Below are 452,535 nucleotides of genomic sequence, written 5' to 3' on the forward strand. Positions count from 1 at the left end.
GTGGACGATCAAGACCGTGCGGGCGGCGGCGGCCGAGGCGGGCCGGGACCCGGACGCGATCACGATGTGCGTCGCGGCGCCGGCGTACGTCACGGACGATCTGGCGCACGCCCGGGACCAGTGCCGGTGGTTCGGCGGGATGGTCGGCAACCACGTCGCGGACCTGGTGACCCGGTACGGCGAGTCCTCGGCGGCGGTCCCGGCGGAGCTCACCGGCTACATCAAGGGTCGCGACGGCTACGACTACAGCCACCACGGCCGCGCCGGGAACACGTCGACGAACTTCGTCCCGGACGAGGTCGTCGACCGGTTCTGCCTCCTCGGACCCGCCTCGGCCCAGCGGGACCGCCTCGCGGAGCTGGCGAGCCTGGGCGTGGACCAGTTCGCTATCTACGCGATGCACGACGACCGCGAGCGCACGATCGAGCAGTACGGCTCGGCTGTGCTGCCGCACCTGTGAGTGCGGAGCCTCGCTAGAACGAGGATCCGCACTCACAACCGGCCCTGACCTGCGTGATCAGGTTCGGGCGGCCGAGGAGCTCGGCGTCGGCGCGCGGCGCCGGGGCGTCGGCGGACGCGACATCGGGGGCGGGTCGCTCACCGCGCGTCACGGCGTCGTCGAGCAGGCCCGTCTGCCGCGCGACCAGGGTCGGCACCACGATCTGACCGGCGACGTTCGTGGCCGTCCGGATCATGTCCATGATCGGGTCGATGCCGTAGACGACCGCGACCCCGACCGCGATGACCTCCGGCGGCAGGCCGATCGCACCCATCGTGAGCGTCAGCATCGTGAACCAGCCGGTGGTCCCGGCCGTGGCCAACGCGCCGAACACCGCGACCAGCGCGATCACGACGTACTGCCACACCGCGAGCTGGATACCCGAGATGTGCGCGATGAAGATCGTCGCGATCGCCGGGTAGATCGCTGCGCAGCCGTCCATCTTCGTGGTGGTGCCGAGCGGCACCGCGAAGGCCGCGTAACCCGGCTCGACGCCGAGGTCCACGGCCGCCTTGCGGCTCATCGGCAGCGACGCGCCCGACGAGCGCGAGACGAAGGCGAACTGCAGGGTCGGCCAGGTGACCGCGAAGAACCGTCGCGGGCTGACGCGTCCGACCGTGCGCAGGAGGAGCGGGTACACGCCGAAGAGCACCAGCAGGCAGCCGACGTAGACGGCCACGACGAGGGACAGCAGCGGCGCGACGAAGCCGGTGCCGTAGGTGGCGAAGGCGTTGCCGATCAGGCCGAGCACGCCGATCGGGGCGAGCCGGACGATCCAGCCGACGATCTTCTGCACGATGTCGAAGACGGACCGGGTGAGGGTGACGAACGGTGCGGCGCGCTCACCGAGCGCATAGGCCGCGACGCCGACGAGAACCGCGACGAACACGACCTGCAGCACGTTGCCGTCGGCGAAGGCGGAGAACAGGTTCTCCGGCACCAGGTCCTGCAGGATCCGGCTCCACGAGCCGGGGGTGCGGGAGGCGAGCTTCTCGACGGTCGCGGGATCGGCCTGCAGCCGCACGCCCTCCCCGGGCCGTCCGATCAGCCCGATGGCGAGCCCGATGGTGACGGCGATCAGGGAGGTCGCGGCGAACCAGGCGAGGGTGCGCCCGCCGAGGCGGGCCGCGGTGCGGGCGCCGCCGAGGGCGCGGAGGCTGCTGATGCCCACGACGATCGCGGTGAACACGAGCGGCACAACCGTGAACTGCAGCAACGTCGTGAACACGCTGCCGACGGTCTTCAGCGTGCCCGCGAGCCACTGCTGGCCGGTGGTGCGGGCGAGCAGGCCCAGCAGGGCGCCAAGGACGAGGCCGGTGAGGGTGAGGGCGCCGAACACGCGGGGACGGGACCAGGCGCGGGCGAGACGGGCGGGGGACGGGAGGGACACGGGCGGGCTCCGGGAGTGCGGGTCGGACTGGCGGCCGGGCGGGTCAGGAACCCGGACAGGCCGTCGCCCGCCGGCGGCCGAAGTCGATCGTCCGCCGGCGGGTCAGCAGAACGCGTAGTCCCCCGGTCACGTCTGCGTGGAACCGTCCCGAACGGACCGGCCATTCCGTGGGCAGGGGTGATCTTCGCGACTCACTCCCCCGGCCGGACCACGCCCTTCACCGCGTTCGGGTCCTTCGCGAAGGCGGTGAGGGCGGCCTCGGACTCCGCCAGGCCGAAGTGGCCCGTCACCAGCGCGTCCAGGTTCACCCGGCCGGACGCGGCGAGAGCGATCGCGGCGGGCCAGGTGTTGGCGTAGCGGAACGTTCCGGTCAGCTCGACCTCCCTGCGCTGCAGTGCCGACAGCGGCACCGGGATCTCGTCGCTCCCGGTCCCGACGAGGACCGCCCGGCCCGCCGGGGCGACGACGTCGAGGGCGGCGCGGGTGGCGCCCGGGTTGCCCGAGCACTCCAGCAGAACGGTCGGGGCGAGGCCCGCGTCCCGGAGCGGGGTCTCGGTGACGTCCAGGACGGCGGTCGCGCCGAGTGTCGCGGCAAGGGCGAGCCGGTGGGCGTTGACGTCCGCGACGACGATCTCCGCTGCTCCGGCGGCCGCTGCGACCTGGGCCGCGACCAGCCCGATCGGCCCGGCGCCGTTCACCAGCACCCGGCTCCCCGGACCGACGTGGCCCTTCTGCGTCGCCCACACCCCGACCGACAGCGGCTCGAGCAGAGCCGCGGCGTCGTCGCCGAGGGTGTCCGGGACGGGATGGGCGAACGCCTCGTGCACGACGACGTACTCGGCGAGCGCCCCGTCGACGGGTGGGGTCGCGAAGAACGCCATGTTCGGGCAGAGGTTGTAGCGGCCGGCGAGGCACTCGGTACACGTGAAGTCCGGGCGGCCCGGCTCGATCGACACCCGCGCGCCGAGCCCGACCCGGGTGACGCCCGTCCCCAGCCCGACGACCTCGCCCGCGGGCTCGTGCCCCAGGACCAGCGGGGACTCGACGACGAACTCGCCGATCCGGCCGTGCTCGTAGTAGTGCACGTCGGAGCCGCAGACCCCGACCGCCGTCACCCGCACCAGGACCTCGCCCGGCCCGGGCTCGGGGACGGGGCGCTCCTCGAGCACGATCTCGTGGACGTCCCGCAACACCGCGACCCGCATGTCCGCCATGCTGCGAGTGTGTCGCGCGGCCGGACGGCCCGACAGCGCCGTCCGGGTGCGCGCCGGGGCCGCCCGCGTCGAGCTGATGTGGGACGAGCGGGCCTGGCCGTCGCGGACGAGACGCCGGCCGGGGCGCGGCCGAGGAGGACGGGTGCCCCGGTCAGTACACGGTGATCTGCCGGACGATCAGGTCGTGGAACCCGGGGTCCCCTTCGCAGAGCTCGCGGAGCATCTCGGCGAACCGGGTGGTGGCCGGGTGCTTGGAGTTGGCCATGGCGGAGTCGAGGTCCGGGAAGCCCACGATCTGCACGTACCGGTCCTGCTCCGCGCGGTTCGCGCAGGTGACGGACCAACGGGCGGTGCGATCCGCACCGATCGCGTCGGCCCAGGCGCCCTCGGTGCGCTCGAAGTCCTCCATCCTCCGCGTGCGGAAGTCGATGAGCTGCACGAACGCGCCCGGCTCGAGCTCCAGGGCCGCGGCCGGCGTCAGAGCGCTCCGCAGGCCGTCGCGCAGCTCGTCGTCGTCGGTGTGGCCGTGCACGTCGACGGCGTGGGCGGCCGCGGCGCGCAGCACCTCCTCGGTCTCCCCTGTCAGGGTCAGCGAGCAGTTCGCCTCGCTGGGCATGGTGCGGCAGTCGATGGTCATCCTGGCCATGGCTTCTCCTCTCGGAAGGACGGGTGACGACGGTGGCGAGATGCGGGGCCGCTCACGGACGCAGCTCGAGCACCATGTTCACCGGCGTCTCGGTGGCGCGCCGGAACCCGGTGAAGCCCGCTTCCTCCGCGACGGCCCGGAGCCGGGCCTCGCCGGCCTGGGCCCCGAGGGCGGCCCCCACGTCCTGGGAGAGCGACACGGGCGTGCAGATCGAGGTGGACGCCGCGTAGAACAGCCGGCCGATCGGGTTCATGTTGTCCGCGACCGGCGATCGCGCCGAGCTCGGTGATCACCTGCCCGACGAACGCCTCCAGCTTGTCCGCGTCCACTGCGCGCACGTCAGCTCACCTCCAGGGAGTCGGACTCGTGATCGAACCCCTCCACGTGAGGTGCGGACATACGTAGTTCGTGCCGGATGCCGGGCGGCTAGAGCGCCGGTCCACCTAGCCCGGGGTCAGAACCACTCGTTCTGCATGTCCAGGGTCGTGCGGTCGAGTGACGCGAGCAGGTCCAGCTGCGGACCCGTCCGCGGCAGCTCGTAGCGGAAGAAGAAGCGGGCGGCGGCGCGCTTGCCGTCGTAGAACTCCCCGGACTTCTCCCCGCCGCGAGCAGCTGTTCCAGCCACAGCCACGCCACGACGACGTGCCCGACCGCCTCCAGGTAGACCGAGGCGTTGGCCAACGCCACCTCCGGGTCGCCGCCGGCCCACAACGCGGCGGTCACCTCACCGACCCGGCGCACCACCGCGTCGAGCCGCTCGGCGTGCTCCCCCGCCTCCCCGCCGGCCGCCCGTGCCTTCTCGACGGTCGCGCCGATGGTTGCGCTCAGCAGCCGCAGACCGGCGCCGCCGGCCATGACGACCTTGCGGCCCAGCAGGTCCAGCCCGTGGATGCCGTGCGTGCCCTCGTGGATCGCGTTGAGCCGGTTGTCCCGGTAGAGCTGCTCGACGTCGTACTCGCGGGTGTAGCCGTAGCCGCCGTGGACCTGGATCGCGAGGTCGTTCGCCGCGAGGCACCACTGCGAGGGCCAGCTCTTCGCGATCGGGGTGAGCACCTCGAGCAGGAGGTTCGCCCGGGCCTTCTCCTCGTCCGTCCCGGCGGTCAGCTCCTCGTCCAGCAACCGCGCGCAGTAGAGGACCAGCGCGAGGCCGCCCTCCGCGTAGCACTTGGCCGCGAGCAGCATCCGACGCACGTCGGGGTGCGCCACGATCGGCACCTGCGGCGCGGCCGGGTCCTTCGCCGCGACCGGGCGGCCCTGCGGCCGGGAGCGCGCGTAGTCCAGGGCGTGCAGGTAGCCGGCGTAGCCGAGGGCCACGGCGCCGGCCCCGACGCCGACCCGGGCCTCGTTCATCATGTGGAACATGTAGGCGAGCCCGCGGTGCTCCTCGCCGACCAGGTACCCGACCGCGCCGGGCTCCCCGCCGGGCGTCCACTTCCCCTCGCCGAAGTTCAGCAGCGTGTTCACGGTGCCGCGGTAGCCCATCTTGTGGTTGAGCCCGACGAGCGCGATGTCGTTGCGCTCCTCGTTCGCCAGGATCTTCGGCACGATGAACAGCGAGATGCCCTTCACGCCGGGCGGACCCCCGGGATCTTCGCCAGCACCAGGTGGACGATGTTCCCGGACAGCTCGTGCTCGCCGCCGGAGATCCACATCTTGGTGCCGGTGATCCGGTAGGTGCCGTCGTCCTGCGGTACCGCCCGGGTGGTGACGTCGGTGAGTGACGAGCCGGCCTGCGGTTCCGACAGGCACATCGTCCCGAAGTACCTGCCCTCGACCATCGGCCGGACCCAGGTGTCGATCTGCTCCCGCGTCCCGTGCGCGAGCAGCAGGTTCGCATTCGCCACCGTCAGGAACGGATAGGCGGACGTGCCGATGTTGGCCGCCTGGAACCACAGGAAGCAGGCCTGCACGACCACCGCCGGCAGCTGCATACCGCCGACCTCGGCGTCCATCCCGGCGCCGAGGATCCCGGTCTCGGCGAAGACGTCCAGCGCGGCCTTCACCTCGGGCAGGATCTCGACCCGCTCGCCGTCGAACACGGGTTCGTTCGTGTCCGAGAGCTTGCGGTGCGGGAGGAAGTGCTCGGTCGCGACCTCCGCCGCGAGGTCCAGGGCCGCGGCGAAGGTGTCCCGGTCGTGCTCGGCGTAGCGCTCCCGCTTCGTCAGCGAATCGACGTCGAGCCACTCGTGGAGGAGGAAGTCGAGGTCCCGGCGCGACATCAGCAGTGAGCGCATGGCGCTCACCCTGCCACGCGGTTTCACTCCACTGCGAGGTCCGTCCCGCACCGCTCGCACCGCGTCGGCCGGGCCTCGGTCAGGAAGCCCCCGCACTCGGGGCAGACCCGGTCCAGCCAGCAGACCGGGTCGCCGCCGACGTCCTCGTCCGGATCCACCCCTGGATGGTCCCTCACCGGCAGCCGGACCGCTGGGCGCGTCGCCCCCGGCGTTGGTTCTCCGTTCATCTGCTGTTCGCCCACGGTGCCTACCGTTTCACGTGGCAACACCTTCGGAGGAACCCCTGACATGGACGTGTCCGTGATGGTCGTCGTGGTCGTCGTGACCGCGCTGATCTTCGACTTCACCAACGGCTTCCACGACACGGCCAACGCCATGGCCACGTCCATCGCCACCGGGGCCCTGAGACCCAAGGTCGCCGTCCTCGTCGCGGGCGTGCTGAACCTGGTCGGCGCGTTCCTCTCGGTGGAGGTCGCCCGGACGATCTCGAGCGGACTCGTCGACGAAACCAGGATCACCCCGGTGGTGATCTTCGCCGGCCTGGTCGGCGCGATCCTGTGGAACCTGCTCACCTGGCTGCTCGGCCTGCCCTCGAGCTCGTCGCACGCGCTGTTCGGTGGCCTGATCGGCGCGTCGATCGTCGCCGCAGGCACCGGCGCGGTGCACTTCGGCGCGGTGCTGAGCAAGGTCGTCGTCCCGGCCGTGATCTCCCCCGTGCTCGCCGGCGTCGTCGCCCTGATCGGCACCTACATCGCCTACCGCAGCACCGCCCGCGCGGACGAGGGCACCGTCACCCGCGGTTTCCGGGCCGGGCAGGTCGTGTCCGCCTCCATGGTCGCGCTGGCGCACGGGACCAACGACGCGCAGAAGACGATGGGCATCATCACCCTGACCCTGATCACCGCCGGGGTGCTGGCCCCGGACTCCGGGCCGCCGTTCTGGGTGATCCTCGCTGCCGGCCTGGCCATCGCGATCGGCACCTACGTCGGCGGCTGGCGGATCATCCGGACGCTGGGCAAGCGCGTCAGCGACATCGAGACCCCGCAGGGCTTCGCCGCCGAGACCTCCTCGACGGCAGTCATCCTGGCCTCGTCCCACCTGGGCTTCGCCCTGTCGACCACCCAGGTCGCCACGGGTGCGATCTTCGGTGCCGGCGCCGGCCGGCGGCTGGCCTCGGTGCGCTGGGGCGTGGCCGGGCAGATGGCCGTCGCCTGGATCCTGACGCTGCCGGCTGCCGCGCTCGTCGGCGCCGCAGCCGCCTGGGTCGCCTCGGCCGGCACCTTCGGCACGGTGGTCGTGGCGGTCGTCGGGGTGGCCGTCGCCGCCGGGATCTACGCCGCTTCGCGCCGCAGGCCGATCACCGCGGACAACGTCAACGAGGTCCCGACGCCCGTGGCGGCCGAGCCCGTCGCCGCCGCTCGGTGAGAGAGGAGGAACACCGATGACCCTCGCCTGGGGTTCCCTGCTGGTCGTCTGCGTGGTCTCGCTGGTCGCCGGGGTCGCGGTGTGCGCCCTGGTCTCGTTCGCCCTGGTCGGACTGTCCGCCCGCACGCCGCGACCGGTCGGCGGGCCGGACGACGGCGCCCGGCCCGCCCTGAGCCCGCGCGCCGGCACAGCGATCGCCGTGCTGTGCCTGGGCGCGACCCTGCTGATCGTGGGTTACGGCCTCTACATCGTCATCGCCTGACCCCGGACATCCCCCGAGCGCCGGTCCCGAGGGACCGGCGCTCCTGTCGTGCCCGGTCTACAGGACGCCGGTCGCCACCGGAGGCGGAGGCAGGCGACCGATCGACGGGTCGAGGACCGACGCCGCGATCCGGCCCCGGTGCGCCTCCGCGCTGCCCAGCAGGGCGGCGTCGGTGATCGCCCGCTTGTAGTACAGATGCGCCTGGTACTCCCAGGTGAAGCCGATGCCCCCGTGCAGCTGCACGGTCCCGGACGCGACGTCGACGAAGGCGTCCGAGCAGGTGGCCTGGGCGATACTCGCGGCGAGCCACGGGTCGTCCGTGCCGTCCTGCAGCGCCCATGCCGCGTGGTAGGCGGCGGAGCGGGCGTGCTCGACGGACACGAGCATGTCCGCGAGGCGGTGCTTCACCGCCTGGAAAGAGCCGATGGGCCGGCCGAACTGCAGCCGCTCCTTCGCGTACCCGACGGTCAGGTCCAGCAGGTGCTGCGCCCCGCCGACCTGCTCCGCCGCCAGCAGCGTCGCCCCGACGTCGAGGGCGTGCGCGCAGACCCGCTCCGCCTCCTCCGGCCCGGCGAGCAGCCGCGCCGGGGCGTCGGTGAGCCGGACCGTGGCCTGCCGGCGGGTCATGTCGAGCGTGGAGAGCACCTGCCGCTCGACGCCGGCCGCGTCGCCCTCCACGACGAACAGCGCGACGCCGTCCGGTCCGCTGGCCGCGACGAGCAGGACGTCCGCCGCGGCGGCGTCGACCACCCGCTCGACCACGCCCGTCAGTCCCCAGCCGTCCCCGGACCGCGTCGCGCCGACCGTCAGGGACGTCGGGTCGAACCGGCCCCCGCGGTCCGCCACGGCGAACGCCGCCGTGCGCGCGCCCTCGACCAGGGGCTCCAGCGTCTCGGACCGCACCGGCCCTTCGGACGACGCGACGAGCGCCGGGATCGCGAGCCCGACCGTGCCGAACACGGGACCGCAGAACAACGCCGCCCCGAGCTCCTCGACGACCACGGCCTGGTCGACCAGTGTGCCCCCCGCGCCGCCCAGCTCCTCGGGCACCGCCAGGCCCAGGACCCCCAGCTCCGCCCCGAGGCGGGCCCACGACTTGGGGTCGTACCCGGTGGGCGACTCCATCAACGCCCGCACCGTCGCCTCGTCCGAGAACTCGGCACAGAACTTGCGTACCGCGCGTCGCAGCTCCTGCTGCTCGTCGGTGAAGGCGAACTCGGTGTTCGCGAGTTCGGGGTTCTCGGCCTGCTCAGCCACGGGGCACCTCGCGCCAGGGTCGGTCGGAGTCGGCGCGCATGTCCCCGGGCAGGCCGAGGATGCGTTCGCCGAGGATGTTGCGCAGCACCTCGGAGGTGCCGCCCTCGATGGTGTTGGCCCGCGAGCGCAGGAACCGCTGCTGGATCGGGCCGCGGTAGTCCTCGTTGCGGGTGATGTCGCGGAGCGTGTAGTCGCCGTAGACGGTGCCCTCCGCGCCGAGCAGGTCCATGCAGAACTCGTAGATCTGCTGGTTGAGCTCGGCGCCGACCAGCTTGCCGACCGAGCCCTCGGGTCCCGGGCCCTTCGCCGTCGCGGTCGCCCGGGACCGCTCGCCGGTGAGTCGCTGGGCCTCCGCCTTCGTCCACAGCCTGGCCAGCCGGTCCCGCAGGATCGGGGTGTGCAGGTCCGGGCGGTCCGCCCAGAGCGCGACCGCGTCCGCGATGGTGCCCGTACCCCGGCGGCTGGAGCCCCCGCCGATCGCGGTCCGCTCGTTCATCAGCGTGGTCATGGCGACCCGCCAGCCCGCGCCGACGGCACCGAGGCGGTGCGCGTCCGGGATGCGGGCGTCGTTCATGTAGACCTCGTTGAACTCCGCCTGGCCGGTCATCTGGCGCAGCGGACGCGTCTCGACGCCGGGCGCGCGCATGTCGAGGACGAAGTAGGTGAGGCCCTTGTGCTTGGGCACGTCCGGATCCGTGCGCGCGAGCAGCAGCGCCCAGTTCGCCCGGTGGGCCAGGCTGGTCCAGACCTTCTGCCCGTTGACGACCCACTCGTCGCCGTCGCGCACCGCGGACGTCGCGAGGCCGGCGAGGTCCGAGCCCGCACCCGGCTCGGAGAACAGCTGGCACCAGATGTCCTCGGTGGTGGCCAGCGGCCGGAGCCACTCGGCCGCCCGGTCCGGGGTCTGGGCGTGTTCGCGCAGCGTCGGCGCGGCCATCCCGTAGCCGATGGGGTTCAGGGCGAACGGCGTGGGGCCGCCCGCGTCCTGCAGGATCGCGTCCGCGTTCGCCTGCAGCCCGCGCGAGACGCCCAGGCCGCCGAGGCCCACGGGGAAGTGCACCCAGGAGAGCCCGGCGTCGAAGCACGCGCCCAGGAACTCCCTCTGCGAGACCGAACGGGGGTCGTGGTCCTGCACGACCTTCCGCGCGGCCTCCTCCACCCGGGCGGCGTCGCCCGCCGGCCCGGACCGCGGCTCCGGGCCCGAGTTGACCACTGTGTCAGCACCCACGCTCATGCTACGGACGGTATCCGGCCGGGCGCCTGGACGCGAGAGGCGATTGCATTAAACGGGGCTCCCCTCGGAGGTGCTCTGCACGCCGCCCACGCCGTACGGAGTGGTTGTGGGTGCGAATGACCCTGTTTCGCGTGGTCCGTACGGGGGCAGGACGTCCGCCGAGGTGTGAAGCTCGCCGGGAATCGGGTACCAACGAGGGGTGACCCCTCCCGAGTCCCGACCCCCTCGCCTCACCGAGGCGGAGCAGCGCCAGCTCGACGAGCTGGAGCGCCGCCTCGCGAACCAGTTCCCCGACCTCGCCGGGAACTTCTCCGGCGGCCGCCCGCCCCGGCTCGAACGGCGGCGCGTCGCGATCGTGCTCGCGGCCGCCGGCGTGGCCCTGATCGTGCTCGCCGCGGTCGTCGGCGGTGTGGGCGGCGCCCTCGCGGTGCTGTGCAGCCTGGCCGCCACCGCCGGCGTCGTCGCGCTGCTGCATCGCCGTGCGGCGCGCCCCGGCCCGCAGTCGGGCCCCGGCGCGAGGCGCGCGGACTCCGGCGCCACCGGGAGCTGACCCGCCCCTGTCCGCCCGAGCGCGCCGCGGCGATCCGCCGCTGATCACCGACGCGGAGCCCTCCCCGAAGAGCGGCTGCGCCGGCGGAAGCGCACGTACGTCGTGATCATGGTGATCCACATCGTGGGGTTCGGGGTGGGTGGGGCGCTCTACGAGGTCGCGCGGGAGATCGGCCTCGTCCTGTTGCTCGTGACGATCCCGCTGCCCTGGATCGCGGTGGTCCTGGCGAACGACGACGGGCCGCTGTCACCGCGCAGGCTCCGCCGACGCCGCGCGGCACGTGGGCGCACCGAGCTGGATCCGGAACGGGACGTGGGGTCACCGCCGGACCGCTCCTGACCCGACCACCGGGCCCACTCGACCACCGCGCCCACTCGATTACCGGGCAGACTCCAGGGGTGCCCGTCCCGCTCGTCGCCTCTTCCGCACTGCCCGACCTCCCGGTCCGCGCCGCGCTCGACGAGATCACCCGCACCCTGACGACGAGCGGTACCGCCGTGCTCGTCGCACCACCGGGCACCGGCAAGACCACGCTCGTCCCGCTCGCCCTCGCCGGGGCCGTCGAGGGCCGGATCGTCGTGGCCGAGCCGAGGCGGGTCGCGACCCGTGCCGCCGCGGCCCGGATGGCGTCACTGCTCGGGGAGCCGGTCGGCCGCCGGGTCGGGTACGCGGTCCGTGGGGACTCGCGGAAGCTCGCCGAGACGCGGGTCGAGGTCGTCACGTCCGGGTTGCTGCTGCGGCGCCTCGCCCGGGACCCCGAACTGGCCGGGGTGGGCGCCGTCGTGCTCGACGAGTGCCACGAACGCCATCTCGACGCGGACCTGCTGCTCTCCCTCCTGCTCGACGCCCGGGACGGCCTGCGTCCGGACCTCGACCTCCTCGCGGCGTCCGCGACCGTGGCGGCCGGGCGGCTGTCCGAGCTCCTCGGCGACGCCCCCCTCGTCTCCGTCGAGGCGCGCACGCATCCGGTCGAGGTCCACCATCTGCCGCCGCGCCGCGACGAGCGGATAGAGGCCTGCGTCGCGCGCGCGGTCCGCGCGGCACTCCCCCACGGCGACGTCCTCGCCTTCCTGCCCGGCGTGCCCGAGATCCGCCGGACGGCGGCCGCGCTCGCCGGCGTCGGGTCCGAGTACGCACCGCTGGGGTTCGACGTGGTCCCGCTCCACGGCCGGCTCTCCCCGGCCGAGCAGGACGCGGCACTGTCCCCCGGGCCTCGACGGCGGGTGGTGCTGGCGACGTCGATCGCCGAGTCCAGCCTGACCGTGCCCGGCGTCCGGGCCGTCGTGGATGCGGGGTTGGCGCGAGCGCCCCGCGTCGACCATCGCCGCGGGCTCGCGGGGCTGGTGACCCTGCGGGAATCGGCGGCGGTCGCCGAGCAGCGGGCCGGCCGCGCGGGCCGTGAGGCGCCGGGGCACGCGTACCGCTGCTGGCCCGAGGGCGAGCTGCTGAACCGCTTCCCCGAACCCGAGATCAAGACCGCCGACCTCACGCGGCTGGCGCTCGACCTCGCCGCCTGGGGAACGCCGGACGGGTCGGGCCTGCGCTGGTGGGACGCACCCCCTGAGGGTCCGCTGCGCGCGGGGCAGGCGGTGCTCCGGGCACTCGGTGCGGTCGACGAGGCCGGTGTGATCACCGACCGCGGGTCGCGGATGGCCGAGCTCGGGCTGCACCCGCGGCTCGCCCGCGCGCTGCTCGACGGGGCGGCGGAGGTCGGCGCCAGGGCCGCGGCCGAGGTGGTCGCGGTACTCGACGACGACACGCTCGCCGCGGGGGTGGAGCTGGACCGGGAAGCTCGCACGGCTGCGGAGCGGCGAGGCGCCGGGGAGCGGACGGTGGAAGGGCGAGGTCCGGAGGCTGGCGGGGCTCGTGCGTGGGGTGGGGTCCCCCGTTCCGGGCGCGGAGCGGAAGCGGGGCTCCGCCTCGACACCGGGCTCCGCCTTCGTGGTGGGGCTCGCGCATCCGGAACGGCTCGCCCGTCGCCGCGCCCCGGGGTCGCCCGTCTACCTCATGACCGGCGGGACCGCCGTCGAGCTGCCGACCGGGAGCCCGCTCGCCGCCGTCGAATGGCTGGCCGTCGCGGTCGCGGACCGTCGCCCCGGCGAGGTGCACGGCCGCATCCGGCTCGCCGCCCCCGCGGACCAGGAGTTGGCCGAGCAGGTGGCCTCCGCGCTGTCGGTCGACGGCGACGAGGTCGTCTGGCGGCACGGGGACCTCGTCGCGCGCCGGGTCCGCAGGCTCGGGGCGATCGTCCTCGAGGAACGCCCGCTGCGGAAACCGGCGCCGGCCCTGGTTCGGGCCGCGCTCGTGGAGGGTCTGCGGGCGGACGGCCTCGGCCTCCTGCGGTGGAGCCGGGCAGCGAGCTCGCTGCGGGCCCGGCTCGCGCTGCTGCACGACGTCCTCGGTGAGCCCTGGCCCGCGGTCGACGACGAGTCCCTGCTCGCCGGGATCGAGCGCCTCGACGGCTGGCTCGCGGGGCCGCTCTCGAACGCGCGGCGGCGCGCCGAGCTCGAGTCCATCGACCTGGTCACCGCCCTGCGGAACCTGGTCGGCTGGCCGCTCGCCGCCCGGATCGACGAGCTGGCCCCGGAGCGCATCACCGTGCCCTCCGGCTCGCACATCGCGCTGGACTACGCGTCCGGCCGGCCGGTGCTCCCGGTGAAGGTCCAGGAGGCGTTCGGCTGGCGCGCGACGCCCCGGATCGCCGACGGCCGCGTCCCGGTCCTGCTCCACCTCCTCTCCCCCGCCGGCCGCCCCACGGCGGTGACGGACGACCTGGAGTCGTTCTGGGACAACGGCTATCCGCAGGTCCGGTCGGAGCTTCGCGGTCGTTACCCGAAGCATCCGTGGCCGGAGGACCCGCGGACCGCGGAGCCGACGAAGCGCACGTCGCGCAGGCGCGACTGAGCGAGGGCCGGGACGGTCCCTGCACGAGACGGCGAGATCGGCGCTCAGGGCACCACGGTCACCGGCCACCGACCCGTCTTGACCACGCGCATGGCGACCGAGCCGAACAACTTGTGCCCCGCCTGCACGCTCGCGCCGACGACGATCGCGTCCGCCCGGACCCGCTCGGCCACAGCCGTCAGCACCGCCACCGGGTCCCCGACCGCCATCTCGAACCCGACGGTGATGTCGTACTGCGGGCCGAGCTCCACGACCTCGCGGCGGAGCTCCTCCAGCATCCTGTCCTGGGCCGGGTCGACGACCGCGGTCGCGGCCAGGGGCATCGCCGTGGCGAAGGCCATGCCCGGCAGCCGGTCCGCGTAGACCGCCACGACACGACCGCCCTGCCGCCGGGCCTGCCCGACGGCGTAGTGCAGGGCCCGCCAGCCGGTGTCCGAGCCGTCGACCCCGACGACGATCGCGCGCGGCCCGTCGCAGCCGATCTCGAACCCGCCGGGCGACCCGGCGCCCGACTGGTCCGGAGCCGACGGGTCCGGGGTTCTCATCGACGGTCCTCGAGCAGGGCCTTCCCGGCGAGGACGGCCTCCTCCTCGACGGCGGGGACCGTCCGGACGGCCTCCTCGGCGTCCGCACGCCGGTGCGACGGGGCGGTCTGCTCGGCGTCGGCGTCCTCGAGGGCCTTGTGCACCGTGCTCAGCAGCGCGGCACCGACCAGCACGACGACCGCCGCGATCAGGAACGGGACCTTGACCCCGACGCTCTCGGCCAGCAGGCCCGCGGCGAACGGCGCCAGGCCGCCGCCGATGAACCGGACGAAGCCGTAGGTCGCCGAGGCGACGTTGCGCGGCACCGGCGAGATGCTCATGACGGCGGTCGTGACCAGGGTGTTGTTCAGGCCGACGAACGCGCCCGACGCGATCACGGCGGCGATGACCGCCCACACCGTGCCGGAGAAGGCGCCGATGACCGCCAGGATGACCGCGACGCAGATCAGGCTGCCGTAGAGCGTCCGGGCCGTGCCGAAGCGCTCCTTGAGCCAGACGGCGCCGAACACCGCGAACAGCGCGACCAGGATGCCCCAGGCGAAGAACACGGCTCCGAGCCGCAGCGCCGAGAGGTTCATCAGGAACGGCGCGTAGCCGAGCAGGGTGAAGAAGCCCCAGTTGTAGAGCAGGCCGACGAGGCTGGTGGTCCGCAGGTTGCGGTGCTTCAGCGCCGACAGGGGTTCCGACAGCTTCGACGGCGTGTCCGGCTTCGGCGTCCTGTCGACGAACACGACCGTCGCGACCAGGGCGATCAGCATCAGGACCGAGACCCCGAAGAACGGGCCGCGCCAGCTGATGTCGCCGAGCAGGCCGCCGAGCAGCGGGCCGGTCGCGATGCCGACGCCCAGCGCCGTCTCGTAGAGGACGATCGCGCCGCCGAAACCGCCGCTGGCCGAGCCGACGATCACCGCCAGCGAGGTCGCGATGAACAGCGCGTTGCCGAGGCCCCAACCGGCGCGGAAGCCGACGATGCCGCCGATCCCGCCGGCCGCGCCCGCCAGCGCCGAGAACACGACGATGATCGCCAGTCCGGTGACGAGGGTGCGTTTGGCGCCGATCCGGCTGGACACCCAGCCGGTGATCAGCATGGCGACCGCGGTCACCACGAGGTAGCTGGTGAACAACAGCTCGACCTGGGTGTGGCTGGCATCGAGCTGGGTCGCGAGCGCGGGCAGGATCGGGTCGACGAGCCCGATGCCCATGAACGAGATGACACAGGCGAAGGCGACGGCCCAGACGGCCTTCGGCTGCGTGAACGGGCTCGCGGACGGGGCGTGTCCCGAGCCGGCGTGCGAGGTGCTCACGACACCACTTCCTCTTCGGGGTCGGCGAGGGCGGCCAGGGCGCGGGTCGCGCCGAGCAGTGCGCGCCGGTCGTCGTCGGACAGGGTCTGGATGCGATCGGACAGGAACCGGGCGCGCTCGGCGTGGCGCACGGCGATGTGCTCCCGGCCGGCCTCGGTGACGGTGATCAGCGTGGCGCGGCCGTCCGTCGGGTCCGGATCGCGGCGGACGAGGCCGGCGGCCTCGAGGCGGGCGAGGATGCCCGTCATCCCGGGCTGGCTGGTCCGCTCGAGGGCCGCGAGCTCGGTGACGCGGCGCGGGGCGCCGCGGGCCAGCTCGTCGAGCGTGGACAGGGCCACGGCGTTCCATTCGGGGTTCCGCAGCGCCCGTCGCAGCCAGCTCGCCGTGCGCTCCAGCGCCACGGACAGCTCCGCGACGTCCGGAGCGCCGGACGGGAGCGACTCGTCCCGGACGGTGCCGACTGGTTCGTTCACACCGATAATTACATCAGCCACTTATATAATCTGTCGATGCGAAGTGGCCGGGTGCACGCCGGATCCGGGCACGTCGAACATCTGTTCTACGGTCACCCTTGAAGGGCACGACATCCGACGAGACCGCCGCCAGAGAGGGAGCACGTGGACCCCGTGACCACCGCCGACACCGTGAGCAGCGCCGACGCCCCCGCGGCGACCCCGTCCGCCCCCGCCGCCGCCCCGGACGCGCCGACGGCGACGGAGACCCCGGCGCCCGCGAAGCCCAGGCGCGGCCGCCCGAAGGGCTCGTCGACGGCACGGACGACCCGGGTCGTCGAGCTGACCCTGACCGTCGCCGGCTCCGCGGACGGCGAGTGGCAGGCCGAGCTCAAGCGCGGCACCACCTGGATCGCGCGCGCCCTGCCCGTCACCGCCGCCGCCGTGCAGAAGGCGGTCGCGGAGCTGCACCAGGACCTCGCCGGCCCGATCGAGGAGGTCATCGTCGAGGCCCGCGCCGCGCGCGAGGCCAAGGTCGCCGAGCTGGAGGCCCAGCTGGAGCAGGCCCGCAAGGCCCTCGCCGAGCTGGACTGAGCAGTCTCATGACGATCACCGACCGGCCCGGGGCCGACGTGTCCACGATCTCCCCCGCGGACATGGAGGCGTTCCTCCGCGTCCTCGCGCACGTCGACACGCTACCCACGGAGCACCCGGACGCGGTCCGGATCCGGCACGCGACCTCCGGGATCTGGAAGTCCGTCAAGCAGCGCCGCAAGGCTGACCGGCGGCGCGCGGTCACCGAGGCGGACGAGGCCGTCACGGCCGCGACCGCCACGGGTGCGCCCGGCCGGATCGACGACGAGACGGCCGGGATCCCGCTGGTCTCGGCCACCGCCGGAGCCAGCGCGGGGACACTGCTGCGCGCCCGCGGCTGCTACGTCTGCAAGCAGCGCTACACGGTCGTCGACGCGTTCTACCACCAGCTCTGTCCCACGTGCGCCGCGCTGAACCGGGCCCACCGGGACGCGCGCACAGACCTCACCGGGCGGCGCGCGCTGCTCACCGGGGGCCGCGCCAAGATCGGCATGTACATCGCGCTGCGGCTGCTGCGGGACGGCGCGCACACCACGATCACCACGCGGTTCCCCAACGACGCGGTACGGCGCTTCGCGGCGATGGAGGACAGCGCGGAGTGGCTGCACCGCCTGCGGATCATCGGCGTGGACCTGCGGGATCCGGCGCAGGTGGTCGCGCTGGCGGACACGGTCGCGGCGCAGGGCCCGCTGGACGTCCTGATCAACAACGCCGCGCAGACCGTACGCCGCTCCCCCGGCTCGTACTCGGCGCTCGTCGAGGCCGAGAACGCGCCGCTGCCCGCCGGGCCGCTGCCGGACGTCGTCACCTTCTCGCACGTCAGCGAGGCGCACCCGGCGGCGCTGACCGGTGCCCTCGACGTCGGCGGCGCCCAGACACTCACCGATCTCGCGCTCACCGCGCGGAGCGCGTCGCCGGACCGGATCGCCGCCGGGACGGCCGTCGACGCGGGCGGGCTGCTGCCGGACACCGCGCCGGTCAACAGCTGGACGAACACGGTCTCCGACGTCGACGCCCTCGAGCTGCTCGAGGTCCAGCTCTGCAACCAGACGGCCCCGTTCATCCTGGTCAGCAGGCTGCGGCCGATGCTGGCGGCAGGGGCGGCCGCGGCGCCGTCGGGCCGTTCCTACGTGGTGAACGTCAGCGCGATGGAGGGGGTGTTCGCGCGCGGCTACAAGGGCCCCGGGCACCCGCACACGAACATGGCGAAGGCCGCCCTGAACATGATGACGCGCACCAGCTCTGCGGAGATGTTCGACACGGACCGGATCCTGATGACGGCCGTCGACACCGGCTGGATCACCGACGAACGGCCGCACCCGATGAAGCTGCGGCTGGCGGAGATCGGGTTCCACGCCCCGCTGGACCTCGTCGACGGCGCGGCACGGGTCTACCACCCGGTCGTCCGCGGCGAGGCGGGCGAGGACCTGCACGGCTGTTTCCTCAAGGACTACGCGCCCTCGAACTGGTAACCGCAGGTCCGGGTGCCGCCGGCGGGGCGGTCGGCGGAACTGTCGGAGGGCGTCGCTAGGTTCCGTGGCGTGTTGCACGTGCACCGGGCCGAACGGGCCGACCGGCTGGCCGAAGGCCTCGCCGAGGTCCTCGCGGCGCCCCCGGCGGATCCGTTCACCCCGGAGATCGTGGCGGTGCCCGAGAAGGGCGTCGAGCGGTGGCTGGGGCAGCGGCTGGCGCTGCGGCTCGGTGTGGGCAGCGGCTCCGACGGGGTGTGCGCGAACGTCCGGTTCCCGTCGCCCGGGGCCGTCCTCGCGGAGACGGTGGACGCCGCGACGGGGGTCGACCCGGAGGTCGATCCCTGGCACCCGGCCCGCGCGGTGTGGCCGCTGCTGGAGGTGATCGACGAGGCGGTGACCGGCACGGGGTTCGCGGCGCTCGCCGCGCACCTCGGCGCGAGCGGGGAGGGCCGCCGGTACGCGGTCGCGCGCAGGCTGTCGGACCTGTTCGCGGGCTACGCGTCGCACCGTCCGGACATGCTGGCGGCCTGGCTGTCGAACCGGGACACCGACGGCGACGCGCCCCTACCCGAGGACGTGGCCTGGCAGGCCGAGCTGTGGCGGCGGCTGCGGACCCGGATCGACGCGCCCGGCCCCGCCGAGCGGCTGCTCGATGCGGTCGAGGCGCTCGGCCGTGACCCCGGGCTCGCGGAGCTCCCCGAGCGGATGTCGGTCTTCGGGCCGACCCGGCTGGCCGCCCAGCACCTCGCGGTCCTGGAAGCGCTGGCCGAGCACCGGGACGTCCACCTCTGGCTGCCGCACCCCTCGCCCGCGCTGTGGGCCGCCGTCGCGGACCGGGCCGGCGGGGGCCCGCCGCCCCGTCGCGCGACGGACGAGACCGCCGAGAAGGTCACGCACCCGCTGCTGCGCTCGCTGGGCCGGGACGTCCGGGAGCTGCAGCTCCGGCTGCCCGTCGCCGCCGAGCAGCACCACCACGACGCCGCCCTCCCCGAGCCCCGCACGCTGCTGGAACGCCTCCAGGCGGACCTGCGGCGGGACGCGCTCCCGGCCGAGCCGCCGCTGCTGGACCCGGCGGACCACAGCGTCCGAGTCCACGCCTGCCACGGGCCGGACCGGCAGGTCGAGGTGCTCCGCGAGGTCGTGCTCGGGCTGCTCGAGGCGGACCCCACGCTCGAACCGCGGGACGTGATCGTCATGTGCCCGGACATCGAGGCGTTCGCCCCGCTGATCTCGGCGTCCTTCGGGCTCGCCGGGGAGGGGGCGCCCGCGGACGTCCACCCCGGGCACAGCCTGCGCGTCCGGCTCGCGGACCGCGCGCTGCGGCAGGCGAACCCGCTGCTCGGCACGGTCTCCGCGCTCCTGGAGCTGGCCGACGCCCGGGTCTCCGCCTCGCAGGTGCTGGACCTGGTCGGCTCCTCCCCCGTCCGCCGGCGCTTCCGGCTCGACGACGACGCGCTGGACCGGATCGGCGAGCTCGTCGTCCGGGCCGGGGTGCGGTGGGGCCTCGACGGCGAGCACCGCCGCCCGTACCGGCTGGACGGGTTCCCGCAGAACACCTGGTCGGCGGGCCTGGACCGGATGCTGCTCGGGGTCGCGATGGCCGAGACGCCCGGCGAGCAGGGCTGGCTCGGCACGGCGCTCCCGCTCGACGACGTGGACTCCTCGGACGTCGATCTCGTCGGCGGGCTCGCCGAGATCCTGGACCGGCTGCGCACCGCACTGGAGTCCCTCGCCGGGCCGCAGCCGCTCACGGCCTGGGCGGACGCGCTGCTCGACGGCCTGTCCGCGCTCACCGGCACCGCGCCGTCGGAGGCCTGGCAGGACGCGCAGGCCCGCGCCGAGCTGGCGGACGTCGTCCGCTCCGCCGGGCCGCAGGCCGGGACCGTGCCCCTCACCCTCGCCGACGTGCGCGGGCTGCTCGCCGACCGGCTCCGCGGCCGGCCCAGCCGGGCGAACTTCCGGACCGGCACGCTGACCGTCGCGACGCTGGTGCCGATGCGCTCGGTGCCGCACCGGGTCGTCTGCCTGCTCGGCGTCGACGACGGCGTGTTCCCCCGCACCGGCACCCCGGACGGGGACGACGTGCTGGCCCGGGACCCGCGCGTCGGTGAGCGGGACCCGCGCAGCGAGGACCGCCAGCTCCTGCTCGACGCGCTGACCGCGGCCACCGAGCACCTGGTGATCGTGGCGTCCGGGGCGGACGAGCGGTCCGGGGCCCGGCGGCCGCCGGCGGTACCGCTGGGCGAGCTGCTGGACGCCGTCGACGTCTCCGTCCGGACCGCGGACGGCACGCCGGCGCGCGAGGCGATCACCGTGCGGCACCCGTTGCAGCCGTTCGACCCGCGGAACTTCGTGGGCTCGTCCCCCTTCAGCTTCGACCGGGCCTCCCTGGCCGGGGCCCGGGCCTCGGTCACCGAGCGCCGGCCCGCGCCGCCGTTCCTGGCCGAGCCGTTGCCCGCCCCCGTGGAGGACCCGGCCGAGTCCGGTGTCGTCGAGCTGGACGATCTCGTGCGGTTCGTCGAGCATCCGGTGAAGGCGTTCCTGCGGCAGCGCGTCGGGATGGTGCTGCGGTCCGAGGACGACGCGGCCGGCGACGCCCTTCCGGTGGACCTGGACGGGCTCGGCAGGTGGGCCGTCGGGGACCGGCTGCTCCGGGACCGCCTCGCCGGCGCCGAGCTGGAGCGCTGTACGCAGGCCGAGTGGCGGCGCGGCGAGCTGCCGCCCGGCTCGCTCGGCCGCGCCGTGCTGGAGAAGGTGACCTCGGACGTCGAACCGCTGGTGGCGGCGTCGGCGGAGCTGCGCGGGTCGGCCGAGCCGGTGTCGCGGGACGTGGCCGCCCCGGCCCCGGTGGACGGAGGCGGGAACGTGCGGGTGGTCGGGACGGTCGCCGGGCTGCACGGGAGCACGATCGTCCGGGTCGAGTACTCCCGGCTCGGCCCGAAGCACCGGCTGCGGGCCTGGGCCCAGCTGCTCGCGCTCACCGTGACCCACCCGGACGTCCGGTGGCGGGCGGTCACACTCGGCCGTGGCCGGGGCGGCGGGGCGCAACGCTCGACGATCGGGCCCGTCAGCCCCGAGGCGGCCGCCGCGGCGCTGGCCGAGCTCGTCGCCCTGCACCGGGAGGGCCTGCGGGAACCGCTGCCGCTGCCCACGCCGTGTGCGGCGGCCTACGCGAGCGCCCGGATCCGCGGGGCGGCGCCGCGGGACGCGGCCGCCTCGGCGCAACGGGACTGGAGCCCGTTCGAGTGCGAGGACGAGGCCCACCTGACGGTGCTCGGCGCGAAGGCGCCGTTCGAGGCGATCCTCACCGCGCCGGGCACACACGAACCGACCCGTTTCGGAGACCTGGCGATGCGCCTCTGGACCCCCTTGATCGACGCCGAGACCCTGGACGTCCCGTGAGCACGACGATCCGGGGCCAGGCCCTGCTGACGCCGGAGGACTTCCGGGTCGACGGGCGGCTGCCCGAGGGCACGACGGTCCTCGAGGCGAGCGCCGGGACGGGCAAGACCTTCACCATCGCCGCCCTGGCCACCCGCTACGTGGCCGAGGGCCTCGCCGAGCTGCCCGAGCTGATGCTCGTCACGTTCGGCCGGGAGGCCACCCAGGAGCTGCGCGAACGCGTCCGGGAACGGCTGCTGACCACCGAACGGGGGTTGGCGTCCGGCGGGCCGAGTGACGACCCGGTGATCCGGTTGCTCGCGGACGCGCCCGCCGAGGAGGTCGCGCGGCGCCGGTCCCGCCTGCGGCTCGCGCTCGCCCACTTCGACGCCGCCACCATCGCCACGACCCACCAGTTCTGCCAGCAGATGCTCGCCGGGCTGGGCGTGGCCGGGGACAGCGACCCGGACGCGCAGTTCGTCGAGCACGTGGACGACCTGGTCACCGAGGTCGTCGACGACTTCTACGTGCGCAAGTACGCCGCCCCGTCGGCCGGGAGGCCGGACCTGACCCGGGAGGAGGCCCTCACCCTCGCCCGGCACGCGGTCGGGGACCCGCAGGCCCGGCTCGAACCCCGGGACGCGGCTCCCGGCTCGGTCGCCGCGGTCCGGCGCAGCTTCGCCCAGGCGATCCGGGACGAGGTGGACCGGCGCAAACGCCGCCGCCGTCTCTTCAGCTACGACGACATGCTCACCCGGCTCGCGGACGCGCTGCGGGACCCGGTGCGCGGCGCGGCGGCCCGGCAACGGCTGCGGGACCGGTACCGCGTGGTGCTGGTGGACGAGTTCCAGGACACGGACCCGATCCAGTGGGAGATCCTGCAGCGCGCGTTCCACGGACACGTGACGCTCGTGCTCATCGGGGACCCCAAGCAGGCGATCTACGCGTTCCGCGGCGCGGACGTCGTCTCGTACCTGGAGGCGGCCGGCGAGGCCGGGGCGACGGCCACGCTCGGGAAGAACTTCCGCAGCGACGAGGCCCTGCTGCGCGCGCTGGAGGGCGTGCTCGGGCAGGCCGCCCTGGGCAGCGACAAGATCGTCGTCCGGCCGGTGGAGGCGCGGCACACCGGGCGCCGGCTGGCCGGGGCCCCGTCGGACGCGCCGTTCCGGTTGCGGGTCGTGGACCGGGACCGGCTCGAGCCGCTGACCGGCCGGAACCTGGGCCGGGCGCCGAAGGCCCGCGAGGTCGTCGCGGCGGACGTGGCGGCGGACGTCGCCGCGCTGCTCGCGTCGCCCGCGACGGTCTCCGGGCTCGCCCCTGAACCGGGAGGGATCCGGAGGCCCGTCCGCGCGGGGGATGTCGCCGTGCTCGTCCGCACGAACGCCCAGGGCGTGCTGATCCGGGAGGCCTGCGCCGCGGCCGGGGTGCCCGCGGTCCTCGCCGGCACCACCAGCGTCTTCACCACCGCGGCCGCGGCGGAATGGCTCACGCTCCTGGAGGCCGTCGAGCAGCCGCAGCGCACCACCCGGCTGCGCGCGGCGGCGTTGACCTGCTTCGTCGGGCACACCGTGGCGGAGCTGTGCGGGCCGGACTCCGACGCGCTGGTCGACGAGCTGGGCACGGACCTGCGCGCCTGGCACGCCGTGCTGACCGAGCGGGGTGTCGCCGCACTGCTGGAGGCCGTCACGACCCGCACGGGGCTGCCCGCACGGTTGCTGGGGCTGACGGACGGCGAGCGGCGGCTCACCGACGTCCGGCACATCGGTCAGGTCCTGCACCGGGCGGCCCTGGAGCATCGCCTCGGACCGTCCGCGCTGGTCGAGTGGCTGCGGCAGCGGATCGCCGAGGCCGCGCGGGACACCGCGGGCGAGCGGAGCCGGCGGCTGGAGTCGGACGCGGACGCCGTCCAGGTCGTCACCGTGCACCGCAGCAAGGGGCTGGAGTTCCCGGTCGTCTACGTCCCGTTCGGCTGGGACCGCTGGGTCCCCGATCCCGATCTCCTGCTCTTCCACGACGCCGACGGCGCCCGCGTCCTGGACGTCGGCGGCCCGCGCGGCCCGGAGCGCGGCACGCGGATCGAGGCTCACCAGGCGGAGGAGGCGGGCGAGGACCTGCGGCTGCTCTACGTCGCGCTCACCCGGGCTTGCTGCCAGGTGGTCGCATGGTGGGCGCCCACGACCACCACCCAGGCCTCGGCGTTGCACCGGCTCCTGGTCGGGCGGCCGGCGCCGGGGGAGAACCCGGCGCCGACGTACAAGGTGCCGCAGGACGCGTCGGCGTTGCAGCTGTTCCGCGCGCTGGAACCGTACGGCGTGGCCGTCGAGCCGCTGGCGGACCGGGAACCGGCCCCGCCCGCGCCCGCCGACGGCCAGCCGCCCGAGCTGGCCGTGGCGAGGTTCGACCGCACGCTGGACACCGCCTGGCGGCGGACGTCCTACAGCGCCCTGACGGCGGACGCCCACGCCTCGCACGCCGGCGCGGACGCCACCCCGGAGCCGTCGGCCCCCGGGGTCGGCACCGAACCGGAGACCACCGGCAAGGACGACGAGGCCGAGGTCCCGCTCCCGGAGGTGAGCAGCAGCCTCGGCGCGGACGTGCCGTCCCCGATGGCCGACCTCCCGCTCGGCACCGGCTTCGGCACGCTGGTGCACGCGGTCCTCGAGACCACGGACACCACCGCCCCGGACCTGGAGGCCGAGCTGCGACTGCGCAGCCGCGAGGAACTGGCCCGCCAGCCCGCGGACGTCGACCCCGAGGCGCTGGCCGCCGCGCTGGTGCCGGTCGTCGAGACCCCGCTCGGGATGCTCACCGGGGGCCGGTCGCTGCGCGTGATCGCGCCTGCGGACCGGCTCGCCGAGCTGGACTTCGAGATGCCGCTCGCCGGTGGGGACGTCCCGGCGGGCCGCGTCGTGCTGGGAGACCTCGCCCCGGTGCTGCGCCGGCATCTCGCCGCCGACGACCCACTGGCGCGCTATCCGGACCTGCTGGCCTCCCCCGGGCTCGCCGGACAGCCGTTGCGCGGGTACCTCACCGGCAGCATCGACGCCGTGCTGCGGGTCGACGGCAGGTTCCTGGTCGTCGACTACAAGACGAACTGGCTGGGCCCGTCCGGACCGTCGGGCCGGGAGCCGTTGACGGCCGCGCACTACGCGCCGCCGGTGCTGGCCGAGGCGATGATGGCCGCGCACTACCCGCTGCAGGCGCTGCTCTACGGGGTCGCGCTGCACCGGTTCCTGCGCTGGCGGCTCCGCGGCTACGAGGCCGACGAGCACCTGGGCGGGATGCTGTACCTGTTCCTGCGCGGGATGTGCGGGCCCGGGACGCCGCAGGTCGACGGGACACCGTGCGGGGTGTTCGCCTGGAAACCGCCGGGGGCGTTGATCGCGGAGCTGTCGGAGCTGCTCGACGGCGGGCCCCGGCGAGCCCCGCAGCCGCCGCCCGCGCACCGACCGGCGCCCTCCGACGAGCCTCCCCTCTTCGACCTGGACGGGGGCGCCCCGTGAGCGTGACCACCGCCGCGACCACTCCCGAGCGCGATCCCTTCGATCTCCGCACGGCCCGCTCCGCCACCGGCCTGCTCGCCGTCTTCAACACCGCCGGCGTCCTGACCGCCGCGGACGTGCACGTCGCCACCCGGCTGGGCCGCCTCGGCGGGGACCCGGCCGGCGAGCCGGAGGAGGTGCTGCTCGCGGTCGCGCTCACCGTCCGGGCGATCCGGCACGGCTCCGTCTGCGTCGCGCTCGCGGAGATCGGCCACACCGTCCTGGGCGAGGGCGAGGAGCTCGTCGACGTCTCGGAGCTGCCCTGGCCCGAGCCCGGCCCCTGGATCGCCGCCGTGCGGGACTCCCCGCTGGTCGGGCTCGGGACCGCGCCGGGGACCGGACGCCCGCTGCGCTGGGTCGGCCCGGACGACGGCGGTGCCGGCCTCCTCTACCTCGACCGCTACTGGGCCGAGGAGGAGCTCGTCCGCCGCGAGCTGCGGGAACGCTCCGGCACCGGGCAGCCGGACGTCGATCTCGCGCAGCTCCGGCGAGGCCTGGAGCGGCTCTTCGGAACCGCACCCGAGGACCTCCAGCGCCTCGCCGCCGCGGTCGCCGCGCTCCGCCGGGTCACCGTCCTCGCCGGCGGCCCCGGCACGGGCAAGACCACCACCGTCGCCAAGCTCCTCGCGCTGCTCCACGACCTGCACGGGGACGCGGTGACCCCGCTGCGGGTCGCCCTCGCCGCCCCCACCGGCAAGGCCGCCGCCCGGCTCGGCGAGGCCGTCGCCGAGCACACCGGGAAGCTGCCCGAGGCGGACCGGGCCCGGGTCGGGGCGCTCACCGCGTCGACGATCCACCGGCTGCTCGGACGGCGCCCCGGCTCGTCGAGCCGCTTCCGGCACGACCGGCTCAACCGGCTCCCGCACGACGTCGTGGTGGTCGACGAGACGTCCATGGTCTCGCTGACGCTGATGGCACGGCTGCTCGAGGCGGTCCGGCCGGACGCCCGGCTCATCCTCGTCGGGGACCCGGACCAGCTCGCGTCGGTCGAGGCCGGGGCCGTCCTCGGCGATCTCGCGCGGGCCGTCGGCACCCCGGAGCCCGGGCTGGACGAGCAGCTCCGCGAGGTCGGGGCGCTCGGGGCGGCCGCGCGGCCGGTGGTGCACGGCGTCGTCACGCTCTCCCGCACCTGGCGCTTCGACGGCGCCATCGCCGCGTTCGCCCGCGCCGTCCAGGCCGGGGACGCGGACGCCGCGATCGGGCACCTGCGCGCCGGGGACCCGGACCTGCTGTTCGTCGAGGCGGACCTGGAGCAGCGGGACCCGGCGGGGCTGGACGGGCTGCACGCGGACGTCGTCGCCGCGGCGAGCGGGCTGATCGACGCGGCGCGGGCCGGACGAGCGGCGCAGGCGCTGGAACGGCTCGAGGAGCACCGGCTGCTCTGCGCGCACCGGCGCGGCCCCTACGGGGTCAACCGGTGGGGCGCGGAGGTCGAGCGCTGGCTCGGCACCGCCGTCCCCGGGTTCGACGACGTCCCGGGAACCGGACGGGGCCCCTGGTACCCGGGACGGCCCCTGCTCGTCACCACGAACGACTACGATCTGGGCCTGTACAACGGGGACACCGGCGTGGTCGTGCGCGACGGGGACGGGATCCGGGCCGTGTTCGGCCGGCCCACCGCCCCGCAGTCCTATGCGCCCGCCAGGCTCGCCGGGGTCCAGACCGTGCATGCGATGACCGTCCACCGCAGTCAGGGCAGCCAGTTCACCCGGGTCAGCGTGGTGCTGCCGCCGCCCGAGTCCCCGCTGCTCACCCGCGAGCTGCTCTACACGGGGGTGACCCGCGCGCGGCGGACCGTGCGCGTCGTCGGGTCCGAGGAGGCGGTACGGGCGGCGATCGCGCGCCCGGTCAGCCGGGCGAGCGGGCTGCGGGACCGCATGGCGGAGTGACCGCGGCCGCGGCGGCGCCGACCTCGGCGGTACGGCCCTCGGCGGAAGAGGCGCACGGGCGGACGGCGTGCCACCGTGGAGCCGTGATCGGACAGGCGGAGCGTGCCCCGTGCTGACCGGGCTCCTGTTCGCCGTCTGCGCCATGGTGCTGAACAGCCTGGGCGGTCTCCTCCAGTCCGACGCGACCACCCGCACCCGGCCGGGCCGTCCGCTCGCCGTGCAGCCGCGCTACCTCTCCGGCCTGCTGGTCGACGGCCTCGGCTGGGCCTGCACGGTCGTCGCGCTCCGGCACCTCCCCGTCTTCGCGGTGCAGGCGATCCTCGGCGGCGCGATCGCCGTCACCGCCGTCGCCACCCGGATCCTGCACGACACCCGCCTCGGCCTGGCCGAGAAGCTCGCGATCGCCGCGTGCCTCGGCGGCCTCGTCCTGGTCGCGGCCAGCGCGGGCGGGGACCGGCCGGCGAACACGTCCCCGATCGTCGACGTGATCCTGGGCGTCTCCGTCGTCGCGCTGGCGATCGCGGCCCGGCTCGTCTGGCACGGCGGCCGCGCCTGGCCGCTGGCCTTCCTCGGCGGCCTGGGCTTCGGTGGGACCGCGCTGGCCGTGCGGTCCCTGCACCTGCGCCCGGGCGACGAGTTCGACCTGCTGGTCCTCGTGTCCCAGCCCGCGACCTATCTGCTCCTCGCGTTCTGGATCGTCGGCATCACGACCTACTCGAAGGCCCTCGGGCTGGGCTCGCTCGCCTCGGTGACCGCGGTGTTCGCCGTGACCGAGGTGATCGTCCCCGGGCTGGTCGGCATCGGGCTGCTCGGGGACCCGGTGCGGCCCGGCTGGGGCGTCCCGCTGGCCGTCGGGCTGCTGGTCGCGGTGACCGGGGTCGTCGTCCTGGCCCGCACCCCGGCCCGACCGAACCGGGCCCGGCGGGTGCACTGACCCCGTTACGCTCCTTCGCACATCGGCCGTCACGGGACGAACACACTCGTTCCCCTCGGTGCGGGGGTGCAGACTGGGGCGATGCCGGATGCCGCCGCGTCCCTCGTGAGCCGCAACACACCGCTGACCTCCGCCCGACCCGCCATCGTGACCGTCGACGACGACCCCAGCGTCTCCCGGGCCGTCGCCCGTGACCTGCGGCGCCGCTACGGCGAGCGCCACCGCATCGTCCGCGCCGAGTCGGGTCCGCAGGCGCTGGAGGCGCTGCGCGAGATGACCCTGCGCGGGGACGACGTCGCCGTCCTGCTCGCGGACTACCGGATGCCCGGGATGAACGGGCTGGAGTTCCTCGAGCAGGCCATGGACCTCTACCCCGCCGCCCGCCGCGTGCTGCTCACCGCCTACGCCGACACGGACGCGGCGATCACCGCGATCAACGTCGTCGACCTGGACCACTACCTGCTCAAGCCCTGGGACCCACCCGAGGAGAAGCTCTACCCCGTCGTCGACGAGATGATCGACGCCTGGCGGGCCGCGGACCGGCGCGAGGTCTGCGAGACCCGGGTGGTCGGGCACCGCTGGTCCGCCCGCTCGCACGACGTCCGGGACTTCCTCGCCCGTAACCAGGTCCCCTACCGCTGGTACCCCGTCGACGAACCGGAGGCCGCGCGCCTGCTGCAGGCCGCCGGCGTCGACGGACAGACGCTGCCGGTGGTGATCACCCCGGCCGGCGAGGCGCTGGTCGCCCCGGCGGACGGTGAGCTGGCCGCGCGGGTCGGGCTGTCGACCGTGCCCGCGGAGGAGTTCTACGACCTCGTGGTGGTCGGTGGCGGCCCGGCCGGGCTCGGCTCGGCGGTCTACGGCGCGTCCGAGGGCCTGCGCACGGTCATGGTCGAACGGCTCGCGACGGGCGGGCAGGCCGGGCAGGCTCCCGGATCGAGAACTACCTGGGCTTTCCGGACGGCGTCTCCGGCGCGCAGCTCACGGACCGGGCCCGCCGCCAGGCCGTCCGGCTCGGCGCGGAGCTGCTGACCGCGCGGGACGTCGTCGGGCTGCAGGCCGACGGCTCCTCACGCAGCGTCCACTTCGCGGACGGCAGCGCCATCCACGCGCACGCGGTGGTGCTGGCCACCGGCGTCTCCTACCGCGAGCTGAAGGCGCCCGGCGTCCCGGAGCTGACCGGCCGCGGCGTGTTCTACGGCTCCACGCTCACCGAGGCGGCGAGCTGCGCTGGGCAGGACGTCTACATCGTCGGCGGCGCGAACTCCGCGGGGCAGGCCGCCGTCTACTTCGCCCGGCACGCGCGCTCGGTGACGATGCTGGTCCGCGGGCCGTCGCTGGTCTCGTCGATGTCGCACTACCTCATCGAGCAGATCGGCGACATCCCCGAGATCACCGTGCGGACGTGCTGCGAGGTCGCCGGCGCCGAGGGCGGCGAGCACCTGGAGAAGCTGACGCTGCGGGACCGCACCACCGGCGAGACCGAGACCCTCGACGCGTCGTACCTGTTCGTCTTCATCGGCGCGACACCGCGCACGGACTGGCTGAGCGACCAGGTGGTCCGGGACGCGGCCGGGTTCGTCGTCGCCGGGCCGGACCTGATCGTCGACGGGAAACCGCCCGCGGGATGGCCGCTGGACCGTGACCCGCTGCACCTGGAGACGAGCCTGCCGGGCGTCTTCGTCGCGGGTGACGCCCGCGCGGAGTCCGTCAAACGGGTCGCGTCCGCCGTCGGGGACGGGGCGATGGCCGTCTCGCTCGTGCACCGGTACCTGGAGAGGTCATGACCACCGCCGACGTGCTTCTTCCCGCGGAGGCGGAATCATGACGACCCCGTGCGATCCGGAGGAGCTGCGGTCGCTGTTCCTCTTCGAGAAGCTCAGCGACGCCCAACTCACCGAGCTCTGCGAGCAGGGCTACATGGCGACGTTCGAGCCCGGCCGCGTCTACGCCGAGGGCGAGCGGGCGACGTGCTTCTACGTGCTCGTCGAGGGCAGCGTCGTGCTGTCCCGGCGTTCCGGAGAGGACGACGTCGACGTGGAGCGGACGTCCCAGCCGGGCGTCTACGCGGGCGCGTGGCACGCCTACCTGGGCGACCGGATGCCGCAGACGTACAACAACTCGCTGCGGGTCATCGTGCCGTCCCGGTTCTACGTGCTCGACGCGGAGAAGCTCGCGGCGCTGATGGCCGAGTGGTTCCCGATGGCGCTGCACCTGCTCGAGGGGCTGTTCTTCGGCATCCGGAACACCCAGCAGGCGGTCAGCCAGCGGGAACGGCTGCTCGCCCTCGGGTCGCTGTCCGCCGGGCTCACCCACGAGCTGAACAACCCCGCCGCCGCCGCGGTGCGGGCCACCTCGACGCTGCGCGAGCGGGTCGCGGGGATGCGCAGCAAGCTCGGGATGATCGCGGCCGGGCCGTACGAGACGGCCGATCTGCAGACGTTGCTGCAGCTGCAGACGGACGCCGCGGACCGGGTCGCGAAGGCCCCCGAGCTGAGCCCGCTCGAGGCCGGGGACGCCGAGGACGAGCTCGGGGACTGGCTGGACGCGAAGGGCATCGCCGGCGGCTGGGACATCGCGCCCACGTTCGTCCAGGCCGGGCTGGACATCGACTGGATGGAGCGGGTCGCCGCCGCGGTGCCCCCGGAGATCCTCGAGGGCGCGGTCCGGTGGCTCAACTACACCGTCGAGACCGAGCTGCTGATGAACGAGATCGCGGAGTCGACCACGCGGATCTCCACCCTGCTCGGCGCGGCGAAGCAGTACTCCCAGATGGACCGGGCGCCGTACCAGACCGTGGACGTGCACGAGCTGCTCAAGTCCACGCTGATCATGCTCGCGCGCAAGATCGGCGACGGCGTGCAGGTCGTCAAGGAGTTCGACCGGACGCTGCCGAGGATCCCGGTCTACGCCGCGGAGCTGAACCAGGTCTGGACCAACCTCATCGACAATGCCGTGCAGGCCATGGACGGGCACGGGACGCTGACCGTGCGCACCGCGCGGGAGGACGACCACCTGCTCGTCGAGATCGGGGACACCGGGCCCGGCGTCCCTGCGGAGATCCGGAACCGGATCTTCGAGCCGTTCTTCACCACCAAGCCCGTCGGCGACGGCACCGGGCTCGGCCTGGACATCTCCTGGCGGATCGTCGTGAACCGCCACCACGGGGACCTGCGGGTCGAGTCCGAACCCGGGGACACCCGGTTCCAGGTCCGGCTGCCGCTGATGCCGAGCACGAGCGAGGAGACGGGATGCGCTCCCCATCGACCCCTCCGTCCCGCCGTCCGGGAGCGGCTGCGTGGAGTGCGACGCGGCCCGGGGCTGGTGGGTCCACCTGCGCCGCTGCGCCGCCTGCGGGCACGTCGGCTGCTGCAACACCTCCCCCGCGCAGCACGCGACCGCGCACTTCCGGAGCACCGGGCACCCGATCGTGCAGAGCTTCGAGCCCGCCGAGGACTGGTTCTGGGACTACGACCGTCAGGTCGGCCTCGACGGGCCAGACCTCGCCCCACCCACGCACCGGCCCGTCGAGCAGACGGTCCCCGGCCCGGCGGACCGGGTCCCGCAGGACTGGAGCGAGCACGTCCACTGAGCCGTGCGGGAGGATCCCCGCGTGATCACGAGTGCGGGGATCCTGCTCCACCGCGAGCGGGACGGACGGGTCGAGGTGCTGCTCGGCCACATGGGCGGGCCCTTCTGGGCGCGCAAGGACGCGGCGGGCTGGTCCATGCCCAAGGGCGAGCACGACGACGCCGAGGACCCGCGGGACGCCGCGCGTCGCGAGTTCGCCGAGGAGCTCGGTATCCCCGCCCCGGCGGGTGAGCTGCGCGAGCTCGGCACGATCGTCCAGTCCGGGCGGCGCAAGAGCGTCACGGCGTTCGCGCTCGCCGGTGACCTGGCCGACGAGCTCGTCGCCGCCGTCGCCGAACGCCCGGACGACGGCTCCTGGGTCGAGGTCGAGTGGCCCCGGGGATCGGGGCGGCGGCTGCGGTTCCCGGAGATCGACCGCGTCGCCTGGTTCGACGTGGACACCGCCCGGGAGAAGCTGGTCAAGGGGCAGGTCGGGTTCCTGGACCGGTTGCTCGCCGCGCGGACGTCGTCGTGAGTCGGCTCTTCTGAATCGATCGTGAGCGCGCTCACCTGCGGATTACTGGCGTACCCAGAGGGTGTTACGGCACGGTAGGGATCGGCGCACGCGGTCGTGCGTCTTGATTCCGACCGCATCCGTCCCGTTCGACCACGACCCGACAGGTCGAGCGCCGTCTCGGCAGAACCCCCGCAGCAGGCAACAGTGGCCGCTGCGGTGGCCATCCGGTGGTCCCCACACCGATGGTCCGGGCTCCGCCGGAGGAACCCCATGCCCGTCGCTTCCGTCGGTACGCGCCTTCGCGCGTCCGCCCGGCTCCGTTCCGCCCCTTCGACCCCACCCTCCTTCCGGAGGCTCCGGCTCGCCGTCACCGCGCTGTTCGCGTTCGACGGCGCCGTGTTCGGCAGTTGGGCCGCCCGGATCCCGGACGTCACCGTCCAGGTCGGCGCGACCCACGCCACCCTCGGGTTCGCCCTGCTCTGCGTGTCCCTCGGCGCGCTGGCGAGCATGCAGCTCACCGGCGTGCTCGCCGCCCGGTTCGGCTCCGGCCTCGTCGCCGGGGTGGGGGTGGCGGCGACCTGCGTGGTCGTCCCCCTGCCCGGGCTCGCGACGTCCGTCCCGCAGCTCTGCGTCGCGCTGCTGCTGTTCGGCGCGCTGACCGGCCTGGTCAACGTCGCGATCAACAGCGCCGGCGTGGCCGTCGAGGCCATGCGGCCGGAGAAGCCGCTGCTCACGTCCCTGCACGCCGCCTTCAGCTTCGGTGGCCTCGCCGGGGCCGCGGTGGGCGGGCTCGCGTCGGCGCTGGGCCCGGTCGAACCGCATCTCCTCGCCGTCTCGGCGGTCGGGCTGGCCGTCACCGCGCTCGCCGGCCCCGTACTGGTCACGGTCGGGCGCGCCACGGCCGCTGCCGCCCCGTCCGCCGGGTCGGACGAGCGGGACCCGAAGGACGGGCGCCGGCTCGTCGTCCTGCTCGGGCTGATCGCCGGCTGCACCGCGTTCGGCGAGGGCGCCCTCACCGACTGGGGCACCCTGCACCTGCGGGAGACCCTGCACGCCGCACCCGGGCTCGCCGCCGCCGGCTACTCCGGGTTCTCCCTCGCGATGGCGTGCGGCCGGCTCTCCGGAGGCTGGCTGCTGGGCCGGCTCGGTGAGACCCGGCTGCTCGCGGGCGGGGCCGTCCTGGCCGCGACCGGCATGACCGCCGCCCTGCTGACGACCTCACCGATGGTGGCGCTCGCGGGATTCGTGCTGGTCGGGCTGGGCCTGGCCAACCTGTTCCCGATCGCGATCGCCCGCGCGGGGGCGCGCTCCGGTTCCCGGGGCGTCGCGCTCGCGTCGACCGTCGGCTACAGCGGCCTGCTCGGCGGCCCGCCCGCGATCGGCTTCCTCGCCGAGCACGCCGGCCTGCCGGTGGCCCTGGCGAGCGTGCCGCTGCTGGCACTCGCGGCGGCCGGGATCGCGCTGGTCGTGGCGGCCGAGCGCCCCACGCTCCGCCTGCCGGCCCGCATCGTCCTGCCCGCCGGGATCCGGCCCTCGCGACTCGCCGGACCGGTCCGGGCGCCGTTCGCCCGACTGGCGACCGCCGCCGCGCGGGACGTCGAGAGCGCCCCGGGCTCGGGTGTGCTGGCGACGGCGGCACGCGCCGCCCGGAGCGGCCGCGCCGGTGTGGGATCGGCCGTCCGGGAGCTGCCGCGGTCCGCACCCCTGCGGGTCGTGCGCACCGCCCACGCCCGGTTCGCGGCGACCGCCCGCCCCGCGATCCTGCGCGGCGCGGCGGCGGTCGAGCGCGCCGTGGCGAGCGAGCTTCCCGGCGCTGACGAACGCCGCCGACGGCGGGACGGACGCCAAGGCCCCGGGCGCGCACATCCGCGCCTACCCGGGCCTGGAGCGCCTCGCCGCCTGACCGCGGATCGTCGTGTCACAGGACGCCGGGTAGGCCTTCGGGCCTGCCCGGCGTCCTCGTCTTGCGGCTTCTCAGGCCGCGGGCTCGCCCGGTGGTGTGGTGGCCGCGTCGTCCGGGCCGTCCTCGCGGGCGGCCGCGGCCCGGCCCCGCGCCGCGGCGTGACCGAGCCCGACGACCAGCCCGACGACGATCAGCAGCACCCATCCCCACCAGGGCAGACCGCCCAGCGCGGTGGCGATGACGCCCGCGAGGGCGGCGCCGGCGACGGTGCCGAGCGTGCTGGACGTCGAGGTCCGGCGGCGGCTCGTCGTGGTCCGGCGCCGCGTGCTGCTCCGCTTGCGGGTGGTGGTCCTCCTCCGGGCTGCGGCCTTCCTGCGCGGTGCGGCGGCCATCAACCGACCACGTCGCGCAGCCAGTTCTGCAGCACCGTCGCACCGGCGTCGCCGGACTTCTCCGGGTGGAACTGGGTGGCGGACAGCGGCCCGTTCTCGACGGCGGCGACGAAGTCCTCGCCGTGGTGCGCCCAGGTGACCATGGGCGGGCGGATGACGTGCGACTCCTCCATCTCCCAGCGCCGGACGCCGAAGGAGTGGACGAAGTAGAAGCGGGTGTCGGAGTCGAGGCCGTTGAACAGCGTGGAGCCGGGAGCGGCCTGCACGGTGTTCCAGCCCATGTGGGGCAGGACGTCCGCCTTCAGCCGCTCGACCGTGCCGGGCCATTCCCCGCAGCCCTCCGCCTCGTCGCCGAACTCGACGCCGCGGTCGAACAGGATCTGCATCCCGACGCAGATGCCGAGCACCGGGCGTCCCCCGGCGAGCCTGCGGTCGATGATCTGCGGCCCGCGGACGGCGTTCAGGCCCTGCATGCAGTGCGCGAACGCACCGACGCCGGGGACGACCAGGCCGTCCGCCTCGCATGCGGCATCGAAGTCCGTGGTGACGGTGACGTCCGCACCCACCCGGCGGAGCGCACGCTCCGCGGAGCGCAGGTTCCCCGATCCGTAGTCCAACACGACGATCTTCGACACGCCTGCCAGCCTACCGGCCCGCTCACGCATGGGTCCGCGATCCGACGCACAGGCCGCAACCTGTGCGCGAACCCACGAACACGGGTCTAGAGGGTGCCCTTGGTCGAGGCGATCCCCGTGATCCTGGCGTCCGGTTCCGTCGCGGCGCGCAGGGCGCGCGCGATCGCCTTGAACTCGGCCTCGGTGATGTGGTGCGGGTCCCGGCCGTCGAGCACGCGGACGTGCAGCGCCAGGTGCCCGTGGAACGCCAGGGACTCGAAGACGTGCCGGTTCAGCACAGTCGGGTAGTGCCCGCCGACGACGAAGCCAGCCATCACGTCCGGCTCGCCGGTGTGCACCGTGTACGGCCGGCCGGAGACGTCGACGACGGCGTGCGCGAGCGCCTCGTCCATCGGGATCCAGGCGTCGCCGAAGCGGCGGATGCCCTTCTTGTCCCCCAGCGCCTGCCGGATCGCCTGGCCCAGCACGATCGCGGTGTCCTCGACGGTGTGGTGCGCGTCGAGATCGACGTCGCCCTCCGCGCGGACGGTGAGGTCGAACGCGCCGTGCTTGCCCAGCGCGTCGAGCATGTGGTCGAAGAACGGGACTCCGGTGCTGATGTCCGTGGTGCCGGTGCCGTCGAGATCGATCTCGACGAGGACCTTGGACTCCTTGGTGACCCGCTCGATGCGGCCGATGCGACTCACGAAAGCTCCTCCGTTGCGACGTCCGCTGCGACCTGCAGGAACGCGTCGTTCTCCTCGGGCGTGCCGATCGTGACCCGCAGGCGTTCCGGGATCCCGTTGTCCCGGATCAGCACGCCGCGCTCCAGGAACGCCCGCCAGGCCCGGTCCGCGTCAGCGAACCGGCCGAAGAGCACGAAGTTCGCGTCGCTCGGGACGACGTCGTAACCGGCCGCGGCCAGCTCCGACATCACCCGGTCCCGTTCGGCGGACAGCAGCGCGACGGACCCGAGGGTCGCCTTCGCGTGCATCAGGGCGGCCCGCGCGGCGGCCTGGGTCAGCACGGACAGGTGGTACGGCAGCCGGACGAGCTGCAGCGCGTCGACGACCGCGGGTGCCGCGGCGAGGTAGCCCAGCCGCCCGCCCGCGAACGCGAACGCCTTGCTCATGGTGCGCGAGACGAGCAGCTTGTGGCCGTGCGTGGCGAGCAGCGTCGTCGCGCTCGGGTACGAGGAGAACTCCGCGTACGCCTCGTCGACCACGACGATCCCCGGCGCGGCGTCGATCAGCGCGGCCAGGTCGTCCGGGGCGATGGACTGGCCCGTGGGGTTGTTCGGGCTGGTCAGGAACGTGATGTCCGGCGCGCGGTCCTTGAGCACCTGCCGCGCGGCGTCGACGTCGATGGCGAAGTCCGCGCCCCGCGGCGCCGGGAGCCACTCCGTCCGGGTGCCGGAGGAGATGATCGGGTGCATCGAGTAGCTCGGCTCGAAGCCGACCGCCGTGCGCCCCGGTCCGCCGAAGGCCTGCAGGATCTGTTGCAGGATCTCGTTGGACCCGTTGGCGGCCCACAGGTTCTCCGACCCGAGCTCGACGCCGGTCTGCGCGGTCAGGTACGCCGCGAGATCGGTGCGCAGCGCCACGGCGTCCCGGTCCGGATAACGGTGCAGGTCCCGCGCGGCCTCCTCGACGGCCGCGGCGACGTCCGCGACCAGCTCCGGCGGCGGCGGGTACGGGTTCTCGTTGGTGTTGAGCCGCACCGGGACCTCGAGCTGCGGGGCGCCGTACGGCGACTTCCCGCGCAGGTCCTCGCGCAGCGGCAGCTGGTCGAGGGTGACCTCGGCGCCGATCGCGGTCATGCCCGGAACCTCGCCGTCACGGCCTGGCCGTGGGCGGGCAGGTCCTCCGCCGTGGCCAGGGTCACGACCTTGTCCGCCACCTCGCGCAGCGCCTCCTCCGTGTACTCGACGACGTGCACCCCGCGCAGGAACGTCTGCACGGACAGCCCGCCGGAATGCCGCGCGCACCCGCCCGTCGGGAGCACGTGGTTGGACCCGGCGCAGTAGTCGCCGAGCGAGACCGGCGCGTACGGGCCGATGAAGATGGCGCCGGCGTTGCGGACACGCGCGGCCGTCTCGCGGGCGTGGGCGGTCTGGATCTCCAGGTGCTCCGCGGCGTAGGCGTCGACGACCGCGACGCCGTCGTCGAGGCTGCCCACCAGGATCGTGCCGGACTGCGGCCCGGACAGCGCGGTGCGGATGCGCTCGGTGTGCTTGGTGGCGCCGACCTGCGTCTCGAGCTCGGCGTCGACGGCCGCCGCCAGTTCGTCGGAGGTCGTGACCAGCACCGATGCGGCGTTCGGGTCGTGCTCGGCCTGGGAGATGAGGTCCGCGGCGACGTGCACGGGGTCCGCGCCGCCGTCCGCGAGGACCGCGATCTCGGTGGTGCCGGCCTCGGCGTCGATCCCGACCAGGCCGCGCAGCATGCGCTTGGCCGCGGTGACGTAGATGTTGCCCGGGCCGGTGACCATGTCGACGGGCTCCAGCTCGGCGCCGTCGGTGTCCGTGCCCCCGTGGGCCAGCAGCGCGACGCACTGGGCGCCGCCGACCGCCCACACCTCGTCGACGCCGAGGAGCGCGGCCGCGGCGAGGATCGTCGGGTGCGGGAGGCCGCCGTTCTCGGCCTGCGGCGGCGAGGCGACGACCAGGGACTCCACCCCCGCGGCCTGCGCGGGAACCACGTTCATGATCACACTCGACGGGTAGACGGCCAGCCCGCCCGGGGCGTAGAGCCCGACGCGGCGGACCGGGACGAACCGCTCGGTGACGGTGCCGCCGGGGACGACGTGGGTGACGACGTCCTGGCGCCGCTGGTCCCCGTGGACCTTGCGGGCCCGCTCGATCGAGGTCTCCAGCGCGTCCTTCACCGCCGGGTCGAGGTCGCGCAGCGCGGCGCTCAGCGCGTCGGCGGGCACGCGCACCGACGGGGGCCGCACCTTGTCGAACTTCTCCGCGAACTCCAGGGCGGCCTCGGCCCCGCGCTCGCGCACGGCCTCGACGATCGGCCGGACCGCCGCCAGCGCCGCGTCCACGTCGACCTCGGCGCGGGGCAGCATCCCGCGCAACGTGGCGGGGCGTGGCAGTGGTTCGGAACGCAGGTCGAGGCGGCGGAGCATGGTCCTCAGGGTACGTCCTGCGGCTCCGCCGCCCGTGCGCGGTAATCGTTGCTCGGGCGAGGATTACCGCGCACGAGCGGCGCAGCCGCATAATCCCGGCGTGCCCCTCCCCGAGATCGGTCCCGAGCAGCGACGGGCCCGGCTCGCGACCCGGCACCGGCTGGCGGCTTCGCACCGCACGGACGACGTCGGCGCGATCGTCGACGACCTCGTGGCCCTGCACGCCACGGACCCCGTCACCGTCTACCTCTCCGCCGCCACGCGGATGCGCACCCCGGCACTCGCACCGATCGAGACTGCGCTCTACGAGGACCGCACGCTGATCCGCCACCACGCGATGCGCCGCACGCTGTGGGTGTTCGGCCACGGGAACGCCCGGCTCGCGCACCACGGCGCGACGGTCGACGTGGCCGCCGTCCAGCTCCGCAACCTGCTGAAGCAGCTCGACGCCGCCGGGGTCCCCGACCCCGCGGCGTGGCTGGCGCGGGCGCGGGCCACCGTCCACGAGCTGCTCGCGGCCGAGGGTCCGATGCCCGCCCGCGACGTCGGCACGCGGCTCCCCGAACTCGCCATCCCCGTCCCGATCGGCGACGCGACCGTCGCCGCCCACTCCCGCGTCCTGCTGATCATGGGCTTCGACGGCCAGGTCCTCCGTGCCCGACCCACCGGAACCTGGATCAACGGGCAGTACCGGTGGGCGGCCGCAGACGCGTGGGTGCCGGGCGGGATCGGCGCGGCCCTGGAGAAGCAGGTCGCCGCCACCGGGCTGGCCGCGGCCTACCTCCGCGCCTTCGGCCCGGCGAGCCGTGAGGACCTGAAATGGTGGGCCGGCTGGACGGTGGCGACGACGAAGCGTGCGCTGGCGGACGTCGGCGCGGTCGAGACGACCGCCGGCTACGTCCTCCCGGACGATCTCGCCCCCGTCCCGGACCCCGGCCCGTCCGTCGCCCTGCTGCCCGGGCTGGACCCGACGACCATGGGCTGGAAGTCCCGGGACTGGTACCTGGCCCCCGAACTGGTCCCGCAGCTGTTCGACCGCAACGGCAACGGCGGCCCGTCGATCTGGGCGGACGGCCGCATCGTCGGCGGCTGGGTCCAGCGCAAGGACGGCACGATCGCGACGGAGCTCCTGCTCGACGTGGGCACGGAGGCCCGGGACGCCGTGGACGAGGCCGCGCACGTGCTCGAGAAGCTGCTCGGCGACGTGCGGTTCGCGGTCCGCTATCCCGCCCCGATGCAGGCCCGGCTGCTCGCCTAGGTTCACCCCGTGACCGACTGGTTCCTGGCGGGTGAGAACGAGGCCGACGCCGTCGCGTCGATCGCGAGCGGCGAGCGTTCCTTCGACGAATGGCCGCACCTGTCGGTCCCGCTGCGCCGGGCGGAGCTCGCGGTGCTGCACGCCGCGCTCACCGAACCCGCGCCCACGGACGGGCCTCTGCCGCCCGGCCTGCTCGCCGTCGAGGTCGACGAGGGCATGATCGTGACGCGGGTCCCGGCGCCCGTCGTCGAGGCCCTCGCCGAGATGACACCCCGCACCGCGCCGCGGGTGATCGCCGCGTGGTCCGCCGGGATCGACCATCGCGAGCCGGACGCTCTCGGCGAGATCCTCACCGAGCTCGCCGCCTTCGCCAGGGCCGCCGCGGAGACCGGGAGGCCGGTCCTGGAGCTCGCGCCCTACTGACCGGAGCACGCGAGCCGACAGCGGCACGGTGTCGATCTTCGTTGACGGCCGCCCGGGAGGCCCGCGCCGATGCGGCGGTTTCCGCAGCTCAACCCCGGTTGTGAGCGTGGAACCCCGGTCTAGCGAGGTTCCACGCTCACAGGAGGTCGAGGCCCAGGTCCAGGGCGGTGACGGAGTGGGTGAGGCCGCCGACCGAGATGAAGTCGACCCCCGTCTCCGCATACTCCCTCGCGTTCGCCAGGACCAGCCCACCGGAGGATTCCAGGAGCGTCGGCAGCGAACCCCGGCGGCGCACGGCCTCCGCGGTCTGCGCCGGACTGAAGTTGTCCAGCAGGACGAGCTCCGCGTTCAGGGCGAGGACCTCGTCGAGCTGCTCCAGCGAGTCGACCTCCACCTCGCACGGCAGGTCCGGCGCGGCCGCGCGGGCCGCGGTCAGGGCCGCGGACACCGAGCCCGCCGCCGCGACGTGGTTGTCCTTGATCAGGACCGCGTCGCCGAGGCCGAGCCGGTGGTTCATCCCGCCCCCGCACCGCACCGCGTACTTCTCCAGCAGCCGCAGCCCGGGAAGGGTCTTGCGGGTGTCCCGGATGACGGCCCCGGTGCCCTCGACGGCGTCGACCCACCGGCGCGTCGCGGTCGCCACCCCGGAGAGGTGGCAGAGCAGGTTGAGCGCGGTCCGTTCCGCGGTGAGCAGGCCCCGGACCGGGGCCCGGACGACCAGCGCGGGCTCACCAGGGACGAGCCGGGACCCGTCGGTCAGGGCGCTGACCAGCTCGTACTCGGGGACGACCCGGTCCAGCACGGCCCGCGCCACCGGGATCCCGGCCAGCACGCCCCCCGCCCGCGGGGAGAACTCCCCCACCGCGACGGCGTCCGCCGGGACGGTCGCCGCGGTCGTCGCGTCCGGGCCGTAGCGGAGGTCCTCCTCCAGGGCCGTCCGGACGACCCTCAGCAGGTCCTCCTGGTCCGGGACGCCGATCTCCGTCGCCCCGCCCACTCCTGCTGCACCGTTCACACCGGAGACGGCAGTCATGCCACACCCGCCAACACGTCGGTGCCGATCACCGGACGCCCGCTGGCGTCCAGCGAGATCGGCAGGCTGGAGCGCTGCCACACGTCGTCGCGCTCGGGAAAGTCCGTGCGCACGTGGCAGCCACGGGTCTCCCGCCGGGTCCCGGCCGCGGCGAGCACGGCCTGCGCCAGCAGGGTCAGCGCGGCGTCCTCGACGCCGGCCCGGTCGATCGGCGTCGCCGGCTGCGTCGCCGCCTCCACGACGTCCGACGCCACGGCGAGCCCGGCCGCGTCCCGCCCGATCCCGGCGAACGCGCTCATCGCGCGCTGCACGACCCCGCGGTCCGCCACCCCGACGGCGGGCGCCGGCAGGACCAGCTCGGACGATGCCGACCGCGGCGTCCCGAGGTCCGCGACGACCGCGCGGACGACCCGCTCGCCGGTGACCAGCCCCTCGAGCAGGCTGTTCGACGCAAGCCGGTTCGCGCCGTGCAGGCCGGTGCGGGCCACCTCGCCCGCGGCGTAGAGCCCCGGGACCGACGTCCGGCCGTCGACGTCCGCGACGACCCCGCCGCACGCGTAGTGCGCCGCCGGCGTCACCGGGATGGGCTCGCGGCGCGGATCGACGCCGGCCTCCCGGCAGGAGGCGAAGACGGTCGGGAACCTCTTCGCGAAGCCGGGGAGCCCCGTCGCGTCGAGGTACACGGCGTCCGCGCCGGTCTCGGCCATCCGCCGGGTGATCGCGGCGGCGACGACGTCGCGCGGCGCCAGGTCCGCGAGCGGGTGGACCCCGGTCATGAACCGGGTGCCGGTGCGGTCCCGCAGCACGGCGCCCTCGCCGCGGACGGCCTCGGTGACGAGCGGGCGCCGCCCGACGGCCGGGCCGGTGTAGAGGACCGTGGGGTGGAACTGGACGAACTCCAGGTCCGCGGCGGTGGCTCCGGCCCGCAGGGCCAGCGCGACGCCGTCGCCGGTGGAGGTGCCCGGGTTCGTCGTGCTGGCGTAGAGCTGCCCGTACCCGCCGCTGGCGAGCAGGACCGCGGGCGCGCGGAGCAGTCCGGGCCGCCCGGCGTCGTCGAGGACCGAGAGGCCGGCGGCCCGCCCTGAGGCGTCGCGCACGGCGTCGACGGCGACGTGGCCGGTGAGCAGGGCCAACCCGCTGGCGGCCGCAAGCAGGGCACGCTCGACCTCGGCGCCCGTCGCGTCGCCGCCGGCGTGCACCACGCGGAACGCCGAGTGGCCGCCCTCGCGGGTCCGGTCCAGCCTGCCACCCCGGGCGTCGAACGAGGCGCCCCGCTCGCGCAGCCGGCGGACCGCCGCCGGGCCGCCGCGGATGATGGCGGCCACCGCGGCCTCGTCGTTCAGCCCGCCGCCCGCGGCGAGGGTGTCCGCGATGTGCGCCTCGACCGAGTCCCCCGCGAGGTCGCCGAGGACGACGGCCACGCCGCCCTGGGCCCAGCGGGTGCTGCCCTCGTCCGCCGCGTCCTTCGTGACGACGACGACCCGGAGCCCGGCCTCGGCGGCGTCGAGCGCGGCGGTCAGCCCCGCGACCCCGGTGCCGACGACGACCAGGTCCGCCGAGGCCTCCCAGAGCCGATCGGCCGCGTGGGCGGTCACTCGCCGCCCCCGGGCTGCCCGATCTCGATCATCCGCTGCACGGCGCGCCGGCCGCGGGCGGCGAGCTCGGGGTCCACGTGCACCTCGTCCGTGCCCTCGCGGACCGACCGCAGCAACGCGTCCGGCGTGATCATCTTCATGTAGGTGCAGGACGCGCGGTCGTTGACGGCGCGGAAGTCGATCTCCGGCGCGGCCTTGCGGAGCTGGTGCAGCATGCCGATCTCGGTGGCGACCAGCACCGACTTCGACGTGCTGGCGCGCGCCGCATCGAGCATGCCGCCCGTCGAGAGGATCTTGACCCGCTCGGCCGGGACCGCGCCCGCGGTGGCCAGGTAGAGGGCGGACGTCGCGCAGCCACACTCGGGGTGCACGTAGAGGTCCGCCTCGGGGTCCGCCTCGGCCTTGGCGGTGAGCTCGGCGCCGTTGATCCCCGCGTGCACGTGGCACTCCCCGGCCCAGACGTGGATGTTCGTCCGGCCGGTGACCCGGCGGACGTGCGCGCCGAGGAACTGGTCCGGCAGGAAGAGCACCTCGCGGTCGGCGGGGATCGACTGCACGACCTCCACCGCGTTCGACGAGGTGCAGCAGATGTCCGTCTCGGCCTTCACCGCGGCGGTGGTGTTGACGTAGGCGACGACCACCGCGTCCGGGTGCTCGGCCTTCCACTCGCGGAGCTGCTCGGCGGTGATCGAGTCCGCGAGGGAGCAGCCGGCGCGGGCGTCCGGGATGAGGACCGTCTTCTCCGGGGCGAGGATCTTCGCGGTCTCGGCCATGAAGTGCACGCCGCAGAACACGATCGTCCCGGCCTCGACCTCGGCCGCGAGCCGGGAGAGCGCGAGGGAGTCCCCCACGTGGTCCGCCACGTCCTGGATGGCCGGGACCTGGTAGTTGTGCGCCAGGATCACCGCGTTGCGCTTCTCCGCGAGCGCACGCACCCCGTCGGCCCACCCCGGGCCCGGGTCCTCGGAATCCGTCGCCGGGGGCGCAGTTCGCGTCGCCGTCAGGCTCATCGTCGTCCTCCCCAGGACGTCGGACCTGTTTTCGCCTGATGGTCGAAAACGTGGCGATACTAGCAGCCGGATCCACCTCCGGCCACCGTCCTCGTGACCCGGAACTCACCTGGCCGTAACCCGCACGTCGCCGAGGCGGCCGCGCGCCCACCCCTACGATCGCCCCATGGACCGCACCCCGACCCGTCCGACGGGACACGAGGTGCTCGCCGCCGTCCTGCAGATCCGCGCCGGCAGGCTGCAGGTCCTGCTCTGGCAGCGCGCCCGGGAACCGGACCGCGGGCGGTGGGCGCTGCCCGGCGGGCGGCTCGGGGACGACGAGGACGTCGAGGCGTCCGTGCGCCGCCAGCTCGCCGAGAAGGTCGACGTCCGCGACGTCACGCACGTCGAGCAGATCTCGGTGTTCAGCGCGCCGGAGCGGGTCCCGGGCGTCCGGCTCGTCGCGACCGCGTTCCTCGGGCTCGTCCCCTCCGACGCCGATCCGGCCGTCCCGCCGGACACCGCCTGGCACCCCGTCGCGCACCTGCCGGACACGGCCTTCGACCACGCGGAGATCATCCGCGACGCCCGGGACCGCCTGCGCGCCAAGCTCTCCTACACCAACCTGGGCTTCGCGCTGGCCCCCCAGGAGTTCACGATCTCGGCGCTGCGCGAGCTCTACGTCGCGGCGCTGGGGCACGGTGTCTCGGCCACCAACCTGCAGCGGGTCCTCACCCGCCGGCAGGTGCTCGTCCCGACCGGGGGACGGCGCCGCCCGGTCCCTCCGGCGGGCGGCCGGCGGCCGAGTTCCGGTTCACCGACCGTGCGCTCAAGGTGACGGATGCGTTCGCGGTGCTCCGGCCCCCGGGAGCCGCCGGATCGGGGTGTGCCAGGACCGATTCGCCGGGCGGCGGGGCGGCGACGGCCGTACCGTGAGCCGCGTGGTCACGACGATTCCCCTCTTCCCCCTGGGCACGGTGCTGATGCCCGGGGCGTCGCTACCGCTGCACGTCTTCGAGCCGCGGTACCGGCAGCTGACGGTCGACCTGATCACGGGCGCCGTCCCGAACAAGGAGTTCGGCGTCGTCGCGGTGCGGGAGGGATTCAACCCGGACGTCGACGGCATCGAGGCGCTGGCCCCGGTCGGGTGCACCGCCGCACTGCTCGACGCCCGCCGGCTGCCCGACGGCCGCTACGACATCGTCACCCGCGGCGCGCGCCGCTTCCGGCTGCTCGAGATGGACGAGTGCTCGCACTCCTACCTGTGCGGATCCGTCGAGTTCCTGCCGGACGCCGAGAAGGCGGACGACGGGGACGACCTCACCCGGATGCTGTCCGCCTCGGCCCGCGCGGTCCACCGCCGCTACTGCGCGACGGCCTGGAAGAGCGACGACTGGTCCGAGCCCGCCCACGAGGTGGGCGCGGCGGAGCTGGCGCACGTCCTCGCTGCGGACTGCCTGCTGCCGATGTCGGACCGCCAGCAGCTGCTCGAGGAGACGCACCCGGTGCAGCGGCTCCGGATGGTGCGCATGCTCATCGCGCGGGAGGCGGGCCTGCTGACCCGCCTGCGCGCCGTCCCCACCCCGATGACCACGTACTCGACGGACCAGAGCCCCAACTGACCGCGCGTCACGCAGCCACAACGCGCTTCTCGGGCCCTCGTTCTCGCGTTGTGGAGCCACAACGCGGTTTTCGGGCGGTCAGGTCCAGCCGTACCGGGTGCGCAGGGCGTCCGCGACGCGGTCGAAGCGGGCCTCGTCCAGGATCGCGCCCTCGCGGCGGATGTCGTGCTCGCCGACCTCGAGCACCCGGTCCAGGCGGATGAACGACTCGCGGCCCTCGCGGTCCCACTCGCCGCTGCCGATGCCGATCCAGCCCGGCTCGCCGTCGCGTCTGTGCTGGCTGGAGAGCATCAGCCCGAGCAGCTCGCCCTGCCGGCGGCCGACGACGAGCAGCGGGCGGTCCTTGCCCTGGCTCGCGTCCTCCTCGAAGGGCACCCACGTCCAGACGATCTCGCCGGGATCCGCGGCGCCGTCGAGCTCGGGGGCGTAGACGACGGTCCGCGCCCGCTCCGCGGTGGGCGCGGTGCGCACGCCGCCGTGCCCCTCCGGTCGCGGCGCGGGCTCCGTGCCACCCGACTCCGCCAACAGCTTCATCCCGACATCCACCGCCTGCTTGAGCAGGTTCCCCCAGTCCGGCATGGGCACAGCATGGCCGACGGCCCGGTCCCGCACCGCACCGGCCCGCCGGGCGATCAGCCGCCTGTGCCCTCAGGAGCCGGTGAGCTCGCCGTGCCGGCTGCACCGCGCGACCCAGCCCACCGGCGTCACCTGGACGACCATCCGGCGGGCGCACTCCGGGCAGTAGCGCGGCGGTTCGAGCTCCCGTCCCCGGGCGCAGCGCTCGTGTCCCGGGTCCGTGGCGGGGTGGCCGCAGCGGTCGCAGAAGAGGGTCACAGGGTGTCGTTGAGGGCCTTGAGCGGCATCTCCAGCTCGCCCAGCAGGTCGATGTCCGACTCCGCGGGCCGCCCGAGCGTCGTCAGGTAGTTCCCGACGATCACCGCGTTGATCCCGCCGAGCAGGCCCTGCCGCGCACCGAGGTCGCCGAGGGTGATCTCCCGGCCGCCCGCGAACCGCAGCACGGTCCGGGGCATCGCCAACCGGAAGGCGGCGACGGTGCGCAGCGCGTCCGGCCCGGCCATCGGCTCCAGGTCCCCGAACGGCGTACCCGGACGCGGGTTGAGGAAGTTCAGCGGCACCTCGTCCGGGGTCAGCGACGCGAGCTGCGCGGCGAACTCCGCGCGCTGCTCCAGCGTCTCCCCCATACCGACGATCCCGCCGCAGCAGACCTCCATGCCGGCCTCGCGCACCAGCCGCAGGGTCTCCCAGCGCTCCTCCCACGTGTGCGTGGTGACCACGTTCGGGAAGTGCGAGCGCGCCGTCTCGAGGTTGTGGTTGTAGCGGTGCACACCCATCGCGGCGAGCTCGCCGACCTGCTCGGGGGTCAACATGCCCAGCGAGCAGGCGATGTTGATGTCGACCTCGTCCTTGATCGCGGCGATACCGGCGGCGACCTGGCTCATCAGCCGCGCGTCCGGCCCGCGGACGGCCGCGACGATGCAGAACTCCGTCGCCCCGGTCTTCGCGGTCTGCTTCGCGGCCTCGACGAGCATCGGCACGTCCAGCCACGCCGAGCGGACCGGGGACTCGAAGAGCCCGGACTGGGAGCAGAAGTGGCAGTCCTCGGGGCAGCCGCCGGTCTTCAGCGAGATGATCCCCTCGACCTCGACCTCCGGGCCGCACCAGCGCATCCGCACCTCGTGGGCCAGCGCCAGGAGCTCGTCGAGCTCGGAGTCCGGCAGCCGCAGGACGTCGAGGACCTGCTGCTCGGAGAGGCCTTCGCCGTTCTCGAGGACCTGGGTTCGGGCGAGGCCGAGAATGGCCGACTGCGTTGTGGTCACGGCTCGGGACTATGCCATTCGCCCCCGAGCTCCGGAGCCAGGGTGTGACGCGCGACGCCGGTGAACCGTTCCGGCGCAAGGCTTCCGGACCCCTCGGGCACGGCGCCGAGCAGCGGGACCCGGGTCACCGCCGGCAGGTCCGCGAGGTTGCAGCGCGCCGCGAGGTCCGGGCACCGCGGCCAGGACCCGACGACGACGCCCGCGCACCCGAGCTCGCGCACCGCGAGCGCCTCCGTGGTCAGCGCCGTGTGGTTGAGCGTGCCCAGCCCCGCGGCCGCGACGACGAGCACCGGCGCCCCCAGCTCGGCCGCGACGTCCGCGAGCGTCCCCGACCCGGCGAACCGCACGAGCAGCCCGCCGGCCCCCTCGACGAGCACCAGGTCGTGCTCGCGGGCCAGCCGCAGCGCCGCACGCGCCACCTCCCCCGGCGTAACGGGCGGGGCTCCGGCCAGGCGCGCGGCGGTGTCCGGGGCGAGCGGCGCCGGGTAGCGGGCGAGCTCGCGCGTCGTCACCGCCGGGACGAGGGCCCGGACCCGGGCGAGGTCCCCGGGCTCCCCTTCCGCGACGCCGGTCTGCGCGGGCTTGAGCACCGCGACCCGCTCCCCGGCCGCGACCGCGAGCGCGGCCACCGCCGCCGTGACCACCGTCTTGCCGACGTCGGTCCCGGTGCCGCTGACCAGCAGGATCCGGCCGCTCACGAGTCGCCCACGCTCGCCGCCACGGCGCACCCCGTCCTGCTCATGCCTCGGCCCCGCGCAGGACCTCGCCCAGAACCTGCCGGACGCGGTCGAGTTCGGCGCCGGTGAGGTCCGCCCGGGCCGTCAGCCGCAGCCGGCTCGTCCCCTCGGGCACCGACGGTGGCCGGAAGCAGCCGACCCGCACCCCGGCGTCGAGGCAGCGCTGCGCCGCCTCGTACGCGAGGACCGGCGAGCCCAGCACCACGGACACCACGGCCGACGGCGGCGCGGGCACCCCGGCCGACCGCGCGAGCTCGGCCGCGACCCGCAGCACCTCGGCGGGCAACGCCGGTTCGTCCATGAGCACGCGCAGCGCGGCCAGGGCGGCGCCGACGGCCGGCGGGTTGAGCGCGGTGTCGAAGATGAAGGTGCGTGCGGCGTCCACCAGGTGCGCGGTCACGGCGGCCGGGCCGAGCACCGCACCGCCCTGGCTACCGAGTGCCTTGGACAGGGTGACGGTGGCGACGACGTCGTCCGCGCCGGCCAGCCCCTCGGCGGCGAGGACACCCCGCCCGCCGGGACCGGCGACGCCGAGCCCGTGCGCCTCGTCGACGACCAGGACCGCGCCGCGCGCCCGGCTCACCGCGTGCAGCTCGCGCAGGGGGGCCAGGTCGCCGTCGACGCTGTTCACGCTGTCGGTCACGACGAGGGCGCGCTCCTCGGTGCGGGCAGCCAGCGCGGCGTCGACGGCGGCCACGTCGTTGTGCGCGACCACCACGGTCCGCGCGCGGGACAACCGGCAGGCGTCGACGAGCGAGGCGTGGTTGGCGGCGTCGGAGACGATCAGCGCGCCCGGCCCGGACAGGGCCGTCAGCACGCCGAGATTGGCCGCGTAGCCCGAGGAGAAGACGAGCGCGGACTCGGCGCCGCAGAAGGCGGCGAGCTCACGCTCCAACATGGAGTGCAGCTGCGTGCTGCCGGTGACGAGCCGGGACCCGGTGGACCCCGCGCCCCAGGTCCGGGCCGCCTCGACGGCCCCGTCGACCACGCGTTTGTCCCGGCCCAGACCGAGGTAGTCGTTCCCCGCCAGGTCGATCACGTCCGCCGACGGGGCCCGCGGGCGCAGCTCCCGACGTAGCCCGGCGGCCCGCCGGCGCTCGGCCACGGCGTCCAACCAGGACAGCGGATGCGGGTCGGCGGTTTCCACGACCGGTGACACTAGAGCGTGGGGCACCGCCCGCGGACAGCCGAGTGGCGAAGACCCCGTGATCCGACCCCGCACACGCATCGATCCGGGCGACCCCGGAACACACGCATCGATCCGGGCGACCCCGGAACACGGGGCCGCCCGGATCGGGGGTGGCTCAGGCCTGCTGCTCGGACTCGGCCTGTGCGACGGAGGCGCGGACCTCGTCCATGTCCACCTCGCGCACCTTGCCGATCAGCTCCTCCAGCGCCGGACCGGGCAGCGCGCCGGGCTCGGCGTAGAGCACCACGCCGTCGCGCACTGCCATCAACGTCGGGATGGAGGAGATGCCGAAGGCCTGCGCGAGCTGCGTCTGGGCCTCCGTGTCCACCTTGCCGAACGTGATGTCGCCGTGCCGTTCGGACGCCTCGTCGAAGACGGGGGCGAACTGGCGGCAGGGACCGCACCATTCCGCCCAGAAGTCCACGAGGACGGTGCCCTCGGCACTCACGACGTCGTTGAAGTTCTCGGTCGTCAGTTCCACCGTTGCCATGCGTCCCTCAACTCTCCTCGGCCGGCTCGTGTTCCCGCGGGTACCCAGCGTCATCCGCGCAGAACCGGCAGCACGCCGCCGGCGCGGTCGTGCGGGCGGAACTCCTGCGCGTCCGCGTCGTAGACGAGGACGCCGGCCGTCTGGATGTCGAAGAACAGGCCCATCAGCTCGGCGTCCACGTCCAGCTCGCGCAGCCGGTCCAGCTGGACCGCGACGTTGACCATGGCCAGGCAGTCGTTCTGCGCGAAGCCGTCGCGGGCGCCGGCCCGGCCGGCCGGGTGGCCGTCGACCCAGGCCTCGAGGCTCGACGCCCCGCCCTTGAGCCAGTCCCCGAGCGCGCCCTCCGGCATGTCCGTCGGGACGCCGTCGACGAGGCCCTTCATCGCGCCGCAGCCGGAGTGGCCGCAGACCGCGATCAACGGGACGTGCAGCACGGACGTCGCGTACTGGACCGCCGCCAGGGTGCTCGTCCCGGAGACCAGGTTGCCGACGTTCTGCACCGTGAACAGGTCGCCCGGCCCGCTGTGCGTGATCATGCTCGGCATCATCCGGGAGTCCGCGCAGGTCAGCAGCAGCCCGGACGGGCTCTGCCCGTGGGCGAGGCCGGACATCGTCGGACGGATCGCCCCGGCGGTCCGTGCGTGGTAGGCGGCGACCCCGGCGAGCATCGGGGCCGACGCGCTGCCGTCACCGTGCTCCTGGGCCCACTGGGACCAGGTCGCGAAGCGGCCGTGGGACTCCTCGGCGCGCGCGTCCCCCGGCTCGTCGACCTCGACGAAGCCGCCGGTCCCGCGATGCAGTCGGGTCCAGGCCTCGAGATGGTCGAACGCCGCGTGGTCGAGGTAGTCGACGACGAGCTCGATCCGGGCCGGCGCGCCCGCGGGTACCTCCGACAACACCCGGGACAGCGTGGGCACCGAGAGGAAGCTCAGCGTCCCCTCGACGACGACGCGGTGCAGCTCGCCCTCCCGTTCGATCCGGACCCGGGCCCGCACCGCGCGGCGCAGCACCATCAGGCCGGCGAGGACGAGCCCGATCGCGACGCCCTCCAGCAGGTTCAGGAACACCACCCCGGCGACCGTCACCACGTAGAGCAGCAGCTCGCCGTGTCGGTGCGAGGTGCGGATGTCCGCGACCTTCACCAGCTGCAGGCCGACGACGACCAGCAGCCCGGCGAGCCCGGCCAGCGGGATCAGCTCGATCACCGACACGAGCGCGATGCCGAAGACGGCGATCCACACGCCGTGCAGGACCGCGGAGTTGCGGCTGCGGGCCCCCGCGCGGACGTTCGCGGAGCTGCGCACGATCACCCCGGTGATCGGCAGGCCGCCGAGCAGGCCGGAGACGGCGTTGCCGGCGCCCTGGCCGAGCAGCTCGCGGTCCGGGTTCGTGCGCACGCCACCGTGCATCCGGTCGACCGCGACGGCGGAGAGCAGGCTCTCGACGCTCGCGACGAGGGCGACGGTCAGCATGCCGCCGAGCACGCCCGTCCAGAGGCCGCTGTCGGGCAGCACCGGCAGCGCCACGGACTCGATGAGGTTGCCCGGCAGGTCGACCCGCGGGACGTCCGGCCAGAGCAGGGCCAGCGCGGTGGCGGCCCCGACGGCGACGAGGGCGCCGGGCACGGCCTTCTGCGGGCCGGGGATCCGCGGCCACACCAGCATGATCGCGACGGCGGCCAGGCCGACGACGACGGCGTGTCCGTGCAGGCCCGCGAGCTGCGCGGGCAGTGCCAGGATGTTGTCCAGGGCGGCGGTCTGCGCCGTCCCGCCGAGCACCACGTGCAGCTGGGCGAGCGCGATCGTGATGCCGATCCCGGCGAGCATCCCGTGCACGACGGCCGGCGGGATGGCCTGGGTGAACCGGGCGAGCCGGGAGAGGCCGAAGAGGATCTGCAGGGCACCGGCGCCGACCGTGATCAGGCAGGTGACCTGCCAGCCGAACTGGTCGACGAGGCCGGCCACGATGACCGTCAGGCCCGCGGCGGGACCGCTGACGGCGAGCGGCGAGCCGCCCAGGAGGCCGGCGACGACGCCGCCGACGACGCCGGCGACGAGGCCGGCCATGATCGGCGCACCGGAGGCGAGGGCGATACCGAGGGAGAGCGGCACGGCGACGAGGAACACGACGAGCGAGGCGCCGAGGTCTGCGCGGAGCGCGGCCGGACTCCAGCGGGAACCGTCCGGACCGCCCGGTCCGGGGCGGCCGGGCGGGGCGTGCGGGCGGGACTCGGCCCTCGGGAGAGCGGTGTGCGGGGCGGGATGCTGCGGCACGGCGGGGATCCTCCGGTCGGTCATCACACGTTCGAGATCTGGCAGGAAGCGCACGAGAGCGACGCTGCAGCGGCGTGCGTACTGAGCCAACCGGAGTAACGCCGGTGGCGGTTCCCGACCGTACTTCCGTTACGTCCGTTTCTCCGACAGATCTGTGACCGCGAGTGGTCGGCCGCGTGGGCTGAGCCCCGGTACGTCCGGCTCGTGGCCTCCGTGCGGGTGACACGGATGGTGATCCACGGCGGTCGACCCACCCGACGGCGCGCCGCACTGCTCCACTCGTGTGGATCATGGTGTGGGGGGCCACACGTCACTCGTTCGAGGAACGCTCGTCGACGTGCAGTGAAACCCCGGATGACCGATCGGGGCGATCGAGCCCGGCGTCACACCGGTTCCCGCGACCGGAGGGCGGATCAGGCCGCCGCGGCGACCGCCTGGACGCCCTCGGTGATCACCGCGAGATCCTCGGACGTGCAGATGTACGGCGGCATGGTGTAGACGAGGTCGCGGAAGGGCCGCAGCCACACCCCGGCGTCCAGGGCCGCCGCCGTCGCCGCGCCCATGTCCACCTCGTGGTCAAGCTGGACGACGCCGATCGCCCCCAGGACCCGGACGTCGACGACGCCCGGCAGGTCCTTCGCCGGCGCGAGACCGGCCCGCAGGGCGGCCTCGATCCTGCTCACCTCGGCGCGCCAGTCCCGCTCCCGCAGCAGCGAGATCGACGCGCACGCGACGGCGGAGGCGAGCGGGTTGCCCATGAACGTGGGGCCGTGCATGAGGACCCCGGCCTCGCCCTCGGAGATGCCCCGGGCGACCTCCGGCGTGCAGAGCGCGGCCGCCATGGTGACATAACCACCGGTCAGGGCCTTGCCGACGCACATGACGTCCGGGCTGACCCCGGCGTGGTCCGCCGCGAACATCTCACCGGTGCGGCCGAAACCGGTGGCGATCTCGTCGAACACCAGAAGGACGTCGTGGGTGTAGCAGAGCTCGCGCAGCACATGCAGGTAGCGCGGGTCGTGGAAGCGCATGCCGCCCGCGCCCTGCACGACCGGCTCGACGACGACCGCCGCGAGCTCGTCGGCGTGGGCCTCGATCAGCGCGGCGAGCTCCGCGACGTAGGCCTGCTCGAACGCCCGCGGCGGCGCGCTCGCGAACACCTGGGGGGTCAGGACGTCCCGCCACAGCGAGTGCATCCCGCCGTCCGGGTCGCAGATGCTCATCGCGCCGAAGGTGTCACCGTGGTAGCCGCCGCGCCAGGTCAGCAGCCGGTGCTTCGCCGGTCGCCCCCGCGAGCGCTGGTACTGCAGGCACATCTTGATGGCGACCTCGACGGACACGGATCCGGAGTCCGCGAGGAACACGTGCTGCAGCGGCTCGGGGGTGACCTCGACCAGCAGCTTCGCGAGATCGACGGCGGGTCCGTGGGTGAGGCCGCCGAACATCACGTGGCTCATGACGTCGAGCTGGTCCCGGACCGCCGCGTCGAGGACGGGGTTTCGGTAGCCGTGGATCGCCGCCCACCAGGACGACATGCCGTCGACCAGCTCGCGGGTGGTCCCGTCCGGCGCGACGACGCGCAGCCGCACGCCCTCGGCCGACTCGACGATCACCGGCTCCACGCTGGCGGGCATCGGCGCGTAGGGATGCCAGACATGGTCGCGGTCGATCGCGCGCAGTTCGGGGACACGGTCGAGGGAGGGGTGCGCGGTGTCGGGACTCACCAACGGACCCTATCCGGGGTCGCGGTCTAGGCTGACCGGCGTCATGTCCACCGATACCGAGCCCTCCAGCGCCCTCGGCGCACGCACCGGGCCGGGCGGCGGCGCGCACCCCGCGCTGTCCCGGCGCCGCGGCCTCGGCCAGACCAGCGCGCGGTCGCTGCTGCTCACCGTTCTGGGCGAGTTCGTGCTCCCCCGCGAGGAACCGGTCTGGACGCAGGTCCTGATCGACGTGCTCGGCGGGCTGGACGTGGAGAACAAGTCCGCCCGCCAGGCCCTCGCCCGCACCGCCGCCGAGGGCCTGCTCGTCTCGGACCGTTCCGGACGCCGGGTCCGCTGGTCCCTCACCGGGTCCGGCCGCCGGCTGCTGTCCGACGGCGCGGCCCGGATCTACGGGTTCGGCGCGCCCGCCGCCGCCTGGGACGAGCGGTGGCTGGTCCTGCTGGTCAGCGTGCCGGAGTCCCGGCGGCAGCTGCGGCACCGGCTGCGCACCCGGCTCGCGTGGGCCGGCCTCGGCTCCCCCGCCCCCGGGGTGTGGGTCTCCCCCGACCCGGCCAAGCAGGAGGAGGTCGCGGACGTCGTCGCGGACCTGGGGCTGGAGGAGGTGACCAGCTCGTTCGTCGGGCCGTTCGGCGCCATCGGGAGCCAGGCGGACGTCGTCGCGCAGGCGTGGGACCTCGCGGAGGTCGAGGAGGCCTACGAGGAGTTCATCGCCGAGTTCGCCGACGCGGCGCCGTCGACGCCCGCCGAGGTGCTCGCCCACCAGATCCTGTTGGTGCACGCCTGGCGTCGCTTCCCGTTCCTGGACCCGAAGCTGCCGGCCGAGCTGCTGCCCGCGGAGTGGGCGGGCTCGCGGGCCGCGGAGCTCTTCGAGTCCCGGCACGAGCTCTGGCGGGACCAGGCCCAGGCGCACTGGCAGGCGTTGGTCCGCAGCGCGAGCTAGCTTCCTGTCTCCGACGAGCGGCACTCACCCTCGTCCGGGCCTACGCGGCGAGGGCCTACGGGGCGAGAGTGCCGATCGTGCAGCTCCGAGGGCTCAGCCGAGGCAGCCGGGGCCCAGCAGCGCCTTCAGGTCCCCGTACAGCGACGGGCTGTTCGTCACCTTCAGGCCCTGGTCCAGGCGCAGCATCGTGGTCTTCGTGCCGTAGACCAGCGCGAGGTGCACCTCGGACGTGCCGGGGTGGTGGGTGAGGACCTCCTTGAGCTGCGCGACCCGCTCCGGGGTGCACATCTCGGTGCGCAGGCTGACCTTCACCGGCAGCCCCGCCTCCCCCGCGGCCTGCAGCTCGGGGACGGCGAGGTCGTTCGCGATCAGGGAGACCCGGTCGTCCCGCTTGTTCACCCGGGCCTTCACCAGCACGATCGCGTCCTCGGCCACGTCCACGCCGACGACCTGGTAGGCGCGCGGGAAGAACAGCACCTCGATACCGCCGACGAGGTCCTCGATCTGGGCCGACGCCCAGGGCTCGCCGTTCTTGTTCACCCGCCGGTTGACGTTCGCGAGGATGCCGCCCACGGTGACCTGTGCGCCCTCGGCGACCGTGCCCTCGAGGATCGCCTGGATCGGGGTGTCCGCCTTGGCCGAGAGGGCCTGCTCGAACCCTTCCAGGGGGTGCCCGGAGACGTAGAGGCCCAGCATCTCCCGCTCGACGGCGAGCTTGTGCTTGGTGTCCCACTCCTCCTCGGGCACCTTGACGTCGAAGAGGCCGGTGAAGGCGTCGTCGTCGGACGGGCCGTCGAGGGAGCCGAAGAGGTCGAACTGGCCCATCGACGCGGCCTTCTTGGTGCTCATCACCTGGTCGATCGCGTCCGCGTGGACGAGCAGCAGACCCTTGCGCGAGTGGCCGAGCGAGTCGAACGCACCGGCCTTGACCAGCGACTCGATGACCTTCTTGTTGCAGACCACCGCGTCGACCTTGCGCAGGAAGTCCGAGAAGTCGGTGAAGTCCCCCTTCTCCTTGCGCGCGGCCACGATCGCGTCGACGACGTTGAAGCCGACGTTGCGGATCGCGCCGAGGCCGAAGCGGATGTCCGTGCCGACCGGGGCGAAGTTCCGGACCGACTCGTTGACGTCCGGCGCCAGGACCTTGATCCCCATCCGGCGGCACTCCGCCAGGTAGATCGCGGCCTTGTCCTTGTCGTCCCGGACCGAGGTGAGCACCGCGGCCATGTACTCCGCGGGGTAGTTCGCCTTGAGGTAGGCCGTCCAGTACGAGACGACGCCGTAGGCGGCGGAGTGCGCGCGGTTGAACGCGTAGTCCGAGAAGGGCAGCAGGATGTCCCAGAGCGTCTTGACCGCGGCCTCGGAGTAGCCGTTGTCCTTCATGCCCTGGGCGAAGCCGGCGTACTCCTTGTCCAGGATCTCCTTCTTCTTCTTGCCCATCGCGCGGCGGAGCAGGTCCGCCTTGCCGAGCGTGTACCCGGCGAGCTTCTGGGCGATCGCCATGACCTGTTCCTGGTAGACGATCAGGCCGTAGGTCTCGCCGAGGATGTCCTTGAGGGGCTCCGCCAGCTCCGGGTGGATCGGCGTGACCTCTTGGCGGCCGTTCTTGCGGTCCGCGTAGTCGTTGTGCGCGTTCGCGCCCATCGGGCCCGGCCGGTAGAGCGCGCCGACGGCCGAGATGTCGTCGAACTCGGTGGGCGCCATCCGGCGCAGCAGGTCCCGCATCGGGCCGCCGTCCAGCTGGAAGACGCCGAGCGTGTCCCCCCGGGCGAGCAGGTCGTAGGTCTTCTGGTCGTCCAGGTCGACGGTCTCGATCTCGAGCTTCGGCTTGCCGTTGAGCTCGATGTTCTCCAGCGCGTCGTCGATGATCGTGAGGTTGCGCAGGCCCAGGAAGTCCATCTTGAGCAGCCCGAGCGTCTCGCAGGCGCCCATGTCGAACTGCGTGATGATCGAGCCGTCGGCCTCGCGGCGCTGGATCGGGATGACGTCCAGCAGCGGCTTGCTGGACATGATCACGCCGGCCGCGTGCACGCCCCACTGGCGCTTGAGGCCCTCGAGGCCCCGCGCGGTGTCGATGATCTCCTTGACCTGCGGGTCCGCCTCGTAGAGGGCCCGGACCTCGGTGGCCTCGGAGTAGCGCTTGTGGCTCGGGTCGAACACCCCGGACAGCGGGATGTCCTTGCCCATGACGGCCGGCGGCATGGCCTTGGTGATCCGGTCCGCCACCGAGTAGCCGGGCTGGCCGAACAGCACGCGCGCCGAGTCCTTGATCGCGGCCTTCGCCTTGATCGTGGAGTAGGTGATGATCTGCGCGATCCGGTCCTCGCCGTACTTCTCCGTGGTGTAGCGGATCATCTCGCCACGCCGACGCTCGTCGAAGTCCATGTCGATGTCGGGCATCGAGATGCGCTCGGGGTTCAGGAACCGCTCGAAGATCAGCTTGTGCTTGATCGGGTCCAGGTCCGTGATGGCCAGCGCGTAGGCGATCAGCGAGCCCGCGGCGGAGCCACGGCCGGGGCCGCACCGGATGCCGACGGACTTGGCGTACTGGATGAGGTCCGCGGTGACCAGGAAGTACCCCGGGAAGCCCATCTGGATGATGACCCCGAGCTCGTACTCGGCCTGCTTGCGGTACTGCTCGGTGACGCCGTTCGGGAACCGCGCGTGCAGCCCCCGCTCGACCTCCTTGATCAGCCAGGACTCCTCGGTCTCGCCCTCCGGGACGGGCGCCCGGGGCATCAGGTCCTGGCTGGCGAAGGAGATGCCGACGCGTTCGGCGACGGCGAGGGTGTTGTCGCAGGCCTCCGGGTGCAGCGGGTCCCACTGGGCGCGCATCTCGGCGGCCGACTTGAGGTAGAAGTCCTGCGCGTCGAACTTGAAGCGGTTCGGGTCCGACATGGTCTTGCCGGTCTGGACGCAGAGCAGCACCTCGTGCGGCTTGTTGTCGTCCGGATAGGTGTAGTGCAGGTCGTTCGTGGCGAGGCCGGGCAGGTCGAGCTTCTTCTTCAGCGCGAAGAGGTCCTCCTGGACCCGCTTCTCGATCTCGATCCCGTGGTCCATCAGCTCGCAGAAGAAGTTGTCCTTGCCGAAGATGTCCCGGTAGTCGCTCGCGGCCTGGCACGCGTCGTCGAAGCGGTCCTGCTGCAGCAGGCGGGCCACCTCGCCGGACGGGCAGCCGGTGGTGGCGATGATCCCCTTGCCGTAGGTCTCCAGCAGCTCGCGGTCCATGCGGGGCTTGTAGTAGTAGCCCTCGAGGCTCGCGAGGCTGGAGAGCCGGAAGAGGTTGTGCATCCCCTCGTTGTTCTCGGCCAGCAGCGTCATGTGGGTGTACATCTCACCCGGGTTGCTGTCGCTGACCTGCTGGCCGCCGAGGGTGGCCCGCTTGCGCTCGTGCCGGGAGCCCGGCGCGAGGTAGCCCTCCATGCCGATGATCGGCTTGACCCCGGCCGCGGTGGCCTTCTTCCAGAACTCGTAGGCCCCGTAGACGTTGCCGTGGTCCGTCATGGCGAGCGCGGGCATCTCCATGCGGGCGGCCTCCTTGAAGAGGTCGTCCAGGCGCGCCGCACCGTCCAGCATCGAGAACTCGGTGTGGGTGTGGAGATGGACGAAGCCGTCCTTGCTGGTTCCGCTCGCCGAGGCCATATGTCTTCCGGGCTCCTCTCACGCGCTCTCGCACGGTGCGTTGCGGTCCCCCGGACGCCCCCCGCGAGTGCCGCTCCCCCTTGCCGGCCGGTGCGGCCGGACGGGGGAAGGGGCGGGTGCTCGCGAGGTCCGGGGAGGGCCAAGACTAACCCCGGGCACCGACACTTCCTCGTGTCCCGGGGGGTGGTCGGCGAACGCCCAGCTCACCGGGGCGAGCGGTGTGTCGGGCCGCTCGACCGGCCTCACTGCGGGTGCTCCTGCGATCACGCGGAGCGTCGGCGGGGGGCCTCCACCGGTCGTTCCGTGAGCCGCGCAGGTGCTGTGGGGGACGGCGCGCGTCGCGTCAAGCCGCGCGTGGTGCCGGGCCGGCGCGTGGAGGGCCGGTGCGGGGTCGAGGGCCTCAGGCCGCCGCGGTGAGGCGGGTGTCCGCCGGGGCGAGGACGCGGGTGTAGACGGCCTCGAACGCGTCCAGGGTGGCGGGCAGGGCGTGCCCCGCCACGATCTCCCGGCTCGTGGCGCCCATCCGGGCCCGGGTGCCACGGTCGCGCAGCAGCGCGCCGAGGGAGGCGGCCAGCGCGTCGATGTCGCCGGGCGGGTAGAGCCAGCCGTTGCGGCCGGGGCGGACGAGATGCGGCAGCGCCATCGCGTCCGCGGCGACGACCGGCTTGCCCGCCGCCATCGCCTCCAGGGTCACCAGGCTCTGCAGCTCCGCGACGCCCGGCATGCAGAAGACCGCGCAGCGCCGGTAGGCCGCGACCAGCTCGGCCTCGTCCACGAAGCCGTGGAAGACGACCCGGTCGGCGATGCCGAGCCGGTCCACCAGCGCGGTCCACTCGGCCCGCTTGCTGCCGTCGCCGACGATCTCCAGGCGCAGGCCGGGCGGCAGCGTCGCGACCGCGCGGATCAGCTCGTCGACCCGCTTCTCCTGGTCCAGACGCCCGACGAACAGGATCGTCGGCGTCGCGTCCTCGGTGCCGCCGGCGTAGCGGTCGGCGTCGATGCCGCAGGAGATGGCCGAGCCGGTCAGGCCGGTCGAGCGCGCCAGGAGCTCGACCGCCCGCGGGGTCGGGGCCGTCACGGCGTCGGCGCGGCCGAAGACCTTCCGCAGGTCCCGCCAGGCGAACCGGGACGCCGGGCCGTGCAGGACGGACGGCAGGAAGGAGTGGTCGAGGAGGTTCTCCGGCATGAAGTGGTTGGTCGCGACGAGCGGGAGCCCGGCCTCGGCCGCGGCCACCGCCACCCCGCGGCCGACCGAGAAGTGGGCCTGCACGTGCACGACGTCCGGGGCGACCTCGCCGAGCACGGCGGCGGTCCCGGGCCGCGCCTGCCAGGGCAGGCACACCCGGAACGAGTCCTGCAGCGGGTAGCGGTGCGAGCGGAGCCGGTGGACGGTCACGCCCTCCACCTCCCGGGAGCCGGCGGGGCCCTCGGGCGACGGGGCGACGACGTGCACCTCGTGCCCGCGTTCGGCCAGCCCGGTGGCCAGCCGTTCGGCGAAGCGGGCGGCGCCGTTCACGTCCGGCGGGTAGGTGTCGGCACCGATCATGATCCGCATGGGGTTCTCCTCGGGACGGTTCGGGGTGGGAATGGAAGAGGTCAGGAGCGGCCGGCGAGCACGGGCTCGCGGTCGTCGGCGGGACGGGCCGGGGTGCGGGTGGCGGCATCGGGGTGGTGCCGGGCGAGGAGCGCGACCCCGCCGGCGGCGACGAGTGCACCGCCGGCCATGCCGAGCACGGCGCCGGTACCGAGCCCGGCGCCCTCACCGAGCAGACCCGTCCCGAGGGCGACGGCCACCACCGGGTCGACGACGGTCAGCGCCGCGACCACCACGGCCGGCGGTCCGGAGGCGAAGGCCTGCTGGACGAGCCAGCCGCCCGTGAGCAGGGCCACGACGACCCCGGCGGCGGCGACGAGGACGGCCTGGTCGAACGGCCCCGCGGCACCCGTCGCGAGCTGCCGGGACACGGCCCGGACGGTCGCGGCGACCAGCCCGAACGCGACCGCGCCGCCCACGGCACAGGCGAGACAGCGCAGCCGTGCGGAGGTCCGGGCGGCCACCGCGGCGAGCAGGAGCACGACCGTGGCCGCGAGCGCCCCGGCGATCAGCAGGGACCGGCCCGGGAGCGCGCCGGTGGCCTCGACCGGGTCTGCCGCGGCTGCGAACCGGACGACCAGCGCGACGCCCCCGACGCAGGCCGCGCTCCCGATGAGAACCGCCGCTGCCGGCCTGCCCCCGTTGCGGAGACCGAGCAGGACCGCGATCGGGACCGCGAGCACCCCGATCGGCTGCACGACGGACACCGGCGCCAGGACGAGCGCGACGGCGTGCAGCGCGGCCCCGCCGGCGGCGAGCCCGATGCCGAGCAGCCAGGACGGGCGGCGGAGCAGGTCCAGGAATCCGGCGAGATCGAGCGAGGGACGGGAGCCGGGCACCCGGACCGCTCCGTGCTGGAGCACCGCGGCGAGGGCGAAGCATCCCGCGCCGGCGGCGGCGAGCACGACGGCGAGCAGGAGGCTCATGCCGCCGCCCCCGAAGCGCCGGCCCCGACCGGGCACCGTCCCACGAGCGCCGGGTCGGCCTCGGGCACCGCGACGAGATCCGGGGCGGTGCGCCGCAGCGCCCGGGCCGTGACGAGCAGCAACACGATCACCAGGGCGTAGAGAACCCGCTCCACCCCACCCAGCAGCGGAAATCGGGGTGAACCGGCGATGTCGATCGCCAGCACGATCGGAACGTGCGCCACCAGGAACGCTCCCGCGGCCACGCCGACGGTCACGGCCAGCCCGCGCAGCGCCCCGTTCCGGAGCGCACGGCCGAGCAGCCATACGGCGATCGGGAGGGTGGCGAAGGCCAGGGCCCCGGCGTACCGGTGCACGCCCGCGGCGAGGTCGGCCGGGACGCCGGGCGGGTTGGTCGGGAAGAGACCCACCAGCAGCAGCGCGGCGCTCCAGCCGAGCAGCAGCACCGGCACGGCGCGGGCCGCCGGGGCGGCGCGCCGGGCGGCCGCCGCGAGGGCCATCCCGACCAGGCCGAGCGCCAGGGCGGCGACCGCCAGCAGCGCGTACCCGCCCGGCAGGGCGACGTAGTCGCTGACGGTGAGGGCCAGGGGGTCGATCCGCGGGGTGGCGAGCGCGCCGGCCAGGTGCAGCCCGCCGGCCGCCGTCACCGCAACCGCGGCGCCGGCCCCCGCGACGAGGAGCGGGTCGGCTGTCCTGTGTGAAGGGGCTTCCTGGCTCATGGGACGACCGTCCCAGCGGACGGGCCGCGGCAGAATCAGGTGATCCACCCAGTCCGACCGGGGGTTACCCCGGGGTCGACCGCGGGTCAGCCCCCGGTCCGACGATCAGGGCGCGGCGGGGACCGGTCCGTCGTCCGGCAGCGGGACGGCCGACTCCCGCTGCTCCGGCAGCAGCGGGGCGAGGGCCAGCTCGGCCGGGGTCGTGCCCACCGGTGCGGCCTGGACCGCCCGGACCCCGCGGGCCGCGGCGAGCGCCTCGAGGGCCGCCCGGCCCGTCTGCACGACGAGCGCGACGACGCACGCGCACGGCCCGCGGTATGCCGCGTCCTCGGCCGCGGCGACGGCCGCGGGACGCCCGCCGAGCCGCGCCGCGTCCGCCCCGGCGGCGATCCCGGCGCGCTGCCGGGCCGTGTCGAGGGCGGCGGGGTTCGGGACCCCGGCGTCGACGGTCTGGAAGCGCAGCGCGGTCTGGACGCGCGGGATCGGCACCCGGAACACGGCCGTCAGGACGCGGTCGTCGCCGACCAGCGCGGCCGCGGCGGCCGGGGTGACCTCGGTGTCGAGCTGCACCAGCGCGGGTGCGGAGGCGCCGGGCGGGGGCAGCTGCGCGGGGAGCCGGGCGCGGTAGTCCGCGACCGCCTCCCCCGGGTCCGGGCCGAGCCGCACCGAACCCGGCGACGGCCCGGGTCCCGCGGGCCCGCCGTACTGCCGTGAGGCGTAGAACGCGACGAGCACGAGGATCACGCCGCAGACGACGTAGGCGGCGAGCCGCCGGTTGCGGGTCATCAGTCCCGCAGCAGCCCGAGGGCTCGCTCGAGGTCCGCCGGGTACTCGCTGACGAACTCGACCCACCGGTCGTCCGCCGGGTGGTGGAACCCCAGCTGCCGGGCGTGCAGCCACTGCCGGCCGAGGTGCAGCCGCTTGGCCAGCGTCGGGTCCGCGCCGTAGGTGATGTCCCCGACGCACGGGTGGCGCAGCGCGGAGAAGTGCACCCGGATCTGGTGCGTGCGGCCGGTCTCCAGGTGCACGTCCAGCAGGCTGGCGGCGCGGAAGGCCTCGATCGTGTCGTAGTGCGTGACGCTCGGCTTCCCGTCCGCGACGACGGCGAACCGGTAGTCGTGCTTCGGGTGCCGGTCGATCGGGGCGTCGATCGTGCCGCTCGTCGGGTCCGGGTGGCCCTGGACGATCGCGTGGTAGCGCTTCTCGACGGTGCGCTCCTTGAACGCCCGCTTCAGCACGGTGTACGCGTGCTCGGACTTCGCGACGACCATGACCCCGGTGGTGCCGACGTCCAGGCGGTGCACGATGCCCTTGCGTTCGGCCGAGCCGGACGTCGAGACGCGGGTGCCCAGGGCCGCCAGCCCGCCGAGGACGGTGGGCCCGGTCCAGCCCGGGCTGGGGTGCGCCGCGACGCCGACGGGCTTGTCCACGACCACGATGTCGTCGTCCTCGTACAGGACGGTGAGACCGGCGACGACCTCCGGCGGGGCCGAGATCGCCGTCGGCACGTCCGGCGACGGCAGCTCGACCTCGAGCCAGCTGCCCGCGGTGAGCCGGTCCGACTTGCCGGCGGCCTGGCCGTCGACGGCGACCCGGCCCTCCTCGGCGAGGGTCGCGACGACGGTGCGGGACAGGCCCAGCAGGCGGGCGAGGCCGGCGTCGACGCGCATGCCGTCCAGGCCGTCGGGCACGGGGAGCTGGCGGAGGTCACTCACTGGGGACGGCTTCTTCCTTGGTGGTCTTCGTGCCGTCGAGCTCGCGCCCGAGCAGGGCCATCAGCACGAGCAGGATCCCGCCGCAGACGATCGAGGAGTCCGCCAGGTTGAACACCGGCCAGACCGAGCCGTCCGGCGCGAAGAGCGACACGACGTCGACCACGTGGCCCTGCAGGGGGCCGGGCGCGCGGAACAGCCGGTCCGTGAGGTTGCCCAGCGCGCCGCCGAGGACCAGCCCGAGGGCGAGCGCCCAGCCGGTCGAACGGAGCTTGCGGGAGATCCGGACGATCACCACGACGACCGCGACGGCGATCAGCGTGAGCACCCAGGTGTAGCCCGTGGCCAGCGAGAACGCGGCGCCCGGGTTGCGCACGAGGACCAGGTAGACGGCACCGCCGAGGAGCTCGACCGGCGGGCGGCCCTCCAGCTCGGCGACGGACAGGGTCTTGGTGAGGATGTCGAGCCCGAGGATCGCGACCGCGACGACGGCGAGCAGCAGCACCCTCTTCGGCGGGAGATCGGGGGCTGTGTCGGGCTCGGCGGTCACCCCACGATTATGCGGGCGCGCCCGGGGTGCCCGGCCGCCGGGCCTTCGGGTCCGGGTCCGAGCTGTCCGGCCGGCCTCCGCCGGACGTGTCCCTCCAGCGGACCAGCGCACCCCCGCGGTCGACGGCGCGGAGCCGTTCCTCGGCCCGGGCGCGCGAGGACGCCGTGGCGACGATGAGCAGCTGGTCCCGCTCGCGCAGCCGCGTCTCCCCGTCCGGGGTGAAGGCGGCCTCGTCCCGGACCACCAGGCTGACCATGGCTCCGCTGGGCAGCCGTAGCTCGCGCAGGTAGACCCCCTGCAGCTTCGACCCGACCGGGATCCGGACCTGGAGCAGGCTGGCGTCGAGCTCGTCGAGCGGGGCGGCGTCGACGCCGATCTCCTGCGGCTCGCTGCCCTTCGCCACGCCGAGGAACCGGGCCACCCAGGGCAGTGTGGTGCCCTGCAGCAGCGTCAGGAAGACGACGAGGACGAACACGACGTCGACCAGCCGCTCGCCACCGGGTGCGCCCTCGACCAGCGCGATCAGCGCGAGCACGATGGGCACCGCGCCGCGCAGCCCGGACCAGGACAGGAAAGCCTGCTCCCGCCACGGCAGCCGGAACGGCAGGGCCGCCGCGACGACGGACAGCGGCCGGGCCAGCACCAGCAGGACGCCCGCACAGATCAGCGCCGGGACCAGCGCGTCGACCAGCCGGGCGGGGCTGGAGTAGAGGCCTAGCAGGACGAACAGGCCGATCTGGGCGAGCCAGCCGGTGCCCTCGGCGAACGACACGACGCCACCGCGGTGCGGGAGCCGCGAGTTGCCGAGGACCAGCGCGGCGACGTAGGTGGCGAGCAGCCCGGACGCGTGCAGCAGCTGCCCGCCGGCGAACGCGAGCACGCAGACGGCCATCGTGGCCAGCGGGTACAGGCCGGTCGACGGCAGCGCCGCCCGCCGGAGCGCCCAGGCGCCGCCGAAACCCAGGGCGAGCCCGATGAGCCCGCCGGCCAGCAGCTCGTAGACCACGAGCGCCGGCGTCACCCAGGTGATCGCCTCGGTGGACGCGAGCAGGATGACGGCCAGGACCACCGGGGCGTCGTTCATACCGGACTCGAGCTCGAGGGCCCCGGCGAGCCGTGGGGAGACGCCGACGCCGCGGAGCACGCTGAACACCGCCGCCGCGTCCGTGGACGAGAGGACCGCGCCCCAGAGGAACGCGACCCGCCAGTCCAGGCCGAGGAGGTAGTGCAGCGCGGTGCCGGCCACCCCGATGCTGACGGCGACGGAGATCGTCGAGAGGCCGATGCCGATGCCCAGCGCCGGGCGGACCGTCTCCCACCGGGTGGTCATGCCGCCCTCGATCAGGATCAGGACGAGCGCGGCGATCCCGATGTTCTCGGTGAGCCGGGCGTCGGAGAACTGCAGGCCGAGGACGGCCTCGCCGAGCAGCATGCCGATGGCGAGGTAGAGCAGGAGCGAGGGCAGGCCGAGGCGGACGGACACCCGGACCGCGATGACGCCGAGCAGCACCACCCCGGCGACCGCGCCGAGCACAACCTCCAGACTCATCCGCACCCCCTACGCAATCCTATCGGCGCAGGTCGGAAGCACTTTCGCCGGGTTGGAAGAGTCGGCCGGCCGCCGGCATCCGCACGTCGGCGACAACGAGGTCGGGCAGGGCCGCGCCCGCCGCCCGCAGCAGCGCCGCCCCACAACCCGGCGAGTCGCGATCTGGGACCCCGCGAGTCGCGCCCTGGAACCCCGCGAGTCGGGCCGGAGGGGGTCCGGAGCGCTGTGCGGGTCAGGACCGCCAGACGAGCGTCGCGGCGGTCCTGGTCCGCGCCGGGATCTCCGCCAGGGCCGTCGCCACCTCGTCGGCCCGGGCGACGGGCAGGCACAGCCGCCGTGCCACCCACGCCGGGTCGTGCGGCAGCCGCCGGCTCCGCTCCCACCGTGTCACCTCGGGCTCGAGCCCGAGTTCGCGGAGGACCGCCACGGCGTCCTCCGTCGTGGCGGACGGCGGCCGGTGCAGGCCGTGGAAGCGCACCCACAACGGATCCAGCCAGGCCATCGGATGCTCGGCCATCATCTCCACGACGACGCCGCGCCGGGCCGCGGCGGTGAGCGCGGCGACGAACGGGGGCAAATCGACGACATTGTGCAGCACGTGATGGCACGTGACGAGGTCCGCGCTCCCGGCGTCGGGGGCGGCGTCCGGCCAGCGCCCGAGGACCGTCCGGAAGGGGACGCCGCGGGCCCGGGCGCCGGCGGCGAACAGGTCGAGCATGTCCTGTTGCTGGTCCGCCCCGGTCGCGTCGGTCAACGGGCCGACCAGGGCGAACGCCGCGTCCCCGCCGCCGCAGCCGACGTCGAGGACGCTCCCGGCAGCGCCGAGGAGCGCCAGGCCGGCGTCCCGCGACGGAGTGTCGGACGGGACGTCGGGCGCTGTGAAGTCCTGCGGATCGTGCACCCAGGGGCTCGCCGGAACCTGCGCGAGGATCTCCGGCGGGACGGCCCGCCCCTCCTGCAGCTCGGCCCACCGCTCCGCGGCACCGCCCATCGGTCCTCCCTCAGAAGCTCGGCGGGTCGGGAGACGAGCGACACCTCGCGAGCCCACGACTCACACTGTCCTCTCCCGACTCGCGCCCGGCAGAGCCGGCTCGCCGGTCCCGGACCGCGACTCGCCCGGCCGGTCCCAGGCCCCGACTCGCCCGGGCTGGGAACGCGACTCGCCCGGTCTGAGACCGCGACTCGCCCGGTCCCAGAGCGCGACTCGCCCGGGCTGGGAACGCGACTCGCCCGGTCCCAGAGCGCGACTCGCCCGGTCTGGGAGCGCGACTCGCGGGTGTCAGGTGCGGGTGACGTGGACCCTGACCTCCGCGGCAGCCGAGTCCGGGGCCGTGACCGAACCGGTGGAGGTCGGCTCCGGGACGGCCGCGTAGGACACCGACGTCGCCAGGACCTCGCCGGACACGAACTTCTCGTGCGTCCGGACGGCCTCGAGCACCGGCTCCGGGCCGTCGAGGACCAGGTCGATCCGGTCCGAGACGTCCAGGCCGGCGTCCCGGCGGGCCTGCTGCACCGCGCGGACGACGTCGCGCGCCGTGCCCTCGGCCGCCAGCTCCGGCGTGACCTCGGTGTCCAGGACGACCAGGCCTGTATTGCCCGGCAGCGCGCTGGTCGAGGCCGGGTCCGCGGACACCAGCTTCTCGGTGAACTCGCCCTCGAGCAGCTGGATGCCGCCCGCGGTCACCGTCCCGTCCGGGTTCGACGTCCAGTCACCGGCCTTCACCGCCCTGATCACCTTCTGCGTGTCCCCGCCGAGCCGCGGACCGCAGGCCCTGGCGTTGACGGCGACCTCGAACCGGCCGTGGCTCGCGACGTCGTCGGTCAGGACGACCTCGCGGACGTTCACCTCGTCCCGCAGGATGTCCGCGAACGGCTCGAGCACCGCGGCGTCCGCGGACGCGACGGTCAGCCGGGCCAGCGGCAGCCGGACGCGCAGCTTGCGCGCCTTGCGCAGGGACAGCGCGGACGACGCGACCTGGCGCACCTGGTCCATGGCCGCGACCAGGGCATCGTCGTGCGGGAGCTCGTCCCGGGCGGGCCAGTCCGCGAGGTGCACGGAACGACCGCCGGTGAGTCCCTTCCAGATGACCTCCATGGTCAGCGGCAGCAGCGGCGCGGCGACGCGCGCGGTCACCTCCAGCACGGTGTGCAGCGTGTCGACGGCGTCGACGTCCCCGTCCCAGAAGCGGTCCCGCGAGCGGCGCACGTACCAGTTGGTGAGCACCTCCGCGTGGTCCCGGATCTGCTCGCAGGCGCCCGCGATGTCGTAGACCTCCATCGCGGCGGTCACCCCGTCGACGAGCGCGGCGGTCTTGGCCAGCACGTACCGGTCCAGCACGTGGGGCGAGTCGGTCCGCGTGATGCCCTTGCGCCCGGCCGCCCCCGCGTAGAGCGACAGGAAGTACCAGGTGTTCCACAGCGGCAGGATCGCCTGCCGGACACCCTCGCGGATGCCCTGCTCGGTGACGACCAGGTTCCCGCCGCGCAGGATCGGGCTCGCCATGAGGAACCACCGCATGGCGTCCGACCCGTCGCGGTCGAAGACCTCGTTGACGTCCGGGTAGTTGCGCAGCGACTTCGACATCTTCTGGCCGTCGTCCCCGAGCACGATCCCGTGGGCCGACACGTTCTCGAACGCCGGGCGGTCGAACAGGGCCGTGGCCAGCACGTGCAGCGTGTAGAACCAGCCGCGGGTCTGGCCGTTGTACTCGACGATGTAGTCGCCCGGGTAGTGGTGGTCGAACCAGTCCGCGTTCTCGAACGGGTAGTGCACCTGGGCGAAGGGCATGGAGCCGGACTCGAACCAGCAGTCCAGCACCTCGGGCACCCGGCGCATGGTCGACTTCCCGGTCGGGTCGTCCGGGTTCGGACGGGTGAGGTCGTCGACGTAGGGCCGGTGCAGGTCCGTCGGGCGCACGCCGAAGTCCCGCTCGAGCTCGTCGAGCGAGCCGTAGACGTCCGTCCGCGGGTAGCGCGGGTCGTCGGACTGCCACACCGGGATCGGGCTGCCCCAGTACCGGTTGCGGGAGATGCCCCAGTCCCGGGCACCCTCCAGCCACTTGCCGAACTGGCCGTGCTTGATGTGCGCGGGCACCCAGTTGATCCGCTCGTTGAGCTCGACCATCCGGTCCCGGAACGCCGTGACCTGCACGAACCACGAGTCGACGGCGCGCTGGATGAGCGCGTTCCCGCATCGCCAGCAGTGCGGGTACGGGTGGTCGTAGGTCTCGTGCCGCAGCAGAACGCCCTGCACGTGCGGCGACCCGTCACGGAGGTCACGGATGATCTTCGGGTTGGCGTCGAAGACCTGCTGCCCGGCGTAGGGCGGCACCTCGACGGTGAACTCGCCGCGCGAGTCCACGGGCACGACGGCCTCGATGCCCGCCGCGTCCGTGACGGCCTTGTCCTCCTCACCGAACGCCGGCGCGATGTGCACCAGGCCGGTGCCGTCCTCGGTGGTGACGTAGTCCGCCTCGAGCACGACGTGCGCGTTCTTCCGGCCGACGAAGAAGTCGAACGGCGGGGTGTAGCTGGTGCCGAGGAGCTCGCGGCCGGTGTAGTGCCGCAGGACCTCCGGCTCCTCCCCCAGCTCACGGGCGTAGGCGGCGACGCGGGCGGCCGCGATCACGTACTTCTCTCCGTTGGCGGCGAGCAGCACGTAGTCGACGTCCGGGTTCACCGCGACGGCGAGGTTGGACGGGAGCGTCCACGGCGTCGTCGTCCAGACCAGGGCGAGGGCGTCGTTCAGCTCCGGGTCCTCCGCGGCGAGGCGCAGGCCGACGGTGACGGCCGGGTCCTGGCGGTCCCGGTAGACGTCGTCCATCTTGGTCTCGGTGGCCGACAGCGGGGTCTCGCAGCGCCAGCAGTACCAGAGCACCCGGAAGCCCGAGTAGACGAGGCCCTGGTCCCACAGCGTCTTGAAGGCCCACATGACGCTTTCCATGTAGTCCAGGTCGAGCGTCTTGTAGTCGTGGTCGAAGTCCACCCAGCGGGCCTGGCGGGTGACGTACTCCCGCCACTCGCCGGTGTAGCGCAGCACGGAGGTGCGGCACGCCTCGTTGAACGCGGCGACGCCCATCTCCTCGATCTCGGACTTGTGCGTGATCCCGAGCTGGCGTTCCGCCTCGACCTCGGCGGGGAGGCCGTGGGTGTCCCAGCCGAACCGGCGCTCGACCCGCTGCCCGCGCATCGTCCGGTAGCGCGGGACGACGTCCTTGACGTAGCCGGTGAGCAGGTGGCCGTAGTGCGGGAGGCCGTTGGCGAAGGGCGGTCCGTCGTAGAAGACGAACTCGTTGGCGCCGTTCTCGCCGGCCGGCCGGGACTCCACGGACGCGACGAACGTGTCGTCGGCCTGCCAGAAGTCCAGGACCTCGCGCTCGAGTGCCGGGAACGACGGGTGCGCCGGGACGGCCGGATAGCTCTCGCTCATGACGGTGGTGCTCCTCGTGCGGCGGAGGGTGCTCATGCCTGCACGGGGACGACGAGACGGATCTCGCCGCGGTACCACCCCGCTTGCCGGGAACTGCTGCTCCAGGCCTCTCGACGACGGCTGTGACGGGCCGATCCCGTCCGGTTCTACTCCCCCGGCCTGGACAGGGGTTTCTTCCGGAGGCTCCCCGGTGATGGCCGGATCGGTGCCTGTGGTGATGCGTGGACTACCTGCTGATGTTAGCGCGGGGCCGCGACCGGTTATTCCGGTGGCCCCGCACCGCCGCCTGCGGCGGTCCGCTCAGCGGACCTCGGCCGAGTGCCGGCGGGCCAGCATCCGGTCCGGGGTGCACCATCCGCACGGGGTGAAGCCGAGCTCGACGGCCTCCCGGGCGGGGATCGGGATGACCGGCCGTCCGGGCAGGGAGCGGCAGCCCGCCAGGTGGTAGCGGGGCTGTTCGTCGATGACGAGGACCTCGTCCGGGAGTTCCGCGACCAGGGCCGCCGCCTCCGCGTTCCGGGGCTCCTCGGGGGCCTCGCCGTCCGGTCCGGCCGGGGGCAGCATGCCGCCCTGCGGCCCGCCGTGGACGCCGTTGCCCTCCTGTGCGCCGCCACGAGGGCCGCGCCCCTCCTGAGCCGGCCCGCCCTGACCTGCGGGAGCCTGACCGGCGGGACCGTGTCCCGGACCGTTCTGACCCGGGGCGTTCTGCCCCGGACCGTTCTGACCGGCGGGGGTCCGCACGACCTGGCCGGGCGGGACCTGGCCGCGTGGGCCCTGGTCCGCGGTGGCCTGGCCTGCAGGCGGGCGGGTCTGGCCGCCCGAAGGGGTGCCCGGTGCGGTCCGGCCCTCCGGTCCCGCGGCCCGGGTCGTGACGGTCGGGCCGTCGATGTCCGCGGGCGCGGCGGTGGGGCTGTCCTCCGTGGGACGGCCGGCGGGCGCGTCCGCGGCGCTAGCCGGCTCCTCGACGGGCGTCCGGCCCTCGGCGGTGCCGCGGCCCTTGGCGCCGTCGGAGAAGCTGGCGAACAGGTCCGCGCCGCCCAGCGACGCACGGTTCGCGGCGGCGGCCGCGGTCGTCGCGGCCTCTTCGTCCGCCGGGGTTCCGGCGGCCGGACGGTCCGGGCTCGACGAGCCGGGCACCGTGGTGTCCGGGGCCGCGCCCTTCGCGTCCGTGGCGAGGCTGTCCCTCCGAGGGTCGCGCGCGGGGTCCGCCGGAGAGCCTGCCGCCTCGGGCGCGTCCGCACCCGTGCCGGCGGCCGTGGGCACGCCGTCGGGCTCCGCCGGTTCCGACTTCTCGTCGGCCTTCCTCGCCGCGGGCGCGAGGGCCGCGCCCGCCGCGACGGCACCGGCGGCGACCCCGGCGACCTTGCCTCCGGAGGTTCCGCGCTCGGCGTCGTCGTCCTCGTCCGCCGCGGAGGCTTCCGAGGTGGGGTCCGAGGCGGCCGGGGCACCCGTGGGAGGCTCCTCGGGCCCACCCGCAGGTGTCTTCGGTGTGTCGCTGTTGGACGGCACGTCGGTCACGCCTCGTGACGAAGATTCACTCGTCCGAGCGTCACCCGTGGCAGCGCCGGACGGTGGGCCCACTGAGCCGGGCGGTTGTACGACCGGCATCACGGTCGTCGCCTCGCTGTCCGCACCGGTGGCGAACACCGACGAGCCCCGGGCCGGGGAGGACGTGTCCGCCCCGTCCGCGGAACCCGCGACCGCGGCCTCGGGGGTTGCGGCCTCGTCGGGCGCCGGCGGCCTGCCCGCGGCCGGAACCGTCGGGAGGACCTCGGTGACCGGCTCGTAGTAGTCCGCAGGAGCCCTGCCGACCGGCGGCGAGCCGGGCGGCGGCGTGGACGGGGCCCGGACGGCCTGCGGTGCGGCCGTGGCCGCGCCGGTCTCCGAACCGGCCTTGACCGCCGAACGCCGGTGCCACCAGTCGACGAGCAGGGACACGGCGGCCGCGACACTCACGGCCACCGACACCCAGGCCCAGATCACGCTGCCCGAGAGCAGCGCGACGACCAGCAGCCCGAAGGCGATCAGGACGAGGATCAGAACCAGCAGCAGCACGATTCACTCCGTGTGCGGCGGTGCGGCACGCCGTGGTGACAGCATGACCGCCCGCCCGCGTCGATCTGACTGTCTGCGGACTCAGCTGCCGGCTTCGGCGCGCTGGCCGTAGCCGGAGGCCGCGTAGCCACCGTTCGTGCCGGACCGGCCGGCGTCGGACGGAGCGGCCGAACCACGACCCTCGAGGTCCCGGAGCTGGGACTCCAGGTACGTCTTGAGCCGGGTGCGGTACTCGCGCTCGAAGGTCCGGAGCTCATCGATCTTCTTCTCCAGCACGGACTTGTCCCGCTGGATGGCACCGATGACCTCGGTCTGCTTGCGCTCGGCGTCGCCGACCAGCGTCGCCGCCTTCTCCCGCGACTGCCGCTCGAGCGTCTCCGCCCGGGTGCGGGCGTCGTTCAGCATGGTCTCGGCACGCGAGCGTGCGTCGTTGACCAGGCCGTCCGACTTGGTGCGGGCGTCGGAGAGCAGCTGCTCGGACTTGGTGCGGGCATCCGCCAGCATCGAGTCCGCCTCGTTCTTGGCCTCGGCGGTGAGCCGGTCGGCCATCTCCTGGGCCAGGCCCAGGACCTTCGCGGCCTGGACGTGGTGGTCGCCACCTCCGGGCTCGGAGTCCGCCATCGCCGGCGCGGGCGCCATGCGCTGCGGCTCCGGGCGCTGCGGGGCGGGCGGCTCGACCGCACGCTGCATCTGCTGCGTGGGCGGGGGCCCGTTCTGGCCCCCCATGCCGCCACCCTGCGGGCGCGACCTGGCCTCCTCGAGGTCGGCCTGGGTGTTGCCCAGGCGTTGCTCGAGCTCGGAAACCTGCTCGCGCAGGTCCTCGTTCTCCTCGATCAGTCTCGCGAGTTCGGCCTCGACGAGGTCGAGGAATGCATCTACCTCGTCCTCGTTGTACCCCCGCTTACCGATCGGGGGCTTGCTGAACGCGACGTTGTGGACGTCAGCGGGCGTCAGCGGCATCGGATCACCTCATGCAGTCCTCGGCGGCAGACCGGGTGACTGGGGCTCACACCGGTCTGGCAATGCTCATCAGTATGAACACCACCAGCAGTAGAACCATAATCGACAAGTCCAGTCCGACGCCTCCGATGCGGACGACGGGAATCACTCTCCGCAACAACTTGACAGGAGGATCGGTCACGGTGAACACGACCTCGAGCGCCACGGCGGTGTGTCCGGCAGGCGCCCACTGACGCGCGAACGAGCGCACGAGTTCGACGACGATCCGGCCCACGAGCAGCAGCCAGAAGAAGAAGAGGACGTAATAGACCAGGAAGAGCACGACGGTCGGCACGACTCAATCCTGACGGAAGAGGCCCCGCTCCGCGAGCTTCCGCGCGTCGTCCGCGGAGACCTCCACGTCGGCCGGGGTGAGAAGGAACACCCGGCTCGTGACCTTGTCGATCGAACCCCGCAGCGCGAAGGCCAGACCTGCGGCGAAGTCCACCAGGCGCTTCGCCGCGGCGTCGTCCAGCTCGGTCAGGTTCATGATCACCGGGACGCCGTCGCGGTAGCGCTCGCCGATCGTCCGGGCCTCGTTGTAGCTGCGCGGCTGCAACGTCGTGATGCGCGCCAGGGCGGCCGCGCCGCGGTCCCGCTGCTCGGGGACCGGAGCCGCCGCGGGGACCCGCTCGACGGGCCGGAGGACCTCCCGGGCCGCGGGCTCGCGGACGGAGTCCGGATCGACCGCGAGGGCGCCACGGACCGCCGGTGGGGTGGGCAGGGACATCCCTCCGGAGCCACGGACGGGCTCCCGGTCCCGCGCCGACCGGACGGGCTCGCGCGCCGACCGGCGGCTCCAGTCCGTGCCGAAACGGCCGTCGACGTCCTCGGGGGACTCCGTCCGGCCGCTTCCGTACTCGTCGTAGTCGCCGTAGCGGTCGTCCGGATCGGCCCAACGGTCGTCCCGGCGGGAACGGCGGGGCTCCGGGAACGCCTCGGGGTCCTCGGCGTAGTCCATCTCCTCGGCGGGAACCATGCCGAAGTAGGCCTTGAGCCGGTACATCGCGCCCATCGCGCGCTCCCCTCGTCGACGCCTCACCCCCGCTGCAGCCCCCGCGTAGGCGATCACCGCGAGGTTAACGCCCGCTCCCCCACAAGGGCCGTTCCGACACGCACCACCGTCGATCCGTGACGGATCGCGACGTCCAGGTCACCGCTCATCCCGGCCGAGCTGCGCGGGCCCCGGGGTGCTCGGCGCGCAGCCGGGCGGCCGCGGCGGCGATCGCGGCGAACGCCCGGTCCGGCTCGGATCCCAGCGGGGCCACGGCCATCAGGCCCCGCAGATCGAGCCCTGGCAGACCCGCGACGTGCGACGCGAGCTCCAGCAGCCCGTCGTCGGCCACTCCCCCGCGGGCCGGGTCACCGTCCACGCTGTACTGGATCAGGACCGGCAGGACCGGCTCGGCGCGGCTGCCGTCGTCGTGCGCCTTGCGGGTCGCGGCGTCCACCGCGTTCGCCAACCGGGCCGAGTCGACCGTCTCCAGCCGCGTCACCCACGGGACCACCACACGTGCCTTGTTCCGCTGGAGGTTGCCGACGAAATGCCAGCGCGGCTGGGCCTCCGGCCGGAGCCCGGCGACCGCCGCCACCTTCGCCGACGCCTCCTGGGCGCGGTTCTCGCCGAACGCGTCGAGCCCGAGGTCGATCAGCGTCGCGACGTCCGCGGCCGGGATGGTCTTGGTCACGGCGAGGAGCGCGACCTCCGCCGGGTCCCGCCCGGCCGCGGCGCACGCCTCGGCGATCCGGGCCCGCACGTCCGTCAGCCGGCGTCGGAGGTCCGCCCGCCGCTCGTCACTCACGTTCTCCACCTGCACGCGACGACCCTACGGTCGTGCGCGGAAATCCTTGACCCGGCAGGGTCGTCCGCGCACGGGCGGCGTCAGCCGCGGTCGAGCCAGACGACCCCGCCGAGGCGGCCGGTCTTGCCCTCGCGGCGGTGGCTGTAGAGGTTCCGGTCCTCCATCGTGCAGCGCGGGTCCCCGGCGATCCTGGTGACGCCGAGCCCGAGGAGCTGACGGATGAGGCCCGCCCGGAGGTCGAGGCCGGGGTTGCCGTTGCGGGTCCGGGACGCGCTGCCGGGCAGTTGCCGGTCCACCTCGGTGCGCATCGCGGCCGGGACCTCGTAGCAGAGCCCGCAGACGGCCGGGCCGAGGAGGACCTCGATGTGGTCGCGCTGCGCGCCGAGCGCCTCCATCGCCTCGACGGCGGCGGGCACGACGCCCGCGGCGGCCCCGACCCGTCCCGCGTGGGCCGCGCCGACGACCCCGGCGACCGGATCACCGAGCAGGACCGGCACGCAGTCCGCCGCGAGGACGACGAGCCCGAGGCCCGGCGTCGCGGTGACGACCGCGTCGGTGTTGGGGATGTCAGGCGCGTCCGGGCGGGGCGGCGTCTCGACCGTCGCGACCCGGGTGCCGTGGACCTGGTTCAGGAAGACGGCGCCCTTCAACCCCAGCTCCACGACGAGCCGGCCCCGGTTGAGCCGGACCGCGCCGGGGTCGTCGCCGACGGAGCGGGACAGGTTGAAGGAGCGGAAGTGCCCTGTCGAGCGCCCGCCCGCGCGGGTGGTGACCACCCGGCGGATGCGCGCCCCGGTCGCCGGAGCGGAGGGGGTTGACTCGCTCACCGACGCATGAACGGCGGCACGTCGACGTCGTCGTCGAGGTCCTCGACCGGCTTCGCCGCGGCCGGTGCCGAGGACGACGAGTAGCCGGCGGACGACCCGAGGCCCGCCTGCGGGGCGGCGGCCTCACCGAGGCCCCGCGAGGCCTGCGCGCCGGCGCCGTCCTGCGTCGTCTCCGGGACGCGCGGGGCCGGGGGCGAGTAGCTCCCGCTCGACGCGACCGGGGCGGCGGGCGGCAGGGTCCCGCTCTGGTTCGGCGACTGCGGGTGCGGCTGCGGGCTCGGGGCCTGCGGGGCCGGCTGCGACGAGTACTGCGGGGCCTGCGGCTGCGGGGCCGGCGCCGCGTACTGCGTCGTCGCCTGCTGCGGCGCCGCCGGGGCGGCGCCGGACGCGGAGTACGCGCCGGTCCCGTTGCTCCCGGAGCCGTTCGACGAGGGCTGCGGGGACGACCGGACGCCCGACGAGCCGTCCGTCGACTCCCCCGACCGGAAGGCCGCGGGCTCCAGCTTCTTGTGCGTCGGTGTCCCGCCCTCGAACCCGGCGGCGATCACCGTGATCCGGACCTCGTCGCCGAGCGAGTCGTCGATCACGGTGCCGAAGATGATGTTGGCCTCGGGGTGCGCGGCCTCCTGGACCAGCGACGCGGCCTCGTTGATCTCGAACAGGCCGAGGTCCGAGCCGCCCGCGATCGACAGCAGGACGCCCTGCGCGCCGTCCATGGACGCCTCGAGGAGGGGTGAGTTGATCGCCTTGCCGGCCGCCTGGACGGCCCGGCCCTCACCACGGGCACTGCCGATCCCCATCAGCGCGCTGCCCGCCCCCGACATGACGGACTTGACGTCCGCGAAGTCGAGGTTGATCAGGCCCGGGGTGGTGATCAGGTTCGTGATGCCCTGGACACCGGAGAGGAGGACCTCGTCCGCCGAGCGGAACGCGTCCATCAGGGACACGCCGACGTCACCGAGCTGCAGGAGGCGATCGTTCGGAATCACTATCAACGTGTCGCACTCGTTGCGCAGGCCGGTGATCCCGTCCTCGGCCTGGCCGGCGCGCCGGCGGCCCTCGAACGTGAACGGCCGCGTGACGACACCGATGGTGAGCGCGCCGAGCTTGCGCGCGATGGAGGCGACGACCGGCGCGCCACCGGTCCCGGTGCCACCGCCCTCGCCCGCGGTCACGAAGACCATGTCGGCCCCCTTGAGGACCTCCTCGATCTCCTCGCGGTGGTCCTCGGCGGCCTTGCGCCCGACGTCCGGGTTCGCCCCGGCGCCGAGGCCCCGGGTGAGCTCGCGTCCGATGTCCAGCTTGACGTCGGCGTCCGACATGAGCAGGGCCTGGGCGTCGGTGTTCACCGCGATGAACTCGACCCCCTTGAGGCCGACCTCGATCATCCGGTTGACGGCGTTCACGCCGCCGCCACCGATGCCGACGACCTTGATCACGGCCAGGTAGTTGTGCGGGGGCGTCATGGGGGGCACCTTCCGTCTCGCTCGGGTTCCGGTCTCGAATCAGCTCCGGTCTGCCCGGGCCGTACGGGTCGAACGCTAGGTCCCGCGTCCACCATGGTCCAGCAGGCGCGCCGCACGTAGGCAACAGCCCGACCGGGTGTTCCTCGACGCGACCCCTCCCGGTGTGACCGCTGGGTGACCGGTGACGGACGGAGGGTGAGTAACGCCGCGTCAGCGCTGGACGGTCGGCAGCTCGGGGCTGGCGACGTCGTAGACGGACCCGGACTCGGTCAGCAACGGCACGAGGACCGCGGACTTGCGGGCCCCGTCGTCCGCCGTGCCCCACCTGACCCGCCGGTCCTCGGTGAGCCCGAGCTGCACGGTCGGGTCCTCCCCGTTGACCCCCGCCGTGACGCCCACGGTGAGGACCTGTGCGCGCAGCTGTTCCGGCAGCGCGGCCAGCACGGCGAGGGCGGAGCGGGTGGACTCGTCGTCCGGGCCCACGGCGCCGAAGGTGAGCCGCGGCAACGCCGGCGGCACGGCGGGGGCCTGGCGGTAGGGGACCCCGGTGGCGTCGACGAGCGTGAGGCCCTTCGGGGTCTGTGCCAGCGCGACCGCCACCCGTTCGGTGACCGCGATCCCGACGGTGTGCGGCCAGTTCCGGCTGACCTCCACGGACGCGACGTCCGGCAGCTGCGCCACCCGGTGCGCCACGGCGGCGGTGTCCACCGACGCGAGCGGAACCCCGGTCTCGACGGCGGCGGCGTCCGTGACCTGCTGGACGCCGGCGGGCAGGACGCCCGTGACCTCGACCCCCTCGACGTCCGCGAGCCCCGCCCGGTAGAGCAGCGCCCAGCCGCCCGCGGCGAGGGCCCCGAGCAGCACGACGATCGCGATGAGTGCGGCCGTCATCCGGCGGAGCCGGATCCGGGCCGCGGTCACCGCCGCGGCGGAGGTCGCCGACGCCGGGAGGGCGGCGGCGGCCGCACGCTCGCGCGCGATCTTCTCGACGCGAGCCCGTTTCGCCCGTTCCGCCGCCGTCGGCGACGCGGCCTCGGCACCCTTCCGGGCCCCGTCCCGCGCCTTCCGCCGGCCGGCGGGGGCCGCGGACCGCGCCGGCGTCCCGCGGGACCCCGACCGCCGGTCCACGGGCCTGGTCACGCCGTCCCGCCCGCCCGTTCCAGCTCGAGCAGGACCTCCGGCCCGAGCACCGTCACGTCGCCCGCGCCCATGGTGAGCACCAGGTCACCCGGGCGGGCCAGCCCGGCCAGCACGCGCGGGACGTCCGACCAGCCCGGCACGAAGTGCACGCGCTCGGCCGGGAGCCGGACGTGGTCCGCGACGAGCTTGCCGGTCACGCCGGGTTCGGGGTCCTCGCGGGCGCCGTAGACGTCCAGCACCACGACCTCGTCCGCCAGGGCCAGGGCCTCGCCGAAGGCGCTCGCGAAGGTGCGCGTGCGGGAGTAGAGGTGCGGCTGGAACGCGACGAGCACCCGGCCGCGGCGGCCCTGCTCGACGCCGAACACCTCGCGGGCCGCCCGCAGCGTGGCCGCGACCTCGGTGGGGTGGTGGGCGTAGTCGTCGTAGACCGCGACGCCGCCGGCCCGACCCTTGTACTCGAAGCGGCGCTGGACGCCGTCGAACGCGGCCAGGCCCGCCAGCATCCCGTCCACCGGGGCACCGAGCTCGATCCCCGCCAGCAGCGCGGCCAGCGCGTTGAGGGCCATGTGCTCGCCGGGGACGGCGAGCCGCACCGGCAGTTCGACGCCGCGGTGCCGGGCCCGCGCAAGGGAGCCGCTGCCCTCCGGCCGGAAGTCCAGCAGCACGACGTCCGACCCGCCGGTGGCGCTGCGGCCGTAGCGGCGCACGGTGATCCCGCGGGCCTCCGCGGACCGGGCGAGCTCCTCGGCCCCGGGATCGTCCGCGCAGGTCACGAGCACGCCACCGGGGGTGATCCGGCCGATGAAGGCCTCGAACACGGCGCGGTAGGTCGCCTCGTCTCCGTGGTGGTCCAGGTGGTCCGGCTCCACGTTGGTGACGACGGCGACGGACGGCGCGAACGCGGTGAACGACCCGTCGCTCTCGTCCGCCTCGACGACGAACGCCTCGCCCGCGCCGTGGTGCGCGCCGGAGCCGCTGGCGGTGAGGTCCCCGCCGATCGCGAACGACGGGTCCAGGCCGCAGTGCTGCAGGCCGACGGTGAGCATCGAGGTGGTGGAGGTCTTGCCGTGGGTGCCCGCGATCGCGGCGACCCTGCGGCCGTCCGTCAGCGCCGCGAGCGCCTCGGCCCGGTGCACGACGGTGAGGCCGCGCTCGCGGGCCGCGGCCAGCTCCGGGTTCGACTCGCGGATCGCCGTCGACACCACGACCGTGGGCGGCCCGCCGAGCAGGTCCAGGTTCGCCGCGGCGTGCCCGACCTCGATGACGGCGCCGAGGGCGCGCAGGGCGAGCACGGTGCGGGAGTCCTTGGCGTCCGACCCTGAGACGGCGACGCCGCGCGCCAGCAGGATGCGGGCGATCCCGCTCATCCCGGCCCCGCCGATCCCGACGAGGTGGACGTGTTTCCCGAGGCCGTCCGTGTCGCTCATCGTCATCTCCCGACCACCCCGAACACGATGTCCGCCAGTGCCTCGTCGGCCCCGGCGTGCCCCGACCCGCGCGCCGCGGCGCCCATCCGGCCGAGCCGGCGGGGATCGGCGAACCACGGCACCAGCTCGGCGAGGATCCGGTCCCCGGTGAGGTCCGCGTCCGCGACCATGGTGCCGCCCCCCGCGTCGACGACCGGCTGGGCGTTGAGCGCCTGCTCCCCGTTGCCGTGCGGCAGCGGCACGTACACCGCCGGCAGCCCGACGGCGGAGACCTCGGCGACGGTCATGGCCCCCGAGCGGCACAGCACCGCGTCCGCGGCGGCGTAGGCGAGGTGCATGTCCTCGATGTAGGGCACCGGGACGTACCCGGGCGCGGCGGCCGCGGGCGTGCCGGTGGGCCCGTGGGCGTGCAGGACCGCGATCCCGTGGTGCACCAGGCCCGGCAGGGCCTGCGCGACCGCGGAGTTCAGCGAGCGCGCGCCCTGTGACCCGCCGAAGACGAGCAGGACCGGCGCGCTCGGCGGCAGGCCGAACCTCGCGCGGGCCTCGGGGCGCAGCGCCGTGCGGTCCAGCGACGTGACGGCGTGGCGCAGCGGGATGCCGACCACCTGCGCGTCCGGCAGCCCGCTCCCGGGCACCGCGGCGACGACGGCGGCCGCGAACCGGGCGCCGACCTTGTTCGCCAGCCCGGCGCGCGCGTTGGCCTCGTGCACGACGATCGGCACCCGGCCGCGGGCGCCGAGGTAGGCGGGCAGCGCGACATACCCGCCGAAGCCGACGACGACGTCCGCCTCGACCTGGCCGAGCACCTCCCGCACCCGGGACACCGCGCCCTTGATCTTCGACGGCAGCCGCAGCAGGTCCCCGGAGGGCTTCCGCGGCAGCGGGACGGGCGGGATCAGCTCGAGCTTGTAGCCGCGCGCCGGGATCAGCCGGGTGTCCAGGCCCTTCTCGGTGCCGAGCGCGGTGACCGTCGCGTCCGGCCGGAGCCGGCGGACGGCGTCGGCGAAGGCGAGCGCGGGCTCGATGTGCCCGGCGGTGCCCCCGCCGGCGACGACGACGGACAGCGGCTTCGGCGCGCTCACCGGCGCACCGCCCGCTGCGCCGGCGGGCGCGCCACCGGGGCCTTGTAGGGCTCGGGCAGCGGGAGCCGCAGCAGCCGCGCGATCCGGCCCTGGCCGTCGGACCGCAGCGCGGCGACCGCCTCGGGCTCGTGCCGCGCGGCGTTGGTGAGGATGCCGAACACGAACATCGTGACCACCAGGGAGGTGCCTCCGGAGGAGATGAGGGGCAACTGCAGGCCGGTGACCGGCAGCAGGCCCACGACGTAACCGATGTTGATCGACGCCTGCGCGACGAGCCAGGTCGTCGACGTCGCGACGACGATACGCAGCCACGGGTCCGTGCTGCGCGAGGCGATGCGCAGCCCCGTGTAGGCGAGCGTCGCGAACAGGGCCAGCACGGCGAGGGCGCCGACCAGCCCGAGCTCCTCGCCGATGATGGCGAAGATGAAGTCGTTGTGCGCGTTGGGCAGGTAGCTCCACTTGGCGCGGCCCTGCCCGAGTCCGGCGCCGAGGAGCCCGCCGTCGGCCAGCGAGTAAAGGGCCTGGTTGGCCTGGTAGGCGGGGCCGAGCGGGTCGCTGGTGTCCGAGGACAGGAACGCGGTGATCCGGCTGACCCGGTAGCCGGCCGTGAGGCCGAGGACGACGGCGCCCGCGAGGCCGCCGCCGGCGATGGCCGCGATCAGCTTCATCGGGGCGCCGGCGAAGTAGAGCAGCGCGATCAGCACGATCCCCATGGACACCGACATGCCCATGTCCGGCTCCAGCACCAGCAGCGTCAGCACGACGAGGGTGACCGGGACCAGCGGGTTGAGCGCGTGCTTCCACCGGTGCATGACGACGCGCCGGGCGGCGAGGACGTGTGCGCCCCACAGGGTCAGCGCGACCTTCACGCCCTCGGACGGCTGCAACGAGAACGAGCCGAGCGCGAACCACGCCCGGGAACCGTTGCGGACGACGCCGACGCCCGGGATCAGCACCGCGACCAGCGCCGCGACGCCGACGAGCAGCATCACCGGGGCGAGCGCCCGCATTCGGCGCGGCGGGATCCGCAGGCCGACCCAGAACAGGACGAGGCCGAGCAGGCAGAACATCACCTGCTTGGTGAACACCGAGTACGACGAGCCGTCCTGGGTCAGCGACTCCACCGACGACGCCGAGAGCACCATGACCAGCCCGAACAGGGTGAGCAGGCCGAACACGGCGAGGATCAGGTGCAGCGAGGTCAGCGGGCGGCGCAGCCACATCTGCAGCGCGGTGCCGCTGCGGACGGCGGCGGCCCGGAGCCCCGCGAAGGCGCCGGGCGCGGCCTTGGGGGCCGGCCGCCGACCGGAGCGGCCGGGCCCGGCGGACGGCCGCGACGACGTGGGGGCCGCCATCAGCCCGGCTCCCCGGCGGCCGGCGGCCGCGAGGCCAACTCCCCGACCGCGTCGGTGAAGGCCCGGCCGCGCGCGGCGTAGTCCCGGAACTGGTCCATCGACGCCGCGGCGGGGGCGAGCAGGACCACGTCCCCCGGTCCGGCGAACGCGGCGGCACGGTGCACGGCGGACCTCATCGGCCCATCGTGGCCCGCGGCGACCTCCGCGACGGGGACATCGGGCGCGTGTCGGGCCAGTGCGTCGAGGATCTCCGTGCGGTCCGTGCCGATCACGACGGCGCCCGCGAGCCGGCCGGCGTGCCGGGCGACCAGGTCGTCGACCCGGGCGCCCTTGAGCAGCCCGCCGAGGATCCAGACGACGCGCGCGCCGCCCTGGGCCGCCAGCGCGGCGTCCGCGGCGTGCGGGTTCGTGGCCTTGGAGTCGTCGACGTAGCGGACCCCGGCGACGGTCCCGGCGTCGGCCATCCGGTGGGCGCCGGGCTCGAAGCCGGCGAGCCCGGCCCGCACGGCCTCCGGCGCGACGCCGTGGGCGCGGGCGAGCGCGGCGGCGGCGAGCGCATCCGTGAGGCCGGGCGGCCCGCCCGGACGGACGTCCTTCACCTCGGCCAGCTCGTCCCGGTCGCCGAACGCCCGGTCGAGGAGCACGCCGCCGGAGATCCCGAGCTGCCCCTCCCCCGGCTCCGCCAGCGTCACGCCGACCTTCCGCGGGGCGGGTGAGCGGGCGAGCAGGTCCGCGGCGAGCGGGTCGTCGACCCCGGCGACGGCGACGGCGCCGACGAGGGCCGCGGCCTTGGCCTCGGCGTAGGCGGCCATCCCGCCGTGCCAGTCCAGGTGGTCCTCGGCGACGTTGAGCACCACGCCGGCGGCCGGGCGGATCGACGGCGACCAGTGCAGCTGGTAGCTCGACAGCTCCACAGCCAGCACCCGGTGCCCCGCGGCGACCGCGGAGACGACCGGATAGCCGATGTTCCCGCAGGCCACGGCGTCGACACCGGCGGTGCCGAGGATCGCGGCGAGCATGCCGGTGGTGGTGGTCTTGCCGTTTGTCCCGGTGACGACGAGCCAGGCCGGGGGCTCCGCGCGCTGCGCGCCGAACCGCCAGGCCAGCTCCGGTTCGCCGACCAGCTCGATCCCCCGGGCCGCCGCCTCGGCGACGAGCGGGTGGTCCGGGCGCCGCCCCGGGCTGGTGACGATCAGGCTCGTCCCGTCCGGGATCGTGCCGTCCCCGGCCATCGCCCCGGCCGGCAGGTCCGTGAGCGCCGCGGGGTCGTCGTCGGACACGACGACGTGCGCCCCCGCGGCGACCAGCGCCTCGGCCGCCGCGAGCCCCGAGATCCCCGCGCCCGCGATCAGGACGGTCCGGTCCCGCATGCTCACAGCCCTGCCGAGGCGGTGAGCCACTCGCTGTAGAAGATGCCCAGGCCCAGCGCCGCGCACATGGCGCCGAGCAGCCAGAACCGGATGATGACCGTCGTCTCCGCCCAGCCCGCCAGCTCGAAGTGGTGGTGGAACGGGGCCATCCGGAACAGCCGTCGTCTCGTCGTGCGGAAGACGACGATCTGCAGCGCCACCGACAGCACCTCGACGACGAACACGCCGCCGATCACCAGCAGCAGCAGCTCGGTATGGGTGACCATGGACAGCCCTGCGATCAGGCCGCCGAGGGCCAGCGAGCCGGTGTCCCCCATGAAGATGCGGGCCGGGGCGGCGTTCCACCAGAGGAAACCGATGCAGCCGCCCATTGCGGCGGCGGCGACGATCGAGACGTCGAGCGGGTCCCGGACCTCGTAGCAGCCCGCCGCGGAGACGACCGCGCAGCTGTTGCGGAACTGCCAGAACCCGATGATCACGTAGGTGGCCAGCACCATCGCCGAGGTGCCGGCGGCGAGCCCGTCCAGGCCGTCGGTCAGGTTCACCGCGTTCGACCAGGCCGAGACGACCAGGTAGGCGAACACCACGAAGCCGATGCCGCCGAACGAGATGACCGCGATGTCCCGGACGAACGACAGCGTGTCCGACGACGGCGTGAGGTTGCGGGAGTTGGCGAAGCGCAGCGCGAGGATCCCGAAGACCACCGCGGTGAGGAACTGCCCCACCAGCTTCGAGGTCTTGTTCAGGCCCAGGTTGCGCTGGCGGCGGATCTTGATGAAGTCGTCCAGGAAGCCGACGACGCCGAGTGCGGTGGTCAGGAACAGCACCAGCAGCGCGGACGCGGACATCGGCTCGCCGGTGAGCAGGTGCGCGGCGAGGTAGCCGACCCAGATGGACAGCAGGATCGCGACGCCGCCCATCGTGGGCGTGCCGCGCTTGCTCTGGTGGCTCTTCGGGCCGTCCTCGCGGATCTCCTGGCCGAAGCCCTGCTTCGCGAAGAACTTGATGAGGTACGGGGTCATCAGGATGGATAACGCCAGCGCGACGCCCGCGGCGACGAAGACACCTCTCACCGGGTCACCAGTTCCTGCTCGTTCGTGTTGTCGGGGACGTCCGCCAGCAGGGCGGACGCGAGGCGGTCCAGACCGGCGGACCGGGAGGCCTTGACCAGGACGACGTCGCCCGGGACGAGCTCCGCGCGAAGCAGGGCCAGGGCGGCGTCGCGGTCGATCGGGCCGGTGGTGCGGGGGTCGGCACCGTAGGCGTCCGTGCCGACGGCGACGACCCGGTCGACGCCCAGCTCGCGCGCAGTGGCGGCGGTCTCGGCGTGCGCGGCGGCGGACTCCGGGCCCAGCTCGGCCATCGGGCCGAGGACGGCCCAGGTGCGCCGCAGGGGCCGTGTCCGCGTGGGCCGGGCGAGGGCGGCCAGCGCCCGGAGCGCCGCCCGCATGGACTCGGGGTTGGCGTTGTAGGCGTCGTTGACGACCGTGACGCCGTCCGCCCGCTCCTCGACCTCCATCCGCCAGTGCGACGCCGGGGTGGCGGCCGACAGCGCCGCGGCGATCCCGTCCGGCGTGCCGCCGAACTCGAGCGCGACGGCCGCGGCGGCCAGGGCGTTGGAGACGTGGTGCTCGCCGACGAGCTGCAGCGCGACGTCCGCCTCGCCCACGGGGGTGACCAGCCGGAACCGGGCCCGGCCGGCGTCGAGGACGACGTCGCGGGCGCTGACGTCCGGGCCGGGTGGCGCGTCGGTGTGCGCAGAGCGCTCTGCACCCACCACCGCGGCCAGACCGAAGCGGACCACGCGGGCTGCCGTGCGGGAGGCCATCGCGGAGACCGCGGGATCGTCCGCGTTCAGGATCGCGACCCCGTCCGCGGGGAGGGACTCGACCAGCTCGCCCTTGGCCTGCGCGACCCCCTCCGGCGAGCCGAACTCGCCGAGGTGCGCGCGCCCGACGTTGAGCACGAGCCCGATCGACGGCGGCGCGAGCGCGCAGAGCCGGGCGATGTGCCCCGGCCCGCGGGCGGAGAGCTCCAGCACGAGGTGCCGGGTGTCCGCGGTCGCCCGCAGCGCCGTCCACGGGTGGCCGAGCTCGTTGTTGAAGGATCCGGGCGGCGCGACGGTCTCCCCGAGCGGCGCCAGCACGGTCGCGACCAGGTCCTTGGTCGACGTCTTGCCGGAGCTTCCCGGTGATCCCGACGGTCCGCAGCCGAGGCAGCGCGTCCACGTTGTGCCGCGCGAGCCGGCCGAGCGCGGTGAGGACCGCGGCGCCGGAACCGTCCGGGTCGAACTCGTCGAGGTAGGTGCCGCCCGCGCTCGGGGGCGCGGCGGGCACGATCACCGCGGGGGCGTCGACCTCCCGGGCCGCCAGCACGGCCACCCCGCCGGCGGCGACGGCGGCCGCGGCGAAGTCGTGCCCGTCCGTCCGCTCGCCGGGGAGCGCGAGGAACAACCCGCCGTCGCCGACCTTGCGGGAGTCGAACTCGACCGCGCGGACGCGCTCGTCACCGGTGGCCCGGTGCAGCCTCCCGCCCGTCACCCGGGCGACCTCGGCCAGCGTCATCTCGATCATGGTGTCTCCCTCCTCTGCGGACGGAGTCGCTCCGATTCCGTTCGGGCCATTTCCGGATCAGCCGCCGGCCGCGCGGATGGCCGCGGCGAGCTCGTCGACGTCGTCGAAGGGATGCTTGACGCCCTGGATCTCCTGGCCCTTCTCGTGCCCCTTGCCCGCGACGACGACCGCGTCCCCGGGCTTCGCGAGCGCGACGGCGGCCGCGATGGCCGCGCGCCGGTCCCCGACCTCGAGCACGTCCCCGCGTCCGGGCTCCGCCTCCGCGCCCGCGCGCATCGCGGCGCGGACCTCCGCGGGGTCCTCGGTGCGCGGGTTGTCGTCGGTGATCACCAGCAGGTCCGAGCGGGCCGCCGCGAGGGCCCCCATCAGCGGCCGCTTGCCGCGGTCCCGGTCCCCGCCGCAGCCGAGCACCGTGATCAGCCGGGCGCCGGGGCCCGGCAGCTGGGCGCGCAACGCGTCGAGCAGGGCGGCGACGGCGGCGGGCTTGTGCGCGTAGTCGACGACGGCCAGGAACGGCTGCCCGACCTCCACCCGCTGCATCCTCCCCGGCACCGCGAGCCGGCCGAAGTGCTCGGCGGCGACGGCCGCGGACACCCCGACGGCGTCCAGGCAGGCCAGCGCGAGCAGGGCGTTCGCGACGTTGAAGGCGCCGGGGAGCTGCAGCGCGACCGGGATCTCCTCGCCGTCCGGGCCGACGGCGAGGAAGTGCTGGGCGCCGTCGGGGTCCGAGGCGGCGTCGCGGGCGGTCCAGTCGGCCGCGGGGCCGGTCGTCGAGACGGTGATCGCGTTCGGGGCGAGGCCCGCCAGCTTCCGGCCCCACTCGTCGTCGACGCAGATGACGCCGCGCTCGGCCTTCACCTCGTCGTCGAGGAAGAGGCGGGCCTTCGCCGCGAAGTAGGACTCCATCGTCTCGTGGAAGTCCAGGTGGTCCTGGGAGAGGTTCGTGAAGGCGCCCACGGCGAAGCGGGTGCCGGCGACCCGGCCCATCGCGAGCGCGTGGCTGGACACCTCCATGGCGACGGCGGTGACGCCCTGCTCGCGCATCACCGCGAACAGCGCCTGCAGGTCCGGCGCCTCGGGGGTGGTGAAGGCGCTGGGCAGGCTGGTGTCCCCGATCCGGGTCTGGACGGTGCCGAGCAACCCGGTGGAGCGTCTGCCCGCGGCGAGCCCGGCCTCGAGCAGGTGCGCGACCGTCGTCTTGCCGCTGGTGCCGGTGACGCCCAGGACGTCCAGCGCGACCGTCGGGTTCCCGTAGACCTCGGCGGAGAGCGCGCCGAGCACGGCCCGGGGGTGCGGGTGCAGCAGCACCCTGATGTCCTGCCCGGCGTCCGCGAGCCCGGGGCGGGTGAGCCCCGCGGGGTCGGTGAGGACGGCGGCGGCACCGGCGGCGAGGGCCTGGGCGGCGAAGTCCGCACCGTGCACGCGGGCGCCCGGCAGGGCGGCGAAGAGATCACCGGGGCGGACCTCCGCGGCCCGGTGCGTCACCCCGGTGACGGCGGCGGGGTGCCCGCCCGCGGGGTGCTGCTCGGCGCCGACGGCGGCCGCGAGGGCGACGACGTCGACCGGACGGACCAGCGCGGGGCGCGGTGGCAGACCGACCGTGTCCGTGGGGGAGAGCTGGCGGGCGACACGTCGTGGAAGGTTACCGGCGGCTCGCGCACCGCCCCCCGGCGCACCGCCGAGGCCCCGGAAGGCCCTCACCGCCGGGCGCACGGGGCCCACCGGTGGCCGCCGGGCCCGCGGGACGGTCCCGGCGCGGGCCACCGGTCGGGTCCGGTGATCGCCGAGGGCGCACCGATGATCTGTTCGCCGCCCGGTCCGGCGCTCCGGACGCCCCGCGGAGACCGCCGGATGCCGATCGCCGCGCGGGCCGGCCGTCCCACCGCGCCCGGCCGTCTGCCCGCCGGTCACTCGTCGCGCTCTCGTGTCGCGGTGCGACACGGGAGCCGCAGGAGGCTGCGGGTCGTCCGGACCTTCGCCGAGGGTCCGCGCGGAGAGCACGCTCGCGGCCCGTGATCGGCCGGCCGGACGTGCACGATCGGCCCGTGGGACCGCTCAGGGCGCGACGAGGGTCTGGATCGGGGTGGGGTCCGGGCTGACCGGGATGGCGTCCTTCTGCGCGATGTAGCTCGCCATGTCGTGGAACAGCGGCGCCGCGCTCGTCCCGCCCTGGGGCGCGTCGAGCATGATCGCGATGACGTACCGCGGGTCCTGCTGCGGGAACATGCCGGCGAAGGTGATCCAGTACGTCGACGAGGCGTAGCAGCCGCAGGACGGGTCGATCTGCTGTGCCGTGCCGGTCTTCCCCGCGACCTGGTAGCCGGGGACCTGGGCCGTGTAGCCGGTGCCCTGCTGGCCGTGGGCCTTCTGGGTCACGGCCATCAGCATCGTCCGAAGCTGCCGCGCCGTCTCCGGCGAGACCACCCGGACGCCCTCGGGCTGGGCCGTCGGCGTGCGGGTGCCGTCCGGGGCGATCGTGGCCTCGATGATCCGCGGCGGGATCCGCACCCCGTCGTTCGCGACGGCCTGGTACATCCCCGCCATCTGCAGGGCGGTCATGGACAGGCCCTGGCCGATCGGCAGGTTGCCGAACGTGGAGCCGGACCAGGTGGAGCGGGCCGGCACCAGCCCGGCGCTCTCGCCTGGCAGACCGACGTTCGTCTTCTGCCCCAGGCCGAACTTCGAGAGCATCTCGGCGAAGTGGTCCTCGCCCACCTTCTGCGCCGCCATCAGGGTGCCGACGTTCGAGGACTTCGCCAACACGCCGGTCAGCGTGTAGTGCTCGACGCCGTGCGACCAGGCGTCGTGCACGGTGCGGTCCGCGACCTTGATGCTGCCGGGCACGTCGAGCACGTCGTCCGGCTTGGCGACGCCGTTCTCCAGCGCCGCCGCCATCGTCACGATCTTGTTGACCGAACCGGGCTCGAACGGGCTGGACACGGCGGCGTTGCCGAGCGTGGCCGGGTCCGCCGAGCCGATGTTCGCCGGGTCGAAGGTCCGGCCGTTCGCCATCGCCCGGACCTGGCCGGTCCTCGCGTCGAGCACGACGGCCGAGCCGCCCTTGGCGCGGGTCTTGGCCACGTAGTCCTGCAGTTGCTGCTGGACGGTGTACTGCACGTCCGAGTCCAGCGTGAGCTGCAGGTCCGAGCCCGGGACGGCGGCCAGCTCCGCGCGGGTGCTGCCGGGGATGACGGTGTCGCTGCCGGACGCGGTGTCCACGATCTGGTAGCCGTCGGTCCCGGACAGCAGGTTGTCCTGCGAGGACTCCAGCCCGGCCCGGCCCGTCAGCTTCCGGGCGTCCGCACCCCATGTCGACGAGCCGACCACGTTGGCGGCGAGGTTGCCCGCCGGGTACTGGCGGGACTCCCGCTTCTCCTCGGCGATCTCCGGGAACCGGTCGCGCAGGTCCCGGGCCACGCCGGGGTCGACGAGCGGCGCGAGGACGATGTAGCCGCGGTCCTGGGCGAGCCCGGCCGAGAGCGCGTTGGCGTCCGCGCCGGTGGCCTGGGCGACGGCCTGGGCCATCTCGTTCTTGTACGCGGCGGCCCGCTCGCCCTTGTTCAGCGCCAGCAGCCGCGGGTTCGTCACCAGCGCGACGGCCTCGGTGCTGAAGGCCAGCGGGTTGCCCGCCCGGTCCAGGATCGAGCCGCGCTCGGCGGCCAGGGTGATCTTGGTGGTGCTCTGCTTGGCCGAGCTCGCGGTGAGCTCGCCCGCCTGCACGGTCTGGATCAGCAGCAGCTTGCCCGCCGAGACGAGCAGCAGCGCGACCAGCACGAGCCGGCCGATCCGGAAGCGGTTCCGCCCACGCCCCGAGCGCAGCACCGGCCGCCGGGAGGGCCCGGGGCGCCGTGCCGAGGGCGACGAGCGCGCCGCCCCCGCCCGCCTGCCGCGGGGCGGGGCGTAGGTCATCAGCCTGCTCCGCCCGGGACCTGCGCCGTGTTGCCGTCCTCGTCGGCCGCGCCGGCCTGCCCGGCGGCCTGGTCCGCGGCCTGTCCGGGGGCGGCTTGCGCCGCCTGGTTCCCGGCGCCCTGGTCCGCCGCCTGCTCGGTGCCCGGGGCGCCCTGCTGCGCCTCCGCATCCGCGGCGATCCGCGAATCCGCGGGCGGGGTCGCGGCCGGGGCCGGGGCCGGCGCCACGGGGTGGGCCGCGGCCAGCGGCACCCCGACGACCTGCGTGCTCCCGTCCGACGCGACGACGATCCGGGCCGGGTCCTGCACGCGGATCATGCCCATCTCGGCCGCCCGCTGCGCCAGCGCGGTCGGCGCCTCCATGGCCGCGACCTCGCGGTGCAGCCGCTCGCTCTGCTCGGTGAGGTCCCGGGCGGCGGTGCGCGCGGCCTGCAGCCGGTACGAGTCCGCTGCGGCGGCGGTCGAGAGCCACAGCGTCGCGACCAGGCCGGCCACCAGCAGCGCCATGATCAGCAGCACGAACTGGGCCCGGCCGGCGGGGGCCGTGGTCCGCTTGCGCCGCGGCGCGCCGACGACGCGGCGCAGCCGGTCGTCCCGCTTCGCGTAGGCCTTGTCGGCGACCTTCTTCCGCGTCGGGGCCGGCGCCGCGGACCGGCGCTCCGCACCCCGCTGGGCGGGGATCGTCGCCGCGCGGTTCCTGGTCCCGGCCCGCTCCCAGCTGACCGACACCGAGGGCTTGCGCCCGAGGCGACGCTCGTCGACGGGAGCGCTCATCGCGCGTCCTCGCTCCGCGAGCTCCGCCGGGCCCCGATCGCCACGGTGCGCGGGCACCGCGGTGATGCGCCCGCACGCTCGCTCACGACGATCCCCCCGCTGATCCAGCTGGTGTTCACGCGGCCTCCCGGACTCGTTCGGCGGCCCGCAGCCGCACCGAGGCGGCGCGCGGGTTGTCGGTGATCTCGTCCTCGGTGGCCGGTTCCGCCCCGCGGACGAGCAGCCGCAGCTCCGGGCCGTGCCCCGGGAGCTCGACAGGTAGGTCGACCGGGGTCCGGGACGTCGCTCGCGCGGCGAGCTTCCCGCTTGACCATCCGGTCCTCGAGCGAGTGGTAGGCGAGCACGACCATGCGTCCGCCCACCGCCAGCGAGCCGAGGGCGGCGGGCAGCGCGGCCCGCAACGCCTCCAGCTCGCGGTTGACCTCGATCCGCAACGCCTGGAACGTCCGCTTGGCCGGGTGTCCCCCGGTCCGCCGGGACGCCGCGGGCACGGCGGCGTAGAGCAGCTCCACCAGCTCGGCGCTGCGGGTGAACGGGCGCTCGGCCCGCCTCCGCGCGACCGCCGAGGCGATCCGCCCCGCGAACCGCTCCTCCCCGTACTCCCGGAGGATCCGGGCGAGGTCCGGCACCGCGTAGGTGTTGAGGACGTCCGCGGCCGTCGGCCCCGTCGTCGGGTCCATCCGCATGTCCAGATCGGAGTCGCGGGAGTAGGAGAAGCCGCGCTCGTCCGCGTCGAGCTGCAGGGAGGAGACGCCGAGGTCGAACAGGATGCCGTCGACGCGAGGAAGCCCCAGCTCCCCGAGCACGTCGGCGATCTCGTCGTACACGGCGTGCACCAGGTGGACGCGGTCCGCGTGAGCGGTCAACCTGCGGCCGGCCAGCTCCAGGGCCTGCGGGTCCCGGTCCAGGCCGACGAGGGTGAGCTGCGGATGTGCCGCCAGCAGCGCCGCGGAGTGGCCGCCCATGCCGAGGGTGGCGTCCACGACGACGGCGGGTCTGCCGGCGAGGGCGGGTCCGAGGAGATCGAGGACGCGGGGCAGCAGGACGGGGACGTGCCGGGCCCCAGCCTGGCCGTCCGGATCACCGTGAGCCGTGTCCGTTTCGTCTCCGTCGGTCGCGCCCGGGAGTCGCTTCATCTCTGCCACCTCCCTCGCGCCGTCGTGCTCGTCGTGCTCATGGTGCTCGCCGTACCCGGGTCGGGGACGGAGTTCCGCCTTGGTCCGGGCATGACCGAGCGACGCAACGGACGGGCATGCCTCCGGTGCGTCGCTGTACTGCTGGCGTGTTCATGGGGGTACCGTGCTCCCCAGCCGGTACATCCACGGTTCCGGCGCCGTCCCCACCTGGATGCCGTGCACCTCGCGGGTTCCGGGGGACCTGGCACCGGGGAAGGTGCGCCAGGGCCCCCGGAACCCGGAGGTGGTTCATCACGGCATCCGGGTCGGGACGGCGACGGTGTTCCTTGACGTCTCCTCGCCCGACTTCTCGATGAAGGAACCCCGAGGGAAGCTCGGGGTTCCCTAGATCAGTCCGGGCAGAACCTCCTCCTGCGCCTTCGCGTACTCGTCCTCATGTGCGTCCTGATAGTTCTGCCAGGCCTGCGCGTCCCAGATCTCGACGCGCGAGAACGCGCCGATCACCACGCAGTCCTTCGTGAGCCCCGCGTAACGGCGCAGGTCCGGGGTGATCGCGATCCGGCCCTGTCCGTCGGGGTTCTGCTCGTCGGTGCCCGCGAAGAGGTTGCGTTGGAAGACTCGCGCCGACTCGCTCGTCAGCGGCGCCGAGGCGACTTTGGTGGCCATCTCGCCGAAGGCCTCGCGGGTGAACACGTAGAGGCAGTGATCCTGCCCTTTCGTGACCATGCACCCGCCCCGCAGTTCGTCCCGGAATTTCGCGGGCAGCGTGAGCCGCCCCTTGTCGTCCAGCTTCGGGGTGTAGGTGCCGAGGAACACCTAACCCCACCTCCACCCGGGAACCGCTTCGCCCCAGTGATCTCCACATTACCCCACTTCCCTCCACCGTCAACCCGAGATGACCTCGGGTCTCCTCGGCGTGCCCGCGTTTGCGCAGGTCAGCTGCAGTGGGGCGGGGTGGGGTGTTTGGCGAGCACCACTCGGTAGCGCGACGGGCGGGGCCTGCGCGGCCCTCTCCCCCACCGGCATTTCCCCAGGTCGGCGAGCATCGCGGGAGGCCGGGGGGACGTGTGGGGGCGAAGTGGGGGGCCCTCGGGGGCGGAGTGGGGGCGGAGTGGGGACGGCGTGCGGGACGGCGGGAGCGCGGTGGGGCGCCCCCCCGTTCTCCCCGTCCGGGTGACCCACTTCCGGCGGCTTTGACACACTGAGGACGAGGCTGACGTGCGAAGCCGTGCAGAGCGGCGCGTCGTGGGGCGCGTCGCAGAGCGAAGGAGACCGGTTGAGCACCACCAGCAGCCGTTCCGCGGCCGTCCACCCGACGGATCCGGAGCACTCGCTCGGCGCGGTCGCGGACCTCATCGGCCGGGTCGCGGCGAACATGCAGCGGATCATCGTGGGCAAGCCGGAAGTGGTCCGGATCGCGCTGGTGACGCTGCTCGCCGAGGGGCACCTGCTCGTCGAGGACGTCCCGGGGGTCGGCAAGACCTCGCTCGCCAAGGCGCTGGCGCGTTCGCTGGACTGCTCGGTCAGCCGAGTCCAGTTCACCCCGGACCTGCTGCCCGGCGACATCACCGGAATGTCGGTCTACAACCGGCAGACCGGCGAGTTCGACTTCCGGCCCGGTCCGGTGTTCGCCAACATCGTGATCGCGGACGAGATCAACCGCGCCTCCCCGAAGACACAGTCCGCGCTGCTGGAGTGCATGGCCGAGCACCAGGTCACGGTCGACGGCGGCACCTACGGCCTGGCCAGCCCGTTCATGGTCGTCGCCACGCAGAACCCGGTGGAGATGGACGGCACCTATCCCCTGCCCGAGGCACAGCGGGACCGCTTCACCGCCCGGATCAGCGTCGGCTACCCGGACCCCGCCGCCGAGCTCGCGATGATCGACGAGCACGCGGGCGCCGACCCGCTGGAACAGCTGCGGCCGGTCGCGGACGCCCGCGCGGTGCGCACGGTGGTCGAGACCGTCCGCCGGGTGCACGTCGGGCCGGAGGTGCGGCAGTACTGCGTCGAGCTGGTCGGGGCCACCCGCCGCGGCGCGGAGGTCCGGCTCGGGGCGTCCCCCCGCGCGACCCTGCACCTCGTCCGCGCCGCGCGGGCGCTCGCCGCGCTCGCCGGCCGGTCCTACGTCGTCCCGGACGACGTGCAGACGATCGCCGTCCCGGTGCTCGCGCACCGACTGATGCTCTCCCCCGAGGCGATGGCCTCGCGGATGTCCGCGGCGGACGTCGTCCGCGGGCTGCTCTCCCGGCTGCCCGTCCCGGCCCCGGCCCGGGGCTGAGGACGGGTGTTCGGGCGCGACCGCCCGTCCGGGCTGACCACCAGGGGACGCTGCCTGCTCGCCGGCGGGATCGCGACCGCCGTCTGCGCGGTCGTCCTGGACGAGCGGGACCTGCTCCGGATCGGGCTGTTCGTCTGCCTGCTCCCGGTCGTGTCCCTGCTCCTGGCGCTGCGCACGCGCCGCTCGGTGAAGGCCTCGCGCTCGGTGGCGCCGGACCGCGTCTCCGCCGGCTCGGCCACCCGGGTGGCGCTGGCGCTGCGCGGCGGCCCGGTGCCCGGGCCGCTGCGGCTCACGGACGCGGTCCCGGACGCCGCCGGTGCGGTCCGGGACGCCCCGCCCCGCTTCACGGTGCACCGCCTCGGCTCCGGCGGTGCCACCGTCACCTATCCCTTGCGGCCCCTGCTCCGCGGCGCGCACCGGATCGGCCCGCTGGCCTGCCGCGCGACGGACGCGCTCGGCCTCGTCGAGCTGACGAGCGAGCTCCTGCCCGCGGACCGGCTGCTCGTGCTGCCCCGGGTCGCCGTGCTGCGCGGGGTGCCCGCGGCGCTCGGCGGCGGGGAGGGCACGCCCGGGGCCGCCGTCGCCCACCAGGGCCAGGGCTCCCCGGACGTGCTGATCCGCGGCTACCGCCACGGTGACGAGCTGCGCAGGGTGCACTGGAAGAGCACGGCCCGGCACGACGAGCTGATGGTCCGGCTCGAGGAACGGCCGTGGCGCGGCGGCATCACCGTCCTGCTGGACCGCCGGGACGACGCGCACCGCGGGCACGGCCCGGGATCGAGCCTGGAGTTCGCGGTCAGCATGGCGGCGAGCGTCGGCGTGCACCTGATCCGCCGCGGCGAGCCGGTCGAGCTGGTCACCGAGAACGGCACGTCGCTCCAGGCGTCGGACGGCGTCGACGCGCTGCTCGACGGGCTCGCGGTCCTGCGTCCGGTCTCGTCGCCGTCGCTGGCCGGGCCGCCGCTCGCCACGGCGGACGACCTCGTCGCGGTTCTGGGCGCGCTCGCGCCGGGGGACGCGGAGACCCTGGCGGAGCGCCGGCCGGCGGGTGGCTACGCGATCCTCCTGGACGTCGCGACGTGGGACCGGGGCGGCTCGACCGCCGCCGCGTCGGCGGCGGTGCTGCGCCGGATGGGCTGGCACGTCACCGTGGTGGCGGCGGGCACCGGCGTCGAGCGGGTGTGGGACGCGGTCGTCGCCGCGGAGCGGGTGCGGGTCTCGTGACCGCCTCCACCGCCGTCCGGCCGGACGCGCCCGCGCCGCCCCCGCCACCGGAGCGGCCGGCCTGGCGCTGGATCTCGCCGATCGGCGCCGGGGTCGCCGTGCTGCTGGCCGGGGCCCCGGTGTCCGCTGTCGTGCAGGGCGGGACGTGGCTCGGGTACGCCGTCGCCGCCGTCGGCCTGGTCGTGGTGCTCGGGACGGCGGTGCAGCGAATCGGCCGGGCCGCGGTGCTGATCGCCCAGGTCCTGGGCCTGCTCGAACTACTCACGCTGCTCTTCACGGACAGTGCGCTCCCCGGTCCCGGCGCGTTCGCCTCGGCGGGGGACCTCCTCGCCGAGGCCGGGAGCACGATCGACACCGGCACCGCGCCCGTGGCCGGGAGCCCCGGGATCCTGCTGCTGACCACCGCCGCGTTCGGCCTGCTCGCCGTCGCCGTGCACGGCATCGCCGTGTCCGCGGACGCCCCCGCCGCCGGCGGCGTGCCCCTGCTCTGCGTCTTCGCGGTGCCCACCGCGCTGGCCGACCGGCTGCTCCCCTGGTGGGCGGTGATCGCGGCGGCCGCCGGGTTCGGGGTCCTGCTCGTGGCCCGGGACGGCGGGAGGCGGCACGCGCCGGCCGGGGTGGTCGTCGTCGCGGTCGCGGCCGTGGTCGCGCTCCTGGTCGGCTCGACGGCGACGCTGGTCGGCACCGGTGGCCGATTCACCGGCAACGGCGCCGGCGGGGGCGGCGGCGGCTCGATCGGGCTCAACCCGTTCACGTCGCTTCGCGGACAGCTCACCCGGTCCGACCCGGTCGAGCTGTTCCGGGTCACCGGCCTCCCCCGGGCCACCTACCTGCGCGCCCTCACCCTCCGGGAGTACGTGCCGGACACCGGCTGGCGGGCGTCCGCGCCGCAGCCGGGCGTGCCGGTCGCCGGGCCGCTGTCGCCGAACGCCCCACCCGGGGACACCGTGACGGTCGACGTGGAGAACCTCGGCTTCCGGGACTACTGGCTGCCGGTCTACGGGGTACCGCGGTCCGTGACGGGCGTCGACGAGGACCGGTGGGCCTACGACCAGAGCAGCGGCACGGCCTACAGCTCCCGCCCGCGGGAGGAGGACGCGTGGCAGCAGCAGGCCGTGCTGCCCAGCCCGAGCGCCGAGCAGCTGCGCGCCGCCTCGGGCCCCGACGTCGTCGACCGTGCGTACCTCGACACCGCCGGCGTCGACCCCCGGGTTTCGGCGCTCGCCGCGCAGGTCACCCGCGGCGCCCGGACGGAGTTCGACAAGGCCATCTCCCTCGTCGGCTTCTTCACCGGCCCCGACACCCAGTTCCGCTACAGCCTGGAGACGGCCCCCGGCAGCGGGGACGACGCGCTGGTGGACTTCCTGACCGTCGGCAAGGCCGGGTACTGCGAGCAGTTCGCGTCCGCGATGGCCGTCATGCTGCGGGCCGTGGACGTGCCTGCGCGTGTCGCGGTCGGGTTCACGGCCGGGACCGACACCGCCGACAGCCGCACGGTCACGACGCGGGACGCGCACGCCTGGGTCGAGGCCTGGTTCCCCCGCTACGGGTGGACGCCGTTCGACCCGACGCCCCTGACGGACGGCCGCACGGTGATCCCGCCGTACGTGCAGGAGGCGCAGAACGCCCAGAACGCCGCCGCGCAGGGAGGCCAGGCCCAGGAGCTGCAGGAGGATCCGCGCCCGGCGCCGTCGGACCCGGCCCGGGCGGAGCCCGCTCCCCCGGTCGACACGCCCACCCCGGAGCCGACGGCCGGGCAGGACACCGGCAGCGGCGCGCTGGGCACGGTCGCGCTGACCCTGCTGGTGGCGCTGATCGTCCTGGCGTTGCTCGGCGGCCCGGTGCTCGCGCGGACGGTCCTGCGGAGACGCCGTCTCGCGGCCGTGGCCGCGGGCGGTCCGGGCGCGGCGGCCGCGGCCTGGGCCGAGATCCTGGCCGAGTCCCGGGACCGGGGCTATCCGCTCCCGCGGAGCGACACGGTGCGCACCGCGGCCCGCAGGCTGGTCCGGGAGCACGAGTTCGACGACGGCGCCCAGGACTCGTTGCGCGACGTCGTCCGCGGGGTGGAGGCGAGCTGGTACGGCGGTGCCCACCCGGCTCCCGGCGAGCTGACGAACGCGGTGCGGGCCGTGTGTGCCGCGATCGGCGGGACGAGGGCGAGCCTGCGGCAGCGGTTGCTCCCGGCGTCCGTCGTGGAGGGGATCAAGGAGCTTGGCGCGGCGCGGCGCGAGGCGTCGCGTGAGCGGGAGACGTCGCGCGTGGGCTGAGCGCCCGCGCTTCCGCGTGGGCTCGTGCCGTCGGGCCTCGACCCGGCGGGATTCGCACCGCGGCCGTCGTCCGGAGCGCCGGGGCACGAAAGAGCCGCGGCCCCCGAGGGGACCGCGGCTCGTCCGGTCGGTCGTGGGGTGCCCCGTCGGTCAGCCGTTCCGGGGCAGCCGGATCACTCCTGCTCGAAGCGCTTGCGGAAGCGCTCCTCCATCCGGCCGGTGAAGCGGTTCTTGTCCGGCTCCGCCGGGGTGTCGGAACTCGCCGACCCCTTGTCGCCCGCGCCGCGGTAGCTGACCGCGAGCATCGTCCCGCCCAGCATCAGCAGGAAGCCGATCACGCTGACGATGGGGAACGGACCGAACTCGCGCAGCGCCGTCACGGCGACGCCGACGACGAGCAGGACCAGGCCCGCGGTGAAGACCGCGAGGCCCTGGATCCGCCGGCGCCGGCTCGGTTTGCGCAGCCGTCCACCGCGCACGGTGGAGGCGAACTTGGGGTCCTCGGCGTAGAGAGCACGCTCGATCTGTTCGAGCAGGCGCTGCTCGTGCTCGGAGAGGGGCATGACGTCCTCCGGCACAACGGTCACTGTGTGCCCCGCCGTCCTTGGTGCCGGAACGGCGCGACGAGCGCCCGGATTGGGCGTCTGACACGAGGATACGAGCCGAACGCCTGGTCCACTACCCGCACGCCTGATCCCGTAGGGCTGATCTTCGAACGGCCGGTGTCGCGCGACGGCCTGACGACGGCCAAACGGAGTTCCCACGGCGGGCGCGGACGGCCGTTCGGCGCTCGTCGATCACGTCCGGGCCACTCCCGGCATCGATCCGGCACCCGGAGCGACCCGAATCGACCCCTTCGGGGTCCGCGAGGGCCGTTCGTGGCCCGCGGCCCGCGCTCTCGTCCGAGATCTCGATCACGGGGGCGCGGCTGCGACGTGACCGGACTCACCCGCGTTCCGGCCGGTGGTCCGCGGACCGCGGTCAGCCGCCCGCGCGCCGGGTGAGGACGTGCAGCCGGGCCGCGACCTCGCGCAGTGCGGGCACCGTCGACGCGAGGTCCTCGAGCTCGTCGACCGTCCGCTGCGTGGCCGCCCCTCCGTCCTGCACTGCGCCGGGGAGGTAGCCGGTGAGGACGTCGTCGCCCTGCAGGATCTCGACCCGGAGCTCGCCGGTCGCCTCGAGCAGCGCGCTCAGGGCCGGGCCGTCGAAACGGCGGCGCAGGGCGTCGTCCGGCCCGAACCGACCGTCCGGGTCCGTGAGCACCGCTCGGGCCTCGGCCAACCGGCCCAGGAGCACCCGGCCCAGCACCGCGGAGTTGCGGGAGGCCGCGAGGATCGAGACGGCGGCGCCCGGAGCGGCCACCGCGATCAGCGAGGCGACGGCGCGGGCCGGGTCGTCGACCACCTCGAGCAGCCCGTGACCGAGCACGAGGTCCGCGTCCGGGGGCACGAGGTCGGTGAGCTGGTCCACGTCGCCCTGCATCGGCGTCACCAGCGGGTGCACGCCCGCGTCCCGCGCCCGGCGTTCGAGCGCCGCCAGCGCGTTCGGGCTGGTGTCCACCACCGTGACCGCGCAGCCGGCCGCAGCGAGCGGGACCGCCCACGAGCCGCTGCCCCCGCCCACGTCCACGACGCGGGGCGGCTCCCCGGGCCGGGCCGCCCGGACCCGGGCCACCTCGGCATCCAGGACACGGTGCACCGCGCCGCCGGTCGTTCCGGGCCGTTGTTCTGCCGCCGTACTCACACGCGCAGCGTAGTGCCGGGCGGGAGAAGGTAGGTTGATCGCCGTGCAGGTCGTCGCCACTCTCAGCCTCAAGGGCGGGGTCGGGAAGACCACTGTCGCGCTCGGACTCGCCGGGGCGGCGCTGCAGAACGGGTTGCGCACCCTCGTCGTCGACCTGGATCCGCAGGCCAATGCCACCATCGCGCTCGACGCGGCGCCGACCACCGCCACCATCGCCGACGTGCTCGACGAGCCGCGGATGTCCGTCCTGCGCGAGGCGATCGTGCCCAGCGCGTGGGGCGAGGGCCTCGACGTGCTCGTCGGCGCCGAGCAGAACGAGCGGCACAACCATCCGGACCCGGGCACCAAGCAGCTCGGCCGGCTGGTGCGGGCGCTCCAACGACTCGAGGAACCCGGCTGGGGCGGCATCGACGACATACCCGCGGAGCCCTACCAGCTGGTGATCATCGACTGCCCGCCCTCGCTCGGGCAGCTCACCCGCAGCGCGCTCACCGCGGCGGACCGGGCCATCCTGGTCACCGACCCCACGATGTTCGCGGTCTCCGGCGTCCAGCGGGCCTTCGACGCCGTGCAGACCGAGCGCGAGCGCGGCAACCCGGAGCTCCAGCCGCTCGGCGTGCTGATCAACCGGGTCCGCCCGCGCAACGCCGAGCACGACTTCCGGATCAACGAGCTGCGTGAGCTCTTCGGTGCCCTCGTGTTCACCAGCGTGCTGCCGGACCGCTCGGCCGTGCAGCAGGCCCAGGGCGCATGCCTGCCGATCCAGGCGTGGGACACGCCCGGGGCCCGGGAGGTCGCGGCGGTGTTCACCACGCTGCTGGGCCGGGTGCTGCGGGCGGGGCGACGACGTTCCGCCGAGGAGAACGGCGCCGGTGGGACGGACTCCGCCGCCGGCACGGGCTCTGCTGCCGATTCAGCGCCTGCGGCCGAAGCGGACGCCGAAGCCGGCGCCTCGGCCGCCGACGCCTGACCGCCCGCCGGACCGGCTACCGGGCCGTCACCAGCTCCCGCACGATGCCGACGAACTGCTCGGCCTGCCGCAGCAGGTCGTCCGCGTCCCGCCGGCTCACCAGGCGTTCGATGCCCGCCTCGGCGGCGGCCCGGGTGCCCGAGCAGGCGGCGAAGAATGCCGCCCACTCGCCCAGCTCGGGCGCCACCTCGCCGAGCAACTGCCAGACGCTGCGCGACGCCCCGCGCCGCGGCTTCGGCCGGGCGCGGACCGCCAGCACCGAAGCCCCGGCGCGCAGCGCCGCGAGGTAGGCCGCCGGGTACCGCAGCAGCGGGTCCGGGTTACGGTGCCCCTCGGCGATGCACTCCGACGCCTGCCGCAGCAGGCCGAGCGCCGCCGGGGGAACCGGGGCGTGCAGGGTCCGTTCGGTCGCCGTGATCGTCATCCGGATCGCTCCTCCGCTCGCTTCCCGTCCACTGCCCACTCCGTTCCGTGCCGGGCGCGGCCCGTCACCCCGCCCGGCTCGTCACCCCGCCCGGCCCGTCGCTCGGCCCGCCCGGTGACTCGGCCCGGACCAGGTCCCACACACCGGGCCCGGCCCGCATCCGCAGGACGAACTCCATCGCCGGCGCCTGCGGCTCCTCGGCCGACCTCGCCACGACGCGCCAGCACCGCAGCCGGTCCCCGCCGACCGGCATCGGCGACGGGAACGGCCACGGGGACTCCTCGATCCACTGGTCGCGCACGTCCGTGACCAGGTACCGCGATCCGCGTCGCGACGGCCTGCGCTCGAACTCCACCGGCTCGCCGCCCTGCCAGCGGACCTGGACCGGCGCAGGCTCACGCGGACCGAAGACGCGGGAGAAAGCACCCACCCCGATCACCCTCCTTCCGGTCGGCCCCGGCCCGACCGTCGTCCGGCCGCTCCGAGAGCAGGGCGCTTCCCCCACCCCGACCCCGGAACGGCCTTCATCGAACGCATGTTCGACACATGCAGTACAGCGTGCCCCGGCCCCCTCGTCAAGTCGACGCGGCACCCGTCCGGCCCGGTGTGCGGGAACACCGAACGGACGACGCAGGCGCGGGCGGCTCCCGGGCAGGGCATGAATCGACGGATCGTGGTGTGATGGACGGGTGACGAGCCACCCGGGCCGCCGATGACCGCAGCGCCGCCGCGGCCCCGACTGGTCGCGCTGACCGCGGCCGACCTCGCCGAACGTCTCGGCGAGGCGCTCGACGTGTACGTCTCCGCCATGGGCTACCCGCCGAGCACCGCCCGTCAGCGCCGCGCGCTGTGGCTCGAGCACGCCCGACGTCCCGGCTGGCGCGCGGTCGGCTGGCTCGATCCGGCGGGGATCCTGATCGGTATCGCTTACGGCTACACCGGCGGCCCGGGACAGTGGTGGTTCGAGGAGGTCCGGCGCGGGCTCGCGGCCCGGGGGATGTCCCGGAGCCACTCGCAGCCGGATTGGCTCGGGGACTACTTCGAGCTCACCGAACTGCACGTCCGCCCGGACGCGCAGGGGTCCCGTCTCGGGGAGGGCCTGCTGCGCGCGCTGCTGCAGGACGTCCCGCACCGGCGGGTGCTGCTCTCCACACCGGAGTACGGCCACCGCCAGCCCGGCCGGGCCTGGCGCCTCTACCGCCGTCTCGACTTCTCCGACGTCCTGCGGGACCACCGCTTCACGGGCGACACCCGCCCGTTCGCGGTCCTGGGCCGCGAGCTTCCGCTCCCCCCGGCCTGACGCTCCCCGGCCGGGCGCCGGCGGTCACCGTTCTCGACCCCGACCGGCCACGGACGACCGCGATCGCGTCGCGGACGGCGATCTCGCCCGCCGGCGAGACCATGATCGCGTCCGCGGTATGAACTGGCCGTTCATGGCCGGGACGTACCGTGGCCCGTGATCGCCGAGCAACGACGCGCCCTCGGTGGCCGTCGGCGCGTCCCGGCGGTCCGACGCGCCCCGTGGCGCCCCACCCCGGACGCGCCACATCGCAGACGCGCCACACCGCGACCGGCGGCGGGTGCGCGGAACCGTCGGACCCCGATGGCACGATGTGCCCATGCTCCCCCCGCACCGTCCAGTTCGACCCGGGCAGGCACCGGCACGGCGAGCCCGGGCCGGTCGCGCCGCAGGCGGGCCGTCGCGGTGCTGCTGCTCGCGGTGACCGTCGTGGGGCTGCTCGGCGGCTGTGCCCGGGTGCGCACCGCGCTGGCGGTGCAGCCGGACGACACGGTGACGGGCGAGATCATCATCGCCACCCCGCCGAGGAACGCGGACGACAAGGGGCCGCAGATCACCGTCCCGGCGGACCTGCAGAGCGAGATCGACGTCTCGGAGTACGACCAGGACGACTACGTCGGCTCCGTGCTGCGCTTCTCCGGGTTGACGTTCGACCAGGTCGCGCAGCTGCCGCAGGTCGGGGGCGCGGCGGGTGAGCGGATGAAGATCTCGATGCGCCGCGCGGGCAACCGGGTGGTCGTCGGCGCCACCGCGGACCTGACCACCGTCCCGGTGGACCGCGCGGACTTCCAGCTCAAGATCAGCTTTCCGGGCGAGGTCCTGGACACCAACGGCGAGAACGACTCCGGCACCGTGAGCTGGACCTTCACGCCCGGGGAGGTGGGGGACGCCAACGCGGTCGTCGCCTACGACGACCCGGGGGCCCCGTCCGTCGCGGCCTGGACCTTCGGTCTGGCCCTGCTGGTCGCCGCCGCGGTCGGCGCCGTCGTCATGCTGGCGCACCGGACCCGCAACCCCCCGGTCCGGCCCTGAGCCCGCACGTCGCCACGGGCACGGCCCGGACGGCGCGAAGGGCGGACCCTCAGGCGCCCACCCGGGACGCGACGAGCCCGAGCCGGGTGACCAGCTCCGTCGTCGCCAGGGAGCGGTTCAGCGTGTAGAAGTGCAGGTTCCGCACGCCCTCGGCGAGCAACCGCTCGCACAGCTCGTGGGTGACGTCCAGGCCGGCCGCCCGGAAGTCCTTCGGGTCCGTGTAGGGCTCCATCCGCTCCGCGAGCCCGGGCGGCAGCGGCGCGCCGGAGAAGCTCCGGCCCGCGCCGCAGGGTCTTCGCGCTGAGCAGCGGCATGATCCCCGGCAGCAGCGGGGCGTCGCAGCCCGCCGCCTCGAGCCGGTCCCGCAGCCGCAGGAAGCCCTCGGGCTCCCAGAACAGCTGGGTGACGGCGAAGTCCGCGCCCGCGTGCATCTTGGCCAGCAGGCGTTCGAAGTCGCTGTCGAGGTCCGCGGAGCGCGGGTGCCCGTACGGGAACGCGGCGACGCCCACGCAGAACGAGCCGGAGCGCTTCACGAGGCGCACCAGCTCGTCCGCGTACTCGACGCCCTCGGGGTGCTTCGTCCACTCGCCCAGCGGGTCGCCGGGAGGGTCCCCCCGGATCACCAGGACGTTGCTGATGCCCGCCGCGGCGTAGTGCCCGAGGACGTGCCGCAGCTCCGCCACCGAGTGCGAGACCGCCGTGAGGTGCGCCATCGGGACGAGCGTGGTGTCCGTCGCGATCCGCGCCGTCGTCCGCACCGTCCGGTCCCGGCTGGAGCCGCCGGCGCCGTAGGTCACCGAGACGAAGGACGGGTCGAGCGGTTCGAGACGGCGGACCGCACGCCAGAGCTCGGCCTCGCCGACGTCGTCCTTGGGCGGGAAGAACTCGACGGAGAACGTCGGGCGGTCGGCCGCGAGCCGCCCGATGACCGAGCGAGGGGCAGCAGGTGTCGCGCTCACCCGTCAAGCCTACGGTTCGCGTTCCCCGCGCCGATGCGCTGTACCGCCGATAGTCTCGGTGCGTGGTCCACCCCGCCCAGCCGGCCCCGACCGGCTTCCCGCACCAGGACTCCCCCGACGGTGCGACCGGTCCCGACTCGGACCTGGTCGGCCACGTGGAGGGGGAGCTCGCCGGCTATCTGCAGCAGCGCCGCGCGGAAGCCTCCGCGATCAGCCCCGTCTTCGGCGAGGCCACGGACGCGCTGACCCGCTTCGTCCTGCAGGGCGGTAAGCGGCTGCGCCCCACCTTCGCGTGGTGGGGCTGGCGCGGCGCCGGCGGCGAGGCCACCGGCCCGACGGCGGACGCGGTGCTCCGCGCGATCAGCGCGCTCGAGCTCGTGCAGGCCTCGGCCCTCGTCCACGACGACCTCATGGACGCCTCGGCGACGCGGCGTGGCAAGCCCACCGTGCACGTCGAGTTCGCCACCCGGCACGCCGACGCGGGGTGGAGCGGGCGCCCTGCGCGATTCGGTGCCGCGACCGCGATCCTGCTCGGCGACCTGGCCCTGACCTGGGCGGACGACCTCTTCCACTCCTCCGGACTGCCCTCGGCCGCGGTCGCGCGGGCCCTGGAGCCCTGGCGCGGCATGCGCACCGAGGTCCTCGGCGGGCAGTTCCTGGACGTCCACACCCAGGCGACGGGCGACGAGTCGGTGGCCGCCGCGCTGCGGATCGACCGGTACAAGACCGCCGCCTACACGGTCGAGCGGCCGCTGCACCTGGGCGCGGCGCTCGCCGGCGCGGACCCGGACCTGGTCGCCGCCTACCGCCGCTTCGGCGCGGACATCGGTGTCGCCTTCCAGCTGCGGGACGACCTGCTGGGCGTCTACGGCGACCCCGCGGTCACCGGCAAACCCGCGGGGGACGACCTGCGCGAGGGCAAGCGGACCGTCCTCGTCGCGCTGGCGCTGCAGCGGGCGACGGAACGGGGGGCGGACGCGCAGCGCGACGAGATCGTCTCCGCGCTCGGCGACCCCGAGCTCGACGAGCCGCGGCTCCGCCGGGTGCGCGGGCTGCTGAACGAGCTGGGCGCGGTCCAGGCCGTCGAGCAGCGGATCGCCGCGCTCACCGGCTCCGCGCTGGACGCGCTCTCCGTCGCGGAGGTCGCCGAGCCCGCGGCCGCCGCGCTCGCGGACCTCGCCGTCCGGGCGACGAGGCGGCACTCTTGAGGCTCGGACGATCGCCGCGGGGCACCGTCCCCGGCCCCATCCGGCACGTCGTGGTCGTCGGCGCCGGGCTCGCCGGGCTCTCGGCCGCGCTGCACCTGCGCGGCGCCGGCCACGCCGTCACGCTCGTCGAACGGGCGGACCACCCGGGCGGCCGCGCGGGGGCCCTGGACCTGGACGTCGACGGCGGGACGTACCGGGTCGACACCGGCCCCACCGTCCTGACCATGCCCGAACTGCTCGACGACGCCCTGCGCGCCGTCGGCGACTCCCTCGCCGCCCGGCTGGACCTGGTCCGGCTCGATCCCGCCTACCGCGCCACCTTCGCCGACGGCAGCTCCCTGGACGTCCACACGGACGCCGACGCGATGGAGGCCGAGGTCCGGGACGTCTGCGGGCCCGCGGCGGCGGCCGGCTACGTCGAGCTGCGCCGCTGGCTGACCGAGCTCTACGAGACCGAGATCGACACCTTCATCGGGGCCAACTTCGACTCCCCGCTCGACCTTCTCGGCGGCGACCTCCTGCGGCTGGCGAGGCTCGGCGGGTTCGGCCGGCTCGGCCCGCGGATCGCCCGCTACCTGCCGGACGAGCGGCTGCGCCGGATCTTCTCGTTCCAGGCGCTCTACGCGGGCCTGCCGCCGCAGCGCGCGCTCGGGGCGTACGGCGTCATCTCCTACATGGACACCATCGCCGGCGTGTACTTCCCGCGCGGCGGGATGCGGCAGGTCGGGCGGGCGCTGGCGGACGCGGCGGCGGACGCGGGCGTCGAGGTCCTGCTGGGCCGCGAGGTCACCGGGCTGGAGCGCCGGGGCGGGCGGGTCACCGCGATCCGGCACACCGCGCCGGGCGACGCCACGGACGGGGGCGCCGACACGACCCGGCTGGCCTGCGACGCCGTCGTCCTCACCCCGGATCTCCCGATCGTGCACCGGTTGCTCGGCCGCACCCCGAAACGCGTGGTGCCGATGCGCTGGTCCCCCAGCGCTGTCGTCCTGCACGCGGGGCTGCGGCGGCCGCGGCCGGAGCTTGCGCACCACACGATCTCCTTCGGCGAGGCCTGGGAGGACACCTTCCGCGAGATCGTCGACGACGGCGCGCTGATGAGCGACCCGTCGCTGCTGCTCACCCGGCCGACGGCGACGGACCCGGGGCTCGCCCCGCCGGGCCGGGACCTGCTGTTCGTCCTCGCCCCGTGCCCCAACCTCGACGCCGCGCCGTTCGACTGGGAACGCCTCGGGCCCGCCTACCGGGACGAGATCCTCGGCGTCCTGGAGCAGCGCGGGTACGCCGGCCTGACCGGGGACATCGAGGTGTCCCGGCTCGTCACCCCCGCGGACTGGGCGGCGCAGGGCCACGCGGCCGGCACCCCGTTCTCCGCGGCGCACACGTTCGCCCAGACCGGCCCGTTCCGGCCGCGCAACACCGTCCGCGAACTGGACAACGTCGTGCTGGCCGGCTGCGGGACCACCCCCGGCGTCGGCATCCCGCCCGTCCTGATCTCCGGCCGGCTGGCCGCCGAGCGGATCACCGGCCGACACCGCGGGACGGAGGGTCCCGAAAGGACCGCGAGCCCCGCCGTGCGAGCATGGTCCCCGACATGACCGCGCAGCCCTCACCTCCGGTGCCCCGGCCGGCCACGCCCGCCCGGGACGTCCCGCGCGCCGGCACGCCGGTTCCCGACGTCAGCGACCCGGACCCCGAACCGGGCGGGGTCGTCACCGCGACGCTGCCCGCCGAGGCCGCGGAGCCGCCCGCCGAGCGCCGGCCCGGCCTGGTCGAGCGGATGGGCGCCCCGCCGCGGAAGCCGCTGTTCCTGGGGCTCACGGCGTCGTTGCTGCTGCTAGTCGGTGGCCTCGGTGGCGGTGGCATCCTGCGCCGGGACCCGGTCCTGACGAACTCGCAGCTCGGTTTCTGGCGCTACGGCCACGGGGCCGAGCTCGCCACCGCGCTGATGTACCTCGGCGTGATCCTGATGGCGTGGGCGTGGGTGCTGCTGGGCCGGGAGGTCCTGGCCGGCCGGATCGGCGGCCGCGCGGTGCTGAGCACGTCGCTCGTGTGGATCGTGCCGGTGCTGCTCGGCCCGCCCCTGTTCACCCGGGACGTCTACAGCTACCTCGCCCAGGGTGCGCTGCCGCTGTTCGGCCTGGACCCCTACGGCGTCGGCCCGGAGGCCATGCCGGGGGTCTTCACCGACAACGTGCACTACTTCTGGCAGGACACCCCGGCGCCGTACGGCCCGCTGTTCATCCTGCTGGCCAAGTCCTGGGCGTGGGTGACGCTGCAGACCGGCTCCGACATGATCGTCGGCGTGATCGGCATGCGGCTGGTCATGTGCCTCGGTCTGGTCCTGCTGGTCTGGACGCTGCCCGAGCTCACCCGCCGGCTCGGCGGGCGCCCCGCCACCGCGCTGTGGGTCGTCGTCGCGAACCCGGTCACCGTCATCCACCTGGTCGGCGGCGGGCACAACGACCTGCTGGTCGTCGGGCTGCTGGCGGTCGGGTCGCTGTTCGCACTGCGCGGCCGGCTCGTGCTGGCGATCGTCCTGGTCACCCTGGCGATGGCGACGAAGGCCTCCGCGGCCGTCGCGCTGCCCTTCCTGGTGATGATCTGGGCCGCCCGGATGGAGGGCCCGTTCAACCGGCGCCTGATCCGCGCCGGGATGCTCGGCGTCGGGATCTTCGTCGTGACCTTCGGGGCCGTCACCCTCGCCGCGCAGGTGAACCTGGGCTGGCTGCCCGCGCTCAGCGCGCCGTCGATGATCGTGAACTGGCTGTCGCTCCCCACCGGCGTCGGCGAGTTCGTGCACACCGCCATCGGCGGGATCGCGACGCTGCCCAAGCAGCCGTTCATCAACGTCGCCCGCGTGATCGGCGGGATCGGCCTCGCCGCGATCTTCGTCGTCCAGTGGTGGCGTTCCCGCGAGGGCGGGCCGGACGCGATCCGCCGGGCCGGCATCGTGCTCGTCGCCGTCGCCCTGCTCTCCCCCGCGACGCTGCCCTGGTACCTGAGCTGGGGCATGGCCCTGCTGGCGATGACGGCGTGGAGCGCGCGCGGGCTGCAGTGGCTGGTCTTCGGCTCGCTGTGGCTGGTGATCGTCTACTACCCCAACGGCGAGGCGGGCCTCTACAACTGGGGCTACCTGGCCGTCTGCGCGGTACTGGCCGCCCTGGCCTCGGTGTCCCTGCTCCGGCCGGACCCCCTCGGGCTGGGCCGCTCCCGGGCCGTCCCGGCCGAACCCGCGCCCGCGCGTGCCGACGCGGCAGGCTGAGCTCGACGCCGCCGGGATCACGGATCCGGCGCTGCGGGCCGCGTACACGACCTGCCGCGCGCTGAACTCCGCCCACGGGCGCACGTACTTCCTCGCCACCCGCCTGCTGTCCCCGGACCGCCGGCCGGCGATCCACGCGTTGTACGGCTTCGCGCGGTACGCGGACGAGATCGTCGACGACCTGTCCGACGGCCGGGACGCCGAGGCGCGGGCCGAGGCGCTCGAGGACCTGGGCGTCGACCTCGTGGCCGCGTTCGACGGGGCGGCCGTCGAATCGCCGGTGATCACCGCTGTCGCGGACACCGTGCGCCGCTACGGGATCGACCGGGCCCTCTTCGCGGCGTTCCTCTCGTCGATGCGGATGGACACGCACGTCACCGGCTACCCGACCACCGCCCACCTGGGCCGCTACGTGTACGGCTCCGCGGCGGTGATCGGCCTGCAGGTGCTCCCGGTGCTCGGGACCGTGGTCCCCCGGACGGAGGCCGAGGGCCCCGCCGCGGCCCTCGGCGTCGCCTTCCAGATGACGAACTTCCTCCGCGACGTCGGCGAGGACCTGGACCGCGGCCGCGTCTACCTACCGGCGGACGAGCTGGCCGCGTTCGGCGTGGACCGGGAGCTGTTGCTGTGGTGCCGGCGCACCCGGCGCACGGACCGCCGCGTCCGCCGGGCGCTGGCCCACCTCGTCGCGACGACGCGGGCGACCTACCGCCGGGCCGCGCCGGGTGTCGCGATGCTGCATCCGGCATCGCGGGACTGCGTGGCCTGCGCGTTCACCCTCTACGGCGACATCCTGGACGAGATCGTGGCCGCGGACTACGCCGTGGTGAACCGTCGGGTCGTCGTGCCGGACCGGCGGCGGGCGGCCGTGGCGCTGCCCCGGCTGGTCCGCGCCCTCGGCGCCCGTGCGCGGTAGGTCGCCCGCGGGGCACCACCTGACGCCCACGAGCGGCGGAGGGGCGGCTGGGACAGCCCTAGAACGCCATCGCCTGCGCGCGGCGCTTGATCTCGCGGTGCCGGCCCTCCACGAGGGCGTCGATCGGCGCGCCGGGCAGCGTCTCGTCCGCCTGGAACAGCCAGCGCAGGATGTCCGGGTCCGAGTAGCCGCCGTCGCGCAGCACGGTGATCGTGCCCGGCAGGCCCTTCACCACCTCGGCCTCGACGAGGAACGCCGCCGGGATCACCGCGGTGCCGTCCTTCTTGAACGACAGCAGCTGGCCGTCCCGCACCAGCTGGTGGACCCGGGTCACAGGGATCCCCATCGTGGCGGCGACGTCCGACACGGGGATGGTCTCGATCTCGTCGGGCAGAACCGACGCGGATGTCGATGAAGAAACCTCACTCACACGGGACAGCCTTCCACAGCACCGCAGGCGACGGGAGCCACCGGGCAGGGCGATAACCGCGCGACGGTACCGTCGAGGGGTGAACGCCCCCACCGGTTCGGCAGGAGCGCTGCTGGACGCGCGCTACCGTCTGGGCCCGGTGATCGCCCGCGGCGGCATGTCCACGGTGTACCGCGGGACGGACACCCGGCTGGACCGCCCGGTGGCGATCAAGATCATGGATCCGCGGATGGCGGCCGATCCCGCCTTCCGCACCCGGTTCGAGCGCGAGGCCCGCTCCGCCGCCCGGATCGACCATCCCTGCGTCGTCGACGTCCACGACCAGGGCCGCTTCGAGCCCCCGGGCGCCGATCCCACGCTCTTCCTCGTCATGGAGCTCGTGGAGGGCGGCACGCTGCGGGACGTGCTGCGCCGGCGCGGCGCCCTCGGCGTCCCCGCGGCCGTGGCGGTGATGGAGCCGGTCCTCGCCGGCCTCGCCCAGGCCCACCTCCTCCACATGGTGCACCGGGACGTCAAACCGGAGAACGTGCTCATCTCGCGCGCCGGCGAGGTCAAGGTCGCGGACTTCGGGCTGGTCACCGCGGCCGCGGAGGCGGGCGTGAGTCACGCGGGGATGATCCTCGGGACGATGGCCTACCTCTCGCCCGAGCAGGTCACCACGGGCCAGGCGGACGCCCGCAGCGACGTCTACGCCGCCGGGGTGCTGTTCTACGAGCTCCTGACGGGCGCGCCGCCCTACTCCGGGGACCACGCGCTCTCCGTCGCCTACCGGCACGTGAACGACGACGTGCCGCCGCCGTCCGCGATCGCCACCGAGGTCCCGCCCGAGCTCGACGAGCTGGTCCGCCGGGCGACGTCCCGCGACCCCGCGCTGCGGCCACCGGACGCGGGGGCGTTCCTCGCCGAGCTGGGGCACGTCCGCCGGCTGCTGGCGATCCCCCGGGTGCCGGTCCCGCAGCCGCCGCCCCCACCCGTCGAGGAGCAGGACACCGTTCCCGCGGCGTCCCGTCCTGCCGGCCCCGGGCCGGGAGGCACCCGGGCCATGAGCCGCGAGGTGCCGGCGCCGGCCGCCACCGGGACGTCGGTCGCCCCACGGCCCGAGGTCCTGGGGGACCACCGGATCGCCCGGCGCCGCAGCCGCCGGGTGTTCGCGCTCTGGATCGTGGTCGTGCTGCTCCTCGGGCTCGCCGTCGGCACGGCCGCGTGGTGGCTCGGCAGCGGCCGCTGGACGGCCATGCCGTCGGTGGTCGGGCTGGACCGGACCGCGGCCGAGCAGGTGCTCGCCGAGGCGGACCTGGTCGTCTCGGTCACCGAGGTGCACCGGGACGACGTGGCCGCGGACGTCGTCGCGGAGACCACCCCCGGCGCCGCGGCCCGGCTGCTGCGGGGCAGCCCCGTCACGCTGACCGTGTCGAGCGGACGCCCGGTCGTGCCCGCCATCGCGCCCGGGGTGACCGTCGCGGCCGCCGAGCAGACCGTCCGGGACGCCGAGCTCACGCCCGTCCGGTCCACTGCGGCCGCCGAGTTCAGCGAGACCGTGCCCGAAGGGGCCGTCGTCCGGACGGATCCGGCGGCGGGAGCCGCGCTGCCGATCGGCGGCACGGTGACGCTCGTGGTCAGCAAGGGCGTCCCGCCGCCCCCCGAGGTGCGGGTGCCCCAGGTGACCGGCGAACGCCTCGACGACGCCCGCGCCGCCCTCGCAGACGCCGGCCTGGACGTCGAGGTCGAGAAGCGCTTCCCGTTCGGCCGCCGCAACGGGATCGTGGTGGACCAGAGCCCCGGCTCGGGGAGTCCGTCGAGCCGGGGACCACGGTCACGCTCTCGGTCTTCTAGCCGCCCTCGAGCGGCGACGGGGCGCCGGCCGGGCCGGCACGGCGATCATGGGCAGCGGGTCGCTCCGACCGCCGATCGAGCGGCCCTTCGCCCGTGATCAACCCGGGATCCGCCCCGGCCGGACGAACCTCGAAGCCCTACCCGCGCAGCATCTCCGCCACGAGGAACGCCAGCTCCAGGCTCTGCTGGGTGTTCAGCCGCGGGTCGCAGGCCGTCTCGTAGCGGCCGGCGAGATCGGCGTCCGAGATCTCCTGCGCGCCGCCCAAGCACTCCGTGACGTCCTCACCCGTGACCTCGACGTGGATGCCGCCCGGGTGCGTGCCCAGGCCGTGGTGGACCTCGAAGAAGCCCTGCACCTCGTCGACGATGCGGTCGAAGTGGCGGGTCTTGTAGCCCGTCGTCGACTCGTGGGTGTTCCCGTGCATCGGGTCGCACTGCCAGACGACCTTGTGCCCGGACCCGGTGACCTTCTCGACGATCGGCGGCAGCACGTCCCGGATCTTGCCGTTGCCCATCCGGCTGATCAGCGTCAGCCGGCCCGGCTCGTTGCGGGGGTCCAGGCGCTCGACGTACTCGACGGCCTGCTCGGGCGTCGTCGTCGGGCCGATCTTGAGCCCGATCGGGTTGGAGAGCAGCTCCGCGAAGGCGATGTGCGCGCCGTCGAGCTGGCGGGTGCGCTCCCCGATCCACAGGAAGTGCGACGAGAGGTCGTACAGCTTCGGCGGGGTGTCGGAGGTGCGGTCCCGGTCCAGGTCCAGGCGTAGCAGGGCCCGCTCGTAGTCCAGCAGCAGAGCCTCGTGCGAGGCGTAGAACTCGACGCTGCGCAGGTTGCTGTCCACCACGCCACAGGCGTCCATGAAACGGACGGCCCGGTCGATCTCCGCGGCGACGGCCTCGTACCGCTCCCCCGCCGCCGACGTGCGGACGAAGTCCTTGTTCCAGTCGTGGACCCTCGTCAGGTCCGCCATGCCGGTGGCGGTCAGGCCGCGCACCAGGTTCATCGCGGCGCTCGCGTTGGCGTAGGCGCGGACCATGCGCGACGGGTCCGGGATGCGCTGCTTCAGGTCCGCGGCGAGGGCGTTGACGATGTCGCCGCGGTAGGACGGGAGCCCCAGCGCGTCGACCGGCGAGCTGCGCGGCTTGGCGTACTGCCCGGCGATCCGGCCGACCTTCACCACCGGCATCGACGCGCCGTAGGTCAGGACGACGGCCATCTGCAGCAGGGTGCGGATGGTGGCGCGGATGTGCGGCTCGGTGTTGTCGACGAAGGTCTCCGCGCAGTCCCCGCCCTGCAGCAGGAACGCCCGACCCTCGGCGACGTCGGCGAGCCGGTCCTTGAGCCGGTCGACCTCCGGCGGGAGGACGACGGGTGGGACGCTCTCGAGCACGGTGCGCACGTGCGCGACCTGCTCGGCGTCCGGCCACTCGGGTTGCTGGGCTGCGGGGCGGGCGAGGGCGTCGTCCAACCGGGTGCGCATGTCCGCGGGAAGCGGCGGCAGCTCCGGAAGGACGTCCACCGGGGCGTCGACGGACCAGTTCACGAGGGCCAAGGGTATGCGGTCCGGTAACGGTGTCGTCCCTCGGCCGTTCGGGAGCCGGATCCACCCCGGCCCGGCCGGCCTGAGAGCCCGACTCGCGGGGTCTCAGAGCGCGACTCGCGGGGTCTCGGAGCGCGACTCGCGGGGTCTCAGAGCGCGACTCGCGGACGGGTGCGCCGACGACGCCCGCGAGTCGGGATCCGGGGCCGCGCGAGTCGGGATCCGGGGCCGCGCGAGTCGGGATCCGGCTACGGGGTGGGGACGCTTGCCTCGATGGTCTGCCAGCGGCGGAGGTTGAGGCGGGCGTCCGCGAGGGCGTCGTGGGCGTCCGACGACGGGGGCGGGAGCGGGGGCTTCCCCGCCTCCTCCCAGCGCTGGCGCAGCTCCCGGGTGAAGCGGGGCAGCGCGCGGGGCAGGGCCGGCATCGCTCCCCAGAGCTGGCACAGCGCGACGTGGTCGTACGCGGCGATCCACGCCCACAGCTCGACCTCGCCGGGGGCGGAGGTGAGGAAGCGCAGCAGGTCCCGCTTGATCGCGTCCCGGGAACGCCAGGCCGGATCGGCGGGCGACGGCAGCTTGGGCAGCACATTGGCGCGCACCCACGCCCCGGCCCGCCCGGGGTCGAACTCCGTGGAGACCGCGTAGAACTCACGGCCGTCCTCGCCGACGACACCGATCGACACCAGCTCGATCGTCGTACCGTCCTCGATGAACTCGGTGTCGTAGAAGAAGCGCATGCCAACCCTTTCCGACCAGCCCGGATGCTACGACGAGCTGCGACGGGGCGGCGCACCGGACGCGCCCGGGAGTGACGCAGTCGAGCCGATCGGGGGTATCAGCGGTCCCGCGGAGCCCACCGCGACCACGACGACGGTCGCCGTGCGGCTCCGGGACGCCCAGGTCGCCCAGGCCTACGCCGAGTCCTTCGCCGAGTTCTCCCGGCGGAACCCGGACGTGACGTCGCCCTGGACGTCGTGCCGTTCGCGGACTACTTCCCGACCCTGCCGGACACGCTCGCCGGCGGCACCGCGGAGACGTGTTCTGACCGAACTCCTCCTACCCCGGCGAAGGACACGCTGCTGCCGGCCGCCCAGCAGGGCTTCTTCGACCACCGGCAGGGCCGCGGCGTCGACACGCGCTGGTTCGGCGAGGCCGGCGGCACCGCGACGGCCGAGGCCCCGACGGGCCCGCGGTTCGGCGCCGGGGCGAAGGCGTTCCAGCCCGTGCCGGCCGGACGCCCGTCGGCCCGGGCCTGCAGGCCGCGCAAGAGCGGCCGACGGGGCGATCCGGTAGGGCCTCAGCTCGCCTTGGTGTCCGGCAGCCGGGCCGCCTCCTCCGCCTTCGCGGCCTTCGCGGCCTTCTCCTTCACCGAGGCGGCGTAGAGGTCCACATAGGTCTGCCCGGACAGCTCCATCAGCGAGTACATGATCTCGTCCGTCATCGACCGCTCGATGAACCGGTCTCCCGCCATGCCCTCGTAGCGGCTGAAGTCCAGCGGCTGACCGATCTTGACGTGTACGTGGTGCGGCCGCCACATCCGGGAGCCGATCGGGTTGACCTCGTCGGTACCGATCATCGCCACCGGGATCACCGGGACGCCGGCCTCCAGGGCCATCCGGGCCACGCCGGTCTTGCCCTTGTAGAGCCGCCCGTCCGGCGAGCGCGTGCCCTCCGGGTAGATCCCGAGCAGCTTGCCCTCCTTCAGCAGCCGGATGGCGGTGTCCATGGCGGCCTGGGCCGCGGACCCCCCGGACCGGTCCACCGGGACCTGCCCGACGCCGGTGAAGAAGATCTTCTTGAGCCGGCCGAGGATCCCGGGCTCGGTGAAGTACTCCCGCTTCGCCAGGAAGGTGATCCGCCGCGGCACCTGCAACGGCAGGAAGAACGAGTCCGCGACGGCGAGATGGTTGCTGGCCAAGATCGCCCCACCCTGCGCGGGGACGTGTTCGAGCCCCTCGATGGTGGGACGGCAGTAGAGCCGGAGGAGCGGACCCAGCAGCACGAACTTGGACCACCAGTACAGCACAGTCCGCTGCCTCCTCACCGCGTGAACGGCAAGCCTACGGACGCCGCGCCCGAAGGGACAACGGGGGCGTTGGACGGCGTGCCTTCGGCCGTCCGGCGCTGGCGCGGACCGATTCGTGAGCAAGGTCTGCCGCGGTGTGGGCCGACGTGTCAGGATGAAAGGACGCCGTCGCCGACGGCAGTTCCCCGGGAGGATCCATGCGCCTCGACGTGGCCGCGGCAGCGCTGCCGGTTACCGGACGAGGGGGGGCTGCCGGATGAGCGCCGACGAGGAACGCCGCCCCGGCGCCGGCGAGCCCGGTATCCCCGCGGACGCGTTCGACCGGATCGTCGAGCAGTGGATGGCCGAGGGCACGGTCCCGGACTGGCCCGCCGACGCCGCCCCGGAGGACCGGGACGCCGACGACCACGAGCTCGAGCACGGGGCCGCCGAGGACGAGCCCGGGAGCCGCTGGCAGCCCGACCGGTCGCTCGTCGAGTGGTCCACCGAGGAGCTCTTCCGCGAGGAGGAGCGCCGGCGCAACCGGCCCGAACCGGAGACCCCCGCGCCGCTGCCGCCGGTGACCCACGAGTTCGTCGTCCCGGAGCCGCCACCCAGGGCCCGGCCCCCGCTGCCCGCCGAGGAGGACGACCACTTCGTCCCACCCGAGCCGCCGCCGCTGCCCCCGATGGGCCCACCCATCGTGATCGGGCTGGCGCTGATCGTCCTGGGCCTGCTGCTGATCATCCGGCCGACCTGGATCGGGCTCGGCTCGATCTACGGGCTGCCGCTGGGCCTGCTGTCCCTCGCCGCCGGCCTGAGCTGGCTGGTGCTGCGGCTCTGGAACGGCGGCCGGTCCGAGGAGACCGCCGACGGCGACGGCCCGGACGACGGGGCCGTCCTCTAGCCGGACGCGGCTAACGCCGGATCGTCCGCACCGCGGCCACCTGCTCCCGGGCCAGCTCCGCCGCCCCGACCACCGCGGCGGCGTCCCCGAGCTGCGCGGTCCGGATCCGCGCGAGCGGCCGGTTCCCGGCCCCGGTGACGATCGACGCGTAGTGCTCGCGGGCCTCGTCGAGGAACAGCGGTGACGACGCGGACACCCCGCCCCCGATCACGACCAGCTCCGGGTCGAACACGTCCGCGACCAGGGCCAGGCCCTCGCCGAGCCAGCGTCCCATGTCGGCCACCGCGCGCCGGGCGAGCTTGTCCCCCTCGCGCGCGGCGGACGCGACCCGCTGCCCGGTGACCCGGCCGGGATCGAGCGCGGCGTCCCGGGCCAGCACCGAGTTCGTGGCGGCGTTGGTCCCGCTCGCCAGCATCTCCGTCGCGGTCGTGGCCAGCGCGGTCCCGCTGCAGTACCGCTCCCAGCAGCCGCGCTTGCCGCACGCGCAGGGTCGTCCGTCCGGCACCAGCCGGAGGTGGCCCAGCTCGGGGGCGACGCCGTAGGCGCCCCGGTAGAGCTTTCCGTCGACGAGCAGGGCGCCGCCGATCCCGGTGCCCAGCGCCACGAAGACGACGACCCGGCCGCCGGCGGCCGCGCCGTAGCGGCGCTCGGCCAGGGCGGCGGCGTTGGCGTCGTGCTCGACGACGACCGGCGTCGCCACCCGTGCGGCGATCCGCTCGGCGACGGGCGCGTCCCGCCACGAGAGGTGCGGCGCGTACCGCACGAGCCCGCGGTCCGCGTCGATGAAGCCGGCCAGTGCGAGCCCGACGGCCGCGACGGGATGCCGGCCGGCCAGCTCGCCGATGCAGCCGACGATGGCGTCCTCGAGAGCGTCGTCGCTGTGCGGGGTGGGCGCCCGGCTGGTGTCCAGCACCTCCCCGGTGGCGTCGACGAGGCCCGCCCGCACGCTCGTCCCCCGACATCGACCCCGACGGTCAGCACCTCACACCCGGCTTCCGGCACCCGGCGATCATGCACGGGTCACCGGGATCCGCTGCACGGTACGTCCCGGGGGTCGCGGCGGCGTGGGCTGCTCCTCCTGCTCCAGCACCGAGCGCAGCACCGTGAGCAGCCCGGACGTGTGCTCGGCCAGCCGGACGGCGAGCTCCGGCCGCTCGCCCCGCAGGGCCGCGAGGACCGCGCACACCGGGCAGGTCGTGCAGCTCGCGGGCGTCCCGCCCGTCGCGCCCTCGTCCCGCAGCTTCTCGACGACGGGCTGGAGCCGGTCCAGCACGGTCAGCGCCAGCTCGCGCAGCTCGTCGCCGAGGTCACCGGAACCGAACCCGTGACCAGGGCAGCTCTCGTCCGAGGTCATCGCATCCACACCGCGGGATCGGGCGCGAACACGACGACCAGGTCCGTCGCGTGGCCCTCGCCCTCCAGCCGCGCGGAGGTGACCGCGCAGCGGCGCAGCACCGACGGCAAGCTCACCAGCCGCCGCGTCACCCCGACCGAGACGACGAGCTCGTCGCCCACCCGGGAGAGGTCGAGCGGGCCGTCCGCGGCCCCGGGCAGGCGTAGGACCAGCTCGAACTCGGAGTCCTTGGACGTGCCCTCCCCCGCGACCCGGCGCACGGTCAGCGCGGGCGGGGCGTCCCGTCCGGGGCGGGCGACGGGGTCGACGCCCGGCGGGTACAGCGCCGCGGCCAGCTCCAGCAGCGCCGGGACGCCGGTCGGCTCGACCGCCGCGTAGGCCACCGTCTCGACCGGCAGCGTCCCCGCGCACTCGGCGCGCACCTCGGCGAGGACGGCCTGCTGCTCGGCGTGCCGCTCACGCAGCCAGCGCGCCGTCGGGCCGCGCAGGGACGGCGGCGGCGCGGGCATGACCCGGTTGGCGACCAGTCCGTCCACGCGCAGGTCGTGCAGGGCGAGCGCGGTCAGCGTGCGGCGGGTCTCGGCCGCGACCACCCGCTCGGGCGTCGTCACGAGCCGGATGCTCGTCCGGTCGCGGTCGGCGAGCAGGGCCCGCAGGCCCGTGAGCTGCGCGGCGAGCTGGTCCAGGGCGTCGATCGTGCGGTCCCAGCCGGCGGCGGTCGGGCTGCCCGGCCGGCCCCCGGCGAGCCCGGCGAGCATCCCGCGTACGGCGCGGCGGTGGGCGGGGAAGAGCCGTTCGAGGTACCCGGCGAGCGCCTCGGGCAGGCCGAGCAGGCGCAGGGTCTCGGCGGTGGGGCCGCAGTCCACGACCACGACGTCCCAGAGGCCGGTCTCGGCGAGCCGGCGGATCTCGGCCAGTGCCAGCAGGTCCTCGACGCCGGGCAGCACGGTCAGCTCGTCCGCCATCAGCTCGTCGACGCCGGCGCCGGCGAGCATCGTCCGCAGGTGGCCCTGCAGATCGGTCCACGCGCCGTCGACCAGGGCCCGGGTGTCGACGTGGGCGGCGAACAGGCCGCCCTCGAGCTCGCCGGGCTCACCGTCCAGGTCCGCGCCCAGCGCGTCCCCGAGGGAGTGTGCCGGATCCGTGGAGACCACCAGGGACTTGCGGCCGGCGCGGGCGAGATGGGCAGCCGTGGCCGCGGCCAGGGTCGTCTTGCCGACGCCCCCCTTGCCGGTGAACAGCACCACGCGCACCGGCGGAGCGTAACCGTCGGGACGGTGTGGAGGGTGCAGGGACCCGCTGGCCGGGATCAGCCGCGTTCGACCCGGCGCTTGAGCCCCTTGAGCGCGGTGTCGATGATCACCTTCTCCGCCTTCCGGCGGAGCATGCCGATCATCGGGATGTTGAGGTCGACGGCGAGGCTGTAGGTCACGGTCGTCGGGCCGGCGGCGCCCGCGGAATCCAGGGTGTACGAGCCGGTCTGCGCCTTCTGGATCTGACCCTTGACCAGGACCCAGCTCACGGAACGGTCGTCGTCGGCCCAGTCGTAGTCCAGGGTGTAGCTGTCCTTGATCGGGCCGGCGTCCATGGAGAACTTCACGCGCTCGGCCCGGCGCTTGCCGGGCTCGACGACCTCGACGGTCTTCACCTGGTCCGCCCATTCCGGGTAGGCCTCGAAGTCCGCGATCACCGCCATCACCGCCTCCGGGGCGGCGTCGATGGTGATCGAGGAGGTCGTCGCGTCGGCCATGGGCGGGAGGTTACCGTCCGATGACGTGATCACCAGCATGGATCTACGCGGGGGTCGAGCTCCAGCACGTAGGGCCGCTCGGTCAGGCGGAAATGACCGACGTTGACGCACTCGGTCCGCCCGAGGCGCACCCGCCGAGCCAGCGGCTGGTGCACGTGCCCGAAGAACGCCTTCCGCGGCCGGTCCCGGGCGATGACGTCCAGCAACGCGTCCGCCGCGAACTCCTGCCGGCGGGACACGACGTCGTAGGCGAGGTCCGGGACGGACGGCGGCGCGTGGCTGCAGAGCAGGTCGATCTCGGTGAGCCCGGCGACGGCGTCCGCGTAGTCCTCGGCGGCCAGCAGGTGCGGGCGCCACGGCCCGCCGTTGCGGGGCGCCACCCCGGGCGGCAGCGGGACGCCCCCGACGAACCCGACGCGCAGCCCGCCGATCTCCACGACCTTGCCGTCCGGCAGGTGCACGCCGGGCCGGGCGTAGTCCGGCCAGAGCTCGGGGAGGTCGACGTTGCCGGGGATCGCCCACGTGGGGTCCGGCATGACCGCGAACAGGGCGGCGTACTGCTCCCGCACGGCGTCGGTGACGACGGCGGCCGGGTTCTCGAGCCGCCCCCAGGCCTGCTTCGCGAACGCGATCAGCTCACCCGGGCCGCCCGAGGCGCGCAGCCGGCCGAACTCGGCGCTGACCTCCGGGCCGAGCACCCGGCCGAGGATGCCGCGGGTGGGGTCGCGGTAGTCGACGAAGTCCACGAGGTCCCCGAGCACGATCATCGCGTCGCAGCCCTCGGCCGCCCTGGCCAGGGCGTCGGCGTTGCCGTGCACGTCGGACACCACATGCACGCGCATGACCCGCACGCTACCGGGCGATCACGTCACGGTCGCGCGGCCTCGGTCACAGGCAGTGGCGGTTCGCCGGGGCCGCGGCCCGCCTCGAGCCGGTCCTTCAGGCCGAACGCGATCCGCTTGGCCGCGCGTTGCCGGCGCCGGGCCTCGGCGGCGGCACGGCGCACGGGCCAGGCGGTGGGCAGGCCGTCGCCGGCCGCGGGGTCCGCGCGGAGGAAGTAGTGCAGCACCGTGCCGTCCAGGACCGGCTCCAGCCAGACCTCCATGCTCCCCACGAGCGCGCCCGCGATCGTCCAGCGCATGCCCTGCGGGCCCCGGTCCGTGATCACCTCGAGCCGCAGGTCCGGCCACAGCGCGGGCCAGCGGGCGGGGTCGGCGAACTCCGGGGCGAGGATCTCCCGCGGCACGGCGAGGAATGTCTCGTCCACCACGTCGACGGTCGGCACAGGGCCACTGTGCCACGCCGGTACCGTGCGCCGACCAGCGGTTGCTCCGATTCGCCTCCCTCCGACACCGGACCAAACGGACGTGAGACAGGCGGCAGCCGGACGCGCTATCTTGACTCGTCAGTAACTTCTTACGACCTGCCCATGTCGGCCAGGAGGTCTTCCCCGTGCGTGAGTTCAGCGTGCCCGCTACCGACGTCGTCGGCGCGGACGACACCCTCGTCGACGCCGTCTACGCGGCCGCGTCGGACCACCCGGACGCGGTGGCGTTCCGCCGCCGGGGCGTCGACGGCGCGTGGAGCGAGGTGACGGCCGGCGAGTTCGCCGCGCAGGTCACCGCGGTCGCCCGCGGCCTCGTCGCGGCCGGCGTCGGCCCCGGGGACCGCGTCGCCCTGCTGTCCCGGACACGCTACGAGTGGACGCTGGTCGACTACGCGATCCTCGCCTCCGGCGCGGTGACCGTGCCGATCTACGAGACCTCGTCCGCCGAACAGGTCAGCTGGATCCTGTCGAACTCCGGTGCCGTCGCGATCGTGGTCGAGAACGAGGGACACGCCGCGCTCGTCGCCCAGGTCCGGGACGACCTCGCGGACCTGCGGCTCGTCTGGCAGATCGAGCCCGCGGCGGCCTCCCCGGAACCCCGGGCGCCATCGAGCAGATCACCGCGCTCGGCACGGACACCCCCGACGACGAGGTGCACGCCCGCCGTCACGCGGTGAAGGCGGACGACCTCGCCACGCTGATCTACACCTCGGGCACCACCGGGCGACCCAAGGGCTGCGAGCTCACCCACCGCAACCTCCTCAGCGAGATCTCGGCCACCACCGCGGTGCTCGGCCAGCTGATGACGCGCGGCGCCTCGACGCTGCTGTTCCTGCCGCTGGCGCACGTGTTCGGCAAGGTCATCCAGTGCGGGTCGCTGGCGAACGGCGTGGTCATCGGACACACCCCGGACACCTCGACGCTGCTGCCGGACCTGCAGGAGTTCCGCCCGACCTTCCTGCTCGCGGTGCCGCGGGTGTTCGAGAAGGTCTACAACGGAGCGCGGCAGAAGGCGCACGACAGCGGCAAGGGCAAGATCTTCGACGCGGCCACCGACGTCGCGATCGCGTGGAGCCGCGCCCAGGACACCGGCGGCCCGTCGTTCGTCCTGAAGGCCAAGCACGCACTGTTCGACAAGCTCGTCTACGGCAAGCTGCGGGAGGCCGTCGGCGGCCGGGTCGTGGCCGCGGTGTCCGGCAGCGCGCCGCTCGGCGAGCGCCTCGGGCACTACTTCCGCGGCATCGGCCTGCCGATCCTCGAGGGCTACGGCCTGACCGAGACCAGCGCCGGGATCACCGTCAACGCGATCGGCGCCCAGCGGGTCGGCTCCGTCGGTCGGCCGGTCCCCGGGCACTCCGTCCGGATCGCGGACGACGGCGAGATCATGCTCCGCGGCGACATCGTCTTCTCCCGGTACTGGAAGAACCCGGACGCCACCGCGGAGGCCATCAGCGACGGCTGGTTCCACAGCGGGGACATCGGCGAGCTCGACGACGCCGGCTACCTCAGCATCACCGGCCGCAAGAAGGAGATCCTGGTGACCGCGGGCGGCAAGAACGTGGCCCCCGCCGTGCTGGAGGACCGGCTGCGCGCGCACCCGCTGGTGGGGCAGTGCATGGTCGTCGGGGACGGGCAGCCCTTCATCGGGGCGCTCATCACGATCGACCCGGAGGCTCTGCCCACCTGGCGGGAGCGCAACGGCAAGACCACCACGGGGGACCCGAGCTCGGCGGCGGACCTCGTCGACGACCCGGAGCTGCGCGGGGAGATCGCCGCCGCGGTCGAGGACGCGAACCAGGCGGTCTCGCGGGCGGAGCGGATCCGCAAGTTCCGGATCCTGCCGCACGACTTCTCCGAGGCGGGCGGGGAGATGACACCGACGCTGAAGGTCAAGCGGAACGTGGTCGCGAAGATGTACTCCGACGACATCGCGAAGATCTACGACGGCAGCAAGCAGCACGCCTGAGCGCGGCGCTCACCCGGCGCTCGAGTGGCTCGAGCGGCGTCCACCGACGCTCGAGCCACTCAAGCGTCGGACGCCTGTCCGGTGAGCAGGCCCTGCAGGCGCTCCACCTGGGTCTTCCAGGTCCAGTCCTGCTGCATCCACGCCCGTCCCGCGGCGCCCATCTCGCGCGCTCGGGCGGGCTCGCTCAGCAATCCCGCCAGCGCGTCGACGAGGGCGGCGGCGTCCCGGCCCCCCACGACGTGACCCGTCCGGCCCTCGCGCACGGTCTCCGGCGCGCCACCCGAGTCCCCCGCGACCACCGGCACCCCGCAGGCGGACGCCTCGAGGAGCACGATCCCCAGCCCCTCGACGTCCAGTCCCCCGCCGCGGGTGCGGCACGGCAGGGCGAACACGTCCCCGACGGCCTGGTGCGCCGCCAGCTCGTCCGCCGGGACCGGCCCGGAGAAGACGACGTGCTCGGCCATCCCGCGGTCGGCCGCGAGCCGGTGCAGATGCCGGCGGTACGGCCCGTCGCCGACGATCAGCAGCCGCGCCCCGGGCACCCGCCGGCGCAGCGCCGGCAGCGCCTCGATCAGCGAGTCCTGTCCCTTGCGCGCCACCAGCCGGGACAGGCACGTCACGACGGGGGCGTCCGCCAGCCCGTAGCGGCGCCGTAGCGCCGCGCGGGCCGCCGGATCGGGCCGGAAGACGTCCGTGTCGATGCCGGACGGCACGTGCTCCAGCGGCGCCTGCGGGCCGAACGCGGCGGCGAACCGGCCGCGGGTGTACAGCGAGATCACTGTGAGGGCGTCCGCGTCGTCCCCGATCCGGCGCAGCGCCTGCCGCGCGCCCGGGAGCATGGACCACCCGACCTCGTGCCCGTGCGTGCTCGCGACGACGCGGCGGATCCCGGCGTGGCGGCGCAGCCGAGGGCCGAGCAGGGCGAGCGGGGCCGCCGCCCCGAACCAGACGGTCGACGCCCCGTGCCGGCGGGCGAGCGCGGCGGCACGCCGGGCCACGTCGGGGGTCGGGAGCATCAGCGAGGTGGGGTGTCGGTGCACGGGGTAACCGAGCTCCGCGTCGAACTCCTCAGCGCCCTCCCACTGCGGGGCGTAGACGGCGAGCTCGCCCGGGGGCAGCCGGTCCGCGAGGGCCCGAAGGTAGTTCTGGATCCCGCCGCGCCGGGGCGGGAAGTCGTTCGTCACCAGGAGCGTGCGGGCCACCGGGGCGACGGTAACGGGGCCCCGGAGACGAGTGAGCGGCGGCCGGTGTCTGCCCGCGCGGGGCGGGGAGCACATCGACCGCCGCTCGACCCTGGGGAGCGGACGAGGTCCGGTACTGCGGTGGGCCCGGGAGTCCTGTCAGGAGACGCGGCGGGCGCCGCTGAAGGCGTCCGCGGAGACCGTCTGGTACTTCACGACGTCGCCGCTCTGCGGCGCGTTGATCATCTTGCCGCCGCCCGCGTAGATGCCGACGTGGCTGACCGGCGAGTAGTAGAAGACCAGGTCACCGGGCTGCATGTCGCTCCAGGAGACGGACCTGCCGACCGTCGACTGCGCACTGCTCGAGCGCGGCAGGGTGACCCCCACCCGGTTGAACGCCCACGAGGTGAGCCCGGAGCAGTCGAAGGAGTTCGGGCCGCTCGCGCCCCAGACGTAGGGCTTACCGAGCCTGGTGGCCGCCGCGCGCAGGGCCTCGACGCCGGCGCCGGTGCCGACGATGTCGACGGGGCCGTCCTCGCCAGGGCCGTTGTACGCGTCCCGCTCCTCGGGGCTGAGCTCGCGGAGGAGCTTCTCGACGTCGTCGATCCGCTTGTCCGCGTCCGCCTTGCGGGCCGCGATGTCGTCCGCGGCCTTGTGGGCGTCGTCCGCCGCGGCCTGGGCGCGGGCGGTGGCGTCGTCCGCGTCCGCCTTGGTGCGGTCCGCCTGGCGGACCTTGTCCAGCAGGTCGTCGAGCTGTGTCGCCTGCTCCGCGGACAGCGACTCCAGCGCGGACATCTGGTCCAGGTAGTCCTGGGGCGAACTGCTGGCGAGGAACGCGTTGAACTGGTCCAGCTTGCCGTTCTCGACGAAGGTCAGCGCCAGCCCGTCGATCTGGGTCCGAAAGCCCTCCTCGTCCGCGCGGGCCTGGTCCGCGGCGGCGCGCGCCGGGTCCACCGCCGCCCGGAGCCGGTCCGCCTCGGCCTGTTTCGCCGTGAACTCGTCCGTGGCCGCGTGCCACTGCTCGGTCAGCGCCTCGGCCTCGTGCTGGGCCTGCCGTAGCTGCTCGCGGGCGTCCGCGGGCGTCGGCGGCGCGGGCTGGGCCGCCGCGGGCACCGCAGCGAGCGCAACGGTCAGGACGCCGGCGACCAGCAGCGGGAGCATCCGCAGGCCGAAGCGTCGTCCCGGGCCTCCGGGCCGCCACCGCCGCGACCCGCCGTCCGTTCCACCGCCTGCACCGTCGTCTTCCGTACGAGCACCGGACTGCCGGATCGTGATCCGAGGCGCCACCACGCGGACGTGACTCCCTCCTCGCGCCCGCCCACGCAGGCACGGCGCGACGGGCCCCGTGCCGGGGAGCACGGGCGGCCGGAGGATCGACACGCTTCGGGGGCGCGCCGGTGGCCTCGGGCCCGGGGCACATCGCGCGGGGTCCGCGGGGAGCGGTGACCCTGCGTCGCCGCTCCGGACGAGCGGCCGTCGTTCCACAAGGTCTCGCGGAGATTACGAGGAGACGGTGACGGCGTCCACAACAGGGCTCGGCCACGCGCCGAACGGTCCGAGGCGCCGAAGAGTTGCCGAGAGTGACCGATATCGGTCCGATAACGACGAATCGTCACACAGCGTCCCGGTGTGGGCCGGGCTCCGGCCCAGCACCCGTCACGTTGCGCGAGCGAGTGGACACCAGCCGCAACCGCGGGACCAGTCCTTGATCGGCCAGCACGGCCAGGGCGTGCTGTTCCGGTGCGTCGAGCTGTACCGGTGACGCGCCGGACGGCAGGGGTTCCCCTTCCGCGCGCACTTCGGGCATGCCCAGCAGCACCCCGATCACGCAGTCCCCACAGGCGTTGCCGCGGACCTCGCAGCTGTCGCAGTCGATGATCATTTCCGCTCCCTCGACGACGGGTTCTTCCCTGTCGGCGCGGACGTTAGGGACACCCACCGACAATTTCCGGGCCGCCGGCCGCGGAATCCCTGGAACACGTCGCCGGCCGGCCGGGAGAAGGGCGGATCAGCCGCGCAGACGGGCGAGCAGCACCGACGAGGGCAGGGCGTGCGCCCCGCTGCGTCGCACCGAGGCCACCACGGCCCGGTCCGACGTCGCGACCAGCACGGGACGCCCCTCGGGCTCGGCCGCGACCAGGGCCCGGATCACGTCGTCCGCGATCACCCCGGGGTCGCTGAACAGCACCCGGACCCCGCGGGTGCCGCGGGTGGGCGCGGCGACGACCGCAGCGCCGTCGAACACCACCGTGACCTCGACGCCGGTGCGCGCGGCGAGCGCGCCGAGCTGCCCGACGAGCCGGGTCCGCTGGTCCGCCAGCGGCAGCTCCGGATAGCCCGTCTTGCTGACGTTGTACCCGTCGACCACGAGGTGGACGGCCGGCATCGCCAGCAGCGCGTCGAGCGCCGCGAGGTTGTCCACGGGGGCCCCGCTGCGCACCGCGCCGGCTCCGCGCACCAGGTCCGCGGGCCGCGGCCCCCCGCCGCCGAGGGAGAAGCTCCCGGCGCAGGCCCGACAATGCGCCGCCGAGGGTGTCCAGCAGCAGGCCGAGGCGCACCTCGTCCCCCTGCCGGGCCTCCTTGGCCGCCTGCCGGGCCGCCGCCACCTCGGCCTGGGCCCGGGTGGCGCGGCGGTGCTCGTGCTCGGCGCGCTCCCGCTCGCGGTCCCGCTCGGCGACGACCTCCGCCAACCGCTCGTCCGCGCCGCTGCGCAGCAGGGCGACGGTGCGTTCCAGCTGGCTGCGGGCCTCGGCGGCGGACCGCAGGGCGCTGCCCTGCTCGGAGACCTTGCGGCGCAGCTTCTGGTACTCGGCCTCGCGTTCGGCGAGCGCGGTGCGTGTCTGCTCCCGGGCCTCGGCCAGCTCGGCGCGCATCCGCTCGAGCTCGACGGTCAGCTTGTCCACCCGCGAAAGCGCCTCGTCCCGTTCGGCCCGCAGCTCGGTGGTCTCCCCGCGGCGGGCGACGGCGGCGACCGCGACGCCGGCACCGGGCGCGCCGGTGAGCACGGCCGCGGCCGCGGCCGTCAGCGGCTCGTCCGGCCCCGCCCCCAGCTCACCCGGCCGGTGCTCGTCCCACCAGGCGACGACGGCCGACCGGAACGCCGAGGAGTCCCGCAGCTCCGCGACGAGCGCGGCGCCACCGAGGCGGGCCCGCTTGGCCGGGGTGAACCTGGAGAAGCGGCGCAGGCCGGCCGGGACGTCCGTCGCGGGCATCCCCCCGAGCGCGGCCGAGGCCACCTCGGCGAGGCGGGCGCGCACGGGGTCCGGCAGCACGTCCCAGTCCGGGGCGGTCTCCTGCGCGGCGCCCCGGTCGGGCGTACACGGCGCGCCGGACGCGGGCCCCGCAACGGCGGGATCCGCGTCCGGGGAACCGGACGCCTCGGGGTACATCCGTCAAGGCTAGCCCGACTTCGCCGACCGGCCACGACGTAGCACCGCAGACACCCGGAACGACCGTGTCCCGGTCCCGAGGGCAACCCGGCCGCGGGGAACCGGGACATGATCCGCGCCGAAGCGCGGGGCTCGGCCCGGTCCCCGGGCCCAGGTTCGCCGGACGGGATGCAGCGGCGGCTGCGCCGGGCGGACCGTGCACCACGCTGCGGGGCCGTGACCACCTGATCACCGCGGACGGCCGTGAGGTCACCACGTTCAGCGCCTCCTGGTGGACCTCCGTGGCCCGTTCGCGCTCGACGGCCGCGAGTACGAGGTCCGCACGAACCTGGGGGCCGCCGCTACGGGATGGCGGGCGCGCGCCTGGCGGGGCGGCGCGGTGGCGGACCTGCCCGGCCTGACGTCACGGTGCAGGTCTTCGTGGTCACCGTCGTCCTCACGATGTGGGCCCGGGCGAGCGCGGCGGCCGCCTCCGGTCGGGCGCCGTGCGAAGAACTGTCGGCCCCCTCCCCTAGCGTCCGGCGGCGTGACGGCATCCGCTCCCCAGCTCCCGTCGGAAACCCGGCTCCCGCCGCAGACACAGCTGTCGTTCGACGAGCTCGGCACTCCCCTGCGCGAGGTCACGTTCGTCGTGCTGGACCTCGAGACCACCGGCGGCAGCGCCGAGCGGGACTCCATCACCGAGATCGGCGCGGTGAAGGTGCGCGGCGGCGAGCAGATCGGCGAGATCGGCACGCTCGTGGACCCGGGCGTCGGCATCCCGCCGAACATCGTGGCGCTCACCGGGATCACCAGCGCGATGGTCGCCCGGGCGCCCCGGCTGCCCGCCGTGCTGCCGAGCGTGCTCGAGTTCCTGTCCGGCTCGGTCCTGGTCGCCCACAACGCGCCGTTCGACGCCGGTTTCCTCCGCTCCGCGTGCGAGCGGCACGGCCAGCACTGGCCCCACCCGCCGGTCCTGTGCACCGCACGTCTCGCCCGGGCGGTCCTCTCCCGGGCCGAGGCACCGAGTGTCCGGCTCGGCGCGCTCGCCCAGCTGTTCGGCACCCGCACCACCCCGGACCACCGTGCCCTGCACGACGCGCGCGCCACGGTCGAGGTGCTGCACCACCTGCTCGAGCGCATCGGCAACCTCGGCGTGCAGAGCCTGGAGGAGCTGCTCGCGCTCGCCCGGACGTCGTCCCCGCACCGGCCCACGCAGCGCCAGCGCCAGCAGCGGCACCTCGCCGAGCAGGTTCCGTCCGCTCCGGGCGTCTACCTCTTCCGCGGCCCGCGGGACGAGGTTCTCTACGTCGGTACCAGCGGCGACCTGCGCCGGCGGGTGCGCAGCTACTTCACCGCGGGCGAGCGGCGCCGCCGGATCCGGGACATGGTGGCCCTCGCCGAACGGGTGGACTCCGTGGTGTGCGCGCACGCGCTGGAGGCCGGCGTCCGGGAGCTGCGGCTGCTCGCCGCGCACAAGCCGAAGTACAACCGGCGCTCACGGAACCCGGACCGGGCCTGGTGGGTCGTGCCGACGGCGGAGACCTTCCCCGGCTGTCCGTGGTGACCGGTGCCCGCGACGACGCCCTGGGCCCCTTCCGCTCGCACCGCTCGGCCGTCGAGGCCCTCGAGACGCTGCAGGAGGCCGTGCCGCTACGCCGCTGCACCCAGCGGATTCCCCTTCGGAACCCCTCGGCCACCCCGTGTCTGCTGCACGAGCTGGGCCGGTGTGCCGCCCCGTGCGCGGGCCTGCAGTCCGCGGACGAGTACGCCCCGGCCGTCGCGGCGCTGCGGGACCTCGTCGACGGCCGGGAGGACGCCGCGCTGCGCGCACTGGCCGGGAGCGTGGACGAGCTGGCCGCGAAGGAGCACTACGAGCGGGCCGCGGAGCGCCGGGACCGGCTCGCCGGCCTGATCGAGGTCCTGGAGCGCCGGCAGAGCCTCGCCGCCCTGGCCGCGCAGCCCGAGCTCGTCGGCGCCCGACCGGACGGTCGCGGGGGCTGGGAGCTGGCGGTGGTCCGCTACGGGCGGCTCGCGGCGGCGGACGTCGCGCGCCGGGGCGTCGCCCCGATGCCCGTGGTCGGGGCGCTGCGGGTGGGAGCGCAGACGATCCTGCCCGGGGACGGGCCGTTGCGCGGTGCCCCGGCCGAGGAGACCCGGCTGATCTACCGGTGGCTGACCGGCGGCGGGACGCGGCTCGTGCACTGCGACCCGCCCTGGGGCGAACCCGCGCGCGGCGCGGCGGGCTGGGGCGCGTGGGCGCGCCGGGCACGGGAGGGCACGGACGCCGGCCGGACCGCGGTGGCCGAGGTGTCGCCGTCGGAACGCCTGCTGCCGCGCACCGAGCCCGTGCCGTCCACGACGAGGCCGTGGCTGCACTAACGTCCACCCCGGTCCTCGCGCCCGGGGACCGAGGAGGAGGTAACCCTGTGATCACCGCGATCGTCCTGGTCCACACCGCCGCAGACCGCATCCCGGAGACCGCCCAGGCGATCGCGAACCTGAAGGGCGTCGACGAGGTCTACTCCTGCGCCGGGGACGTCGACCTGATCGCCGTCGTGAAGGTCCGGGAGCACGAGGAGCTCGCGGAGGTCATCGCGGGCGGGGTGAGCAAGGTCGAGGGCGTCCGACGCACGGACACCCACATCGCCTTCCGCTCCTACTCCCGCGCGGACACGGAGGCGACCTTCTCGGTCGGCCTGGACTGACCCACCGCCGGCTCTCGCGCCCCGCAGCCCCCTGGGCTCGCGGCCCGGGGCCTGCGCTCGCGTCCGGACACGCGCGGAGACACCCGAGCGCGAGCGGTTCCCCGAGGAGGGTGCAGGGCCGAGTCGTTCAGCGCCCTCCTAGCTGTAGCGACCCATCACGTTGTTGACGGTGGTTGACGGCGTGTTGGCTTGATCGAGGGGAAGGCCTCCGGCGGAGTGGGTGTGTCTGACGCACCTGCTCGAACCCGGAGGCCTTCCGTGTCGCACCGTAACGCCCGCACCACTGTCCACGGGCGCAGGCTCATCATCGAACGTTGGCGAGCCGGTTGGCCGGCTGCGCGGATCGCCGAGCAACTCGGGATCTCCCGGGCCACCGTGCACAAGTGGATCCGCCGGTTCCGCGAAGAAGGTTGGGGCGGCCTGGAAGACCGCTCCTCACGCCCGCGCACCAGCCCGACCCGCACTCCCGCGCTCGTGGAGGCCCAGATCCTGGCGCTTCGCGACTCCCAGCGTCGCGGCCCGGTCTATCTGGCCGGGCAGCTGCAACTGGTGGCGTCCACCGTCGGGCGGGTGCTGCGTCGTCACGACGTTGCCCCGCTGGCGGCGATCGACCCGACCACCGGAGAACCGGTACGCCGCCACTCCGGGATCCGCTACGAACGCCGCGCACCCGGAGACCTCCTACACATCGACGTGAAGAAGCTCGGGCGGGTACCCGACGGCGGTGGCTGGCGGCTCCTCGGCCGCGACGCCACCATCGCCCACCGGCACAAGCCAGTCCGGATCGGCTTCGACTACCTCCACGTCGCCGTGGACGACCACACCCGGCTGGCCTACGTCGAAGCGTTGCCCGATGAACGCGACGCCACCTGCGCAGGGTTCCTGCACCGGGCCGTGGCCTCGTTCCGTTCCCGAGGAGTGCGGGTGCTGCGGATCCTCACTGACAACGCCCTGGTCTACCGACGCGGATCCCTCTGGCAGGCCGTCTGCGTCGCTGCGGGACTGCGGCGCCGGTTCACCAAGCCCGGCTGCCCCTGGACGAACGGGAAGGCTGAGCGGTTCAACCGGACCCTGCTCAGCGAGTTCGCCTACGCCCGCCCCTGGCTGTCCAACACCGATCGACTCGCCGCCCTCGACAGCTGGGTCGATCACTACAACACTCGACGCGCCCACTCCGCCATCGGCGGCCGGCCCCCGATCACCCGACTCGCCGCGTGACCGTCAACAAGGTCTCGGGTCACTACACCTAGCCCTTGAGGCGGGTCGCCACACTCGCCCAGCGTGCGAGCAGCGCCGCGGCGTCCCCGGAGTCCACCGCGGCGGCGGCGCGTTCCAGTCCCTCCCCGATCGCGGACGTCAGGTCCGCGGGCGGGCCGCCGGTGATGCCGGCGTAGGCGGCGAGGGCGCCGGCGGCGTTGAGCAGCACGGCGTCCCGCACCGCGCCCTTCGTCCCCGCGAGCAGCTCGTGGACCACGGTGGCGTTCGCGGCGGCGTCCCCGCCCCGCAGGTCCTCGCGGGAGGCGGCCGGGATCCCGAGGGCGGCCGGGTCGAACCGCTCCGCGCGGACCTCGCCGCCGCCGGCGACCCACACCGCGCTCGTCGTGGTCGTCGTCAGCTCGTCCAGGCCGTCGTCACCCCGGACGACCAGCACGGACTTCCCGCGCCCGGCGAACACGTCGGCCAGCACGGGCGCCAGCCGCGCGTCCGCGCAGCCGACCAGGCCGGCGGGCGGCTGGGCCGGGTTGGTGAGCGGGCCGAGCAGGTTCATCGCGGTCGGGATGCCGATCTCGCGGCGCACCCCGCCCGTGTGCCGCATCGCCGGGTGGAACACCGGGGCGAAGCAGAAGCAGATGCCGGCCTCGGCGACACACTCCGCGACCTGGGCCGGGGACAGGTCGATGGTGATCCCCAGCGCCTCCAGCACGTCCGCCGCCCCCGAAGCCGAGGACGCGGCCCGGTTGCCGTGCTTGACGACGGGCACCCCGGCGGCCGCGACGACGATCGCCGCCATCGTGGAGATGTTCACCGTGTTCGCCTGGTCCCCGCCGGTCCCGACGACGTCCACGGACGGCCCGTTGATCGTGACCAGGTTCGCGTGTCCGAGCATCGCCTGCGCGAGCCCGGAGATCTCCGCGGAGGTCTCGCCCTTGGACCGCAGCGCGACGAGGAACCCGGCGAGCTGCGCCGGGGTGGCCTCGGCGGACAGGACGCGGTCCATCACCCATGCGGTGTCCTCCGCACCCAGGTCGGTCCGGGCGACGAGACGGCCGAGGACGCCGCGCCAGCCGAGCGTGTCCGCCACGGTCAACGGACGACCGGGGCGTCCGCGGCCGCGGCGGCCCGGAGCACCTCCGCAACGGTCTCCGCGGCGCCGACCGGGTCCAGCGGGTGCACCAGCACGGCGTCCGCCTGCGACCAGGTGGCGAGCCACCGGTCGTCGCGGCGGCGCACGGTCACCACGATCGGAGGGCAGTCGTCGATCTCGTTCTTCAGCTGGCGGGACAGGCCCATGCCCCCGGTCGGCTGGGCCTCGCCGTCGAGGATCGCCAGGTCGACGCGGCCGGCGTCGCAGGCGGCGAGGACCTCGGCGATGCCGCCGGCCTCCTCGAACACCACCCGGCCGAGGTCCGGTGCGGGGCGACGCCCGACGGCCATGACGATGCCCTCGCGCACCTCGGGGCGGTGGCTGAAGACGAGGACCCGCCAGGTGCGGGACGGGTCGGCGGGGCCGCTGACGCTACCTGCGCTGCTCACCTGTCGGATACTAGTCACCGGGGTCACAGTGCGGGCCAGGGCCGGGAACCCGGCGCGCCTTCCCGCCGTTGGAGGCGCGGGTGACGAACCCGAAGGCGGCTGATCGGTATCCCGACAGGCTGTAGAAGTTCGCGTGGGGTCATAATGCCCGGGTGACGACAGCGGCTCCCAACATCAGCGCGCGGATCCACTCGCTGAACCGACCGAACCTGGTCAGCATCGGCACGATCGTCTGGCTCTCCAGCGAGCTGATGTTCTTCGCCGGGCTGTTCGCGATCTACTTCACCGCGCGCGCGCAGAACGTCGGTGAGTGGCCTCCACCGCCGATCGAACTCGACGTGCCCTACGCACTCGTCGTGACCATCGTCCTCGTCGCCTCCTCCTTCACCTGCCAGTTCGGCGTGTTCGCGGCCGAGCGTGGCGACGTGTTCGGGCTGCGGCGCTGGTACCTGGCCACCCTGGCGATGGGCACGTTCTTCGTGCTCGGCCAGATCAACGAGTACCGGAACCTGGTGACCCACGAGGGCCTCACCCTGGCGTCGAACGCGTACGGCACCGTCTTCTACATGGCCACCGGCTTCCACGGCCTGCACGTGACGGGCGGCCTGCTGGCGTTCGTCTACCTGCTGATCCGGACGAAGCTCAGCAAGTTCACCCCGGCCCAGGCCACCGCCGCGATCGTCGTGTCCTACTACTGGCACTTCGTCGACGTCGTGTGGATCGGCCTGTTCGCCGTCATCTACTTCATCCGCTAGACCCCGTTGCTTCCCGGACTTCACCGCCACGACCGTGAGGGTTAGACGCCGACCATGACGAGTCAGACGACCGAATCCAGCCCGCCACCCGCGCCCCGGAACCAGCGGCCGCACGGCAAGTTCCGCCGCCGGTTCGCGGGCGCGCTCGCCATCGGGATCGGCCTGCTCGCCGTCGGCGTCGGCTACGACGTCGTCAAGCCGGAGCCCCAGCAGGCGGTCGCGCAGGACAATGCGGCACTCGTGGCCCAGGGCCAGGAGCTCTACTACAACAACGCGTGCATCACCTGCCACGGCGCGAACCTGCAGGGCGTGGAGAACCGCGGCCCGAGCCTCATCGGCGTCGGTGACGCGGCCACGTACTTCCAGGTCTCCACCGGCCGCATGCCGCTGGCCCGCCAGGAGGCCCAGGCGACGCGCAAGCCGCCGCTGCCGCAGTTCGACCCGAACACCGAGGAGGGCCGGCACAACCTCGACGCCCTCGGTGCCTTCGTCGACGCCAACGGCGGCGGCCCGCGGGTCCCGGCCCAGACCGGCGTCGCCCTGCGCGGCGACGACCCGGCCCGCGGCGGCCAGCTCTTCCGGCTCAACTGCTCGTCCTGCCACAACTTCGTCGGGGTGGGCGGCGCGCTGTCCTCGGGCAAGTACGCCCCCTCGCTCGACCCGGCGTCGGAGGAGCAGATCTACACCGCGATGCTCACCGGCCCGCAGAACATGCCGAAGTTCGCGGACCGGCAGCTCACGCCGGACGAGAAGAAGGACATCATCGCCTACGTCAAGTCGGTGACGAACGGCAACAACAACCCGGGCGGCAACCCGCTCGGAGGCCTCGGCCCGACGTCCGAGGGAGTCATCATCTTCGTCGTCGGCCTGACCGCGGTCATCGGTTTCGCAATGTGGTTGGGAGCGAAGAATTGAGCGCCTCGAGCGACAGCGGCCCCCGCACCCCCTCCCAGGAGGAACTGGATGCGATGACGCCGGAGCAGCTCGCCCGCCTGGCGGCTGAGCTGGACGACGTCGAGATCGTCCACAACGGGGACAAGTGGCCCGTCAAGGGCACCCGGGCGGAGAAGCGGGCCGAGCGGACCGTCGCGGCCTGGTTCGTGCTGTCGGCGCTGGCGGGCCTCGGCTTCGTCGTCGCGTTCATCGCGTGGCCGCACGAGTACGTCAGCCCCTTCAAGCCCGGCTACACGATGTACTCGCTGTACACGCCGGTCGTCGGGTTCCTGTTCGGCCTGGCCGTGCTGGCGCTGGGCATCGGCGTCGTCGCGTACGTCAAGAAGTTCTTCCCGGACGAGGTGTCGGTCCAGCAGCGGCACGACGGCCGCTCCCCCGAGGTGGACCGGCGCACCGTGATGGCGCAGATCACCGCGGCGGGCAAGGACACCGGCATCGGCCGGCGCAAGCTCATCACCCGTTCCGCGGGCGCGGCGGCCGGCCTGTTCGGCCTCGGGCTCGGCGTCGCGGCCCTGGGCCCGATGATCCGCAACCCGTGGAAGGGCGGCGCCGACGCGGCGCTGTGGACGACGGGCTGGAAGCCGCAGAACGGCGAGACCGTCTACCTGCGCCGGGACACCGGAATCCTGGGCGAGATCTCCCGGGTCCGCCCCGAGGACATGGAGCCGGGCGCGATGGAGACCGTGTTCCCGTTCCGCGAGTCGGAGCGGGGCAACGAGGAGGCCCTCCTGCACGCGCAGCGCGCCTCGGACGCCCCGGTCATGCTGATCCGCCTGCGCCCCGGCACGCCGACCGTCAAGCGGGCCGGCCAGGAGGACTTCAACTACGGGGACTTCTACGCGTTCTCGAAGATCTGCAGCCACCTCGGCTGCCCCACCTCGCTGTACCAGGCGCAGGACAACCGAATCCTGTGCCCGTGCCACCAGTCGCAGTTCCTCGCGACCGAGTACGCGCGCCCGGTCTTCGGGCCGGCCACGCGCCCCCTCGCCCAGCTGCCGATCACGGTGGACTCCGAGGGCTACTTCGTGGCACGCAGTGACTTCATCGAAGCCGTCGGACCGGCATTCTGGGAGCGGAGGCCATGAGCGCCCTCACCACATCCACCACGCCGTCGGCCGGAATGGCCGGCAGGGCCGCCGCCGGCCTCGACGAGCTGGACCAGCGCCTGCACCCCGCCGCCGGCCTGCGTCGGCAGTTCAACAAGGTCTTCCCGACGCACTGGTCGTTCATGCTCGGGGAGGTCGCGCTCTACAGCTTCATCATCCTGCTGGTCTCGGGCACGTACCTCGCGCTGTTCTTCGACCCGTCGATGGTCGAGGTCGTCTACGACGGCCCGTTCGACAACCTGCGCGGCGTCCACATGTCCAGGGCGTACGAGAGTGCCCTGCAGATCTCCATGGAGGTCCGGGGCGGGCTGTTCGTCCGGCAGGTGCACCACTGGGCGGCGCTGCTGTTCGTCGCCTCGATGGTCGCCCACATGTTCCGGACGTTCTTCACCGGCGCGTTCCGCAAGCCCCGCGAGACCAACTGGGTCATCGGCATCCTGCTGATCTTCATGGGCATGATGGAGGGCTTCACCGGCTACTCGCTGCCGGACGACCTGCTCTCCGGCATCGGCCTGCGGATCGCCTCGGGCTTCATCCTGTCGATCCCGGTGATCGGCACCTGGGCGCACTGGCTGCTCTTCGGCGGCGAGTTCCCGGGTACGGAGATCATCCCGCGGCTCTACATCGTCCACGTGTTCCTGCTGCCGGGCATCCTGCTCGCGCTGATCGGCGTGCACCTGGGCCTTGTCTGGTACCAGAAGCACACCCAGTACCCCGGCCCCGGCCGCACCGAGAACAACGTGGTCGGCGTCCGGATCCTCCCGGCGTTCGCGGCCAAGGGCGGTGCGTTCTTCGCCGTCACCGCCGGTGTCGTCGCGATGCTGGGCGGCCTCTTCCAGATCAACGGCATCTGGAACCTCGGCCCCTACGACGCGGCGCACGTCTCGGCGGGTTCGCAGCCGGACTGGTACATGCTCTTCAGCGAGGGCATGGCGCGCATCTTCCCGCCGTGGGAGATCTACCTGTTCGGCCGCTACACGATCCCGGCGGCGTTCTGGGCCACGGTCGCGTTCCTCCCGGTGCTGTTCGTCGTCGCCGCGATGTACCCGGCGATCGAGCGGAAGATGACCGGGGACAACGCGCTGCACAACCTGCTGCAGCGCCCGCGTGACGTCCCGGTGCGCACCTCGCTCGGCGTCATGGGCATCACCTTCTACACCTGGCTGGTGCTCTGCGGCATCAACGACTGGGTCGCGTACTTCTTCCACATCTCGCTCAACGCGACGACGTGGGCGGGCCGCATCGGGATCCTGGTGCTGCCGCCGATCGCCTACTGGGTGACCTACCGGCTCTGCATCGGTCTGCAGAGGGCGGACCGCGCGGTCCTGGAGCACGGCATCGAGACGGGCGTCATCAAGCGGCTGCCGCACGGCGAGTTCATCGAGGTGCACCAGCCCCTCGGCGGCGTCGACGAGCACGGGCACGCGATCCCGCTCGAGTACCAGGGCGCCCCGGTGCCCAAGCGGATGAACCAGCTCGGCTCCGGCGGCGCTCCCGTCGAGGGCTCGCTGGTCGGGCCGGACCCGCTGGAGGAGACCGCGGCGCTGGCGAAGGCCCGTGCCGAGATCCACCACGAGGAGCTCGAGGCGCTCAGGGCGCGCCAGGAGCGGCTCGAGCTGGCCGGCCGCCCCGAGGCGGGCCGGCCGAAGGACAGCACGGACTGACGCTCCCACCCGAGCGGAGAGGGCCCCACCGGCAGCGCCGGTGGGGCCCTCTCTCGTTCCGGCGCGAGATTCCTACCCGCCGGTACCGCTCCGGAGTGATCGCTGCTACAGTCGGACGCGTGCGACGTCGTGAGCTTCTCCTTACGCGTGCCGGGGCGGTAGTAGCCCGGCGCGCCGGTTGAGCCAGGCCACCGTCGCGCCCGTCGCCCTCCCCGAGGCGGCCCTCACCACCTTTCGAGACCTGGCTCGTGAGCCCTTTCGCGCCCGAGCCCTTCTGGAGCACCCCGCCATGAGCATCACCCTGGACCAGCCCCGCACGAGCGACATCGCCGCGCGGATCCTGCGCCGGCACACCATCGTCGCCTCGGACGGCATGAACGGCGCCCTCTGCGTCGCCGCGGAGCTGCAGAGCTGCGGACACCTGGTCCGCGAGTTCGCCGTCGACGTCCGGGAGGGCGTCACCTACAGCACGGTCACCTGCACGGTCTCGATGACGGCGTTCGAGGCGGACGCGTTCGCCGCCCAGCTCCGCGCGCTCGCGCCGGTCGTCTCGGTCGACCCGTACTAGATCGTCCCGACCTCGGCCCTGCCGAACCCCACCGGAGCCCCCGCCCGACTCGATCTGGCGGGGGTTCCGTGTGTCCGGGTTCCCTGGTGCGGTGACCGCACTAGCGGACGGCCGCGCTCCGGCACGCGTCGAGCATCGCGTCGAGCCCGGCGACCTTGACCCGCTCCGCTCCCCCGCGCACCTCGCCGAGCCGGATCTCCTCCGCGTCGAGATTGAGCCAGTCGTCCCAGGTCACCGGTTCGACGCCGTACTCGGCGAACCGCTCGAAGATCGCGTCCCGGTCCGGGTACCGGGTCTCCGGCAGGTCCGCCAGGTCCTCCAGCAGCTTCCCGACGGTCTCGACGGCGTCGTGCTTGTTGGTCCCGATCACCCCGGTCGGCCCGCGCTTGATCCATCCCGTGACGTAGGACCCCGGCACCGGGACCCCGTCCCGGACGACCCGGCCGCCGTCGTTGGGCACGATCCCGTTCTCGTCGTCGAAGGGCAGGCCCGGGATGGGCTCGCCGCTGTAGCCGATGGCCCGGACGACCAGCCCGGCGTCGACCGTCTCCTGCTCGCCGGTGCCGAGGACCTTCCCGTCGCGGACCTCGTTGCGCTCCAGGACGACGTGCTCGACCCGGCCGTCCGCGCCCTCCAGCCGCACGGGCGAGCGCAGGAAGTGCAGGTGGATGCGGCGGCTCGCCGTCCCGGGCTCGTTCCCGGCCCACGCCGTCAGCATCTCCAGGTTCTGCTTCTGCCGGCGGTCCTCGGGCTCCTCGACCCCGGCCGCGAGAACGCCGTCGTCGTGCACCAGGACGTCGACGTCGTCGAGCTCCCCGATCTGCCGGAGCTCGGCCGGGGTGAAGCGCACGTGCTGCGGGCCGCGGCGGACCACGACGTGCACGTCGCGGACGGCGCTGCGCCGGAGCGTGGCGAGCACGTGCTCGGGGACGTCCGTGGTGGCCATCTCGGCGGGCCCGCGGGCCAGCACGCGCGCGATGTCCAGGGCGACGTTGCCCGCGCCCACCACGACCACGCCCGGGCTGTCCAGCAGCGGCTCCAGCAGCGTGGCGTCGGGGTGGCCGCAGTACCAGCTGACGAACGCGCCGGAGCCGTGGCTGCCCGCGAGCTCCTCCCCGGGATGCCGAGGTCCCGGTCCAGCGAGCTCCCCGTGGCGTGGACGACGGCGTGGTAGTGCTCACGCAGGACGTCCAGCGGGATGCCGTTCTCACCCACCGCGGCGTTCCCGAGGAACCGGACCCTGGACCCGTCGGCGAAGGGCCGCTGCAGCACCCGGATCACGGACTTCATCTTCACGTGGTCGGGCGCGACGCCGTACCGGACCAGGCCGTACGGCGCGGGCAGGCGGTCGAGCACGTCGACGTCGACGGGGCCGACGTCCGAGGCGAGCAGCGCCGCCGCCGCGTAGAGGCCTGAGGGCCCGGCGCCGATCACCGCCACCCGGGGCCGTTCGGGCGGGGTGTTCGGGGTCGGGGGCGGCGATGACGTCAATGGTCGCTCCTCACGTCGCGTGACGTGCGCGCCGCGAGGGCCGGCCTCGGGGTGTCGACCTGCGTCGCGGCGGTGGTGGTGGGTGCGCGTCGATCTGTTCTGCTGTGGTGTCTCCTGTCGGGCGATTATCACCCGCCGATCAGTCGTTCGGGAGTACCACGACCGTTCCGGTGGCCGTGGCGGCGATCTTCCCGTCGTCGCGGACCAGCTCGGTGCGGACCGTCCGGAAGCGCCGACCGTCCCGGACGACGGTCGAGCGGCAGGTCAGCTCGCCGCTCAGCGGGACCGGGCGCAGGTAGTCGACGGTGGTCGTCAGCGGACGGCACGGGGCCGGGTGGGCGGCCGCGAGGCGCGCCTGGGCCGCGTGGGCGATCGCCATGACCATGCCGCCGTGGACGTCGCCGCGCAGGTTCGCGATCGACGGGCTCAGCGGGAGGCGCAGCTCGGTCGGGTCCGTGCTGGTGGTTGTGCCGTCCAGGCCGGGCGGGAGGGCCGTGAGATCGAGCTTCGGAACGCCGGTGAAGTCCTTCCAGATCCCGCGGTGCTGCCCGATCGGCAACGGGTCGACGACCATCGTGCCGGCGGCGTGCGCGATGAGGGTGCCGAGATCGTCCCGGACCGAGACATGGCCGACGCCGCAGGTCCGGTCCTCGTGGACGCCGACGCCCTCGACGAGCAGGCAGCTCGCCCCGGCCGCGGGCCGCGCGTGGTGGTCGACGCGCAGTTCCACGGTGGGCCCGCCGGACCGCGTCGAGGTGAACGTGTGCACGGCGATGCCGAGCGCGGTGTCGACGGCGACCGAGGTCACCAGGGTGCTGACGCGGCCGGTCGAGTCGAGCGTGCCGGGGCCGAGCGGGACCCGGAGCAGCACCCGGCCGCGGTCGATCTCGACCACGGACAGTCCCGTGCCGCCCTCGACGGGCGAGCGGGCGAACCGCGACGAGAGCAGCGGGACGTCGTCGAAGCCGTCGCGCGCAGAGGCGGCCGGCTCGTCGAGCGCGGCGTGAGGGGCCGGCGGCAGTGCCGTCCCGACGTCGTGTTCCATCCGGCCATCCTGCGACACCGCGCCCCACGAGCCGGGCACGACATGCCGCGCGTCACGCCGGGAGCGCGTCCCGTTCGCTGCTGCGGAAGGTGCGCCGGTAGTCCGCCGGCGCGACGCCGACGACCTTGCGGAAGTGGTGGCGCAGCAAGGTCGCCGAGCCGAACCCGCAGCGTGCGGCGACGGCGTCGACCCCGAGATCGGTGTCCTCCAGCAGCCGACGGGCATGCAGGACGCGCTGGCGGGTGAGCCAGCGGTGCGGCGTCGTGCCGGTCTCGGTGGTGAAGCGACGGGCGAAGGTCCGCTCGGACATCGCGGCGCGGCGGGCGAGGTCCGCGACGGAGTGCTCGACGTCGAGGTGGGTGAGCATCCAGTCGAGGACCGGGCCGAGGGAGTCCGCCGAGCACTTCGGGATCGGGCGCTCGATGAACTGCCGCTGCCCGCCCTCGCGCTGCGGTGGGACCACCATCCTGCGGGCGATCCCGTTCACCACGGCGCTGCCGAGCTCCCGGCGGACGAGGTGCAGGCACGCGTCGATGCCCGCGGCGGTACCGGCGCTGGTGATCAGGTTCCCGTCGTCCACGTAGAGGACGTCCGGGTCGACGGTGATCTGCGGATAGCGGGCGCGCAACTCGTCGACGCTGTACCAGTGCGCGGTGCACTTGCGGCCGTCGAGGATGCCCGCCGCGGCCAGCACGAAGACGCCGGAGCAGACCGTGAGCAGCGTCGCGCCGTCCGCCTCGGCCTGCCGCACCGCGTTGAGGACCTCCTCGGGGAACTCCCGCATCCGGGTGGCAGGGATGGCGACGAGATCAGCCCCGCGCAGCCCGTCGAGCCCGTACTTCGGCGTGACGTCGACACCGGCCGTGGTGCTGATCGGCTCGCCGGCGACCTGCCCGCACACCCGGAAGTCCAGGACCGGGAGGCCGTCGTCCGAGCGGTCCAGGCCGAAGACCTCGCACAGCACGCCGAACTCGAACACGGCGAGGTCGGGCAGGATGAGCACGGCGACGCTTCGCAACATGGGCGTCAGCATACTGGCAGAATCTTTTCGCAGGGCGACTTCTCTGCCACTGCTGGCAGGAAGTGGATGAGCGGAAACTTACTGCCATGACCACAACGGTTCTCGCCCTCGCCGCCGTCGCCCTCCTCGTCTTCCTCGCCATCAGGGGCCACCGCACCGGTCGCCGCCCCTTCCGCCTCGACCAGTTCCGTCCGGCGGCGTCCCTCGGAGGCGTGTTCGCCGGACCGGCTCCCGTCGACATGGACCGGGAACGCCTGGTCGCGGACCTGCGGGCGCTGCCCGACTCGCCGGCCGACGTCGAGTACCGGCTGCGCGTGTAGCCCTGTGCGCGTGGAACCTCGCTAGAACGAGGTTCCACGCGCACGACCCGCGGTGACCTGTGGAGACGCAACCAGGCCTGCACGCCCGCCTGCCCGCCCGCGCGGGAGCAGCGCACGGGCTCGGGCCGGCGCCGGCCGAGGCTGACCCGGATCGAACGGGGGCACGGGGGCGTGGCCCCTCCGCGCGCCATGATCGCCCCGCCGGACGAATTCGGTCGTGTCCGGCTGGAACCGGCCCGCCGTGGTGATCATGGCGAGGCGATCCGACGCGGACGTCGCGCTCCACTCCGCGACTCGGTGAACCAGGAACGCCGACTCGCGGGGATCAGGTGGGATACGGGAGGGCGAGGTGGTCCCGCAGGGTGGGGCCCGAGTACTCGGTGCGATAGCTGCCCCGGTCCTGGAGCTCCGGGATCACGGTGTCCACGAACACGTCCAGGCCCGTCGGGACGAGGTGCGGGATCAGGATGAAGCCGTCGCTCGCGTCCGCCTGGACCGCCTCGTCGATCTGCTCCGCGACCTGCTTCGGCGTCCCGACGAACGAGTGCCGCGCCGTCGTCTCGACGATGAGCTTCTCGGATCGAGAGGTTCTTGGACTCGGCAAGCCCCCGCCACTCCCGCGCGAGCTTCGCCGTGTCCCGCTCGTGCCGCACCCGGCCGCGGGTGATGTTCACGTTCTCCGGGTCCGGGTCGACGTCCGGGAGCGGGCCGTCCGGGTCGTAGGCCGAGAGGTCCCGGCCCCAGACCTGCTCGAGAAACGCGATCGCCGTCTGTGGGGAGACCTGCTCGTGCCGGATCCGCTCGGCGTTCTCCGCCGCGTCCGCCGGGGTGTCCCCCAGGACGAACGTCGCGGCGGGCAGGATCGTCAGGTCCGTGTCGACGCGGCCGTACCGCGGCAGCCGGTCCTTCATGTTCCGGTAGAACTCCCGGCCGGCCTCGATCGTGCTGTGCCGGGAGAAGATCGCGTCCGCGGTGGCGGCGCCGAACTCGCGGCCCTGCTCCGAGTCCCCGGACTGGATCAGCACCGGATGCCCCTGCGGGCTGCGCGGCACGGAGAACCGGCCGCGGAAGGAGAACTGGCTGCTCGCGTACTCGACGACCGGCGCCTCGCTCCCGACCTCCGCGCCACGGCTGAGCCACAACGCCTTCGCGGCCTCGAGCATCTCCCCCGCCCGCTCGTAGCGCTGCTCCGGCTTCAGGAACCCGCCGCGCCGGAAGTTCTCCCCGGTGAACGCGTCCGAGCTGGTCACGAGGTTCCACGCCGAGCGGCCGCCGGAGAGGTGGTCCAGCGAGGCGAACTGGCGGGCGAGCTCGTAGGGCTCGTTGAACGTCGTGTTGATCGTCCCGGCGAGCCCGACCCGCTCGGTGACGGCGGCGAGCGCGTTGAGCACGGTGAGCGTGTCCGGCCGCCCGACGACGTCGAGGTCGTGGATCCTCCCGCGGTGCTCACGGAGCCGGAGGCCCTCGGCGAGGAAGACGAAGTCGAACAGGCCGCGTTCGGCGGCCTGCGCGAAGTGCACGAACGAGGCGAAGTCCGTCTGGCTGCCGGACTCCGGGTCGCTCCAGACGGTGGTGTTGTTGACGCCCGGGAAGTGGGCGGCGAGATGGACCTGCTTGCGGCTCATGCCCGCACCTCCGGGGCGTGGCGGTTGGCGGGCCGGCGCAGCCCGAACCGTTCCCGCAGTGTGCCGGAGCTCGGCGTCCCGGGCCGCGCGCCCGCCCCGACCAGCAGCGGGACCACCCCGTCGACGATCGCGTCCAGGCCGCTCGGCAGGGCCAGCGGCACGAAGGTCACGCCGTCCGCGGCGTGCGCCCGCACGACCTCCCCGACCAGCGCGGCCAGCCCCTCGGGGGTCCCGACGTGCCGGATCCCCTCCGGACCGGGACCCGGCGTGAGCGCCTCCAGCCGGGCGAGCTCGTCCCGGGCTCCGGCGTCCGTCTCCCCGAGCAGGACCTCGACGTCCAGCAACACGCTGATCCCCGACGGGTCCCGGCCCGCCTCGGCGGCCGCGGCCTGGACGTCGAGCCGGGCGGTGGCGGCCTGCGCGATGCCCGGCGCCGAGATCCGCACGACGTCCGCGTGCCGCGCCGCGACGACCAGGGCCTCCGGATCGTCCGCCCGCACGACGACCAGCGGCTGGCCCTGCGGCGAGCGCGGGGTGATCGACGGGCCCTTCACCGAGAAGAACTCGCCCTCGAAATCCACGTAGTGCAGCTTGTCCCGGTCCACGTACCGGCCGGTGACCGCGTCACGGATCACCGCGTCGTCCTCCCACGAGTCCCACAGCAGCCGGACGGCCTCGATCACCTCGGCCGCCTCGAGCCACAGCTCGGACACGGGCGCGGCGCTCCGGCGGCCGAACAGATCGGCCTCCTCGGGTGTCCGGGAGACGGCGACCTCCCAGCCTGCGCGACCGGACGACACGAGGTCCAGCGTCGCGATCGCCTTCTGCACGTGGAAGGGCTCGGTGTGGGTGACCGTGACGGCCGGGACCAGCCCGATCCCCGGGACGACCGGGGCGACCCGCGCGGCGATCGCCACCGCGTCGAGGGAGTCCCCCAGCTCGTCCGGATCTCCCGAGGGCGGGACGAACGAGTCCCTGAACGCGACCAGGTCCAGCCCACCCCGGGCCGCCGTCTCGACGAGCCGGACGTGGTGCTCTGCGTCGACCAACCCCGGCACGTCCGCGTCGGGCAGCCGCCACGCCCCGGGATGACGGCCCGCACCGCCGATCTCCACCGCGAGGTGCAGGGGTGTCCCGGGGCTGCTCATAGGTGTCCGTTCGTGGGATGCAGGGCGCTCCGTTCGGATCCGGGGACCGAGTACCCCCGGTCGGCGTAGGGGAAGCCGTCGAGCTCGGTCGTCCCCGGACGTTGCTGATAGTAGGAGCGGATCTCGTGGATCAGCCCGTCGGCGACGGTGAACCACTCGGCGCCGCGGGTCGCGACCCGCTCCGTGGATCCTTCCGGACGCCAGAACATCGTCCACTCGATCACGGCCTCGGCCGGGCCGGTGAGCGCGTGGTCGACCACCCAGCGGGCGTCGATCATGGATTGGACCTTCCGCCAGTACCGGGCCAGGTGCTCGCCCCCGCGGACCGGCGCCGAGCCGACGTTCGGTGCCAGGAACCAGTGCACGACCTCCGGATGCAACGTGGAGACCATCAGCTCGACGTCCCCGGTGCTGCAGCCGTCGTAGTACCGGGTGATCAGGTCCAGCTCGTTCACCGCGCCCCCAGGACCCGGTCCACCAGCTCGCCCGCGTGGTGCGGGGCCTCCGCCGGCGAGGTCAGCGCCAGGTTCCGCGCCATCGCGTCGGGGTGGACGGCCAGTCCCTCCAAGCAGACCCGCAGGCGCGAGGCCGCGCCACCGGTGGCGCGCAGCAGGTCCGTGAGCGTCTGCCACTCCGCGTGCCACGGCCCGGCGGCCCGCTGGTGCTCGTGGTCCATCGCGGCCAGCAGCGTCGCCACCAGCCCCGGCGCCCGCCGCGCGGACGCCCGTGCCGTCACCGCCGCGATCGGGTTCCGCTTGTGCGGCATGGACGACGAGTCCCCCGGCGCCGCCTCGGAGACCTCCCCCAGCTCGGTTCCGGCCAGCAGTACGACGTCCGTCGCGGGCTTGGCGCACGCCCCCGCCGCGACGCCGAGCGCCCCGGCCAGCTCCCCGACCCGGGTGCGTTCGGTGTGCCACGGGACGCCCTGCCGGGCCAGGCCGAGCGCGTCCGCCAGGGAGTCCGCGACGGCCGGTCCGTGGGGGTGCAGCGCCGCGAGCGTGCCGGCGGCCCCGCCGAACTGCACCGGCAGCCCCTCGACGACCGCGCGCAGCCGCGCCCGGGCCCGGTCCAGCCCGGCGCACCACCCGGCCGCGACCAGGCCGAACGTGCTCGGCAACGCCTGCTGGCCCAGCGTGCGCGCGATCATCGGGGTGTCCCGGTGCGCGGCGGCGAGCCGGGCGGCGGCGTCCGCGGCGGCCCGGAGGTCCTCCAGCACGACCTCCGACGCCCGGCGGACGAGCAGCACCAGCGCGCTGTCCATGACGTCCTGGCTGGTGGCGCCCGGGTGCACGGCCTTCGCCACGTCCCCTCCGGCGGCGGACCGCAGGAGCCGGGCCAGCGGGATCACCGGGTTCCCGCCCTCGACCGCGGCCGCGCCCAGCTCGTCGACGTCGATCTTCAGGTCCCCGGCCGCCGCGGCGATCACCTCGGCGTGCGCGAGCGGGACCGCTCCGTGCTCTGCGGCGGCGCGGGACAGCGCGATCTCGACGTCGAGCAGCGCCCGGACCCAGGCCGCGTCGTCGAGGGTCCGGTCGACCCGGTCCGCACCGAAGAGCGGCCCGAAGAGGGTGGTGCTGGTCATGGAAGGACCGTACGACACCGGTCCGACAGTCCGGTTCGGGGAGAATGCGCCCGTGACAAGAACTGTGTTCCTCGACCTCGACGGCACCCTCGTCGACTCCGCCCCCGGCATCCTCGGCACCCTCGAGGAGTCCTTCGACGAGCTCGGCCTCACCTGGCCCGGCGACGCGATCGGCACGAAGCTCCTGGGCCCGCCCCTCTACGAGTCCCTCCCGCCGATCGTCGGCGAGGAGGCGGCCGCGCGGGTCCTGTCCGTCTACCGGCAGCGCTACCGCGAGCACGGCCTCCTGAAGTCCACGCCCTACCCCGGCATCGAGGAACTGCTCCGCGCGCTGGTCGCCGCGGGGACGCGCCTGGCGCTGGCCACCAGCAAGGCCGAGCCGTCCGCCCGCGCCATCCTCGAGAACCAGGGCTGGACCGAGCTCTTCGAGACGATCACCGGGGACACGGTCGACGCGCAGCGCCCCTCCAAGGCCGCGGTGGTCGGCGAGGCCGTGCGCCGGCTCGGCGGGGCGTCGCCGGACGCGGTGATGGTGGGCGACCGGCTGCACGACGTCGTCGGATCCCGCGCGCACGGGCTCCCCTGCCTCGGCGCGGGCTGGGGTTACGGCGAGCCGGGTGAGCTGATCGGCGCAGGCGCGGCGGCGGTTTGCGACACTCCGGGAGACCTGCGGGCCGCCCTGCTCGGGTGACGGGGGACGTCGCTCACACGGCGTCCGGTCTGGCTCACGATTCGTTGTCCCTGGCTGACCGCCCCCGTAGCCTCTGTTCGAATTCAGCCCCGGAGTGTGGAGCGGCGATGATGGACAAGGTTGTGGCGTCGGCCGCCGAGGCCGTCGCGGACATCGGCGACGGGAAGTCGCTCGCCGTCGGCGGGTTCGGCATGGTGGGCGTGCCCACGGTACTGATCGACGCGTTGATCGCGCAGGGCGCGACGGATCTCGAGACGATCAGCAACAACCTGGGCGTCGACGGGTTCGGCCTCGGCAAGCTGCTCGAGGCGGGCCGGATCCGCCGGACGATCGGCTCCTACGTGGGCAACAACAAGGAGTTCGCGCGGCAGTACTTCGCCGGCGAGATCGAGCTGGAGCTGGCGCCGCAGGGCACCCTGGCCGAGCGGCTGCGCGCCGGCGGCGCAGGCATCCCGGCCTTCTACACCCCGGCCGGTGTCGGCACGCTGATCGCGGACGGCGGGCTCCCGTGGCGTTACGGCCCCGGCGGCGAGGTCCTCGTCGAGTCCCCGGCGAAGGAGGTCCGCGAGTTCAACGGCGTGCAGTACGTCCTCGAGGCCGCGCTGACCCCGGACTACGCGCTGGTCCACGCCTGGAAGGGCGACCGGCACGGCAACCTCGTCTACCGCAGCAGCGCGCGGAACTTCAACCCCGCCTGCGCCGCCGCCGGGCGGATCACCATCGCCCAGGTCGAGCACCTGGTCGAGCCGGGCGAGATCGACCCGGACTCCGTGCACACCCCCGGCATCCACGTCCAGCGCGTCGTGCACGTCCCGGACGTCGAGAAGCCCGTCGAGTTCCGGACCGTGAAGGAGAACAAGGCGTGAGTCTGACCAGAGACCAGCTCGCCAAGCGGGTCGCGGACGAGCTGCCCGACGGTTCCTACGTCAACCTCGGCATCGGCATGCCGACCCTGGTCCCCGGGCACATCCCGGCGGACCGCACGGTCGTCCTGCACTCCGAGAACGGCATCCTCGGCGTCGGACCCTACCCGGACGCCGACAAGGTCGACCCGGACCTGATCAACGCCGGCAAGGAGACCGTCACGGTCCTCCCCGGCTCCAGCTACTTCGACTCCTCGGACAGCTTCGGCATGATCCGCGGCGCCCACCTGGACGTCGCCGTGCTGGGCGCGATGGAGGTCAGCGCCACCGGCGACCTGGCGAACTGGGCCATTCCCGGCAAGATGATCAAGGGGATGGGCGGCGCGATGGACCTCGTGCACGGCGCCCGCAAGGTGATCGTGATGATGGACCACGTGTCCAAGGACGGCACCCCCAAGATCGTCGAGAAGTGCTCGCTGCCGATCACGGGACTCGGTTGCGTCACCCGGATCATCACCGACCTCGCGGTCATCGACGTGACGGAGGACGGCCTCAAGCTCGTCGAGACCGCCCCGGGCGTCACCGAGGACGAGGTCCGCGAGAAGACGGGCGCGCCGCTCGCGTAGCTGCACCCCGACCTGCAGGAACGGCACTCTCGCTCGGGCCTACCGCGCGAGAGTGCCGTTCGTGCATTCGGTGGCGGCGCTCAGCCGCGGGGGCCCAGGGTCACGGGGAGCTGCGTCAGCCCCCGCACCAGGATGCTCGTGCGGTGGGTCAGCTCCGCCGGCTCCACCGCCAGGGCCAGCTCCGGGCGGTCCGCGAGCAGGGCGCCGATCGCGACCTCGCCCTCCGTGCGCGCGAGCTGCGCGCCCAGGCAGTGGTGCAGGCCGTAGCCGAACGCGACGTGCCCGCCGGCGTCCCGCGTGACGTCGAGCGTGTCCGGCTCCGGGTACCTCTCCCCGTCCCGGTTCGCCGCGGACAGCCCGAGCATGACGACCGCGCCCTCGGGGATCGTCACTCCCCCGATCTCGACGTCCTCCGCCGCGAACCGCACCGGCGCCGTCTGCACGGGCGAGTCCCAGCGCAGGAACTCCTCGACCGCGTTGCCGATCAGCTCGGGCTTCGCCCGCAACGTCGCCAGCTGGTCGGGGTGGGTGAGCAGGCCCAGGACGCCGTTGCCGATCAGGTTCACCGTGGTCTCGTGCCCGGCGATGAGCAGCAGCATCGCCATCGCGACGAGCTCCTCCTGCGAGAGCCGGTCCCCGTCGTCCTCCGCCACCTGCGTCAGGGCGCTGAGCAGGGCGTCGTCCGGCTCGGCGCGCTTGCGCCCGATCAGCTCGGCGAGGTAGCCGCCGAGCGTGGCGCTCGCCTCGTGCTTCGCCTCCTGCGGCGACTCGTCGATCATGGTCGAGGACCAGGCGCTGAACTCGTCCCGGTCCGCGCTCGGGACGCCCAGCAGCTCGCAGATGACCTGCACGGGCAGCAGGAAGGCGTAGCGCGCCATGAGGTCGACGGTGCCGACGTCGGGCAGGGCGGCCAGCAGCTCCCGGGCGATCTCCTCGACCCGCGGCTTCAGCTCGGCCATCCGCCGCACGGTGAACGAGCGGCTGACCAGCTTGCGCAGCCGGGTGTGGTCCGGCGGGTCCATCAGCAGCATCATCGGCGTCGGCGCGGCCGGCATGGCGTCACGCTGCTCGGGCGGCAGCGTGTAGCGCCAGTCCTTGCTCAACCTCGCGTCGACGAACGCCGCGCGGACGTCGTCGTACCGGCTGATCAGCCACATCGGGCCGTCCGGCAGGTCGAGCCGGCGCACCGGCTCGTCGGCGCGGAGCTCCGCGTAGGCGGGATGGGGGTCGCTCCAGAACGCCCCGTCGAAGAGGTCACGGCCGGAGGTGGTGGTGGGCGCAGCCATGCCCCTCACTGTAAGCGGCTGCTTACATCTGTGCGCGCACCGGCGCGACCTGATCCGCACCCAGCGCGATGTCCGCGGGCACGGGCGTCCCGGTGACGACCGCGGCGCCCAGCGCGGCCAGCGCCGGTGACGACTCGACGCCCGATCCACCCTGCCCGGCGAAGAAGTGGAACCCGGGATGCTCCGGCCACGGACCGACGACGGGGCTGCGGTCCGGCGCGAAGGTGCGCAGGCCCGCCCAGGCCGTCCGGACCGACCGCAGGCCCAGCCCGGTGACCTCCTCGACGCGTTCGAGGCCCAGGGCGACGTCCAGCTCGTCCGGCTTCGGGTCGCCCGGTGCGAGCGGGGTCTCGTCCCCGGCGAGAGCAGCAGCGTCGTCCCCGCGGGGTCCTCGTTCTTGAAGTAGAAGCGCTCCGCCGGGTCGCTGACCATGGGCAGCGGGCCCGTCGGCCTCGGAACCGGAACGATCGCGATGGTGCGCCGGTAGGCCTGGAAGCCGACCGGCGGCACCCCGGCCAGCCCGGCGACGACGTCCGCCCACGCGCCCGCGGCGTCGACGACGTCGGGCACGGTGAGCTCGTCGCCACCGGCCGTGCGGACCCGCCAGTCCTGGCCGGACCGTTCGATCCCCGCGATCCGGGCGCCGGTACGGACCTCGCCCCCGCGCCGTCTCAACCCCCGGACGAACGCCTGGTGCAGACCCATCACGTTGATGTCGGCACCGTTCTCGGTCAGCGCCCCCGCCCGGGGTTCGCGCAGCACCGGGCAGAGCCGCCGGGCCTGGGCGGACGTGAGCCGGGCCGGGACGTCGGGTTCGCCCGCGCGCTCGGCGAGCATCAGCTCCAGCTCGCGCTCGCCGTCGTCGTCGAACGCGGCCCAGAGCACCGCCCGCGGGCTGAGGAACGGCGGCGCGTCCAGCTCGTCCGCCAGCGCGGTGAAGCGCGGTCCGCTGGCGGTGGTCAGCGCGCGGAAGGCGGCGGTGCCGTGCCCGGGGATCCAGGTCGCCGCGGACCGGGCCGTGGTGTGCGTGGCCAGCGCGGACTCGGCCTCGAGCAGGACGACGGAACGGTGGGCGGCGATCTCGTAGGCGATCGAGGCGCCGGCGATGCCGCCCCCGATCACGACGACGTCGGGAGTGCGCACGGGCCCACGCTAACCGGGCCGGAGATCGTCGCGGTCAATTCGGTGGCGGGGACCGCGGACACCGTCCTACGGTTCCGGCCGTGAAGTTCTTCCTCTGAGACCCCGGGGCCCCGCCCCGCTCGCGGCCGCGCGTTCTGCGCCGCCGCGGTCTCGTCCGACGTCCCGTGTCCGTCCCGGCCGTCGTCGTGGTCATCCGCCCGGCTCGTCGCCGAACGACCCCCCGCGGCCACACACTCGGAGGTACCTCATGCGAACCACCCCAGTCGAATCCCAGGCCGATCAGGCGGCTCCGGCGAACCGCGCCGCCCGACGGGCCGCCGCCAAGGGCAAGGACGTCCCCGGCACCCCGGGGCTCCTTCCCCACCGGCGCACGACCGGACGCAGCAGCACCAAGCCCGCGCACGCCCGCGCGGACTTCGCGGCCCGCCGCAGCGGCTGACCCGGCGCAGGAGGGTCGTTCCCCCGGGAAGCGACCTTCCTGCCGTCCCGGGTCCGGTGTGGAAGGCTGGGCGACGTGTCGGAGTGCGACGTCTGGTGGGCCCGCCCGATCGACCCCGAGGGGGCGGCCGCGCTGGTCTCCCTCCTCGACGATCACGAGTCGGCACGGCTGCGCGCCTTCCGCAAGGAGATCGACCGCGGCCGCTACCTCGCCGCCCACGCCCTCGCCCGGATCGTCCTCGGCGAGCACGTCGGCGCCGATCCGGCGGCGCTCACGCTGGATCGGACCTGCCGCTGCGGCAAGCCGCACGGCAAACCGCGCCTCGCCGGCGGCGGGCCCGAGTTCTCCTTGACGCACTCCGGCGAGCGGGTCGGGGTCGCGGTGTCCGCGGACGGGCCGGTCGGCCTGGACGTCGAGCAGCTTCGGCCGCTCCCGGACCTCGACGGCCTCGCCGGGCACGCCCTCTCCCCCGCCGAGCTCCGCGCGCATCCCCCCGCGGACCCGGCCGCCTTCCTCACCACCTGGACCCGCAAGGAAGCCCTGCTCAAGGCCACCGGCGAGGGGCTCTCCAGCCCGATGTCGTCGATCACCCTGAGCCCCGCGGACGGCCCCGCCGCGGTCCGCGAGTGGACCGGCGGGGACGCGCCGGACGGCCCGCTCTGGCTCGTCGACCTCCTCCCGGACCCGGAGCATCCCGGCGCCCTCGCCGGGTTCGGCGCGGCCGCCCCGCGGATCCGGATGCACGACGGGGACGCGCTCCTCCGCGGCCTGATCGTCGCCGGCCCGTGACCCCTGCCGCGGAACGCGCCGCCTCGGACCAGGCCCGGCTCGTCGCGCGACTGGGCCTGGAGACCGACCCGCTGGAACTCGCCCTCCCGGACCTCGGCGTCGTCCGCGGATTCGCCACCCGCGGCACCGGCACCCCGCTGGTCCTCCTGCACGGCGCCACCCTCTCCGCCGCCTGGTGGCTCCCGCTCCTGCCACATCTGACGGGCCGGACCGTCGTCGCGCTCGACGCCCCCGGTCACGGGCTCTCCGACGGCCTGCCCGACGAGGACTTCTCCCTCCGCGAGGTCCTGGTCACGCTGACGACGGCCGCGGTCCGCGCGACGGGCTCGGAGCGGGCGGTGCTGGTCGGCAACGCGCTGGGCGGCATGGCCGCCGCGTGGACCGCGATCGACGCACCCGCCCTGGTCGAACGGCTGGTGCTCGTCGGAGCACCCGGCGTCGCGTTCTCCGGCGGCCGGGCGGACGCGCTGCTCGGCGCCCTGGCCGTCCCGGCGACCGCGCGGGTGCTGCTCACCAGCCCGACACCACCGGCCTGGTACACCTCCCGCCTGCGCAGGTCCCTCGCCGAACCGGCCCTGGACGACTGGCCGGAGCTCGGCGACCTGGCCTACCACGCCTCGCGGCGGTCGGGGTTCCGGCACACGGTGCCGCGGATGCTCCAGCAGCTGCTGGACTTCCGCACGCCGCGTCCGAACATGGCGCTCACCGCCCCCGAGCTGCACGCCCTGCCGCCCATGACGTACCTGCACGGCCGGGACGAGGCGTTCCTCCCCTACGTCGCGGCCCGGGTCGCGCTCGCGGTGATCCCGGAGGCGGAGGGCAAGCAGGTCGACGGCGGCCATGTCCCCTGGCTCACGGACCCCACCCCGCTCGTCGCGGCGCTCTGACGCCCGTGTCACTCCCAGCCCGCGCCATGGCTCCACGACGCGAATCCCGGGATCCGCGCGGGCGGGATCAGTCGACGGGTCGCCAGGGGCGCGGGGGCAGGACCGGGAGCCCGCTCGGCGAGCACTGGCCGCCCCGCTCCCCCGCCACCCGGAAGACCAGCCAGCCGAGGAGCGCCGCCAGGATCGAGCCGGCGAGGATGCCGATCTTCGCCTCGCTCTGCAGCAGCGGGTCCTTCAGGGCGAGCTCGGTGACGAACAGCGCCACGGTGAAGCCGATCCCGGCGAGCGTCGCACCACCCGCGAGCTGGCCCCACCGCAGCGTGTCCGGCAACCGGCCGATCCGGGCTCGTAGCGCGATCCAGGTTCCCAGCGTCACGCCGATCGGCTTGCCGACCACGAGGCCGACGACGATCCCCCACGTGATCGGCGAGCCGAGCGCCGCCGTCAGCGTCGTCCGGTCGAGCACCACGCCGGCATTGGCCAGCACGAACATCGGGACGATCACATAGCTGCTCCACGGCTGGATCCTCAGCTGCAGCCGCTCGTTCGGCGAGACCGCCTCGGTCACGGCCGCCTGCGCCGCCAGGGCGCGCGTGGGCGTCGGGTCGACCAGGAAGCTCTTGCCCGCCAACAGCGCGCGGCGCATGTCCTGCCGGCGCGGCGCGTAGGCGTTGACCAGCAGACCGAGCGCGACGCCGACGACGCTCGGATGCACCCCGGACGCCAGGACCGCCACCCACATCACGACGCCGATGGCCGCGTAGAACGGCGTCCGCCAGAACCGCACGAAGCGCAGACCGAGCAGCGCGGCGAACAGCACCAGCGCTCCCATGAGCGCGGCCACGTTCACCCGCTCGGTGTAGAAGAACGCGATCGCGAGGACGGCGCCGATGTCGTCGACGATCGCCAGGGCCAGCAGGAACACCCGCAGCTGGTCCGGGCACCGCGGCCCGACGAGGGCGAGCACGCCGAGCAGGACGGCGGTGTCCGTGGAGATCGCGATGCCCCACGCGTTCTGGCCCTCGCCGCCGTAGTTGAACAGCAGGAAGAGCAGCGCGGGCACGCACAGGCCGCCGACCGCTGCCATCGCCGGGGTCGCGACGGCGCGGAAGCCCCGCAGCTCGCCGAGCGTCATCTCCCGGGAGATCTCCAGGCCGACGCTGAAGAAGAACAGCACCATCAGCCCGTCGTTGACCCAGTGCCGCAGGTCGAGCGCGAGCTCGGCGCCACCCAGGGCCATCGCGAGCCGGGTGTGCCAGAACTCCTCGTAGGACGGACCGAGGTTCGCCCACACCAGCGCGAACGCGGCCGCGCTGATCAGGAGCACCGCCGACCCGGATTCGGTGCGCAGGAACTGCCGCGCGGCACGAGACAGCTCCCCGCGCTCCGTTAATGTCGTCACCACGGCCACCGCGACATCGTGCCCCACCGCCGCCGGTCGCCGGGCCCGCCGACCCGACGAGTGCGAGGAGCCCACGATCAGCAGTCAGCTGGACCCGCAGATCGGGCCCTACGACCACCTGCAGGGTGAGGCGGGCGCCGAGCTTCTCCCTCGTCGAGTACGGGGACTTCGAGTGCCCCTACTGCCGCGAGGCCGCACCCGTGATCGAGAAGGTGCGCGAGGAGCTGGGCGACCGGCTGATGTTCGCCTTCCGGCACTTCCCGCTGTTCGAGCTGCATCCGCACTCCCTCGCGGCGGCGTGCGCGGCCGAGGCGGCGTCGGTCTACGGGCGCTTCTGGCCGATGCACGCCCGCCTCTACGCCCCGGGCCCGCCCCGGCTGACCCAGCGGGACCTGCGCGAGCATGCCGAGGCGATCGGGATGGACAACCCGGACAAGGCGATCTGGCCCGCCAGCCAGAACTTCGAGGACCGGGTGGAGGCGGACTTCAACTCGGGCGTGCGCAGCGGCGTGCGCGGGACGCCCACCCTGTTCGTCAACGGCGAGCAGTACCGCGGCCCCGTCTCCGTCGACGCCCTGCTGGACGCGCTCACCTCCTGAACCCGGACTGTCGGTCCCCCGGTGAAGAATGGGTCCGTGCGGTGGGTGTTGCATCTCGACATGGACGCGTTCTTCGCGTCGGTCGAGCAGCTGACCCGCCCGACGCTCGCGGAGCGGCCCGTCCTCGTCGGCGGCACCGGCGGGCGCGGCGTCGTCGCCGGAGCGAGCTACCAGGCGCGGGTGTTCGGGGTGCGCTCGGCGATGCCGATGGGCCAGGCCCGGCGGCGCTGCCCGCACGCCACCGTCCTCCCGTCCCGGTTCGAGCTCTACAAGACGATCTCCGGCGAGGTCATGGCCGTCCTCGGCGAGGCCGCCCCGGTGCTCGAGCCGGTGTCCCTGGACGAGGCGTTCCTGGAGCCTCCCGCCCTGGTCGGGGCCTCACCGGCGGAGGTGCGCGAGTTCGGCACGGCGCTGCGGGCGGCGGTGCGCGAGCGGACCGGGCTGCCCGCGTCCGTCGGGGCGGGCTCGGGCAAGCAGGTCGCCAAGATCGCGTCCGAGCTGGCGAAGCCGGACGGGCTGCGGGTCGTCGCGGCCGAGGAGGAACGCGCGGTGCTCGACCCGCTGCCGGTGCGGTCACTCTGGGGCATCGGGCCGGTGGCCGAGGCGTCGCTGCGCAAGGTCGGCGTCGAGACGATCGGTGGCCTCGCGGCGATGGACCTGCGCGAGGTCACGGGCGTGCTCGGCTCCGCGGTGGGCACCGAGCTGCACCGGCTCGCCCGCGGGATCGACGAGCGGCCGGTCGCGCCGCGCGGCGCCGCCAAGCAGATCAGCGCGGAGACCACCTTCGAGCACGACCTGACGGCGATGCGCGACGTCCTGCACCATGTCGCCCGGATGACGGCGGCGGCGCACCGCAGGCTGGTCGTCGACGGGCGGGCGGCGCGCACGGTCACGGTGAAGGCCCGCAACGCGGACTTCACCACCGCCAGCCGCTCGGAGACCACGGCCTACGCCAGCACGGACCTGGGCGCGCTCACCGCCGTCGCGCAGCGGCTGGCCGAGGCCGCGGTGCCCGAGGGCGGTGTCCGGCTGGTCGGGGTGTCGCTGTCCGGGCTGGGCGAGACTCCCCCGCCGACGCTGTTCGAGGCGCTCCCGGCGTTCGAGGGGCCGCCGGTGAACGACCCGGACGAGGCCGGGGACGTGCCGGTGACCGTCGACGAGCCCGGGGTGGCGCCCGGCGGGCGGCACGCCCCGCCGGATCCGGACGCGCCCTGGCGGGCGGGCGACGACGTGGCGCACGCCGAGTACGGGCACGGCTGGGTGCAGGGCGCCGGGCACGGCCGGGTCACCGTCCGGTTCGAGACGCGGGCCACGGGGCCGGGGCCGGCCCGGACGTTCGCGTCGGACGATCCCGCGCTGAGCCGGGCGGACCCGCACGCGAGCTGGCGGACGGACTGAGCTCGTCGGCCCGACCGGCCGCAAACCGCGGCGGCGCCCGGACCGGCGAGGCTCAGGCGGAGAGGCGTCCGTCGAGCCGTTCCCCCGCCGGCACGGCCTCGGTGCTCCGCGGAACGGGCAGCGGGATCGCCGGTGTGGGCCCGGTGATCTCCGCGGCCACGGCGGCGAGCCGCGAGCCGTCGCACCAGGGTGCCCCCACCCGCAGCGTCGTGAGCGCGAGCGCCACGCCCGAGGCCGAGGCGATCGCGCCGCAGCGTTCGAGCAGCTCGGCCCGGGCCCGGTCCCCGGCGCACCAGGCGGTGGCGAGGGTCCGCGCGAGCCGGACGAAGCCCTGCAGGTCCGCGGTCTCGCCAGGGACCGACGAGGGCAGCAGGGAGGGCTCCCGCAGCCAGACCCGGCCGTCGCAGCCGATCACGACCGCCGCGGGCCCGACGGCACCGTGCACCGTGCCGTCCGCCTGCCGCGCCAGCAGATCCCGCCCGACCGCACGCAGCACGACCGCGGCCTCACCCGCACCGAGCACCGGCCCCCGGGCCAGCAGGCGCTCGAGCACCACACCGTTCATGACCGATCTCCCTCGCCTTCGAGAGGTTCTCGAACGTCCGAGGTGAGATGTTACCGGGCGGTATGGGAGGTCAGGCGTCCTTGTCCGCGACGCCCGCCGCGTCGAAGGTCGCGACGTCCGCGAGCGCCCGCGCCGCGCCCTGCACGACGGGCAGCGCGAGCAGGGCGCCCGTGCCCTCGCCCAGGCGCATCCCGAGGTCGAGCAGCGGGGTGAGCCCGAGGTGCGCGGTGGCGAGCCGGTGGCCGGGCTCGGCAGACCTGTGACCGGCGACACAGTAGCCGATCGAGTGCGGCGCGAGGACCGAGGCGACGAGTGCCGCCGCGCCGGCGTTGACGCCGTCGAGGATCACCGGGACCCGCAGCGCCGCGCCGCCCAGGATCAGCCCGGCGAGGCCCGCGTGCTCGAGCCCACCGAACGCGGCGAGCAGCCCCATCCCGTCGGTGGGGTCCGGGCCGTGTCGTTCCAGGGCCCGGCGCACGACGTCGGTCTTGCGGGTGAGCGTCTCGTCGTCGATCCCGGTGCCGCGGCCGGTCGCCTCGGCGGGATCGGCGCCGGTGACCGTGCAGATCAGCGCGGCCGCGGCGGTGGTGTTCGCGATGCCCATGTCCCCGGTGACGAGGCAGCGGTTGCCCGCGGCGACGAGGTCCCGGGCGGTCTCGATGCCGGCCTCGACGGCCTGTCGCGCCTGCTCGCGGGTCAGCGCCGGGCCTGCCGTCATGTCCGCGGTGCCCCGGGCGACCTTGCGCGGCAGCAGGCCGGGCACGGGGTCCAGGTCCGCGGCCACCCCGACGTCGACGACGCAGACCTCGGCCCCGAGCTGCCGCGCGAACGCGTTCACGACGGCCCCGCCGGCCAGGAAGTTCGCCACCATCTGCCCGGTGACCTCCTGTGGCCACGGCGTGACGCCCTGGGCGTGGACGCCGTGGTCCCCGGCGAACACGGCGACGGCCGCGGGCTCCGGAACGGGCGGCGGGCAGCTGCCCGCGATCCCCGCGAGGTCGACGGCCAGGTCCTCGACCCTGCCGAGCGAGCCGCGCGGCTTGGTCATCCGGTCCAGTCGGTCCCGGGCCGCCGCGCGCGCCTCGGCGTCCGGCGGCCGGATCGCGGCGACCGTCTCCTCGAGCAGGTCCACCGGCTCCTCGCCGGGCAGCGCACGGTGCCCGAAGCGCTCCGAGTGCACCGCCCAGGCCAGCGGGCGGCGCCGCGCCCAGCCGGCCGTCGCGAGCTCGGGCTCGTCCGGGAACTCGCGGACGTGCCCGAGGCACAGGTACGCGATGACGTCGAGGTGCGCCGGGATGCCGAGCAGCGTGCGCAGCTCGCCGAGCCCGGCGTCGTCGAAGAAGCTGACCCAGCCGACCCCGAGGCCCTCGGCCCGCGCGGCGAGCCACAGGTTCTGCACGGCGAGCGCCGCGGAGTACGGGCCCATCGTCGGCTGGGTGAAGCGGCCGAGGGTGTGCCGGCCGCCGCGCGTCGGGTCGCAGGTGACGACGACGTTGACCGGGGTGTCCAGGATCGCCTCGATCTTCACCGTGCGGAACGCCTCGGCGCGGGCCCGGGGCAGCGACGCGGCGTAGGCGTCGCGCTGGGCGGCGACGAGGGCGTGCACCCGCTCGCGGACGCCGCGGTCCCGGACGAGCAGGAAGTCCCAGGGCTGGGAGAAGCCGACGCTCGGGGCGGCGTGCGCGGCCTGCAGCACCCGGTGCAGGGCCGCGTCGTCGACCGGCTCGTCGGGGAGGAACCCGGTGCGGACGTCGCGGCGGCCGTTGACGACGTCGTAGAAGTTCGGCACGTCGGCGGTCACCAGGGCAGCGGGGTCAGGCGCGGGGGCACGATGGACACCCCGGGGACGGTACGGACCGTGAGCCCGGGGACCGCGACCCGCAGGCCGTCCGCGACCGCGGTGAACGCCGGATGGTCCGCCGGGTCGCCGGGGACGGCGAGCACGGCCGTCGAGCCGGGGCTCAGGCGGAACCAGTCCTCGATCACCGGCACCGACCCGGCGAGACCGGTAATACGCTCGACCCGCCAGGCCTCGGTGTAGAAGAAGAGCGTCGACTCCGCCGGCACCGCCGGGACGAACACGACGTCCGCCGCGGCCAGCACGTCCGCCGCCTCCGGGGCGAGCGACTCGGGCTCCCCGGGTCCGACGCCCAGCACCACCAACACAGCATTGTTCCGACCGTCGCCGGTCATCCTGGCCTCCTCGAGGGTCCGCGCCCTCCTCCGTCGACACCGTGCGACGGCCGGAGTGTCCTGGCTCCCGGATCGGCGTCTCGTCCCCGGCCTTCCCGCCGGTGTTGCGGCAGTGGCCACGCAGGTGGGGACGCACTCCCCGGTGACAGTGGCGGGACCGCCCCGGACTCGCACCGGGTTCCTCCACTGCCGTCGTGCGTCGAGACCATCACGCGGACGGCCCGGGGTCAAGCCGTCAGGCCCCCGCGGTGAGCCCCGCCACCGGCCCGATGACCACGATCGCGGGCGGGCTGATCTCGTGCTCCGCGACCTGCTGCGCCACGGTGGCGAGCGTCGCCCGGACCGTCCGCTGGATGCGCGTGGTGCCGTCCTGGATCACCGCGACCGGGGTGTCCGCGGGGCGCCCGTGCTCCACCAGTGACGCCGCGAAGAGCCCGATCCGCTCGACCGCCATCATCAGCACGACCGTGCCCTTCATCCGGCCGAGAGCGGGCCAGTCCACGAGGCTGCGCGGGTCGTCCGGGGCGACGTGCCCGGACACCACGACAATCTCGTGCGCGACGCCGCGGTGGCTGACCGGGATCCCGGCGACGGCCGGCGCGGCGAACGCGCTGGTGATGCCGGGGACGACCGTGACGGGCACCCCGGCCTCGCTGCAGGCGATGACCTCCTCGAAGCCGCGGCCGTAGACGAACGGGTCCCCGCCCTTGAGCCGGACGACGAACCTCCCGGCCCTGGCGTGCTCGACCAGCAGCTCGTTGATCCGCTGCTGGGCCATCGCGCGGCCGTAGGGGATCTTGGAGGCGTCGATGACCTCGACGTGCGGGCCCAGCTCGTCGAGCAGGTCCCGCGGGCCGAGCCGGTCCGCGACGACGACGTCCGCGCGGGACAGCAGCCGCCGGCCGCGGACGGTGATCAGCTCCGGGTCGCCGGGGCCGCCGCCGACCAGCGCGACGCCGGGCAGCACCGGGTCCGCGGAGTCGTTCACGACCCCGGACTGCAGCGCCTCGACCAGCGCGGTGCGCACGACGGACGAGCGGCGGTGCCGGCCGCGGGCGAGGACGCCGACGGTCAGCCCGTCGAACTCGCCGGTGGCGGGGGTGACGGCGGTGCCCTTCGACCCGTCGTCCGCGCGGACGCAGAAGATCCGGTTGCGCTCGGCCTCCGCGCCGACGGCCAGGTTCACCGTCGGGTCGTTCGTGCAGGCGACGACGTACCAGGCGCCGTCGAGGTCCCCGACCTCGTAGCGGCGCTCGGTCCAGGTGAGCTCCCGGGCGGACGCCATGCCCTCGACCGCCGGGGTGACCTCGGGCGACACGACCTCGACGACGGCGCCGGCCGCGATCAGCCGGGTGACGCGGCGTTGCGCGACCTGCCCACCCCCGACCACGACGACGCGGCGTCCGGCCAGGTCGAGGCCGACGAGGTACTGGTCGTGCTCGCTCACATCAGGTCCTTCCCGGGTGTCCACGCCCGGTTCGCGGGGGATGTCTCCGCCGGTGCGGGGGTCCGACTCCCGGATGCGCCCCTCGGTGGGCGCCCGGTCACGGTGGCGGGACCGTCCCGGTGTCGCACCGGGTTCCGCCGCGCCGACTGGGGAGATTCTATCGGCGCTGCTCCGGTGGCCGGAACCCGAACGGCGGAGCGGAAGGAGTGAGCCCGCTGACGTGCCCCGCCCGCTCATGATCACTACGCCGGACCGGTTCCGGCCGCAGGTGGCCGGTACCGGTCCCTCGCGCCGATCATCGCCCGGCGACCGCGACGGCGACCGTCACCCCGTCGCCCCTCGTCTTGGGCACCACCAGCACGGCCCCGGCACCGGCCGTGACCAGCGCGGCGGCCTCGGCGACGCTGGGCGTCCCGACCGCCTCCTCGACCCGTCCGCTGGGCGAGGGCACGACGCAGGCGGCGAGGAGCGGCGCGGGGTGCAGCCGCAGCACCGCCGGCGCGATCGCCTCCCGGATCCCCGGCTCGTCCTTGCCCTCGACGCTCGCGAACAGCGCGTCCCGCAGATCCAGCCCGTACTCGCCCGCGACCTGCTCCAGCACCGCCCGCACCGCCGCCGCGCTCACCCCCCGCCGCGCCCCGATCCCCACCACCTGTGCGCGGCGTTTCGCGCTAGAACGCGAATCGCCGCTCACGACCCCACCTGAGCTGCGGCGACGAACCTCGCGACGGCACCGGGGTTGCCGGCGGGATGCGTGTGCAGGAACGACGCGTGGGCCCCGCCGTGGACGAAGCCCTCCGGTTCGGCGCCCCGCCAGCCCCAGGCCGGCCGCTCGCCGGCGCGGGGCGTGACCGCGCAGTGGTGGAACTCGTGCCCGCTCACCCGCTCGCCCGCCGCGAACAGCGCGGACCCGGTGAGCGCGACGGCCTCGCGGTAGCCGAGCGTCAGCCGTCCGGTCATCGCGGCGGAGGCCGGCAGGACGTCGCACATCTCGACGCCGTCGAGGTCCCGGCACAGGTAGAGCAGGCCGCCGCACTCCGCGTGGATCGGCGCGCCCGTCGCGGCGAGCTCGCGGATCGCGGTGCGCAGCGGGGCGTTCCCCCGAGCGCGACGACGTGCTCCTCCGGGAACCCGCCGGGCAGGACCAGCGCGGACGTGCCGTCGGGGAGCTTCTCGTCCCGCAGCGGATCGACGAGGACGACGTCGGCCCCCGCCGCGTCCAGCAGCTCGACGTGCTCGGCGTACCCGAAGCTGAACGCCGCCCCACCGGCCATCGCCACGACCGGGCGGCGGCCCTGCGGTTCACCGGTTCCCGGTGACCACACCTCGCCGCCCGGGAGCGGCTCGGCCACCGCGAGCACCGCGTCGAGGTCGACGTGCTCGGCCACCAGCTCGGCCATCGCGTCCACCGCCGACGTCGCGGCGACCCCGTGCTCCGCGGCGGTCACGAGGCCCAGGTGCCGGGACGGGACCGCCAGCTCCGTGCGCCGGGGCAGTACGCCGAGGACCGGGAGCCCGACCTCGGCGCAGGCGGCACGCAGGACCTCGGCGTGCCGCTCGCTCCCGACCCGGTTCAGCACCACCCCGGCGATCCGGACGGTCGGGTCGAACGAGCGGAACCCGTGCAGCAACGCCGCGACGCTGCGCGACTGCCCCTTGCAGTCCACGACCAGCACCACCGGCGCCCCGACCATCGCCGCGACCTGCGCCGTCGAGCCGTAGCCGTCGGAGACCCGGCCGTCGAAGAGCCCCATGACGCCCTCGATCACCGCGATCTCCGCCCCGCGCGCGCCGTGCCGGACGAGCGGCCCGATCCGCTGCTCCCCGACGAGCACGGGATCGAGGTTCCGCCCCGGGCGGCCGGCGGCGAGGGTGTGGTAGCCGGGGTCGATGTAGTCCGGCCCGATCTTGAACGGCGCGACGGCGGTGCCGCGGCGGGCGAGGGCGGCCATCAGCCCGGTGGCCACGGTGGTCTTCCCCGAGCCGGAGGCCGGCGCGGCGATGACCACGGCTCTCACCACTCGATCCCCCGCTGGCCCTTCTGCCCGGCGTCCATCGGGTGCTTGATCTTCGTCGTCTCCATGACCAGATCCGCGGCCTCGATCAGCTCGGGCGCGGCGTCCCGCCCGGTGATGATCACGTGCTGACGGCCCTCGCGGGCGTCCAGCACCGCGACGACCTCGTGCACGTCGATCCACCCCCACTTGATCGGGTAGGTGAACTCGTCGAGCACGTAGACCTCGTGGACCTGGTTCTCGATCCGCCGCCTGATCTCCGCCCAGCCCTCGACGGCCGCGGCGGCGTGGTCCTCCTCGGTGCCGGCCTTCTTCGACCAGCTCCAGCCGGCACCCATCTTGTGCCACTCGACGGGGCCGCCCTCGCCGGTCTGCTCGTGGACGCGGCCGAGCGCGCGGAACGCCTCCTCCTCGCCGACCTTCCACTTCGCGGACTTGACGAACTGGAACACCCCGATCGACCAGCCCTGGTTCCAGCCGCGCAGCGCGAGCCCGAACGCGGCCGTGGACTTGCCCTTCATCGCGCCCGTGTGGACGACGAGGAGCGGGCGGTTGCGGCGCTGACGCGTGGTCAGGCCGTCCTGCGGCACGGTGGTCACCTGGCCCTGAGGCATGACGTTCTCCCTGGTCGGTCGGGGTCGTGAGTGCCTGGCCTCGCTAGAACGAGGCTAGGCACTCACAGCGGCGGTGAGGGACTCCGCGGTGAGGTCGTCGATGGTGAGCGGGAGGGTGCCCGCGGCCCGCGCGACCTTCCCGGCGAGCCCGAGCCGGACGAAGCCGGACTCGCAGTCGACGACGATCGTGTGTGTCCCGTCCGCGGCGAGCAGGCCCGCGGCCCGGCACGCGTCCTCGACGGGGTCGTTGCCCGGCCTGGCGGCGACCGTCGCGCGGCCGTCGGTCAGCAGGACGACGAGCGGGCGGCGCCGGGGGTCCCGGATCCGCTCCACCGCGAGGGTGCGCCGGGCGAGCAGCAGCCCGTCCGCGAGCGGGGTGCGGCCCCCGGTGCGGACGCCGGCCATCCTGACCTGCGCGGTGGGGACACTGGTCGTCGGCGGGAGGACGAGCTCGGCGCCGGACGCCCGGAACGTCACCAGCCCGACCTTGTCCCGCCGCTGGTAGGCGTCCCGCAGCAGCGCCAGCACCGCGCCGGACACCGCGGACATCCGCTTGCGCGCGGCCATCGAACCGGACGCGTCCACGACGAAGAGCACGAGGTTCCCCTCGCGGCCCTCGCGCAGGGCGGCGCGCAGGTCGGCGCGCTGCAGCAGCAGACCCGGACCGGTTCGGCCGCGGGCGCGTTGCGACGGCGCCGCGGCGGCGATCGTCGCGGCGAGGTGCAGGTCCGCGGCCTTGCGCGCCGTCTCGCCGGACGGGCGGACGATCCGGCCCGCATCGGTCCGCGCGCGGGACCGGCGGCCGGGGGCACCGGCGCCCACGCCGGGGATCTCGAACCGGCGCACGGCGACGCGGCTGAGTCTCGCGGGGGTGCCGATCGGCATCGCGGTGCCGGGGCCGTCGGCGCTCGGGCGTTCCTCCCCGGACGGGCCGCTCGGGGCGTCGGCGGGGGACGCCGAACCGTCCGAGGCGGGCGGCCGGGTCGCCTCGGACGCGCCGTTCGACGGCTCCCGGTCCGGCCCGGTGTCCCGGTCCGGCCCGGCTTCCAGGTCCGTGCCGCCCTCGGACGGGTCCGCGCCACCGCCCGGGGGCTCGGGATCCGGCTCGTCGTCACCGTCGTCCAGGTCCTCCGCGGCGTCCCGCAGGGCGTCGTCGAGGTCCTTCTCGTCGATCCCCGGCTCGTCGAACGGGTCCCGGCGGCGGCGGTGCGGAAGGGCGAGCCGGGCCGCGACCCGCACGTCCTCCTCCTCGACGGCCGGGGCACCCCGCCAGGCGGCGTGCGCGACCGCGGCCCGCGCGATCACCAGGTCCGCCCGCATGCCGTCGACGTCGAAGCGGGCGCAGACCGACGCGATCCGGCGGAGCTCCCGGTCGTCGAGCGTCACGGAACCGACCCGCTGCTGCGCCTCGGCGATCCGCGCCGCGGTCCCGGCCTCGTCGCCGGCGAAGCGCGCGGCGAAGCCGGCCGGGTCGTTCTCGAACGCCATCCGCCGCCGGACGACCTCGACGCGGGTCTCGACGTCCCGCGCGGCCCGGACCTCGACGGTCAGCCCGAACCGGTCCAGCAGCTGCGGCCGGAGCTCGCCCTCCTCCGGGTTCATCGTCCCGACCAGCAGGAACCGCGCCGCGTGCGAGACGGACACCCCGTCCCGCTCGACGTTCGCGCGGCCCATCGCGGCCGCGTCCAGCAGGAGGTCGACGAGGTGGTCGTGCAGGAGGTTGACCTCGTCGACGTAGAGCACGCCGCGGTGCGCGTCCGCGAGCAGCCCCGGCTGGTAGGCCCGGACGCCCTCGGACAGCGCCCGTTCCAGGTCCAGCGAGCCGACGAGCCGGTCCTCGGTCGCGCCGACGGGCAGCTCGACGAGCCGCGCGGCACGCGCCTCCCCGGGGGCGCCGGCGGGATGCGGACCGTCGGGGCAGGACGGATCCGGATCGGCCGGGTCGCAGCCGAACCGGCAGCCCCGCACCACGTCGAGGCCGGGCAGCAGCGCCGCGAGCGCACGGACCGCCGTCGACTTCGCGGTGCCCTTCTCCCCGGACCAGCACGCCGCCGACACCGGGGTGCACGGCGTTCAGGACGAGGGCGAGGCGCAGGTCGTCGTGGCCGACGACCGCCGAGAAGGGGAACCGCGGGGTCGTACTCACGGGCGCGACTCTGCCAGACCGGACGCCACGACCGGCAGCTCCGGAGCCGCACCGTGTCGGATCACATGTTCAAGTGAGGACGTGTCGAGGTGCTGTTCGACGAGGTCGCCGAGCAGGTCGAGCTGCCGCGCCCGCTCGTGTGCGAAGGACGTGGCCGGCGCGACCCGGAAGCCGTCCCGGCCCGCCTGCGCGGCGAGCCGGGTCAGCAGGGTCCGCCGGAAGTCGTCGTTCTCCAGCAGCCCGTGCCAGTGCGTGCCGAGCACGACACCGGCGTCCGAGCCCTCCCCGTCCAGCAGGAACGGGTCCCCGGAACGTACGACCCGGCCGTGGTGGATCTCGTACCCGCGCACGGGGTGCCCGAGGGCCGTTCCGGTCGGGTTCCCGAGGTGCTTGTCCCCGTCGAACGCGATCTCCAGGTCCAGCAGCCCGAGCCCCGGCACGTCCGCCCCGCCCGGCACCTCCACGCCGGCCGGGTCCACGATCCGTCGCCCAAGCATCTGGTACCCGCCGCAGATCCCGAGCACCGGCTTCCCCGCCGCGGCGTGCGCCAGCACCCCGTCCGCCAGCCCGGACGACCGCAGCCACGCCAGGTCGCTCACTGTCGCCTTCGAGCCGGGCAGCACGACCACGTCCGTGTCCAGCAGCCGCGACGGCTCGGTCACGTACCGCACGGCGACGCCCGGTTCGCAGGCCAGCGCCTCGGCGTCGGTGGCGTTGGAGATCCTCGGCAACCGGACGACCGCGATCCGCAGCCACTGCGCCCCGTGCGGCGGCGACGGCCGGCCCAGCACGCCGTCCGGGACCGCGGAGAGCGAGTCCTCGGCGTCCAGCCAGAGGCCGTCGGACCAGGGCACGACGCCGAGCGTCGGCCGGCCGGTCAGCGTGCGGAGGCGGTCGAGGCCCGGCGCGAGCAGGGCCGGGTCCCCGCGGAACTTGTTGATCACGAAGCCGGCGATGCGGGCCTGGTCCGCCCGGTCCAGCACCGCGACGGTCCCGAAGAGGTGGGCGAGGACGCCGCCGCGGTCGATGTCCCCCACCACCACGACGGGCAGGTCCGCGGCCTGCGCAAGCCCCATGTTCGCGATGTCGGTGGCCCGCAGGTTGATCTCCGCCGGCGAGCCGGCGCCCTCGCAGATCACCACGTCGTACCGGGAGCGCAGCTCGGCCAGCGTCTCGGTGACGACCTCGAGCAGCGCGGCCTTGCGCGAGCGGTAGGACATCGCCGACACCTGCCCGGACGCTCGCCCGCGCACCACGACCTGCGACGTCCGGTCGCTCCCCGGCTTGAGCAGCACCGGGTTGAAGGCGACGCTCGGCGCCAGCCCGCACGCGTGCGCCTGCATCGCCTGCGCCCGGCCGATCTCCCCGCCGTCGGCCGTCACCACCGAGTTGTTGCTCATGTTCTGCGCCTTGAACGGCGCGACGGACACCCCGCGGCGGACGAGCCAGCGGCAGATCCCGGCCACCAGCGCGCTCTTGCCGGCGTCGGACGTCGTTCCCGCCACCAGCAGGGCGCCCCGGAGATCCATCGGGCCAGTATCGGGTCACCGGCGCCCGAAGAGCCCCGTCGGGGTGCTCCGGATCTCGATGTCCGGGCACAGGGTCCGCGGCGCGGCCGCGGCCGGGGCGCATACCGTAGGGGCATGCGTTTCCTGCTGCGTCCGGGCTGGCTGGCCTTCATCGCGGTCGTGCTCGGGTTCGTCGCCGTCTGCTACACGGTGCTGGCGCCGTGGCAGTTCGACCGGGAGGACCAGCGGGAGGCCCAGCAGGCACAGATCGACCGCGCCCTGAACGTCGCGCCGGTGCCGGTGTCCGATCTCGTCCCCGGGGCCGCGGTTGACCCGGGCGACGAGTGGCGCCAGGTCACCCTGACCGGCGAGTACCTGCCCGAGGACGAGGCGCTGGTCCGGCTCCGGGTGGTCGACGGCAGGCCGGCCTTCGAGGTCATGACCCCGATGCGGCTCACCGACGGCCGCACCGTCGCGGTCGACCGCGGGTCGGTCGCCGCCCCGGACGGCCAGGCGATCCCGGAGTTCGCCCCCGCACCCGCCGGCACCGTCACCGTGACCGGGCGGCTGCGGGTCAACGAGACGGACACCAGCGGCCGCCCCTCCTTCGACGCCGGCGGGCACCGCCAGATCTACGCCGCGGACTCGCGGGCCCTGGCCACCGCCACCGGCGTCCAGATGGTCGACGGGTACGCGCAGCTCGTCGCCGGACAGCCCGGGGTGCTCGACGTCCTGCCGGTCGAGCCGCCGGTGAGCGGCGCGCCGTTCACGAACTTCTCCTACGCGCTGCAGTGGATCACCTTCGGCGCCATCGCCGTGGTCGCGCTCGGCCTGTTCATCCGGCTGGAACTGCTCCAGCGCCGGGGGAAGCGGGAGACCCGGACGTCGATCCGGGACGCGCTGTCCGGCCGGGACGGCGGCGTCGACGGGCCCGCGGCGAAGGTCCCCGCCCGCACCGCTCCCGAGGACGACCCGGGAGCCTGAGCCGCGTCGTCAGCCGCGTCGGGCGAGCCCGGTCGCCACGACGACCGCCACCGCGGCCGACGCCACCCCGACCAGCCGGGACAGCCGCGTCGCCCGGGCCAGGTCGGCCACCACGGGCGCCGGACCGCGCCCCAGGACCGCGCGTTCCTCGACGCCGTACGCGTACTCCGTGCGGCCGCCCAGCCGGACCCCGAGTGCGCCTGCCGCGGACGCCTCGACCGGCCCGGCGTTGGGGCTCGGGTGCCCGCCCGCGTCCCGCCGCCACGCGGCCAGCGCGTCCCGCGGACGCCCCCCGACGGCCGGCGCGGCGAGCGCGAACAGCGTGGCCGCGAGCCGGGCCGGGACCAGGTTCGCGACGTCGTCGAGGCGCGCGGAGGCCCAGCCGAACCGCAGGTGCCGGGGCGAGCGGTAGCCCACCATGGCGTCGAGGGTGTTGACCGCGCGGTACCCGAGCAACCCGGGCACGCCCGCGACCGCGCCCCAGAACAGCGGGGCGACCACGGCGTCGGACGTGTTCTCCGCCACCGACTCCAGCCCCGCCCGCGCCATCCCGTCGGAATCCAGGAGCTCGGGATCGCGGGCACAGAGGTGTGGGATCCGGGCGCGGGCGGCTGCGGCGTCCCCTGCCTCCAGGGACGCCCCGAGCGCCGCGACCTCCCGGACGAGCGACGTCCCGCCGAGCACCGCCCACGTGGCGAGCGCGGTCCCGAGCACCCGCGGCAGCACCCGCTCGACCGCGACCCCGAGCGCGACGGTGCCCCCCACCAGCGCCGCGGTGTACCCGACGCCGGCGGCGCGGGAGTCCGCGTAGACCCGTCGCTCCAGCGCCGAGGCCACCGAGCCGAACCCGGCGACCGGATGGAACCGGTGCGGATCCCCGAACACCGCGTCCGCGAGAACCCCCACGAGCAGCCCGCAGGCACGCGCACCCAGCACGCGCCCACCGTAACCACCCCGCTCGGGCACGGGTTCGCGAGCCGGCGCACAGCTTCCACCCTGTGTGCCGGCTCGCGAACCCGTGCGCGACCGCGCGCGGCACGGGAGGATCACCCCATGCGCAAGGACATCGACCCCGACGAGATGGGCCACGGCCCGTTCTACAAGGTGCTGAACTCCGTGGTGGTGCCGCGCCCGATCGCCTGGGTCTCCACCCGGTCCGCGGACGGCGTCGACAACCTGGCGCCGCACTCGTTCTTCACCGTCTCGTGCGTCGACCCGCCGATGGTGCAGTTCACCTCGGTCGGCAAGAAGGACTCGCTCCGCAACGCGACGGAGACGGGCGAGTTCGTCGTCTGCCTGGCGAACGAGCCGATGTTCGAGCGGATCAACGCCACCGGCACGGACTTCCCCGCCGAGGTCAGCGAGTTCTCCGCGGTGGGCCTGACCGGCGAGAAGAGCGCGAAGGTGACGCCGTTCCGGGTCGCCGAGTCCCCCGTCGCGCTGGAGTGCACGCTGCACCGGGCCCTCGAGCTGGGCGACTCGACCGTCGTCATCGGGCGGGTGGTGCACGCCGCGATCGACGACGACGTCTTCACCACCGACGAGCGCGGCAACAGCCTCCCGGCCGTCGAGCGGCTGCGCCCGCTGGCCCGGCTGGGCCGCAACGAGTGGTCGACGATCGGCGAGGTCCTGGACATCACCCGGATCCCCTACAAGCACTGGCCCGGGCACTACACCCCGCCCGAGGCCTGAGCTCGCCCGAACGTCGGTCCGTCCGAGCGCCGGTCCCGTCAGAGCTTGGCGCGGCCCCGCTCGGCGGCCACCGCGCGGGCCTGCGTGGCGATCTGCGCGAGCGTGCAGGGCCAGCGCGTCCCGGAACCGTTGGCGCCGCACGCCCTGCAACGGCCCAACCGGTCCGGGACGTGCTCCTCGAGCAGTCGGCTGACCACCTCGGGCATCCCGGACATCACCATCGCCATCGGCCCTGCCCCCGGCACGTACTCCCCCACCACCTGCAGGACGTTACCCGCCCATCACCACAGAGTGGTCGCCCGGTCTCAGAGCGTGAACTCCCCCGACGGCGTCGCCTCCGGATCGGCGTGCAGCTCGCCCTCGCGGCCCCGCAGCTCCACCCGACGGATCTTCCCGGAGATCGTCTTGGGCAGCTCGAAGAACTCCAGGCGACGGATCCGCTTGTAGGGCGCGAGGTTGTCCCGCGCGAACTCCAGGATCGCCGTGGCCGTCTCCTGCGTGGGCTCGTAGCCGTCGGCCAGCACGACGTAGGCCTTCGGGACGGCCAGGCGCACCGGGTCCGGCGACGGCACGATCGCCGCCTCCGCGACGGCCGGGTGCTCGATCAGCACGCTCTCCAGCTCGAAGGGGCTGATCCGGTAGTCGCTGGCCTTGAACACGTCGTCGGCCCGGCCGACGTAGGTGATGTAGCCCTCGGAGTCCCGCGAGCCGACGTCGCCCGTGTGGTAGTAGCCGTCCGCCATGGCCTCGGCGTTGCGCTCGGGGTCCCCGTGGTAGCCGACCATCAGGCCGACCGGGCGCTTCGACAGGTCCAGGCAGATCTCGCCCTCGTCGGCCTTCTCCCCGGTCGCCGGGTCGATCAGCTCGACGGCGAACCCGGGCATCGGCCGGCCCATGGAACCGGGCTTGATCGGCTGGCCGGGCGGGTTCGCGATCTGCACGCTGGACTCGGTCTGCCCGAAGCCGTCCCGGATCCGCAGACCCCACGCCTTCTCGACCTGGTCGATGACCTCGGGGTTCAGCGGCTCGCCCGCGCCGACGACCTTCTTCGGCGGCGTCGCCAGCCCGGAGAGATCGGCCTGGATCAGCATGCGCCACACCGTGGGCGGGGCGCAGAAGCTCGTCACGCCACAGCGGTCCAGCACCTCGAGCAGGTTCTCGGCGGAGAACTTCGAGTAGTTCATCACCAGCACGGTCGCCTCGGCGATCCACGGCGCGAACACGTTCGACCACGCGTGCTTGGCCCAGCCGGGAGAGGAGATGTTGAGGTGGACGTCCCCCGGCTCCAGGCCGATCCAGTACATCGTCGACAGGTGGCCCACCGGGTAGGACTGGTGGGTGTGCTCGACGAGCTTCGGCTTCGCCGTGGTGCCGGAGGTGAAGTAGAGCAGCAGCGTGTCGGTCGCCTTGGTGGGCGCCTCCGGCACGAAGACGGCCGACGCCGCGTACGCGTCCGTGTAGTCGTGCCAGCCCTCGGGGGCCCCGCGGACGGAGATCTTGGTGTAGTCGCCCTCGACGTCGTCGAACTTGCCGGCGTCCGCCGCCCCGACGATCACGTGCTTCGCGTTCCCGCGCTCCACACGGTCCCGCAGGTCGTCCGTGGTGAGCAGCGTCGTCGCCGGGATGACGACCGCGCCGATCTTCATCGCCGCGAGCAGCGTCTCCCACAGCTCCAGCTGGTTGCCGAGCATCAGGATGATCCGGTCCCCGCGGCCGACGCCGCGGTCCCGCAGCCAGTTCGCCACCCGGTTCGAGCGCTCGGCCAACTCGGCGAAGGTCCAGTGGGCCTCGCTGCCGTCCGACTCGACGATCCACAGCGCGCGCCGGGCACCCCGCTCCGGGTCCGCCGCGACCACATCGAAGTGTTCCAGCGCCCAGTTGAACTCGTCGAGCTCGGGCCAGCGGAAGTCCCGCAGCGCCGTGTCGTAGTCCTCCCGGTTCTTCAGGAGGAAGTCTCGCGCGGCGTAGAACGCCGTGCTGCCTGCAGTCATCTCGCCGGACATCCGGTCCCCAATTCGAAGATCAGCCGCTCTGCTCACCGCACCCTAATGAACTCGGGCGGTTCTGCCACAGGTCCGGTCGGGCAGGTGCGGCCCCGCCGCCCCGGCGCAGGCACCCGGACGTGGCCGCGCGTCACCCTCCCCGCCGCGACCTGGGAGAACTAGCGTCTCCCGGATGAGAGGTGTGCGGGGGCACGGGTCGGTCCGCAGAACGGCGGCGGCCCTGGTGACGACGGGCGTGGCGGTGGCGGTGCTGGCCGGGTGCGGTGATGCAGCGGCGGAGCTGACGCCGGGGCCCGCGCCGCAGAGCAGCAGCACCTCCCCCACGCCGAGCCCCGAGACGACGACCAGCGCCGCCCCGACGACCACCGTCCCGGCGCCGACGACCCGCGCCCACGGCACGACGGCCCCGCACCCCGTGACGCCCTCGCCCACGGCCGGGGCGCAGGCGGCGGCCCCGGCCATGATCTGGCCCGTGACGGACGCGGCCGCGGCGAGGCAGTTGCAGGCCGACGTCGACGGCGGCTCGCAGCCCTGGCTGCTGGATCCGCAGGAGGTCGCGCTGAGCTACACGTCGTCGGTCTACGGCTGGACCTCGCCGGAGACCACCCCGGCCGGCGACGGGACCGTGCAGGTCCAGGACGCGCAGGGCGGCCGCGCGACCGTGCACCTCGTCCAGCCCGTCCGCTCCGGGGCCGGCGGGATCTGGGTCGTCGACGCCGCCGAGCGCACATAGACCCGGCTCACCCGTTGTGGTGAAGACTCGCGAAGAGTGCAGCATTCCGGGGCCCGGCTCCGATGTTCCCCATGACGCTGCCGACAACGGCAGCACGCGAAGCGCCAGGGAGCGACAGTGATGACGAGCGACTCCGTCCAGCAGGACATGTTCACCGTGCTGCACGGGCAGCCGGCGCCGGTCGTGACGCGGTGGACCTACACCGCGACGGACCCGTTCGCCGTCACGCTCGCCGTCCGGACCAGGCACGATCGCTGGGTCGAGTGGCTCGTCGGCCGGGACCTGGTCCTCGAGGGGCTCTCCCGGCCGACGGGTGACGGAGACATCCGGATGAGCCCGCAGCTCGTCCAGGGCTACGACATCGTGGAGATCGAGATCCGCTCGACGGACGGCCGCGCGGTCCTCGAGGTGGACCGGGACCTGCTCCGGCACTTCGTCGACTCGACCGCGGAGATGATCGCGTTCGGTGAGGAGTCCGACCGGATGGACCTCGACGGGATGATCGAGCGGATCAGCCAGAGCTGCGCTGAGTAGTCAGCTCCCCGGTGGTCGCTCCCCGGGCCGGTCCGGCCCCGGATCGGGACTCCGGTACCGCTCGGCGTACCGCGCCGCGGCCGCCGCCCGCTCGCCCGCGAAGCCCTCGCTGCGGACGCGCTCGGAGGTCCCCGGCGGGAAGCCCGCCTTCGTCGCCCGGTGCTCCGCGGACTCGTAGGCGTAGGCCACCGCGTACGGGATTCCCACCAGCACACCCCCGAGGACGCCGACCAGCCGAACCCACAGCGGCACCGGCAGCACCGCGATCAGCACGATCCCCGGCAGGGCCATCTGCACCACCGCCCGGAACAGGTGCCGCGCGAACCAGGACCGGGTGGTCAGGTCGTGCAGCACCCACTCCCGGTAGCGCGGCGGAAGGCCCCCGCCCAGCGCGTACCAGAGCCACCGGACGGGGTCGGGCCTCCTGCCTCGCACGTCAGTCACCCCAGGCGCGCAGCGGGACCGCCCTCAGCGGCCGAAGGCTCCGGGCCCTGCGTCGGCCCGGCCGTCGGCGGCCGCGGCCGCGCCCCCGGCCTCGGGCAACCCGTCGATCCGCGACGCGGCGTCGCCCGGCGCCAGGTCCGCGTCCGCCGCGTCCCCGAACTCCGGGTCGTTGCGCACGTCGAGGCCGGCGTCCACCTCGGCGTCCTCGGGGTGGAGGTCCTCCTCCAGTGACGCGGTCACCTCCGGGTCGCCCACGGGGCCGTCGTCGACCACGGGATCCACCGCGTCGTCGAGCTCGTGCACCGCGGCCTCCTCGGCCGACGCGGCGCCCCCGGCGGGCCCGACGTCCCGGGCCGCCCCGTCGCTGGCGGGCCAGCCGTCCGGGGCCGTGTCCGCGGCCTCCAGCCGGCCGCTGCGATCGGGATCCGTCACCACCGCGTCCTCAGGTATCTCACGGCGCAGCCGGGAGTCGAGCGTCTCCCCCGCGCGCTGCTCGGCGGGCGTCACGCCGTAGTCCGTGGCCGCCACCGGACGGTCCGGCGGCACCCACCCGGCGTCGAGCGGGTCCGCCGCGAACGGCCCGGTCAGCGACTCCTCGGAGCTGAGCTGCATCGTCTCCGCCATGTCCGGGGCAGGGCTGTACTCGTCCTCGTCGTCCGTCTCGCTCTTGCGGATCTGAGCCATCATCGCTCCTCACAGGGTCTAGCCGTACCGATCGGGGTCGGTCCTGTTCGCGTACCCCGCACGGCCCCCGGGCACACCGTCTGATCTCATCTCGGCGAGGCCCGAGCCGGGCCGCGGCGAGGACGAGGGGGAACCATGACGGCGAGCACGGCGGTGGGGATCGAGCGCCTCGCGGACGGGGTCGTGCTCGTCGAGCTGCGCCGGCCCCCGCACAACTACTTCGACGTGCCGCTGATCACTGCGCTCGCGGACCTCTACGCCGAACTCGACGCGGACACCGCCGTCCACGCGATCGTCCTCGCCAGCGAGGGCCGCAACTTCTGCGCCGGGGCGAACTTCGGCGGCGACGGGGACCGCACGGAGGCCATCTCGACCGACGTCGCCGGGTCGCTCTACGCCCAGGGTGTGCGGCTGTTCTCGGTCGGCACTCCGGTCGTCGCGGCCGTGCAGGGCATCGCGATCGGCGGCGGCCTCGGCCTCGCCGTGTCCGCGGACTTCCGGGTGGCCGGCCCGGGCACCCGGTTCAGCGCGAACTTCTCCCGGCTCGGGTTGCACCAGGGCTTCGGGCTGTCGGTGAGCCTGCCCCGCGTCGTCGGGCGGCAGCACGCGCTGGACATGCTCCTCACCGGGCGACGGGTCGGCGCCGACGAGGCGCTCCGGTTCGGCCTGGCGGACCGCCTCGCCGCCACCGACGACGGGATCCGGGCGGACGCCGTCGCCCTCGCCACCGAGATCGCCGCGGCCGCGCCGCTCGCCGTCCGTAGCATCCGGGCCACGCAGAAGGCCGGGCTGGCCGAGGAGGTGGCCGCGATCACCGCGCACGAGGCGGCCGAGCAGCTGTGGCTGCGCGGCACCGCGGACTTCGCCGAGGGAGTCGCCGCGTCGCTGCAGCGGCGCGCGCCGCGCTTCACCGGGAGCTGAGCACGGTGAAGCCCGAACGGCCCCGCCCCGATCCCGACGCCCCCACGGCGGGCCCTCCGCGGCCGCGGGACTCCTCGGCGACGCGGCGGTCCCTGCTCGCCGCCGCCCGCGAGCTCTTCGCGACCGACGGCTACGACGGCACGACGGTGCGTGCGATCGCCGAGCGAGCCGGGGTGAACCAGGCACTGCTGTTCCGGCACTTCGGCAACAAGGAGCAGCTCTTCGCCGAGGCCGTCGCGGGACAGGCCCTGGACGTGCTGCACGACGGTCCGCCGCAGGAGGTGCTGCGCCGCACGCTGGAGGCGATGCTGGCCACCGGCCCGGACGACTCCGCCGAGTCCACGCTCTTCTTCGCCGCGCTCCGCTCGCAGGGCAACACCGAGGCCGCGCGGACGGTCCGGGCGCAGCTGCGGGAGGCCTACGGCGGCGCCCTCGCCGCTCTCGTGGCCACCGACGACCCCGCAGACGCCGAGCTGCGCGCCGATCTCACGCTGGCCTGGCTGCTCGGGATCGCGTTGCTGCGCAGGGTGATCCACAGCGACGCGCTGACGGCCGCGGAACCGGAGACGGTCATCGGGCACGTCGTCAGGGCCACCGACGCGCTCCTCGGACCGGTTGACAGCGCGTAGAGCACGTTCCTACGGTCGGTTGTCAGCGATTGCTGACACCGGACGGACGGGACCTATGTCGACCACCGACCGCATCACCGCCGGCGCGAGCCCGACGACGGGGTGCCCGGTGGACCACGGCCGCGCGCCGGCCTACCCGTTCGCGGCGCCGGAGGCACTCGACCTCGGTCCCCGCTACAAGGAGCTCCGCGCGGAGGAACCGCTCTCCCGGATCACGCTGCCCTACGGTGGCGAGGCCTGGCTGGCCGTCCGGCACGCGGACGTCCGGACCGTGCTGGCCGATCCGCGGTTCAGCCGGGCCGCCGTCGTCGGCGCGGACGTCCCGCGTGCCCGCCCCGAGATCGACACCCAGGCCGCGTCGATCCTGAACATGGACCCGCCGGAGCACACCCGGCTGCGCAAGCTCGTCGCCCGCGCCTTCACCGCACGCCGGGTCGAGCGCCTCCGGCCGCGCGCCGAGGAGATCACCGCCGAGCTCCTCGCCGGGATGCGCGCCGCCGGGGCGCCCGCGGACCTGATGGAGCACCTGGCCGTCCCGCTGCCCGTGACGATCATCTGCGAGCTGCTCGGGGTGCCCGTCGCGGACCGGGACGTGTTCCGCGCTGGGGCCGATGCGGCGCTGTCGACGTCCTCGCGCTCACCGCAGGAGCGGCTGCAGGCGGGTCAGGACATGATCGCGTACATGGCCGGCCTGGTCGCCCGCCGCCGCGCCGAGCCGACGGAGGACCTGCTCGGCGCCCTCGTCCTCGCCCGGGACTCCGAGGACCGGCTGACCGAGGCCGAGCTGATCGGCCTGGGCATCGGCATCCTCGTCGCGGGCCACGAGACGACGATGAACCACATCGGCAACTTCACCTACGCGCTGCTGACCGGCCCCGGCGCCGCCGACCGGCTCCGCGCGGACCCGGACGGCGTGCCGGCCGCCGTCGAGGAGCTGCTGCGGCACACGCCGCTCGGCGCGGGAGCGGGCTTCGTCCGGATCGCGACCGAGGACGTCGAGCTCGGCGGAGTCACCGTCCGCGCGGGCGAGGGCGTGATTGTCGCGATCCACTCGGCGAACCGGGACGATGCCGTGTTCGACGACGCGGACGCGCTCCGGCTGGACCGCGCGGTCAACCCGCACATCGGTTTCGGGCACGGCCCGCACCACTGCCTCGGTGCCCAGCTCGCCCGGATGGAGCTGCAGGTCGCGATGGGCGCGCTGACGCGCGAGTTCCCGGACCTGGCGCTGGCGACGCCACCGGAGGACGTCGCGTGGAAGTCCGGCGGCTTCGTCCGGGGCCCGGAGACCCTGATGCTCACCTGGTGACGCCGCCCTGCGCGGCGAACCGCGCCCTCAGGCCTCGACGGGTTCGGGCCGCGCGCTCGGCAGCGCCACGCGCAGCAGCACCCGGCTGCCCCGCGCGTCGTAGTGCACGAGGACCGTCTCGACGGTGTGCTGCATCATCCGGATCCCGCGGCCGCCCGGCGCCGGGGCTGCGTCCGGGACGGGCGCGACCGGCTCCTGCCACAGTCCGTGGTCCGTGATCTCGATGTTGAGCGCGCCGGTCTCGGTCCAAAGCGTGAGCTCGACGTCGCCGCCCCCGCCCTCGGGGTAGGCGTGCTGGACGACGTTCTCCACGGCCTCCCCGACAGCGAGCACCACGTCGTCGTTGCGGTCCGGGGTCATGCCGAGCGGCTCGAGCCAGCTCAACATCTGGCACCGGATGAGGGAGAGCTGGCCGGGATCGGCGGGCCAGACGCGGTGGACGTACTCGACGGTCTCGAGGGGGTTCGCCATGTGGGGTCTCCGGGACGGGATGCGGGGGGCGCCGGACAGCTATGGGTGCCTCGAACAGCCCCTACGGCAAACACCACTGGGCGTGCGGTGGACACCGTTCGCCGTATCCGGTCACCGTTCGTGTCCGCGAAGTGGCCCAGCCGCTACAGCATTCGGCCCAACGCCGTCACATATCGGTCCTTGCCGCGGGCTCCGGAGCCGTGCCGGAGTCCGCCGCCGGCACCGCCCCGGTGGGCTCGGCCGGGTCCGCCACGTCCTCCGCGAGGACGTCCGTGGGGTCCTCGGGGTCGCCCTTCCCGGTGCGCAGGTCGATCTCCTGGCCCATGTAGCGCAGGATCTCCGCCGCGACGGCGGCGACCGGTACCGCGAGGAACGCTCCCGCGATGCCGTAGAGCGCACCACCGGCCGTCACCGCGAGCAGGACGACCGCCCCGTGCAGCTTCAGGCTGCGGCTCTGCAGGACCGGTTGCAGCACGTTGCCCTCGATCTGCTGCACCGCGATGATGATCGCCAGCACGATGAGCGCCGTGGTGAAGCCCTTGGTGACCAGCGCGACCAGCACCGCGAGCGCCCCGGCGACCAGGGCCCCGATGATCGGGATGAAGCCGCCGAAGAAGGTCAGCACCACCAGCGGCAGCGCCAGCGGCACGCCGAGGATCAGCAGCCCGACCCCGATGAAGACCGCGTCCACCAGGCTGACCAGCGCCTGGGTGCGGATGAAGCCGCCGAGTGTGCGCCAGGTGCGGTCCAGCAGGGGCCGCAGATGCCGGCCGGCGCGATCGCCGGTGACGCCGACGAGCCACGGCACGAACCGCGGCCCGTCCTTGACGAAGAAGAACGCCAGGACAAGCGCGAGGACCACGTTGAGCAGCCCGGACGCGACGGCCGAGACCCCGGTGAGCACCCCTCCTGCGATGGTGGTGGCGCTGGCCTGCAGCTGGGCGACGATGCTGTTCAGCGCCGCGCCGATCTGGCCCTGCCCCAGGTTGAAGGGCGGCCCGGAGAGCAGGTTCTGGATCTGCTGCAGGCCCGCCACGGCGCCCGCGGAGATCTCGCCCGCCTGCCCGGCCACGGACGGGGCGATTCCCCAGAACACGAGCGCGACGATCGCCAGCGCCCCCACGAGCACGACGCCGGCGGCGAGCGCCGGGGGCCACCCGTGCCGCACGAGCCACGCCGCCGGCGGGTACAGCACGGTCGTCAGCAGCACGCCGAAGATCACCGGCAGGACGACCGTCCAGAGGGCGCCGATGAGCGTCCCGAGCAGGACCGCGCCCAGCGCGATCAGCAGGATCCGGACGCTCCACCAGGCGAGGACCGTCACCCCGGAGCTGATCAGGGCGCCGCGGTCGCATGGCTTCCCGTCCGGTCCGTCCCGGCCCACGACGATCCTCACCGTTCCCCCGCATTCCGCCGCAGCAGGTAGGTGTCCATGATCCAGCCCTTGCGGGCGCGAGCGCTGGTCCTGGTCGTCACGATCTCGTCCCGGACCTCGAGCAGCGGCCCGGAGCACAGCACCTCGTCGGGGGTCCCGAGGTAGGCGCCCCAGTAGATGTCGAGGTCCGCGGCGTCGGCGTCCGGGAGCTCGGCGAAGGCGGTGCCGCCGTCGAGCATCACCACCACGTCGTCGACGTCCGGGGGCAGGCCGCCGGCGATCCGCCGGCCGGTGGTGATCAGCACCGGCCGGCCGATCCGGTTGAGGATCAGCCGGTGCGCGGCCGCGAGGGCCTGGACGCTGGAGATCCCGGGGATCGACGTCACCTCGAAGTCCGTGCCCGTCGCGCGGATCCTCTCCAGCAGGCGCAGGGTGCCGTCGTAGAGCGAGGGGTCGCCCCACACGAGGAAGGCACCGCACCCGCCGTCGGGCAGCTCGTCGTCGATCATCCGGGCGTAGATCTCGGCGCGCCGGTCCTGCCAGTCCACGACGGCCGCGCGGTAGGCCGCCGAGCCCGCGCCCTCCCCCGCCCCGGCGCCCCGGTCCCGCTCCGGGTCCCGGGCCTCGACGACCCGGTAGTTCCTCGTGGGCACGTGCGTGGCGAGGATCTGCGTCCGGAGGGCGGCGAGATCGTCCTTCACCTCGCCCTTGCCGATGAGGAAGAAGACGTCCACCTCGTTGAGGGCCCGCACCGCCTGCACGGTGAGGTGGTCCGGGTTCCCCGCGCCGATCCCGATGACGTGCACCTTTCGCATGGGCAGACCGTAACGGGCGAGGGCGGACGGTTCCGGACGACGGCACCAGGGAGGACGCTCGCGGGAGGGTGGCGCACCTGGTGGACCCGCTTCACCCGGACGGATCGCCCGGCGGGAATGGGCCGCGCCGCCCGGGCCCGCTACCTCGAGCGGTTCGAGGCCGGGGGCCGGGCGAAGCGGCTCCGGGAGGCCTACGACGCGGTGCTGGACCCCGTCCCGGCCTGAACGCGGTTCCGGGCGGTGGCGAACGCCGTCTCCGCCGTCCGGCAGGCCAGCGCGACGAGCGCCAGCGTGGGCCCGACTGCGCCGGCCGTCGGGAAGACCGCGCTACCGGCGACGAAGAGGTTGGCGCATCCGTGCACCCTGGTGTCGGTGTCGACGACGCCGGTGTGGGGTGACTCCGACATCCGCAGCAGGCCCATCTGGTGCGTCCCGTCGGTGAACGGCATGTCCAGCACCTCCTCGACGTCGGAGAGGTCGACCGAGGCGAGCCCCAGCCGTTGCAGCTCCCCGCCGATCATGCGCATCGACGTGACGATGCTCCGCCGGTCCTCCGCCGAGACCGAGTAGTCCACCCGGAGCCGGCGCTGGCCGAGCGCGTCTCGCTCGCGGTCCAGTGTCACCCGGTTCGCCGGGTCCGGGGACTGCTCCGCGTCGAAGCGGAGCCGGCAGTGCGCGCCGTCCAGTGGCATGAACGACGGCAGGATCCGGCCGCCGGTGAGCCGCGGCCGGGCCCAGGACGCGGCGAACGCGCCGACCCGCGGCAGGTCGGCCACGACGTTGCGCAGGTGCCGGGCGATCCCGGTGGTGCCGGTGTACTGGGCGTGCATGCCGGCGGACTTGAAGCCCAGCCGGGCGCGGCCGAGACCCCAGTAGGTGAGCGCGAAGGTGGACAGCAGGCCGTCGCCGTGCGCAGGGTCCTTCGGGTCCGCGAACCAGAGCGCCGCCTTGAGGTTCCGCAGCCGGTGCGCCTCCTGGGTGCGGCGACCGAGCGCCAGCATCCGCCGGGCGTAGACGCCGTCGCCGCTGCTCACGTAGCCGAGCGCGAGGGCCCGGCCCGCGTCCGTCGGCACGATCCGGCCCACCTCGCCGACGGGGTGGGTCATGTAGTGCCGGCCGAGCTGGTCGTGCTCGTTGCCGATGCCCGCGCCACCGTCGGTGTCCGAGGCCAGCAGGATCCGCGTCGACTCCAGCCCGCCCGCCGCCAGCAGGTAGACGCGCGCCCGGACGGTGATCTCCACCCCCGGCCGCGGCACCACGACGGCGGCGGTGACCGCGCCGCCGAGGGGATCGCGGTCGAACCGCGCCACCCCGGCGTGCACGAACAGCCGCACCTGGTCTCCCGTGGCGAGGGCGGTGATCCGCGGGGCGAGCTTCGTGGGCGGGCTCCAGCGCCAGGTGTCGTCCCAGGTCAGGACGTCCGAGGCCGGGACGGGCGACTCCGGGAAACCCGAGCGGGCCGCGGAGTACTCGCAGGACCCGGCCTGCAGGTGCCGCTGGGCGCGGGGGTAGTACCGGCGCAGCTCCGCGTGCGGGATCGGCCAGCCGCTGTCCGGGACCCATTCCCGCGCGTCGAGGTCCAGGTCGTCGAGCGGCGCGCAGCGCCCGCCCCACGTCGCGCTGCTGCCGCCGAGCCGCTTCTGCCGCACCGCTTCGAGGGGGTCGTGCGCGCCGGTGCCCGCGACCCCGCGGTAGGTGTCCAGGGCCTCCCGGTCGGCGCCCTTGCCGCCGCCCTCCAGGACCACGACGTCCGCACCCCGGGAGGCGAGCTCGGCCGCCGCGGCGGCGCCCGCCGGGCCGGTGCCGATCACGCACACCTCGGCGTCGAACGCGGTCCCGGGTTCGACGGTGCGGGCATCGATGATCATTACGGAGGTCCTCCGCCAGGTGTTCGGTGGGCGGCGCGCCGGTGCGCCGGGACGTTGGTGTCGTCGACGCTAACGACGGTGCCTGTGACGACGCTGAGGCGGTCTCGGCGCGGGCCCGGACCTGAGAACACTGAGGGCGGTCGTCGCAGGCGGGCGTTCGCTGACCTTCCGCCGCCGTCCGTTCGTCGCACGGGGCCCCGAGCCGGTTCCGAAGGAGATCACGGGGTGGTTACGGTCGCACGGCCGAACGGGAGACCCCGGGCGGCGCGCCCGGTCGACACGTTCCCCGCCTGCCCGTCGGCATTCCCCCGGGTGCCCATCAGTACGCGGCAGGCGCGGACCAGGGTCCGGCTCCCCACCAGGACCCCCGCGGGACGTGCGAGGACCCCCGAGCATGACCGAACAGCGTGCGCGCCACCGCGCGGGCGAGCAGTCCGATGCGTCCGCCGCCGAGCGCTCCCTCTCGGCCGCGGAACTGCTGGCCAGACTCGCCCCGCCCGGCACCGAGCGCCGTACCGAGCGCCCCACCCGGCACGCCGCCCCGGAGCAGGACACCCCGCCCGCGGGGCTGCCGGAGGGCTGGGTCGGCAACGCCGACCCGTCCGCGGTCACCCGGGTCATCCGGGCCCAGCCCTTCGCGACGCCGCCGTTCCCGCGCTCGCCGCGGACCGCGGCCGCCGCCGTGTCCGTGACGGTGCTCGGCGCCACCGCCGTCCTCACCTCGGTGGGAGGCTCCGTCCCGGCCGGGGTCACCGCGGCCCTGACGACCACGGGCACCGGCTCGATGCGCGCCGTCCCGGAGGGCGAGAACGTCCAGCTCGTCTCGGCCTCGGCTCCGTCGGCGATGAACTCGACGCTCGGCTCGGCCGTCGGCCGGGCGAACGAGGCGTTCCCCGCGGTCTTCGACCGTGCGGACGCCGCCGGGATCGCGGCGAACAACCTCGCCCTCGCGCGCGCCGCGGAGCAGAAGGCCGCCGCGGAGAAGCTCGCCCGGACGAAGGCGGCGCAGGCCCGCTCGGCGCTCTCGACGCAGCCCGCCCGCGCCGCCGGCTCCGGCTCCGGCTCCGGGGACGTCTCCGCCCCGGCCGCCTCGACCGGCTCCGGCCTGGGCGCCAAGGCCCTCGCGCTGGCCACCGGAAAGCTCGGCAAGCCCTACGTGTGGGGTGCCGCCGGGCCGAACTCGTTCGACTGCTCCGGTCTCGTCCAGTGGGCGTTCAGCCAGGTCGGCAAGAGTCTGCCGCACTCCTCCAACGCGCAGTCCCAGCTGGGCACGCCGGTCGACCAGGCCAATCTGCAGCCCGGCGACCTGGTGTTCTTCTACTCCCCGGTCAGCCACGTCGGCATCTACGCGGGTAACGGCAAGATCCTCAACGCCAGCACCTCCGGGGAGCCGGTGAAGTACTCGGACATGGTGAACATGCCGTTCCACAACGCCGTCCGCCTGTGAGCGCGAAACCTCCCCTGTGAGCGTGGAACCTCGCTAGAACGAGGTTCCCCGCTCACGACCCCGGGTGAGCTCCGGAAACGCGATCAGGCCCCCGCGCAGGCACGTCCGGCGGCGTCACGCCAGCACGAGCTCACCGACCTCGCCGGAGAGCACCGCGCGGGCCTCGTCGTCGAGGCCCGCGTCGGTCACGAGCACGTCCGCCTCGGCCAGCGAGGCGATCGTCGAGATCCCGGTGACGCCCCACTTCGAGCTGTCCGCGACCACCACCAGCCGGTGGCCCGCCTCGACCAGCGCCCGGTCCGTCTCGCTCTCCATCAGGTTCGGCGTGGTGAACCCGGCCGCCGCGGACATCCCGTGCACGCCGAGGAAGACGAGGTCCAGGTTCAGCGCCCGCAGCGCCGTCACCGCGACCGGCCCGACCAGCGCCTCCGAGGGGGTGCGGATCCCTCCGGTGAGGATCACCATCCGGTCCGGCCGGTCTCCCAGGTGCAGCACCTCGGCGGCGGCCAGGGAGTTGGTGACGACCGTCAGCCCGGGGACGTCGACGAGCCGGCGGGCGAGCTCGCACGTCGTCGTCCCGGCGGAGAGGCCGACGACGGAACCGGGCTCGACGAGCCGGGCGGCGGCCCGCGCGATCCCCTCCTTCTCCGCGAGGTGCCGGCCGGACTTCGCGGAGAACCCGGGCTCGTCGGTCCCGGAGGGCGGTTCGACGGCGGTCGCCCCGCCGTGGACCTTGTCCAGCAGTCGGCGCCGCGCGAGCGCGTCGAGGTCGCGGCGGACCGTCATGTCCGAGACGCCGAGCCAGGCGGCGAGGTCGGAGACCCGGACCGAGCCCTGCGCGCGGACCCGCTCGACGATCAGCTCCCGGCGACGACGGGCGAGCAGCCCCGGCGGATCCTGCCGCTTCTCCACGCCGTCCCCGCCCATTCGCACACAATGCAACGCGATCACACGGACGTCAACGCGAGGTCTCGAGTCGGATACGGGCAGCTCGTCGAGCGCCCGATCCACCATCCGGGGTATGTTGCGCGGCCCAACGGATCTACTCTGTCCGACAATGTTCAGTCGTGTCCGCACGCGGTCGGGTGACGTCCCGTCACAGCCGCCACACGGGCACCAGGCCAAGGAGTCGCAATGACGCGCAGCGTGTACCGGCGCGCGGCACGAGGAGGGACCCTCCGATGATGCTCGCGCAGGCCCAGACCGATCTCAGACTCGACGCGAACACGATCGACTACCTGCTCGTCGCCTTCTACTTCGTCCTGGTGCTGGGGATCGGGTTCGCCGCGCGGCGCTCGGTCTCCTCCAGCCTGGACTTCCTGCTCTCCGGCCGCTCGATGCCGGCGTGGGTGACCGGACTGGCCTTCATCTCGGCCAACCTCGGTGCGCTCGAACTGATCGGCATGGTGGCGAACGGGGCCCAGTACGGCATCCCGACCGTCCACTACTACTGGATCGGCGCCATCCCGGCGATGGTGTTCCTCGCCCTGGTGATGATGCCGTTCTACTACGGCTCCAAGGCCCGCAGCGTCCCCGAGTTCCTCTACAAGAGGTTCAACCGGACCACGCAGCGCGTGCAGGCCGTGATCTTCGCGCTCGCGTCGATCCTGATCGCGGGCGTCAACCTCTTCTCGCTCGGCCTGCTGCTCGAGGCCCTGCTCGGCTGGCCGCTCCCGCTGGCCATCCCGGTCGCGGCGCTGATCGTGCTCGCGTACACCACCCTCGGCGGCCTCTCGGCGGCGATCTACAACGAGGTGCTGCAGTTCTTCGTGATCCTGGCTCTGCTCATCCCGCTGACCATCGCGGGCCTCAACCGCGTCGGCGGCTGGAGCGGCCTCAAGCAGGCCGTGACCGACGGCCCCGGCGGCGCCGAGCAGCTGAGCGCCTGGCCCGGGACGTCGCTCACGGAGATCGCGAATCCGGTGCTCTCGGTGGTGGGCCTGGTGTTCGGCCTCGGCTTCGTGCTCTCGTTCGGCTACTGGACGACGAACTTCGCCGAGGTCCAGCGCGCCCTTTCCGCGAAGAGCATGTCCGCGGCCAAGCGCACGCCGCTGATCGGGGCGTTCCCGAAGGCGCTGATCCCGCTCGTCATCGTCATCCCCGGCATGGTCGCCGCGGTGCTGGTCCCCCAGCTCAGTGCCCTCAAGGCCGGCCAGCCCAGCGACGTCACCTACAACAACGCGCTGTCGCTGCTGATGAAGGAGGTCCTGCCGAACGGGATCCTCGGCGTCGCGATCGCGGGTCTGCTGGCCGCGTTCATGGCCGGCATGGCCGCGAACATCAGCTCGTTCAACACCGTCTTCACCTACGACATCTGGCAGGACTGGGTGCGGCGCGGCCGCTCGGACCGGTACTACCTGCAGGTCGGGCGCTGGGTCACGGTGATCGGTTGTGTACTGGCGATCGGGACGGCGTTCATCGCGTCCGGCTCGTCCAACCTCATGGACTACATCCAGTCGCTGTTCAGCTTCTTCAACGCGCCGCTGTTCGCGATCTTCATCCTCGGCCTGTTCTGGCGGCGGATGACCGGCACGTCGGCCTGGATCGGGCTGCTGTCCGGCACGGCCGCGGCGGTCGTGGTGAACATCCTGGTCAGCACCGGTGTGCTGGCGCTCTCGAGCCAGGCGGGCAGCTTCGTCGGGGCGAGCGCGGCGTTCGTGGTCGGCATCGTCGTGGCCGTGATCGTCTCGCAGGTCACGCAGCCGAAGACCGAGACCGAGCTCGTCGGCCTGGTGTGGAGCCTGACGTCGAAGGCGGACCGGCAGCACACCTCCGACGGCGAGGACTCCGGGTGGTACCGGCGTCCGGGCGTCCTCGGCGGCGGCGTGCTCGCGCTGACCGTCGTCCTCTACGTCATCTTCAGCTGAGGAGCGAGACCATGACCGAATCGGAAGGTGCCCGGACCGGGCACGACGCCCCGGTGTCGTCGACCGCGTCCCGGCTGTTCGACCTGCGCACGGTGCTCGCCGTGCTGTTCGCGGTGTACGGGCTGGTGCTGCTGATCCTGGGGCTGACCACCACGACGGATGCGGACATCACCAAGGCCGGCGGTTTCAACATCAACCTCGACACCGGCATCGCGATGCTGGTGGTGGCGGTGCTGTTCGGGCTGTGGGTCCGGATGCGCCCCATGAAGACGCCCGGGGCCACCGGCCACGATGCCGGGCCCACGGGGCACTGAGCAGATGCTCGACGGGCCGGTGCCGGGATCATCCCGGTGCCGGCCCTCGGTACGTCAGCTGCGGGAACCGACGGGGTAGTGCGGGTTGAACGCGACGAGCGTCCACTCGTCCAAGCGGCGCACGGCGCGCCGGATGACAGTCATCACGGTGTCCTCCAGAGTGTTCGACAGTGACACGCGTATCGACGCGTCGATCATCTGAATCGTTACCGAAGACGGCCGGATGGCGACTCGGCTCACCGTCCCGGTTAGCGTCACGCCCGTGCCCGGACCCCTGCGCGTGATCGCCCGCGACGGCGTCCACGAGATCGAGATCCAGCGGTCGCGGTTCCGGTGCGCCCTCGCCCGCGTGTCCGACGACGAGCAGGCCGCCGCGTTCATCGCCGGCGTCCGCCGCGAGCACTGGGACGCCACGCACAACTGCTCCGCGTTCCGGGTCGGCCCGGACGGCGGCTCCCAGCGCTCCAGCGACGACGGCGAGCCCGGTGGCACGGCGGGCGTCCCGATGCTGGAGGTGCTGCTGCGCCGCGAGCTGACCGACGTCGCCGCCGTCGTGACCCGATGGTTCGGCGGGATCAAGCTGGGTGCGGGCGGCCTCGTCCGGGCGTACGGGAGGTCCGTCTCCGAGGCGGTGGACGCCCTCGGGACGCTGCGCCGGGTCCGGCACACCGAGATGCTGCTCGCCGTCGAGCACGCGGAGGCGGGCCGGGTGCAGAACGCGCTGCTCACGGCGTCGTGCCGGGTGGTCGACGTGGAGTACGGCGCCGACGCCGTCCTCACCGTCCAGGTGCCGAGCGACGAGGTGGCGCCGTTCCGGGCCCGGCTCGCCGAGCTCACCGCGGGCACGGTCGAGGCCCTGATCACCCGCGAGGTCGACGTCGACGTCCCGGGCTGAGGGGCTCCGCTCGCGTCCCGGTCCCTCGACCTGCTGGACCGGGGCGCTCCGCTCGCGTCCCGGTCCCTCCGCGCGGGTCCGGCCGCGAGCGGAACCACCACGACACGCGCCTCAGGCCTGCCGGAACGTCGCCCGCAGGCGCCGCGCCACCCGCTCGAAGTCCGCGATGTCCGCCCAGGTCCACCGCACGACGCCGAAGCCCTGCGCCCGGATCGCGTCCTCGCGCAGCTTCTCCGCGTACACCGCGTCGCCCGCGCTCTGACCGGGGCGCAGGAGCCGCCCGTACTTCACCCGGCCGTCGACCTCGCCGACCGTCCGCAGCTCCGGCCACCCGAAGTCCACCCGGGCCAGCACCCCACCACCCGGCATCGGGACCGGCCACTGCGGCACCGGTGCGGGGAGGCCGCACCGGAGGAGCGCGACCCTGCTGAGGGACTCCGCGACGCTCTCGGCCCGCCCGTCCGCGAAGGCCGCCACCCGGCGCACCGCCGGGCCGCCCCGTCGCCCGTCCGTCCCGGCGACGGCGAGATCGAGCTCCCCGCGGCCGAGCAGCGCGTCGGCGAGCGCGGAATCCGCCGCGACGACGGCGTCGGAGAACGGCAGGCTCCGCGCGAGATCGACGAGCGTGCGCGCCGGCGAGGTGAGGGCGATCCCGTTCCGGACGACGACCTCGTCCGCGCCGAGCGCGGTGACGTGGAGGTGGACCCGGTGGGCGATCCGGCCGCCGCCGGACCCGTGGCGTGTCAGGTGCACGTACTCGGGGACCTCGACCGGGAGTCCGTGCAGCACGGCCGCGGACGCGTGGCTGACGACGGAGCCCGCGGCCGTCCGGGGAACGGTGGCGCGGACGAGCAACCGGTGCCGGGCCGCGGGGTCGACGAGCCGCTCGTCGTGGGGGTCGACGTAGGCGCCCCGGCGGACCAGCGCCACGGCCCCGGCGCGGCGGAGCGCCTTCAGCTCCGCGTCCGTGTAGCCCGCGGCCAGCAGCTGCGACCGCGTCCGCATCCCGTCCGGTGGCATCACGCCGATCAGCGTGCCGCAGAAGGACCCGTCCGCGAGGCAGTTCCCGAACGGCTGTGGACAACCCTCGCACCGCTCGCGTTCCGGCCGGTCCGCTCGGGTTCCGACGCGCGCGGAGCAACCCGAACGCGAGCGATCGGTCAGCGGCGCTGCGCGGCGACCACCTTCAGGTCCGCGACGAGGGCGTCGAACGCCTCCTCGCGCCTCTCCGGCTCACCCCGCAGCACGGACGACGGATGCACGGTCGGCACGAGCACCCGACCCTCCCACTCCAGGACCTCGCCGCGGTGTTCGGTGATCTTGAACTTCGGCCCGAGCAACGCCTTCCCGGCGACGCCGCCCAGCACCCCGACCACCGGCGGGTCGACGATCCGCAGCTCGGCGTCCAGCCACGGCCGGCAGGCGCGGATGTGCCCGACGGCCGGGGTCTTGTGGATCCGTCGCTTCCCGCGCTGCTCGAACCGGAAGTGCTTGACGGCGTTGGTGACGTACACGGTGTCCCGCTCGATCCCGGCCTGCTCCAGCGCCCGGTCCAGCAGCTTCCCCGCGGGCCCCACGAACGGCTCCCCCGCCTTGTCCTCCTGGTCCCCCGGCTGTTCCCCCACCAGCATCAGCCAGGCTCCCGCGGACCCGGCCCCCACGACGGCCGGCCCGGCGCATTCGTGCAGCTCGCAGCCGGTGCAGTCCTTCGCGGCGGCGCGCAGGGCGTCGAGGTCGGTGACCTCGGGTGCGATCGTCGCGGGATCGGTCATGGCCGGAAGGTGCCCCACCACGCCGCACCCGAAACAGCTCCGCTCGCGTCGAGGCGCCTCCGCCCGGGTCGGGACGCGAGCGGAGGCGTCGGACCGCGAGCGTTCCGCGTCGCCGGCTTCGCCTACGAGAAGTGCTTCGCGATGAGCGCGCTCGCCTTCTCCCGCTGCCGGACGCTGATCTCCTCCGCCTGCTCCTCCCAGCCGAACACGCAGCTGGACACCACGCCGTCGAAACCCACCCCGGCGAGGGCGGCGAAGACCTCGTCGAAGTCGACCTCGCCGCGGCCGATCTCGGCGTGCTGGTGCACCCGGACGGTGGAGCCGGGCGGGTTCACGATGTAGCGCAGGCCGTTCGACGCCGTGTGGTCCAGGGTGTCCGCCAGGTGCACGTAGGTGAGCTTGGCGGCGGCGTCGGCGACGATCCCCGCCGCGTCGTTCCCCTGGTGGAAGGTGTGCGGGGTGCAGTAGAGGAAGGAGATCCACTCCTTGTTGAGCCCGCGCACCATGTTCACCGCGGCGTGGCCGTCCTCGATGAAGTCGTCCGGGTGGGGTTCGAGGACGAGCTTCACGCCCTCCCGCTCGAACACCGGGATCAGCTCGTCCATCGAGCGCAGGAACTGGCTCTCCGCCAGCTCCGGCGCCTCCGGGCGGCCGTTGAACTCGGAGTTCATGACGTCCACGCCGAGGTCGACGGTGATCTGGACGGCTCGCTTCCAGGCACGGACCGCGGCCTGCCGCTCGTCCTCGCCGGGGCCGGACCAGCGCAGCACCGGCAGCACCGAGGCGATCGTGACCCCGGCGTCCGCGGCCCGCTTGCGCAGCGCGGCGACCGTCGCGTCGTCCGCCCGCGGGTGGGAGAAGAACGGGACGAAGTCCGCCTTCGGCGAGAGCTCCATGTACTCGTAGCCCATGCGCGCCACCACGTCCGGCAGCTCCAACACCGAATGAGTCGCGTAGAACATCTGCGGGTCGAGCGCGAGCTTCACGGCCGCGCCTCCAGCTTCACCTCGGTGCGCCGGCCGGACCGGACGGCCTCGACGCCGGCCTCGCAGATCGCGGCGGCCGCGTAGCCGTCCCACGAGCCGGCGCCGTCGATCGTGCCCTGCGCGGCGGCGTCGACCCAGCGCTGCATCTGGGTGTCGTAGGCGGCCCCGAACCGGACGACGAAGTCCGGGGAGATCGTTCCGCCCCAGCGTCCGGCCTGCTTGACCTGCAGGTTCTGGTCCAGGCCGATCGTCGCCTGCCCGCGCTCCGCGACGAGCTCGGTGCGCACCTCGTAGGCCACCCCGGTCCGCACGAAGCTCTCGACAGTCACCAGGCGGCCGGACTCGGTCTCGAACAGCACGAGCATCGGGTCGCTGACCCCGGCCGGCGCCGACGATGTGGGCGTGCCCTTCAGCACCGTCACCGCGACGACCTCCTCGCCGAGCAGGAAGCGGGTGCAGTCCGCCTCGTGCACGACCGAGTCCGCCATCGCCATCTCCGAGGTGAAGGAGTCCGGGACCTCGGGGTTGCGGTGGGTGCAGTGCAGCATCAGCGGCGCGCCCAGGTCGCCGCTCTCGATCAGCGAACGCAGGCCCGCGTACTCGGTGTCGAAGCGGCGCATGAAGCCGACCTGGATGAGCGAGCGACCGGTCTCGGCCTCGGCGCGGACGACCTCGTAGGAGGTCGGGCCGTCCATGGTCAGCGGCTTCTCGCAGAGCACCGGGATCCCGCGCTCGAGGCAGGCGAGGACCTGCTTCTCGTGCGCGAAGCCGGGGCTGGCGAGCACGACCGCGTCGACGTCGGCGGCGCCGATGGCCTCGAACGGGTCCGCCACGACGCGCGCCCCGATCGGGCCGGCGATCTCGGCCGCCCGCTCCGGGGAGAAGTCGTTGACCGCGACGACCTGCGCGCCGCGGGTGCGCCTCGTCAGGCTGTCGACGTGGAACGCGCCCATCTTGCCGACACCGATGACGGCGACCTTGAGATCAGACATGGTGGAGCCTCCTGCTCGCGACGAACGGTGGCGGGCTCAGGCCCGCGGGGTCCCCATGGAGAGCGACCGGCCGCCGCATCCCGCCAGGTAGGTGTGCGTGCGCTGCGCGATGGGCAGCGGGTGCTCCGGCGGGCAGGGGTACATGTCCTGCTCGACGATCGCGAAGATGTCGGTGCCCAGCTCCTCGACGGCGGCCAGCAGCGACGGCATGTCCGGCACGCCGAGCGGCGGCTCGATCATGGCGCCGAGCCGCACGGCCTCGGGGAACGGCAGGTCCTCGGCCTCGACGCGGGCGATGACGGCCGGGTCGACCTGCTTGAGGTGCAGGTAGCCGATGCGCTGCGGGTACTTGCGGATCAGCTCGAGATTGTCCCCGCCGTAGTAGGAGACGTGCCCGGTGTCCAGACAGAGGTTGACGTACTCGGGGTTCGTGTTCTGCACGAACCGCTCGATCTCGTGCTGGTAGCCGACGTGGCTGTCCGCGTGGCTGTGGAACTGCACGTGCAGGCCGTACTCCTCGAGGATCCGGCGGCCCAGCTCGTCCATCCCGGTGGTCAGCAGGCCCCACCGCTCGTCGGAGAGGCTGCGGTCCTCCAGCGGCGCACCGGTCTTGTGGTCCCGCCAGGTGTCCGGGATGACCACGATGTGCTTGCCGCCGACGACCGCGGTCAGCGCGGCGACGTCGGTGACCTGCTTCCAGACGTCCTCCCACGAGTCCGGCCGGTGCAGGTGCTCGAAGACGGTGCCCGCGGAGACCTTCAGCGAGTGCTTCTCGAGCTGGTCGGCCAGCTCGGCCGCGTCCGTCGACAGGTATCCGTAGGGGCCGAGCTCGATCCACTCGTAGCCGGCCCCGGAGACCTCGGAGAGGAACCGGTCGGCCGGGGTCTGCGCGGGGTCGGAGGGGAACCAGACGCCCCAGGAATCGGGCGCCGAGCCGATTCGGATCGTCGATGATGCGGTCACGGTGGAACTCCCGGTCTAGCGGGACGCCCGCAGCGCTTCATGAGCCGTGGACGTCCTCGTCGGTGGGGACTAGAGCGCTCTAGTAGCGCCGCGCAGAACTATGCTGCCGCCACGTTCGCATGTCAAGACATAGTGGGTGGTTCAGACGGCCGGGAAGAATGGCGGCGTGGGAAGCGCGGAAGGCCGGCGGCGACCGACGATGGTCGACGTCGCCGCGCGCGCCGGCGTCTCCCGCGCCCTGGTCTCCCTGGTGTTCCGGGACGCCCCGGGAGCCAGCGCGGAGAGCCGCGAGAAGGTGCTGCGCGCCGCGGAGGAGCTGGGCTACCGCCCGGACAACGCCGCCCGCCTGCTCGCCCGGGGCCGCAGCCGCACCCTCGGGGTGCTGATGACGGTGCGCGAGCCGTTCGAGGCGGACCTCGTCGAGGTGATCTACCCGGAGGCCGAACGCCGCGGCTACGACGTGCTGCTCTCGGCGAGCACTCCCGGCCGCGACGAGGCCAAGGCCGTCGAGGCGCTGCTCGCGCACCGCTGCGAGGGCGTGATCCTGCTGGGCCCGGTCGTCGACGACGCCTTCCTCGACGAGCTCGGTGCCCGCGCCGTCGCCGTCGTCGTGGGGCGCGGCGCGGGCGGGGCCGCGGTGGACAGCGTCCGCAGCGCCGATGCCGAGGGGATGCGCCAGGCCGTCGACCATCTCGTCGGGCTCGGGCACCGGCGGATCGTGCACGTCGACGGCGGGCCCAGCGGCCCGAACGCCCGCGTCCGGCGCGAGGGCTACGTCGCCGCCATGCGCGCCCACGGGCTGGACCGCGACGTGCGGATCCTCCCCGGGGCGTACCACGAGGACGCGGGGATCGCCGCCGGCCGGATGCTGCTCGCCGAGGACTCGCTCCCCACGGCGGTGATCGCGGCCAACGACCGCTGCGCCATCGGCCTGCTGGACACTCTGCGCCGCGCGGGCGTCGACGTCCCGGCCGAGGTCTCGGTCGTCGGCTACAACGACGACCACCTCGCGCACCTCTCCCACGTCGACCTGACGACCGTCCGCCAGGACGCCGCGGGCCTCGCGCAGAACGCCGTCCGGGCGGCCGTCGAACGCCTGGAGGAGGAGGTCCCACCGCGCGAGGTGGTCCTCCCCGGCCCTGGTCGTGCGGGGCACGACCGGCCCACCCCGCCGCTGACGCGCAGGTTCGCGGGCCCAGGCCCATGGCCGAACGTGTGCGTCGGCCCGCGATCCTGTGCCTGAGCGGGTGTCAGGCGTCGTAGTCGACGGTGACCTCGTCGGAGACCGGGAGGGTCTGGCAGGTCAGCACGAAGCCGGCCTCGACCTCCTCGTCCTCCAGCGCGAAGTTGCGGCGCATGGTGACGTCCCCGGCGGTGACCTTGGCCCGGCAGGTCCCGCAGACCCCGCCCTTGCAGGCGAACGGTAGGTCCCCGCGGACCTTCTGCGCGGCGTCGAGCACGGTCTCGTCGCGGGGCAGGGTGAGTGGGGTGGACCGTCCGTTCAGGACGACGGTGACCTCGCTGCTCTCGCCGTCGAGGACGACGTCGTCCTCCGCGCGGTGCAGCTCCGGCGGCGGCTCGTCGACGTAGAACAGCTCGCGGTGCACCCGCTTCCGGTCCACCCCGAGCTCGGTGAGCACCGCGACGGCGTCCTCGGTCATGCCGAGCGGGCCGCAGAGCCACCAGTGCTCGACGCCCTCGACGTCGACCAGCGCACCGAACAGGGTCCGCATCCGCTCCGCGTCGAGCCGGCCGTTGAGGATCTCCGCCTCGGTGGGTTCGCGGGAGAGCACGTTGAGCAGGTGCAGCCGCGGGCCGTGCGCGTTCTTGAGGTCCGCGATCTCCTCGGTGAACATGACGGTGTCCGTGCGGCGGTTGCCGTAGAGCAGCGTGACGCGGGTGTCGTCGTGCGCGGCCAGCAGGGACGCGGCAATGGACAGCACCGGGGTGATGCCCGAGCCGGCGGCGATCAGCCCGTGGTGCGTGCCCGCCTCGAGCTCCGGGGTGAACGCGCCCGCGGGCGGCCCGACCTCGACCTCGTCCCCGGCCTCGAGCCGGTCGACCAGCCACTCGGAGAACAACCCGTCCGCGACGCGCCGGACGCCGACCCGCGGGGCGGCGCCGGCCGGCGCGCAGATCGAGTACGAGCGGCGCTCCTCCCCGTCCGGCGTCCGCTGGCGCAGGGTCAGGTACTGGCCGGGGCGGAAGGCGTAGGCCTGCTTCAGCGACTCCGGGACGTCGAAGGTGACGGCGACGGCGTCCTCGCAGAGGCGCTCGACGGCCGCGACCCGCAGCGGGTGGAAACCGCTGGTCCGCGGCTCGACGACCTCGGTGGTGGCGGCCGTCATCAGATCTCCTTCATGTGCTCGAAGGGCTCCCGGCACGACGGGCAACGGCGCAGCGCCGTGCACGCGGTCGGCCCGAAGCGGGAGAAGCTCCTCGGTGGCGGGCGCGCCGCAGTGCGGGCACCGCACCGCCGACGACGGCGGGGTGAGCGTCAGCGGGATCGGCCCGGCGGTCTTCGCCGCCGCCCGCCCGGGCGGGGCGATGCCGGCCTCGGCGAGCTTGCGCCGCCCGTCGTCACTGATCCAGTCCGTGCTCCAGGCCGGCGAGAACACCGTCCGCACCTCGACCCGGGCGTATCCTGCGGCGGTCAGCGCGGCGCGGAGGTCGTGGCGCATCTCCTCGATCGCGGGGCATCCCGAGTAGGTCGGCGTGATCGTCACGGTGACCGCGTCCCCGTCGACGTCGACCGACCGGACGACCCCGAGGTCGTCGAGGGTCAGCATCGGCATCTCCGGATCGACGACGCCGGCCACCACCCCCTGTGCGCGGGAAACCTCGCTAGAACGAGGTTCCACCCGCACAACCCCGGCTGAGCTGCGAAGACCTGCGCTCACCACGTCGCCCCCGGATGCCGGCGGGCGAGGCTCTGCATCTCCGCGAGGGCATGGCCGAGGTGCTCGGTGTGCACGCCCTGCCGGCCGCTGCGACCGCCGATGGTCCCGATGAACGGCCTGTCCGGACGGGTCAGGGTGGCCTTGTCCAGGACCTGGTCCAGGACCGCGTCGACCTCTTCGCGGGTGTCCGCCGGGTCCACCGCGACCCCGGCCGCGATCAGCCGACGCTCCTCGTCGGAGGTCCGGAACAGCTCGCCGAGGTACGGCCAGACCGCGTCGATCGCGGCCTGCATGCGCCGGTGGGACTCCGCGGTCCCGTCGCCGAGCCGCAACGTCCAGCGAGCCGCGTAGTCCCGGTGGTAGGTGATCTCCTTGACTCCCTTGCCCGCGACCGCGGCGACGACCGGGTCCGCCGAACCGAGCAGCCGGTGCAGCAGCGCCAGCCGCCAGGTCGAGAAGATCAGCAGGCGGGCTATGCAGCGGGCGAAGTCCAGGTCGTCGGACAGCTCGGCCAGCCCGACGTTGCGGAACTCCGCCTCCGGGCGCAGGTAGGCCAGGGCGTCCTCGTCCCGGTTCCCGCCCTCGACGTGCCCGGCCCGGGCGAGCAGCACCCGGGCCTGGCCGAGCAGGTCCAGCGCGGTGTTCGCCAGCGCGACCTCCTCCTCCAGCTCCGGGGCGTTCGAGACCCACTCCGAGAGCCGGTGGCTGTAGATCAACGCGTCGTCGCCCAGCATCAGGCAGTACGCGGCGAGGTCGGCCGCGTCGACGCCGACGGGCGCCGGCGAGGTGATCTCCGCGCCGGCCTCCTCGACGATCCCCGTCCCGAACGCCCAGCGCGGGTCGTCGTGGTCGGTGGTCTCGGACAGCGACTGGTACGCGTTGGTGGCGTCGTGCTCCTCGACGTCCGTGTGGTGGATGCTCACAGGTGCGGCACCTCCTCCGGGATCGCGTAGAACGTCGGGTGCCGGTAGACCTTGTCCCCCGCCGGCGCGAAGAACGGATCCTTCTCCGCCGGGCTGGACGCGGTGATGTGCTCCGCCTTCACCACCCAGATCGACACGCCCTCGTTGCGCCGGGTGTAGACGTCCCGCGCGTTGTGCAGGGCCATCTCGTCGTCCGCCGCGTGCAGCGAGCCGACATGCACGTGGTTCAGCCCGCGCTTGCCGCGCACGAACACCTCGTAGAGCGGCCAGGTACGGCGCGCCGGCTTCCCCTGCCCGGTCTCCACGCCCTCGGTCGGGACGGCTCCGTGGCCGCCCTCCGCCGTGAAGTCCTCACTCATGCCGTCGCCCCCGCGTGCTTGTCCGCATACGCCTGCGCCGCCTCGCGGACCCAGGCCCCGTTCTCGTGCGCGCGGCGCCGGTGCGCGATCCGCTGCGCGTTCGCCGGGCCCGAGCCGCCGATCACCGCCTTGAACTCCGCCCAGTCCGGCTCGCCGTAGTCGTGCGCCTGCCGCTCGTCGTTCCAGACCAGGTCCGGGTCCGGGAGCGTGACGCCCAGCGCCGCGGCCTGCGGGACGGACATGTCGACGAACCGCTGCCGCAGCTCGTCGTTCGTGTGCCGCTTGATCCCCCACGCCATCGACTGCGCCGAGTTCGGCGAGTCGTCGTCCGGCGGGCCGAACATCATCAGCGACGGCCACCACCAGCGGTTCACCGACTCCTGCACCATCTCCCGCTGCGCATCCGTGCCGTTCACCATCGCCAGCAGCAGCTCGAAGCCCTGCCGCTGATGGAACGACTCCTCCTTGCAGATCCGGATCATGGCGCGTGCGTACGGGCCGTAGGAACAGCGGCACAACGGGACCTGGTTGCAGATCGCCGCCCCGTCGACCAGCCAGCCGATGACGCCGATGTCCGCATACGTCAACGTCGGGTAGTTGAAGATCGAGGAGTACTTCTGCCTGGACTCGATCAGCTTCTCGGTGAGCTCCTCGCGATCCACACCGAGGGTCTCCGCCGCCGCGTAGAGGTACATCCCGTGCCCGGCCTCGTCCTGCACCTTCGCCAGCAGGATGGCCTTGCGGCGCAACGACGGCGCGCGCAGGATCCAGTTCCCCTCCGGCTGCATCCCGATGATCTCGGAGTGCGCGTGCTGGGCGATCTGCCGGATCAGCGTCTTGCGGTAGGCCTCGGGCATCCAGTCCCGCGGCTCGATCCGCTGGTCCGCCGCGATGGTCGCGTCGAACCCTTCCTCGAGAGCGCGGTGGGGACGCTCGTCGGTCACCGTCATCGGGAACCTCCGTAACCGAATGTTCGTTCGTCTGATGATGACGCACCCGACCGGCTCGCGCAACCGTTCCCGGACCTCAGGCGGGCGGAATGATGCCCTCGGACACGATGCGGACGATCTCGTCGGGCAGCCGCTCCGCCCCGGGCCGCCCGGGCCGGTACCACTCGATGATCGAGTTGACCGTCCCGGAGAGCAGCCGGGCCGCCAGCGACGGCTCGACCTCGGCCCTGACCTCGCCGTCCGCCACCGCGTCCGCCACCAGCGAGGCGATCGACGCGTCGAACGCGCGCCGCCGGGCCAGCGCCCAGCGCTCGGTGTCGGTGTTCCCCCGGACACGCAGCAGCAGCGTCACGTAGGGCAGCTCCGAGGTCAGCACCTCGACCTGGCGGCGGATGATGTGCCGCAGCCGCGCCAAGGCCGGGCCGTCCTGCGAGGCGGGCTCCTCGAGGATCCCGAACAGCCCGTCCAACGCGCGCTCCAGAGCCGCCTTGAGCAGCTCCTCCTTGCCGCTGACGTGGTGGTAGAACGATGACTTCGTGATGCCGGCCGCGCGGGAGAGATCCTCCATGCTGGTGGCGTCGTAGCCGCGGGTGTTGAACTCGCCGACCGCCACCGCGAGCAGGGACGACGCGTCGTACACGGGGCGGCGGGCACCCGCCGCCCCGCGGGCCCGTCGCGTGCGGGTGGCGGGCACGGGCGGCTCCGCGGGCGCGGCGCTCACCGCAGCCGCCCGGACGACTCGTGTCCGCTCATCCCCACAGCGTGCCCTTCCCTCGCGACCGGCAGGTCACGCGCCCTCGAAGGTCGGCCGCCGCTTGGCCAGGAACGCCTCGACCGCGACCCGGTGGTCCTTCGTGACGCCCAGCCGGGCCTGCGCCGCAGCCTCGGCCTCGAGCACCGTGTCCAGCGACGACACCGCGCCGAGCGCGACCGCCTTCTTGATCTCGGCGAACGCCAGCGTCGGGCCGGCCGCCAGCCTGCGGGCCAGCTCCAGCGCGGTCTCCAGCACCGCCTCGACCGGGACCGCCGCCCTGACCAGGCCCGACGCCTTCGCCTGGGCCGCGTCGAAGGACTCCCCCAGGAGCAGCAGCTCGGTGGCCCGGGCGGCGCCGAGGGAGTGCACGAGGCTGGCCGAGAGACCCGAGTCCGCGGTCAGCCCGATCGCGGCGAACGCCGTCGCGAAGGTCGCGGTGTCCGCGGCGACGCGCAGGTCGCACGCGAGGGCGAACCCGAGTCCTGCCCCCACCGCGCCGCCGTTGATCGCGGCGATCACCGGCTTCGGCATCGTGGCCAGCGCCCGAACGATCGGGTTGTAGTGCTTCTCCACCGTGTCGAACGACGTGGCGGCGTCCGCCTCCAGCGCCTTCGCGTGCTCGCCGAGGTCCTGCCCGACGCAGAACGACTTCCCCGACCCCGCCAGCACGACCGCCCGCACGCTCGTGTCCGCCGCGACCCGCTCCAGGGCCTCCACCAGGGCTTCCTTGAGCTCGACGGTCAACGCGTTACGCCGGGCCGGCCGGTTCAGCGTGACGATCGCGACGGCCGGGTCCTGCTCGTCCTCCGTCACCAGGACCGCGGGGTCGACGTCCTTCGAGCCGGCCTCGGTGCCTGCACCACTGTTCGTCTGCACGGGGTCATGCTAACCTCCCGCACAACCGAACGATCGTTCGCTGCCGTGTCCGGGAGGACGTCGGTCCGGCGTGCGCCGTCCCGCTGCGCGAGCGGGTCGGACCTTCCCCGACGACGAGGAGAGCACATGACCGTCCCACTCCGGAGCCACGTCCTCGGCGACTGGCACACCCCCACCGCCGAGGGGCGGCCGCTGTTCGACGCGGTGACCGGCGAGGAGGTCGCCCGGATCTCGTCGGACGGGGTCGACTTCGGAGCCACGCTGGACTACGGCCGCCGCGCCGGTGGCCCGGCCCTGCGTGAGCTGACCTTCCACCAGCGCGCCGCCCTCCTCAAGGCGCTCGGCCAGCACCTGCGCGAACACCGCGACGAGCTCTACGCCGTCTCCGCCCGCACCGGCGCCACCCTCGGGGACTCGAAATTCGACGTCGACGGCGGCATCGGCGTGCTGCTGGCCTACGCGAGCAAGGCCAAGCGCGAGCTGCCCAACGACACCGTCCACGTCGACGGCGACGTGGAGCCCCTCGGCCGCGGCGGCACCTTCCTCGGCCAGCACGTCTGCACCCCGCTGCACGGCGTCGCCGTCCAGGTCAACGCGTTCAACTTCCCCGTCTGGGGCCCGCTGGAGAAGCTCGCCCCCGCCTTCCTCGCCGGCGTCCCGAGTCTGATCAAGCCCGCCAGCCCGACCGCGTTCCTCACCGCGAGGCTCGTCGAGCTCATCGTCGACTCCGGCCTGCTGCCCGCGGGTGCGCTGCAGTTCGTCGCCGGCGGCGTCGGGGACCTGTTCGACCACCTCACCGGCCAGGACCTCGTGTCCTTCACCGGCTCCGCCTCCACCGCGCAGACCCTGCGCACGCACCCCGCGATCGTCCGCAACGCCGTGCGGTTCACCGCCGAGGCGGACTCGCTCAACCTCTCCGCCCTCGGCCCGGACGCCACCCCCGGCACCGACGAGTTCGACCTGTTCGTCAACGGCCTCGTCGCCGAGATGACCGTCAAGGCCGGCCAGAAGTGCACCGCCATCCGCCGCGCCTTCGTCCCCGAACAGCACGTCGACGCCGTCGTCGAGGCCGTCTCCGCCGAGCTCGCCGAGATCACCATCGGCAACCCGGCATCCGAGGGCGTCCGGATGGGCGCGCTGGCGAGCCTGGACCAGCGCGAGGAGGTCCGGCGCAGCATCAAGGCCCTCGCCGACGCCGGCCGGATCGTCTTCGGCGACCCGGACAGGGTCGACGTCCTCGACGCCGACCCCGACCGCGGCGCGTTCATCTCACCGATGCTGCTGGTCGGCGACCCGGAGCGGGCCGAGCCGCACGAGGTCGAGGCCTTCGGCCCGGTCTCCACCCTCCTCCCGTACAGCTCCACCGCGCAGCTGATCGACTACGCCGCCCGCGGCCAGGGCAGCCTCGCCGGCTCGATCGTCACCGCCGACACCGCCTTCGCCCGCGAGGTCGTCCTCGGTGTCGCCCCCTGGCACGGCCGGCTGCTCGTGCTCAACTCCCGGGACGCGAAGGAGTCCACCGGGCACGGCTCCCCGATGCCGCAGCTCGTCCACGGCGGCCCCGGCCGCGCCGGCGGCGGCGAGGAGATGGGCGGCATCCGCGGCGTCCTGCACCACATGCAGCGCACCGCGATCCAGGCCGACCCGGACACCCTCGCCGCGATCACCGGCCGCTGGGTCGCCGGAGCCGAGCGCCACGAGACCGACGTGCACCCGTTCCGCAAGCACCTCGAGGAGCTCAAGCCCGGAGACACCCTCGTCGCCGGCCCGCGCACGGTCACCCAGGCCGACGTCGAGCACTTCGCCGAGTTCACCGGCGACACCTTCTACGCCCACATGGACGCCGAGGCCGCCGCCGCGAACCCGCTGTTCGGCGAGCGCGTCGCCCACGGCTACCTGATCGTCTCCTTCGCCGCCGGGCTGTTCGTCGACCCCGCGCCCGGGCCGGTGCTGGCCAACTTCGGCGTCGACAACCTGCGGTTCCTCACCCCCGTCAAGTTCGGCGACGAGCTCACCGTCACCCTGACCTGCAAACAGCTCACCCCGCGCGAGTCCGCCGGCTACGGCGAGGTCCGCTGGGACGCCGACGTCACCCGCCAGGACGGCCAGTCCGTCGCCCGCTACGACGTCCTCACGCTGGTCGCCAAGAAGGAGAGCGGCAAGTGACCACCACCGCCCCCGCCCGCCGGCTCGGCGACGCCCCGGCGCCGGAGACCCTCGACCCGGCCGAACGCATGTCCGCCGACGAGCTGCGCGCCCTGCAGCTCTCCCGTCTGCAGTGGACGCTGCGGCACGCCTACGAGAACGTCCCGCACTATCGCCGCGCCTTCGACGCCCACGGCGTGCACCCGGACGACTGCCGCGAGCTCGCGGACATCGCCAGGTACCCGACGACGAGCAAGAAGGACCTGCGGGACAACTACCCGTTCGGGATGTTCGCCGTGCCGCAGGAGCAGGTCCGGCGCGTCCACGCGTCGTCCGGCACCACCGGCAAGCCCACCGTCGTGGGCTACACCGCGAAGGACATCGACGACTGGGCCGGGCTCATCGCCCGCTCCATCCGCGCCGCCGGCGGCAGGCCCGGCCAGAAGATCCACAACGCCTACGGCTACGGCCTGTTCACCGGCGGCCTCGGCGCGCACTACGGCATCGAGAAGCTCGGCGCGACGGTGATCCCGGTGTCCGGCGGCATGACCCCGCGACAGGTCCAGCTCATCTCCGACTTCGAGCCGGACGTCATCATGCTCACCCCGAGCTACATGCTGACCCTGCTCGACGAGTTCGCGCGCCAGGGCATCGACCCGCGGTCGACCTCGCTGAAGGTCGGCATCTTCGGCGCCGAGCCGTGGACCGAGCAGATGCGCTCCGAGATCGAGGAGCGGATGAACATCCACGCCGTCGACATCTACGGGCTGTCCGAGGTCATGGGCCCGGGCGTCTCGCAGGAGTGCGTGGAGACCAAGGACGGGCTGCACATCTGGGAGGACCACTTCCTCCCCGAGGTCGTGGACCCCCTCGACGGCACTCCTCTGCCGGACGGCGAGGAGGGCGAGCTCCTCTTCACCAGCCTCACCAAGGAGGCGTTGCCGATCATCCGGTACCGCACCCGCGACCTGACGACGTTGCTGCCCGGCACCGCGCGGCCGTCGATGCGCCGGATGGCCAAGATCACCGGCCGCAGCGACGACATGATCATCCTGCGCGGGGTGAACCTCTTCCCGACCCAGATCGAGGAGATCGTCCTGCGCACGCCGGGGTTCGCCCCGCACTTCCAGCTCGAGCTCACCACCGAGGGCCGGATGGACGCCCTCGCGGTGCGGGTCGAGGCGCGCGAGGACACCACCCCCGAGCGCCGGGAGGCCGCGGCGGCCGAGCTCGTCAAGGCGGTCAAGGACGGCATCGGAGTCTCCGTGACCTGCGAGGTCGTGGAGCCGGACTCGCTGGAGCGCTCGGTCGGCAAGCTGCAGCGCCTCAAGGACCGCCGCACCAGGTGACCGCCGGCGATCGCACGAACGGCACCTTCGGTCGGACCTGGTGAACGAAAGTGCCGAACGCGGGCGATCAACGGAGCCTTGTTGACACGGTTTCTATGATGACAGCATGTCTCACAGCGAGGTGGTGACCTCCGACGGCCTGCGGCTGGCCGTCCAGGAGCACGGGGATCGGGCCGCAGGGCAGACCGTCGTCGCGATACACGGGTATCCGGACGACCACACGGTCTGGGACGGGGTGGTGGCCGCGCTGGGCGCGGATGTCCACGTCGTCACCTACGACGTCCGGGGCGCGGGCGCGTCGGGGGCGCCCCCGACCAGGGCGGGCTACGCGCTCGACCAGCTCGCGGACGACCTCGCGCGGGTGATCGACGCCGTCAGCCCGGACCGGCCGGTGCACCTGCTCGCGCACGACTGGGGCGCGATCCAGACCTGGCACGCGGTGACGGGGGAACGGTTGGCCGGCCGGGTCGCGTCGTACACGTCGATCTCCGGGCCGTGTCTCGACCACGCCGCGCGCTGGTTCCGGCGCGGGCGCCTCGGCGACCGGCTCCGCCAGGCGGCCGCGTCCTGGTACACGGTGCTGTTCCAGCTCCCCGTGCTGCCGGTGCTCGCGTGGCGCTCCGGGCTGTTCGGGCGGGTGATCGCGGCGCGCGAGGGCGTGCCGCGCCCGTCGACCTCGGACGCGGTGCGCGGACTCGAGCTCTACCGCGCGAACTTCGGCGCGCGGCTGGCGAAAGCCGAGGCCCGGCGGACGAGCGTCCCTGTGCAGGTGCTCGCGCCCACCCGGGACGCCTACGTCACCGCCCCGCTGCAGACCGAGATCGACGAGTACGTCGACGACCTCGCGGTGCGGCGCATCCCGGGCGGGCACTGGGTGCCGCGGACCCGGCCGGACGTCATCGCCCGGTGTGTCCGCGAGCTGATGACGAGCGTGGCGGGAGGCCCGACGAGCCCGGCGCTGGCGAAGGCGCGGGCCCGGGACCGCTGGGCGGACCGGCTCGTCGTCGTGACCGGGGCCGGCAGCGGGATCGGCCGCGCCACCGCGCTGGCCTTCGCGCGGCGGGGCGCGGAGATCGTCGTCGCGGACCGGGACGCGGCGACCGCGGACGAGACCGTCCGGCTCGTCCAGGCCGCAGGCGCGCGGGCATCCGCCCACCCGGTCGACGTCTCCGACGGAGCGGCGATGGAGGCGTTCGCCAAGCGCGTCGCCGCCGAGCACGGGGTGCCGGACGTGGTGGTGAACAACGCGGGCATCGGCATGGCCGGCTCCTTCGCGGACACCACGCCCGAGGACTGGCAGCGGATCATCGACGTCAACCTGTGGGGCATCATCCACGGCAGCCGGCTGTTCGCCGCGCAGCTGCGCGAACACGGCGAGGGCGGGCACGTCGTCAACGTCGCCTCGGCCGCCGCCTACCTCCCGCAGCGCACGCTCGCCGCGTACGCGACCACCAAGTCCGCGGTCCTCACCCTGACGGAGTGCCTGCGCGCCGAGCTGGCGGGCGAGGGAATCGGGGTCAGCGCGATCTGTCCCGGCTTCGTGCACACCAACATCACCGTGACCACCCGGTTCGTCGGGACCGACGCCGAGACCGAGAAGCGACGGCAGGGCGCGACGACCGCGCTCTACGCGAAGCGCAACTACACCCCGGAGCGCGTGGCGGAACGGATCGTGCACGCCGTCGAGCACGACAGCCCGCTGGTCCCGGTGACGCCCGAGGCCCACCTCGGCCTGCTGGCCTCCCGGCTGACCCCGGGGCTGCTCCGGGAGTTCGCGAAGCGGGAGATCGGTCCCCGATGAACCAGGACCCCGACCGGATCGCGCTGCACGCCCGGGACGTCGCCTTCGACTGGTCCGCACTGCCGCTGCACTGGATCCCCGGCGAGCCCTTCGCCACCCACCTGCTCGACGTGCTGCACCTGCTCCTGCCGGAGGGCGAGCGGTGGTTCGTCCGGCTGTTCTCCGACGCGTTGCCGCTGGTCAAGGACCCGCAGCTGGCGGAGGACGTGCGCGGGTTCATCGGGCAGGAGGCGATGCACGCGGTGTCGCACCAGGGGGTGCTGGACCACCTCGCGACCGCCGGCATCGACACCGGCCCGTACGTCGGCAGGATCGAGTGGGTGTTCCGCGAGGCGCTCGGCGACCGGGGCCTCGACGGCCCCGCGGCCCAGGAGTGGCTGGTGGAGCGGGTCGCGCTGGTCGCGGCCATCGAGCACCTGACGGCGTTCCTCGGCCAGTGGGTGCTCGACGCGAGCGCGCTGGACCGGGCGCACGCGGACCCGACGATGCTGGACCTGCTGCGCTGGCACGGCGCCGAGGAGGTGGAGCACCGCAGCGTCGCGCACGACCTCTACGTGCACCTCGACGGCCGCTACCTCCGCCGGGTGCGGAACCTCGCGATCGCGGCACCGATGCTCGTGCGGCTCTGGGCCCACGGCGTCGCGTTCCTGCTGTCGCGGGACCCGGAACCGAGGCGCGCCCGGTGGCGGGACCTCGCCCGAGCCGCGCGGCTCGGGCTCTGCCCGCCGCTCGGGGCGATGCTGCGGTGCGTGGTCGCCTATCTGCGGCCGGACTACCACCCGTCGCGCTACGGCTCCACCGATGCCGCGGTCGCCTACCTGGCGTCCTCCCCCGCGGCGCGGGCGGCGGACGGATCGGCCGGCGCGGCGTGAACGAGGACCGCCTCGCCGAGGTCATCGGCAGCACCGCGCTGCGGATCGCCCTGCGCAGCGGGCGGCGCCGGCGTCCGGCACAGCCGGTGGACCGGGACCTCCGGCTGACGGTCACCGCCGTCCGGGCGGAGGCACCGGACGTCGCCGGGCTGACGCTCGCGCGCCCGGACGGCGCGGACCTTCCCGCGTGGCGGCCCGGCGCGCATCTGGACCTGCTGCTGCCGTCGGGACTCCTGCGCCAGTACTCGCTGTGCGGGGACCCGGCCGATCGCGCGAGCTACCGGATCGCGGTGCGCCGCCTCGCGGCCGGCTCGACCGAGGTCCACGGGCTGGCACCCGGCACGGAGATCACGGTCCGCGGGCCGCGCAACGCCTTCCCCCTCGCCGCCGCGCCCGGCTACCTGTTCCTGGCCGGCGGCATCGGGATCACCCCGCTCGCGCCGATGGCGCGGGCGGCCGCGGCCGCCGGGGTGCCGTGGCGGCTGGTGCACACCGGGCGGGACCGGGCGTCCCTGCCCCTGTCGGCCGGACTCGACGCCGCCCACGTCCTCCTGCGCCCGGACGACGAACACGGCGGGCCACCGCCCGTCGCCGCGCTGGTCGCGGAGCAGCTCGCCGCGCTCCCCCGAGGCTCGGCGGTCTACTGCTGCGGCCCGCCGCCCATGATCGACGCGGTGCGCCGGGCCGTCCCGGCCGGGCATCGGCTGCACTCCGAGCGCTTCTCCCCGCCGCCGGTGCGTGGCGGCCGGGCGTTCACCGTCGAGCTGGCCCGGACGGGACGGACGGTCGACGTCCCGGCGGACCGGTCCGCGCTCGACGCCGTGCAAGCCGTGCTGCCGGCCGTCCCGTACTCGTGCCGACAGGGCTTCTGCGGGACGTGCCACGTCCGGCTGGTGGCGGGACGCACCGAGCGGGACACCTCCGCACCGGGTTCGATGGCCCTGTGCGTGGCGAGAGCGGAGGGCGACCGCGTGGTGCTGGACCTGTGAGCGTCGCCAGGCCGGCGCGCCGGATGAGCCCCGAGCGCCGCCGCGACCACCTCGTGGCGGCGGCGCTGGAGCTCTACGCCCGGATGCCTCCGGAGCAGGTGACGGTCGACGACGTCAGCCGGGCCGCGGACGTCTCGCGCGCGCTGTTCTACCGGTACTTCCCGAACCTGCCGTCGTTGCACGTCGCGGCGCTGTCCACGATCGTCGACGAGCTGATCGACCGGATCTCGCTGCCCGGCAGCGGCTCGGACGTCCTCCCCACCGAGCAGCTGCGCGCCGCGCTCGACGCGTTCCTCGACACCGTCGAACGGCACGCCCAGGCCTACGTGGCCCTGCTGCGCAGCGGGTCGGTGATCGCGACCGGGGAGACCGACGCGCTGGTCGACGCGGTGCGCCGGCACATCGTCGCGCTGCTCGTCGAGCGGAGCGGGCTCGAGGACCCCGCGCCGCTGCATCTGATGACGCTGCGCGGCTGGGTGGCCCTCACCGAGGGCGCGCTGCTCAGCTGGCTGCAGGAGCGGGCCGTGCCGCGGGCGGAGTCGTCGGGTGGTTGATCGACCAGCTGACCGCGATGCTCGCGGTCACCGCCGCGCACGACACGGCCGAAGGCCGGCCCGGCTGAGCCGACCTCACGGTCAGCCCTCGTCGTCGCCCACCACGTGGACGGCGGCCTCCTCCGACGACGCCCCGGCGCCGTCGACGCCGACGTCCTCGGCCCAGGAGTCCGCGTCCGTGTCGACGGCGCCGCCCCCGTCCGCGTCGACCAGGCGGCCGGCGCGGACGTCGCCGACCTGGTCGTCGGCCAGCTCGCCGTCGGTGTCCGAGGCGTCCCCGAGGCCGTCGCCCCCGGAGTCGCCGGCACCGTACTCCGGCAGCTCCTCGGACAGGCGCTCTGCGAGGTCCTCGTGCTCCGAGGCGTTCCAGGGGCGCTCCGGCGGCGAGTAGCCCTCGTCCAGCACGTCGTCCGGACCCCGGTCGTCCAGCGTGTCCTCGGGTTCGAGCTGGTCCGAGTCGTCCTCCGGGCCGTTCGCGTCGCGATCCATGGACCCAGCCTGGCACGCTGCCGCGCCGCTCGCCCGCGGTCCTGCGGAGCCATGCCGGGCGTGCGGCGTTCGGCGGTGGATGCCCCGCAAGGCCGAGGAGGGACCGATCCCGGGGTCGCATCGGCGCCGACGACAGCGCCGCGGGGCGCTGCCCGGGGCGGCGCACGCCGGCAGGAGATCCGTAGGACGGATGCTGCACTCCTTGCTGTGGCGGACCGAGCGACTCTTCGCCGACAAACAGATCGTCACCAGGCTCGGCCCCGGCGAGTACCACCGCTACACCTACCGCGAGTTCGGCAAACGCACGCGGCGCCTCGGCGACGCCCTCACCACGCTCGGCGTCGCCCCGGGCGATCGGATCGGCACGCTCGCGTGGAACCACTACCGCCACCTCGAGACCTACTTCGGGGTCCCCGGCATCCAGGCGGTCCTGCACACGATCAACCTCCGCCTCTCCCCCGCCCAGCAGAAGTTCACGATCGACAAGACCGAGGACCGGTTCCTGCTCGTCGACGTCGACCAGCTCGGCCTCGTCGCGGAGCTCCTGGAGCTGGGCCTCCCGACCGTCGAGGCCGTGATCGTGCTGGCCGACGCCGTCCCGGAGCACCGGCTCACGATCCCCGTCCACTCCTACGAGGAACTGCTCGCCGGCGGCGACGAGAACGCCCAGTTCGCAGAGTTCGACGAGAAGACCGCGTCCGCCATGTGCCTCGCCATGCACGACAAGCTGAACATGGCCGAGCGCCAGATCTGGCTCGAGGTCGCGCCCATGTTCCACTGCAACGGCTGGAACATCCCGCACACGGCGCTCCTGCAGGGCGCGACGCTCGTCCTGCCGGGCGCGCCCCCCACGCCCGGCGACTACGTCGACATCATCGAGGACCTCGGCGTCACCGGGATGAACGCCGCCGTCACGATCGGCACGATGATCCGCGACGCCGTCCGCGCGAGCGACCGGCCGCGGGACCTGTCCTCGCTGGACACGCTCTGGCTGGGCGGGCAGGCGCCGTCGAAGGCCGTGATGAAGTGGTTCAACGACGAGTACGCGTGCGAGGTCATGCAGGGCTACGGCATGACCGAGAACTCCCCGCAGATCTGCTTCTTCGCGCTCAAGTCGACGCTGGCGGACCGCACCGAGGACGAGATCTACACGCTGCGCCAGACCCAGGGCCTGCCGATCCCGCTGCTGCAGATCAAGGTCGTCGACCCGGCGACCGGCGACGAGCTGCCCTGGGACGGCACCAGCATCGGGGACTTCCACGTCCGCTCCCCGTTCACCGCGAGTGAGTACTACCGGGACGAGCGCACCGCGGACTCGATCGTCGACGGCTGGCTGCGCACCGGCGACGTCGGCTGCATCGACCCCGAGGGCTACGTCCTGCTCAAGGACCGCAGCAAGGACCTGATCAAGTCCGGCGGCGAGTGGATCTCCACGATCGACCTGGAGAACGCGCTGATGCTCCATCCCAAGGTCGCCGAGGCGACGGTCGTCGGCGTCGAGGACGAGAAGTGGCTCGAACGACCGCTCGCCTGCGTCGTGCCCTCGGACGCGTCGCTGACCAGCGAGGAACTGCAGGAGCACCTGCTCACGGAGGGGTTCCTCAAGTTCTGGGTCCCGGACACGTTCCTCTTCGTCCCCGAGGTCCCCAAGACCAGCGTCGGCAAGTACGACAAGAAGGCCATCCGCGGGGTGATCGCGACGGAGGGCGTCGACGGCGCCCGCGCCGTCCTGGCAGCCGGCTGACCGCCCCGGAGCCCTACGCCGGGGTCAGGCCGCCTCGGCCGGGATCGAAACGTCTCCGCCATCGCGTCGACGATCACGCGGAGCTGGGCGGCGGTCTCGCCGTTTTCGGGAGGTTGCGCCCCGCTCGTCATTTCTGGAAGCATTCCGAGATCGATGATCTCCCCCTGGCGAATCGTCCGGAATCAGCATCGAAATCACGAATGTGAAGGCCGTTCACCGTGCGGAAACGGTGGCCCGCCCCTGCCGGAAACACTGCGCGAAGAGCATTCCGGTCCGAGACCGGTCGGGCTCGACGCGGGAGGCACAGTGGTCAACGCAGGGGACACGGCCTGGGTGCTGGCGAGCGCCGCACTCGTCATGCTCATGACGCCGGGACTGGCGTTCTTCTACGGTGGAATGGTCCGCAGCAAGAGCGTCCTGAACATGCTGATGATGAATTTCATCTGCCTGGCGGTCGTCGGTGTGCTGTGGGCGTTGTACGGCTACAGCTGGGCGTTCGGGAACGACGCGTTCGGCCGCCTGGTCGGCGGCGCGGAGTTCGCCGGCCTGGCGAACACGGTCGGCCACCTCGTCGGCGTGGGCACCCCGGCCACGCCGTGGCCCGGGCCCGACGCGCTGCCGGCCACGGCGTTCGTCATGTTCCAGCTGATGTTCGCCGTGATCACCCCGGCCCTGATCTCGGGCGCGATCGCGGACCGCGCCAAGTTCTGGGGCTGGACGGCGTTCGTCGTCGGCTGGGTGAGCCTGTGCTACTTCCCGGTCGCCCACTGGGTCTTCTCGTTCGACGGCTTCACCGGCCCGAACAACGTCGGCGGCTGGATCGCGAACAGCCTCAAGGCGGAGGACTTCGCCGGCGGGACGGCCGTCCACATCAACGCGGGCGCGGCGGGCCTCGCCCTGGCCCTCGTCCTGGGCAGGCGCCGTGGCTGGCCGCGGGAGCGGATGCGCCCGCACAGCCTGCCGTTCGTGCTGCTCGGGGCGAGTCTGCTCTGGTTCGGCTGGTACGGCTTCAACGCCGGGTCCGCGCTGAGCGCGAGCGACCTCGCCGGTACGGCGTTCACAAACACCACCCTCGCCACCTGCACCGCCGTGCTGGGCTGGCTGATCGTCGAACAGCTGCGCGACGGCAAGCCCACGACCCTCGGTGCGGCGTCGGGCGCCGTGGCCGGGCTCGTCGCGATCACCCCGGCCTGCGGGTACGTGGCCCCGATGGGCGCGCTCGCGATCGGGCTGGTCGCCGGCGCGGTCTGCGCGCTGGCCGTGAGCCTCAAGTACCGGTTCGGCTTCGACGACTCGCTCGACGTCGTCGGCGTCCACCTGGTCGGCGGGATCATCGGCACCCTGCTCATCGGCTTCTTCGGGAACAACGCCGTCAACCCGGCCGCCCTCGGGGACAACGGGCTCTTCTACGGGGGCGGGCTGATCCAGCTCGGCCGGCAGGCGATCGCCGCGGGCGCCGTGCTCCTCTACTCGTTCATCCTCGCGTTCGTCCTCGGGACGATCGTCAAGAAGACCATCGGGTTCCGGGTCGACGACGAGGAGGAGGTCACCGGTGTCGACGAGGCCGAGCACGCCGAGACCGGTTACGACTACTCGACCCTGGGCGGCGGCATTCCCGGCGCCGCCGGCAGGCCCCCGACCGGCGGTCCCGTCGCCGCGGCCGCCCGCGAGGAGACCGGACCGTGAAGCTGATCACCGCCATCGTCAAGCCGTTCACGCTGGAGGACATCCGGAACGCGCTCGAGCAGCTCGCCGTGCTCGGGATGACCGTCAGCGAGGTGCAGGGCTACGGCCGACAGAAGGGCCACACGGAGGTCTACCGCGGCGCGGAGTACGCCGTGGACCTGGTCCCGAAGGTGCGGCTGGAGATCGTGACGGACGACGTGCTGGCGGACAAGGTCGTCGACGCCATCGTCGAGTCCGCCCGGACCGGGAAGATCGGCGACGGCAAGATCTGGGTCACCCCGGTGGACACGATCGTGCGGGTCCGCACGGGGGAACGGGGCGCCGACGCCGTCTGACCGGCTACCAGGCGTCGATGTTCGGGCGGACCTTCTCCGGCTGCGGGCCCACCTTCCGCTCCGGGAACGAGCTGGTGATCCAGCGGCGGGTCTCGGCCGGGTCGATCACGTCGTCGATCTCGAAGACCGTCGCGGTGGCGAGCGCCTTGCCCTTCTCGTACTCCGCGGCGACCCTCTTCTCGAACAGCGCCTGCCTCTCGTCGAGGTCCTCGACCGCGTCCAGCTCCTTGCGGTACCCCAGCCGCACCGCGCCCTCCAGCCCCATCCCGCCGAGCTCGCCGGTCGGCCAGGCCACGGAGAACGCCGGCGCCTTCAGGCTGCCCGCCGCCATCCCCTGCCCGCCCAGGCCGTAGCACTTGCGGATGATCACCAGCCCGAGCGGCACGGACAGGTTGGCCCCGATCACGAAGAGCCGGCTGAAGTGCCGGACCGTCGCCTCGCGCTCCGACGCGGTGCCGACCATGAAGCCGGGGGTGTCGCACAGTGAGACGACCGGGAGCCCGAACGCGTCGCAGAGCTGCAGGAACCGGGCGGCCTTGTCCGCGGCGTCCCGGTCGATCGCGCCGCCCAGGTGCGCCGGGTTGTTCGCGATCAGGCCCATCGGCCGGCCCTCGACGCGGATCAGCGCGGTGATCATCCCGGCGCCGAAACCGCGGCGCAGCTCCAGCACCGAACCGTCGTCCGCCAGGCCCTCGACCACGGCGCGCATGTCGTAGACGCGGACCCGGTTCTCCGGGACGACGTGCCGCAGCGCCCGCTGGTCCGGCGCGGTCCAGTCCCGCACCGGGCCCTGGAAGTAGGAGAGGTACTGCTTCGCGACGCGGGTCGCCTCGGCCTCGTCGGGGACCAGGACGTCGACGACGCCGTTGGGCACCTGCACGGACATCGGGCCCACGTCGTCCGCCGCGACGACGCCCAGGCCGCCGCCCTCGATCATCGCCGGGCCGCCCATGCCGAGGCTCGTGCCCTCGACCGCGATGATCACGTCGCAGATGCCGAGCAGCGCGGCGTTGCCCGCGAAGCACCGGCCCGCCGCGACGCCGACGAGCGGCACTAGCGCGCTGAGCCTGCCGAACAGCTGGAACGCGGGGACGTCCAGCATGGACGCCCAGCTGCCGTCCGTGTCCCCCGGCCGCCCTCCCCGCCCTCCGCGTAGACGACGACCGGGAGCTTCCGCCGCGCGGCGAGCTCGAAGATCCGGTCCTTCTTCTTGTGGTTGGTGAAGCCCTGCGTGCCGGCGAGGACCGTGTAGTCGTAGGACAGCACGACCGCGCGGGCGTTCTCCTCGCCCACGAGATCGGCGTTGATCGTGGCGGTGCCGGCCAGCATCCCGTCCGCGGGCGTGCGCTCGATGAGGTCGTCCAGCGACCGGCGCTGGCGTTGCGCGGCGATCGCGAGCGCCCCGTACTCGACGAAGCTGCCCTCGTCGCAGAGGTCCGCGAGGTTCTCCCGGGCGGTCCGCAGGCCCGTCCGCCGGCGCTTCTCGACGGCCGCGCCGCGGCGCTCGTCGAGCCCGATCGCGTGCCGCTCGATCACCTCGGCCAGGTCGGGCCGGACCAGGTCGAGGTCGATCTCGTCGAGCGCGACGGCGGCGTCCGCCAGGCCCTCGACGGGGTCGAGGACGACCAGCACGTCCTGCGCGGCGACCGTGTCCCCCACCCCGACGGCGACCGTCCGGACCGTGCCGGCGACCGGCGCCGACACGACGTGCTCCATCTTCATCGCCTCGAGGACCAGCAGGATCGCCCCGGCGCGGACCTCCTCGCCGTCCGCAGCCTCGACGGCGACGACGGTGCCGGGCGCGGAGGCGCGCAGCGCCGTCGCCCCCTCCGGCACCGTGACCTCCACCGGCGGGTTCCACTGGTCCGCGGCCACGGTGCCTTCGACGTACCGGTGCGGCCGGGCCGTCGCCAGGATCTCGGCGAGGTACTCGTCCAGGAACCCGGTGGTGAACCCGCCGGACCGGAACGCGGGGTGCGCGACGATCCCGGCCAGCACGTCCACGTTGGTGTCCACGCCCGCCACGTTCACCTCGGACAGCGCCCGGTGGGCCCGGCCCGCGAGCGCGGCGAAGTCCGGCGAGCGGTCGTGGACGATCAGCTTCGCCAGCAGCGGGTCGTAGCGCAGGCTCGTCCGGTAACCGACGTAGCCCGCGGCGTCCACGCGCACCCCGCGGCCGGACGGGGAGCTCGAAGGCGGTCAGGGTGCCGGCGGCGGGGGTGATCGTGCCGTCCGGGTTCGCGGTCTCGAGGCTGATCCGGGCCTGCAGCGCGGCGCCGACGGGCACGGGCGCCTCGGCCTGGGTGAGGCCCAGGTCGGCGAGGGAGCAACCGGCGGCGAGCTCGATCTGCGCCCGCACGAGGTCGACCCCGGTCACCTCCTCGGTGACCGTGTGCTCGACCTGCAGCCGGGGGTTGACCTCGATGAACGCGATCCGCTCCCCGCTGACCAGGAACTCGACGGTCCCCAGCCCGGTGTAGCGGACGGACTCCCCCAGCCGCACCGCCGCGGCGAGCAGCTCCGCCCGGACGGCGGCGGACAGGCCCGGGGCGGGCGCGACCTCGACGATCTTCTGGTGCCGCCGCTGGATCGAGCAGTCCCGCTCGCCGAGCTGCGTCACCGCACCGGTCCCGTCGCCCAGGATCTGCACCTCGACGTGCCGGGCGGGGGCGAGCAGCTCCTCGGCGTAGACCCGGTCGTCGCCGAAGGCGGATCTCGCCTCGGACGCGCAGCGGGCGAAGGCGTCGAGCAGCGTCGACGGGTCCGTGACCCGCCGCATCCCGCGCCCTCCCCCGCCCGAGACCGCCTTGAGCATCACCGCCCCGGGTGCCGGGAGCGAGCGCTGGAACTCCTGCGCCCCGGCCGCGTCGACGGGGCCGTCGGTGCCGGCGAGCAGCGGGAGCCCGACCGCCCGCGCCAGCTCCCGGGCGCGGGTCTTGTCCCCGAACGCGGCGAGGATCTCCGGCGACGGCCCGACGAACGTGAGACCTCGTTCGGCGCAGGCCTCGGCGAAGCGGGCGTTCTCGCTGAGGAAGCCGTAGCCGGGGTGGACGGCGTCCGCGCCCGCCTCCTCGGCGGCGCGGAGCATGTCGTCGACGTCGAGGTAGGCGGGGACACCGGAGCCGCGCAGGGCGACGGCCGCGTCCGCCTTCACGACGTGCGGCGCGTCCGCGTCGTCCGTGGCGAAGACGGCGACGGCCGGGATCCCCAGGTCGGCGGCCGCGCGGGCGATCCGGATCGCGACCTCGCCGCGATTGGCGATGAGCAGCCGGGTGATCACGCCGGGGTGAACCTCACTGTTCGGTCCTTCGCGTCGGCGCTGCCACCCCGGCATCGTCAGCGACGGTGACGCCGGTGTCAATCCGCGACCGATCACGTCCGCCGGGCCCGGTCGGGCGCCCCCGTCCGGCGGAGGTATCCGCGCGACGTGGGCCGCGGTCCTCCAACAGGGGGACGCGCCGCGAGTAGCGTCCGCGCCCCGACGAGAACCGGCTGCCGGGCGGGGAGGGCGCACCGTGCTGGAGATCCGTCTGCTGGGTGAGCAGCGGGTGGCCCGCGCGCCGGACGCGGCCGGGCGCCGGCCGTCGTCCCGGGCGTTCGAGCTGCTGGCGCACCTCGTCCTGCACGCGGGGGCCCCGCAGGCCCGGCCCCGCCTCGCCGGCGTCCTCTGGCCCGAGTCGACGGAGGCCCAGGCCCGGACGAACCTCCGGCGCGAGCTGCACCACCTGCGCGCGCTCCTCGACGACGACCCGTCGCTGGTGGTGCGGTCGACGGCGCTCCTGTGGTGCGACGCGCCCTCCTGCCGGGTCGACGTGCGGGTCTTCGACACCGAGCGGGCGGCCGCGCTGCGGGCCAGAGAGGCGCGCGACCGCGCCGGGGTTCTGCGGCACGCGCAGACCGCGATCGCCGAGTACCGCGGCGAGCTGATGCCCGGCGTCTACGCCGACGGGGTGGCCGAGGCGCGCGACCGGCTGCACCGGGAGTGCGTGGACCTCTGCGACCTGGCCGCGGCGGCCCTCCGGGACGCCGGGGACCTGCGCACCGCGACCGCGGTCTGCCGGCGCCGCGTCTCGCTCGAGCCGCTCGAGGAGACCGGCTACCGGGCGCTCATGGAGCTGCAGGCGGAGGCGGGGGACATCGGCGCGGCCATCGGGACCTACCACCGTTGCGCCACCGTGCTGGAGCAGGAGCTCGCCGTGGCTCCCGGCGCCGGGATCTCGAAGCTGGTGCAGCAGCTGCTCGGCCGGTCGGCCGCGCCCGCCGCCGCGACCCCGCGGATCGGCGCACCCGGGGCTCGCCTGGTCGGCCGGGCTCCCGAATGGGGGGTGCTCCTCGGGCGGTGGGAGGCGGCCCGCGGCGGCGCGCCCGGGCTCGTCGTCGCCTCCGGGGAGGCCGGGGTCGGCAAGACGAGGCTGGTCGCCGAGCTCGCGGCCGTGGCGCGCGCCGAGGGCGCGGTCGTCGCGACAGCGCACTGCTTCGGCCTCCCGGGCCGGCTGGCGCTCGCCCCGGTCGCGGAGTGGTTGCGGGCGAACGGCCTGCGGGAGGCCGTGGCGGGGCTCGACCGGACCTGGCGCTCGGAGGTCGCCCGCCTGGTCCCGGACGGTTCCCCGGAACCGGCGACCGAATCCGGGGGCGGGCGCCCCGCCCGGCGGGCGCAGGCCCACCGGCTCCCGCGCGCTGGTCGACGCCTGGCAGCGGCACCGGTTCTTCGAGGGGCTCGCCCGTGCCGTGCTCGCCACCGACAGGCCCGTCCTGCTCGTGCTCGACGACCTGCAGTGGTGCGACCAGGAGACCGTGGCCTGGCTCGCGTTCCTGCTGACCCTCGCCGGGGGATCCCCGCTGCTCGTGGCCGCCACCCTGCGGCGCGACGAGCTCGACCGGAACCCCGGCGTCGCCGCGGCCCTGCGCTCGTTGCGGTCCAGCGGCCGGATCACCGACGTCGAGCTGGGCCCCCTCGACGCGGCCAGCACCGGCCGGCTCGCGTCGGCCGTCCTGGGCCGGCCGATCGGTCCGGCCGAGGAGGTGCTGCTGCAGGCGACGACCGGGGGCTACCCGCTGTTCGTCATCGAGGCCGCCCGCACCCTGCCCGGCCGGGCCCACGCCCCCGGGCCCGCCCCGGAGCGGAACACCCCGCCGGACCTGCGGGACGTGCTGTCCCACCGGCTCCAGGAGGCGTCCCCCGCGGCGCAGGAGGTCGCCGGCCTGGCCTCCGCGCTCGGCCGCGACTTCGGCCTCGACCTGCTCATCGAGGCCACCGAGCTCGGACCGGACGCGCTCGTCGGGGCGGTGGACGAGCTGTGGCGGCGGCGGATCCTGCGCGAGCACCACGGCGGCTACGACTTCTCCCACGACCTGCTGCGCGACGCCGCCTACGCCGCCGTCAGCCCGCCACGGCGCTGGCTGCTGCACCGGCGGCTGGCGCAGGGGCTGGAGCTGCTGCACGAGGGACACCTCGACGACGTCGCCGGACAGCTCGCCGAGCAGCACGACCGCGCCGGGCGCACGGACCGGGCGCTGCACTACTTCGGCCGGGCGGCCGAGCTCGCCGTGGGGGTCTTCGCGAACGCCGACGCGATCCGGCACCACCGGCGCTGCCTCGCCCTGGTGGCGCGCTCGCCCGCCGGGGCCGCGCGCGACGACCGCGAGCTCGCCGTGTTGCAGGCGCTGTCCGCCCCGCTCAACGCCGTGCACGGCTACGCCTCGCCCGACCTGCAGGAGACCCTGGAGCGGTCGGTCGCGCTCGGCGAGCGGCTGGACCGGCCCGACGTCGTGCTGCAGAGCCTCGTGGGGCTGTTCGCCGTGCGGTTCGTGCAGGGCCACAACATCGAGGCGCACCGGATCGCGACCCGGGTGCTCGCCCTCGCCGAGCCCCGGGCGGACCCGGCGCTCCTCGGGCAGGCCCATTTCACGTTCGCCGGGTCCGCGACGAACCTCGGCCGGCCGGCGGTCGGCGTCGAGCACTTCGACCTCGCGGAGCGGCTCTCCACCGGGGAGACCTCGCTGCTCGTCGGCACCCGCCCGGAGGTGCACGCGCGGGCCTGGGCGGCCCACGCCAAGTGGCTCCTGGGACACGAGGAAGAAGCGCTCGGCAGCGCCCTCGGCGCAGTCACCGCCGCACGCGCGGCCGATCACCCCTACTCCCTCGCCGTCGCTCTGGCCTACGAGGCGGTGACCCACGAGATCCGGGGCGACACCGAGGAACTGCTCCCCGCCGTCGACGAGCTGGACGCGCTGTGCCGGCGCTACGAGTTCGCCTACTACGGCGAGTGGGCCATCGTCCTGCGTGGCCGGGCGGCCGGGGGCGACCGCGGGATCGCCCTGATCGAGGACGGGATCCGCCGCCTGCGCAGCCAGGGTGCCCACGCGCGGATGCCCTACTGGTTGTCGCTCCTGGCCCGCACCCACCTCGACGAGGGCCGGGGCGGGAACGGCGGCAGGGAGGCCGCCCGGGCGGCCCTCGACGCGGCCAGGGTGGGTGCCGAACGCAGCGGGGACCGCTGGTGGCTGCCCGAGGTTCTGCGGTTGCGGGCCGGCGTGGAGCTCGGGGAGGGCGGGGCGTCGCTGCTGCGCCGGGCCGTCGACCTCGCGGTCGAGCAGGGCAGCGTGATCCTGGAAGCGCGCTGCCGCGCCGCGCTCGCGGAGACGGCGGCCGGGCCGAACGGGACGAACGCGGGACAGATCGAGCCGAACGCTGGGCGAACGCCCCGTCCCTAGCGTTCCCCTCGCCGCCCTGGGCACGGGGCGGCACCCATCCGGTGCCACCACGCGAGGGACGACCATGACCACGACGACCACACCCACCGCGACCGCACAGCGGCCGCAGCCGCCCTACGGCGAGCTCACCCCGGGCCTGCGCGGGGCGATGATCGAACCCGGCGACCCGGCGTACGACGAGGCCCGGGCCGTCTACAACGGCATGATCGACCGCCGGCCCTCCGCGATCGTCCGGTGCGCGGACGTCGCCGACGTGATCGCCTGCGTGCGGTTCGCCCGCGAGCACGGCGTCACCCTCGCGGTGCGCGGCGGCGGGCACAACGCCGGGGGGCTCGGCGTCGCGGACGACGCCCTCGTCGTCGACCTGTCCGGGCTGCGCAGCACCACCGTGGACCCGGCGGGGCACACCGTGCGAGTGGACCCGGGCTGCCGCTGGGCCGACGTCGACCACGCCACCTCGGCGTTCGGGACGGCCACGCCGTCGGGCATCATCGGGAGCACCGGGGTCGCGGGCCTCACGCTCGGCGGCGGCATCGGCTACCTGACCCGTCGCTTCGGGCTCACCATCGACAACCTGCTCTCGGCCGACGTGGTGCTGGCCGACGGGACGCTGGTCACGGCGTCCACGGACTCGCACCCGGACCTGTTCTGGGCGCTGCGCGGTGGCGGCGGCAACTTCGGCATCGTCACGTCATTCCGCTTCGCCTGCCACGAGATCGGGGAGAACGGCACGATCATCGGCGGCCCGGTCTTCTACGACCTGGCCGATCTCGGCGAGGTCATGCGCTGGTACCGCGACCTGCTGCCGTCACTGCCCGAGGAGCTCAGCGGCTGGATCGGTGTGGTGTCCGTCCCGCCGGGCCCGCCGTTCCCCGAGCAGTTGTGGGGACGCACCGTGTGCGCCATCGTCTGGTGCTACACGGGTTCCCACGACACGGCCGACGCCGTGCTGGCCCCGGTGCGCGAGTTCGGGTCACCCCTCATGGTGGGCGTGGCGCCGATGCCCTACCCCGCGCTGCAGACCGCCTTCGACCCGTTGTACCCCGCCGGCCTGCAGTGGTACTGGCGTGCGGACGTCTTCACCGAGATCTCCGACCGGGCGATCGAGGTGCACCGCCGATTCGCCGAGAAGCTCCCCTCGGGGCTCTCGACGATGCACCTCTACCCGATCGACGGTGCCGCCGCCCGCGTACCGGCGGACGCCACGGCCTTCCCGTACCGCGACGGCGGCTGGTCCGGCGTCATCGTCGGCGTCGACGCCGACCCGGCGAACGGCCCGGCGATCACCGCGTGGGCGAAGCAGTACTGGGAGGAGCTGCACCCGACCTCGGCCGGTGGCGCGTACATCAACTTCATGATGGACGAGGGCACCGACCGGATCCGGGCCTCCTACCGCGGGAACTACGACCGGCTCGCGAGCGTCAAGCGGCGCTACGACCCGGACAACCTGTTCCGCGTCAACCAGAACATCCCGCCGGCGGACTGACGCCGCGGGCTCAGCTACCGGCGACCGGGATGCGGATGGGGCCGGTCGCCGGTTCCCGCACCGCACCGAGGCCCGGGTCCGACGGACCCGTGGCCGGCCCCAGCGCGACCCGCACCGAGGCCGTCCCACCGGCCGGGACCTGCACGATCTGCACGTCCGGGGCGAAGCCCGAGGCGGTCAGCGTGTAGGTGCCGCGCGGCAGGTCGTCGAAGCCGAAGGTGCCGTCCGGGCCGGTGACGGCCGAGCCGACCACCTGTCCCCGCTCGTCGACGAGCGTGGCGACCGCGTCCGGGACGGTGCGGCCCGTGCCGCCCGCGCGCACGGTGCCCTCCAGGCGGGCGCGGCGCGGGAAGCTCGAGGTCCCGTTCCGTGGTGAGGCCGTCGAGCAGCTCGACGGCCGACGCCACCGGCTGGTGGCCCTCGCCCGACGCGGTCAGCGTGTACCAGCCGGCCGCGACGCCGTCGATCCGGTAGCGGCCGTCGACGTCCGAGCGGGCGGACCCCGCGACGTCGCCGCGGGCGTCGATCAGCGTGACGGTGACGGCCTCGGCCGGAACCGGGCCGAAGCGCGGGTCGGGCAGCCGGACCGTGCCCGCGAGGTGGCTCGTCCCGCTGAGCAGCACGTCGTGCCGCAGCGCCCCCTCCGCCACCGGGACCATCACCGCGTGCGGCTGCAGCGCGCCCGAGGCCGCGACCAGCAGGTACGTACCGCCGGTCGGCAGCGCGACGGCGTAGGAGCCGTCCCGGTCGCTGACGGCGCGGCCGGCCTGGACGCCGCTGGAGGCGGTCAGAGTGATCACGGCGCCGGCGAGCCCGGCGCCGTTCGCGCTGGTGACGCGGCCGTGCACGGTCGGCCCGGCCACGTACTGCCCGGCCGCGTACTGCCCGACCGGGGCGGGGGCGACCGGAGCGGGGGCGTGGTGTGCGGGGACCGTGTGCCGGCCTGCGTGCCACACCTCGGCGGCGGGGGCACCGGCGGCGCCCGCGGCCGCGACCGGAGCGGCCGTGACGAGGGCGGGGCCGGCCGCGGGAGCCGGGCCGGCGGCCCCGGCCTGCTGCTCGAGCCCGCTCGCGGTGCGCAGCGGCACCTCCTTGATGAACAGGACCGCCACCAGTGTGATCACCGAGAGGAAGGCGGCGATGAGGAAGATCCGGGCGGTGCCGTCGCCGTAGGAGGCGCGGACGATGCCCGCGATGAGGGGCGGCAGCTGGTTCAGGCTGCCGATCCCGACCTCGCCCGAGGCCGCGGAACCGGCCGTCGGCACACCGGCGTCGGTGAGGCCCTTGGTCGTGAGGTTCGCGACGTGGGTGGCGAGGACCGCGCCGAGGACCGAGACGCCGATCGTGCCGCCGAGCGAGCGGAAGAACCCGACGGTCGAGCTCGCCGCCCCCAGGTCACGGATCGAGACGGTGTTCTGCACGGCGAGGACCAGGTTCTGCATCGTCATGCCCAGGCCGAGGCCCAGAACCGCGAGGTAGACGCCGACCAGGATCATGTCGGTCTGGTGGTCGATCGTGGCGAGCAGGCCGAAACCGGCGACGAGCAGCACCGAGCCCCCGACCAGGAAGCCCTTCCACCGTCCGAGCTTGGAGATCAGTGCGCCGGAGACGGTGGCCGAGACGGTCGAGCCGAGGATCATCGGCAGGGTCAGCAGGCCGGCCGCGGTCGGCGAGTAGCCGCGGGCGATCTGGAAGTACTGGCCGAGGAAGACGGCGCTACCGAACATCGCGACACCGACGGCGATGCTCGCGACCGTGGCGAGGGTGGTGGTTCGGTCCTTGAACAGGCGCAGCGGGATGATCGGCTCCGCCGCGCGCGACTCGACGAACACGGCGAGCGCCAGCAGCACGACACCGGCCCCCAGCATCAGGAACGACGTGCCCGAGGCCCACTCGAAGTCGTTGCCCGCGAGGGTCACCCAGATCAGCAGGTCGCAGACCCCGGAGGCGATCAGCACCGCGCCCAGGTAGTCGATGACGACCTTGCGCTTGACGACCGGCAGGTTCAGGGTGCGCTGCACGAGGATCAGCGCGGCGACCGCGAAGGGCACGCCGACGAAGAAGCACCAGCGCCAGCCGAGCCAGCTGGTGTCGACGATGACGCCGCCGATCAGCGGGCCTGCGACGGTGGCCACGGACATCACCGCGGCCATCGGGCCGGTGTAGCGGCCGCGCTCCCGCGGGCTGATCATCGCGGCCATCACGATGACGACCAGCGACTGCAGGGCACCGAGGCCGAGGCCCTGGACCGCCCGCCAACCGATCAGGATGGGCACCGTGGTGGAGAAGCCGGCTGCCACCGAACCGCCGACGTAGAGCAGGATCGCGAGCTGCACCAGCAGCTTCTTGTTCACCAGGTCGGAGAGCTTGCCCCAGATCGGGGTGCTCGCCGTCGACGACAGCAGGGTGGCCGTGACGAGCCACGTGTACTGGCTCTGCGAGCCGTGCAGGTCGGTGATGATCGTCGGCAGCGCGTTGGACACGATCGTCGCCGACAGCATCGCGGTGAACAGGGCCAGGAACAGCCCGGACAGGGCCTCCAGGACCTGTCGGTGGGTCATCCCGACGGGTTGCTCGGGGGTCACCGGGGCTTCGGCCCGGGTCGTGGCAGCGGTGGGCGCGCTGCTGGGGCTGGACACGTGGGTCTCCTCGTACAGGTGTGCGGTGGTTCGGCGGGGCGGGACGGCTGGGCTCAGCCCGTGGGGGCGGGGAGCCGGCGCAGCCGTCCCTCGCCGGGGACGGCCATGTCCAGGAGCTGGTCGACGAGCTCCCGGAAGCCGACGGCGACGCGCCGGACCTCCTCGTCGTCCAGGTCCCCGAGGGCGTCGGCGAGCTGCAGGTTCCGGTAGCGGCGGTGCTCGGCGAGGACGGCCCGGCCCGCGTCGGTGAGGCCGAGCAGCTGGGCGCGCCGGTCCTCCGGGTCCGGCCGGCGGTGGACGTGCCCGGCCTCCTCGAGCGCGACGACGCGGCGGCTCACGACGGACGGATCGACGTCCAGGTCGGTGGCGACGCAGCCGAGGCGCCGCTCCCCCTGGTGCTCGAGCAGGTTCAGCATCGACGCGTGCCAGATCGGCAGCCCCGAGCCGTGCGCGGACCCCGCGGCGGGACGCGCCAGCCGGACCAGGCGTGCGACGGCGTACACGGTGTCGACCACCTCGCCGGCGGTGCTCTCGGTGATCACAGGACATCTCCCTTTTGATTGCTACACGCAACGATACACCGATGGTTGCGTCGTGCAATCTTTAGGGCTCAGATCACTCCGGCATTACCCAGCTGGTGCAGGAGCCGGGTCAGCTCGACAACGTCCCCGCGGTCCCATGTGCCGAGCGCGGCCCGCCACCGGGCCCGCTGCCCGTCGAGCAGCGCGAGGACCTTCTCCCGGCCGTCCGGGGTAAGCCGGACGAGCCGGACGCGGGCGTCCTGCGGGTCGCTCGCCCGCTCGGCCAGGCCCAGCCGGACGACCGCGTCGACCTGCCGGGTGACCGTGGACTTGTCCAGTGAGAGCGCCTCGGCCAGCTCGCTCATCCGCAGCTCCCCGTTCCGCCCCAGCAGGACGACCAGCGGGAACGCGGTCGGATCCAGGGCGGGGTGCAGGGCCCGGGCCTGCTCCCGGCTGCCGAGCCGGGCACGGCGGATCGTCGCCACCATCTCGTTCTCGAGCGCGGCCAGGTCCTCCGGCCGCACCTCCGCCGCCTCGACCCCCGGTTCCGCCACGGGGACAGTCTCCCCCGCGGCGGTCCGGGGCCTACGTCAGGTGGGACAGCTCCGCGAGCCGGGCGGCGCAGTCGTCGATGATCGTCCGCGCGATCTCCCCCGCCGGCCGCAGCGCGCCGAACCCGCCGACGACCTGGCCGACGAAGAACGACTCCAGCGCGAGCGCGCCCTCGTGCCCGGCCTCGGCGGCCTCGTCGATCCGCGCCCAGGCGTCGGAGATCAGCATCGGCTGCAACGGGAGCGGCAGGGCCGCGGGGCTGCCGTCGGACTCCCACTCGTCGTGCCACGCGCTGCGCAGCTGCCGCGCGGGCTTGCCGGTCCGGACCCGCGAGCGGACGGTGTCCGTGCTGCCGGCGGCCAGGAACTTCCGCTTCACGGACGCGGGCGAGACGTCCTCGTGGCTGGACAGCCACACCGAGCCGCACCACACCCCGGCCGCACCGAGCGCGAGGGCCGCGGCCATCTGTCGCCCGGTCGCGATCCCGCCCGCGGCGAGCACCGGGACGTCGCCGGCCAGCTCGACGACCTCGGGCGTGAGGACCATCGTCGCGATCGTGCCGGTGTGCCCGCCGGCCTCCGTGCCCTGCGCGACCAGCAGGTCCACCCCCGCGTCCAGCTGGCGGCGGGCGTGCCCGGCCGTCCCGCACAGTGACGCGACGACGACGCTCGCGGCCCGCGCGCGCTCCACCAGGGTGGGCGGGGGCGGGCCCAGCGCATTCGCGACCAGGGCGATCGGATGCGCGAACACGACGTCGAGCAGGGCCGGGACACCGCTCGGGTCCAGATTGGCGATCAGCTCCCCGTCGGGCTCCCGGGTGGTTCCTCCGGCGGGGATGTCGTAACGGGCCAGCAGCTCCTCGACGAACCGCACGTGCTCGTCCGGGATCTGCGCCCGCAGGCTCGCGGCGAGCGTGGCGCGGTCCCCGGAGCCCTCGGCGCTCTTCGCCGGGACCAGCAGGTCCACCCCGTACGGGCGGCCGCCGAGCTGCTGCTCGATCCAGGTGAGCTGCGCATCCAGCTCCGCGGGCGTGTACGCGGACGCGGCGAGGACCCCCAGGCCACCGGCCCGGCTGACCTCCACGACCACCCCCGGGGAGCGGTTGAAGCCCACGAGCGGGGCGTCGACGCCCAGCAGGTCCGTCACGGCGGTGCGCATGTTTCCGGACGGTAGGCGTCCGGAACGCCGCCGGGCAAGGTCCGGCGAGACGGACGTCTCCCCCGTGCCCGGTTGAGGGTGATGCACCTGCATGGTTAGCGTCCGGGGGAGGACGGTCGTCCGGAGAGCGGGTGCACACGTGAGCGAGCAGGACGAGACCGAGCGACGGCTCGGCATCACGGTGGTCGGCACCGCGCAGCGTGAGGCCTGGGCGGCGCGGGTGCTGCCGCCGGTCGAGCGGCTGGACGCCGGGCTGTGGTCCGTGCCGGTGCCGATCCCGGACAACCCGCTCCGCTACACCCTGAGCTACCTGATCCCCGCGGACGACGGCATCGTCGTCGTGGACCCGGGCTGGGACACCGACGCCGGCTGGGCGGCGCTGACCGCCGGGCTGGCCGCGGCCGGCGCCGCGTTCGCGGACGTCACCGGCATCGTCGCCACCCACGTGCACGCGGACCACCACGGCATGTCCGCCCGGCTGCGGGACCGCACGGGCGCCTGGGTGGGCATGCACCCGGCCGAGCGGGACTCGCTGCCGCAGCGCACCGGGCTCCTCCGCCGCGCGGACATGCGCGCGACGCAGGCCCGCTGGCTGCGCGCGGCCGGTGCGGCCGAGGCCGACGTGGCCGAGCTCTGCGGCGTCCCTGCGGACGACTGCGAGGTCGACGGCCTCCCGGACCGCACGCCCATGGCCGAGCCCGACGTCCTGCTGCACGACGGGGACGCGCTGCCGGTGCGCGGCCGGACCGTCCGCGCCGTCTGGACGCCGGGGCACACCCCCGGGCACATCTGCCTGCTGGAACCCGACGCAGGCGTCATGCTGACCGGGGATCACGTGCTTCCGCGGATCACCCCCAACATCGGTCTGGCGCCGGACTTCGGCGGTGCCCCGCTCGCCCTGTTCCTGGACTCTCTCGAACGGGTCGCCCGGTACGACGAGCACCGGTCCGACGCGCGGTCGGGCCGGCTCACCGCGCTGCCCGCCCACGAGTACCGCTTCCGCGGTCTCGCCACCCGGGCGCGCACGCTGCAGGCCCACCACGCGGAGCGCTGCCGGGAGCTGCTCGACGTCGTCGAGCGGCTGGGAAACCCCACACTGTGGGAGGTCACGAAGGCGCTGACCTGGTCCCGGCCCTGGTCGCAGGTGGGTCCGATGCGGATCGGAGCGCTCGCCGAGACCGGCGCGCACGTGCGCCACCTCGTGGACCTCGGCCAGTTGGTCTGGGACGGGGCCGTGCCCGCGTTCGGCGGTGCCGGCGAGGACGTCCCGAGCCGGGTGCGGCGCAGCGATCCCGTCCGCTCGACCGTGGCCTGACGCTCGCTCAGGGTTCGCGGCGCTCGGCCAGCAGCTCCAGCGCCTCCGCCTCGCTCGCAACGGCGGGCTGCGAGCCGGCCAACGGTTTCCCCGCGCTCTCCGAGAGTAGGTACACGCAGATCGCGCCGACCACCCCCGCCGCCATCAGGTAGTACCCCGGCCAGTTCAGGTCGCCCGTGACCAGCACCAGCGCCCCGATGATCGTCGCCGCCGTCCCCGCGAACGCCGAGACGAAGAGGTTGAAGGTGATCGAGAGCCCGGTGTAGCGGATCTCGGTCGGGAAGAGCGCGGGCAGGGTCGCCGGCGCGGTCGAGGAGAAGCAGACCAGCGTCAGGCCCATGATCAGCAGGCCGAGGAACGTCGTGCCGACCCCGCCGGCGCGCAGCAGCAGGACCGAGGGCAGGCCGAGCACCACGAGCGCCACCGAACCGATCATCAGCACCGGGCGGCGGCCGATGCGGTCGCTGAGCCGGCCCAGGAACGTGATCAGGGCCATCAGGATGAGCAGCACGAGGATCTGCAGCAGGTTCGACGCCGTCTCGCTGATCCGGTCCTCCGGCGGCAGCGTCTGGGTGACGTAGGTCGGGACGTAGGCCGTGAGCACGTAGTTGGTGACGTTCCAGGCGATGATCACGCCGCCGGCCACCAGCATCGACCGCCAGTACCTGGTGAAGAGCAGCCGGAAGGCCTCCTTCGTCGGAGTGCCCTGGTGGGACTCGGACTTCTCGACGAGCTGTACGTACGCCGGCGTCTCCTCCAGCTTCACCCGCAGGTAGAGCCCGACCGCGCCCAGCGGCAGCGCCAGCAGGAACGGGATCCGCCAGCCCCACGAGACGAGCTGGTCCGCCGTCAGCACCCAGGTGAGGAACGTGACCAGGCCGGCACCCAGCGCGTAGCCGGTGAGGGTGCCGAACTCGAGCCAGCTGCCCAGGAAGCCGCGCCGACGGTCCGGCGCGTACTCGGCGATGAAGGTCATCGCGCCGCCGTACTCGCCGCCGGTGGAGAAGCCCTGCACGAGCCGGACCAGGAGCACCAGCAGGGGTGCCGCGACCCCGATCGCCGCGTAGCTCGGCAGGATCCCGAGCACGAACGTGCCGACCGCCATCATGATTACCGTGATGGCCAGGACCTTCGTCCGCCCGACCCGGTCGCCGAGCGGGCCGAAGAACAACCCGCCGAGCGGGCGGACCAGGAAGGACACCGCGAACACGGCGAAGGCGTAGACCGTGGCCGTCGCGGGCGGGAGGTTCGAGAAGAAGACCTTGGTGATCGTCCCGACGAGGTAGGAGTAGACGCCGAAGTCGTACCACTCGGTCACGTTGCCGATCGCCGCCGCAGCCACCGCCCGCCGGACCGTCGACTCGTCCGTGATCGTGATGTCAGCCAATCCGGCCGGCTGCCCGTCGTCGTCCACGGCAGGCGACCGTAGTCCGGGGGCAGGCCGGTCGCAGCGCGGCACTGCCCCTGACCAGCAGGACTATATCGGCTATATCGGGTTTGCGGCGCTTATCGGACAGCCGCGAACACGTGCCGAGCCGGCGCCCGTGACAGGAATCTCAGGAGTGTCTTGTTCTCGGACACCTCATGCACCCGCATCAGACGTACCGTCCGCTCATGGCACGAGCTGACGGCAGTGCGGCCGCGACGGACCTCCCGACCCACCGGGTGGAGCAGGCCCTGGCGGAGCTGCGACGCGGGCGGATGGTCCTGGTCGTCGACGACGAGGACCGCGAGAACGAGGGCGACCTCATCATGGCCGCCGAGATGGCCACCCCCGAGGCGATGGCCTTCATGATCCGCCACAGCAGCGGCATCCTCTGCGTCGGCCTCACCGCCGAACGCGCCGAAGAACTCCGCCTCCCCCTGATGGTCGACCACGGCGACGACCCCCGCGGCACCGCCTTCACCGTCTCCGTCGACCTCAAGGCCGGCACCACCACCGGCGTCTCCGGCGCCGACCGGGCGCTGACCGTACGCGCCCTCGCCGACGCCGCCACCCGCCCCACCGACCTCTGCCGCCCCGGCCACGTCTTCCCGCTCATCGCCCGCCCCGGCGGGGTCCTGCAACGCGCCGGCCACACCGAGAAGCTCGGTCGACCTCTGCCGCCTCGCCGGCCTCGAACCCGCCGGCGTCCTCGCCGAGATCACCAACGACGACGGCACCATGGCACGGCGCCCCCAACTCCGCCGATTCGCCACCGAACACGGGCTGGTCACGCTCGCCGTCGCGGACATCGTCCGGTACCGCCGCTCCACGGAGACCCTGGTGCGCCGCGAGGCGGCCGGGCGCGTCCCGTCGGACCACGGCGAGTTCACGATGGTCTCCTACCGGTCGGTCACCGACGGCATCGAGCACGTCGCGCTCGTGAGGGGGAACGTGGACCAGCGCGGCGCCGAGCCGGGCACCCCGTCGGCCGAGCCGGTGCTGGTCCGGGTGCACTCCGAGTGCCTGACCGGGGACGTCTTCGGCTCCCGGCGCTGCGACTGCGGCGAGCAGCTCGACGCCGCGATGGCCCGGATCGGCAAGGAGGGCCGCGGCGCTGTCGTCTACCTGCGCGGGCACGAGGGCCGCGGGATCGGCCTGTCCCACAAGCTCCGCGCCTACACGCTGCAGGACGCCGGGATGGACACCGTCGAGGCCAACCTCGCCCAGGGCCTGCCCGTGGACAGCCGCGAGTACGGCTTCGGCGCCGCCATCCTGCGGGACCTCGGCGTCACCGACATCCGGTTGATGACCAACAACCCGGCGAAGTACCGCGGCCTGGCCGGGTACGGCGTCAGCATCGCCGGCCGGGAGCCGATCATCGTCACCCCGAACCCGGACAACCTGAGCTACCTCACCACCAAGCGGACCCGGATGGACCACGCCCTGGGCACCGGCGAGGACGCGGGTACCGAGGTCTCCTGATCGGGGTCTCCCGAGCGGAGTCTCCTGCGCGGTACGACGAAGCCCCCGGACGGTGCCCGTCCGGGGGCTCTCGGGTGCGCGGCGGGGGCGTGCGCCGTCCCTAGCTGCCCGCGACCGCGGCCGGCGTGCCGACCGCCGCGGCGAGGCGGTCGGTGATGATCTCCTCCGCGTCGCGGACGATGCGGGTGATCAGCTCCTCGCACGTGGGGATGTCCCGGATCAGGCCCTGGACCATGCCCGCGCTCCAGATGCCGTGGTCCACGTCGCCCGTCTCGTAGACCTTCACCCCGCGCACCCCCGCCACGAGGTGCTTGATGTCCTCGAACTTCGCGCCCTCGTTCAGCTTCGCGACGACCTCGCGGGAGACCGCGTTGTCCGCGACCCGCGCGGTGTTGCGCAGTTGGCGGAAGATCAGCTGGGTGTCCCGCTCCCCCGCCTCCACCAGCCGCTCCTTGACGTTGCGGTGGATCCCGGACTCGACGGTTGCCATGAACCGGGTGCCCATGTTGATGCCCTCGGCGCCGAGCGCGAGCGCCGCGACCAGGCCCCGGCCGTCGGCGAACCCGCCCGAGGCGATGAACGGGATGTCGAGGGCGTCCGCGGCGGCGGGCAGCAGGATCAGCCCGGGGACGTCGTCCTCACCGGGGTGACCGGCGCACTCGAAGCCGTCGATGCTCAGCGCGTCGACGCCCAGGGACTGCGCTTTCACTCCGTGCCGCACGCTGGTGCACTTGTGGATCACCTTGATCCCGTGCGCGTGGAAGTGCCTCAGGTGCTCGGTCGGGTTCGAGCCGGCCGTCTCCACGAAGGGGACGCCCTCGTCGATGATCGCCTGCCGGTACTCCGCGTACGGCGGCGGCGTGATCGCCGGCAGGATCGTCAGGTTGACGCCGAAGGGCTTGTCCGTGAGCTCGCGGCAGCGGCGGATCTCCGCCCGCAGCTCGTCCGGCGTCGGCTGGGTCAGCGCCGTGATGAAACCCAGGCCACCCGCGTTCGCGACGGCGGCGACGAGCGGTGCCCGCCCGACCCATTGCATCCCGCCCTGTACGACGGGATGCTCGACACCGAACAGGTCCGTGAAGCGTGTCCTCATCGCGCGCGCTCCTCCTCACGTCCGCGGTACCGGTCCATCCGGTACTGAACGAACGATCGAATACTCGAGCTCGACTCTGCCCTGAGCGGGAGCGTGGAGTCAACGTGCGGTCCGTCGCTCCGCCGGCGTCGCCCGCGTCCGGGTCGGCGAGGCGCACCTGCTGTACGAGGGCGTGCCGGAGCCCCATGTGGTGGGCGGGGACGGCGGGAACGCGCCGGAGTAGCAGGTGGCAGGGTTTGCCCGGTGACGCTGGAACTCCTCCCGCGGGACCGCCGCGTGCTCTCCCCCGGCGCGGTGCACGTCCCGGACTGGCTCGACGTCGCCCGGCAGCGCGAGCTCGTCGAGGCGTGCCGCGGCTGGGCGTCCGAGGGGCCCGGGATGCGCGCCGCGACGCTGCCGAACGGCGGCCGGATGACCGTCCGGATGGTGTGCCTGGGCTGGCACTGGATCCCCTACCGCTACTCCCGCACCCGTGACGACCAGGACGGGTCCCCGGCGATCCCGTTCCCGGCGTGGCTCGGTGACCTCGGCCGCGCGGCCGTCCGGGACGCCTACGGGGACCCGCTGCTCACCTACGAGCCGGACGTCGCGCTCGTCAACCACTACGGCGACGACGCCCGGATGGGCCTGCACCGCGACGCCGAGGAGAAGGCGCCGGACCCGGTCGTCTCGCTGTCCCTCGGCGCACCGTGCGTCTTCCGGTTCGGCAACACCGAGTCCCGCGGGCGGCCGTGGACGGACGTCGAGCTGCGCTCCGGGGACCTGATCGTGTTCGGCGGGGAGTCCCGGCGGGCCTACCACGGGGTGCCCGGGCTGCTGCCGCACACGGCCGCCGACCTCGCGGACATCGGGCTGGGCCGAGGGCGGCTGAACATCACGCTGCGGGTGTCCGGGCTGGGGTGAGCGTGGGGGCGCGAGCCGGACGAGCCTCGAGGACGTGCTCGCCGGCGACGGCACGGTCGCCGTGGGTGAGCTCGACGCCCGCGCGGCGGTGCTCGCCGCGCGGCCGGCGGGACCCGACCACGGGGATACGACCACGGGCACTGATCTGCGAGGATCACGTCGTGAGTGCTCGGGACGCCGCGCTGGCGCAACTCGGTGAGGAGCGCGCCGCCGCCCTGCTCCCGGAGCCGCCGGACCGGCCGCTGGACCGCACCTCGCTCCTGCAGGTGTTCGCCGGACTGCAGGACACCGGCTTCCTGGGCTCGACCCTGCCGCCCGAGCTGGGCGGCGCCGGCCTGAGCCATTCCGCCTTCGGCTCGCTCGTCGAAGGCGTCGGCGGCGGGCTCCCGTTCCTGTCCAACCACAGCGTGCAGCGGTACCTGCACGCGTCGGGCTCGGACGGGGTGTGCGCGCGCTGGCTCACACCGCTGCTCGACGGCCGGGCGATCGGGCTCGTCGCGATCACCGAACCGCACGGGGGCTCGCAGGTCGCGGACGTCCACACGGAGGTGCGCCGCACGGCCGACGGGCTGCGCCTGTACGGCGTCAAGACCTGGCTGGTCCACGCGACGGTCGCCCACGTGGCGGTCGTGCTCGCCCGCGGCCCGGACGGCGCCCCCGTGCGCGTCGTCGTCGACCTCGACGGGCCGGGGGTCCGGCGCACCCCGATGCCCACCAGCGGCCTGCGCTACCTCCCGTTCGGCTCCCTGGAGTTCGACGGCTGCCCGGTCCCCGACGACGCGGTCCTCGCCGGGGACGGGGTGGCAGCCACCAAGACCGGGTTCGCGGTCGCGCGCTCGCTCGTCGGGGTCCAGGCCGTCGCGCTCGCGCAGCGGGCTCTCACCCGCACGGTGTACCAGCTCGCCGACCGGACCGCGCGGGACCGTCCGGTGACCTCGTCCGACGTGGTGCGGCACCGGGTCGGGGCGATGGCCGGGCGGATCGAGGCGGCCCGGCTGCTCTGTTACGAGGCGCTGACCGGGGTCGACGAGGCCCGTCCGGGGTGCGACGCGCTCGCGGCCGCGGCGAAGGTGCTCGCGACGGACGTCGCCCGGGACGTCACCACCGAATGCGTCGAGCTCTGCGCCGGGGCCGGGGCGGCGGCGAACTCCGTCGCCGCCAGGTGCCGGGACGACGCCGCGCTGCTGGCCACCGCGGACGGCACCTCCCTGGTCAACCAGACGATCTGGGGCGGGCACGTCGTCCGGGAGCTGCTGCGGGAGCGTCCCGATCTCTGGCAGGGTCCGGAGGCATGACCCCCGAGGACGCGCTCGCGCTCCAGCAGCTCCTGGCGGAAGGACGCTCGGCACGTGGGCGGCGCGATCACGCACCCGGCGGACCTCCGCCGCTCGAGTGGCTCGAGCGGCCCAGGCTGGCGCTTGAGCCACTCGAGCGTCAGAACTCCCGTCGGAGGGAGGCTCAGCCCCGCTCCGCCGCCAGCCCGATCGCGACGTCGATGATCATGTCTTCCTGGCCGCCGACGTACCCGAGCTCGCCGCAGCGCCGCAGGATCTCGTGCGCCGGGACCTTGTAGCGCTCCCCCGCCCGCTCCGCGTGCAGCAGGAACGACGAGTACACCCCGGCCCAGCCCTGGACGATCGCGTTGCGGTCCATCTTGGGCCAGCGCTGCAGGTACGGCCGGACGACGTCCTCGGCCGCGTCGAGCAGCGCGGACACGTCCACCCCGGTGTCGACGCCGAGCCGGTCGAACACCGCCGCGAGCACCTCCGTCGGCGAGTTCCCGGAGCCCGCGCCCAGCGCGCAGAGGGAGCCGTCGATCGAGCGGACGCCCGACTCCCAGGCGATCACCGAGTTCGCGACGCCCATGCTCATGTTCTGGTGACCGTGGTATCCGACCCACGCCTCGTCACCGACCTCGGCGACCAGCGCCTCGAACCGCGCCTTGGCCTCGTGCATGAGCAGCGCGCCCGCGGAGTCCGTGACGTACGGGCACTGGCACCCGGCATCGACCATGATCCGCGCCTGCTTCGCCAGGTCCTCCGGCGACGTGCGGTGCGCCATCATCAGGAACCCGACCGTCTCCATGCCCAGCTCACGGGCCGCGGCGAAGTGCTGCGGGGAGACGTCCGCCTCGGTGCAGTGGGTGGCGACGCGCACCATGTCCGCGCCGGCGTCCCGGGCGCGCTTGAGGTCGTCGACGGTGCCGATGCCGGGGACCAGCAGCACCGCGATCCTGGCCGTGGTCACCTCGTCGCGGGCGGCGGCGATCAGCGTCATCTCGTCGGTGCCGGAGAAGCCGTAGTTGAACGACGAGCCGCCGATCCCGTCGCCGTGGGAGACCTCGATCCACTCGACCCCCGCGGCGTCGAGCGCCCGGACGGTGTCCCGGACCTGGGTCTCGGTGAACCGGTGGGCCATCGCGTGCGACCCGTCCCGCAGGGTCGTGTCGATCAGCCTGATGTCGTGCGCGAGCTCCGGGCGGGTCATGCGGGCACCTCCAGCTTGGCCTGCGCCATCAGCTCGCCCACCCGGGCGGCCGCGGCGGTCATGATGTCGAGGTTTCCGGCGTAGGCGGGGAGGAAGTCGCCGTTGCCCTTGACCTCCAGGAACACCGCCACCCGCGCGTGCCCGCCCCACTCGTCGGTGGGCTCGTCGAACTGCGGTTCGGCACGCAGCGTGTAGCCGGGGACGTACTGCTGGACGTCGGCCACGATCTCGTGGATCGACGCCGTGATCGCGGCCCGGTCCACCTCGGCGCCGATCATGCAGTACACGGTGTCGCGCATGATCATCGGCGGTTCGACCGGGTTCAGCACGATGATCGCCTTGCCGCGGTCCGCTCCCCCGACCTCGGCGACCGCCGCACCGGTGGTGTGGGTGAACTCGTCGATGTTCGCCCGCGTTCCCGCACCGGCGGAGCGCGACGCGATCGACGCGACGATCTCCGCGTACGGCACCGGGGTGATCCGCGAGACGGCGTGGACGATCGGGATGGTCGCCTGCCCGCCGCAGGTGATCATCGAGACGTTCGGGGAGTGGAGGTACTCGCTGCCGTTGACGGCCGGCGACACCATCGGCCCGAGGTGCGCCGGGGTGAGGTCGACGGCCTGGATGCCGGCCTCCGCGTAGCGCGGCGCGTTGGCGGCGTGCGCCTTCGCGGACGTCGCCTCGAAGACGATCTCCGGCAGCGGGTCCTGGCGCAGCAGCCAGTCCACGCCCTCGGCGGACGCCTCCACGCCGAGCTTCCCGCGCCCGCGCGAGCCCCTCGGACTCGACCACGCCGACCATGTAGCGGACCTCGATCACGCTGCTGCGCTGCAGCTTGGCCAGCAGATCGGTGCCGATGTTGCCCGGCCCCACGATCGCCGCCAGAACCCTGTCCCTCGCCATGGGATGGACTCTGGCAGCAGCACGGGCGCAGGATGAAGCCGTGCGTTCCACTCAGCCGAACGGCGTCGCTCCGAACTCGGTGCTGGGCCGGGCGCTCACCCTCCTCACCGCGTTCCGCCCCGGCGAGGACGAGCTGACCCTCGCAGAGCTGCACCGGCGGACCGGGATCCCCAAGCCCACGGCGCACCGGCTGCTCGGCGAGCTGGTCGACTGGGACGTCGTGGAGCGGACGCCGACGGGCATCCGGCTCGGCATGCGACTGTTCGAGCTCGGTCAGCTCGTGCCCCGCCAGCGGAGCCTGCGGGAGGCCGCGGCCCCGTTCCTCACCGACCTCTTCGAGGCGACGCACGAGACGGTGCACCTCGCTGTCCCGGACGGGATCGAGGTCGTCTACGTGCAGAAACTCGACGGCCGCCGCGGCCCGGCCGTCGCGTCCCGGGTCGGCGGCCGGATGCCCGCGTACTGCACCGGCGTCGGCAAGGTCCTGCTCGCGTTCGCCCCGCCGGAGCGGTTCGCGGCGGTCGTCGCCGCCGGGCTCGAACGCCGGACGCCCCGGACGGTCGTCGCCCCCGGGTTGCTGGCCTCGGAGCTGGCGGCCGTCCGGGAGCGTGGGGTCGCGCTGGAGCACGAGGAGTCGACGGTCGGGATCACCTGTGTCGCCGCCCCGGTGTTCGACGGCGAGGGCCCGGCCGTCGCCGCCATCTCGATCACCGGGTGGGCGAACCGCCTGGACCCGGACCGCTTCGCGCCCGCCGTCCGCACCGCCGCACTCGGGATCTCGCGCTCGTTGCGCGGCCGAACCGGCTGACCGGAATCGACTCCGAGGACCTGGCGAACGGCTGACAGTTTCTTGCCGTTCTGGCAAAACAGCTTGTCGGTATCGCCGCCGCGGGCGCACCGTGGCGGCATGAACCAGTTCGAAGTGGTCGTGATCGGCGGCGGTGCCGCCGGCCTCAGCGGCGCTCTGACCCTGGCCCGGGCCCGCCGCTCGGTCCTGGTCCTCGACGCCGGCGAGCCGCGCAACGCGCCCGCGGCCGGTGTCCACGGCTTCCTGACCCGGGACGGGCTGCGGCCGAGCGAGCTCGTCGCCGCCGGTGCCGCGGAGGTCGCCCGCTACGGAGGAACGGTCCGGCACGCCCGGGTCACCACGGCGCGGCGAGAAGGTACGCGGTTCGTCGTGGGCACCGGAGACGGCGAGGAGTTCGGCGCCCGGCGGCTGCTCGTCACCACCGGCCTGGTCGACGAGCTTCCCGGACCTCTCCGGCCTGCGCGAGCTGTGGGGCCGGGACGTCCTGCACTGCCCGTACTGCCACGGGCACGAGGTCCGGGACCAGGCGATCGGCGTTCTCGGCACCGGGCCGCTCGCGGTGCACCAGGCGCTGCTGTTCCGCCAGTGGAGCGCGGACGTCACGCTGTTCCGGCACACCTCGCCGGACCCCACCGAGGCCGAGCAGGAGCAGCTGGCGGCCCGCGGCGTCGCCGTCGTGGAGGGCGAGGTCGTGGCCCTGGAGTCCACCGGCGGCCGGCTCTCCGGCGTCCGGCTGGACACCGGCCGGGTGGTCCCCCGCAGCGCGGTGACGGTGACGCCGCGGTTCGCCGCCCGCAGCGCCGTCCTCGCCGGACTCGGGATCACCGCCGTCGAGCACCCGAGGGGTGTCGGCAGCCACGTCGACACCGACCCGAGCGGCCTCACCGCGGTTCCCGGCGTCTGGGCCGCCGGTAACGTCGCGGACCTGATGATCCAGGTGGTCGGGTCCGCGGCGGCCGGCGTGACGGCCGGGGCCGCCATCAACGCCGACCTCGTCGCGGAGGACACCCGCCTCGCCGTCGAACGGTGGCGGTCCCGGCGGCAGGACCCGTTCTCGCCGGAGGCCGAGGCGCGCATGTGCGAACAGCTCGTCGGCGACCGCCGGCACGGCCTGTGACAGCGGAAGGAGACAGCACGATGGCGCACGTCCACGCGCAGGGTCCGGTACCCGAACCCGGCACCGTCTCGGAGACCGAGTTCTGGGACGCCCGCTACGCCTCGGAGGACCGGATCTGGAGCGGGAACGCGAACGACGTCCTGGTCCGCGAGGTCTCGGACATGACCCCCGGCACCGTCCTCGACCTCGGCTGCGGCGAGGGCGCCGACGCGGTCTGGCTGGCCCGCCGCGGGTGGCGGGTGACCGCGACGGACATCTCCCAGGTCGCCCTCGACCGGGCCGAACGGCACGCCCGGGAGGAGGGGGTCGGCGACCGGATCGACTGGCAGCAGCACGACCTGGGGGTGTCCTTCCCGCCCGGCGAGTTCGACCTCGTGTCCGCTCACTTCCTGCACTCCCGGGGCGACCTGCCGCGGGAGCGGATCCTGCGGACCGCCGCCCGGGCCGTCGCGCCGGGGGGCGTGCTGCTCGTCGTCGGACACGCGGGGTTCCCGTCGTGGGAGCCGGACCCGCCGGCCGACGTGGTGTTCCCGACGCCGGACGAGGTGCTCGCCTCCCTCGAGCTGCCGGACGGCGGCTGGGAGGTGCTGATCAGCGCGGAGCACGAGCGGGTCCGGACCCGCCCCGACGGCGGGCCGGGCACCCACACGGACAACACGCTCATGGTGCGGCGGCGGCCGGAGACCCCTGGCCAGACCCCTGGCCAGGCACGGAGGGGGGAAAATCCGGCCCGGAGCGGGTGAGCACCGCGGATTCGGGGTAGCCGGTCGTTCGACCGGAAGAGATCCACACCTGATCGGCAGGTGATGCGAGGGTCTCCCCCGACGAAGGAGCGAGATGGACTGGCGAACCCGCGGAGCTTGCCTGGGGGAGAACCCCGAGCTGTTCTTCCCCGTCGGCACCACCGGTCCGGCGCCCCTGCAGGAGGCGGAGGCCAAGACGGTCTGCCGCCGCTGCCCGGTCGTCCTGCCGTGCCTGGAGTGGGCGATGGACCACGAGAACCACGGGGTGTGGGGCGGTACCACGCTGGACGAGCGCCGGCGGCTGCGCCGCTACGGGCGTCGTGCCCGGGTGGCCTGAGCAGCCGTTCTACGCCGTCCGAAGTGGAGCACGGGCGGCGGGTACGTCCGCGCAGACGATCTTCCCCGCGGCGGTCCGGACGTAGGTCCACTCGCCCGCCAGGGCCTCGATCAGCTGCAGGCCGCGGCCCCGCGCGGCGTGGACGTCCGGTGGGCGCACCACGGGCGGACTGCCCGAACCGTCCTCGACCTCGATCCGCACGGCCTCCGCGGACAGGGTGACGGTGACGACGAACGGCGTGCCCGCGTGGTCGATGACGTTGCTCGCGAGTTCGTTGGCGACGAGGACGGCGACGTCGGTCGCCTCCGCGTCGGCCCCGCACGACTCCAGGAAGGCACGCAGGTCGCGCCGGACGGAGGCACAGGCCTCCGCGACCGGGCGGTAGTGCCGGCGCATCACACCCACTCCAGCTTTTTGCGAGGGGCCACCACCGGGAGTTGGGGTGAGGCCGTGCTCGGTGCCCGGATCGGGGCACCGGCCTGGGCCTACCCGGACCGCGGGGGCCGGAAACCTCCCGCCTCCGGCGGAACCCGCGGCACGGATCCGGGGTCCGGGCGGGGCAGCGGCAAGGGAGGTGAGTAGGGTTCGCGGTACAGGTCGTTCGGTTTCGGTTGTCGTGTCATGCACGCCCGCGGGAACAAGTTGGTGACGCGGGTCGACGTCAGTCAGACGTCGGTGCGAGTCCCCAGGTCCGGCCGGGCCCCGCAGAGTGCGGGCCCAGCACGCTAGGAGTATTTGCATGGCACAGGGCACCGTGAAGTGGTTCAACTCGGAGAAGGGCTTCGGCTTCATCTCCGTCGACGGCGGCGGCGCCGACGTCTTCGTCCACTACTCGGAGATCGACGCGGGCGGCTTCCGCAGCCTCGACGAGGGTCAGCGCGTGGAGTTCGAGGTGGGCCAGGGCCAGAAGGGCCCGCAGGCGACCGCCGTGCGCATCGTCTGACACGCCTCACACGTTCGTCCGGAAGCCCGGCCCCGTTCTCGGGGCCGGGCTTCCGGTTTTCCTCCCACCGGGACCCACGGATCGAGGTCTCCCCGCGCCGAAGAAATGCCGGGGCCACACGCAGTAGGGCCGGACGGCCTGAAGATCGCTGGTTCTGGCCGACGGCCGGGTCGAGCGCCCCCCGGCAGCGGGCTCCCGCTGGGGGCCCCGCTGACGAACCTGACCTTCAGGCTCCGGCGACGGGCATCGTCGCCGTCCGGTCCGCGACAAGCCGGGCGGGCCGGCGCCGGAACTCCATGTCCCGGTCGACGCTGCCGAGCCCGGTCGTCACCCGGTCCGCGACGTAGTTCTGCCGCAGCACCCACGGCGACCTCGTGCCCTGCTTGGGCAGGACGTCGATCGCCCGTCGGACGTAGCCCGAGCTGAGATCCAGCAGGGGGCGCAGCTCCATCGGGCCGTCGGGCAACCGGGGCACCGCGACGGCCGCGCCGCGCGCGTCCATCCGGGCCAGCAGCCGGCAGACGTAGCGGGCCGTGATGTCCGCGCGCAGCGTCCAGGACGCGTTGACGTAGCCGATGCAGAGCGCGAGGTTCGGGACGTCGCTGAGCAGGCAGCCACGGTAGGTGACCTTCTCCCCGGGACGACCGGCTCGCCGTCGACGCGCAGGTCGATGCCGCCGCACGCGACGACCTCGAGACCCGTCGCGGTGACCAGTACGTCCGCGTCGAGGGTGCGGCCGGACTCCAGCGCGACGCCGGTCTCGGTGACCCGGGCGATCCGGTCCGTGACGACGGCCGCCTTGTCCTTCTTGATCGCCTTGAACAGGTCCGCGTCCGGGACGACGCAGAGCCGCTGGTCCCAGGGGTCGTACCGCGGGGTGTAGTCCCGGTCCAGCACCTCGGGGTCCGGCTGGAAGCGTGCGACGCCGGCACGCAGCAGCGCCTTCGCCTTTCCCGGGGCGTGCTTGCAGAGCTGGTAGAAGGCCTGCGTCAGCAGGATGTTCTTCCACCGGACGACGGTGTTCCCGACGCCCTCCGGCAGCCGGCGGCGGATCGCGTCCGACGCGGCGTCCGTACCCGGGAGGACGGTCATCCAGGTGGGCGAGCGCTGCAGCATGGTCACGTGCTCGGCCGTCTCGGCCAGCGACGGGACCAGCGTCACCGCCGTCGCGCCACTGCCGATCACGACGACCCGACGCCCGGTGACGTCCAGGTCCGCCGGCCACTTCTGCGGGTGCACGAGGTCGCCACCGAAGTCCTCCAGCCCGGGGATGTCCGGCGTGTGGCCGCCCTCGTAGCTGTAGTAGCCGCTGCAGAGGTAGAGGAAGTCGCAGGTCCGGTGCTCCGTGGTGGCCCCCGCGGCGACCTCGACGGACCAGCGTGCGTCCTGCGACGACCAGGACGCGCGGGTGACCCTGCGCCCGAACCGGATCCGCCGGTCGATGCCGAACTCCGCGGCGGTGTCCCGCACGTACTGCAGGATCGAGCCGCCGTCCGCGATCGACTTCGCGGCGGTCCACGGGCGGAACGGGTAGCCGAGGGTGAACATGTCCGAGTCCGAGCGGATGCCCGGATAGCGGAACAGGTCCCAGGTGCCGCCGATCGCGTCCCGCGCCTCGAGGATCGCGTAGCTGCGGGTGGGGTGCTCGGTCTGCAGCCGGTACGCGGCGCCGACGCCGGACAGGCCGGCCCCGACGATCAGGACGTCCACGTGCCCGGCGTCCACCGAACGGTCCGTGTCCACTGTGTGCTCCCCACCCGTGCCTCGGACGGGCCCCGTCGGCCGCCTGCCCCATCATCACCTACCGCGGGTAAGAAATGCACCACCGCTCACCCGGGCGCGGTCTCCCGCGCCGCGCGATCCGGCCACGCGCGCCGTCCGGTCACCACGCGCGCGGTCGACGGGGGGCGTCGCACCACAATGCGCGCGCCGCACCACCCCGCGCGGCGCACCCCGCGTGTCTGCCCCGCGGTCGGCCGCCGGCTCACGCCCAGCTGCGCGCGGACCGGGCCTTCCAGTACGACCCCGGGTCCTCGGCCAGGTCCGCGAGCTCTTGGGCGACGTCGGACGGGATCTGCAGGGCGGCGGCGGCGACGTTGCTGGCCAGCTGCTCCCCGTCGACCGCGCCCGAGAGCACCCGGCCCGCCCACGGCTGCGCGAGGGCGGCGGCGATCGCGAGCTGGTCCACCGGGACGCCGAGCCCCTCCGCGAGCTCGGCCGCGCGGGCCGCGCCCGGCGACCCGTCCTGCCCGCCGGGAGCCAGCCGCCCGTTCGCCACCGGCTCCTTGACGATCACGCCCGCGCCGGTCGCCGCGGCCTCGGCCAGCGCGCGACCGGCCGAGGGTTCGAGCACGTTCCAGGTGGCCTGGAAGGACGTGAACAGCGGAAGGCCGCCGACCTGTACCCCGAGGGCCCGCCGCACCGCGTCCGCCTGGGCGGGTCCGGAGGTGGAGATGCCGATCCGGGTGCCGCTGTCCCGCAGCCGGGCCATCGCCTCGTGCACCGCGACGTCGGTGAGCACGCCGGTGTCCAGCGTCGCGGAGTGCACGTGGTAGATCGCCAGATATTCGCCGAGCAGCGCCAACGACTCCTCGGACTGGCGCTCGAACGCCGCGAGCGAGTGGTCCTTGATCTCGTGCACGTCGGCGTCGAGGCGCCACTCCCCCACGTACCGGTAGCCCCACTTGGAGCCGACGACCACGTCGTCGAACGTCGGATGCGCGGCGAGCCAGCCGGCGAGGAACTCCTCCGCGCGGCCGTAGGACCGGGCGACGTCGACGTACCGGATCCCGGCCGCGTAGGCGGCGTCGAGCACCGCCCGGCTGCGCGCCCGCAGGTCCTCGACGCTCCGGTGCGCGCCGAGGTCACGGTTGCGGCCGGCGGTGATGTAGGCGGGCCGGGCGACCGCGGCCAGCCCGATCCCCAGCCGACCGACTCCGGTCGACCCGGCGCTCACGAGGCCGTTCGGGCCGGGGGCACCGTCCGGTGGGAGGAACCTCTCGCTCATCGTGTACTCCGGGGATCGATCGACTCCGTCGGTCTCCGTCCTACCAGTCGAGAGCGTCCGAGGCCGTCTCCGCCCGCACGAACGGCACTTTCGTTCAGTAGGTCCGAGCGAGAGTGCCGCTCGTGGGGACGAGCCGGGTCAGGAGCCGGGCGCAGCGGCCGGCGCGGCCCGGACGACCTGCTTCCCCTCCCGGAACTGGTCCTCCAGCTCCTCCAGGCTCCGGCCGCGCGTCTCCGGCGCGAACCGCTGCACGAACAGGATCGAGCCCACGTTGACGACCGCGAAGAGCCCGAAGGTGGCGCTCGCCCCGAGCGCCGCGACCAGCGGCGGGAAGGCGAACGAGATCGCCGCGTTGACCGTCCAGAGCACGAAGACCGCGATCCCCATCGCGAACCCGCGGATCGTCATCGGGAAGATCTCGGAGAGCAGCAGCCAGACGAGCGTGCCGATGAACGTCTGCACGAAGAAGACGACGATCAGCATCGCGGCGAGGATCAGGTAGCTGCGCCCATCGGACTCGGGCAGCAGGAACGACAGCCCGAGCACCGCGTGCCCGGTGGCGACGCCGGTGAACCCGGTGAGCAGCAGCGGCCTGCGGTTGAAGTGGCCGAGCAGCACGATCCCGAGGATGGTGCCGATGATCGCCACCACGCCCACCGTGATCGTCAGGATCAGCGATGCGCTGGCGCCCAGGCCCGTCGACTCGAGGATCGTCGGCGCGTAGTAGTTCACCGTGTTGATGCCCGTCGCCTGTTGCACGGTGGCGAGCCCGCAGCCGACCCACAGGATCCGCCGCATCCAGGGGAACGCCCGCAGGTCGCGCACCGCGGCGCCCTTGTCCTCGGCCAGGTCGCGCTTCGCGTGCTCCGCGATGACGTGGTACTCCTCGGCGGCCTCGGAGGGTTCTCTGCTCAGCTCGAGCACGCGCTTCGTGTCCTCGAGCCGACCGCGCACGGCGTACCAGCGGGGCGAGTCCGGCAGGAAGAACATGCCGACGAACAGGGCGACCGCCGGAACGATCGCGACCGCGAGCATCCAGCGCCACACGTGCGGGTCCTTGATCAACGCGTCCAGCAGCGCGTTCATCGCGAACGCCAGGAACTGCCCCGTGACGATCATCAGCTCGTTGATCGTGACCATCCGGCCGCGGCGGTCGGCCGGTGCCATCTCGGCCAGGTAGAGCGGGCACGTGGTGGCCGCCGCGCCGACGCCGAAGCCCAGCAGGACGCGACCGGTCGTCATGATCGCGACGCCCGGGGCCACCGCGCAGGTGATCGCGCCGACGAGGAACAGCCCGGCGCAGACCAGCAGGCTGCCCTTGCGGCCGAGCTTGTCCGAGAGCCGCCCGCCCAGCAGCGCGCCGAACGCGGCCCCCGGGAAAAGCAGCGAGCTGACGACCAGCGCCTCGGTGAAGGAGGTGAGCTGCAGGTCCGTCTTCATGTAGAGCAGGGCGCCGGAGATGACGCCGGTGTCGTAGCCGAAGAGGAGGCCCCCGAGCGTGGAGATCACCGTCAGCTTTATCAGGAACCGATTGTGCGACTTCGACGATGTGGTCGATCGACTCGCCGTCATTGGCGCCTCTTCTCCTCGACTTGCGTCAATTACATGAATGTGAATTGCGCTGATCAGGGCACCCGACGTCAGCCTGAGCAGGAGGTTAAGCAGCGGGTGTGATCTGCGTCAACCTGTCCGGGCGTTCCGAACCGAACAACTGGTGTCGCCTTTCGAACAACACCACGAGAATGTGTCGGGAATGGATGGTCAGGCGCATCCGACCACTTCGATCGGCACCTGTGCCGCCCGCAGCACTGCCGCGACGGCCGCCGGTGGGTGCTGATCCGTCACCACCCGGTCGAGACCCGCCAGCTCCGTGATGCGGGCGGGCGCGGAGGCCGCGAACACGTCCGCGGTGGCGACGAGGACGACCTCGTCCGCGATGGCCGCCAGCTTCCGCTGCACACTCGCCTCGGCCGGAGAGTGCGCGTAGGCACCGCGGGCGTCGACGGCGGAGGGCGAGAGGAAGAACGTGCGTGCCCGGAGCCGGTCCAGGGCGGCCTCGGTGTACGGGCCGACGAAGGCGTGCCGGTTCCCGAGCAACTCGCCGCCGAGGGAGACCGTGCGCGAGCCGCGCCGCCGGCCGTCCATCAGGGTCAGCACGGGCATCGAGTGCGTGATGAGCGATCCGCGGAAGCTCGGCGGGAGCGCACCGGCGAGCGCGTAGGCCGTCGGTCCCGCGTCGACGGCGATCGTGTCCCGGTCCCCGACCGAGCCCGCGGCGCGCTCCGCCACGCGCCGGCGGCCCGCGGCGTGGCCGTCGTCCGGGAAGGCCGGGGTGTGCAACTCCCCCGGCGTGAGAGCCGCGCCGCCGTGCACCATCCGCACCTGCCCCGTGGACTCGAGCGTGTGCAGGTCCCGGCGCACGGTCATCGGCGAGACCCCGAGCTTCCCGCGCCAGGTCCGCGACCGAGAGGAAGCCGAGTGAGCGCAGCTTGGTCAGGATCCAGGACCGGCGCTCGGCCCCCTCGTGGCGGAACCCGGGATCACTCATGGACCCGCACCGGTCCGGTGCTCGATCGGACGATCAGCTCGGCCTGCAGCAGCAGCGGCCCGTCGGGGCCCGGCCGGCCCGCGATCACATCGAGCAGCATCCGCACGGCCGCGCGGCCGGACTCGGCGGCGGGCAGGCGCACGGTGGTGAGCCGCGGCGTCACCATCTCCGCGAGCGAGGTGTCGTCGACCCCGACGACGCTCAGGTCGTCCGGCACCCGCAGGCCGCGGTCCACCAGCCGGTTCAGCACGCCGACGGCCACCTCGTCGTTGTAGGCGACGACCGCGGTGGCCGGGGTGGCGAGGACCAGGTCCGCGGCCCGGACGCCGTCGGAGAAACGGGCGTTGAACGGGCCGAGCCGGCGCGGTCGCAGGCCCAGGCGCCGGCAGGCCCCGTCGTAGCCACGCACGCGCATCGTGTTCGCGAAGCCCTCCGGTCCGGCGAGGTAGACGATCTCGCGGTGGCCGAGCGCGGCGAGGTGCTCGACGGCGTGCCCGACGGCCTCGGTCGCGTCCGTGACGACGGAGGGCAGCGCGTCGAGCAGCCGGTTGGACAGGACGAGGGGGGTCGGCCCCAGGGCGCGCAGCGCGTCGTCGGACATCAGCGGCGAGACGAGCATCAGGCCGTCGACCTGCGGGGCCATCGCCCGCGCCCACTGCTCCTCGTCCCGGGCCAGCTCGTCCGAACCGGAGACGAAGAGCGCGTAGCCGTCCCGCGCGGCCTCCTGCTGCACCGCCTTGGTGACGACGGCGGAGAACGAGTTCGCGATGTCCGGCACGACGATCCCCAGGTTCCCGGTGCTGCCCCTGGCGAGCGAGCGGGCGACGGGATGCGGGGTGTAGTGCAGCTCGTCCGCGACGGCCAGGACCCGGCGCCGGGTCTCGAGGGCCACGGCGTCCGGCTGGGTGAAGACCCGGGACACCGTCGCGGGCGACACGCCGGCCCGGGCGGCGACGGCGCGGATCGACACGGGACTCCTCCTCGCCGTCGGCTCTGAACGTCCCCGATAGGATGAAACCGGTTTCAGAAACAGTCAAGTGCCGCTGCGCCGGGCGGTCGGTGCTTGCCTCGCCGGGGGCGTGGCCCCACGCTCTGCGCAGACGGGCGGTGGCGGATGGTGGATGACGCGGCGCGGGAGCTGCGCAGGTTCGGCGACGAGCTGCTGCGCCGCGTCCGCGAGCGTGGCCGCTCGGCCCTGATCCGAGCCGGGCGGATCACCGGCGCCTCGGTCGCGGCGTTCCTCGTGGCCCAGCTGCTCGGGCTCGACCACCCGCCGCCGCTGATCGCCGCGCTGACCGCACTGCTCGTCGTGCAGGCGACGCTGGCGAGCACGCTGGTCAACGGCGTGCAGCGGGTGCTCAGCGTGGTGTCCGGGGTGGCGCTCGCGGTGCTCTTCGTGTCGTTCGTGGGGCTGACCTGGTGGAGCCTCGGGGCGCTGGTCGCGGCGTCGATCATCGTCGGGCAGATCCTGCGGCTCGGCCCGCACCTGGTCGAGGTGCCGATCAGCGCGATGCTCGTGCTCGGTGTCGGCTACGCGGCGGGGGCGGAGGTGACGGGGGTCGGCCGTGCCCTGGAGACGCTGATCGGGGCGGCGGTGGGGGTGCTGGTCAACGTCGCCTTCCCGCCCGCCGTGCAGACCCGCAACGCCGGGCTCGCGATCGAGAGGTTCGCGGACGGGATCGCCGCTCTGCTCGAGGAGGCGGCGGCCGGGCTGGCCGCGGGCCCGGTCGAGGTCGAGACGACGGCCCGCTGGCTCGACGACGCCCGCCGGCTCAACCGGCACGCGCCGCAGGTCGACAAGGCGCTCGCGCAGGCCGAGGAGAGCCGCCGGCTCAACGTGCGCGCGCTGGGCACCCGCAAGCCCGGCGCCTCGCTGCGGGAGGGACTGGACAACCTCGAGCACGCCTCGGTGTCCGTCCGGACCCTGTTGCGCGCGGTGCACGACGCGACCCGCGAGCAGACCGGGATCCGCGAGGACGCCGCGTACGCAGAGGAGGTCCGGCTGACCGCCTCGGCCCTGATGGGGGCGGTCGCGGCCGTCGTCCGGAGCTACGGGTTGCTCATCCGCCGCGGGATCGAGTCCCGGGGGGCGCCGGACAGCAACGACCTGCACGACGCACTCGACGCGCTCCGCACGCGCCGCACCGAGGTGGCGGACCTGCTGCTCACGGACCCGCGGGGCCGGGACGTGCTGTGGGGCCTCAACGCCGCACTCCTGACGACCGTGGACCGGGTGCTGCTGGAGATCGACACCGGCACCCGGCCGAGGTGAACGGGGCCGGGGCCCGGGCCCGTCGCACGAACGGCACCTTCGCTCAGACCTGTGAGCGAAAGTGCCGTTCGCCAGAGATCAACGGGGGTCAGCCGGTCGCGCCTCCCAGGAGGTTGAAGACGGGCGGGAGGAGGGTGCCGACGCCCAGGGTCGGGTCCGCCAGGGGCACCTCGACGTCCTGCAGCACCCAGGTCGTGGTCGGCCCGCCGGTGAGGCCCGATCCGGTCCCCTCCGGCTGGTGGGCCGCGTCCGTTGCGGCCGGCCTCTCGTCCGCGTGCGCGACGCCGGACGCGGCGACGGCCAGTGCCCCGGCTCCGAGGACGGTGGTGACGGCCCGGGTGGCGATCCTGTTCATGGGGGTTCTCCTTCGGTCGTGGTCGGTCAGCAGATCGAGTCGGCGGGCTTGGGGTTGGTCAGCCCGAACAGCGGCCGCAGCCGCAGCCCGACCCAGGTCCCGCCGAGGGCCAGCACGGCCCAGATCCAGCCGTGCAGGCTGAACGAGGCGATGCCGGAGAAGTAGGCGCCGATGTTGCAGCCCCCTGCGAGGCGCGCGCCGTAGCCCATGGCGATGCCGCCGAGGACGGAGCCGAGCGCGAGCTTCCACGGGATCCGCCGGTGCAGCACGAACGCACCGCCGACGGCCGACGCGATCAACGCGCCGACCATGATCCCGAAGTCCAACACCGAGACCCGGTCCGCGAGGACCGGCCCGGCGAGGGACTTCGCGTTGGCGGGCACCTGCCAGAAGGCCCAGCCGGCCGGGTCGGCGCCGAGGCCCTGCAGGATCTTCGCGCCCCACAGGCCGAAGGCCGACGTCACGCCCCACGGCTGCCCGGACACGAACAGCACCGCGGCGTTCAGCACCGCGAGCGCGATCGCGCCCACCCACAGGGGCCAGGAGCCGCGCAGGACCCGGGCGACCCCGCGGTCCGACGGGGGGCGGTCGACGGGCGGCGGGTTCCGCCGCCGCGCGACCACGTGGGTCACCGCGACGACCAGCGCCATCGCCGCGAGCGAGACGACCACCGCGCCGGGGTAGCCGAGCACCGCGGCGAGCGAGACGGACGGGCCGACCGGCAGGGTCTGGAACCAGAACGGGTAGGTCAGCGCGGCCAGGACCGACCCCACGACGAACCCGAACAGGGCCAGCACGACCGCGCTCTGCCCGCTGCCCACCGCGAAGAGCGTCCCCGAGGCGCAGGAGCCGCCGACCTGCATCCCGAGCCCGAACAGGAACGCCCCGACGACGAGCTGGATCCCGATCGGCGACACGAGCGCCTTCGGCTCGCCCACCAGGCTGAACCCACCGGCGAGCAGGACCGAGAACAGCACCGTCGCGACGGCGAGCATCAGCATGTGGGCCCGCACCGCGGCACCCTGCCCGACCGCGACGAGCTGCCGCCAGCCGGAGGTGAAGCCGAAGCGGGAGTGGAACAGGGTGAACCCGAGCGCGAGCCCGAGCGCCCCCGTCCCGACCATCGTGGCCGGCGCGACGCGCGAGATCGCCCAGAGCAGCAGCGCGGCGAGCAGCACCCCGACGGCGACGACCCGCCACTTCGTCGGCGGAGCCTCCCCGCGGAGGGGGCGTGCGCCGCGCGCTCCTGCGCCGAGACCCCGCGCAGGACGCGGACCAGCGGGTTGCCGGCCTGTTCACTCAGTACGGACATCGGATCTCCTGGTTTCTGTCATGACGGGTCCAGCGGGGCGCTGATCGGGACGACGGTGCCGCCCGGGAACCACGCCGCCGGGTTCGACGAGTGGTGCATGCCGCCCATCTCGTCCCTGGGGCCGGCGCTCATCGGCACGTCCACCGGGGCCGCGCCGTAGAGGATCTGCCGGGTGTCGAGCGGCGTGCCGCTCGCCCGCGCCCAGGCGAGGTAACCCGAGGTCGACGGCGTGTCGCCGGGGAACGTCGCGGCGAGCGTGGCGGCGTACCGCTGGGGCGGGGCGTCCTGCGGGCCGAAGGTCAGCGGCACCACGGACGACGATGCCGCCGTGACCACTCCCCCGGTCAGCAGCCAGGGCGCGAGGTAGGTCCCGCCGAGGTAGGTGGCGGTGTCGAGCGCGCGCCGGCCCGCGCCGGTCAGCGTGTCGGACGCGGCCGCCCACCCGGACAGCACGATCAGCGCGCTGTCCTTGTCCGGTCCCTCGACGAAGGTGACGCCGCGGGCCGCACCCTCCGCGCGGACCAGGTCCGCGGCTGCGACGGAGCGCGGGGAGCCGTCGGCGGCGAGCGTCGCGGTGCGCACGCCGTGCTCGGCGAGGGTCCGCACCAGGATCGTCAGCGCGCCTGCGTCGGCCGGGTCGAGCGCGTCCGAGGGGCAGGACCCGGGAGCGGCCAGGTCACTGGTGCCGTCACCGACCAGGCCACCGAGCACCGCCGCGGCACACTCCGGCCCGTCCGGCCCGGTCAGCGAGTCCCGTTGTGCCGCAGGGCCTTCGCCGACGTCGATCGCTACCGACGTCGTCGCGTCGCCGCCGCTCACCGCGAGCGACGTGGCCCCGGCCGGGAGGTCGACGACGGCCCAGCCACCGGACGCCCCCGGCCGGGAGGTCACGGGGACGACCTGCCCACCGGCGCCGACCGTGACCCCGGCGGCCGAGGGCACGCCCGTGCCGGCGTGGCCGTGGTGCGTCGGGGCCGCTGTCGCGACCGGCGCGGCGTCGCCCTCGGCCGGGTAGGTGCCGCTGACGTGCACCAGGTTCGGACCCGGCCGCAGCGGCGTGACGAGCAGCGCGAGCCGCTGACCGGCCAGGTCGACCGCCCGCAGCAACGGCTGTCCGGCGACGGCGGCGGGGCCCGGCGCGGGGAGGGCGGCCAGGACCGCGGCCGCGGCGACACCGACGACCGTCCCGATCCCCGCGAGCCGGTGCAGCTCCCGTGCCCGCGGCAGCCCGGCGGGCAGCGCCGCGACGGCCCAGACCACCGCGGCAGCGGCCGGGAGGAGCACCGCGGCGAGCCCGGCGAGCCCGTACCCGGTCCCGACGAGCTCGGTGCCGGTGACCGGGCCCGTCGCGACGAGCTGGGCGAGCCCCGCGAGCGCGGTGACCAGCCCGGACCCGATCGCGAGCGATACGGGTGCCCGGCCCGCCGGAGAGCCCGCGGCGGGCCGGGCATCCCTCTCGCCGCCCTCGGCGGCGCCCCGGAGCGGGGCCGTGAGCGCCTCGCCGGCGGCCGCCCGGGAAGCAGGACCCGGCGCCACGCGCCGCGGCCCGCTCGCCGGATCCGTCGCCAGCGCGACCACCGTGGCCCCCGCGAGCAGCACCGCACCGACCGCGTAGACGGCGTCCAGGGCGAACGCCCAGCCGGCGCGGGCCGAGCCGAGCTGCACCGCGAGGAGCACGGTCAGCAGCGCGCCGGGCACGGCCACCCGGCGCGACGACAGGGACGCCGGCACCAGGAGCGCGAGCAGGACGTGGCCCAGCGTGCCGAGCACCTCGACCGAGCCGGTCAGGTGCGCGACCTCCGCCGCGACCGTCACGACCGCGGCCGCCGCCCAGCCGGTCACCAGGAGACTCCGCGCGGGCCGCTCCGGGCCCCCGCGCCGGGACACCCCGCGCAGGCCCCACACGAGACCCACCCCCGCGAGGACCGCCGTGGCCGCCAGCAGCACCACCCGCAGCGCCGCCGCTCCCGCGCCGACCTGGTCCCCGAGCGCCGCGGCCACACGCGCGGCGGGGAGGTCGGCAGGGGTGGCGGCCGCGGCGGTGCCCTCGCCGCCCAGCAGGGCGGCGAGGACGACCGGGGCGACCGCGGCCGCCCGGGGGCGCCACGCGACGCGGCGCCCCCGGGACCGGTCAGTCCTTGACGTCGGCATCAGCCGTCACGAAGAGCATTGAGTGCGGCTTCGCGTTGCCGAAGGAGCCGTGTGGCCAGCTCTTCCGGTTGAAGTTGACGCAGGTGTTGCCGGATACCTCGTCGGTGAAGCCCTGGTCGAGGGTCAACGCCCCGTCGGGGGCGATGTCCACGAGGCAGACGCGATGGTCGCCGTCGAGGCCCGTGCGCGCGACGAAGTAGTCCGCGGTCGCGAGCCGCCGCGGCTGGTCCGTCTCGTGGTAGAAGCCGCCGTCGCCGAGCGTGAGGTTGTCCAGCGTGCCCCAGTGCGGGCCGCCCGCGGACGTACCCTCGTTGATCGGGACCGCGCCGCGGACCGTCGGGCAGTCCGCCTCGGCGCCACCGGCGGTGATCTCCTCGGTGGTGTCGACGGAGCAGGCGTAGCCGTCGCCGGCGTCGACCAGCTTCGAGATGTCCAGCGCGAACACGCCGCCGGACGCGCCCGGGTCGTCCTTGCCGAACGTCCCGGCCTTGCGACCCATCACCGCGTGGTACAGCGTCCGGTCGTCCGGGCTGGTCTGCAGCCACCCGCCGTTGTCGCTCGGGCCGAAGTTCCTGGAGCCCGGGTCGACCAGGTCGCCGGCGGCGGTGTTGTCGAAGACCTCGCGCCACACCGGGTTCTCCGCCGTGATGTCCGGCGTGTAGAAGATGGCGCCGCCCTGCATGGTCATCGCGAACGCGCCCCTGTGCCCGGGCAGGTTCGTCACGGTCGTCTCCATCACCGCGCGGTTCTCGGTGTGCAGCGGGTCCGTGGCGGTCGAGCGCGGGCCCGTCGGCAGGTAGGAGACGGCCTTGACCTTCGGGTGGTTCCGATCGCTGATGTCCCAGGTCCGCACGGTCGGGCGGCGCAGGTACGGCGACGGGGACCTGACCGGGTCGAGGATGATCGTCCGCGGCTCGGCGTAGTCACTGGTGACCATCGCGTTCAGGTCCTCGCGGACCTGGATGCCGTGCGGGTTCGCGCAGCTGGGCTGCGAGAGCGCCGGCATGTTCAGGCACTGCGTGGGATCCTCGGGCGTGGTCGTCGCGGCGGGGGCCTCGGCGAGGTTCTTCCCGTCCTCCCCCAGGCGCACGACCTCGCCGGGGGTGCCGGCGAAGCCGTTGCCCGTCCGCACCTCGCCGTTGGAGTACGTGCAGGGCCCCGGGACGACCGGACCGCCCATGTAGGTGCCGTACGCCGTGCCGTCCTTCATCACCCAGTACGCGTCGGGCACGGAGCCGCAGAGCGTCTGGGTGGGCAGGCTGATCCCCGACAGCGTCAGGTCGGGCAGGTTCTTCACGTCGAAGACGTACGTCGCAGCGCTGAACAGGCCACCGGCGAAGATCTTGTCGCCCTTGTGCCACGCGTACTGCGTGTGGTGCGGCTCGTTCTCGACCAGGGGGCCGACCGTAGCGGTGTTGACGACCTTGCCGTACGTCGGCGAGCCCTTGGTGGCGTCGATGACGGCCATGAAGTCCGGCCCGGGGAGGTCGTTGCGCACCTTGTCCACGGTGTTCGACAGCGAGCCGGGCAGCCCCTTCACGTCCGACACCACGGTGTCCGCGACGTTCTCGTCACCGGCCCAGACGACGAGGTACTCGGGCCGCCTGCCGCCGTTCGCGGCCTGGGCCTCCTGCACCGCCGCCCGGTCGACGTGGTTCTCGACCCAGTAGTTCCTGCCGTCGGCGCCGGTGATGTCCGAGCGCTGGATCGCGATGTCCGCGTAGGCGTTCCCGGTGCCGGGCACCGTCGTGACGCCGACGACGATCCCGACGGCGAGCAGTCCGAGGGCTGCCTTGCGCCCCGGCTTGGATGTCCGCATCGTCGCCTCAACTCGGGATGATCTTGGTGGTACCGACCGCGGACTGGACCAGCCCTGCGACGGGCACGCCCGCCGGGGTGAGGTCCCGCAGCTGGTTCAGCAGGTCCCCGGTGTCAAACGCGGTGTACGACGGCTCGACGTACGGCGCGGTCGGGGCCGGAGCGGGGCCGTCTGCGGGGTCCTCGGCCGGGGAGGTGGGCAGCGCGGGGAGCGGCAGCCCGGCCGTCGGGACCTCGGGGGTCGCCGCCAGCGCGGGAGCACCGGCGGCCAGCACGGCCACACCGGCCAGCACCGCGCCGCCGGCGGCCGCGCGCACAGCGCGGAATCGGATCGGGGAACGCATCTTCTCTTCTTCCTTCTTCTGGGGAGCGGTTCCGGCAGCCCGCCGGAGGAGGGATCGAGGCGCTTCTCCGTACAGGAGGAACCCCCCGCCGGGCACGGCGGAATGCGTTCGGAAAAGGCGGGCGGGCCGACCGCCCCGGGCACGGGGAATGGGCGCGGGGGACGGCCGGCGGCCCCTCGACGGCCGCGCGGAGCTATCCGGGCGGGATCACGTCGACCGGCCGGACTCGCGACTCACCGAATCGCCAGGGTCGGGCCGGCCGGAACAGGGGTGACCGGGACAGGGGTGACCGGTCCAGGCTGGGTCAGATCGACCGCGAACACAGCGCGCTCGCCTGGCGGCGCAGGTCGACGTGGCGTCGACAGGCCAGCAGGCGGGACGTGTGCATGCCGCTGACTCTGACAGTTACTCGGTTCGGGCGTCAATCGACCCCCCGGAAGGGTGCAGCGGCGGCATGTGATGCAGCGGGGCGACCGGGAAGCGGGAGAGCCCCCAAGACGCTCCGAAGCGGGCTTATCGGCATGAATCGGACAGGTTCCCGTTCCGCCCCTTCCTCACCCATCAGCGTGAAAGACGCAAATCACAACCGTGTCGGACAGCTCTTTTCCGCAGTTTTTCCCGATTCTTGGAACCGATTTCCCGAAAGACCGGACAGAGGTCCGGACATTGTTTCGTCGTGAATGGGAGCGACCCGTGCGAGCGGCCCGACGAGCTGGTGTTCACCGGCACCCCCCGGCCCGCCGCCGCCGGCACGAGCGGCACTTTCGCGCCCTGGATCCGCACGAGAGCGCCGCTCGTGCGGCAGCCGGCGGCCGGAATCAGCCCGCGCCCCGGGTGGTTGTCCACGGCATGGCAACCAAGGTCGTGGCCACCGCCTTCGGCGGGCCCGAGGTCCTGTCCATCGTCCCCGCCGACGTCCCCGCCCCCGGTGCGGGCGAGGTGACCGTCCAGGTCCGGGCCGCGGCGATCAACCCGATCGACTTCAAGAGGTTCAGCGGCGCCATGGGCGCGGATCCCTCGACGCTGCCCCAGCCGGTCGGGAGCGAGCTCGCCGGCGTGGTCACCGCGGTCGGCGACGACGCCGAGGGGCCGGCCGGGCCGGTCGCCGTGGGGGACGAGGTGGTGGTCTACCCCGTCACCGGCGCCTTCGCGGACGCGGTGACCGTGCCCGCGTCGACCGTCGTGCCGAAGCCGGCGGAGGTGCCATGGGCGGAGGCCTCCGGCGCCCTCCTGGCCGGGGCGACGGCCGTGCACGCGCTCGCCGTCGTCGGCGTGGCGCAGGGCGACACCGTGCTGATCCACGGCGGGTCCGGCAGCGTCGGGCAGATCGCCGTGCAGCTCGCCGTCGAGGCCGGGGCGACCGTGATCGCCACGGCGAGCGAGCGGCAGCACGATGTGCTCCGCGGCTACGGCGCGATCCCCGTGGCGTATGGGCCGGGACTGGCGGACCGTGTCCGCGCAGCCGCCCCCGCCCGCGTCGACGCGGCGGTGGACACCGTCGGCACCGACGAGGCCGTCGACGTGTCGCTGGAGCTGGTCGAGGACCGCAGGCGGATCGCGACGATCGCCGCGTTCGGGCGGGCGGACACCGGCATCCGGATCCTCGGCGGCGCACCGGGGGCCGACCCGGGCACCGAGATCCGCCGCGACGCCTGGCGGCGGCTGCTCCCGGCGGCGGCCTCCGGAGACCTGACGATCCCCGTCTCCGCGACGTTCCCGCTGACCGCGGCCGCGGACGCCGTCAGGCTGGTGCAGGGCGGGCACCCGGGCGGGAAGGTCGTGCTGCTCCCAGGTTCATGATCAGGCGAGGTCCGGGCGCGGCGGCGTCCTCTCCCCCGCCTCGACGGGCACCGTGACCGTGTTGCCCGCCGGCGGCAGCGGGCAGGTGGCGTGGGCGGTGAAGGCGCAGGGCAGGTTGACGGTCCGGTTGAGGTCGACGGTCACCGTGCCGTCCTCCGCCGGGTCCCCGACGGCCAGGATGCGGCCGCCGCCGTAGGTGCCGCGGCCGGACGTCCCGTCCCGGAAGTGCAGCGACAGGCCGCCGGTCTTGCCGGGCAGGGCGACCAGCCGCTGGTCGGCGCCGCCGAGGGAGAAGGTCACCTCGCCGACCGCGGTGAAGTAGTGGTTCAGCCCCTCGACCACGGCGCCCACCGTGATCGGCGTCGGCTCCGGGTACGCCTCGAACCGGCCGGTCGTCACCCAGCGCTCCTCGACCGGGTAGGCCGGGACGCCGTCGAACGCCGTCCGGGTGATCGCCTCCGGGTCCCGCACGCGCAGGGCGTAGGTGTCCGTGCGGCGGATGACCTCCACCTTCCGGTCCTGTGCCCGGCGGGGAGCGCCGTTGCGGGCGTGCACCGTGACGAGCGCGCCGGGCAGGCCGTCGACGGGCTCGACCCGCACGGTCCCGTCGACGGCGCTCCCGTCGACCTCGAGCCCGTCGGCCGCGGCGGCGGTGATCTCGACGCCGCCCGTGCCGTCCGCGCGCCAGGTGCCGGGGAGGTCCGGGTACTGGGCGGGGGACGTGTCCAGCCAGTACAGCCCGGTGAGGCTGAGCCAGCCGTGCGGCTCGCGGAGCAGCTCCTCGCGCTCGGCGTGCCAGGACACCCAGTCCGCGACGAGCGTGTGCTCGGTGGTCGTCATAGGAGTTCTCCCTGTTCAGAAGGGGTTGTGCGCGGGCAGCCTCGTTCTAGCGAGGCTGCGCGCTCACAGCCAGGATTTGGCCAGGAGGTCGTGGCTGCGGAGCCGGTCGGCGTGGTCGGTGGTGATGGTGGTGATCAGCAGCTCGTCCGCGCCGGTGACGCGGGCGAGCGCCGCGAGCTTCTCGGTGACGGTCGCGGGGGACCCGACGAACTGGGTCTCCACCCGGTCCGCGACGCCCGCGCGTTCCGCGGCCGTCCACGCGCGGGCGCGGGCCTGGGCGGGCGTGACGTACGGACGGGCGCCGCGGCCCGCGCGGATGTCCAGTACCCACTGGGCGTAGGGGGCGGCGAGCTCGCGGGCGCGCTCGTCGTCGTCCGCCACCACGACGTCCGCCGACACGATCACGTACGGCCGCGCGACCCGGCCGGGCCGGAACGCCGCGCGGTAGGCGTCGATCGTCTCGAGCACCAGGTGCGGGACGAGGTGGTAGCTCGCCGCGAACGGCAGCCCGTGCGCGCCTGCCACCTCCGCGCTGACGCCCGGGGTCGAGCCCAGCACGGCGATCTCGACATCCGCGCCCTCGGCCGGGAGGACGTGCAGCGGCGCCCCGTCCGGGCGCACCGCCGTCCCGTCGAAGTAGGACAGGACGTCCGCGACCGCCGCCGCGTAGTCCGGCCGCGGGTCCTCCGCGCGGAACCCGAGCAGCGCGCCGAGCGCCGCGAACTGCGCCAGGTCCCCGGCGTACCGGCTGGGCGACGGGAGCAGGAGCCCGTCGACGGTCCGGGCCTCGGGCGGTGGCGTGAGGTCGCCCGCGGGCGCCCGGCCGCGCTCGATGAGCCGCAGGATCCGGTGCAGGTCGAACCGGCCGAGGCCGACGTCGACGCGGCCGGGGTGCAGCGCCGCGACGGTCCCGAACTGCTCGGCGACCTGCAGCGGTGACGTGTTCGGGATCTGCACCGCACCCGAGCCGACCCGGATCCGCTCGGTGGCCGCCGCGAGCAACGCGACCAGGACGGGTGTCGAGGAGGACGCGACGCCGGTGTTGAGGTGGTGCTCGGCGACCCAGAAACGGTGGTAGCCGGCGCGTTCGGCGGCCTGGGCGAGCTCGATCGTGTTGCGCAGCGCGTCCCCGGCGGTGCCCCCGGCGGGCACGGGCGAGAGGTCGAGCACGGAGAGCGGGACCGGTGTGTTCATGGTTCCTCCGGGGTCCGGACGGGAGCGGCCCGTCCGACGGGCGCGAAACGGCGGCTCGCTCAGCCGCGACAGCGCGCGCCGGCGACGCGGAGCAGGTCGACGTGCAGACGCCGGACACCCGTGAACACCCGTCCGACTCAACCCTTCGCCCTCCGGAGTGTCAACGGGAGTGCCGACGACGGGAGCGGGCAAGGACCGGGAGGGCCTTCCCCCACCGTCCCGCCGCGCAGGAGAATCACCCCGGGCCACGGCGGCGGGAGAAGACATGTCCGACGACGGTGGGGCGGCCGACGCCGACTGGAACCGCACGGAGCGCAACGAGACGCCGACCGAACGCCTGGACCGCAACTGGTCGGACCTGCTGCAGGAGCTCCGGGTGGTGCAGACGGGCGTCCAACTGCTCACCGGTCTGTTGCTGACCGTGCCGTTCCAGCAGCGGTTCAGCACGCTCAGCGACTTCCAGCGGACGCTCTACCTGGTCACGGTGGCGTTGTCGGTCGCGGCCACAGCGCTGCTGGTCGCGCCGGTCGCCGCGCACCGGGCGCTGTTCCGCCTCCACGCCCGACGCACGCTCGTCGCCCTGGGCCAGCAGCTCGCGGTGGCGGGGCTGACGATGCTGGCGCTGGCCGTCACGGGCGTCGTCCTGCTGATCTTCGACACTGTGGCCGGGCTGACGACCGGGATCATCGCCGCCGCAGTCGTACTCGTGGTCTTCGTGGCGTTCTGGGGTGTGCTGCCGCTGTGTGAACGTCGCCGCGCCCGACGCGAGATGGGGTCGCACTGAGGCATCCCGGTCGGACCCGAGCTTCCGCGTCCACGCGGGCGGCCAAGGTGTCCGGCAGGCCCGCATGCGTCCCGCGTCCCGCACGGCGGCTACGTCCATCGACGAGGACGCGTGATCGCGGATCCCATCCGATCGTGTGAGGTGTCGCGGTGCCCATCGGCGTCCCCGACGGGTAATCAATTCTTGTCGCGACGTCGAAAGGTCCGATCATGGAGCAAACATCGGAACCGGCCCTCGCCCGGCGAACGGGCGCCCGCCTGCGACGGGCTGCCACCGACGCCGGCGACAGCGGTATGTGGGGTCCCGTCACCGCTCCGACCGGCCGGTTGCGGCGGCTTCTGATGATCGTCGGCGGCACCGGCCTGTTGCTCGCGCTGGTCCCGTCGACGCTGCTCGGCGCCCTGTATCTGGCACCGATCCCGCTCGCGGTCCTGCCCGCGGCGCTCGCCCTCGCGGCCACGGTCCACGTGACTGTGCGCGCGCGGCGGAACGCGTCGGGCGCCCCGGCGCACAGCGCGGACGGCCGGCCCGCTGCCACGCCGCGGCCGTCCCGTCGGGCGAGGGTCGCCGCCGTCGCCACGAAGCTGCAGACGTCCCCCGAGCCCGCGTCGCCGACCGGGCGCTGCCGTGAGCCTGCCTGGCCGACCGGACGCCACCGGCCGGTCCGTCCGGCCCAGCCCGCCTAGGGCGTGTCCTGTAAGGGATCTGAGCTGGCCTGATTGATCATGTCCCGGTGGTCGGTCGCGGCGAGCTGACAGACAAGGCGTGGGCTCGGATCGAGCCGCTGCTGCCCGCGGTGGCCGGAAACGGTCGCCACTGGCGCGACCACCGCCAGGTGATCAACGCGATCCTGTGGAAGCTCCGCACCGGAGCGCCGTGGCGGGATCTGCCCGAGCGCTACGGGCCGTGGAAGACCGCCCATGAGCGGCTGCGCCGGTGGACCGCAGACGGAACCTGGGACCGGATCCTCGACGAGGCCGTAACCAAGGACGATTCCGTAGGCGCCGTCGAGTGGACGATCAGCGTCGACTCCACCCATGTCCGGGCCCACCAGCACGCTGCCGGTGCCCGGAAAAAGGGGGCTGCACCTCGACCTGGATCGAAGACCTTGCCGTCGACGGCGAAGCCCTCGGCCGGTCCCGTGGTGGGCTGACCAGCAAGATCCACCTCGCCGTCGACGGCCGCGGGCTGCCGATGTCGGTCCTGCTCACCCCGGGCCAGGCCGGGGACAACCCACAACTGTTACCGCTGCTCGACGAGATTTCCGTGCGCCGCGACGGGCCCGGCCGCCCGCGCAAGCGCCCGGACCGAGTCGTGGCGGACAAGGCCTACTCCCACCCCTCGACCCGCGCAGCGATGCGCCGCCGCGGTATCGCGTTCACCAGCCCCGAACGCGACGACCAGATCGCCCGCCGCCACGCCAAGGGCGCCCGGGGCGGGCGCCCACCAGCCTTCGACCCGGTCGTCTACGCCGGCCGCAACGTCGTCGAGCGCTGCTTCAACCGGCTCAAACAGTTCCGCGACCTGGCCACCCGCTACGCCAAGCGCGCCGCATACTTCCGAGCCGAGATCACCATCGCCGCCACGATCCTCTGGCTCCGCCAGGACTTACAGGACACGCCCTAGTCCGGTCACCGCACCAGGGTCCGTCCTACGGATCCATGCCGAGCGTGTGGCGTTCGGATGGCCCGCAAGGTCGAGGAGGGACCGGTCCCGGGGTCGGATCGGCGCCGACGAGAACGCCGCGGGGGCCGCCCGGGGCGGCGTACGCCGGCTGCAGATCCGCAGGACAGACCCTGGGACCGAGGGCGATTAGCCGTGCGTGGTGCGGGTATTGACCGGCATGACCGATCCCGCACAGACTTCGTCACCGCCCGACGTCTCCACCGCGGAGCTCGTCCGCAGGCTCTCGGAGCAGACCCGCACGCTCGTCAGCGACGAGATGGCGCTCGCCAAGGCGGAGATGACCGCCAAGGGCAAGGCGATCGGGATCGGCGCCGGGCTGGCCGGCGCCGGGACGCTCTTCGCGCTCGGCGGTGGGCTCGCCTTCATCGCCGCCGCGATCGCCGCGCTCGCGCTCGTCCTGCCCGTGTGGGCCGCCGCGTTGATCGTCGGCGCGGTGCTACTGGTCGTCGGCGGCATCCTGGCCCTGGTCGCGAAGAGCCAGATCAGCCACGCGACCCCGCCGAAGCCGGAGCAGGCGATCAACAGCACCCGCGAGGACGTCCGCGTCCTGAAGGAGGAGGTGCGCCGATGACCGAGCCCGCGAACGAACCGGCGTCGACCGAGGAACTGCGGACCCGGATCGCCGTCGAGCGCGAGCAGCTGGGCGAGACCGTGGCCGAGCTGGCCGAACGCGTCGACGTCCCGGCCCGGGCGAAGGCCGAGACCCGCCGCGTCGTGGAGGAGGCGCGGGCAAAGGGCACCGAGGTGCTCGAACAGGCCCGGGTCCAGGGCCGGACCGCGGTGCAGAAGGTCAAGGCGATCGGCGCCGAGCCGGACCGCCGGCCCCTGCTCGCGGTCATGGCCGCGATCGGTGCCGTCCTGGGTCTCCTCGTGCTGCGCGGCCGCCGCCGCCGCTGATCACGGGACGTCGACGAGAACCTTCCCGTTGACGCCCGCCTCGACGGCCTCGTGCGCGGCCGCGACATCCTCGAGCGGGAAGCGGTGCACCGGGAGCGCGGTGAGCGCACCCTCGGACACCGCCACCGTCAGGTCGACCGCGGCCCGCCGCAGCTCCTCCCGCGGCACGCCGTAGAGCAGCACGAACGCGAGCGTCAGGTTCTTGCTCATGCAGGAGCGCACCGGGATCGTGGGGTCCTCGGGACCGGCGGCGTAGGTCACGATCGTCGCCCCGGGCCCGGCGACCTCGAGATCCAGGGCCAGGTTGTGGGTGAGCGCGACCTCGACGATCCGGTCGATCCCCGCCGGCGCCATCGTCTTGATCTGGTCGGCGGCGTCCGGCTCCCGGTAGTTGACGACCTGGTCGGCCCCGGACTTGCGCGCCCGTCCGGCCTTCTCCGGGCCGCTGACCGTCGCGATGACCGTCGCCCCGGCCCAGCTCGCGAGCTCGACCGCGAAGTGCCCCACCGCCCCGGCGCCGCCCGCCACCAGCACGGTGCTCTCCGCGATCGAGCCGCCGGCGAACAGGCAGTGGTACGCCGTCAGGCCCGGCACGCCCAGGCAGGCACCGAGCTCGTCGGACGCGGACTCGGGCAGCGGGACGGCCTGCGACTCCGGGACGACGGTCCACTCGGCCGCGGTCCCCCACTCCGTGACCTCGGGGCGCCCGGGTCCGCCGGGTGAGGCGAGCCAGACCCAGACCCGCTGGCCGACGCGGTTCTCGTCCACGCCGTCGCCGACGGCGTCGATCTCGCCGACGCCGTCCTGGTGCGGGATGCGGATGCCGCGGAAGGGACGGGGGTGGCGCCGGAGCGGGTCTTCACGTCCGTCGGGTTGACAGCGGAGACCCGGATCCGGACGCGTACCTCCCCCGCTTCGGGCTCCGGCCGCTCGACCTCGGTGAGCTGCAGGACGTCCCGGGCAGGCCCGGTTCGGGTGTAGGTGACAGCCTTCATGCTCACCGCCTACCCGGCGCCGGACCGGCCCACGCCCAGGGCGTGGCGGGCCGGCTGGAGATCCATCAGATACGCCCTCAGGGACGCGGCGCGGCCCTGCGCCGCCGCGTGATCGCCCAGGCGAGGATCCCGAGGCAGCCGAGCGCGATCACGCCGAACACGATCGCCGGTACTATCGCGCCCAGCCAGACGAAGATCCCGGTGACGAACGCGCACAGGATGGTCGCGATGGTGGCGATGCCGGCGTGCAGGCGCAACGCGCTCTGCCCGTCCGGGGCGCTCTCGACGGAACCTGGTCCCCCGATGCCGGGAACGGACCGTTCGCTGACCCGTGCCTCACGCCTGCTGCTCATGGGGTACGGGTACCCCGTGGGCGCGCGGCGTGAACTACGCCGCGCCGAGTTCTGCCTCCGGCCGCAGCGCTTGCGGCAGCTCCCCGCCGTCCGCCGCGGCCGCCAGCTTCCGGCCCAGGCCCGGGGCCTGCTTGTACAGGTTGTGCCCGGCCGGGAACAGCACCCCCTCCCGCTCCCAGACCGCGATCCCGTCCGAGCCCCACGGGAGTTCGGTGACCCGGCAGTGCCGGACCTCGAAGGGTTCGGGAGCCAGCCCCGGCAATGCCTTCCGGACGTAGTCGACGGTCCGGTCCGCGAGGTCCGCGAGCGCCGGCGGGTCCAGCAGGCTGCCGTCCTCCCGCGCCACGCAGGACTCGCTCAGGCCCACCCCGTACGCGGTGTTGCCGGGGATCGCCGAGGCGTAGGCGCCCGTCTCCCCGAAGTCCCCGCTGGAGTCCTGGAGGGTGGCGAGGTTCGGCGCCGGGCCGTCGCGCACGGCGAAGGTCAGCCGCACGTGGGCGCCGTGCCGGATCGGGAGCGACAGGCCGAGGTCGCGGGCGAGCCCTGCGGTGCCCCGGCCGGCGCACACGACGACGCGCTCGTAGCGGTCCGTGCGCCCGCCGCTGCGCACCTCGACGTCGCCGGCATCGGTCGGGCGCACCGTCAGGACCTCGTCGGCGACGAGCCGCTCACCCAACGCCTCCGACAGCACGCGGACCGCCACGGCCGTACGGATCGAGCCGCCCCGCTCGTCGAGCATCGCGGGTCCGTCGAAGCCGGCGAGCGGGGGCAACAGCTCGGCGAGCTCGGCGGCGCCGACGCGGCGCGCGGGAACCCCGGCGCGCCGCAGCCGCGGCAGGTGCGCCTCCACGGCCGGGCCGATCGCCAGCGCGCCGTCCCCGGACACCAGTTCGACGCCGAGCCGCTGACCCCACTCCGTGTAGATCGCCCGGCTGTCCTGCGCGTCCGCCACGAGCCGCGGATCGACGTGCGCGTGCCGGAAGATCCGACCCTGGCCGCCGGACTGCCCGTTGCCCGGCACCCCCTGCTCGTACACACGGACCGGCACGCCCCGCTCCACGAGCGCGTACGCCGTGCAGAGGCCGACGATCCCGGCGCCGACCACCGCCACCCTCGGCTGCGGATCCATCCCCCGATCCTCACACGGTTGCGCGCGGGCGGCCCGGGGTAGCCGACAGGCGTGGCAATTGCGACGACGAACCCCGCCACCGGGGAGACGATCAGGACCTTCGACGCGCTGACGGACGCGCAGCTGGAGCAGAAGCTGCAGACCGCGGCGGAGGTGTTCCGGACGTACCGGACCACGACGTTCGCCCAGCGCTCGGGCTGGTTGCGGCGCGCGGCGGAGATCCTGGACGACGAGGCCGAGGAACTCGGCGGGCTCGCGACGCTGGAGATGGGTAAGACCCTCGCCTCCGCGATCGCGGAGATCCACAAATGCGCGAAGGGCTGCCGCTGGTACGCCGACCACGCCGAGGGGATCCTCGCGGACCAGCCGCGCGACGTCGAGGGTGCCCGGGTGTTCACCCGGTACGAGCCGCTCGGACCGGTGCTGGCGATCATGCCGTGGAACTTCCCGTACTGGCAGGTGTTCCGGTTCGCGGCTCCCGCACTGATGGCCGGCAACGTCGGGCTGCTCAAGCACGCGTCGAACGTCCCGCAGTGCGCCCTGGCCATCGAGGACGTCCTGCGGCGGGCCGGGTTCCCCGAGGGCGCCTTCCAGACGCTGCTCGTCCCCTCCGCCGCGGTCGAGGGGATCCTCGACGACGTGCGGGTGCGGGCCGTGACGCTGACCGGCAGCGAGGGGGCGGGCCGCGAGGTCGCGTCCGCCGCCGGACGGAACATCAAGCCGAGCGTGCTGGAGCTCGGCGGGAGCGACCCGTTCGTCGTCATGCCGTCCGTCGACCTCGACGTCGCCGTCGACAACGCCGTCGCCTCGCGCACCCTGAACAACGGCCAGTCCTGCATCAACGCGAAGCGGTTCATCGTGCACGAGCAGGTCGCGGACGAGTTCGTCCGGCGGATGGTCGCGAAGCTGGAGGCCTTGAAGCTGGGGGACCCGCGGGACGAGTCGACGGACATGGGCCCGCTGTCGAGCCCGGACGCCGTCAAGACGCTCGACAAGCAGGTCCAGGACACGGTCGCGGCCGGGGCCCGGCTGCTGACCGGCGGGAAGCCGTCGGGTGGGCCCGGCAACTTCTACCCGCCGACGCTGCTCACGGACATCCCGGAGGGCTCGCCCGGGCACCGCGAGGAGTTCTTCGGCCCGGTCGCGCTGGTCTGGCGGGCCCGCGACGTCGAGGACGCGATCCGGATCGCCAACGACTCGGACTTCGGGCTCGGCGGGAGCGCCTGGACCCGCGACCCGGCCGAACAGGAGCGGTTCGTCACCGAGATCGAGACCGGGATGATCTACGTCAACCGGGTCACCGAGTCGACGCCCGAGGTTCCGTTCGGCGGAGTGAAGAACTCCGGCTACGGTCGGGAGCTGGCGGACTTCGGCCCGCGGTCGTTCTGCAATGCCAAGACGGTGTGGATCGACGGCGCGGACTAGGGCTCGGCGCAATGGTGGGCCGGGCCGGAGGGGCGGGATCACCATGGGCGCAGTCGACAAGAAGGTCACGGTCGACGAGGAAGTGCGGGCGCGCAGCCTCGTGGAGGCCGAGCGCAAGGCCGTCGGCCTGTTCGAGGAGGTCGCGCGGCGCGGCCTGATCGCGCCGGGCGAGTCGGAGAAGGAGCTCAGCGACCGGGTCCGTGACCTCGGCGCGGAGCTCTTCGGTACGGACAAGCACTGGCACAAGCGGGTCGTCCGCTCCGGGCCGAACACCCTGAAGCCGTACAAGGAGAACCCGCCGGACCGCACGATCGAGGCGGACGACATCGTCTTCCTGGACTTCGGGCCGATCTTCGCCGAGTGGGAGGCGGACTTCGGCCGCACCTTCGTGCTCGGGGACGACCCGGTGAAGCTGCGCCTGCGCGACGATCTGCCCAGGATCTTCGACGCCGGCCGCGCCCACTTCGAGGCGCACCCGGACATCAGCGGGGCGCAGCTGTACGCGCACGTCGTGGGCCTGGCCGAGCAGGCGGGCTGGGAGTTCGGCGGCGCGCACAGCGGCCACCTGGTCGGCGAGTTCCCGCACGAGTGGATCGACGGCGAACGGATCGAGAGCTACATCGCGCCCGGCAGCGACCACCCGATGCGGCGCACGGACCCGTCCGGCCGGACGTGCCACTGGATCCTCGAGGTCCACCTGGTGGACCGGGAGCGGCAGATCGGCGGCTTCTACGAGCAGCTGCTGACCCTCTCGCGCTGACGCGCTCGTGCGCGGAAGACGTCGCCCTGGCAACGGCTTCCGCGCACGGGCGCCTTCGGCGCATCACCCCTGGGCGAGCTTGGCGACGTCCTCCCACTGCCGCCAGGTGGCGAGGCGGGACTCGTAGTCCTCGGTCGCGATCGCGAGCGGGGCTTCGCCGAAGAAGACGCGCAGCGGCGGCTCCGCCGCATCGACGATCCGCAGGACGGCGGCCGCGCTGGCCGCGGGATCCCCCGGCGCCGAGACCCGCTGCTCACGCTGCTTCTGGGCCTGGGCGCGGAACTCGTCGTAGGCCGGGAGCGGCTCGGAGTGCCGGGCCGACGAGCCGCCCCAGTCCGTGGAGAACCCGCCCGGCTCGATCAGCGTGACCTTGATGCCGAACCCGGCAACCTCCTGGGCGAGGGACTGGCTGATCCCCTCGAGCGCCCACTTCGACGCGTGGTACATCCCGACCAGCGGGAACGCGCTGATCCCGCCGATCGAGGACACCTGCAGGATGTGCCCGGAACCCTGCTCGCGCAGGAACGGCAGCGCCGCCTGGGTGACCCACAGGGCCCCGAACAGGTTGGTCTCCATCTGGTCCCGGGCCTCGGCCTCGCTGATCTCCTCGACCAGCCCGAAGTGCCCGTACCCGGCGTTGTTGACGACGACGTCCAGCCGTCCGAAGTGGTCGTGCGCCTGCTTGACGGCCGCGAAGTCCGCCTCGCGGTCGGTGACGTCCAGCTTCAGGGGCAGGAGGCGCTCCCCGAAGCGCTCCACGAGGTCGTCGAGGGTCGCGGTGTCCCGCGCGGTCGCGGCGACCGAGTCGCCCCGCTCCAGCGCGGCGATCGCCCACTCGCGGCCGAAGCCGCGGGAGGCACCGGTGATGAACCAGGTCTTCGCACTCATGCCTCCGGCTTACCCCCCGCCGACGACCGCGCACCGGCTTCGTCAGAAGGGGAACCCGGTACGCGGTCGCGGGAATACTCAGGCGGGCACGCCGAAGCCGGCCGCCTCCAGCGCCTTCCTGCCGACGTCGCCGGTCACCGCGTCCACCCATCTCTGCGCGAGCTCGCGCTGCGCCGCGTCCTTCGTGACGGCGATCGGGTAGCTCGTCGCGGCGCTCGCCGCCTCCGGGAAGCTGACGCCCTGCACGGTCCCCCTGGCCGCGGTCACGTCCGTGACGTAGACCAGCCCGGCATCGGCGTTGCCCGAGGACACCTTGCTCAGCACCGACTTGACGTCCGGCTCCTCGCTGACCGGGGTGATCGCGACCCCGGTGGACCCCACGAGCTTCTGCTCGGCCGCGCCGCACGGCACCTGGGGTGCGCAGACGACGACCTTGAGGTCCGGCTTCGCCAGGTCGGCGAAGCCCGCGACGGCCTTCGGGTTGCCCGGGGCGGTGGCGATCTGCAGGACGTTCGTCGCGAAGACGGCCGGCGGCGCGGCGGTGAGGCCCGCGTCCGTCACGGTCTTCATGGTCGCGTCGCTGGCGGCGGCGAACACGTCCGCCGGGGCGCCGTTGACGATCTGCTGGGCGAGGTCCGAGGAGCCTGCGTAGTTCAGCTTCACGTCGACGCCGGGGTTGTCCCTCTCGAACTGCTTCTCGATCGCGGTGAAGGTCTCGGTCAGCGACGCCGCCGCGAAGACGGTCAGGGTCTTGGCCGGCGGGGCGGCGGACGGCGCGCCCGCCCCGGTGTTCGAACCCCCGCCGCACGCGCTCACCGTCAGCACGGCCAGACCGGCCACGGCTGCGGCCACGAGACGTCTCATCGGTAGTCCTCCACGCTTCGTCGGTCCCGGGGAGCCGGTTGCGCCCCCGCACCTGCACATATCAGGGACACATTCGACCGCATCCGCAGATGATAAGGGCAACTATGTGACGCAACCGCGTGTTCCCTCCCTGTGTGCGACGACGGCCGGCACTCCGAGGGGCGTGCGTCCTCGGTAGTGCCGGTCGTGCGGACTGCGCCGGGTCAGGCGATGCGGCGGCGGCGCAGGAACTTGTGTCGTAGTCCGGCTCCCCCCAACGCCTACGCCGACGTCGTGCTCCCCGCCTCGATGTGGGCCGAAACCGAAGGGGTGATGATCAACTCGGAGCGGAACCTGACGCTCCTGCAGCCCGCCGTCCCGGCGCCCGGCGACGCGCTGCCGGACTGGCAGATCATCGCCCGCGTCGCCTGCGAGATGGGCTACGCGGACGCGTTCCCCTACACCTCCGCCGAGGAGGTGTTCGAGGAGATCAAGCAGGCCTGGAACCCCGGGACCGGCTACGACCTGCGCGGCGTCACCTACGAGCGGCTGCGCGACGCCCCCGTGCAGTGGCCCGCTGCGCCGGGCTCCGCGGACCGCAACCCCGCCCGCTACCTGAACTCAACACCGGCCGGCTGCAGCACCAGTGGCACACGCTGACCAAGACCGGCATGGTGGCGAAGCTGAACACGCTCGACCCGGGGCCGTTCGTCGAGATCCATCCCGTGGACGCCGAGGCGCACGGGATCGGCGAGGGGGACTCGGTCGCGATCGCCTCCCGACGCGGCCGCGCGGTGCTGCCCGCCGTCCTGAGCGAGCGGGTGCGGCCGGGGAACTGCTTCGCGCCGTTCCACTGGAACGACCTGTTCGGCGAACACCTGGCGGTCAACGCGGTCACGAACGACGCGGTGGATCCGCTGTCGTTCCAGCCCGAACTGAAGGCGTGCGCGGTGTCGCTGACCCGGGTCGCCGCGGCGCCGCGGTGTCTGCTCGACGTTCCTGGCCGACGCGGTGGACGCCCGGCCGACCGCGGTATCCGTGAGGGCCGCGCCGACGTTCCGGCCCCCCCACGGACCCGTCGGCCCCGATGATCATGGTGGGTCCGGGCACCGGCGTCGCGCCGTTCCTCGGTTTCCTCGACGACCGCCGCGCCCGCGGTCACCGGGGCCGCAACTGGCTGTTCTTCGGCGAGCAGCGCCGGGAGACGGACTTCTACTACCGCGAGGAGCTCGACGGCCTGCAGCGCGACCGCACGCTGAGCCGCCTCGACGTCGCGTTCTCCCGCGACCAGCGGCACAAGGTCTACGTGCAGGACCGCATGCGCAAGCACGGCGCCCGGCTGTGGGCGTGGCTGGAGGACGGCGCGCACTTCTACGTCTAGCGGGGACGCGACCCGGATGGCGAAGGACGTCGACAGGGCGTTGCGGGACATCGTCGCCACGCACGGCGGGATGGACGAGGAGCGCGCCGCCGCGTACGTCAAGAAGCTCGCCGCGGAGAGGCGCTACTCCCGCGACGTGTACTGACCGGGGCGGGCCCCGGCTCGACCGACGGCAACCGCTGGGCTCAGCGCACCGCCTCGGCGATCTTGTCCAGGGTCCCCGCCAGCTGCTCCTCGGACACCACGGGCAACATCGCCGCGAACTGCTCGTCCTTGACGCTCATCCACTCGTAGGTCTGCGTGACCGTCGTGCCCTCCTCGCCCTCGGACAGGTCGTAGGTGTACGTGTGCCCGCCGACCGTCATGTCCCCGAGCTTCGCCGCCAGCTCACAGCTCGGGTCGATCTGCGGCGCCCAGCCGATCCGGGCGTCCGGCACGTAGGCCGTGACCGAGTTGACCATCCGGTAGTCCCCGAGGGCGTCCTGGTGCATGTTCATGACGAAGACCTGCCCGATCGCCGCGATCGGCTGCGCCTCGCCCTCGACGCCGCGGAGCATGCCCGCACCGTCGATCTCCTGGTGCCGGTCGGGGTTCGCCAGGATCGCGAAGATGTCCGCCGCCGGCGCGTCGATCACCTTGCTGACCTGCAACTTCCTGCTGGTGTCCACGGTGCTCCTTTGCGTCGTGATCAGGAGGGTTCGAGTGTGAACGGTGACACACCAAACCGGGGCGCGCAGGCCGGGAGATCCCCACGTCGACGCCTCGCACCGACGAGGGGGCGGAGGCATTGCGAACGCATCCGTACCTGTGTCGGCAGATCGCCGGGAAGCCTCAGCGTCGCGAGCCCCACCATGCCAGCACCCCGACCAGCGCGTCCTCGGCGAGCGCGCCCGGAAGGTCCGCCCCGAACCGCTTCGCGGCGATCCCGCGTGCCTTCGTCCCCGCGAACGCCGCGGCCACGGACGCCGCCGCCGCGAGCGCGGCCGCACCGGCAACGACCAGCGGGTCCGTGCTGCCGTTCCGGCGGGTGGCGATCGCTCCCGCGGTCGCGCCGAACACGACACGGGGTGCGAGCCCCGGCGCGGCGGTCCGCGGCGGGACGCCGGGGAGCTTGTCCACGACGGCCTCGGCGAGCGCCGAGAACGCGGCCGACACCTTCGCCGTGGTCCCGCCGAGGTACCGCGCCGGCCACGGGTCGCCCGGCCGCGAGGTCAGGGTGACGGCTGTGATGCCCGCCGTGCTGCGGCCGCCGGAAGCGGCACCCAGAGCGGCAGCGCGGGCAAGGACGTCGAGGGGTGCCATGCCGTCATCCTTCCCTCAGGGCAGGACGGGAAACGCGCGCCAGGTCGAGCCCTCCGCCACGAACCGCGTCTTGCCCGGCGGTGTCGTCTCCGTGCCCGCCTGCCAGAAGTCCATCCGCGCCGGCGCCAGCCGGATCGTCGTCCAGCTGTCCGGCATCGCCGCATCGCGGTCCGAGGCCGCGGCGGCCTCGAACTCCCGCTCGACGGCGCCGGGCTCCACCGCGTAGTCCGGCGCGGTGAGCGTGGGTTCGGCGACGTGTCCGCCGGCGCTCCGTCACGCCGACCCGAGACGGGGACCTGGCGTCGACCCGAAGGGCCTGCTCGATCCGGGCGAGCTCGTCGCCGCTCCCCCGGTGGTCACGCGGCTCGACATCGGCGCGCGGCAGCCATCCGGGTCGGATCGGCAGAGCTAGGCTCGCGATCATGCCCGACATCGATCTCGCCGGCCCCGACGCCGCGCGCCGGCTGACCGGCTACCTCGTCCGCCCCGACGGCGAGGGCCCGTGGCCCGGCGTCGTGCTGGTCCACGAGGCGTTCGGCCTCGACCCCGTGCAGCGCGGGCTCGCGGAGACGATGGCCGGGCTCGGCTACCTCACCCTGGCCGTCGACCTGTTCAGCAACGGCGGCGCCCGCCGCTGCCTGGTCTCGACCTTCCGGTCCCTGTTCTCCGGCAAGGGCCCTGCCGTCGACGACATCGCCACCGGCCGCGAGTACCTGCGGTCCTCACCGGAGTGCACGGGCAAGGTCGGCATCATCGGCTTCTGCATGGGTGGCGGCTTCGCGCTGCTCACCGCCCCCGACTTCGACGCCTCGGCACCCAACTACGGTTTCCTGCCCCGCGACGAGTCCGTGCTCGAGAACGCCTGCCCGATCGTCGCGAGCTACGGCGGCAAGGACCTCTCCCTGCGCGGCGCCGCGGCGAAGCTCGGGGCGACGCTGACGAAGGCGGGCGTGCCGCACGACGTCAAGGAGTACCCGAGCGCCGGGCACTCCTTCCTCAACGGCGGCGAGAGTGGCCCGAAGATCATGCGGCCGCTGCTCCGGGTGGCCGGGATGGGCCCGGAGCCGGTCGCCGCCGCGGACGCGTGGGCCCGGATCGACGCGTTCTTCACCGAGCACCTGGGCGCTCCGGCGCGCTGACCGTCGGCTCAGCGGGCTGAGCTGCACGGCTCCTTTCCGCGCCGCTCGACGATCGAGTCCCCCCGCCGCGTTCCGTGTGACCTGGACCACCCGCAGAGTGGGTCCGGGCGGCGGGACGAGCGGAGAGGCATCGTGATGCAGGAGTTCGAGCGGGGCACGGTTCGGGCGAACAACCTCGATTTCGCGTACCTGACGGCGGGCGAGGGACCACTCGCCCTGTGCATGCACGGCTTCCCGGACTCGCCCCACACCTACCGGTACCTGCTCCCGGCACTCGCCGAAGCGGGATACCGGGCGGTCGCGCCGTTCAGCCGTGGCTTCGCGCCGACCGAGCTGCCCGCCGACCGTCACCACGTGCACAGCAGCATGCTCGTCGACGACCAGAACGCGCTGCACGAGGCGCTCGGCGGCGGCTCGGACGCCGTGCTGATCGCCCACGACTGGGGTGCGGTCGCGGCGTGGGGGGCAGCGGCGAAGGCGCCGGACCGGTGGTCGCGCTGCGTCATCGTCAACATCCCGCCGTTCGCGATCTTCGGCGAGAACATCGTCAAGTACGAGCAGATCAAGCGCTCGTTCTACTTCTGGTACTTCCAGATGCAGCGCGTGGCCGAGGACGTGATCTCGGCCGACGACTTCGCCTTCATCGACAACATCTGGGCGGACTGGTCCCCCGGCTACGACGCCTCCGAGGACCTCCCGCTGATGAAGGACTGCATCCGCGACCCGGCCCACTTCCAGGCCGCGCTCGGCTACTACTGGGGCCAGTTCGACCCCACCCGGTTCGGCTCACCCGAGTGGGCCGCCGAACAGGCGGCCGCGTGGGGCGACGACATCACCCAGCCCACGCTCTACCTGCACGGCACCGACGACGGCTGCCACGGCATGACCCAGGAGCAGGTGGACCGGGTCCCGAGCCACTGCGGGCCGGGGTCGCGCTCGGAGTTGATCGAGGGCGTCGGGCACTTCATGCACGTGCAGCGGCCGAGCGAGATCACGAAACGGATCGTGGGGTTCCTCGACGCGAAGGGCTGAGCCGGGACCGCCGCGGTGCTCGTCCCGCCGGTGGTGGGCGGCATCGTCGCGCTCGCGCTCGGCGTCCACGTGCTGCCGGCCGGTCAGGGGATGACGAGCGGCGGGACCTCGCGGTCCGCCGTCATGAGCTCCCACCCCGTGTGCCGCGGTGGGACGCCGTCGCCGATCCAGCGGCCGAGCAGCAGCCCGACCTTCGCGGCCATCTCCGTGCGCAGCTTGCGGAACGAGTCCGCCGGGTCCGGGCCGACCTGCCCGAGCAGCAGCCACCAGGCCCAGGCCGCCGCCCCCGCGTTGGCCACGAAGTCCGGGATCACCGGGATGTCCCGGGCCGTCAGCATGGCCTCGGCCTCGGGCGTCGTGGCGGCGTTGGCCGCCTCGACGACGACCTTGGCGGCCACGTCGTAGGTGTTGTCCGGGGTGATCGCGTAGGAGATCGCGGCCGGGACCAGGACGTCCGCCTCGATCCCGATCACGGCGCCACGCGGCAGCCGCTGCACGTGCGCGGGCACCTGCGCGCGGTCGACCTCGCCGTAGGAGTCCCGCAGGTCCAGCAGCGCCGGGACGTCCAGGCCGGCCGGGTCGTAGAGGGTGCCGACGGCGTCCGCGACGGCGACGACCTTCATCCCCGCCTCGTGCAGGTACCAGGCGGCGCCGCCGCCCATCGTGCCGATGCCCTGGATCGCGACGGTGGTCTCCTCGATCGCCCAGTTCCAGGCCGCGGCCGCACCGAGGCAGGCCTGCGCCACGCCGTAGCCGCCGATGACGTCACCGAGCAGCCCGCCGCCGACCTCGGCGTCCAGCCCCGCGCGCACCCGCTCCAGGGTGGCCCGCGGGTCCGCCGCCTTGCTGATGGCCGCGTGGTAGGACTGGCCGAGCCCGAGGTTCGCGAAGACCTCGTCGATCAGGTGCTGCGGGACGCCGAGGTCCTCCGCGGTCACCCAGTGCCCGTCGATCCAGGGGCGCATGGCCTCGCAGAACCGCTGCAGGACGCCGAGGGCGCGGGGGTCCTTCGGGTCGAAGTCGATGCCACCCTTGGCCCCGCCGATCGGCAGGTCGAAGGTGGCGGTCTTGGCGGCCATGCCGAAGGCGAGGTCCTCGACCTCGGTCATCGTGCAGCCGGCGCGCATCCGGGTGCCCCCGGTCGCCATGCCCGAGACGAGCGAGTGCACGACGAGGTGGCCGGTGGCGCCGGTGACCGGGTCGGTCCACGTCATCCGCAGGTAGGGCTGGCGGGAGCGCGGGCTCTCGATCGGCCCCGGGCTCGGGAGAGGCGCAGCCACGACCGGGGCACTCGCGAGCGGACGCAGCTCGTCGCCTGCGGGTCCCATCGGCTCCTGCATCGTGGTCACGTCGACCTGCCTCCCAGACTGTGTTCTCGACGATGTGCGCCCCGGACCCGCGCACGGCGGTGCCGCCGTGCCCACCTGCGTGGGTCGGCTGCTGATCTCCGTGGGGGTGTGGCGCACCCGGCTCGGTGGCCTCCGTGCCGGTGTCCTCAGCGTGCGCCCGGCCCCGCCGCGCGTCCAGTTACCGATCGTGCACGGCACCGTTCACGCTTCCTGCACGGTGGGCCGACCCTCCCTAGGGTGGTCGGCATGGAGCTCTCGTTGCAGCGGTTGCGCATGCTCCGGGAACTGCACCGGCGCGGGACCATCACCGCCGCCGCCGCGTCCCTGCACTACACCGCCTCGGCCGTCTCCCAGCAGCTCGCGCAGCTCGAACGCGACGTCGGCACCAAGCTGTTCGAACGCCTCGGGCGCCGGGTCCAGCTGACGGACCTCGGCGTGCTGCTCGCGGACCACGCCGAGGAGATCCTCGGCTCCGTCGAACGCGCGACCCTGGCGCTGGAGGAGGCGCAGGAGCCGGTCTCCGTCCGGCTCACGGCCGGGGTGTGGGCCTCCGTCGCGTCCGGGCTGCTCCCGGCCGCCCTGACCCTCCTCGCCACGGACCATCCCGGGATCCAGGTCCGGACCCGGGAGCTCGCGCCGGAGGAGACGGCCGGCGCGGTCCGGGACGGCACGCTCGACTTCTCCTTCATCATCGACTACTCGGACTACCCGATGTCCTGGGATCCCTCGCTGACCAGGGACGTCATCGCCGTCGAACGGCTCCATGCGGCCGTGCCCGCGGGTGCGGTGCCCACGCCGACGGTCACCCTGCCCGAGCTCGCCGAGCACCCCTGGATCCTCTCCGGCCCGCGCTCGCACTTCGGCCGCGCGGTCCGGCTCGCCTGCCAGCGCAACGGGTTCGAACCGACGATCAACCACGAGGTGGAGGAGCAGTCGACCGCGCTGGCGATGGTCGCCGCCGGGCTCGGCGTCACCCTCGTCTCGGACCTCGGCCTGACCCTGCGCCCGCCCGGGATCGACGTCGTCCCGCTGACCGAACCGGTGCTGCGCACGGTCTCGATCGCGTACCGGACGAAGGCCGCCCGCCGGCCCTCCCTGCAGCTCGTCATCGAGGCGGTGCGGACCGCGGCGGCGGAGAAGGGACTCGGGACGCGGTCCCCGGTGACGGCGCCGGAGGTGTGGTGACGGCGGGGTGTTCGAGGTCGAGACCCCGCGGGCCCGCGCGGCTCCGGCCCGCCGGCGCAACCTTCGTGCGGCAGCTCAGTCCCGGCCGGCTCGCGTGAACCGGCGCCACAGCCAGCCCGTCGGCACGTGGCGGCCGGTGCGGACGTACTCGGCGGCGCCGTCGACCAGCATCGTCGAGCTGAAGGCCCGGCGGGCCGGGGCCGTGCCGTACAGCAGCAGTTCGTCGCCCGGGGCGAGGACGAAATCGTCGTCCGGGGCCATCACGGCGTCGTCGCCGCGCAGCACCATCAGGACCACGATCGGGAGCCGCTGCTCGCGGTCGTCCGGGTCCCGCAGGACGTCACCGATCGTCGCCTCGCCCGAGGCGAGCCAGCCCGTCAGCGCCGGGGCCTCCCCGTGGTTGAGCCGGACCTTCCACAGCTCCTGCATGTGCCGGCCGCAGTGGGAGGTGAGCCGGTCGACGAGCGCGGCGGCCCACGCGTCGCCCTGCTGCGGGACGTGCTGCAGGAACCGCCACAGCAACGGCGTGCTGAGCTGGGCGAACACCTCGTGCGCGACGACCTCCGCGGGCACGAGCAGCGCGTCCACGTCCATCACGGCGAACAGCGGCGCGCTCGACGGGAGGTTCTGCCGGGCGGCCACGAACAGCGACGGATTGACCCGGCGCGCGGCGGCGACCAGCGAGAGGTTGCTGGTGTCGTTGTCCGTGCCGGCGACGAACCCGACGGCGTCGGCCACCCCGGCCTTCTCCATCACGTCCGGTTCGAACCCCTGGCCCGCGACGGTCGGTGTCCCGTGCTCCTTCTCCGCGGGCTCGACGACCGTGACGTCCAGGCCCTCCGCGCGCAGGTCCTCGGTGACCTCGCGGCCGAACCGGCCGTACCCGCACATCACCCACTTCCCGTGCCGCGGCGGCCGGCCCCGCTCGGGCAGGTCGGCTCCGGGGCCGCTCTCCAGCCAGGTCATCAGCTGGAAGGACGCGGGGGCGCGCATCGCGATGCGGAGGTGGTCGCCGAAGCGGTCGAACGGGTTGACGACCGTCGGGGTGCCGAACGCGTGCATCCGGTCCTCGATCGCGGGGGAGATGGTGCGGGCGATCACCGGCAGGTCCGGCCGCAGCAGCGCCGCGGTCATGGTCACCGCGAGGTTGGCCTCGTCGTCGTTGGTCAGGGCGAGGACGGCCTCGCAGCGGGGGTTGTCCAGCCCGGCGACCCCGAGATGGCCCGGATCGCGGGCGTCCGCGACGAGCCCCGGGACGTCCGAGCTGTACGAGCCGAGCTCCAGCGAGTCGATCCGCGCGGGGTCGATGTCCAGCACCACGACCCGGCGGCCGAGGGTGTCGAACGAGCCGGCGAGCAGCTCGCCCGTCCGCCCGTAGCCCGCGACCAGCAGGAACGGCTCCCGCAGCCGGGCGACCTTCCGGGTGAAGTGCTGCAACGCCAGTGCCTGCCGGAAGGCCCGGTCCTGCAGCAGCGCGAGCAGCGAGCCGATCGCGTAGGCCCAGCCGATGACCGTCAGGTAGATCGTGGCCGTCACCCACAGCCGCTGGCCGGCGGTGAAGGCGTGCGGCAGCTCGCCGAACCCGATCGTCGACGCCGTGTAGCTCATGAAGTAGAAGGCGTCGAAGAAGGTCATCCGGTACGGCGCACCCGTCGCGTCCTGGCCCGGGATCAGCTTCAGGCCGAGCACGCTGATCGCGAAGATCACGATCAGCACGATCAGGGGGACCCGCATCCGGCGCAGGACCAGGAAGATCGTCGCCTCGGCCTGCACGGCGGACGCGAACGGCACCCGCCAGCGCAGCCGGGACGTCGCCGGACCGCGCGCGGCGTCCGCCCGGCCGAGCAGGCGCCGCCAGAAGTCGAGCAGCCGTTTGCCCACAGAGTCCCTACCGGCGGTGGAACGAGACGGTCTCGACGACGAGCAGCACCACCGACACCATGTTGGCGACGAGCGCGCCGCCGGACAGCGACACGACGGCCGCGGTCGAGCCCGCGGTCACGCCCTCGGCCGAGATGTGCGCCGCGTAGGTCCACGCGATCGCGGCCGCGACGAGCTGCAGGTCCGCGACCAGGCTCGTCGCGAGGTGGACGGCGCCGAGCTGGGTGCGGTCGCCGAACTTCAGCACCGTCGCGATCAGGCTGACGACGACGGCGGCGAACAGCTCGTAGATGTTGTGCAGCTCGGGCCGCGAGAGGTCGCCGATGAAGAAGCCGAAGTTGAGGGTGGCGGCGAGCAGCACGAAGAAACCGAAGACCACCTTCTCGAGGTTCAATCCGGGCTCCCGGGGTCCGCGCCACGCCCCCGGCGGGCGCCGGGTACGGGCGACAGGATCGCACGGCCGTTCCCCAAGGGGTGATCGAGACCGTGAGGGGGGTGTCTTCCGGCCACGTCCATCGTTAGGCCACTCGTACGTATCGCCGCGTTCATCCGGATCACGGCGATCAGCACGCCACGCGCACGTTGAGGACCCGAGGACGCCGCCGTGACCACACCCCGCCACGCGATCGCCACCCGAACCGCGGCCGCCGGCCAGGAGGAACAGCCGCCGCTGGTGCTGCGCGCCCGGCCGTTCCTGCGCGCCCTCCTCGTCGTCGCCCTCCTCCTCGCCGTCGCGCACTTCGCGGCGGTCGTCGCGGTATGGGGCCTGCCGAGCGCGAACCTGCACGTGCCGGACGCCGTCAAGCTGAACGCCGAGAGCACCGTCGCGACCTGGTTCAGCTCCGCGCTGCACCTGGTCAACGGGCTGATCCTGGCCGTCCTCGCCGCGGGTGCCACCCGGCGCGAGCGCTGGCGGTGGATCGTGCTCGCGGCGATGGTGCTGGCGGTGTCCATGGACGAGGTGTCCGGCTTCCACGAGGACGTCAGCTGGCTCATGCACACCCACCTGAACACCACCGGCGTCCTCACCTACGCGTGGGTGATCCCGGCCGGTGCGATCTGCGCGGTGGTCGCGCTGGCCTGCACGCGGATGGTGCTGCGCAGGCCCGGCGGCGTCGTGGTGATCCTGGGCGCCGCGGTGTTCCTGTTCGGGGCCGTGGTGATGGAGGTCGTCGAGGGCTGGTGGATCGGCGGCTCCGGCGGCACGACCGAGGACGCCGGCTTCCTGGTCCTCAACGGGATCGAGGAGACGATGGAGATGCTCGGCGCCCTCATCACGATGTCCGGACTGTTCCGGATGGCCTCGGGCGTGCAGCTCCGTTTCCGCTGACGCGGGGCGGCACCGGCGCCTGAATCTGAGACATCCGGCCGCGCTCCGGCGCCCTACCGTGGGATCCGTGCCGCTCGACGTCGAGATGCAGGCCGCACGGCAGTCGTTCCTGGCGACCGGATCGTGCATGGTCGCCCACGACGTCGTGCGACGCGAGGTGCGCGCGTCCTGGGAGCGGTCGCGGGACCTCGGTGTGGAGCCGGAGCACCTCGCACCGCGGTTCCTCGGCCACCACCAGGACGGGTCGCCCGTCGCCGCGGCCGCCGGCGACGTGTTCGACGACTTCCTCACCGGGGACAAGGAGGTCGGCTGCTCGTTCGCGCTGCTCGACCGGTCCGGCGTCGTCCGCACCCGCCGGGACTCCGACCCGACACTCGGCCGGCTGCTCGACGGCGTCCTGTTCGTCCCCGGGCACGGCTGGTCCGAGCAGGCGGTCGGGACCACGGCCGCGGCCGTCGCGCTGCACGAGCAGGAGGACGCCACGGTCGGCGGCGCCGAGCACTTCCACGGGCAGCTGACCTGGCTGGCCGAGGCGGCCGCGCGGGTGATCGACCCGCGGGACGGCAGCGTCGCGGGGGTCGTCGTCGCGGTCGCCCACGTCGCGGACCGGTCGTCGCTGCTGCGGCCCGTCGCCACGATGCTCGCCCGGCAGGTGGCGGAGCGGATCGCGGGCGAGCCGCACCGGCGGGCCGCGACCCTGCTGGACCGCTTCCGCACCTGCGCCGCAGACCATCCGTGGGTCCTCGCGACCGATGGCGACGTGGTCCTGACCAGCACCGGAGCCCGCCGGCTCGACGGCGCGGACCTGCGCGGGCTGGGCGACGCGGCGGTGTCCGGGCTGGTCCTGCAGGAGTTCGCCACGACCCACGCAGATCTCCCGTCCGGGGCCTGCGCCCGGATCACGCTCGAGCCCGTCCACCAAGCCGGCGAGCTGATCGGCTGCGTGCTCACCGGCGGTCCCGCGCAGCGCTCCACCGTCGCGTCCGAGGCGGCCCGGCGGCAGGGGTCGCACGTCGCGCCCGTCGGGCACCGGGACTACGCCGCGGACCTGCGCGCGTCCCGCGACGGCGCCGAGCACGCGGAGGCCCGGATCCGGGCGAACCGGGAGCTGCTCACGCCGTTCCTGCTGGCCCGCCGCGAGGTCGCGGCGAGCATCAGCCAGGGCCGCAACCACCTGCTGATGGGCGAGCCGGGGGTCGGCAAGCGGAGCGTCGTGCTGGAACAGTTCCGCCGGGCGCAGCCGCAGGGGCGCGTCGTCACCGTCGACTGCGGGGCGTTCTCGCCCGCGTCCCGCGATCCCGTCGCGCCGCTGCTCGACGGCCGGGGCGCGCGGCCGCACCTGCTGCTCCTCACCGGGCTCGACGGGCTCTCCCCCGTCGCCGCGCGCAGGCTCGACGAGTCGCTGCGCCAGCTCGTCGCCCGGCCCTCGCCACCCCTGGTCGTCGGCTTCGTCGACACACCCGCGATGGACGCGACCCGGCCGTACGGGCTGCTGCTGCGGCACTTCCACGAGACGATCCGGGTCCCGGCACTGCGCTACCGGGTCGACGAGATCGGCGACATCGCCTGGGCCGTGCTGCGGCGGATCTCGGCGCGGCGGTCGTTGCGGCTGTCGTTGCAGGTCGTCCGGGTGCTCGAGGGATACGCGTGGCCGGGGAACATCAGCGAGCTGGAGGACGTGCTGCGCTATGTCGTCGCGCGCAAGCCGCTCGGCGAGATCCGGCCCCCGGACCTGCCGGCGCTGTGCTTCCAGGGCCGTTCGCGGCGGCTGTCGATGCTGGAGTCCGCCCAGTGCGACGCGATCATCCAGGCGCTCTACGAGTCCCGCGGCAACCGCTACAAGGCGGCCGCGATGCTCGGGATCGCCCGCTCGTCGCTCTACCGCAAGATCGACGCGTTCGGCATCAGCTACATCGCCTGAGGTACCGGCGGGCGGGGGCCACCCGCCGGTACCCGTGCCGGAGGTCAGGCCGGCGTGATGACCACCTTGAGCGCCTCGTGCGCGGCGGCGTTCTTGAAGACGTCGTAGGCCTCGTCCATCTGGTCGAACGTGAACGAGTGCGTGCCCATCTTCTCCGCCGGGATCCGGCCCCCGGCGACCATCTTGAGCAGCGTCGGGATCGACACCGTGTCGACCAGGCCCATCGTCAGCGTGACGTTCTGGATCCACATGTCCTGCATGGGCAGCTCGACCGGGGTGCCGTGCACGCCGATGTTCGCGATCGTCCCGCCGGGACGCACGAGCGAGGCCGCCGTCAGCAGCGTCTCCGGGTAGCCGACCGCCTCGATCGAGACGTCGACGCCGAGGCCGTCGGTCAGCGCGATGACGTCCGCGACGGTTCCGGGCCCGACCTCGACGGCGTCCGTCGCGCCGAACTCCAGCGCCTTGGCCAGCCGGAACTTGTTCGAGTCGACCGCGATGACCTTCGAGGCGCCCCAGAGACCGGTCGTCAGGATCGCCGAGAGGCCGACGGCGCCCGCCCCGACCACGGCGACGGTGTCGCCGGGCCGGACGTTCCCGGCCAGCACCCCGACCTCGTAGCCGGTGGGCAGGGAGTCCGCGAGGAAGATCGCCTGCTCGTTCGTGACGCCCTCGGGCACCGCGTAGAGCGAGGTGTCCGCGTAGGGCACGCGGACCGACTCGGCCTGCGTGCCGTCGATCAGGTGGCCGAAGATCCAGCCGATGCCGCCGACCGTCTGGCAGTGCGACGGCATGCCGCGCTGGCAGTACTCGCAGCGCCCGCACTTGGTGATCGCGGGGACGAGCACCCGGTCCCCGACGCCGAACCCCTTCACCGCGTCGCCGACCGCGGTGACGGTGCCGACGGCCTCGTGACCGAGGATCCGGCCGTCGGTCACCGCGGCGACGTCGCCCTGCAGGATGTGCAGGTCCGTGCCACAGATCGTGGTGGTGTCGACGCGGACCACCACGTCCGTCGGTTCCTGGACCTCGGCGTCCGGTACGTCCTCCCAGGACTTCTGCCCGGGACCGTGATAGACCAGCGCCTTCATGAGAGACCTCCGTCTACCGGCGCGGTGCCGGACGGCCGTCGTCCGGCCCGCGTCGAGTCCGACCGACGCTAGTGGCGCAGGACACACCCGGCTGTCCCGTTCTCGGACCGTTCGCCGAGCGGCGGCCGACGGCGGGTCCGGGAGTGACCCGGATCCGGGACACTGCGCCCGTCACCGATCGGGACCTCGACCGCGTCGACATCGCCCGGACGGTGAAGCGCAGCGGCCACCGGGCGCAGGCCCCGCAAGAGCCGACGGGCTGGACGACCGACGCCCGCACGGGCCTCTCGGTCCCGGCGAACGCGGTGCGACCGTTCGCGTAGCCCGCGAGCGCAGGAGGGCGCGCAGATCCGCGTTCGGGGCCGATCCCACTCCCCCCGGGACGCCTGCATCCCCACCACTCCGAGCCCGGTCCTGCCAGGCTCTCCCCCATGCCGAGACGAACGGTCCTCGTGGGTGTCCTGGCGCTCGCCGTCCCCGTGATCATGGTCGGGACCGCCCCCGCGGCCCTCGCGTGCAGCTGCGTCACCCAGCAGCTCGCCGCGCAGGCCGACCGGGCCGATGTCGTCTTCAGCGGCCGGGCGCTCGCCCTCGAACCCGAGCGGCCGCGGACCATGGCCGGCAGCGCGGATCCGGTGACCTGGACGTTCAGCGTGGACCGCCGCTACAAGGGCGACGCGCAGGCACCCCAGCCGGTCGTGAGCGCGCGGTCCGAGGCCTCCTGCGGCGTCGAGTTCCGGGAGGGCCGGACCTACCTCGTCCTCGGCACCCACCGGCAGGCCGGCGGCACCCTGCACCTCGCGAGCACCCTGTGCAACGGCACTCGGGAAGCTCGCCGCGGTACCAGCCGCCGACCTCGCGGTCCTGGGCCCGGGGCAGGTGCCTCCCCCGGTCGTCGCCCCCACGCCCCCGACCGAACCCGCCGGCCGCGACGCCGGCCTCCCGATCGTCGCCGGCCTGGGCGTCCTGGTGGCAGCTGCGCTGGTGGGCCTCGCGGTCCGGCGCCGCAGGAGAGCCCGCTGACGCCCTCGCCCGTACCCTCGCAGGCAGATCTCCTGGAGCCGGGGAAGCAGTGTCCCCCTGCCGACCGGGCATGATGCATATGCATCACGACGACGCGTGGAGGCACCCATCTCGGACCCCGTCGGAGCCGCCCGGGGCGCCCGCGCCTACCGGGCCATCTACCTCGCGCTGATCCTGGCCGCGATCGTGTTCGCGCTGGTCCAGAGCGTGGTGTCGCCGCTGCTCCCGCTCGTGCAGGAGCACCTGCACACCGACGCCGCCAGCGTGACCTGGGTGCTGACCGCGTACCTGATCAGTGCCGCGGTGGCGACGCCCGTGCTCGCGCGGCTCGGCGACGTCCTCGGGAAGCGCCGCGTCCTCGTCGCGGTGCTGGGCACCTTCGCGGTGGGGTGCCTCGTCGCCGCGCTGGCGGACTCGTTGGCGGTGCTGCTCGTCGGCCGGGTCCTGCAGGGGGCGGCCGGGGCGCTGTTCCCGCTGTCGTTCGCGATCATCCGGGACGAGGCGCCGCCGCACCGGGTCGCGACGTCGATCGGCGTCGTGTCCAGCCTGCTCGCGGTGGGCAGCGGGACGTCGCTCGTGATCGCCGGGCCGATGACGCGCTACCTCGGCTACTCGTCGGTCTTCTGGCTGCCGGTGGTCCTCAGCTGTGCCGCGTTCGTCGCCGTCGTCGTGGCGGTGCCGGAGTCCCGGGTCCGCACCCCGGGCCTGCCCGGGTTGCTGCCGACCGTGCTGCTGGCCGGTTGGCTGGTCGGCCTGCTGCTGGTGGTCAGCTCGGGGTCGCGCTGGGGCTGGACCTCGGCGCTCACCCTCGGGATCGGCGCAGCCGCGGTGGTGCTGGCGGCGGGCTGGTGGCTCGCCGAGCGCCGGGCCGAACGGCCCGTCGTCGACGTCAGGCTGCTGCGGCTGCGCACGGTCTGGACGTCGAACCTGGTGGCGCTCGCCGTCGGGGCGACGGTCTACGGCAACTTCGCGCTGATCCCGCGGTTCCTGCAGGCGTCCGGGCCGACCGGGCACGGGCTCGGGCTGAGCCTCGGCCAGGCCGGCCTGCTGCTGCTCCCGCAGACCGTCGGCTTCGCGCTCGGCGGCACCCTCAGCGGGCGGCTCGGCCGCTGGCTGAGCCCCCGCCGCGTCCTGCTGACGGCGAGCCTGGTCGCCACCGCCGGCTACGGCGGGCTGGCCCTGTTCCACGCCTCCGCCTGGCAGATCGCCCTGGTCACGCTGGTGTCCGGGACGGGCAACGGGCTCGCGTTCGCCGTCCTCCCGACGATCGTGATGGCGGCGGTCCCGCCCACCCAGACCGGCGCCGCGACCGGGCTGAACGCGAACGTCCGGCTCATCGGCGGGGCGATCGGCGGACAGCTCGTGGCCGCGGTCGCCGTCGGGTTCGGGGCCGCGGCGGCGGTCCCGACGCAGTCCGGCTACACCTGGGCGTTCGCCGTCCTCGCCGGGTTCGCGGTGACCGGGGCCCTGGTCGGGACGCTGATCCCGCCGGGCACCAGGTCGGCGCCGCCCGGCCGCCACTCGCGGGGCGACGGCGGGACCGCCGCCGGATCCCTGTCGACGGGCCTGCCGTCCGAGCGCGAGAGCGGCCGCGCTAGCCCTTGACCGGCCTGCGCCAGAACGCGGCGAGCTGGGCCGCGGCACCGGCCAGGCCGAGACCTGCGGCGACGGCGGCGGCGGGGCCGCCCCGCAGCTTCCGGTCGAGGCCCAGCGCGCGGTCCACGCTCCAGCGGCCCGGGCCGAGGCCGGCCAGCGCCACCGACGCGGCGGCCAGGTTCAGCACGTACTCGTAGCCCTCGGCGGTGATGAAGAAGCCGTTCGGCTGGTGCACCGACCGCGCCGCGACCCCCATCGTCCCGACGACCGCCGCGGCGGCGAGCGGCGTCGCGGCGCCGGCGATCAACGCCGCGCCCGCACCCGTCTCGACGATCGCACTCGCCCGCGCCTGCAGCTGCGGCTCCTTGAACCCGATGGAGCCTAACCAGCCCGCGGTCCCGTCGAGGCTTCGTCCGTGCTTCAGCCCGTGCGCGATCATCGTGCCGCCCAGGACCGTGCGCAGCAGCAGACGTGCCACGTCCCTGCCACCCGATCCCCCACGCCTGCGACCCATCCGCCGATCTCCTCCCGCACATGGTCGAATCGGGTCGGACGCTACGCCGCGGCCCGCACCGGTTGACACAGACGTCAAGAGGAGTGGTCCCGGTCACCATCCCCGTGCGGGGCGGCGTCGTCGTCGGTGAGGATGCAGAGGCGATCGACCGGTTCCGCGCGACGGCGCACGGGGCGAGGGTCGGCCGGGACGGGAGTGGGCATGGACATCACGGGTGCATCGGCCGTCGTGACCGGCGGGGCCTCGGGCCTCGGCGAGGCCACGGCGAGGCTGCTGGCGCAGCGCGGCGCGAAGGTCGTCGTCCTGGACCTGCAGGAGGACCGGGGAGAGAAGCTCGCCGCCGAGATCGGCGGCGTCTTCGCGAAGGCCGACGTGTCCGACGAGGCCCAGGTCAAGGCCGCCGTCGACGCCGCGTCGGAGCTCGGCCCGCTCCGCATCCTGGTGAACAGCGCCGGCCTCGGCCGCGCGGGCCGGATCATCGGCCGGGACCTCGAGCCGATCCCGCTGGAGACCTTCGAGTTCGTCCTCAAGGTCAACCTCGTGGGCACCTACAACTGCGCGCGGATCGCGGCGTCGGCCATGGCGAGGACCGAGCCGCTGGCCGACGGCACCTCCCGCGGGGCGATCCTGAACACCGCCTCCGCAGCCGCGTTCGACGGCCAGATCGGCCAGACCCCGTACTCGGCGTCCAAGGGCGGCGTGGTCGGCATGACCCTGCCGATGGCCCGGGACCTGGCCCGGCACGGCATCCGCGTCAACACCATCGCCCCCGGTCTGATCGACACCCCGATCTACGGCAGTGGCGAGAAGGCCGAGGCGTTCAAGGCCAAGCTGGGCGAGAGCGTCGTCTACCCGAACCGGCTCGGCGCCGCCGAGGAGTTCGCCTCCATGGCCGTCGAGGTGCTGACCAACGACTACATGAACGGCGAGACGATCCGCCTCGACGGCGCGATCCGGATGCCCCCGAAGTAGCCCGGGACCCAGGCGACGCCGGCGCCTCCCGCACCGGCCGGAGGTGCTGAGGCGGCGAGGACCCTCCGGTTGCGACCATGATCGCTACGGGGGACCGATCTCGGCCGGATCCGCCGAGATCGGTCCGCCCTGGCGATCTTCCTTCCGCCCCGTCGTGCCGTGACGCTCAGCCCACCAGGCCCTCGACCAGGTCGAGGGCGGCGTCCGCCGAGTCCGCGAGGTACATCAGCTCGACGAACGCCTCCTCGATCCCGGCGTCCGCGGCCTCGGCGAGCAGGTCGGTGACCGCCCGGACCGGGGTCCCGGGCAGCGGGTTCACCCGGAGCACGGCGCCGAGCTCGCGGCCCGCCCGTTCCCGCAGCCCCACCCAGGGCTCCAGGACCGAGGTCCGCAGGTCGGTGCGGCCGGGCACCGCGACCGGGAGCCAGCCGTCCGCACGCTCGACGACCCGCTGCCGGGCCCGGGGCGTGGCCCCGGCCAGGTAGACGGGCACGCCGTGCGGCTTGAGGTCGACGTGGGCGGGCGCGATCCGGGAGACCGGGCCGTCGTGGGCCACCGGGTCGTCATCCCACCAGGCACGGAGCACGTTGAGGCACTCGTCGAGCCGGATCCCGCGCTCGGCCATCGGCACGCCGACCGCGTCGAACTCCTCGGGCGACCAGCCGGTGCCGAGGCCGAGCAGGAATCGGCCGCCGCTGATCCGGTCCAGGGTCAGCGCGGTGCGCGCGAGCAGGGCCGGCGGGTACCAGGGGGCGTTCAGGACGTTCGTGCCGAGCCGGGCCCTGCTCGTCGCGGTGGCGGCGGCCCCGAGGAGGGTGAAGGGGTCGAGCTGGCGGCGGAACTGGGGCGGAAACCCCGGGCCGCCGCCGTACCCGACGGTCGGCTTCACCGGGCGAGCAGCCGGTCGCCCACCCACAGCCCGTCGGCTCCCCGCTCCTCGGCGGCGCGGGCGAACGCGGCGATCTCCTCGGCACCGTCCGCCGCCTGCCCGCCGAACTGCGGGAGCGTCACTCCGATCCTCATGGGTCCTCCGGTCCTCCGGTCGTCCGTGGGCGGTGGCGCGTCACGCCCGAGCCTGCCCGACCGCGGGCCCCGGCATGCGGACCCTGGCGGCGCGGGCCACGCTCGCCCGGGGCGAGAGGAGGGCGCATGTCGGCTGCGGTGGGAGATGCCGGGCCGGGTGACGAGGCCGTCCGGACCGAGGAGGGCAGGCTGCACCGCCACCTCGGGGTGTGGGGCCTGACCGCGATCGGGTTCTCCAACATCGTCGGCTCCGGCTGGCTGTTCGCCTCGATGTACGCGGCGCAGATCGCCGGGCCCGCCGCGCTGCTGTCGTGGGTGGCGGCGGGGATCCTGTGCGCGCTGGTCGCGCTCGTGATGGTGGAGCTGGGCGCGTCGCGACCGGAAGGCGGCGGCACGGTCCGCTGGCCGCTGTACGCGAGCGGACGGCTCGTCGGCTCCGTGATCGGGTTCTCGGTCCTGCTGTCCGTCGGCGCCACGAGCGCGGAGCTGACGGCGATCGTCCAGTACGCCGGGCACTACCTGCCCTGGGTCTACGCGAACGACTCGCTGACCTGGGGCGGGGTGCTGCTCGCCGTCGTGCTGTCGGTGGCGCTCACCACCCTGAACTGGTACGGCGTGAAGCTGTTCGGACGGGTCAACAACGTCGTCACGGTCTTCAAGATCGTCGTGCCGGTGCTCACGGTCGTCGCGCTGGTCGCCTCGGGTTTCCACGCCGAGCACCTCACCGACCACGGCGGCTTCGCCCCGTACGGCTACGGCGCGGTCCTGACCGCGCTGGCGGGCGGCGGGATCATCTACTCGGTCAACGGGTTCCAGGCGCCCGTCGACTTCTCCGGCGAGGCCCGCGACCCCCGGCGGACGGTGCCGCTCGCGGTCCTCGGCAGCATCGCCCTCGCGGTCCTGCTCTACCTCGCGCTGCAGCTCGCCTTCCTCGGCACGGTGCCGGACGCCCTGCTCGGCGCGGGCTGGCGGGGGGTCGACCTGGAGTCCCCGTTCGGGCAGCTGGCGCTCGCCCTGAACCTGCAGTTCGTGGCCGCGCTGCTCTACGCCGACGCCGTCGTCTCCCCCGGTGGTTCGGCCTACGTCGGCGTCGCGATCGACGCCCGGCACACCTACGCGCTGGCCAAGAACCGGCTGCTGCCCCGCGCACTCATGACGGTGCACGAGCGCTCCGGGGTCCCCCGCCGGGCGCTGCTGCTGAACCTCGTGGTGATCGTCGTGTACCTGCTGCCGTTCGGCGGCTGGCAGGACATCGTCAGCGTGATGGGCGACCTGTACCTGCTGCTCTACGCAGCGGCGGCGGTCGCCGCGGCCGTGTTCGCGGTCGTCGAGCCGGACCGGCTCTCGGGCTGGGTGCCCGGGCTGCGGTTCATCGCGCCGGTGAGCTTCGTGCTGGCGTCGGAGTTCATCTACTGGTCCGGCTGGCCGGACCTGCGCCTGGCGCTGCCGCTCACGCTCCTCGGCGTGCCCCTGTTCGTGGCCCTCTGGCGGACGGACCGGACGGTGCCCCTGAGCACGGAGCTGCGCCGCGGAGCCTGGCTCGTCGCCCACCTGCTGCTGCTCACGGCCCTGTCCGGACTGGGCAGCTTCGAGGGTGCGGGCCTGCTGCCCGCACCGTACGACACGATCGCCGTCGCGCTCGGGTCGCTCGCGGTGTTCCCGCTCGCGGTGCGTTCCGGGGTCCGGCTGCACCGGATACCGGTCACCCCGTGACGCCGCCGACGGGCCCGGACGTGGCGGGCACCCGTCGTCCCGACCAGGATGACCCCGTGATCGACGCGGTGCGGGACGGCGGTACCGGCGAGAACGGCGGGGAGCTGCGCCTGCCCAGCGCCGGACCCGACCCGATCCCGGCGGACACCGCGCTCGCCGCCCTCCTGGGTTACGCGCGCGGACACCGTCCCCAGCGCTTCCGCTCGCCGGACGCGCCGCACGGGCGCTGGGTGCAGCTGCCGGCGTTCGGCTGGTCCCGGTTCGACGCCCGGCCGGTGCGCCCGCCCGGGGACACGGACATCCTGGTCGGCGAGCTGCTCCACGGCCGGCTGGACCGCGCCGGCTGGCACGACGTCCGGGACGCGCTGGACCGGGTCCGCCCGCTCGCCGACACCGCCGCGGTCCGGGCCGGCGGCCGGGCCTTCTGGGAGCTGCCGGACGAGGAGCTGTCCGTGCTCGGCGAGCCGGGGACCGTCGGCGCCGCGCTGCGCGAGATCGGGCGGAGCAGCGGGGAGCACCCCGGGCACGTCTCCGCGGCGCTGCACCACCACCGTCCCGCGCTCGTCCCGCACCTCACCCGCAGCACCCGCCGCGCCCTGCTCCCGCACGTCGAGGAGGGCGACAGCGGGGTGGAGGCGGTGATCCTGCGCGAGCTCCGCGCCAACGACGAGGCGTTCGCCGCGCTGGAGACGACCGTGGCCGGGGTGCTCGGCGACGCCCGGCCGACCCGGCTGCGGCTGCACGACATCCTGCTGTGGCTCAGTACGACCCTGCGGCTCACCCACGCCGTCGCCCTGGGCCGGGGCACGACGGAGTGGATGGCCCGGTCCTGAGCCCGGGGTCAGCCGACGCGTTCGAACAGCGCGGCGAGGCCCTGTCCGCCGCCGATGCACATCGTCTCGACCCCGTAGCGGGCATCCCGGCGCACCATCTCCCGCGCCAACGTGGCCAGGATCCGCCCACCCGTGGCCCCCACCGGATGCCCCAACGAGATCCCCGAACCGTTCACGTTCGTCCGCTCGAAATCCGTCGGGGTGAACCCCCACTCCCGGGTACACGCCAACACCTGCGAGGCGAACGCCTCGTTCAGCTCGATCAGATCCACGTCCTTGAGCGCCAACTCCGCAGCGTCCAACGCCTTGGCCACCGCCGGGACCGGCCCGATCCCCATCGTCTTCGGCGCCACCCCACCCAGCCCCCAGGACACCAGCCGGACGAGCGGCCGCAGCCCCAGCTCCTGCGCCTTCTCCGGGCTGGTGACGATGCAGATCGCGGCGCCGTCGTTCTGGCCGGAGGCGTTCCCGGCCGTGACGGTGGCGTTCTCGTCCTGCTTGCCCAGGATCGGACGCAGCCTGGCCAGGGTCTCCGTGCTGGAGTCCGGGCGGATGTGCTCGTCCCGGTCCACGACGGTGTCGCCCTTCCGCCCCTTGATCGTGACCGGCACGATCTCCTCGGCGAAGCGGCCCTCGGCCGCCGCCGCGGCCGCCCGCCGATGCGAACGCACCGCGTACTCGTCCTGCTCCTCCCGCGGAATCCGGTACTCCGCCCGCAGGTTCTCCGCCGTCTCGATCATCCCGCCCGGCACCGGGAAATTCTTCCCCCCGCGGTCACCCGCCCCCGCGCCAACGAATCGTTCAGCAACACCCCCGGCCCACCCTTGGCGCCCCAGCGCATCGCCGTGGAATAGAACGACGCATTCGACATCGACTCCGCCCCACCGGCCAGCACCACCTCCGACGCCCCGGTCTGCACCTGCATCGCCGCATACAGCACCGCCTGCAACCCCGACCCGCACCGCCGGTCGATCTGCAACCCCGACGCCGTCACCGGCAGCCCCGCGTCCAACGCCGCCACCCGCCCGATCGCCGGCGCGTCCATCGACGGATAACAGTTACCCAACAACACATCGTCCACCGACTCCGGCGGCAACCCGGTGCGCTCCATCAACGCCCGGATCACCGTCGAGGCCAACTCGTGCGCCGGCACGTCCCGCAACGTCCCCCCGAACCCCCCGACCGGGGTCCGCAACGGCTCGCAGATCACCGCGTCACGCATGGTTCTCCGATCGGGTCGTGGCCCACTCGCCCTGGGCCCATTCACGCAGCGTCGCTGCACGGATCTTCCGGCCGTTGGTGCCCGAGGTCGTGGGCATCTCGTCGATGACGTGGATCGTGTCCGGCACCTTGAACCTCGCCAGCCCGTCGGCGCACCACGTCCTGAGCTCGGCGGCCGACGGCGCGCGGCCCTCCTCGGGCACGACGAACCCGACGGCGACCGTCGCCCCGTCCGCACCCGCGATGCCGACGACCTTGGCGGTGTGGACGTCCGGGTGCGCCGCGAGGCGCATCTCGATCTCCGACGGGTCGACGAGGAAGCCGCGCAGCCGCAGCGCGTCGCCCATCCGGCACACGTAGGCGAACACTCCGTCGTCGACGAGCGTGCCGAGGTCCCCGGAGTGGAACCAGCCGTCCGAGGTGAACGCCCGCGCCGCCGCGGCGTCGTCGCCCAGGTAGGCGTCGACGACGTTCGGGCCGCGGAACTGCAGCTCCCCCTCCTGGCCGGGCGGGAGCGCCTCCTCGGTGACCGGGTCCGCCACCCGTACCCGGATGCCCGGGTGCACCACCCGGCCGCCGCCGGCCCAGCGGCCCGGCGTGGGCTCGTCGTGCGGCCAGAACGAGGTCAGGGCGAACAGCTCCGACGAGCCGTAGACGCCGCTGGTGGAGGTGCCGAACGCGTCCCGGGCCCAGACCGCGAGCTCGCGCGAACGGCCCTGGAAGTCCGCGACGCCCCACCACCGCCACGCCGACAGGTCCCGCGGACGGGCCTTCCACGCCTCGGCCAGCCGCAACACGAGGTCGTCCCCGCCGACGACGTGGGTCACGCCGAGGGCGGCCATGTCGTCGAGCACGACGTCGGCGTCGAACGCGGGATGGAACACGCAGGTCGCACCGGCGGCCAGGGCGGCCATCGCGGTGTTGTAGCCGAAGACCCCGGACAGCGGCAGCGCGCAGAGCACGTGCTCGCCGTCGGCGATCCCGATGGCCGTGGCGTCCGCGGCGGCGTGCGCGAGCACGCCCGCGGCCTTGTGCGCGGCGAGCTTGGGCATGCCGGTGGAACCCGACGTCGTGAACGCCACCGCCAGGCCGTCGGGGTCGGAGGCGGGCACCTCCGGCGGATCGGCGATCTCGCCGGGTACCCAGGAGCCGCCGCCGACGTCGAACGCCGCGGGGTCCGGCGCCTCGCGACCCGGCCCGGCGACCACCGCCACGGCCGGGGCGGGAGCGGCGGCCTTCGCGACCGCGTCCCGGAGCCGGCCCAGCAGGTCCAGCCCGTGGAAGTCGTGGGCGAGCGCGACCAGCGTCGGCCGCGCCCGGTCCAGGACGTGCGCGACTTCCTCGACGTTGTAGCGGGTGTTGACGCCGACGACGTGCGCCCCGCGGGCCGCGACGGCGAACTGCCAGGCCAGCGAGTCGCTCCAGTTCGGCAGCCACACCGCGACGCAGTCCCCCGCGCCGATCCCGGCGGTGCGCAGCTCCTCGGCGAGCGCGGCGGTGCGCCGCCGAGCTTCGCCCCGGGTGACCGGGATCGTCGCGCCGTCGGGGCCCTTGTCCAGGACGGCGATCCGCTCCGGGTCCCGGCGGACGAGCCGCCCGAGCAGGTCGGGGAGGTCCCGGGGCGGCTCACCGGCCGTGGGGAAGGCCGAGACCGGATGCGGCGCGACGGCGGGCGCTTCGGTCATGACGCCGCCTTCTCCACCGCTGCCAGCTCCCGCAACCAGCCGTCGAGCACCGCGTCGAAGCCGTCGATCTCCTCCATCGGGTAGTGCCCGATGCCCTCGAGCACCGTGCACCGCGCCCCGGGGATCCGGCCGGCCGCCCAGCGGACCGCCTCCGGGTCCAGCCACAGGTCGTCCGCCCCGACGACCAGGTGCGCCGGGCAGGTGACGCCCGGCAGCGCGTCCCGCAGGTCGTGCGTGGTCCAGCCGATCAGGTCCGACGTCGAGATCGCCGGGTCCTCGCGCCGGTGCATGGTCGCGATCAGCTCCGCCTTGTCCCGCGGCACCGACCGGCCGACGACGGCGAGAGTGCCCAGGTAGGTGCGGTCCGTGCGACTCGCGGCGGCGACGTCGGACAGCTCGCGCCGCAGCCCGCGCTCGCTGGGCCGCCCGCCCGTCCACGCGTCCGCCGCCATCGCGACGACGCCGGCGAGGCGGTCCGACGCCCGGCAGGCGAGATCGAGGGTGATCTTGCCGCCGATCGAGCAGCCGGCGACGTACGGCCGCTCCAGGCCCAGCCGGTCGATCAGCTCCAGGCACCACGCGGCGTACACCCCGAGGTCCGTGACCGGGCCGCCGGGCGCGGGCTCGGACCGGCCGTGCCCGGGCAGGTCCGGGACGATCACCCGGTATCCGCGGGCCGCGAGCCCGGCGCTGACGTGGCGCCACTGCACCCCGCTCTGCCCTGCGGTGTGCAGGCACAGCACCGGGGTGCCCTCCCCGACCTGCTCGACGAACGCGAGCGCGCCGCCGATCTCGATGTAGCTCGCCTCGATCATGCTTCCTCCCCCGCCAGGGCCCGGGCCGCGTCGACGATCTGGTGCAGCGCCGCGGTGAGCCGCAGGTATTCGTAGCCGTTCCCGCGCGTGCTGAACCGACCGGTCATCGCGAAGCGGGTGAACTCGTTCCCGGGTGCGGTGACGAGCTCGAGCCAGGTCAGCTCGTCCGCCTCGACGCTGAACGTGGCGCCGGTCGCCGCCCGCCCGGACACCTCGATGACCTTGCCCCGGTAGATCCGCAGCTGCACCTCGTGGTCGCCCGCCCGCAGCCCGACGGTGCCGTCCCAGCTCGCGAGGGACTCGGCGAACCGCGGCCCGAGCCGTGCGACGAGCGCCTCGCCCCACGGCACCGTGCCGAACGCGAGGCCGACGGGGTCGGGGCCGGGGCCGCTCGCGGCGACCATCGCCGACGTCGTCCCGTCCTGGACCACGACGCCGTCGCGGTCGACGAGCGCCATGTGCCGGGTGACGATCCCCCGGTCCCCGCGGCGGGTGCGCCGGCAGCGGGCGATCGCCAGCTCGAGGCGGACCTCGTCGCCGACCCGCATCGGGCGCCGGTAGGACCAGTGCGTGTCCAGGAGGCCGAGCACCGCGGAGCCGTGCAGGCCCAGTGTCTGCAGGAGCCCCATCGCAATCGCGACGCCGAAGGGCCCCTGCAGGATCCCGTCCGGCCCCGCGTGCAGCGGGTGGTCGTCGCCGGAGAGCCGGGTGAAGTCCGCCAGGTCCTCCGCGGTGACGGTGCGGTAGGCGCTGGTGTACCGCTGCCCGACCGCGAAGTCCTCGAAGTACCGGCCCGGTCCGGGATCCTGCCCGGTGCCTGGCCGTAGAACCTGCTCCGTGGTCACTCGCCGCTCCTTCGCGTCGTCGCGGTGTCGAACGTCCTCACGCCGAGTACGAACGAACGTTCTTGCGAATGACTGAAGCATCCGGCCGCGCGGCACGTCAAGCAGGACGCGCCCCGGAGTACGCCACTCCTTGTCGCCTCAGCTTGTCACCCCAGCTCTGGGGCCGTGAAAAGATCTCTCTTGTCTTCGACGACGCCGCGACCTACGGTATGAACGATCGTTCGTACCGCACTGCAGCGGCCCCGGAGGTAGGACAACATGGACCAGAGCACTCCCGTAGTTCCGAAGAGGATGGGCAGGCTCGCGGCAGCGGCGGTGTTCGCCACGGCCCTCGAGTGGTTCGACTTCCTGATCTACGCGACGGCCGCCGCGCTCGTCCTCGGCAAGCAGTTCTTCCCCGCGGCGAGCCCCGTCGCCGGCACCCTCGCGTCGTTCGCGACGTTCGCCGTCGGGTTCTTCGCCCGCCCGCTCGGCGGGATCATCGCCGGGCACGTCGGGGACCGGTTCGGCCGCAAGCCCCCGCTCGTCGCCGCCATGCTGGTCATGGGGCTGGCGACCTTCGCCATCGGCGTGCTGCCGAACTACGCGGCCATCGGCGCGTGGGCTCCGATCCTGCTGGTACTGGCCCGGCTGGTGCAGGGTCTCGGCGTCGGCGCGCAGTGGGGCGGCGCGGCGCTGTTGCTCACCGAGCACGCGCCCGTCGAGAAGCGCGGGTTCTACGGCAGCCTCATCCAGACCGGCTCGATCTTCGGCGCCGTCGCGGGCAACCTGTTCTTCCTGGTCCTCACCGCGAACATGGGCGAGGAGGCGTTCGCGAGCTACGGCTGGCGCATCCCCTTCCTCTCCGGTCTGGTCCTCGTGGTCATCGGCATCTACGTGCAGCTCAAGATCGAGGACACCCCGGTGTTCCGGGAGATGCAGAAGCGCACCGCCGAGTCGAAGCAGGAGGCCGGGCTCCGCAAGGCCCCGCTGTCCGAGGCGATCCGTAGGTACTGGCGGCAGATCCTGCAGGCCGCGGGCGCGTTCTTCGTCGTCAACGCCACCTTCTACATCCTGATCAGCGGCATGCTGGACTACGGGACCAAGCACGTCGGGCTCAGTCGCACGCAGATCCTGGTCTGCGTGATGATCGCCGGCGCCACCCAGGTGGTCAGCATGCCGTTCTTCGGCGCGCTGTCGGACCGGATGGGCAGCCGCAAGCGGCTCTACCTCACCGGCACCGTGCTGATGGCGCTGTTCGCGTTCCCGATGTTCTGGCTGATCGACACCGGCTCGATCCCGCTGGTGCTGATCGCGCTGCTGATCGGCTTCACCATCCACGCCACGATGTACGGGCCACAGGCGGCGCTCTACGCCGAGATGTTCCCCGCGGACATCCGCTACTCCGGCGCCTCGCTGGGCTACCAGTTCGCGTCGGTCTTCGCGGGCGGCCTCGCCCCGTTCATCATGACGGCGCTGCTCGCCGCGACGGGGACGGCCTGGTCGGTCTCGCTCTACATCGTCGCCACCGCCGCGATCACCTTCGTCGCGGTCTTCACGATCAAGGAGCGCTTCCGCCGGGACCTCTACGAGACCTCGGAGCAGGAGCAGGACACCCCTCTGGGCTCCCCCGCCGGCACCCGCTGAGGCGAACCCCTCCTTTCGACCGTGTCCTGACAGGACCCGCCGGTGTTCGATGGACCCTGCGTCCACCGCCCCCGCGGCCGGTGGGCGCAGGGTCCGATGAGGACCGGGTCGGGCGGGCTCGAGGAGGCACAGGTGGACACGGTGGGGAACCGCGAGCTCGAGACGGGCCCTCGGCCGGTCGTGGATGGCACCGTCCTGTCGCCGAAGGAACTGCGGGACCGGGTCCGGGACATGCAGGACGGCCGCGAGGAGCAGGTCGCGCAGGCCAGGACGGAGCTCGCGGAGAGCCTCGACCGGCTCGGCGAGGGGCTGCTGCTCGTGCGCGCGCAGATGAGTGCGAGGGCCCGGCACGCGGGAAAGATCGCGGCGGGGGTGGCCGCGGCCGGCACGACGCTGGCGCTCGTCGTCGGGATCACCTGGGTGCGGACGGGGAAGCGGATCACGACCGACTGACGCGCGGTCGGCCGGCGGTTGGCCTCGGGCGCCGCGGGTACCGCCCTGAAATGACACAGGCGAATCGAGCGTCGGCACGCTGGGCCGTTGTGGTCGCGATCCTGCTGAGCGTCTCGGTCTCCGGGTGCACGGGCGGTTCGCGGAGCGGCTCGGACCAGCCCGGCGTCCAGAACCGGACCAGCGTGGCCGGGTCGGCAGGAGTGTCGCCGCGTGTGCCGATCGGGTCCTCGTCCGAGGACGACATCGCGGCGGCGCTGCGCGCCAACGGCGTCGAGGACCCGCAGAAGTGGGCCCAGGTGATCCTCAACAACGCCCCGTACCCCGCGGACGACCCGAACATGACCAAGCTGCGCCAGGTGCTGCAGCAGCAGAATGCGGATCCCGCGACCATCGAGAAGATCGTCAACACGGTGCAGCCCTGAGCCGCCGGCCCTCCGACCCGACGCGAGCCGCGCCGCCGCTCGCCTCGTCGGAGGCGTGACGCAGGACCGGCGGTCGCGGCCTTCTTGCCCTGCCCGGTGTGGCTGTCGACCGATCGTCCCGGCGGATGCCCTGGTCCTTGGAGCCCTCGTCGAGGAAGCTGCCCAGGCCGGCAATGTCCTACGCGTTGACGGCCGGGTCGAACCGGGTCACCGGCGAGACGTTGGCGTCGTCCTGGTCGGTCGCCCCCCGGGGCTGTCCAGCGGCCTGGTCGACACCCTGGTCGGGCGATGCTGCGGCCCGGGGCGGCGAGCGCCACGCCCCACGCACCGAGGGCGAGCGAACGGTGAAGCTCGCGCATGTCCGTCGCGACTCCTCGGGCCCCTTTTCCTCGCCTGCGCCAAGGCGGCGACAGCGGACGCCGTCGACGGCAGGGGCGCTCAGCGGTAGAGGCGGTCCTGTATCCGGCGGACGGCCGAGCGGTAGATCCGGCCGCCGCGGCCCGAGGCCGCGAGGGCGGCGCGAGCCGCGTTCGCGCCCGGCGCACCGTGGACCGCGCCACCCGGATGCGCGGACGACCCCGCGAGGAACAGACCCTCCACGGGCGTGTCGGCCCGCCCCAGCCCGGGGACCGGACGGAAGAACAGCTGCTGGTGTATCGCGACGGTGCCCCCGTTGATCGCGCCGTCGACCAGGCTGGGGTTGCCGGCCTGCAGGTCACGCGGGCCCTGCACGTAGCGGGCCAGCACGGAGCTCCGGAAACCGGGCGCGTTTCGCTCGATCGTCCGCTCGATCCGGTCCGCGTAGCGGCCGACGGTCTCCTCGTCCCACCCCGCCCCGCGCGGGATATGGGTGTAGGCCCACGCGGACTCCGTGCCGGCCGGCGAGCGTGACGGGTCCGCGGTGGTCATCTGCCCGAGCAGCAGGAACGGTTCCTCCGGCACCCGGCCCGCCGCCAGGTCGGCGGCGAAGCCCCGCAGCCCGGCGAGGTCCGCGCCGAGGTGCACCGTGCCCGCCCCGTCCACGCCGGGCGCGGTCCACGGGATCGGGTGCTCGAGCGCCCAGTCCACCTTCACGGTGGAGACGTCCCACTCGAACCGGTCCAGGTCGCTGACGAACCGGGGAGGCAGGTGCTCCTCCCCGACCAGCTCGCGGTACAGCACGGGGGCGGTGACGTCCGCGAGCACCGCACGCCCGGCGCGCACCGGGTTCCCCGCCCTGTCCCGGACCCCGACGGCCCGGCCGCCGCGCACCAGGACCTCGGCGACCCGACGGTCGCAGTCCACCCGGCCGCCGCGGGAGGTCAGCCGGCGGACGAGGGCGTCGGTCAGGTTTCCCGCTCCCCCGGCCGGGACCGGGAACCCGACGTCCTGGCCCAGCATGGACAGCAGCCACCCGAACACCGCCCCGCCCGCGGCATCCGGACCCAGATCGGTGTGCATCGCGTTGCCCGCCAGCAGCAGCCGCGCGCCGTCGCCCCGGAAGTTCTCCTCGCCGAACCGGTGCGCCGGCAGGGTGATCATGCGGGCCAGCCGCAGCCCCTCGGCCGGGCCGAGCCGCCGGGCCAGCCGGGACCCGGCGCGCACCGGCGGGAACGGCCGCAGGAACGTCTCCAGCAGGTCGTCGCGGATGCGGCGCCACTGCTCGACCATCGCCACCCAGGCCGCGCCGTCCGTCGGCGCCCACGCCGACACCGCCGCCGCGGTCCGCTCCAGATCACGCGACAGGACGACCGACCTGTCGTCCGGCGTGACGTGGGCGAGCACCTCGGGAGCGTGCCGCCACCGCAGCCCGTGCTGCTCCAGGTCGAGCTCGGCCAGCACCGGCGAGGCCGCGCCGAGGGGGTAGAAGGCGCTGGCGACGTCCGACACGAAACCCGGCACGGTGAGCTCGGCACTGCGCACCGCGCCGCCGGGGGCCGGGGACGCCTCCAGGACGACCACCCGCCAGCCCGCGTCGGCCAGGACGTTCGCGGCGACCAGCCCGTTGTGGCCGGCACCGATCACCACCGCGTCGACCGTCTCGGCACCGGAGACGGGACCGGAAGCGTTCATGGGGACGTCCTGCGTCATGCGGCCGTATACCCCGACCAGGCCTTTTCAAGCGGGACCCGCGCGCGACGAGGCGCCCGGCGGTCCCGCTCCGCGGTGCGGTGCCGGCGGTACCGGCACCGCACCGGGGTCAGGAACGCGGGAGGACCCGGACCACGCTGCCGTGCGCGTCCACGACGTCGGCCGACTCGTCGTCGAGCCACACCCCGTTGCTCGCGAGGTAGCGGAAGCGGTGCTCCCCCGGCGCGAGCACGACCGAGACGCTGCGGCTGCCGTTGCGCCGCGGGATCAGCTCGTGCCGTCCGGGCTCCCAGGAGTTGAAGTCTCCGACGACGCTGACCGGACCGGCGGGCTCGTCGTTCGTGAGGCGAAAGGTGATCCGGTTCTTTCCACCGAAAAGCGGCGTGCGCGCGAGCAAGACGACCTCCAGAAGGACCGGGCGAAGGCCCGGACTCTACGGGCCGGCACGGGGCGCCCCGCGGGAACGACATACCCGGGACACCCGGACGGACCAACTCCCACGGACGCATCCGACCGGGCGCCGGGCCCGCCGCGGACTCGCGCGGATCGGGCCCGGCTCCGGCGATCGTCAGGTCAGCGCGCGACCCTTTCCGCTCGGCGGGGCAGCACCCACTCCGGGCGGGGGAAGTGGCACGTGTACCCGTAGGGGTACCGCTCGAGGTAGTCCTGGTGCTCCGGCTCGGCCTCCCAGAACGGCCCCGCCGGAGCCACCTCGGTGACGACCGTGCCCGGCCACAGGCCGGAGGCCTCCACGTCGGCGATCGTGTCCTCCGCGACGCGGCGCTGCTCGTCGTCGAGGAAGTAGATCGCCGACCGGTACGAGGTCCCAACGTCGTTGCCCTGGCGGTTGCGCGTCGTCGGGTCGTGGATCTGGAAGAACAGCTCCAGCAGGTCCCGGTAGCTCACCACGGCCGGGTCGAAGGTGATCTCGATGGCCTCCGCGTGCGAACCGTGGTTGCGGTACGTCGCGTTCGGCGTGTCCCCGCCCGTGTAGCCCACGCGGGTGGAGACGACGCCCGGGCGCTTGCGGATGAGGTCCTGCATCCCCCAGAAGCACCCTCCGGCGAGGATCGCCTTCTTCGAGTCGCTCATGTGCTTCTCCCTTCCCTGTGTCGGCAGGTGCAACAACCGGGGGCGGCTGCGGTAATCCTCCCGCCGCCACGCCGGGCCCGGCCGCAGATCCAGCGTCGGGGACGTGCCGCGGACGCGCAAGCAGCACATCGCCGTGCGACGGGCCCCTGCGGGCCGATCGACGACTCGGTAGCGTCCGGGCCGACGAGCAGGCCCGGCGGCCGGGTCCGCACCAGCGCGGTCCACCGGCGGGCCCTACGACGAGGAGTGCCCGGCCCACATGAATGACCGTTCGGCCGTGATCTTCGACTTCGGCGGGGTCGTCACCTCCTCGCCCTTCGAGGCGTTCAACCGGATGGAAGCCGAGCGCGGGTTGCCGCACGACCTGGTGCGCAGGATCAACACTGCGAACCCGGACGGCAACGCCTGGGCGCTGTTCGAGCGGGCGGAGATCGACGGGGCCCGGTTCGACACGCTCTTCGCGGAGGAGGCCCGCGCGCTGGGGTACGACCTGCCCGGGCGCGACGTCCTGGCGCTGCTCTCGGGAGACATCCGGCCGCGCACGGTGGCGGCGATCGAGTGGCTGAAGATCCACGGCTACCGCGTCGGGTGCATCACCAACAACGTGCCGTCCGGGCACGGCGCGCAGATGTCGGCCACCGCCGAGAAGGCGGAGGCGGTCGCCGCGGTCATGGCCCGGTTCGACCACGTGGTCGAGAGCAGCAGGATCGGCATCCGCAAGCCCGATCCGCGCATCTACGCGCTGGCGTGCGAGGCGCTGGGCGTGCGCCCGCACCAGTGCGTCTACCTCGACGATCTCGGGATCAACTGCAAGCCGGCGGCCGCGCTCGGCATGCGGGCGATCAAGGTGACGGACGAGGTCCAGGCGCTCGCCGACCTGGCGGAGGCACTGGGGCTGGACCCCGGGACGTTCTAGTAGTCGTGTCGCAGGTTGAGAGGGAGGGCCACCGCCCCGGCGCCGTGGGGGAGAATCCGCCGACGGCCCTTCGACCGAGGAGCACGACCATGGCAGAGCCGGCCACGATGCTGCGCACCCGGATCGGCGACCGGCTCGCGTACTCCCGCGACGCGTCGCACTTCGCGCTGGTCCCGGAAGCCGTCGCCGTCCCGGCCGACGCCGCCGCGGTCGGCCGGCTCTTCGCGGACGCGGCCGCCACCGGGGTCCCGCTCGCGTTCCGCTCCGGCGGCACCAGCCTGTCCGGGCAGGCCGGCACCGACGGCATCCTGGTCGACACCCGCCGGCACTTCCGGGACGTCGAGGTCCTCGACGGCGGGGCGCGGGTCCGCGTCGGCCCGGGCGCCACCGTCCGGCAGGTCAACACCCGGCTCGCCCGGTTCGGCCGCAAGATCGGCCCGGACCCGGCCAGCGAGAGCGCCTGCACCCTCGGCGGCGTCGTCGCCAACAACTCCAGCGGCATGGCCTGCGGCACGGTCGCCAACAGCTACGCCACCCTCGACTCGCTGGTGCTCGTGCTGCCGTCCGGTACCGTCGTCGACACCGGCGCCCCGGACGCCGACGAACGCCTGCACGCCCTCGAACCGGCGCTGCACGAGGGGCTGGGCAAGCTGCGCGACCGGGTCCGCGACGACGCCGTCCTGCGGGCGCGCGTCGAGCAGCAGTTCTCGATGAAGAACACCATGGGCTACGGGCTGAACTCGCTGCTCGACCACACCCGGCCGGTCGACGTCCTCGCCCACCTGGTCGTGGGCAGCGAGGGCACGCTCGCGTTCATCGCCTCGATCGTCCTGCGGACCGTGCCGCTGCTCCCCCACGCCCGCACCGGCCTGCTCGTCTTCGACGACCTCGCCGCCGCCACCGGCGCCCTGCCCGCCATCGTGGGCACCGACGCCACCACCATCGAGCTGCTCGACGCGACCTCGCTGCGGGTGAGCCAGGCCGACCCGCAGGCCGACGCGATGCTGCGCGGGCTTTCCGTCGACCGGCACGCCGCGCTGCTCGTCGAGTACCAGGCGCAGACCCCCGAGGAGGCCGACGCCCTCGCCGGCTCGGCCCGGGGCGTGCTCGGGGCCCTCCCGGTGGCCGGCCCCCGCACCCTCGCCGCGGATCCCGCGGCCCGCGCCGCGCTGTGGCACATCCGCAAGGGCCTCTACGCGACCGTCGCCGGGGCGCGTCCGACCGGGACCACCGCACTGCTCGAGGACGTCGTCGTCCCCGTCCCCGCCCTGCTGCCCACCTGCGAGACGCTCACCTCGCTGTTCGCGCGGCACGGCTACGACAACGCCGTCATCTTCGGCCACGCCAAGGACGGCAACATCCACTTCATGCTCACCGAGCGGCTCGGCGACGGCGCCCCGCTCGACCGCTTCGCCCGCTTCACCGACGACATGGTCGAGCTCGTCCTCGGCCACGGCGGATCGCTGAAGGCCGAGCACGGCACCGGCCGGATGATGGCACCGTTCGTCCGCCGCCAGTACGGCGACGAGCTCTACGCGGTCATGTGCGAGATCAAGGCCCTGTGCGACCCGCGCGGCGTGCTCAACCCCGGCGTCGTCATCGGCGACGATCCCGGCGGGCACCTACGGCACCTCAAGAGCGCACCGGCCGTCGAGGAGGAGGTGGACCGCTGCGTCGAGTGCGGCTTCTGCGAGCCGGTCTGCCCCAGCCGCGACCTCACCACCACCCCCCGGCAGCGGATCGTGCTGCGCCGGGAGATCCAGCGGGCCCGGGTCGCCGGAGACACCGCACTGCTCGCCGAGCTGGAGCGCGAGTACCGCTACGACGCCGTCGACACCTGCGCCGTCGACGGCATGTGCCAGACCGCCTGCCCGGTCCTGATCAACACCGGCGACCTCGTCAAGCGCCTGCGCGCGGAGCAGGCCGGCCCGCTGGCGGCCCGCGGCTGGACGGCCGCCGCCCGGCACTGGGCGGGCACCACCCGCGCCGCCGCGGCGGCCCTGACCGTGGCGGGTGCCCTGCCGGACCGCGTCGTCACCACGGCGAACAGCGCCGCTCGTCGGGTGGTCGACCCCGACACGCTGCCGCTGTGGTCCCCCGAGCTGCCGGACGGCGGCCGGCCGCGGACCGACGAGCCGAGGCCCGGTGCCGACGCGGTCCTGTTCGCCTCGTGCACCGGCACGATGTTCGGCGCCACCGGCGACCGGGACGACGAGGGCGAGCCGGGTGCCGCCGCGGCGTTCGAGCGGCTGTGCGCCCGGGCGGGTGTCACGCTCACCCGGCCCGCCCGCCTGGCGTCGCTGTGCTGCGGGACCCCGTGGAAGTCCAAGGGGATGACCGCGGGCTACGCCGAGATGGCCCGTCGCGTGCTGCCCTCCCTGTGGGAGGCCACCCGGGGCGGCGAGCTGCCCGTCGTCGGCGACGCCTCGTCGTGCACGGAGGGCCTGCGGCACATGATCGAGACCGCGGACGACGCGCGGTACGCCGCGCTGCGGGTCGTCGACGCCGTCGAGTTCACCGCCGAGCACCTGCTCGACCGGCTGGACATCACCGCTCCCCTGGACTCGCTCGCCCTGCACCCGACCTGCTCGGCCGTCCGGATGGGCCTCACCGAGCCGCTCCGGAAGGTGGCCGCGGCGGTCGCCGCCTCGGTCACCGTGCCGGACAGCTGGGGCTGCTGCGCCTTCGCCGGGGACCGTGGGCTCCTCCACCCGGGAGCTCACCGCCGCCGCCACCCTGCCCCAGGCGACGGAGCTGGCCGGCCGGTCCTTCGACGGCTACGCGTCCTGCAACCGCACCTGCGAGCTGGGGATGACCCGCGCGACGGGCCGGCCCTACCGGCACGTCCTCGAGCTCCTCGAGCAGGCGACCCGGGATTCCGTGGTGGCGGGCGACGGCTGACCAGGCGGGCGCGATCCCGGCGGGGTCCGGATAGCCCCCTCGACACCGGGAGGCGCTCCGGTCAGCCCAGGGTGGCGCCGAAGAGCAGCCCGAGGACGTAGGTCGCGCCCGCCGCACCGGCGCCGATGAGCAGCTGGCGGATCCCCCGTCGCCAGGGCGGCCCTCCGGAGAGCAGGCCCACCGTCGCGCCGGTCCCGAGGAGTGCGAGCCCCACCAGCACCACCGAGACCACGAAGGCCATGGGCCCGGTGAGCCCGAACAGGAAGGGCAGGATCGGCACGAGGGCACCGGAGGCGAAGAACGCGAAGCTCGACGCGGCCGCGCCGAGCGCCGTGCCCACTGCCTCGTGCTCCGGCTCGGCAGCCCCCGTGCGCAGCGGGACCGCGGGGTCGTAGGTACTCAGCATCTCCCGCGACCGGCGCACGGCCTCGTCGGCGGACAGCCCGCGTGCCCGCATGACCAGGGCGAGCTCGTTCTCGTCGAGATCGAGGTGGGGCAGCACCTGCGGGGCGTCGTGCAGGGCCGGCGCGGACGCCGCGAGCAGCTCCCGCTGCGAGCGAACCGACACGAACTCCCCCGCCCCCATCGACAACGCGCCGGCCAGCAGCCCGGCCAGCCCGGTGAGCAGGACGCTGGTCGCCGTCACCCCGGCGCCGGCGACGCCCAGGACCAACGCCAGGTTGCTGACGAGCCCGTCGTTGGCCCCGAAGACCGCCGCCCGGAACGTCCCCGAGACGCGGGCGCGGCCCCGGGCCGCCAACCCCCGCAGCACCTCCTCGTGCACCCGCTCGTCGGCCGCCATCGCCGCGGTCGCCTCCGGGTCGGTGGCGTACGGCGAGCGACTCTCGGCCCGTTGGGCCAACGCCAGCACGAACACCGAACCGAACCGGCGGGCCAGCAACGCGAGCAGCCGGCTGCGCAGGCTGCCGGGCGGGATCCGGCCGGGATCGTCCCCGAGCAGCCGCACCCAGTGCGCGGCGTGCCGTTCCTCGGCGCGGGCCAGCTCGAGGAGGATCTCCCGGTCCTCCCCGGTCCGGCGGCCGGCGAGGTCGCGGTACACCGCGGCCTCGGCCCGTTCGTCGGCCAGCCGTCGACGCCGGCGGCGGATCGCGGATCGCGACGCCGGGCGCCCGGGATCACCGTCGGTCCGCCGCACCGGAGATCCCCGGTCGTCCATCCCGCACCGCCGTCCTCGCAGAGTGTCCTGACCCGCAGAGTGGCACGGCCGCTCGCCCGGGAAACGTCGAGGGCGGTCAACGCTCGTCGCTGCGCATCCGGAACCCCGCGCTCAGCTGTGCCACCCATCCGTCGAGGTGCGGCTCCGCGGGCGGATAGTGGTGGAGGACCAGCGGGTCGTGGCCGGGGACGATGTCCTCGGGGGAGTCGACGAGTCCCGGGAGGCGACGCGCGTAGGCGTCGAGGAGCTGCTCCGGATCGTGGGTGACGGCGAAGACGCGCCGCTGCTGCATGTTGGCGTAGAAGTGCGCGGCGTCCGACGCGAGGAGGAGCGGGCCCCCGGCGGTCCGGACCCGGACGACCTGGGTGCCCGCCGTGTGCCCGCCCACCAGGTGGACGCTGATGCCGGGGAAGAGCTCCTCGTCCGGACCGCAGAAGTGCACCCGCCGGCCGTGCACGAGGTGGACCAGCGCGGCGAGGTCGTCCGGGACGTAGGCGGAGGATCGTCCGGGGTCCGTCATCGCCGGGCCGACGGCGAAGTGCACCTCCCGCTCCTGGACATGGAAAGTGGCGCGGTCGAACAGGCCGAGGTTGCCGGCGTGGTCGTAGTGCAGGTGCGTGAGGACCACGTCGTCCACCTGGGACGGGTCCACGCCGACGGCGCGCAGTCCGTCCGGGACCGGCCGGGTGATCGTCCGGCCACGGAGCCGGGCCTGGTCGGGCCCGAACCCGGTGTCGACGACGACGGTGCGCTGCCGGTTGGCGACGACCCAGACGAAGTAGTCCATCGGCATCGGCCCGTCCCACGCGCAGGGCCCGAGGAAGTTCTCCGCCGCCGTCCGGTCGACCCGCCCGTAGCGGATCGCGTGGACGTCGTAGGTGTCGTCGTTCATCCGGCGGACCCGCCGCTGTCGTCCCGCACCTCGACCCCGGCCCAGCCTTCGACGAGCCGGACGATGCTCGTGAAGTCCGAGGCCGGCCCGAGCTCGCTGCTGGCCTGCTGCCACATCTGGCGGACGGCCGAACCGACCCGGAGGGGCACCTCCAGACCGGCGGCCTCCTCGGCGAACAGCCGTAGGTCCTTCTCCATGAGCCCGGTGGCGAAGCCGTGGTCGAACGTGCGCGGCAGCACCGACCGGGGGAACTTGTCCTGGGTGGCGCTGCTGCGCCCGGATCCGGCGTTGAGGACGTCGATCATCGTCCGTGGGTCGAGGCCGGCCTTGGTACCGAGGACCATGGCTTCGGACGTGGTGGCGAGGGCGGCCGCGGAGAGGTAGTTGTTGACCAGCTTCATGGCCTGGCCGAGGCCGGGTTCGGTGCCGACGTGGAAGACGCGCCCCAGATGGGCGAGGAGCGGCTCGACGACGGCGAGGGCGTCCGCAGGGCACGCGACCATGATCGCGAGGGTGCCCTTCGCCGCGCCGCCCGTCCCGCCGCTGACCGGGGCGTCCACCGCGACGACGTCGCGCCGGGCCAGCTCGGCGGCGACGGACCGCGCGGTGGGGGCGCCGGTCGTCGAGAAGCTCGACGAGGTGGCGGATCCGGCCGCCGGCGGCGAGGCCCTTCGCGCCGAGGACGACCTCGCGGACGATCTCCGGGGTGGGGAGGCTGGTGAGGACCAGCTCGGCCCGGTCCGCGACCTCGGCGGCCGACGCCGCGGCCCCGGCGCCCAGGGCGGTCAGGCGCTCGACCGCCCCGGGGTCGACGTCGTGGACGACGAGATCGTGACCTGCGTCGAGCAGCCGGCCGGCCATGGGCGCACCCATGCGACCCAGCCCGACGAAACCCAGTTCCATGGCGGATGTCCTCCTCGACCGGTCAGCGGCCGTCGGCCGCGGCGATGACTTCCTGCGCGATCCGGAACCCGTCGAGGGCTGCCGGGAATCCGCAGTAGGCCGCCACCTGGACCAGGACCTCGCGGATCTCCTCCGGGGTGCAGCCGTTGCGCAGCGCTCCCCGGACGTGGGTGCGCAGCTCCTGCGGCCGGTTCAGGGCCGAGATCATCGCGATGTTGATCAGACTGCGGGTCGCGCGCTCGAGGCCGGGGCGACCCCAGACGGCGCCCCAGCAGTACTCGGTCACCAGGTCCTGCAGGGGTGCGCCGAGGTCGCCCGCGTTCGCCAGCGCCGCGTCGACGTACTCGTCGCCGACGACCTCGCGGCGGATCCGCAGGCCCTCCCGGTAGGTCTCGTCGTTCACCACGACGCCTCCCGAACCCCGCGCTCGTAGTCCTCGTCGCTGACCTCGTGGAGCCACTCGGTGGGTCCGAACGAGAACGCCGTGTGCGTGAGCAGGCTGTCCGGTCCGGCTCCGTGCCAGTGGATCTCGCCGCCCGGCGTCCAGACGCTCTGTCCGGAATGGAGCGCGCCGCCGTGGCCGTCGTCGCGGACGACGAAGCCCGTTCCGGCGGTCGCGAGGATGAGTTGTCCACCCTCGTGGCGGTGCCAGTAGGTGCGGGCTCCCGGGGCGAACACCACGGTGTTCGCCACCGGGTCGTCGCCGGCCGCGGAGACCGGGTCTCCCCAGACGGTGCCGGTGAAGGTGTCGGTGCGCTGCGCGGACGGGCGGCCGGCACGCGCTCGGATGAGATGCACGGTGATCCCCGGGTTCGGTCAGGCGTTGGTGGTGGGCCGGGCGGCCGGCCGGCCGACGGTGCTCGGTGCCGCCCCGGTGAGGTCCGGGCCGAGGTCGCGCCACCTGGTCTCCGGCAGGACGAACCAGAGGATGACGGTGCAGACCAGGGCGACCCCGGCGATGTAGGCGGCCGGCAGGCCGACGCCCACGCCGGCCGCGGCCAGGGCGGCCGCGATCAGCGGGCCGGGACCGGCGACGACCGCGGCGCCGAGGTTGTAGCCGATGGCGCTGCCGGTCGACCGGGTGCTGGCCGGGAACAACTCGATCAGCATGACGGTGGTCGTGCTGTTGTGCATCGCCTCGAACAGGCCGAACAGCACCACGCCGAGGACCGCCACCACGGGATCGCCGGTCGCCATCAGCAGGAACGCCGGGACGGAGAACAGCGCCAGACCCGCTCCCCCGACGAGCGAGACCGGGCGGCGGCCCACACGGTCGGAGAGCGCGCCCATCAGCGGGCAGAAGGCCGCGTAGATCACCGCGCCGACGGCCACCACGACCAGCGCGGACAGCCGCGGCATGCCCGCCGTCGTGGTCAGGAAGGTCGTGACGTAGGTCGCGATGTAGTAGAAGCCCAGGACCGTGATCGCCGAGAGGGCGAAGGAGATCGCGACGCTCCTGCCGCCGGATCGCCCGACCGCCCGGATCGGCGCCTCGACCACCGCGCCCTGCGCCTCGAGGTCCCGGAAGACCTTCGTGTCCTCGAGCTTCATGCGCATGTAGAGGCCGACGAGGGTCAGCGGGAACGCCGCCAGGAACGGCAGCCGCCAGCCCCAGCTGGTGATGTCGGCGGGAGCGACGGTGCTCTGGATGACGAGTGCGGCCGCCGCCCCGGCCGCCACCGCGAGTGCGGCGGTCGTGGGCACGATGCTCGCGGTGAGCCCGCGCCGGTGCGGCGGGGCGTTCTCGACGAGGAACGCCGCCGAGCCCGTCCACTCGCCCCCGGCGGAGAACCCCTGTGCGCAACGCAGCAGGACCAGCAGGATCGGGGCCGCCACCCCGACCATCGCGTAGGTCGGCAACAGGGCGATGAGCGCCGTCGCGACGCCCATCAGGACGACCGAGAGCATCAGGGCGAAGCGGCGGCCGCGCCGGTCGCCGATGGCGCCGATCACGAACCCTCCGACCGGTCGCATCAGGAACGCCACGCCGTACACCGCGAGCGTCGAGAGCAGCGACGAGGTCGGGTTGGAGCTGGGGAAGAAGTTCGCGCCGATCGCCACGGCGAAGAACCCGTAGACGGCGAAGTCGAACCACTCCATGAAGTTGCCGATGCCCGCGGCCACGAGGCGGCGTCGTCGGTCCGGTTCCACGGGCGGCACGCCCGTGGCGTGGGGGTCGAGGGTCATGCGGTTCACCACTTCTCTGGGATGTTCCGTGTCCGTCGGCACCGGGTCCGGCTCGCGCCCGGCCGGCGGCCGTGAGGTTCGGTCAGCGCTCGTACTTGTCGTGCAGGAGGTCGAGCACGGGATAGAGGTGCCCGGCGAAGCCCACCGGGTCCTCCGACATCGGGAAGTGCCCCTTGCCCGGCATCTCGACGAGGTGCCCGCCGAGGCGCGTCGCGGCCTCGCGGCTCATCTCGGTGGTAGCCGAGTAGTCGTACTCGCCGCTGAACACGTACAGCGGGCAGCCGGCCGGCTGCAGCGCCTCGGTGTGGCGCGGGAGGTCCTGCGAGTAGAAGTACGTGTCCCCCTGGTAGACCCCGGGTCCCGACTGGGCGTATCCCCAGAGCGTCTGCGCGGCCGGGCCGGCCGGGCTCGCGGGCGCGATGAGGCCCCCGACCCAGCTGGTCAGGAACCGCGAGTGGTCGACGTCGCCACGGTTGGTCCACTCGACGAACCGGGAGGGGTTACCGAGGCCGCCCTCCAGCGCGCACACCCCGGTGAACCGGTCGCCGTGCGTGCTCGCCAGGTACAGCGCGATCGCCCCGCCCATCGAGCAGCCGGCGAGGACCGGACGCTCGAGCTCGAGCGCGTCGACGACGGCGAGCACGGTCGCCGCATAGGTGTCCGTCGTCAGCCGGTAGGTCTCCTCCTGCCATCCCGTGGGGGGCTCGGAGCGGCCGTGCCACGGCATGTCGAAGGCGATCACCGTCCACCGCGCGGTCAGCTCGGGGTCCTCGAGGAGGTAGCGGAACTGCCGCGAGTCCGCTCCCGCGGTGTGCAGACAGAGCAGTGCGGGACCGGTACCGGCCGACTCGTGGTAGAGGCGCTGCCTGGTCCCGTCGACCTCCACGGTGAGGTACCTGCCGACGATCGGGCTCAGCCCCAGAGGGCTCTCCGGCGGTTCCGGGTTGCGGACCGCCGCGGACGTCGTCGTCGACGCGTCGCGAAGCGCGTCCAGCACGCGGTCGACGACGACCGCGGCGCGGGCCCACACCGCACGGTCGCCGCGGACGGGCCGGGCTCCCGAGGTGGCGACCATGGCCTGGGCCGTGGTGTACCCGCGCGGCCGGGGCACGCTGCAGAACGCGGACCAGTCCGCCGCACCGACGGCGAACTCGAAGTCCCAGCTGTCGTTGATGCCGGTGACCGGCACGACGGTCGTCGCGGAGCCGTCACACCGCAGGCCGAACGCGACGTCGTCGATCTCGACCAGGCACGTCCACGCACCCGCGGGCGGCAGCCCGACGAGCAGTCCGTCCAGGTCGAGGCTCGCCGGAGCCTCCGGGCCGATCCCCATGTCCTTCTCCTTCACCGATGCCAGCGCGCCGGGCGAGGCCGGAGTCCCACCGGTGCGGCCCTGCGTGGGGAGAGGATGCTTCACATAGATAAGAGACGTCCAATACAGTTATTCTCGGTTGAGCATAAGAAGGAGTTATGGATGGAGACGCGTCAGCTGCGGCATTTCCTCGCGGTGGCGGACGTCGGAACCTTCACCGCCGCGGCCGAGCAGCTCCGGATCTCGCAGCCGGGTCTGTCGTCGTCGATCCGCATCCTCGAACACCAGCTCGGCGCCGAACTGTTCGTGCGCAGCCGCAGGCGCGCCGAACTCACCGACGCGGGCCGGGAGCTCTACGCCGGCGCCCGCCGCGCCCTGGCCACCCTGGAAGCGGTCGAGACGCAGATCCGCGGGGGGCCCGGGGTCACCAAGAGCACCCTCTACGTCGGCTCGATCCCGTCCTTCGCGGGCCTGGACCTCGCGGCCCTGATCAGCCGGTTCACCGCCCAGAACCCGGACGTCGACGTCGCGGTGACCGTGGGGATGCCGCTGCAGCTCTTCGCGGACCTCGTCGACAACCGCCTCGAGCTGGCGTTCGTCACGATGCCGCTCGAGCCGCCCCACAACGTGAAGCTCACCCCGCTCGCGACGTACCCCATGGTCCTGGCCTGCCCGCTCGGGCACCGTCTCGCCGGCCGGGACTCCGTCGAGCTGCGCGCGCTCGCCGACGAGACCTTCGTGGACTTCGACCCCGCCCTCGCCGCCCGTCAGGTCACCGACCACGCCTTCGTCACCGCGCGGATCCCCCGGAACGTGCGCGTCACGTGCAACGAGATCGGCTCGCTCCTGGAGCTCGTCGCGCACGGTCTCGGCCTCGCGATCGTGCCCCGTCCGCTCGCCATCGCCACCCGCGTCCCCATCGCGCTGGTGCCGATCGACAACGCCTCGCTCGTCTGGACGGTGGCCGCGGCGACGCGGCCGAACGGGACCGTGTCCGACGCCGGTCAGGGGATGTGGAACCTGATCGCCGGCAACGCGAAGCCCGTCTCGGCGGGGTAGGCCCGCCTTCAGCCGGTCCCCGGCCGGATGTGCACCTCGCGGTCGGCGAGGGCACGGCCGGCGGCGAGGACGGCGAGGTCGAGGGCGATCCGGGCGTCGCGGAGCGCGTCCGCGACCCGGCGGGCGCCGGTGTCGTTGGCACCGTCCGCGGCCGCCGCGGAGACGGCGCCCTCCAGCGCAGCCAGCAGCGGGGCGGTGGTGTTGTGGACGGAGCGCGCGATGCCGGCCGCCTCGTCGCGCGATGTCCCCGCCCGCCTGTCGCGGTAGGCGTCGAGGGACACGGCGCCACCGGTGGGGCCCGCTGTGGCGAGGTGGAGGACGGTCATGTCGGTGGCCTGCTCTCGTGAGGAAAACCGACGTTTCGGCTGTCCGGAAGCCTGCCCGGCCTCGCCGTGACCGGGCCAGCCCGCTGTCCCTACGCGATCCTGGGGGCCAACTCCCCCACGCACATGGGTGCTGGCCACCCCGGATCAGGTCGTCAGCGGCCCGAACACCGGCGTCCACGGCCACGACCGGCTCTCCACGATGACCCCGCGCCGGCTGTACGGGTCCTCGTCGATCCGTTTCCGCAGCTCCTGCTCGTCCGCGACGTCGTAGACGAGCAGCCCGCCGGAGCCGTCCCCGAACGGCCCGGCCTGGCGGACGACGCCCCGGTGCACCAACTCGCCCAGGTACTCCCGGTGCAGGGGGCGGACCTCGTCGATCAGGGTCGTGTCCTCGGTATAGCGCCAGACCACCGCGAACAGTGCCATCAGTCCCGCTTCCCGGTCAGGAAGTCCACGGCGAGGGCGTTGAAGACCTCGTGCTGCTCCCACTGCGGCCAGTGCCCGGCGCCGGAGATCACCTCGAACCGCGCGTCCGGCATCTTCTCCGCCATGGCCATGCCTGCGGCCGCGGGGCCCGACGGGTCGTCGCTGGTCCAGACCACCATCGCCGGACCGGCGACGGCGGCGAGCTCCTCGTCGGTGACGAGGTTGCGCGCCCGGATCTCCGGGTCCTGCAGGCACAGCAGGTGCCGCATCGACTCGGCGAAACCGGGCCGGGCGTAGATCGTGCGCCGGATGTCGACGAGTTCCTCGGTGACCGAGGACGGGTCCGCCATCAGCCACTCCAGCCGGGCCTGGATCCGCTCGTGGCTCGGGTCGTCGGCCGCGGCCTGCGACAGGCTCCGGATCCGCTCCATCACCTCCGGGGTCGCCATCGTGCCGCCGGGCGTGTTGAGCAGCACCCGGCCGACGCGTTCCGGATGCGCGGCCGCGTACTTGAGCGCGAGCCAGCCGCCGAGCGACTCCCCGGACAGGTGCGCGCGCTCGACGTCCAGCGCGTCGAGCAGGCCGTCGAGGTGCTCGACGTAGTCCGGGAGCTCGAGGTCGCGGGTGGCGTGGGTGGTCCACCCGTGGCCCGGGTACTCGTAGGCGATCACGCGGAAGTGTTGCGAGAGCGGCACGAGGTTGTGCGCGTAGGCCTCGATGTGGCCACCGGTGCCGTGCATGAGTACGAGCGCGTCGCCCTCGCCCGCTTCCAGCACCCGCGTGCGCCACTCCCCGACCTGCACGTAGCGGACGGTGAACTCGAGCCCGGCCAACGCGGACCAGATCGACGGCCGGCTCATGCGGCCCTCACCTCGGCCTTCAGCGCGGCCAGCACGTCGGCGGCGGTGACCACCTCGCCGAGCATGCCGAGGCTAGCCAGGGACGCCTCGTGCACCTCGGGCGCGGCGGCACTGCACGCGTCGGAGACGACGATCGTGCGGTAGCCGAGGTCGCCGGCGCTGCGCGCGGTGCTCTCGACGGACATGTTGGTGGCGACCCCGGTGATCACCACGGTCTCGACGCCCCGGCCGCGCAGGACGGTGTCCAGCTCACTGCCGACGAACCCGCTGACCCGCTGGTGGGTCACGACGATGTCGCCGTCCTGCGGCGCCAGCTCGTCGACGATCGCCGCCGCCGAGGTGCCGTCGACCAGGCATCCCTGCTGGCCCACCATGGCGAGCAGCGGGAAGTTGCCCACGAGGTCGCCGTAGCCGGGCTGGAACGCGACCCGGGTGAAGACCACCGTCGAGCCGGCCGCGCGCGCGGCCTCCTGCAGCGTCTTCGTGGTCGGCACGACGCCGCCCGCGATGGCTTGCTCGGCGAAGAACGCGCCGAACGCGCCCTCGTTCGTGATCACGTCGTTCTGGTAGTGCACCGCGATGAATGCGGTCCGGCGGGGATCGAGCTCCATGACGGCCTCTCTCGGGGTCGGGGTGTCAGGCAGGGACGGTGCGGGCCGTGGTGAGCCCGAAGCCGGCGATCCACTCGGGGATCGCCTCGTAGAAGGAGGTCTCGACGCGGTAGTCGCCCGCCGTGCCCAGCGCGGCGTAGGCGGCGATCCAGGTGCGCACCTCGTGCGAGGAGTGGCCCGCGTGCTCGACGAACCAGTCGTTGGGCCGACTGTCGAGGCGCTCGAGGTCCCCCGAGGCGAGCAGGGCCATCAGCTCGGCGTCCCACTGCGGGTTGAGCGGCATCAGGTCCGACTCACCGGCGGCGAAGGCGGCGATCGCGCCGACGACCCGCGCCTCCCGCTGCGCGCGCTCCTCCGGCGTCGGGTTGCGCCCCGAGATCAGCCGTTCGCTCACCTCCGGCGCGGCGCCTCGCAGCTGGGGCACCGGCGGATCGTGCGACAGACCGCCGGAGCCCATCACCAGCACACGCCGGTCGAGCGACGCCGCGGCCCGGCCGACCGCGGCGCCCAGCAGCCGCGCCCTGGCCACCGGACCGAGCGGCTCGGCGACACAGTTGAGGAAGACCGGGACGACCGGGACGGCGTCGATCGCGCCGAAGAGCAGCTGCAGCGGCTGGGAGAACCCGTGGTCGACCTGCATGCGCTCGGACACCGCGATGTCCAGCCCGTCGGCCAGCACCTGCGCGGCGATGTGCCGGGCGGCCTCCGCGTCGACCGGCAGCGGGCCCTTCGGCAGCCCGTAGTCGCCGACGGACTCGGCGTCCGCGGCGATGCAGAACGGCGGCATGACCTCGTAGAAGAAGCCGTTGTAGTGGTCCGGTCCGAAGAGGACGACGAGTTCGGGGTCGTAGTCACGGATGAAGGCGCGCGCCTCGTCGAACGCGGCCGCGACCCGGGCGGAGACGTCCGCGCCCGGCTCGGCCTTGCCCATGAGCGGGGTGTGCGACGTCGTGCACAACGCAAGCGTCATCGTTGACTCCCTGCTAGCATTCTAGCGTTCCAATGGATTCTAGGGTGCGCGGACAGCCGCGGACAAGGTCCGTTGCGGGGACGACGCGGACGGGGCCGGGGCGGCGGGCCGCTGCCGTCCCGGCCGGCCCCGATAAGCTGCGAGGATGGCCATGAACGGCGACGAGGGCAGCTGGCCCGGTTCGGGATTCGGCCCGGGCCGTCGGCCGAACGCGCGGGGCCTCGGCTCGCTGGTCTACGCCCAGATCAAGGAGCGGCTGCTCGAGGGCGTCTTCGCCGCGGGCGAACGGTTGCAGGTCGAGGCGCTCAAGACCGAGTTCGGAGTCAGCAAGCAACCGGTCATGGAAGCACTGCGCAGGCTCTCCGGCGAGGGTCTCGTGGAGATCATCCCGCAGGTCGGCTGCCAGGTGTGCAGCTACCCGCACCAGGAGGTCGAGGACTTCTTCCGGCTCTTCGGCGCGATGGAGGGCACGATCACCGAGATCGCGGCCGGCCGCCGGACGGACGCCCAGCTCGACCGGCTCGCCGCCGTCGAGGGTCGGATCGACGCCCTGCGCTCGGTCGACGACCCGACGGAGCGCAGCCGCGGGTACCGGGCCCACAATCGCGCCTTCCACGGCGTCGTGCACGAGATGGCCGGGTCCCCGGTCATGGCCGTCACCGTCCAGCGGATGTGGGACCTGAGCGACTTCCTGATCAACACCAACGGCGTCCTCACCCCGCTGTCGCACGCGCTCGAGCAGCGCCATGCCGACCACGAGCAGATCCTCGAGGCGCTGCGCGTCCGCGACGGCGCGGCGGCCCGCAAGGAGACCGAGGCCCACATCATCAGCACGCTCGAGATCATCTGGGAGCCGGCGGCCCGGGCCGCCGACGGCGTCGAGCCCTGAGCGTCGCGGCCTCACCGGAGCGCGTCGGCGAGCAGGCCGACCTGGTCCGGATCAGCGCCGCACGGGTAGAGGACGAGCTCCTCGCAGCCCTCCCCCACAAGCCGGCACACCGTCTCCCGCACCGCTCGGGTCGTGGTCAGCGCGGTGGACGCCAGGCTCGTGGCCGCCTCGGCAGTCACCCCGTAGTACTCCGGCAGGTACCGCTCCGCCTGCGCGGGGCCGTCCGCGCCGAGCGCGACATACCCCACCGCCAGCAGCCGCGGCTCCCCGTCGCGGCCGTGCCGCCGCCACGCCTTGCGCACCACGGCCGCCCCCTCGGCGAAGAAGCCTGTGCTCCCCGCGACCCAGCCGTCGCCGAGCCGGGCCGCGCGGTCCAGCGCCCGGGGCGAGCGGCCACCCAGGACCAGGCCGGGCCGACCACCGGGTGACACCGGCCCGATGGTCCCGGCCGGTCCTGCCGACGCCCATGTGTGCCGCAGGGCGTCGACGACGTCCTCGAGCCGCCGTCCCCGGCCGGCGAACGCCGTCCCGGTCGCCGTGTAGTCCGCCGGGCGGACGCCCACCCCCAGCCCGAGGGTGAACCGCCCCCCGGACAGCGCGTGGAGGGTCGCCGCCTGCTTGGCCAGCAGGGCCGGCTCCCGGGTCGCGCCGAGCAGCACATGGGTGGCCAGGGCGATCCGCTCGGTGACGGCCGCCGCGGCGGCCAGGGTGAGCAACGGCTCGTGGTTGGCGTAGACCACCCGGTCCAGCGCGGCGAGGCTGGAGAACCCGGCGGCCTCCGCCCGCCGCGCCCAGCCGAGGATCTGCTCGGGCCCCGCTCCGGGGACGGCGGCGGGCAGCCCCACCCCGACGCGCACCGGTACCCGATCAGTCGAGGTCGAGCGACTTCAGCGCGGGGATGACGTCCCGGCTGTAGAGCTCGTAGGAGCGCAGCGTCTGCTCCCTGGTCAGGGTGCCGAACGAGCCCCAGAAGATGATGTTGCCGCACTGCAGCGTCTCGGCCTGGGCGACGAGCTGGTCGCGCACCGTCTCGGGCGAGCCGACGCAGACGATGCCCGCCTGCTGCAGGCCCTCCCAGCTGATCGGCCCGGAGGTGAAGGGCCGGAAGAACGACGAGTAGTACTCGTAGCCCGCCGGCACGTCGTCCAGGTCGTCGAAGATCGCGTGCTCCTTGAACAGCGCGAAGAGGTGGTCCAGCGCCGGCTCGGCGATGTCCCGCGCCTGCTCGTCGGAGTCCGCGACGAAGATGTTGCGCATCACCGCGAGCTGGTCCGCGCTCGTCGAGTTGCCGGCGTCGGCCGCGGACTTGCGGTAGCGGTCGAACATGTCCTTCGTCTCGCCGATCGGCAGGAACGTGTGGCCCATCTTGTAGCCCTTGCGGCCCGCCCACTCGACGGTCGCGGGGCTCAGGGCCGTGATCCAGACCGGCGGGTTGGGCTGCTGGATCGGGCGCGGCCAGATGCTCACGTCCTCGTAGTCCCAGAACCGCCCGTGGTGGGTGAACGTCGGGTTGTGCCACGCGGTGTGGATGAGCTCCATGCCCTCCTCGAAGCGCGGCCGGGTCTCCTCCATCGGGATGCCCTGGCGGAGGAACTCCTGCTCGTCGACACCCCGGCCCATGCCCACCTCGAGCCGGCCACCGGTGAGGTAGTCGAGCATCGCCGCCTCCTCGGCGAGCCGGCGCGGGTCGTGGAACGGGATGATGTTGGCCATCACCCCGAGCCGCATGTTCCGCGTCAGCCGCGCGATCGTCGCCACCAGCAGGTTCGGTGACGGGCTGACGTTGTAGGCGGTGAAGTGGTGCTCGCTGAAGAAGATCCCGTCGTAACCCTGCTCGTCGGCCTTGAGCCACGACTCGAAGTGCCAGTCGTAGAGCTCCTGGCACTTCTGCGGGTCGAAGTCGGCCGGGTCCGGCGAGTGCGGATAGTTGAAGATGTCGAAGATCCAGCTCTTGACCACGGAATGCTCCCTTGCACTCGACGAAAGGCCTGGCTCGGACGAACGGGGTCAGCGGGTGGGGTCGTCGGTCCACTTCGGCGTGGCGAACTCCGGGCGCAGGGTCGGCTCGAACCGGTCGAGCTTGATGCCGATCTTCGGCAGGACCTTCTCGACCAGTAGCTCGTTGCTGCGCAGCATCTTGTCGACGGGCGCGGGGCCGATGCCCATCCACAGCACGAGCAGTTCGATGCCGAACATCTCGATGGTCTTCTCGAGCTTGCGGGCCACGGTGTCGACCGAGCCGATGATCGAGTATCCGCGGTCGACCATGGTCCGGTAGTTGTTCGCGATCGGCCCCTCCTCGCCCGGGTAGCGCAGGGCCTCGTTGAACCCGAAGTGGTCGTGCCAGGCCGGCCAGATGAAGCCCAGGGCGTCCTCGCCGATCGCCATGGCCTCCTCGTCGGTGTCGGCCACGACGACCTCGCGGAAGTGCCCGACGTTCTGGCCCCAGCCGATCGACGGGTCCCGGAGCTTCGCCTCGTCGTGGTAGGCGTCGAGGCAGGCCTTCACCGTCTCCTCGATCGGGCTGAAGATGATCGGCCACCCGCCCTCGCGCGCCGCCCACCGGATGGTGTTGGGGCTGAGCGTGAAGGGCACCATCAGCTCGATCGAGGCCGGGTCCTGCAGGGTGTTCGGTGCGATGCCGATCTTCTCCACGGTGCCGTCGGCGCCCACCGTGGACGGTGCCATCTCGCGCGTCCCCGGGTGGTCCCAGGTGATCCCGCGGGGCGGCACCTGCCAGTGCCTGCCCTCGAAGGAGAACTCGCGGTTCGCCCAGAGGCCCCGCACGACCTGGTAGGCCTCCTCGAACAGCTCGCGGTTGATCGCGTCGTGCTCGGCGTACTGCGGGTCCGTCGCGTACGTCGCGACCGCGCCGTTCTTCTGGCCGATCGTGGTGACGTGCCTGCTCTGGTAGCCGCGGGCGAACCCGGCGAGCATCCGGCCCCCGCTGAAGTGGTCGAGCATGGCCAGGTCCTCGGCCACCAGCACCGGGTTGCGGGCCGGCAGGACCGTCGCCATCTGCCCGAGGCGCAGCTTCTTCGTGATCCCCGCGGCCCACGCGCCGAGCAGGATCGGGTTGTTCGACATCTCGAGGCCCTCGAGATGGAAGTGGTGCTCGGAGAAGGCCGCGAAGTCGAAGCCGAGGTCGTCGAGCTGACGCAGCACAGCGGCGTTCTCGAAGAGCGCGCGTTGGTAGAAGTTCGGATTCGCCCCGGCGTAGCCCTGCCGGTACTGCTCCGGAGTCGCCGCTGCACTGGGCAGCAGGAAGGTTCCCAACCGCATTCCCGGACACCTTTCGACGCCTACGAGGCCACCGTTGGCCTCCTAGAATGCTTGCATGCAACACGTGGCCTGAGTCGCCTGTCAAGGACGTGCTTGCCCGTTCGTGTGACGGGCGTTACGGTCATCAAGCACGCTAGCATTCCAGTTGCTCCGGCCTGAGAAGGGACCGTCGATGCCCGTCCGTACCGGTGCGCAGTACGTCGAGAACCTGCAGAAACACCCCCGCGAGGTGTGGTTGCGGGGCGAGCGCGTCGACGACGTCACCACGCATCCCGCCTTGCGTCGGCCGATCGAGCAGATCGCCCGGCTCTACGACCTGCAGCACGATCCCGAGCTTCGCCCCGGTGCTCACCGCACCGGGTCCCGACGGGGCCCGGGTCGGACGCGCGTTCCTGCCCTGCCGCACACCGGAGGACCTGGCCACGAGGCGGGCCGCGTACCGGGCGTGGGCCGAACCGACGCTGGGCCTGATGGGCCGCTCGCCGGACTTCCTGAACACCACGCTGATGGCGTTCACCGAGTCCCCCGGCGTGTTCGCCAGGCTCGGGCAGCGGTACGCGGACAACATCGCGCGCTACTACTCCTACGTCCGCGACAACGACCTGTTCCTCACCCACGCGCTGATCACCCCGCAGACCGACCGGTCGAAGGGCGCGTCGGAGCAGCAGGAGCAGTTCCTGCACATGGGCGTGGTGTCCGAGACCGCCGAGGGACTGGTCGTCCGCGGTGCCCGGATGCTGGCGACGCTCGCCCCGATGGCCGATGAGCTGATCATCTACAGCCTGCCCGGCCTGCGCCCCGGCGACGAGCGCCACGCCGCCTGCTTCGCGATCCCGATCGACACCCCCGGCCTGCGACTGATCTCTCGCGCCCCCTTCGACGACGGCACCCGGCACCCGTTCGATCACCCGCTCTCCTCCCACTTCGAGGAGGCGGACTGCCTCGTCGTGTTCGATGACGTGCTGGTGCCGTGGGACCGGGTGTTCCTGCACGGCGACGTGGAACTGGCCAACGCCCTCTACGCCGAGACCGACCTGCGCCAGCACACCGCGCACCAGACCGGCGTCCGCGGCCTGGTCAAGCTGCAGTTCGTCACCGGGCTGGCGATGAAGCTCAGCCAGTCGGTGAAGATCGACGGCTTCCTGCACGTGCAGCAGAAGCTCGGCGAGTGCATCGCCGCCGTCGAGCAGGCGCACGCGCTGCTCGTCGCGGCCGAGGCCGAGTACGAGACCACCGCGACGGGCACGGTCCGACCCCGGTTCAACGCGCTGCAGACGCTGCGGGTGGTGCTGGCCACGCAGTACCCCAAGCTGGTCGAGGTGCTGCAGACCCTCGGCGCGGGCGGGCTGCTGATGATGCCCTCGGCCGAGGACTTCGGCTCGCCGATCGCCGACGACATCGCGCGCTACTACCGCGGCGCCGAGATGTCCGCCGTGGACCGGATCCGGCTCTACAAGCTGGCCTGGGACCTGTGCGGCGACGCGTTCGGACAGCGCGCAGTGCAGTACGAGCGCTACTACGCCGGCGACCCGGTGCGCATCCTCGCCATGAACTACCTGGCCTACGACAAGTCCGAGTGCTTCCGTCTGGTCGACCGGGCGCTGGCGCTCGCCGGCGATCCCGACACCCCGGCACCGTGACGGCGGCCCGGCGGACGGTGGAGCCCGGCCACTTCCGGCACGCGCTCGGCCAGTTCGCCACCGGCGTCACCGTGATCACGACGACCACCGACGCGGGGCCGGTCGGCTGCACGGTGAGCGCGTTCTGCTCGCTCTCGCTCGACCCGCCGCTGGTGCTCGCCTGCCTCGGCCGGGACCGGTCGATGCACCGCGCGCTGACGTCCGCGCCGGGGTTCGGGGTCAGCATCCTCGCCTCGGACCAGGGGGTGCTCGCCCGTGACTTCGCGCGGCCGGCGGACCGGTTCGCGGGCGTCGCCCACTCCCCCGGCCGCTACGGCCCGCACCTCGACGGCGCGATCGCCCACCTCGACTGCGCGGTGCACGAGATCCGCGACGGCGGGGACCACGTGATCGTCCTCGGCCTGGTCGACGCGGTGGCGGTGCACGCGGGCGAGCCGCTGCTCTACGCCCAGGGCGCGTTCCTCGACCTTCCCGGCCCCGACTGGGAACGCGCCGCCGCGTCCGCCCCACAGGAATGGCTGCTCTCCGCCCCCTGGTGAGCCGCTCGCACGCCTCTCTACTGCAAAGGAGCAGTTGATGGAGTTCTTCATCGGCACATGCGCCAAGATCGACCAGGTCGGCATCGTCAAGCAGGCCGAGGACACCGGGGTCACGCACTTCGGTGTCGGCGAGGGGCCGCTGCTGTTCAGCGACCCCTACCAGTACCTGGCGCTCGCCGCCCGGGAGACGTCCACGATCAACCTCGGCACCTGGGTCACCAACCCGCTGACCCGCATCCCCGCCGTGACGGCCAACTCGCACGCCACGCTGAACGCCCTCGCCCCCGGCCGCACCTTCCTCGGCATCGGCACGGCGAACAACGCGCTGCGCTCGATGGGCCACAGCCCGGCGAGCATCGCCCAGCTCGACGACGCGCTCCGGGTCACCACCGGCCTGCTCGCAGGCCAGCGGGTCACCGAGAAGTGGCGCGGCAGGGAGCGCGAGCTGGAGTTCCTCGACAAGGACGGCAGCTGGTACAACCTCGACGACCCGGTCCCGGTGTGGATGGCGGCCGGTGGCCCGCGCGGCATCAAGGTGGCCGCCCGCTACGCGGACTACGTGGCCTACTGCCTCGGGCCGGACCCCGAGATGATCAAACTGGTGCGCCGGGAGCTGGACAAGGCGGTCGCCGACGCCGGCCGGCCGCCCGGTTCGGTCAAGCTCGTCGCGGTGAGCTGGTTCTACCAGCTGCGCAACGGCGAGACCTGGGAGGACGGCGTCGACCACGGCTTCGCCTCCGGCCCGATCAGCTCGTGCCTGACCAACATCGGGTTCATGCGCGAGCACGCCGCCGAGCTCGACCCCTCGATCGTCGAGGCCAGCGCGACGGCGGCCACCGCCTACCTGGGCGACCCGAACGCCGCCGAGCAACCGCACTACCTCGACACCTGGTCGAAGTACCAGAAGGGGCTCGACGACTCGCACCGGCCGCTGATCACCAAGCAGCTGTGCGACTACTGGTGCCTCTACGGCTCCCCCGACGAGATCTGGGAGAAGGCCCAGGGCATGCTCGAGGCGGGCGTGGACATGCTGAGCGTGTTCCTGTCGAACCCGTTCACCGCGGAGCGGGACATCGCGGACATCGGAACGTCGATTCTCGCGCGCGGGTAGCTCGCCCGGCGATCGGCCGGCGTCCGGGAGCCCGCCATCGCGGCCTCGACACCGACCGGTCGCCGCAGCACCTGCTGCGGTCGTTTCGCCGGGCGGTGTCGCTCGACGGGGCCACCCAGCACGACCGGGCGACGAGCCCGCGCCACCGCGACTCGATACGGCCGCCCCTGCCTCCTCGGCGCCGGGCCCGGGGCGATCGGGGCTCCCGTCACCCCTGGAGGTCGCGAAGCCGCTTCTCGATCTCCTCGCGGAGCCGGTCGAGGCCTTCGCCCGTCGCCGCGGAAACGGGGACCGACCCCGGGTAGGCACGCTCCAGCGCGGCGACCCGGTCGGGTGCGGCGAGGTCGATCTTGTTGAGGGCGAGCAGCTCGGGCCGGTGCGCGGCGTCGATCTCGTGCAGGACGCCCCGCACCGTCGTGATCTGGTCGATGGCGTCCGGGGCGGAGGCGTCGACGACGTGCAGGACGAGGTCGGCGGTGGCGATCTCGTCGAGGGTGGACCGGAACGCGTCGACGAGCTGGTGGGGCAGGTGCCGGACGAAGCCGACGGTGTCGATGAGGGTGGCGGTGGTGCCGTCCGGGAGGCGGGTGCGGCGCACCAGCGGGTCGAGCGTCGCGAACAGGGCGTCCTCGACCAGCGCGTCCGCCGTGGCGAGCCGGTTGAGCAGCGAGGACTTGCCCGCGTTCGTGTAGCCGGTGATGGCCACCGACGGGATCCGGTTGCGGGCACGGCGGGCCCGGGTGGTCTCCCGGCGCCGCGCCAGGCGGCCGATCTGGTCGCGCAGCACGGACATCCGCTGCCGCAACCGCCGGCGCTGGGTCTCCAGGCGCTGTTCGCCCGGGCCGCGGACGCCGATGCCGGCGCCGCCCGCCACCCGGCCGCCGCCGACCCGGGACAGGCCCTGTCCGCCGCCGCGCAGCCTGGGCAGCTGGTAGGCCAGCTGGGCGAGCTCGACCTGGGCCTTGCCCTCACGGGAGTGCGCGTGCTCGGCGAAGATGTCCAGGATCAGGGCGGTCCGGTCGGCGACCCGCACCCCCGTGCGGTCCTCGAGCCCGCGGACCTGGGCCGGGGTCGGCTCGCCGTCGACGATCACCAGGTCCGCCGCCTCCTGCTCCACCAGCCGGGCGAGCTCCTCGACCTTCCCGGACCCCAGGTAGGTCGCGGGATCGGGAGACCGGCGGGTCTGGGTGAGCTCGCCGACGACCGCGAGCCCGTCGGTCTCGGCGAGGCGGGCCAGCTCGGCGAGGGAGGGGTCTCCGTCGTCGTCGCCGTCGGTACCCGGACGGGGCCCGGCCGGGCGGAGCGCCAGCAGGACCGCGCGAGGGGGCTCGGTCCGGATCTCGCCGGCCTCCCCGCCGTCGGACCCGGTCCGCTGTCCCAGGAGCCAGGTTCCGGGCATCAGCGTCTTCTCCTCCTGGTGTGGACTCCTCAGACCGGGCGGCTACCCCGTCGCGCGAGCGTGATGCGCCGACGCGGCGGCTTTGCGTCCGGCGCCGCCCGCCCGGGTCGACGGGCCCGGGCGGGCTGCGCGGTGGACGTCAGCCCGTGTCGCGGCCGGTGAGCTTGTCCCGCAGCCGATCCACCATCCCGACGCCGGGCCCGACGACCTTGTGGAAGAGCTCGTTGTTCGGTGCATTGGGGTGCGGCCGGGTCGGCGCGATCTTCTTCGCCGTGTCCACCTTCTCCCGGAGCTCGACGAGCTTGTCGCGCGGAACGGACTCGCGCAGCCGCGGGAACTGCTCCGTCTCCTCGGCGTTCGCGTGGTGTCGGAGCGTCTCGGTCATGTCCCGGACCAGGGTCTCGAACCGGGCGTCGGCCGGGTCGGCCCCCTCGAGCTGCTTCATGATCTTCTCGAGCTGCTTGTGCTCCTCGGCGTCGTGCTCCACGGTCCGCTCGCCGTCGGGCAGGTGTTCCTTCATCATCGGGTAGACGTACATCTCCTCCGCAACCGAGTGCCGGACCACCTCAGCGATCACGGTGTCCGCGAGGTCCCGCTTCTCGGCGGGGTCGCTGCTGTTCGCGATCCGCCCAAGCAGCTCGAGCGCCTCGCGGTGGTCCGTCGTCAGCTCGTCGATGACATCGATCTGGGTGGGCTGTGCCACGATGGCCTCCTTCATGGCGGGTCCGCCCCGGTCGTTCCGGGGGTGTCGGCGTCCTACCCACGCAGTGACGGCCCAACCACCGCCGGGCGTCCGGGTGGGGTGCGCCGGCCCTGTGGCGCGGGCCGTTCGTCTCACGCCGACTGCTGGGCCCGGGCGTACGCCAGGTGCAGGAAGTCCGCTCCGGTCAGCGCGGTGAACGCGCCCATCACGAAGCGGGTGTGCCGCGGGGCGAAGACGAGCCCCACGGCGAACCCGGTGGCGATCCACAGGTCCAGGCAGAACGGGCAGGTGATCAGCTCGCCGATGCTGTGCCGCAACCCGTTCGCGGTGCGCACCTCCTCCATCACCTCCGCGGGTCCGCCCGTCCCCGAGTACTCGGTGAACGGGGCGCGCAGGGGGCTGGTCACGGCGTCCTTGGTGAGGGTGCGCGACAACTTGTGGGTGCCGGCGGCCATCAGCAGCAGGTCGCGGCCGTCGAGGCCGGACGGCAGGCGGCGTCCCGTCGCCGCGGCCAGCCCGGCAGCGCCGGCGACGAGGGCGGCGAACACCGCCATCACCAGGACGTACCCGGTCAACGGGCGCTCCTCGCCCTGGCGGTAGAGGTCCGCCTCGGCCCGGGCGCCCGCGGTCAGTTTGTGCACGGTCTCGGACATCGGAATTCCTTTCATCGGGGCCCGCGTACCCGTTCCGCCCCCTTGACCCGCCGCCGACCGGCGGCTACCCGCCCCGGCCCACTCCTGCCGCCGGGACGGGCAATCCCCCGCCCGAGGGGATGCCCGCCGTCTCGTGGGGTAGCTCAAGCGCTATCAGGAGAGGGGAAGCAGTGTGCTCAGCGGTGACGAGAGGCGCGCGCTCAGAGACATCGAGCAACGCATGGAACGTGACGACCCGGGCCTGGCCCGCCAACTGGCGCGCCTCGCTCCAGAGAAGCCGCAGGCCGAGCCCGTCAGCGCGGCCGCTGCCCCGCCGCCGTCCGGGCCGCCGCGCGGTGGCGACGGCGGCTCCGACCGGTACGCGGAGCTGCTGGGTGCCGGGGTGCTCATCCTGGTGGGCACCGTCGGCATCCTCGCCGGCGTGACGACGATGGCGCTGAGCACCTTCCTCTGGGGTGCCGCCGCCGGAACGCTCGGCGGTCTGTGGTGGGCGTCGGCCCGTCGATCACGACGCTAGGGCCGGACCGACGGCGACCCCCCGTGACGGCGGGAGCGTGCCGCTCGTCCTCCCCGGCGCGAGAGCCTCAGCCGAGGCGGCGGACTCGGTCGAGGATCTCGGTGAGCACCGCGTCGGTGTCGGCGTCCAGCGCCACGTGCACGGCCGGGCCCGCCGCCTCCGGACGGCCGTCCGGGATCGTCGCCCCGCGGGCCGGCCCGAGATCGCAAGCCACCCGGATAGGCATCGACGTCGTCCGCAAGGTCCCGGGGAGGATCGCCTCCAGCACCGCCAGCGCGTCGTGCAACGCCACCGCGTCCACGCCGTAGCGCTCCCGGAACGCCGCGCGGTAGAGCTCCAGAACTCCTGCCAGCGTGGCGCACCGGGGTCCGCTCGCGGCCAGCGCGTCGAGCCACGTCGCATCGGCCAGGCAGCGCATGGTGAGGTCCAGCGGCACCAACGTCACCGGGACCTCCGGCTGGGTGAGCACCCGGTGCGCGGCCTCGGGGTCCGCCGAGACGTTGAACTCGGCGCGGCCTCGGGTGTTGCCCGCCCCGAGTGAGCCCGCCATCGCCACGATGCGGCTGATCCGGGGCACCAGCTCGGGATGTACCGCCAGTAGCAGCGCCACGTTGGTCAGGGGCCCGATCGTCGCGATCGTCACCGGTTCGGTGGCCTCCGCCAGCACGTCGCACATCAACGCGACCGCGCTCCGCGGGTCCGCGGCGACGGGGGCCGGGAAGTCCGCGGACCGCATGCCCAGGCAGTCGACGCCGTGCCACTCCGGCGCCCACTCGTCCTGCAGGTGGACGAGCGACCTCGCCGCCCCCGCCGCGACGGGCACGTCGGTGCGTCCGGCGAGCGCGAGCACGCGCCGGGCGTTGAGGAACGTCTTCTCGATCTCGACGTTGCCGAACGGGACGGTCACCGCCCGCACGTCCGCCTCGGGACTCTGCATCGCGAGGACCAGCGCCACCGCATCGTCCACGCCCGGGTCGGTGTCGATGATCAGCGGGATGCGCGGCATCGGGTCGTGCTCTCCTTCGTCCGGTTCGCACTCCCCGGGAACTTTATGGCAGCACGGGAGACGGCCGCGGAGCGGTCGGCGGGACCGGGCGGATCAGGTCGGCAAGTCGGGCCCGGCGTCACCCCGCCATTCGCCGCTCACACCGGAGTCGGGCCCGCCTTCCTTCGGCCGCCCCTCCTTCTCGGACTCCTCGGTCTCGCCACCGTCCCCCTCGTCCCCGGCGACGGCGAGGGCGTCGACGTGGTCCTCGTGCAGCGGGGACGCCGGTTCCGGCTCGGTCGGGTCATCGGCCATGGCCGGGATTCTGCTCGCCCGGAACGCGCCGCCAACCGGCCTCCTCCGGACGGGACCCGGCCTGGCGGACCGAGCGGACCGGCCGCGGTTGGCCGTCCCATGACGGTGCGCACGCGGGCCGGCGTTCCCAGGATGTCGGGCGTGGAGCGCGACGACGTGGGACCGGGTGTGCGCGGGGAGGTGGCGGGCCTCGGACGTCCGATCGCCTACCTCGCCCTCGCCGAGGGCACTCCCGTCCTCGACCCGGACCGTCGCCGGGTCGGGGTGGTCGACCACGTGGTCGCCGACGTCGACCTCGACCTCTTTCACGGTGTCGTCGTGCACACGCACCCGCTGCCCGGAGCGCACCGCTACGCCGATCGCGACCAGATCGCCGGGCTCCACGAGCGCGCGGTGCTGCTGGCGGTCGGGGTCGACGACCTGCACGAGCCCACCGAACCCGGTCCTCCGCCCCGGGACGACCACCCCCGCGGGCCCGAGACCCCGCTCGAGGCCGGGCTGCGCCGCGCCTGGGACTGGATCACCGGCCGGCGCTGACGCAGGAGGAGCCCGATGGACCATCAGCAGTTCCTGACCATGGTCGCCCAGATCGCCGAGGTCGACCCGGACACCGCCGAGCGCGCGTCCGAGGCCGTCCTCACGGTGCTGGGACGGCACGTGACCCGCGGCGAGGCCGCCGACGTGCTGCGGCGCCTCCCTCCGGAGCTGCAGGCGTTCGCCTGGTCGCCCGGCAGCCCGGAGTCCTTCCCGCCGGAGGAGTTCCTGCGCCGGGTCGGCGAGCAGGAGGGCACCGATCCGGTCACCGCCGAGCGGCACACCCGGGCCGTGTTCATCGCGTTGCGGCAGGCCATCGGCGACGACGAGTACGCCGACGTCCGCGCCCAGCTCGGGAGGCACTACGACGCCCTGCTGGACGCGGAGACGTTCGTGCCGTCCGTCGACGCCGTGGTCCGCGCGGTCGCCGCGAAGAGCGGGCTCGACCAGGACGCCGCGCGGAGGCTGACCGAGGCGGTGCTCGAGACGCTCGCGGAACGCATCGCCCCCGGCGACTCCGACGACCTCGCGACCCGGCTGCCGGTGGCCCTGCACCCCCCGCTGCACCGCGGCCGCGACGCCGACGACCAGTCCCGCCGGATGGGACTCGAAGAGTTCGTCCAGCGCGTCGCCCGGCGGGCCGACCTGCCGCTGGGCGTCGCGGTACGCCTCACCCCTGCGGTGTTCGCCGTGCTGCGCACCATCGTCGGTGACGAGTTCTTCGACATCACCGTGCAGCTGCCGGACGACTACCGCCCGCTGCTCGGCACCGCCCGGACCGGCTGAGGAGAGGAGGGGCCGTGTTCCCACGCATCGATCGGGTGGTCACCGTCGCGACGGTCGCGGGTGACGACGGTCCGCGGGTGGAGACCACCACGTGGCTGCTCGGCGACGAGGAGCAGGTCCTCGTGGTCGACGCCGCGCACGACGCCGCGCCGATCCGCGCCGCGGTCGGCGACCGGCGGGTGGTCGGGGTCGCGTGCACGCACGCGCACCGCAACCACGCGGACCAGGCGGTGGCACTGGCCGACGCGGTCGGGGCGCCGACCATGGTGAACGAGGACGATCGGTCCCTGTGGGACGAGATCCACCCCGACCACGGACCCGACGAGGACCTCGCGCACGAGGAGGAGATCGCCGTCGCGCACGTCCAGGTCCGGGTGCTGCACACCCCGGGCCACACGCCCGGCTCGGTGTGCCTGTACGTGCCCGCACTCGACGTCGTGTTCACCGGCGACATGCTGCTCAAGGGCGGCCCGCTGCGCGTGGACCGGACGGTGAGCCGGTACCCGCCGATCGCCCGGTCGCTGCGCGAAAGGGTGCTGGGGCTCCCGCCGCAGACGCGCGTCCTGCCCGGGCACGGGGACGAGACGACGATCGGCGACGAGCGCGACCTGCCGGAACTCGTGCCGCCGCTGGAGCCCTGACGGGACCGACCTCCGAGGGCCAACGGCGGCGCGGCACCTGGGCTCGCCGGACCGGTGACCGGCGGGGCCACCACGAGCAGCATGGTCGGCATGTCTGCGAGCAGAGCCGCCGCCCCACCGGTCCGTGTCCCGCGCGGCGCCACCCCCGAGGGGGACGGCATCGTCGTCGGTGCCGGGGCGGTGGACGTCGAGGCCTACATCGACTTCGGTTGTCCCTTCTGCAAGCAGTTCGAGCTGATGGCGGGGCCGACCCTGGACCGGCTGCTCGAGGACCGGATCATCAGCTTCGTCCGCCACCCGATGGACTTCCTCGACGCGGTCTCCACCACCGAGTACTCGACGCGCGCCGCGGCGGCCTCGGGGGCGGCCTCGGACGCGGGCAAGTTCCACCAGTACGCCCGGACCCTGTTCGAGTACCAGCCGCCCGAGGGCGGGCCCGGCCTCACCGACGGGCAGCTCGTCGAACTCGGTCAGACGATCGGCATCACCGACCCCCAGTTCCCCGAGACGATCCGGCAGGGCACCTATCTGCCCTGGCCGCCGTTCGTCACCCAGCGGGCCACCGAGCGCGGCGTGGCGGGGACGCCGAGCGTCTTCGTGCGCGGCGTCGCGGTGCCGGCCCGGCCGGGTCCGATCCTGGCCGCGGTCGAGGCCGCGCTCGCCTGAGCGGCACCGAGAGGTTCCCTCGTCGATCCCCGTCGGGAGGTTCCCGTGCGACCGCACGACATGCAGGCTTTCGAGGAGGCCCGCAGCCACGCCTACCGGCTGCTCGGCGATGTCCACGACCTGCTCGACGCGGACTTCTCGCCGGGGACGGCGCCGACCGGGCTGGCCGCCGCCGCGCTCACGGAGGCGCTGCGGCACATCGACTCGGCCGAGGACGCGCTGGACCGGGCAGGGCTCGGGTGAGCCTGCGACCGTCCTGCCGGGCCGAGTCGCCGACGCCGGGTTCGCCCGTACAGGTCGACGCACCGCCGGACCGTGAACGCCACCGTTGCCCGGGAACCGGCGGAAGGAGCTGGCGATGGCATCGGGACCGGCGGTGATCGGGTTCGACGGGACCCCCGCGGCGGAGCGGGCGCTGCGCCAGGCGGGAGAACTGCTCGCCCCGCGCCCGGCGCTCGTGGTGGTCGTCGTCGAGGAGGGCGAGGCGTTCGGGACGGCGGTGGCCCCGGTGTTCGCCGCCGGGCTCCCGGTCACCGAGGTGGAGATCCGCAACGCGCTGCTGGCCGAGGAGGAGGTGGTGCAGCAGGCGAAGCGACTGGCGCAGAAGGGCGTCGTCCTCGCCCGGGAGGCGGGGCTCAAGGCCGTCGGCCTCGCCGTCGCCGACGACCTCCCGATCGCGACGACCCTGCTCCGGGTGGCCGAGGAGCAGGACGCGCCGGTGGTCGTGGTCGGGGCGCACCGGCGCGGGGCCCTCGCCGAGCTGCTCGTCGGCAGCACGACGAAGGACCTGCTCAAGCGGGCCACGATCCCCGTGCTGGTGGTCCGCGAACCGGACGACGACGAGCGCGCGAACGGCTGAGGTCCGCGTCCCCGCGCGGCACGCGTCGATCACCGAGGAAAGGTCGTGCATGCACACCGAGACGATGTCGCCCGGGTCCTCGCCCGCCCGGCCTGCCGACGACCTGGATCGGCCGGGCCCTCATGTCCTCGTCGTGCTGGGCGCGACCGGTGACCTGGCGCGACGCAAGCTGTTCCCGGCGTTGTTCCGGCTATGGCAGCTCGACCTGCTGCCCCACGAGTTCCGCATCGTCTGCTCCGGTCGAGAGGCTCCCGACACCTCGGACACGTTCGTGGCGACGATCCAGGCGGCGCTGGAGCTCCACCGGGGCACCGTGATCGATCCCGCTGGGTGGCGGGAGTTCGCCGAGCGGATCAGCTTCGTGGCGACCTCGGAGGACGGCGGCACCGAGCTCGGCCGGGCGGTGTCGGCCGCGGTCGAGGAGCTGGGCCGCGATGCCGCGTGCCTGTACTACCTGGCTGTTCCCCCGTCGGCCACGGAGTCCGTCGTGCGGATGATCGGCGGGTTCGGGGTGAACGAGTCGGCCAAGGTGGTGCTGGAGAAGCCGTTCGGCACGGACCTGGAGTCCGCCAGGAAGCTCAACGCCACGCTGCACGAGGTCTTCGACGAGCGGCAGATCTACCGGATCGATCACTTCCTCGGCAAGGAGGCCGTGCAGAACATCCTGGCCCTGCGCTTCGCCAACGGTCTGTTCGCGTCGGTGTGGAACCACCGGCACGTCTGCTACGTGCAGATCGACGTGCCGGAGGAGCTCGACATCCAGGGCCGGGCCGGGTTCATGGAGTCCACCGGGACGTTCCGGGACATGATCTCGACCCACCTGTTCCAGCTGCTCGGCTTCGTGGCGCTGGACCCACCGTCGCGGCTGGAGGCCGAATTCCTGAACCAGGAGATCACCAAGGTCTTCCGCTCGTTCCGCCCCCTCGATCCCGACCGGGTCGTCTTCGGCCAGTACGAGGGGTACCGCGACGAGGCAGGGGTGGACACGTCCTCGACCGTCGAGACGTTCGTCGCGATGGAGGTCTACGTCGACGACTGGCGCTGGATCGGGGTCCCCTTCTACCTGCGGACGGGCAAGGCGCTCGCCGAGAGCCGGCGCACGATCACGATCGGGTTCAAGCAGCCCCCGCTCAAGGTGTTCCCCGGGGACGTCGACGACGCCTGCAACGAGCTGATCCTCGAGCTCACCGACGACCCGCGGGTCTTCACCGACGTCCGGTCCAAGGTGCCCGGCCCCCGGCTCACGCTCGGTCGCGCCCGGATGCGGGTCGACCTGATCGAGGCGTTCCCCGGCGCGGAGCCGCTCGAGGCCTACGAGCGCCTGCTGCTCGACGTGATGCGCGGAGACCCGACGCTGTTCATCAGCACCGAGCAGGTCGAGTTGCTGTGGCAGCTGTGCGACCCGCTGCTGCGGGACCCGCCGAAGCCGAGGACCTATCCGCGCGGGTCGTGGGGGCCGAGCGAGGCCCTGCGCATCCCGGGCGAGAGCGGCTGGCGGTTGCCGGACTCGTAGGGAGCCGGGGAGCCCCGTCCTCGGCCTGCCGGGACGACCGGGGCCCGGCAGGTCGGCCACGCCGGGCCGATCAGCCCGCCCCGCTCCGCTGGCACCGTAGGTTCCGCCGGCAGGGAGCCGGCCACCGAGCCGTACGCGCTGACGACCATCCCCCCGGGCCGGTCAGCAGAGGAGGACCGCGATGCTGGAGGTCGAGACGGTCGATCGGATCCTGCGCCTGCACGGTGACGGGCTGCCGATACTGAGCGTGTACGTGAAGTACGACCCCGACGACCGCAGGGCCTTCCCGAGCCGGGTGGACGAGCAGCTGCACGACGTGCGGCTGCTCATCAAGGACCCTGCGCTGACCCGGGACGCCCGGTTGTCCCTGCGCACCGACGTGGAGCGCATCGCGGAGGCTGCGAAGGTGGAGCGCCTGCACCCGCAGGCGGTCGCGTTCTTCTCCTGCTCCGGACGGGACGTGTTCGAGGACGTCGAGCTGCCGCGACCGGTGCACGACCGGAACGTGACCGACGAGACGGCGTGGGTCCGACCGCTCGTGGCCGTCCTCGACGAGTACCACCGCTGCCGGGTCGTGGTGGTCGACCGCGGGATCGCCCGGTTCTTCGACCTCTACCAGGACGAGATGGCGGAGCTCGGCGCACCGATCCGGGACCGAACGCTGCGCAAGCCCGACTACGCGGCCGGGATGCGGGAGCACACCACCCACAACAAGGCCGAGCTCCTGGCGAAACGCCACTACCGCGCGGTGGCCGAGCGGCTGGACGAGCAGGCCCGGCGCCACGAGTTCGACATCGTCGCCGTCGGCGGCCACGAGCACGAGGTCGCGGAGTTCCTCGGCCACCTTTCCCGGGACGTGCGGGAGCGCGTGGCGGGGACGTTCTCCGTGCACCCCCGCGAGGACGACCTCGGGACGATCCGCGACCGCGCCGGGGAGGTGGTGGAGCGCTACGAGCGGGCGGAGGAGCGGCGGCTCGTGGCCGAGACCCTCGAGCGGCACGCGGCGGGCGGGCTCGCGGTCGTCGGGCTGCCGGACTGCCTGTGGGCCGGCGCCACCGCCGCCGTCGGGCAGCTACTCGTCCAGGAGGAGGTCGTGCAGCCGGGCGTGGTCTGCGACACGGACGGCTACCTGGCGGTCGAGGGCGAGCAGTGCCCGGTGTGCGGGCGGGCTCCGCCCCACGCCGGACGTCGTCGACGAGCTCGTCCAGGCCGTCATCGACGAGGGCGGGGGCGTCGAGCACGTCGCGGCGGACACCCCGTTGCGCGAGCACGTCACCGCCGCCACGCTCCGCTTCCCCCTGCCCGCACGCCCGGCCGGCTGACCCGCAGGAGGCTCCGTGACCGCCCCGGCCCGCGACGTGACCGCCCCTGCCCGTCTCCATATCGTCGTCGAGACGCCGGCGGATGCCAGCCTCGAGGTGCTGACCCAGGTCTTCCGGCGGCTCGGCGAGAGCCTCGCGCTGGCCGAGACGCGCTCCGGCATCGTCGGCTGCCCCCGGTGCGGCCGGCGCAACCGGGTGCCGGCCGCCGGGACGGGGGTGCCGGTGTGCGGGAGCTGCCGGCACGCGCTGCCCTGGATCGCCGCCGCGCGCGACGAAGACTTCGCGCCGGTCGCCGAGCAGGCGTCGGTGCCCGTGCTCGTGGTCGTGTGGGCGCGCTGGTGCGGGCTCAGCTGGCTGGCGCGGCCGGCCCTCGAGCGGTTGGCGCTGACCCGCCCGGGCGAGCTCAAGCTGGTGGAGGTGGACGTGGTCGCGGCGCCCCAGGAGACACAGCGGTTCGCGGTACGCGGCGTCCCGACGCTCCTGGTCCTGCGCCGCGGGGAGCTCGTCGACCACCGCTACGCCGTCGCGCCCGCCGCCGAGCTGCGGGACTGGGTGGACGCGGCACTGCCGGGCGCGCACGTCGACGGGAGGGCGTGACCGAGCAGGTTCCGCCACGCTGCTGGTCCGGTGTTCCGGCCGGTGGCCGGAGCCTCAGCCTTGGCTCGCGCCGCTCCCGTCCCGCCCGCCGCTCGCGCGCTCGTGGGCGAGCAGCAGACGGCCGGCGAACCACACGAGGGTCCGACCCGACGTGTCGACGCCCGGCATCAGGCGCAGCGACTCGTAGGCGGTCTCGACGCAGCGCACCAGGAGGAGCCGCTCCCGCTCGATGGCGGCCGCGACCTCCTCGGTCTCGGCGAAGGGGTCCTGGCGGGTCGCAGTCATGGGTATCGCCTTTGCGGAGAGTGGGTCGGGCGGGCAGGACGATCGTCGACCGCGGCGCGCCCGTCCGCACGGTTCCGGTGGGACGAAGACCGCCGCCGCGAGTCGGCCCGACGGGGCAGGATTCCGTGGCCGTCGTCCCTCCCCCGCCGGCGTCACGCGCGACGAGCCGAAGGACGGGGCGCCGGGGCCCGGTGCGTCGAAGAGCGGCGTCCGCCCGTCCCGGCGGGGCAGTCCCGGCACCCCACGTCGCCCTCCCAGGCCCAAGCCGCGGTCGCGCTCGCGGTCGCATCATCCCTGGTGTGTAGGGGCGCGTCGCGTGCCCTCGGGAGGTTCGTCATGAAGCTGAAGAACTCGGCCCCGCCGCTGATCGACGATCCGGTGACCGACCCGCTGGTGCGGGGGGTCACCGCGGCCCGGACGGTCCTCGTCGTCCGGGCCGTCCTGGCGGTGGCCTTCGGACTCGTCGCGCTGTTGTGGCCCGACCTGACGGTGCTGGCCCTGGCCATCGCGTTCGGGATCTACGCGATTCTCGAGGGCGTGGCGAGCGTGGTCGACGCGGTCCGGAACCGCGGGCGGTCACGCTGGTGGTGGGGTCTGTTGAGCGGACTCGCAGGCATCGCCGCCGGAGTGCTGGCGCTCCTCTGGCCGAGCATCACCGTGATCGTCCTCGCCGTCGTCGTGGGCATCTGGGCCCTGGTGACGGGGGCGGCCGAGATCGGAACGGCGTTCCGGTTGCGGAGGGCGGGCGGCCGCGTCTGGCTGCTCGCGCTGGCCGGCGTCCTCGCGGTGGTCGCGGGGATCCTCATCCTGCTCCAGCCGGCGATCAGCGCGATCGGGCTGACGGTGCTGCTCGGGGCGTTCGCGGTGGTCTACGGCGTGACGCTCGCGGTGCTCGCCGTGACTCTCCGCCCCGCGGTTCCGTGACGGAGCCGGGCGGTCCGGTCTCGGTCTTCCGGCTGGACCCCGAGCTGGTCGACGCCGTCGTCAGCGGCGACGCCGACCCGCAGGCCGTCGCCGCGCTCGCCGACCAGGTGGCCACCGTGCTGCCGTGGCACGCCTCTCTGCCGCCTGACATCGCCGGGCACCTGACCCGGCTCGTCCGGCACCTCGGCGGGGACGACGCCCTGCTCGGCTGGCTCGACGAGCATCCGGGCCGGCCGCGCGCGGCGGCGCGGCTCTACCGGCTGATCGGGCTCCTCGACGGGCTCAGCGGCTCGAGCGCGGTCATCACCGCGCTGCGCGAGCTGCGCGAGCGCACGCCGTACCCGCCAGGGCTCGAAGGCTACCTCGTGCCCGACACCGACTCGTCGACGCTGGGCTCCCTCGCCCAACAGATCGAGTCGCTGCTCGGCGACGGCCGCCCGGGCGAGGCCGTGGCGCTCTCGCTCGCCACGATCGACGCGCTGCGCGACGTGGCGCCGCGCGCCGTCGAGCTCGACCCGGAGCTCCAGGGTCTGGACACGCTGCTGGAGCAGGTCCGGCGTGGGATCGAGGAGGCCGGGGAGACCGGCTGAGAAGTCTCGACCCGGCGGGGTGAGCGGCCTCGCGGACGTTCGTCCCGCGGGACCGGTTCGACGACGGCGCCTGCGCTGCCATCGTGAACCGCCGGTCCGGGCACCCCGGGGCGCCGGAGACCGCACCACCGATCCGCGCTGGGAGAGCACGATGACACTGATGCGATTCGACCCGTTCCGCGAACTCGACCGCCTGGCCGAGCAGGCGCTCGCCGTCGGGGCGAGGGCGACGCGCAGCATGCCGATGGAGGCGCTGCGCCGGGGCGAGGAGTTCCTCGTGTTCCTCGACCTGCCGGGTGTCCAGCGCGACGACGTCGACGTGACGGTGGAGCGCAACGTCGTCTCGATCCGGGCCCGCCGGGTCCCGCAGCGCCAGGAGGACGACGAGGTGATCGTCGACGAGCGGCCGTACGGGGAGTTCGCCCGCCAGCTGTTCCTCGGGGAGAACCTCGACCCCAGCGGCCTGACGGCCGACATGGACAACGGCGTGCTGATCATGCGCATCCCGGTCAGCGAGGCGAGCAAGCCGCGCCGGGTGTCGCTGGGCTCGTCCGAGACCTCGCAGGAGATCGCGGGGTCGATGGAGGGGGACCGCACCTCCACCTCCACGTCCGAGAACGCCACCAAGACGAGCTCGTAGCCGGCCGTCCTCCGGGAGCCCTGCCATGACCGAGGACCCGCGCACCGGCAGCGCGGCCGACCGAGCGACGAGGGTGGAGGCGACGGCATGACCCGTCCGTCGGGGATACCGGTGTTCGAGCGCTTCTTCCGGTCGGTGGGGCGCGTCGACATCGACAAGGACGACGTGCGCCGGTACAGGCGCTTCGTCGACGACAAGATCGACGACATCGCGATCGCCGGGCGCAACTCCGCGAAGTGGAACGGGCGGGACGTGATCGCCCCTCAGGACCTGCCGATCACGAAGGGCCTGCAGGAGCGCATGCGCGACTTCGACAAGGTCGACGTGGCCGACGAGGTCCGGGAGCTGCTGCGTCAGTCGATGCGCACGCCCCCGGCGGACGTCACGTTCGCCGAGGACACCGTGGAGATGCTGCCGGAGGTGTTCGGAGGGTTGAGCGTCGCGCTGGCCCGGTCGTTCCGGGTGCTGGACCCGAACCTGTCCAACCCGGCGACCGAGCACTGGGACCGGGCCTTCGAGTTGTTCGACCTGATCTACTGACCGCCCGGGCTCGAGGGCCTCGTACCGGCCGACGTTAGGGTGGCGGCGTGGGCGCGGGTGGACGACGGAGCTGAAGGCAGGTGCTCCTGCTGTTGACCGTCGTCCTCGGTGTGGTGGTCATGCACTCGCCCGTCGCGGGCCCCGCCGCCCTGCCCGCCACCGACCCGATGTCGACCGGGCCGATGTCGCCGGAGCCCATGGCGGCCGCGCCGATGCCCCTGGACCAGGGGCCGCCCGGCGTCCTCACGAAGGGCACGGGCCTCGCCTCCGTCGTGGACCCGCACCTGTTCGGTACGCAGGACGGGTCTCCCGGCGGCCATGACTCGATGCCGGCGGGCGCGCTGCACGAGCTGATGCACCTGTGCCTGGCCGTGCTCGCCGGGCTCGTCGTGCTCGGGCTCGTGGGCCTGGCCTTCCTGCTCCACCGGCCGACCCGCTCGGCCGCCGCTCTCCTCTCAGCCCCTGTCCTCGCCCCGCCCGGGCCGCCGCCGCGGACGGCGGTTCGTCTGGCCCAACTCTGCGTGCTGCGGAACTGAGTCGACCAGCGCGATCCGCTGGCTCGATTCGCTGACGCACGTCCGCGGAGGAGTACACGCACGTGAACCGCACATCCGTCCTCGGCATGCTCGCCGCCGCCTCGACCGCCGTCGTCCTCGTCGGCTGCAGCAACTCCGAGACACCCTCCACCAGCACCGTCACCGCGACCCCGGCCACCGTGGCCGCTCCGTCCGGGAGCGGGTCGACGTCGGCCTCCTCGGTCCACGACGACGCCGACGTCGCCTTCGCGCAGGGCATGATCCCCCACGACAGCCAGGCCGTGGACATGGCGGGACTCGCCGCGGACCGGGCCGGCAACGACCGGGTGAAGCAGCTCGCGGCCGCCGTCGAGATCGCCCAGGGACCGGAGATCGAGCAGCTGCGCGGCTTCCTGGCGGCCTGGGGGCAGCCGGAAGCCCCTGCCGGGACGGACCACGCCGGCGTGGGCCACAGCAGCACGGGTGGGAGCGGGATGATGACCGACGCCCAGATGCAGCAGCTTCGGCAGGCCCGGGGCGCGGACTTCGACCGCATGTTCCTGCAGATGATGACCGCGCACCACGAGGGCGCCGTCGAGATGGCCCGGACCGAGCTCGCCGGCGGCCGGAATGCCGAGGCGAAGGCGCTCGCCCAGAAGATCATCGACGAGCAGCAGGCCGAGATCACCACGATGGCGAACCTGCTGAGCACCCTGTGATCCCGGGGCGGGGTGGTCGGTCCCGGGCCGCCCACCCCGCCCGCACGGGCTCGCGCACTCACCCGGGGTCGGCCGGATCCGCGTACCGCATGCCGCTCTACGTCAACGCCGCCTGGGGCCGACGACCGCGGAGCGTCCCACCGGCGGAGAGTGACCGCTCACAGACCGCCGGGTCGGCCGGGCACGTCATGGCACCGTGGAGTGCACGAGTTCCCCGTCTGAAAGCAGCTCCCCGTGTTCGAATCCTCGCCCGAGCGGGCGGTCGCCCGCCCGTCCCGCACGACTCCCCGCGAGACCCCCGCGGTCACCTTCGAGGAATGGCTGGTGACCCAGACCGACGCGCCCCGCCCGCGTCGCACGATCGCGCAGCTCGCCCTCGACCGTCGGCTGCACGAGGTGGACTTCGGTGCCCGCGTCGTCCGGGCGGAGTTCCGCCGCATGCTCGACGACTTCGAGGCCGCCACCCGTGGACTGCCGGTCCTCAGCACGCCGTTGCCCTTCCGGTCCGCACGCCAGGGCCGCCGCCCGGCCCTCGACCTCCCCGGGCAGGACTGACCCACCCGACGACCGTCCCGCCGCGTCCCGGGCCGCCGCCGGGCCGGGACCGCGGCGCGGGTACGCCGGTCGCCCCGCACGACCGGCACGTGGGAGGGGCGGCTACGACGGCATCGTCAGCTCGAACAGGGCCAGTTCCATCTCGTGGACCTCCGACGCCGCCTGCCCGTCGGGCACCGCACCACGTGCGGCGACGAGCGCCTCGTACCCCGTGAACGCCTCGAAGCTCTGCACGACGCCGTTCTCGCGGTCGACCATCCCCAGGATCATCGCGGCCCCGTCGAGCGCCGAGAACGCCGGCACCGCGTCGGCCAGGAAGGACGAGGCCGCCGTGTCGAGGTCCGCTGTCGGCTCAAAGCGGGTCACCCGGGCCCAGAGGTCGCCGGGACGATCGGGGCGGTGGCCGTCCATGCCGATCACCTCGAAGCGCTCGACCGTCGTCTCGCCGGAGCCGATCTCCCGCCCGGCCGAGGCCCGCCTGGCGACGACGGCCTGATGGCTCGCGTCGAGCGACGCCCGGTCGTCCCAGCACGTCAGGACGGCGGCCCGCCCCGACGATCGGTCCACACCCATGACCAGTCCGAGGCTGCCCTTCATCTTGCTCGTGAAGGGCAGGACCTCGTCCCGGACGAAGACGATCCCTGCGTCGACGCGCTCGGGGTCGCCGCGGAAGACGGTGACGCGTAACCACATGATCCGACCGCCCTCGTACGCCGGCCAGGTCGTGCCTGGCCGTGGGCTGCTCAGGGTCTCCCGACACTCTCGAAGTGGCAACACGCGGTTCGCCCACCGGCCGGCTGGCAGCATGAGGTCGTGGGCACCACCGGCGGTACGGCGATCGTCCTGGGCGGGGGCGGCGTGCTCGGCGCCGTCCAGGCGGGCATGCTCCGCGCACTGCTCGAGTTCGGTGTGCGCCCGGACCTGGTCGTGGGCACCTCGGTCGGAGCACTCAACGGAGCGGTACTCGCGGCGCTGCCCCCGGACGAGGTGGCCGACCGGCTCGAGGCGCTGTGGCTCTCCCCCGAGGCGGAGAGCCTGTTCGCGGCGGGGACGGTACGACGCCTGCGAACTCTCGCGCACAGCGGCGTGGCCGCCCACTCCCCCGAACCGCTGAGGCGGGCGGCGAGCACGGTTCTGGGCGGACGGCGGATCGAGGACCTCCCCGTGCGCTTCACCTGTTGCGCCGCGAGCATCGAGGACGCCGCGGAGCACTGGTTCGAACACGGCCCGGCCGTCGACGCCGTGCTCGCCTCGGCCGCGGTACCGGGCCTGCTCCCACCTGCGCTCGTCGACGGGCGCCACTACCTCGACGGCGGCCTGGTCAACAGCATCCCCTTGGGCCGCGCGGTGGAACTGGGCGCCGAGCGGGTATTCGTCCTGCACGTCGGCCGTGTCGATCAGCCGCTGCGACCGCCGAGGCGGCCTTGGGAGGTGGGGCTCGTGGCCTTCGAGATCGCCCGTCGACACCGCTACGCGCGCGATCTCGCCGCCGTGCCCGAGGGCGTCGAGGTGCACGTACTACCGGCAGGGGAGGGCGGCGCGCCACGGTGGGACAGCCGCGCCGCCCTGCGCTACCGCGCCGCGGCCGCCTCCGCCGGTCGGATCGACGCCGCCTACCGGGCGTCGAAGGACTATCTGCGGTCCTGTCTCGGGGCCGGAGGCCGCCGGTGAGACTGCCCCCACGCTGGGTGCGGCGGCTGGTCCTCGCTCCTGCCGTGGTCGTCGCGACCGTCGCGGTGCTGACGACCTTGCCGCTGTGGCTCCTGGTCGCCGGGGCGCTGTCGCCGTTCCTCCCCGGCCGGTTCCGCGCGGTACGCGTGCTGTGGGTCGCGGTCGTCGCACTGGTCATGGAGAGCGTCGTGCTCTGTGCACTGCTCGGGCTCTGGCTCGCCGCCGGGTTCGGCCTCGCACTGCGCACCCCGCTGCTGCAGTACCTGCACTACCGGCTCGTGGGCTGGTACCTCCGCACGCTCTACCGGGAAGCGGCCCGGGTGCTCCGGCTACGGGTCGAGATCGAGGGACCGGACCCCGACGAGTACCTCGACCGGCCCCTTCTCGTGTTCTGCCGGCACGCCGGACCCGGGGACTCCTTCCTGCTCGTCCACGCATTGGTGAACTGGTACGCGCGAGAACCGCGGATCGTCCTGACCGAGCGGCTGCAGTGGGACCCGGCGCTCGACGTGATGCTCAACCGGCTGCCCAACCGGTTCCTCCCCGCCGGCGGCGGCGCGCGACTCGAACGCCGGATCTCCGAACTGGCGACCGCGCTGGATCACAACGACGCCTTCGTGATCTTCCCCGAAGGCGGGAACTTCACCGAACGCCGGCGAACCGCCGGCATCGCCCGGCTGCGGGCGCGCGGACTGGAGCGCATGGCCCGCCGCTCGGAGGCGATGCGCCACGTCCTGCCGCCACGCCCCGGCGGTGTCACCGCCGCACTGGCGGCCGCCCCCGACGCCGACATCGTGTGGGTCGCCCACGCCGGCCTGGACCACCTCTTCACCGTGGCCGACATCTGGCGCGCGCTCCCCCTCGACTCCACCGTGCACATGCGGTGGTGGCGGGTGCCGGCCTCCGACGTGCCTCGCGGCGAGGACGGCCAGGTGGAGTGGCTCTATCGATGGTGGGAACGGATCGACCAGTGGGTGGACACCCACGGACAGCCGTCCTGAGGATCGATAAAGCTAGGCGCGCCGCGACGCGTCGTTGCCGCGCCGCGCCTCCTCGAGCTGGCCCTCCAGCACGACGATGCGGCAGGCGGCGTTCAGGGCCACGCCCTCGTCGAGCAGTTCGCGGACCCGAGCGGCGAGCCGGAGCTCGTGGCGGGTGTAGCGGCGGTGCCCGCCGGAGGAACGCTGCGGGGCGAGCAGTTTCGCCTCGTCCAGGCTGCGCAGGAACCCGGGGGTGGTGCCGAGCATCTCGGCCGCCCGCCCCATCGTGTAGGCGGGGTAGTGCTCGTCGTCGAACTTGTCGGCCGCGGTCGGCGGGCCTTGATCCATGGAGCCTCCACGAACGAGGGGCCCGGTGCAACGTGCACCGGGCCCCAAGGGTTGACATTCACACCATCAACCGACGCTGACGTCGGTCTTCTCGATCCGCCGGACAATGTCCCGCGGCTGTCGCATCCACGCAGTAACTGAAGATCACCTTCCGTTCCGACGAGATTGCGGTGCCCGCCCGGCCTCGACGACCGTCACGAGCGATCGGACAGTGTGGGTTCCCTCCTCCTCGGTCGAGCTCTCTCCACGAACGTCGAGATGTTGTTCGTGACAGGGAGAAGGCTACCGCCGATGATCTGCGAATGTCTAGCCCAGCCGGGACAGATTTTCGAGGCTGGAACGGGGAAGTCGCTGCGGGCCGATGCCCCCCGGGTCCGGCATCGAGGATGATGACGGAACCTGATCGAAGGAGCACCGCGTGCCCGTGCCGTCCGAACCGTTGGCGAAGCTCGGCTTCCTCACCATCGGCTCGTTCGACGGCGACGATCCCGGACCCGGCCACGAGACGACGCTGCAGGTCATCGAGCTGGGCGAGCGGCTCGGCTTCGACAGCGCCTGGGTCCGCCACCGGCACCTGCAGTACGGCATCTCCTCCCCCGTCGCGGTGCTGGCAGCCGCCACCCAGCGCACCCGGCGGATCGAGCTCGGTACGGCGGTGATCCCGCTCGGCTGGGAGAACCCGCTTCGCCTCGCCGAGGACCTCGCCACGGTCGACGTCCTGTCCGGCGGGCGGCTCAACCCCGGCGTCAGCGTGGGTCCCCCCATGCGCTTCGCCGACGTCCGGGAGGCGCTGTACCCCGACACCGCCGACGCCGAGGACTTCAGCCACGAGCGCGTCTCCCGGCTGCTCCGGCTGGTCGGCGGCGAGCCGGCGAGCAGATTCCGGGGAACCGTAGGGATCGAGGAGTTCTCCGACCGGGTGGAGCCCCACTCGCCGGGGCTGCGCAACCGGATGTGGTACGGCGCCGCCAGCCTCGGCTCGGCCCGCCGCACCGGCGAGCACGGCATGAACCTCCTGACCAGCAGCGTGGTCAAGGCCGAGGGACCGGGAACCTTCGCGGAGATCCAGGCATCCCACATCGCGGCGTTCCGGGCGGCCCACCCCGACGGCGCGGACGCCCGGGTCTCGCAGGGGCTGGTCGTCATCCCCACCGACAGCGCCACCGCGGCCCAGCGGGCGAGGTACCGGGCCTACGCCGAAGCCCGCACCCCGCGGACGGCGGAACCCCAGGGACCACAGCGGCTGTTGTTCGCCCGAGACATCGTGGGCTCCTCCGCGCAGATCGCGGAGGAGCTCTACGCGCACGCCGGGTTCCAGCAGGTGCGCGAGGTCGTGTTCGCCTTGCCCTTCAGCTTCGCCCCCGACGACTACCTGCAGATCCTCACCGACCTCGCGACCCACCTGGGCCCGGCCCTGGGATGGAAGCCGTCGGCCGCGACGTGAACGGTGCGGAGCACCCCTGACGAGGCCCCTCACGGAGGAGCACGGCCGTGGGGTCTCCGGCTGCGGGCAGATAGCCGATGTGGGCGGCGCGTTCGGCGCCCGGGAGGTCGATGCCCTTGGCGGGCGGGACCACCCGCAACGGCGGGGGCGCGGAGGTGGCCGGGGCGGTCGAGGTCACGGGGTACGCGTCCGGGGGCCACGGTGGTCGAACGCGACGGCCAGGCGGGCGAGGGCGAGCGCGCCGACGAACAGCCCGAAGTCGCGCAGGGCGACGTCGAAGAAGTCGCCGAGGAGCAACAGGTCGACGATGATCCCGGCCAACCAGAGCGCGACGACGTAGCCACCGACCCGCGGCAGCACCGCGACCAGCAGCCCGGCGAGGATCTCCACGACCCCGACCGCGAGCATCGCCTGGTGCGCGGACCCGGGAAGGAGCGCGTCGACCTGCGGGGCCAGGTAGCGCTCCCAGCCGGTGAGCAGCCCGAAGAACTTGTCCAGCCCGAAGACCACCGGCGCCACGGTGAACACGGTTCGCAGCAGCAGGAACGCCTGCCGGGCCGCCGGGACGGAGCTGATGCGGGGGTTGCCGAGAGCCGGAGCGGGTGGGTCGCGGTGAGTGGTCATGGTCTCTCCCGGTTCTAAAGGACGATAGCGTGGACGCTAGAACCTCGACCCTCTTTAGTCAATGAAACTGTCCGTTAGAAGGTGCAGATCGATGGACGACTTCGTCTCGCAGGTCAACGGCGTCGGCGCGCTCGCCGAACCGGCCCGGCGCGCGCTGTATCTCTACGTGGCCGGGCAGTCGGAGCCGGTGAGCCGGGACCGCGCCGCCGAGGGCGTCGACCTGCCTCGGCACACCGCCAAGTTCCACCTCGACAAGCTGGTCGAGGAGGGACTGCTCGACACGGAGTTCCGGCGCCTGTCGGGGCGACGCGGCCCTGGCGCGGGGCGTCCGACGAAGCTCTACCGGCGCTCCACGCGGCAGGTGACGGTGACACTCCCGGAACGGCACTACGACCTGGCGGGCCAGATCCTCGCCGACGGCGTCGACACCGCCGCCGGCGAGGGCACGCCGGTCCTGGACGCCGTTCGCCGGGCGGCGGCCGCCGCGGGGCGCCGCCTCGCGCAGTCCCGGCGCACGGGGGCCTCCGCCGCGGCGACGCCCGACGACGCCCTGACGACCCTGGCCGCCCTCGGATACGAACCTCGCCCGCAGGGGGACACCACGGTGCTGGCGAACTGCCCGTTCCACGCGCTGGCCCGCGAGCACACCGCACTCGTGTGCGGCATGAACCTGCAGCTCATCGAGGCGATGCTCGACGAGCTCGGCAACCCTCGGGTGCAGGCCCGGCTCGACCCGGCCCCCGGGCGGTGCTGCGTGACGCTGACCCGCGAGTGACGACCACGCTCTCCGTGGCCGGTCAGATCCGGCGCACCCCGCCCGCCCCGCGGATCTGCATCCCCGGCCTGCGCCCGTGCACGGTGAGGTAGGTGAGACCGTCGGTACCGGTGGTGAAGCCGCGGGTCGAGCCGCGCGGCAGCCACACCACCGCGCCCGGGAGGAGCGGCCGCGCGCCGCCCTCGGTGTCCATCGTCGCGCTGCCGGCGACGACCACCATGAGGACGTCGAGATCGGGTTCGGCATGCGCCTCGATGACCGTGCCAGCAGGCAGGTTCAGGACGTTGGCGTCCAGCTGCCGTCCGGGCTCGGCGAGCCGCCACACCACCCCCGCCGGAACGGCCGTGTTGTCGGCGATGGTGGGCTGCATGTCGTGCAGCACGCGTGGGACGTTCTGGGTCACCGTCCTACGCATACCAGGCCTCGGACCTCTGCCCGTCGGCGTGGGCCGGGTTCACGCGTCACGAGCCGTTCTTCGCCGGGGCGGCCGGCCCCGAGCGGAGCTGCGCGATCGTCTCCGCGATCTGGCCGGCGGCCCTGACGACGTCCGCCGCCGCGGTCTCCCCCACCGGCCGACCCTCCGGCACGCCATCGGGCCTCACGGGAACGAGGGCGTTCCCGTCGGCGTTCGAGGCCGCGCCGCCAGGGGCACCGCCCGGGGGTGTGGCCCGTTCGAGAAAGCGGAGCAGCTCGACGGGGAAGGGCAGCACGAGGGTCGAGTTCTTCTCGGCCGCGACCTCGACGACCGTCTGCAGCAGCCGCAGCTGCAGCGCGGCCGGATGCGCGGCCATCACCTCGGCCGCCTCGGCCAGCTGCTTGGAGGCCTGCAGCTCCCCCTCGGCGGTGATCACCCGGGACCGTCGCTCGCGCTCGGCCTCGGCCTGCCGCGACATCGACCGTTTCATCGACTCGGGCAGCACGACGTCCTTGATCTCGACGCGGTCGATGTGCACCCCCCAACCGACGGCCGGATTGTCGAGCATCAGCTCGAGTCCCTGGTTGAGGCGTTCGCGGTTGGACAGCAGGTCGTCGAGCTCGCTCTTGCCGATGATCGACCGCAGCGACGCCTGGGCGACCTGCAGGATCGCGGACCCGTAGTCCTGGACGTCGACCGCGACGCGGATCGGGTCGACGACGCGGTAGTAGACGACGGCGTCGACGCGCACGGTGACGTTGTCGGACGTGATGCCGTCCTGGGCGGGGATCGGCAGCGTGACGATCTGCAGGTTGACCTTCTGCATCCGGTCCGCGATCGGCACGAGCACGGCGAAGCCGGGACCGCGGGTCTGCGGCTGGACCCGCCCGAACCGGAACACCACGCCCCGTTCGAACTGCTGGACGACCCGCATGCTCGTCGCCGCGCCGACGAGCAGGCAGAGGACTCCACTGGCGATGAGGACCCAGAGAACGAACATCACGCCTCCTGGCGTCTATGATGTCGGCTTTGTATCGTAACGCGATAGAAGTCGTCCGGGAAGCCCCGCAGCCCCCCAGGCCCGGCACATGGTCTGATGACGGCGTGACGGTGCAGGACAACGGCTCGCCGATATCGAGACCGCTGACGAAGCAGGACTTCGAGGCCCTGGCACGGTTCCGCTTCGGCATCCGCCGGTATCTCCGGTTCAGCGAGGAGACGGTTCGCGGCCACGGGCTGACCCCTCAGCAGTACCAGCTCCTGCTGGCCCTGAAGGGCTTTCCCGGCCGCGAGTGGGCGACCGTCGGGGAGCTGGCCGAGCGGTTGCAGCTGCGCCACCACAGCACCGTCGAACTGGTCAACCGGGCCCAGGGTCAGGAGCTGGTGGACAGGGCCGCGCATCCGGACGACGCCCGCGTCGTCCGGGTGGTTCTGACCCCCCAGGGCGAACAGGTGCTCGGGGAGCGCAGTGCACTGCACCGCGACGAGCTCAGCCGGATGCGCACCGTCCTCGCTCCGCCGTTGTGGCAGGAGCCCGGATAGCGTCACCGGGCCGGCGGTTCGGCGGCAGGCACCCCTGGCCTCGCGGCGTCCCTGCCGCCTTTTCGACGCCGGATCCGCGCACAGCCCGGGCGGCCGTCGTGGCCGGGGTACTCGTCGCCGCCGTCGTGTTCGTCGTGACCCTGTTGTGGGCGACGCTCACCGGGAACGCCGAGCCGGAAACGGTCGGCGCCGAATGGCTGTCCCGAGCGCCGGCTCGATTCGGTCGCGCCATGCTGCAGATCGTCGGCGCCCCGCGAGGCTGATGCGCAGCTCGTCGCGAACGTTCCCGTGGACGGGGGGTCAGCCCTGCGCGGGAGGACGGTAGCTGGTCGAGATGCGCTGGATCCGCTCGAGCATGTCGTTGCTCGGGAAGCCGGACTCGGCGGCCTTGTCGATCAGCACCTGCACGTAGTCGGGGACCATCTCGACCGGGATCGACTCCTCGATGAGGTCGAGCTGCTCCCTGCTCGGATAGGGGTCCGCACGGACCTTTTCCAGAAGGAACTGCACGAACGACGACCTGGGCTCGTCTGACGTCATTGCCGCGCTCCCGTCGGTGGTCGTTTCGGCCGGCCCCGACGGTGGAGTACCCGGCAGGGCGACGAACTACGCGGGCCGAGGGAAAGGAATGGTTCGGCCCCCGTCCGACCCCGGATGCGGCTTTCGTCGGTGATCGTGACCGACATTCCGGTATTCCACGAGATGGCCGGGGACGCCGCCCTCGTCATGCCCACCGGTGACCCCGCCGGATACGTCGCCGCGGTTCGCGCCCTCGACGCTCCCGAGGAGTGGGCCTGCCGCTCGGCCGCCGCGGCCGCCCGGGGCCGGCGCGCGACTCTTACCTTCTCGCCGCGGCGGTCGGCTCGACCCCTCCGGCGTCGTGAAGGGCTGGGCCGCCGACCGGGCCGCCGCCCACCTCGCGCAGCTGCCGGACACCGACTTCTGCCTCTCCGCCGGCGGCGACCTGACCTGCCGCACCCTCAACCCCGACGACCCGCCCTGGCGGATCGGCATCGAGGACCCGCACGACCCGCGCCGCCTCGTCGCCGTGGTCCCCGTCCACACCGGCGCCGTCGCCACTTCCGGCACCGCCCGGCGCGGCGCCCACGTCCTCGACGCACGCACCGGGCGGGCCCCGTCCGGGATCGCCTCCGTCACCGTCATCGGCACGTCACTGACCGACGTCGACATCGACGCCACCGCCGCCTTCGCCCGCGGCCCCGACGCCGCTCGCTGGCTCGACGTCCGCGGCCGGACCGCGCTCATCGTCCGCACCGACGGATCCACCGTGCTCCTCTCCCACACCGGCGACGGCTGACCGTGCCGGGCGAGCCGGCGCCTCCACGACGGGCTCCCGACGAAGGATCCTCCGCCGGGGTCGGCGCCCCGCCTGCAAAGCCCGAATCGTGGGCGTCCGGTGGGGTAACCGCTGACGATGAGCTCTCTCACCGACCCTACGGCCACCTCGACCGAGCGTGTGCCGCTGTCCGTCCTCGATCTGGCCCCCGTCTCGAGCGGCCAGGACGTCGCCGAGGCACTCGAGAACACCACCCGGCTCGCCCGGACCGTGGACGACCTCGGATACCAGCGCTTCTGGCTCGCCGAGCACCACAACAGCGACACCTTCGCGAGCTCCGCCACGGCGCTGCTCATCGAACGGGTGGCGTCGGCGACGTCCCGGATGCGCGTCGGGTCCGGTGGCATCATGTTGCCCAACCACGCGCCGCTCACCGTCGCCGAGCAGTTCGGGACGCTCGCCACTCTGCACCCCGGGCGCATCGACCTGGGCCTCGGCCGGGCGCCGGGCACCGACCCGCGGACCGCCCGGGCGCTGCGCCGCGGCGCCGCGAACACCGACAGCTTCCCGCAGGACGTGCGGACGTTGGCCGGGTACCTGGCGCCGGCCGGGTCGGACCGGAGCCCGGTGCGGGCGATCCCCGGGGAGGGCACCGAGGTCCCGCTGTGGATGCTGGGCTCGTCCGTGGCGAGCGCGGAGCTGGCGGGACGGCTCGGGCTCCCCTACGCGTTCGCGAGCCACTTCGCGCCGTACCAGCTCGACGAGGCCCTCGCCGTGTACCGCGCGAACTTCGACCCCTCCGGCCCGCTCGCGTCCGTCGACCGGCCGACGGTGATGGCCGGGGTCAACGTCATGATCGCCGGCGACCAGGAGAGCGCGGAGTCGTTGTTCACCACCATCCAGCAGATGTTCCTGCGGCTCGCCTCCGGTGCCCCGGCGCCACTGGACCCGCCGCTGCCGGAGCTGCGGAGCATGCTCGACGCCCAGCAGGCCGCGGCCATGGACGGCCCGCTCGGGGTCTCCTTCGTCGGCACCCCGGACGTGGTGCGCGACGGCCTGGACGAGTTCGTCGCCCGGACCGGAGCCGATGAGCTGCTGGTCGTCACCTACGCGCACGATCCGGTCGCACGCCGACACTCCTACGAGCTGCTCGCGGACGCCTGGGGGCTCCCCGGGCAGAACGCCGCGGCCTGAGGCGCCGCCGTCGACCCGCGATTCCCGGCCTCTCCGCCACGTTCCGAGGCTGCGCGGTGTGCGCTCCCACGAGCGGTGAATCTCCGGATACCGGCCGGGGTATCCCTCCGAGCAGCGATCGACAACAGGGATAGGGAGAGAAGATGCAGGACCTCACCGCCGTCGCGCCCCCGCCGCACGGCACCGAACCACCGCTTCCCGATCCGCCGATCCCGCCCGGTCCGGACCCGCAGCCACCCGGTCCCGGGCCGCTCCCGGGCCCGCCGCCCAGCCCGATCCCACCGCCCGGACCACTGCCCCCGATACCACCTGATCCAGGTCCTGTTCCGTGATCGCCACCCGCGGCGGGTGAGCGAGCGGCGAAGGGTGACGCGGTCGGCGCACGGATCCCCGGCCCGGTGCCGGTGGAGCGCCGTCAGGCCGGGGAGGCGGCCCGCGGAGCCTGGACCATGAGCGCCTGCAGGCGGTCGGCGACCGTGCTCGCGGGGGCCGCCGCGACGAGGTAGCGCTGGGTGCCGTCGGGTGCGGCGGTCCAGGTGTTCGCCCCGTCCGGGGCGACGGTGTTGCGCCCCGCCCCGCTCAGCTCGAACAGCCCCGCCGTCCCCTTCGCGGCGACGTGGACCGCGGTCTGGTCCCAGCTTGCGCGATCGACCCCGGCGCCGGCGTAGATCTCGTAGGCCCGGCGCACGGGATTCGTCGTGGGCGTCTGTGCCAGCGTGGATCCGGTCTGGATCTCGACGCCGATCTCGAATCCGCTGAAGATCACCGGGGTCGGCCAGTCGTTGACGACCCGGACCGCGGCGGACGGATCCATGAGGAAGTTCGACTCCCTGCCCTGCGGGTACCGGCCGCCCATCAGGACGAGCCTGCCGACCTTCCGGGCGACGAGCTGGCGCCCGGTGAGCGAGCTGACCGCGTCGGCCGGGGAGTCGAGCAGGTTCGCCAGGTTCGTCTCCGCGCCGATGGCCGCGATGACGACGCCGTGGTCGGGCTGGGCGGCGAGCAGCCGTCGGTAGAGCCCGACGGCTTCGGGGGCCCGCGCGCCGTCCTTCAGGTCGTTGGGGAACTCGCGCGCCAGCGGTTGTGCGTAGTCGTCCGCGGCGACGCTGTCGTCGACGGGCTGGTGGGCCCCCACCGGGACGTCCCCGTGCCCGTACCAGGTGTTGATCGCATCGACGGCGGGGGCGCCCCACCGGCTCCGCGAGTTCACCATGACCGCGAGCAGCCTGACGTCTCCCTGGTCCTGCAGCGCGTGGGCGACTGCGAGGGCGCCCGCGTCGTCGGCGTCGCTGAACAGGTCGGTGTCGACGATCAACGGAACCGGGGCACCCGTCGGGGCCGCGGCGCCGGCCGGCCCGGTACCGGTGAGCATCAGGGTGGATACGCCGATCGCGACGGCGAGGACACCGGTGATCCGTCGTCTTCTGGTCACGTCGCCGCCCCCTCGTCCTCGGGCGCACCATCATCGGGGTGATCCCGGTCCGGCGCAACGAGCCGCGTCGATCGCCTCGCCCCGACCCGCCGCTTCCGTGCCTCTCCGGCGTTCGGGCACCGCTCAGGACGCGAACGCCGGGATGACCTCCTTCGCGAACAACCGTGCCGAGGACATCGCCTGGTCCCGGGTGATGCCCGGGAGCTGCGTCCAGCACTGCATCTCGGTCACGCCGAGCTCGTCCCGCAGCCGCGTGACGTGCGCGACCGCGTCGTCCGGGGTGCCGATGATGTAGCGGTCCTTGAAGGTCTCGAAACTGACGGTGTCCGCGTCCGCGATGACGCTGCCGTCGTCGGCCCGCAGAACCCGCTCGCCCGACGCCGACTTCTTGCCGTAGAGCTCGCGGAACAGGTGGGTCACGGCGGGGGCCGCGATCTCCTCCGCCTTCTCGCGGGTCTCGGCGATGAACCCGCCCCGCATCACCGGGCGCTCGGCCGGGACGTACCCGACGTCGGCGGCGGCCGCGTCGTAGGCGGCGAGGTGTTCCGCCAGCTCGGCGAAGCCGTGCCGGGGCGAGCACACCAGCGGGCAGCGACGCTCGGCCGCCTTGCGCAGCAGCTTCGGCCCGGACACGCCGTACCAGATCGGCGGGTGCGGTGCCTGCACCGGCTTCGGGGAGAGCCGTGTCTCCGGGACGTGCACGAACCGCCCGTCCATGCTGAACGTCTCCTGCGTCCACGCCGCCTGGAGCACGTCCAGGTACTCCTCGAAGCGGCTGGCGCGGTCGTCGTAGGACACCTGCAGGCCGGCGAACTCCTCCCGCACGTAGCCGGGCGCCACGCCGAGCGTGAACCGCCCGCCGGAGAGGTTGTCCAGCACGGCCACGTCCTCGGCGAGCTTCACCGGGTTGTACAGCGGCGCCAGCAGCACGTTGGTGCCCAGCGTGATCCGGTTCGTGACGGCCGCGGCGGCCGCCAGCACCATGAGCGGGCTCGGGTTGTGCCCGTCCGCCTGGAAGTGGTGCTCGGTCACCTGCAGGGAGTCGTAGCCCAGGTCCTCGACCTCGGGGGCGACCTGCACGAAGTCCTGGACGGCGTCCGCCCACGTCATCCCGCTCCCGGCGGGGGTCACCATGCCGAACACCATTCCGAAACGCACGGTCGGCCTCCTGTCGTCCTCGTCCCGTCTCCGGGTGCGGCCCACCCTCCGGGCAGGGCCGGGGCGGCGCCACTGGCGGATACGCAGTGTGCGCCGCGGCGAATTGGGGAATCCGCGATTGCCCTGCTCATCGACGTGAGGCAGCCTTCGGCATCGTCCGACCACCTCCTCGGCGCATCTCCGGAAGGAGCCAGCATGACGGACCACCAGGCCCTGCGGGCCGTGGACATCAACTGCGACATCGGCGAGGGCTTCGGCAACTGGACCATGGGCGCCGACGCGGAGATCATGCCCCTGATCACGACCGCGAACGTCGCCTGCGGCTTCCACGCCGGCGATCCGGTGATCATGGGTCGCACCGTCGAGCTGGCCGACCAGCACGGCGTCGTCGTGGGCGCGCACCCCGGGTACCAGGACCTGATGGGCTTCGGCCGGCGCCCGATACCGCTCGCCCCCGAGGAGGTCGCGGCCATCGTGACGTACCAGGTGGGGGCGCTGACCGGATTCCTCCGGGCGCGGGACATGCCGCTCAACCACGTGAAGCCGCACGGCGCGCTCTACGCGTACCTGCGCGACAACGCCGAGGCCGGCGCCGCCGCCGCGGGCGCGGTCCACCGACTCGCGCCGGAGGCGAAGGTCTACTGGCCCGCCCCGACGACGGGCGCGGTGTTCTGCGAGGAGCTCGCGGAGCTGGGCCACGAGGTCATCGGCGAGATCTACCCCGACCTCAGCTACTCCCCCGACGGCCACCTGGTGATCCAGAAGCAGAAGCTCCGCACGGACGTCGCGTTCGCGGCGTCGCAGGTCAAGCGCTTCCTGACCGAGGGCGTCGTGGAGGCGGAGGACGGCACCCTGCTGCCGCGCGAGGCGCGCAGCGTGTGCATCCACTCGGACGGGCCCAACGCGGTCGACGTCGCGCTGGCCGTCCGCACCGCGATCACCGAGTCCGGCGCGACCATCGCGGCCGTCGGGACCGACGCGTGACGGCGGCGGCCCGCCCCGAGCTGGCTCCCGGGCCCGACGGCAGCCTCTACACCTTCGGTGGCGACGAGTGGATCGTCGCGCAGCTGTCGGAGTCGATGAGCCTGCGGGCCAACCTCCGCGCCCAGGCCGTCACGCGGCGGCTGGCGGAGCTGGCCCTGCCCGGCGTCGTCGAGATCTGTCCGTCGAACGCGGCCTACATGGTGCGGATCGACCCGGACGTCGTGCACCCGCGGGCCATGCTCGAGCGGCTGAAGGAGCTTGCCGAGGAGGTCGGGGAAGCCGAGGACTTCGTCCTGCAGACCCGCATCGTGGACGTCCCGGTGCTGTTCCGGGACGAGTGGACGCACGAGACCGTGATGCGCTTCCGCGACCGGCACCAGACTCCGGACCGCACGGACCTGGAGTTCGCGGCAGAGGCTCAACGGCTACCCCGACACGGACTCCTTCATCGCCGCGATGGTCGGCGCCCCGTTCATCGTCTCCATGATCGGGTTCGTCCCGGCCGTGCCCTGGGGCTACCAGCTGGTGCCCGCCGACCGGCAGATCGAGGTGCCGAAGTACGTCCGCCCGCGCACCTTCACCCCGGAGCGCGCCTTCGGCTGGGGCGGCGGCTTCTCCGCGATCTACCCGGTCGACGGCGCCGGCGGCTACCAGCTGTTCGGGATCTGCCCGGGGCCGATCGTCGACCCGGCGCAGCGGCTCGCGGACTTCCGCGAGCAGTTCACCTTCCCGCGTCCCGGCGACATCTTCCGGTACCGCGCGATCGAGCGCGCCGAGTACGACGCCGTCCGCGCGACCGTCGAGGACGGCACCTTCCGGTACCGGCAACGCGAGGTCGAGTTCGTCCCGCACGACTGGTTCGCCGACCCGGACGGCACCGTCCGACGGCTGGAGGGAGTGCTCGATGCTTAAGGTCCACCGCCCCGGCCTGATGACCACCGTGCAGGACGCCGGCAGGATCGGCGGTTACCACCTGGGCATGCCGCCCTCGGGCGCCATGGACCGGTTCTCCTTCTCGGTGGCGAACCTGCTGGTCGGCAACACCGACGAGCACGCGACGCTGGAGTGCACCTATCTCGGCCCGGAGATCGAGTTCACCGAACCCGCGCACATCGCCGTCACCGGCGCGGACATGCCGCTGAAGATCAACGGAGAGCCCGCCGACGGCTGGACCTGCCACGCGGTTTCCCCGGGCGACGTCGTGTCGTTCGACTTCCTCAAGGCGGGTGCCCGCGCCTACCTCGCCGTCTCCGGCGGGATCGACGTGCCGCCGGTGCTCGGCAGCCGCTCGACCTACACCCTGACCGGCACCGGCGGGCTCGACGGCCGCGCGCTGCGGGAGGGCGACGAGCTCAAGACCGGTGCCGCGGCCACCTCCGCCGCCGCGGGCGCGAACGTGCCCGAGGAGCTGCGGCCCGTGCACCCCTCACAGGTGGAGCTGCGAGTGGTGGTGGGCCTGGCCAGCTACCGGCTGGTCCCGGAGAGCCTGGCCGCCTTCCTCACCACGGACTGGCGGGTCACCCCGGACGCGAACCGGGTGGGCTACCGCTACCGCGGCGGCGCCATCGAGTTCGTCGACCGCACACCGCCGGCGGGCGCCGGGAGCGACCCGGCCAACGTCGTCGACATCGGCTATCCCGTCGGGTCGATCCAGGTCCCGGGCGGTTCAGAGCCGATCGCCCTGCTGCACGACGCCGTGACGGCCGGCGGGTACGCGACGATCGCCACGATCATCAGCGCGGACCTCGGGCGGGCAGGCCAGTCCAGGACCAACGACGTCACCCGGTTCGTCGAGGTCACCCTCGACGAGGCCCTGACGGCCCGCCACGAGCTCGCTGCCCGGCTCGCCCGCGTCCGCGAGGCGCTCGGCGCCGGTTGACCCCCCACCCGCGCATCCCCGAGGAGGCCCCATGCCCGAGCACATCGTCCACGCCCCGTTCCCCGGCGTGTTCTACCGGCGCCCCGACCCGCAGTCACCGCCCTTCGTCAACGAGTCGGACACCGTCGCCTCCGGCTCGGTGGTCGGGCTGATCGAGGTGATGAAGATGTTCCAGGAGATCCGGTCCGAGGCCGACGGCACCGTGGCCGAGTTCCTGGTCGAGAACGAGGCGGCGGTCGACGCGGGCCAGCCGCTGATGCGGCTCACCTGATGGGCGCGGCCTCCCTCCCCCGGAAGGTCCTGGTCGCCAACCGTGGCGAGATCGCGGTGCGGGTGATCCGGGCCTGTCAGGACCTCGGCATCACCGCCGTCGCCGTGCACTCCGAGGCCGACGCCGACGCGCTGCACGTCGCCCTCGCCGACGAGGCGGTCGCGATCGGCCCGGCGCCGGCGCGCAGCAGCTACCTGGACGTCGGGCGGATCGTCGACGCCGCCCGCACCGCCGGGTGCGACGCCGTCCACCCGGGCTACGGCTTCCTGTCCGAGAACCCTGCGCTCCCGAGGGCTCTCGCGGAGGCGGGGATCGCGTTCGTGGGCCCCTCGGCCGAGGTGATCGAGCAGGTCGGGGACAAGGTGGCCGCCCGCGGTGCGGCGAAGGCCGCCGCCGTCCCGGTCGTGCCCGGCAGCGACCGGCTCGACACCGCCGAGGAGGCCGTCGGCTTCGCCACGGACGTGGGGTTCCCGGTCCTGCTCAAGGCGGCGGCGGGGGGCGGCGGCCGCGGGATCCGCCGCGTCGACGAGCCCGACGAGCTGGCCACGGCCTTTGCCGAGGCGTCCCGGGAGGCGGAGGCGGCCTTCGGCGACGGCGGCGTGTTCGTGGAGAAGTGCATCATCGACGCCCGGCACGTCGAGGTGCAGATCCTCGCCGACGCGCACGGCGCGGTGGTGCACCTGGGCGAACGGGAGTGCTCGCTGCAGCGCCGCCGGCAGAAGCTGGTGGAGGAGAGCCCGGCGCCGGGGCTGCCCGCGGGGCTGCGCAAGGAGCTCGGCGCGGCGGCCGTCCGGCTCGCCACCGAGGTCGGGTACCGCGGCGCGGGCACGGTCGAGTTCCTGGTCGACCCGCACACCTGGAGCTTCTACTTCATCGAGGTCAACGCGCGGATCCAGGTCGAGCACGGGGTGACCGAGCTCGTCACCGGCGTCGACCTCGTCGTCGAGCAGCTCCGGATCGCGGGCGGCCTCCCGCTCCCGCTGGCCCAGGACGAGATCTCCTGGTCCGGCGCGGCGATCGAGTTCCGGATCAACGCCGAGGATCCCGAGCGCGGGTTCTTCCCGTCGCCGGGCCGGCTCACGCTGCTCCGGCTGCCCGCGGGGCCCGGCGTGCGGGTGGACACCGGGTTCGAGACGGGCCGCAGCATCCCGCCCTACTACGACTCGCTCATCGCCAAGGTGATGGTGTGGGGCTCGGACCGGGAGCAGGCGCTGGCCCGGGCCCGCCGCGCGCTGGCCGAGCTGGCGGTGGACGGGGTGGCCAGCACGGCTCCGTTGCATCGCAGGATCGTCGGCTGGGACGCCTTCCGTGGCGGGCAGTTCCACACCGGTTCGCTGGAACGGTTCCTGGCGGGCTGAGGGTCAGGCCGCCCCGGCCGTCTCCCCCGGAACCGCCGCCGGAGCCGCGTCGCGCAGCATCAACGCGACGTAGATCTCGGCCAACCTGGGCGCCGAGTGCAGGTCGAAGCCGAGCAGCGTCCGCACCCGGTTCAGCCGGTGGCGGACGCTGTTCTCGTGCACGTGCAGCGCCCGGGCCGTCGCCGGCACGTTCAGCGAGGTCCGCAGGTAGACCCGCAGGGTGTCCAGCAGGTGGTCGTGCCCCTCGAGCGGGCGCAGGACGTCGAGCACCCGTTCGCGCACGGACTCCACCCCCGCGGTCAGCACCAGCCACTCCATGAGGCCCAGGTCGCCGTAGCGGACCACGGCCGGGCCGTCGCCGCCCGGTACCGCGGAGAGCGCCGCACAGGAGAAGGCGACCATCGCGTCGTCGTAGGAGGTCCGGACGCCGTCCGGGCCGCCCGCGGGGCGGCCGACGCCGAGCGGCTCGGCGCCGGCCGCCCGGCCCACCTCGGCGAGCAGACCGTCGTCGACGTCCGCCGGCAGGCGCAGCACGAGCATGCCCTGCCGGCAGGTCAGCAGGTGCGGGACGCGCGAGCGGTTGAGCAGGTCCTCGACGGGGGCCGGGGACGCGTCCGTCCTGCCCACCGCGACGACGCCGGGCGTCGCGAGGTCGACGCCCAGTTCGGCCGCGCGGTCCTCGCTGTCGAGGATGCGCGGGTCGCGGACGCGTTCCGCCAGGGGCCGCAGGAGTCGTCGAGGAGCTCACCGCGAGCCGAGCGACGCAGCCCGCTCCGTCGCCCGCGCACGCCGAGCAGCCCGTCGAGCAGCCGCCCGGTGACGGTGAGGGCCCGCAGGATCAGTGGGACGGCCAGCGAGCCCCGGGACACCTCGAGGATCACCCACGCGACCACCGCGCCGTCGACCTCGACGGCCGTGGCGAAGAGCCCGTCCGCCACGATCTGGACCGGCGGCGCCGAGAGGGGCAGCTCCCGGAGCCGTTCCCAACGCTCTGCGGTGTCCGCCGCAGAGGTGGAGCTGTAGAGGACGGTCCCGTCGGAGCGGTGCAGCGAGGCCTCGCAGCGCAGCAGCCTGGCCAGGCTCGCGACGAGGGCCCGCTCCGGGTCGGGGTCCCCGAGCGCCTGGACGAGCGTGTCGGTGATGGACGCGGACCGGCGGAGGGTCTGCAGGTCCCGGGCCACGAGATCCGCATCGACCATGCGGACGATGTCCCGGAACGGGGTCTCCTCGGGTACGGCGAACAGCGGCAGCCCGTGCCGCTCCGCCTCCTGGACGATCGCGCGGGGGACCGTCTCGAACGCGATGCCGGTGCCGAAGCCGAGCGCGACCACCCCGTTGCCGGCGAGCTCGGCGACGAGCGCCCGCTGCGCGGCGACGTTGCGCCGCAGCCGCATGCCCGTGGTGAGGACGATCCACTGCGGCGGGACCCAGCGTGAGGGGTTCTCCGTCTCGATGGCGTGGGCGCCGAGCACCACACGCCGCCGTTCGTCGTCGCCACTGACCAGCAGTTCCAGCTTGAAGTCCGGGTGCGCCAGGACGTCGCCGAGAATCATCGCCCACCTCCGCCTCGCGAGATCACGGCGTTGACGAAAACACAGAGCGGTTGCCGCGGTGTTGCGGAATCCACCAGGAGTGCCTGACGGTTCAGAAGTGACGCACGAGATCACCCGGCGGGGTCTGCGCCGTCCCCGTCGAGGAGCGCGTTCGGCCGCGGGCAGTGTCGGCACAGAATCCCCCGGTGGCCATCGTCGATTCCCCGATTCCCCGCTCCCGCGTTGTCGTTTCCCCTCACCACCGGGCGCGGCCGCGCACCTACGGTCCAGGGGACCACCACCAGCGCGACGCACGAGCCCACCGGAGGGACATAAGTGCACGACCCCGCCGACCATCCCCTCTGGCACCCGTTCGCCGCCATGGACCGGGTCCGCCACCAACGGACGGTGATCTCCCGCGCCGAGGACGTCTGGGTCTTCGACGACACCGGGAAGCGGTACCTCGACGGCACCGCGGCCCTCTGGTACTCGAACGTCGGCCACGGTCGCCGCGAGATCATCGACGCCGTCCGCGACCAGCTGGACACGCTCGACGCCTACCAGGTCTTCAACGACTTCGCGAACGAGCCGGCCCTGCGGCTGGCCGGGGAGCTCGCCGAGCGGGCGCCCATGGACGGCGCGAAGATCTTCTTCACCAGCGGTGGCGGGGACTCCATCGACACCGCCGCCAAGATGGTCCGCGCCTACTTCGCCGCGATCGGGCAGCCGGACCGCACGATCCTGCTCCACCGCGAACACAGCTATCACGGCACGCACGGGCTGGGCACCTCGCTGGCGGGCATCCCCGGCAACCGGGTCGCGCCGCCCTTCGTCCCCGACGTCGTCCAGACCGCTTGGAACGACGCCGAGATGCTCGAGGAGACCATCCGCGAGCTCGGCGCGGAGCGGGTGGCCGCCTTCTTCTGCGAGCCGGTCATCGGCGCCGGCGGCGTGCTCCCGCCACCGCCCGGATACCTCGAGGCGGCAGCGGAGGTGTGCGCACGGCACGGCGTGCTGTTCGTCGCCGATGCCGTCATCTGCGGGTTCGGCCGGCTGGGCAACTGGTTCGGCATCGAGCGGTTCGGGGTGCGCCCGGACCTGGTGGTGTTCGCGAAGGGCGTCACGTCCGGATACCAGCCGCTCGGCGGGGTCGTCGTGTCCGGGCACGTCGCCGAGCCCTTCTGGGATCGCCCCGGCCAGGTGTTCAAGCACGGCCAGACCTACTCCGGACACCCGGTCGCCTGCGCCGCCGCACTCGCCACCATCGGGGTGTTGGAGCGCGACGGGCTGCTGGAGCGGGCACGGCAGACGGAGGAGACCCTCGCCCAGGTCCTGAAGGGCCTGGCCGACCACCCGCTCGTCGACCATGTGCGGGCGGGAACGGGCGTGCTGGGGGCCCTCGAGCTCGACGCGCGGCAGGTCGCCGCCCGCCCCGACCTGCCGGCCGTGCTGTTCGCGGCGATCCGGGAACGAGGCGTCCTCGTCCGTCCCATGGGGTCCTCGCTCGGCTTCTCCCCGCCCCTCACCGTCACCGACGAGCACCTGGACCTGATGGCCGATGCCGTGCGGATCGGACTCGACTCCGTCGGGGTCGGCTGAGCGGTCGGTTTGACGGGGGGCGTCGCGCCCAGGTCGGGCGGATCCGGGTGCACCGGAGGGCGGCCCCGGCTATCCCCGGCGGTTCGGCGGGGCGAGTTCCGCGCGCAGCAGGCGCGCCGCACCCGCCATGGCGCGCATCTTGCCCTCCGCGCCGGCCCGGGGCAGGTACTTCATCCCGCAGTCGGTGGCGATGACGACCTGCCCGGGTGGGATCCGGTCGAACGCCCGACGGGTCCGCTCGGCCACGACCTCGGGTGTCTCGACGTCCGGCGTGGACAGGTCGACGACCCCGAGGATGATCGTCTTGTCGGTGAGGTCGGACAGTACGCCGAGGTCCAACCCGGACTGGGCGGTCTCGATGGAGATCTGGTCGACCGGGCACCCGGCCAGCTCGGGCAGGAACGAGTAGCCCTCGGGGCGCTCGTGGATGATCGCGGCGTAGCCGAAGCAGAGGTGCACCGCGGTGGTCCCGGTGACGCCGTCGAGCGCGGCGTTCAGGGCGGCCAGGCCGTAGGCGCGGGCGGCGTCGGGACGGGCCTGCATGTAGGGCTCGTCGATCTGCACGATGTCCGCGCCGGCGGCGAACAGGTCGCGGATCTCGGCGTTGACCGCCGCGGCGTAGCCCATCGCCGCGGCCTCGGCGTCGGGGTAGTGGTCGTTCTGCGCCTGCTGGCTCATGGTGAACGGACCCGGCACGGTCATCTTGATCGTCCGGTCGGTGTGGCGGCGCAGGAACCGCAGGTCGTCGACCTCGATCGGGCGCGGGCGCCGGATCGGGCCGGTGATGCGCGGGACCGGGTTGGGATGGCCGCTGCGGTCCCGCGCGGTGCCCGGGTTGTCGATGTCGACGCCGTCGAGGGCGGTGGCGAAGTGGTTGGAGTAGCTCTCCCGGCGGATCTCCCCGTCGGTGATGATGTCCAGCCCCGCGTCCTCCTGGGCCCGGATCGCGAGCAGGGTGGCGTCGTCCTGGGCCTGGGCGAGGTACTCGGGGTCGACGCGCCACAGTTCCTGCGCCCGTACCCGGGGCGGGAACCGGCCGGCGAGCTTGGCGCGGTCGATCAGCCAGTCGGGCTGGGCGTAGCTGCCGACCAGGGACGTCGGCAGCAGCGGCGACGGTGACACGGAGAACCTCCAGGGGCCGTTCAGGGCACGAGCACGATCCGGCCGGCGGCGGCTCCGGAGGCCTGGCGCTGCCAGGCCGCGGCGACGTCGTCGAGCGGCACGATCTCGTGGGCGACGGTGAGCGTGCCGCGGGCGGCATGCTCGGCGACGATCGTGAGGGCAGCACTGCGTTGCTCGGGGGTGAGCGCGTTGTTGGTGTAGCCCAGCAGCCGCAGCGACCGGCTGCGCAGGGTGGAGGAGTCGATCGGGCAGGTCTCCGCCGCCGAGCTGCCCAGGTGGACCAGCCGCCCGCCCGGGCGCAGCGTCCGGGCCGCGGCGGCGGCAGGCACCCCGAACAGCGGGTCGAGCACCAGGTCCACGGGGCCGTCGCAGGCCGCCTCGAACCGGGCGGCCAGCTCGACGACGTCATCGGTGTCGAGGGCGACGACCGCGTCGGCCCCGGCCTGCTTCGCCCGATCCTGCCCGGCGGCCGAGCGGGCGCCCGCGACCACCCGGCTGGCCCCGCCGGCACGCGCGAGCTGCACGGCGGCCTGTCCGACCACTCCCCCCGCGCCGAGCACGAGCACCTGCTCCCCCGTGGTCAGCTCGCCACGCCACGTGAGCGCCATGTGCGCAGCTACGGCCGAGAGCCCCAGCGCTGCGACGAGCACCGGGTCCGCACCGTCGGGCAGCGGGACGAGATCGGCTCGCGGGACCGCGGCGAGTGCGGCCATGCTGCCGTCGCCGGGCCGCATCCCGGCCGTCGTGGGGAACCACACCGGCCAGCCGTCCACCGTGCCGACTCCCTGCACGCCGGGCACGTACGGCGTCTGCGGGACGCCGAAGTAGGACGTCCCGGTCGCGCACAGCAGGTCGAGCGGAGTGATCGGCGCGGCGGCCATCTCGACCAGCACCTGCTCCGCTGTGGCCTGCGGCGGTTCCCGGTCGACCACCGTGGGCGGCCGGCCGGGCGTCTCGATCACGGCGGCGCGCATGGTCAGGTGGCGATGTCGGGGTAGGGCAGCGAGAAGTGCGAGAGCCGCTGCGCGTACTCCTTCTGGAATCCGAGCGGCTCGGCGTGGTCCCGTTCGAACATCGCGATGAACAGCGTCAGCGTCAGGAACGGGTGCGCGCCGAGCTCGAACAGCGCCGGATAGTCGTGCCCGGCGAGCGCGGCCCGCTCGCGGTCGTCGAAGCGCAGCCAGGTGCTGGACTCGCCGTCGTGGCAGTTGAGGATGCGGTTGGCCTGCTCGGCCTCCCACCACGCGACGGTTCCCGCGGGGTCCTCGCGGTAGCGCTCGACCAGCTCCGGGTCCCGGTCCACGGTGAACAGGAACTTGTCCAACAGGTACCTGCTCACCGGCCGGCTCCGTTCGGGTACCAGGTGAAGTAGGCCTCCATGGTGTGGAACAGGTCGTAGGTGTCGACGTAGTCGGCCTTCCGCCCCTCCCCCGCCACGCCCATCATCAGCATGAAGTCCATGAACCCGTGGGTGGCGTTGCCCGGGGCGTGCAGGCTGTCCAGGCTCACCTCGGCCAGGCAGCCCTCGATGTCCCCCGACGAGATCCACTCGACCGCCTTCTGGTCGAACTGCGGGTCCGGGCCGTGCGGGCCGAACTGCCGCGGCCCGCCCAGCTCCAGCGACAGGTGCCCGGTACCGATCACCGCGACCCGCTGGTCCGACGGCCAGGACTCGATCAGCTGCCGGATCGTCCGTCCCAACTGGACGAACCGCTTCGGTTGCGGCAGTGGCGGAGCGAAGATGTTGGTGTAGACCGGCACGATCGGCAGGTCGTTCTGGGGGCGCAACGTGATGATCGGGCACGTGATCGAGTGGTCGATCCGCAGCTCGTTGGAGAACGCCAGGTCGAACCCGGCGTCCAGGCCTTCGCGCAACACGTACGCCGAGAGGTCCTCCTGACCCTTGAGCACCATCCTCGGCAGCCCGAACTCGCGCTCCTCGTTGTAGAAGTTCGCGTCGTAGAACGGGGCCTTGCCCACCAGGAACTGCGGCATGTTGTCCAGCCACAGCTGGTGGAAGTGGTCGGATCCGACCATTACCAGCACGTCCGGGCGGGCGCGCGTCAGCGTCTCCCGGAACGCCTCCACCTTGCGCACCCACTCGTCGGCGAACGGCGGCCGGTCCTCGCCGGTCGACGTGCTGGCGCGGTGGTAGAAGGGATGGTGGGTGGACGCGATCACCGCGACCAGCTCAGCCATGCGGACCTCCGTCGGTGTACGGCTCGGGAGCGACGGACCGGTTGTTCAGATCCACCGACAGGAAGATCTCGTTGCCCACAGGCCGGCGCAGCTCCTCGGCGAGCTGCCCGATCAGGCCGGCCGTGCGGGCGAGCAGGGCGAACCCGCGCAGCAGCTCCAGCGGCAGGCCGAGGTCGGCCAGCGCGGCCCCGCACACCCCCGCGCCGTTGAGCGGCAGGGTCTTGCCCAGCACCTGCGGGTGGACCCGGCCGATCGCGGCGAACAGCGACAGGTGCGGCCCGAACAGGCCCTCCTCCGCGGCGATCTGCATCAGCCGCGGGGTGCGGGGATCGCCCTCCTTGTGCACGTGGTGGCCCAGCCCGGGGACGAACCGCTTCGCCTCCCGCTCCGCCTGCACCGTCGCCAGCGCGAGGGCGTCCCAGCCCTCGTCCTCGTCCGGCAGCTCGCCGTCGACCGAGGTGAGCACGTCGTGCAGGAACCGGCCGCAGTCCTCGGTGACCCCGAGGAACCGCGATCCGCCGCCGAGCAGCCCGGCCGCCAGCGCACCCTGGATCGAGTCCGGCGCGGACAGATACGTCAGCCGGGTGACGATCGCGGTCGGGGTGAAGCCGTGGTCGGCGAGGGCGGCGAGCACCGCCTCGAAGACCCGCACCTCCCCCGGCGCCGGGCGGCGCTGGGTGGCCAGCCAGAACGCCAGCTCGCCGAACCCGACGGTGCCCATCACGTCCTCGGCGAGGTCCTGGCCGAGCAGGGTGATCGTCTTGAGGTCCGAGGCACCGAGTGCGGTCGGGTACTCGGGCCGGTCGATCCGGGGCCGGTCGCTCCGGTCAGCCACGGTCGTCCTCCTGCGGGGTGGTGAGCCACTTGCGCAACTCGACGCCGTGCTCGTCGAGTTCCGGCGGCGGCAGCCGGTAGGCGGCCGGCGTCTCCGAGAACCGGATCGGGTGCCGGGTGGTCGGGACGGCGCGCTCGCCCTCGCCGACCTCGACGATCGGGTCGAGCTCGAAGCGCTCGGCCATGGCGAACCCGCCGTCGATGGTGTTGATCGGCCCGCTGGGCACTCCTGCCTCGACGAGCAACTCGAACCACTCGACCGCGCCGCGCTCGCGCAGCCGCTCGATCAGGATCGGGCGCAGCTCCTCGCGGTGGGCCGTGCGGTCGGCGTTGCGCGCGAAGCGCGGGTCGTCGGCGACGTCGGGGATGCCGAGCACCTGGCAGAGCTTGCGGAACTGGCCGTCGTTGGCCGCGGCGACGATGAGGTCGTTGTCCGCGGTGGGCAACGGCTCGTAGGGGAACACGCTCGGGTGCGCGTTGCCCATCCGGTAGGGCACCACCCCGCCCGCGACGTAGGCCGAGCTGTGGTTGACCAGCCCGGTCAGCGCGGAGGACAGCAGGTTCACCTCGACGTGCTGGCCCGCGCCCGTCGCGTCGCGGTGCCGCAGCGCCGCCAGGATGCCGATCACCGCATGGTTGCCGGCCATCACGTCGAACACCGAGATGCCGGCCCGGTACGGCGGCCCGTCCGGGTCCCCGGTCAGGCTCATCAGCCCCGAGATCGCCTGCACCATCAGGTCGTAGCCGGGCACCTTCCTGCCCGCGCCCGAGCCGAAGCCACTGATCGAGGCGTAGACGACCCCGGGGTTGGCCGTACGCACCGACTCGAAGTCCAGCCCGTACCTGGCCAGCCCGCCCGGCTTGAAGTTCTCGATCAGCACGTCGGCGCGACGGGCGAGCTCACGGGCCACCTCGGCGTCCGCGGAGTCCCGCAGGTCCAGGGCGATCGAGCGCTTGCCCCGGTTGACGCCCAGGTAGTACGTGGACACCTCGTCCCGGACCGGCGGCATCCAGCTGCGGGTCTCGTCGCCCTGCGGGCCCTCGACCTTGACCACCTCGGCGCCGAGGTCCGCGAGCAGCATCGTCGCGTACGGGCCGGCCAGCACCCGCGAGAAGTCGGCGACCACCAGCCCCGACAGCGGCCCGCCCGCCCCGCGCTCGTTCCGCGCTGCGCCGTCCACCATCCAGGGCCCCCTGTCCGCTTGACGGACTTCTGTCCGCCCTGGCGGATTGTTCGCCCGGGGGGAGCGCCCGTCAAGACGACGGCCGCTCACCCGGCGGCTACGAGGCGGTCACCGTCACGTGCGGCACCGTCTCCATGCGTGCGAAGTCCGCACTGATGTCCCCGGCTGTCTGCAGCAGCAGCGGAAGGTGGTGCTCGAGCAGCCGCTCGAGGGGCGTCTCCGCGGCGTGGGTGTTGACGTTGATGCCCGCGATCACCCGGCCCGAACCGTCGCGCAGCGGCGCGGCGACCGACCGGATGCCCCGGGTGAGCTGCTCGTCGGTCAGCGCCCAGCCCCGGGCCCGCACCTCCCGGAGTTCGGCGTCGCGCTCGGCGCGATCCGGCTGCCAGCGCGGCACCAGGCCCGAGCGGCTCGGCTCGGCCAGCAGCCGGTCCAGCTCGCCGGCGGGCAGCGCCGCCAGCTGCACCTTGCCGAGCGACGTCTGCAGCGCCGGGAACCGGGTGCCGATCTGCACCGCCAGCGACACGATCTTCGGTACCGCGACCCGGGCGACGTAGACGATGTCCGAGCCGTCGAGCTGGGCGATCGAGCACGACTCGTCGGTCCGGGCGACCAAGCGCTCCATGTGCGGGCGGGCGACGTCCCACAGCCCCATCGACCGCACGTAGGCCACGCCCAGCTCCAGCACCCGCGGGGTCAGCGCGAATCCCCGCTCCCCCGAGCGCACGTACCCGAGCTCGGTGAGGGTGAGCAGGATGCGCCGGGCCGTCGGCCTGGCCAGCCCGGTCGCGGTGGCGACCTCGGTCAGCGACATCGTCGGCCGGCCGGGCCCGAAGGCGGCGATGACCTCCAGACCACGGGCCAGCGCCTCGATGAAATCCGGTCCGGTGCCCTCGCGCGGCATCACGCGGCTCCTCAGCTCGACGGCGCGTTCCCGGCAGGGTAGCCACCCGCTGTCCGCGCAGCGGACACGCCCGGCCGAAAGTTGCGCCCACAGGTGCAGGAAGCGGATTGACAGCGGGACGCCGGGTCGGCGACAGTGACGCCGGCCTCCTGCTGACCGTACTGCGGACAAGAGTCCGACGTCGACGACGCCACCGCGAAGGAGCGAGAGCGATGAGCGATCCGAAGGGCTTCGACGCCGGCCGGCCTGTGGTGCTCCGGGGCGGCACCGTGCTCACCGTGGACGACGCCGAGCAGGTGTTGCCCCGCTGCGACGTCCTGGTCGTCGACGACCGGATCGCCGCGATCGGCCCGTCCCTGGCCGTGCCCGAGGGCACCGTCGAGATCGACGCGAGCGACGGCATCGTGATGCCGGGCATGATCGACACCCATCGGCACATGTGGCAGACCGCGATGCGCGGCTACGGCGCCGACTGGACCCTGACCCAGTACTTCGTCTGGTACTACCTCGAGTGGGGCAAGGCCTTCCGGCCCGAGGACGTCTACGCCGGCAACCTGCTCGGCGCGATCGAGGCCGTCGACGCGGGTGTGACCACGACCGTCGACTGGTCCCACGGCCTGCAGACGACCCAGCACGCCGACGCGGCCGTCGACGCACTACAGGCCGTGCCCGGCCGGTTCGTGCTGGCCTACGGCAACATCCAGCAGGCCCCCGGTGAGTGGGCCACCGCGCCCGAGTTCCGCGACTTCGTGGGTCGGCGCATCACCGGCGACGACATGCTCGGCTTCCAGCTCGCCTTCGACGTCACCGGGGACCCGGCCTTCCCCGAGAAGCCCGCCTTCGAGGTCGCCCGGGACCTGGGCGTCGCCGTCACGACCCACGCCGGGGTCTGGGGCGCCACCGGCGACGACGGCATCCGGCTCATGCACGACCACGGCTTCATGACCCCCGAGACCGTCTACGTGCACAGCGCCTCGCTGGCCGCCGACTCCTACCACCGCATCGCCGCCACCGGCGGGTCGGTCTCGATCTCCACCGAGAGCGAGCAGAGCGCCGGCCAGGGCTACCCGCCCACCTGGGCGCTGCGGGCCCACGGCATCCCGGTGTCACTGTCCATGGACACGACGGTGTGGTGGAGCGGCGACCTGTTCTCCGCCATGCGCACCACCCTGGGCGCCGACCGCTCCCGCGAGCACCTCGAGGCGCACGCCAAGGGCGAGACCGTGACCCACTGCGCGCTGCGCGCCGATCAGGTCGTCGAGTGGGCGACCCGCGGCGGAGCCCGCGCCCTGGGCCGCGACACCGAGCTGGGCAGCGTCGAGGTGGGCAAGAAGGCCGACCTCGTGCTGATCAAGAACGACCGGTCGCCGGTGATGTTCCCGCTGCTCAACCCGTACGGGCACGTGGCGTTCCAGGCCCAGCGCGGCGACGTGCACACCGTGCTCGTCGACGGCCGCGTGGTCAAGCACGACCACGAGCTCGTCGGGATCGACCTCGCCGCCGCGCGGCGGACGGTCGAGCAGACCGTCGACCACCTGCGCTCGACCCTCGGCACCGAAGCCTGGGAGAAGGGGATGAACCCCGACGTCCCCGAGACCACGATCCTCGACAACCCCTACACCTACACCGACTACCGCAGCGCCAGCACCCACGGGCGCTGAGCCACCCTGGATGAGGAGTCATGCCATGACCCAGACCGTCGGTTCGGCCGCGGACACCCCGCTCGCCTCGACGTTGCCGTCCCGGCTGCACCACAACGCCTACGTCACCCGCGACCAGGAGGCGACCCGCGTCTTCTACGAGGACATCGTCGGGCTGCCCCTCGTCGCCACCTGGAAGGAGGCCGACGAGCTCTTCGGCGCCGTCCGCACCTACTGCCACACCTTCTACGGCCTCGGCGACGGCAGCGCACTCGCCTTCTTCCAGTTCGCCGATCCCGCGGATCAGGAGCAGTTCGGCCCGCAGATGCCGTTCTCCCCGTTCCAGCACATCGCCCTCAAGGTCACCGACGAGGTGCAGAACGCCATCGCGAAGCGGCTCGCGGACAGCGGCTGGAAGCCCGAGGAGACCTACGTCCTCGAACACGGCTACTGCCGCTCGCTCTACACCTCCGACCCCAACGGCCTGCTGCTGGAGTTCACCGCGGACAGCCCCGGGGTCGAGGACTCCGACGCCGAACGTCGCAGGTCCGCCCGCGCCGAGCTGAAGGCCTGGCTGGAGGGCGACCACACCAGCAACAACACCTGGCGGTGACCGCGCACCCCTAGGCGTTATGGAGCCATAACGCTGCTGCAGGCAGGCTCCTAGGTGCGTTATGGAGCCATAACGCTGCTGCAGGCAGGCTCCTGGGTGCGTTGTGGAGCCATAACGCTGCTGCGGGGCGGGACGCTAACGGCGCAGCGTGTCCGACGGCGGCTCGCCGAAGCGCGCCCGGTACGCCGCCGCGAACCGGCCACCGTGGGCGAACCCGTGGCGGAGGGCGACCTCGGTGACGGTGTGTGTCCCGTCCGGTTCGAGCCGCAACAGCTCCTCGTGCACCCGCTCCAGACGCAGGCGCCGAACGTAGGCCATCGGCGACGCGCCGAGCTGGCGGCGGAACGCGGCGTGCAGCGAACGCTCGCTGACCCCGGCGAACGCGGCCAGGTCCGCGACCGTGAAGGCGGTGTCCGTCGACGCCTCGATCAGCTCGACGACCCGCCCGACGACCCGCGACGACGGCAGGGCGGGCGGGGCGAAGACCGCGTCGGTGTAGTTGTGGCGCTGCCCGAACAGCAGCGCGGACACCACGCTGTGCTCGATCTCCGCGGCCAGCACCGGTGACGGGCCGCCCGGCCCGCACGTCGCCAACGCGCGGCGCAGGGTCGCCACCGCCGCAACCACACCGCGCCCGTCGCCGTCGAGATCGAGTCCGACGTCGAACCGGACCGGTGCGCGCAGGGGCTCGTTCAGCAACCGGCGGAGGAACGTCTCGATGCGGGACTTCGCGATCGTCAGCATGAGCTGCTCAGTCCCGGCGGGCCACCGCATCGCCACGTCCCGGTCGTAGGACAGCACCGCCGCGCGCGAGGAACCGACCGGCGCGGTGTCGGCGCCACGCTGTGTGAAGGCCGCCGTGCCACCGGCCATGAAGCTCACCGTGACCCACGGGATCGTCGGCACACAGACGATCTCGACCGGCGGTCCGTACGTCGACGACATCAGCCCGAAGCCGTCCATCGACGCGTGCCTCACCCGCGCCCGGAAAGGGCTCGCGCGATCGAGCACCGCCATCGTGTGCCGGCAGTTCAGCATGTTCTCGGTGCGGCACTTCGCCTCGTGCGGATCTCGGGTGGAGAACTCCGTGGCCCGACCGGACCCGGGGCCGACGCCGTCAGGGGAGCTCCGTCGACGTCCTCGGCTCCGGAAACCTGCCCATGCTCGCCTCCATTGGCGGACATCTGTCCGTATGGCGTCAGATTCGTGGGCGATCACCACGAAGTCAAGCTCGCGGCCACCGCGAATTCGATGCAGGAACCGGCCGAGGGCTGCGGGAAGCGGCTCGCGGGTGGGCCCGCCCCGCCCTAGCGTCTGCCTCATCCGGAGTGAGGCGTGCCTCACACCTCGTCGCATCCGGCGCGAGCCCACAGGGGCCCGGCCGGCCCGGGCCGGGCCGAGAGCGGCGCCTCGTCGAACAGGAGGAACTGTGACCACCACCGTCGATCAGCCCGCCGCCGCCGCGCGGCGCCTGGACATCGGGAGTGGCTCGATCAGCTACTTCCGCGCGGGATCGGGGCGCCCGGTGCTGTTCCTGCATGCCGCGGGCGGGGCCGGCGAATGGGGCCCGCACCACCAGCTGATCAGCGAGCACTTCGACCTCATCGCCCCGGACCACCCGGGCTTCGGGCTGTCGGACGATCTCCCGGAAGTGCGGGCGATGGACGACCTCGTCTATCACTACCTCGACTTGCTGGACCGGCTCGGCCTCGACCAGGTCGACCTCGTCGGCGCGTCGTTCGGCGGCTGGATCGCCGCCGAGCTCGCCGTGCACTCGCCGCGCCGGGTGCGCAAGCTCGCCCTGCTCGGCCCGGCCGGGCTGCGCATTCCCGAACACCCGGTGGCCGACCTGTTCATCATGACGCCGCCGCAGCTGCTGGGGGCCCTGTTCCACGACCCCGGGATCGTCGAGAGCCTGCTGGCCACCGAGCCGGGCGTCGAGGACATCCTGCGGTCCTACCGTGATCTCGGCGCGCTGGCCCGCTTCGGCTGGAAGCCCTACCTGAGCAACCCGAAACTGGAAGGCCGGCTCCGGCGCATCTCGGCCCCCACGCGGGTGGTGGCCGCCGAGCACGACCGGATCATCCCCCGGGCGCACTGCGAGCGCTACGCCGCCGCGATCCCCGGCGCGGAACTCGTCGTCGTCGACGACTGCGGGCACGCCCTCTACGGCGAGCGCCCGGACGCCGTCACCGCCGCCGTGACCGACTTCCTGGCCGACTGAGCCCCGCACCCGCTACCGGAGAGCTGATCATGAAGTTCAACTTCTTCCACCTCATGCCCTACCCCTACCTGCCCGAGGACTTCGACGACGTGGAGAAGTACCCGTCGATGTCCCTGACGTTCTCCAACTCCCACTTCGACCCGGCCAAGGGTGTGGACCTGTACCACCGCTACCTCGACGAGCTCGAGTACGCCGACGAGCTGGGCTACGACGGCATCGTGGTGAACGAGCACCACCAGTCGGGCTACGGGATGATGCCGTCGCCGAACGTGATGGCCGCGGCCCTGGCCCGGCGCACCTCCCGCTCGAAGATCATGGTGCTCGGCAACGCCATCCCGATCCGGGGCAACCCGCTGCGGGTGGCGGAGGAGATCGCGATGCTCGACCACCTGACGAGGGGCCGGCTGGTGTCCGGGTTCGTCCGCGGCATCGGCTGGGAGCACTACGCGCACAGCGTCAGCCCGGCCGACTCCCGGTCCCGGTTCAACGAGGCACACGATCTGATCAAGAAGGCCTGGACGACCGAGGGGCCCTTCCAGTGGATCGGCGAGCATTACGAGTACCGCTACGTGAACGTGTGGCCCAGGCCGCTGCAGTCCCCGCACCCGCCGATCGCGGTGCCCGGCGCCGGGAGCCCGGAGACGATGCGCTGGGTGGCGGAGAACCGCTACATGTACGTGTCGGTGTACGCGCCGACGAAGGTCGTGAAGACCTGGTTCGACGGCTACCGCAAGGCGGCCGCCGACCTCGGGTACGAGCCCGACCCGGAGAACATCGCGCTGGCCACCCCGGTGTTCATCGGGGAGTCGGAGCGCTCCGCGATGCGCGAGGCCCGGCAGCACGTGGAGTGGCTGTTCCACAAGGGCCTGCGACAGGGCGCCGAGATCGTCTTCCCACCCGGGTACATGTCGGCCCCGGCGATGCGCGGGCTGCTCAAGGCGGGCATGAAGCCGTATCCCGAGCTGAGCTTCTCCGAGCTCGTCGAGCAGGGATACGTCATCGTCGGCGGGCCCGAGTCCGTCCGCAACCGCATCGGTGAGCTGCGCGACGAGCTCGGGTTCGGGCAGATGATGACGATGCTCGCCATGGGCGACATGTCGGCCGAGATGACCCGGCGCAACACCGAGATCTTCGCGACCGAGGTCTTGCCCCACTTCAGGACCGAGCAGGCCGGGGAGACGCCGCCCGTCGCGCTCGCACAGACCTGAGGTCGGGCTGCGTGCAGAACGGATCGCCCTTGCCCGGTCGTTCTTCGGCACGGAGTGATCTGCTGCGGTGAGGCCGACCCGGCGGACGGGTTCGGCGGCCTTCGTCCCGCGAGCCGCTCGCCTCGGCCTCAGCTCAGGAGACCGAGACGATGCGCTCGGGCGACGGCCGCGGCCCGGCCCGAGACGTCGAGCTCGACGTAGACGTGCTGCAGGTGCGACTTGACGGTGGTGACGCCGACGAAGAGGCGTTCGGCGAACTCGGGTGCTGAGAGTCCGTCGGCCGTGAGGCCGAGAACCTCCGTCTCGCGTGGGGTGAGCACCGGTTCGGTGACCTGTTCGCGTCGCCGGATCTCGAATTCCTTCGGCGCTCCCCTGAAACACACGGCGAGCTCGGGGTCCTCGACCTCGAGTTCTGGTGCGTCCAGCCAGGCGCCTCTCAGCCGACGTCAGGGCGTGCATGAGATGGCCGGACCTTCCTGATCTAGCCGAAGGTGAACGCGTAGGCCTGGACCTCGGGATCGAGGAAGGTGATTTCGAAGGTGCGGTCGGTGATGGGGCCGGGCTGCCGGACGAGCTGGTGCAGCCGCTGTTCGACCAGTGTTCCGTTGCCTCGAGCGTCGATGTCGACCCCATGCGCCGCACCCGGCGGCTGTCCGTCGAGGAGCACCCGGAGCCGCACGGACGTGCCCCGTACTGCCGGCCCCATGACCAGATGAAGATCGCGGGCGTGGAAGCGGTAGGCGATCTGCCCGTCGGCCGTGTGCAGCGTGGTGGCCTGTTCCGCCATCGTCCAGTCCCCGGACAGGGCCCAGTGATCGAGTCCCAGCTCCGCCGGGGTCGTGTAGGTGTGGCGCTTGCCCGGTACCGCGCCGCCCGGGGACGCGAAGTTCCCGGTGCGCTCATAGCCGGTGTAGTTCTCCGGCGATCTCAGGTTGGCCCAGTCGGCGGGCGCTTCGGCACCATGGGCATCCACCGACACCGGCTCATGATCCACGTCGGCGGATCCGGCCTCGGCCAGCAACTGCTGGATGATCATCTCCGACTGCTGGTACTCGCCTTCGCCGAAGTGATGATGCCGGATCAGCCCTTCGGCGTCCGCGAAGTAGAGGGCCGGCCAGTAATGGTTGCCGAAGGCACTCCAGACCGTGTAGTCGCTGTCGATCGCAACCGGGTACTCGATCCTCATCTCCCGCACGGCCCGGCTGACATTGCCGACGTCGCTCTCGAACGTGAACTCGGGCGTGTGTACGCCGACCACCACCAGCCCGCGGCCGGAGTACTTCGCGGCCCACGCGCGGAGATGGGGAAGCTGGCGTAGCCAGTTGATGCAGGTATAGGTCCAGAAGCCGACGAGGACGACCTTGCCGCGCAGGCCGGCCACTGTCAGCGGCGGCGAGTTGAGCCAGCCCGTCGCGCCGCCGAAAGAAGGCAGTTCACCCTCGACCGGTAGCCGGACCGAGGCCGAGTGCAGCCCGGCGAGCCTGGGCCAATGTGCTCTCATGACGATGCTTTTCCTGTGGCTGGATGTCCGGCCGACGGGCCCGGCCCGTAGGTCGTCATCAGCGGAGAGATCGGCGGTTTGCGTGAGGTGAACGCTCGGCGCCGGGCGCAGCCCGGCAGGGCCGAGTGGCTCGGAGTTGACCAACTCGGCCCGCCGAGCGAGGGACATGTGCAGACGTTTGCACACGGTCGTCTAGCGAAGTGACCGGAAGCCCGTGCGAATCTCCTCCGAGAAGAGTTGCGGCTGTTCCCAGGCCGCAAAGAGGCCGCCTCTGTCGAGCTTGTTGTGATAGACGAGTTGAGATAGGCCTGCTCGGCCCAACTCCGCGGGGCTTGATAGAGTCGTCAGGAAAGACGCTCACGGCAACCGGGACGGAGACGCCCTTGACGGCGGACAAGGGGTACTTTTTCTCCCAGCAGAGACGAGCGGAAGGAATCGCTGTGTTCGTCAACCAGTAGAGCGTGATGTTGTCGAGGACATCGTCCCGCGTAAGACCTTCGGGGTGCCCGGCGAAGACCCGTGAGATCCGGTCCAGACTACGCGCGTCATGGTTGAGCATGAAGTCTGCCAAACCGACGGGTGAATCCGCCAATCCGGTCAGCGTCTGCGGGCGGTCCCCCATCATGAGGGCGTAGGCGATGTGCTGGTAGACGAAAGCCAGCTGCTCGCAGGCAATCCGAGGCGCCTCATCAGCTCCGCCCAGGCCCGTGCGATGCGGTCGGGACCCCAGCCGGTCTGGTCGGCTTACCGGAGAACCCGTGGCCGGGCACCGACGGAATCACCAGATGGAAAGCGTCTGATTCGCTCGCGCCATGTGCCACAGGATCAGTAAGTGGACCGACGATCCTCAGGTTCTCGAGGACCGAGCCGGGCCATCCGTGTGTGACGATGAGCGGCAGAGCATCGTCGCGCTCCGAACGAACGTGGATGAAATGGATGTCCAGCCCGTCGATCTCCGTGATGAACTGCGGGAGAGCGTTCAGTTTCGCCTCGCACCTGCGCCAGTCGTAATCCGTCACCCGATAGCGCGCAGGTACCTGACTCGTCGCGAGCTGCACGCCCTGCGACTGATCTGGGACGGTCTCCTTGTCGGGCCAGTGCGTGGCCACGATGCGCACACGCAGTGCCTCGAGTTCCGCCTCGGGCACCTCGATCGTCAACGGCCGGATCGCAGGGGCGGCCGCTGATTCTTCGGTCGTGGCAGACATGTCGGCGGTCTCCTTGGGGCTCCTTGGCCGGTTTGGTCGGTGGTCGATGTGGAGCTGGCCGTTCCAGACGGGCCGGAGCCTTCCGGCGCGGGCAGGCGGGGAGAAGATCAGCTCGTGAGGACCCCCGTTCACAAGGGGTACGGCCTCACGATCCCGCGTCGGGACGGGCTGGTTCCCCGGCAGCGCGCGGCCTGGGATTGCGCGTGGCCGAGGTGCCGAACGGCCGGGATGCGGAGCGGGACCAGTCCCCTCCCGTCTTCGTCGAAGACGCACCACCGTGTCACCGTGCCCACCAGCGTCCCATCACCCGGAGAGGGTGATACGAGGCCCGTCGACGGCCCTGCGGCGGTGACCGGCTCGAGGGCCGTTCTCGTGTCCACGTTCCCGATCTCGGCCACGCCCGTGGACTGCCAGACAGTGCGACTCGCCGGATGCGCCCGACCCTCGTACGCCCCCCGTTACCCCCGGCCGCCTGTCTCAGCCCCGGACCGCGTTCGTCGGCGCCGGGTAGGCGGACAGCCCTGTCAACCCGGCCGCGAGGTGACCGACGCTGCTCAGGTGGCGATCCGCGCGGCCAACTGCTCCATGTGCTGGGCCATCAACGGGCGCGCGTCGAGCTTGAAGAGCTCGATGCGGCGCGTGTGGGCGAGCAGCAACAGGCCCGAGGCGTGGGCGAACGTGTCCGCCGTCAGGACGACGGCGTCGTCCTCGGTGGCCCCGATCTCGATCGCCGCGCGCCGGACGGGTTCGAGGGTCGCGAGGAGTGCGGCGTTGAGCTCACGGTCGAGCTCCTCGGAGAGCCCGCGGGGTTCGATGCCGCCGCCGAACAGGTAGAAGCCCATGTCGAGGTCACGCGGGTTCGCGTCGTAGAAGTCGAACCACGCCAGCCCGGCCGCGACCAGTCGCTCGCGGGCGCCGGCGCCGACCGCGGCGGTCTCGGTCGCCTCGCGCAGGCGGATCAGCGACTCGCTCAACGCGGCGGCGTAGATGTGCTCCTTGCTGGGGAAATAGGCGTAGATCGCGCCCGGGACGTAGCCCGCCTCCTTGGCGATCGCGCGCATGCTCGCCCCGCGCAGCCCGTTCTCGGCGAAGACCCGCTGGGCGGCATCGAGGATGATGCCGCGCTTCATCTCCGCCACGGCGTCACGGCGTCCGGCCCGAGCTCCCTCAGACATGCGTTCCGCCCTTCCGATCAGTAGTCGGCGATGCTAGCTTTCGATCATTGTTCAGCACAATGAACACCGTTCACAACGACGAGGAGCCCCACCCGATGACGCGCGCGAGCATCAACATCGGCATCAGCGACCGGGTCGCCGACTACACCGAGCGCTTCCGCCGGTTCCTCGACGACGAGGTCGCCCCGCTCGAGGAGCAGCTGGCGGCGAAGAACGTCGGGACGGCGGCACAGCCGCATCTCGACGAGGCCGGCCGGATGCACCCCGAGGTGTGGGAGGCCCGCCGGGAGGTCCAGCGCCGCGCCGGCGCCGCCGGCCTCTACGCCCCGCACAACTCCGCCTCGGTCGGCGGCGGCGGGCTCTCGCGGGTGGAGATGCACCACGTCGAGGAGTTCGTGTACCGCAACTCCGGGCTGGGCCTGGGACTCGCCGCACTGGCCTGGACCGAGGGCCCGAACCCCGCGATCGAGCACTGCTCCCCGGCCGCGCGCGAGCAGTATCTGACCCCGCTCATCAAGGGTGAGATCACCGCGGCGTTCTGCAACACCGAGCCCGACGTCGGCTCGGACGTGCTGAAGATGTCGACCTGGGCCAAGCGCGACGGCGACGACTGGATCCTCAACGGCCACAAGGCGTGGATCACCAACGCCCACTTCGCCGACGTGCTGCAGGTGGTCGCCGTCACCGAGCCCGGCGCCGGCACGCGGTCGCTGTCGATGTTCCTCGTCGACGCCGGCGCCCCCGGGTTCCGTCGCGGCGTCGACCTGCCCACCATGATGAACGACGGGCTGACCGGCGAGCTGGAGTTCACCGACGTCCGGGTGCCCGCGGAGAACGTCGTCGGCGAGATCGGTGACGGCTTCGCCCTGGCCATGTCGTGGATCAACTGGCGGCGGATGTGCCGCGGCGGCATGGACGCCGGCTGGGGCAACTGGCTCCTCGACCGGGCCCTGTCCTACTCCCGGGAGCGGCAGTCCGGAGGCAAGCCGATCGGCGCGCTGCAGGCCGTCCAGCACCTGATCGCGGACATGGACGCCGACATCACCCAGGCCAAGGCCACCTCGCTGATGATCCAGGCCCAGCTGGACGAGCTCGGCCCGTTCGACATCCCGCTGCACCGCGACGCGCCCCGGCTGATCAGCCTGCTGAAGATCATCAACGATGAGGCGTTCTACCGGGTCACCGACCGCGCCGTGCAGATCCACGGAGCCCGAGGCCTGCAGCTGGGCTCGCCGGAGGAGAAGCTGTTCCGGGTGGCCCGCAATCTCCGGATCCCGGCGGGGACGGTGGAGATCCAGCGCAACGCCATCGCCCGCGGGCTGCTGCGGGACCGGGGGCCGGCCGCATGAGCCGGGCGGCTCGGCCACTGACGCAGTACTCGCCGGGTGGGGGCTGCGCCTGCAAGATGCCGCAGGGCCTGCTCGGCGACGTCATGGCGTCGTTGCGCGGCGACGGGCTGCTGGCCGGTGCGAGCGGCCCGTTGCGGGTCGGGCTCGACCCCGGCGACGACGCCGCCGTCTACGACCTGGACGGGCTCGACGGGAGTTCGCTCGTCGCGACCTGTGACTTCCTCACCCCCGTGGTCGACGACCCGTACGACTGGGGCCGGATCGCCGCAACGAACGCGTTGTCGGACGTCTACGCCATGGGCGGACGGCCGCTGCTCGCGCTGAACCTGCTCGGCTGGCCCGCGGAGCTGAACGTGGACATGCTCGGCGATGTGCTGCGTGGCGGGGCGCGAGCCGTCGCCGACGCGGGGGCGTTGCTCGCCGGCGGGCACAGCATCGTCGACCCCGCCCCGAAGTACGGGCTCGCCGTCGTGGGCGCGGTCGACCGCGACGCGATCCTGCGCAAGGGCGGCGGCCGGGCCGGCGACCTGCTGGTGCTGACCAAGCCGATCGGGCTCGGCGTCGTGGGTACCGCGGTCAAGCGCGGTCAGGCCTACCCGAGCCTGGTGAAGACCGCAGTGGAGGTCATGACCCGGCTCAACGCCGAGGCCGCTGCCGTCGCGCGAGCGTTCGGGCTGCGTGGCGGCACGGACGTCACCGGCTTCGGCCTGATCGGGCACCTGCACGAGATGGGCCGGGCGGGTGCGGTCGCCGCCCGGCTGGACGCCGGGTCGGTGCCGGTGCTGCCCGGCGTGGCCGAGCTGGTCGCCGGTGGCTGCGGCCCGGACGGCAGCCGCCGCACGCTCGCGAACGCGCTGGACCGCGGCTGGTTCGACCCCGGCGGCCTCGACGCGGACCGGCAACTGCTCCTGGCCGACGCCCAGACCTCCGGCGGGTTGCTGCTCGCAGTCCCCGCCGACGACGCCGACGACCTGGTCACGCAGCTGCACGACCGTGGCGACGAGGCCGCCGACGTGGTGGGTCGGCTCGTCGACGGGGAGCCGGGAACCGTGACCGTCGAGGAGGGCCCATGACCACGCGGACCGCACTCGCCTGCGTGACCGGGCGTTTCCAACCGGTCCACGAGCAGCACCTGGAGCTGTTCGAGATCGCGCTGCGCGACGCCGACCAGCTGATCGTCGCGATCACCAACCCGGATCACGGAGTCCGGCACGAGGAGCCGACCTCGGCCCACCGGCACCGCGACTCGGCCAACCCTTTCACCTACTACGAGCGGGTCCGGCTGCTGACCGCGGCCCTGACCGATCGGGGGATCGCCGCGGACACGACGATCGTGCCGTTCGACCTCACCCGTCCGCAGCACTGGCCCGAGTACGTGCCCCTGCACGCCCGGCACCTCGTCCGCGCCTACACCGACTGGGAACGGCACAAGGCCGAGCTGCTGGCCGACGCCGGATACCCCGTCACGGTGCTCGACGGCGCCCCCGTCCAGCGCCTCTCCGCCACGGAGATCCGGAGCCGGATCGAGCACGGCGAGCGGTGGGAGGACCTCGTGCCCGCCTCGGTGATCCCGGTGCTGCAGTCGCTCCTCCCGAAGGTCACCGGTTCGCCGGCGGGAGGCGAGCGGTGATCCCGGCCGGACACGGCGAGACCCAGCCCCGCCTCGACGACGACCGCCTCCCCATCGTGCTCGTCGTCCTCGACGGGCTCGGGGACCGGCCGATCCCGGAGCTCGGCGACCGCACACCCGCCGAGGCCGCGCACACGCCGAACCTCGACGCGCTCGCCCGCCGCGGTGCGAGCGGCTGGCACCTGCCGTTCGGCTGGGGCCGCGCGCCGACCTCCGAGCTCGCGCACTGGGCGATGTTCGGGTTCGCCGACGTCCCGTTCCCCGGGCGCGCCGTGCTCGAAGCCCTCGGCGCGGGCCTTCAGGTCGACGCGGACACCGCGGTCACCCACGCCGCGCTGCGCACCTCGTCCCGCCAGGGCGACCGGCTGTGGATCACCGGCCGCGCCGGACGATCCGACGACGGCGACGCGGCCGCGCTGCTGGCCGAGCTCGACCCGGTGCTGACCCGCCTCGGGATACACCTTCAGGCCCTGGGCGGACGCGGCGAGGCCCTGCTCACCGCACCCGGCCACCCCCACGCGGACGTGACCGACACCGATCCGTTCTTCGAGACCTTCCACCCCTGGCTGCGCCCGGTCCCGACCGGCCCGGACGGGGCGGCGTTCGCGGAGACCCTGACCGGGGCCCTGCACGCCGCCCGGGCGCACCTCGTCGGCAGCGTGGTCAACGCCGGCCGGAACCGCCGCGGGCTGCCCGCGCTCGACGTCCTGACCACCAAGTGGTCGGGCGTGCGCGGGGACATCCCGAGCTTCGTCGAGCAGATCGGCGTCGCGGGCGCCGCGGTCACGAGCACTCGGCTCTACCGCGGGCTCGCCGCGGTACTCGGTATGGGCTCGATCCACCTTCCGCCCGTCGACGACCTGGAGAAGGACCTCGCCGCACGGCTCGAGGCGGCAGAGGACCTCGTCGCCGGCGGGGCCCGGTTCGTGCACGTGCACACCAAGGCCACCGACGAGGCCGGGCACACCAAAGAGCCGTACGCCAAGCGCGACGTCCTGGAGGAGGTCGACCGCGGTCTGGCCGGCCTGGCCGATCTCGCCGGGCGGGCGATCGTCGCGGTCACCGGCGACCACGCCACCCCGTCCACCCACGGGGTGATGCACGCCGGGGAACCGACGCCGCTGGTCGTCGCGGGCCCGACCGTGCGCGCCGACGAGGTGACCGCGTTCGGCGAGCTGCCCGCGCACCGTGGCTGGTGGGGGCAGGTCCGCGCCCACGAACTGCTCCCGCTGCTGCTCGGCCAGGCCAACCGGCCGGTCCTCCTCGGCCACCGCATCACCGCACGCCCGGTGATCGCGCTGGCCGACGCGCCCGAGCCGATGCCCCTCGCGGATTCCTGATCGAGGGCGTGCTGCGTAAGGGCCCAGCTGGTCGTCCGTCGCTGAACGGAGGACTGCGGTCTCGTTCGGCGCGTCGGCTCCACCGGACCGCGGCCTCGAGGGCCGGCTGGGCTCACGGCGAGTTCGCCCGGACGATGACCGCGGGTCGCCGGAGGCGTCTAGCGTCCACCGACCGTGGGAACCGTCCGATCGCCCGCCGTCACCACCCTCGTCGTCGCCGCGGCTCTCGCGATCCCGGGGTGGCCGCGGCGTCGCCGGTCGTCCCGCCGGCGCGGCCGATCGACCTGCAGGCCCACCGCGGCGGGATGGAACTGTCGGTGGAGAGCTCGCTGCTGTCCTTCGGCACCGCGCTCGACCTCGGGGTCTCCACCCTGGAGCTCGACGTCCAGATCACCGCGGACGGGCACGCGATGGTCAGCCACGACCGGAAGGTCAACGGGGACGTCTGCACCGACACGCCCTGCTGGACATGGGCGTCGACGGCCTGATCACCGACCGGCTTCGCTGGCTGCTGCAGCGCCGCGGCGCCGAGCTGCCCCGACCGGTCCGGTGACGTCCCGGCCGGGGCTACCCGATCCCGACGTCTCCCTGCGCGACGTCCGAAGCTCCCCGGGCACGCCGACCCGCGAACGACGATCAGAGCGCACGTGTCGCCGTTGCGTCTCGCTGCGGGTCAGAAGAACCAGTGTTCGGGTTCGGTTCCCCGTTCGGTGAGATCACCGAATCGGCCGCCCAGGAACGCCAGCGGCGCGCCCGCGCGGTCGCACACCCGCCCCACCCGGCCGAAGACCACCACGTGGTCGCCCGCCTCGAAGTGCCGGTCCACCGTGCACTCCAGGTGCGCGAGCGCCTCGGGGACGACCGGGACCTCGTGGTCCCCGTAGCGCAGCGGGAGGCCGTCGAAGTGGTCCGCACCGCGCCGGGCGAACCGCATCGCGATCTCCTCCTGGCGAGCGCCGAGGATGTTGACCGCGAAACGCCCGTCCCCGACCACGGCGTCGGTGGTGCGGGCACCCGTCGTCAGACAGACGAGCAGCAGCGGCGGGTCCAGCGACACCGAGGTCAGCGAGTTGACCGTCATGCCGTGCGGCTGGTCGCCGTCGAGCGCCGTCACGACCGCGACGCCGGTGGCGAAGCGGCCGATGGTGCGGCGCATGGTCAACGGATCGATCGGAGCCGTGGAGATCATGGGGGGCTTCCTTTCGCCGGGCGGGCCCGGATCAGACGCGGTACCGCACCTCGAAGGTCGTGACACCCTCGTCGGAGCGCCACGGCCCGTGCCGCATGCCCGGCGGCCGGCACGCGTACATGCCTGCGGTGAAGGTCTGGCCGAGCTCGAGGTCGGTGAACGAGCCTTCCAGGATGTAGACCTCCTCCCAGAAGTCGTGGACCTGCACACCGTTGGGTGTGGAGTCCGCGCCCGGCTCGTAGCGCAGGATCCGGGTCGCGACCCCGGTGTCCTTGTCCGCGGCCAGGATCCTTTCCTTGATCTTCGGGTCGTCGCCGGGACAGAGCGTGTAGTCCACGTCCGTCACCGGGAAGAACTCGTGCTCGGGTTTCGCCATCGGTGCTCCTCGAGGTGTCGTAGGGCGGGGTGTGGCTAAGGCGTGTCGACGCCGTAGCTGCCGAGGAACGCGTCGACCTCGGCGAGCGGGCCGTCGAAGCCGTAGTTGCGGAAGGCGTAGCCCTTCACGACGAAGGGCGCTCCGGCGTAGAACATCTCGTACTGGTGGTGCCGGCCGGCGAACTCGCTGCCGACCGCGTCCCAGACGAGCTTGAACAGCTTGACCCGCTCTTCCGCGGGGGCGCTGGGGGACTGGATGTAGCGGTCGATGTCCGCGCGGGTCTCCGGGTTGCGCATGTCCGCCACGCCGGAGGGCACCTGGAGCACGCCGCCGCCGACGAGGTCGCGCAGGATCGCCAGCGCCCGCGGGTACAGCTCGGCCTGCAGGCCCATCGCCCCGTAGACGGCGCGCTTGCCCGGCAGCCAGAGACCTGATCCGTCGTCGGCGGCGGTGTACTCCGCTGCCAGGACCGCGGACTCGACCACGGAGGTGAGTGCGGCCAGCTCGCCGAGCTTCTCGACGACGCCGGGGAACCTGTCGACGCCGTTGACGGCGGCGACCTTGCGGGCGAGCCCGGCGATGAACTGGAGCTTCACGGCGAACCGGATCTGCGCCTGCCAGTTGCCGAGCACGTGGGCGCCGGTGTCGAAGAACTGGCGGCGCAGTCCGGCGACGTCGCGGAAGACGAGGACCTTCTCCCAGGGGACGAAGACATCGTCGAAGACCAGCAGGGCGTCGGTCTCGTCGTAACGACTCGTCAGCGGGTAGTCGTAGGAGCTGGTCGCCGCGGGGGCGAACGGGCGGCGGCAGTAGAGCTTGAGGCCCTCGGTGGCCACCGGGACGACGAAGCTCAGGGCGAAGTCCGCGTCGTCGTCGGTGAGCGGCTTGATGCAGGACACGAGGATCTCGTCGGCCACGGGGCCGCCGGTGGCCAGCATCTGGGCGCCGCGCACGACGATCCCGTCGCTGCGCTCCTCGGTCACGCCGACCTGCACGAAGTCGCCGTCCCAGGCGTGCGCCGTGGTGGCCCGGGAGACCTGCGGCGGGATGATCGCGTAGGAGACGTAGGGGTTCTCGGTCTGCATCCGCCGGTGGTAGGCGAGCACGTTGGCCGAGAGGTCGCGGTCCCCCGCGGCGAACGCCTCCGGGTGGGCCGCGAAGCCGTTGACGAACGCCGCGACGTGGTCGGGGCTGCGCCCCACCCACCCGTGGGTGTGCCGCGCCCAGGCCTCCGCGGTGTGCCGGAAGCCGGCGAGGTCCTCGCGGCTGCGGGGGATGATGTTGATGCGGTTGGTCCGCGCCCCGGTCTCGGGTGCGGTCGCGGTCATCCCCTGGGCCGGGTCGGCGGCCAGGTCGAACAGCTCCCCGATCGTCGTCGCGATCGGCGCGAAGGCCGGGTGGGCGGCGACGTCGTGCACCGCCTCGCCGTCGACGATGATCGTCCGGCCGTCCTTGAGACCGGTGAGGTAGTCCTGTCCGGTACGCATCAGCGGTTCCTCTGCTCGGTCTCGTAGGTGTGGGCCAGGACTGTGCCGTCGCTCAGCTTCAGCTGCAGTGTCCAGTTCCGGCCGAAGACGAAGCGTCCCGTCATCAGGGGCAGCGTCCCGCCGAACAGGACGAGGTCGCCGTCGGCGTCCGGCAGGGCATCGGCAAGGCGGGCGAGCACGTCCGCCGGGTGCCGCAGGGCGGACAGGTCCCCACGCTGGTAGGGCTCGCCGTCGACGTCGCTGGCGGCGGCGACGGGGTCCCAGTCGAAGTCGTTCAGGTCGGCGGGCAGGGCCGCGACCTCCCGGCCGAGCGGCTTCGGACACGCGGCCTTCGAGCCGGCGACGCTGCTCTTCTCCAGCTCGCGGTCGGTGTGGTCGGAGCCGACGCCGAGGTAGAGGCGGCCGTCGTGGCGGATGACGACGGGTTCGACCTCGCCCGAGCTGTCCGGGCCGTCGACGCCGATCACCGGATCCGTGGTGAGCAGCGCGGGGTCGAGGTCGTAGAAGGCGGGCACGGTCGCGGGCGGCGGAACGCCGATCTCGGCGAGCTCGGCGATGTGCGCGGCCACCGCCTCGGCGTCCCGGCCGGTGTAGCCGGCGACGATGAGCCGCGCCGGGCGGACGTGCAGCATCTCGCCCGTACCGCGGACGGTGAGTTGTAGTGCCTGGTCGGGCATGTGCTCAGTTCTCTCTTCTCGGGGTGAGCCGGCGGTCGGCGAGCACCGGGAACTCGGTGCGGGCCGCCGCGATCACCCCTGTATCGACATCGCAGAAGGTCACGCCCTCGTCCTCGCCGGCCTCGACGAGCACCTCGCCCCACGGGTCTACCACCCGGCTGTGCCCGGCGAGCCGGACCCCGTCGGCCTGCTCCCCCACCGCGTTGCAGGCGACGAGGACGACCTGCTCCTCGACCGCGCGGGTGGAGGTGAACAACCGCCAGTGCGCGAGACGGGCGGCGGGCCAGGCCGAGCACACCACGATGGACTCCGCGCCCTCGTCCACCAGGGCGCGGTACAGCTCGGGGAAGCGCAGGTCGTAACAGGTCGTGGTGCCGAGCCGGCCGAGCCCGGTGTCGACCGCGCCGACCTGCTCCCCGGGGGTGAGCAGCTCGGCCTCGCGCGACCGGTACCCGAAGACATGGATCTTCCGGTAGGTGTGGACGATCTCCCCGTCCGGGCCGATCAGGACCGCGGTGTTGTAGAGCCGGCCCTGCCCGTCGCGCTCGAGGACACTGCCCATGTGCAGGTGGCAGCCCAGCCGGACGGCCCACTCGCGGGCCGCCGAGACGGTGTCACCGTGGAGCGGCTCCGCGAGCTCGGCGTAGGCGTCGAACGCGAAGTACCCGGACAGCCAGAGCTCGGGCAGCACCACCAGGTCGGCGCCGGCGGCCTCGGCCACCATGTCCCCGACCCGGCGGCGCCGCTCCCCGACCGGTTCCCCGGCCGGACTGGCCACCTGCACCAGTGCCGTTCTCACTTCGCGTGGTCACCCGCCGAGGACAGGAACTCCAGCAGCTCGGCGTTGAACCGCTCGCCGATGCGCTGCACGGCGTGCGGGCTGCCGTCGAACAGCACCCGCTTGGCCGGCAGCTTCTCCGCGAGCACGTCGCCGACGTCCTCGAAGCCCGGGGTCCCGCCGCCGGTGACCACCAACTTGGGGAACGGCGCGGCCGCCAACTCCTCCAGCGGCACCCCCGTCTCCCACGGGCGCTCGGTCTTGAGGTTGCGCACCGCCTCCGCGAACGGAGGCGGCAGCGGCGACGGCAGCTCCATCGACACGCTCAGCGTCCTGAGAAAGCCCTCGACGAACGTCTCGAGGTCGGCGTCGCCGTTGCGCTCCCAGTGCGTGCGGAGCCCCTCGATCAGCTTGTCCGCCTCGGGCCGGCCGGCGGCGTTCGGCATCGCGGGCGGCTCGATGACCGTCAGCGACCACACCTTCTCCGGAGCCAGGGCGGCGGCCCGCATGGCCACCACCCCGCCCATCGACGTGCCGACGAGGTGGGCCCCGGAACCGAGGAGCTCGACGATGTCCTGCGCGTCCCGATCGGGGTCGATCCGGTCGGTGCCCGGGCTCGGGCTGTATCCGCGCCGGTAGGGGGCGATCAGCCGGTAGCGGTCGGCGAGGACCTTCTGCTCGCCGAAGGCCGCGGCCGCGGAGCTGAGGCTGCCGTGGACCAGGACGACCGGTGGGCCGTCCTCACCCCAGCGCTCGGCTTCCAGCGCGGTCACCGTCCGCTGCTGCTGTTCTGCTCGGCGGCCGCGGCCGCGGCGAAGACGCCGTTGTCCACGTCCAGCTGGCGGGACTCGAACTTCCAGCCGTCGGCGGTGCGGACCGCGACGTCGTTGTAGACGCCGCTGGCGATGATGTGCGGAGCCTTCTCGACCTGGATCTTGACGACCAGGCTGTAGACCGTCGCCCGGTCCCCGTCGCCCTCGATGACGTAGTTGCTCAGGACGTGGCGGGCTCCGTCCTCCTTGCCGGCCGCGATGTGGCCGCGGATGAACTCCTTGATGGCCTCGTGACCGGTGAAGGTGCCGTAGGTGGCGATGAACTTCCCGTCGGGCAGCCAGCAGTTCGCCCAGGCCTCGACGTCGTGCGCGTCGAGGTACTTGACGTGGGTGTTCGACAGCTCCTGGATGGCGAGCTTGTCGTCTACGGAGAGAGGCATCTGCAGCTCCTTGTCGGTGGATCAACACGCCGCACGCTAGTGCTCTAGTACGTAGCATACAAGTGCGGCCCGTTACTGGTGTGTAAGATGCCAGCGTGGCCAAGCTGAGCGGGATCACCGCGGTGGAGCGAGCTCCGACCCTGTCCCGCCGCGCCTACCTGCAGATCCAGCAGGCGATCCGCGACGGCGCGATCCGCCAGGAGGTCCTCTACTCAGAGAACGAACTGGCCGAGACCCTCGGGATGTCCCGAACCCCCGTCCGCGAGGCCCTCATCTCGCTGAGCCGCGAGGGCCTCGTCGCGATCGAGTCCCAGCGGGGGTTCCGGCTCCGCAAGCTGTCCGCCGACGAGCGGCGGGAGATCTTCGACCTGCGCTCGCTGCTGGAGCCCTACACCGCGCGCCGACTCGCTCTCGTGGCGACGGAGGAGGACGTGCGCCGGCTGGGCACGCTCATCGACGCCCAGCAGGACCTGCGCGGTCCCGGGCAGCAGTCCGAGTTCCTGGCTCTCGACGAGCAGTTCCATCTGTTGCAGTCCGAGCTGCTCGGTCTGGAGCGGACACACGCGACGATGACGAGCCTGCGCGGGGCGATGTGGCTGATCGGCTTCGAGGCGCTGACCCTGCCGCACCGGCACGAGGACGTCATCGCGGAGCACCGCGCGATCCTCGACGCCATCGCCCGCCACGACCCCGAAGCCGCCGCGGCGGCTGCCCACGAGCACATCGTCACCACCGCCGCGGCGGTCCTGTAGTCGTTCGGCGAGGTGGCCGAGGGCGGAGGCGGCGGATCTGACCCCGACCACGCCGTCGCTAGGCCGACGGTGCCGACTCCCGCGTCGCGCGGGTGAGCAACCCGGTGGCCAGTAGCGCGGCGAGCGCGCCGCCCGCGACGACCACGACCATGGGCAGGGCCGTCCCTTCGCCGCCGAGCGCCATCAGTGGTGTGACGACGATGCCGCCGGTGAACATGCACGCCCCCAGCACCGCCGACGCCGAACCGGCGGCCGGTGCTCGCTGCACCCCGAGCACGGTCGCATTCGAGGAGACGAGTCCACGGGTGGCGACCACGAGGAACAACGGCACCATCAGAGCGACCAGACCCAGCCCGAGAACGACGGCCGCGAGCAGCGCGAGCGCGGCAACGGCCGACGCGACGAGCCCGGCGAGCAGGAGCCCGCGGGCCGGGAAGCGCCGGACGAGGCGCGCGTTGGCCAGGCCGAGCACGATCATCCCGGCGGCGTTGAGCGCGAACACGAGGCTGAACTGGGTGGGCGTGAGGCCGTAGAGCTCCTGCAGCGCGAACGACGAGCCGGAGATGTAGCCGAACAGCGAGGCGTAGGCGAACCCGACCGTCAACGCATAGCCCGCGAAGACCCGGTCACGGGCCAGCGTGGTGAACGCACGGCCGGTCCGGCGCAGGCCACCCGCGTGCCGACGCTCGGCCGGCAGCGTCTCCGGTACGGCTCGCCAGGTCGCGGCGGCGAGCACCACGCTGATCGCGGCCAGCAGCCAGAACATCGGGCGCCAGCTCCCCGTCGCGGCCAGCAGCGCGCCACCGAGCACCGGGGCCGCGATCGGCGCGACGCTCGACAGGGTCATGAACAGCGAGAACAGCCGGGCCGCCTCGGCCCCGGCGTACGATTCATCGGTCCAACACAATGTTTCGACGCTACTGATCGAGGATTGCGATGGATGTGCGGCAACTCGAGTACTTCGTCGCCGTCGCCGAGGAGTTGAGCTTCACCCGGGCCGCGGCGCGCTGCCACGTCGTGCAGTCCGCGTTGAGCTACCAGATCGCCCGGCTGGAGCGCGAGCACCGGGTCACCCTGTTCGAGCGCACCAGCCGCTCCGTGCGCCTCGCCGCGGCGGGTGAGCTGCTGCTTCCTCGCGCCCGCGCCGTGCTGGCCGAGCTCGACGGTGCCCGCGCGGAGCTCGCCGAGCTCTCGGGAGTGATCACCGGGCGGCTGTCGATCGGCATGATCGGCAGTACGGGCCAGGCCGCGCCGACGGTGGAGCGCGCCCTGGCCGCATTCCACCGCCGGCACCGAGGCGTCGAGATCGCGATCCGCGACGCCGGGAGCAGGCACATGGCCGAGCAGGTCCGCGCAGGCGGGCTCGACCTGGCGTTCGTCGGACTCTTCGCCGACCAGCTGCCGGACGGCCTCGCACACCGGGTCCTCGCCGACGAGGCGCTCGTCGTCGCCGTCCCCCGCGGCCACCCCTCCGCCGGGGCGCCCGCCGATCTCGCCGCACTCGCCGCAGCGAGCGCTTTCGTCGAGATGCGCGCGGAGTCCGGGCTGCGGACCCAGGTCGACGCCGCCTTCGCCCGGGCCGGGGTCACCCGACGCATCGCCTTCGAACTCGCCACCTCGAACGCCGTGGTCCGGTTCGTCGCCCTCGGCTTCGGGGTCGCCGTCATCCCGCGCTCGGCCGCCGCCCGCGCCGACGACGTCGACGTGCTGGAGCTCGCCGACCTCGCCGCCCGGCACCCGATCACCCTGGTCCACCGCCACCCCGAACCGTCGGCACCCAGCGCCCGCGCCTTCCTCGCCCTTCTCGGCACGTCGGCCGAGCCTCGGCACGCCCGTCAGCTCGACGACGGCGCGACCGACGAGGTCGAAGCCGCAGCACCCCGGCCGCCCGCTCCTCACGGGCTCGAGCGCAGGTCAGGGGCGGAGGGCCTCGCGGAGGAGCGCCCATGAGGCGTCCGCCGTGGCACGACGATCGGCCGAGGGCACCTTCGCGACGAGCGCGGCGACCATGCCGACGGCGAGCATGACGTCCTCGGTGCGCAGTGACCGCCGGATCCTGCCCGCACGTTGCGCCTCGCCGAGGGCATCGGCCAGCACGGCTCGCACGCGGTCGGTCACGGTCGTGAGGCGGGCGTCCCCGCCCGGGCCGTGATGATCTCGACGAACGCGATCGACGCGATGGTCTGCTCGGTGATGCGGGCCAGCAGATGCTCGAGGGCATGGCCAAGGTGTTCGCCGCCGAGCTGGCCAAGCACTCCATCCGGGTCAACAGCGTGCACCCCACCGGGGTGGCCACCCCGATGGGCTCCGGCGACATGCAGGCCGTCCTCGGTGCGGCGATGGCCGGTGACCAGCGCCTGGGCGGCATGTTCGCCAACATGCTGCCGGTCGAGACCACCCAGCCCGAGGACGTCGCGGACAGCGTGCTGTTCCTCGCCTCCGACGAGTCGAGGTATGTCACCGCCCACGAGATCGCCCCCGACGCGGGCGTGACCGAGTTCTGAGCCCTCGGCCGACTGCTCGCCTCCGGTTGCGCCGACCTGTTACCGCCGGTAACGTTACCGCCGGTAACACCACACGTCGTCGATCCGCGAGGGAGCGACCATGGACGACACCATCGCACTGAACGGCACCGACCAGGCCGGGGAGCAGGCTGACCAGAGGGACGTCGCGCGTCGGCTGCTGCGCTCGTCGGAGCTGATGTCCTTCGACCCGGCCCGCGAGGTGGACTGGGAGACGCCGCTGGACACCGCCTTCCACGGCGCCAGCCCGGAGTGGAGCACGCTCTACGGCACGGCGTACTGGGACGAGATGAGCCCGGAGCAGCAGCGCGAGCTGAACCGCCAGGAGTCGGCGTCGGTCGCCAGCACCGGCATCTGGTTCGAGATGATCCTGCAGCAGATGATGCTGCGGGACTACTACGCCACGGATTTCACCGATCCCGCGTTCCAGTGGGCGCTCACCGAGATCGCCGACGAGTGCCGCCACTCGATCATGTTCGCCCGGGGCGTGGCGAAGCTCGGGGCCCGCCCGTACCGGCCGAAGCGGTCCGTGATCGAGCTGGGCCGGGCGTTCAAGGCGCTCGCCGGCGGCGAGACGGCCTACGCGGCGATCCTGGTCGCCGAGGAGGTCCTGGACGTGATGCAGCGGGACTGGATGCGCGACGAGCGCGTGGCCCCGTTCGTGCGCACGATCAACAACATCCACGTGGTCGAGGAGTCCCGGCACATGAAGTTCGCCCGGGACGAGGTCCGGGAGCGGATGAAGGGCGCTGGCCTCCTGCGCCGGCAGGTCGACGCCGTCGCGGTCGCGTCCGCGGCCTATTTCATCGTGACCAGCATGGTCAGCGACGACGTCTACGCCGCCGCCGGGCTCGACCGCCGGCGGGCCGTGCGCGAGGCGCGGGCCAACGAGCACCACAAGTCCATGATCCGTTCGAGCTGCGCCGGGCTGATGGAGTTCCTCGGCTCGGCGGGGCTGCTGACCCCTCCGGCTCGGGCGATCTACCGTCGCGCGAACCTGATCTGACCCGGCGGCGCCGCGATGCCCTATGCGATCACCCAGACCTGCTGCACCGACGCGTCCTGCGTCGCTGCCTGCCCCGTCAACTGCATCCACCCGACGCCGGACGAGCCGGACTTCGGCACCACGGACATGCTCTACGTCGACCCGCGGACGTGCATCGACTGCGGCGCCTGCGCGGACGCCTGCCCCGTGGACGCGGTCCATCCCGTCGACGCGCTGCGCGGCCCGCTCGAGGGCTACGCGGCGATCAACGCGGAGTTCTACGTGGACCGGCCGTCGTCGCGGGCGACCGGGACCGGGCCGGTGTTCCACGACTGGGGCCCACCGACCTTCGACCGGGCGATCCCGGCCGGGTTCCCGGCGCTCGACGTCGCCGTGGTCGGCACCGGCCCGGCCGGGATGTACGCCGTGCAGGACCTGCTGCTGCACACGAACGCCCGGGTCACGCTGATCGACCGGCTGTCCGTGCCGGGCGGGCTGGTCCGGTTCGGGGTGGCACCCGACCACCCGGCGACGAAGCGCATCGGCGAGACGTTCGCCCGCCACCACACGCACCACCGGCTGCGGATGCGGCTGGGCGTCGAGGTCGGGCGCGATGTCACCGCGGCGGAGCTCGCCGCCGAGCACGACGCGGTGATCTACGCGGTGGGCGCCTCGGAGGCCCGCGCGCTCGGCGTGCCGGGTGAGGACCTGCCCGGGAGCCTCGCCGCCACGACCGTCGTCGGCTGGTACAACGGCCACCCGGAGATCGCGCCGGCGGCCGTCGACCTGTCCGCGTCGCGGGTGGTGGTCGTCGGTACCGGGAACGTGGCCCTCGACGTCGCCCGGATCCTCACCGCGGACCCGGCCGACCTCGCGGGCACGGCGATCGCCGCGCCGGCACTGGGCCTGCTGCGGGACACCGCGGTGCGCGAGGTCGTGCTGCTGGGCCGCCGCGGCCCGGAGACCGCCGCCTACACCCGGTCGGAGCTGCTCGCCCTCACCCGCCGGCACGGCGTCGAGCTGGTGGTCGACGACGAGGACCCGCGCACCGGCCGGGCGATCGACTCGGCCGCGCCGGGCGAGCACGCCGCACTCCTGCAGGGCGTCCGCCGCGAGACCGTCGACTGGTCGGCGCCACCCCCCGAAGGCTCCAGGCGCCTGGTCCTGCGCTTCCACTCGGCCCCGGTCGCGGTGAGCGGGTCCGACCACGTGGCAGGGCTGCGGGTGACCGGTCGCGGCGGCGAGGTGGAGATCCCGGCCGGGCTGGTGGTCCGGGCCGTCGGGCACCGCGGCACGCCGCTGCCCGGGCTGCCCTTCGACGACGCGACCGGCGTCGTCCCCAACCAGGACGGGCGGGTCGACGGGATGCCCGGCACCTACGTCGTGGGCTGGATCAAGCGCGGCTCCTCCGGCGGGATCGGCGCCAACCGGACCTGCGCCGCGGAGACGGTGCGGGCGCTGCTCGACGACGCCGTCGCCCGACGGTTGCCGGCGAGGCCCCGGCGGCGCATCCCGCTGCCCCTGCTCAGCGGACGCGCCCGGGGCCGCCGCCGCGAGCCGTCGGGCCACTGACGCGTGATCAGGGCCCGGCGGTCCCGGGAGGCGCCCGGCGGGGACTGATCAGGTGTTCTGCCCCTCTTGCGCGGCGAGGAAGCGGCGGAGGAGACCGGCGACGTCGTCGGCGCGCTCGATCTGGGGCATGTGGCCGGTGTCGGCGAAGACATGGGACTGCGCGTGCGGCAGCATCGCCCGCGCGGTGCTCATGTGGTGGGCCGGCAGGATCAGGTCCCGATCCCCCCAGAGGAGCAGGGTCGGCTTCGGGTGCCGGGCCACCTCGGCGAGCAGCGCCGAGCGCCAGCGGGCCCGAACCCCGCGGAACGTCCCCAGCTCGCGGGCGGCCTCCAGGAACACCTCGGCGTGGTCGGGTTGCTCCGCCATGCGGAGCGCGTGCTCGATCCGCTCCTCGGTGACGAAGGAGCCGTCGAAGAACAGGGCGCGCTCGGTGCGGCGGGCGGCCTTCCGGTCCGTGCTCTTCAGCAACCGCCGCCCGACACCGGGAATCGCGAGGAGGCGCAGCGCGATGGTGACCTCCTTGCCGAACCCGGCGCTGTTCACGAGCGCGAGGCCGGCGACGCGGTCCGGTGCGAGAGCGAGGATCTGCAGGGCGACGGCACCACCGAGCGAGTTGCCCATGATGTTGACCGGCCGCTGCTCACCCAGCGCGTCGAGGGTGGCCAGCACGCCCTCGGCGAGCGAGCGCAGCGTGACCGGCTCGGGCATCCGCTCCGAGAGGCCGAACCCGGGCATGTCGACGCTGATCACGTGGTGGGCGTCGGCCAGCCGCTCGTGCTGCGGGGCCCAGTCCTCGAGGCTCCGGCCGATCCCGTGCAGCAGCAGCACCGGCGGCTGCGCCGGGTCGCCCGACCGGACGACCCGGATCCGTCGGCCCCGGACGTCGACGAACACAGGGGCGGACGTCCCGCCGGTCTCGGCCGGCACTCTCGTGGCGGTCACGACGCCCGCCGCGCGAGGGCCGCGGTGAGCACCCCGAGCACTCGCCCGTAGGAGGACGGGAGCGCCCGGGCGAGCACGTCGGGGATCTTGGCGCTGGCCGCGATCAGCACGCGCGCCCTGCGGTGTTCGACGCCCGCGAGGATCTCCTCGGCCGCCTTCTCGGCGGGATAGGTGAGCAGCCCGCGGAACGCCCGCTGGTGGCGCTCGACCTCCTCGGTGGAGACGCCCGACCCCACCCGGGCGCTCTCGGCGACCCGCGTGCGGATCCCGCCGGGGTGCACGGTCGTGACTCCGGTGCCGTGGTCGGCGAGCTCGGCGCGGAGCACCTCGCTGAAGCCGCGCAGGGCGAACTTGCTCGACGAGTACGCGGACTGCCCGGCCGGCCCGATCAGCCCGTAGAGGCTGGAGACGTTGACGACGTGGCTGCCCGGTACAGCGGTCAGCGCGGGGAGCAGGGTGTGCGTGAGCAGGACCGGGGCCCGGAAGTTGATGTCCATGACCCACTCGAACTCGTCGAGGGTGAGCTGGTCGAACCGCCCGCCCAGCGCCACGCCGGCGTTGTTCACCAGCAGGCCGATCCGCGGGTGCGCGGCCAGGATCCTCTCGGCGGCTGCGGCCGCGGCGGCGCGGTCCGCGAGGTCGACCACCAGAGTCTCCACGGCGATACCGGGGTGGGCGCGGCGGACCTTCCCGGCGACGGCGTCGAGGCGTTCGGCATCGCGGTCGAGCAGGACGAGGTCGCTGCCCCGGGCTCCGAGCCCGTAGGCCATGTGCTCGCCCATGCCGCTGGCGGCGCCCGTGAGCACCGCCGTCTTCCCGGCGAAACGATAGGGGGCAAGGCTCATGACGCGATCTCCTCCAGTGCGGTCGAGCGGGCGGGCAGCGCGGACCTCGACGTGAACGTCATGTGCCGGCGAAGATCCGCCCGTGCCGTCGACAGGGTGTCGACGAGGTAGTTCTGGCGAACGGCCCACGGGTTGCGCTCGCCCTGCTTGGGGAACCGGTCCGCGGAGCGCAGGACGTAGCTCGACGTCAGGTCGAGCAGCGGGCGCCGGGACTCCCCGGCGGCCGCGGCCGTCGGCACCGCGCTCGCGTAGCCGCGGCGCTCCATGTAGCCCAGCAGCCGGCACACGTAGCGGGACGACAGGTCTGCCCGCAGCGTCCACGACGCGTTGGTGTACCCGATGCAGTACGCGAAGTTCGGCACGCCGCCGAGCATCAGGCCGCGGTAGGCGACGGTGTCCCCCAGGTCCACCGGCCGGCCGTCGACGCTCAGCTCGAGCCCGCCGAACGCGAGCAGGGACAGCCCCGTCGCCGAGACGACGACGTCGGCCTCCAGCACCTTCCCGGACTTCAGCCGGATCCCGTTCTCCACGAACCGGTCGATGTGGTCGGTCACCACCGAGGCGTCGCCCGACCGTATCGCGCGGAAGAAGTCGCCACCCGGGACGACGCAGAGCCGCTGGTCCCACGGCTGGTAGCTCGGGGTGAAGTGCTCGTCGACGTACGCGGCGTCGTCCAGGAACCTCATCGCGACCCCCCGCAGGATGCGCTTCACGCGCTCGGGCCGACGACGGCTGAGCTGGTAGAACGCCTGGGTGAGCGCCACGTTCTTGGCGCGGATCAGGGTGTGCGCGAGCCGGGCGGGCAGGCGGCTGCGCAGCCGGTCCGCGACCTCGTCCCTCGACGGCAACACGGTGAGGTAGGACGGCGAGCGCTGCAGCATCGTGACGTGCGCGGCCTTCTCGGCCATCGCCGGGATCAGGGTGACGGCCGTGGCGCCGCTGCCGATCACCACGACCTTCTTTCCCGTGTGGTCGAGGTCCTCGGGCCAGGCCTGCGGGTGCACGAACTCACCGCCGAACTCCTCGAGCCCGGCGAAAGCCGGCTGGTGGCCGCGCGCGTAGTCGTAGTAGCCGGCGCACACGTAGAGGAACCCGCAGGTCAACGTGCGCTCCTCGGTGCCGACACGGACCCGGACGGTCCAGCGCGCCTCCTCCGACGACCACGACGCGCCGACCACCCGCGTCCCGAACCGGATGTGCGGGGTGATCCCGCCCTCGTCGGCGGTGTCGCAGATGTAGCGGCGGATGCTCTCCCCGTCGGCGATCGACTTCTCACCCCGCCACGGACGGAACGGGTAGCTGAGGGTGAACATGTCCGAGTCCGAACGCACGCCCGGGTAGCGGAACAGGTCCCAGGTGCCGCCGATGGCGTCGCGCGCCTCGAGGAGGGCGTAGCGGGTTCCCGGGCGCTCCTGGGCGAGCCGCCACGCGGCCCCGATCCCCGACAGGCCGGCCCCGACGATGAGGACGTCGAAGTGCTCGACGCCCACCTGCTGGTCGGGCCGTTCGACAGTGGTCACAGACCGGACTCCTCACACGGCGACGTAGACGATCGCTGTCCAGTGTGCGCAGCCCGCCGCGGTAGAACTTGCCCCCAGCCGACAAAAGTTTACCCTCGTGCGACATGCGGTCGATGGTGCGAGCGGCAGCGTTGCGGGGCCTGGAGTCGCTGGTCGACCGCCTCGGTGGCGACGGCGCAGAGCTCCTGCGGCGCTTCCGCGTGCCTCGCGGTGCCCTCGACGCCGAGGACGCGGTGATCCCCTCGGTCACGGCGGGCCGGCTCCTGGAGACCGCCGCCGCCGAGCTCGGCTGCCCGGACCTCGGGCTGCGCCTGGCCGAGCAGCAGAACGCCGACGTACTCGGTCCGCTGGCCGTCGCGATCGAGAACTCGCAGACGATGGGCGACGCCCTGGACTGCGCGTCGCGCTTCCTTTTCGTGCACAGCCCCGCCCTGACCGTGACACTGGTACCGGACCCCCAGGGCATCCCCGGCGTACGCGGGCTGCGCTACGGCAGCACCGAACCCGTACCTCTTCCACCGCAGGCGATCGATCTCGGGCTCGGCCTGCTGCACCGGATCATCACGCTCCTGTACGGCGGGCGGTACGGGCTCCACTCCGTGCACCTGCCCCACGCACCGCTCGCGCCGGTCTCCCGCTACACCGAGTTCTTCGGCGCGGACGTCCGGTTCGGTCGTGACGCCGCCGTGCTCCGTCTCCCTGCCGCCTTCGTCGACACCCCGCTGCAGGGCGGCAACGAGATGCTGCGCGCGATCGCCGTCGAGTTCCTCGAGGGGCACTTCCCCGAGCCGGGACGGTTGGTCGCACCCCGGGTGCGCGCGGCGCTGAGCCAGTCGCTCGGCTCGGCCCAGGTGCGCGTCGACGCCGTCGCCCGTCTGCTGCAGCTGAACCCGCGCACCCTGCAGCGTTACCTCGCCGCCGAGGGCACCACGTTCGAGGCCGTCCTCGACGACGTGCGCCGGCAGACGGCCCACCGGCTGATCCTCCACACCGACCTGCCCTTCTCCCAGGTCGCCGCGATGCTCGGGTTCGCCGAACAGTCGGGGCTGACCCGGGCGGTCAGACGCTGGTACGGGCGACCACCGCGCGAGGTGCGCCGCCGCGGCGACGCCCGCCTCGGAACCCCCTGACCGAGCACGAGCGAGCCCCTGCCGCCGAGGCCGGTCACGGGCACAGCCGGCGGCAGATCGCCCGAACCCGCCCGCGATAGCCCCTTCCCGCGGGCGGCCCCGCCCACCACGATTGACCCCGAACGCCGCCTGCCGCGGCGTCGAGGGGGACAGCGTGGACCCGACCGTCACCTTCTACCAGACGCTGAGCGGCACGAGCTTCACGCTGCTGGGGCTCTGGTTCGGCGTCATGCAGTTCGGGCACGGCAACTGGCGCACAGATCCCGACCGGCACGCGGCGACGCTGCACCTGGCCCTGAAGTTCTTCCTGCCCGGCGTGCTCGGACTCGCCTCGATGCTGGGGACCGCGGGCGACGGCGGGATCGTCTGGCGCACCACCTTCGCCCTCGGCGGGACGATCGGACTGCTGGAGTCCCTCCGCTACGTCCTCCGCACCGGCCGCTCGCGGGTGCCGGGGCGGCGGCTCGCGGTGGCGGACCCGCTGCTCTACGCCCTGGTCGTGGGCGCCGCGTTCGTCCCGGCCGGCACGCTGGCGATCACCCCACTGCAGACCGAGGGCATCGTCACGGGGCTGCTGTTCGTCGCCGGACTGTGCGGGGTGTGGCTGGCGTTCGCCGAGCGGGCGCCGGCGCCCGCCGGCCCGCCGGTACCCACGCCCGCCCCGGCCGGTGCCCCGGGGCCCGCGCCGGCCGGTCCGCCGGTCCCGCGCAGCGCCGCGGGCGGACTGCCGCTGCCCCGGCCCGACCCCCGGCCGGACTCCTGGCCGCCGCGGCGGGGCTCAGACGCGGCGGGACCGCCACCGCCTCGATGACGTGCCGCACCCATGGGTCTGCCCCCGCCGGCCGGCGGGGGCAGACTGGTCGGTGCCGGCGGTCTCGCGCGTGCCGCCGAGCTGCCGGGCCGGCTACTGGCCGCCCTGCCCGCCCTGGTTGACGGCCTTGTCGCAGAACTGCTTCTCGCCCTGGGCGAAGCCCTTGTCGTAGCCGATCGAGTAGCCCTGCGCGTAGCCCTCGTCGAACGGGGAGAGGGCGAAGTTCTGCAATCCGTGCAGCGCCGCCACGGGCCTCTGGCAGTTGTTCCGGGCGTCGTCGAAGCCGTCACGACTGCCGTCCGCGGTGCCCGTGCTGAGGCCGCGCTGGAAGTCCGGCGAGCCGTTGTCGCCTTCCAGCGGCGCGGACATCGCAACCGTGGCGGGAGACTGCGCAGCCGGGGTCTCGGCGAAGGCCGGGGCGGCTCCGCCCACTAGCACGCCGGCGACGACGAGGCCGGTGGAAGCGCGGACGATCTTCTGGGTCAGGGTGCTCATGACTCCTCCTCGAGGTGGGTCGCCGTTCGCGGTCATGCGGTGGCGATGCGTGAAGAGTGCGGCCGGGGGCTTCGTGAAGCGATGGTGCCCTCCCCTGATGCGGCGAGACCATCCCCCGAGTGTCGCGGGACGACCCCCCGAGTGCGGAAGGGTTTTCCTTCGGCCGACGTCCCCGCGCCCGGCACCCGGGGACAGCTCCTCATCACCGAAGTTCCTCATCACCGAAGTCACCGCGGGAGTCGTGCACGACGCGCGGGCACCTGACGGTGTGCGTCCTCACCGGTACCGCCGTCCGCACCTTGACCTGCCACCACCGCCTACGGAAAGGTGGACGGCTCCTCCGGGCGTCCGTCGAGGGGCGGCGGCGACCGGTTCGTGTCGCGTTCTCCGGGGCACAGGACCATGCGGCACCGTCTCGGGCCGCCTCCCGTCCCCGGCGCCGGACCCGCGCGGCCGACGTGCCACAGGGAGGTCGTCGTGAGTGAGCCCAGGATCGACCCGACGTTCTACCGCTCGGCCGCCGAGGCGGCCGCCGCACCACCCGAGGAGCTGGCCTACGTCGTGGCGTTCGACCGGGCGGCCCGGCGCCACGACGCGATGACGGTCGTCGACGTGAACCCGGACTCCGAGACCTACGGCCGGGTGGTCGGCTGGACGGACGTTCCCGGCGTGGGCGACGAGCTGCACCACTTCGGCTGGAACGCCTGCTCGAGCGCGCTCAGGCACGAGGGCCACGACATGAACGGCCTCGCCCGGCGCTACCTGCTCGTGCCCGGGCTGCGCTCCTCGGACATCTACGTCCTCGACACCGTGCCGGATCCGCGGAACCCGTCGCTGGTCAAGACCATCTCCGGCAAGTCGCTCTCCGCGAAGGCCGGCTACTCGCGGCCGCACACGATGCACTGCGGGCCGGACGGGGTGTTCCTGACCTGCATCGGCGGCCCGGAGGGCGACGACGACGGGCCCGGCGGGGTGGCACTGCTCGACCACAGCACCTTCGAGGTGCTGCGCGCCTGGGAGACCGACCGGGGTCCGCAGCACCTGCACTACGACGCCTGGTGGCACCTGAACCGGAACGTGCTGGTCTCGAGCGAGTGGGGCAGCCCCTCGATGATCGAGGACGGCCTGGTTCCGGAGCTGCTGCTCGGCGGGAGGTACGGCCACGCCCTGCATTTCTGGGACCTCGAGCAGGGCCGCCACCAGCAGCGTGTCGACCTCGGCTCCCGATACCAGATGCCCCTCGAGGTCCGCCCGTCGCACGATCCGGACGCGGCCTGGGGCTTCGTCGGCGTGGTGATCTCCACCGAGGACCTGTCCGCGTCCGTGTGGCGGTGGTTCCACGACGGCGAGGAGTGGAAGGTGGAGAAGGTCATCACCATCCCTGCGGAGCCTGCGCACCCCGACCGGCTTCCGCCGGCGCTGAAGCCGTTCTCGGCCGTGCCGCCGCTGGTCACCGACATCGACCTCTCGGTCGACGACCGGTTCCTCTACGTCTCCTGCTGGGGCACCGGGGAGCTGAAGCAGTTCGACGTCTCCGACCCGGCGCATCCCGTGGAGTCGGGGTCGGTGCGCATGGGGGGCATCGTCGAGCGCACCCCGCATCCGGCGCGGCCGGACGTGCCGCTGGCCGGCGGCCCGCAGATGGTCGAGGTCAGCCGGGACGGCAGGCGCGTCTACTTCACCAACTCCCTCTACGGTGCCTGGGACGACCAGTTCTATCCCGACGGCGTGGGCGCCTGGATGGCCAAGCTCGACGCGGAGCCGCGCGGGGGCGGGCTGAGCGTCGACGAGCGCTTCTTCCCGAACGGCGAGGAGTTCCGGGGCCTGCGCGTGCACCAGATCCGCCTGCAGGGCGGGGACGCCTCCTCGGACTCGTACTGCTACCGCTGACACGCGCGGCAGTCCGGCGTCTCCGTGTCAGCCGAGGCATCGGCGATCTCCGCCGCTGCCGAACCGGTCCCGGCGGAGCGGAACGGCCGGAGCAGACGGGTCTGTCAGCGGGACCGGGGGTCAGGTGCGCCGGCCGGGCCCTCCTCGGCCGCGGCGTCCTCCGCGAGAGCGCCGTCGATGAGGGCCTCGAGCTCGACGAAGCTGTGCCGCTTCCCGTCGGTACGCAGCACGACGACGCCGTCGTCGTCCACGCCCGCCTCGGCGAGCGCGCGGGTGATGCCGTGGGCGGCGTGCAGCGCCTCCTTGCCGAAGCGGTCGTACGCCAGGTGCTTCGGGTGGACGGGCTGCTGGTCCGGAGTGTCGTTCGTCACCGCAAGGCCTCCCCTTCGGCACCGGCCGTGACCGCACCATAACCTTCGGTCGTCGACGTTGGCGTGTTGCGGGCTCCCGCCCGCGACCCGAAGGGAGTCGGCCATGTCCTTCCTGGTCGTCACGCATTGGTTCTGCCACTCCTGCGAGGTCGAGGGCAGAGATCCGGAGTCCGACCCGAAATGCTGGAACTGCGGCGGATCGGTCGCCGTCACGGCCCGGCCGACGGTGTCCGTCGAACGACCTCGGGTCGGCGCGAACGACCCGCACGCCTGACGCGGCGCGCGGGTCACGGTCAGTCCGCGCCGGGCGGCCCGACGGTCACGACGTCACGGCACACTGCCCCCTGTCCTGCATCGTCGGTCCGGCCGACGACGGCTTCACGTCGAAGTCGAAGATCGCGGTGGGCAGGTAGAGCGAGCAGCAGGCGTTCGGGATGTCGACGATGCCGCTGATGCGGCCCTCGATCGGTGCCGAGCCGAGCAGCAGGTACGCCTGTTCGCCGGAGTACCCGAACTTCTTCAGGTACTCGACGGCGTTGAGGCACGCGCGCCGGTAGGCGACGGTCGCGTCGAGGTAGTAGTTCTCGTCGGTCTCGCGGTCCACGGACAACCCGATGAAGGTCAGGAACTCCGAGTACCGGGGCTCCACGTTGCCCGGCATGAACACCGGGTTGGTCGTGACCCCGTAGGTCTCCATCCCGCCCTTGATCAGGTCGAGGTGGAAGTCGATGAAGCCTCCCATCTCGATGGCACCGCAGAAGGTGATCTCGCCGTCGCCCTGGCTGAAGTGCAGGTCCCCGCCCGACAGCTTCGCGCCGGGAACGTGCACCGGGTAGAAGACCCGCGAGCCCCGCGTGAGGTTCTTGATGTCGTGGTTGCCTCCGTTCTCCCGTGCGGGAACGGTGCGGGCACCGTCGCGGGCGATCGCCTCGGCGGCCGAACCGCTCGCCGTCCCACCCAGTGTGTTCGCCTCCAGTGGTGGGAGTGCGAGCGGCGGGACGCGGTCCGGGTCGGTCGCGATCAACGCGCGCTCGCGGGTGTTCCAGCGTTCCAGCAGTTCGGCCGAGGGCGCGGTGCCGAACAGCCCGGGGTGCGTGATCCCGGTGTAGCGGACCCCTGGCAGGTGCCGGGAGGTGGCCACCTGACCGGCGAAGTCCCAGATCGCCTTGTACGCGTCGGGGAAGTAGTCGGTGAGGAAGCCGCCGCCGTTGGCCTTCGCGAAGACCCCGGTGTAGCCCCAGCCCTGACCGGGCGCGTCCCCGTACTCCTGCGGAGCCTGGACCGGGCCCAGGTCGAGGATGTCGACGACGAGCAGGTCACCCGGCTCGGCGCCTTCCACGGCGATCGGGCCGCTGAGCATGTGGGCGCGGGTCAGGTCGACGTCGCGCACGTCGTTGGCCGAGTCGTTGTTGCCGATCTGGCCGTCGGTCCACTCCCGGCACTCGACGCGGATCTGCTGCCCCGGCCGGACGGTGACCGCGGCGGGCACGTCCGGGTGCCACCGGTTGTGCCCGGGTACCGCCTGGTCGCGCATCGACTTGGACTGGTCGACGGTGAACACCACATCAGGCATCTCGAATCCTCCTTGTCGGCATTTCGTCGGGACCGCGGTTCTTCGGGCCGGTTCCCGGGGTCAGGCTGTCGCCGCCGGGACGGGGGGCCGGTGGGTCGGGGCCGGAGCGCGGGGGGCCCGTCGGCGTTCGAGCAGGAACAGCCCGCCGAACACGACGACACCGCCGACGACGAGTCCGAGCGCGAGCGCGTTGTTGGTGGGCCAGTAGCCGGTGAGCAGCAGGAACGCCGGGATCGTGGCGGTCACCCAGCTCTCGATGATCGTCACCCAGCCGGTGTAGTGGGCGAGGGACTCGTGCTTGAGTCCGAGCACGACGAAGAACAGCGCCCACAGGAAGGCCCAGTAGAGCCAGATGACGGCGAACGGGCGGTCGTTGAGGAGCCGGAAGTTCACGACCGCGTAGCCCAGCGCGGCGATGGCGACGAACAGCGAGAACCAGCCGACGCCGGTCGTGTCGAGCCCTGCCAGCAGCCCGATACCGACGTAGAGGTAGGTGAAGCCGAACAGGTAGAGACCCGAGGCCGCGAGGACCACCGCGGGTGCGCCGCCGGAGGCGATGATCAGATACGTCGGGGTGATGACCTGCAGCGCGCCGACGAAGAGGTTGATCGGTGCCGCTGCTCTGCCGTCGACGACCCCGATCAACAGCAGGCCGTTGATGAACAGCACCGCTCCGACGTACAACAGACCGACCGTGGCCATCTCGTCCTCCTCCGCTGGAGCCGCTCGCCGACGTCTGACGCCGGTCGAGGGATCAAGGCCGGGGCAGCGTGACGTGGCGGGGGTCGGTAGCGGGGCGCCGGCGGGCGGCCGGCGGAACCGCCGTCGTCACCTCGGGGACGTCCCTGCCGGCCTCCTCACGCCGCCGCAGCCTGCCCAGGCGCCGGTCCATCAGATTGAGCGACGGCGCGGTCCACTGCCGCTTCGACCGTCCGCCGCACGCAGGGCAGCGCCGCGCCGCCTCGGCAGTGCCCATCGGGAGTACGACGATCCACGGACCGCACTCCCGGCACAGGTACTGGTATCGCGCCATCACCTCTCGCCACACGTCTGCGTCCTCCGGAAACCGGCCACAGTAGGCCCGACGATCCGGGCCGGACAGAGCCGGACGACCCCCTTTGCGGTTCGACTGCTCGATTCGCCCTAGGCGGGTCGCGCAGATGCGACGGCCCGACGAGCCGCGCCCCACGTCTCCGAGCGGCGCGCGGCGGGAGCGGCGATCCCGGGCATGGCCTCCGTACGGCCGATGACTCGGGCTCGATTCACCACTATCGTTCCTGGCCGCTGCACTTCCGCCACGCCACCGCGTGCGGCTGTGCGCCCCCGACGCCTCCACATGCGTTGATGCCGACCCCCGCAGCGACCGGTGAGCCCGGACGCTCCTGACCGCCTGTGGGACGTCCTACCGAGGAGAGACAAGCGTGGCAGGTAACACCGACAGCAGGTCGGGCACGGCCGAGCTGCTCCTTCGCGACCCGACGCGCGGGCACGTTCCCGCCGAAGGCGCGGCGATGTTGTCCGAGACGGCTTCCCGTCTCGGATCGGAGTTCAGCGCCGACCCGGACCGGCTGGAGCTCATCAGGGCGGTGGTGGCCCACTGCCATCGCGACCTACAGGGCGCTCCGACGGGGGCGATGCCCGAGCTCGTCGAACGCTCGGCCCGCCAACGCCTCCTGGCCTCGGCGGACGAGACCTGACAGGCACGCCGAGGCGCCGGGCACAGCTGTCGCCGATCCCGGGGCGTGACGGTCCCGGGGCGTGAACCGCCCGATCGGCGGGGCCGTCGGGTCCGCAGGCACCGGTGGTCAGGTGGGTCCGGCCGCCCGCTTCTCGGCGAGGGTGACGTCGCCGTTGGCCCAGTGTGTCTCGGGCACCTCGTTGACGATGACCCGCACGGACTCGCGCGAGGCCTCGACGGACCGAACGACGGCATCGGTCAGTGAGCTGATGAGTGCACGGATGCGCTCGGGGCTCCGGCCTTCGCGCAGGGTGACCTGGATCAGGGGCATAAGTCCTCCTTGTGTGGTTGCCAGGACGGACGCACCGGCCGCCCGGAACGGCCGGAGACCGAAGGAGCCGTCCTTCACAGCCGGCAAGCCGAGGGTGAGGGTGGCGTCGGCTGAGTAGCGGCTACGGCTCCGCCGTGCGCCCCACCCGGCGCCGTCATCTGGCGTCGGGAGCGCCCGGCACCCGGTTCCCCTGCGGCTCCCCCGAGTAACCCGCCGGCGCGTCCTCGCCGGACGTCGGCGTCTCCTGCCGACCGGACGTCAGCTCCCGACCGCGGGTCTCGGGCAGGAAGAAGGCGACGATGAGCCGCCGCGGCGATGTGCGGGTACTGGGGGCTGTTCACCTGGATCCCGAACTACCTCGCCTCGCCGGTGTCGGAGGGTGATCGAGGCCTGGGCGTCCTGTCCTCGACGACCTGGATCGTGATCCTGCAGGCCGGTGCCGCGGTCGGGTTCGGCAGCCCCAGTTCCCCTACAACAGCGCCGCCCAGGGCAAGGTCGCGCTCGCCTTCGCCACGGATCGGCAACGAGCCGTGTGGACCCGGTTGATCAGCGAGAAGCGGACGTCCGAGACCGTGCTGGACCACACCGTCCTGTGGGAGCAGGTGGCCGCTGTGCGCAAGCGGGGCTGGTCATCGGCACCGGAGGAGACCTTCCGCGGCGTCAACGCGGTCGCGGCCCCGGTGTTCGGCACCGGGGGCGAGGTGGCCTACACCCTCGCTCTCGTCGGCTCCATCCACTTCCTGCCCGATCCGCCGCCACCTGAACAGGTGGACGCGCTCGTTCGGACCGCCGTCGGCTCTCGCGCGAGCTCGGCCATCCGGGGCGGGACCGAGCCTGCGAGCCGGTCGTCGCGCTCGACGTCGACACCTCGCTCGAGTACGGCCCGCGGGCGCCACGCGACCTGTCCCGCCACGGGTGCTGAACCGCGTCGATCTACTCCGACCGATTCGGCCACCGGAAGGTGATCATGCTGCCCTCGCAGCGTTCAGCTTCGCGCGCACCCAGGTGCTCGGCGACGCGGGGCAAGGGCCTGGACGGGTAGTCCTGCCCCGAGGCCCGGTGGCCGTCCGGATGTGACGTCGGTACGGCTACCACGGCGCGCGGACTACGGGCGCCGCGGCAGGCGTTGGACGGAGAGTCGCGGCGGGTGACGTCACCCCGCCGCCGTCGCTCCCCCAGTCCGTCGTCTCCCCGGCCGCGGCCGCGTGGCACCGCTGCTCGCCGTGGCGCACTCCGAAAGGTCTCGTCGAATGCGGCTTCGTCTGCCGCCGTCTCTGCGCGCGCTGAAACATCCGAACTACCGTCTCTGGGCCGCCGCCGACCTGGTCTCGTCCACCGGCAGCTGGATGCAGGTGCTCGGGATGAGCTGGCTGGTGCTGACCAGCACCGGGTCCGCGACCTCCGTCGGCCTCACGATCCTGTTCTCGGCCGTCCCGATGCTCACCCTCGGCTCGTGGGCCGGCGCGCTGGCCGACCGGCTACCGACCCGGCCGCTGGCGCTGGTGACCCAGTCGCTGCACCTGCTGCTGGCCGTGGCGCTGGCGCTCATCGCGATACACGGCTCGTCCGTCGAGATGATCTACGTCATCGCCGCGCTCGGCGGGGCGGTCTCCGTGTTCGACAGTCCCGCAATGGGCAAGCTCAGCGCCCAGGTCGTCCCCCGCGAGGACCTGGGCAACGCGCTCGCGCTCGGCTCCGTTCTGAACTCCACCGGCCGCGTGCTGGGGATGAGCCTGGGTGGTGTTCTCGCCGGCCTGGTCGGCAACGCCGCGCTCTTCGCGGTCAACGCCGCGAGCTTCCTGGCCGTCGTCGTGGCCGTGCTGGCCATGCGGACCGGCGCACTGTTCCCGCTCCCGAGGAGCTCGCCGGAACGGGTCGGGGTGCGGGCCGGCCTGCGCTACCTGCTCGGCGACCACCGGTTGCTCGTGCTGTTCGCGTTGGGCTTCGTCCTGTCCAGCGTGGGCCGCAACTACCAGGTCAGCATGGCCGCGATGAGTAGCGGACCGCTGGCGGCCGGCTCCGAAGGGTTCGGCTTCCTCTCCACGGTCTTCGCGGTCGGCACGGTCCTGGGCGGGCTGTTCGCCGCGCACCGCCGGGAGCTGACGCTCACGCTGCTGCTCGGCACGGCGGCGGTGACCAGCGTGCTGCAACTGCTCAGCGGGTTCTCTCCCGGGCTCCTGACGTTCGCGGCCAGCATGCTGCCGATCGCCGTCGGCGCCGTCCTGATCGACACCGTGATGGGTACCCGGGTGCAACTCGACACCGCCGAGGACATGCGCGGACGCGTGATCGCCGCCCAGGGCATGGTGTCCGCCGGCGCCGGCGCGCTGGGCGGGCCGTTGGTCGGCTGGCTCGCCGAGACTCTCGGCCCCGGCCGGGCCCTCAACGTGGCCGGCCTGGTCACCGTCGTCGCGACCGCGGTCGCGACCGTCGCCCTGCTCCGGCTCCGCCGCCGTCGTCGTCAGGAGGCCGAGTCCGTCTCGGCACGGGACACCCTCGAACTCACCGCGTGATGCCGGGTGCGAACCGGCGTGGCTGCCTCACCGCGCCACGCCGGTCACGCAACCGGGTCGACCGGATCACCGCGCTCTGCGCACGTGCGGCGGTGAGGACCCGCGTTGTTCCCGACCGACGACCCACCCGGGGTGGTCGGCGCCTCGGACCGGCGAAGCTCCGGTTCTCCACCGACGCCCACCTCCCCTGCTCGGCCGGCTCCACCGAGAACGGCGGGTTCAGCATGATCTCCGCGGCCTTCGCGTAGGCGGCCTCCAGCAGCCCGGCCGGCTCCACGACATCGGTGACCAGGCCGATCCGCAACGCCTCGTCCGACAGGCATCGCCGACCGGCTTGCCCTGAGGCGCATTTTTGTCGGTGGCGGATGCCACCCTGACGCCGATCACCGACGGGGAGCGTCGCCCCGCCCGGCTCGAGGCCGCCCGCATCCTCGGGCGGCGCGTCGGCGGCGGGGATCTCGAGCCCTCCGGCGAGGACGGGACCGGACATGACACAGGCGGGACGCACGGTGCTGCGGATCGCGGTACCGAACTTTGAATGTCGTGATGCCGGGGGCGGGGGTGAGTCCGTTGTCGTTGACCTTCCAGCTCTACCGCGGCGAGCTGGGGCGATGGTTCCGGTACCGGATGCCGGGTGCCACCATCGTGGCCGAGGAGGTCGCCAGAGCCACGGCCCGGGTGGCCTCGGTCCACCCGCCGCACGGCGCGGAGCTCGGAGCGCGCCACTGGGTCGCGGTCGGCGGCACGTTCGGGGCGCGGATGGCTGCGGTGGTGGAGCAAGCTCCGCCCTATTACGGGTTGTGCGGGCTGGTCGCGGCTCGCCTTTTGACCAGGGCGGCGGCACACCGGATCGCGGCCGGCTTCCCGTCGCACCGGTCGTTGCGGCCCGCCGAGGCTGCTCGCGCGCTGGACTTCCGCCCGACTCCGTGCGGGTGGCGCGACCTGGGCGAACCGTGGCCGGGCGAGGAGCCCGCGTGCTGGGCTGACGTCGCGGTGGGTGAGCTGGCCGAGCGCACCCACCGCTACCACGACCGGTACGCCCCGACCGGGACGATCGGCGTACCCGGGGTCGAGCGCGGCCTGGCCCGTACCTACGGATGGTGGTCGGGGGCAGCGGACATCTACCGGTCCGGGACCATCGGCGCGGATCTCGAGAGGCTGCTGGCCGTCGACGAGCCGACCGTCGAGCAACTGCGGTCCCTCACCTCGGCGGCCGTGGTGGAGGAGACGGCACGCCTGGCCGAGCGGCTGCGGGCCTCGGGCACCCTCGACCAGCTCCACGAGCTCGCCCGGCGGCCGGGGCGAGGAGCGCCACTGGGGCACGCCGGACCGGTGTTCGCGGCGCACTGGGCCGATGGGGATCTGCTGGTCGGGGACACCCTCCTCGACGTCAAGACGGCCATCAGGGTCGACCCGGCGAGTAAGGTCGCGGTGTGGCTGTGGCAGGTCCTGGCCCACGCCTGGCTCGACTCGATCGGTGACCGGTACCGAATCCGCGCGGTCGCGCTCTACCTGTCCCGGCAGGGAGTGCTGGTTCGCTGGCCCGTCGACGAGCTCGCCGCACGGATGCTGACTCGTCCGCGCAGTCGGGGCAGCGGCGTCGACGCTGCGCGGGACGAGTTCCTCGCCTTCGCGGTGGAGATCGCCCGCGCCGAGAGTGCCGTCCTCGACCCCTGAGAGCCCCGGACCCGGACAGGAAGAAGCAACGGGTCGGCCCGAGCGAGTACGTCCCTGACGAGCTCGCCCGCCTCACCGGACGGGGCCCAAACCCACGCGGTCGCTCCTCGCGACACGACTCCGGCTCGGAGATCGGTCGGTGCGGCCGATGATGTGACTTCCATCCGAAGGCCGAGAGCGACCGGGCGTGGCCCGGACTTTCGTGTCGGCGTGAAGCGCCGGCTCGGAAACGAAACCCGTCGCCCCCGGTGGAAGGCTCGCCGGATGACCCCGTGCCAGCATCCCGAGACCGAGCCGGCTTCGGGTCAGGCCTCCGGCTCGGACGTCATCGGTTGGGCCGGGAGGGTCGTCTGCACCGGACCGCGGAGCCGGACGATGGCATACCAGGCGATGCCGAGGACCAGCAGGGCCAGATAGAGGTAGGGCAGGACGTTGTACGGGTAGTCGGGGACCGGTACGAGGTTCTTGTAGGTGACGTAGACGATCGCGGCAGCCGCGGCGACGGCGAGCACCCAGTGGTGGGCGCGGACCGTGTGGTGGCGGCGCAGGAAGATCGGCATGCCGATGGCCATCAGGAGATACGCGGTGAGGTAGCCGAAGGTGCCGATCGTGCCGGTGTAGGCGTAGACCGCCAGCGGCGTCATGCCCACGAGCACCATGACCGCCGGGACCACCACCACGGCCGGCAGCAGGGCGAGGATCGCGACGTGCGGAGTGCGGTGCCGGGCGTGTGCCCGGCCCAGCGCCGGGTGCAGCACACCGTCGTGCGCCACGGAGAACAGCACCCGGGAGGCGGCGTTGATGCTGGCGATCGTGACGGCGAAGAACGACGCGACCACGCCGAGGTCGATCACGTAACGGAACCCGGCCAGTCCCACGCTCCTCGCCAGGTCGTCCATCGGCGCGGCGCTGCTACCGAGCCCGTCCGCGCCGAGCCCGAGGACCGAGGTGTAGGCCGCGAACACGTACAGCACGCCGACGACCACGGCCGAGGTCAGCACGGCCCGCGGGATCGCCCGGTGCGGGTCCTTCGCCTCCGCGCCCAGCGCCGCGGCGCTCTCGAACCCGACGAACCCGAGCACCGCGAGGACGACGCCGAAGGTGATGCCGTCCGACGACGCGCCGGTCAGGCCGATCTGCGCGGTATCGGTCGTCGCGCCGTGCTTGGCGATCGTCACGACGAACAGCACCAGGATCGCCGCGATCGAGGCGATCTCCAGCATCAGACCCACGCGGGTGGAGAGCTTGATCCCGCCCCAGGCGAAGGCTGCCGCGGCCGCACCGGCGATCACGAAGATCACCACCTGGGTGGCGGTCGCCCCAGCCGGGATGCCGACGCCCTCCAGGAGCGCACCGCCGTAGATCCCGACGCCGACCACGCCGATCATCGCGATGAACAGGTAACCGATGACCAACGCCCAGCCGGCTGCGAAGGCGCTGCCGCGGCCGAGGCTCTGCCCGACGTAGTCGTAGAGCGAACCCGCGGACGCGATCTTGGTGCCGAACTGGGCCACGCACAGCCCGATCAGCACCACCGTGACGAGGGCGAGCAGGTAGGACAGCCACGAGCCGTTGCCCGCGGACAGCACGATCAGGGCGGGCCCGGTCGCCATCACCGCGCTGGGCGCGATCGCGGCGACGGACTGGGCCAGTACCTCGACCGGGCCCATCGTCTTGTGGGCCAGGCCGGTCGGGGGCCGGTCCAGCTCGGGTGCGCTCACCGGGGTTCCTGCCCGTCGGTGGAACCGAGCGTCGAGTGGCAGGCCGGCGCGCTCGGGGGCAGGTCGAGCGCGGGGTTGCCGTCGAAGAACCCGACCGGCTTGAGGTGGAACCCGACCCGCGAGGTCGGCATCACCGGCCAGTCCTCGGGACGCACCACGTGGTGGGCGCAGAACGTGTACCAGACGACGACGTCCGCGGACTCGATCGGCCGGTCGGCCGCGACGAACGACGGCAGGCCGTCGGTCCCGCCCCTGTTCTGGTTCGGGTAGTCGCCCGCGGCGAAGCGCTGGGTCTCGTCGTGGGCGGTGACCCACAGGTGCTTGTAGGCGAACCCGGCGCGGTTCCAGGTCTGGGTGCCCTCGCCGGCCATCGGCACCGTGTTCTCGCCGGGCATCAGCTTGTAGCCGACCGGCTCACCGGTCGCACCGACCACGTCGGGGTTGGTGATGGTCCAGTAGCGGGCCTTGAACGGGTCGATCAGCCGGCCGGAGTCGCTCTCCCGGGCCAGCAGGGTCTTACGGGTCCGCCACGCGTTGCCCGTCTCGTTGCCCGGGCCGACCGGGAGCGGTTCGGAGTCGACCTCGTGGACGGAGTTGCGGTGCCCGTCGACGGCCATGTCCAGGCGGACGTTGAAGAAGTGCTGGTGGTGCGGGCCGTACAGGTTCGGCGCGACCAGCGTTCCGTGCCCCGGCCGCTGCCCGTCGGCGACCGCGCCGGTGGAGATGACGCCGGTCAGCTTCACCTCGAACTCGATGTTGCCGTCGTTGTAGAGGTACCAGAAGAAGCCGTACTCGTAGTTGCCGACGGTGGCGTAGCAGGAGATGACGAGCCGCCGGGAGCGGCGGACCTCGGTCTTCTCCGTGCGGAAGTCGGTGTGCTTCCAGCTGACCCCGGCGTCCTCCTCGTGCATGCAGATGGCGTTCGGGATGGTGAGGGGATTGCCGTCGGCGTCGTTCACGACGGCGTCGAAGTAGAAGATCTCGCCGAGGCAGTCGCAGCCGAGCTCGAGGGGGTTGAGCAGGAAGCCGATCCCGTACTCGCCCTCGTCGAAGACGTTCTTGAAGCGGTGGGTGGGGGCCGGGTCGCCGTAGGGGATGTACATCTCGGACATCGACGCCCGGTGGATCACCGGACGGAGCCGGCCGCGGTCGGAGTAGCCGACGGTGTGCAGCACGAGTCCCTCGCGCGGGCTGAATCCCACCCGCAGGCGCCACTTCTGCCAGCTCACCTCGCGCCCGGAGACGGTGAAGCTCGGGCCCTCGGGCTGGGTGATCTCCAACGGGCGGACGTCGTCGCGGAAGCTCGGTGAACTCGGGCCGGTTGCCCGGCCGGGTCATCAGCTCGGGCATGTAGTTCCCGGGCTGCGGTGGGAGCGGGACGACTCCGTGGTCCTGGACGTCGACGACCTCCATGCGGTCCAGGTCGACCACGACGAGCAGGCCCTCGACGGGGCGCGCGTAGCCGTTGTCGTCGGGGCCGGAGCGGATGAAGGTGAGGGGTCGGATCAGCCGACGGCCCGGATCGGTGTCCTCGCTGAACCCGGTGGCCCACGGGTCGAGCATGGCCAGGCTGAAATCGGTGACGCCCCGCTTGCGGACGGCCTCCTGCCAGCGCGGATCCGCGCGGGTGAGGTCCTCCGCGGCGAAGAACTCCTCCAGCATGATGCTGGGCTGGATCCCCGAACGCTCGTTCCACGACTCCACGGTCGAGCTCGTCAGCGACACGACGGCCTCGATCGTGCGGCTGGTCGCCCGGTCGTAGAGCACGAGGAACGAGCGGCGCTCCAGAGCGGCTCCGGGCCCGCTCCCCAGCAGCTCCGCCTTGGCCGGCTCGGCCAGCGACACCGATACGAAGCGCGTGCTGGGCGGAGCTCGACGTTGCGCCCGCAGAATGCCCACCGCCGCGGTGACCTCCTTGGCGGACAGCGGATCCAGAGGATGGGCGGTCACAGGGCGGGTCGTGGTCTGCTGCAGGTCAGTCACCATGCGGTTCTCCACTCAGCGTCGCCGAACGCCTGCCTCGTTGCAGACTCGGCCTGCCCCGGACTGTCGCACCGCCGACGCTCTCGCAGAAGACCCCTCGTCCCCATTTGGGAAAAGCAGTCCACGACATTCTCATTCCAGCTCGGCCGACCGACGCCACGCGACCCTCGCGCGGCTGCACGAGATCTCGAACCTGGCCTGGACGGGCCGAGAGCGAGACCTCCACGACCCCGGCGAGCACCGGTCGTCATCGCCGGCCCGATCAGCCCGTCCCGGTCCTGGTCGTGCCGGGCCTCGCCGAGCAACCGCGTCGCCTCCTCGACCGTCGGCGGATGAGGCTCCGGCGCCTTCAGGGACGGGGGCTCGACCTGCGGGAGCCGGCCGGCCGGCAGCCGGCGCCACCGGACCGCCTTCGTGAACGCCCCGTCAGCACAAGGGCACGTGCCGGATCGTCCTGTCCGACAGCGGCCGGCTCTGCGGCACTGGGGCCTCCGGCACCGCTCCTCGCAGGCGTGCGGACCTGTGATCCGGTGATCGATGATCTTCCTGCGACGGCGCAGTGGACGCGGTATCGACGGAGCTCCGCGTACAGCGGGTCGAGGGCGTCGGATCGACGGCGCCGGGCTTGCGATGCCCGATCGGCCGTCGCCGCCGTCCAACGTGCAGTCTCTCGTTGATCACCCGTGTGCGAATCGCGCCCGCCTGCGTGGCCACCTCGGGGCCGGCAGGCACGAGCCCTCTCGCGAGCGGTCCGTCTGGTCCCCCCTGGAGCCGACGCTAAGGACTTTCAGTGTCCAGTTCCAGCGCCGAAGCGGCGTGTACGACGTGCTGACGCGTGAGCGCCTCCGCCCGGACGGGGTCTCCGGCCTCGACGGCCGCGAGGATCTCCCGGTGTTCGGTGTGCTCGACCGAGCCGAACGGCCGAACGCCGCCCCGCCACACCTCGGCGACCTGCAGCGCGAGCGCGATGAGGTCCTGCATGCGGTCCAGTTGTCCCGTCACCAGGTCGTTGTCCGCGTCGAGGTACAGCTCTCGATGGAAGCGCCGATTCGCCAGGTTGAAGCCGACCTGGTCGTCGGCTGCTGCCGCGGCCTCGGCCTCCTTGAGCGCCGCGCGGGCGGCGTGCGGGTTCCCCGGGCCGTTGCGCTCCGCAGCGCGGCCCACCGCCCAGGGCTCGAGCAGCAGGCGGAGCTCGTAGATCTTGCGGACCTCGTCGGCGGACAGCGACCGGACCACGGCCCCGAGGTTGCGCGACATCACGACCAGCCCCGAGGAGGTCAGCCCGATCAACGCCTCGCGCACGGGTGTCTTCGACACCCCCAGCATCGTCGCGAGCTGGCGCTCGACGAGCGTCTGCCCCGGCCGCAGCCGGCCCGCCAGGATCGCGGCGCGCAGCGACTCCGCGACGAGGTCGGAGCGGGTGATCACCTGGCCCAGGCTCAGCGTGCCGTCACCACCCTGGGTCGCCGTCACCACGCCGCCCACCCTTCCCAGCCCACCGGACAACGTCCGGGCCAGGATACCGAGACCCCCGGTGCTCAGGCTGCCAGTTCCAGTAGCCCTCGCACCGTGCTGTAACTCGCCCACAGACCCACCAGGCCCACCCCGCAGAGCAGCACGTTCGTCCACCATCGGTTGGTGTACCCCGCGGCCATCCGACGCCGGTCGTTGGTGAGCACGATCGTGCCGATCATCAGCACCGGCGCGAGCAGGCCGGCCGTCGCGCTGCCGATGACCGTCATGGACAGCGCCTCGGGGAAGAGCGGCAACGCGAACACCACCGGAACCAGGACCATGACCCCGATCTGCAGCGGCTTGAACAACGGGTCCGCCTTGGGCTCGGGATACTGCGCCGCGCGCTCCGTGGCCGATCGGTGCACGCCGCGGAACAGGATCTGCGTGTAGCCCGAGGCATAGGCGGAGAAGGAGCAGAACGCGACGAAGAACAGGCCGACCCAGAGCAGCCACGGCCCGATCGCCCCGATCGCGGTGCCCATCATCGCCGCCAGGTCCGGCAGCGTCTTCACGGTGCCACCCCGCGCATGCAACACCTGTGCGCCGACGATCCAGATCGACAGGTTGACGACGATGACGGCGACGACCCCGAGCAGGAGGTCGAGGTGCGCGATTCGTATGAATCCCGGACCTGACCAGCCCTTGTTGCGAATGAACTCGGGGTACATCAGGTTGCCGGCGGAACCGCCTACGACGCCGATGATCGCGGCGGCGACGAGCAACGTTCCGAACGGTCCCTGGTCGGGTGGCAGCCCGAACGCCAGTCCGCGGACCACCTCACCGGCATCCGGCCCAGACAGCGCCGCAGCCGTGACGAAGGTCAGCACGAGCACCCCGACCTTGACCCGGGCGATGATCTCGAGCGTCCGGTAGTGCTCGCGCCGCGCAAGCATGACGGCGGTGATCGCGACGACGAGCACGGTCCAGCCGAACACTCCCCAGCGCTGGCCGCCGAGGCCGCCGGACAGATGGAAGAGGGCGGTTCCGGCGGTCACGGCCAGGAACGTCTGCAGGATGAAGCCGGAGAGGAACGCGAGCACGCCGATGGTCGCGGGAAGGTGCCGCCAGAGCGCGCCGAACCCCTCCAGCACGGACCGGTCCCCCACGACATTGCACAACGCGTACCGCGCGATCGCAGCGGTGAAGAAGTAGCGGCAGATCAGGGCCAGCGCGAGCGCCCACATCAGCCCGTATCCGTAGTTGCCGCCCGAGACAGCGGAGCTGACCAGGTCGCCGGCCCCGAGCCAGGACATGGCCACCAGCAGCCCGGGCCCCAGGTTGCGCAGGTACTGCCCCACCGTGGTGGGGGCGGCCGGCCCGATCGTTCCTCGTTGAACATCGGTCATCTGGCACTCCTCGATCATGTGACCTCCGCGGAGGTCACAACTCGATGATCACGTACTCCTCGGTCGCCCGGACCGGGTACGTCTCGGCGGAGTACGGCCCCTTCTGCAGTCCGGCCGCCGCGAGCCTCTCCTCTTCCGCCAGCAGCTCTGCACCCGCGACGAGTCGGGCGTCGTAGCGCCGCACCCGGGTCTTCTGGGGGTCGAACCACGACTGCCCCGTACGGATGTCGAACTCCCACTGGTGCCACGGACAGCGGAGGAACTCCCCACGCCGTAGGTACTCGTAGTGACCCGGCCCCTCGGATCGCACGAACCCCGAGCGCACCCCGGCGCACAGCGGGCCGCCGGCATGGGGACAGGCGTTGCGGACGGCGAAGTACTCGCCGTCGAGGTTGAACACCCCGATCGAGCGGCCCTCGACCTCGACGATCTTGCTGCCGCCGGGCGGGATCTCCGCCGCCTTCGCGACGACGACGTGACGGTGCTGCGCGCTCATGCGCCGAGGGCGTAGTAGTCGAGCGCGTTCCCCCGCATGATCCTGGCCCGCATCTCGTCCGGGAGCTTGGTCTGGAACGCGCGCTGCGGGTGGTCGAAGTCCCAGTGCGGGTAGTCCGTGGAGAACATCAGGATGTGCTGCCCGATCTCCTCGATCAGCGCCAGCAGGTCGGCGGGACGTTCGGGCTCCTCGATGGGCTGGGTGGTGATCCGGACCCGGTCGCGCAGGTACTCCGACGGCAGCCGTTGCAGGTCGGGCACCTCGACGCGCAGCCGGTGGTAGAGGGCGTCCAGGCGCCACATCAGCGGCGGGACCCAGGCGAACCCGCCTTCGATGAGCACGACCTTCAGCTCCGGGAACCGGTCGAACACCCCGTCCATGATCAGGCTCGTGACCTGCGCCTGGAACGCCACGGACATCGCGGTGTGGTCCTCGATGTAGAAGGAGGGCCAGCCCGCCGAGGTGATCGGGGCACCGGTCGTCGAGGCGAAGTGGATGCCCACCGGCAGGCCGCACTCCTGCGCTGCGTCGTAGATGGGCCAGTACCGGCGCTTGCCCAGCGGCGCCAGGGTGCGCGGGAACAACAGCACCTGCACGAACCCGGAGTGGGCCGCTGCGGCCCGGCGGATCTCCTCGGCCGCCAGCTCCGGGGCCTCGAACGTGACCGTGATCGAGGCGCGCAGCCGGGCGTCGCGCTCGAGCCAGTGCTCGACCTGCCAGTCGTTGACCGCTCGGGCCAGTGCTGCGCCGTAGCCCTCGTTGCGCTGCTCAGCAGCGCGGTACAGACAGTTGAGGATGGCGCGGTCGATGCCGTAACGGTCCAGGAGCTGCTCACGCATGAAGTCCAGATCCGAACCCGGAATTCCACCGCCCGGCGGCCATGCGTCGGTCCGCGACCCGCCGGCCGGACTGACCTTGGGGTAGACGTAGCCGGCCTCGTAGGGCGAGTACGTACGCGGACCGACGTGGTCCATGTGCTCGAGCCAGCGAGCCGCGAGATAGGGGCGCAGGGCTGCGTCGCTCGGAACGGCGTTGTGCACGTCGCAGTCGACGATGCCCGTACCGGGCCCTCCGCTGCGCGGCCCCGCCGCTGTCGGGTCGGTCAGCAGGTCGGTCATACCGCAGCTCCCTGCAGGATCGTCGGGTACGTCGCCAGCGCGTTGTCCCGCAGCACCTGCCGGCGCTCGGCCGGGGACAGGAACTGCAGCAGTGACTGCTGGGGATCGCGGTGGTGCCAGTGCGGGTGGTCGCCGGAGTAGAGCAGCATGTCCACCGAGCCGATCTGGTCCAGGAACCTCGGCAGGTGCTCGCGCGCCTGCTCCGTGCCCAGCGGCCCGTCGAACGGCGCGGTGCTCAGCCGCACGTGCCGGCGGATCACGACCGACGGGCGGTCGACGACCCACGGGATCTCCCGACGCAGGCCCTTCCAGTTCTTGTCCAGGCGCCACATCAACGAGGGCAGCCAGGTCACCCCGCTCTCCAGCAGCACGACCTTCAGCGCCGGGAACCGGGCGAAGACGCCCTCGCAGACCAGGCTCGTGAGCTGTGACTGCATGGCCAGTGCCGCGCCGGCGTACTCCTCCAGGTACGTCGAGGGCCACCCGATCGGCAGCGGTGGATTGCCGCCGGCAACCCCGGGGTGAATGCCGACGGGCAGCCCGGCCGCCGCTGCGGCCTCGTAGATCGGCCAGAGCGCCCGGTTGCCCAGCGGTACCTGCGAGTTGGCCAGCAGCAGGACCTGGACGAAGCCGCCGTGGCCGGCCAGCCGTTCGATCTCCTGCGCAGCACGCTGCGGGTTCTGCGACGGAACCACGATCGAGGCGCGGTAGCGAGGGTCGGCGGCGAGCCAGCGCTGCGCCTGCCAGTCGTTGAGGGCGCTCGCCATCGCGACCGCCCAGTCCTCGTTGTGGATCGGCTGCACCGCGTAGAGGCAGTTCAGGATCGCGACGTCCACGCCCCGGTCGAGGACCTGGGCCTGCACCAGCTCCGGGTCGGCTGCTGGAGTTCGACCGCCAGATCTGCTCTCGGGCGTGGCGGAAAGGGCGGCCCTTCCGGGGTAGAACGCCGGCGAAAGGCCGGCCACCCCGTGCTCCACGCAGTAGTCGCTCCACCGCTGCGGGAGGTAGGGAAACAGCTCCGCGATGTCGTCGACCGCGTTGTGCACGTCGCAGTCGATCGCTCCGAACCCGGCGACGGGTGTCACAGACGTCATGAGCCGCTCCTGCCTCATTGCCGGCGGTATCTTGGAATACCAGCATCCCAATCGCTCCTCCGTCAAGCTCCCCCACGGCTCCCCCGCGCAATCACGCCGGTCCCGGGGCATCGGTCGAGGACGGTGAGTAGCGATGACCGCCACAGAGGGCCCCGACGCAGCCGGGGCGCCACCCGCACGCCGGCTGACCTGCACGGTGAACGGACAGCACCGCACCGTCGAGTGCGAGGACCGGCAGCTGCTGGTGGAGGTGATCCGCGAGCAGCTGAACCTCAAGGGCACCCACATCGGGTGCTTGAACGGTGACTGCGGTGCCTGCACCGTCGAGCTCGACGGCCACATCATCGCCGGCAACCTGTGCCGCTGCACCGGCTACCAGCGCATCGACACGTCCATCCGCGACGCCGCCGCCCGCTCCCGGGCGTCCGGCAGCTGACCGCACCACCGACGAGGGGATCCGATGAGCACGTCCACACCACCGCCCGGGGTCGCCATCACCGACGCGCGGTTGCAGGAGGTGGCGGAGAACGTCTTCGCCTACATTCAGCCCGATGGCACCTGGTGGATCAACAACACAGGCTTCCTGGTGGGCAGGGCCGGGGTCGTCAGCGTGGACGCGTGTTCCACCGAGGCCCGCACCCGCGCCTACCTCGACACGATCGCCGCGGTCACCGACCAGCCCGTGCGCACATTGATCAACACCCACCACCACGGCGACCACACGTTCGGCAACTACCTGTTCCGCGGCGCCACGATCGTCGGCCACGAGCGGATCCGGGAGGAGATGCTGGCCTTCGGGCCGCCCCGCTCCGCCCCCTTCTGGCAGGACGTGGACTGGGGTGACGTCGAGCTGGCCCCGCCCTTCCTGACCTACACCGACCAGGTGTCGGTGTTCGTCGACGACCTGCGCTGCGAGCTGCGGCACGTCGGCACGCCCGCGCACACCACCAACGACTCGATCCTCTGGGTCCCCGACCACGCACTGCTGTTCAGCGGCGACCTCCTGTTCAACGGGGGCACCCCGTTCCTGCTGATGGGCTCGATCTCGGGCGCGATCGAGGCCGTGGCGGGGCTGAAGGAGCTGCCGGCCACGACGATCGTGCCCGGCCACGGCGAGGTCTGCGGACCCGAGCTCATCGACACGGTGCTGGGCTACCTCCGCTTCGTCAGCGACACCGCGCGGGAGGCCAAGGCCGCCGGGCTCTCCCCGCTCGACGCGGCCCGCGAGGTCGATCTCGGGCGCTTCGCCGAGTGGCTCGACGCAGAGCGGATCGTCGGCAACCTGCACCGCGCCTACGCCGAGCTCGACGGCGCCGAGCGCGGGGCGCGGATCGACCTGGCCGCCGCGCTGGCGGACATGGTGACCTACAACGGCGGCAACCCGCTCACCTGCTACGCCTGAGGACGACGACCCCGAGGACGACGATGCGCTGGACCACCTATCTCTCTCCGACTGACGGGCAGCAGCACGTCGGTCTCGTACGCGACGGGACCATCGCGGGGCTCCGCCGTCCGGACCGGCTGCTGGACCTGCTCGGCGACGACGGCCGGCGACTCGCCGAGGCCGCACGGGAGATCGGCTCCGACCCGCTGGACGTGATCGCCGAGGACGCGGCAACGCTATGTGCGCCCGTTCCGGTACCGCCCTCGATCCGCGACTTCATGGCCTTCGAGGAACACGTCGTCACCTCGATGGCCGCGCTCGGCAGGACCGTCGACCCGGTCTGGTACGAAATCCCCGTCTTCTATTTCAGCAACCCCGCGGCCGTGCGGGGACCGCACGACGACATCGAGGTCTCCCCGGGCTCGCGTCAGTTCGACTACGAGCTGGAGGCCGCGGTGGTGATCGGGCGACCCGGGTCGAACATCCGGGTCGAGGACGCCGAGTCGCACATCGCGGGCTACACGGTCCTGTGCGACTGGAGCGCCCGCGACCTGCAGGACCACGAGATGCGGCAGGGCCTCGGCCCGGCGAAGGGCAAGGACGGGGCGACGAGCCTGGGGCCCTACCTCGTCACCCCCGACGAGCTGCAGGATCGTCGCCGCGGGGAGAGCCTCGAGCTGGCCATGACCGCCACCGTGAACGGCACGCAGTACAGCTCCGGGAACCTGGCCGCCCTGCACTGGTCGTTCGCCCAGATGATCTCCTACGCCTCCCGGGGAACGACGCTCCGACCCGGCGACGTCATCGGGTCCGGCACCGTCGGCACCGGCTGCATCCTGGAACTCTCCCGGGTGCACGGCGAGCAGGCCTACCCGTGGCTGTCACCGGGGGACGAGGTCGTGCTGGAGATCGAACGGCTCGGCGCCGTCCGGACCCGGATCCTGCCCGCCCCGGAGGTCGTCCCGCTGCGCTGACGGGGCGCTCAGCCGGACAGCATGTCGGCGATCACGTTCTGGGTGCGGGTCATGTGCGCCTGCATCGCCGCGGAGGCAGTGTCGGGATCGAGGGCCTCTCCTGTCCGGCCCCGCTACCCTCGAATGGTTCGGATCACGTGACGGTATGAGGCTGGGTCGATCCTGGCGTCTACGACGAGCGGTCCTCGCGCCGACGATGCGAGAGCGCGGCGCAGCCCGTCGATGTCGTCGACGACCACCCCGCGCACTCCCATCGCGACGGCGACCGCCGCGAAGTCCGTCGCCCGGTAGGTGATGGCCGGCGCCCCGCCCTGCGCGGCGCGCTGCTTCAGGGCGATGAGGGTGAGCGCCGCGTCGTTGAAAACCACGACCGTGACGTCGAGCGCCAGGCGGGCGAGGGTCTCGATCTCGGCCATGGCCATGCCCAGCCCGCCGTCGCCGGTCAGGCAGGCCACCCGGCGCCCCGGCCGGGCCAGCGCGGCCCCGATCGCCGCGGGGAGTGCGAATCCCATGGTGGCAAGGCCGTTGGAGATCAGCACCGGATCGGGACCGTTCGTCGCCCACACCGGCATCGTGACGAGCATGTGCGCGCCGGCGTCGACTGTGAGCAGGGCGTCACCGAGCGATCCTCGGGCGGTCCGGACCACGTCGAGCGGGGTCAGGGCGCCGTTCGGGGTCGCGGGGTGCTCGCCGAGGCGGTGGAGGGTGGCCGCGTTCGCGGTGCTCCCGGCTCCGGACGGCCATTCCGGCGCGGCTGCCCCGACGAGGGCGGGCAGCAGCGTCGCGTAGGGGCCGACGAGCAGCAGCGGGTCGCCGAAGTAGCCGGTCTCGACCGGGTGCGTATGCACGAGGACGACCGCGGCGTCCCCCGGCCAGGGGCCCGGCATCGGCTCGACGGGATCCAGGCCGACACCGAGGACGAGGTCGGCCCGCTCGAGCAGCGGCCGTTCCAGCGCCGCACCCGTGAAGAGCCCCGCGAAGGTGGGCCAGGACTCCGGCACCACCCCCTTCGCTTCGTAGGTGACCAGGACCGGGCAGTCGAGGCCGGCGAGGGCCTCGCGGAGGGCGGCACCCTCGCGGACCGCGTCCACCCCGACGATCACGACCGGGTGCCGCGATGCGGTCACCAGCTTGCGTGCGGTCGCGAGGTCCTGCGGATCGACGGTGGAGCGGGGTGACGGTGCGGGCGGCGCATCGCCGGGGGTCGTCGGGTCGAAGGCCAGGTGCACCGCGCCGGCCGGGGCCTCGAGCGCCAGCCGGGCGGCCGCCGTGACGACGTCCTTCGGGTCCGTGTGGCCGAGGGTGCCGCTCCACTTCGTCAGCGGTGTAGCCGCGCCGACCTGGTCCAGCCGCTGGTGCGCGGTGCGGTCCGCCGACGCCGCCGTGACGGTGTCGCTGATCAGGAGCAGCGGCGCCCGGTCGAGCGTCGCCTGCGCGAGCCCGTTGGCGGCGCTGGTCAGCCCGGGCCCGCGGGTCACCACGGCCACACCGGGCGTACCGGTCAGCCGGCCGTAGGTCGAGGCGGCGATGCACGCGGCCGTCTCGCCGTGGGTGAGGACGAAGTCGATCCCGCGCTCGGCGGCGGCACCGATCATGTCGAGGTTGGGGCCGCCCCCGGGCACACCGAAGATCCGCTCGGCGCCCGCGTCGCGCAGACCCTCGGCCAGTGCGTCGGCCAACGCCCGGGACGTGGTCGGACCGCCCACTCCCCACCTCCGATCTGTTGACACTTCCACGGTGGGAGTCACAGTAGCGACGGCGTCGGAACAGTTCATGATCTGGACAGGACAAGGGTCGATCGATAGTTTCCTGCCGAACTGTCTGCAGTAGCCGCACATCGATGTGAGGGAGCTCAGGATGGCGATCACGGTCGCGAAGTTCCGGGACGTCGCGGACGGGACTCAGCCCGGCCAGTTCGAGGTCGGTGACCACGCCTCGGTCACCAGCCTGGGCGACCTCGACCCGATCTACAAGCAACTGCTCGACGAGCCGGTCACCGCCGTCGTGTCCGTCACCGGTTCCACCGGGCGGTCGAACCTGACGCCGGTCTGGTTCGACTACGAGGGCGACACGGTACTGCTCAACCTGGCGACGCACCGCAGGAAGGTGGACTGGCTGCGCAAGGCGCCGCAGGCCACCTTCCTGCTGATGAACCCGGCCAACGCCTACCACTGGATCAGCATCAAGGCCACGGTCGTCCGCGAGGTCTCCGAGGACGACCCGGAGGAGGGCCCGCGCGTCACGGCCCAGCTCGACCGGATCTGGACCAAGTACACGGGCAACCCCGGTCCCTACGCGCTACGCGACCCGGGTCGTGACGAGCGCCGTGTCCTGTTCGAGCTCGAGGTCGACTCGATCGCGACCTTCGGCCGCCCTTGAGCAGCCGATGCGACGGCATGCCGTCGGTCGCGGTCGTCGGCGGTTCGCTCGGAGGCCTCACCGCTGCGCTGCTGCTGCGCGACATCGGCTGCGACGTCACGGTCTTCGAGCGGTCGCGGGCGACGCTGCAGGCCCGCGGGGCCGGCATCGCGGTCCTGCCCGAGACCGTGCGCTACCCGGTCGAACGGTTGGGCCTCCCGGTCGAGCAGATCACCTCGAGCACCGAGTGGATCCGCTTCCTCGACCGGGACGGCTCGGTGGGCCACGAGCAGCGCCACCGGTACCGCTTCTCGTCGTGGAACACCATCTACGGCACCCTCCTCGATGCCTTCGGCACCGAGCACTACCGGCTGAGCCGCGACATGACGTCGTTCGCCGACGAGGTGGGCGGCGTGAGCGTGCGCTTCGCCGACGGCGACGAGGTGCACGCCGATCTGCTGGTCTGCGCCGACGGCATCGGCTCGCACGCCCGGTCGACGCTGCTCCCGGACGTGGCGCCGCGCTACGCCGGCTACGTCGCGTGGCGCGGCACCGTGCCCGAGCGCGAGCTCGACGGGGCCACGTTCGAAGCCCTGCACGACGCGCTGACCTATCAGGTCCTGCCCGGCAGCCACATCCTCGCCTACCCGATCCCCGGGCCCGACGGGGCGATCGACGTGGGCGACCGGCTGATCAACATGGTCTGGTACCGCAACGTCGCGGAGCCCGACCTGGCCGCGTTCCTCACCGACCGCGACGGGCAACCCCGATCGGTGTCGCTGCCGCCGGGTTCGGTGCGCGACGAGCTCGTCGACGAGCTGCGGCTTCGCCGCCGCGCTCGTGGCACCGCCGATCGCGGAGATCGCCGCCCGCATCCGGGAGCCGTTCGTCCAGGCGGTGTTCGACATCGAGGTGCCGCGCATGGTGTTCGGCCGGGCCTGCCTGCTCGGCGACGCCGCCTTCGCTGTCCGCCCGCACGCCGCGGCCGGAACGGCGAAGGCGGCGGAGGACGGCTGGGCCCTCGCCACGGAGCTCGAGGCCGCGGGCGGGGACGTGCCCAAAGCGCTCGCCGCCTGGGAGGTCTCGCAGCTCGCGCTCGGCTCGCAGCTGCTCGAGCGCAACCGGGAGATCGGCGACAGCTCGCAGTTCGGCGGCACCTTCCGGCCCGGTGATCCGCGGCTGATCTTCGGGCTGCACGGCCCGGGACGGTGACGCCGGTGGCGACGGCGGGGAGCATTCACCGAGTGCAGGAGAATGCGGTCACCGGCCGGCTGGTCGTCCCGGGCGCCCGCGACGCCACCGACGTGATCCACGCCGACCTGCGGGGTCGCATCCTCTCCGGCGACGTGTCGGCGGGTGCGGAACTGTCGCAGGCGCGGATCGCGAAGGACCACAGGGTCAGCCGCGGGCCCGTGCGCGAGGCCTTCCGGCTGCTGCAGCGCGAGGGCCTGATCGAGGTGGAGGTCAACCAGCGGGCCCGGGTCACGGACCTGTCGGTGGACGAGGTCGAGCACCTCTACGCAATGCGGGTGTCGAACGAGACCCTGGCCCTCGGGCTGAGCGTCCCCCGGTTCTCCGCCGCCGACCTCGACGAGCTCGACCGCCTGGTCGACGCGGTCGCCACCGCCGAGGCGCAGGGCTTCGATGCGTGGGAGGACCAGCACCACCGCTTCCACATGCGCCTGGTGGCGCACGTCGGGGAGCGCATGCTGCGGTCGATGACCCAGTGGGCCGAGCACACCGGGCGCTACCGCAAGATCTACGTGAGCAGGGACGGCAGCGGCCGGACGCTCGGCGCCCGCGAGCATGCGGAGCTCGCCCGGCTCTGCCGGGAGCGCGACGCAGGCGCCGCCTCGATGCTGCTGGCCCGCCACCTCTCGCGCGCGGGCCTGGCGCTGATCGCCTCGATGGATCCGGCCCACGAACCGGCACTGCTCCGCGCCGCCATCCGGCAGGCGCTCGCCGCGGCAGAGAGGACCAACCCCTGACGGACCAGCTCACTGCTCCGGCGCCGGTCGCGGTCGCGAAGCGCTGGCGGCCGGTGCGCAGGCCTGGCTGGACGCGCTCGCGGCGCACCGGGCCGAACACCACCGCTGACGACCGGAGGGTCTTGCCGGTCCGATCCTGCCCCGGCACAGTGCTCGGGTGGGTGCACCGGAGGTGCCGTCGACACTGCGCTCGTGGATGAGCGTGGTGGGCGAGATCGCGCGGGCCGCCAACGCCGCGGAACCGCTCGACGGGGTGCTCGCCACGGTCGCCGAGCAGGCCTGCGCGCTGATCGGCTTCGAGTACTGCGCGGTGATGCTCGCCGAGCCCGACCGCGAGCACCTGCGGGTGGCCGGCTCGTCGGGGCTGTCGCCTGACTACGTCGCCCTGGTCAGCGACACCGGGTCGTTGCTCATCCACCCGGCGGGACCTCACCTGGACTCGCCCGCCGCCGCGGCCTTCCGCGGCGGGCGCACCGTGGCCGTCCCCGATGTCGGTAGCGCCGTCCGCTTCGGGCGGCTGCGGCACCTGGCACCCGAGCAGGGCTACCAGGCGCTGATCGCGGCGCCGCTGCACGCATCCGACTCCGGGACCCTCGGCGTGATCGTCGCCTACTCGGTGGCCGCCCGGGAGTTCGGCGCTCCGGAGATGGAGCTCATCGAGCTGCTCGCCGACCAGGCCGCGCTGGCGCTGGAGACCGCGCGGCTGCGCAGCGACCAGCAGAACGTGATCACCGAGCTTCTCCCGGGCGAACGCCGAGCTGCACCGTAGCCGCGCCGCGACGGAATGGGCCGAGCAGCAGCACCGCAGGCTCATGCGGCTGGTGCTCGACGAGGTCGGGCTGGCCGGGCTGGTCACCGCGCTGGCCGAGACGCTCGGCGCGTCGGTCACGGTCGAGGACCGCCACGGCAAGGTGCTCGCGCGAGCACCCGAGAGCGGCTACCACCCACCGCCGGACGGTGCGGCGCGCCGGCGCCGACCGGTCCGGGCGGCGCTGGACATGCTGGCCCGCCAGAACGAGGTGGTGGAGGTGTCCGCCGATCGCCGAGGCCGCCCGGGGGCGTCGGCGATCGGGCACCCCGTCGGTGAGGCCTACGGCGTCTGGGTGGCGCCGGTGGTGGTCGGCGGCGAGCTCGCCGCGCGGCTGTGGGTGACCAACCCGCGCGTGGCGCCCGAACCGGTGGAGCGCCGGGTGATCGAGCGCTTCGCGCTGGTGGTGGCGCTCGAGGTGCTCAAGCAGCAGTACCTGGTGGACGTCGAGGAGCGGCTGTCGGGTGACCTGATCGGCGACCTGCTCCACCCGGGCGGCCCCCTGCACCCGCAGGGCGTGCTGGACCGGGCGGCCGCCCTCGGTCACGACCTCTCTCGTCCGCACGTCGTCGCCGTGCTCGCGCTCGACCCGCCCGGGCCTGCCCCGCGGCTGGCCGAGGTCGTGCATTCGGCTACGCGTCAGGTCGCGCGACCGCTCGTCGGGCCGCACGAGGACGTCCAGGTCCTCCTGTTCCCGGACGGGCCCGGCCTCGACGACGTGCTGCGCGGCATCATCGCCCAGATCGAGCACGCCCTGCCCGAACGGACCGCCACGATCGCGGTCGGCCCGGTCGCGGTCGGGCTCACCGACCACGGACCTGCGTACCGGGTGGCCCGTGGCGCCGTGCGGCTGCGGAGCGCCGCGCGACCGGGCGGGCTCGTCGACGTCCGCGACCTCGGGCTGGCCGCGCTCCTCCTGGAGGACGGCACGCCGGACGCGCTGCGCCGGTTCGCCAGGAACCTGCTGCGGCCCGTCGTGGCCCACGACGTCCGGCGCGGCGGCGACCTGCTCTCGACGTTGCGGGTGTGGCTCGCGGCGGACTGCTCGGCCTCGGCCACCGCCCGCACGCTGGTCGTCCACCCCAACACGGTGGCCTACCGGCTCGCGAGCATCGAGAAGCTCACCGGACGCAGCCTGCGCCGCAGCGACACCCGGCTGGACCTCCAGCTCGCCCTGACGGTGCGCGACATCGTCCGCATCGAGGGCCGGTAGCGCCACGCCCGCGGCGCGCACGTTGTCAAACCACCCAGCACATGTCCGGTTCTTCTGGAGGCCTGCACATGGCCCGCCGGTCCGTCGACTCGACACGATCGACGCGCCTGCGGCAGCACCGTGTTCTGCCGCCGGCGTCCGGACGACGAGGAGGTCGCCGTGAAACCGCCCCCGTTCCACTACGCCGCGCCGACGAGCGTGGCCGAGGCCCTCGAGCTGCTGGGCGCCCACGCCGACGACGAGGCGCGGGTGCTCGCCGGCGGACAGAGCCTCGTGCCGCTGATGAACTTCCGGCTGGCCCAGCCGGGGCACCTCATCGACCTGCGACGCATCGAGGAGCTGACACGGATCCGCAACGAGGGTGACACGCTCGTGATCGGCGCGATGGTCCGCCAGTCGCACGCCGAGCACTCACCCGAGGTCGCGCTCGCCGCACCGTTGCTGGCCGAGGCGCTCGGATACGTCGCGCACCCGCCCATCCGCAACAGCGGCACGGTCGGCGGGAGCATCGCGCACGCCGACCCGGCCGCCGAGCTGCCCGCCGTCGCGCTCGCGCTGGAGGCGGATCTCGTCGTGGCCGGCCCGCAGGGGACGCGCACGATCCCGGCCGCCGACTTCTTCCGCGGCCCGTTCTCGACGGCCATCGAGCCCGGCGAGATCCTCACCGAGGTGCGGATCCCGCACAGGAGAGGCGGGCATGCCTTCGTCGAGTTCGCCCGCACCCACGGCACCTTCGCGCTGGTCGGCGTCGCCTGCGTCCTCGAACTGGACGGCGACGCCGTCTCCCGTGCGTCGGTCGGGCTGAGCGGGGTGGCCGGCACCCCGGTGCGCGCCGCCGCCGCCGAGCGGGCGCTGACCGGCACGGTGCCCGATGCGGCGTCGGTTCGCGCGGCCGCGGACGCCGCGATCGCCGAGCTCTCGCCGTCCGGAGACGTGCACGGCGGCACCGAGACCCGCACCGACGTCGCGCGCAGCTACCTGCGACGCGGCGTCGAACTGGCACTGACCCGCGCCCAGGACCGGAGGTGAGTCCCGTGGACAGAGGCACGGTGGACAAGCACGACGTGACCCTGACCGTCAACGGCCGTACGAGCACCGTGTCGGTGGAACCGCGCAAGCTGCTGGTCGACGTGCTGCGCGAGGAGCTCGGGCTCACCGGCACCCACGTCGGCTGCGAGCACGGCGTCTGCGGCACGTGCACCGTGCTGCGCGACGGCGAGAGCATCCGCTCCTGCACGACGTTCGCGGTGCAGGTCGACGGTGCGGAGATCCGCACCGTCGAGGGGCTGGCGAAGGGCGCCGAGCTGCATCCGCTGCAGGACGGGTTCTGGGACAAGCAGGGCCTGCAGTGCGGCTACTGCACACCCGGGATGCTCATGCGGGCCTGTGAGATCGTCGAGCGGAACCCCGACGTGACGCACGACGAGGTCCGCGAGGGCATCGCGAGCAACCTCTGCCGGTGCACCGGCTACCAGTTCATCACCGAGGCCGTGTGCGCCGCCGCGGCGCGGATGAAGGCCGACTCCGCCGAGACCACGGGAGCGCAGGCATGACCACCGTCGATCGCCCCGCGACGCCTCCCGTCCGCACGCACAAGGAAGGCCGCAAGTGGGTCGGGCAGTCGATCCGCCGCGTCGAGGACCCGAAGTTCCTGCGTGGGCGCGGCGGCTACATCGGCGACATGACGCTGCCCGGCATGCTGCACGCCGCCGTGCTGCGCAGCCCGCACGCGCACGCGGTGATCACGGGAATCGACGTCGTCGAGGCCCTGGCCTCGCCGGGCGTCCACACGGTGATCACCGGCGAACGGGCCGCGCAGTTGTGCGACCCGCTTCCCGACTTCGGGCCCGACCCGGCCAAGCACACCTGGCGCTGCCTCGCGGTGGACAAGGTGCGCTACGTGGGAGAGGGCGTCGCCGTGGTGGTCGCCGACAGCCGCTACCTCGCCGAGGACGCGCTCGCGCTGATCGAGGTGGAGTACGAGCCGCTGCCCGCCGTCGTCGACCCGGAACGGGCGCTGGAGGACGGCGCCGCGCTCGTCCACGACGACCTGGGCTCCAACTGCGCCTACGACCGCACGTTCGACTTCGGCGACGTCGAGCGCGACTTCGCCGAGGCCGACGTGATCGTCACCGACCGGTTGCGGTGGCGCCGCTCGGGCGGCCAGCCGCTGGAGACGGTCGGCGCCGTCGCGGACTTCGACCACGCCACCGGCGAGCTCACCGTGCACACCAACTCGCTGAGCTTCACCAGCTACCTGTTCATGGTCGCCGGCACGCTGAAGATCCCGGCCAACAAGCTCGACGTCCGGCCCGTACCGGCCGGCGGCAGCTTCGGCTCGAAGCTGTTCGCCACCAAGCCTTCGGTGATCGCCGGGATGTGCTCGCGCGAGGTGGGCCGGCCCGTCCAGTACCTCGAGGACCGCGTCGACAACATCTCCAACTGCGACCACCACGGCTCCGACCGCGTCTACGACGTGCGGCTGGCCCTGATGCGCGACGGGACCCTGCGCGGGATCGACATCGACACCGTCGACGACTACGGCGCCTACATCCAGTTCGGCGTCGGCCACCACGGCAACGCGCTCGCGCAGGTCGTCGGGCCCTACGCCATGACGAGCGTGCGCTACCGGGTGCGCGCGGCGATGACGAACAAGAACCAGCAGGGTGCCTATCGCGGCTTCGGCTCCGAGGTGAACAACTGGATGCTCGAGCAGATGGTGGACAAGGCCGCTCGCGAGCTCGACCTCGACCCCGTCGAGATCCGGCGGCGCAACTTCATCCGCGAGTTCCCGCACTTCATCCCCACCGGCAATGTCTACGACTCCGGCGACTACGACGCCGTGCTGGACAAGGCGCTCGAGCTCTCGCAGTACGAGCACTGGCGCTCGGAGCAGACGAAGGCCCGTGAGCAGGGCCGCTGCATCGGCATCGGGCTGATCACCGCGCAGGAGCGGTCGGTCTTCTCGGCCACGGAGTTCTGGTTCTGGTTCGACGAGCCCGGGGCGCCGGTGACGTCGATGCCGGAGAGCGTGACCCTCAAGGTGGACGCTACCGGCGGGATCACCGCCACGCTCTACTCGTGCGCGTTCTGGGGCAACTCGCCGGAGACGATGGTGGCCCAGCTCGTGGCGGAGGAGTTCGACTGCGACCCGCACTCGGTGTCGATCGTCTACCAGGGCAGCAAGAACGGCCTGCCGGCGACGGGTCCGGGCGGTTCGCGCACGACGGTGATGCTCGCCGGCGCGGTCGAGGGCGCCACGGCGAAGATCAAGGCCAAGGCGCTGCGCGCGGCCGCGCACCTGATGGAGGCCGATCCGGACGACCTGGAGTGGGTCGACGGCGGCTACCAGGTCAAGGGCGTGCCCGAGCAGCGCAAGACGCTCGCCGACATCGCGATCATGCTCCACCTGTTCAAGCACAGCTTCCCCGAGGACATGGAGTCCGGGCTGGAGGAATCCAAGGTCTTCGACCACCCGTACACCACGATGCCCTCGGCCGACCGCAAGGATCTCGGCGTCTTCTACCCGTTCATGGGCCACGCCTGTCACGTGCCCGTGGTGGAGGTCGACATCGAGACGGGTGCTGTCTCGTTCCTCGCCTACGCGGCCGTGCACGACTGCGGCACGCTGGTGAACCCACGCTCCTTGGCCGGCCACATCGTCGGCGGCACCGCGCAGGGCATCGGGACGGCGCTCTACGAGGAGTTCGTCTACGACGACGACGGGCAGCTGCTCACGTCCAGCTACCTCGACTACCTCATCCCGTCGGCGATGGAGGTGCCGGAGCTGAAGATCGGCCACCACGAGACCCCGTCGCCGTACACGCTGCACGGCATCAAGGGCGGTGGCGAGGGCGGCCGGATGATGGCGCCGGCAGCGATCAACGTGGCGGTCAACGACGCGCTGGCGCACCTGGGCGTCCGCGTGACGGAGCTGCCGATCACCCCGGACCGCCTGCGCGCGGCCATCCGCGCCGCCGGGTCCGCTCGCGGGTCGGGGTGACGGTGCGCGTCGCCGTCGTCACCGGGGCCAACCGCGGTATCGGGCGCGCCGTCGCCGTCGCGCTCGGTGCCGCGGGATTCGCCGTAGCCGTCACGGCGCGGGACCCCGCGACGCTGAAGGAGACGGTCGACGACGTCGAAGCAGGCGGCGGCAGGGCGCTCGCGCTGGCCTGCGACGTCCGCGACGAGGCGTCGGTGGCGGCCATGGCGGACGCCGCGCGCGAGCTCGGCCCCGTGCACACCGTCGTCGCCAACGCCGGGATCGCCGGGCCGACCGCACCGCTGCACGAGATCGCGCTCGCCGACTGGCGCGACTGCGTCGCCACCGACCTCGACGGCGTGTTCCTCACCTTCCGTGCGTTCGTCCCCGCGCTGATCGCGGCGGGGGCGGGCAGCCTGATCGCGGTCTCGTCGATGACGGGCAAGCGTCCGCTGCACGGCCGCACGCCCTACGCGGCCGCGAAGATGGGCGTGATCGGCCTGGTGCGGACGCTCGCGCTGGAGCTGGGGCCGCACGGGATCCGTGTCAACTCCGTCTGCCCGGGCGCGGTCGCCGGCCCTCGCATCGACGACGTGATCGCCCGCCAGGCGGCCGCACACGGCATCAGCGAGGCCGAGGCGCTCGCCGGCTTCACCGGGTCGTCGCCGCTGGGCCGGCTCGTCGAGGCGAGGGAGGTGGCCGCTGCGTGCGCGTACCTCGCCTCCGACGCCGCGGCGGCGATCACCGGCGAGGACCTGAACGTGACCGCAGGCGTCGTGATGTATTAGGAGTGGACATGCAGCTGATCGACCTCTCGCAGGACATCTACGAGGGCATGAAGGTCTACCCGGGGCACCTCAAGACCGTGCAGTTCGACCACGCCACGCACGAGGAGACGGCTCCGCGCTTCGACAGCGGGTTCTCGTTCCAGACCACCGGGTTCATGCTCAACGACAACGGGCCGACGCACGTCGACTCCTTCTCCCACCTCGACCCGGACCCCTCCGCGGAGACGATCGAGAAGATGTCGCTGGAGCTGTTCTACGGCACCGCCGTGTGCCTCGACGTCACGGAGTTCAAGCCCCAGACCGACATCACCGCCGAGGACCTCGACCGGGTCGTCGACGCCTCCCCTGTGGACGTGCAGCGCGGCGACATCGTGCTGTTCCACACCGCCACATGGAACAGGTACAACGGCGACAAGCGCTACCTCAGTGAGTTCGCCGGGCTCGGCGCGTCGGCCAGCGAGTGGATCGTGGAGCGGGGGATCAAGACGTTCGGCGTCGACAGCCCGACGCCCGACAACCCGGCGAGCACGAGCTACCCGTGCCACATGATGTGCCGCCGCGAGCACATCACGCACTACGAGAACCTGGCCAACCTGGACAAGGTCGTGAATACCCGGTTCACGTTCGTCGGGTTCCCGCTCAAGCTGCAGGGTGCGCACGGCGGGCCGACGCGGGCCGTCGCGCTGGTCGGGTGAGCCGTCGGCGAGAAGGGAATCTCGGCCGACCACGGCAGGGCTCGGCTTGTCGGGCCCGGGCCGAAACTCCGTCAGCCCGAGTGGCCCTGGGTCGGGTCGGCTCGATCAGCCCCGATGACCAACGATCGGATGAGGCCGGCGATCGTGGCCGGCGCCTCCTCCGGTAGGTAATGTCCGCATCCAGCCAGCACACGACCATCCACGTTCGGCCAGAGTGCCGCCACCTCGTCGATCATCTGCTGGCCGCGACCGGTCTCACCACTGACCACGAACACCTCCCGGTCGAAGCTCGACGCTGCCACCGTGGCCCGAACGGCGTCGATGGACTCGGCCAGTGCATGGTAAAAGCCGAACGCTGCATCGAGAACATCCGTCTCGCCGTATACCGCCGCGAAATAGTCGATGCGGCTGTCGGGGAAGATATCGGGTGTGCCGCTCTTCGATCGCAGGAACCAGGCGAGGAAAGCGCGCAACTGTCCGGCTATGAGAACCCTCGCAGCGTCGGTATGAGCATGGAGGTGCATGTGCCAGAGGGGACTGTCCGGCCGGAGCGCGAGTGCCGCCGGGTCGCTGATACCGGGAAGAAAGGCGTCGATCAGCATCAGTTCGGTCAGTTGCTGCGGGCGGGCGGCCGCGAATGCCGCGGCGACCCACGCGCCCACGTCGTGGCCGACGACCGTCACCGGCCCGGCGATCCCGGAGATGGTCATGACGCTCGCAAGCCAGTCGGCGAGCGCGGGGGTGGACGATCCGCCGGGCCAGCTCTGTGAGGCGCCGATACCTGGCAACACCGGCACCACCACGTCGTAGGTGTCGACGAGATCCGCCATGACTCCCGACCAGACGGTCCAGTCCTGTGGGTATCCGTGCAACAGGACAACCGGCCGACCGGTCCCGCCACGCACGACGAACGTGCTGGTCCCGTCCGCCGCCAGGACGTCGTGCCCTCGGAACCCGAGCTCCGTGAGGGGTTCCGGGATCTGTCGCATCAAGGACTCGACGTGTCTCGCCGGGTTCGGCTGCCGGGAAGAGGGCGACGGCAGTGAGGCGGCCATGGGGTGCTCCCTCGTCAGCGCGGATCGTGCACGGTTCCGGCACAGCATGATGGCGTGCCGCCGCGGATGGACCGGACGAAAAAGCAGGCGCCGCCTTCAGCATCGTCGACCCCGGCGCAGCCAGGCGTTTCCCGCCCGACACTGTAGCGGCACCCGGCCGTTGGACCTGGTCTCATGATTCGCTGTCGCTCGGTCGCCTCGACCCTGTCGGCGAGCGCCCTCCGGGTCCGCCGGCGATCAACGGGCCGAGCCGCGCCCTCGGTGCAGCAGCTCGGCGCGTCTTCGTCCGGATAACGGTTTGCTCGCTCGGCTACCGTCTCTGCTGTCAGCTCGCCCGCTTTCCGACGTGCCACCGGCACGCAAGAAGAGGCAGCACCGTGGCCAAGGCCGTACTCACCCCGCAGGCGGAGAACTTCCCCGCCTGGTATCAGGACGTCGTTGCTCGCGCCGAGCTGGCCGAGAACGGTCCGGCGCGAGGGACCATGGTCATCCGGCCGTGGGGCTACGCGATCTGGGAGCCATGCAGGCCGACATGGACCGGCGGATCAAGTCGACCGGCGCCCACAACGCTGCGTTCCCGCTGTTCATTCCCATGAGCTACCTGGAGAAGGAGAAGCAGCACGTCGAGGGCTTCTCCCCGGGCTCGCCGTGGTCACCCACGGTGGCGGGGAGCAGCTCGCTGAGCCGCTGGTGGTGCGCCCCACCTCCGAGACGGTCATCAACCACTACTTCGCCAGATGGATCCAGTCCCACCGGGACCTACCGCTGATGCTCAACCTCTGGAACAACGTGGTCCGCTGGGAGCTGCGGCCCCGGTTGTTCCTGCGCACCACCGAGTTCCTCTGGCAGGAGGGCCACACCGCCCACGTCACCTACGAGGACGCGGTCGAGGAAACCCGGCGCATGCTGGAGGTCTACCGGCAGTTCATGGAGGAGTTGCTGGCGATCTCGGTCGTGGTGGGAGAGAAATCGCCGGGCGAGCGCTTCGCCGGCGCCGACCAGACCTTCACCTGCGAGGCCCTGATGCGCGACGGTAAGGCGCTGCAGATGGGGACCAGCCACAACCTGGGCCACAACTTCGCGCGCGCCTTCGACATCCGGTACCTGGCCGCCGACGGCGAGCGCCGCCACGCCGCCACCACCTCCTGGGGCACGTCCACCCGGATGATCGGCGGAATGATCATGGTCCACGGCGACGATCACGGGCTACGCCTGCCCCCGGCGATCGCGCCGCACCAGGTGGTGGTCATGCTGCTGGACGAGGAGAGCGAGGCCGCCGAGGCGGCCGAGCGTATCGAGGCGGAGCTGCGCGTCGCCGGCGTCCGCACGCACCTCGACGCCCGCACCCACACCTCGTTCGGACGCCGCTCCGTCGACTGGGAGCTGAAGGGCGTCCCCGTCCGGATCGAGCTGGGCGCGCGGGAGCTGGCCTCCGGCCGGGCCACTCTGGTCCGCCGCGACAACCGCAGCAAGAGCTCCGTTCCGCTGGACGGCGCCGCACGCGCCGCCGCGAGCCTCCTCGACGAGATCCAGCAGGTGCTGTTCGCGGCGTCGCGCACCTTCCGCGAAGAGCACACCTACCCGGTCACCGACTTCGACGAGTTCACGCAGCGCGTCGGCGACGGAGGGCTGTTCCTCGCCGCCTGGTCCGGCACCGAGGAGTCGGAGCAGGCCCTCCGCGAGGACAGCAGCGCCACGATCCGCTGCATCGTCGACGCCGACCCGCCCGCACCCACCTGTCTGATCACCGGCCTGCCCGCCCGGCACACCGTGCTGATCGGCCGGGCCTACTGATACCGAGTAGCCCATGAACGCTTCCACGCAGGAGCAGCGCGCTGCTCGGTCCGGTACCACCGTCTCCGCCCACTGTGCGGCAGTCGCCCCCGACGGACCGATGAGTTTCCCGCTGGCGGCGGTCTACCTGGTAACCACACAACGTCACCGAAGGGACCACCGCGATGGCGAACATCGTCTCCACCCTCTTCCTCTCCCTCGACGGCGTGGCCGAGATCGCCGAGGACTGGCACTTCCCGTACTTCGACGAGAACATGGGTCGCGCCGTCGACGAGGACTACACCGCGGCCGATGTCCTACTGCTCGGCCGCGTCACCTATGACAGCTTCGCCGGTGCCTGGCCCGACCGCGAATCCGCAGGCGAGGACGACGCCGCGTTCGCGAAGTCGCTCGGGGACCGTCGCAAGATCGTCGCCTCGCGCACGCCGCTGGACTTCACGTGGCGCAACTCCGAGCTGATCGAAGGCGACCTCGTCGAGGCCGTGACCGCGCTCAAGACCGACCCCGGCGTTCAGAGCATCCTGATCCCCGGCTCCATCTCCGTGGTTCAGCAGCTCCTGGCGGCCGGACTCATCGACGAGCTGCGCTTGCTGGTGCACCCCGTGGCGGCGCGCAGTGGCAAGCGACTCTTCGACGAGGGGAACGCCCGGTACCCCCTGCGCCTGCTGAAGTCCGAGACGTTCCCCACGGGCGTGGTCCGCCTGCTGTACGCGCCCGCCCCGGGGCCCGGCGAGACGACCTACGAGGACGTCAAGGGCATGGGCCCGGGCACGCTCGAATGACGTCCTGCGCCCCACACCGCCCCCGTCGGAGAGCCGATCGAACGCCGAACCCGTCCGCCGTCGACCTGGCCGCGGCGGTCGGGTCGAGTCGCAGCGCGCCGCGCACGTGCGGCAGGGCCGGGAGGAGGTGAAGGGGCGTTCGCCGCGGCCCCGTCGACCTGCGGGGACCGGGTGCGGTGGCTGCCCGCCGGGGCCGCCGTCGCCATCGCGGGGTGATCGCAGCGAGCCTCAGCGTGCCCAGAGCGCCGGGTCGAGGCGGGCGAGACGCTCCTGGTCGGTGAAGATGTCGATCTCCACGATCCGCCTGTCCACCACGCCCTCGATGTCACCCTCGCGGGCCGCTGCGAGGAAGGCGTCGACGACCTCGCGCCGTGCGGCCCGGTCACCGCGGCCGGGTTCGACGCCACGGACCCGCCGTCGCGCCCGGCTCGCGAGCTGCCGAGCCGCGGCCGGGGTGCGGTCGACCAGCGGGGCGATGTCGTCGAACGGCAGCGCGAACATGTCGTGCAGCACGAACGCCAGCCGCTCGTCGGGGGCCAGGGTCTCCAGCACGACGAGCAGGGCCAGGCCCACCGAATCGGCGAGCTCGGCCGCGTACTCGGGGTCGCCCCCGTCGTCACGGCTCACGACGGGATCGGGCAGGTGCTCGGGGAACGGCTCCTCGCGCCGGGTCCGCCGCGACCGCAGCTGGTTGAGCGCCACCCGGGCGACGACGGTCGTGAGCCAGGCCCGCAGGTTCTCCACCTCGGCGGTGTCCGCCCGCTGCAGCCGCAGCCACGCCTCCTGCACCGCATCGTCGGCCTCGCTCAGAGACCCCAGCACCCGGTCCGCGACCTGGCGCAGGTGCGCCCGGTGCTCCTCGAACGCCCCGCCGAGGTCCCCACCGACCACTCCGCCGATCCCACTGTTCGGATCCACCTGTCACATCCTTCCGTTCCCGCGTGTCCGAGGTGGTGACCCACGAGAACCCGCCGATGTGACGGCGGAACAGGAGCGATGATGAACGCACGGATGAAGAACCCGGCCCAGGTCGTCCCCGGCGCGATGCAGGCCCTGATGGCCCTCGGCGCGGCCGAGCGCGCCACCGGCATCCCGGAGACCACACTGCAGCTCGTCCACCTCCGGGCGAGCCAGATCAACGGCTGCGGAGTCTGCGTGCACATGCACGCCCGCGACCTGCGCAAGGCCGGCGAGCCGGACGAGAAGATCGACACCGTGGCCGGTTTCCGGGACGCGCCGTTCTTCAGCGACGAGGAACGCGCCGCTGGCCCTCGCCGAGGCCGTCACCCGGCTCGCGGACCGCTCGGACCCGGTGCCCGACGAGGTGTTCGAGGAGGCCGCCGCCCACTTCGACGAGCAGCAGCTCGGCGCGTTGATCCTCTCGATCGCGCACGTCAACCTGTGGAACCGGCTCAACGCCACGACCCACCAGGTCGCCGGCGCCTGGTGAGCGACCCCGGTGGGCCCGGGCGACCCGCCACCGGATCGGGCGGGCATCCTGCCCGGGCCTGCCTTACTCGCGGACGAGCGCTTCACGCCCTGGAACAGCTCCCGCCGGTCGGACTCGGCGGTGGCCTTCGGACCGACGGGCCGGACGACCGGCTCGGGGAGGGGCTCGCCCTCCTTGACGGCCTCGCGCTCCAGCATGGACACGACCTTGTCGGCCTTGTGGATCCGGCCGTTGGCGGCGGGCCGGCGAGGCGACTCCGGCATGCACACGCGCCGCGGGATTCCGTTCGTGCGTTCGGGGAACACCCCCGGGGTCCCCATCGGCCGGTCGACCCCAGGAGGAGACATGACCGTCCTGCCGGACCCCGGTACCGAGTTCGGTGCGCGGGTCGCCCGCCGCCTCGCCGACGACCGCGTCGTGTGGTTCACCGTCGTCGACGGCGCGGGGACCCCGCAGCCGGCACCGGTGTGGTTCCTCTGGGACCCCACCTCGGAGACGGTGCTGGTCTACAGCCAGCACGACGCGAAGCGGCTCTCCCATCTGCGGGAACGCCCGCGGGTGGCGCTGCACCTGAACTGCAGCCCCCTCGGAGGGGACGTGGTCGTGCTGACCGGGACGGCGCGTGTGGGCACCGAGGATCCCCCCGTGGACCGGAACCCGGACTACCTCGCGAAGTACGGCGAGCGGATCAGGGAGGGCTGGCAGGACCCGGAGAACTTCGCGTCGACCTACTCCGTGCCGGTGCGCATCGACGTGCGGCGGGTCCGCGGCCTCTGACGTCCGGAGGCTGCGGCAGGTCTTCCGTCGTCCTCGGCCTACCGGCGTTCCGCGCCGGTCGGGGCACCGCCGGTGAACCTCCGCCGGCCTCGACCCGGCGACGGGCCGCATGGCGTTCCATGCGACGAGGGAGGCGCACCGACCCGCGGTGTGCGGCACCGTCGTGCGCAGCGGGGCACCGGTCTGCCCGGCGGACGGATCCGGCCAGCCGGAGGATCGTCAGTCGAGTCGCTCGCTGTTCTCGTCGGAGTCCAGGAGGGCGCGCTCGGCGAGCCGCAGTGTCACGGCCAGGAGCAACTGGCCTGCACCGCCGACACCGGCGGCCTCGGCGAGCAGCGGCAGCACAGGACCTGTGTAGCGGAGAGCGCGGCGCAACTGCGCCGGCTTCCACAGCCATGTCAGCGCACCGGTGGCTGAGCCGATCGCTCCCACCCCCACTGTGAGCGGGTTGACCGGCAGCAGGCGCTCGACGATCGCGATGTACTCCGCTGACAGCGGCGGCGCCGGCTCTCCCGCCGGGGCGGTCTCACCGTCGCCATGGACGGTCGTGATCATGTTATCGGTCATGCTCGTCTTCTCTCTTGCCGAGCTGACGGCTGCACGTAGGCCTGATCTCGAGGTAGAGGTCGCGCCTCACCATCGTGGAGCGGGTGCTCGCGGCGACCGAGACGCTCGCCGTGGCCACCGGCGTCGTGAAAATCTGGCATGTCGAAGCGCGAGCCGTGGCGGATACCTACCACCGGCTTGAGGCGGCCTACCCCGGGCGGTTCCTGCTTGGTATCGGCGTGGGGCACCGGGAGTTCGGGACCGACTTCCGCTCGCCGTACCAGGCGCTGGTCGGCTACCTGGACGTGTTGGACGAGCGTGGCGTGCCGAAGCAGCGGAGGGCGCTGGCCGCGCTCGGCCCGAGGGTGCTGAAGCTGGCCGTCGAGCGGTCCGCCGGGGCACACTCGTTTCTGGTGACGCCGGCGTACACCAGGCAGGCACGCGAGCTGATCGGCCCGGACGCGCTGCTGGCGGTGGAGCACACTGTGGCCCTCGGCGACCCGACCAGCACCCGCGCCGCTGGTCGTGATGCCATCCAGGTCAACTTGGGGCTGGCGAACTACCGTGCCAACCTGACCCGAATGGGCTTCGGCGAAGACGACCGGGCCGATCGAGGTAGCGATGCGCTGATCGACGCCCTGGTGGCGCAGGGTGACGCTGCGAGGGCAGCCAAGCAGCTGCGCACCCAGCTGAACGCCGGCGCCTCACACCTGGTCGTGAATGCAGTCCCGATTGCGGATCGGCTGCCCATCTTGACCGCGTTGGCTCCCGAGATCGGTATGGCGGCGCGGTAGCGAGTATTCTCGCCGAGCAATTCGACCGGTCACGCTGCAGGCCTGGGCGCAGGGGCCACGCACCTACCTCGGCATCGCCACCCACGGCTTCCCGAACCTGTTCATGATCACCGGGCCACAGAGGCCGTCCGTGCTGAACAACATGCCGGTGCCACTCCCTGCGGCAGAGGACGACTGGGTCGACCACCACAACGAGATCACTCAGATGACGCTGCTGCCGAGAGCCAACTCCTGGTGGGTCGGCGCGAACATCCCGGGCAGGCCGCGCCACCTCTGCCCCTACACGGGTGGCGTCGGCACCTACCGGCTCATCTGCGACGAGGTCACCGCCCGTGACTACGACGGGTTCACGCACGGCTCGGGCGCCGCGGCCACGGACGGTGACTTCACCGGGGTCGCGCGAGCCACGTTCTTGGTCCAGGCGGTGCGCGGGGACCGGCGGCGTTCCTGGTCCTCATCACGGAGCATCCTGTACCTCCTCCCTCAGCGGACCATCGACGCAAAGTTGCTTGCCTGACGAGCGAGGCTGATCGCACCCGACCCCTGCGGCGTCGGACGCAGCCGCCAACTGATCCGCGAGGCACGCAGCCGATTTCCCGGCTCAGACATGAGTGGCGACTCAGGTCACCCCCGGTCGGCAACGGCAGGCACGACGGCCGAGCCCGGGCGGAGGACCTCGAGCTCGTGATCGGCCGCGCCGAGTTGGCGGTGCAGCTCGGCGAGCTGGCGCGTGTGCTCGGTGGCGCGGCGTCCGGCCGCTGCCGCGGCGGTGGTGGGACTCATCGGAGCCCGGTCAGGATCCCTCGTCGTCCCGCACGGTGATTGCGGCGGCGGGGCAGCCCGCCGCGGCGTTCCGGGTGGCCTGCCACTGCTCGCGCGGCGGCGTCTCGTCCAGCAGCTCGACGATCGCGTCCTCGTCACGCTGGTCGAACACGTCGGGCGCGGTGAGCGCGCACTGCCCCGACCCGACGCACCCCTCCTGGTCGACCTCGACCTTCATCGGTGTCTCCTCCTTTGATGGTGGATGGCGGCAGGTCACCAGGCGACGGGCAAGCTGCGCACGCCGCCGGTGAGGTGGTCTGTCCGGACGTCGAGCTCGTCCAGCCCGACCGCGAGGCGCAGCTCGGGCAGGCGCCGGGCGAGGGTGGCGAACACGGCTCGCAGCTCGGTACGGGCCAGGCTGGCGCCGATGCAGAAGTGCGCTCCATGGCCGAAGCCGACGTGCCCGCGCTCGACGCGGTCCGGATCGAACGTCTCGGCGTCGGCGAAGACCGACGCGTCCCGGTTCGCGGAGTTGATTGACAGGATCAGCGCGTCCCCGCGTCGAATGGTCACCCCGGCCATCTCGACGTCGTCGTGCGCGTACCGCAGCAGCCCGAGGTCACCCGGCGCACCGAGCCGCATGATCTCCTCGATGACCGCGTCGACCCGGCCGTCCGGATCGGCGACCAGCGCCTCCCACTGATCGCGGCGGGTCAGCAGGAACAGCGTGCCCAGCCCGATCCGGTTGACCGTCGTCTCGTGTCCCGCGAACAGCAGGCCGACACAGAGCCGGACCATCTCCAGATAGCCGAAACTCGCGTCCTCGGCCTGCGCCCGCACCAGGTCGGTGATCACGTCCTCACCCGGCTCGGCGCGCTTGCCCTCGGCCAGGCCCGCCATGTAGCGGCCGAACTCCTCGCGGGCATCGTGCGCGTCCTGGCCGGAGAAGCTGGCCATCCGATCCGACAGTGAGCGGAAGTGCTCGCGATCGGCCTCCGGCACGCCGAGCAGCCGGCAGATCACCGCCACCGGCAGTGGGAAGGCCAGGTGCGCATGGAGGTCGACGACCCCGTCCGGCGCAGACTCATGGGCGGCGATCATCCGGTCGACGTAGCCGTCCACCAGCTCCTGGACGTGCCCGAAAAGCAGCCGCATCCGCTTGGCGGAGAACGCCGGCGTCAACAACCGGCGCATCCGCGTGTGGTCGGCCTCCTCGGACTCGTAGTCACCGGTCGGCCCGTCCTGCACGGCGGCGGTGCTGATCCGGGACGCTCGCTCGGGCTCCGGGTGCGAGCGACCGAACCGCTTGTCCCCGAGCAGGTCCCGGACTTCGGCGAATCGGGTCACCAGCCACGCCGGGTCACCGGCCGGTGTGGTCACCGGCGCGATCGGGGCCTCGCGGCGCAGGACCTCGTAGAACGGCGCGAGCTCGAGCAGGTTGGGACGGGCGAACGGCAGCTGCGGACGTTCGGCGGCAAGGGTCATCGGTCGTCCTCCTGTCGTGGTGGTGGCCCCACCGTACGATTTCCTGGCAGTAACTGCCAGAAAGGCGACCGTTTAGGGTTCCTTCGTCGTGAACACCCGGATCCGAGGGGCAGGCGTGGCGCAGGAACAGGAGGCCGTGCGGCGCGGGCGCCCGCCGGCCAGCGAGCAGGGGCGCCGCCGACAACAGCTGGAGATCTCCCGCCAGGCGGTACGGCTGTTCCGGGCGCACGGTATCGCCGACACGTCCGGAGCGGAGATCGCGCGGGCATGCGGGGTGTCCGAGCGGACGCTGTGGCGGCTGTTCCGCACCAAGGAGAGCTGCGTGGAGCCGCTACTCACCCAGGCGCTCGACGGATTCCGGGCGGTCCTGCGCTCCTGGCCGCCCGGTGTCGAGCTCGCCGAGCACCTCCGGGCCGCCTACACGTTCGTCCCGGAGTCCTCATCCGCCGACATGGACGCGGTCCTCGCGGTGGTGCGGATGACCCACGACGTCCCGGCGCTGCGCGCGGTATGGCTGGTACTGCAGGAACACGCCGAACCAACCATCGCCGAGGTCCTCGGTCCCCGGACGGGGCTGCCCGCGGATGCTCCCGAGGTGCGTGTGCTGGCAGCGACGGTGAACGCGGCACTGCGAGTGGTCACCGACGACTTCGCACGGGCCGCGGTGGACGGCGTGACCCCGCGCGACATCGACAGGCACCGGCGACGACTGGCCGAGACGCTGCGCGCGGCCACCCGCCTCCCCGCCCCGCCCCCCAGCCCACCGAGGACGGAATGACCCAGCCAAGACGACGACCCCTCCGGACCGCATTCCGGCCACCGCGGTCAGCCGCGATCGGGTGGTCATCGACGGCTGGGAGGACCGCTGCCACAGCTTCCTCTGGACCAAGACCGCCGAGGAAACCGCCGCCCAGGTCAACGGACATCGTTGCACGACACTGGACCCGTAAGACGCCACTGGCCAGGAAAGACACATGAACGACCGAGGCCGCCGTGGCTCACCGGCGGCGACTTCTCCAGTATTCCAGAGCTTGCCGGGCCAGCCCGGCAGCGACGGAGGCGATCAGAACACCAGCGATGATCCGGTGCTCGCTCTGTACAGGGGCGGGCGCACGGTTCGGGGCCGCCGTCTCCTCGACGGGGCTCCCCGCGGCCGCGTCGAGCCGGACGCTGTCGGTCGGCTCCTGCAGCCGCCCGTGCTGCTGCAGCCAGTAGAGCCAGGCGAAGGCGGGCAGCACGAACAGCACGGCCAGACCCGCGACGGCCAGCTCGGCCCACAGGGTCGCTGACGGTGCGCTGCCGGCCTGCAGGGTCAGCGAGCCGGGCAGCAACCACGGGTACTGGGCCCATCCCCAGCCCGCCACGACCGCGGCCACCGCGAGGCCCGCGGCGATCCGCATCGACTGGATGCGCCGCAGGACGACCAGGACGAGCGCGGCGATCCCCGCCACGACCGACACGACGACGAGCGGGAGCGCCGGGCCGACGAGCCGGTCGAAGATGTAGGGCGAGCTTGTGCGCATCAGCAGGAGGTTGACCGCTGCCAGCACGCCGCTGAGCACGCCGGCGGCGATCGCCCGGTACGAGAAGTAGCGCACCATCTCGGGCTGCTTGCGCCGTGCGGAGTCGGCCACGAGGTAGATCGCCGCGATGTAGGCACACGTGGCGACGAAGAGCGCTCCGGTGACGAGGGCTGTGGGGCTTGTCCAGGCGCTGGGGACCTGCCCGGACGGCGCTGCCGGGACCGCTCCCGTCGCCACCGCCCCGATGACCGTCCCGAGGAAGAACGGCGCAATCAGTGAGGATGCGGCGAACAGCGCTCCGTTGAGCCGCTGCATGTGCAGCCGCTCGGCCTCGTGCCGGAAGGCGAAGCCGACGCCGCGGAGGAAGATCCCGAGCAGGGACAGGGCGAGGGGGGTGAACAGCGCCGTCATGATGGCCGCGAAGGCGGGTGGGAAGGCGGTCCACATGATCACGAGCCCGAAGATGATCCAGACGTGGTTGCCCTCCCAGACCGGCGTCACCGAGGCATCGATGGCGGCGCGCGGCACCGCCCCGTGTCTCGCGCCGCCGGCCAGCAGGTCCCAGATGCCGCCACCGAAGTCGGCGCCGGAGAACAGGGCGTAGGCGGCGATGACCGCCAAGAGGACGACCGCGACCGCGATCAGTTCCGGCGGCGGGCTCACGATCGAACCTCCCGCACCGGCTCCGTCGGCGGTCCGTACGGCGTGGCCTGGTCCTCCACGAGCCGGGGATCCCCCTCCGCTCGCCACCGACGGCCCATCAACCAGGGCACCAGGATGCACCCGCCGGTGAGCACCAGGTAGATCACGAGTGTCACGGCCAGGGTGATGGTCACCCCGCCCGCCGGGGTGACGGCATCGCGGGTCAGCAGTACGCCGTAGACGACCCATGGTTGCCGCCCGACCTCGGTGACGAGCCAGCCGAACTCCATCGCCAGCACCGCCCCCACTCCCGCAAGGGCAGCGGGAACCAGGAACCAGCGCGTCCGCGGAATCTCCCGGTGAAACCACCAGACCCACGCCTGCCATGCCCCGAACACGACCAGCGCCGTCCCGATGGCCACCATCCCGTCGAAGGCCAGATGGATCAGGTTGGGCAACGGCGGCCGCAGCTCCGGCGGAGCGCTGTCCCAGCCGATCACCGTGGTGCTCGGGGAGAAGCCGACGAGAATGGAATCCAGGTCGGGAATCCCGACGCCGAAGTAGACCTGCCCGTTGTAGTAGATCCCGCCGAGCCACTCGGTGGCGTGGTTCTGGGTGCGGTCGACCAGCTCCATCGCCGCGAACTTCAGCGGTTGCTGGGAGGCGACCATTCTGGCCGCGATGTCGCCGACCACGAACTGGACGGGTGCCGCGGCCGCGCCCACCGCGAACGGAATCAGGAAACCGAGCCGGTGATAGCGATCCCACCGGCCGCGCAGCATCCCCACCGCGTACACGCCCGCCGTCAGGAAGCCGGCGACCATGTACGCCGCCAGGATCATGTGCGGCACCTCGTAGCCGGAGGCGCCGTTGAATATCACCGCCCACGGGTCGACGGAGGTGATCCGCCCGTCGGTCAACGTGAAGCCGCCGGGCTGGTTCATCCACGAGTTCGCGGCCACCACCGCCCATGCCCCGAGGAGCCCGGTCACCGCTATCGGCACCCCGCTCCACCAGTGCAGCCAGGGCGGGAGTGCTCGCCAGCCGTAGAGGTAGATCGCGGTGAAGATGGCCTCGACGAAGAACCAGATCCCTTCGAGGCTGAACGGGATTCGGAAGGCGGCACCGAAGCGCCCCATCAAGCCGGGCCACAGTAGCCCCAGCTCGTAGGACAGCACGGTGCCCGACACCGCGCCCACCGCGAAGATCACGGCCATCACCTTCGACCACCGCCGCGCCAGCAGCAGGGCCACCGCATCGCCCCGCCGCAGTCCCGTCCAGTGGGCTATCAGGACGACGGCCGGGAAGGCGATGCCGAAGCAGGCGAAGATGATGTGGAAGCCTAGGGACGCCCCCATCTGGCTGCGCGCCGGCACGGTGCCGTCGGCCAGGACGAGGGCGGAGGAGATCACGGCACCGGCCCCGGGGTCGGTGGCGGCGCGGGTCGTGTGACGACCCTGCAAGCCCGTCCGGCGCGCATACTGCAAACCGGGGGCGCTACCGCAGAAGCCGGAGGTGTCGGTCTGATGATCGCAGCGGCGACGGTGTTCTGGTTGGGTGTCGGCATCGGTGCCCTCGGTCTCGTGGAAAACGATCTGTATCTGGTCGGTCTCGTGATCATGTTGATCGGCGTGATCGGCGTGCTGGTGCGAGTCACCGACTGGCTCAGTGATCGTGAGCGCGGGCTCGGCAGGCGGGCGCCGAGATAGGGCATCCTCGGCACCTCGCAGGCCGCCCCCGTCCCGCCCGTGGGTTAACGGCCCCCACCACCTCTAGTCGCCACCTCGCTGTATTGCTGTCCGCTGAGCGGGGCCCGTTCGGCGGCCAAAGGAGTGACGATCCGGCACGATCGGCCGAGTCGGATCGGTGGCCGTGGCCGTGTCCGTGGCGGCCGGCGCTGACGCGGTTCCACGGACCCCCGAAACGTGGGCTGAGTCCGGGTTTCCGGGATCATGGTTCACGCAGCGGGCGCTCAGGGCGGACACCCGGAGTAGCTGCATCGAGTCGACCGCTCCCACCCGATGTCGGTTCCGCGCGGAAAAATGCGAGCCACCAATCCGCTCCCCAGGGACGGTGGCATGTACTGCTTCGACGTGCGCGGCACGGCCAGGACGGTCCGCTGGGGTCGTCGTGGCACACGCTCACACCGAGCAGGGCGAGCAGCGGCCCGAACTCGGACATGCGCGTCCCCTTCGAGCCGCCGAACCGAGGTCACGTCCGGATCCGGAGGTCAGGCACCACACCACCGGGCCGCCGGGGATCCCGGCGATCGACGACCTCCGGTCCCCACCTGCTCGGGCAGCGCTCCGTGCTCGGCCGGGCGCCGGTCGGCCGAACGCTACGGATGCCCGTCAGCGTGCTGCAGCAGAACTGGGGTGCCGCGCTCGGTTACGACGCCGCTCTCCGGCACGTCCAGCCGCCCGACCTGTCCGAGATCGTGCGGCCGCGAGGGGATCGAAGATTGCCGCAGACCTTCGGCGTCGGCACGCGAGAGGTCGACCTCGTACTGCCTGCCGTCGAGACCGAAATCAACGGTCTCGTCGGCGCGGGCGCCGTCCTCGAAATCGACCAGGATCGTGTTGACCTGCTGAGCCATCGCTGTCCGCGTCTCTCGGATCACCGCTCCTACCGCCCCTGATCCGCGCGGACCAGGGGCGGTTCACCCGCCGCGAGGGCGGCGCGCCCGGCGAGCGGGCGCTCGTAGCAGACCGAGAGCGGCTCACCCACATACGGGCCATAGCTCTCGATCCGCCGGTAGCCGTGCCGCTCGTAGAACGCGATGGCATCGGGTTGCAGCGTTCCCGTCTCCAGCTGCAGGTGCGTCCACCCCCGTGCGCCGGCCTCCGCCTCCAGCGCAGCCAGCACCGCGGCCGCGACACCCGACCGCCTCCGCTCCGGCACGACATACATCCGCTTCACCTCACCGAGGCCCCCGCCCAGCTCCCGCAGCGCGCCGCACCCGACCGCGCGGCCCTGCGCCTCGCGGGCCAGCAGGAACACCACGGTGTCCGCGGCCGTCGGGGCGGGGCCGGGCTCGCTGTCGGGCGTGCCGTACCGGAGGGCGAGCTCCGCGCGCTGGGCGGCGCGCAGCGCAGCGGCGTCAGGGTGATCGAAGGGGACGATCTCTATACGGAGCTCGGGCGGCACCCCGCAAGATTACGAGTGCAGATCCGGGCCGCACTCGCGCGCCCGCTGTCGTGCCTGCAACCGAGACCGTGGCAACGGGGTTTCCTCCCACGACACCGCGGGGCCCCGAAGCAGCGGCAAGCCCGGCCAGGGGTCGAACGGCTGCACGACGAACCAGCAACGACGAAGGAGTCCTCGATGAGCCCCATCAGTCCGACAGCTGATCCGACAACGGAGGTACGTCCGGCCACCGGCGACGCACAGGTCGACCCCCACGGCTCAGGATCTCTCACCGCGCAGGCCCGACAGGACGCGATGGCGGCGGCCAGGTACGCCGGACACGCATACCCCGGCCCCATCGGCGAGGTCCTCAGCCGGGAGCTACGCAACTACGCCGAGGACGGGGAGCAGCTACCACCACATGCGTCGGCCCCCCGCCTCATCTCGGCGGTGCAGAGGCAACAAGCCCGCAATCCACTGCCGCCGGCACCCAGCTACGCCCACCTGCCTGCGCAGTACATCCCGGGCAGCGCCCTGCGCTGGCGCTACCGCACGGCCGACTCGAACGAGAACACGCACCGAGCCTGAAGTCGACCGGGCCGCGAGCCACGCGGCGGCGAACCCGGCAATTCTGCACGTATCCGGCTCCTGTCGGTCGCCTAGCCCTGTACGGCACGACGGTCAGCGCGGCGAGCTCGCTGCGGCACCCAGCCGCGGCACTGTTGAGCGATCCGCTCTGGTGCGATGCCGAGCTCGACCGGGTCTGACCTGCCCGTTGTGGCAGCATGACGGGCATGGACGTCGCCGATCTCGCGGCTTTCCTGGCGAGACACCCGCCCTTCGAGTCAGTCGGCACGGCCGCACTGGAGGCCATCGCGCAGGGCTCGAGGGTGGACCGGTTCGCCGACGGCGACCTAATCCTGGACGCGTTCCGGAACCCGAGCGTCGAGGTGTTCGTCGTGCTCGAGGGACGCGTGCACCTGTGGAACGACGCCGACACCCCCGCAGACGAGCCCGACGAGGTCGTCTCGCCGGGCGGCGTGTTCGGGTTCTCCGCCCTGCTGACCGAGCGGTCGATCGGCCCCCGCGCCGTCGCCGTCGGCGCGGTCGTCGTGGCGCGCATCCCGGGCGCACTGGCCGCGCCCGTCTTCACCTCGCGTCGCGGGGCGCGGTTCCTGACCGAGATCGTGTCCTCGGCGCGCCGCCGGGTGCCCGCCGCCCCGGCCTACAGCCTGGTCGACGACCTGATCGTCCGGCCACCACTGGTCGTCGAGCCGACCACCCCGGTCGTGGAGGTGGCCCGGCGGATGACCGCCGAGGGCGTGCCCTGTGCGGTGGTCCGGCTCGAGGCCGGACGGTTCGGACTGGTCACCGATTCGGTGCTGCGCACCCGCGTGCTGGTCGAGGGCAGGCCGCCGAGCTTCCCCGCGCACTCGATGATGGACACCTCGGCGCCCACCGCCGTGCTGGGTGACTCCGCCGCCGAGGCGCTGCTGCTCCTGCTCGACCGGGGCGCCGAGTTCCTGCTGGTGACCGACCGGGCCGGGCAGCTGCGCGGAGTCGTCGCCCCGCGCGACTTCGCCGTCTCACCCACCACCGCCGGGGTCTCGCTGCACGAACAGCTGCGGCGGGCCACCTCGGTCGAGGACCTGGCCTGCCACGCGGCCGGGATACCGGCCATGCTGAGCGACCTGCTGTCCCGCGGCCTGGCCTCCGGCCGGGTGATCGCGGTGAACTCCTCCCTGGTCGACACGCTGGTCCGGCGGGCGATCGGCTTCGTCCTCGCCCGGCACCCGGAGCTGTCGGTGGACGCCTTCACCTGGCTGTCGCTGGGCAGCAACGGACGGCGGGAGGCGGTGCTCAGTTCGGACGTCGACTCGGCGGTGGCGTTCGACGGACCCGTCCCGGACGCCGAGATCGCTCGCTACCGGGCGGCGTTCGGCGAGGTTTACGAGGTGCTGGCGCGAGCGGGGCTCAGCGGCGACCAGCACGGCGCGACCGCCCGCCACGCCTTGTTCGCCCGGACCAACGACGACTGGCGCGCAGCCGGCCAGCAGTGGCTGGCCGCGCCGGCCGAGCACAACGGGGCGATGATGACCTCGCTGCTGGTGGACGGGCGCCCCATCCACGGCGACCCGGGGCTGCCGGCGGTGACCAAGGTCTTCGGCGATCTGCGCCGGCATCCGGGCACCATGCGGCTTCTGTTGCAGGAGTCGCTGTCCAAGCGCGCGAAGCTGCGACCGGTGCGGCAGATCCTGACCCGCCAGCCCGACACCTTCGACATCAAGACGTACGCGCTGCTGCCCATCGTCAACATCGCCCGCTGGGCCGCACTGAGCGTCGGCTCCGCCGCGCTCCCCACCACCGAGCGGCTGCGGGCGGCCTCCGGATCGGCCATGCTGCCGGACGAGCAGGCCGGCACGCTGATCGAGGTGTTCGAGGTGCTGCAACGGCTACGGCTGCGTTACCAGCTGATGCAGCACCGGGCCGGCGACCGGCCGTCCGACCTGATCACCACCAGCCGGATGTCCTCGATCGACCGCAGCGTGATCGCCCAGGCAGTCCGGGAGATCTCGTCGGTCCAGCGACGGATGGACAACATCTCACACTTCGTCCCCGCCGAGGAGTGGGCCTCATCGGAGCCGGCTCAGTAGTGTCGGCCCCGGAGCGCCCCGAGCACCGCGTTGCAGTCATCGGCGACGTCGCGGGTCACCTCGACGAGCTGCGCACCGAGCTCCGACGCCTCGGCGCCGACGCCGAAACCGGCCGGCTGCCCGGCGATCTGACCATCGTCCAGGTTGGTGACCTGGTCCATCGCGGCCCCGCCTCCGACGCGGTGGTCGCGCTGGTGGACGGCTACCTGACCCGCCAGCCGCCGCAGTGGGTCCAGCTCGTCGGCAACCACGAGGCCCAGTACCTCCGCGATCCGGTGTTCGACTGGCCGGAGCGGATCAGCGATCGGTCGGGGGACACCCTGCGCCGCTGGTGGGCCGGCGGACAGATGCGGGTGGCCACCTGGGTGGGCGACGACACCGAGAGTTTCCTGATCACACACGCGGGCGTCACGGCGGACTTCTGGCGCGGCCCGCTCGCCGCGCCGAGCACCGCCGAGCAGGCGGCGATCACGATCAACTCCCTGATCGGAACGGGCGACGACGCGCTGTTCCGGGCCGGCACGATGCTGCACGGACGCCGGCGCGGCCGCGGCGCCGGTCCGGTGTGGGCCGCGACCGCCGCCGAGCTGATGCCCGGCTGGCTGGCCACGACGCTGCCGTTCAGCCAGATCCACGGGCATGACTCGATCTTCGACTGGCAGCGGCGGCGCTTCCGGGCCGACGCCGCCGATGAGCTGGCCCGGCTGACCGTCCTCGACGAGGAGGCCAAGCACGAGACCACCATCCTGGGCGGCGGCCGGATCATCGGCCTCGATCCCGGCCACGGGCGCCGGCCGCGCCGTCCGTGGCGTGCGTGGGAGATCCGGACCCGATCCGCTCAGGCGCTGCCGGGGTTCGGCGGGTCGGGGATCTGATAGCCCGAGGGCGCCACGGTGGTACCCAGTGCCCTCCTCCATGAGCCGTCGGCGACGTACTGCTTCAACGCCGCGTTCACCTGGTCGCGCAGCGCCGTGTTGCCCTTCCGGATGCCGACCCCGTAGCTCTCATCGGAGAAGCCCTGGCCGACCACCTTCAGCGCGCCCCGGTACTGCGGTTCGGCTGCGTAACCGGCCAGGATGACGTCGTCGGTGGTCACGGCGTCGACCTGACTGTCGGCCAGCGCCTGGACGCAGTCCGAGAACTTGGGCAGCTCCTTCAGCCGGATCCGGCCCTGATAGCGCTGCACCACGTTGGCCGCCGAGGTGGTGCCGGGCACCGAACACAGATCCTTGCCGTTCAGCGTCTCCGGCCCGGTGATCTCGGTTTCGTTGCGGCGCACCAGCAAGTCCTGGTGGGCGAGGAAGTACGGCCCGGCGAAGTCGACCACCTGCTTGCGGGCGTCCGTGATCGAGTAGGTGGAGAAGACCAGGTCCACCTGACCGCTGGTCAGCAGCTGCTCCCGGTCGGCCCCGTTGGCCTCCTTCCAGGTGATGTTCGCTTCCGGCACACCGAGCGCCTTGGCCACGTACGTCGCCGTCTCCACGTCGAAGCCGCGGTAGCTGGTGCCGTCCTTCAGCCCGATGCCGGGCTCGTCGAACGGGATCCCGATGGTGAGCCGCCCGTTGGGGGTTGCCCCGGGCACCGGCGTGGGCGAGGGGTTCGGCCCCTCGCCGCCGGTGCCACCACATGCGGCCAGGGCGGCGACGGCGAGCCCCGCCAGCGCCGCCGCGGCCAGCCGCCGCACCGTGATCGCCATCTCAGCTCCCTCCGCCGGACGGCTTGGCGGGGTCGAGGTCGTCCGGGTCGACGTCCGGGCCGTACGTCGGCCCGTCGTTCGACCAGACCGCCTCGAGCCGCCCGTTGGTGTTGGCGATGACCGCGGGCTTCACCAGCTTCCAGCCGAGCGCGAGCAGCACGGCGAGGATCGGGATCCCGAACACGACCACCAGGAAGGTGATCTTGTGGCTGAAGTACGGGCTGCTCTGCCAGCCCGACACGGCCAAGCCCACGACGACGAGACCGAGGAAGACCAGCCCGATGATGCTGGTGTACGGGGACCCCGGCATCTGGAACGGGCTGGCCTGCAGCACTCCCCGGTGCACCAGCGACCGCAGCCGCAGTTGGCAGAGGAAGATCGTGGCCCAGGTGAAGATGACGCCGATCGCCGCGGCCTCCAGGGCGATCTCGAACGCGTCCGGGGCGAACGCGTTGAGCAGGGCGCCGAAGACGTACACCACCGACGTCATGACGATGCCGGCCCACGGCACGCCCGAGGCGCTCATCTTCAGGGTGAACGCCGGGGCCTGCTTGGACATGCCGAGGCTGCGCAGCACCCGGCCGGTGGAGTAGAGGCCGGAGTTCAGACTGGACAGCGCGGCCACGATGAGCACGGCCTGGATCAGCGCGCTTATCCAGGACAGGCCCATACGGTCGAAGACCGTGACGAACGGGCTGGTCCCCGACTTGAACTCGGTGGTCGGCAGCATGGAGACCAGCAGCAGGATCGAGCCGCAGTAGAAGATCGCGATCCGGTAGATGACCGCGTTGACAGCCTTGGGCACCTCACGGGTCGAGTCAGCCATCTCGCCGGCCGCCACGCCGACCATCTCGATGGCCGCGTAGGCGAACACCACTCCGGACATCACCAGGATCGGCCCGTACCAGTTGTAGTCGCCGCTCGCCGGCCAGAAGCCACCCGGGTTGCTCCACAGGTTGTGAAACCCGGCCTGGTGGTTGCCGACGCTGAACCCACCGATCACCACGACCAGTCCGACCGCGAGGAACACCACGATCGCGCCGACCTTCGCGATCGCCGCCCAGAACTCGAACTCCCCGAACGCCCGCGCGGACAGCAGATTGATCACCAGCACCACGGCCAGCGCGATGAGCACGGTTGCCCAGGTGGGCATCAGCGGGAACCAGTACTGGACGTACAGCCCCACCGCGGACAGCTCGGCGATCCCGGTCAGCGCCCAGTTCAACCAGTACATCCACCCGGTGACGAATGCCCACCGCTCACCGTAGAACTCCCGCATGTAGGACACGAAGGCGCCCGACGTCGGCCGATGGAGCACCAACTCGCCGAGCGCGCGCATCAGGAAGAACGCGATGACCCCGACGAAGGCGTAGCTGAACAGCAGCGCCGGGCCCGTGCTGTGCAGTCGAGAGGCCGAACCCAGAAACAGCCCGGTCCCGATCGCGCCCCCGATGGCGATCATCTGGACGTGCCGGCGTCCGAGGGTCTGCTTGTAGCCGACCTGCTCGGCGTCCAGGGAGTGATGGTGTTCCCCGGCACGGGTCGCGACCTCGTCCTGGGTCGCGACCTCGTCCTGGGTCACGGCATCGTCCTGCGTCATGGCATCGTCCTCACCGGGTCGACCGAGCCACGCGTGAGTGGTACTCGTGACGCACGGTCGGCCAGGTGATCAACCGGACGTCCGCCGACAGGCCACCCAGGCGAGTGGAGCAACCCTAGAGTTGGGCGCGACCAGGTGCAATCATCGAGCAACTCATAGCCCCCGGCGCCCGGTGCGAGCCGTCTCCGCAGCGGGCCTCGTTCATCCACCGGGGCTCGGCCACCAACGTCCACCGGTGAAGACCGCTTCTGGATCACCGTCACCGGGGATCAGAAGACCCGACGGCCCATATCCGCAGGATCGCGACACATCAAGAGGTGAGGATTCCCGTAGCGTTCCACGGATGTCGGGCGGGATCGGGGATGTGGCGGGCGTGGTACTGGCCGGCGGGCGGTCCTCGCGGATGGGCACGTCGAAGGCCGCCCTCGAGTGGCACGGATCCACCCTGTTGTACCGGACGGCGGCGCTCCTCGCCCGCACCGTCGACGGCCCGGTGGTCGTCGTCGCGGCGCCCGGGCAGGAGCTGCCGGAGCTGCCCGCCGGAGTCGCGGTCGTGGCGGACCCGGTCGAGGGGGTCGGCCCGATGCAGGGCATCGCCACCGGGCTGGCGGCGCTCGCCGAGAAGGCACCGGCGGCGTTCGTCTGTTCCACGGACATGCCGTTCCTGCATCCCGCGTTCGTCCGGCGCGTGCTGCGCGGCCTCGACGGGCCGGGCACCGACGTCGCGCTGCCGTTCGCCCTCGGCTTCCGGCAGCCCCTGGCCGCCGCTTACAGAACCGCGCTGGCCGGGCTGATCGCGTCGTTGATCGCGCAGGGTCGCAGCCGGCCGGGGATGCTCTACGAGCACTGCACCGTGACCCGCCTCGACGACGCCGACCTGCTCGCCGACGCCGACGTCGCCCGGCTCGATCCGGACCTGGACTCCGTCGTCAACGTCAACGCCCCCGACGACTACGCGGCGGCTCGGGCCCGGTTGCCCGCGGAGGTCGTGGTGGAATGCTTCGGCGCGCTGGCCGGTGGCGGCCGGCGCGGCCCGCACCGGGTCCGCGTCGCCACGCTCGGGGATGCCGCTGCCGCCGTCGAGCTCGACCTGGACCGGCACGTCGTCGCGGCACTCAACGGCGACCGGATCACGCGCGACCCGTTGTTGCCCCTGGTGGCCGGCGACACGGTCGCCTTCATCTCCGCCGACGCGGGCGGCTGACGGGCGCCTACAGTCGTAGTCATGACGGCAGGCGGCTACTTCGGGCGGGCGCTGGTCGTCGACGTCCGCGGGGGTACGGTCGTCGGTACTCCGCTGGACCTCGACGAGCGTGTGCTGCGCGCCTATCTCGGCGGCGTCGGGCTGGGCACCTGGTTGATGCACCGGCTCGCGCCGCCCGGCGTCGACCCGCTGGCCCCGGCCGCCCCACTCGCGTTCGTGTTCTCCCCGCTGGTCGGCACGCCGCTGACCACCAGCGCGAAGTTCGCCGTGGTGGCCACCTCTCCCCTGACGGGCCTCCTCACCGACGCACTGGCGTCGAGCCAGTTCGCCATCGCCGGCAAGCTCACCGGCCACGACGCCATCGTGGTGCGCGGCCGCGCCGACGTGCTGTCGGCCGTGCTCGTCGACGCCCAGGGCGTACGCCTGGAACCGTGTCCGGAGCTGGCCGGGACGGCCGCCGCCGAGGCCGAGACCGCGCTGTCGGCGCGGTTCGGACGCGGTTGGCGCAGCGCCGCGATCGGCCCGGCCGGGGAACGCGGGGTCCGCTTCGCCACGATCAGCCACGACGGCCGCCACGCCGGTCGCGGCGGGCTGGGGGCGGTGCTCGGCGCCAAGAACATCAAGGCCGTGCTGGTGAAGGCAGGCACCAAGGCGGCCGTCGCCGACGCCCCCGCGGTCCTGGCCGCGGCCCGTGACCTGCGGGGACGCAGCTTCGGACCGGCCACGAAGAAGTACCGCGAGCTGGGCACGCTGGCCAACCTGCTCGCGTTCAACGCGGTTTCGACGCTGCCCACCCGCAACTTCACCGCCGCCACGTTCGACGGCGCGCCGAAGCTCGCCGCCGAGGAGCTGCACGAACTGCGCGGGGTGGCCCGCAACAGCTGCGCGTCGTGCTCGATCGGCTGCGAGCACATCTACTCCCGGCGCGGGGGCGGGTCGCAGCGCATGGAGTACGAGAACGTGTTCGCGCTCGGCCCGATGTGCGGTGTATCGGATCCCGACGACGTGTTCGCGGCCAGCGCTCGCTGCGACGAGCTGGGCATCGACACGATCTCCGCGGGCGGCACGATCGCGTGGGCGATGGAGTGCGCCGAGCGCGGCCTGATCGACGCGCCGTGGCTGCGCTTCGGCGACGGCACCGCCCTGCTGCGTGCCCTGGAGCTGATCGGCACCCGCGAGCCGGGGCTCGGCGAGCTGCTGGCACAGGGCTCCCGGCACGCGGCCGGGGTGGTGGGGGCGGGGTCGATCGACTTCGCGCCGCAGGTCAAGGGCCTGGAGCTGCCCGGCTACGAGCCGCGCACGCTGCAGGCGATGGCGCTCGGGCTCGCGGTGAACTCGCGCGGTGCCGACCACAACCGCTCGGGCGCCTACGAGGCCGACCTCTCCGGTGAGGTCGATCGGCTCGACGGCGGCGATCCGCACGTCGTGGCCGCGATCGGTACCGAGGACCGGGCTGCGGTGATGGACTCCATGATCCTCTGCAAGTTCCTGCGGGGGGTGTTCACCGATCCCTTCACCGAGTGGGCGGCCCTGCTGGCCCCCGTCACCGGCTGGGCGCTCGACGCCGACGAGCTGCGGGCCACCGCGCGGCGGATCGTCACCGCCAAGCGGGCCTTCAATCTGCGCGCGGGTGCGACGGCCGCCGACGACACGCTGCCCGCGCGGATGCTCGAGACCCCGCTGGTGCTCGCGTCGGGACGGTCGGCCGCCCTCACCGCCGCGACCCTGGGGTCGATGGTGGCCGGCTACTACGCCGCCCGGGGCTGGGACGCCGACGGCAGGCCGTCCGCCGGCGACCTCGGCGGGCTGCTACTGGACTAAGGTCGACGTGTCCGCGCTCACAGTCGATCCGGGGGGACACATGACCACGCTCCACGAGCCGTCCGCACCCACGGCCGCCTCGACCGTCACCGCGACGATCGACGGCCGCGAGGTCACCGTTCCCGACGGCACCACGATCTTCGACGCGGCCCGGCAGGCCGGGATCGACATCCCCGTGCTGTGTCACGACGAGCGTTACGACCCCGTCGGTGTGTGCCGCATGTGCGTCGTGGACACGGGTGGCCGCGTGTTCGCCGCGGCCTGCGTCCGCCCGTGCGAGGACGGCATGACGGTCACGACGACGAGCGCGGAACTGGAGCGCAACCGCGCCACCCTGACCGAACTGCTGGTGTCGGATCAGCCGGTTCGCGCCGAGGATCCCAAGCAGACCACCACCGGCGACAACCTCCTGCTCGCCCTCGCCGACGGCTTCGGCGTGGCCCGCGAGTCCACGGAGCTGCCGTGCGGTTCCGGTCGCGGCACCGACTCGTCGAACCCGGTGATCGACGTCGACCACGACGCCTGCATCCTCTGCGACCGCTGCGTCCGAGCCTGTGACGACATCCAGGGCAACGACGTCATCGGCCGGTCGGGCAAGGGCTACTCCACGCGCATCGCGTTCGACCTGAACGACCCGATGGGCAGCTCCTCGTGCGTCACGTGCGGCGAGTGCGTGCAGGCCTGCCCGACCGGGGCGCTGACCAACAAGCCCATCCGCGGCATCCCGATCCGCCCGCGCGAGGAGCTCGACGCCGTCGACTCCGTGTGCCCCTACTGCGGGGTCGGCTGCGCCCTGACCTACTACGTCGACCGCGAGCACGGCGCCATCGCCTTCGCCGAGGGCCGGGACCAGCCCGGATCGCAGAGCCGGCTGTGTGTGAAGGGCCGCTACGGCTGGGACTACTCCGCGTCGCCGCAGCGTCTGACGGTGCCGCTGATCCGCGTCGACGCCGCGTACCCGAAGGGCCCGCTCTCGGCCGACGTCCGCGGCGACGGCGCCGGGGGCACCCACAACGACCGCGGCCGGGCCGGTGACGGGGGCAACCGCAGCGGCGGGGGCCGCAAGGACGGGCGGCCGGGCAAGGACCGGGGCCGCAAGCCCGGCGGCCTCGTGGACTACGACGAGGTGCTGCCCTACTTCCGCGAAGCCACCTGGGACGAGGCGCTCGATCTCATCGCGCGCCGCCTGACGGAGGTGCACGCGGCGGGCGGGCCGGGCGCGATCGCCGGGTTCGGTTCGGCGAAGTGCTCCAACGAGGAGGCCTACCTCTTCCAGAAGCTGATCCGCACGGGCTTCGGCACCAACAACGTCGACCACTGCACCCGGCTGTGCCACGCCTCGAGTGTCGCGGCGCTGTTCGAGGGCGTCGGCTCGGGCGCGGTGTCCACCACCTACGGCGACGTCGTCAACGCCGACGTCGTGATCATCACCGGCTCCAACCCCACCGCCAACCACCCCGTGGCGAGCTCCTTCTTCAAGCAGGCCCGCCGGCGCGGCACGAAGATCGTCTACGTGGACCCGCGCGCGTCGACCGTGGCCGAGCACGCCGACATCTTCGTGCAGCTCAAGCCCGGCACCGACGTGGCCTTCTACAACGCGGTGATGCACGAGATCATCCGGCTCGGGCTGATCGACCGCGAGTTCATCGCCGGGCGCACGTCCAACTACGACGAGCTCGCCCGGACCGTCGCCGACTACCCGCCGGAGCGCGCCGCGCAGATCACCGGCGTGGACGCCGACACGATCCGTCTCGTCGCGAGGTTGTGGGGCGAGGCGGGGGCCGCGGTCGTCTACTGGGGCATGGGGATCTCCCAGCACACCACCGGCACCGACAACGCCCGCTGCCTCATCGCGCTGTGCTCGATCACCGGCCAGGTCGGGCGTCCGGGCACCGGCCTGCACCCGCTGCGCGGGCAGAACAACGTGCAGGGCGCCTCGGACGCCGGGCTGATCCCGATGTTCTACCCCGACTACCAGGGCGTCGACCGCGAGGCCACGCAGGCCCGCTTCGAGGAGGCGTGGGGCACGGCGCTCAACCCGAACCGCGGCCTGACCGTCACGGAGATCATCAAGTCGGCGCTGCAGCCCGACGGCGTGCGCGGCATGTACATGCTCGGCGAGAACCCGTTCCTGTCCGATCCGAACATCAACAAGGTGCGCAAGGCGCTGTCGGCGCTGGACTTCCTGGTGGTGCAGGACATCTTCCTCACCGAGACCGCCGAGTTCGCCGACGTGATCCTCCCCGCCACCTCCTACCTGGAGAAGGACGGCACGTACACCAACACCGACCGCCGGGTGCAGCTCGGCCGCAAGGTGATGGACGCCCCCGGGCAGGCCCGCCCGGACTGGGAGATCGTGCAGGACATCGCCCGGCGCATCGGGCTGGACTGGGACTACGGCGCTCCCAGCGAGGTGTTCGACGAGATGGTGGCGCTGATGCCGTCGTACACCAATCTGGCCTACGACAATCTCGGGCTCTCGGGGAAGCTGTACCCGAACGCCGATCCCGAGCACTCCGACGGCACGGTCGTCATGTTCGACGAGCACTTCAACACCGACGACGGCCTCGCGCACCTCGTCCCCGCGCAGTGGTTGCCGGCCAAGGAGCTACCCGACGCGGAGTACCCGCTGGTGCTCAACACGGGACGGCTGCTGGAGCATTGGCACACCGGCTCGATGACCCGTCGGTCGTTCGCGCTCGACGCCATCTCGCCGGCGGCCGAGGTCTACATGCACCCCAAGGACGCGGCCGACCGTGGCCTCGCCCACGGCGAGATGGTGCGGGCCCGGTCGCGACGCGGGGCCATCGAGCTGCTCGTGCGGGTCAGCCACCGCGAGCAGCTGGGCAACGTCTTCATCCCGTTCCACTTCCGGGAGGCCGCGGCCAACCTCCTGACCATCGACGAGATCGACCCGGTCGGGAAGATCCCCGAGTTCAAGTTCTGCGCGGTGCAGGTGGAGGCGCTGTGACGCCCGCCGACGTGCTCGTTTCCGCGGAGGCGGCATCATGACAGCAGTTCAGCCCAGGGTTCCCGGTGTCGAGGCCCGGGCCGGGAAGTTCCCCGGGCCGTCGCTGATCCCGGCGCTCAACGCGATCCAGGCCCGCCTCGGCTGGCTCCCCCGCGAGGAGCTGGAGGAGCTGGCCCGCGACACCAGGCGGCCGCGCTACGAGATCGAGGGCCTGATCTCGTTCTACCCGCATTTCCGAACCACCCCGCCGGCGAAGGTGGCGCTGCACGCGTGCCACGACCTGCCGTGCTTCCTGCGTGACGGCGAGGCCCGGATCGCGGAGCTGCGCGAGCGCTACGGCGAGGCCGGGACCGACAACCGGGGCGACGTCGAGCTCGTCGAGGTCTCGTGCCTGGGCCGCTGCGACATCGCACCCGCGGTGGCCGTCAACGAGCGGCCGGCGCCTCTGTCGTCCGTCGACGAGCTGGTGGCCGACGCCCGCGGCGACGACGGCGTCGGTGACGCGGTCGCCGTGCTGCGCGACGAGCCGTGGCCCAACGACCCCTATCCCGCCGGCTCCGATGTCGGTTCCCGGTACGCGACGCTGCGGGCCCTGCTCGACGGCTCGCTCGACGCCGACGACATCGTCGCGACGCTCAAGGACTCCGGTCTGCGCGGCATGGGCGGCGCCGGCTTCCCCACCGGCCAGAAGTGGGAGCTGGTGCGCGGGACGCAGCCCGGCAGCACCAAGTACGTCGTCTGCAACGCCGACGAGTCCGAGCCCGGCACGTTCAAGGACCGGCAGATCCTCGCCACCCAGCCGCACCTGGTGCTGGAAGGTCTGTTGCTGGGCATGGTCGTGGTGGGGGCGGAGGAGGGCTGGGTCTTCATCCGGCACGAGTACGGCCCCGAGGAGCACGTGCTGCGGGCCGAGATCGACGCCCTGCGCGAGGCCGGCCTCGTCGGACCAGGACGGCAGGTCGACGTCTTCGTCTCCCCCGGCGGCTACATCCTCGGCGAGGAGACCGCGCTGCTGGAGTGCATGGAGGGCCATCGCGGCGAGCCCCGCAACAAGCCTCCGTTCCCCGGCAACTACGGGCTCTACGGCCGCCCCACCCTGATGAACTCCGTCGAGACCTTCGCCGACGTGCCCGTGATCGTGCAGCGCGGGGCGCAGTGGTGGGCCGACCAGGGACTCGGCGAGTCGGTGGGCTGGAAGTTCTTCGCCGTGTCCGGTCACGTCGAGAAGCCGGACGTCTACTGCGTGCCGATGGGCACCACGGTCGGCGCTCTGATCGATCTGGCCGGCGGGGTGAGCGAGGGCAGACAGGTCGGGGCGGTCCAGCCGGGCGGGGCGTCGTCGAACTTCATCGGGCCCGACCAGCTGGACCTGGCCCTCGACTTCGGCTCCGCGGCGAAGGCGGGCACGATGCTGGGCTCCGGCGCGGTCGTGGTGCTCGCGGAGGGCACCGACCTGCTCACGGCGTCGACCAACGTGCTGCGGTTCTTCCGCAACGAGTCCTGCGGGAAGTGCGTGCCCTGCCGGGTCGGCTCGACCAAGGCCCACGAACTGCTGGTCGGTCGCTCCACCCTCGACGACGACGAGCGCGCGCAGGT

At 73.3% G+C, this 452,535-nt stretch carries 425 protein-coding genes, 34 pseudogenes and 1 riboswitch (2 of these 460 running past the window's edge); of the genes and pseudogenes, 205 read left to right on the forward strand and 254 right to left on the reverse strand.

Going from position 1 to position 452,535, the window contains the following annotated elements; genetic code table 11:
* A protein-coding gene (locus tag WBK50_RS19285; protein ID WP_341339443.1) for a TIGR03842 family LLM class F420-dependent oxidoreductase crosses the window boundary here: on the forward strand, positions 1-460 show its end. Its footprint begins 542 nt before the window's first position; only the last 460 of its 1,002 coding nucleotides appear in the window; its start codon lies beyond the left edge, outside the window; the stop codon is at positions 458-460.
* Between the two features lie 13 nt (positions 461-473).
* On the opposite strand, the gene WBK50_RS19290 is transcribed toward WBK50_RS19285, so the two are convergent.
* From WBK50_RS19290 to WBK50_RS19325, 7 genes are all read right to left on the reverse strand, one after another.
* On the reverse strand, positions 474-1,889 hold the full coding sequence (locus tag WBK50_RS19290) for a dicarboxylate/amino acid:cation symporter (RefSeq protein ID WP_341336951.1): 1,416 nt from the start codon (positions 1,887-1,889) through the stop codon (positions 474-476).
* A 191-nt stretch (positions 1,890-2,080) separates the two neighbouring features.
* Complete coding sequence (locus WBK50_RS19295; RefSeq protein WP_341339444.1) at positions 2,081-3,094, reverse strand: NAD(P)-dependent alcohol dehydrogenase; 1,014 nt, start codon at positions 3,092-3,094, stop codon at positions 2,081-2,083.
* A gap of 160 nt (positions 3,095-3,254) precedes the next feature.
* The gene (locus tag WBK50_RS19300) at positions 3,255-3,749 is read right to left on the reverse strand and encodes a DUF1059 domain-containing protein (RefSeq protein WP_341336952.1); all 495 of its coding nucleotides are present in this window, start codon (positions 3,747-3,749) and stop codon (positions 3,255-3,257) included.
* A gap of 52 nt (positions 3,750-3,801) precedes the next feature.
* Complete coding sequence (locus WBK50_RS19305) at positions 3,802-4,002, reverse strand: hypothetical protein (RefSeq protein WP_341336953.1); 201 nt, start codon at positions 4,000-4,002, stop codon at positions 3,802-3,804.
* Positions 4,003-4,175: 173 nt separating this feature from the next.
* Positions 4,176-5,318 (reverse strand): acyl-CoA dehydrogenase, encoded by a 1,143-nt coding sequence (locus WBK50_RS19315; RefSeq protein WP_445942283.1) that lies wholly within the window; start codon positions 5,316-5,318, stop codon positions 4,176-4,178.
* Positions 5,315-5,983, reverse strand: coding sequence for an acyl-CoA dehydrogenase family protein (locus WBK50_RS19320; protein WP_341336954.1), 669 nt, complete (start codon positions 5,981-5,983; stop codon positions 5,315-5,317). Before WBK50_RS19320 ends, WBK50_RS19315 begins: the two co-directional genes overlap by 4 nt.
* 23 nt (positions 5,984-6,006) lie before the next feature.
* Entirely contained in the window at positions 6,007-6,141 is a 135-nt protein-coding gene (locus WBK50_RS19325; RefSeq protein WP_297496694.1) for a hypothetical protein, read from the reverse strand.
* A gap of 130 nt (positions 6,142-6,271) precedes the next feature.
* On the opposite strand from WBK50_RS19325, the gene WBK50_RS19330 reads away from it, so the two are divergent.
* Together WBK50_RS19330 and WBK50_RS19335 are read left to right on the forward strand one after the other, a co-directional pair.
* A complete protein-coding gene (locus WBK50_RS19330) occupies positions 6,272-7,408 on the forward strand; it encodes an inorganic phosphate transporter (protein WP_341336955.1) in 1,137 nt (378 codons plus the stop codon).
* A gap of 16 nt (positions 7,409-7,424) precedes the next feature.
* Positions 7,425-7,670: a hypothetical protein gene (locus tag WBK50_RS19335; RefSeq protein ID WP_341336956.1), complete on the forward strand. Its 246-nt coding sequence runs from the start codon at positions 7,425-7,427 to the stop codon at positions 7,668-7,670.
* A gap of 57 nt (positions 7,671-7,727) precedes the next feature.
* Here WBK50_RS19335 and WBK50_RS19340 read toward each other — a convergent pair whose 3' ends face one another.
* Both WBK50_RS19340 and WBK50_RS19345 read right to left on the reverse strand, forming a co-directional pair.
* The gene (locus tag WBK50_RS19340) at positions 7,728-8,927 is read right to left on the reverse strand and encodes an acyl-CoA dehydrogenase family protein (protein ID WP_341336957.1); all 1,200 of its coding nucleotides are present in this window, start codon (positions 8,925-8,927) and stop codon (positions 7,728-7,730) included.
* Positions 8,920-10,161, reverse strand: a complete 1,242-nt coding sequence (locus tag WBK50_RS19345; protein WP_341336958.1) for an acyl-CoA dehydrogenase family protein — start codon at positions 10,159-10,161, stop codon at positions 8,920-8,922. The genes WBK50_RS19340 and WBK50_RS19345 overlap by 8 nt, the downstream gene beginning before the upstream one ends.
* 199 nt (positions 10,162-10,360) lie before the next feature.
* On the opposite strand from WBK50_RS19345, the gene WBK50_RS19350 reads away from it, so the two are divergent.
* The 3 genes and pseudogenes from WBK50_RS19350 (at position 10,361) to hrpB (ending at position 13,615) form a co-directional block, all read left to right on the forward strand.
* Positions 10,361-10,711 (forward strand): DUF3040 domain-containing protein, encoded by a 351-nt coding sequence (locus WBK50_RS19350; protein WP_341336959.1) that lies wholly within the window; start codon positions 10,361-10,363, stop codon positions 10,709-10,711.
* A 75-nt stretch (positions 10,712-10,786) separates the two neighbouring features.
* Positions 10,787-11,050 carry a DUF3099 domain-containing protein gene (locus WBK50_RS19355; RefSeq protein ID WP_341339446.1) on the forward strand — a complete coding sequence of 88 codons (264 nt, stop codon included), beginning with the start codon at positions 10,787-10,789 and terminating at the stop codon, positions 11,048-11,050.
* 59 nt (positions 11,051-11,109) lie between these two features.
* Positions 11,110-13,615, forward strand: a pseudogene (gene hrpB / locus WBK50_RS19360) (ATP-dependent helicase HrpB).
* Between the two features lie 44 nt (positions 13,616-13,659).
* Here the strand turns inward: hrpB and WBK50_RS19365 are convergent.
* From WBK50_RS19365 to WBK50_RS19375, 3 genes are read right to left on the reverse strand one after another with little or no spacing between them, the layout of a single operon-like run.
* Entirely contained in the window at positions 13,660-14,160 is a 501-nt protein-coding gene (locus tag WBK50_RS19365) for a universal stress protein (RefSeq protein WP_341336960.1), read from the reverse strand.
* On the reverse strand, positions 14,157-15,464 hold the full coding sequence (locus WBK50_RS19370) for an MFS transporter (protein ID WP_341336961.1): 1,308 nt from the start codon (positions 15,462-15,464) through the stop codon (positions 14,157-14,159). Before WBK50_RS19370 ends, WBK50_RS19365 begins: the two co-directional genes overlap by 4 nt.
* Complete coding sequence (locus WBK50_RS19375; protein ID WP_341336962.1) at positions 15,461-15,937, reverse strand: MarR family winged helix-turn-helix transcriptional regulator; 477 nt, start codon at positions 15,935-15,937, stop codon at positions 15,461-15,463. The genes WBK50_RS19370 and WBK50_RS19375 overlap by 4 nt, the downstream gene beginning before the upstream one ends.
* 153 nt (positions 15,938-16,090) lie before the next feature.
* Here WBK50_RS19375 and WBK50_RS19380 point away from each other — a divergent pair, with 153 nt between their 5' ends.
* The 10 genes and pseudogenes from WBK50_RS19380 to WBK50_RS19430 form a co-directional block, all read left to right on the forward strand.
* A complete protein-coding gene (locus WBK50_RS19380; protein ID WP_341336963.1) occupies positions 16,091-16,510 on the forward strand; it encodes a DUF6319 family protein in 420 nt (139 codons plus the stop codon).
* A gap of 8 nt (positions 16,511-16,518) precedes the next feature.
* Positions 16,519-17,982 (forward strand): SDR family NAD(P)-dependent oxidoreductase, encoded by a 1,464-nt coding sequence (locus WBK50_RS19385; protein WP_341336964.1) that lies wholly within the window; start codon positions 16,519-16,521, stop codon positions 17,980-17,982.
* A gap of 69 nt (positions 17,983-18,051) precedes the next feature.
* Positions 18,052-21,384 (forward strand): exodeoxyribonuclease V subunit gamma, encoded by a 3,333-nt coding sequence (recC, locus tag WBK50_RS19390; protein ID WP_341336965.1) that lies wholly within the window; start codon positions 18,052-18,054, stop codon positions 21,382-21,384.
* Positions 21,381-24,866, forward strand: coding sequence for a UvrD-helicase domain-containing protein (locus WBK50_RS19395; protein ID WP_341336966.1), 3,486 nt, complete (start codon positions 21,381-21,383; stop codon positions 24,864-24,866). The genes recC and WBK50_RS19395 overlap by 4 nt, the downstream gene beginning before the upstream one ends.
* Positions 24,863-26,794, forward strand: coding sequence for an exodeoxyribonuclease V subunit alpha (recD, locus tag WBK50_RS19400; RefSeq protein WP_341336967.1), 1,932 nt, complete (start codon positions 24,863-24,865; stop codon positions 26,792-26,794). The genes WBK50_RS19395 and recD overlap by 4 nt, the downstream gene beginning before the upstream one ends.
* Before the next feature lie 109 nt (positions 26,795-26,903).
* On the forward strand, positions 26,904-27,728 hold the full coding sequence (locus WBK50_RS19405) for a hypothetical protein (protein WP_341336968.1): 825 nt from the start codon (positions 26,904-26,906) through the stop codon (positions 27,726-27,728).
* An 81-nt stretch (positions 27,729-27,809) separates the two neighbouring features.
* Positions 27,810-29,515 (forward strand): annotated as a pseudogene (locus WBK50_RS19410) (FAD-dependent oxidoreductase).
* Between the two features lie 37 nt (positions 29,516-29,552).
* Positions 29,553-30,968: pseudogene (locus tag WBK50_RS19415) on the forward strand (ATP-binding protein); the annotation flags it as partial.
* 376 nt (positions 30,969-31,344) lie between these two features.
* Positions 31,345-31,833 (forward strand): NUDIX domain-containing protein, encoded by a 489-nt coding sequence (locus WBK50_RS19425; RefSeq protein WP_341339448.1) that lies wholly within the window; start codon positions 31,345-31,347, stop codon positions 31,831-31,833.
* 252 nt (positions 31,834-32,085) lie between these two features.
* Positions 32,086-33,093: pseudogene (locus WBK50_RS19430) on the forward strand (MFS transporter); the annotation flags it as partial.
* A 1,016-nt stretch (positions 33,094-34,109) separates the two neighbouring features.
* Here the strand turns inward: WBK50_RS19430 and hisH are convergent.
* The 4 genes from hisH to hisD all read right to left on the reverse strand — a co-directional run bounded on the left by hisH (position 34,110) and on the right by hisD (position 37,859).
* Positions 34,110-34,745, reverse strand: coding sequence for an imidazole glycerol phosphate synthase subunit HisH (hisH, locus tag WBK50_RS19435; protein ID WP_341336969.1), 636 nt, complete (start codon positions 34,743-34,745; stop codon positions 34,110-34,112).
* An 86-nt stretch (positions 34,746-34,831) separates the two neighbouring features.
* A complete protein-coding gene (hisB, locus tag WBK50_RS19440) occupies positions 34,832-35,431 on the reverse strand; it encodes an imidazoleglycerol-phosphate dehydratase HisB (RefSeq protein WP_341336970.1) in 600 nt (199 codons plus the stop codon).
* Positions 35,428-36,543, reverse strand: a complete 1,116-nt coding sequence (locus tag WBK50_RS19445; RefSeq protein WP_341336971.1) for a histidinol-phosphate transaminase — start codon at positions 36,541-36,543, stop codon at positions 35,428-35,430. Before WBK50_RS19445 ends, hisB begins: the two co-directional genes overlap by 4 nt.
* The gene (hisD, locus tag WBK50_RS19450) at positions 36,540-37,859 is read right to left on the reverse strand and encodes a histidinol dehydrogenase (RefSeq protein ID WP_341336972.1); all 1,320 of its coding nucleotides are present in this window, start codon (positions 37,857-37,859) and stop codon (positions 36,540-36,542) included. The genes WBK50_RS19445 and hisD overlap by 4 nt, the downstream gene beginning before the upstream one ends.
* Before the next feature lie 100 nt (positions 37,860-37,959).
* Here hisD and WBK50_RS19455 point away from each other — a divergent pair, with 100 nt between their 5' ends.
* A complete protein-coding gene (locus WBK50_RS19455; protein WP_341336973.1) occupies positions 37,960-39,117 on the forward strand; it encodes a winged helix DNA-binding domain-containing protein in 1,158 nt (385 codons plus the stop codon).
* A 9-nt stretch (positions 39,118-39,126) separates the two neighbouring features.
* Complete coding sequence (locus tag WBK50_RS19460) at positions 39,127-39,540, forward strand: hypothetical protein (protein WP_341336974.1); 414 nt, start codon at positions 39,127-39,129, stop codon at positions 39,538-39,540.
* A gap of 136 nt (positions 39,541-39,676) precedes the next feature.
* Here the strand turns inward: WBK50_RS19460 and nadC are convergent, their stop codons facing one another.
* From nadC to nadA, 3 genes are read right to left on the reverse strand one after another with little or no spacing between them, the layout of a single operon-like run.
* Entirely contained in the window at positions 39,677-40,573 is an 897-nt protein-coding gene (gene nadC, locus WBK50_RS19465; RefSeq protein WP_445942284.1) for a carboxylating nicotinate-nucleotide diphosphorylase, read from the reverse strand.
* Complete coding sequence (locus WBK50_RS19470; RefSeq protein ID WP_341336976.1) at positions 40,570-42,168, reverse strand: L-aspartate oxidase; 1,599 nt, start codon at positions 42,166-42,168, stop codon at positions 40,570-40,572. The genes nadC and WBK50_RS19470 overlap by 4 nt, the downstream gene beginning before the upstream one ends.
* Positions 42,165-43,178: a quinolinate synthase NadA gene (gene nadA, locus WBK50_RS19475; protein ID WP_341336977.1), complete on the reverse strand. Its 1,014-nt coding sequence runs from the start codon at positions 43,176-43,178 to the stop codon at positions 42,165-42,167. Before nadA ends, WBK50_RS19470 begins: the two co-directional genes overlap by 4 nt.
* A 166-nt stretch (positions 43,179-43,344) precedes the next feature.
* Here nadA and WBK50_RS19480 point away from each other — a divergent pair.
* Together WBK50_RS19480 and WBK50_RS19485 are read left to right on the forward strand one after the other, a co-directional pair.
* Positions 43,345-44,093 (forward strand): annotated as a pseudogene (locus WBK50_RS19480) (NUDIX hydrolase).
* A 5-nt stretch (positions 44,094-44,098) separates the two neighbouring features.
* Positions 44,099-44,779: an LON peptidase substrate-binding domain-containing protein gene (locus WBK50_RS19485; protein ID WP_341336978.1), complete on the forward strand. Its 681-nt coding sequence runs from the start codon at positions 44,099-44,101 to the stop codon at positions 44,777-44,779.
* 78 nt (positions 44,780-44,857) lie between these two features.
* Here the strand turns inward: WBK50_RS19485 and WBK50_RS19490 are convergent, their stop codons facing one another.
* The 8 genes from WBK50_RS19490 to WBK50_RS19525 all read right to left on the reverse strand — a co-directional run bounded on the left by WBK50_RS19490 (position 44,858) and on the right by WBK50_RS19525 (position 53,033).
* The gene (locus WBK50_RS19490; protein ID WP_341336979.1) at positions 44,858-45,358 is read right to left on the reverse strand and encodes a type II toxin-antitoxin system PemK/MazF family toxin; all 501 of its coding nucleotides are present in this window, start codon (positions 45,356-45,358) and stop codon (positions 44,858-44,860) included.
* Between the two features lie 69 nt (positions 45,359-45,427).
* Complete coding sequence (bsaP, locus tag WBK50_RS19495) at positions 45,428-45,613, reverse strand: biotin synthase auxiliary protein BsaP (protein WP_341336980.1); 186 nt, start codon at positions 45,611-45,613, stop codon at positions 45,428-45,430.
* On the reverse strand, positions 45,610-46,617 hold the full coding sequence (gene bioB, locus WBK50_RS19500) for a biotin synthase BioB (protein ID WP_341336981.1): 1,008 nt from the start codon (positions 46,615-46,617) through the stop codon (positions 45,610-45,612). Before bioB ends, bsaP begins: the two co-directional genes overlap by 4 nt.
* Positions 46,614-47,315, reverse strand: a complete 702-nt coding sequence (gene bioD, locus WBK50_RS19505) for a dethiobiotin synthase (protein WP_341336982.1) — start codon at positions 47,313-47,315, stop codon at positions 46,614-46,616. The genes bioB and bioD overlap by 4 nt, the downstream gene beginning before the upstream one ends.
* Positions 47,316-47,355: 40 nt before the next feature.
* On the reverse strand, positions 47,356-48,501 hold the full coding sequence (locus WBK50_RS19510; RefSeq protein ID WP_341336983.1) for an 8-amino-7-oxononanoate synthase: 1,146 nt from the start codon (positions 48,499-48,501) through the stop codon (positions 47,356-47,358).
* Between the two features lie 157 nt (positions 48,502-48,658).
* Positions 48,659-49,033, reverse strand: a complete 375-nt coding sequence (gene trxA, locus WBK50_RS19515; RefSeq protein WP_297496780.1) for a thioredoxin — start codon at positions 49,031-49,033, stop codon at positions 48,659-48,661.
* Between the two features lie 50 nt (positions 49,034-49,083).
* Positions 49,084-51,306, reverse strand: coding sequence for a SulP family inorganic anion transporter (locus WBK50_RS19520; RefSeq protein WP_341336984.1), 2,223 nt, complete (start codon positions 51,304-51,306; stop codon positions 49,084-49,086).
* A 413-nt stretch (positions 51,307-51,719) separates the two neighbouring features.
* On the reverse strand, positions 51,720-53,033 hold the full coding sequence (locus tag WBK50_RS19525) for an adenosylmethionine--8-amino-7-oxononanoate transaminase (RefSeq protein ID WP_445942285.1): 1,314 nt from the start codon (positions 53,031-53,033) through the stop codon (positions 51,720-51,722).
* 40 nt (positions 53,034-53,073) lie between these two features.
* Here WBK50_RS19525 and WBK50_RS19530 point away from each other — a divergent pair, with 40 nt between their 5' ends.
* Positions 53,074-53,970 carry a PaaX family transcriptional regulator gene (locus WBK50_RS19530; RefSeq protein WP_341336986.1) on the forward strand — a complete coding sequence of 299 codons (897 nt, stop codon included), beginning with the start codon at positions 53,074-53,076 and terminating at the stop codon, positions 53,968-53,970.
* A gap of 93 nt (positions 53,971-54,063) precedes the next feature.
* Here WBK50_RS19530 and dnaE read toward each other — a convergent pair whose 3' ends face one another.
* From dnaE to mraZ, 29 genes and pseudogenes are all read right to left on the reverse strand, one after another.
* Complete coding sequence (gene dnaE / locus WBK50_RS19535; RefSeq protein WP_341336987.1) at positions 54,064-57,612, reverse strand: DNA polymerase III subunit alpha; 3,549 nt, start codon at positions 57,610-57,612, stop codon at positions 54,064-54,066.
* A 400-nt stretch (positions 57,613-58,012) separates the two neighbouring features.
* Positions 58,013-59,167, reverse strand: a complete 1,155-nt coding sequence (locus WBK50_RS19540; protein ID WP_341336988.1) for a glycosyltransferase — start codon at positions 59,165-59,167, stop codon at positions 58,013-58,015.
* 41 nt (positions 59,168-59,208) lie between these two features.
* Positions 59,209-60,132: a hypothetical protein gene (locus tag WBK50_RS19545; RefSeq protein WP_341336989.1), complete on the reverse strand. Its 924-nt coding sequence runs from the start codon at positions 60,130-60,132 to the stop codon at positions 59,209-59,211.
* On the reverse strand, positions 60,129-60,851 hold the full coding sequence (locus WBK50_RS19550) for a DUF998 domain-containing protein (protein WP_341336990.1): 723 nt from the start codon (positions 60,849-60,851) through the stop codon (positions 60,129-60,131). Before WBK50_RS19550 ends, WBK50_RS19545 begins: the two co-directional genes overlap by 4 nt.
* Positions 60,852-60,956: 105 nt before the next feature.
* Positions 60,957-61,637, reverse strand: a complete 681-nt coding sequence (locus tag WBK50_RS19555) for a hypothetical protein (RefSeq protein WP_341336991.1) — start codon at positions 61,635-61,637, stop codon at positions 60,957-60,959.
* Positions 61,637-62,521, reverse strand: coding sequence for an RluA family pseudouridine synthase (locus WBK50_RS19560; protein ID WP_341339449.1), 885 nt, complete (start codon positions 62,519-62,521; stop codon positions 61,637-61,639). The genes WBK50_RS19555 and WBK50_RS19560 overlap by 1 nt, the downstream gene beginning before the upstream one ends.
* Positions 62,522-62,558: 37 nt before the next feature.
* The gene (gene lspA, locus WBK50_RS19565) at positions 62,559-63,113 is read right to left on the reverse strand and encodes a signal peptidase II (protein ID WP_341336992.1); all 555 of its coding nucleotides are present in this window, start codon (positions 63,111-63,113) and stop codon (positions 62,559-62,561) included.
* Between the two features lie 7 nt (positions 63,114-63,120).
* The gene (locus tag WBK50_RS19570) at positions 63,121-64,662 is read right to left on the reverse strand and encodes a potassium/proton antiporter (RefSeq protein WP_341336993.1); all 1,542 of its coding nucleotides are present in this window, start codon (positions 64,660-64,662) and stop codon (positions 63,121-63,123) included.
* A 232-nt stretch (positions 64,663-64,894) separates the two neighbouring features.
* Positions 64,895-65,653 (reverse strand): class I SAM-dependent methyltransferase, encoded by a 759-nt coding sequence (locus WBK50_RS19575; RefSeq protein WP_341336994.1) that lies wholly within the window; start codon positions 65,651-65,653, stop codon positions 64,895-64,897.
* Between the two features lie 288 nt (positions 65,654-65,941).
* Positions 65,942-69,091 (reverse strand): isoleucine--tRNA ligase, encoded by a 3,150-nt coding sequence (gene ileS / locus WBK50_RS19580; protein ID WP_341336995.1) that lies wholly within the window; start codon positions 69,089-69,091, stop codon positions 65,942-65,944.
* A gap of 300 nt (positions 69,092-69,391) precedes the next feature.
* Positions 69,392-71,146, reverse strand: coding sequence for a hypothetical protein (locus tag WBK50_RS19585; protein ID WP_341336996.1), 1,755 nt, complete (start codon positions 71,144-71,146; stop codon positions 69,392-69,394).
* Positions 71,147-71,227: 81 nt separating this feature from the next.
* Entirely contained in the window at positions 71,228-72,106 is an 879-nt protein-coding gene (gene wag31, locus WBK50_RS19590) for a DivIVA-like cell division protein Wag31 (protein WP_341336997.1), read from the reverse strand.
* Between the two features lie 46 nt (positions 72,107-72,152).
* Positions 72,153-72,440 carry a YggT family protein gene (locus WBK50_RS19595; protein ID WP_341336998.1) on the reverse strand — a complete coding sequence of 96 codons (288 nt, stop codon included), beginning with the start codon at positions 72,438-72,440 and terminating at the stop codon, positions 72,153-72,155.
* A gap of 3 nt (positions 72,441-72,443) precedes the next feature.
* Positions 72,444-73,160, reverse strand: a complete 717-nt coding sequence (locus tag WBK50_RS19600) for a cell division protein SepF (RefSeq protein ID WP_341336999.1) — start codon at positions 73,158-73,160, stop codon at positions 72,444-72,446.
* A gap of 53 nt (positions 73,161-73,213) precedes the next feature.
* Positions 73,214-73,947 (reverse strand): annotated as a pseudogene (locus tag WBK50_RS19605) (YggS family pyridoxal phosphate-dependent enzyme).
* An 80-nt stretch (positions 73,948-74,027) separates the two neighbouring features.
* Positions 74,028-74,774 carry a peptidoglycan editing factor PgeF gene (gene pgeF, locus WBK50_RS19610; RefSeq protein WP_341337000.1) on the reverse strand — a complete coding sequence of 249 codons (747 nt, stop codon included), beginning with the start codon at positions 74,772-74,774 and terminating at the stop codon, positions 74,028-74,030.
* Positions 74,771-76,240 (reverse strand): cell division protein FtsZ, encoded by a 1,470-nt coding sequence (ftsZ, locus tag WBK50_RS19615; RefSeq protein WP_341337001.1) that lies wholly within the window; start codon positions 76,238-76,240, stop codon positions 74,771-74,773. Before ftsZ ends, pgeF begins: the two co-directional genes overlap by 4 nt.
* Before the next feature lie 210 nt (positions 76,241-76,450).
* Entirely contained in the window at positions 76,451-77,380 is a 930-nt protein-coding gene (locus WBK50_RS19620) for a cell division protein FtsQ/DivIB (protein ID WP_341337002.1), read from the reverse strand.
* On the reverse strand, positions 77,377-78,807 hold the full coding sequence (gene murC / locus WBK50_RS19625; RefSeq protein ID WP_341337003.1) for a UDP-N-acetylmuramate--L-alanine ligase: 1,431 nt from the start codon (positions 78,805-78,807) through the stop codon (positions 77,377-77,379). The genes WBK50_RS19620 and murC overlap by 4 nt, the downstream gene beginning before the upstream one ends.
* 2 nt (positions 78,808-78,809) lie before the next feature.
* Positions 78,810-79,892, reverse strand: coding sequence for an undecaprenyldiphospho-muramoylpentapeptide beta-N-acetylglucosaminyltransferase (gene murG / locus WBK50_RS19630; RefSeq protein ID WP_341337004.1), 1,083 nt, complete (start codon positions 79,890-79,892; stop codon positions 78,810-78,812).
* Complete coding sequence (ftsW, locus tag WBK50_RS19635) at positions 79,889-81,247, reverse strand: putative lipid II flippase FtsW (RefSeq protein WP_341337005.1); 1,359 nt, start codon at positions 81,245-81,247, stop codon at positions 79,889-79,891. Before ftsW ends, murG begins: the two co-directional genes overlap by 4 nt.
* On the reverse strand, positions 81,247-82,617 hold the full coding sequence (gene murD / locus WBK50_RS19640; protein WP_341337006.1) for a UDP-N-acetylmuramoyl-L-alanine--D-glutamate ligase: 1,371 nt from the start codon (positions 82,615-82,617) through the stop codon (positions 81,247-81,249). Before murD ends, ftsW begins: the two co-directional genes overlap by 1 nt.
* A gap of 2 nt (positions 82,618-82,619) precedes the next feature.
* Complete coding sequence (gene mraY / locus WBK50_RS19645; RefSeq protein ID WP_445942372.1) at positions 82,620-83,639, reverse strand: phospho-N-acetylmuramoyl-pentapeptide-transferase; 1,020 nt, start codon at positions 83,637-83,639, stop codon at positions 82,620-82,622.
* Between the two features lie 47 nt (positions 83,640-83,686).
* A pseudogene (locus tag WBK50_RS19650) lies at positions 83,687-85,190 on the reverse strand (UDP-N-acetylmuramoyl-tripeptide--D-alanyl-D-alanine ligase).
* Positions 85,191-85,247: 57 nt separating this feature from the next.
* Positions 85,248-86,783 (reverse strand): UDP-N-acetylmuramoyl-L-alanyl-D-glutamate--2,6-diaminopimelate ligase, encoded by a 1,536-nt coding sequence (locus WBK50_RS19655; protein WP_445942373.1) that lies wholly within the window; start codon positions 86,781-86,783, stop codon positions 85,248-85,250.
* 462 nt (positions 86,784-87,245) lie between these two features.
* On the reverse strand, positions 87,246-89,099 hold the full coding sequence (locus WBK50_RS19660; protein ID WP_341337009.1) for a peptidoglycan D,D-transpeptidase FtsI family protein: 1,854 nt from the start codon (positions 89,097-89,099) through the stop codon (positions 87,246-87,248).
* Positions 89,099-89,872 carry a hypothetical protein gene (locus WBK50_RS19665; protein ID WP_341337010.1) on the reverse strand — a complete coding sequence of 258 codons (774 nt, stop codon included), beginning with the start codon at positions 89,870-89,872 and terminating at the stop codon, positions 89,099-89,101. The genes WBK50_RS19660 and WBK50_RS19665 overlap by 1 nt, the downstream gene beginning before the upstream one ends.
* 115 nt (positions 89,873-89,987) lie before the next feature.
* Positions 89,988-91,008: pseudogene (gene rsmH / locus WBK50_RS19670) on the reverse strand (16S rRNA (cytosine(1402)-N(4))-methyltransferase RsmH).
* Between the two features lie 384 nt (positions 91,009-91,392).
* Positions 91,393-91,824 (reverse strand): division/cell wall cluster transcriptional repressor MraZ, encoded by a 432-nt coding sequence (gene mraZ, locus WBK50_RS19675; protein ID WP_341337011.1) that lies wholly within the window; start codon positions 91,822-91,824, stop codon positions 91,393-91,395.
* A gap of 559 nt (positions 91,825-92,383) precedes the next feature.
* Here mraZ and WBK50_RS19680 point away from each other — a divergent pair.
* From WBK50_RS19680 to WBK50_RS19690, 3 genes are read left to right on the forward strand one after another with little or no spacing between them, the layout of a single operon-like run.
* Positions 92,384-93,289: an AAA family ATPase gene (locus tag WBK50_RS19680; RefSeq protein ID WP_445942374.1), complete on the forward strand. Its 906-nt coding sequence runs from the start codon at positions 92,384-92,386 to the stop codon at positions 93,287-93,289.
* Between the two features lie 6 nt (positions 93,290-93,295).
* Complete coding sequence (locus WBK50_RS19685) at positions 93,296-94,513, forward strand: DUF58 domain-containing protein (RefSeq protein WP_341337012.1); 1,218 nt, start codon at positions 93,296-93,298, stop codon at positions 94,511-94,513.
* Complete coding sequence (locus WBK50_RS19690) at positions 94,510-96,780, forward strand: transglutaminase family protein (protein WP_341337013.1); 2,271 nt, start codon at positions 94,510-94,512, stop codon at positions 96,778-96,780. Before WBK50_RS19685 ends, WBK50_RS19690 begins: the two co-directional genes overlap by 4 nt.
* A gap of 173 nt (positions 96,781-96,953) precedes the next feature.
* Here WBK50_RS19690 and WBK50_RS19695 read toward each other — a convergent pair whose 3' ends face one another.
* On the reverse strand, positions 96,954-97,343 hold the full coding sequence (locus WBK50_RS19695) for a DUF3040 domain-containing protein (protein WP_341339451.1): 390 nt from the start codon (positions 97,341-97,343) through the stop codon (positions 96,954-96,956).
* Positions 97,344-97,761: 418 nt separating this feature from the next.
* Positions 97,762-98,523, reverse strand: a complete 762-nt coding sequence (locus WBK50_RS19700) for a class I SAM-dependent methyltransferase (protein ID WP_341337014.1) — start codon at positions 98,521-98,523, stop codon at positions 97,762-97,764.
* 43 nt (positions 98,524-98,566) lie between these two features.
* Here WBK50_RS19700 and WBK50_RS19705 point away from each other — a divergent pair, with 43 nt between their 5' ends.
* Positions 98,567-99,493 carry a ParA family protein gene (locus tag WBK50_RS19705; RefSeq protein WP_341339452.1) on the forward strand — a complete coding sequence of 309 codons (927 nt, stop codon included), beginning with the start codon at positions 98,567-98,569 and terminating at the stop codon, positions 99,491-99,493.
* Between the two features lie 16 nt (positions 99,494-99,509).
* Here WBK50_RS19705 and WBK50_RS19710 read toward each other — a convergent pair whose 3' ends face one another.
* Both WBK50_RS19710 and WBK50_RS19715 read right to left on the reverse strand, forming a co-directional pair.
* Positions 99,510-99,917, reverse strand: a complete 408-nt coding sequence (locus tag WBK50_RS19710; protein ID WP_341337015.1) for an SAV_6107 family HEPN domain-containing protein — start codon at positions 99,915-99,917, stop codon at positions 99,510-99,512.
* A gap of 64 nt (positions 99,918-99,981) precedes the next feature.
* Positions 99,982-100,347 carry a hypothetical protein gene (locus tag WBK50_RS19715; RefSeq protein ID WP_341337017.1) on the reverse strand — a complete coding sequence of 122 codons (366 nt, stop codon included), beginning with the start codon at positions 100,345-100,347 and terminating at the stop codon, positions 99,982-99,984.
* 282 nt (positions 100,348-100,629) lie between these two features.
* Between WBK50_RS19715 and WBK50_RS19720 the strand changes: the two genes are divergently transcribed.
* Together WBK50_RS19720 and WBK50_RS19725 are read left to right on the forward strand one after the other, a co-directional pair.
* Positions 100,630-101,217 carry a GNAT family N-acetyltransferase gene (locus WBK50_RS19720; RefSeq protein WP_341337018.1) on the forward strand — a complete coding sequence of 196 codons (588 nt, stop codon included), beginning with the start codon at positions 100,630-100,632 and terminating at the stop codon, positions 101,215-101,217.
* Between the two features lie 405 nt (positions 101,218-101,622).
* Positions 101,623-102,249 (forward strand): LppM family (lipo)protein, encoded by a 627-nt coding sequence (locus WBK50_RS19725; RefSeq protein ID WP_341337019.1) that lies wholly within the window; start codon positions 101,623-101,625, stop codon positions 102,247-102,249.
* A gap of 49 nt (positions 102,250-102,298) precedes the next feature.
* Here WBK50_RS19725 and WBK50_RS19730 read toward each other — a convergent pair.
* Positions 102,299-103,208, reverse strand: a pseudogene (locus WBK50_RS19730) (methylenetetrahydrofolate reductase).
* Between the two features lie 143 nt (positions 103,209-103,351).
* Here WBK50_RS19730 and WBK50_RS19735 point away from each other — a divergent pair.
* From WBK50_RS19735 to WBK50_RS19750, 4 genes are read left to right on the forward strand one after another with little or no spacing between them, the layout of a single operon-like run.
* Entirely contained in the window at positions 103,352-104,416 is a 1,065-nt protein-coding gene (locus tag WBK50_RS19735; RefSeq protein WP_341339453.1) for a polyprenyl synthetase family protein, read from the forward strand.
* On the forward strand, positions 104,413-106,014 hold the full coding sequence (gene crtI, locus WBK50_RS19740) for a phytoene desaturase family protein (protein WP_341337020.1): 1,602 nt from the start codon (positions 104,413-104,415) through the stop codon (positions 106,012-106,014). The genes WBK50_RS19735 and crtI overlap by 4 nt, the downstream gene beginning before the upstream one ends.
* Positions 106,011-107,681: a polyprenol phosphomannose-dependent alpha 1,6 mannosyltransferase MptB gene (mptB, locus tag WBK50_RS19745; RefSeq protein WP_341337021.1), complete on the forward strand. Its 1,671-nt coding sequence runs from the start codon at positions 106,011-106,013 to the stop codon at positions 107,679-107,681. Before crtI ends, mptB begins: the two co-directional genes overlap by 4 nt.
* Positions 107,662-108,597: a phytoene/squalene synthase family protein gene (locus WBK50_RS19750; protein ID WP_341337022.1), complete on the forward strand. Its 936-nt coding sequence runs from the start codon at positions 107,662-107,664 to the stop codon at positions 108,595-108,597. The genes mptB and WBK50_RS19750 overlap by 20 nt, the downstream gene beginning before the upstream one ends.
* Before the next feature lie 58 nt (positions 108,598-108,655).
* Here the strand turns inward: WBK50_RS19750 and WBK50_RS19755 are convergent, their stop codons facing one another.
* Positions 108,656-109,027, reverse strand: a complete 372-nt coding sequence (locus WBK50_RS19755; RefSeq protein ID WP_341337023.1) for an Rv2175c family DNA-binding protein — start codon at positions 109,025-109,027, stop codon at positions 108,656-108,658.
* 79 nt (positions 109,028-109,106) lie between these two features.
* Between WBK50_RS19755 and pknB the strand changes: the two genes are divergently transcribed.
* Positions 109,107-110,957, forward strand: a complete 1,851-nt coding sequence (pknB, locus tag WBK50_RS19760; RefSeq protein ID WP_341337024.1) for a Stk1 family PASTA domain-containing Ser/Thr kinase — start codon at positions 109,107-109,109, stop codon at positions 110,955-110,957.
* 40 nt (positions 110,958-110,997) lie between these two features.
* Here the strand turns inward: pknB and WBK50_RS19765 are convergent, their stop codons facing one another.
* Positions 110,998-112,401: a class II 3-deoxy-7-phosphoheptulonate synthase gene (locus WBK50_RS19765; protein ID WP_341337025.1), complete on the reverse strand. Its 1,404-nt coding sequence runs from the start codon at positions 112,399-112,401 to the stop codon at positions 110,998-111,000.
* 245 nt (positions 112,402-112,646) lie between these two features.
* Complete coding sequence (locus WBK50_RS19770; RefSeq protein ID WP_341337026.1) at positions 112,647-113,135, reverse strand: polyadenylate-specific 3'-exoribonuclease AS; 489 nt, start codon at positions 113,133-113,135, stop codon at positions 112,647-112,649.
* 237 nt (positions 113,136-113,372) lie between these two features.
* Between WBK50_RS19770 and WBK50_RS19775 the strand changes: the two genes are divergently transcribed.
* The gene (locus tag WBK50_RS19775) at positions 113,373-113,780 is read left to right on the forward strand and encodes a hypothetical protein (RefSeq protein WP_341337027.1); all 408 of its coding nucleotides are present in this window, start codon (positions 113,373-113,375) and stop codon (positions 113,778-113,780) included.
* Here WBK50_RS19775 and WBK50_RS19780 read toward each other — a convergent pair.
* Entirely contained in the window at positions 113,696-114,424 is a 729-nt protein-coding gene (locus tag WBK50_RS19780) for a lysophospholipid acyltransferase family protein (RefSeq protein WP_341339454.1), read from the reverse strand. The genes WBK50_RS19775 and WBK50_RS19780 overlap by 85 nt on opposite strands.
* 256 nt (positions 114,425-114,680) lie before the next feature.
* Between WBK50_RS19780 and WBK50_RS19785 the strand changes: the two genes are divergently transcribed.
* Positions 114,681-115,310 carry a hypothetical protein gene (locus tag WBK50_RS19785; protein WP_341337028.1) on the forward strand — a complete coding sequence of 210 codons (630 nt, stop codon included), beginning with the start codon at positions 114,681-114,683 and terminating at the stop codon, positions 115,308-115,310.
* 10 nt (positions 115,311-115,320) lie between these two features.
* Here WBK50_RS19785 and WBK50_RS19790 read toward each other — a convergent pair whose 3' ends face one another.
* From WBK50_RS19790 to WBK50_RS19815, 6 genes are all read right to left on the reverse strand, one after another.
* Complete coding sequence (locus WBK50_RS19790) at positions 115,321-116,256, reverse strand: ROK family protein (protein ID WP_341337029.1); 936 nt, start codon at positions 116,254-116,256, stop codon at positions 115,321-115,323.
* 63 nt (positions 116,257-116,319) lie between these two features.
* Positions 116,320-116,664, reverse strand: coding sequence for a hypothetical protein (locus WBK50_RS19795; protein WP_341337030.1), 345 nt, complete (start codon positions 116,662-116,664; stop codon positions 116,320-116,322).
* Positions 116,661-117,917, reverse strand: coding sequence for an ArsA family ATPase (locus WBK50_RS19800; protein WP_341337031.1), 1,257 nt, complete (start codon positions 117,915-117,917; stop codon positions 116,661-116,663). The genes WBK50_RS19795 and WBK50_RS19800 overlap by 4 nt, the downstream gene beginning before the upstream one ends.
* A 56-nt stretch (positions 117,918-117,973) precedes the next feature.
* Positions 117,974-118,414 (reverse strand): SRPBCC family protein, encoded by a 441-nt coding sequence (locus tag WBK50_RS19805; protein ID WP_341337032.1) that lies wholly within the window; start codon positions 118,412-118,414, stop codon positions 117,974-117,976.
* A gap of 29 nt (positions 118,415-118,443) precedes the next feature.
* Positions 118,444-119,256 (reverse strand): metallophosphoesterase family protein, encoded by an 813-nt coding sequence (locus WBK50_RS19810; RefSeq protein WP_341337033.1) that lies wholly within the window; start codon positions 119,254-119,256, stop codon positions 118,444-118,446.
* Between the two features lie 26 nt (positions 119,257-119,282).
* Positions 119,283-119,699: a polyketide cyclase / dehydrase and lipid transport gene (locus WBK50_RS19815; protein WP_341337034.1), complete on the reverse strand. Its 417-nt coding sequence runs from the start codon at positions 119,697-119,699 to the stop codon at positions 119,283-119,285.
* Positions 119,700-119,866: 167 nt separating this feature from the next.
* Here WBK50_RS19815 and WBK50_RS19820 point away from each other — a divergent pair.
* Positions 119,867-121,707 (forward strand): annotated as a pseudogene (locus WBK50_RS19820) (AMP-dependent synthetase/ligase).
* Between the two features lie 59 nt (positions 121,708-121,766).
* Here WBK50_RS19820 and WBK50_RS19825 read toward each other — a convergent pair.
* From WBK50_RS19825 to WBK50_RS35210, 4 genes and pseudogenes are all read right to left on the reverse strand, one after another.
* Positions 121,767-122,909 (reverse strand): glycosyltransferase family 4 protein, encoded by a 1,143-nt coding sequence (locus tag WBK50_RS19825; RefSeq protein ID WP_341337035.1) that lies wholly within the window; start codon positions 122,907-122,909, stop codon positions 121,767-121,769.
* 138 nt (positions 122,910-123,047) lie between these two features.
* Positions 123,048-124,049: an NlpC/P60 family protein gene (locus WBK50_RS19830; protein ID WP_341337036.1), complete on the reverse strand. Its 1,002-nt coding sequence runs from the start codon at positions 124,047-124,049 to the stop codon at positions 123,048-123,050.
* A gap of 451 nt (positions 124,050-124,500) precedes the next feature.
* Positions 124,501-124,770, reverse strand: coding sequence for a hypothetical protein (locus tag WBK50_RS19835; RefSeq protein ID WP_341337037.1), 270 nt, complete (start codon positions 124,768-124,770; stop codon positions 124,501-124,503).
* 126 nt (positions 124,771-124,896) lie between these two features.
* Positions 124,897-126,277 (reverse strand): annotated as a pseudogene (locus WBK50_RS35210) (NYN domain-containing protein).
* Between the two features lie 526 nt (positions 126,278-126,803).
* Here WBK50_RS35210 and WBK50_RS19850 point away from each other — a divergent pair.
* The 3 genes and pseudogenes from WBK50_RS19850 to WBK50_RS19860 all read left to right on the forward strand — a co-directional run.
* Positions 126,804-128,539, forward strand: a pseudogene (locus WBK50_RS19850) (DEDD exonuclease domain-containing protein); the annotation flags it as partial.
* Positions 128,540-128,685: 146 nt separating this feature from the next.
* Positions 128,686-128,964, forward strand: a complete 279-nt coding sequence (locus WBK50_RS19855; protein WP_341337040.1) for an Lrp/AsnC family transcriptional regulator — start codon at positions 128,686-128,688, stop codon at positions 128,962-128,964.
* 258 nt (positions 128,965-129,222) lie between these two features.
* Positions 129,223-130,182, forward strand: a complete 960-nt coding sequence (locus WBK50_RS19860) for an IS481 family transposase (protein ID WP_341333795.1) — start codon at positions 129,223-129,225, stop codon at positions 130,180-130,182.
* Positions 130,183-130,210: 28 nt separating this feature from the next.
* Here WBK50_RS19860 and trpD read toward each other — a convergent pair whose 3' ends face one another.
* Positions 130,211-131,266 (reverse strand): anthranilate phosphoribosyltransferase, encoded by a 1,056-nt coding sequence (gene trpD / locus WBK50_RS19865; protein WP_341339455.1) that lies wholly within the window; start codon positions 131,264-131,266, stop codon positions 130,211-130,213.
* Between the two features lie 2 nt (positions 131,267-131,268).
* Positions 131,269-131,619, reverse strand: a complete 351-nt coding sequence (locus tag WBK50_RS19870; protein ID WP_341339456.1) for a hypothetical protein — start codon at positions 131,617-131,619, stop codon at positions 131,269-131,271.
* A 251-nt stretch (positions 131,620-131,870) separates the two neighbouring features.
* Between WBK50_RS19870 and ctaE the strand changes: the two genes are divergently transcribed.
* The 5 genes from ctaE (at position 131,871) to WBK50_RS19895 (ending at position 136,765) form a co-directional block, all read left to right on the forward strand.
* Complete coding sequence (gene ctaE, locus WBK50_RS19875; protein ID WP_341337041.1) at positions 131,871-132,473, forward strand: aa3-type cytochrome oxidase subunit III; 603 nt, start codon at positions 131,871-131,873, stop codon at positions 132,471-132,473.
* 54 nt (positions 132,474-132,527) lie between these two features.
* Positions 132,528-133,388: a cytochrome bc1 complex diheme cytochrome c subunit gene (qcrC, locus tag WBK50_RS19880; protein ID WP_341337042.1), complete on the forward strand. Its 861-nt coding sequence runs from the start codon at positions 132,528-132,530 to the stop codon at positions 133,386-133,388.
* Positions 133,385-134,512 carry a cytochrome bc1 complex Rieske iron-sulfur subunit gene (gene qcrA / locus WBK50_RS19885; RefSeq protein WP_341337043.1) on the forward strand — a complete coding sequence of 376 codons (1,128 nt, stop codon included), beginning with the start codon at positions 133,385-133,387 and terminating at the stop codon, positions 134,510-134,512. Before qcrC ends, qcrA begins: the two co-directional genes overlap by 4 nt.
* Positions 134,509-136,197 (forward strand): cytochrome bc1 complex cytochrome b subunit, encoded by a 1,689-nt coding sequence (gene qcrB / locus WBK50_RS19890; protein WP_341337044.1) that lies wholly within the window; start codon positions 134,509-134,511, stop codon positions 136,195-136,197. Before qcrA ends, qcrB begins: the two co-directional genes overlap by 4 nt.
* A 289-nt stretch (positions 136,198-136,486) precedes the next feature.
* Positions 136,487-136,765 (forward strand): hypothetical protein, encoded by a 279-nt coding sequence (locus WBK50_RS19895; RefSeq protein WP_341337046.1) that lies wholly within the window; start codon positions 136,487-136,489, stop codon positions 136,763-136,765.
* Between the two features lie 100 nt (positions 136,766-136,865).
* Here WBK50_RS19895 and WBK50_RS19900 read toward each other — a convergent pair whose 3' ends face one another.
* Positions 136,866-137,780, reverse strand: a complete 915-nt coding sequence (locus WBK50_RS19900; protein ID WP_341337047.1) for a hypothetical protein — start codon at positions 137,778-137,780, stop codon at positions 136,866-136,868.
* A 183-nt stretch (positions 137,781-137,963) separates the two neighbouring features.
* On the opposite strand from WBK50_RS19900, the gene WBK50_RS19905 reads away from it, so the two are divergent.
* Positions 137,964-138,173 (forward strand): hypothetical protein, encoded by a 210-nt coding sequence (locus WBK50_RS19905; protein WP_341339593.1) that lies wholly within the window; start codon positions 137,964-137,966, stop codon positions 138,171-138,173.
* Here the strand turns inward: WBK50_RS19905 and WBK50_RS19910 are convergent.
* From WBK50_RS19910 to WBK50_RS19920, 3 genes and pseudogenes are all read right to left on the reverse strand, one after another.
* Positions 138,125-138,388: pseudogene (locus WBK50_RS19910) on the reverse strand (hypothetical protein); the annotation flags it as partial. The gene WBK50_RS19905 and the pseudogene WBK50_RS19910 sit on opposite strands and share 49 nt — an antisense overlap.
* Positions 138,389-138,395: 7 nt before the next feature.
* Complete coding sequence (locus tag WBK50_RS19915; RefSeq protein ID WP_341337048.1) at positions 138,396-139,301, reverse strand: PaaI family thioesterase; 906 nt, start codon at positions 139,299-139,301, stop codon at positions 138,396-138,398.
* Between the two features lie 52 nt (positions 139,302-139,353).
* Entirely contained in the window at positions 139,354-140,322 is a 969-nt protein-coding gene (locus tag WBK50_RS19920) for a helix-turn-helix domain-containing protein (RefSeq protein ID WP_341337049.1), read from the reverse strand.
* Between the two features lie 86 nt (positions 140,323-140,408).
* Here WBK50_RS19920 and WBK50_RS19925 point away from each other — a divergent pair, with 86 nt between their 5' ends.
* Positions 140,409-140,642 (forward strand): hypothetical protein, encoded by a 234-nt coding sequence (locus tag WBK50_RS19925; protein ID WP_341337050.1) that lies wholly within the window; start codon positions 140,409-140,411, stop codon positions 140,640-140,642.
* 325 nt (positions 140,643-140,967) lie between these two features.
* Here WBK50_RS19925 and WBK50_RS19930 read toward each other — a convergent pair.
* The 4 genes and pseudogenes from WBK50_RS19930 to pcaB form a co-directional block, all read right to left on the reverse strand.
* Positions 140,968-142,267: pseudogene (locus tag WBK50_RS19930) on the reverse strand (NtaA/DmoA family FMN-dependent monooxygenase).
* Complete coding sequence (locus tag WBK50_RS19935; protein WP_341337051.1) at positions 142,264-143,415, reverse strand: LLM class flavin-dependent oxidoreductase; 1,152 nt, start codon at positions 143,413-143,415, stop codon at positions 142,264-142,266. The pseudogene WBK50_RS19930 and the gene WBK50_RS19935 overlap by 4 nt, the downstream one beginning before the upstream one ends.
* A complete protein-coding gene (locus WBK50_RS19940) occupies positions 143,412-143,870 on the reverse strand; it encodes a nuclear transport factor 2 family protein (protein WP_341337052.1) in 459 nt (152 codons plus the stop codon). The genes WBK50_RS19935 and WBK50_RS19940 overlap by 4 nt, the downstream gene beginning before the upstream one ends.
* The gene (gene pcaB / locus WBK50_RS19945) at positions 143,867-144,997 is read right to left on the reverse strand and encodes a 3-carboxy-cis,cis-muconate cycloisomerase (RefSeq protein ID WP_341337053.1); all 1,131 of its coding nucleotides are present in this window, start codon (positions 144,995-144,997) and stop codon (positions 143,867-143,869) included. The genes WBK50_RS19940 and pcaB overlap by 4 nt, the downstream gene beginning before the upstream one ends.
* A gap of 52 nt (positions 144,998-145,049) precedes the next feature.
* On the opposite strand from pcaB, the gene WBK50_RS19950 reads away from it, so the two are divergent.
* From WBK50_RS19950 to WBK50_RS19960, 3 genes are all read left to right on the forward strand, one after another.
* On the forward strand, positions 145,050-145,688 hold the full coding sequence (locus tag WBK50_RS19950) for an HAD hydrolase-like protein (protein ID WP_341337054.1): 639 nt from the start codon (positions 145,050-145,052) through the stop codon (positions 145,686-145,688).
* Between the two features lie 107 nt (positions 145,689-145,795).
* Positions 145,796-146,554 carry a CoA transferase subunit A gene (locus tag WBK50_RS19955; RefSeq protein WP_341337055.1) on the forward strand — a complete coding sequence of 253 codons (759 nt, stop codon included), beginning with the start codon at positions 145,796-145,798 and terminating at the stop codon, positions 146,552-146,554.
* The gene (locus tag WBK50_RS19960; RefSeq protein ID WP_341337056.1) at positions 146,551-147,177 is read left to right on the forward strand and encodes a 3-oxoacid CoA-transferase subunit B; all 627 of its coding nucleotides are present in this window, start codon (positions 146,551-146,553) and stop codon (positions 147,175-147,177) included. The genes WBK50_RS19955 and WBK50_RS19960 overlap by 4 nt, the downstream gene beginning before the upstream one ends.
* An 80-nt stretch (positions 147,178-147,257) precedes the next feature.
* Here WBK50_RS19960 and WBK50_RS19965 read toward each other — a convergent pair whose 3' ends face one another.
* From WBK50_RS19965 to WBK50_RS19970, 3 genes and pseudogenes are all read right to left on the reverse strand, one after another.
* Positions 147,258-148,463 carry a cytochrome P450 family protein gene (locus tag WBK50_RS19965; RefSeq protein WP_341339457.1) on the reverse strand — a complete coding sequence of 402 codons (1,206 nt, stop codon included), beginning with the start codon at positions 148,461-148,463 and terminating at the stop codon, positions 147,258-147,260.
* Between the two features lie 22 nt (positions 148,464-148,485).
* Positions 148,486-148,776 (reverse strand): FAD-dependent oxidoreductase, encoded by a 291-nt coding sequence (locus tag WBK50_RS35215; protein WP_445942375.1) that lies wholly within the window; start codon positions 148,774-148,776, stop codon positions 148,486-148,488.
* A 53-nt stretch (positions 148,777-148,829) separates the two neighbouring features.
* Positions 148,830-149,606, reverse strand: a pseudogene (locus WBK50_RS19970) (NAD(P)/FAD-dependent oxidoreductase); the annotation flags it as partial.
* Between the two features lie 247 nt (positions 149,607-149,853).
* Here WBK50_RS19970 and WBK50_RS19975 point away from each other — a divergent pair.
* The 3 genes from WBK50_RS19975 to WBK50_RS19985 all read left to right on the forward strand — a co-directional run bounded on the left by WBK50_RS19975 (position 149,854) and on the right by WBK50_RS19985 (position 151,721).
* A complete protein-coding gene (locus WBK50_RS19975) occupies positions 149,854-150,045 on the forward strand; it encodes a hypothetical protein (protein WP_341337057.1) in 192 nt (63 codons plus the stop codon).
* Positions 150,046-150,120: 75 nt separating this feature from the next.
* Positions 150,121-150,834: a 4'-phosphopantetheinyl transferase family protein gene (locus WBK50_RS19980; protein WP_341337058.1), complete on the forward strand. Its 714-nt coding sequence runs from the start codon at positions 150,121-150,123 to the stop codon at positions 150,832-150,834.
* Complete coding sequence (locus WBK50_RS19985; protein WP_341337059.1) at positions 150,831-151,721, forward strand: alpha/beta fold hydrolase; 891 nt, start codon at positions 150,831-150,833, stop codon at positions 151,719-151,721. Before WBK50_RS19980 ends, WBK50_RS19985 begins: the two co-directional genes overlap by 4 nt.
* 67 nt (positions 151,722-151,788) lie before the next feature.
* On the opposite strand, the gene nhaA is transcribed toward WBK50_RS19985, so the two are convergent.
* Positions 151,789-153,123 carry a Na+/H+ antiporter NhaA gene (gene nhaA, locus WBK50_RS19990; RefSeq protein ID WP_341337060.1) on the reverse strand — a complete coding sequence of 445 codons (1,335 nt, stop codon included), beginning with the start codon at positions 153,121-153,123 and terminating at the stop codon, positions 151,789-151,791.
* 125 nt (positions 153,124-153,248) lie between these two features.
* Here nhaA and WBK50_RS19995 point away from each other — a divergent pair, with 125 nt between their 5' ends.
* Together WBK50_RS19995 and WBK50_RS20000 are read left to right on the forward strand one after the other, a co-directional pair.
* Positions 153,249-153,722 carry a DsbA family protein gene (locus WBK50_RS19995; protein ID WP_341337061.1) on the forward strand — a complete coding sequence of 158 codons (474 nt, stop codon included), beginning with the start codon at positions 153,249-153,251 and terminating at the stop codon, positions 153,720-153,722.
* A gap of 60 nt (positions 153,723-153,782) precedes the next feature.
* Positions 153,783-155,120, forward strand: coding sequence for a DNA polymerase IV (locus WBK50_RS20000; RefSeq protein ID WP_445942376.1), 1,338 nt, complete (start codon positions 153,783-153,785; stop codon positions 155,118-155,120).
* Between the two features lie 52 nt (positions 155,121-155,172).
* Here the strand turns inward: WBK50_RS20000 and WBK50_RS20005 are convergent, their stop codons facing one another.
* From WBK50_RS20005 to WBK50_RS20045, 9 genes and pseudogenes are all read right to left on the reverse strand, one after another.
* Positions 155,173-155,685: a hypothetical protein gene (locus tag WBK50_RS20005; RefSeq protein ID WP_341337063.1), complete on the reverse strand. Its 513-nt coding sequence runs from the start codon at positions 155,683-155,685 to the stop codon at positions 155,173-155,175.
* Between the two features lie 70 nt (positions 155,686-155,755).
* Positions 155,756-157,486: a nicotinate-nucleotide--dimethylbenzimidazole phosphoribosyltransferase gene (gene cobT, locus WBK50_RS20010; protein WP_341337064.1), complete on the reverse strand. Its 1,731-nt coding sequence runs from the start codon at positions 157,484-157,486 to the stop codon at positions 155,756-155,758.
* On the reverse strand, positions 157,483-157,878 hold the full coding sequence (locus WBK50_RS20015; RefSeq protein ID WP_341337065.1) for an SAM-dependent methyltransferase: 396 nt from the start codon (positions 157,876-157,878) through the stop codon (positions 157,483-157,485). Before WBK50_RS20015 ends, cobT begins: the two co-directional genes overlap by 4 nt.
* A 31-nt stretch (positions 157,879-157,909) precedes the next feature.
* Positions 157,910-158,103, reverse strand: a riboswitch (cobalamin riboswitch).
* Positions 158,104-158,113: 10 nt separating this feature from the next.
* The gene (gene cobA, locus WBK50_RS20020; protein WP_341337066.1) at positions 158,114-159,325 is read right to left on the reverse strand and encodes a uroporphyrinogen-III C-methyltransferase; all 1,212 of its coding nucleotides are present in this window, start codon (positions 159,323-159,325) and stop codon (positions 158,114-158,116) included.
* 295 nt (positions 159,326-159,620) lie between these two features.
* On the reverse strand, positions 159,621-160,019 hold the full coding sequence (locus WBK50_RS20025; protein ID WP_341337067.1) for a cobalamin biosynthesis protein: 399 nt from the start codon (positions 160,017-160,019) through the stop codon (positions 159,621-159,623).
* A pseudogene (locus tag WBK50_RS20030) lies at positions 160,016-161,346 on the reverse strand (cobyrinate a,c-diamide synthase). The gene WBK50_RS20025 and the pseudogene WBK50_RS20030 overlap by 4 nt, the downstream one beginning before the upstream one ends.
* Positions 161,340-161,954, reverse strand: coding sequence for a cob(I)yrinic acid a,c-diamide adenosyltransferase (gene cobO, locus WBK50_RS20035; RefSeq protein ID WP_341337068.1), 615 nt, complete (start codon positions 161,952-161,954; stop codon positions 161,340-161,342). Before cobO ends, WBK50_RS20030 begins: the two are co-directional and overlap by 7 nt.
* Before the next feature lie 54 nt (positions 161,955-162,008).
* Positions 162,009-164,100, reverse strand: a pseudogene (locus tag WBK50_RS20040) (putative cobaltochelatase).
* A complete protein-coding gene (locus WBK50_RS20045) occupies positions 164,097-165,629 on the reverse strand; it encodes a cobyric acid synthase (protein WP_341337069.1) in 1,533 nt (510 codons plus the stop codon). Before WBK50_RS20045 ends, WBK50_RS20040 begins: the two are co-directional and overlap by 4 nt.
* 114 nt (positions 165,630-165,743) lie before the next feature.
* Here WBK50_RS20045 and WBK50_RS20050 point away from each other — a divergent pair, with 114 nt between their 5' ends.
* The gene (locus WBK50_RS20050) at positions 165,744-166,592 is read left to right on the forward strand and encodes an SURF1 family cytochrome oxidase biogenesis protein (RefSeq protein ID WP_341337070.1); all 849 of its coding nucleotides are present in this window, start codon (positions 165,744-165,746) and stop codon (positions 166,590-166,592) included.
* Between the two features lie 9 nt (positions 166,593-166,601).
* On the opposite strand, the gene WBK50_RS20055 is transcribed toward WBK50_RS20050, so the two are convergent.
* Positions 166,602-167,528, reverse strand: coding sequence for a cobalamin biosynthesis protein (locus tag WBK50_RS20055; RefSeq protein WP_341337071.1), 927 nt, complete (start codon positions 167,526-167,528; stop codon positions 166,602-166,604).
* A 117-nt stretch (positions 167,529-167,645) separates the two neighbouring features.
* Between WBK50_RS20055 and WBK50_RS20060 the strand changes: the two genes are divergently transcribed.
* Entirely contained in the window at positions 167,646-168,284 is a 639-nt protein-coding gene (locus WBK50_RS20060; RefSeq protein WP_341337072.1) for a flavin reductase family protein, read from the forward strand.
* A 38-nt stretch (positions 168,285-168,322) separates the two neighbouring features.
* Here WBK50_RS20060 and WBK50_RS20065 read toward each other — a convergent pair whose 3' ends face one another.
* Together WBK50_RS20065 and WBK50_RS20070 are read right to left on the reverse strand one after the other, a co-directional pair.
* Positions 168,323-168,544 (reverse strand): hypothetical protein, encoded by a 222-nt coding sequence (locus tag WBK50_RS20065; protein ID WP_341337073.1) that lies wholly within the window; start codon positions 168,542-168,544, stop codon positions 168,323-168,325.
* 45 nt (positions 168,545-168,589) lie between these two features.
* Positions 168,590-170,275, reverse strand: a complete 1,686-nt coding sequence (locus WBK50_RS20070; protein ID WP_341337074.1) for an AMP-binding protein — start codon at positions 170,273-170,275, stop codon at positions 168,590-168,592.
* A 184-nt stretch (positions 170,276-170,459) separates the two neighbouring features.
* Between WBK50_RS20070 and WBK50_RS20075 the strand changes: the two genes are divergently transcribed.
* Both WBK50_RS20075 and WBK50_RS20080 read left to right on the forward strand, forming a co-directional pair.
* Positions 170,460-171,020, forward strand: coding sequence for a hypothetical protein (locus tag WBK50_RS20075; RefSeq protein WP_341337075.1), 561 nt, complete (start codon positions 170,460-170,462; stop codon positions 171,018-171,020).
* A 120-nt stretch (positions 171,021-171,140) separates the two neighbouring features.
* Positions 171,141-171,554 (forward strand): SsgA family sporulation/cell division regulator, encoded by a 414-nt coding sequence (locus WBK50_RS20080; protein WP_341337076.1) that lies wholly within the window; start codon positions 171,141-171,143, stop codon positions 171,552-171,554.
* Here the strand turns inward: WBK50_RS20080 and WBK50_RS20085 are convergent, their stop codons facing one another.
* Both WBK50_RS20085 and WBK50_RS20090 read right to left on the reverse strand, forming a co-directional pair.
* On the reverse strand, positions 171,555-171,989 hold the full coding sequence (locus tag WBK50_RS20085) for a DUF5313 family protein (protein WP_341337077.1): 435 nt from the start codon (positions 171,987-171,989) through the stop codon (positions 171,555-171,557). It abuts the gene before it with no gap.
* A 33-nt stretch (positions 171,990-172,022) separates the two neighbouring features.
* On the reverse strand, positions 172,023-172,682 hold the full coding sequence (locus WBK50_RS20090) for a DUF5709 domain-containing protein (RefSeq protein ID WP_341337078.1): 660 nt from the start codon (positions 172,680-172,682) through the stop codon (positions 172,023-172,025).
* Positions 172,683-172,817: 135 nt separating this feature from the next.
* On the opposite strand from WBK50_RS20090, the gene WBK50_RS20095 reads away from it, so the two are divergent.
* Genes WBK50_RS20095 through WBK50_RS20105 form a run of 3 tightly spaced genes read left to right on the forward strand, consistent with a single transcriptional unit; the run spans position 172,818 to position 175,541 of the window.
* A complete protein-coding gene (locus WBK50_RS20095) occupies positions 172,818-173,603 on the forward strand; it encodes an enoyl-CoA hydratase/isomerase family protein (RefSeq protein ID WP_341337079.1) in 786 nt (261 codons plus the stop codon).
* A 5-nt stretch (positions 173,604-173,608) separates the two neighbouring features.
* Entirely contained in the window at positions 173,609-174,232 is a 624-nt protein-coding gene (locus WBK50_RS20100) for a TetR/AcrR family transcriptional regulator (RefSeq protein WP_341337080.1), read from the forward strand.
* 55 nt (positions 174,233-174,287) lie between these two features.
* Positions 174,288-175,541 carry a cytochrome P450 gene (locus WBK50_RS20105; RefSeq protein WP_341337081.1) on the forward strand — a complete coding sequence of 418 codons (1,254 nt, stop codon included), beginning with the start codon at positions 174,288-174,290 and terminating at the stop codon, positions 175,539-175,541.
* Positions 175,542-175,568: 27 nt separating this feature from the next.
* Here WBK50_RS20105 and WBK50_RS20110 read toward each other — a convergent pair whose 3' ends face one another.
* The 4 genes from WBK50_RS20110 to WBK50_RS20125 all read right to left on the reverse strand — a co-directional run bounded on the left by WBK50_RS20110 (position 175,569) and on the right by WBK50_RS20125 (position 180,070).
* Entirely contained in the window at positions 175,569-176,012 is a 444-nt protein-coding gene (locus WBK50_RS20110; protein ID WP_341337082.1) for an ATP-binding protein, read from the reverse strand.
* A 166-nt stretch (positions 176,013-176,178) separates the two neighbouring features.
* Positions 176,179-177,396 (reverse strand): AI-2E family transporter, encoded by a 1,218-nt coding sequence (locus tag WBK50_RS20115; protein WP_341337083.1) that lies wholly within the window; start codon positions 177,394-177,396, stop codon positions 176,179-176,181.
* 8 nt (positions 177,397-177,404) lie between these two features.
* The gene (gene cobF, locus WBK50_RS20120; RefSeq protein ID WP_341337084.1) at positions 177,405-178,202 is read right to left on the reverse strand and encodes a precorrin-6A synthase (deacetylating); all 798 of its coding nucleotides are present in this window, start codon (positions 178,200-178,202) and stop codon (positions 177,405-177,407) included.
* 191 nt (positions 178,203-178,393) lie between these two features.
* Complete coding sequence (locus WBK50_RS20125) at positions 178,394-180,070, reverse strand: FAD-dependent oxidoreductase (protein ID WP_341337085.1); 1,677 nt, start codon at positions 180,068-180,070, stop codon at positions 178,394-178,396.
* A 394-nt stretch (positions 180,071-180,464) separates the two neighbouring features.
* Here WBK50_RS20125 and WBK50_RS20130 point away from each other — a divergent pair, with 394 nt between their 5' ends.
* Positions 180,465-181,517: a C40 family peptidase gene (locus WBK50_RS20130; RefSeq protein WP_341337086.1), complete on the forward strand. Its 1,053-nt coding sequence runs from the start codon at positions 180,465-180,467 to the stop codon at positions 181,515-181,517.
* A 114-nt stretch (positions 181,518-181,631) separates the two neighbouring features.
* Here WBK50_RS20130 and WBK50_RS20135 read toward each other — a convergent pair whose 3' ends face one another.
* Positions 181,632-182,444, reverse strand: coding sequence for a DeoR/GlpR family DNA-binding transcription regulator (locus WBK50_RS20135; protein ID WP_341337087.1), 813 nt, complete (start codon positions 182,442-182,444; stop codon positions 181,632-181,634).
* A 257-nt stretch (positions 182,445-182,701) separates the two neighbouring features.
* Between WBK50_RS20135 and WBK50_RS20140 the strand changes: the two genes are divergently transcribed.
* From WBK50_RS20140 to WBK50_RS20150, 3 genes are all read left to right on the forward strand, one after another.
* Positions 182,702-184,384, forward strand: a complete 1,683-nt coding sequence (locus WBK50_RS20140) for a sodium:solute symporter family protein (protein ID WP_341339458.1) — start codon at positions 182,702-182,704, stop codon at positions 184,382-184,384.
* An 11-nt stretch (positions 184,385-184,395) separates the two neighbouring features.
* On the forward strand, positions 184,396-184,698 hold the full coding sequence (locus WBK50_RS20145; RefSeq protein ID WP_341337088.1) for a hypothetical protein: 303 nt from the start codon (positions 184,396-184,398) through the stop codon (positions 184,696-184,698).
* A 274-nt stretch (positions 184,699-184,972) separates the two neighbouring features.
* The gene (locus WBK50_RS20150) at positions 184,973-185,593 is read left to right on the forward strand and encodes a YigZ family protein (protein ID WP_341339459.1); all 621 of its coding nucleotides are present in this window, start codon (positions 184,973-184,975) and stop codon (positions 185,591-185,593) included.
* A gap of 111 nt (positions 185,594-185,704) precedes the next feature.
* Here WBK50_RS20150 and WBK50_RS20155 read toward each other — a convergent pair whose 3' ends face one another.
* The 5 genes from WBK50_RS20155 to WBK50_RS20175 all read right to left on the reverse strand — a co-directional run bounded on the left by WBK50_RS20155 (position 185,705) and on the right by WBK50_RS20175 (position 190,306).
* Positions 185,705-186,616 carry a hypothetical protein gene (locus WBK50_RS20155; RefSeq protein ID WP_341337089.1) on the reverse strand — a complete coding sequence of 304 codons (912 nt, stop codon included), beginning with the start codon at positions 186,614-186,616 and terminating at the stop codon, positions 185,705-185,707.
* Between the two features lie 137 nt (positions 186,617-186,753).
* Positions 186,754-187,365: a UdgX family uracil-DNA binding protein gene (locus WBK50_RS20160; RefSeq protein WP_341337090.1), complete on the reverse strand. Its 612-nt coding sequence runs from the start codon at positions 187,363-187,365 to the stop codon at positions 186,754-186,756.
* Between the two features lie 122 nt (positions 187,366-187,487).
* The gene (locus WBK50_RS20165) at positions 187,488-188,351 is read right to left on the reverse strand and encodes a sugar phosphate isomerase/epimerase family protein (protein WP_341337091.1); all 864 of its coding nucleotides are present in this window, start codon (positions 188,349-188,351) and stop codon (positions 187,488-187,490) included.
* Positions 188,348-189,343 carry a Gfo/Idh/MocA family protein gene (locus WBK50_RS20170; RefSeq protein ID WP_341337092.1) on the reverse strand — a complete coding sequence of 332 codons (996 nt, stop codon included), beginning with the start codon at positions 189,341-189,343 and terminating at the stop codon, positions 188,348-188,350. The genes WBK50_RS20165 and WBK50_RS20170 overlap by 4 nt, the downstream gene beginning before the upstream one ends.
* Positions 189,344-189,379: 36 nt before the next feature.
* Positions 189,380-190,306, reverse strand: a complete 927-nt coding sequence (locus tag WBK50_RS20175; RefSeq protein WP_341337093.1) for a sugar phosphate isomerase/epimerase family protein — start codon at positions 190,304-190,306, stop codon at positions 189,380-189,382.
* Positions 190,307-190,472: 166 nt separating this feature from the next.
* On the opposite strand from WBK50_RS20175, the gene WBK50_RS20180 reads away from it, so the two are divergent.
* Entirely contained in the window at positions 190,473-191,549 is a 1,077-nt protein-coding gene (locus WBK50_RS20180; protein ID WP_341337094.1) for a LacI family DNA-binding transcriptional regulator, read from the forward strand.
* A gap of 7 nt (positions 191,550-191,556) precedes the next feature.
* Here the strand turns inward: WBK50_RS20180 and paaE are convergent, their stop codons facing one another.
* From paaE to WBK50_RS20215, 7 genes and pseudogenes are all read right to left on the reverse strand, one after another.
* Entirely contained in the window at positions 191,557-192,654 is a 1,098-nt protein-coding gene (paaE, locus tag WBK50_RS20185) for a 1,2-phenylacetyl-CoA epoxidase subunit PaaE (RefSeq protein WP_341337095.1), read from the reverse strand.
* Positions 192,654-193,101: pseudogene (gene paaD, locus WBK50_RS20190) on the reverse strand (1,2-phenylacetyl-CoA epoxidase subunit PaaD). Before paaD ends, paaE begins: the two are co-directional and overlap by 1 nt.
* Before the next feature lie 101 nt (positions 193,102-193,202).
* Positions 193,203-194,129 (reverse strand): 1,2-phenylacetyl-CoA epoxidase subunit PaaC, encoded by a 927-nt coding sequence (gene paaC / locus WBK50_RS20195; RefSeq protein WP_341337096.1) that lies wholly within the window; start codon positions 194,127-194,129, stop codon positions 193,203-193,205.
* Positions 194,126-194,488, reverse strand: coding sequence for a 1,2-phenylacetyl-CoA epoxidase subunit PaaB (gene paaB / locus WBK50_RS20200; RefSeq protein ID WP_445942286.1), 363 nt, complete (start codon positions 194,486-194,488; stop codon positions 194,126-194,128). The genes paaC and paaB overlap by 4 nt, the downstream gene beginning before the upstream one ends.
* On the reverse strand, positions 194,485-195,438 hold the full coding sequence (gene paaA / locus WBK50_RS20205; protein WP_341337097.1) for a 1,2-phenylacetyl-CoA epoxidase subunit PaaA: 954 nt from the start codon (positions 195,436-195,438) through the stop codon (positions 194,485-194,487). Before paaA ends, paaB begins: the two co-directional genes overlap by 4 nt.
* Before the next feature lie 76 nt (positions 195,439-195,514).
* A complete protein-coding gene (locus tag WBK50_RS20210; protein ID WP_341337098.1) occupies positions 195,515-196,132 on the reverse strand; it encodes a TetR/AcrR family transcriptional regulator in 618 nt (205 codons plus the stop codon).
* 93 nt (positions 196,133-196,225) lie between these two features.
* Positions 196,226-197,068: an enoyl-CoA hydratase/isomerase family protein gene (locus tag WBK50_RS20215; RefSeq protein ID WP_445942287.1), complete on the reverse strand. Its 843-nt coding sequence runs from the start codon at positions 197,066-197,068 to the stop codon at positions 196,226-196,228.
* Between the two features lie 126 nt (positions 197,069-197,194).
* On the opposite strand from WBK50_RS20215, the gene paaZ reads away from it, so the two are divergent.
* The 6 genes from paaZ to WBK50_RS20245 all read left to right on the forward strand — a co-directional run bounded on the left by paaZ (position 197,195) and on the right by WBK50_RS20245 (position 204,778).
* On the forward strand, positions 197,195-199,234 hold the full coding sequence (gene paaZ / locus WBK50_RS20220) for a phenylacetic acid degradation bifunctional protein PaaZ (RefSeq protein WP_341337099.1): 2,040 nt from the start codon (positions 197,195-197,197) through the stop codon (positions 199,232-199,234).
* Positions 199,231-200,562 carry a phenylacetate--CoA ligase PaaK gene (gene paaK, locus WBK50_RS20225; protein ID WP_445942288.1) on the forward strand — a complete coding sequence of 444 codons (1,332 nt, stop codon included), beginning with the start codon at positions 199,231-199,233 and terminating at the stop codon, positions 200,560-200,562. Before paaZ ends, paaK begins: the two co-directional genes overlap by 4 nt.
* Before the next feature lie 106 nt (positions 200,563-200,668).
* Positions 200,669-202,363: an SDR family oxidoreductase gene (locus tag WBK50_RS20230; protein WP_341337100.1), complete on the forward strand. Its 1,695-nt coding sequence runs from the start codon at positions 200,669-200,671 to the stop codon at positions 202,361-202,363.
* The gene (locus tag WBK50_RS20235) at positions 202,360-203,235 is read left to right on the forward strand and encodes a metal-dependent hydrolase (protein WP_341337101.1); all 876 of its coding nucleotides are present in this window, start codon (positions 202,360-202,362) and stop codon (positions 203,233-203,235) included. Before WBK50_RS20230 ends, WBK50_RS20235 begins: the two co-directional genes overlap by 4 nt.
* The gene (locus tag WBK50_RS20240; protein WP_341337102.1) at positions 203,232-204,224 is read left to right on the forward strand and encodes a PDR/VanB family oxidoreductase; all 993 of its coding nucleotides are present in this window, start codon (positions 203,232-203,234) and stop codon (positions 204,222-204,224) included. The genes WBK50_RS20235 and WBK50_RS20240 overlap by 4 nt, the downstream gene beginning before the upstream one ends.
* On the forward strand, positions 204,221-204,778 hold the full coding sequence (locus tag WBK50_RS20245; RefSeq protein WP_341337103.1) for a TetR/AcrR family transcriptional regulator: 558 nt from the start codon (positions 204,221-204,223) through the stop codon (positions 204,776-204,778). The genes WBK50_RS20240 and WBK50_RS20245 overlap by 4 nt, the downstream gene beginning before the upstream one ends.
* Before the next feature lie 81 nt (positions 204,779-204,859).
* Here WBK50_RS20245 and WBK50_RS20250 read toward each other — a convergent pair whose 3' ends face one another.
* Positions 204,860-205,267, reverse strand: coding sequence for a DUF5709 domain-containing protein (locus tag WBK50_RS20250; protein WP_341337104.1), 408 nt, complete (start codon positions 205,265-205,267; stop codon positions 204,860-204,862).
* Positions 205,268-205,457: 190 nt separating this feature from the next.
* Between WBK50_RS20250 and WBK50_RS20255 the strand changes: the two genes are divergently transcribed.
* The 3 genes from WBK50_RS20255 (at position 205,458) to WBK50_RS20265 (ending at position 209,032) form a co-directional block, all read left to right on the forward strand.
* The gene (locus WBK50_RS20255) at positions 205,458-207,011 is read left to right on the forward strand and encodes an AMP-binding protein (protein ID WP_341337105.1); all 1,554 of its coding nucleotides are present in this window, start codon (positions 205,458-205,460) and stop codon (positions 207,009-207,011) included.
* A 306-nt stretch (positions 207,012-207,317) separates the two neighbouring features.
* Positions 207,318-208,697, forward strand: a complete 1,380-nt coding sequence (locus WBK50_RS20260) for an ammonium transporter (protein WP_341337106.1) — start codon at positions 207,318-207,320, stop codon at positions 208,695-208,697.
* Positions 208,694-209,032, forward strand: coding sequence for a P-II family nitrogen regulator (locus WBK50_RS20265; protein ID WP_341337107.1), 339 nt, complete (start codon positions 208,694-208,696; stop codon positions 209,030-209,032). Before WBK50_RS20260 ends, WBK50_RS20265 begins: the two co-directional genes overlap by 4 nt.
* A 4-nt stretch (positions 209,033-209,036) precedes the next feature.
* On the opposite strand, the gene WBK50_RS20270 is transcribed toward WBK50_RS20265, so the two are convergent.
* The 3 genes and pseudogenes from WBK50_RS20270 to WBK50_RS20280 form a co-directional block, all read right to left on the reverse strand.
* The gene (locus WBK50_RS20270) at positions 209,037-210,134 is read right to left on the reverse strand and encodes an acyl-CoA carboxylase subunit beta (RefSeq protein ID WP_341339463.1); all 1,098 of its coding nucleotides are present in this window, start codon (positions 210,132-210,134) and stop codon (positions 209,037-209,039) included.
* Positions 210,086-211,195 carry a biotin/lipoyl-containing protein gene (locus WBK50_RS20275; RefSeq protein ID WP_341337108.1) on the reverse strand — a complete coding sequence of 370 codons (1,110 nt, stop codon included), beginning with the start codon at positions 211,193-211,195 and terminating at the stop codon, positions 210,086-210,088. The genes WBK50_RS20270 and WBK50_RS20275 overlap by 49 nt, the downstream gene beginning before the upstream one ends.
* 214 nt (positions 211,196-211,409) lie before the next feature.
* Positions 211,410-212,366, reverse strand: a pseudogene (locus WBK50_RS20280) (ATP-binding protein); the annotation flags it as partial.
* 478 nt (positions 212,367-212,844) lie between these two features.
* Here WBK50_RS20280 and WBK50_RS35220 point away from each other — a divergent pair.
* The 3 genes and pseudogenes from WBK50_RS35220 to WBK50_RS20290 form a co-directional block, all read left to right on the forward strand.
* A pseudogene (locus WBK50_RS35220) lies at positions 212,845-213,624 on the forward strand (BTAD domain-containing putative transcriptional regulator); the annotation flags it as partial.
* A gap of 136 nt (positions 213,625-213,760) precedes the next feature.
* Complete coding sequence (locus tag WBK50_RS20285) at positions 213,761-215,746, forward strand: ATP-binding protein (protein WP_341337109.1); 1,986 nt, start codon at positions 213,761-213,763, stop codon at positions 215,744-215,746.
* 64 nt (positions 215,747-215,810) lie between these two features.
* Entirely contained in the window at positions 215,811-217,232 is a 1,422-nt protein-coding gene (locus tag WBK50_RS20290; RefSeq protein WP_341337110.1) for an FAD-binding oxidoreductase, read from the forward strand.
* 10 nt (positions 217,233-217,242) lie between these two features.
* Here the strand turns inward: WBK50_RS20290 and WBK50_RS35225 are convergent, their stop codons facing one another.
* From WBK50_RS35225 to WBK50_RS20310, 5 genes and pseudogenes are all read right to left on the reverse strand, one after another.
* On the reverse strand, positions 217,243-217,554 hold the full coding sequence (locus tag WBK50_RS35225) for a carboxypeptidase-like regulatory domain-containing protein (protein ID WP_445942377.1): 312 nt from the start codon (positions 217,552-217,554) through the stop codon (positions 217,243-217,245).
* Between the two features lie 40 nt (positions 217,555-217,594).
* A pseudogene (locus WBK50_RS20295) lies at positions 217,595-219,793 on the reverse strand (MFS transporter); the annotation flags it as partial.
* A gap of 131 nt (positions 219,794-219,924) precedes the next feature.
* Positions 219,925-220,413 carry a MarR family winged helix-turn-helix transcriptional regulator gene (locus WBK50_RS20300; protein ID WP_341337112.1) on the reverse strand — a complete coding sequence of 163 codons (489 nt, stop codon included), beginning with the start codon at positions 220,411-220,413 and terminating at the stop codon, positions 219,925-219,927.
* A 68-nt stretch (positions 220,414-220,481) separates the two neighbouring features.
* Positions 220,482-220,946 carry a MarR family winged helix-turn-helix transcriptional regulator gene (locus WBK50_RS20305; RefSeq protein ID WP_341337113.1) on the reverse strand — a complete coding sequence of 155 codons (465 nt, stop codon included), beginning with the start codon at positions 220,944-220,946 and terminating at the stop codon, positions 220,482-220,484.
* 31 nt (positions 220,947-220,977) lie between these two features.
* Complete coding sequence (locus tag WBK50_RS20310) at positions 220,978-222,102, reverse strand: NAD(P)H-dependent flavin oxidoreductase (RefSeq protein WP_341337114.1); 1,125 nt, start codon at positions 222,100-222,102, stop codon at positions 220,978-220,980.
* A gap of 139 nt (positions 222,103-222,241) precedes the next feature.
* Between WBK50_RS20310 and WBK50_RS20315 the strand changes: the two genes are divergently transcribed.
* Entirely contained in the window at positions 222,242-223,417 is a 1,176-nt protein-coding gene (locus WBK50_RS20315; RefSeq protein ID WP_341337115.1) for an MBL fold metallo-hydrolase, read from the forward strand.
* A 7-nt stretch (positions 223,418-223,424) separates the two neighbouring features.
* On the opposite strand, the gene WBK50_RS20320 is transcribed toward WBK50_RS20315, so the two are convergent.
* Positions 223,425-224,831, reverse strand: a complete 1,407-nt coding sequence (locus tag WBK50_RS20320; RefSeq protein WP_341337116.1) for an MFS transporter — start codon at positions 224,829-224,831, stop codon at positions 223,425-223,427.
* Positions 224,832-225,031: 200 nt separating this feature from the next.
* On the opposite strand from WBK50_RS20320, the pseudogene WBK50_RS35230 reads away from it, so the two are divergent.
* Positions 225,032-226,325, forward strand: a pseudogene (locus tag WBK50_RS35230) (bifunctional 3,4-dihydroxy-2-butanone-4-phosphate synthase/GTP cyclohydrolase II).
* Between the two features lie 100 nt (positions 226,326-226,425).
* Here the strand turns inward: WBK50_RS35230 and WBK50_RS20335 are convergent.
* A complete protein-coding gene (locus tag WBK50_RS20335) occupies positions 226,426-227,418 on the reverse strand; it encodes an NAD(P)H-dependent flavin oxidoreductase (RefSeq protein ID WP_341337117.1) in 993 nt (330 codons plus the stop codon).
* Between the two features lie 249 nt (positions 227,419-227,667).
* Between WBK50_RS20335 and WBK50_RS20340 the strand changes: the two genes are divergently transcribed.
* Positions 227,668-228,321 (forward strand): alpha-ketoglutarate-dependent dioxygenase AlkB family protein, encoded by a 654-nt coding sequence (locus WBK50_RS20340; protein WP_445942378.1) that lies wholly within the window; start codon positions 227,668-227,670, stop codon positions 228,319-228,321.
* A 161-nt stretch (positions 228,322-228,482) separates the two neighbouring features.
* Positions 228,483-229,616 carry an acyl-CoA dehydrogenase family protein gene (locus WBK50_RS20345; RefSeq protein ID WP_341337119.1) on the forward strand — a complete coding sequence of 378 codons (1,134 nt, stop codon included), beginning with the start codon at positions 228,483-228,485 and terminating at the stop codon, positions 229,614-229,616.
* 163 nt (positions 229,617-229,779) lie between these two features.
* Here WBK50_RS20345 and dmpG read toward each other — a convergent pair whose 3' ends face one another.
* Both dmpG and WBK50_RS20355 read right to left on the reverse strand, forming a co-directional pair.
* On the reverse strand, positions 229,780-230,808 hold the full coding sequence (dmpG, locus tag WBK50_RS20350) for a 4-hydroxy-2-oxovalerate aldolase (RefSeq protein WP_341337120.1): 1,029 nt from the start codon (positions 230,806-230,808) through the stop codon (positions 229,780-229,782).
* Positions 230,805-231,711 (reverse strand): annotated as a pseudogene (locus tag WBK50_RS20355) (acetaldehyde dehydrogenase (acetylating)). Before WBK50_RS20355 ends, dmpG begins: the two are co-directional and overlap by 4 nt.
* 40 nt (positions 231,712-231,751) lie before the next feature.
* On the opposite strand from WBK50_RS20355, the gene WBK50_RS20360 reads away from it, so the two are divergent.
* The 5 genes and pseudogenes from WBK50_RS20360 to WBK50_RS20380 all read left to right on the forward strand — a co-directional run bounded on the left by WBK50_RS20360 (position 231,752) and on the right by WBK50_RS20380 (position 234,716).
* A complete protein-coding gene (locus WBK50_RS20360) occupies positions 231,752-232,519 on the forward strand; it encodes an IclR family transcriptional regulator (protein ID WP_341337121.1) in 768 nt (255 codons plus the stop codon).
* 99 nt (positions 232,520-232,618) lie between these two features.
* A pseudogene (locus WBK50_RS20365) lies at positions 232,619-232,891 on the forward strand (FAD-binding protein); the annotation flags it as partial.
* Positions 232,806-233,636, forward strand: coding sequence for an NAD(P)/FAD-dependent oxidoreductase (locus tag WBK50_RS20370; protein ID WP_341337122.1), 831 nt, complete (start codon positions 232,806-232,808; stop codon positions 233,634-233,636). The pseudogene WBK50_RS20365 and the gene WBK50_RS20370, both read left to right, overlap by 86 nt.
* 20 nt (positions 233,637-233,656) lie before the next feature.
* A complete protein-coding gene (locus WBK50_RS20375) occupies positions 233,657-234,379 on the forward strand; it encodes a class I SAM-dependent methyltransferase (RefSeq protein ID WP_341337123.1) in 723 nt (240 codons plus the stop codon).
* 94 nt (positions 234,380-234,473) lie between these two features.
* Positions 234,474-234,716, forward strand: coding sequence for a WhiB family transcriptional regulator (locus WBK50_RS20380; RefSeq protein ID WP_341337124.1), 243 nt, complete (start codon positions 234,474-234,476; stop codon positions 234,714-234,716).
* Positions 234,717-234,725: 9 nt separating this feature from the next.
* Here WBK50_RS20380 and WBK50_RS20385 read toward each other — a convergent pair whose 3' ends face one another.
* Complete coding sequence (locus tag WBK50_RS20385) at positions 234,726-235,112, reverse strand: ATP-binding protein (protein ID WP_341337125.1); 387 nt, start codon at positions 235,110-235,112, stop codon at positions 234,726-234,728.
* Between the two features lie 343 nt (positions 235,113-235,455).
* Here WBK50_RS20385 and WBK50_RS20390 point away from each other — a divergent pair, with 343 nt between their 5' ends.
* A complete protein-coding gene (locus WBK50_RS20390; RefSeq protein WP_297501012.1) occupies positions 235,456-235,659 on the forward strand; it encodes a cold-shock protein in 204 nt (67 codons plus the stop codon).
* 226 nt (positions 235,660-235,885) lie between these two features.
* On the opposite strand, the pseudogene WBK50_RS20400 reads toward WBK50_RS20390, so the two are convergent.
* The 6 genes and pseudogenes from WBK50_RS20400 to WBK50_RS20425 all read right to left on the reverse strand — a co-directional run bounded on the left by WBK50_RS20400 (position 235,886) and on the right by WBK50_RS20425 (position 242,184).
* Positions 235,886-237,384 (reverse strand): annotated as a pseudogene (locus WBK50_RS20400) (flavin-containing monooxygenase).
* A 259-nt stretch (positions 237,385-237,643) separates the two neighbouring features.
* Positions 237,644-238,666 carry an aldo/keto reductase gene (locus tag WBK50_RS20405; protein WP_341337128.1) on the reverse strand — a complete coding sequence of 341 codons (1,023 nt, stop codon included), beginning with the start codon at positions 238,664-238,666 and terminating at the stop codon, positions 237,644-237,646.
* Between the two features lie 138 nt (positions 238,667-238,804).
* The gene (locus tag WBK50_RS20410) at positions 238,805-240,238 is read right to left on the reverse strand and encodes a sugar porter family MFS transporter (RefSeq protein ID WP_341337129.1); all 1,434 of its coding nucleotides are present in this window, start codon (positions 240,236-240,238) and stop codon (positions 238,805-238,807) included.
* 189 nt (positions 240,239-240,427) lie between these two features.
* The gene (locus WBK50_RS20415; RefSeq protein ID WP_341339465.1) at positions 240,428-241,042 is read right to left on the reverse strand and encodes a DeoR/GlpR family DNA-binding transcription regulator; all 615 of its coding nucleotides are present in this window, start codon (positions 241,040-241,042) and stop codon (positions 240,428-240,430) included.
* Positions 241,031-241,096: pseudogene (locus tag WBK50_RS20420) on the reverse strand (DeoR family transcriptional regulator); the annotation flags it as partial. The pseudogene WBK50_RS20420 and the gene WBK50_RS20415, both read right to left, overlap by 12 nt.
* Before the next feature lie 110 nt (positions 241,097-241,206).
* Positions 241,207-242,184 (reverse strand): LacI family DNA-binding transcriptional regulator, encoded by a 978-nt coding sequence (locus WBK50_RS20425; RefSeq protein ID WP_341337130.1) that lies wholly within the window; start codon positions 242,182-242,184, stop codon positions 241,207-241,209.
* 144 nt (positions 242,185-242,328) lie between these two features.
* On the opposite strand from WBK50_RS20425, the gene WBK50_RS20430 reads away from it, so the two are divergent.
* A complete protein-coding gene (locus WBK50_RS20430; RefSeq protein WP_341337131.1) occupies positions 242,329-243,486 on the forward strand; it encodes an FUSC family protein in 1,158 nt (385 codons plus the stop codon).
* Positions 243,487-243,574: 88 nt separating this feature from the next.
* Here WBK50_RS20430 and WBK50_RS20435 read toward each other — a convergent pair whose 3' ends face one another.
* The 5 genes from WBK50_RS20435 to WBK50_RS20455 form a co-directional block, all read right to left on the reverse strand.
* Positions 243,575-243,841, reverse strand: coding sequence for a hypothetical protein (locus WBK50_RS20435; protein ID WP_341337132.1), 267 nt, complete (start codon positions 243,839-243,841; stop codon positions 243,575-243,577).
* 26 nt (positions 243,842-243,867) lie between these two features.
* A complete protein-coding gene (locus tag WBK50_RS20440) occupies positions 243,868-245,019 on the reverse strand; it encodes a YeeE/YedE family protein (RefSeq protein ID WP_341337133.1) in 1,152 nt (383 codons plus the stop codon).
* Between the two features lie 152 nt (positions 245,020-245,171).
* Positions 245,172-247,304 (reverse strand): hypothetical protein, encoded by a 2,133-nt coding sequence (locus WBK50_RS20445; RefSeq protein WP_341337134.1) that lies wholly within the window; start codon positions 247,302-247,304, stop codon positions 245,172-245,174.
* Positions 247,285-249,123 carry a hypothetical protein gene (locus tag WBK50_RS20450; RefSeq protein WP_341337135.1) on the reverse strand — a complete coding sequence of 613 codons (1,839 nt, stop codon included), beginning with the start codon at positions 249,121-249,123 and terminating at the stop codon, positions 247,285-247,287. Before WBK50_RS20450 ends, WBK50_RS20445 begins: the two co-directional genes overlap by 20 nt.
* A 7-nt stretch (positions 249,124-249,130) precedes the next feature.
* Positions 249,131-249,466: a hypothetical protein gene (locus tag WBK50_RS20455; RefSeq protein ID WP_341337136.1), complete on the reverse strand. Its 336-nt coding sequence runs from the start codon at positions 249,464-249,466 to the stop codon at positions 249,131-249,133.
* Positions 249,467-250,315: 849 nt separating this feature from the next.
* Here WBK50_RS20455 and WBK50_RS20460 point away from each other — a divergent pair.
* On the forward strand, positions 250,316-251,266 hold the full coding sequence (locus WBK50_RS20460; RefSeq protein WP_341337137.1) for a quinone oxidoreductase family protein: 951 nt from the start codon (positions 250,316-250,318) through the stop codon (positions 251,264-251,266).
* Here WBK50_RS20460 and WBK50_RS20465 read toward each other — a convergent pair whose 3' ends face one another.
* Complete coding sequence (locus WBK50_RS20465; RefSeq protein ID WP_341337138.1) at positions 251,267-252,106, reverse strand: DUF1684 domain-containing protein; 840 nt, start codon at positions 252,104-252,106, stop codon at positions 251,267-251,269.
* Positions 252,107-252,169: 63 nt separating this feature from the next.
* Entirely contained in the window at positions 252,170-253,300 is a 1,131-nt protein-coding gene (locus WBK50_RS20470) for an LLM class flavin-dependent oxidoreductase (protein WP_341337139.1), read from the reverse strand.
* Positions 253,301-253,565: 265 nt separating this feature from the next.
* Here WBK50_RS20470 and WBK50_RS20475 point away from each other — a divergent pair, with 265 nt between their 5' ends.
* The 5 genes from WBK50_RS20475 (at position 253,566) to WBK50_RS20495 (ending at position 256,667) form a co-directional block, all read left to right on the forward strand.
* On the forward strand, positions 253,566-254,084 hold the full coding sequence (locus tag WBK50_RS20475; protein WP_341337140.1) for a DUF6328 family protein: 519 nt from the start codon (positions 253,566-253,568) through the stop codon (positions 254,082-254,084).
* A gap of 209 nt (positions 254,085-254,293) precedes the next feature.
* Positions 254,294-254,770 carry a hypothetical protein gene (locus WBK50_RS20480; RefSeq protein ID WP_341337141.1) on the forward strand — a complete coding sequence of 159 codons (477 nt, stop codon included), beginning with the start codon at positions 254,294-254,296 and terminating at the stop codon, positions 254,768-254,770.
* A 47-nt stretch (positions 254,771-254,817) separates the two neighbouring features.
* A protein-coding gene (locus WBK50_RS20485; protein WP_445942244.1) for an IS5 family transposase occupies positions 254,818-255,710 on the forward strand; the annotation gives its coding sequence in 2 pieces (ribosomal slippage) (positions 254,818-255,193 and positions 255,193-255,710; 894 coding nt in all).
* Positions 255,711-255,927: 217 nt separating this feature from the next.
* Complete coding sequence (locus WBK50_RS20490) at positions 255,928-256,341, forward strand: phage holin family protein (RefSeq protein ID WP_341337142.1); 414 nt, start codon at positions 255,928-255,930, stop codon at positions 256,339-256,341.
* Entirely contained in the window at positions 256,338-256,667 is a 330-nt protein-coding gene (locus WBK50_RS20495; RefSeq protein WP_341337143.1) for a DUF3618 domain-containing protein, read from the forward strand. Before WBK50_RS20490 ends, WBK50_RS20495 begins: the two co-directional genes overlap by 4 nt.
* Here the strand turns inward: WBK50_RS20495 and WBK50_RS20500 are convergent, their stop codons facing one another.
* From WBK50_RS20500 to WBK50_RS20510, 3 genes are all read right to left on the reverse strand, one after another.
* Complete coding sequence (locus WBK50_RS20500; protein WP_445942379.1) at positions 256,668-257,489, reverse strand: NADPH:quinone reductase; 822 nt, start codon at positions 257,487-257,489, stop codon at positions 256,668-256,670. It abuts the gene before it with no gap.
* A gap of 250 nt (positions 257,490-257,739) precedes the next feature.
* Positions 257,740-258,015 (reverse strand): hypothetical protein, encoded by a 276-nt coding sequence (locus tag WBK50_RS20505; protein ID WP_341337145.1) that lies wholly within the window; start codon positions 258,013-258,015, stop codon positions 257,740-257,742.
* 34 nt (positions 258,016-258,049) lie between these two features.
* Complete coding sequence (locus tag WBK50_RS20510) at positions 258,050-259,144, reverse strand: NAD(P)/FAD-dependent oxidoreductase (RefSeq protein ID WP_341337146.1); 1,095 nt, start codon at positions 259,142-259,144, stop codon at positions 258,050-258,052.
* Between the two features lie 51 nt (positions 259,145-259,195).
* Between WBK50_RS20510 and WBK50_RS20515 the strand changes: the two genes are divergently transcribed.
* On the forward strand, positions 259,196-260,569 hold the full coding sequence (locus WBK50_RS20515; protein ID WP_341337147.1) for an NAD-dependent succinate-semialdehyde dehydrogenase: 1,374 nt from the start codon (positions 259,196-259,198) through the stop codon (positions 260,567-260,569).
* A 43-nt stretch (positions 260,570-260,612) separates the two neighbouring features.
* On the forward strand, positions 260,613-261,329 hold the full coding sequence (locus WBK50_RS20520) for a M24 family metallopeptidase (RefSeq protein ID WP_341337148.1): 717 nt from the start codon (positions 260,613-260,615) through the stop codon (positions 261,327-261,329).
* A gap of 63 nt (positions 261,330-261,392) precedes the next feature.
* On the opposite strand, the gene WBK50_RS20525 is transcribed toward WBK50_RS20520, so the two are convergent.
* Together WBK50_RS20525 and modA are read right to left on the reverse strand one after the other, a co-directional pair.
* A complete protein-coding gene (locus WBK50_RS20525; protein WP_341337149.1) occupies positions 261,393-262,217 on the reverse strand; it encodes an SDR family oxidoreductase in 825 nt (274 codons plus the stop codon).
* A 78-nt stretch (positions 262,218-262,295) separates the two neighbouring features.
* Entirely contained in the window at positions 262,296-263,081 is a 786-nt protein-coding gene (gene modA / locus WBK50_RS20530; RefSeq protein WP_341337150.1) for a molybdate ABC transporter substrate-binding protein, read from the reverse strand.
* Between the two features lie 273 nt (positions 263,082-263,354).
* Here modA and WBK50_RS20535 point away from each other — a divergent pair, with 273 nt between their 5' ends.
* From WBK50_RS20535 to WBK50_RS20550, 4 genes are read left to right on the forward strand one after another with little or no spacing between them, the layout of a single operon-like run.
* Positions 263,355-263,720 carry a molybdopterin-dependent oxidoreductase gene (locus WBK50_RS20535; RefSeq protein ID WP_341337151.1) on the forward strand — a complete coding sequence of 122 codons (366 nt, stop codon included), beginning with the start codon at positions 263,355-263,357 and terminating at the stop codon, positions 263,718-263,720.
* 11 nt (positions 263,721-263,731) lie between these two features.
* A complete protein-coding gene (locus tag WBK50_RS20540) occupies positions 263,732-264,151 on the forward strand; it encodes a molybdopterin dinucleotide binding domain-containing protein (RefSeq protein WP_341337152.1) in 420 nt (139 codons plus the stop codon).
* Positions 264,148-264,441, forward strand: coding sequence for a hypothetical protein (locus WBK50_RS20545; protein WP_341337153.1), 294 nt, complete (start codon positions 264,148-264,150; stop codon positions 264,439-264,441). The genes WBK50_RS20540 and WBK50_RS20545 overlap by 4 nt, the downstream gene beginning before the upstream one ends.
* A gap of 16 nt (positions 264,442-264,457) precedes the next feature.
* Positions 264,458-264,586, forward strand: a complete 129-nt coding sequence (locus tag WBK50_RS20550) for a hypothetical protein (RefSeq protein ID WP_341337154.1) — start codon at positions 264,458-264,460, stop codon at positions 264,584-264,586.
* Positions 264,587-264,626: 40 nt separating this feature from the next.
* Here WBK50_RS20550 and WBK50_RS20555 read toward each other — a convergent pair whose 3' ends face one another.
* The 3 genes from WBK50_RS20555 to WBK50_RS20565 all read right to left on the reverse strand — a co-directional run bounded on the left by WBK50_RS20555 (position 264,627) and on the right by WBK50_RS20565 (position 265,962).
* Positions 264,627-265,109 carry a hypothetical protein gene (locus WBK50_RS20555; protein WP_341337155.1) on the reverse strand — a complete coding sequence of 161 codons (483 nt, stop codon included), beginning with the start codon at positions 265,107-265,109 and terminating at the stop codon, positions 264,627-264,629.
* Between the two features lie 163 nt (positions 265,110-265,272).
* Positions 265,273-265,743, reverse strand: coding sequence for a hypothetical protein (locus tag WBK50_RS20560; protein WP_341337156.1), 471 nt, complete (start codon positions 265,741-265,743; stop codon positions 265,273-265,275).
* A gap of 15 nt (positions 265,744-265,758) precedes the next feature.
* Positions 265,759-265,962, reverse strand: a complete 204-nt coding sequence (locus WBK50_RS20565) for a hypothetical protein (RefSeq protein WP_341337157.1) — start codon at positions 265,960-265,962, stop codon at positions 265,759-265,761.
* 203 nt (positions 265,963-266,165) lie between these two features.
* Between WBK50_RS20565 and WBK50_RS20570 the strand changes: the two genes are divergently transcribed.
* Both WBK50_RS20570 and WBK50_RS20575 read left to right on the forward strand, forming a co-directional pair.
* A complete protein-coding gene (locus tag WBK50_RS20570) occupies positions 266,166-266,882 on the forward strand; it encodes a dienelactone hydrolase family protein (RefSeq protein ID WP_341337158.1) in 717 nt (238 codons plus the stop codon).
* Between the two features lie 135 nt (positions 266,883-267,017).
* Positions 267,018-267,914, forward strand: a complete 897-nt coding sequence (locus WBK50_RS20575; protein ID WP_341339466.1) for an alpha/beta fold hydrolase — start codon at positions 267,018-267,020, stop codon at positions 267,912-267,914.
* Between the two features lie 83 nt (positions 267,915-267,997).
* Here the strand turns inward: WBK50_RS20575 and WBK50_RS20580 are convergent, their stop codons facing one another.
* Positions 267,998-269,128, reverse strand: a complete 1,131-nt coding sequence (locus WBK50_RS20580) for a Glu/Leu/Phe/Val dehydrogenase dimerization domain-containing protein (protein WP_341339467.1) — start codon at positions 269,126-269,128, stop codon at positions 267,998-268,000.
* A gap of 381 nt (positions 269,129-269,509) precedes the next feature.
* Here WBK50_RS20580 and WBK50_RS20585 point away from each other — a divergent pair, with 381 nt between their 5' ends.
* Complete coding sequence (locus WBK50_RS20585; RefSeq protein WP_341337159.1) at positions 269,510-270,448, forward strand: LysR family transcriptional regulator; 939 nt, start codon at positions 269,510-269,512, stop codon at positions 270,446-270,448.
* A gap of 75 nt (positions 270,449-270,523) precedes the next feature.
* Here WBK50_RS20585 and WBK50_RS20590 read toward each other — a convergent pair whose 3' ends face one another.
* Together WBK50_RS20590 and WBK50_RS20595 are read right to left on the reverse strand one after the other, a co-directional pair.
* The gene (locus tag WBK50_RS20590) at positions 270,524-272,329 is read right to left on the reverse strand and encodes a potassium channel family protein (RefSeq protein ID WP_341337160.1); all 1,806 of its coding nucleotides are present in this window, start codon (positions 272,327-272,329) and stop codon (positions 270,524-270,526) included.
* A 7-nt stretch (positions 272,330-272,336) separates the two neighbouring features.
* On the reverse strand, positions 272,337-272,723 hold the full coding sequence (locus tag WBK50_RS20595) for a DUF6394 family protein (RefSeq protein WP_297496063.1): 387 nt from the start codon (positions 272,721-272,723) through the stop codon (positions 272,337-272,339).
* Between the two features lie 210 nt (positions 272,724-272,933).
* Here WBK50_RS20595 and WBK50_RS20600 point away from each other — a divergent pair, with 210 nt between their 5' ends.
* Positions 272,934-273,659 (forward strand): hypothetical protein, encoded by a 726-nt coding sequence (locus WBK50_RS20600; RefSeq protein ID WP_341337161.1) that lies wholly within the window; start codon positions 272,934-272,936, stop codon positions 273,657-273,659.
* 67 nt (positions 273,660-273,726) lie between these two features.
* A complete protein-coding gene (locus WBK50_RS20605) occupies positions 273,727-275,580 on the forward strand; it encodes a helix-turn-helix domain-containing protein (protein WP_341337162.1) in 1,854 nt (617 codons plus the stop codon).
* A 44-nt stretch (positions 275,581-275,624) separates the two neighbouring features.
* Here WBK50_RS20605 and WBK50_RS20610 read toward each other — a convergent pair whose 3' ends face one another.
* Entirely contained in the window at positions 275,625-276,671 is a 1,047-nt protein-coding gene (locus WBK50_RS20610) for an alcohol dehydrogenase catalytic domain-containing protein (protein WP_341337163.1), read from the reverse strand.
* 143 nt (positions 276,672-276,814) lie between these two features.
* On the opposite strand from WBK50_RS20610, the gene WBK50_RS20615 reads away from it, so the two are divergent.
* The 3 genes from WBK50_RS20615 to WBK50_RS20625 all read left to right on the forward strand — a co-directional run bounded on the left by WBK50_RS20615 (position 276,815) and on the right by WBK50_RS20625 (position 279,299).
* On the forward strand, positions 276,815-276,994 hold the full coding sequence (locus tag WBK50_RS20615; protein WP_341337164.1) for a hypothetical protein: 180 nt from the start codon (positions 276,815-276,817) through the stop codon (positions 276,992-276,994).
* A 108-nt stretch (positions 276,995-277,102) separates the two neighbouring features.
* Positions 277,103-277,768 (forward strand): hypothetical protein, encoded by a 666-nt coding sequence (locus WBK50_RS20620; protein WP_341337165.1) that lies wholly within the window; start codon positions 277,103-277,105, stop codon positions 277,766-277,768.
* A 22-nt stretch (positions 277,769-277,790) separates the two neighbouring features.
* Entirely contained in the window at positions 277,791-279,299 is a 1,509-nt protein-coding gene (locus WBK50_RS20625) for an MFS transporter (RefSeq protein WP_341337166.1), read from the forward strand.
* On the opposite strand, the gene WBK50_RS20630 is transcribed toward WBK50_RS20625, so the two are convergent.
* Positions 279,289-279,768, reverse strand: a complete 480-nt coding sequence (locus WBK50_RS20630) for a DoxX family protein (RefSeq protein WP_341337167.1) — start codon at positions 279,766-279,768, stop codon at positions 279,289-279,291. The genes WBK50_RS20625 and WBK50_RS20630 overlap by 11 nt on opposite strands.
* A 237-nt stretch (positions 279,769-280,005) precedes the next feature.
* On the opposite strand from WBK50_RS20630, the gene WBK50_RS20635 reads away from it, so the two are divergent.
* The gene (locus tag WBK50_RS20635; protein WP_341337168.1) at positions 280,006-280,776 is read left to right on the forward strand and encodes an SDR family NAD(P)-dependent oxidoreductase; all 771 of its coding nucleotides are present in this window, start codon (positions 280,006-280,008) and stop codon (positions 280,774-280,776) included.
* 166 nt (positions 280,777-280,942) lie between these two features.
* Here WBK50_RS20635 and WBK50_RS20640 read toward each other — a convergent pair whose 3' ends face one another.
* A complete protein-coding gene (locus WBK50_RS20640; RefSeq protein ID WP_341337169.1) occupies positions 280,943-281,665 on the reverse strand; it encodes a TIGR03619 family F420-dependent LLM class oxidoreductase in 723 nt (240 codons plus the stop codon).
* Complete coding sequence (locus tag WBK50_RS20645) at positions 281,662-281,799, reverse strand: hypothetical protein (protein ID WP_341337170.1); 138 nt, start codon at positions 281,797-281,799, stop codon at positions 281,662-281,664. Before WBK50_RS20645 ends, WBK50_RS20640 begins: the two co-directional genes overlap by 4 nt.
* A gap of 126 nt (positions 281,800-281,925) precedes the next feature.
* Here WBK50_RS20645 and WBK50_RS20650 point away from each other — a divergent pair, with 126 nt between their 5' ends.
* Both WBK50_RS20650 and WBK50_RS20655 read left to right on the forward strand, forming a co-directional pair.
* Positions 281,926-283,512, forward strand: a complete 1,587-nt coding sequence (locus WBK50_RS20650; protein ID WP_341337171.1) for an APC family permease — start codon at positions 281,926-281,928, stop codon at positions 283,510-283,512.
* The gene (locus WBK50_RS20655; protein ID WP_341337172.1) at positions 283,509-284,345 is read left to right on the forward strand and encodes a hypothetical protein; all 837 of its coding nucleotides are present in this window, start codon (positions 283,509-283,511) and stop codon (positions 284,343-284,345) included. Before WBK50_RS20650 ends, WBK50_RS20655 begins: the two co-directional genes overlap by 4 nt.
* A gap of 8 nt (positions 284,346-284,353) precedes the next feature.
* Here the strand turns inward: WBK50_RS20655 and WBK50_RS20660 are convergent.
* The 4 genes and pseudogenes from WBK50_RS20660 to WBK50_RS20675 all read right to left on the reverse strand — a co-directional run bounded on the left by WBK50_RS20660 (position 284,354) and on the right by WBK50_RS20675 (position 288,911).
* Positions 284,354-285,567 (reverse strand): annotated as a pseudogene (locus tag WBK50_RS20660) (acetyl-CoA C-acetyltransferase).
* Positions 285,560-287,251 carry an AMP-binding protein gene (locus WBK50_RS20665; RefSeq protein WP_341337173.1) on the reverse strand — a complete coding sequence of 564 codons (1,692 nt, stop codon included), beginning with the start codon at positions 287,249-287,251 and terminating at the stop codon, positions 285,560-285,562. Before WBK50_RS20665 ends, WBK50_RS20660 begins: the two are co-directional and overlap by 8 nt.
* Positions 287,248-288,066 carry an alpha/beta fold hydrolase gene (locus WBK50_RS20670; RefSeq protein ID WP_341337174.1) on the reverse strand — a complete coding sequence of 273 codons (819 nt, stop codon included), beginning with the start codon at positions 288,064-288,066 and terminating at the stop codon, positions 287,248-287,250. The genes WBK50_RS20665 and WBK50_RS20670 overlap by 4 nt, the downstream gene beginning before the upstream one ends.
* Positions 288,063-288,911, reverse strand: a complete 849-nt coding sequence (locus WBK50_RS20675; RefSeq protein WP_341337175.1) for a MaoC/PaaZ C-terminal domain-containing protein — start codon at positions 288,909-288,911, stop codon at positions 288,063-288,065. Before WBK50_RS20675 ends, WBK50_RS20670 begins: the two co-directional genes overlap by 4 nt.
* A gap of 291 nt (positions 288,912-289,202) precedes the next feature.
* Here WBK50_RS20675 and WBK50_RS20680 point away from each other — a divergent pair, with 291 nt between their 5' ends.
* The 3 genes from WBK50_RS20680 to WBK50_RS20690 all read left to right on the forward strand — a co-directional run bounded on the left by WBK50_RS20680 (position 289,203) and on the right by WBK50_RS20690 (position 291,412).
* Complete coding sequence (locus WBK50_RS20680) at positions 289,203-290,537, forward strand: MFS transporter (protein ID WP_341337176.1); 1,335 nt, start codon at positions 289,203-289,205, stop codon at positions 290,535-290,537.
* Between the two features lie 132 nt (positions 290,538-290,669).
* Positions 290,670-290,990, forward strand: coding sequence for a hypothetical protein (locus tag WBK50_RS20685; RefSeq protein ID WP_341337177.1), 321 nt, complete (start codon positions 290,670-290,672; stop codon positions 290,988-290,990).
* A 50-nt stretch (positions 290,991-291,040) separates the two neighbouring features.
* Positions 291,041-291,412, forward strand: a complete 372-nt coding sequence (locus WBK50_RS20690; protein WP_341337178.1) for a hypothetical protein — start codon at positions 291,041-291,043, stop codon at positions 291,410-291,412.
* A 438-nt stretch (positions 291,413-291,850) separates the two neighbouring features.
* On the opposite strand, the gene WBK50_RS20695 is transcribed toward WBK50_RS20690, so the two are convergent.
* The 3 genes from WBK50_RS20695 to msrA form a co-directional block, all read right to left on the reverse strand.
* Positions 291,851-293,464: a phytoene desaturase family protein gene (locus WBK50_RS20695; RefSeq protein WP_341337179.1), complete on the reverse strand. Its 1,614-nt coding sequence runs from the start codon at positions 293,462-293,464 to the stop codon at positions 291,851-291,853.
* A gap of 127 nt (positions 293,465-293,591) precedes the next feature.
* Positions 293,592-293,879, reverse strand: coding sequence for an isoamylase early set domain-containing protein (locus tag WBK50_RS20700; protein ID WP_341337180.1), 288 nt, complete (start codon positions 293,877-293,879; stop codon positions 293,592-293,594).
* 176 nt (positions 293,880-294,055) lie between these two features.
* A complete protein-coding gene (gene msrA, locus WBK50_RS20705; protein WP_341337181.1) occupies positions 294,056-294,574 on the reverse strand; it encodes a peptide-methionine (S)-S-oxide reductase MsrA in 519 nt (172 codons plus the stop codon).
* A gap of 259 nt (positions 294,575-294,833) precedes the next feature.
* On the opposite strand from msrA, the gene WBK50_RS20710 reads away from it, so the two are divergent.
* Together WBK50_RS20710 and WBK50_RS20715 are read left to right on the forward strand one after the other, a co-directional pair.
* Entirely contained in the window at positions 294,834-295,490 is a 657-nt protein-coding gene (locus WBK50_RS20710; RefSeq protein ID WP_341337182.1) for an HAD-IA family hydrolase, read from the forward strand.
* An 89-nt stretch (positions 295,491-295,579) separates the two neighbouring features.
* Positions 295,580-298,492, forward strand: a complete 2,913-nt coding sequence (locus WBK50_RS20715) for an FAD-binding and (Fe-S)-binding domain-containing protein (protein ID WP_341337183.1) — start codon at positions 295,580-295,582, stop codon at positions 298,490-298,492.
* Here WBK50_RS20715 and WBK50_RS20720 read toward each other — a convergent pair.
* From WBK50_RS20720 to WBK50_RS20755, 8 genes and pseudogenes are all read right to left on the reverse strand, one after another.
* Positions 298,453-299,547 (reverse strand): VIT1/CCC1 transporter family protein, encoded by a 1,095-nt coding sequence (locus WBK50_RS20720; protein WP_341337184.1) that lies wholly within the window; start codon positions 299,545-299,547, stop codon positions 298,453-298,455. The two genes, WBK50_RS20715 and WBK50_RS20720, sit on opposite strands and share 40 nt — an antisense overlap.
* A gap of 97 nt (positions 299,548-299,644) precedes the next feature.
* On the reverse strand, positions 299,645-300,460 hold the full coding sequence (locus WBK50_RS20725; RefSeq protein WP_341337185.1) for an N-acyl homoserine lactonase family protein: 816 nt from the start codon (positions 300,458-300,460) through the stop codon (positions 299,645-299,647).
* Positions 300,457-301,044 (reverse strand): NAD(P)-dependent oxidoreductase, encoded by a 588-nt coding sequence (locus WBK50_RS20730; protein WP_341339468.1) that lies wholly within the window; start codon positions 301,042-301,044, stop codon positions 300,457-300,459. Before WBK50_RS20730 ends, WBK50_RS20725 begins: the two co-directional genes overlap by 4 nt.
* A gap of 130 nt (positions 301,045-301,174) precedes the next feature.
* Positions 301,175-301,363 (reverse strand): annotated as a pseudogene (locus WBK50_RS35235) (NAD(P)-binding domain-containing protein); the annotation flags it as partial.
* A 22-nt stretch (positions 301,364-301,385) separates the two neighbouring features.
* Positions 301,386-301,769 carry a carboxymuconolactone decarboxylase family protein gene (locus tag WBK50_RS20740; protein WP_341337187.1) on the reverse strand — a complete coding sequence of 128 codons (384 nt, stop codon included), beginning with the start codon at positions 301,767-301,769 and terminating at the stop codon, positions 301,386-301,388.
* Positions 301,763-302,161, reverse strand: a complete 399-nt coding sequence (locus tag WBK50_RS20745; RefSeq protein ID WP_341337188.1) for a cupin domain-containing protein — start codon at positions 302,159-302,161, stop codon at positions 301,763-301,765. The genes WBK50_RS20740 and WBK50_RS20745 overlap by 7 nt, the downstream gene beginning before the upstream one ends.
* A gap of 18 nt (positions 302,162-302,179) precedes the next feature.
* Positions 302,180-303,550, reverse strand: coding sequence for an MFS transporter (locus tag WBK50_RS20750; protein ID WP_341337189.1), 1,371 nt, complete (start codon positions 303,548-303,550; stop codon positions 302,180-302,182).
* Between the two features lie 82 nt (positions 303,551-303,632).
* On the reverse strand, positions 303,633-304,967 hold the full coding sequence (locus WBK50_RS20755) for an alpha/beta fold hydrolase (protein WP_341337190.1): 1,335 nt from the start codon (positions 304,965-304,967) through the stop codon (positions 303,633-303,635).
* Between the two features lie 57 nt (positions 304,968-305,024).
* On the opposite strand from WBK50_RS20755, the gene WBK50_RS20760 reads away from it, so the two are divergent.
* Positions 305,025-305,921: a LysR family transcriptional regulator gene (locus WBK50_RS20760; protein WP_341337191.1), complete on the forward strand. Its 897-nt coding sequence runs from the start codon at positions 305,025-305,027 to the stop codon at positions 305,919-305,921.
* Positions 305,922-305,929: 8 nt separating this feature from the next.
* Here WBK50_RS20760 and WBK50_RS20765 read toward each other — a convergent pair whose 3' ends face one another.
* The 5 genes from WBK50_RS20765 to WBK50_RS20785 all read right to left on the reverse strand — a co-directional run bounded on the left by WBK50_RS20765 (position 305,930) and on the right by WBK50_RS20785 (position 309,114).
* A complete protein-coding gene (locus tag WBK50_RS20765; RefSeq protein ID WP_341337192.1) occupies positions 305,930-306,247 on the reverse strand; it encodes a hypothetical protein in 318 nt (105 codons plus the stop codon).
* A gap of 144 nt (positions 306,248-306,391) precedes the next feature.
* Complete coding sequence (locus WBK50_RS20770) at positions 306,392-306,673, reverse strand: YciI family protein (protein WP_341337193.1); 282 nt, start codon at positions 306,671-306,673, stop codon at positions 306,392-306,394.
* Positions 306,673-307,533, reverse strand: coding sequence for an alpha/beta fold hydrolase (locus WBK50_RS20775; RefSeq protein WP_341337194.1), 861 nt, complete (start codon positions 307,531-307,533; stop codon positions 306,673-306,675). The genes WBK50_RS20770 and WBK50_RS20775 overlap by 1 nt, the downstream gene beginning before the upstream one ends.
* On the reverse strand, positions 307,530-308,144 hold the full coding sequence (locus WBK50_RS20780; protein ID WP_341337195.1) for a cysteine hydrolase family protein: 615 nt from the start codon (positions 308,142-308,144) through the stop codon (positions 307,530-307,532). Before WBK50_RS20780 ends, WBK50_RS20775 begins: the two co-directional genes overlap by 4 nt.
* Positions 308,145-308,169: 25 nt before the next feature.
* Positions 308,170-309,114, reverse strand: a complete 945-nt coding sequence (locus WBK50_RS20785; protein WP_341337196.1) for a 3-carboxyethylcatechol 2,3-dioxygenase — start codon at positions 309,112-309,114, stop codon at positions 308,170-308,172.
* Between the two features lie 145 nt (positions 309,115-309,259).
* Between WBK50_RS20785 and WBK50_RS20790 the strand changes: the two genes are divergently transcribed.
* Positions 309,260-310,003, forward strand: a complete 744-nt coding sequence (locus WBK50_RS20790; RefSeq protein ID WP_341337197.1) for a GntR family transcriptional regulator — start codon at positions 309,260-309,262, stop codon at positions 310,001-310,003.
* 11 nt (positions 310,004-310,014) lie between these two features.
* On the opposite strand, the gene WBK50_RS20795 is transcribed toward WBK50_RS20790, so the two are convergent.
* The 3 genes from WBK50_RS20795 to WBK50_RS20805 are packed head-to-tail and all read right to left on the reverse strand — an operon-like array spanning position 310,015 to position 313,285.
* Positions 310,015-310,860 carry an LLM class flavin-dependent oxidoreductase gene (locus WBK50_RS20795; protein WP_341337198.1) on the reverse strand — a complete coding sequence of 282 codons (846 nt, stop codon included), beginning with the start codon at positions 310,858-310,860 and terminating at the stop codon, positions 310,015-310,017.
* Between the two features lie 10 nt (positions 310,861-310,870).
* On the reverse strand, positions 310,871-311,962 hold the full coding sequence (locus WBK50_RS20800; protein ID WP_341337199.1) for an LLM class flavin-dependent oxidoreductase: 1,092 nt from the start codon (positions 311,960-311,962) through the stop codon (positions 310,871-310,873).
* Between the two features lie 48 nt (positions 311,963-312,010).
* Positions 312,011-313,285, reverse strand: coding sequence for an LLM class flavin-dependent oxidoreductase (locus WBK50_RS20805; RefSeq protein WP_341337200.1), 1,275 nt, complete (start codon positions 313,283-313,285; stop codon positions 312,011-312,013).
* 172 nt (positions 313,286-313,457) lie between these two features.
* On the opposite strand from WBK50_RS20805, the pseudogene WBK50_RS35240 reads away from it, so the two are divergent.
* From WBK50_RS35240 to WBK50_RS20825, 4 genes and pseudogenes are all read left to right on the forward strand, one after another.
* Positions 313,458-313,553, forward strand: a pseudogene (locus WBK50_RS35240) (hypothetical protein); the annotation flags it as partial.
* 76 nt (positions 313,554-313,629) lie between these two features.
* Entirely contained in the window at positions 313,630-314,925 is a 1,296-nt protein-coding gene (locus WBK50_RS20815; RefSeq protein WP_341337202.1) for a 4-hydroxyphenylacetate 3-hydroxylase family protein, read from the forward strand.
* Positions 314,922-315,464: a flavin reductase family protein gene (locus tag WBK50_RS20820; protein WP_341337203.1), complete on the forward strand. Its 543-nt coding sequence runs from the start codon at positions 314,922-314,924 to the stop codon at positions 315,462-315,464. The genes WBK50_RS20815 and WBK50_RS20820 overlap by 4 nt, the downstream gene beginning before the upstream one ends.
* A 37-nt stretch (positions 315,465-315,501) precedes the next feature.
* The gene (locus tag WBK50_RS20825; RefSeq protein ID WP_341337204.1) at positions 315,502-316,575 is read left to right on the forward strand and encodes an LLM class flavin-dependent oxidoreductase; all 1,074 of its coding nucleotides are present in this window, start codon (positions 315,502-315,504) and stop codon (positions 316,573-316,575) included.
* Positions 316,576-316,783: 208 nt separating this feature from the next.
* Here WBK50_RS20825 and hflX read toward each other — a convergent pair whose 3' ends face one another.
* The 3 genes from hflX to WBK50_RS20840 form a co-directional block, all read right to left on the reverse strand.
* Positions 316,784-317,974: a GTPase HflX gene (hflX, locus tag WBK50_RS20830; RefSeq protein WP_341337205.1), complete on the reverse strand. Its 1,191-nt coding sequence runs from the start codon at positions 317,972-317,974 to the stop codon at positions 316,784-316,786.
* 139 nt (positions 317,975-318,113) lie between these two features.
* Positions 318,114-318,677 (reverse strand): hemerythrin domain-containing protein, encoded by a 564-nt coding sequence (locus tag WBK50_RS20835; RefSeq protein ID WP_341337206.1) that lies wholly within the window; start codon positions 318,675-318,677, stop codon positions 318,114-318,116.
* Between the two features lie 131 nt (positions 318,678-318,808).
* Positions 318,809-319,330 (reverse strand): DUF1360 domain-containing protein, encoded by a 522-nt coding sequence (locus tag WBK50_RS20840; protein WP_341337207.1) that lies wholly within the window; start codon positions 319,328-319,330, stop codon positions 318,809-318,811.
* Positions 319,331-319,502: 172 nt separating this feature from the next.
* Here WBK50_RS20840 and WBK50_RS20845 point away from each other — a divergent pair, with 172 nt between their 5' ends.
* Positions 319,503-319,847, forward strand: coding sequence for a DUF3040 domain-containing protein (locus tag WBK50_RS20845; RefSeq protein ID WP_341337208.1), 345 nt, complete (start codon positions 319,503-319,505; stop codon positions 319,845-319,847).
* A gap of 67 nt (positions 319,848-319,914) precedes the next feature.
* Here the strand turns inward: WBK50_RS20845 and WBK50_RS20850 are convergent, their stop codons facing one another.
* Together WBK50_RS20850 and WBK50_RS20855 are read right to left on the reverse strand one after the other, a co-directional pair.
* Positions 319,915-320,853 (reverse strand): nucleoside hydrolase, encoded by a 939-nt coding sequence (locus WBK50_RS20850; RefSeq protein WP_341337209.1) that lies wholly within the window; start codon positions 320,851-320,853, stop codon positions 319,915-319,917.
* A 93-nt stretch (positions 320,854-320,946) separates the two neighbouring features.
* Positions 320,947-321,147: a hypothetical protein gene (locus WBK50_RS20855; RefSeq protein WP_341337210.1), complete on the reverse strand. Its 201-nt coding sequence runs from the start codon at positions 321,145-321,147 to the stop codon at positions 320,947-320,949.
* A gap of 141 nt (positions 321,148-321,288) precedes the next feature.
* Between WBK50_RS20855 and WBK50_RS20860 the strand changes: the two genes are divergently transcribed.
* The 8 genes and pseudogenes from WBK50_RS20860 to WBK50_RS35245 form a co-directional block, all read left to right on the forward strand.
* On the forward strand, positions 321,289-321,684 hold the full coding sequence (locus WBK50_RS20860; protein WP_341337211.1) for a PRC-barrel domain containing protein: 396 nt from the start codon (positions 321,289-321,291) through the stop codon (positions 321,682-321,684).
* Between the two features lie 15 nt (positions 321,685-321,699).
* On the forward strand, positions 321,700-322,467 hold the full coding sequence (locus WBK50_RS20865; protein ID WP_341337212.1) for a DUF2267 domain-containing protein: 768 nt from the start codon (positions 321,700-321,702) through the stop codon (positions 322,465-322,467).
* Positions 322,468-322,481: 14 nt separating this feature from the next.
* A complete protein-coding gene (locus WBK50_RS20870; RefSeq protein WP_341337213.1) occupies positions 322,482-323,108 on the forward strand; it encodes an MBL fold metallo-hydrolase in 627 nt (208 codons plus the stop codon).
* 90 nt (positions 323,109-323,198) lie between these two features.
* Positions 323,199-323,774: a DsbA family protein gene (locus WBK50_RS20875; protein ID WP_341337214.1), complete on the forward strand. Its 576-nt coding sequence runs from the start codon at positions 323,199-323,201 to the stop codon at positions 323,772-323,774.
* A 45-nt stretch (positions 323,775-323,819) separates the two neighbouring features.
* Positions 323,820-324,017: a hypothetical protein gene (locus tag WBK50_RS20880; RefSeq protein WP_341337215.1), complete on the forward strand. Its 198-nt coding sequence runs from the start codon at positions 323,820-323,822 to the stop codon at positions 324,015-324,017.
* A 115-nt stretch (positions 324,018-324,132) separates the two neighbouring features.
* Positions 324,133-324,633: a universal stress protein gene (locus tag WBK50_RS20885; protein ID WP_341337216.1), complete on the forward strand. Its 501-nt coding sequence runs from the start codon at positions 324,133-324,135 to the stop codon at positions 324,631-324,633.
* 49 nt (positions 324,634-324,682) lie between these two features.
* Positions 324,683-326,146, forward strand: coding sequence for a glucose-6-phosphate dehydrogenase (gene zwf, locus WBK50_RS20890; RefSeq protein WP_341337217.1), 1,464 nt, complete (start codon positions 324,683-324,685; stop codon positions 326,144-326,146).
* Between the two features lie 181 nt (positions 326,147-326,327).
* Positions 326,328-327,134: pseudogene (locus tag WBK50_RS35245) on the forward strand (baeRF10 domain-containing protein); the annotation flags it as partial.
* 84 nt (positions 327,135-327,218) lie between these two features.
* Here the strand turns inward: WBK50_RS35245 and WBK50_RS20895 are convergent.
* Positions 327,219-327,431 carry a hypothetical protein gene (locus WBK50_RS20895; RefSeq protein WP_341337218.1) on the reverse strand — a complete coding sequence of 71 codons (213 nt, stop codon included), beginning with the start codon at positions 327,429-327,431 and terminating at the stop codon, positions 327,219-327,221.
* Between the two features lie 52 nt (positions 327,432-327,483).
* Here WBK50_RS20895 and WBK50_RS20900 point away from each other — a divergent pair, with 52 nt between their 5' ends.
* Positions 327,484-328,065, forward strand: a complete 582-nt coding sequence (locus WBK50_RS20900; RefSeq protein ID WP_341337219.1) for a thioredoxin family protein — start codon at positions 327,484-327,486, stop codon at positions 328,063-328,065.
* A gap of 54 nt (positions 328,066-328,119) precedes the next feature.
* Here WBK50_RS20900 and WBK50_RS20905 read toward each other — a convergent pair whose 3' ends face one another.
* A complete protein-coding gene (locus WBK50_RS20905) occupies positions 328,120-328,350 on the reverse strand; it encodes a hypothetical protein (protein ID WP_341337220.1) in 231 nt (76 codons plus the stop codon).
* 336 nt (positions 328,351-328,686) lie between these two features.
* Between WBK50_RS20905 and WBK50_RS20910 the strand changes: the two genes are divergently transcribed.
* From WBK50_RS20910 to WBK50_RS20940, 7 genes are all read left to right on the forward strand, one after another.
* Positions 328,687-329,274: an HdeD family acid-resistance protein gene (locus WBK50_RS20910; protein ID WP_341337221.1), complete on the forward strand. Its 588-nt coding sequence runs from the start codon at positions 328,687-328,689 to the stop codon at positions 329,272-329,274.
* Entirely contained in the window at positions 329,271-329,864 is a 594-nt protein-coding gene (locus WBK50_RS20915; RefSeq protein ID WP_341337222.1) for a hypothetical protein, read from the forward strand. The genes WBK50_RS20910 and WBK50_RS20915 overlap by 4 nt, the downstream gene beginning before the upstream one ends.
* A gap of 160 nt (positions 329,865-330,024) precedes the next feature.
* On the forward strand, positions 330,025-330,504 hold the full coding sequence (locus WBK50_RS20920) for an Hsp20/alpha crystallin family protein (protein ID WP_341337223.1): 480 nt from the start codon (positions 330,025-330,027) through the stop codon (positions 330,502-330,504).
* Positions 330,505-330,591: 87 nt separating this feature from the next.
* Positions 330,592-331,044, forward strand: coding sequence for a DUF1931 family protein (locus WBK50_RS20925; RefSeq protein ID WP_341337224.1), 453 nt, complete (start codon positions 330,592-330,594; stop codon positions 331,042-331,044).
* 80 nt (positions 331,045-331,124) lie between these two features.
* Positions 331,125-331,580: a hypothetical protein gene (locus WBK50_RS20930; RefSeq protein ID WP_341337225.1), complete on the forward strand. Its 456-nt coding sequence runs from the start codon at positions 331,125-331,127 to the stop codon at positions 331,578-331,580.
* A gap of 62 nt (positions 331,581-331,642) precedes the next feature.
* On the forward strand, positions 331,643-332,278 hold the full coding sequence (locus WBK50_RS20935; protein ID WP_341337226.1) for a DUF305 domain-containing protein: 636 nt from the start codon (positions 331,643-331,645) through the stop codon (positions 332,276-332,278).
* 234 nt (positions 332,279-332,512) lie between these two features.
* Positions 332,513-332,833, forward strand: a complete 321-nt coding sequence (locus WBK50_RS20940) for a hypothetical protein (protein WP_341337227.1) — start codon at positions 332,513-332,515, stop codon at positions 332,831-332,833.
* Between the two features lie 102 nt (positions 332,834-332,935).
* Here WBK50_RS20940 and WBK50_RS20945 read toward each other — a convergent pair whose 3' ends face one another.
* Complete coding sequence (locus tag WBK50_RS20945) at positions 332,936-333,526, reverse strand: hypothetical protein (RefSeq protein ID WP_341337228.1); 591 nt, start codon at positions 333,524-333,526, stop codon at positions 332,936-332,938.
* A 120-nt stretch (positions 333,527-333,646) separates the two neighbouring features.
* On the opposite strand from WBK50_RS20945, the gene WBK50_RS20950 reads away from it, so the two are divergent.
* A complete protein-coding gene (locus WBK50_RS20950; RefSeq protein ID WP_341337229.1) occupies positions 333,647-334,504 on the forward strand; it encodes a patatin-like phospholipase family protein in 858 nt (285 codons plus the stop codon).
* Positions 334,501-335,505 (forward strand): 1-acyl-sn-glycerol-3-phosphate acyltransferase, encoded by a 1,005-nt coding sequence (locus WBK50_RS20955; protein ID WP_341337230.1) that lies wholly within the window; start codon positions 334,501-334,503, stop codon positions 335,503-335,505. The genes WBK50_RS20950 and WBK50_RS20955 overlap by 4 nt, the downstream gene beginning before the upstream one ends.
* Before the next feature lie 12 nt (positions 335,506-335,517).
* On the opposite strand, the gene WBK50_RS20960 is transcribed toward WBK50_RS20955, so the two are convergent.
* Positions 335,518-335,832, reverse strand: a complete 315-nt coding sequence (locus tag WBK50_RS20960; RefSeq protein ID WP_341337231.1) for a MerR family transcriptional regulator — start codon at positions 335,830-335,832, stop codon at positions 335,518-335,520.
* Positions 335,833-336,250: 418 nt separating this feature from the next.
* Between WBK50_RS20960 and WBK50_RS20965 the strand changes: the two genes are divergently transcribed.
* Positions 336,251-337,276: an LLM class flavin-dependent oxidoreductase gene (locus tag WBK50_RS20965; RefSeq protein WP_341337232.1), complete on the forward strand. Its 1,026-nt coding sequence runs from the start codon at positions 336,251-336,253 to the stop codon at positions 337,274-337,276.
* A gap of 174 nt (positions 337,277-337,450) precedes the next feature.
* Here the strand turns inward: WBK50_RS20965 and WBK50_RS20970 are convergent, their stop codons facing one another.
* Positions 337,451-337,900 (reverse strand): hypothetical protein, encoded by a 450-nt coding sequence (locus tag WBK50_RS20970; RefSeq protein ID WP_341337233.1) that lies wholly within the window; start codon positions 337,898-337,900, stop codon positions 337,451-337,453.
* A 91-nt stretch (positions 337,901-337,991) separates the two neighbouring features.
* Here WBK50_RS20970 and WBK50_RS20975 point away from each other — a divergent pair, with 91 nt between their 5' ends.
* Positions 337,992-338,675, forward strand: a complete 684-nt coding sequence (locus tag WBK50_RS20975) for a helix-turn-helix transcriptional regulator (RefSeq protein ID WP_341337234.1) — start codon at positions 337,992-337,994, stop codon at positions 338,673-338,675.
* Between the two features lie 22 nt (positions 338,676-338,697).
* On the opposite strand, the gene WBK50_RS20980 is transcribed toward WBK50_RS20975, so the two are convergent.
* Positions 338,698-339,078, reverse strand: coding sequence for a cupin domain-containing protein (locus WBK50_RS20980; protein WP_341337235.1), 381 nt, complete (start codon positions 339,076-339,078; stop codon positions 338,698-338,700).
* Between the two features lie 58 nt (positions 339,079-339,136).
* Positions 339,137-340,090, reverse strand: coding sequence for a slipin family protein (locus WBK50_RS20985; RefSeq protein ID WP_341337236.1), 954 nt, complete (start codon positions 340,088-340,090; stop codon positions 339,137-339,139).
* A 104-nt stretch (positions 340,091-340,194) separates the two neighbouring features.
* Between WBK50_RS20985 and WBK50_RS20990 the strand changes: the two genes are divergently transcribed.
* Both WBK50_RS20990 and WBK50_RS20995 read left to right on the forward strand, forming a co-directional pair.
* A complete protein-coding gene (locus WBK50_RS20990; RefSeq protein ID WP_341337237.1) occupies positions 340,195-340,632 on the forward strand; it encodes a MarR family winged helix-turn-helix transcriptional regulator in 438 nt (145 codons plus the stop codon).
* 98 nt (positions 340,633-340,730) lie between these two features.
* The gene (locus WBK50_RS20995) at positions 340,731-340,895 is read left to right on the forward strand and encodes a hypothetical protein (protein ID WP_341337238.1); all 165 of its coding nucleotides are present in this window, start codon (positions 340,731-340,733) and stop codon (positions 340,893-340,895) included.
* 37 nt (positions 340,896-340,932) lie between these two features.
* On the opposite strand, the gene WBK50_RS21000 is transcribed toward WBK50_RS20995, so the two are convergent.
* Positions 340,933-341,172 (reverse strand): hypothetical protein, encoded by a 240-nt coding sequence (locus WBK50_RS21000; RefSeq protein ID WP_341337239.1) that lies wholly within the window; start codon positions 341,170-341,172, stop codon positions 340,933-340,935.
* A gap of 196 nt (positions 341,173-341,368) precedes the next feature.
* Here WBK50_RS21000 and WBK50_RS21005 point away from each other — a divergent pair, with 196 nt between their 5' ends.
* Both WBK50_RS21005 and WBK50_RS21010 read left to right on the forward strand, forming a co-directional pair.
* Positions 341,369-341,950: an FAD:protein FMN transferase gene (locus WBK50_RS21005; protein WP_445942289.1), complete on the forward strand. Its 582-nt coding sequence runs from the start codon at positions 341,369-341,371 to the stop codon at positions 341,948-341,950.
* A gap of 117 nt (positions 341,951-342,067) precedes the next feature.
* Entirely contained in the window at positions 342,068-343,123 is a 1,056-nt protein-coding gene (locus WBK50_RS21010) for an LLM class flavin-dependent oxidoreductase (protein ID WP_341337241.1), read from the forward strand.
* 415 nt (positions 343,124-343,538) lie between these two features.
* Here WBK50_RS21010 and WBK50_RS21015 read toward each other — a convergent pair whose 3' ends face one another.
* Together WBK50_RS21015 and WBK50_RS21020 are read right to left on the reverse strand one after the other, a co-directional pair.
* Entirely contained in the window at positions 343,539-344,555 is a 1,017-nt protein-coding gene (locus WBK50_RS21015; RefSeq protein WP_341337242.1) for a nucleoside hydrolase, read from the reverse strand.
* Between the two features lie 123 nt (positions 344,556-344,678).
* Positions 344,679-345,713 carry an LLM class flavin-dependent oxidoreductase gene (locus tag WBK50_RS21020; protein ID WP_341337243.1) on the reverse strand — a complete coding sequence of 345 codons (1,035 nt, stop codon included), beginning with the start codon at positions 345,711-345,713 and terminating at the stop codon, positions 344,679-344,681.
* A 195-nt stretch (positions 345,714-345,908) separates the two neighbouring features.
* Between WBK50_RS21020 and WBK50_RS21025 the strand changes: the two genes are divergently transcribed.
* The 6 genes and pseudogenes from WBK50_RS21025 (at position 345,909) to WBK50_RS21050 (ending at position 350,205) form a co-directional block, all read left to right on the forward strand.
* Positions 345,909-346,697, forward strand: a complete 789-nt coding sequence (locus WBK50_RS21025) for a 5-oxoprolinase subunit PxpA (protein ID WP_341337244.1) — start codon at positions 345,909-345,911, stop codon at positions 346,695-346,697.
* A 95-nt stretch (positions 346,698-346,792) separates the two neighbouring features.
* Positions 346,793-347,065, forward strand: a pseudogene (locus tag WBK50_RS21030) (carboxyltransferase domain-containing protein); the annotation flags it as partial.
* Between the two features lie 88 nt (positions 347,066-347,153).
* Entirely contained in the window at positions 347,154-347,609 is a 456-nt protein-coding gene (locus tag WBK50_RS21035) for a carboxyltransferase domain-containing protein (RefSeq protein WP_341337245.1), read from the forward strand.
* Positions 347,602-348,576, forward strand: a complete 975-nt coding sequence (locus tag WBK50_RS21040) for a 5-oxoprolinase subunit C family protein (protein ID WP_341337246.1) — start codon at positions 347,602-347,604, stop codon at positions 348,574-348,576. Before WBK50_RS21035 ends, WBK50_RS21040 begins: the two co-directional genes overlap by 8 nt.
* 31 nt (positions 348,577-348,607) lie before the next feature.
* Positions 348,608-348,847 (forward strand): acetyl-CoA carboxylase, encoded by a 240-nt coding sequence (locus WBK50_RS21045; RefSeq protein ID WP_341337247.1) that lies wholly within the window; start codon positions 348,608-348,610, stop codon positions 348,845-348,847.
* Positions 348,847-350,205, forward strand: coding sequence for an acetyl-CoA carboxylase biotin carboxylase subunit (locus WBK50_RS21050; RefSeq protein ID WP_341337248.1), 1,359 nt, complete (start codon positions 348,847-348,849; stop codon positions 350,203-350,205). Before WBK50_RS21045 ends, WBK50_RS21050 begins: the two co-directional genes overlap by 1 nt.
* A gap of 3 nt (positions 350,206-350,208) precedes the next feature.
* On the opposite strand, the gene WBK50_RS21055 is transcribed toward WBK50_RS21050, so the two are convergent.
* Positions 350,209-350,832, reverse strand: a complete 624-nt coding sequence (locus WBK50_RS21055; protein ID WP_341337249.1) for a PucR family transcriptional regulator — start codon at positions 350,830-350,832, stop codon at positions 350,209-350,211.
* Complete coding sequence (locus WBK50_RS21060) at positions 350,760-351,758, reverse strand: PucR family transcriptional regulator ligand-binding domain-containing protein (RefSeq protein ID WP_341337250.1); 999 nt, start codon at positions 351,756-351,758, stop codon at positions 350,760-350,762. Before WBK50_RS21060 ends, WBK50_RS21055 begins: the two co-directional genes overlap by 73 nt.
* A gap of 315 nt (positions 351,759-352,073) precedes the next feature.
* Between WBK50_RS21060 and WBK50_RS21065 the strand changes: the two genes are divergently transcribed.
* Complete coding sequence (locus WBK50_RS21065) at positions 352,074-353,336, forward strand: aminotransferase family protein (RefSeq protein WP_341337251.1); 1,263 nt, start codon at positions 352,074-352,076, stop codon at positions 353,334-353,336.
* A gap of 69 nt (positions 353,337-353,405) precedes the next feature.
* Here WBK50_RS21065 and WBK50_RS21070 read toward each other — a convergent pair whose 3' ends face one another.
* The 7 genes from WBK50_RS21070 to WBK50_RS21100 all read right to left on the reverse strand — a co-directional run bounded on the left by WBK50_RS21070 (position 353,406) and on the right by WBK50_RS21100 (position 359,579).
* Positions 353,406-354,458, reverse strand: a complete 1,053-nt coding sequence (locus WBK50_RS21070) for a uroporphyrinogen decarboxylase family protein (protein WP_341337252.1) — start codon at positions 354,456-354,458, stop codon at positions 353,406-353,408.
* Positions 354,459-354,478: 20 nt separating this feature from the next.
* Entirely contained in the window at positions 354,479-355,420 is a 942-nt protein-coding gene (locus WBK50_RS21075; RefSeq protein ID WP_341337253.1) for a quinone oxidoreductase family protein, read from the reverse strand.
* A gap of 14 nt (positions 355,421-355,434) precedes the next feature.
* Positions 355,435-355,797: a hypothetical protein gene (locus tag WBK50_RS21080; protein ID WP_341337254.1), complete on the reverse strand. Its 363-nt coding sequence runs from the start codon at positions 355,795-355,797 to the stop codon at positions 355,435-355,437.
* Entirely contained in the window at positions 355,794-356,657 is an 864-nt protein-coding gene (locus WBK50_RS21085) for a DODA-type extradiol aromatic ring-opening family dioxygenase (protein ID WP_341337255.1), read from the reverse strand. The genes WBK50_RS21080 and WBK50_RS21085 overlap by 4 nt, the downstream gene beginning before the upstream one ends.
* A complete protein-coding gene (locus tag WBK50_RS21090; protein WP_445942290.1) occupies positions 356,650-357,492 on the reverse strand; it encodes a citryl-CoA lyase in 843 nt (280 codons plus the stop codon). Before WBK50_RS21090 ends, WBK50_RS21085 begins: the two co-directional genes overlap by 8 nt.
* A complete protein-coding gene (locus WBK50_RS21095; protein WP_341337256.1) occupies positions 357,485-358,675 on the reverse strand; it encodes a CaiB/BaiF CoA transferase family protein in 1,191 nt (396 codons plus the stop codon). The genes WBK50_RS21090 and WBK50_RS21095 overlap by 8 nt, the downstream gene beginning before the upstream one ends.
* A 97-nt stretch (positions 358,676-358,772) precedes the next feature.
* A complete protein-coding gene (locus WBK50_RS21100; protein WP_341337257.1) occupies positions 358,773-359,579 on the reverse strand; it encodes an IclR family transcriptional regulator domain-containing protein in 807 nt (268 codons plus the stop codon).
* Positions 359,580-359,791: 212 nt separating this feature from the next.
* Here WBK50_RS21100 and WBK50_RS21105 point away from each other — a divergent pair, with 212 nt between their 5' ends.
* Together WBK50_RS21105 and WBK50_RS21110 are read left to right on the forward strand one after the other, a co-directional pair.
* A complete protein-coding gene (locus tag WBK50_RS21105) occupies positions 359,792-361,240 on the forward strand; it encodes an amidohydrolase family protein (protein WP_341337258.1) in 1,449 nt (482 codons plus the stop codon).
* A 25-nt stretch (positions 361,241-361,265) separates the two neighbouring features.
* A complete protein-coding gene (locus WBK50_RS21110; RefSeq protein WP_341337259.1) occupies positions 361,266-361,832 on the forward strand; it encodes a VOC family protein in 567 nt (188 codons plus the stop codon).
* A 135-nt stretch (positions 361,833-361,967) separates the two neighbouring features.
* On the opposite strand, the gene WBK50_RS21115 is transcribed toward WBK50_RS21110, so the two are convergent.
* Positions 361,968-363,188, reverse strand: a complete 1,221-nt coding sequence (locus tag WBK50_RS21115; RefSeq protein WP_341337260.1) for an AraC family transcriptional regulator — start codon at positions 363,186-363,188, stop codon at positions 361,968-361,970.
* Positions 363,189-363,261: 73 nt separating this feature from the next.
* Here WBK50_RS21115 and WBK50_RS21120 point away from each other — a divergent pair, with 73 nt between their 5' ends.
* Both WBK50_RS21120 and WBK50_RS21125 read left to right on the forward strand, forming a co-directional pair.
* On the forward strand, positions 363,262-364,056 hold the full coding sequence (locus tag WBK50_RS21120; protein ID WP_341337261.1) for an alpha/beta fold hydrolase: 795 nt from the start codon (positions 363,262-363,264) through the stop codon (positions 364,054-364,056).
* Positions 364,057-364,085: 29 nt separating this feature from the next.
* Positions 364,086-365,264, forward strand: a complete 1,179-nt coding sequence (locus WBK50_RS21125) for an LLM class flavin-dependent oxidoreductase (protein ID WP_341337262.1) — start codon at positions 364,086-364,088, stop codon at positions 365,262-365,264.
* Positions 365,265-365,392: 128 nt separating this feature from the next.
* On the opposite strand, the gene WBK50_RS21130 is transcribed toward WBK50_RS21125, so the two are convergent.
* The 4 genes from WBK50_RS21130 to WBK50_RS21145 all read right to left on the reverse strand — a co-directional run bounded on the left by WBK50_RS21130 (position 365,393) and on the right by WBK50_RS21145 (position 369,148).
* Positions 365,393-365,584 (reverse strand): helix-turn-helix domain-containing protein, encoded by a 192-nt coding sequence (locus WBK50_RS21130; RefSeq protein WP_341337263.1) that lies wholly within the window; start codon positions 365,582-365,584, stop codon positions 365,393-365,395.
* Positions 365,585-365,745: 161 nt separating this feature from the next.
* Positions 365,746-366,933 carry a redoxin domain-containing protein gene (locus WBK50_RS21135; protein ID WP_341337264.1) on the reverse strand — a complete coding sequence of 396 codons (1,188 nt, stop codon included), beginning with the start codon at positions 366,931-366,933 and terminating at the stop codon, positions 365,746-365,748.
* 521 nt (positions 366,934-367,454) lie between these two features.
* Positions 367,455-367,973, reverse strand: coding sequence for an epoxide hydrolase family protein (locus WBK50_RS21140; RefSeq protein WP_341337265.1), 519 nt, complete (start codon positions 367,971-367,973; stop codon positions 367,455-367,457).
* A gap of 554 nt (positions 367,974-368,527) precedes the next feature.
* Positions 368,528-369,148 carry a TetR/AcrR family transcriptional regulator gene (locus WBK50_RS21145; RefSeq protein ID WP_341337266.1) on the reverse strand — a complete coding sequence of 207 codons (621 nt, stop codon included), beginning with the start codon at positions 369,146-369,148 and terminating at the stop codon, positions 368,528-368,530.
* Positions 369,149-369,243: 95 nt separating this feature from the next.
* Here WBK50_RS21145 and WBK50_RS21150 point away from each other — a divergent pair, with 95 nt between their 5' ends.
* The 5 genes from WBK50_RS21150 (at position 369,244) to WBK50_RS21170 (ending at position 373,955) form a co-directional block, all read left to right on the forward strand.
* Positions 369,244-370,497: an acyl-CoA dehydrogenase family protein gene (locus tag WBK50_RS21150; RefSeq protein WP_341337267.1), complete on the forward strand. Its 1,254-nt coding sequence runs from the start codon at positions 369,244-369,246 to the stop codon at positions 370,495-370,497.
* Positions 370,494-371,570, forward strand: coding sequence for a selenide, water dikinase SelD (gene selD, locus WBK50_RS21155; protein WP_341337268.1), 1,077 nt, complete (start codon positions 370,494-370,496; stop codon positions 371,568-371,570). The genes WBK50_RS21150 and selD overlap by 4 nt, the downstream gene beginning before the upstream one ends.
* The gene (locus WBK50_RS21160; protein WP_341337269.1) at positions 371,567-372,127 is read left to right on the forward strand and encodes an adenylyltransferase/cytidyltransferase family protein; all 561 of its coding nucleotides are present in this window, start codon (positions 371,567-371,569) and stop codon (positions 372,125-372,127) included. The genes selD and WBK50_RS21160 overlap by 4 nt, the downstream gene beginning before the upstream one ends.
* Positions 372,124-373,467, forward strand: a complete 1,344-nt coding sequence (locus tag WBK50_RS21165; RefSeq protein ID WP_341337270.1) for an alkaline phosphatase family protein — start codon at positions 372,124-372,126, stop codon at positions 373,465-373,467. The genes WBK50_RS21160 and WBK50_RS21165 overlap by 4 nt, the downstream gene beginning before the upstream one ends.
* 239 nt (positions 373,468-373,706) lie before the next feature.
* Complete coding sequence (locus tag WBK50_RS21170; protein WP_341337271.1) at positions 373,707-373,955, forward strand: glycerophosphodiester phosphodiesterase family protein; 249 nt, start codon at positions 373,707-373,709, stop codon at positions 373,953-373,955.
* 185 nt (positions 373,956-374,140) lie between these two features.
* Here the strand turns inward: WBK50_RS21170 and WBK50_RS21175 are convergent, their stop codons facing one another.
* Genes WBK50_RS21175 through WBK50_RS21205 form a run of 7 tightly spaced genes read right to left on the reverse strand, consistent with a single transcriptional unit; the run spans position 374,141 to position 379,187 of the window.
* Positions 374,141-374,656, reverse strand: coding sequence for a flavin reductase family protein (locus WBK50_RS21175; protein ID WP_341337272.1), 516 nt, complete (start codon positions 374,654-374,656; stop codon positions 374,141-374,143).
* 31 nt (positions 374,657-374,687) lie between these two features.
* Positions 374,688-375,032, reverse strand: coding sequence for a cupin domain-containing protein (locus WBK50_RS21180; protein WP_341337273.1), 345 nt, complete (start codon positions 375,030-375,032; stop codon positions 374,688-374,690).
* A gap of 35 nt (positions 375,033-375,067) precedes the next feature.
* Complete coding sequence (locus WBK50_RS21185) at positions 375,068-376,519, reverse strand: 4-hydroxyphenylacetate 3-hydroxylase family protein (RefSeq protein ID WP_341337274.1); 1,452 nt, start codon at positions 376,517-376,519, stop codon at positions 375,068-375,070.
* Entirely contained in the window at positions 376,519-377,196 is a 678-nt protein-coding gene (locus tag WBK50_RS21190) for a DUF2848 family protein (protein WP_341337275.1), read from the reverse strand. The genes WBK50_RS21185 and WBK50_RS21190 overlap by 1 nt, the downstream gene beginning before the upstream one ends.
* A 4-nt stretch (positions 377,197-377,200) precedes the next feature.
* Positions 377,201-377,980, reverse strand: coding sequence for a carbon-nitrogen family hydrolase (locus tag WBK50_RS21195; RefSeq protein ID WP_341337276.1), 780 nt, complete (start codon positions 377,978-377,980; stop codon positions 377,201-377,203).
* An 11-nt stretch (positions 377,981-377,991) separates the two neighbouring features.
* Complete coding sequence (locus WBK50_RS21200) at positions 377,992-378,747, reverse strand: alpha/beta fold hydrolase (protein WP_341337277.1); 756 nt, start codon at positions 378,745-378,747, stop codon at positions 377,992-377,994.
* A complete protein-coding gene (locus tag WBK50_RS21205) occupies positions 378,744-379,187 on the reverse strand; it encodes a nuclear transport factor 2 family protein (protein WP_341337278.1) in 444 nt (147 codons plus the stop codon). The genes WBK50_RS21200 and WBK50_RS21205 overlap by 4 nt, the downstream gene beginning before the upstream one ends.
* Before the next feature lie 95 nt (positions 379,188-379,282).
* On the opposite strand from WBK50_RS21205, the gene WBK50_RS21210 reads away from it, so the two are divergent.
* Positions 379,283-379,939 carry a GntR family transcriptional regulator gene (locus WBK50_RS21210; protein ID WP_341337279.1) on the forward strand — a complete coding sequence of 219 codons (657 nt, stop codon included), beginning with the start codon at positions 379,283-379,285 and terminating at the stop codon, positions 379,937-379,939.
* 58 nt (positions 379,940-379,997) lie between these two features.
* Here the strand turns inward: WBK50_RS21210 and WBK50_RS21215 are convergent, their stop codons facing one another.
* Complete coding sequence (locus WBK50_RS21215; protein WP_341337280.1) at positions 379,998-380,846, reverse strand: MFS transporter; 849 nt, start codon at positions 380,844-380,846, stop codon at positions 379,998-380,000.
* Positions 380,847-380,875: 29 nt separating this feature from the next.
* Here WBK50_RS21215 and WBK50_RS21220 point away from each other — a divergent pair, with 29 nt between their 5' ends.
* Positions 380,876-381,889 (forward strand): LysR family transcriptional regulator, encoded by a 1,014-nt coding sequence (locus WBK50_RS21220; protein WP_341337281.1) that lies wholly within the window; start codon positions 380,876-380,878, stop codon positions 381,887-381,889.
* On the opposite strand, the gene WBK50_RS21225 is transcribed toward WBK50_RS21220, so the two are convergent.
* Entirely contained in the window at positions 381,854-382,057 is a 204-nt protein-coding gene (locus WBK50_RS21225; protein ID WP_341337282.1) for a hypothetical protein, read from the reverse strand. The two genes, WBK50_RS21220 and WBK50_RS21225, sit on opposite strands and share 36 nt — an antisense overlap.
* Before the next feature lie 101 nt (positions 382,058-382,158).
* On the opposite strand from WBK50_RS21225, the gene WBK50_RS21230 reads away from it, so the two are divergent.
* The 3 genes from WBK50_RS21230 to WBK50_RS21240 all read left to right on the forward strand — a co-directional run bounded on the left by WBK50_RS21230 (position 382,159) and on the right by WBK50_RS21240 (position 385,018).
* On the forward strand, positions 382,159-382,443 hold the full coding sequence (locus WBK50_RS21230) for an SDR family oxidoreductase (RefSeq protein WP_341337283.1): 285 nt from the start codon (positions 382,159-382,161) through the stop codon (positions 382,441-382,443).
* A 100-nt stretch (positions 382,444-382,543) separates the two neighbouring features.
* Positions 382,544-383,467: an AurF N-oxygenase family protein gene (locus WBK50_RS21235; protein WP_341337284.1), complete on the forward strand. Its 924-nt coding sequence runs from the start codon at positions 382,544-382,546 to the stop codon at positions 383,465-383,467.
* Between the two features lie 15 nt (positions 383,468-383,482).
* Positions 383,483-385,018, forward strand: a complete 1,536-nt coding sequence (locus tag WBK50_RS21240; protein WP_341337285.1) for an FAD-dependent oxidoreductase — start codon at positions 383,483-383,485, stop codon at positions 385,016-385,018.
* Positions 385,019-385,066: 48 nt separating this feature from the next.
* On the opposite strand, the gene WBK50_RS21245 is transcribed toward WBK50_RS21240, so the two are convergent.
* From WBK50_RS21245 to WBK50_RS21255, 3 genes are read right to left on the reverse strand one after another with little or no spacing between them, the layout of a single operon-like run.
* Complete coding sequence (locus WBK50_RS21245; RefSeq protein WP_341337286.1) at positions 385,067-385,960, reverse strand: alpha/beta fold hydrolase; 894 nt, start codon at positions 385,958-385,960, stop codon at positions 385,067-385,069.
* Complete coding sequence (locus WBK50_RS21250) at positions 385,957-386,805, reverse strand: SDR family NAD(P)-dependent oxidoreductase (protein WP_341337287.1); 849 nt, start codon at positions 386,803-386,805, stop codon at positions 385,957-385,959. The genes WBK50_RS21245 and WBK50_RS21250 overlap by 4 nt, the downstream gene beginning before the upstream one ends.
* The gene (locus WBK50_RS21255) at positions 386,802-388,325 is read right to left on the reverse strand and encodes a flavin-containing monooxygenase (protein ID WP_341337288.1); all 1,524 of its coding nucleotides are present in this window, start codon (positions 388,323-388,325) and stop codon (positions 386,802-386,804) included. The genes WBK50_RS21250 and WBK50_RS21255 overlap by 4 nt, the downstream gene beginning before the upstream one ends.
* A 104-nt stretch (positions 388,326-388,429) precedes the next feature.
* Here WBK50_RS21255 and WBK50_RS21260 point away from each other — a divergent pair, with 104 nt between their 5' ends.
* Both WBK50_RS21260 and WBK50_RS21265 read left to right on the forward strand, forming a co-directional pair.
* On the forward strand, positions 388,430-389,455 hold the full coding sequence (locus tag WBK50_RS21260; protein ID WP_341337289.1) for an AraC family transcriptional regulator: 1,026 nt from the start codon (positions 388,430-388,432) through the stop codon (positions 389,453-389,455).
* A gap of 154 nt (positions 389,456-389,609) precedes the next feature.
* On the forward strand, positions 389,610-390,266 hold the full coding sequence (locus WBK50_RS21265; RefSeq protein WP_341337290.1) for a hypothetical protein: 657 nt from the start codon (positions 389,610-389,612) through the stop codon (positions 390,264-390,266).
* Positions 390,267-390,359: 93 nt separating this feature from the next.
* Here WBK50_RS21265 and WBK50_RS21270 read toward each other — a convergent pair whose 3' ends face one another.
* The gene (locus tag WBK50_RS21270) at positions 390,360-390,761 is read right to left on the reverse strand and encodes a hypothetical protein (protein WP_341337291.1); all 402 of its coding nucleotides are present in this window, start codon (positions 390,759-390,761) and stop codon (positions 390,360-390,362) included.
* Between the two features lie 477 nt (positions 390,762-391,238).
* Here WBK50_RS21270 and WBK50_RS21275 point away from each other — a divergent pair, with 477 nt between their 5' ends.
* On the forward strand, positions 391,239-392,651 hold the full coding sequence (locus tag WBK50_RS21275; RefSeq protein WP_341337292.1) for a selenium-binding protein SBP56-related protein: 1,413 nt from the start codon (positions 391,239-391,241) through the stop codon (positions 392,649-392,651).
* 104 nt (positions 392,652-392,755) lie between these two features.
* Here WBK50_RS21275 and WBK50_RS21280 read toward each other — a convergent pair whose 3' ends face one another.
* A complete protein-coding gene (locus tag WBK50_RS21280) occupies positions 392,756-393,022 on the reverse strand; it encodes a hypothetical protein (protein WP_341337293.1) in 267 nt (88 codons plus the stop codon).
* A 103-nt stretch (positions 393,023-393,125) separates the two neighbouring features.
* Between WBK50_RS21280 and WBK50_RS21285 the strand changes: the two genes are divergently transcribed.
* Positions 393,126-393,296, forward strand: a complete 171-nt coding sequence (locus WBK50_RS21285) for a hypothetical protein (protein WP_341337294.1) — start codon at positions 393,126-393,128, stop codon at positions 393,294-393,296.
* Between the two features lie 45 nt (positions 393,297-393,341).
* Here the strand turns inward: WBK50_RS21285 and fmdA are convergent, their stop codons facing one another.
* The 3 genes from fmdA to WBK50_RS35250 are packed head-to-tail and all read right to left on the reverse strand — an operon-like array spanning position 393,342 to position 395,628.
* Entirely contained in the window at positions 393,342-394,595 is a 1,254-nt protein-coding gene (gene fmdA / locus WBK50_RS21290; RefSeq protein ID WP_341337295.1) for a formamidase, read from the reverse strand.
* A gap of 60 nt (positions 394,596-394,655) precedes the next feature.
* The gene (locus WBK50_RS21295) at positions 394,656-395,297 is read right to left on the reverse strand and encodes an AmiS/UreI family transporter (protein WP_341337296.1); all 642 of its coding nucleotides are present in this window, start codon (positions 395,295-395,297) and stop codon (positions 394,656-394,658) included.
* A gap of 52 nt (positions 395,298-395,349) precedes the next feature.
* The gene (locus WBK50_RS35250; RefSeq protein WP_445942380.1) at positions 395,350-395,628 is read right to left on the reverse strand and encodes an FmdB family zinc ribbon protein; all 279 of its coding nucleotides are present in this window, start codon (positions 395,626-395,628) and stop codon (positions 395,350-395,352) included.
* Positions 395,629-396,016: 388 nt separating this feature from the next.
* On the opposite strand from WBK50_RS35250, the gene WBK50_RS21300 reads away from it, so the two are divergent.
* A complete protein-coding gene (locus WBK50_RS21300) occupies positions 396,017-396,292 on the forward strand; it encodes a hypothetical protein (RefSeq protein ID WP_341337297.1) in 276 nt (91 codons plus the stop codon).
* 108 nt (positions 396,293-396,400) lie between these two features.
* On the opposite strand, the gene WBK50_RS21305 is transcribed toward WBK50_RS21300, so the two are convergent.
* Positions 396,401-396,604: a tautomerase family protein gene (locus WBK50_RS21305; protein WP_341337298.1), complete on the reverse strand. Its 204-nt coding sequence runs from the start codon at positions 396,602-396,604 to the stop codon at positions 396,401-396,403.
* Positions 396,605-397,017: 413 nt separating this feature from the next.
* Here WBK50_RS21305 and WBK50_RS21310 point away from each other — a divergent pair, with 413 nt between their 5' ends.
* Together WBK50_RS21310 and WBK50_RS21315 are read left to right on the forward strand one after the other, a co-directional pair.
* Positions 397,018-397,569 carry an IclR family transcriptional regulator domain-containing protein gene (locus tag WBK50_RS21310; protein ID WP_341339470.1) on the forward strand — a complete coding sequence of 184 codons (552 nt, stop codon included), beginning with the start codon at positions 397,018-397,020 and terminating at the stop codon, positions 397,567-397,569.
* A 285-nt stretch (positions 397,570-397,854) separates the two neighbouring features.
* Positions 397,855-399,117 (forward strand): MFS transporter, encoded by a 1,263-nt coding sequence (locus WBK50_RS21315; protein ID WP_341337299.1) that lies wholly within the window; start codon positions 397,855-397,857, stop codon positions 399,115-399,117.
* On the opposite strand, the gene WBK50_RS21320 is transcribed toward WBK50_RS21315, so the two are convergent.
* On the reverse strand, positions 399,107-399,607 hold the full coding sequence (locus tag WBK50_RS21320) for a hypothetical protein (protein ID WP_341337300.1): 501 nt from the start codon (positions 399,605-399,607) through the stop codon (positions 399,107-399,109). The genes WBK50_RS21315 and WBK50_RS21320 overlap by 11 nt on opposite strands.
* Before the next feature lie 80 nt (positions 399,608-399,687).
* Between WBK50_RS21320 and WBK50_RS21325 the strand changes: the two genes are divergently transcribed.
* Positions 399,688-400,794 (forward strand): hypothetical protein, encoded by a 1,107-nt coding sequence (locus WBK50_RS21325; RefSeq protein WP_341337301.1) that lies wholly within the window; start codon positions 399,688-399,690, stop codon positions 400,792-400,794.
* 305 nt (positions 400,795-401,099) lie between these two features.
* Here WBK50_RS21325 and WBK50_RS21330 read toward each other — a convergent pair whose 3' ends face one another.
* From WBK50_RS21330 to WBK50_RS21365, 8 genes and pseudogenes are all read right to left on the reverse strand, one after another.
* Positions 401,100-402,515, reverse strand: coding sequence for an APC family permease (locus WBK50_RS21330; RefSeq protein WP_341337302.1), 1,416 nt, complete (start codon positions 402,513-402,515; stop codon positions 401,100-401,102).
* Positions 402,512-403,795, reverse strand: coding sequence for a primary-amine oxidase (locus WBK50_RS21335; RefSeq protein WP_341337303.1), 1,284 nt, complete (start codon positions 403,793-403,795; stop codon positions 402,512-402,514). Before WBK50_RS21335 ends, WBK50_RS21330 begins: the two co-directional genes overlap by 4 nt.
* A gap of 154 nt (positions 403,796-403,949) precedes the next feature.
* Positions 403,950-404,501: pseudogene (locus WBK50_RS21340) on the reverse strand (primary-amine oxidase); the annotation flags it as partial.
* Positions 404,502-405,275: 774 nt separating this feature from the next.
* Complete coding sequence (locus tag WBK50_RS21345; protein ID WP_341337304.1) at positions 405,276-405,974, reverse strand: GntR family transcriptional regulator; 699 nt, start codon at positions 405,972-405,974, stop codon at positions 405,276-405,278.
* A gap of 62 nt (positions 405,975-406,036) precedes the next feature.
* Entirely contained in the window at positions 406,037-407,359 is a 1,323-nt protein-coding gene (locus WBK50_RS21350) for an Nramp family divalent metal transporter (protein ID WP_341337305.1), read from the reverse strand.
* A gap of 34 nt (positions 407,360-407,393) precedes the next feature.
* On the reverse strand, positions 407,394-407,855 hold the full coding sequence (locus WBK50_RS21355; RefSeq protein WP_341337306.1) for a Rieske (2Fe-2S) protein: 462 nt from the start codon (positions 407,853-407,855) through the stop codon (positions 407,394-407,396).
* On the reverse strand, positions 407,852-408,973 hold the full coding sequence (locus WBK50_RS21360; protein ID WP_341337307.1) for an amidohydrolase family protein: 1,122 nt from the start codon (positions 408,971-408,973) through the stop codon (positions 407,852-407,854). Before WBK50_RS21360 ends, WBK50_RS21355 begins: the two co-directional genes overlap by 4 nt.
* On the reverse strand, positions 408,970-410,067 hold the full coding sequence (locus WBK50_RS21365) for an amidohydrolase family protein (RefSeq protein ID WP_341337308.1): 1,098 nt from the start codon (positions 410,065-410,067) through the stop codon (positions 408,970-408,972). The genes WBK50_RS21360 and WBK50_RS21365 overlap by 4 nt, the downstream gene beginning before the upstream one ends.
* A gap of 133 nt (positions 410,068-410,200) precedes the next feature.
* Between WBK50_RS21365 and WBK50_RS21370 the strand changes: the two genes are divergently transcribed.
* From WBK50_RS21370 to WBK50_RS21380, 3 genes are read left to right on the forward strand one after another with little or no spacing between them, the layout of a single operon-like run.
* Entirely contained in the window at positions 410,201-410,503 is a 303-nt protein-coding gene (locus WBK50_RS21370; protein WP_341337309.1) for a 2Fe-2S iron-sulfur cluster-binding protein, read from the forward strand.
* A 24-nt stretch (positions 410,504-410,527) separates the two neighbouring features.
* On the forward strand, positions 410,528-411,469 hold the full coding sequence (locus WBK50_RS21375; protein WP_341337310.1) for an MBL fold metallo-hydrolase: 942 nt from the start codon (positions 410,528-410,530) through the stop codon (positions 411,467-411,469).
* A 23-nt stretch (positions 411,470-411,492) separates the two neighbouring features.
* A complete protein-coding gene (locus WBK50_RS21380; RefSeq protein ID WP_341337311.1) occupies positions 411,493-412,425 on the forward strand; it encodes a fumarylacetoacetate hydrolase family protein in 933 nt (310 codons plus the stop codon).
* Between the two features lie 113 nt (positions 412,426-412,538).
* Here WBK50_RS21380 and WBK50_RS21385 read toward each other — a convergent pair whose 3' ends face one another.
* On the reverse strand, positions 412,539-414,131 hold the full coding sequence (locus tag WBK50_RS21385; protein WP_341337312.1) for a thiamine pyrophosphate-binding protein: 1,593 nt from the start codon (positions 414,129-414,131) through the stop codon (positions 412,539-412,541).
* Between the two features lie 151 nt (positions 414,132-414,282).
* Between WBK50_RS21385 and WBK50_RS21390 the strand changes: the two genes are divergently transcribed.
* From WBK50_RS21390 to WBK50_RS21435, 10 genes are all read left to right on the forward strand, one after another.
* Positions 414,283-414,804, forward strand: coding sequence for a pyridoxamine 5'-phosphate oxidase family protein (locus WBK50_RS21390; protein ID WP_341337313.1), 522 nt, complete (start codon positions 414,283-414,285; stop codon positions 414,802-414,804).
* Between the two features lie 17 nt (positions 414,805-414,821).
* Positions 414,822-415,955, forward strand: coding sequence for an FAD binding domain-containing protein (locus WBK50_RS21395; RefSeq protein ID WP_341337314.1), 1,134 nt, complete (start codon positions 414,822-414,824; stop codon positions 415,953-415,955).
* Between the two features lie 72 nt (positions 415,956-416,027).
* Positions 416,028-416,771 carry a GntR family transcriptional regulator gene (locus WBK50_RS21400; RefSeq protein ID WP_341337315.1) on the forward strand — a complete coding sequence of 248 codons (744 nt, stop codon included), beginning with the start codon at positions 416,028-416,030 and terminating at the stop codon, positions 416,769-416,771.
* A gap of 157 nt (positions 416,772-416,928) precedes the next feature.
* Positions 416,929-417,540 (forward strand): GAF domain-containing protein, encoded by a 612-nt coding sequence (locus tag WBK50_RS21405; RefSeq protein ID WP_341337316.1) that lies wholly within the window; start codon positions 416,929-416,931, stop codon positions 417,538-417,540.
* Between the two features lie 43 nt (positions 417,541-417,583).
* Positions 417,584-418,792 carry a PucR family transcriptional regulator gene (locus WBK50_RS21410; RefSeq protein ID WP_341337317.1) on the forward strand — a complete coding sequence of 403 codons (1,209 nt, stop codon included), beginning with the start codon at positions 417,584-417,586 and terminating at the stop codon, positions 418,790-418,792.
* Between the two features lie 159 nt (positions 418,793-418,951).
* Positions 418,952-419,821, forward strand: a complete 870-nt coding sequence (locus tag WBK50_RS21415; protein ID WP_341337318.1) for an FAD binding domain-containing protein — start codon at positions 418,952-418,954, stop codon at positions 419,819-419,821.
* A gap of 5 nt (positions 419,822-419,826) precedes the next feature.
* Complete coding sequence (locus WBK50_RS21420) at positions 419,827-420,345, forward strand: (2Fe-2S)-binding protein (protein ID WP_341337319.1); 519 nt, start codon at positions 419,827-419,829, stop codon at positions 420,343-420,345.
* On the forward strand, positions 420,342-422,795 hold the full coding sequence (locus WBK50_RS21425; protein WP_341337320.1) for a xanthine dehydrogenase family protein molybdopterin-binding subunit: 2,454 nt from the start codon (positions 420,342-420,344) through the stop codon (positions 422,793-422,795). Before WBK50_RS21420 ends, WBK50_RS21425 begins: the two co-directional genes overlap by 4 nt.
* A 2-nt stretch (positions 422,796-422,797) precedes the next feature.
* Positions 422,798-423,562 (forward strand): SDR family NAD(P)-dependent oxidoreductase, encoded by a 765-nt coding sequence (locus tag WBK50_RS21430; protein WP_341337321.1) that lies wholly within the window; start codon positions 422,798-422,800, stop codon positions 423,560-423,562.
* An 8-nt stretch (positions 423,563-423,570) separates the two neighbouring features.
* Positions 423,571-424,257, forward strand: coding sequence for a cyclase family protein (locus tag WBK50_RS21435; protein ID WP_341337322.1), 687 nt, complete (start codon positions 423,571-423,573; stop codon positions 424,255-424,257).
* Positions 424,258-424,328: 71 nt separating this feature from the next.
* Here WBK50_RS21435 and WBK50_RS21440 read toward each other — a convergent pair whose 3' ends face one another.
* Positions 424,329-425,360, reverse strand: coding sequence for an alpha/beta fold hydrolase (locus WBK50_RS21440; RefSeq protein ID WP_341337323.1), 1,032 nt, complete (start codon positions 425,358-425,360; stop codon positions 424,329-424,331).
* Between the two features lie 600 nt (positions 425,361-425,960).
* On the opposite strand from WBK50_RS21440, the gene WBK50_RS21445 reads away from it, so the two are divergent.
* Both WBK50_RS21445 and WBK50_RS21450 read left to right on the forward strand, forming a co-directional pair.
* Entirely contained in the window at positions 425,961-427,106 is a 1,146-nt protein-coding gene (locus WBK50_RS21445) for a His/Gly/Thr/Pro-type tRNA ligase C-terminal domain-containing protein (RefSeq protein ID WP_341337324.1), read from the forward strand.
* 164 nt (positions 427,107-427,270) lie between these two features.
* On the forward strand, positions 427,271-427,888 hold the full coding sequence (locus WBK50_RS21450; RefSeq protein ID WP_341337325.1) for a dihydrofolate reductase family protein: 618 nt from the start codon (positions 427,271-427,273) through the stop codon (positions 427,886-427,888).
* A gap of 306 nt (positions 427,889-428,194) precedes the next feature.
* Here WBK50_RS21450 and WBK50_RS21455 read toward each other — a convergent pair.
* Positions 428,195-428,788 (reverse strand): annotated as a pseudogene (locus WBK50_RS21455) (sigma-70 family RNA polymerase sigma factor); the annotation flags it as partial.
* Positions 428,789-428,944: 156 nt separating this feature from the next.
* Between WBK50_RS21455 and WBK50_RS35255 the strand changes: the two are divergent.
* The 3 genes and pseudogenes from WBK50_RS35255 to WBK50_RS21465 form a co-directional block, all read left to right on the forward strand.
* Positions 428,945-429,094 (forward strand): annotated as a pseudogene (locus WBK50_RS35255) (carboxymuconolactone decarboxylase family protein); the annotation flags it as partial.
* A gap of 106 nt (positions 429,095-429,200) precedes the next feature.
* On the forward strand, positions 429,201-429,338 hold the full coding sequence (locus WBK50_RS35260; protein WP_445942291.1) for a hypothetical protein: 138 nt from the start codon (positions 429,201-429,203) through the stop codon (positions 429,336-429,338).
* A gap of 345 nt (positions 429,339-429,683) precedes the next feature.
* The gene (locus WBK50_RS21465; protein WP_341337326.1) at positions 429,684-430,115 is read left to right on the forward strand and encodes a TIGR03667 family PPOX class F420-dependent oxidoreductase; all 432 of its coding nucleotides are present in this window, start codon (positions 429,684-429,686) and stop codon (positions 430,113-430,115) included.
* Positions 430,116-430,334: 219 nt separating this feature from the next.
* Here the strand turns inward: WBK50_RS21465 and WBK50_RS21470 are convergent, their stop codons facing one another.
* Positions 430,335-430,670, reverse strand: coding sequence for a hypothetical protein (locus WBK50_RS21470; protein ID WP_341337327.1), 336 nt, complete (start codon positions 430,668-430,670; stop codon positions 430,335-430,337).
* An 86-nt stretch (positions 430,671-430,756) separates the two neighbouring features.
* On the opposite strand from WBK50_RS21470, the gene WBK50_RS21475 reads away from it, so the two are divergent.
* The gene (locus WBK50_RS21475; protein ID WP_341337328.1) at positions 430,757-431,455 is read left to right on the forward strand and encodes a TIGR03620 family F420-dependent LLM class oxidoreductase; all 699 of its coding nucleotides are present in this window, start codon (positions 430,757-430,759) and stop codon (positions 431,453-431,455) included.
* A 142-nt stretch (positions 431,456-431,597) separates the two neighbouring features.
* Positions 431,598-431,972 carry a hypothetical protein gene (locus WBK50_RS21480; protein WP_341337329.1) on the forward strand — a complete coding sequence of 125 codons (375 nt, stop codon included), beginning with the start codon at positions 431,598-431,600 and terminating at the stop codon, positions 431,970-431,972.
* A 107-nt stretch (positions 431,973-432,079) separates the two neighbouring features.
* Here WBK50_RS21480 and WBK50_RS21485 read toward each other — a convergent pair whose 3' ends face one another.
* From WBK50_RS21485 to WBK50_RS21495, 3 genes are read right to left on the reverse strand one after another with little or no spacing between them, the layout of a single operon-like run.
* Positions 432,080-432,238, reverse strand: a complete 159-nt coding sequence (locus WBK50_RS21485) for a hypothetical protein (protein WP_341337330.1) — start codon at positions 432,236-432,238, stop codon at positions 432,080-432,082.
* Between the two features lie 10 nt (positions 432,239-432,248).
* Entirely contained in the window at positions 432,249-432,455 is a 207-nt protein-coding gene (locus WBK50_RS21490; RefSeq protein WP_341337331.1) for a ferredoxin, read from the reverse strand.
* A gap of 35 nt (positions 432,456-432,490) precedes the next feature.
* Positions 432,491-433,702, reverse strand: coding sequence for a cytochrome P450 (locus WBK50_RS21495; RefSeq protein WP_341337332.1), 1,212 nt, complete (start codon positions 433,700-433,702; stop codon positions 432,491-432,493).
* 115 nt (positions 433,703-433,817) lie between these two features.
* Here WBK50_RS21495 and WBK50_RS21500 point away from each other — a divergent pair, with 115 nt between their 5' ends.
* Positions 433,818-434,480, forward strand: a complete 663-nt coding sequence (locus WBK50_RS21500) for a TetR/AcrR family transcriptional regulator (protein WP_341337333.1) — start codon at positions 433,818-433,820, stop codon at positions 434,478-434,480.
* A 220-nt stretch (positions 434,481-434,700) separates the two neighbouring features.
* Here WBK50_RS21500 and WBK50_RS21505 read toward each other — a convergent pair whose 3' ends face one another.
* Both WBK50_RS21505 and WBK50_RS21510 read right to left on the reverse strand, forming a co-directional pair.
* Positions 434,701-435,888 carry a cytochrome d ubiquinol oxidase subunit II gene (locus WBK50_RS21505; protein WP_341337334.1) on the reverse strand — a complete coding sequence of 396 codons (1,188 nt, stop codon included), beginning with the start codon at positions 435,886-435,888 and terminating at the stop codon, positions 434,701-434,703.
* Positions 435,885-437,279 (reverse strand): cytochrome ubiquinol oxidase subunit I, encoded by a 1,395-nt coding sequence (locus WBK50_RS21510; protein WP_341337335.1) that lies wholly within the window; start codon positions 437,277-437,279, stop codon positions 435,885-435,887. The genes WBK50_RS21505 and WBK50_RS21510 overlap by 4 nt, the downstream gene beginning before the upstream one ends.
* Before the next feature lie 114 nt (positions 437,280-437,393).
* Between WBK50_RS21510 and WBK50_RS21515 the strand changes: the two genes are divergently transcribed.
* Complete coding sequence (locus WBK50_RS21515; RefSeq protein ID WP_341337336.1) at positions 437,394-437,576, forward strand: hypothetical protein; 183 nt, start codon at positions 437,394-437,396, stop codon at positions 437,574-437,576.
* A gap of 629 nt (positions 437,577-438,205) precedes the next feature.
* Here the strand turns inward: WBK50_RS21515 and WBK50_RS21520 are convergent.
* Both WBK50_RS21520 and WBK50_RS21525 read right to left on the reverse strand, forming a co-directional pair.
* Positions 438,206-438,463, reverse strand: coding sequence for an Lsr2 dimerization domain-containing protein (locus tag WBK50_RS21520; protein ID WP_341337337.1), 258 nt, complete (start codon positions 438,461-438,463; stop codon positions 438,206-438,208).
* A 29-nt stretch (positions 438,464-438,492) separates the two neighbouring features.
* Entirely contained in the window at positions 438,493-439,014 is a 522-nt protein-coding gene (locus tag WBK50_RS21525; protein WP_341337338.1) for a GNAT family N-acetyltransferase, read from the reverse strand.
* 294 nt (positions 439,015-439,308) lie between these two features.
* Between WBK50_RS21525 and WBK50_RS21530 the strand changes: the two genes are divergently transcribed.
* The 3 genes from WBK50_RS21530 (at position 439,309) to WBK50_RS21540 (ending at position 442,522) form a co-directional block, all read left to right on the forward strand.
* Positions 439,309-439,581 carry a hypothetical protein gene (locus WBK50_RS21530; protein ID WP_341337339.1) on the forward strand — a complete coding sequence of 91 codons (273 nt, stop codon included), beginning with the start codon at positions 439,309-439,311 and terminating at the stop codon, positions 439,579-439,581.
* A 206-nt stretch (positions 439,582-439,787) separates the two neighbouring features.
* Positions 439,788-441,647, forward strand: coding sequence for a putative nucleotidyltransferase substrate binding domain-containing protein (locus WBK50_RS21535; RefSeq protein WP_341337340.1), 1,860 nt, complete (start codon positions 439,788-439,790; stop codon positions 441,645-441,647).
* Positions 441,647-442,522: a metallophosphoesterase gene (locus tag WBK50_RS21540; protein ID WP_341337341.1), complete on the forward strand. Its 876-nt coding sequence runs from the start codon at positions 441,647-441,649 to the stop codon at positions 442,520-442,522. Before WBK50_RS21535 ends, WBK50_RS21540 begins: the two co-directional genes overlap by 1 nt.
* Here the strand turns inward: WBK50_RS21540 and WBK50_RS21545 are convergent.
* Together WBK50_RS21545 and WBK50_RS21550 are read right to left on the reverse strand one after the other, a co-directional pair.
* Positions 442,486-443,343 carry a glutamate ABC transporter substrate-binding protein gene (locus WBK50_RS21545; protein ID WP_341337342.1) on the reverse strand — a complete coding sequence of 286 codons (858 nt, stop codon included), beginning with the start codon at positions 443,341-443,343 and terminating at the stop codon, positions 442,486-442,488. The genes WBK50_RS21540 and WBK50_RS21545 overlap by 37 nt on opposite strands.
* Before the next feature lies 1 nt (position 443,344).
* Positions 443,345-444,943: an amino acid permease gene (locus WBK50_RS21550; RefSeq protein ID WP_341337343.1), complete on the reverse strand. Its 1,599-nt coding sequence runs from the start codon at positions 444,941-444,943 to the stop codon at positions 443,345-443,347.
* A gap of 343 nt (positions 444,944-445,286) precedes the next feature.
* Here WBK50_RS21550 and WBK50_RS21555 point away from each other — a divergent pair, with 343 nt between their 5' ends.
* The 4 genes in view from WBK50_RS21555 to WBK50_RS21570 are tightly spaced (at most 40 nt apart) and all read left to right on the forward strand, a layout consistent with a single transcriptional unit that may run on beyond the window.
* Positions 445,287-446,147, forward strand: a complete 861-nt coding sequence (locus tag WBK50_RS21555; protein WP_341337344.1) for an NTP transferase domain-containing protein — start codon at positions 445,287-445,289, stop codon at positions 446,145-446,147.
* A 21-nt stretch (positions 446,148-446,168) separates the two neighbouring features.
* Positions 446,169-447,968 (forward strand): aldehyde ferredoxin oxidoreductase family protein, encoded by a 1,800-nt coding sequence (locus WBK50_RS21560; RefSeq protein ID WP_341337345.1) that lies wholly within the window; start codon positions 446,169-446,171, stop codon positions 447,966-447,968.
* Positions 447,969-448,008: 40 nt separating this feature from the next.
* The gene (fdhF, locus tag WBK50_RS21565; protein WP_341337346.1) at positions 448,009-450,939 is read left to right on the forward strand and encodes a formate dehydrogenase subunit alpha; all 2,931 of its coding nucleotides are present in this window, start codon (positions 448,009-448,011) and stop codon (positions 450,937-450,939) included.
* Between the two features lie 37 nt (positions 450,940-450,976).
* On the forward strand, positions 450,977-452,535 hold the 5' portion of the coding sequence (locus tag WBK50_RS21570) for an NAD(P)H-dependent oxidoreductase subunit E (RefSeq protein ID WP_341337347.1). It continues 157 nt past the right edge of the window; only the first 1,559 of its 1,716 coding nucleotides appear in the window; its start codon is at positions 450,977-450,979; its stop codon lies beyond the right edge, outside the window.

The sequence above is a fragment of the Pseudonocardia sp. T1-2H genome (assembly GCF_038039215.1).
GTDB lineage: Bacteria > Actinomycetota > Actinomycetes > Mycobacteriales > Pseudonocardiaceae > Pseudonocardia.

Excerpts from the sequence above, each read along its gene's own strand:
- WBK50_RS19295 (WP_341339444.1), bottom strand. The coding sequence starts at position 3,094 with ATGCGGGTCGCGGTGTTGCGGGACGTCCACGAGATCGTGCTCGAGGAG.
- WBK50_RS19300 (WP_341336952.1), bottom strand. The coding sequence starts at position 3,749 with ATGGCCAGGATGACCATCGACTGCCGCACCATGCCCAGCGAGGCGAAC.
- WBK50_RS19305 (WP_341336953.1), bottom strand. The coding sequence starts at position 4,002 with ATGAACCCGATCGGCCGGCTGTTCTACGCGGCGTCCACCTCGATCTGC.
- WBK50_RS19320 (WP_341336954.1), bottom strand. The coding sequence starts at position 5,983 with ATGCGCTCACTGCTGATGTCGCGCCGGGACCTCGACTTCCTCCTCCAC.
- WBK50_RS19330 (WP_341336955.1), top strand. The coding sequence starts at position 6,272 with ATGGACGTGTCCGTGATGGTCGTCGTGGTCGTCGTGACCGCGCTGATC.
- WBK50_RS19335 (WP_341336956.1), top strand. The coding sequence starts at position 7,425 with ATGACCCTCGCCTGGGGTTCCCTGCTGGTCGTCTGCGTGGTCTCGCTG.
- WBK50_RS19345 (WP_341336958.1), bottom strand. The coding sequence starts at position 10,161 with ATGAGCGTGGGTGCTGACACAGTGGTCAACTCGGGCCCGGAGCCGCGG.
- WBK50_RS19365 (WP_341336960.1), bottom strand. The coding sequence starts at position 14,160 with ATGAGAACCCCGGACCCGTCGGCTCCGGACCAGTCGGGCGCCGGGTCG.
- WBK50_RS19385 (WP_341336964.1), top strand. The coding sequence starts at position 16,519 with ATGACGATCACCGACCGGCCCGGGGCCGACGTGTCCACGATCTCCCCC.
- WBK50_RS19445 (WP_341336971.1), bottom strand. The coding sequence starts at position 36,543 with ATGACCGCGATCGGCGCCGAGGTCACCCTCGACCAGCTGCCGCTGCGC.
- hisD (WP_341336972.1), bottom strand. The coding sequence starts at position 37,859 with ATGCTCCGCCGCCTCGACCTGCGTTCCGAACCACTGCCACGCCCCGCC.
- nadC (WP_445942284.1), bottom strand. The coding sequence starts at position 40,573 with ATGACTGCCGTCTCCGGTGTGAACGGTGCAGCAGGAGTGGGCGGGGCG.
- nadA (WP_341336977.1), bottom strand. The coding sequence starts at position 43,178 with ATGAGCCTGACGGCGACGCGAACTGCGCCCCCGGCGACGGATTCCGAG.
- WBK50_RS19490 (WP_341336979.1), bottom strand. The coding sequence starts at position 45,358 with ATGCCGGACTGGGGGAACCTGCTCAAGCAGGCGGTGGATGTCGGGATG.
- trxA (WP_297496780.1), bottom strand. The coding sequence starts at position 49,033 with ATGGCAACGGTGGAACTGACGACCGAGAACTTCAACGACGTCGTGAGT.
- WBK50_RS19530 (WP_341336986.1), top strand. The coding sequence starts at position 53,074 with ATGTCCACCGATACCGAGCCCTCCAGCGCCCTCGGCGCACGCACCGGG.
- dnaE (WP_341336987.1), bottom strand. The coding sequence starts at position 57,612 with ATGGCCTCGGCGAGCGGAACCAGCAAGGACGGCTTCGTCCATCTCCAC.
- WBK50_RS19540 (WP_341336988.1), bottom strand. The coding sequence starts at position 59,167 with ATGCGGATCATGATCGGTGCCGACACCTACCCGCCGGACGTGAACGGC.
- WBK50_RS19545 (WP_341336989.1), bottom strand. The coding sequence starts at position 60,132 with ATGAGCCTCCTGCTCGCCGTCGTGCTCGCCGCCGCCGGCGCGGGATGC.
- WBK50_RS19550 (WP_341336990.1), bottom strand. The coding sequence starts at position 60,851 with ATGAGCCAGGAAGCCCCTTCACACAGGACAGCCGACCCGCTCCTCGTC.
- WBK50_RS19555 (WP_341336991.1), bottom strand. The coding sequence starts at position 61,637 with ATGACCCGCAACCGGCGGCTCGCCGCCTACGTCGTCTGCGGCGTGATC.
- WBK50_RS19560 (WP_341339449.1), bottom strand. The coding sequence starts at position 62,521 with ATGCGCGTCGACGCCGGCCTCGCCCGCCTGCTGGGCCTGTCCCGCACC.
- WBK50_RS19570 (WP_341336993.1), bottom strand. The coding sequence starts at position 64,662 with ATGAGTCTGGAGGTTGTGCTCGGCGCGGTCGCCGGGGTGGTGCTGCTC.
- WBK50_RS19575 (WP_341336994.1), bottom strand. The coding sequence starts at position 65,653 with ATGGGCGGTGCCGCGGAGCGGTGGGCCGAGCTGCAGGAGGGGCGGGCC.
- ileS (WP_341336995.1), bottom strand. The coding sequence starts at position 69,091 with ATGAGCGAGAGCTATCCGGCCGTCCCGGCGCACCCGTCGTTCCCGGCA.
- wag31 (WP_341336997.1), bottom strand. The coding sequence starts at position 72,106 with ATGCCGCTGACGCCCGCTGACGTCCACAACGTCGCGTTCAGCAAGCCC.
- WBK50_RS19600 (WP_341336999.1), bottom strand. The coding sequence starts at position 73,160 with ATGGGCGCGATGTACCGGCTCAAGGCCTACTTCGGCATGGTTCCCGCC.
- ftsZ (WP_341337001.1), bottom strand. The coding sequence starts at position 76,240 with ATGACGCCCCCGCACAACTACCTGGCCGTGATCAAGGTCGTCGGCATC.
- murC (WP_341337003.1), bottom strand. The coding sequence starts at position 78,807 with ATGAGCGACACGGACGGCCTCGGGAAACACGTCCACCTCGTCGGGATC.
- ftsW (WP_341337005.1), bottom strand. The coding sequence starts at position 81,247 with ATGGCGGCCCCCACGTCGTCGCGGCCGTCCGCCGGGCCCGGCCGCTCC.
- murD (WP_341337006.1), bottom strand. The coding sequence starts at position 82,617 with ATGCGGGACCGGACCGTCCTGATCGCGGGCGCGGGGATCTCGGGGCTC.
- mraY (WP_445942372.1), bottom strand. The coding sequence starts at position 83,639 with ATGACCCCGTACCTCATCAAGTTCTTCGCGAAGCAGGGCTTCGGCCAG.
- WBK50_RS19660 (WP_341337009.1), bottom strand. The coding sequence starts at position 89,099 with ATGACCTACGCCCCGCCCCGCGGCAGGCGGGCGGGGGCGGCGCGCTCG.
- WBK50_RS19665 (WP_341337010.1), bottom strand. The coding sequence starts at position 89,872 with ATGAGCGCTCCCGTCGACGAGCGTCGCCTCGGGCGCAAGCCCTCGGTG.
- WBK50_RS19680 (WP_445942374.1), top strand. The coding sequence starts at position 92,384 with ATGCAGCGGATCATCGTGGGCAAGCCGGAAGTGGTCCGGATCGCGCTG.
- WBK50_RS19695 (WP_341339451.1), bottom strand. The coding sequence starts at position 97,343 with ATGCCCCTCTCCGAGCACGAGCAGCGCCTGCTCGAACAGATCGAGCGT.
- WBK50_RS19710 (WP_341337015.1), bottom strand. The coding sequence starts at position 99,917 with ATGACGATCACGGCGACCGAACGGACCCTGCACGCCCCGGTTCCCCCG.
- WBK50_RS19720 (WP_341337018.1), top strand. The coding sequence starts at position 100,630 with ATGACCGCAGCGCCGCCGCGGCCCCGACTGGTCGCGCTGACCGCGGCC.
- mptB (WP_341337021.1), top strand. The coding sequence starts at position 106,011 with ATGACCGCGCAGCCCTCACCTCCGGTGCCCCGGCCGGCCACGCCCGCC.
- WBK50_RS19770 (WP_341337026.1), bottom strand. The coding sequence starts at position 113,135 with ATGCGCTTCTTCTACGACACCGAGTTCATCGAGGACGGTACGACGATC.
- WBK50_RS19785 (WP_341337028.1), top strand. The coding sequence starts at position 114,681 with ATGAGCGCCGACGAGGAACGCCGCCCCGGCGCCGGCGAGCCCGGTATC.
- WBK50_RS19795 (WP_341337030.1), bottom strand. The coding sequence starts at position 116,664 with ATGACCTCGGACGAGAGCTGCCCTGGTCACGGGTTCGGTTCCGGTGAC.
- WBK50_RS19805 (WP_341337032.1), bottom strand. The coding sequence starts at position 118,414 with ATGGCCGACGCGACGACCTCCTCGATCACCATCGACGCCGCCCCGGAG.
- WBK50_RS19810 (WP_341337033.1), bottom strand. The coding sequence starts at position 119,256 with ATGCGCGTGCATGTGGTGTCCGACGTGCACGGCAACGCCGACGCCCTG.
- WBK50_RS19830 (WP_341337036.1), bottom strand. The coding sequence starts at position 124,049 with ATGCTCCCGCTGCTGGTCGCCGGCGTCCTGACCGTTGCGCTCGCTGCG.
- WBK50_RS19835 (WP_341337037.1), bottom strand. The coding sequence starts at position 124,770 with ATGATCATCGACTGCGACAGCTGCGAGGTCCGCGGCAACGCCTGTGGG.
- WBK50_RS19870 (WP_341339456.1), bottom strand. The coding sequence starts at position 131,619 with ATGGCCGTCGGGCGTCGCCCCGCACCGGACCTCGGCCGGGTGGTGTTC.
- qcrC (WP_341337042.1), top strand. The coding sequence starts at position 132,528 with ATGACGAGTCAGACGACCGAATCCAGCCCGCCACCCGCGCCCCGGAAC.
- qcrB (WP_341337044.1), top strand. The coding sequence starts at position 134,509 with ATGAGCGCCCTCACCACATCCACCACGCCGTCGGCCGGAATGGCCGGC.
- WBK50_RS19895 (WP_341337046.1), top strand. The coding sequence starts at position 136,487 with ATGAGCATCACCCTGGACCAGCCCCGCACGAGCGACATCGCCGCGCGG.
- WBK50_RS19905 (WP_341339593.1), top strand. The coding sequence starts at position 137,964 with ATGCCGTTCTCACCCACCGCGGCGTTCCCGAGGAACCGGACCCTGGAC.
- WBK50_RS19915 (WP_341337048.1), bottom strand. The coding sequence starts at position 139,301 with ATGGAACACGACGTCGGGACGGCACTGCCGCCGGCCCCTCACGCCGCG.
- WBK50_RS19920 (WP_341337049.1), bottom strand. The coding sequence starts at position 140,322 with ATGTTGCGAAGCGTCGCCGTGCTCATCCTGCCCGACCTCGCCGTGTTC.
- WBK50_RS19925 (WP_341337050.1), top strand. The coding sequence starts at position 140,409 with ATGACCACAACGGTTCTCGCCCTCGCCGCCGTCGCCCTCCTCGTCTTC.
- WBK50_RS19935 (WP_341337051.1), bottom strand. The coding sequence starts at position 143,415 with ATGAGCAGCCCCGGGACACCCCTGCACCTCGCGGTGGAGATCGGCGGT.
- pcaB (WP_341337053.1), bottom strand. The coding sequence starts at position 144,997 with ATGACCAGCACCACCCTCTTCGGGCCGCTCTTCGGTGCGGACCGGGTC.
- WBK50_RS19955 (WP_341337055.1), top strand. The coding sequence starts at position 145,796 with ATGATGGACAAGGTTGTGGCGTCGGCCGCCGAGGCCGTCGCGGACATC.
- WBK50_RS19965 (WP_341339457.1), bottom strand. The coding sequence starts at position 148,463 with ATGGCTGCGCCCACCACCACCTCCGGCCGTGACCTCTTCGACGGGGCG.
- WBK50_RS19975 (WP_341337057.1), top strand. The coding sequence starts at position 149,854 with ATGCGAACCACCCCAGTCGAATCCCAGGCCGATCAGGCGGCTCCGGCG.
- WBK50_RS20000 (WP_445942376.1), top strand. The coding sequence starts at position 153,783 with ATGGACGCGTTCTTCGCGTCGGTCGAGCAGCTGACCCGCCCGACGCTC.
- WBK50_RS20005 (WP_341337063.1), bottom strand. The coding sequence starts at position 155,685 with ATGAACGGTGTGGTGCTCGAGCGCCTGCTGGCCCGGGGGCCGGTGCTC.
- WBK50_RS20015 (WP_341337065.1), bottom strand. The coding sequence starts at position 157,878 with ATGACCGGCGACGGTCGGAACAATGCTGTGTTGGTGGTGCTGGGCGTC.
- cobO (WP_341337068.1), bottom strand. The coding sequence starts at position 161,954 with ATGCCTCAGGGCCAGGTGACCACCGTGCCGCAGGACGGCCTGACCACG.
- WBK50_RS20045 (WP_341337069.1), bottom strand. The coding sequence starts at position 165,629 with ATGGATCTCCGGGGCGCCCTGCTGGTGGCGGGAACGACGTCCGACGCC.
- WBK50_RS20050 (WP_341337070.1), top strand. The coding sequence starts at position 165,744 with ATGCGTTTCCTGCTGCGTCCGGGCTGGCTGGCCTTCATCGCGGTCGTG.
- WBK50_RS20060 (WP_341337072.1), top strand. The coding sequence starts at position 167,646 with ATGCGCAAGGACATCGACCCCGACGAGATGGGCCACGGCCCGTTCTAC.
- WBK50_RS20070 (WP_341337074.1), bottom strand. The coding sequence starts at position 170,275 with ATGACTGCAGGCAGCACGGCGTTCTACGCCGCGCGAGACTTCCTCCTG.
- WBK50_RS20075 (WP_341337075.1), top strand. The coding sequence starts at position 170,460 with ATGAGAGGTGTGCGGGGGCACGGGTCGGTCCGCAGAACGGCGGCGGCC.
- WBK50_RS20080 (WP_341337076.1), top strand. The coding sequence starts at position 171,141 with ATGACGAGCGACTCCGTCCAGCAGGACATGTTCACCGTGCTGCACGGG.
- WBK50_RS20090 (WP_341337078.1), bottom strand. The coding sequence starts at position 172,682 with ATGGCTCAGATCCGCAAGAGCGAGACGGACGACGAGGACGAGTACAGC.
- WBK50_RS20095 (WP_341337079.1), top strand. The coding sequence starts at position 172,818 with ATGACGGCGAGCACGGCGGTGGGGATCGAGCGCCTCGCGGACGGGGTC.
- WBK50_RS20105 (WP_341337081.1), top strand. The coding sequence starts at position 174,288 with ATGTCGACCACCGACCGCATCACCGCCGGCGCGAGCCCGACGACGGGG.
- WBK50_RS20110 (WP_341337082.1), bottom strand. The coding sequence starts at position 176,012 with ATGGCGAACCCCCTCGAGACCGTCGAGTACGTCCACCGCGTCTGGCCC.
- cobF (WP_341337084.1), bottom strand. The coding sequence starts at position 178,202 with ATGCGAAAGGTGCACGTCATCGGGATCGGCGCGGGGAACCCGGACCAC.
- WBK50_RS20125 (WP_341337085.1), bottom strand. The coding sequence starts at position 180,070 with ATGATCATCGATGCCCGCACCGTCGAACCCGGGACCGCGTTCGACGCC.
- WBK50_RS20130 (WP_341337086.1), top strand. The coding sequence starts at position 180,465 with ATGACCGAACAGCGTGCGCGCCACCGCGCGGGCGAGCAGTCCGATGCG.
- WBK50_RS20135 (WP_341337087.1), bottom strand. The coding sequence starts at position 182,444 with ATGGGCGGGGACGGCGTGGAGAAGCGGCAGGATCCGCCGGGGCTGCTC.
- WBK50_RS20140 (WP_341339458.1), top strand. The coding sequence starts at position 182,702 with ATGCTCGCGCAGGCCCAGACCGATCTCAGACTCGACGCGAACACGATC.
- WBK50_RS20145 (WP_341337088.1), top strand. The coding sequence starts at position 184,396 with ATGACCGAATCGGAAGGTGCCCGGACCGGGCACGACGCCCCGGTGTCG.
- WBK50_RS20160 (WP_341337090.1), bottom strand. The coding sequence starts at position 187,365 with ATGACCGATCCCGCGACGATCGCACCCGAGGTCACCGACCTCGACGCC.
- WBK50_RS20170 (WP_341337092.1), bottom strand. The coding sequence starts at position 189,343 with ATGTCTGATCTCAAGGTCGCCGTCATCGGTGTCGGCAAGATGGGCGCG.
- paaE (WP_341337095.1), bottom strand. The coding sequence starts at position 192,654 with ATGACGGCCGCCACCACCGAGGTCGTCGAGCCGCGGACCAGCGGTTTC.
- paaB (WP_445942286.1), bottom strand. The coding sequence starts at position 194,488 with ATGAGTGAGGACTTCACGGCGGAGGGCGGCCACGGAGCCGTCCCGACC.
- paaA (WP_341337097.1), bottom strand. The coding sequence starts at position 195,438 with ATGACGGTGACCGACGAGCGTCCCCACCGCGCTCTCGAGGAAGGGTTC.
- paaZ (WP_341337099.1), top strand. The coding sequence starts at position 197,195 with ATGACCGTCCCACTCCGGAGCCACGTCCTCGGCGACTGGCACACCCCC.
- WBK50_RS20230 (WP_341337100.1), top strand. The coding sequence starts at position 200,669 with ATGTCTCACAGCGAGGTGGTGACCTCCGACGGCCTGCGGCTGGCCGTC.
- WBK50_RS20235 (WP_341337101.1), top strand. The coding sequence starts at position 202,360 with ATGAACCAGGACCCCGACCGGATCGCGCTGCACGCCCGGGACGTCGCC.
- WBK50_RS20250 (WP_341337104.1), bottom strand. The coding sequence starts at position 205,267 with ATGGATCGCGACGCGAACGGCCCGGAGGACGACTCGGACCAGCTCGAA.
- WBK50_RS20255 (WP_341337105.1), top strand. The coding sequence starts at position 205,458 with ATGCTGCACTCCTTGCTGTGGCGGACCGAGCGACTCTTCGCCGACAAA.
- WBK50_RS20270 (WP_341339463.1), bottom strand. The coding sequence starts at position 210,134 with ATGCTGGACGTCCCCGCGTTCCAGCTGTTCGGCAGGCTCAGCGCGCTA.
- WBK50_RS20290 (WP_341337110.1), top strand. The coding sequence starts at position 215,811 with ATGACCACGACGACCACACCCACCGCGACCGCACAGCGGCCGCAGCCG.
- WBK50_RS20310 (WP_341337114.1), bottom strand. The coding sequence starts at position 222,102 with ATGCGCACCGCCGTGACGGACCTGCTGGGCGTCGACGCCCCGCTCGTG.
- WBK50_RS20335 (WP_341337117.1), bottom strand. The coding sequence starts at position 227,418 with ATGAGGACACGCTTCACGGACCTGTTCGGTGTCGAGCATCCCGTCGTA.
- dmpG (WP_341337120.1), bottom strand. The coding sequence starts at position 230,808 with ATGACCCGCCCGGAGCTCGCGCACGACATCAGGCTGATCGACACGACC.
- WBK50_RS20375 (WP_341337123.1), top strand. The coding sequence starts at position 233,657 with ATGGCGCACGTCCACGCGCAGGGTCCGGTACCCGAACCCGGCACCGTC.
- WBK50_RS20380 (WP_341337124.1), top strand. The coding sequence starts at position 234,474 with ATGGACTGGCGAACCCGCGGAGCTTGCCTGGGGGAGAACCCCGAGCTG.
- WBK50_RS20385 (WP_341337125.1), bottom strand. The coding sequence starts at position 235,112 with ATGCGCCGGCACTACCGCCCGGTCGCGGAGGCCTGTGCCTCCGTCCGG.
- WBK50_RS20390 (WP_297501012.1), top strand. The coding sequence starts at position 235,456 with ATGGCACAGGGCACCGTGAAGTGGTTCAACTCGGAGAAGGGCTTCGGC.
- WBK50_RS20405 (WP_341337128.1), bottom strand. The coding sequence starts at position 238,666 with ATGAGCGAGAGGTTCCTCCCACCGGACGGTGCCCCCGGCCCGAACGGC.
- WBK50_RS20410 (WP_341337129.1), bottom strand. The coding sequence starts at position 240,238 with ATGACGGCGAGTCGATCGACCACATCGTCGAAGTCGCACAATCGGTTC.
- WBK50_RS20415 (WP_341339465.1), bottom strand. The coding sequence starts at position 241,042 with ATGGTGCACGGCGGCGCGGCTCTCACGCCGGGGGAGTTGCACACCCCG.
- WBK50_RS20430 (WP_341337131.1), top strand. The coding sequence starts at position 242,329 with ATGGTGGATGACGCGGCGCGGGAGCTGCGCAGGTTCGGCGACGAGCTG.
- WBK50_RS20435 (WP_341337132.1), bottom strand. The coding sequence starts at position 243,841 with ATGAACAGGATCGCCACCCGGGCCGTCACCACCGTCCTCGGAGCCGGG.
- WBK50_RS20445 (WP_341337134.1), bottom strand. The coding sequence starts at position 247,304 with ATGCCGACGTCAAGGACTGACCGGTCCCGGGGGCGCCGCGTCGCGTGG.
- WBK50_RS20450 (WP_341337135.1), bottom strand. The coding sequence starts at position 249,123 with ATGCGGACATCCAAGCCGGGGCGCAAGGCAGCCCTCGGACTGCTCGCC.
- WBK50_RS20455 (WP_341337136.1), bottom strand. The coding sequence starts at position 249,466 with ATGCGTTCCCCGATCCGATTCCGCGCTGTGCGCGCGGCCGCCGGCGGC.
- WBK50_RS20460 (WP_341337137.1), top strand. The coding sequence starts at position 250,316 with ATGGCAACCAAGGTCGTGGCCACCGCCTTCGGCGGGCCCGAGGTCCTG.
- WBK50_RS20465 (WP_341337138.1), bottom strand. The coding sequence starts at position 252,106 with ATGACGACCACCGAGCACACGCTCGTCGCGGACTGGGTGTCCTGGCAC.
- WBK50_RS20470 (WP_341337139.1), bottom strand. The coding sequence starts at position 253,300 with ATGAACACACCGGTCCCGCTCTCCGTGCTCGACCTCTCGCCCGTGCCC.
- WBK50_RS20475 (WP_341337140.1), top strand. The coding sequence starts at position 253,566 with ATGTCCGACGACGGTGGGGCGGCCGACGCCGACTGGAACCGCACGGAG.
- WBK50_RS20480 (WP_341337141.1), top strand. The coding sequence starts at position 254,294 with ATGGAGCAAACATCGGAACCGGCCCTCGCCCGGCGAACGGGCGCCCGC.
- WBK50_RS20490 (WP_341337142.1), top strand. The coding sequence starts at position 255,928 with ATGACCGATCCCGCACAGACTTCGTCACCGCCCGACGTCTCCACCGCG.
- WBK50_RS20495 (WP_341337143.1), top strand. The coding sequence starts at position 256,338 with ATGACCGAGCCCGCGAACGAACCGGCGTCGACCGAGGAACTGCGGACC.
- WBK50_RS20505 (WP_341337145.1), bottom strand. The coding sequence starts at position 258,015 with ATGAGCAGCAGGCGTGAGGCACGGGTCAGCGAACGGTCCGTTCCCGGC.
- WBK50_RS20510 (WP_341337146.1), bottom strand. The coding sequence starts at position 259,144 with ATGGATCCGCAGCCGAGGGTGGCGGTGGTCGGCGCCGGGATCGTCGGC.
- WBK50_RS20520 (WP_341337148.1), top strand. The coding sequence starts at position 260,613 with ATGGGCGCAGTCGACAAGAAGGTCACGGTCGACGAGGAAGTGCGGGCG.
- WBK50_RS20525 (WP_341337149.1), bottom strand. The coding sequence starts at position 262,217 with ATGAGTGCGAAGACCTGGTTCATCACCGGTGCCTCCCGCGGCTTCGGC.
- modA (WP_341337150.1), bottom strand. The coding sequence starts at position 263,081 with ATGAGACGTCTCGTGGCCGCAGCCGTGGCCGGTCTGGCCGTGCTGACG.
- WBK50_RS20540 (WP_341337152.1), top strand. The coding sequence starts at position 263,732 with ATGGTGGCGAAGCTGAACACGCTCGACCCGGGGCCGTTCGTCGAGATC.
- WBK50_RS20545 (WP_341337153.1), top strand. The coding sequence starts at position 264,148 with ATGATCATGGTGGGTCCGGGCACCGGCGTCGCGCCGTTCCTCGGTTTC.
- WBK50_RS20550 (WP_341337154.1), top strand. The coding sequence starts at position 264,458 with ATGGCGAAGGACGTCGACAGGGCGTTGCGGGACATCGTCGCCACGCAC.
- WBK50_RS20560 (WP_341337156.1), bottom strand. The coding sequence starts at position 265,743 with ATGGCACCCCTCGACGTCCTTGCCCGCGCTGCCGCTCTGGGTGCCGCT.
- WBK50_RS20570 (WP_341337158.1), top strand. The coding sequence starts at position 266,166 with ATGCCCGACATCGATCTCGCCGGCCCCGACGCCGCGCGCCGGCTGACC.
- WBK50_RS20575 (WP_341339466.1), top strand. The coding sequence starts at position 267,018 with ATGCAGGAGTTCGAGCGGGGCACGGTTCGGGCGAACAACCTCGATTTC.
- WBK50_RS20580 (WP_341339467.1), bottom strand. The coding sequence starts at position 269,128 with ATGACGTGGACCGACCCGGTCACCGGCGCCACCGGCCACCTCGTCGTG.
- WBK50_RS20585 (WP_341337159.1), top strand. The coding sequence starts at position 269,510 with ATGGAGCTCTCGTTGCAGCGGTTGCGCATGCTCCGGGAACTGCACCGG.
- WBK50_RS20610 (WP_341337163.1), bottom strand. The coding sequence starts at position 276,671 with ATGAAGGCGCTGGTCTATCACGGTCCCGGGCAGAAGTCCTGGGAGGAC.
- WBK50_RS20620 (WP_341337165.1), top strand. The coding sequence starts at position 277,103 with ATGCCGAGACGAACGGTCCTCGTGGGTGTCCTGGCGCTCGCCGTCCCC.
- WBK50_RS20635 (WP_341337168.1), top strand. The coding sequence starts at position 280,006 with ATGGACATCACGGGTGCATCGGCCGTCGTGACCGGCGGGGCCTCGGGC.
- WBK50_RS20645 (WP_341337170.1), bottom strand. The coding sequence starts at position 281,799 with ATGAGGATCGGAGTGACGCTCCCGCAGTTCGGCGGGCAGGCGGCGGAC.
- WBK50_RS20650 (WP_341337171.1), top strand. The coding sequence starts at position 281,926 with ATGTCGGCTGCGGTGGGAGATGCCGGGCCGGGTGACGAGGCCGTCCGG.
- WBK50_RS20665 (WP_341337173.1), bottom strand. The coding sequence starts at position 287,251 with ATGACCGAAGCGCCCGCCGTCGCGCCGCATCCGGTCTCGGCCTTCCCC.
- WBK50_RS20670 (WP_341337174.1), bottom strand. The coding sequence starts at position 288,066 with ATGATCGAGGCGAGCTACATCGAGATCGGCGGCGCGCTCGCGTTCGTC.
- WBK50_RS20680 (WP_341337176.1), top strand. The coding sequence starts at position 289,203 with ATGGGCAGGCTCGCGGCAGCGGCGGTGTTCGCCACGGCCCTCGAGTGG.
- WBK50_RS20690 (WP_341337178.1), top strand. The coding sequence starts at position 291,041 with ATGACACAGGCGAATCGAGCGTCGGCACGCTGGGCCGTTGTGGTCGCG.
- WBK50_RS20695 (WP_341337179.1), bottom strand. The coding sequence starts at position 293,464 with ATGAACGCTTCCGGTCCCGTCTCCGGTGCCGAGACGGTCGACGCGGTG.
- msrA (WP_341337181.1), bottom strand. The coding sequence starts at position 294,574 with ATGAGCGACTCGAAGAAGGCGATCCTCGCCGGAGGGTGCTTCTGGGGG.
- WBK50_RS20710 (WP_341337182.1), top strand. The coding sequence starts at position 294,834 with ATGAATGACCGTTCGGCCGTGATCTTCGACTTCGGCGGGGTCGTCACC.
- WBK50_RS20715 (WP_341337183.1), top strand. The coding sequence starts at position 295,580 with ATGGCAGAGCCGGCCACGATGCTGCGCACCCGGATCGGCGACCGGCTC.
- WBK50_RS20725 (WP_341337185.1), bottom strand. The coding sequence starts at position 300,460 with ATGAACGACGACACCTACGACGTCCACGCGATCCGCTACGGGCGGGTC.
- WBK50_RS20750 (WP_341337189.1), bottom strand. The coding sequence starts at position 303,550 with ATGACCCTCGACCCCCACGCCACGGGCGTGCCGCCCGTGGAACCGGAC.
- WBK50_RS20760 (WP_341337191.1), top strand. The coding sequence starts at position 305,025 with ATGGAGACGCGTCAGCTGCGGCATTTCCTCGCGGTGGCGGACGTCGGA.
- WBK50_RS20765 (WP_341337192.1), bottom strand. The coding sequence starts at position 306,247 with ATGACCGTCCTCCACCTCGCCACAGCGGGCCCCACCGGTGGCGCCGTG.
- WBK50_RS20770 (WP_341337193.1), bottom strand. The coding sequence starts at position 306,673 with ATGGCACTGTTCGCGGTGGTCTGGCGCTATACCGAGGACACGACCCTG.
- WBK50_RS20775 (WP_341337194.1), bottom strand. The coding sequence starts at position 307,533 with ATGAGCCGGCCGTCGATCTGGTCCGCGTTGGCCGGGCTCGAGTTCACC.
- WBK50_RS20780 (WP_341337195.1), bottom strand. The coding sequence starts at position 308,144 with ATGGAGCTCGATCCCCGCCGGACCGCATTCATCGCGGTGCACTACCAG.
- WBK50_RS20785 (WP_341337196.1), bottom strand. The coding sequence starts at position 309,114 with ATGACGCTTGCGTTGTGCACGACGTCGCACACCCCGCTCATGGGCAAG.
- WBK50_RS20790 (WP_341337197.1), top strand. The coding sequence starts at position 309,260 with ATGGCCATGAACGGCGACGAGGGCAGCTGGCCCGGTTCGGGATTCGGC.
- WBK50_RS20805 (WP_341337200.1), bottom strand. The coding sequence starts at position 313,285 with ATGCGGTTGGGAACCTTCCTGCTGCCCAGTGCAGCGGCGACTCCGGAG.
- WBK50_RS20825 (WP_341337204.1), top strand. The coding sequence starts at position 315,502 with ATGGAGTTCTTCATCGGCACATGCGCCAAGATCGACCAGGTCGGCATC.
- hflX (WP_341337205.1), bottom strand. The coding sequence starts at position 317,974 with ATGCCCGGAACCTGGCTCCTGGGACAGCGGACCGGGTCCGACGGCGGG.
- WBK50_RS20840 (WP_341337207.1), bottom strand. The coding sequence starts at position 319,330 with ATGTCCGAGACCGTGCACAAACTGACCGCGGGCGCCCGGGCCGAGGCG.
- WBK50_RS20850 (WP_341337209.1), bottom strand. The coding sequence starts at position 320,853 with ATGCCGCGCATCCCGCTGATCATCGACACCGACCCGGGCGTGGACGAT.
- WBK50_RS20855 (WP_341337210.1), bottom strand. The coding sequence starts at position 321,147 with ATGGCCGATGACCCGACCGAGCCGGAACCGGCGTCCCCGCTGCACGAG.
- WBK50_RS20865 (WP_341337212.1), top strand. The coding sequence starts at position 321,700 with ATGGACCATCAGCAGTTCCTGACCATGGTCGCCCAGATCGCCGAGGTC.
- WBK50_RS20875 (WP_341337214.1), top strand. The coding sequence starts at position 323,199 with ATGTCTGCGAGCAGAGCCGCCGCCCCACCGGTCCGTGTCCCGCGCGGC.
- WBK50_RS20885 (WP_341337216.1), top strand. The coding sequence starts at position 324,133 with ATGGCATCGGGACCGGCGGTGATCGGGTTCGACGGGACCCCCGCGGCG.
- zwf (WP_341337217.1), top strand. The coding sequence starts at position 324,683 with ATGCACACCGAGACGATGTCGCCCGGGTCCTCGCCCGCCCGGCCTGCC.
- WBK50_RS20905 (WP_341337220.1), bottom strand. The coding sequence starts at position 328,350 with ATGACTGCGACCCGCCAGGACCCCTTCGCCGAGACCGAGGAGGTCGCG.
- WBK50_RS20910 (WP_341337221.1), top strand. The coding sequence starts at position 328,687 with ATGAAGCTGAAGAACTCGGCCCCGCCGCTGATCGACGATCCGGTGACC.
- WBK50_RS20920 (WP_341337223.1), top strand. The coding sequence starts at position 330,025 with ATGCGATTCGACCCGTTCCGCGAACTCGACCGCCTGGCCGAGCAGGCG.
- WBK50_RS20925 (WP_341337224.1), top strand. The coding sequence starts at position 330,592 with ATGACCCGTCCGTCGGGGATACCGGTGTTCGAGCGCTTCTTCCGGTCG.
- WBK50_RS20945 (WP_341337228.1), bottom strand. The coding sequence starts at position 333,526 with ATGTGGTTACGCGTCACCGTCTTCCGCGGCGACCCCGAGCGCGTCGAC.
- WBK50_RS20960 (WP_341337231.1), bottom strand. The coding sequence starts at position 335,832 with ATGGATCAAGGCCCGCCGACCGCGGCCGACAAGTTCGACGACGAGCAC.
- WBK50_RS20970 (WP_341337233.1), bottom strand. The coding sequence starts at position 337,900 with ATGACCACTCACCGCGACCCACCCGCTCCGGCTCTCGGCAACCCCCGC.
- WBK50_RS20975 (WP_341337234.1), top strand. The coding sequence starts at position 337,992 with ATGGACGACTTCGTCTCGCAGGTCAACGGCGTCGGCGCGCTCGCCGAA.
- WBK50_RS20985 (WP_341337236.1), bottom strand. The coding sequence starts at position 340,090 with ATGTTCGTTCTCTGGGTCCTCATCGCCAGTGGAGTCCTCTGCCTGCTC.
- WBK50_RS21000 (WP_341337239.1), bottom strand. The coding sequence starts at position 341,172 with ATGACGTCAGACGAGCCCAGGTCGTCGTTCGTGCAGTTCCTTCTGGAA.
- WBK50_RS21010 (WP_341337241.1), top strand. The coding sequence starts at position 342,068 with ATGAGCTCTCTCACCGACCCTACGGCCACCTCGACCGAGCGTGTGCCG.
- WBK50_RS21025 (WP_341337244.1), top strand. The coding sequence starts at position 345,909 with ATGACGGACCACCAGGCCCTGCGGGCCGTGGACATCAACTGCGACATC.
- WBK50_RS21035 (WP_341337245.1), top strand. The coding sequence starts at position 347,154 with ATGGTCGGCGCCCCGTTCATCGTCTCCATGATCGGGTTCGTCCCGGCC.
- WBK50_RS21040 (WP_341337246.1), top strand. The coding sequence starts at position 347,602 with ATGCTTAAGGTCCACCGCCCCGGCCTGATGACCACCGTGCAGGACGCC.
- WBK50_RS21045 (WP_341337247.1), top strand. The coding sequence starts at position 348,608 with ATGCCCGAGCACATCGTCCACGCCCCGTTCCCCGGCGTGTTCTACCGG.
- WBK50_RS21050 (WP_341337248.1), top strand. The coding sequence starts at position 348,847 with ATGGGCGCGGCCTCCCTCCCCCGGAAGGTCCTGGTCGCCAACCGTGGC.
- WBK50_RS21060 (WP_341337250.1), bottom strand. The coding sequence starts at position 351,758 with ATGATTCTCGGCGACGTCCTGGCGCACCCGGACTTCAAGCTGGAACTG.
- WBK50_RS21085 (WP_341337255.1), bottom strand. The coding sequence starts at position 356,657 with ATGGCTGAGCTGGTCGCGGTGATCGCGTCCACCCACCATCCCTTCTAC.
- WBK50_RS21095 (WP_341337256.1), bottom strand. The coding sequence starts at position 358,675 with ATGGTGGACGGCGCAGCGCGGAACGAGCGCGGGGCGGGCGGGCCGCTG.
- WBK50_RS21100 (WP_341337257.1), bottom strand. The coding sequence starts at position 359,579 with ATGCCGCGCGAGGGCACCGGACCGGATTTCATCGAGGCGCTGGCCCGT.
- WBK50_RS21105 (WP_341337258.1), top strand. The coding sequence starts at position 359,792 with ATGAGCGATCCGAAGGGCTTCGACGCCGGCCGGCCTGTGGTGCTCCGG.
- WBK50_RS21110 (WP_341337259.1), top strand. The coding sequence starts at position 361,266 with ATGACCCAGACCGTCGGTTCGGCCGCGGACACCCCGCTCGCCTCGACG.
- WBK50_RS21115 (WP_341337260.1), bottom strand. The coding sequence starts at position 363,188 with ATGCGACGAGGTGTGAGGCACGCCTCACTCCGGATGAGGCAGACGCTA.
- WBK50_RS21125 (WP_341337262.1), top strand. The coding sequence starts at position 364,086 with ATGAAGTTCAACTTCTTCCACCTCATGCCCTACCCCTACCTGCCCGAG.
- WBK50_RS21135 (WP_341337264.1), bottom strand. The coding sequence starts at position 366,933 with ATGTCCCTCGCTCGGCGGGCCGAGTTGGTCAACTCCGAGCCACTCGGC.
- WBK50_RS21140 (WP_341337265.1), bottom strand. The coding sequence starts at position 367,973 with ATGTCTGCCACGACCGAAGAATCAGCGGCCGCCCCTGCGATCCGGCCG.
- WBK50_RS21145 (WP_341337266.1), bottom strand. The coding sequence starts at position 369,148 with ATGTCTGAGGGAGCTCGGGCCGGACGCCGTGACGCCGTGGCGGAGATG.
- WBK50_RS21150 (WP_341337267.1), top strand. The coding sequence starts at position 369,244 with ATGACGCGCGCGAGCATCAACATCGGCATCAGCGACCGGGTCGCCGAC.
- selD (WP_341337268.1), top strand. The coding sequence starts at position 370,494 with ATGAGCCGGGCGGCTCGGCCACTGACGCAGTACTCGCCGGGTGGGGGC.
- WBK50_RS21160 (WP_341337269.1), top strand. The coding sequence starts at position 371,567 with ATGACCACGCGGACCGCACTCGCCTGCGTGACCGGGCGTTTCCAACCG.
- WBK50_RS21175 (WP_341337272.1), bottom strand. The coding sequence starts at position 374,656 with ATGATCTCCACGGCTCCGATCGATCCGTTGACCATGCGCCGCACCATC.
- WBK50_RS21180 (WP_341337273.1), bottom strand. The coding sequence starts at position 375,032 with ATGGCGAAACCCGAGCACGAGTTCTTCCCGGTGACGGACGTGGACTAC.
- WBK50_RS21185 (WP_341337274.1), bottom strand. The coding sequence starts at position 376,519 with ATGCGTACCGGACAGGACTACCTCACCGGTCTCAAGGACGGCCGGACG.
- WBK50_RS21190 (WP_341337275.1), bottom strand. The coding sequence starts at position 377,196 with ATGCCCGACCAGGCACTACAACTCACCGTCCGCGGTACGGGCGAGATG.
- WBK50_RS21205 (WP_341337278.1), bottom strand. The coding sequence starts at position 379,187 with ATGCCTCTCTCCGTAGACGACAAGCTCGCCATCCAGGAGCTGTCGAAC.
- WBK50_RS21220 (WP_341337281.1), top strand. The coding sequence starts at position 380,876 with ATGGATGTGCGGCAACTCGAGTACTTCGTCGCCGTCGCCGAGGAGTTG.
- WBK50_RS21230 (WP_341337283.1), top strand. The coding sequence starts at position 382,159 with ATGGCCAAGGTGTTCGCCGCCGAGCTGGCCAAGCACTCCATCCGGGTC.
- WBK50_RS21235 (WP_341337284.1), top strand. The coding sequence starts at position 382,544 with ATGGACGACACCATCGCACTGAACGGCACCGACCAGGCCGGGGAGCAG.
- WBK50_RS21240 (WP_341337285.1), top strand. The coding sequence starts at position 383,483 with ATGCCCTATGCGATCACCCAGACCTGCTGCACCGACGCGTCCTGCGTC.
- WBK50_RS21250 (WP_341337287.1), bottom strand. The coding sequence starts at position 386,805 with ATGAGCCTTGCCCCCTATCGTTTCGCCGGGAAGACGGCGGTGCTCACG.
- WBK50_RS21260 (WP_341337289.1), top strand. The coding sequence starts at position 388,430 with ATGCGGTCGATGGTGCGAGCGGCAGCGTTGCGGGGCCTGGAGTCGCTG.
- WBK50_RS21270 (WP_341337291.1), bottom strand. The coding sequence starts at position 390,761 with ATGAGCACCCTGACCCAGAAGATCGTCCGCGCTTCCACCGGCCTCGTC.
- WBK50_RS21285 (WP_341337294.1), top strand. The coding sequence starts at position 393,126 with ATGTCCTTCCTGGTCGTCACGCATTGGTTCTGCCACTCCTGCGAGGTC.
- fmdA (WP_341337295.1), bottom strand. The coding sequence starts at position 394,595 with ATGCCTGATGTGGTGTTCACCGTCGACCAGTCCAAGTCGATGCGCGAC.
- WBK50_RS21295 (WP_341337296.1), bottom strand. The coding sequence starts at position 395,297 with ATGGCCACGGTCGGTCTGTTGTACGTCGGAGCGGTGCTGTTCATCAAC.
- WBK50_RS35250 (WP_445942380.1), bottom strand. The coding sequence starts at position 395,628 with ATGGCGCGATACCAGTACCTGTGCCGGGAGTGCGGTCCGTGGATCGTC.
- WBK50_RS21305 (WP_341337298.1), bottom strand. The coding sequence starts at position 396,604 with ATGCCCCTGATCCAGGTCACCCTGCGCGAAGGCCGGAGCCCCGAGCGC.
- WBK50_RS21315 (WP_341337299.1), top strand. The coding sequence starts at position 397,855 with ATGCGGCTTCGTCTGCCGCCGTCTCTGCGCGCGCTGAAACATCCGAAC.
- WBK50_RS21320 (WP_341337300.1), bottom strand. The coding sequence starts at position 399,607 with ATGTCCGGTCCCGTCCTCGCCGGAGGGCTCGAGATCCCCGCCGCCGAC.
- WBK50_RS21350 (WP_341337305.1), bottom strand. The coding sequence starts at position 407,359 with ATGACCGATGTTCAACGAGGAACGATCGGGCCGGCCGCCCCCACCACG.
- WBK50_RS21355 (WP_341337306.1), bottom strand. The coding sequence starts at position 407,855 with ATGAGCGCGCAGCACCGTCACGTCGTCGTCGCGAAGGCGGCGGAGATC.
- WBK50_RS21360 (WP_341337307.1), bottom strand. The coding sequence starts at position 408,973 with ATGACCGACCTGCTGACCGACCCGACAGCGGCGGGGCCGCGCAGCGGA.
- WBK50_RS21365 (WP_341337308.1), bottom strand. The coding sequence starts at position 410,067 with ATGACGTCTGTGACACCCGTCGCCGGGTTCGGAGCGATCGACTGCGAC.
- WBK50_RS21370 (WP_341337309.1), top strand. The coding sequence starts at position 410,201 with ATGACCGCCACAGAGGGCCCCGACGCAGCCGGGGCGCCACCCGCACGC.
- WBK50_RS21375 (WP_341337310.1), top strand. The coding sequence starts at position 410,528 with ATGAGCACGTCCACACCACCGCCCGGGGTCGCCATCACCGACGCGCGG.
- WBK50_RS21380 (WP_341337311.1), top strand. The coding sequence starts at position 411,493 with ATGCGCTGGACCACCTATCTCTCTCCGACTGACGGGCAGCAGCACGTC.
- WBK50_RS21390 (WP_341337313.1), top strand. The coding sequence starts at position 414,283 with ATGGCGATCACGGTCGCGAAGTTCCGGGACGTCGCGGACGGGACTCAG.
- WBK50_RS21395 (WP_341337314.1), top strand. The coding sequence starts at position 414,822 with ATGCCGTCGGTCGCGGTCGTCGGCGGTTCGCTCGGAGGCCTCACCGCT.
- WBK50_RS21410 (WP_341337317.1), top strand. The coding sequence starts at position 417,584 with ATGCGGCTGGTGCTCGACGAGGTCGGGCTGGCCGGGCTGGTCACCGCG.
- WBK50_RS21425 (WP_341337320.1), top strand. The coding sequence starts at position 420,342 with ATGACCACCGTCGATCGCCCCGCGACGCCTCCCGTCCGCACGCACAAG.
- WBK50_RS21435 (WP_341337322.1), top strand. The coding sequence starts at position 423,571 with ATGCAGCTGATCGACCTCTCGCAGGACATCTACGAGGGCATGAAGGTC.
- WBK50_RS21440 (WP_341337323.1), bottom strand. The coding sequence starts at position 425,360 with ATGCTGTGCCGGAACCGTGCACGATCCGCGCTGACGAGGGAGCACCCC.
- WBK50_RS21450 (WP_341337325.1), top strand. The coding sequence starts at position 427,271 with ATGGCGAACATCGTCTCCACCCTCTTCCTCTCCCTCGACGGCGTGGCC.
- WBK50_RS21465 (WP_341337326.1), top strand. The coding sequence starts at position 429,684 with ATGACCGTCCTGCCGGACCCCGGTACCGAGTTCGGTGCGCGGGTCGCC.
- WBK50_RS21470 (WP_341337327.1), bottom strand. The coding sequence starts at position 430,670 with ATGATCACGACCGTCCATGGCGACGGTGAGACCGCCCCGGCGGGAGAG.
- WBK50_RS21480 (WP_341337329.1), top strand. The coding sequence starts at position 431,598 with ATGCCGGTGCCACTCCCTGCGGCAGAGGACGACTGGGTCGACCACCAC.
- WBK50_RS21485 (WP_341337330.1), bottom strand. The coding sequence starts at position 432,238 with ATGAGTCCCACCACCGCCGCGGCAGCGGCCGGACGCCGCGCCACCGAG.
- WBK50_RS21490 (WP_341337331.1), bottom strand. The coding sequence starts at position 432,455 with ATGAAGGTCGAGGTCGACCAGGAGGGGTGCGTCGGGTCGGGGCAGTGC.
- WBK50_RS21495 (WP_341337332.1), bottom strand. The coding sequence starts at position 433,702 with ATGACCCTTGCCGCCGAACGTCCGCAGCTGCCGTTCGCCCGTCCCAAC.
- WBK50_RS21515 (WP_341337336.1), top strand. The coding sequence starts at position 437,394 with ATGATCGCAGCGGCGACGGTGTTCTGGTTGGGTGTCGGCATCGGTGCC.
- WBK50_RS21520 (WP_341337337.1), bottom strand. The coding sequence starts at position 438,463 with ATGGCTCAGCAGGTCAACACGATCCTGGTCGATTTCGAGGACGGCGCC.
- WBK50_RS21530 (WP_341337339.1), top strand. The coding sequence starts at position 439,309 with ATGGCGGCGGCCAGGTACGCCGGACACGCATACCCCGGCCCCATCGGC.
- WBK50_RS21535 (WP_341337340.1), top strand. The coding sequence starts at position 439,788 with ATGGACGTCGCCGATCTCGCGGCTTTCCTGGCGAGACACCCGCCCTTC.
- WBK50_RS21545 (WP_341337342.1), bottom strand. The coding sequence starts at position 443,343 with ATGGCGATCACGGTGCGGCGGCTGGCCGCGGCGGCGCTGGCGGGGCTC.
- WBK50_RS21550 (WP_341337343.1), bottom strand. The coding sequence starts at position 444,943 with ATGACGCAGGACGATGCCGTGACCCAGGACGAGGTCGCGACCCAGGAC.
- WBK50_RS21555 (WP_341337344.1), top strand. The coding sequence starts at position 445,287 with ATGTCGGGCGGGATCGGGGATGTGGCGGGCGTGGTACTGGCCGGCGGG.
- WBK50_RS21560 (WP_341337345.1), top strand. The coding sequence starts at position 446,169 with ATGACGGCAGGCGGCTACTTCGGGCGGGCGCTGGTCGTCGACGTCCGC.
- fdhF (WP_341337346.1), top strand. The coding sequence starts at position 448,009 with ATGACCACGCTCCACGAGCCGTCCGCACCCACGGCCGCCTCGACCGTC.